General features: G+C 72.1%; 269 protein-coding genes and 10 pseudogenes (2 of these 279 only partly in view). 147 read left to right on the plus strand and 132 right to left on the minus strand.

The window, feature by feature from the left end; genetic code table 11:
- On the minus strand, positions 1-822 hold the 5' portion of the coding sequence (locus LIV37_RS04670) for an APC family permease (RefSeq protein ID WP_020865944.1). 615 nt of this gene lie to the left of the window's left edge; 822 of the gene's 1,437 nt are visible here — the first part of the coding sequence; the start codon lies at positions 820-822; its stop codon lies beyond the left edge, outside the window.
- Positions 816-1,619, minus strand: a complete 804-nt coding sequence (locus tag LIV37_RS04675) for a carbon-nitrogen hydrolase family protein (protein ID WP_020865945.1) — start codon at positions 1,617-1,619, stop codon at positions 816-818. Before LIV37_RS04675 ends, LIV37_RS04670 begins: the two co-directional genes overlap by 7 nt.
- 157 nt (positions 1,620-1,776) lie before the next feature.
- Between LIV37_RS04675 and LIV37_RS04680 the strand changes: the two genes are divergently transcribed.
- The 3 genes from LIV37_RS04680 (at position 1,777) to LIV37_RS04690 (ending at position 5,835) form a co-directional block, all read left to right on the plus strand.
- The gene (locus tag LIV37_RS04680) at positions 1,777-2,538 is read left to right on the plus strand and encodes a FadR/GntR family transcriptional regulator (protein WP_020865946.1); all 762 of its coding nucleotides are present in this window, start codon (positions 1,777-1,779) and stop codon (positions 2,536-2,538) included.
- A 358-nt stretch (positions 2,539-2,896) separates the two neighbouring features.
- Positions 2,897-4,177 (plus strand): YeeE/YedE family protein, encoded by a 1,281-nt coding sequence (locus LIV37_RS04685; RefSeq protein WP_020865947.1) that lies wholly within the window; start codon positions 2,897-2,899, stop codon positions 4,175-4,177.
- Between the two features lie 224 nt (positions 4,178-4,401).
- Positions 4,402-5,835, plus strand: a complete 1,434-nt coding sequence (locus LIV37_RS04690) for a DUF3616 domain-containing protein (protein WP_020865948.1) — start codon at positions 4,402-4,404, stop codon at positions 5,833-5,835.
- A 20-nt stretch (positions 5,836-5,855) separates the two neighbouring features.
- Here LIV37_RS04690 and LIV37_RS04695 read toward each other — a convergent pair whose 3' ends face one another.
- Complete coding sequence (locus LIV37_RS04695) at positions 5,856-6,644, minus strand: hypothetical protein (RefSeq protein ID WP_020865949.1); 789 nt, start codon at positions 6,642-6,644, stop codon at positions 5,856-5,858.
- Positions 6,645-6,944: 300 nt separating this feature from the next.
- Here LIV37_RS04695 and LIV37_RS04700 point away from each other — a divergent pair, with 300 nt between their 5' ends.
- Positions 6,945-7,352, plus strand: coding sequence for a RidA family protein (locus LIV37_RS04700; protein ID WP_020865950.1), 408 nt, complete (start codon positions 6,945-6,947; stop codon positions 7,350-7,352).
- A gap of 67 nt (positions 7,353-7,419) precedes the next feature.
- Here LIV37_RS04700 and LIV37_RS04705 read toward each other — a convergent pair whose 3' ends face one another.
- From LIV37_RS04705 to LIV37_RS04785, 12 genes and pseudogenes are all read right to left on the minus strand, one after another.
- Positions 7,420-7,800, minus strand: coding sequence for a winged helix-turn-helix transcriptional regulator (locus tag LIV37_RS04705; protein WP_020865951.1), 381 nt, complete (start codon positions 7,798-7,800; stop codon positions 7,420-7,422).
- 65 nt (positions 7,801-7,865) lie between these two features.
- Positions 7,866-8,750, minus strand: coding sequence for an alpha/beta fold hydrolase (locus tag LIV37_RS04710; RefSeq protein WP_020865952.1), 885 nt, complete (start codon positions 8,748-8,750; stop codon positions 7,866-7,868).
- A 117-nt stretch (positions 8,751-8,867) separates the two neighbouring features.
- Positions 8,868-9,476, minus strand: a complete 609-nt coding sequence (locus LIV37_RS04715) for a TetR/AcrR family transcriptional regulator (protein WP_020865953.1) — start codon at positions 9,474-9,476, stop codon at positions 8,868-8,870.
- Between the two features lie 71 nt (positions 9,477-9,547).
- Positions 9,548-10,567, minus strand: a complete 1,020-nt coding sequence (locus tag LIV37_RS04720) for an ACP S-malonyltransferase (protein ID WP_020865954.1) — start codon at positions 10,565-10,567, stop codon at positions 9,548-9,550.
- The gene (locus LIV37_RS04725; protein WP_020865955.1) at positions 10,564-12,000 is read right to left on the minus strand and encodes a class I adenylate-forming enzyme family protein; all 1,437 of its coding nucleotides are present in this window, start codon (positions 11,998-12,000) and stop codon (positions 10,564-10,566) included. Before LIV37_RS04725 ends, LIV37_RS04720 begins: the two co-directional genes overlap by 4 nt.
- Before the next feature lie 130 nt (positions 12,001-12,130).
- The gene (locus LIV37_RS04730) at positions 12,131-19,045 is read right to left on the minus strand and encodes a type I polyketide synthase (protein ID WP_020865956.1); all 6,915 of its coding nucleotides are present in this window, start codon (positions 19,043-19,045) and stop codon (positions 12,131-12,133) included.
- A gap of 112 nt (positions 19,046-19,157) precedes the next feature.
- Positions 19,158-25,499: a type I polyketide synthase gene (locus LIV37_RS04735; protein WP_121825821.1), complete on the minus strand. Its 6,342-nt coding sequence runs from the start codon at positions 25,497-25,499 to the stop codon at positions 19,158-19,160.
- Between the two features lie 54 nt (positions 25,500-25,553).
- A pseudogene (locus LIV37_RS04740) lies at positions 25,554-36,865 on the minus strand (type I polyketide synthase).
- A gap of 57 nt (positions 36,866-36,922) precedes the next feature.
- Positions 36,923-46,540: pseudogene (locus tag LIV37_RS04770) on the minus strand (type I polyketide synthase).
- A gap of 85 nt (positions 46,541-46,625) precedes the next feature.
- Complete coding sequence (locus tag LIV37_RS04775; protein WP_121825815.1) at positions 46,626-62,198, minus strand: type I polyketide synthase; 15,573 nt, start codon at positions 62,196-62,198, stop codon at positions 46,626-46,628.
- Between the two features lie 263 nt (positions 62,199-62,461).
- On the minus strand, positions 62,462-62,668 hold the full coding sequence (locus LIV37_RS04780) for a ferredoxin (RefSeq protein WP_020865970.1): 207 nt from the start codon (positions 62,666-62,668) through the stop codon (positions 62,462-62,464).
- A gap of 130 nt (positions 62,669-62,798) precedes the next feature.
- Positions 62,799-63,890 (minus strand): cytochrome P450, encoded by a 1,092-nt coding sequence (locus LIV37_RS04785; RefSeq protein WP_020865971.1) that lies wholly within the window; start codon positions 63,888-63,890, stop codon positions 62,799-62,801.
- Positions 63,891-64,590: 700 nt separating this feature from the next.
- On the opposite strand from LIV37_RS04785, the gene LIV37_RS04790 reads away from it, so the two are divergent.
- On the plus strand, positions 64,591-69,198 hold the full coding sequence (locus tag LIV37_RS04790; RefSeq protein ID WP_243146404.1) for an MCP1 family protein: 4,608 nt from the start codon (positions 64,591-64,593) through the stop codon (positions 69,196-69,198).
- Between the two features lie 35 nt (positions 69,199-69,233).
- Here the strand turns inward: LIV37_RS04790 and LIV37_RS04795 are convergent, their stop codons facing one another.
- From LIV37_RS04795 to LIV37_RS04865, 15 genes are read right to left on the minus strand one after another with little or no spacing between them, the layout of a single operon-like run.
- Positions 69,234-70,454: a hypothetical protein gene (locus LIV37_RS04795; RefSeq protein WP_020865972.1), complete on the minus strand. Its 1,221-nt coding sequence runs from the start codon at positions 70,452-70,454 to the stop codon at positions 69,234-69,236.
- Between the two features lie 2 nt (positions 70,455-70,456).
- Positions 70,457-71,083, minus strand: a complete 627-nt coding sequence (locus tag LIV37_RS04800) for a hypothetical protein (RefSeq protein WP_020865973.1) — start codon at positions 71,081-71,083, stop codon at positions 70,457-70,459.
- A complete protein-coding gene (locus LIV37_RS04805) occupies positions 71,041-73,305 on the minus strand; it encodes a putative baseplate assembly protein (protein ID WP_243146403.1) in 2,265 nt (754 codons plus the stop codon). The genes LIV37_RS04800 and LIV37_RS04805 overlap by 43 nt, the downstream gene beginning before the upstream one ends.
- Positions 73,302-75,242, minus strand: a complete 1,941-nt coding sequence (locus LIV37_RS04810; protein WP_020865976.1) for a putative baseplate assembly protein — start codon at positions 75,240-75,242, stop codon at positions 73,302-73,304. The genes LIV37_RS04805 and LIV37_RS04810 overlap by 4 nt, the downstream gene beginning before the upstream one ends.
- Positions 75,239-75,661, minus strand: coding sequence for a GPW/gp25 family protein (locus LIV37_RS04815; protein ID WP_020865977.1), 423 nt, complete (start codon positions 75,659-75,661; stop codon positions 75,239-75,241). Before LIV37_RS04815 ends, LIV37_RS04810 begins: the two co-directional genes overlap by 4 nt.
- A complete protein-coding gene (locus LIV37_RS04820; RefSeq protein WP_214662969.1) occupies positions 75,658-76,353 on the minus strand; it encodes a phage baseplate assembly protein V in 696 nt (231 codons plus the stop codon). Before LIV37_RS04820 ends, LIV37_RS04815 begins: the two co-directional genes overlap by 4 nt.
- A 2-nt stretch (positions 76,354-76,355) precedes the next feature.
- Complete coding sequence (locus LIV37_RS04825) at positions 76,356-77,537, minus strand: phage late control D family protein (RefSeq protein ID WP_020865979.1); 1,182 nt, start codon at positions 77,535-77,537, stop codon at positions 76,356-76,358.
- A gap of 10 nt (positions 77,538-77,547) precedes the next feature.
- Positions 77,548-78,219, minus strand: a complete 672-nt coding sequence (locus LIV37_RS04830; protein ID WP_020865980.1) for a CIS tube protein — start codon at positions 78,217-78,219, stop codon at positions 77,548-77,550.
- Positions 78,216-78,392 (minus strand): putative phage tail protein, encoded by a 177-nt coding sequence (locus tag LIV37_RS04835; RefSeq protein WP_243146402.1) that lies wholly within the window; start codon positions 78,390-78,392, stop codon positions 78,216-78,218. The genes LIV37_RS04830 and LIV37_RS04835 overlap by 4 nt, the downstream gene beginning before the upstream one ends.
- A 14-nt stretch (positions 78,393-78,406) precedes the next feature.
- Positions 78,407-78,925 carry a phage tail protein gene (locus LIV37_RS04840; RefSeq protein ID WP_020865982.1) on the minus strand — a complete coding sequence of 173 codons (519 nt, stop codon included), beginning with the start codon at positions 78,923-78,925 and terminating at the stop codon, positions 78,407-78,409.
- Positions 78,922-80,415 (minus strand): phage tail sheath family protein, encoded by a 1,494-nt coding sequence (locus tag LIV37_RS04845; protein WP_020865983.1) that lies wholly within the window; start codon positions 80,413-80,415, stop codon positions 78,922-78,924. Before LIV37_RS04845 ends, LIV37_RS04840 begins: the two co-directional genes overlap by 4 nt.
- 1 nt (position 80,416) lies before the next feature.
- A complete protein-coding gene (locus LIV37_RS04850; protein WP_020865984.1) occupies positions 80,417-80,872 on the minus strand; it encodes a phage tail protein in 456 nt (151 codons plus the stop codon).
- A gap of 19 nt (positions 80,873-80,891) precedes the next feature.
- Positions 80,892-83,156 carry a phage tail sheath C-terminal domain-containing protein gene (locus tag LIV37_RS04855; protein ID WP_020865985.1) on the minus strand — a complete coding sequence of 755 codons (2,265 nt, stop codon included), beginning with the start codon at positions 83,154-83,156 and terminating at the stop codon, positions 80,892-80,894.
- Between the two features lie 10 nt (positions 83,157-83,166).
- Positions 83,167-83,892, minus strand: coding sequence for a carboxypeptidase-like regulatory domain-containing protein (locus tag LIV37_RS04860; protein WP_020865986.1), 726 nt, complete (start codon positions 83,890-83,892; stop codon positions 83,167-83,169).
- On the minus strand, positions 83,889-84,467 hold the full coding sequence (locus tag LIV37_RS04865; RefSeq protein ID WP_020865987.1) for a Pvc16 family protein: 579 nt from the start codon (positions 84,465-84,467) through the stop codon (positions 83,889-83,891). Before LIV37_RS04865 ends, LIV37_RS04860 begins: the two co-directional genes overlap by 4 nt.
- Before the next feature lie 180 nt (positions 84,468-84,647).
- Here LIV37_RS04865 and LIV37_RS04870 point away from each other — a divergent pair, with 180 nt between their 5' ends.
- Together LIV37_RS04870 and LIV37_RS04875 are read left to right on the plus strand one after the other, a co-directional pair.
- A complete protein-coding gene (locus LIV37_RS04870; protein ID WP_020865988.1) occupies positions 84,648-84,845 on the plus strand; it encodes a hypothetical protein in 198 nt (65 codons plus the stop codon).
- A 175-nt stretch (positions 84,846-85,020) separates the two neighbouring features.
- Positions 85,021-85,857 (plus strand): AfsR/SARP family transcriptional regulator, encoded by an 837-nt coding sequence (locus tag LIV37_RS04875; RefSeq protein WP_020865989.1) that lies wholly within the window; start codon positions 85,021-85,023, stop codon positions 85,855-85,857.
- A 32-nt stretch (positions 85,858-85,889) separates the two neighbouring features.
- Here LIV37_RS04875 and LIV37_RS04880 read toward each other — a convergent pair whose 3' ends face one another.
- Positions 85,890-87,773: an ABC transporter ATP-binding protein gene (locus LIV37_RS04880; protein ID WP_020865990.1), complete on the minus strand. Its 1,884-nt coding sequence runs from the start codon at positions 87,771-87,773 to the stop codon at positions 85,890-85,892.
- A gap of 138 nt (positions 87,774-87,911) precedes the next feature.
- Here LIV37_RS04880 and LIV37_RS04885 point away from each other — a divergent pair, with 138 nt between their 5' ends.
- The gene (locus tag LIV37_RS04885) at positions 87,912-88,352 is read left to right on the plus strand and encodes a MarR family winged helix-turn-helix transcriptional regulator (RefSeq protein ID WP_020865991.1); all 441 of its coding nucleotides are present in this window, start codon (positions 87,912-87,914) and stop codon (positions 88,350-88,352) included.
- A gap of 106 nt (positions 88,353-88,458) precedes the next feature.
- On the opposite strand, the gene LIV37_RS04890 is transcribed toward LIV37_RS04885, so the two are convergent.
- On the minus strand, positions 88,459-89,199 hold the full coding sequence (locus tag LIV37_RS04890; RefSeq protein ID WP_121825813.1) for a L,D-transpeptidase family protein: 741 nt from the start codon (positions 89,197-89,199) through the stop codon (positions 88,459-88,461).
- Positions 89,200-89,358: 159 nt separating this feature from the next.
- Here LIV37_RS04890 and LIV37_RS04895 point away from each other — a divergent pair, with 159 nt between their 5' ends.
- Together LIV37_RS04895 and LIV37_RS04900 are read left to right on the plus strand one after the other, a co-directional pair.
- Positions 89,359-91,344, plus strand: a complete 1,986-nt coding sequence (locus tag LIV37_RS04895; RefSeq protein WP_020865993.1) for an ABC transporter transmembrane domain-containing protein — start codon at positions 89,359-89,361, stop codon at positions 91,342-91,344.
- Complete coding sequence (locus tag LIV37_RS04900) at positions 91,341-93,122, plus strand: ABC transporter ATP-binding protein (protein WP_020865994.1); 1,782 nt, start codon at positions 91,341-91,343, stop codon at positions 93,120-93,122. The genes LIV37_RS04895 and LIV37_RS04900 overlap by 4 nt, the downstream gene beginning before the upstream one ends.
- Positions 93,123-93,235: 113 nt before the next feature.
- Here the strand turns inward: LIV37_RS04900 and LIV37_RS04905 are convergent, their stop codons facing one another.
- On the minus strand, positions 93,236-94,027 hold the full coding sequence (locus LIV37_RS04905) for a metal-dependent hydrolase (RefSeq protein WP_020865995.1): 792 nt from the start codon (positions 94,025-94,027) through the stop codon (positions 93,236-93,238).
- A 136-nt stretch (positions 94,028-94,163) separates the two neighbouring features.
- Between LIV37_RS04905 and LIV37_RS04910 the strand changes: the two genes are divergently transcribed.
- Both LIV37_RS04910 and LIV37_RS04915 read left to right on the plus strand, forming a co-directional pair.
- The gene (locus LIV37_RS04910) at positions 94,164-96,692 is read left to right on the plus strand and encodes a DEAD/DEAH box helicase (RefSeq protein WP_020865996.1); all 2,529 of its coding nucleotides are present in this window, start codon (positions 94,164-94,166) and stop codon (positions 96,690-96,692) included.
- A 61-nt stretch (positions 96,693-96,753) separates the two neighbouring features.
- Positions 96,754-97,644, plus strand: coding sequence for an acyl-CoA thioesterase (locus LIV37_RS04915; RefSeq protein ID WP_020865997.1), 891 nt, complete (start codon positions 96,754-96,756; stop codon positions 97,642-97,644).
- 75 nt (positions 97,645-97,719) lie between these two features.
- On the opposite strand, the gene LIV37_RS04920 is transcribed toward LIV37_RS04915, so the two are convergent.
- Together LIV37_RS04920 and LIV37_RS04925 are read right to left on the minus strand one after the other, a co-directional pair.
- On the minus strand, positions 97,720-98,682 hold the full coding sequence (locus tag LIV37_RS04920; RefSeq protein WP_020865998.1) for a DUF6397 family protein: 963 nt from the start codon (positions 98,680-98,682) through the stop codon (positions 97,720-97,722).
- A 98-nt stretch (positions 98,683-98,780) separates the two neighbouring features.
- Positions 98,781-99,185, minus strand: coding sequence for a roadblock/LC7 domain-containing protein (locus LIV37_RS04925; RefSeq protein WP_020865999.1), 405 nt, complete (start codon positions 99,183-99,185; stop codon positions 98,781-98,783).
- Positions 99,186-99,304: 119 nt separating this feature from the next.
- Here LIV37_RS04925 and LIV37_RS04930 point away from each other — a divergent pair, with 119 nt between their 5' ends.
- A complete protein-coding gene (locus LIV37_RS04930; RefSeq protein WP_020866000.1) occupies positions 99,305-99,733 on the plus strand; it encodes a PPOX class F420-dependent oxidoreductase in 429 nt (142 codons plus the stop codon).
- Positions 99,734-99,786: 53 nt separating this feature from the next.
- Here LIV37_RS04930 and LIV37_RS04935 read toward each other — a convergent pair whose 3' ends face one another.
- Together LIV37_RS04935 and LIV37_RS04940 are read right to left on the minus strand one after the other, a co-directional pair.
- Positions 99,787-100,980 carry a zinc-dependent alcohol dehydrogenase gene (locus LIV37_RS04935; protein ID WP_020866001.1) on the minus strand — a complete coding sequence of 398 codons (1,194 nt, stop codon included), beginning with the start codon at positions 100,978-100,980 and terminating at the stop codon, positions 99,787-99,789.
- Entirely contained in the window at positions 100,949-101,464 is a 516-nt protein-coding gene (locus LIV37_RS04940; RefSeq protein ID WP_121825812.1) for a roadblock/LC7 domain-containing protein, read from the minus strand. Before LIV37_RS04940 ends, LIV37_RS04935 begins: the two co-directional genes overlap by 32 nt.
- A 243-nt stretch (positions 101,465-101,707) precedes the next feature.
- Between LIV37_RS04940 and LIV37_RS04945 the strand changes: the two genes are divergently transcribed.
- Positions 101,708-102,328, plus strand: coding sequence for a class I SAM-dependent methyltransferase (locus LIV37_RS04945; RefSeq protein WP_020866002.1), 621 nt, complete (start codon positions 101,708-101,710; stop codon positions 102,326-102,328).
- Between the two features lie 43 nt (positions 102,329-102,371).
- On the opposite strand, the gene LIV37_RS04950 is transcribed toward LIV37_RS04945, so the two are convergent.
- Complete coding sequence (locus LIV37_RS04950; RefSeq protein WP_020866003.1) at positions 102,372-103,139, minus strand: alpha/beta fold hydrolase; 768 nt, start codon at positions 103,137-103,139, stop codon at positions 102,372-102,374.
- Between the two features lie 111 nt (positions 103,140-103,250).
- Here LIV37_RS04950 and LIV37_RS04955 point away from each other — a divergent pair, with 111 nt between their 5' ends.
- Together LIV37_RS04955 and LIV37_RS04960 are read left to right on the plus strand one after the other, a co-directional pair.
- Positions 103,251-103,787 carry a PadR family transcriptional regulator gene (locus LIV37_RS04955; RefSeq protein ID WP_121825811.1) on the plus strand — a complete coding sequence of 179 codons (537 nt, stop codon included), beginning with the start codon at positions 103,251-103,253 and terminating at the stop codon, positions 103,785-103,787.
- Between the two features lie 102 nt (positions 103,788-103,889).
- Positions 103,890-104,687, plus strand: a complete 798-nt coding sequence (locus LIV37_RS04960; protein ID WP_020866005.1) for a hypothetical protein — start codon at positions 103,890-103,892, stop codon at positions 104,685-104,687.
- 323 nt (positions 104,688-105,010) lie between these two features.
- Here LIV37_RS04960 and LIV37_RS04965 read toward each other — a convergent pair whose 3' ends face one another.
- The gene (locus LIV37_RS04965; protein ID WP_020866006.1) at positions 105,011-105,193 is read right to left on the minus strand and encodes a hypothetical protein; all 183 of its coding nucleotides are present in this window, start codon (positions 105,191-105,193) and stop codon (positions 105,011-105,013) included.
- A gap of 142 nt (positions 105,194-105,335) precedes the next feature.
- Here LIV37_RS04965 and LIV37_RS04970 point away from each other — a divergent pair, with 142 nt between their 5' ends.
- From LIV37_RS04970 to LIV37_RS04980, 3 genes and pseudogenes are all read left to right on the plus strand, one after another.
- The gene (locus tag LIV37_RS04970; RefSeq protein WP_020866007.1) at positions 105,336-108,287 is read left to right on the plus strand and encodes a DEAD/DEAH box helicase; all 2,952 of its coding nucleotides are present in this window, start codon (positions 105,336-105,338) and stop codon (positions 108,285-108,287) included.
- On the plus strand, positions 108,284-109,558 hold the full coding sequence (locus LIV37_RS04975) for an SWIM zinc finger family protein (RefSeq protein ID WP_121825810.1): 1,275 nt from the start codon (positions 108,284-108,286) through the stop codon (positions 109,556-109,558). Before LIV37_RS04970 ends, LIV37_RS04975 begins: the two co-directional genes overlap by 4 nt.
- A 422-nt stretch (positions 109,559-109,980) precedes the next feature.
- Positions 109,981-110,952, plus strand: a pseudogene (locus tag LIV37_RS04980) (pectinesterase family protein); the annotation flags it as partial.
- A gap of 96 nt (positions 110,953-111,048) precedes the next feature.
- Here the strand turns inward: LIV37_RS04980 and xylA are convergent.
- Positions 111,049-112,221 carry a xylose isomerase gene (xylA, locus tag LIV37_RS04985; protein ID WP_020866009.1) on the minus strand — a complete coding sequence of 391 codons (1,173 nt, stop codon included), beginning with the start codon at positions 112,219-112,221 and terminating at the stop codon, positions 111,049-111,051.
- Between the two features lie 118 nt (positions 112,222-112,339).
- Between xylA and xylB the strand changes: the two genes are divergently transcribed.
- Both xylB and LIV37_RS04995 read left to right on the plus strand, forming a co-directional pair.
- Positions 112,340-113,797 carry a xylulokinase gene (gene xylB / locus LIV37_RS04990; protein ID WP_121825809.1) on the plus strand — a complete coding sequence of 486 codons (1,458 nt, stop codon included), beginning with the start codon at positions 112,340-112,342 and terminating at the stop codon, positions 113,795-113,797.
- Positions 113,798-113,986: 189 nt separating this feature from the next.
- The gene (locus LIV37_RS04995) at positions 113,987-115,285 is read left to right on the plus strand and encodes an ROK family transcriptional regulator (RefSeq protein WP_121825808.1); all 1,299 of its coding nucleotides are present in this window, start codon (positions 113,987-113,989) and stop codon (positions 115,283-115,285) included.
- Here LIV37_RS04995 and LIV37_RS05000 read toward each other — a convergent pair.
- Complete coding sequence (locus LIV37_RS05000; protein ID WP_243146401.1) at positions 115,266-115,754, minus strand: GNAT family N-acetyltransferase; 489 nt, start codon at positions 115,752-115,754, stop codon at positions 115,266-115,268. The two genes, LIV37_RS04995 and LIV37_RS05000, sit on opposite strands and share 20 nt — an antisense overlap.
- 86 nt (positions 115,755-115,840) lie before the next feature.
- Positions 115,841-116,758, minus strand: coding sequence for a phosphatidylinositol-specific phospholipase C/glycerophosphodiester phosphodiesterase family protein (locus LIV37_RS05005; protein WP_020866013.1), 918 nt, complete (start codon positions 116,756-116,758; stop codon positions 115,841-115,843).
- Positions 116,759-117,151: 393 nt separating this feature from the next.
- Here LIV37_RS05005 and LIV37_RS05010 point away from each other — a divergent pair, with 393 nt between their 5' ends.
- Positions 117,152-118,564, plus strand: a complete 1,413-nt coding sequence (locus LIV37_RS05010; protein WP_121825807.1) for a family 2B encapsulin nanocompartment shell protein — start codon at positions 117,152-117,154, stop codon at positions 118,562-118,564.
- 91 nt (positions 118,565-118,655) lie between these two features.
- On the plus strand, positions 118,656-120,044 hold the full coding sequence (locus tag LIV37_RS05015; RefSeq protein WP_020866015.1) for a family 2B encapsulin nanocompartment shell protein: 1,389 nt from the start codon (positions 118,656-118,658) through the stop codon (positions 120,042-120,044).
- Positions 120,045-120,080: 36 nt separating this feature from the next.
- Here LIV37_RS05015 and LIV37_RS05020 read toward each other — a convergent pair whose 3' ends face one another.
- From LIV37_RS05020 to LIV37_RS05040, 5 genes are all read right to left on the minus strand, one after another.
- Complete coding sequence (locus LIV37_RS05020) at positions 120,081-120,275, minus strand: hypothetical protein (RefSeq protein WP_020866016.1); 195 nt, start codon at positions 120,273-120,275, stop codon at positions 120,081-120,083.
- Between the two features lie 164 nt (positions 120,276-120,439).
- Positions 120,440-121,957 (minus strand): GMC family oxidoreductase, encoded by a 1,518-nt coding sequence (locus LIV37_RS05025; protein ID WP_243146400.1) that lies wholly within the window; start codon positions 121,955-121,957, stop codon positions 120,440-120,442.
- Positions 121,958-122,057: 100 nt separating this feature from the next.
- Entirely contained in the window at positions 122,058-123,209 is a 1,152-nt protein-coding gene (locus LIV37_RS05030) for an acyl-CoA dehydrogenase family protein (protein ID WP_020866018.1), read from the minus strand.
- Positions 123,206-124,411 (minus strand): acyl-CoA dehydrogenase family protein, encoded by a 1,206-nt coding sequence (locus LIV37_RS05035; protein WP_020866019.1) that lies wholly within the window; start codon positions 124,409-124,411, stop codon positions 123,206-123,208. Before LIV37_RS05035 ends, LIV37_RS05030 begins: the two co-directional genes overlap by 4 nt.
- Entirely contained in the window at positions 124,408-125,412 is a 1,005-nt protein-coding gene (locus LIV37_RS05040; RefSeq protein ID WP_020866020.1) for an NADPH:quinone oxidoreductase family protein, read from the minus strand. Before LIV37_RS05040 ends, LIV37_RS05035 begins: the two co-directional genes overlap by 4 nt.
- Positions 125,413-125,661: 249 nt before the next feature.
- Here LIV37_RS05040 and egtA point away from each other — a divergent pair, with 249 nt between their 5' ends.
- The 5 genes from egtA (at position 125,662) to LIV37_RS05065 (ending at position 131,508) form a co-directional block, all read left to right on the plus strand.
- Complete coding sequence (gene egtA, locus LIV37_RS05045) at positions 125,662-126,918, plus strand: ergothioneine biosynthesis glutamate--cysteine ligase EgtA (RefSeq protein ID WP_020866021.1); 1,257 nt, start codon at positions 125,662-125,664, stop codon at positions 126,916-126,918.
- Positions 126,915-128,243, plus strand: coding sequence for an ergothioneine biosynthesis protein EgtB (egtB, locus tag LIV37_RS05050; protein WP_020866022.1), 1,329 nt, complete (start codon positions 126,915-126,917; stop codon positions 128,241-128,243). Before egtA ends, egtB begins: the two co-directional genes overlap by 4 nt.
- Positions 128,243-128,998: an ergothioneine biosynthesis protein EgtC gene (egtC, locus tag LIV37_RS05055; RefSeq protein ID WP_020866023.1), complete on the plus strand. Its 756-nt coding sequence runs from the start codon at positions 128,243-128,245 to the stop codon at positions 128,996-128,998. The genes egtB and egtC overlap by 1 nt, the downstream gene beginning before the upstream one ends.
- On the plus strand, positions 128,995-129,960 hold the full coding sequence (gene egtD, locus LIV37_RS05060; protein ID WP_020866024.1) for an L-histidine N(alpha)-methyltransferase: 966 nt from the start codon (positions 128,995-128,997) through the stop codon (positions 129,958-129,960). Before egtC ends, egtD begins: the two co-directional genes overlap by 4 nt.
- 336 nt (positions 129,961-130,296) lie before the next feature.
- Positions 130,297-131,508, plus strand: coding sequence for a transglycosylase family protein (locus tag LIV37_RS05065; protein WP_020866025.1), 1,212 nt, complete (start codon positions 130,297-130,299; stop codon positions 131,506-131,508).
- 4 nt (positions 131,509-131,512) lie between these two features.
- Here LIV37_RS05065 and LIV37_RS05070 read toward each other — a convergent pair whose 3' ends face one another.
- Positions 131,513-133,087 carry a phytoene desaturase family protein gene (locus LIV37_RS05070; RefSeq protein ID WP_020866026.1) on the minus strand — a complete coding sequence of 525 codons (1,575 nt, stop codon included), beginning with the start codon at positions 133,085-133,087 and terminating at the stop codon, positions 131,513-131,515.
- A gap of 44 nt (positions 133,088-133,131) precedes the next feature.
- On the opposite strand from LIV37_RS05070, the gene LIV37_RS05075 reads away from it, so the two are divergent.
- From LIV37_RS05075 to LIV37_RS05090, 4 genes and pseudogenes are all read left to right on the plus strand, one after another.
- Positions 133,132-133,872, plus strand: a complete 741-nt coding sequence (locus LIV37_RS05075; RefSeq protein ID WP_020866027.1) for a CoA-transferase subunit beta — start codon at positions 133,132-133,134, stop codon at positions 133,870-133,872.
- A pseudogene (locus LIV37_RS05080) lies at positions 133,872-134,818 on the plus strand (NAD(P)H-dependent flavin oxidoreductase); the annotation flags it as partial. The gene LIV37_RS05075 and the pseudogene LIV37_RS05080, both read left to right, overlap by 1 nt.
- Positions 134,819-134,967: 149 nt before the next feature.
- Positions 134,968-136,473, plus strand: coding sequence for a glutamate synthase subunit beta (locus LIV37_RS05085; RefSeq protein WP_020866028.1), 1,506 nt, complete (start codon positions 134,968-134,970; stop codon positions 136,471-136,473).
- Positions 136,474-136,586: 113 nt separating this feature from the next.
- The gene (locus tag LIV37_RS05090) at positions 136,587-137,585 is read left to right on the plus strand and encodes an MBL fold metallo-hydrolase (RefSeq protein WP_020866029.1); all 999 of its coding nucleotides are present in this window, start codon (positions 136,587-136,589) and stop codon (positions 137,583-137,585) included.
- Positions 137,586-137,593: 8 nt separating this feature from the next.
- Here the strand turns inward: LIV37_RS05090 and LIV37_RS05095 are convergent, their stop codons facing one another.
- A complete protein-coding gene (locus tag LIV37_RS05095) occupies positions 137,594-140,245 on the minus strand; it encodes a SpoIIE family protein phosphatase (RefSeq protein WP_020866030.1) in 2,652 nt (883 codons plus the stop codon).
- A gap of 72 nt (positions 140,246-140,317) precedes the next feature.
- Positions 140,318-141,718 carry a dihydrolipoyl dehydrogenase gene (gene lpdA / locus LIV37_RS05100; RefSeq protein WP_020866031.1) on the minus strand — a complete coding sequence of 467 codons (1,401 nt, stop codon included), beginning with the start codon at positions 141,716-141,718 and terminating at the stop codon, positions 140,318-140,320.
- Positions 141,719-141,748: 30 nt separating this feature from the next.
- On the opposite strand from lpdA, the gene LIV37_RS05105 reads away from it, so the two are divergent.
- The gene (locus tag LIV37_RS05105) at positions 141,749-142,138 is read left to right on the plus strand and encodes an RNA-binding S4 domain-containing protein (protein WP_121825805.1); all 390 of its coding nucleotides are present in this window, start codon (positions 141,749-141,751) and stop codon (positions 142,136-142,138) included.
- A gap of 27 nt (positions 142,139-142,165) precedes the next feature.
- Here LIV37_RS05105 and LIV37_RS05110 read toward each other — a convergent pair whose 3' ends face one another.
- The 3 genes from LIV37_RS05110 to LIV37_RS05120 are packed head-to-tail and all read right to left on the minus strand — an operon-like array spanning position 142,166 to position 146,388.
- Positions 142,166-143,419 carry an NAD(P)/FAD-dependent oxidoreductase gene (locus LIV37_RS05110; protein ID WP_020866033.1) on the minus strand — a complete coding sequence of 418 codons (1,254 nt, stop codon included), beginning with the start codon at positions 143,417-143,419 and terminating at the stop codon, positions 142,166-142,168.
- A complete protein-coding gene (locus LIV37_RS05115) occupies positions 143,416-144,843 on the minus strand; it encodes an NAD(P)/FAD-dependent oxidoreductase (protein ID WP_020866034.1) in 1,428 nt (475 codons plus the stop codon). Before LIV37_RS05115 ends, LIV37_RS05110 begins: the two co-directional genes overlap by 4 nt.
- A 48-nt stretch (positions 144,844-144,891) precedes the next feature.
- The gene (locus LIV37_RS05120; RefSeq protein ID WP_020866035.1) at positions 144,892-146,388 is read right to left on the minus strand and encodes an FGGY family carbohydrate kinase; all 1,497 of its coding nucleotides are present in this window, start codon (positions 146,386-146,388) and stop codon (positions 144,892-144,894) included.
- Between the two features lie 250 nt (positions 146,389-146,638).
- On the opposite strand from LIV37_RS05120, the gene LIV37_RS05125 reads away from it, so the two are divergent.
- Together LIV37_RS05125 and LIV37_RS05130 are read left to right on the plus strand one after the other, a co-directional pair.
- Positions 146,639-147,646, plus strand: coding sequence for a hypothetical protein (locus LIV37_RS05125; RefSeq protein WP_020866036.1), 1,008 nt, complete (start codon positions 146,639-146,641; stop codon positions 147,644-147,646).
- 59 nt (positions 147,647-147,705) lie between these two features.
- Positions 147,706-149,226 carry an amino acid permease gene (locus LIV37_RS05130; RefSeq protein WP_020866037.1) on the plus strand — a complete coding sequence of 507 codons (1,521 nt, stop codon included), beginning with the start codon at positions 147,706-147,708 and terminating at the stop codon, positions 149,224-149,226.
- Between the two features lie 58 nt (positions 149,227-149,284).
- Here the strand turns inward: LIV37_RS05130 and LIV37_RS05135 are convergent, their stop codons facing one another.
- Positions 149,285-150,538 (minus strand): FAD-dependent oxidoreductase, encoded by a 1,254-nt coding sequence (locus LIV37_RS05135; protein WP_020866038.1) that lies wholly within the window; start codon positions 150,536-150,538, stop codon positions 149,285-149,287.
- A gap of 183 nt (positions 150,539-150,721) precedes the next feature.
- Here LIV37_RS05135 and LIV37_RS05140 point away from each other — a divergent pair, with 183 nt between their 5' ends.
- Positions 150,722-151,462: a peptidoglycan-binding domain-containing protein gene (locus LIV37_RS05140; protein ID WP_020866039.1), complete on the plus strand. Its 741-nt coding sequence runs from the start codon at positions 150,722-150,724 to the stop codon at positions 151,460-151,462.
- A gap of 35 nt (positions 151,463-151,497) precedes the next feature.
- Here LIV37_RS05140 and LIV37_RS05145 read toward each other — a convergent pair whose 3' ends face one another.
- The 3 genes from LIV37_RS05145 to LIV37_RS05155 form a co-directional block, all read right to left on the minus strand.
- Complete coding sequence (locus tag LIV37_RS05145; protein WP_020866040.1) at positions 151,498-152,886, minus strand: CAP domain-containing protein; 1,389 nt, start codon at positions 152,884-152,886, stop codon at positions 151,498-151,500.
- A 102-nt stretch (positions 152,887-152,988) separates the two neighbouring features.
- Positions 152,989-154,461, minus strand: coding sequence for an NAD-dependent succinate-semialdehyde dehydrogenase (locus LIV37_RS05150; protein WP_020866041.1), 1,473 nt, complete (start codon positions 154,459-154,461; stop codon positions 152,989-152,991).
- An 88-nt stretch (positions 154,462-154,549) separates the two neighbouring features.
- Positions 154,550-155,809, minus strand: coding sequence for an aspartate aminotransferase family protein (locus tag LIV37_RS05155; RefSeq protein ID WP_020866042.1), 1,260 nt, complete (start codon positions 155,807-155,809; stop codon positions 154,550-154,552).
- 202 nt (positions 155,810-156,011) lie between these two features.
- Between LIV37_RS05155 and LIV37_RS05160 the strand changes: the two genes are divergently transcribed.
- On the plus strand, positions 156,012-157,697 hold the full coding sequence (locus tag LIV37_RS05160) for a PucR family transcriptional regulator (RefSeq protein WP_020866043.1): 1,686 nt from the start codon (positions 156,012-156,014) through the stop codon (positions 157,695-157,697).
- A 243-nt stretch (positions 157,698-157,940) separates the two neighbouring features.
- Here LIV37_RS05160 and LIV37_RS05165 read toward each other — a convergent pair whose 3' ends face one another.
- The 6 genes from LIV37_RS05165 to LIV37_RS05190 form a co-directional block, all read right to left on the minus strand.
- A complete protein-coding gene (locus LIV37_RS05165) occupies positions 157,941-158,546 on the minus strand; it encodes a LuxR C-terminal-related transcriptional regulator (RefSeq protein ID WP_020866044.1) in 606 nt (201 codons plus the stop codon).
- 331 nt (positions 158,547-158,877) lie between these two features.
- Positions 158,878-161,688: a LuxR family transcriptional regulator gene (locus LIV37_RS05170; protein WP_020866045.1), complete on the minus strand. Its 2,811-nt coding sequence runs from the start codon at positions 161,686-161,688 to the stop codon at positions 158,878-158,880.
- Positions 161,678-164,434, minus strand: coding sequence for an AAA family ATPase (locus LIV37_RS05175; protein WP_020866046.1), 2,757 nt, complete (start codon positions 164,432-164,434; stop codon positions 161,678-161,680). Before LIV37_RS05175 ends, LIV37_RS05170 begins: the two co-directional genes overlap by 11 nt.
- Positions 164,435-164,492: 58 nt before the next feature.
- Positions 164,493-167,393: a helix-turn-helix transcriptional regulator gene (locus tag LIV37_RS05180; RefSeq protein WP_020866047.1), complete on the minus strand. Its 2,901-nt coding sequence runs from the start codon at positions 167,391-167,393 to the stop codon at positions 164,493-164,495.
- A gap of 325 nt (positions 167,394-167,718) precedes the next feature.
- On the minus strand, positions 167,719-168,222 hold the full coding sequence (locus LIV37_RS05185) for an ATP-binding protein (RefSeq protein WP_121825803.1): 504 nt from the start codon (positions 168,220-168,222) through the stop codon (positions 167,719-167,721).
- Complete coding sequence (locus LIV37_RS05190) at positions 168,219-168,413, minus strand: DUF5999 family protein (protein ID WP_078956464.1); 195 nt, start codon at positions 168,411-168,413, stop codon at positions 168,219-168,221. The genes LIV37_RS05185 and LIV37_RS05190 overlap by 4 nt, the downstream gene beginning before the upstream one ends.
- A gap of 368 nt (positions 168,414-168,781) precedes the next feature.
- On the opposite strand from LIV37_RS05190, the gene LIV37_RS05195 reads away from it, so the two are divergent.
- Together LIV37_RS05195 and LIV37_RS05200 are read left to right on the plus strand one after the other, a co-directional pair.
- Positions 168,782-171,085 carry an ATP-binding protein gene (locus LIV37_RS05195; RefSeq protein ID WP_020866049.1) on the plus strand — a complete coding sequence of 768 codons (2,304 nt, stop codon included), beginning with the start codon at positions 168,782-168,784 and terminating at the stop codon, positions 171,083-171,085.
- A gap of 198 nt (positions 171,086-171,283) precedes the next feature.
- Entirely contained in the window at positions 171,284-173,299 is a 2,016-nt protein-coding gene (locus LIV37_RS05200) for a pyridoxal phosphate-dependent aminotransferase (RefSeq protein ID WP_373920589.1), read from the plus strand.
- Positions 173,300-173,318: 19 nt separating this feature from the next.
- On the opposite strand, the gene LIV37_RS05205 is transcribed toward LIV37_RS05200, so the two are convergent.
- The gene (locus LIV37_RS05205; protein WP_121825800.1) at positions 173,319-173,801 is read right to left on the minus strand and encodes a hypothetical protein; all 483 of its coding nucleotides are present in this window, start codon (positions 173,799-173,801) and stop codon (positions 173,319-173,321) included.
- Between the two features lie 212 nt (positions 173,802-174,013).
- Between LIV37_RS05205 and LIV37_RS05210 the strand changes: the two genes are divergently transcribed.
- Together LIV37_RS05210 and LIV37_RS05215 are read left to right on the plus strand one after the other, a co-directional pair.
- Positions 174,014-174,874 carry a helix-turn-helix domain-containing protein gene (locus LIV37_RS05210; RefSeq protein ID WP_020866050.1) on the plus strand — a complete coding sequence of 287 codons (861 nt, stop codon included), beginning with the start codon at positions 174,014-174,016 and terminating at the stop codon, positions 174,872-174,874.
- Between the two features lie 5 nt (positions 174,875-174,879).
- Entirely contained in the window at positions 174,880-175,116 is a 237-nt protein-coding gene (locus LIV37_RS05215; RefSeq protein ID WP_020866051.1) for a DUF397 domain-containing protein, read from the plus strand.
- Positions 175,117-175,182: 66 nt separating this feature from the next.
- Here LIV37_RS05215 and LIV37_RS05220 read toward each other — a convergent pair whose 3' ends face one another.
- Positions 175,183-176,337, minus strand: a complete 1,155-nt coding sequence (locus LIV37_RS05220; RefSeq protein WP_020866052.1) for a M20 family metallopeptidase — start codon at positions 176,335-176,337, stop codon at positions 175,183-175,185.
- A 50-nt stretch (positions 176,338-176,387) separates the two neighbouring features.
- A complete protein-coding gene (locus tag LIV37_RS05225) occupies positions 176,388-178,043 on the minus strand; it encodes an AbgT family transporter (RefSeq protein WP_202979677.1) in 1,656 nt (551 codons plus the stop codon).
- Positions 178,044-178,136: 93 nt separating this feature from the next.
- On the opposite strand from LIV37_RS05225, the gene LIV37_RS05230 reads away from it, so the two are divergent.
- A complete protein-coding gene (locus LIV37_RS05230; protein ID WP_020866054.1) occupies positions 178,137-179,150 on the plus strand; it encodes an Lrp/AsnC family transcriptional regulator in 1,014 nt (337 codons plus the stop codon).
- 76 nt (positions 179,151-179,226) lie between these two features.
- Positions 179,227-179,637: an SRPBCC family protein gene (locus LIV37_RS05235; protein WP_020866055.1), complete on the plus strand. Its 411-nt coding sequence runs from the start codon at positions 179,227-179,229 to the stop codon at positions 179,635-179,637.
- Between the two features lie 10 nt (positions 179,638-179,647).
- Here the strand turns inward: LIV37_RS05235 and LIV37_RS05240 are convergent, their stop codons facing one another.
- Positions 179,648-180,481: an MOSC domain-containing protein gene (locus LIV37_RS05240; RefSeq protein WP_020866056.1), complete on the minus strand. Its 834-nt coding sequence runs from the start codon at positions 180,479-180,481 to the stop codon at positions 179,648-179,650.
- Positions 180,482-182,140: 1,659 nt separating this feature from the next.
- On the opposite strand from LIV37_RS05240, the gene LIV37_RS05245 reads away from it, so the two are divergent.
- Entirely contained in the window at positions 182,141-183,298 is a 1,158-nt protein-coding gene (locus LIV37_RS05245) for a transglycosylase family protein (protein ID WP_020866057.1), read from the plus strand.
- 112 nt (positions 183,299-183,410) lie between these two features.
- Here LIV37_RS05245 and LIV37_RS05250 read toward each other — a convergent pair whose 3' ends face one another.
- Entirely contained in the window at positions 183,411-184,145 is a 735-nt protein-coding gene (locus LIV37_RS05250; RefSeq protein ID WP_121825799.1) for a DUF429 domain-containing protein, read from the minus strand.
- 60 nt (positions 184,146-184,205) lie between these two features.
- Here LIV37_RS05250 and fdh point away from each other — a divergent pair, with 60 nt between their 5' ends.
- The 4 genes from fdh (at position 184,206) to LIV37_RS05270 (ending at position 190,555) form a co-directional block, all read left to right on the plus strand.
- Positions 184,206-187,469 (plus strand): formate dehydrogenase, encoded by a 3,264-nt coding sequence (gene fdh / locus LIV37_RS05255; protein ID WP_020866059.1) that lies wholly within the window; start codon positions 184,206-184,208, stop codon positions 187,467-187,469.
- Positions 187,466-188,494, plus strand: a complete 1,029-nt coding sequence (locus LIV37_RS05260; protein ID WP_020866060.1) for a 4Fe-4S dicluster domain-containing protein — start codon at positions 187,466-187,468, stop codon at positions 188,492-188,494. The genes fdh and LIV37_RS05260 overlap by 4 nt, the downstream gene beginning before the upstream one ends.
- On the plus strand, positions 188,494-189,543 hold the full coding sequence (nrfD, locus tag LIV37_RS05265; RefSeq protein ID WP_020866061.1) for an NrfD/PsrC family molybdoenzyme membrane anchor subunit: 1,050 nt from the start codon (positions 188,494-188,496) through the stop codon (positions 189,541-189,543). Before LIV37_RS05260 ends, nrfD begins: the two co-directional genes overlap by 1 nt.
- Before the next feature lie 220 nt (positions 189,544-189,763).
- Positions 189,764-190,555, plus strand: coding sequence for an eCIS core domain-containing protein (locus tag LIV37_RS05270; protein WP_020866062.1), 792 nt, complete (start codon positions 189,764-189,766; stop codon positions 190,553-190,555).
- A gap of 10 nt (positions 190,556-190,565) precedes the next feature.
- Here the strand turns inward: LIV37_RS05270 and LIV37_RS05275 are convergent, their stop codons facing one another.
- Positions 190,566-191,927, minus strand: coding sequence for a COG1470 family protein (locus tag LIV37_RS05275; protein WP_185057947.1), 1,362 nt, complete (start codon positions 191,925-191,927; stop codon positions 190,566-190,568).
- 298 nt (positions 191,928-192,225) lie between these two features.
- Between LIV37_RS05275 and LIV37_RS05280 the strand changes: the two genes are divergently transcribed.
- The 4 genes from LIV37_RS05280 to LIV37_RS05300 all read left to right on the plus strand — a co-directional run bounded on the left by LIV37_RS05280 (position 192,226) and on the right by LIV37_RS05300 (position 198,434).
- On the plus strand, positions 192,226-192,795 hold the full coding sequence (locus LIV37_RS05280; protein ID WP_202979676.1) for a helix-turn-helix transcriptional regulator: 570 nt from the start codon (positions 192,226-192,228) through the stop codon (positions 192,793-192,795).
- Between the two features lie 216 nt (positions 192,796-193,011).
- Positions 193,012-195,639: a VWA domain-containing protein gene (locus tag LIV37_RS51685; protein WP_274596690.1), complete on the plus strand. Its 2,628-nt coding sequence runs from the start codon at positions 193,012-193,014 to the stop codon at positions 195,637-195,639.
- Positions 195,640-195,645: 6 nt separating this feature from the next.
- Entirely contained in the window at positions 195,646-196,341 is a 696-nt protein-coding gene (locus LIV37_RS05295) for a Pvc16 family protein (protein ID WP_020866065.1), read from the plus strand.
- Complete coding sequence (locus LIV37_RS05300; protein ID WP_020866066.1) at positions 196,338-198,434, plus strand: ATP-binding protein; 2,097 nt, start codon at positions 196,338-196,340, stop codon at positions 198,432-198,434. Before LIV37_RS05295 ends, LIV37_RS05300 begins: the two co-directional genes overlap by 4 nt.
- A 14-nt stretch (positions 198,435-198,448) precedes the next feature.
- Here LIV37_RS05300 and LIV37_RS05305 read toward each other — a convergent pair whose 3' ends face one another.
- The gene (locus LIV37_RS05305) at positions 198,449-200,590 is read right to left on the minus strand and encodes a sulfatase-like hydrolase/transferase (RefSeq protein WP_020866067.1); all 2,142 of its coding nucleotides are present in this window, start codon (positions 200,588-200,590) and stop codon (positions 198,449-198,451) included.
- 214 nt (positions 200,591-200,804) lie between these two features.
- Here LIV37_RS05305 and LIV37_RS05310 point away from each other — a divergent pair, with 214 nt between their 5' ends.
- From LIV37_RS05310 to LIV37_RS05325, 4 genes are read left to right on the plus strand one after another with little or no spacing between them, the layout of a single operon-like run.
- Complete coding sequence (locus tag LIV37_RS05310; RefSeq protein ID WP_020866068.1) at positions 200,805-201,176, plus strand: MerR family transcriptional regulator; 372 nt, start codon at positions 200,805-200,807, stop codon at positions 201,174-201,176.
- 19 nt (positions 201,177-201,195) lie between these two features.
- Positions 201,196-201,546, plus strand: coding sequence for a VOC family protein (locus LIV37_RS05315; protein ID WP_020866069.1), 351 nt, complete (start codon positions 201,196-201,198; stop codon positions 201,544-201,546).
- A 42-nt stretch (positions 201,547-201,588) separates the two neighbouring features.
- Positions 201,589-202,104: a DinB family protein gene (locus LIV37_RS05320; protein ID WP_020866070.1), complete on the plus strand. Its 516-nt coding sequence runs from the start codon at positions 201,589-201,591 to the stop codon at positions 202,102-202,104.
- 20 nt (positions 202,105-202,124) lie between these two features.
- On the plus strand, positions 202,125-202,886 hold the full coding sequence (locus LIV37_RS05325) for an aminotransferase class IV family protein (protein WP_020866071.1): 762 nt from the start codon (positions 202,125-202,127) through the stop codon (positions 202,884-202,886).
- An 80-nt stretch (positions 202,887-202,966) separates the two neighbouring features.
- On the opposite strand, the gene LIV37_RS05330 is transcribed toward LIV37_RS05325, so the two are convergent.
- Positions 202,967-204,100, minus strand: a complete 1,134-nt coding sequence (locus tag LIV37_RS05330; protein ID WP_121825797.1) for an FAD-dependent oxidoreductase — start codon at positions 204,098-204,100, stop codon at positions 202,967-202,969.
- Between the two features lie 146 nt (positions 204,101-204,246).
- On the opposite strand from LIV37_RS05330, the gene LIV37_RS05335 reads away from it, so the two are divergent.
- Positions 204,247-205,014: a TetR/AcrR family transcriptional regulator gene (locus LIV37_RS05335; protein WP_121825796.1), complete on the plus strand. Its 768-nt coding sequence runs from the start codon at positions 204,247-204,249 to the stop codon at positions 205,012-205,014.
- A 12-nt stretch (positions 205,015-205,026) separates the two neighbouring features.
- Here the strand turns inward: LIV37_RS05335 and LIV37_RS05340 are convergent, their stop codons facing one another.
- The gene (locus LIV37_RS05340; protein ID WP_158634940.1) at positions 205,027-205,638 is read right to left on the minus strand and encodes an SMI1/KNR4 family protein; all 612 of its coding nucleotides are present in this window, start codon (positions 205,636-205,638) and stop codon (positions 205,027-205,029) included.
- 25 nt (positions 205,639-205,663) lie between these two features.
- Positions 205,664-208,957 (minus strand): hypothetical protein, encoded by a 3,294-nt coding sequence (locus LIV37_RS05345; RefSeq protein ID WP_373920590.1) that lies wholly within the window; start codon positions 208,955-208,957, stop codon positions 205,664-205,666.
- Between the two features lie 247 nt (positions 208,958-209,204).
- On the opposite strand from LIV37_RS05345, the gene LIV37_RS05350 reads away from it, so the two are divergent.
- From LIV37_RS05350 to LIV37_RS05410, 13 genes are all read left to right on the plus strand, one after another.
- A complete protein-coding gene (locus LIV37_RS05350; RefSeq protein ID WP_020866075.1) occupies positions 209,205-210,773 on the plus strand; it encodes a phage tail sheath family protein in 1,569 nt (522 codons plus the stop codon).
- 35 nt (positions 210,774-210,808) lie between these two features.
- Positions 210,809-211,252, plus strand: a complete 444-nt coding sequence (locus tag LIV37_RS05355; protein WP_020866076.1) for a phage tail protein — start codon at positions 210,809-210,811, stop codon at positions 211,250-211,252.
- The gene (locus LIV37_RS05360; protein ID WP_020866077.1) at positions 211,252-211,683 is read left to right on the plus strand and encodes a hypothetical protein; all 432 of its coding nucleotides are present in this window, start codon (positions 211,252-211,254) and stop codon (positions 211,681-211,683) included. The genes LIV37_RS05355 and LIV37_RS05360 overlap by 1 nt, the downstream gene beginning before the upstream one ends.
- Positions 211,680-211,823 carry a DUF6760 family protein gene (locus LIV37_RS05365; RefSeq protein WP_020866078.1) on the plus strand — a complete coding sequence of 48 codons (144 nt, stop codon included), beginning with the start codon at positions 211,680-211,682 and terminating at the stop codon, positions 211,821-211,823. Before LIV37_RS05360 ends, LIV37_RS05365 begins: the two co-directional genes overlap by 4 nt.
- 102 nt (positions 211,824-211,925) lie before the next feature.
- Complete coding sequence (locus LIV37_RS05370; protein WP_243146496.1) at positions 211,926-213,515, plus strand: hypothetical protein; 1,590 nt, start codon at positions 211,926-211,928, stop codon at positions 213,513-213,515.
- 25 nt (positions 213,516-213,540) lie between these two features.
- A complete protein-coding gene (locus LIV37_RS05375; protein WP_020866080.1) occupies positions 213,541-213,972 on the plus strand; it encodes a phage tail protein in 432 nt (143 codons plus the stop codon).
- Positions 213,973-213,975: 3 nt separating this feature from the next.
- Positions 213,976-214,779, plus strand: a complete 804-nt coding sequence (locus LIV37_RS05380) for a CIS tube protein (protein ID WP_020866081.1) — start codon at positions 213,976-213,978, stop codon at positions 214,777-214,779.
- A 3-nt stretch (positions 214,780-214,782) separates the two neighbouring features.
- Positions 214,783-216,699, plus strand: coding sequence for a VgrG-related protein (locus tag LIV37_RS05385; protein ID WP_121825793.1), 1,917 nt, complete (start codon positions 214,783-214,785; stop codon positions 216,697-216,699).
- A 60-nt stretch (positions 216,700-216,759) separates the two neighbouring features.
- Positions 216,760-217,035 (plus strand): PAAR domain-containing protein, encoded by a 276-nt coding sequence (locus tag LIV37_RS05390; RefSeq protein ID WP_020866083.1) that lies wholly within the window; start codon positions 216,760-216,762, stop codon positions 217,033-217,035.
- A gap of 3 nt (positions 217,036-217,038) precedes the next feature.
- The gene (locus LIV37_RS05395) at positions 217,039-217,446 is read left to right on the plus strand and encodes a GPW/gp25 family protein (RefSeq protein WP_020866084.1); all 408 of its coding nucleotides are present in this window, start codon (positions 217,039-217,041) and stop codon (positions 217,444-217,446) included.
- The gene (locus LIV37_RS05400; RefSeq protein WP_020866085.1) at positions 217,443-219,419 is read left to right on the plus strand and encodes a putative baseplate assembly protein; all 1,977 of its coding nucleotides are present in this window, start codon (positions 217,443-217,445) and stop codon (positions 219,417-219,419) included. The genes LIV37_RS05395 and LIV37_RS05400 overlap by 4 nt, the downstream gene beginning before the upstream one ends.
- 1 nt (position 219,420) lies before the next feature.
- A complete protein-coding gene (locus tag LIV37_RS05405) occupies positions 219,421-219,981 on the plus strand; it encodes a phage tail protein (RefSeq protein ID WP_020866086.1) in 561 nt (186 codons plus the stop codon).
- Complete coding sequence (locus LIV37_RS05410; protein WP_243146495.1) at positions 219,978-221,255, plus strand: discoidin domain-containing protein; 1,278 nt, start codon at positions 219,978-219,980, stop codon at positions 221,253-221,255. The genes LIV37_RS05405 and LIV37_RS05410 overlap by 4 nt, the downstream gene beginning before the upstream one ends.
- A gap of 86 nt (positions 221,256-221,341) precedes the next feature.
- On the opposite strand, the gene LIV37_RS05415 is transcribed toward LIV37_RS05410, so the two are convergent.
- The gene (locus LIV37_RS05415) at positions 221,342-222,100 is read right to left on the minus strand and encodes a GntR family transcriptional regulator (RefSeq protein ID WP_020866088.1); all 759 of its coding nucleotides are present in this window, start codon (positions 222,098-222,100) and stop codon (positions 221,342-221,344) included.
- A 107-nt stretch (positions 222,101-222,207) separates the two neighbouring features.
- Here LIV37_RS05415 and manD point away from each other — a divergent pair, with 107 nt between their 5' ends.
- From manD to LIV37_RS05445, 6 genes are all read left to right on the plus strand, one after another.
- Complete coding sequence (gene manD / locus LIV37_RS05420) at positions 222,208-223,425, plus strand: D-mannonate dehydratase ManD (protein ID WP_020866089.1); 1,218 nt, start codon at positions 222,208-222,210, stop codon at positions 223,423-223,425.
- Positions 223,422-224,855, plus strand: a complete 1,434-nt coding sequence (locus tag LIV37_RS05425; RefSeq protein ID WP_020866090.1) for a mannitol dehydrogenase family protein — start codon at positions 223,422-223,424, stop codon at positions 224,853-224,855. Before manD ends, LIV37_RS05425 begins: the two co-directional genes overlap by 4 nt.
- A 33-nt stretch (positions 224,856-224,888) precedes the next feature.
- Positions 224,889-226,268 (plus strand): MFS transporter, encoded by a 1,380-nt coding sequence (locus tag LIV37_RS05430; RefSeq protein WP_020866091.1) that lies wholly within the window; start codon positions 224,889-224,891, stop codon positions 226,266-226,268.
- A 38-nt stretch (positions 226,269-226,306) separates the two neighbouring features.
- Positions 226,307-227,377: an NAD(P)-dependent alcohol dehydrogenase gene (locus LIV37_RS05435; RefSeq protein ID WP_020866092.1), complete on the plus strand. Its 1,071-nt coding sequence runs from the start codon at positions 226,307-226,309 to the stop codon at positions 227,375-227,377.
- An 85-nt stretch (positions 227,378-227,462) separates the two neighbouring features.
- Entirely contained in the window at positions 227,463-227,885 is a 423-nt protein-coding gene (locus tag LIV37_RS05440) for a YchJ family protein (protein ID WP_020866093.1), read from the plus strand.
- Between the two features lie 153 nt (positions 227,886-228,038).
- Positions 228,039-231,545, plus strand: a complete 3,507-nt coding sequence (locus tag LIV37_RS05445; RefSeq protein ID WP_020866094.1) for a phosphodiester glycosidase family protein — start codon at positions 228,039-228,041, stop codon at positions 231,543-231,545.
- Positions 231,546-231,653: 108 nt separating this feature from the next.
- Here the strand turns inward: LIV37_RS05445 and LIV37_RS05450 are convergent, their stop codons facing one another.
- Positions 231,654-232,211, minus strand: coding sequence for a tyrosine-type recombinase/integrase (locus LIV37_RS05450; RefSeq protein ID WP_020866095.1), 558 nt, complete (start codon positions 232,209-232,211; stop codon positions 231,654-231,656).
- A 96-nt stretch (positions 232,212-232,307) separates the two neighbouring features.
- Between LIV37_RS05450 and LIV37_RS05455 the strand changes: the two genes are divergently transcribed.
- The 4 genes from LIV37_RS05455 to LIV37_RS05470 all read left to right on the plus strand — a co-directional run bounded on the left by LIV37_RS05455 (position 232,308) and on the right by LIV37_RS05470 (position 235,577).
- Entirely contained in the window at positions 232,308-232,811 is a 504-nt protein-coding gene (locus LIV37_RS05455; RefSeq protein WP_121826224.1) for a metallophosphoesterase family protein, read from the plus strand.
- Between the two features lie 88 nt (positions 232,812-232,899).
- Positions 232,900-234,291 (plus strand): MFS transporter, encoded by a 1,392-nt coding sequence (locus LIV37_RS05460; protein ID WP_121825792.1) that lies wholly within the window; start codon positions 232,900-232,902, stop codon positions 234,289-234,291.
- A gap of 91 nt (positions 234,292-234,382) precedes the next feature.
- Positions 234,383-234,946, plus strand: a complete 564-nt coding sequence (locus tag LIV37_RS05465; protein WP_020866097.1) for a DoxX family protein — start codon at positions 234,383-234,385, stop codon at positions 234,944-234,946.
- 121 nt (positions 234,947-235,067) lie between these two features.
- Positions 235,068-235,577: a hypothetical protein gene (locus tag LIV37_RS05470; RefSeq protein ID WP_020866098.1), complete on the plus strand. Its 510-nt coding sequence runs from the start codon at positions 235,068-235,070 to the stop codon at positions 235,575-235,577.
- A gap of 300 nt (positions 235,578-235,877) precedes the next feature.
- Here LIV37_RS05470 and LIV37_RS05480 read toward each other — a convergent pair.
- A pseudogene (locus LIV37_RS05480) lies at positions 235,878-236,657 on the minus strand (alpha/beta fold hydrolase); the annotation flags it as partial.
- A gap of 13 nt (positions 236,658-236,670) precedes the next feature.
- Between LIV37_RS05480 and LIV37_RS51690 the strand changes: the two are divergent.
- Together LIV37_RS51690 and LIV37_RS05485 are read left to right on the plus strand one after the other, a co-directional pair.
- A pseudogene (locus tag LIV37_RS51690) lies at positions 236,671-236,832 on the plus strand (histidine kinase); the annotation flags it as partial.
- A gap of 3 nt (positions 236,833-236,835) precedes the next feature.
- Entirely contained in the window at positions 236,836-237,330 is a 495-nt protein-coding gene (locus LIV37_RS05485; protein WP_274596697.1) for a sensor histidine kinase, read from the plus strand.
- A 40-nt stretch (positions 237,331-237,370) separates the two neighbouring features.
- Here LIV37_RS05485 and LIV37_RS05490 read toward each other — a convergent pair whose 3' ends face one another.
- The 3 genes and pseudogenes from LIV37_RS05490 to LIV37_RS05500 all read right to left on the minus strand — a co-directional run bounded on the left by LIV37_RS05490 (position 237,371) and on the right by LIV37_RS05500 (position 240,684).
- On the minus strand, positions 237,371-238,132 hold the full coding sequence (locus LIV37_RS05490) for an ABC transporter permease (protein ID WP_020866101.1): 762 nt from the start codon (positions 238,130-238,132) through the stop codon (positions 237,371-237,373).
- Positions 238,129-239,087: pseudogene (locus LIV37_RS05495) on the minus strand (ABC transporter ATP-binding protein). Before LIV37_RS05495 ends, LIV37_RS05490 begins: the two are co-directional and overlap by 4 nt.
- A gap of 103 nt (positions 239,088-239,190) precedes the next feature.
- On the minus strand, positions 239,191-240,684 hold the full coding sequence (locus tag LIV37_RS05500; RefSeq protein WP_020866104.1) for an MFS transporter: 1,494 nt from the start codon (positions 240,682-240,684) through the stop codon (positions 239,191-239,193).
- A 107-nt stretch (positions 240,685-240,791) separates the two neighbouring features.
- Here LIV37_RS05500 and LIV37_RS05505 point away from each other — a divergent pair, with 107 nt between their 5' ends.
- Entirely contained in the window at positions 240,792-241,391 is a 600-nt protein-coding gene (locus LIV37_RS05505) for a TetR/AcrR family transcriptional regulator (protein ID WP_020866105.1), read from the plus strand.
- Positions 241,392-241,553: 162 nt separating this feature from the next.
- On the opposite strand, the gene LIV37_RS05510 is transcribed toward LIV37_RS05505, so the two are convergent.
- The 3 genes from LIV37_RS05510 to LIV37_RS05520 all read right to left on the minus strand — a co-directional run bounded on the left by LIV37_RS05510 (position 241,554) and on the right by LIV37_RS05520 (position 246,233).
- A complete protein-coding gene (locus LIV37_RS05510; protein WP_020866106.1) occupies positions 241,554-242,780 on the minus strand; it encodes an MFS transporter in 1,227 nt (408 codons plus the stop codon).
- A gap of 338 nt (positions 242,781-243,118) precedes the next feature.
- The gene (locus LIV37_RS05515; protein WP_185057948.1) at positions 243,119-244,528 is read right to left on the minus strand and encodes an alpha/beta hydrolase; all 1,410 of its coding nucleotides are present in this window, start codon (positions 244,526-244,528) and stop codon (positions 243,119-243,121) included.
- A gap of 109 nt (positions 244,529-244,637) precedes the next feature.
- Entirely contained in the window at positions 244,638-246,233 is a 1,596-nt protein-coding gene (locus LIV37_RS05520) for an alpha/beta hydrolase (RefSeq protein WP_202979655.1), read from the minus strand.
- 126 nt (positions 246,234-246,359) lie between these two features.
- On the opposite strand from LIV37_RS05520, the gene LIV37_RS05525 reads away from it, so the two are divergent.
- Positions 246,360-246,908, plus strand: a complete 549-nt coding sequence (locus LIV37_RS05525) for a HEAT repeat domain-containing protein (protein WP_148717870.1) — start codon at positions 246,360-246,362, stop codon at positions 246,906-246,908.
- Between the two features lie 123 nt (positions 246,909-247,031).
- Here LIV37_RS05525 and LIV37_RS05530 read toward each other — a convergent pair whose 3' ends face one another.
- Positions 247,032-248,174 carry an FAD-dependent monooxygenase gene (locus LIV37_RS05530; RefSeq protein ID WP_020866110.1) on the minus strand — a complete coding sequence of 381 codons (1,143 nt, stop codon included), beginning with the start codon at positions 248,172-248,174 and terminating at the stop codon, positions 247,032-247,034.
- Between the two features lie 169 nt (positions 248,175-248,343).
- Between LIV37_RS05530 and LIV37_RS05535 the strand changes: the two genes are divergently transcribed.
- Positions 248,344-248,679 (plus strand): ArsR/SmtB family transcription factor, encoded by a 336-nt coding sequence (locus LIV37_RS05535; RefSeq protein WP_020866111.1) that lies wholly within the window; start codon positions 248,344-248,346, stop codon positions 248,677-248,679.
- 378 nt (positions 248,680-249,057) lie between these two features.
- Here the strand turns inward: LIV37_RS05535 and LIV37_RS05540 are convergent.
- The 4 genes and pseudogenes from LIV37_RS05540 to LIV37_RS05555 all read right to left on the minus strand — a co-directional run.
- Positions 249,058-249,186: pseudogene (locus LIV37_RS05540) on the minus strand (IS5/IS1182 family transposase); the annotation flags it as partial.
- A 91-nt stretch (positions 249,187-249,277) separates the two neighbouring features.
- A complete protein-coding gene (locus tag LIV37_RS05545; protein WP_020866113.1) occupies positions 249,278-249,934 on the minus strand; it encodes a response regulator in 657 nt (218 codons plus the stop codon).
- Complete coding sequence (locus LIV37_RS05550; protein WP_020866114.1) at positions 249,922-251,202, minus strand: sensor histidine kinase; 1,281 nt, start codon at positions 251,200-251,202, stop codon at positions 249,922-249,924. Before LIV37_RS05550 ends, LIV37_RS05545 begins: the two co-directional genes overlap by 13 nt.
- A 463-nt stretch (positions 251,203-251,665) precedes the next feature.
- A pseudogene (locus tag LIV37_RS05555) lies at positions 251,666-251,818 on the minus strand (DUF5655 domain-containing protein); the annotation flags it as partial.
- 243 nt (positions 251,819-252,061) lie between these two features.
- Here LIV37_RS05555 and gndA point away from each other — a divergent pair.
- The gene (gndA, locus tag LIV37_RS05560) at positions 252,062-253,516 is read left to right on the plus strand and encodes an NADP-dependent phosphogluconate dehydrogenase (RefSeq protein WP_020866116.1); all 1,455 of its coding nucleotides are present in this window, start codon (positions 252,062-252,064) and stop codon (positions 253,514-253,516) included.
- An 88-nt stretch (positions 253,517-253,604) separates the two neighbouring features.
- Here the strand turns inward: gndA and LIV37_RS05565 are convergent, their stop codons facing one another.
- Positions 253,605-254,948 carry an MFS transporter gene (locus LIV37_RS05565; RefSeq protein ID WP_020866117.1) on the minus strand — a complete coding sequence of 448 codons (1,344 nt, stop codon included), beginning with the start codon at positions 254,946-254,948 and terminating at the stop codon, positions 253,605-253,607.
- 77 nt (positions 254,949-255,025) lie between these two features.
- Entirely contained in the window at positions 255,026-256,177 is a 1,152-nt protein-coding gene (locus LIV37_RS05570; protein ID WP_020866118.1) for an XdhC family protein, read from the minus strand.
- 50 nt (positions 256,178-256,227) lie between these two features.
- Here LIV37_RS05570 and LIV37_RS05575 point away from each other — a divergent pair, with 50 nt between their 5' ends.
- The 5 genes from LIV37_RS05575 (at position 256,228) to LIV37_RS05595 (ending at position 261,609) form a co-directional block, all read left to right on the plus strand.
- Positions 256,228-256,815 carry a (2Fe-2S)-binding protein gene (locus LIV37_RS05575; protein ID WP_121825789.1) on the plus strand — a complete coding sequence of 196 codons (588 nt, stop codon included), beginning with the start codon at positions 256,228-256,230 and terminating at the stop codon, positions 256,813-256,815.
- Positions 256,812-257,813 (plus strand): FAD binding domain-containing protein, encoded by a 1,002-nt coding sequence (locus LIV37_RS05580; protein WP_020866120.1) that lies wholly within the window; start codon positions 256,812-256,814, stop codon positions 257,811-257,813. Before LIV37_RS05575 ends, LIV37_RS05580 begins: the two co-directional genes overlap by 4 nt.
- Entirely contained in the window at positions 257,810-259,972 is a 2,163-nt protein-coding gene (locus LIV37_RS05585; protein ID WP_020866121.1) for a xanthine dehydrogenase family protein molybdopterin-binding subunit, read from the plus strand. The genes LIV37_RS05580 and LIV37_RS05585 overlap by 4 nt, the downstream gene beginning before the upstream one ends.
- Positions 259,973-259,982: 10 nt before the next feature.
- Positions 259,983-260,630, plus strand: a complete 648-nt coding sequence (locus LIV37_RS05590) for a TetR/AcrR family transcriptional regulator (RefSeq protein WP_020866122.1) — start codon at positions 259,983-259,985, stop codon at positions 260,628-260,630.
- An 82-nt stretch (positions 260,631-260,712) separates the two neighbouring features.
- On the plus strand, positions 260,713-261,609 hold the full coding sequence (locus tag LIV37_RS05595; RefSeq protein WP_020866123.1) for a lysozyme: 897 nt from the start codon (positions 260,713-260,715) through the stop codon (positions 261,607-261,609).
- 11 nt (positions 261,610-261,620) lie between these two features.
- On the opposite strand, the gene LIV37_RS05600 is transcribed toward LIV37_RS05595, so the two are convergent.
- From LIV37_RS05600 to LIV37_RS05610, 3 genes are all read right to left on the minus strand, one after another.
- Complete coding sequence (locus LIV37_RS05600) at positions 261,621-262,232, minus strand: extensin (protein ID WP_121825788.1); 612 nt, start codon at positions 262,230-262,232, stop codon at positions 261,621-261,623.
- A 183-nt stretch (positions 262,233-262,415) separates the two neighbouring features.
- Complete coding sequence (locus LIV37_RS05605) at positions 262,416-263,654, minus strand: acyltransferase family protein (RefSeq protein ID WP_020866125.1); 1,239 nt, start codon at positions 263,652-263,654, stop codon at positions 262,416-262,418.
- Positions 263,651-265,990: a glycosyltransferase gene (locus tag LIV37_RS05610; protein WP_121825787.1), complete on the minus strand. Its 2,340-nt coding sequence runs from the start codon at positions 265,988-265,990 to the stop codon at positions 263,651-263,653. The genes LIV37_RS05605 and LIV37_RS05610 overlap by 4 nt, the downstream gene beginning before the upstream one ends.
- Before the next feature lie 719 nt (positions 265,991-266,709).
- Between LIV37_RS05610 and LIV37_RS05615 the strand changes: the two genes are divergently transcribed.
- Positions 266,710-267,891 (plus strand): FAD-dependent monooxygenase, encoded by a 1,182-nt coding sequence (locus LIV37_RS05615; protein ID WP_020866127.1) that lies wholly within the window; start codon positions 266,710-266,712, stop codon positions 267,889-267,891.
- 77 nt (positions 267,892-267,968) lie between these two features.
- On the opposite strand, the gene LIV37_RS05620 is transcribed toward LIV37_RS05615, so the two are convergent.
- Both LIV37_RS05620 and LIV37_RS05625 read right to left on the minus strand, forming a co-directional pair.
- On the minus strand, positions 267,969-268,823 hold the full coding sequence (locus LIV37_RS05620; RefSeq protein WP_214663238.1) for an ABC transporter permease: 855 nt from the start codon (positions 268,821-268,823) through the stop codon (positions 267,969-267,971).
- A 5-nt stretch (positions 268,824-268,828) separates the two neighbouring features.
- Complete coding sequence (locus LIV37_RS05625) at positions 268,829-271,633, minus strand: alpha/beta fold hydrolase (RefSeq protein WP_020866129.1); 2,805 nt, start codon at positions 271,631-271,633, stop codon at positions 268,829-268,831.
- 168 nt (positions 271,634-271,801) lie between these two features.
- Here LIV37_RS05625 and LIV37_RS05630 point away from each other — a divergent pair, with 168 nt between their 5' ends.
- Complete coding sequence (locus LIV37_RS05630; RefSeq protein WP_121825786.1) at positions 271,802-273,070, plus strand: VWA domain-containing protein; 1,269 nt, start codon at positions 271,802-271,804, stop codon at positions 273,068-273,070.
- Positions 273,070-273,945: a hypothetical protein gene (locus tag LIV37_RS05635; protein WP_020866131.1), complete on the plus strand. Its 876-nt coding sequence runs from the start codon at positions 273,070-273,072 to the stop codon at positions 273,943-273,945. The genes LIV37_RS05630 and LIV37_RS05635 overlap by 1 nt, the downstream gene beginning before the upstream one ends.
- A 112-nt stretch (positions 273,946-274,057) precedes the next feature.
- Here LIV37_RS05635 and LIV37_RS05640 read toward each other — a convergent pair whose 3' ends face one another.
- A complete protein-coding gene (locus LIV37_RS05640; RefSeq protein WP_214662974.1) occupies positions 274,058-274,639 on the minus strand; it encodes a TerD family protein in 582 nt (193 codons plus the stop codon).
- Between the two features lie 107 nt (positions 274,640-274,746).
- On the opposite strand from LIV37_RS05640, the gene LIV37_RS05645 reads away from it, so the two are divergent.
- A complete protein-coding gene (locus LIV37_RS05645) occupies positions 274,747-275,115 on the plus strand; it encodes a BlaI/MecI/CopY family transcriptional regulator (protein ID WP_121825785.1) in 369 nt (122 codons plus the stop codon).
- 197 nt (positions 275,116-275,312) lie between these two features.
- Positions 275,313-276,029, plus strand: coding sequence for a M56 family metallopeptidase (locus LIV37_RS05650; RefSeq protein ID WP_309471135.1), 717 nt, complete (start codon positions 275,313-275,315; stop codon positions 276,027-276,029).
- Positions 276,030-276,125: 96 nt separating this feature from the next.
- Here LIV37_RS05650 and LIV37_RS05655 read toward each other — a convergent pair whose 3' ends face one another.
- The 4 genes from LIV37_RS05655 to LIV37_RS05670 form a co-directional block, all read right to left on the minus strand.
- Positions 276,126-276,794, minus strand: coding sequence for a DUF305 domain-containing protein (locus tag LIV37_RS05655; protein WP_020866135.1), 669 nt, complete (start codon positions 276,792-276,794; stop codon positions 276,126-276,128).
- A 71-nt stretch (positions 276,795-276,865) separates the two neighbouring features.
- Entirely contained in the window at positions 276,866-277,408 is a 543-nt protein-coding gene (locus tag LIV37_RS05660; RefSeq protein WP_020866136.1) for a hypothetical protein, read from the minus strand.
- 99 nt (positions 277,409-277,507) lie between these two features.
- Positions 277,508-277,987, minus strand: a complete 480-nt coding sequence (locus LIV37_RS05665) for a YflT domain-containing protein (protein ID WP_020866137.1) — start codon at positions 277,985-277,987, stop codon at positions 277,508-277,510.
- A 266-nt stretch (positions 277,988-278,253) separates the two neighbouring features.
- A complete protein-coding gene (locus LIV37_RS05670) occupies positions 278,254-278,559 on the minus strand; it encodes a hypothetical protein (RefSeq protein ID WP_020866138.1) in 306 nt (101 codons plus the stop codon).
- Positions 278,560-278,681: 122 nt separating this feature from the next.
- Here LIV37_RS05670 and LIV37_RS05675 point away from each other — a divergent pair, with 122 nt between their 5' ends.
- The gene (locus LIV37_RS05675) at positions 278,682-279,050 is read left to right on the plus strand and encodes an arsenate reductase family protein (RefSeq protein ID WP_020866139.1); all 369 of its coding nucleotides are present in this window, start codon (positions 278,682-278,684) and stop codon (positions 279,048-279,050) included.
- Positions 279,051-279,184: 134 nt separating this feature from the next.
- On the opposite strand, the gene LIV37_RS05680 is transcribed toward LIV37_RS05675, so the two are convergent.
- Positions 279,185-280,819, minus strand: a complete 1,635-nt coding sequence (locus LIV37_RS05680) for an AMP-binding protein (RefSeq protein WP_202979654.1) — start codon at positions 280,817-280,819, stop codon at positions 279,185-279,187.
- A 445-nt stretch (positions 280,820-281,264) separates the two neighbouring features.
- Here LIV37_RS05680 and LIV37_RS05685 point away from each other — a divergent pair, with 445 nt between their 5' ends.
- On the plus strand, positions 281,265-283,298 hold the full coding sequence (locus LIV37_RS05685) for a M6 family metalloprotease domain-containing protein (protein ID WP_121825782.1): 2,034 nt from the start codon (positions 281,265-281,267) through the stop codon (positions 283,296-283,298).
- Positions 283,299-283,413: 115 nt separating this feature from the next.
- On the opposite strand, the gene LIV37_RS05690 is transcribed toward LIV37_RS05685, so the two are convergent.
- Positions 283,414-284,811: a M28 family metallopeptidase gene (locus LIV37_RS05690; protein ID WP_121826221.1), complete on the minus strand. Its 1,398-nt coding sequence runs from the start codon at positions 284,809-284,811 to the stop codon at positions 283,414-283,416.
- Between the two features lie 246 nt (positions 284,812-285,057).
- Here LIV37_RS05690 and LIV37_RS05695 point away from each other — a divergent pair, with 246 nt between their 5' ends.
- The 9 genes and pseudogenes from LIV37_RS05695 (at position 285,058) to LIV37_RS05745 (ending at position 319,412) form a co-directional block, all read left to right on the plus strand.
- Positions 285,058-285,717 carry a hypothetical protein gene (locus tag LIV37_RS05695; RefSeq protein WP_121825781.1) on the plus strand — a complete coding sequence of 220 codons (660 nt, stop codon included), beginning with the start codon at positions 285,058-285,060 and terminating at the stop codon, positions 285,715-285,717.
- 41 nt (positions 285,718-285,758) lie between these two features.
- Positions 285,759-300,149, plus strand: a complete 14,391-nt coding sequence (locus LIV37_RS51695) for a type I polyketide synthase (protein ID WP_020866144.1) — start codon at positions 285,759-285,761, stop codon at positions 300,147-300,149.
- Positions 300,150-300,196: 47 nt separating this feature from the next.
- On the plus strand, positions 300,197-306,787 hold the full coding sequence (locus LIV37_RS05715; protein WP_121825780.1) for a type I polyketide synthase: 6,591 nt from the start codon (positions 300,197-300,199) through the stop codon (positions 306,785-306,787).
- 90 nt (positions 306,788-306,877) lie between these two features.
- Entirely contained in the window at positions 306,878-312,703 is a 5,826-nt protein-coding gene (locus LIV37_RS05720) for a type I polyketide synthase (protein ID WP_121825779.1), read from the plus strand.
- Entirely contained in the window at positions 312,700-313,137 is a 438-nt protein-coding gene (locus LIV37_RS05725) for a nuclear transport factor 2 family protein (protein ID WP_020866148.1), read from the plus strand. The genes LIV37_RS05720 and LIV37_RS05725 overlap by 4 nt, the downstream gene beginning before the upstream one ends.
- Positions 313,138-313,172: 35 nt before the next feature.
- Positions 313,173-313,655: a nuclear transport factor 2 family protein gene (locus LIV37_RS05730; protein WP_020866149.1), complete on the plus strand. Its 483-nt coding sequence runs from the start codon at positions 313,173-313,175 to the stop codon at positions 313,653-313,655.
- Positions 313,656-313,681: 26 nt separating this feature from the next.
- Complete coding sequence (locus LIV37_RS05735) at positions 313,682-315,112, plus strand: NAD(P)/FAD-dependent oxidoreductase (protein WP_020866150.1); 1,431 nt, start codon at positions 313,682-313,684, stop codon at positions 315,110-315,112.
- Positions 315,109-318,714 (plus strand): annotated as a pseudogene (locus LIV37_RS05740) (type I polyketide synthase); the annotation flags it as partial. The gene LIV37_RS05735 and the pseudogene LIV37_RS05740, both read left to right, overlap by 4 nt.
- A 287-nt stretch (positions 318,715-319,001) precedes the next feature.
- The gene (locus LIV37_RS05745; RefSeq protein ID WP_020866151.1) at positions 319,002-319,412 is read left to right on the plus strand and encodes an acyl carrier protein; all 411 of its coding nucleotides are present in this window, start codon (positions 319,002-319,004) and stop codon (positions 319,410-319,412) included.
- 81 nt (positions 319,413-319,493) lie between these two features.
- Here LIV37_RS05745 and LIV37_RS05750 read toward each other — a convergent pair whose 3' ends face one another.
- A complete protein-coding gene (locus LIV37_RS05750) occupies positions 319,494-320,753 on the minus strand; it encodes a cytochrome P450 (RefSeq protein ID WP_020866152.1) in 1,260 nt (419 codons plus the stop codon).
- A 172-nt stretch (positions 320,754-320,925) separates the two neighbouring features.
- Here LIV37_RS05750 and LIV37_RS05755 point away from each other — a divergent pair, with 172 nt between their 5' ends.
- A complete protein-coding gene (locus LIV37_RS05755) occupies positions 320,926-321,795 on the plus strand; it encodes an alpha/beta fold hydrolase (RefSeq protein ID WP_121825777.1) in 870 nt (289 codons plus the stop codon).
- A gap of 27 nt (positions 321,796-321,822) precedes the next feature.
- Here the strand turns inward: LIV37_RS05755 and LIV37_RS05760 are convergent, their stop codons facing one another.
- Positions 321,823-322,518 carry a TetR/AcrR family transcriptional regulator gene (locus LIV37_RS05760; RefSeq protein ID WP_020866154.1) on the minus strand — a complete coding sequence of 232 codons (696 nt, stop codon included), beginning with the start codon at positions 322,516-322,518 and terminating at the stop codon, positions 321,823-321,825.
- Between the two features lie 126 nt (positions 322,519-322,644).
- Between LIV37_RS05760 and LIV37_RS05765 the strand changes: the two genes are divergently transcribed.
- The 6 genes from LIV37_RS05765 to LIV37_RS05790 all read left to right on the plus strand — a co-directional run bounded on the left by LIV37_RS05765 (position 322,645) and on the right by LIV37_RS05790 (position 329,724).
- The gene (locus LIV37_RS05765) at positions 322,645-324,321 is read left to right on the plus strand and encodes an amidohydrolase (protein ID WP_020866155.1); all 1,677 of its coding nucleotides are present in this window, start codon (positions 322,645-322,647) and stop codon (positions 324,319-324,321) included.
- 88 nt (positions 324,322-324,409) lie between these two features.
- The gene (locus LIV37_RS05770) at positions 324,410-326,041 is read left to right on the plus strand and encodes an ABC transporter substrate-binding protein (RefSeq protein WP_020866156.1); all 1,632 of its coding nucleotides are present in this window, start codon (positions 324,410-324,412) and stop codon (positions 326,039-326,041) included.
- Positions 326,038-327,006 carry an ABC transporter permease gene (locus tag LIV37_RS05775; RefSeq protein ID WP_020866157.1) on the plus strand — a complete coding sequence of 323 codons (969 nt, stop codon included), beginning with the start codon at positions 326,038-326,040 and terminating at the stop codon, positions 327,004-327,006. The genes LIV37_RS05770 and LIV37_RS05775 overlap by 4 nt, the downstream gene beginning before the upstream one ends.
- Entirely contained in the window at positions 327,003-327,866 is an 864-nt protein-coding gene (locus tag LIV37_RS05780) for an ABC transporter permease (RefSeq protein ID WP_121825775.1), read from the plus strand. Before LIV37_RS05775 ends, LIV37_RS05780 begins: the two co-directional genes overlap by 4 nt.
- A complete protein-coding gene (locus LIV37_RS05785) occupies positions 327,866-328,897 on the plus strand; it encodes an ABC transporter ATP-binding protein (RefSeq protein WP_020866159.1) in 1,032 nt (343 codons plus the stop codon). Before LIV37_RS05780 ends, LIV37_RS05785 begins: the two co-directional genes overlap by 1 nt.
- Entirely contained in the window at positions 328,894-329,724 is an 831-nt protein-coding gene (locus tag LIV37_RS05790) for an ABC transporter ATP-binding protein (RefSeq protein WP_020866160.1), read from the plus strand. Before LIV37_RS05785 ends, LIV37_RS05790 begins: the two co-directional genes overlap by 4 nt.
- A 39-nt stretch (positions 329,725-329,763) precedes the next feature.
- On the opposite strand, the gene LIV37_RS05795 is transcribed toward LIV37_RS05790, so the two are convergent.
- From LIV37_RS05795 to LIV37_RS05820, 6 genes are read right to left on the minus strand one after another with little or no spacing between them, the layout of a single operon-like run.
- Positions 329,764-334,797, minus strand: coding sequence for a type I polyketide synthase (locus LIV37_RS05795; RefSeq protein WP_121825774.1), 5,034 nt, complete (start codon positions 334,795-334,797; stop codon positions 329,764-329,766).
- A 16-nt stretch (positions 334,798-334,813) separates the two neighbouring features.
- The gene (locus LIV37_RS05800) at positions 334,814-346,993 is read right to left on the minus strand and encodes a type I polyketide synthase (protein WP_020866162.1); all 12,180 of its coding nucleotides are present in this window, start codon (positions 346,991-346,993) and stop codon (positions 334,814-334,816) included.
- A gap of 42 nt (positions 346,994-347,035) precedes the next feature.
- Positions 347,036-359,692, minus strand: coding sequence for a type I polyketide synthase (locus LIV37_RS05805; RefSeq protein ID WP_167525899.1), 12,657 nt, complete (start codon positions 359,690-359,692; stop codon positions 347,036-347,038).
- 16 nt (positions 359,693-359,708) lie between these two features.
- Positions 359,709-371,945, minus strand: a complete 12,237-nt coding sequence (locus LIV37_RS05810) for a type I polyketide synthase (RefSeq protein ID WP_121825773.1) — start codon at positions 371,943-371,945, stop codon at positions 359,709-359,711.
- 41 nt (positions 371,946-371,986) lie between these two features.
- A complete protein-coding gene (locus LIV37_RS05815) occupies positions 371,987-378,742 on the minus strand; it encodes a type I polyketide synthase (RefSeq protein ID WP_121825772.1) in 6,756 nt (2,251 codons plus the stop codon).
- A gap of 2 nt (positions 378,743-378,744) precedes the next feature.
- Entirely contained in the window at positions 378,745-386,163 is a 7,419-nt protein-coding gene (locus LIV37_RS05820) for a type I polyketide synthase (protein WP_214662975.1), read from the minus strand.
- A 244-nt stretch (positions 386,164-386,407) separates the two neighbouring features.
- Between LIV37_RS05820 and LIV37_RS05825 the strand changes: the two genes are divergently transcribed.
- The 4 genes from LIV37_RS05825 to LIV37_RS05840 all read left to right on the plus strand — a co-directional run bounded on the left by LIV37_RS05825 (position 386,408) and on the right by LIV37_RS05840 (position 390,970).
- Positions 386,408-387,220 carry an SAM-dependent methyltransferase gene (locus LIV37_RS05825; RefSeq protein ID WP_020866168.1) on the plus strand — a complete coding sequence of 271 codons (813 nt, stop codon included), beginning with the start codon at positions 386,408-386,410 and terminating at the stop codon, positions 387,218-387,220.
- A 727-nt stretch (positions 387,221-387,947) separates the two neighbouring features.
- Positions 387,948-388,718, plus strand: coding sequence for an AfsR/SARP family transcriptional regulator (locus LIV37_RS05830; protein ID WP_121826220.1), 771 nt, complete (start codon positions 387,948-387,950; stop codon positions 388,716-388,718).
- Positions 388,719-388,736: 18 nt separating this feature from the next.
- Positions 388,737-388,976 (plus strand): DUF5988 family protein, encoded by a 240-nt coding sequence (locus LIV37_RS05835; protein WP_251983268.1) that lies wholly within the window; start codon positions 388,737-388,739, stop codon positions 388,974-388,976.
- Positions 388,977-389,062: 86 nt separating this feature from the next.
- Complete coding sequence (locus tag LIV37_RS05840; RefSeq protein WP_020866171.1) at positions 389,063-390,970, plus strand: Xaa-Pro dipeptidyl-peptidase; 1,908 nt, start codon at positions 389,063-389,065, stop codon at positions 390,968-390,970.
- A 94-nt stretch (positions 390,971-391,064) separates the two neighbouring features.
- Here the strand turns inward: LIV37_RS05840 and LIV37_RS05845 are convergent, their stop codons facing one another.
- Positions 391,065-391,916 (minus strand): class I SAM-dependent methyltransferase, encoded by an 852-nt coding sequence (locus LIV37_RS05845; protein ID WP_020866172.1) that lies wholly within the window; start codon positions 391,914-391,916, stop codon positions 391,065-391,067.
- Between the two features lie 345 nt (positions 391,917-392,261).
- Between LIV37_RS05845 and LIV37_RS05850 the strand changes: the two genes are divergently transcribed.
- On the plus strand, positions 392,262-393,431 hold the full coding sequence (locus LIV37_RS05850; protein ID WP_020866173.1) for a CapA family protein: 1,170 nt from the start codon (positions 392,262-392,264) through the stop codon (positions 393,429-393,431).
- Positions 393,432-393,452: 21 nt separating this feature from the next.
- Here the strand turns inward: LIV37_RS05850 and LIV37_RS05855 are convergent, their stop codons facing one another.
- Positions 393,453-396,077: an ATP-dependent Clp protease ATP-binding subunit gene (locus LIV37_RS05855; RefSeq protein WP_020866174.1), complete on the minus strand. Its 2,625-nt coding sequence runs from the start codon at positions 396,075-396,077 to the stop codon at positions 393,453-393,455.
- 110 nt (positions 396,078-396,187) lie between these two features.
- On the minus strand, positions 396,188-397,303 hold the full coding sequence (locus LIV37_RS05860) for a PP2C family protein-serine/threonine phosphatase (protein ID WP_121825770.1): 1,116 nt from the start codon (positions 397,301-397,303) through the stop codon (positions 396,188-396,190).
- A 134-nt stretch (positions 397,304-397,437) separates the two neighbouring features.
- Here LIV37_RS05860 and sigJ point away from each other — a divergent pair, with 134 nt between their 5' ends.
- Complete coding sequence (sigJ, locus tag LIV37_RS05865) at positions 397,438-398,310, plus strand: RNA polymerase sigma factor SigJ (protein ID WP_020866176.1); 873 nt, start codon at positions 397,438-397,440, stop codon at positions 398,308-398,310.
- 74 nt (positions 398,311-398,384) lie between these two features.
- Complete coding sequence (locus LIV37_RS05870) at positions 398,385-399,467, plus strand: NAD(P)/FAD-dependent oxidoreductase (RefSeq protein ID WP_020866177.1); 1,083 nt, start codon at positions 398,385-398,387, stop codon at positions 399,465-399,467.
- 66 nt (positions 399,468-399,533) lie between these two features.
- On the opposite strand, the gene LIV37_RS05875 is transcribed toward LIV37_RS05870, so the two are convergent.
- The 4 genes from LIV37_RS05875 to LIV37_RS05890 all read right to left on the minus strand — a co-directional run bounded on the left by LIV37_RS05875 (position 399,534) and on the right by LIV37_RS05890 (position 405,382).
- On the minus strand, positions 399,534-400,994 hold the full coding sequence (locus LIV37_RS05875) for an aldehyde dehydrogenase family protein (protein WP_020866178.1): 1,461 nt from the start codon (positions 400,992-400,994) through the stop codon (positions 399,534-399,536).
- A gap of 164 nt (positions 400,995-401,158) precedes the next feature.
- On the minus strand, positions 401,159-402,880 hold the full coding sequence (locus tag LIV37_RS05880) for an ABC transporter permease subunit (RefSeq protein ID WP_121826219.1): 1,722 nt from the start codon (positions 402,878-402,880) through the stop codon (positions 401,159-401,161).
- 224 nt (positions 402,881-403,104) lie between these two features.
- Positions 403,105-404,760 carry an ABC transporter substrate-binding protein gene (locus tag LIV37_RS05885; RefSeq protein WP_020866179.1) on the minus strand — a complete coding sequence of 552 codons (1,656 nt, stop codon included), beginning with the start codon at positions 404,758-404,760 and terminating at the stop codon, positions 403,105-403,107.
- A gap of 61 nt (positions 404,761-404,821) precedes the next feature.
- Entirely contained in the window at positions 404,822-405,382 is a 561-nt protein-coding gene (locus LIV37_RS05890; protein ID WP_020866180.1) for a GNAT family N-acetyltransferase, read from the minus strand.
- A 72-nt stretch (positions 405,383-405,454) separates the two neighbouring features.
- On the opposite strand from LIV37_RS05890, the gene LIV37_RS05895 reads away from it, so the two are divergent.
- On the plus strand, positions 405,455-407,869 hold the full coding sequence (locus LIV37_RS05895) for a tetratricopeptide repeat protein (RefSeq protein ID WP_020866181.1): 2,415 nt from the start codon (positions 405,455-405,457) through the stop codon (positions 407,867-407,869).
- A gap of 160 nt (positions 407,870-408,029) precedes the next feature.
- Here the strand turns inward: LIV37_RS05895 and LIV37_RS05900 are convergent, their stop codons facing one another.
- From LIV37_RS05900 to LIV37_RS05925, 6 genes are all read right to left on the minus strand, one after another.
- Entirely contained in the window at positions 408,030-408,359 is a 330-nt protein-coding gene (locus LIV37_RS05900; RefSeq protein WP_020866182.1) for a hypothetical protein, read from the minus strand.
- Between the two features lie 107 nt (positions 408,360-408,466).
- Positions 408,467-409,036, minus strand: coding sequence for a hypothetical protein (locus LIV37_RS05905; RefSeq protein WP_020866183.1), 570 nt, complete (start codon positions 409,034-409,036; stop codon positions 408,467-408,469).
- A 154-nt stretch (positions 409,037-409,190) separates the two neighbouring features.
- Complete coding sequence (locus LIV37_RS05910) at positions 409,191-409,517, minus strand: MmcQ/YjbR family DNA-binding protein (RefSeq protein ID WP_121826216.1); 327 nt, start codon at positions 409,515-409,517, stop codon at positions 409,191-409,193.
- Between the two features lie 38 nt (positions 409,518-409,555).
- Positions 409,556-410,359, minus strand: a complete 804-nt coding sequence (locus LIV37_RS05915) for a GNAT family N-acetyltransferase (protein WP_020866185.1) — start codon at positions 410,357-410,359, stop codon at positions 409,556-409,558.
- 64 nt (positions 410,360-410,423) lie between these two features.
- Positions 410,424-411,359 (minus strand): pseudouridine-5'-phosphate glycosidase, encoded by a 936-nt coding sequence (locus LIV37_RS05920; protein ID WP_020866186.1) that lies wholly within the window; start codon positions 411,357-411,359, stop codon positions 410,424-410,426.
- Positions 411,356-412,492, minus strand: coding sequence for a PfkB family carbohydrate kinase (locus tag LIV37_RS05925; protein ID WP_020866187.1), 1,137 nt, complete (start codon positions 412,490-412,492; stop codon positions 411,356-411,358). Before LIV37_RS05925 ends, LIV37_RS05920 begins: the two co-directional genes overlap by 4 nt.
- A gap of 190 nt (positions 412,493-412,682) precedes the next feature.
- Here LIV37_RS05925 and LIV37_RS05930 point away from each other — a divergent pair, with 190 nt between their 5' ends.
- The 3 genes from LIV37_RS05930 to LIV37_RS05940 all read left to right on the plus strand — a co-directional run bounded on the left by LIV37_RS05930 (position 412,683) and on the right by LIV37_RS05940 (position 415,348).
- Positions 412,683-413,600 (plus strand): ATP-grasp domain-containing protein, encoded by a 918-nt coding sequence (locus tag LIV37_RS05930; protein ID WP_020866188.1) that lies wholly within the window; start codon positions 412,683-412,685, stop codon positions 413,598-413,600.
- Positions 413,597-414,430 (plus strand): ATP-grasp domain-containing protein, encoded by an 834-nt coding sequence (locus LIV37_RS05935; protein WP_020866189.1) that lies wholly within the window; start codon positions 413,597-413,599, stop codon positions 414,428-414,430. The genes LIV37_RS05930 and LIV37_RS05935 overlap by 4 nt, the downstream gene beginning before the upstream one ends.
- A 162-nt stretch (positions 414,431-414,592) precedes the next feature.
- Positions 414,593-415,348, plus strand: coding sequence for a thioesterase II family protein (locus tag LIV37_RS05940; protein WP_020866190.1), 756 nt, complete (start codon positions 414,593-414,595; stop codon positions 415,346-415,348).
- 23 nt (positions 415,349-415,371) lie between these two features.
- Here the strand turns inward: LIV37_RS05940 and LIV37_RS05945 are convergent, their stop codons facing one another.
- Positions 415,372-416,586 (minus strand): DUF4032 domain-containing protein, encoded by a 1,215-nt coding sequence (locus tag LIV37_RS05945; RefSeq protein WP_020866191.1) that lies wholly within the window; start codon positions 416,584-416,586, stop codon positions 415,372-415,374.
- Between the two features lie 174 nt (positions 416,587-416,760).
- Between LIV37_RS05945 and LIV37_RS05950 the strand changes: the two genes are divergently transcribed.
- Complete coding sequence (locus tag LIV37_RS05950) at positions 416,761-417,549, plus strand: SDR family NAD(P)-dependent oxidoreductase (RefSeq protein WP_020866192.1); 789 nt, start codon at positions 416,761-416,763, stop codon at positions 417,547-417,549.
- A 61-nt stretch (positions 417,550-417,610) separates the two neighbouring features.
- A complete protein-coding gene (locus LIV37_RS05955) occupies positions 417,611-418,357 on the plus strand; it encodes an AraC family transcriptional regulator (RefSeq protein WP_121826215.1) in 747 nt (248 codons plus the stop codon).
- A 15-nt stretch (positions 418,358-418,372) separates the two neighbouring features.
- Here the strand turns inward: LIV37_RS05955 and LIV37_RS05960 are convergent, their stop codons facing one another.
- The 3 genes from LIV37_RS05960 to LIV37_RS05970 all read right to left on the minus strand — a co-directional run bounded on the left by LIV37_RS05960 (position 418,373) and on the right by LIV37_RS05970 (position 423,666).
- Positions 418,373-420,247, minus strand: coding sequence for a CASTOR/POLLUX-related putative ion channel (locus LIV37_RS05960; protein ID WP_020866194.1), 1,875 nt, complete (start codon positions 420,245-420,247; stop codon positions 418,373-418,375).
- A 107-nt stretch (positions 420,248-420,354) separates the two neighbouring features.
- Positions 420,355-423,030: a SpoIIE family protein phosphatase gene (locus tag LIV37_RS05965; protein WP_020866195.1), complete on the minus strand. Its 2,676-nt coding sequence runs from the start codon at positions 423,028-423,030 to the stop codon at positions 420,355-420,357.
- 261 nt (positions 423,031-423,291) lie between these two features.
- Positions 423,292-423,666 (minus strand): hypothetical protein, encoded by a 375-nt coding sequence (locus tag LIV37_RS05970; RefSeq protein ID WP_020866196.1) that lies wholly within the window; start codon positions 423,664-423,666, stop codon positions 423,292-423,294.
- Between the two features lie 243 nt (positions 423,667-423,909).
- Between LIV37_RS05970 and LIV37_RS05975 the strand changes: the two genes are divergently transcribed.
- Entirely contained in the window at positions 423,910-425,289 is a 1,380-nt protein-coding gene (locus LIV37_RS05975) for a Gfo/Idh/MocA family protein (protein WP_020866197.1), read from the plus strand.
- A gap of 58 nt (positions 425,290-425,347) precedes the next feature.
- Positions 425,348-426,040 carry a DUF4232 domain-containing protein gene (locus LIV37_RS05980; protein ID WP_020866198.1) on the plus strand — a complete coding sequence of 231 codons (693 nt, stop codon included), beginning with the start codon at positions 425,348-425,350 and terminating at the stop codon, positions 426,038-426,040.
- Positions 426,041-426,075: 35 nt separating this feature from the next.
- On the opposite strand, the gene LIV37_RS05985 is transcribed toward LIV37_RS05980, so the two are convergent.
- Positions 426,076-432,801 carry a type I polyketide synthase gene (locus LIV37_RS05985; protein ID WP_243146397.1) on the minus strand — a complete coding sequence of 2,242 codons (6,726 nt, stop codon included), beginning with the start codon at positions 432,799-432,801 and terminating at the stop codon, positions 426,076-426,078.
- A gap of 83 nt (positions 432,802-432,884) precedes the next feature.
- Positions 432,885-434,231, minus strand: coding sequence for a beta-ketoacyl synthase N-terminal-like domain-containing protein (locus LIV37_RS05990; protein ID WP_020866201.1), 1,347 nt, complete (start codon positions 434,229-434,231; stop codon positions 432,885-432,887).
- Positions 434,232-434,754: 523 nt separating this feature from the next.
- Here LIV37_RS05990 and LIV37_RS05995 point away from each other — a divergent pair.
- From LIV37_RS05995 to LIV37_RS06075, 17 genes are all read left to right on the plus strand, one after another.
- A complete protein-coding gene (locus LIV37_RS05995) occupies positions 434,755-435,246 on the plus strand; it encodes an Lrp/AsnC family transcriptional regulator (protein ID WP_020866202.1) in 492 nt (163 codons plus the stop codon).
- 134 nt (positions 435,247-435,380) lie between these two features.
- Positions 435,381-436,190: a dimethylargininase gene (ddaH, locus tag LIV37_RS06000; RefSeq protein ID WP_121825767.1), complete on the plus strand. Its 810-nt coding sequence runs from the start codon at positions 435,381-435,383 to the stop codon at positions 436,188-436,190.
- On the plus strand, positions 436,190-437,461 hold the full coding sequence (rocD, locus tag LIV37_RS06005) for an ornithine--oxo-acid transaminase (protein ID WP_020866204.1): 1,272 nt from the start codon (positions 436,190-436,192) through the stop codon (positions 437,459-437,461). The genes ddaH and rocD overlap by 1 nt, the downstream gene beginning before the upstream one ends.
- Before the next feature lie 309 nt (positions 437,462-437,770).
- Positions 437,771-438,367 (plus strand): putative antibiotic biosynthesis monooxygenase, encoded by a 597-nt coding sequence (locus tag LIV37_RS06010; protein ID WP_020866205.1) that lies wholly within the window; start codon positions 437,771-437,773, stop codon positions 438,365-438,367.
- Between the two features lie 78 nt (positions 438,368-438,445).
- Complete coding sequence (gene pabB, locus LIV37_RS06015) at positions 438,446-440,770, plus strand: aminodeoxychorismate synthase component I (RefSeq protein WP_020866206.1); 2,325 nt, start codon at positions 438,446-438,448, stop codon at positions 440,768-440,770.
- Between the two features lie 26 nt (positions 440,771-440,796).
- A complete protein-coding gene (locus LIV37_RS06020; RefSeq protein ID WP_121826212.1) occupies positions 440,797-442,368 on the plus strand; it encodes an AMP-binding protein in 1,572 nt (523 codons plus the stop codon).
- Positions 442,369-442,442: 74 nt separating this feature from the next.
- Complete coding sequence (locus tag LIV37_RS06025) at positions 442,443-444,032, plus strand: class I adenylate-forming enzyme family protein (RefSeq protein WP_020866208.1); 1,590 nt, start codon at positions 442,443-442,445, stop codon at positions 444,030-444,032.
- A complete protein-coding gene (locus LIV37_RS06030; RefSeq protein WP_020866209.1) occupies positions 444,025-445,248 on the plus strand; it encodes an FAD-dependent monooxygenase in 1,224 nt (407 codons plus the stop codon). Before LIV37_RS06025 ends, LIV37_RS06030 begins: the two co-directional genes overlap by 8 nt.
- Positions 445,249-445,410: 162 nt before the next feature.
- Positions 445,411-446,274 carry an aminotransferase class IV gene (locus LIV37_RS06035; RefSeq protein ID WP_020866210.1) on the plus strand — a complete coding sequence of 288 codons (864 nt, stop codon included), beginning with the start codon at positions 445,411-445,413 and terminating at the stop codon, positions 446,272-446,274.
- 42 nt (positions 446,275-446,316) lie between these two features.
- Positions 446,317-446,814 (plus strand): carboxymuconolactone decarboxylase family protein, encoded by a 498-nt coding sequence (locus tag LIV37_RS06040; RefSeq protein WP_020866211.1) that lies wholly within the window; start codon positions 446,317-446,319, stop codon positions 446,812-446,814.
- Positions 446,815-446,868: 54 nt separating this feature from the next.
- The gene (locus tag LIV37_RS06045; RefSeq protein ID WP_020866212.1) at positions 446,869-447,483 is read left to right on the plus strand and encodes an Rv1733c family protein; all 615 of its coding nucleotides are present in this window, start codon (positions 446,869-446,871) and stop codon (positions 447,481-447,483) included.
- Between the two features lie 116 nt (positions 447,484-447,599).
- Positions 447,600-447,890: a DUF1876 domain-containing protein gene (locus tag LIV37_RS06050; RefSeq protein WP_020866213.1), complete on the plus strand. Its 291-nt coding sequence runs from the start codon at positions 447,600-447,602 to the stop codon at positions 447,888-447,890.
- A gap of 149 nt (positions 447,891-448,039) precedes the next feature.
- A complete protein-coding gene (locus LIV37_RS06055; protein WP_020866214.1) occupies positions 448,040-449,296 on the plus strand; it encodes a cellulase-like family protein in 1,257 nt (418 codons plus the stop codon).
- 161 nt (positions 449,297-449,457) lie between these two features.
- Entirely contained in the window at positions 449,458-450,840 is a 1,383-nt protein-coding gene (locus LIV37_RS06060; protein WP_121825766.1) for an MFS transporter, read from the plus strand.
- A complete protein-coding gene (locus LIV37_RS06065) occupies positions 450,831-452,003 on the plus strand; it encodes an anhydro-N-acetylmuramic acid kinase (RefSeq protein ID WP_020866216.1) in 1,173 nt (390 codons plus the stop codon). Before LIV37_RS06060 ends, LIV37_RS06065 begins: the two co-directional genes overlap by 10 nt.
- Before the next feature lie 163 nt (positions 452,004-452,166).
- Positions 452,167-454,149 carry a hypothetical protein gene (locus LIV37_RS06070; RefSeq protein WP_243146396.1) on the plus strand — a complete coding sequence of 661 codons (1,983 nt, stop codon included), beginning with the start codon at positions 452,167-452,169 and terminating at the stop codon, positions 454,147-454,149.
- 5 nt (positions 454,150-454,154) lie between these two features.
- A complete protein-coding gene (locus tag LIV37_RS06075) occupies positions 454,155-455,621 on the plus strand; it encodes an ABC transporter substrate-binding protein (RefSeq protein ID WP_020866218.1) in 1,467 nt (488 codons plus the stop codon).
- A gap of 3 nt (positions 455,622-455,624) precedes the next feature.
- Here the strand turns inward: LIV37_RS06075 and dnaK are convergent, their stop codons facing one another.
- The 4 genes from dnaK to LIV37_RS06095 all read right to left on the minus strand — a co-directional run bounded on the left by dnaK (position 455,625) and on the right by LIV37_RS06095 (position 460,555).
- Positions 455,625-457,523 (minus strand): molecular chaperone DnaK, encoded by a 1,899-nt coding sequence (gene dnaK / locus LIV37_RS06080; RefSeq protein ID WP_020866219.1) that lies wholly within the window; start codon positions 457,521-457,523, stop codon positions 455,625-455,627.
- An 83-nt stretch (positions 457,524-457,606) separates the two neighbouring features.
- The gene (sthA, locus tag LIV37_RS06085; RefSeq protein WP_020866220.1) at positions 457,607-459,010 is read right to left on the minus strand and encodes a Si-specific NAD(P)(+) transhydrogenase; all 1,404 of its coding nucleotides are present in this window, start codon (positions 459,008-459,010) and stop codon (positions 457,607-457,609) included.
- A 43-nt stretch (positions 459,011-459,053) separates the two neighbouring features.
- A complete protein-coding gene (locus tag LIV37_RS06090) occupies positions 459,054-459,824 on the minus strand; it encodes a YoaK family protein (RefSeq protein WP_020866221.1) in 771 nt (256 codons plus the stop codon).
- Positions 459,825-459,925: 101 nt separating this feature from the next.
- The gene (locus LIV37_RS06095) at positions 459,926-460,555 is read right to left on the minus strand and encodes a CGNR zinc finger domain-containing protein (protein WP_020866222.1); all 630 of its coding nucleotides are present in this window, start codon (positions 460,553-460,555) and stop codon (positions 459,926-459,928) included.
- A gap of 55 nt (positions 460,556-460,610) precedes the next feature.
- On the opposite strand from LIV37_RS06095, the gene LIV37_RS06100 reads away from it, so the two are divergent.
- On the plus strand, positions 460,611-461,373 hold the 5' portion of the coding sequence (locus LIV37_RS06100; protein ID WP_020866223.1) for a ketopantoate reductase family protein. The gene runs 176 nt beyond the window's last position; only the first 763 of its 939 coding nucleotides appear in the window; its start codon is at positions 460,611-460,613; the stop codon falls past the right edge of the window.

Here is a 461,373-nt window from a genome sequence, read left to right on the forward strand (position 1 = left end):
GGCCGGGGCGTCATCGGTGCCCGCCGCCAGGACCAGCGCCCAGCAGGACAGCGTGTAGAACCCACCGATGATCAGGACGGCGAGGTAGGTGGCCCGGGGGATGGTCCGCTCCGGGTCGCGGGCCTCGTCCCGGAAGACGGCGGTGGCCTCGAAGCCGATGAATCCGGTGATGGCGAAGAGCACGGCGACACCCAGCGGGCCGGAGAACGCCGCATGCGGGGTGAACGACTCGGCGTTGACACCGTGGGCGCCGCCCCGGGCGAAGATCCCGGCGTCCAGGACGAGCACCACCGCGATCTCCAGGACGAGTGCCACCCCGAGGACCTTGGAGCTGAGGTCGATATGGCGGTAGCCGAGGAGGGCCACGATGCCGAGCGCCGCGAGCGCCCACACCCACCAGGGCAGGGACGGCCCGCCGAAGGTGTGGAGGACGTCGTTCACGGCCCATCCCAGATAGCCGTAGACGCCGACCTGGATCGCCGTGTACGCGACGAGCGCGACGGCGGCCGTGCCCACTCCGACCCGGTCCCCCAGGCCACGGGTGGCGTACGCGTAGAACGCTCCGGCCTGCGGAATGTGGGGCGTCATGGTGACGAAGCCGACCGCGAACACCAGCAGGACCAGCGAGGCGAGGGCGAAGCCGACGGGGGCTCCGGCCCCGGGGCCGCCGGCGATGGCGAGCGGGACGTTGCCGCCGACCACCGTGAGGGGCGCGGCGGCGGCGATCACCATGAAGACGATGGCACCGGTGCCGAGCCGCCCCGAGAGATTCGTCTTGGCCTGTTGCGGGGTGGATGCGTGCACTTCGGGGTCGGTCAGCATGACGGGTCCTTGGTGGCGCGGGCGGACGGGGTGAAGAGGTCTGGCCGGAGGTCGGCCAGATACGGATTGGCCTTGCGCGCTGTCCGGACCGTGTGCGGTTCCACGGTGGCGAAGAGCAGCCGGTTGCCGTGTTCGACGCTGTCCAGCACGGTCGCCGACGGGCTCACGATGGAGCTGCGGCCGACGTAGCGCAGTGAACCCTCGTCGCCGTCATGGTTGACGTAGGCGATGTAGATCTGGTTTTCCCAGGCGCGCACCCTCAGCAGGTGCTCGGCGATGAACTCGTACGGTTGCATCTGGGCGGTCGGGACCGCGACGAGGTCCGCGCCGGCGAGGGCAGCGGCCCGTACGTTCTCGGGGAACTCCACGTCGTAGCAGATCAGCATCGCGATCCGGACGCCCGCGTAGTCGATGACGGGAGCGGTCCGGTCGCCCGGTGTGAAGTACTCGCGGTCGAGTTCACCGAAGAGGTGGGTCTTGCGGTGGCGGCCGAGGATCGCTCCGGCCGGGTCGATGAGGAAGGCGCTGTTGTAGTAGGCGCCGTCGTCGTACTCGGGGGCTCCGAGGACGAGCGCGATGCCGTGGGCGGCGGCGATCTCCTGGGCCGGGGAGAGCAGATCGGTGCGGGCCAGGTCCCGGACGGTGTCGCCGATGTCGTAGCCGGTGATGAACAGCTCGGTGGTGATCAGGAGTTCGGCGCCTTCGGCCCGGGCCCGGCGGCATGCCGCGTCCAGTTCGCGGAGGTTGGCGTCGACGTCGCCGGGTGTTCCCGCCGTCTGCAGTCCGGAGATCTTCATCAGTGCCTTCGACAGTGGGCGTCCAGGGGTGAATGCGAGCCATGAAAACATGCTCACTTTGATCAGGTAAACCCCCGGAGGTAACGGTTCCGCAAAGCGGCGGCCCCCATCCGAGGACCGTGGGGAGGCCACGGGGCGGGATGCCTACGCTGAGGGAATGGCGACCCAGGAACCGTCCGGCGCACCGAGCGCCCTGACCAGCAGCGCCCTCGCCGCGATCCGCCGCACCAGCGCCGTCGACACCGTACGGGCCCGGATCTCGCTGGCGGTGGACCTGGGCCTGCTGGCGCCCGGCGAACGGCTGCCCAATGTCCAAGCCACGGCGGCGGCGCTCGGGGTCGGCGAGATCACCGTCCGCCGGGCCCTCGGCACCCTGGAGCGCGAGGGCGTCGTCCAGCGGCGCCCGGGGCGTACGGGCGGCACCTTCATCGCGGAGCGGCCGCGCCGCCGGACCGTGGCGCAGGTCGCCGCGTACCGGGAGGACAGCGAACGGGTGCACCGGCTGATCGACGAGCGCATCGTGCTGGAGGCCGGTTTCGCGCAGCTGGCCGCCGAGCGGCTCGGCCGGCCGGGGCTCGACCGGCTCGACGAGTGCGTCCGGGAGATGGACGCGGCCGAGAGCTGGGCCGAGTTCCACGCCAGCGACAAGCGGTTCCACCTGGCACTCGCCGAGGGGGCCGGGCTGCCCTCCGCGCTGGGGATGTACGAGCGGGTCACCGGCGAGCTGTACGCGTACTTCCTGCCGTATCCGCTGGACTACCTCCGCGGCAGCAACGAGCAGCACAAGGCCATCCGGGCCGCGCTCGCCGCGCGGGACGCCGCCTCGGCGGCCGCCCTCCTCCGGGACCATGTGGCGGAGCTGCACCACTCGATGTACGTCGGCCTCGCGGACACCGCCGAGCGGGGCGAGGACGGCTGACCCGGGGCCATCCGCGCCTGCGGCCGATTCCGTCCATGGCCGATTCCGTCTGTGGCCGACTCCGTTCCGTCTGTGGCTGACTCCGTTCCGTCTGTGGCTGACTCCACAGATCGCATGGTGAGACCGGGGTCCAATTCATGAAACCCGGACCATATCCTGGAGTACATGTCCGCACCCGCCCGTCTGCTCTGTCTCGCGCTGTTCGCGAGCTCGGCGTGGTGCGTCGACGACGGCCACTGTCGCCGCTGAGCCGGAACCAGCCGGTTGCCCCCACCGCGCGCCGCCGCCTCGGCGCCGCCGTCCGGCCGGGCCCTCCCGCCCAGCGTCATCCCCTCTCCCTCATCTCCGGAGCCCGCACGTGACCACCGCCCCGCCCGCCGATGCGGCGAAGACCGCCGCACTGCTGTCCCCCTCCCCCACCTCCGCGCCGCGGCCGGAGGCGCCCGCCGCGCCGCCGGTGCGGCCGGTGCCGCTCGCCGTGTCCGGGCTGCTCGCCGCGGCGCTGACGGCGTACGTATGGTCCGCCCACGGGGCCAAGCCCGGCGTCCTGCTGCTGCTCGGCCTCGCCCTGGGCGTCGCCCTCTTCCACTCCCGCTTCGGCTTCACCTCCGCCTGGCGGCAGCTGGTGGCCGTCGGCAACGGCACCGGGCTGCGCGCCCACGCCCTGCTGCTGGGCACGACGGCCACGCTGTTCGCCCTGCTCATCGGCACGAAGACCGGGCTGTTCGGATCCGTTCCGGCGCCCTCGGGCGGACCGCTGGGGCTCGGGCTGCTGATCGGCTCGTTCCTCTTCGCCGTCGGCATGCAACTCGGTGGCGCCTGCGCCTCCGGCACCCTCTTCGCGGTCGGCTCGGGGCAGACGTCGATCGTGCTCACGCTCGGCGGCTTCATCGGCGGCGCCACCCTGGCCGCCTGGCAGTTCGACCTGTGGAAGGACCTGCCCTCGCTGGAGCCGGTCGTCATGGCGGACCACATCGGCTGGTTCGGCTCCTGGGCGGTGACGATCCTGGTGCTCGCCGCCATCGTCCTGGTCAGCCGTGGCATCCAGGCCCGCCGCAACCCACCGCCGATCGGCCCGGTGCCCTCCGCGCGCGGTGCCGCCGCCCGTGTGCTGCGCGGCTCCTGGCCGCTGGCGGTCGGCGCGCTGGCGCTGGCCGTGCTGGGCGCCGGCGTACTGCTCGTCTCCGGTGGCGCGTGGGGCGTCACCAGCGCCTTCAGCCTGTGGGGCTCGGAGCTGGTACGCGCGCTCGGCGGCCACCCGGAGAGCTGGAGCTGGTGGCAGCAGCCCGGGAACAAGGAGATGCTCGCGGGGCCCGTGCTCGCCGACAAGACCAGCCTCACCGACATCGGCATCATGATCGGCGCGGCGGTCGCCGCGGCGCTCGGCGGCACCTGGACCCTGCACCGCGGCGTGCCGTGGCGTACGGCGACCGCGGCGGTGCTCGGCGGCGTGCTGATGGGCATCGGTGCCCGGCTGGCGGGCGGCTGCAACATCGGCGCCTATCTCGCGGGCATCGCCTCCGGCAGCCTGCACGGCTGGGTCTGGGGCGCCTTCGCCCTCCTCGGCACCTGGGCCGGGCTGAAGCTGCGGCCGTTCTTCGGGCTCGGGAACCCGAAGCCGGGCGACGGCGTCTGCTGACGGCGGCGGGCCCGTGGGTGGGGGCCACGGGGTCCAGGGAGCCGGGAGTCCATGGACCGCGAGTGGCTCATGAGTCGTGAGCGGTTCATGGGTCATGAGCGGTTCATAGGTCATCAGGGGTGCATGTTCGATGATCGTTCATGCTCACGCCATGTAGATGATCCATCGTCAGGACGGTGTGCCGGTCCGCCGACCGGCCCCGCAGCCGACGAAGGGTGCTCACGATGGTCCCGGTCCCGTCCCATGCCGCTCCCCCGCGCCGTACCCGCCGGGTCCTCCCCGCCGCGCTGGCGCTCGTGGCCGGTGCCGTGACGCTGTCCGCGCTCCCGGGCTCCGCGATGGCCGGGAGCACGGGCTACGGCACGCCGACCATCAAGCTCACCACCTCGTACCTGTCCGGCGCCGTCGGCGCCACCGGCGACCCGACGGTGACCGTGCAGGTCGGCCAGAGCGGCGCCGACACGGGCGCGCTCACCGTGTCCGCCACCGCCACCACCCACGGCTCGGTCGCCCAGGCCGGGGACGTCACCGTGACCGGCACCGGCGCCACCCGCGAGGTAGCCGTACGGGCACGCGGCAAGGGCTACACCGACCTCACGCTCAAGGTGACCGGCCTCGGTGGCAAGAGCGCCACCACCACCCTGCACTACGCGGCCTCCGGCGCCGTGCGGAACGCCGCCGACACCCGCTACCTGACCGGCTCCAGCGACTCCTCCGCCGCCGTGGACGTCGGCGGCGGCCATATGGTCGTCGCCGACGACGAGTCCAACGTCCTGCGCCTGTACCGGCGCGACGCGTCCGGCGCCCCGGTGCGCACCTGGGACGTCAGCTCGGACCTGGACGTCGACAAGGAGATCGACATCGAGGGCGCGGCCCGCGTCGGCGACACCATCTACTGGACCGGCTCGCTGGGCAACAACAAGGACGGTGAGCCGAAGGAGGACCGCTTCACCCTCTTCACCACCACCGTCTCCGGTTCGGGCGCCGACACCGACCTCGAGGTCGGCGGCTCGTACCAGGGCCTGCGCGACGACCTGGTGGACTGGGACAAGGCCAACGGCGACCGGCTCGGCTTCGCCAAGGGCACCGCGGACGGCCAGGTGCCCAAGCAGATCGACGGATTCAACGTGGAGGGCCTGGAGTTCGCGCCCGGGTCAGGATCCACCGCGTACATCGGCTTCCGGGCGCCGCTGGTGCCGCCCGCCGACGGCGGCAAGGCGCTGCTGGTCCCGGTCACCAACGCCGACGAACTGGCCCGGTCCGTGGGCGACAAGGACACCCACGCCACCTTCGGCGAGCCGATCGCCCTCGACCTCGGGGGCCTGAGCGTCCGCGACATCCGCCGCGGCGACAAGGGCCAGTACCTGATCGTGGCCGGTTCCTGGGCCGCCGAGGACAACAGCGCCCCGTACGCGCTCTACTCCTGGGACGGCGTCGCCGGACACCAGCCGGTCAAGCGGCTCGACCTGCCGACGGCCGACCCGGGCGGCTGGGAGATCGTGGTGGACGTGCCCGACCTCGCGGCGCCCGGCGCCCGCGCCCAGGTCATCACCGACGGGGGCTCGGCCGACCTGTACGGGGACGGCACGGAGGCCAAGGACCTGGAGCACGCGGAGTGGAAGAAGTCCCGGTCGGTCAGCTTCCCCCTGAACCCCTGAACCCCAGAACCTCCGGCTCGTCAGCAGCCGATACGGGAGGTGCCGACGGCCACGTCGTCGTACCAGAGGGTGTCGTCGCCCTCGCCGTAGCTCTCCCAGCCCAGCCGCAGATCGGCCGGGGCGGGCCGCCACCCGCCCCGGTTCAGCCACTGCTGGTCGACGTCCTGGGTCGGGGTGCCGTCGACCACCAGGCCGGTGACGAGCCCGTCGTTCACCCAGGTGTCCAGGCGGCCCGCGGTGCGGTCGAGGCGGAACTCCAGGCAGGTCCAGGTGTTGACGGGCAACGGGGTGCTGAGCGCGACGCCCGCCGGGCTCTGGGCGGGGAGGGTGGCGTCGTCCGACTCGCGGTTCCACTGGAGCGCCTTGTTCTGGCCGCCCATGCGCAGGTCCTTGCCGTTGTCGTTGGCGTCGCGCAGGGCGGCGAACGTGACGTGCTGGGCGGGCAGCGCGGTGGTGTGGCGGACCCAGAAGCGGGCGTAGAGGTCGCCGCCGGACGGCAGGCCGGACAGCGAGGTGCCGGCGAAGGCGTGGTTGCAGTAACCCGCCTTGCCGGTGATCCGCACCGACTTGGTGCCGCCGTGCGCCGTCGTGGTGTCCACGGTGGCGGTGCCGGTGCCCGAGCAGTTGGCCACGGCCGTGGTCCAGCGGCCCCCGGGGGTGGTTCCGGTCTGGGACTCGAAGTCCTCGCAGAAGCCGTTGGCGGCGCAGGCCGCGGGTTGTGCCGAGGCCCGTGGCGCGGCCGGTGCGGTCAGCGCCACCGCCACGGCCACCGCGGCGACGGCCAGGGCGCGGTGTGGTGTGGAGGTCATGGGAGATCCTTCGGCTGGTGGGGAGGATCGGGAGCGCCCGGAGCTTGGGAGCGCTCCCATGCATCACCCGCACTGTAGCCCGTACATGACAAACCAGGAAGGCCGGACGTCCGCGCGACCGGTGCGCGGACCGCTTCGCCCCGTCGGTCACCAAAAGGTTCCTCGGTCACCGAAAAGTGCGTTCTTCCATACCAGAGACCACTCTCTTACGGTTTCCGAGTAACCGCGAGAGAGCGATGGCTCTTGGAATCCGTGGCGGCGAGCGAGCCCGTGGGCTCCCATGACGAGAAAGCAGGCAGTATGGCCATCACCCTGGTAAACCCCAGCGGATTGCCGGAGATCGACGCGTACCGACAGGTGTCGATCGCGACCGGGTCGAGGCTGATCCACATCGCCGGGCAGGTGGCCTGGGACGCCGATGGGGTCACGGTCGGCGAAGGCGATCTCGCCGCTCAGGTCGAGCGGTGCTACCTCAACATCGCCACCGCCCTGGCCGAGGTCGGTGGCTCCTTCGACGACGTGGCGAAGCTGACCGTCTACGTCGTCGACTGGACCCCCGACAAGATGCCCCAGTTCCTGGAGGGGGCCGCTCGGGCGGCCGCGAAGCTGGGGGTCACCCCGGTCCCGCCGGGCACACTGCTGGGCGTCGCGGCGCTGGACGTGCCCGAGCATCTGGTCGAGATCGAGGCCACCGCGGTCCTGGACTGAGCGCGGCCGCGCGGGGGCCCCGCCTCTCGGGGGGCCCCCGCGCGACCCGGGTGAGCACTCCGCCCGTTCAGGCGTCGAAGCGGCGGCGGGATTCCTCGATATGACCGAGGTACGCATGCGTCCAGCCGCACATTCCGTCGACCGTCGCCCGCAGTGCCCGGCCCGCTTCGGTGAGGGTGTACTCGACCCGTGGCGGCACGGTGGGGTGCACCTTCCGCTCGACCAGGCCGTTGCGCTCCAGCATGCGCAGGTTCTGGGTGAGCATCTTGTGGCTGATGCCTTCGACCTCGTTCCGCAACTCGCTGAAGCGCAGGGTGCGTTGACCGAGGAACTCGATGATCAGGAACGCCCACTTGTTGGCGACATCCGCGAAGATCTCCCGCGCCAGCGAGTCCGCGCGCATCAGATCGGCGTCCTCGGGCGAGCCCGTGTACTGCTTGGTCCCCATAAGGCCACTCTCCTACGGTTCCCGAGTCACCACAAGAGAGCACGGACGCGAGGGGCAGACTCGGCTCAGGTGAGCCGGTCGTTCAGGAACGTCAGCAGCACGTCGGCCACCTCGTCCGGCACCTCCTCGGCGAGGTCGTGTCCGGCCTGGAAGACGTGGCCGGTGACGTCGTGAGCGAGGAGCCGCATCTGGGCCTCGTTCCGGTCACCGATGAACGCGTCGCCACCGAGCGCCAGCACCGGGATGTCCAGCTTCGTCCGCGCCGCCTCCCGGTTCTGCCCGGCGTCGACGAGCATCGCCCGATAGATCGCCAGCATCGAGCGGATACCGCCGGGCATGGAGTAGCAGCGCACATATTCCTCGATCGCGTCCGCGGTGGCGGTGTCGGGGTAGCTGCGCTCTTCCTTCAGCATGTACGTGATGAGCTCGCGCTCATGCCCGGCGATCAGCATCTCGGGTACGTCCGGCTGGAAGTAGAAGCCCAGATGCCACAGGAACATCCCGCCGAAGACGTTCTCGTGGGTCAGGGCGGTGTGGTCCTCGAAGCCGAACCCGGGCAGCAGCGCCTCGGCGAACACCAGGGCCTCGACGTGATCGCGGTGCCGGGCGGCGAGCTGATAGCCGACCACCGCTCCCCAGTCCTCGCCCATCACGGTGTAGGTACCGTGCCCGAGGTGTGCCATCAGCGCGGCGATGTCGTCGCTCATCGTGGCGCAGTCGAAGCCGTCCGCGGGGTGGGCGGAGTCGCCCAGACCACGGAGGTCCGGTACGACGACGGTGTGCCGCGCCGTCAGCTTCGGGACCAGGTGCCGCCAGTGATAGCCGGTCTTGGGCACGCCGTGCAGCAGTACCACCACCGGGCCGGAGCCGGCCGTTCGGTAGTGCAGCTTCGTTCCGTCGACGGCGGCGCGGCCGGTGCGGAGAGGTGCTCCACGATGGTCGGAAATCATTGCTTCTCCATGATCGATCTCAAGGGTTCGGGACTGAGTGGTCTCGAATAAGCGCAGACATGGACCACTGGCGGCCACAGGTGTCTTCCGCGCTCGCGCGGCCGTGGATCGCCGCCGTCAGCCGGTGGCGGCGGCCGCCGGCGGGGTCAGCATCGCCATGACGGCGTCGACGGAGGTGGTGATGCGGTCGCGCTGGTCCGCGCCCGCGCACGACAGCACCTTCAGTCCGCTGTTGAGCGAGGCCAGCATGGTCGCCGCCGATCGCGGATCGACGCCGGGGGCCAGCTCGCCCTCCGCGTGGGCCCTCAGCAGCGCGCCGTAGAGCGCGGTCTCGAGGCGGCTTCGATTACCTTCGAGGCGCCGCGCGATCTCGGGGTCGGAATCGCCGTGCTCCACCGTGGCGTTGACCGCGAAGCAGCCCTGGGGCGTGTCCGGCTTCGGGGCCGCCGCGCTGGTTTCCAGGAGATCCCGGACGGCGTCCAGGGCCGATGTCCGCGCCGCCAGGATGTCGGCCGGGCTCGGCCCCGCGCCGCCGGAGAGGAAGCGGTCGAGCGCGGCCAGGTACAGTCCGCGCTTGGACCCGAAGGTCCCGTACAGACTTGCCCGCGCGATGCCCAGCTCGTCCACCAGGTCGCTGGTGGACGTCCCCTCGTAGCCATTGCGCCAGAACAGCCGCATCGCGGCGTCCAGCGCGACCTCCGGATCGAATTCCTTCCTCCGTGCCATACCGGCACGCTAACCCTTTTGAGATCGATCAGTCAATTACGTGGGGGCGCTGCCCGGGGGCAGCGCCCCCATCACCGCCTCGCCCGGCGGGCACTCCTCTGCCGGACCCGCGGGCGCATCGCCTTGCGGGCGTCGATGGCCACGACCTCGAAGTTGTCCACGGTGCGGTTCACCCGGCCGAACAGGTTGTCCGGACCCGCGATGCAGACCTTGGTGATGCCGTGCTCGAGCATCGTGTCCACCATGTCCGGCCAGCGGATCGGGCGGTTGAAGGTGTCGAGCAGCATGGTGCGCACACCGTCCGCGCCGGTCAGCAGCTCGCCGCTCTGGTCGGCGACGACCGGCAGCTTGGGGTCGGCCACCTCGAAGGTGCCGAGGACCTCCTCCTCCGCCTTGCGGCGCAGGGCGCCGAAGGCCGGGGCGTGCACGGGCGGCCACATGGTGTACATGTTGTATCCGCCGAGCTCGCCGATCCGCTTCTTGAACCGGTCGAGCACCGGCTCGCGCAGGGACACGAGGTAGAAGCCCTGGTCGATGTAGCCGGAGACGTCGTGCCACTCCCCCTCGGCGTCCAGTTCGGCCAGCGCCTCCCGGAGCCGCTCCTCGGGGGTGTGGATCACGCAGTGCGTGACCGCCTCACGGTGCTCCTGCCGGAAGTACTCCTCCTCGCAGCGCGCCAGTTCGGCGGTGAGCCGCACGGTCTCCTCGAACGGCAGGGACCCCGCGTAGGTCACCGCGGCCCGCTGGCCGAAGCTCGGTCCGGCACACAGCTCGGGCCGCTCTCCCAGCGTCTCCTCCGCCCAGTCGGCGAGGGAGAGACAGACGGTCAGGAAGGCGATCTGGGTGTGCGCGGCGTACTGCGCCTCCTCATCGGCGTCCGACTGGCGGTACCGGTCGAACACGGAGTACCCCACCACCTCGTCGGCGATCGCCAGCCGGCGCCGGGCATGGGGGTTGGTCAGCAGGAACTCGCCCACGTCGGTGAAGCGGAAGGGCCCCATCCCAGGGAAGACCATCGCGGTACGGCTGGTCTCCGGATCGGATGTCCCGGGCTCGGTGGTCTGTGGCTCGGTGGTCTGCGGGTCCGTCATGCCTTCGCTCCCGGCGCCAGGTCGAGAGCCAGCTGCTCGAGCTGCCGCTTGTCGGGCTTGCCGTTGCGGTTCAGGGGGAATCGCTCCAGGACGTGAATGCGGTTGGGGTGCTCGAAGTCGGGCAGCAGCGAGGTGATCGGCTCCCGCCAGTGCCGCGGCTCGCGCTGCTGCTCGTCCTCGACGAAGAACAGGAGCTGGCAGCCGCGCTGTTCGTCGGGGACGGGGACGACCTTGACGAGGCAGCCGCCCGCGGCCAGCTTGTGCTCGATGATCTCGGGGTAGAGCGTGTGGCCGTTGCGGTGCACCGCGGCCTTCCTGCCGAGGACGAAGAGGTTGTCCCCGCCGTCCAGATAGCCGAAGTCGCCGGTGGGGTACCAGTCGGTCCTGGCCGGGTCGACGGGGGCGACCGTGCCGTCCTCCGCCAGATAGCCCTCCATCAGGTCGGGCGAGTGGACCTGGATCTCCCCGACCTCGCCGGAGGTGAGGACGGCGCCCTCGTCGTCGACGATCCGCAGCTTCAGGCCCTCGACGGCCCGCCCGCAGGCGACCACGTTGTCCTCGGTCGCGAAGGCCACGTTCCCGGCCTCGGTGCTGCCGTAGCTGTCCAGCAGGGGCAGTCCGAACCGCCTGACGTAGTCGGCGACCAGGCCGGGGTCCAGCGGGGCCGCCCCGCTGCAGAACATCCGGACACCGGACAGTTCGTCCGCCAGAGCGGGCTTGCGGCCGATCATGTTGAGCATGCTGCGGTAGCTGGCCGGGGTGGCGTCGACCACCGTGGCCCCGCACGTGCCCGCCATGGCCATCGCCCGGTCCAGCCGCCGGTAGGGCGCGATGACCAGCGAGCACTTGACCAGCCAGGCGATGAGCACCATGGACAGCCCGTACTGGTGGGAGAAGGGCAGCAGCGGCAGCAGGACGTCATCGGGGCGGTGGCCCACCTGCTGGGCGTTGCGCTCCAGGTTCTTCAGGAACTTCGCCCCGGTCTTGACGACGCCCTTGGGCTCCCCGGTGGATCCGGAGGACCACATGATCAGGCCGTCGGGCAGCTCGCACCAGGTGTCGAGGGACAGCCGCCGCTCGGCGGGGGTCTGCTCCATGGATGCCACGAGCAGCTCGTAAATGGTGACCCGGGCCGGGCCGCTCTCGGGCATCGGGGTGTCGTCGTCGACCACGCAGATCTTGACCCCGGCCCGGTCGCAGATGCGCTGGGTGGCCTCCGCCCGCTCCTGGTGGTCGACCATGACGATCGACGCGCCGGTGTGCATCAGGGCGAGGAGGGCCCCGACATAGCCGGCGGAGTTGCCCGCCTTCAGCATGACCCGGGTGCCGTCGCTGACTCCGCGCTCGCGGAGCGCTTCGGCGATGGCCAGGGCCCTCTGTTCGAACTCGGGAAGCGAATGCACCGCTTCCGTCGCAAAGACCTTTGCGGTCATCGGGTTTCACTGAGCCTTTCTTCTTCTTGAAGTCTCTTGGGGTGAGAGCCACCCGCGACGCCGACGCTCTGCGAGACGTGGGCCGGGTCCGCGGGTCCCCCCGGAGGTCTCCGGGGGGACCCGCGGGCCGTCAGGAGTCGAGTTCGCCGAGCATCATGTCGATCAGCTCGTCGTCGTCCATCGCGTCGATGGAGTCCGTCTCCTTCTCCTCGGTGTCCTTCTCGGCCTGGTCCTTGCCGCTCGCCAACTCGGTGAGCGTGTCGAGCAGACCGGCGCGACGCAGCCGCTCCAGCGGAATCGACGTCAGAAGGGCACGGATCCTGACCTCTTCCGGATCGACGTCCGGCTCGGCCGGGCTGTCCGTCGCCACCCGGCCGCGCAGATACTCGGCGAGCGCCGCGGGCGTGGGGTTGTCGAAGATCAGCGTGGAGGGGAGGCGGAGTCCGGTGGCCGAGTTCAGCCGGTTACGGAACTCCACGCCCGCCAGTGAGTCGAAGCCGAGGTTCTGGAAGGAGCGGTCGGGCTCGATGGACTGGGGGCCGCTGTGCCCCAGCACCATCGCCGCGCTGCCGCGCACCAGGTCGAGCAGCGCACGGTCGAGTTCGGCTCCGGACAGACCGGCCAGCTGCACCTTGGCCGACCCGGCGGTGGCCGCCTTACCGTCGGCCGCCTTGCTCCGCACCCGGACCACACCCCGCAGCAGGGTGGGGATGTCGGTCTGCCCGCTGAGCGCCGAGGTCTCCAGCCGCATCGGCACGAGCAGGGCGTCCTCGCTCGTCCGGCCGGCGTCCAGCAGACGCAGACCGCCCGCCATGGACAGGGCCGCCATGCCCTCACGCGCCATGCGCACCATGTCCGCCTGGCTGAGCGTGCCGGTCATGCCGCCCGCCTGCTCCCACGGGCCCCAGGCCATGGATACGGCGGGGAGGCCGAGGGTGCGCCGGTGTGCGGCGAGCGCGTCCAGGAAGGAGTTGGCCGCGGCGTAGTTGCCCTGTCCCGGGCTGCCGAACACACCGGCGACGGACGAGAACATCACGAACTCCGCCAGGTCCAGATGGCGGGTCAGCTCGTGCAGGTTCCACGCCGCGTCGACCTTCGGCTCGAAGACCGCGTCGATCCGCTTCGGCGACAGGGTGTCGATGACACCGTCGTCGAGCACGCCCGCCGCGTGGACGACGGCGGTCAGCGGCCGGCCGGCGGGGATGCCGGACAGCACCCGCTCCAGGGACGCGCGGTCGGCCACGTCGCAGGCCGCCAGCGTCACCGACGCGCCCGCCTCGGTCAGTTCGGCCTCGAGGTCGGCCGCGCCCTCCGCGTCCGGCCCGCGCCGGGAGACCAGGACCAGGTTGCGCACTCCGCACTCGGCCACCAGATGGCGGGCCACCTCGCTGCCCAGGCCGCCGGTGCCACCGGTCACCAGCACCGAACCCTCGGGGTTCAGGGCGTGGGACATGGTGAACACGTTCTTGCCGATGTGCCGGGCCTGGCTGATGTACCGCACCGCGTCCGGGGCCCGGCGCACGTCCCACGCGGTCACCGGAAGCGGGCTCAGCACGCCGCGGTCGAAGAGGTCGACCAGTTCGACCAGCATCCGCTGGATCCGGTCGAAGTCGGTGATGACCAGGTCGTACGCCTGGTACTCCACCCCGGGGTGGTCCGCGGCGACGACCTCGGGGTCACGCACGTCGAGCTTGCCCATCTCCAGGAACCGCCCGCCCCTGGGCATCAGCCGCAGCGAGGCGTCGACGAACTCGCGGGCGAGCGAGTCCAGCACCATGTCCACGCCCCGGCCGTCGGTGGCGTCCAGGAACCGTCGCTCGAACTCCACGTCACGCGACGAGGCGATGTGCTTCTCGTCGAATCCCATCGCCCGGAGGGTGTCCCACTTGCCACGGCTGGCCGTGGCGTAGACCTCGGCGCCGAGGTGGCGTGCGAGTTGCACGGCCGCCATGCCCACACCACCGGTGGCGGCGTGCACGAGGATGGACTCGCCCGCCCGCAGCCCGCCGAGCTCGACCAGGCCGAGGTAAGCCGTCAGGAAGACCACCGGCACCGAGGCGCCCTGGGCGAACGTCCAGCCCCGCGGCAGCGGGACGACCTGCCGCCGCTCGGCGACCGCGATGGGCCCGAACGATGCGTTGATCATGCCCATGACCCGGTCACCGGGTGCCAGGTCGGTCACTCCCGGGCCGACCTCCAGCACCACACCGGCGCCCTCGCCGCCCATCGTGGCGTGGTCGTCCGGGTACATGCCGAGGGCGATCAGCGCGTCGCGGAAGTTCAGACCGGCGGCGCGGACCGCGATCCGGACCTGTCCGGGGGCCAGCGGCGCCTCCGCCTCCGGGTCGGGCAGCAGCGCGAGGCCGTCCAGAGTGCCCCCGCCCGTGGTGCCGAGCTTCCACGCCGAGGTCCCGGCGGGAGCCTCGAGCACCCGGCCCGCGGCGTTCCTGGCGAGCCGGGGAACCAGCCCCTGGCCCACGCGGAGCGCCACCTCGCGCTCGTCCGCCGCGATCGCGGCCGTCACCACACCGGCGGCCGCGGTGGCCGATTCGGCGTGACGGTCGATGTCCACCAGCTGGATCCGGCCCGGGTTCTCCGTGGCCGCCGAGCGCAGCAGTCCCCAGACGGCGGCGTTGGACAGTCCGGCGACGCTCTCGCCCGGGCCCGTCGCGACCGCGTCGCTGGTGACGACCACCAGCCGGGCCCCGTCGAACCGGTCCTCCGCGAGCCAGGACTGCACCAGGGCCAGCGCCCGGTGGGTCGCCTTGTGAGCGGCGTCGGCGAGGTTCCCGGCGTCCGGCCCGGCGGGGTCGGCACCGCACCAGGCCCAGACCACGTCCGGCACCGCGACACCCTCGTCGACGGCGGCGATGAGCGCGTCCACGCCGGTGTACTCGGCGTACTCGACACCGGAGGCAGTGAGCAGCTCGGCAGCCCGCGCCCGGTCGGTGCCGATCAGCGCCGTGGACACACCGTCCGCGGTCGGGTTGCCGCCCCGCGCGGCGGAGAACACGTCCCAGTCGGCCCGGAACAGGCTTCCGTCGCCGCTGGTGGCACGCGACCCCGAGGCGAACCGCTCAGCCGCCACCTCGCGCACCACCAGCGACTCCACCGAGGCGACGGGAGCGCCCGTGGCATCGGTCACCAGCAGCGCGACCGTGTCCTTGCCCTGCGGGCGCAGCCGCACCCGCACCCGTCCGGCGCCCACCGCGTGCAGGGTCACCCCGGTGAAGGAGAACGGCAGCGTCACGCGTCCGCTCTCACCGCCGAAGTCGCCCATCTCCATGGCGTGCAGAGCGGCGTCGAGCAGCGCGGGGTGCAGGCCGAACCGTCCGGCCTCCTGGGCGGCCGAGTCCGGCAGCGCCACCTCGGCGTAGACGTCGCCGTCCAGCCGCCAGACCGACTCCAGCCCCTGGAAGACCGGCCCGTATCCGTAACCGACCTGGGCCAGGCCCTCGTAGAAGCCCTCCATCGGCACCCGCTCGGCGCCCGGGACGGGCCACTGCAGCAGGCTGTCGGTGACCGCGGCGCCGCTGTCGGCCTCGAGGATGCCCTGGGCGTGCCGCACCCACTCCTCCCCCGGCTCGTCGCTGTCGGAGCGCGAGTACACGCCGAGGGGCCGTACGCCGGACTCGTCGGCGGGGCCGACCACGAGCTGGACGCGGACGCCGCCCTGCTCCGGCAGGAGCAGTGGGGTCTCGAGGGTGAGTTCGCCGAGCCGCCCCGCCCCGGTCTCGGTGCCCGCGAGCAGGCCGAGCTCCACGAATCCGGTGCCGGGGAAGAGCACTCCGCCGGCCACGGCGTGGTCGGCGAGCCACGGGTGGGTCTGCAGCGACAGACGCCCGGTCAGCACCGTACGGTCGCCCTCGGCCAGTTCGTTGAGGCCGCCGAGCAGCGGGTGGTCCACCCTGCCGAGCCCGACGCTCCGGGCGTCGCCGGCCACCGCGCCACCCGACTCCAGCCAGTACCGCTTGTGCTGGAAGGCGTAGGTCGGCAGGGTGACCCGGCGGGCGCCGCGCCCGGAGTACACCGCGTCCCAGTCCACTGCGACACCGCTCGCGTACAGGGTGGCGACCGCCTCGGCCAGCGTCTGGGCCTCGGCGCGCCCGGAGCGGGCCAGTGGCACGAAGGCCGCGTCGGCGCCGACGGCGTCCAGGCAGTCCTGGCCCATCGCGGTCAGCACGGCGTCGGGGCCGAGCTCCACGCACGTCGTCACGCCCTGGTCGGCGAGGCGGCGCATACCGTCGTCGAAGCGGACCGCCTCCCGAACGTGGCGGACCCAGTACTCGGAGGTGGCCAGTTCGGCGCCCGCGACCTCGCCGCTGACGTTGGAGATGACCGGGATCGCCGGGGCCGAGTACTCGAGGCAGGCGGCGATCTGGCCGAACTCCTCCAGCATGGCGTCCATCCGGGGGGAGTGGAACGCGTGGCTCACCCGCAGCCGCTTGGTCTTGCGGCCCTGGGCCTCCCAGTGACCGGCGAGTTCGAGCACCGCGTCCTCGTCGCCTGAGAGCACCACCGAGGTGGGGCCGTTGAGCGCCGCCAGCGACACCTTGTCCTCGCGGCCCTCCAGGCTCTCGGCCACCTCCTGCTCCGACGCCTGGACGGCCACCATCGCGCCGCCCTCGGGCAGTTCCTGCATCAGCCGTCCGCGGGCCGCCACCAGGGCGCACGCGTCCTCCAGGGACAGCACCCCGGCGACGTGGGCCGCGGCGATCTCGCCCACCGAATGCCCCATCAGGAAGTCGGGGCGCACGCCCCAGGACTCCAGCAGGCGGAACAGGGCCACCTCGAAGGCGAACAGCCCGGCCTGGGTGAACATCGTCCGGTTGAGCTCGTCACCGGTCGCCGCCGCGTCGTCGTCCTCGGGGCCGAAGACCACGTCGAGCACGGAGGTCCCGAGGCGCACCTCGAGGTAGTCACACGCCTCGTCGAAGACATCGGCGAAGACCGGGTAGGTCTCGTAGAGCTCGCGGCCCATGCCCAGCCGCTGGGCACCCTGGCCGGTGAACAGGAACGCCACCCGCTGGGCCGTGGACCTGCCCAGCACCAGGCCCGGCGCGGCGGTGTCCTCGGCGAGCGCCGCGAGTCCCCGCAGCAGCCCCTCGCGGTCGGAGGCCACCACCACCGCACGGTGCTCGAGCGCGGCACGCGTCATGGCGGACGACCATCCGACGTCGACCGGCCGCGCGTCGGGCTGGCGCACCACGTGCTCGCGCAGCCGCGCGGCCTGCGCCCGCAGCGCCTCCTCGCTCCTGGCGGACACCAGCCACGACACGGGCTGGGAAGCCGTGTCCGCGTCGGCGTCGTCGTCGTCGTCCGTGGCGGGGGCGGGCTCCAGCGGCGGGGCCTGCTCGATGATGGCGTGCGCGTTGGTGCCGCTCATGCCGAACGAGGAGACACCCGCGCGGCGCGGCTGCCCGGTCTCGGGCCAGGAGCGCTGCTCGGCGAGCAGTGCCACGCCGCCCGAGGACCAGTCCACGTGCGGGGTCGGCACGTCCACGTGCAGCGTCTTGGGCAGGACGCCGTGGCGCATGGCCATCACCATCTTGATGACGGCACCCGCACCGGCCGCCGCCTGGGTGTGGCCGATGTTCGACTTGAGGGACCCCAGCCACACCGGCTCCCCCTCCGGGCGGCTCTCGCCGTAGGTGGCGATCAGCGCCTGCGCCTCGATGGGGTCGCCGAGCGAGGTTCCGGTGCCGTGCGCCTCGACCACGTCGACCTGGTCGGCGGTCAGCTCGGCGTTGGCCAGCGCCTGGCGGATGACGCGCTGCTGGGAGCGCCCGTTGGGGGCGGTCAGACCGTTGCTGGCGCCGTCCTGGTTGACGGCGGAGCCGCGCACGATGGCCAGCACCTCGTGGCCGTTGCGCCGGGCGTCGGAGAGACGCTCCACCAGCAGGACGCCGACGCCCTCGGCCCATGAGGTGCCGTCGGCCTCGGCGCCGAACGCCTTGCAGCGCCCGTTGGAGGAGAGTCCGCGCTGGCGGCTGAAGAGGATGAAGTCGCCCGGGGTGGGCATCGTGGCGACACCGGTGGCGAGCGCGAGGTCGCACTCGCCCTGGCGCAGCGAGTGGGCCGCCTGGTGGAGGGAGACCAGCGACGAGGAGCACGCGGTGTCCACGGTCACGGCCGGGCCCTCGAAGCCGAAGGTGTAGGAGATGCGCCCGGAGGCGACGCTGCCCGCGATGCCGGTCAGCGCGTAGCCCTCGAGGCCGCTCTTGGTGCTCTGGAGGTGCGGCCCGTAGTCGTGGTGCTCCGCGCCGGTGAAGACGGCGGTCCTGCTCCCCCTCAGCTTGGTCACGTCGATACCGGCCCGCTCGAAGACCTCCCAGCTGGTCTCCAGCAGCAGCCGCTGCTGCGGGTCCATCGACAGCGCCTCACGCGGCGATATGCCGAAGAACTCCGCGTCGAACTCGGGGACGTCGTGGATGAAGCCGCCCTCGGTCGCGTAGCTGGTGCCGGGCCGGTCCGGGTCGGGGCTGTAGAGCGCCTCCAGGTCCCAGCCCCGGTCGGTGGGGAACGGGGTGATGGCGTCCACGCCCTCGGCGACGACCTTCCACAGGTCCTCGGGGCTGTTGACGCCTCCGGGGAAGCGGCAGCTCATCCCGACGATCGCGATGGGGTCGTCCGAGCCCACGACGGCACGCGCGGGAGCGGTGTCGTCGCTGTCGACGGGGACGATCTGCCGGTGGAGGTGGTCCGCCAGTTCGCTGGGCGTCGGGTAGTCGTAGGCGAGCGACACCTCCAGCGGGAGGCCGGTGGCGGCCACCAGTCCGCGGTGCAGATTGACCGCCGCGAGCGAGTCGAGACCCAGGTCGAGGAACGAGCTCCGCGCGTCGAGCGCGCGCGGCGACTCGGACCGCAGCGCCGCGGCGACGTGTGCGCGTACCAGGTCGAACAGGACCCTGCGCTGTTCGAGGTCCGGCAGTTCGTGGAAGTCCGGACCGAGTGACGGCAGTTCACCGGGGCTCTCGTCACGATCCGGCCCAGCCTGCACGATGGACTCCTCCGAGTCGCTGGACCCGTTCAACATGGTGCTCACCTAACTCCTGCCTTGTGGAAATGCCCTGCGTCAAAGCTGTGTGCCGCGCCGATCGCGGCTTCGGCGTGGGCGCCCGCCCGCGGGTCATGGGTGCGGGCGGGCGCGTGATTCGCTAGAGGTCGGCCACCCAGTCCTCGATGGCCTGTGCGGTGGTGCCCACCTGCTTCTCCATCATGGTGAAGTGGTTCCCGGGTACGTCGATCACGGAGTCGGCGGGCCAGTCCGACTGCCAGCTCGCGGACGCGTCCGGATCCACCTCCCCCACCGGCTCGGACGCACGGACAAGAAGGCTGGGGACCGAGCTCTCCGGCACCTTCCACCCATCGAACAGGTGCATGTACCAGCCCATGGCGGACATCCGGACGCCCTCCATGGAAACGAGGGCCTCCCGCTCGTACATCTCGTCCAGCATCGCGTTCTCGAACTGGCCGATGCTCGAGCTGTACGGAAGGTAGGTGTCCAGCAGGACGACTCCCGCGGGCGGTGTGCCCTGCTCCTCCAGAGCGGCGGCCACCGAGTACGCGACCATTCCTCCGGCCGACGAGCCGACCAGTACGACCGGGGCACCGTCGGCGTACTCGGAGACGGTCCGCGCCTGGAGGCGGAACAACGCCTCCGGGGTGGCCGGAAGGCTCTCGCCCTGAACGAACCCCACGGCGGGAAGGGCGGCGACGTCCCGGCTGCCCCGGAAGGGGGCGGCGAGCTGCGCGTACTGGTGGACGCCGCCCAGCGCCATGTACGAGGAGCAGCACATCAGCCGGGTGCGCTCGGTACCCCGGGAGAGCCGGACCGGCCTGATGTGCCCGTCGAAGTCGGCCGGGTCCTCGAAGGTCGGACGCAGCCGCGCGGCGTTCATCAGCAGATCCATGCCGATCTTGGTCTTGCCCTGCTCCGCCGCCTGCCGGAACAGGGAGCCGAGGGTGTCGGGCGCGTCCGCCTGCGGCGCCGGGGGCGCGGCCGCGGGCGCCGGAGCCGCGCCCGTAGCGGCCGGAGCTGACGGCTCGTGGACCTGACGGCCGGCGGGAGCGGACGCGATCGCGGCCGCGAGCCGGGGCCGCAGATGGGAGACCAGCTCCCGGGGGCTCGGGTGGTCGAAGACCACCGTGGTGTTCAGCCGGAGGCCGGTGACGGTGGCGAGCTGATTACGGAACTCCACCGCCGTGAGGGAGTTGAAGCCCATCTCCATGAACTCGTGGCCCGCGTCGACGTCGGCGGGGGACGCGAAACCGAGCACCGCGGCGGCGAGGGTACGCACCAGTTCGAGAAGCGCCTCCTCGGTCTCGGTTTCCGACAGCCCGGCCAGCCGCTGACGCAACTGGGCGGGCTGGTCGCCCGCCTCGGACTCGGCCGCCCGGACCGCGCGGCGGACGGGAGATTCCGGGACGACGGCCCTGAACACGGCGGGCATCGCGGCGCCCTGGGCTCGCAGCGCGCCCAGGTCCAGCCGGGTCGGGATCACCACGGCCGGGTCGGAGGTGACGCCCGCGTCGAAGAGCTTCAGCCCCTCCTCGGAGGAGAGCGGCACCAGGCCGGAGCGCGACACCCGGCGCAGTTCCCCCTGCCCGAGGTGGCCTGTCATGCCGCTGGCCTGCTCCCACAGGCCCCACGCCAGCGAGACAGCCGGCAGTCCTCGAGCGCGGCGCCATGACGCGAGGCCGTCCAGGAACACGTTCGCCGCGGCGTAGTTGCTCTGCCCGGCCGCGCCGAACACACCGGCAGCCGACGAGAACAGCACGAACGCCGACAGGTCCATACCCGCGGTCAGCTCATGCAGGTTCCAGGCCGCGTCCACCTTGGCCCGCAGCACCGGGCTCACCCGCTCACGCGTCAGCGACGCGAACAGCCCGTCGTCGAGCACACCGGCCGCATGGACCACGGCACTCAGCGCGAACCCCTCGGGCAGCCCCGACAACGCCGCGGTGAGCGCCTCGCGGTCCGCGGCGTCACACGCCGCGATCATCACCTCGGCGCCCGCGGCCTCCAGTTCGGCCCGCGTCCCGGCGGCGCCCTCCGCCTCAGCACCGCGGCGGGACATCAGCACCAGCTTCCTGACGCCATGCCGGGTGACCAGATGCCGGGCCACCAGGCTGCCCAGCAGACCGGTGCCGCCCGTCACCAGCACCGCTCCGGAGCCGAAGACACCCGGCTCCGGAGCGTCACCCGCTTGCGGCGACCGGCCCAGACGCGGCACGCGGACCTCACCGGAGCGCACCACCACCTGCTCCTCACCGGAGGCCACCACCCCCGCGAGGAGCCCCGCCGCCCGCTCGACATCGTCCGTGTCGACCAGCACCACACGGCCCGGGTTCTCCGACTGCGCCGACCGCACCAGTCCCCATACGGCCGCACCCGCCAGGTCCGCCACACCGTCACCGATGTCAACGGCGCCCCGTGTCACCACCGCCAGCCGGGTGTCCGTGAACCGTTCGTCCGCCAGCCATGACTGGAGGCCCTCCAGCACCTCGCCGACCCGCCCGTGCACCTCCTCGACCACGGCCGAACCGGCCGCGGCCACCGGCAGCACCACCAGGCCCGGGACGAGCGTGCCCGCCGCCACGGCGTCGCCGAGCGCCGCCGGGTCCGGGTACGTGTCGACGATGACGCCCGATGCCTCCAGAGCGGCGCCCACGCCGAGGCGGTCGTCGCCCAGCACCGCCCACCAGCCGGATGCCAAGGCCCCGTCCTCGACGGGCTGTGCGGTGTCCGCGGTCCACTCCATGCGGAACAGCGCGTCACCGTTCGTCCGGCCCGCGTTCCGCAGTGTCTGGGCCTTCATCTGCCTCAGGACGAGGGATTCGACGGAGGCCACCGGGCGGCCCGAGGCGTCGGCTATCGCCAGCGACACCGCCTGCCGCCCGTCCGGCACCACCCGGACGCGCAAAGCTCCCGCGCCGACGGCCTCCAGGGAGAAGCCTCGCCACGAGAACGGCAGCAGAGTGCCCGCACTCGGCGCGTCGTCGCCGCCGTGCAGCGCCTTGTCCACGCCGATCGCGTGGAGGGCCGCGTCGAACAGGGCCGGGTGCAGCCCGAAGTGCTTCGCGGTGCCGAGCTGATCCTCGGGCAGCTCCACGTCGGCGAATACGGCGTCACCGCGCCGCCAGGCACGCCGCAGCCCTTGGAACGCGGGGCCGTAGCGCAACCCGTGCTCGGCGGCGTGCTCGTAACCGCCGGAGGTGTCGACGGGCTTGGACCCGGAGGGCGGCCACTTCGTGAAGTCGAAGGAGGCCGCCGGTCCGGGCGGGGTGAGCACACCGAGCGCGTGCCGCACCCACGGCTGCCCGAGGTCGGCCCTGTCGTCGTCCGACTCGATCCGTGAGTACACGCTCACCTCACGATGGCCCGAGGCGTCGACCTCCCCCACCTCGACCTGGATCTGCACCCCTCCGCGCACGGGCATCACCAGGGGCGCCTCGAGCACCAGCTCCTCGACCCGGCCACACCCCACCTGGTCACCCGCCTGTACGGCCATCTCCATGAAGGCCGTCCCGGGCACCAGCACCAGTCCGTCCACCGAGTGGTCGGCGAGCCAGGGGTGGGTGGCCAGCGACAGCCGCCCGCTGAGCAGCACTCCGTCGCCGCCCGCCAGTGAGACCACGGCGCCCAGCAGGGGATGCCACACCGGCCCGAGGCCCACCGAGCCGACGTCGCCGATGGCCGCCGTCGAGTCCAGCCAGTAGCGCTGTCGCTGGAAGGCGTAGGTCGGCAACTCGACACGGCGGGCGCCGTGTCCTTCGAACACCTTCCGCCAGTCGGCGCTGACGCCACTGACGTGGAGTTCGGCGACGGAGGTCAGGAAGCGCTCCATGCCGCCCTCGTCCCGCCGCAGCGTGCCCACGACCACCGCACGCGCCGAAGCGGCCTCCGCGGTCTGCTGCACCGGCAGGGTCAGCACCGGATGCGGACTGACCTCGACAATCACCGTGTGGCCGGCGTCGAACAGCGTGCGGGTGGTGGCCTCCAGCTCGACGGTCTGCCGCAGGTTGCGGTACCAGTACTCCGCGTCCAGACCGGCGGTGTCCACCACCTCACCGGACACCGTCGAATAGAACGGCACCTCGGAGGAGCGCGGCGCGATATCCGCCAGGACCTTCAGCAGGTCCTCTCGGATCGTCTCCACGTGTGCGGAGTGCGACGCGTAGTCCACCGGGACCCGGCGGACCCGTACCTCCTCGCCCTCCAGCTGCGCGACCATCTCGTCCAGCGCCTTCGGGTCACCGGAGACCACGACCGAGCCGGGGCCGTTGACCGCGGCGACCGATATGCCACCCTCCCAGGCGGCGATACGGTCCTTGACCTGGTCGACCGGCAGCCCGACCGACACCATGCCACCACGGCCGGCGAGGCCGGCCGCGATCGCCTGCGACCGCAGGGCCACCACCTTCGCGGCGTCCTCCAGCGACAGCGCACCCGCCACGCAGGCCGCGGCGATCTCGCCCTGGCTGTGACCCATCACCGCGTCCGGCTCGACGCCCACCGAACGCCACAGCTTCGCCAGCGACACCATCACCGCGAACAGCACCGGCTGCACCACGTCCACCCGGTCGAAACCGGGAGCGCCCTCGGCACCGCGCAGCACATCCGCCAGCGACCAGTCGACGTACGCCGACAAGGCCGTCTCACACTCGCCGATCGCCTCCGCGAACACCGGCGAGGACTCCAGCAGCCCCACCGCCATGCCCACCCACTGCGCACCCTGCCCCGGGAACACGAAGGCGGTCCTTCGTCCCTTCACCGCCTGTCCCCTGACCACCCCCGGAGTGATCTCGCCCTGGGCAAGGGCCCGCAGGCCCCGCAGAAGGCTCTCGCGGTCCTCGCCGATCACTGCCGCACGGTGCTCGAACGCCGACCGGGAGACCGCCAGGGAGTAACCGACGTCCGCCACCGACGCCACCGCGGGATCGCCGTCCTGAGCGGAGTCCGGGGCCGTCAGACGCGCGTGCAGCCGCTCGGCCTGCGCCCGGAGTGCGGCCTCGCCCTTGCCGGACACCAGCCATGGCACGACGGCGGAGGCGACTGGGCGGGGCGCCTCGGCCCCGGCCCCGGGCCGCGGGGCGGCCGGCTCCTGCTCCTCGGCTTCGGGGGCCTGCTCGATGATGGTGTGCGCGTTGGTTCCGCTGATCCCGAAGGACGAGATCCCTGCCCGGCGGGGCCGCCCCGTCTCCGGCCATGGCCGGGCCTCGGTCAGCAGCCGCACGGCCCCCGCCGACCAATCCACATGCGGGGTCGGCTCATCCACGTGCAGCGTCTGCGGCAGGATGCCTTGCCGCATGGCCATCACCATCTTGATGACCCCGGCGACTCCCGCCGCCGCCTGTGCGTGGCCGAGGTTGGACTTGATGGAGCCCAGCCACAGCGGGCGGTCCTCCGGCCGGTCCTGGCCGTAGGACGCGATCAGCGCCTCCGCCTCGATCGGGTCGCCCAGTGACGTGCCCGTGCCGTGCGCCTCCACCACGTCGACGTCGCCCGGGGTGAGTCCCGCGTTGTCGAGCGCCTGACGGATCACCCTGCGCTGCGACGGGCCGTTGGGGGCCGTGAGGCCGTTGCTGGCGCCGTCCTGGTTCACCGCGGAGCCGCGCACCACCGCCAGCACCGGGTGGCCGTGGCGGCGGGCGTCGGACAGCCGCTCCACGAGCAGCACGCCGACGCCCTCGGCCCAGTTGGTGCCGTCCGCGGCCGCCGCGAAAGGCTTGCAGCGGCCGTCGGACGCGAGTCCCCGCTGACGGCTGAACTCGGTGAACGTTCCGGGGCCGGCCATCACGGTGATGCCGCCTGCCAGGGCGAAGTCGCACTCGCCCTGGCGCAGCGCCTGCGCGGCCATGTGCAGCGTCACCAGGGACGACGAACAGGCCGTGTCCAACGTCACCGCGGGGCCTTCGAGGCCGAGGACGTAGGAGATCCGGCCGGAGGTGACGGCGGGTGCCTGCCCCGTCATCAGATGGCCTTCGACCTCCTCGGCCTCGAGCGGGCCGGCCGCACCGTACCCCTGGAAGCCGGCGCCCATGAACACGCCGCCGATGGTGCCCTTCACGGACAGCGGGTCGATCCCCGCCCGCTCCAGGACCTCCCAGGACGCCTCCAGCAGCAACCGCTGCTGGGGGTCCATCGCCAGCGCCTCACGCGGGGAGATGCCGAAGAACACGGGGTCGAACAGCGCGGCGTCGCGCAGGAACCCGCCTTCGTTCACATAGCTCGTGCCCTGGCTGTCGGGGTCCGGATCGTACAGCTCCTCGTGCCAGCCCCGGTCCTTCGGGAACGGTGAGAGCCCGTCCGCGCCGTCGGCGACCATGCGCCACAGCTCCTCCGGAGAGCTGACCCCGCCGGGGAAGCGGCAGCTCATCGCGACGATCGCGATCGGCTCCCGGTTCTTCTCCTCTACTTCCCGAAGGCGCAGACGAGTGCGGTGCAGATCAGTCGTCACCTTGTTGAGATAGTCGCGGAGCTTCGTCTCGCTCACTGTTTTGCCGTCACTTTCTTTACAAGCAGGGTCAGAAGGCGCTGGTCAACCGGCTCAGGACAGCCCGAGCTCGTTGTCGATGAAGGCGAACAGCTCGTCGTTGGAGGACGACCCGATCCGTTCGGCCACCTCGGCAGTGGCGTCGTCGGAAGCCTCGCCCAGCTTCTCCAGGAGCTCCTTCAGCCGCTCGGCCACCTTCGTGCGGGTATCGGCGTCGTCCATCACGTTGGAGAGCAGGGGCTCCAGCTTGTCGAGCTCGGCGAAGACCACCGGCTCCGCCGTACCACCGTCCGGCAGGAGTTCCTCCCGCAGGTGGTTGACGAGCGCGGTGGGTGTCGGGTGGTCGAAGACCAGCACGGCCGACAGCCGCAGCCCCGTCTCCGCGTTGAGCCGGTTCCGCAGTTCCACCGTGGTCAGGGAGTCGAAGCCCATGTCCTTGAAGGCCATGTCGGGCTCCACCGCCTCCGACGAGCCGAGGCCGAGGACCGTCGCCACCTGCACCCGCACCAGGTCCAGCAGAGTCCGGTACTGGTCGGCCGCGGAGAGACCGGCCAGGCGATCGCGCAGCGACCCGGTGCCGGAGTGCGCGGTGTCCGACGCCACGGCCCGGCGCCGGGAGACACGCACCAGACCGCGCAGGAGCGCGGGCACCTCACCGGTGCGGGCCTGGGCGCGCAGGGCCGCGAGGTCCACATGGGTCGGCACGAGCACGGTCTCATCGGTCCTGAGCGCGTCGTCGAACAACGCGAGGCCCTCTTCCGAACTGAGCGCGTTCAGTCCGGCCCGCGTCATGCGCTGGATGTCCGCCTCGCCGAGGTCCCCGGTCATCTCGCTGCGCTGCTCCCACATGCCCCATGCCAGGGAGACCGCGGGGAGGCCGAGCGCGCGGCGCTGGTGAGCCAGGGCGTCCAGGAAGGCGTTGGCCGCCGCGTAGTTGGCCTGGCCGCCGCCACCGAAGTTCGAGGAAGCCGAGGAGAACACCACGAAGGCGGTGAGGTCGAGGTCGCGGGTGAGCTCGTGGAGGTGCAGCGCGGCGTCCACCTTCGGACGCAGCACCTTGTCCACCCGCTCCGGCGTCAGCGACTCCACCACACCGTCATCCAGCACACCCGCCGCATGCACCACGGCCGACAACGGATACTCCGACCCGATCCCCGCCAGCAGACCCTCCACCGACGCACGATCGGCGACATCACACGCCACCACCTCAGCCTCGGCACCCAGCCCCGCCAACTCCGCCACCAACTCCGCCGCACCCGGCGCCTCCACACCACGACGACTCGTCAGCACCAGACGCTCAACCCCGTGCTCCACCACCAGATGACGCGCCAACAACGCACCCAGACCACCCGTACCACCCGTGACCAGCACCGTCCCCGGCCCACCCAGCGTCCTCGGAATGGTCAGCGCAACCTTCCCGGTATGCCGCGCCTGCCCGATGAAACGGAAAGCATCCGGCGCCCTGCGCACATCCCACGTACGCACCGGCAACGGCCGCAACACACCACTCTCGAACAGCGAGATCAGCTCACCCCACATCTCATGGACGCGATCGAGACCCGCGTCCATGAGATCGAACGCCTGGTAGGAGACCCCGCCATATTCCGCGGCCACCTCCTCCGGCACCCTGATGTCGGTCTTGCCCATCTCCAGGAACCGGCCACCGCGCGGCAACAGACGCAGACCCGCGTCCACGAACTCCCGCGCCAGCGAATCCAGCACCACATCCATACCGCGCCCGCCGGTCACATCGAAAAAGCGCTTCTCGAAGTCCAGCGTCCGCGACGACGCGATGTGCTCATCATCCAAGCCCAGCGACCGCAGAGTGTCCCACTTGCCCTCACTCGCCGTACCGAACACCTCCGCCCCAAGATGCCGCGCCAACTGCAGCGTGGCCATACCCACACCACCCGCCGCCGAATGCACCAGCACCGACTGACCGGCCTTCAGACCCCCCAGATCCACCATGGCGTAATAGGACGTCAGGAACACGATCGGAGTCGACGCCGCCTGCTCGAACGTCCAGCCTTCCGGCACCCGGGCGACGAGTCGCCGGTCGGTGATGGCGACCGGCCCGAACGACCCGCTGAAGATGCCCATCACCTCGTCGCCGGGCACCAGGTCCGTCACCGCGGAGCCGACCTCGGTCACCACACCGGCGCCCTCGCCACCGAGCGGCCCGGCCTCTCCGGGGTACATCCCCAGGGCGTTGAGCACGTCGCGGAAGTTCATACCCGCCGCGCGCATCGCCAGCCTGACCTCGTTCTCCCCCAGCTCCTCCGCGGCATCGGGGCAGGGCAGCAGCGCCAGGTTCTCCAAAGTCCCCTTGGCGTGCATGTCCAGCCGCCACTCCCGCACCCCCGTGGGCGGCACCAGCGCGCTACCCGAGGAGACCCGGGCGAGACGCGCCGCGAGCACCTGTCCGTTCCGCACGGCCACCTGCGGTTCCTCGGCGGTCAGCGCCGCCCGGAGCGCCGAGGACACGTCGCCGTCCTCCTCCGGGTCCAGATCCACCAGCAGGAACTTCCCGGGGTGCTCGGTCTGCGCGGAGCGCAGCAGGCCCCATACGGCGGCCTCGGCAGGGGTACGCACCTCGTCGGAGGACCCGGCACCCATCGCGCCGCGGGTCACGAACACCAGGTAGGAGTCGCCGAACCGCTCGTCGGTGACCCACGACCGCACCAGCTCCAGCGCGCGGTAGGTGGCGTCACGGACCCGTCCCGCCAGGTCCGTGCCCGCGTCGATGCCGACCGCCTCCGCGGCGCCCGCCACCATGACGACGTCCGGCGACGTGGCCCCGGAATCGATCGCCGCGCGCAGCGCGGCCAGATCCGCGTACGACGCCACGTCGGCACCCGCGCCCTCCAGGCCGGAGCGCACCCCGAGGGCGTCCGTGCCCAGCACGGCCCAGGTGCCTTCGGAGGCGGGGGCCGGCGCACCGACGGAGACCGGGGTCCAGTCCAGCCGGAAGAGCGAGTCATGCCCGGCCGCCGGGGAGCCGGCCGCTTGGATCTGCCCGTCCGCGACCAGCCGCAGCACCAGGGAGTCGATGGTGGCCACGGCGCGGCCGCTGGTGTCGGCCACCGCGAGGCCGATCGAGTCGGGTCCGAGCGAGCTGAGGCGCACCCTCAGTTCCGAGGCGCCCGTGGCCCGCAGCGAGACGCCGGTCCAGGAGAACGGAAGCCTGGCGAGGCCCGCCTCCTCCTGGGGTACGAACATGACGGCCTGAACCGCCGCGTCCAGCAGGGCCGGGTGCAGCCCGAACTGCCCGGCGTCCGACGCGTTCTCCTCCGGCAGGCGCACCTCGGCGAAGACCTCGTCGCCACGGATCCACACCGACCGCAGCCCTCGGAAGACCGGGCCGTAGGCGAAGCCGCCCGCGGCCATCCGGTCGTAGACGTCCTCGGTGTCGATCTGCTCCGCGCCCTCCGGGGGCCATATGGCGAGATCGGTCTGCCCGGTCTGGTCCGGCGTGCCGCTCGGGGAGATCAGGCCGGAGGCGTGCTGCGTCCATGGCTGCTCCGTGCTGGGGTCTTCCAGCCGGGAGTACACGTTCAGCGAGCGCGCGCCGTTCTCGTCCGGTCCGCTCACGGCCAGCTGGAGGTGGATCGCGCCCCGCTCGGGCAGCACCAGCGGCGCCGTGAGGGTCAGTTCCTCGACCCGGTCACATCCCACCTGGTCGGCGGCGTGCAGGGCCAGCTCGAGGAAGGCGGTGCCGGGCAGGAGAATCGTGTTCTGGATGGTGTGGTCGACGAGCCACGGGTGGGTCTGCGGCGAAAGGCGGCTCGTGAACAGGAAGCCGTCCGCGTCGGGCAGCTCGACGGCGGCGCCCAGCAGCGGATGCGCCGGCGGGGTGAGCCCCACCGCGGTGACATCGCCGGCGAACGTCGTCAGGGCCTCCAGCCAGTAGCGCTCGCGCTGGAAGGCGTAGGTGGGCAGCTCGACCTTCCGGGCGTCACGTCCGGTGAAGGCAGGTTCCCAGTCCACTCCGACACCGTTCACATGGAGCTCGGCCAGCGCCGTGGACAGCGCCCGCGGCTCGGGACGGTCCTTGCGCAGCACCGGCACCACGACGGGAGCCGAAGGCTCCTCGGCCGTCAGGCACTCCCGCGCCATCGCGGTGAGCACGCCATCGGGGCCGACCTCCACGAACCTGGACACGCCGTGCGCTTCGAGCGCCCGGACACCATCGGCGAACCGCACGGCCTCCCGCACATGGCGGACCCAGTACTCCGCGGAGCACACCTCGTCCGCGGACGCCGACTTGCCCGACACGTTCGAGACCAGGGCGATGGCGGGCGGGGCGAACGACAGCCCCTCGACCACCTTCCGGAAGTCGTCCAGCATCGCGTCCATACGGGGCGAGTGGAACGCGTGGCTGACCCGCAGCCGACGGGTCTTACGGCCCTGCCGCTCCCACTCGGCGGCGATCTCCAGCGCCGGTGCCTCGTCGCCCGCGACAACCACGGAGGTGGGGCCATTGACGGCGGCGAGGCTCACCTCGGCCTCACGACCGGCCAGCGACGGCACGATCTCCTCCTCCGACGCCTGCACCGCCACCATGGCGCCGCCCTCGGGCAGCGCCTGCATCAGACGACCACGAGCGGCCACCAGCGTGCACGCGTCCTCCAGCGAGAACACCCCCGCCACATGCGCGGCCGCGATCTCACCGATGGAGTGACCGATCACCACATCCGGCGCCACGCCCCACGCCGACAGCAGCCGGAACAGCGCCACCTCGACCGCGAACAGCGCGGGCTGAGTGAACGCCGTCCGGTCCAGCAACCCGGCGTCCGCGCCACCCTCCGCCGCGAACACCACATCCCGCAACGGACGGTCCAGCAGACCGTCCAGGTGAGCGCACACCTCGTCCCACGCGTCGGCGAACACCGGGAACGTCTCGTACAACTCCCGCCCCATGCCCAGGCGCTGCGCACCCTGGCCCGAGAACAGGAACGCGGTCTTGCCGGCCGCTCCCGCCACGCCGCGTACGACGCCGGGCGCGGTCTCGCCCTTCGCGATGGCATCGAGGCCACGCAACAGGTCCGCGCGGTCCTCACCGACGAGCGCGGCCCGGTGGTCGAAGAGCGACCGGGTCATCGCGAGGGAATAACCGATGTCCACAGTGGGCATGAACTCTTCGGTGGCGCTGGTCAGTTGGTCCCGCAGCCGCTCGGCCTGACCCCGGAGGGCGGCGTCGGTCCGGCCGGACAGGAGCCACGGCACCGGGGCCGCGGTGGTGTCCGGGGACTCCTCGGCCCGTGGCGCCTCCGGCTCGTCGGAGACCGGCGCCTGCTCGATGATGGTGTGCGCGTTGGTGCCGCTCACGCCGAAGGCGGACACCGCCGCCCGGCGCGGGTGGTCCCGCTCCGGCCAGGGCACGGCCTCGGTCAGCAGCTCCAGGTCGCCCGCCGACCAGTCCACATGTGGCGATGCCTCGTCCGCGTGCAGCGTCTTGGGAAGGGTGCCCTCGCGCATGGCCATCACCATCTTGATGACACCCGCGACACCGGCGGCGGCCTGCGTATGACCGATGTTGGACTTGATGGCGCCCAGCAGCACCGGCTGGCCCTCGGGGCGGCCCTGGCCGTAGGTGGCCAGCAGTGCCTGCGCCTCGATCGGGTCGCCGAGCGGAGTGCCGGTGCCATGGGCCTCGACCACGTCCACGTCGGCGGAGACCAGCCGGGCGCCGGCCAGCGTCTGCTCGATCAGCCGCTGCTGCGAGGGGCCGTTGGGCGCCGTCAGACCGTTGGACGCGCCGTCCTGGTTGATGGCCGAACCCCGGATGACGGCCAGTACCTTGTGGCCGTTGCGCTGCGCGTCCGACAGCCGCTCCACGAGCAGCATGCCCACGCCCTCGGACCAGCCGGTGCCGTCGGCGTCCGCCGAGAACGCCTTGCACCGGCCGTCGAACGACAGCACGCGCTGGGCGCTGAACTCGATGAACGTGCCCGGCGTGGCCATGATGGTCACACCTCCGGCCAGCGCCACCGAGGACTCGCCCTGCCGCAGCGACTGGCAGGCCAGGTGGAGGGCGACCAGCGACGACGAGCACGCGGTGTCCACCGTGACGGCCGGGCCCTCGAAGCCGAAGGTGTAGGAGATACGGCCGGACGAGACGCTGGGGGCGCTGCCGAGTCCGAGGTACCCCTCCACTCCCTCGGCGTCGCTCAGGATGCGCGAGCCGTAGTCGTGGTAGTTGGAGCCGATGAAGACGCCGGTCTGGCTGCCGCGCAGCGCCACGGGGTCGACCCCGGCGCGCTCGAACGCCTCCCAGGAGGTCTCCAGCAGCAGCCGCTGCTGCGGGTCGATCGCCATCGCCTCACGCGGCGAGATCCCGAAGAAGCCCGGGTCGAAGTGGCCCACCTCGTCGAGGAAGCCGCCCGCCTGGACGTAGCTGGTGCCGGACTTCTCGGGGTCCGGGTCGTAGAGACCGTCGATGTCCCAGCCGCGGTCGTCGGGGAACGCGGAGATCACGTCCCCTTCGGCCATCAGCAGGTTCCACAGCTCCTCGGGGCTGCGCACCCCGCCGGGGAACCGGCAGCTCATGCCGATGATGGCGATCGGCTCGTCGGTGGTCAGGGGCTTGTCGAGCCCCTCCGGCCGCTGGGGTGCGGCGGCGGCGACCGAGGCGACCGGCTGGTCGCCGAACATCTCGGTGTACAGGTACCGGGCCAGAACCGTGGCGGTCGGGTAGTCGAAGACACAAGTGACCGGCAGTCGGAGGCCGGTGACCACGCCGAGGCGGTTGCGCAGCTCGACGGCGGTCAGCGAGTCGAAGCCGAGGTCGCGGAAGGCACGGTCGGCCTCCACCGCGTCCGCGCTGTCGTAGCCGAGGACGTCGGCGGCCTGGTTGCGCACCAGCTCCAGGAGCAGCTTGGGCTGCTCGGCGGCGGGCAGTTCGGCCATCTCCCGGCGCAGCGCGGAAATCGCGTCGTCGCCGTCGCCCGCGTCCGCGCCACTGGCGGCGGCCGGGCGGTTCAGCTCGGGCAGCTCACGGAAGAGCGCGCTGGGACGTGAACCGACGAACTCCGGCTGGAAGCGATCCCAGTCGATCTCGGCGATGACCACGAACGTCTCGTCCAGTTCAAGGGCCTGCTGCATACCGGAGATCGCCAGGTCGGGCACCATTCCGACCATGCCGGAACGGTCCATCCGCTCGCCGACCTCGCCGGATCCGAGGCCGCCTCCGGCCCAGGCGCCCCAGGCGATGGAGGTGGCCGGAAGGCCGTCCGCGCGCCGCTGCAGCGCCAGCGCGTCGAGGTAGGCGTTGCCCGCCGCGTAGCTGCCCTGCCCAGGACCGCCCAGCGTGCCCGCCCCGGAGGAGAACAGCACGAAGGCGGACAGATCCATCCCGGCGGTCAGTTCGTGCAGATTCCGCGTGGCGTCCACCTTCGGGCGCAGCACCCCGGCCGCCCGGCGCACCGTGAGGGCGTCCACCACACCGTCGTCCAGCACACCGGCCGTGTGCACCACGGCCGTCAGCGGGAACTCCCGCGGGATCGCGTCCAGTACGGCGGCCAGCGCCTCACGGTCCGCGGCGTCACAGGCCGCCACCGTCACCCGGGCGCCGAGCCCTTCCAGCTCCGCCTTCAGCTCGGCGGCGCCCTCGGCCTCCATGCCACTACGGCTGGTCAGCACCAGATGCTCAACACCGGTACGCGCCAGCCAGCGGGCGACATGACCACCCAGCGCACCCGTACCACCGGTGACCAGCGCCGAACCGCGGCCCTGCCAGGCCCCCCGGCCCTCGGCGTCCTCAGCCGCCGTGGCCCGCACCATGCGCTTGGCGAACACACCGGAGCCGCGCACCGCGACCTGGTCCTCGCCGTCCGCGCCCGCCAGCACTCCGGCCAGCCGGGCCACCGCACGGCCGTCCATGCTCTCGGGCAGATCGACGGCACCACCCCAGCGCTGGGGGTACTCGACGCCCACGATCCGCCCCAGGCCCCACACCATCGCCTGCACCGGGTTCACCAGCCGGTCGGAGCGCCCCACCGACACGGCACCGCGGGTGCCGCACCACAGCGGGGCCACCACACCGGCGTCACCCAGCCCCTGGACCAGCCCGACCATGGCCGCCAGCCCAGCGGGCACCACACCGAACGTCGCATGCCCCGACTCATCCAGCCCGAGCAGCGAGAACACGCCCGTCACGCCCGAGGGCTCCACACCGGCCTCGCCAAGCGCCGCCTGCAGCCGCTCCGCCACGGTCCAGCGGTCGTTGCCCGATCCGTCGAGCACCACCCGGACGACGTCGGCACCGCTCGTCTCCAGGCCGTTCACCGTGGCGGTCACCAGGGCATCGTCGGCGTGCGACGCGGGGAGGACGACGAGCCAGGTGCCCGAGATGGCCGCCTCGGTGGCGGCCGCCAGCGGCTTCCAGACCACCTTGTAGCGCCAGCTGTCCACCGTGTTCTGCTCACGGCGCTGACGGCGCCAGGACGACAGCGCGGGAAGCAACGCCGTCAGCGACGACTGCTGCTCCTCGTCCTCCACCTCCAGGGTGCGGACCAGCGCCTCCAGGTCCTCGCGCTCGACGGCCTCCCAGAAGCGCGCGTCCACCGCGTCCGCGGCGAGACCGTCGGCGGTGGCCTGCAGCTCCGCGGCCGACACCTCCAGCCAGTACCGCTGGCGCCGGAAGGCGTAGGTCGGCAGCTCGACACGGCGGGCGCCACGGCCCTCGAGCATGGCGGTCCAGTCCACCGTGACGCCACGCCACGAACACCTCGGCGGCGGAGGCCAGGAAGCGCTCCAGGCCGCCATCGTCACGCCGCAGCGTGCCGACGACCACCGCCCGCGCCTCGGCGGCCTCCACCGTCTGCTGCACCGGCAGCGTGAGCACCGGGTGCGGGCTCGCCTCGATGAACACGGTGTGACCGTCATCCAGCAACTTGCGGGTGGTGGCTTCCAGTTCGACGGTCTGCCGCAGGTTCCGGTACCAGTACTCCGCGTCCAGACCGGCCGTGTCCACCAGCTCACCGAGGACCGTCGAGTAGAACGGCACCTCGGAGGAGCGCGGCGAGATGTCCGCCAGGACCTTCAGCAGCTCCTCGTGGATCGCCTCCACGTGTGCGGAGTGCGACGCGTAGTCCACCGGGACCCGGCGGACGCGGATCTCCTCGCCCTCCAGCTGCGCGACCAGCTCATCCAGCGCACCCGGATCACCGGACACCACGACGGACCCCGGGCCGTTGACCGCGGCGACCGAGATCGCGCCGTCCCAGGCGGCGATACGGTCCTTGACCCGGTCGACCGGCAGCCCGACCGACACCATGCCACCACGGCCCGCGAGACCGGCCGCGATCGCCTGCGACCGCAAGGTCACCACCTTCGCGGCGTCCTCCAGCGACAGCGCGCCCGCCACGCAGGCCGCGGCGATCTCACCCTGACTGTGACCCATTACGGCGGCCGGCTCGATGCCGGCCGAACGCCACAGCTTCGCCAGCGACACCATCACCGCGAACAACACCGGCTGCACCACGTCCACCGGTCGAAACCGGGAGCGCCCTCGGCACCGCGCAGCACATCCGTCAGCGACCAGTCCACATGAGCCGACAGAGCCGTCTCACACTCGCCGATCGCCTCCGCGAACACCGGCGAGGACTCCAGCAGCCCCACCGCCATGCCCACCCACTGCGCACCCTGCCCCGGGAACACGAACACCGAGCGGCCGGCGTCGCCGGTCCTCCCCCGCACCACTCCGTTCGAGGCGGTGGCGTCCTCGGCGACCGCCTCCAGACGCTGGAGGAGTTCCTCGCGGTCGGCCCCGGTCACCACGGCCCGGTGCTCGAAGGCGGACCTGGTCGTGGCCAGCGAGAGGGCCACGTCCGCCACGCTCAACTCCGGGCGCTCCGTGAGGAACTCCCGCAGTCGTCCGGCCTGCGCCTGCAGCGCCTCGCCGCTACGGCCCGACACCACCCACGCCACCGGACCGTCGGCGGCCTCGGCCTCAGCGGCCTCGGTCGGCTCGGCCTGCGGAGCCTGCTCCAGGATGGTGTGCGCGTTGGTGCCGCTCATGCCGAACGAGGACACGGCGGCGCGGCGCGGGCGGTCCCGGTCCGGCCACGGGGTCGAGTCGTGCAGCAGGGAGACGGCGCCGCCGGTCCAGTCGATGTGCGGCGAGGGCTCGTCCGCGTGGAGCGTCTTGGGCAGCACGCCCTCACGGATGGCCATCACCATCTTGATGACGCCCGCGACACCGGCGGCGGCCTGCGTATGACCGATGTTGGACTTGATGCCGCCCAGCCAGAGCGGCTCGTCCACGGGCCGGTCCTGCCCGTACGTGGCCATCAGCGCCTGCGCCTCGATGGGGTCACCCAGTGTGGTGCCCGTACCGTGCGCCTCGACCGCGTCCACCTCGGCGGCCGACAGCCGGGCGCTGGTCAGCGCCTGCCGGATGACCCGCTGCTGCGATACGCCGTTGGGCGCCGTCAGGCCGTTGGACGCGCCGTCCTGGTTGATCGCCGAGCCCCGGACGATGGCCAGCACCTGGTGGCCGTTGCGCTGCGCGTCCGACAGCCGCTCCACGAGCAGCATGCCGACGCCCTCGCCCCAGCCGGTGCCGTCGGCCGCGGCGCCGAACGGCTTGCACCGGCCGTCCGCCGCCAGCCCGCGCTGCCTGCTGAACTGGACGAACGCCGACGGGGTGGACATCACCGTGATGCCACCGGCCAGCGCGAGCGTGCACTCGCGCTGGCGCAGTGCCTGAACGGCGAGGTGCAGGGTCACGAGGGACGACGAGCACGCCGTGTCCACGGAGAGCGCCGGGCCCTCGAGGCCCATGGTGTAGGAGATCCGGCCGGAGACGATGCTCGCCGCGTTGCCCGTGCCGGAGTGGCCCTCGACGTCTTCCATGGTCTCGGAGGCACCGAGCATGAGCATGGAGTAGTCCTGGCCGTTGGTTCCGACGAACACGCCGGTTCTGCTGCCCCGCAGGGACATCGGGTCGATGCCCGCCGCTCGAACGCCTCCCACGACGTCTCCAGCAGCAGCCGCTGCTGCGGGTCCATCGACAGCGCCTCGCGCGGCGAGATCCCGAAGAACGCCGGATCGAACCGGTCGGCGTTCTCCAGGAAGCCGCCCTCGGTCGTATAGCTGGTACCGGGACGGTCCGGGTCCTCGTCGTAGAGGGCGTCGATGTCCCAACCACGGTCCATGGGGAATTCCGAAATCGCGTCGGTGCCCTCCGCCACCAAGCGCCACAGGTCCTCCGGAGAGTTCACCCCTCCGGGGAACCGGCAGCTCATGGCGACGATCGCGATCGGTTCCTGGTCCGCTGACTCGGCCTCGAGCAGGCGCTGGCGAGTCTGCTGGAGATCCGCGGTCACCCGCTTGAGATAGTCGAGAAGCTTCTCTTCGTTCATTGTTATGTCACCCATGGAAGTAGTTAGGAACGACGCTCGGGAACCGACCGCGCCAGCTCAGGAGATCCCAAGCTCCTTGTCGATGAAGTCGAAGATCTCGTCCGACGTCGCCGACTGAATCTTGTCCGAAACCGCCTTCTTGCCGGGGTTGCCCGAATCCTGTTCCGCTTCTCCCCACTTGAGGAGGAGCGTCTGCAGACGCGTCGTGATCCTGGGCCGGTCCACGTCGTCGGCGGAGATCGTGGCCATCGCCGCTTCGATCCGGTCCAGTTCGCCGAGGATCGGTGCGGCCGCCGAGACCCCGTCCTGGACGACGTCGGTACGCAGTCGGCGGGCGAGCGCGACGGGCGTCGGGTGGTCGAAGACGATCGTCGCGGGCAGGCGCAGGCCCGTCGCCGCGTCCAGCCGGTTGCGCAGTTCGACGGCGGTCAGCGAGTCGAAGCCGAGTTCCCGGAAGGCCCGCTGGGACTCGACCAACTCCACCGACGGGAAGCCCAGCACCATCGCCACCTGCGTGGTGACCAGGTCGAGCAGCGCTCGTTCCTGTTCCGTCTCCGACATTCCGGCCACCGCTCACGCAGTTCGGAGCCACCGGTCTCGAGCTGCGCCGCGGTGCCACCGCCGATCGCGGCTTCCAGGATCCGGCGCGCCTCGGGCACCTCGTCCAGCAGCCGGCTGCCCCGAACGGCGACGTAGGAGGGTACGAATCGCTCCCAGTCGGGTCGGCGATGGCCAGGTGGGTCTCCTGGAGGTCGAGGGCCTGCTGGAGGGCCTTGACCGCCAGCTCCGGGGTCATCGCGGCCATGCCGCCGCGCCGCAGCCGGTCCTCCAGCGCCCCGTCCACCGCCATACCGCCCTCGGCCCACGGGCCCCAGGCGACCGAGGTGGCCACCAGGCCCTGGGCCCGGCGCTGCTGCGCCAGGGCGTCGAGGTAGACGTTGGCCGCCGCGTAACTGCCTTGCCCGGCCCCCCAAAGTCCCGCCGCCGAGGAGAACAGTACGAACGCGGAGAGGTCGAGGCCCTCGGTCAGCTCGTGCAGGTTGCGGGCCCCGTCCACCTTGGGACGCAGCACACCCGCGACCCGCTCCACCGACATCGCGTCCAGGACACCGTCGTCCAGGACACCCGCCGCGTGTACGACGGCGCTCAGCGGATACCGCTCCGGGATGGCCGCCAGTACGGCGGCCAGGGCCTCGCGGTCGGCGGTGTCACAGGCCGCGATGGTCACCTCCGCACCCAACGCGATGAGCTCGTCGTGCAGTTCGGCCGCACCGTCGGCCTCCAGGCCACGGCGGCTGGTCAGCACCAGATGCTCGGCACCAGCACGCGCCAGCCACCGGGCCACCTGACGGCCGACCCCCCGGTGCCACCGGTCACCAGCACCGAGCCGCGCGCAGCCCACGACCGAGCCGTGGCCCGCGACGCCGAGGCCCGTACCAAACGCCGCGTGAACACACCCGACGCACGCACCGCCACCTGGTCCTCGAACTCCCCCGCGCCGCCACCCAGCACACCGGACAGCCGGTTCGCGGCCCGCTCGTCCAGCCTTTCCGGGAGATCCACCAGACCACCCCAGAGCCGGGGGTGCTCCAGACCCGCGACCCGGCCGAGGCCCCACATCTGCGCCTGGACCGCACTGCGCAAAGTGTCCGACCCGGTCACCGACACAGCACCCCGCGTCGCCATCCACAACGGAGCCTCGATACCGGCATCCACCAGTGCCTGCAACACGACAAGGTTCAATGCCAGCCCCTGCGGCACCACCGCCTCCCCCGGGCAGGGGTCCTCGTCCAGGGCCAGCAGCGAGAGCACCCCACTGACAGCGCCACCGGACGCACCCCCGACCACCGTGCGCAGCCGCTCCGCAACCGCCGCGCGGTCGGTGTCCACCGCGCCGTCGAGCACGATCCGCACCACATCCGCGCCCCGCCGCTCCAGCACGGCCACCGCGGAGGCGGGCAGCTCGTCCTCCGTGTACGAGGCCGGGACCATCACCATCCAGGTCCCGGTGAGCGCCCGCTCCGCGAGCTCGGACACCGGGGTCCAGTCGATCTGGTAGCGCCAGCCGTCCACCGTGGACCGCTCGCGGTGACTCTTGCGGTAGGACGACAGGGCGGGGAGCACCTCGGTCAGCGAGGCGTTCCCATCCACGTCCAGCGCGGTCGTCAGCGCCTCCAGATCCTCACGCTCGACCGCGTCCCAGAACTGAGCGTCCACCGAGTCCACCGAGGCCGAGGTGGCGACCTCATCGCTCTCGGGGGCGTCCAGCCAGTAGCGCTGCCGCTGGAACGCGTACGTCGGCAGCTCGACCCGCCGGACATCCTCACCAGCGAACAGCACCTCCCAGTCCACCATGCCGCCGTGGGCGTGAAGTTCCGCCAGAGCCGTCGTCAACGCCTGCGGTTCGGGACGGTCCTTGCGCAGCGCCGGCACCGCGACGGAAGCCGAAGTCTCCTCCGCTGTCAGGCACTCGCTCACCATCGCCGAGAGCACGCCGTCCGGGCCCACCTCGAAGAACCTGGTCACGCCCGCGTTCTCCAGGGAGCGCATCCCGTCCGCGAAGCGCACCGCCTCGCGGACGTGGCGGACCCAGTACTCCGGGGAGCACACCTCGTCGGCACCCGCCGACTTGCCGGTCACATTGGAGACCAGGGCGATGGCGGGCGGGGCGAACGACAGCCCCTCGACCACCTTCCGGAAGTCGTCCAGCATCGCGTCCATACGGGGCGAGTGGAACGCGTGGCTGACCCGCAGCCGACGGGTCTTACGGCCCTGCCGCTCCCACTCGGCGGCGATCTCCAGCGCCGGTGCCTCGTCGCCCGCGACAACCACGGAGGTGGGGCCGTTGACGGCGGCGAGGCTCACCTCGGCCTCACGACCGGCCAGCGACGGCGCGATCTCCTCCTCCGACGCCTGCACCGCCACCATGGCGCCGCCCTCGGGCAGCGCCTGCATCAGACGGCCACGGGCGGCCACCAGCGTGCACGCGTCCTCCAGCGAGAACACCCCCGCCACATGCGCGGCCGCGATCTCACCGATGGAGTGACCGATCACCACATCCGGTGCCACGCCCCACGCCGACAGCAGCCGGAACAGCGCCACCTCGACCGCGAACAGCGCGGGCTGGGTGAACGCCGTCTGGTCCAGCAACCCGGCGTCCGCGCCACCCTCCGCCGCGAACACCACATCCCGCAACGGACGGTCCAGCAGACCGTCCAGGTGAGCGCACACCTCGTCCCACGCGTCGGCGAACACCGGGAACGTCTCGTACAACTCCCGCCCCATGCCCAGGCGCTGCGCACCCTGGCCCGAGAACAGGAACGCGGTGATTCCCGTCGAAGTGGCGACCGAGCGCACGACCCCGGGAGCCTCCTCGCCGGTGGCGACGGCCTCAAGCCCGTGCAACAACTCAGCACGGTCCGCCCCCGTCAGCACCGCACGGTGTTCGAACACCGAACGGGTGGCGACCAGGGAGTAGCCGACGTCCTTCAGGCTCAGCTCCGGCTGTGCGGTCAGCTGGGCCCGCAGCCGCCGCGCCTGGGCACGCAGCCCGTCCGCACTCCGGGCGGAGAGCGTCCAAGGCGCCGCGCCACGCTCGTCGGGAGACCCCACCTCGGCCGGCCGGGTGTCCCGGTCGTCCGACGGGGCCTGCTCGATGATGGTGTGCGCGTTGGTGCCGCTCACCCCGAACGAGGAGATACCGGCTCGCCACGGCCGATCCGTCTCCGGCCACTGGGTGTTCTCGGTCAGCAGCCGCACCTCGCCCGCCGACCAGTCCACCTGCGGCGACGGCTCATCCACATGCAGCATCTTCGGCAGCACACCGTGCCGCATCGCCATCACCATCTTGATGACACCGGCGAGCCCGGACGCGGCCTGGGTGTGCCCGATGTTCGACTTCAGCGCACCCAGCCACAGCGGGCGGCCCTCCGGCCGCTCCTTGCCGTACGTCGCCAGCAGCGCCTGCGCCTCGATCGGGTCACCCAACGTCGTACCCGTGCCGTGCGCCTCCACCGCGTCCACCTCGGACGCCGACAGACCCGCGTTCGTCAACGCCTGGCGGATCACCCGCTGCTGCGCCGGACCATTCGGCGCCGTCAGACCATTGGACGCACCGTCCTGGTTCACGGCGGAGCCGCGTACCACCGCCAGCACCTGGTGGCCGTTGCGCCGGGCATCCGACAGCCGCTCCACCAGCAGCACATCGGCACCCTCGCTCCAGCCCGTACCGTCCGCCGCGGCCGAGAACGGCTTGCACCGGCCGTCCGGGGCGAGCCCGCCCTGCCGGCTGAACTCGACGAACGCCGTCGGAGTGGCCATCACGGTCACGCCGCCGACCAGCGCCATGGAGCACTCGCCCTGACGCAGCGACTGACAGGCCAGATGCAGGGCCACCAGCGACGACGAGCAGGCCGTGTCCACCGTAACGGCGGGACCCTCCAGGCCGTAGGTGTAGGAAAGACGGCCGGAGACCACGCTGCCGACATTGCCCGTCATCAGATGGCCCTCGACGTCCTCGGGCACCGTCTCCAAATTGGTGCCGTATCCCGAGCCCTGGAATCCGACGAACACACCGATCTGGCTGCCCCGCACCGACGCGGGGTTGATGCCCGCCCGCTCGAACGCCTCCCACGAGGTCTCCAGCAGCAGCCGCTGCTGGGGGTCAGTCGCCATGGCCTCACGAGGCGAAATCCCGAAGAAGCCGGGGTCGAACTCGGCCGCGTCGTAGAGGAACCCGCCTTCACGGGCGTAGAACGTGCCCGGCCGGTTCCGGTCCGGGTCGTACATGCCCGATACATCCCAGCCGCGGTCCGACGGGAAGGACGAGATGGCGTCACCACCACTCTCGACCAGCTGCCACAGATCCTCCGGGCTCCGCACCCCACCGGGAAAGCGGCAGCTCATGGAGACGATCGCGATGGGATCGTCGTCCCCACCTGATCCAGCGGGCGCACCATCCCCGACGGTAGGCGCCGGGGATGAAGTGCCCAGTACCTCGGTGCGCAGATGTGCCGCGAGCGTGCCGGCGCTGGGGTAGTCGAAGACCAGCGTGGCGGGAAGACCGAGACCGGTCTCGGCGGCCAGCCGGTTCCGCAGGTCCACAGCGGTCAGCGAATCGAAGCCCAGATCACGGAAGGCCCGGTTCGGCTCCACCATCTCCGCGGAGGCGTAGCCGAGCACGGCGGCGGCGTGCTTGCGCACCAGATCCAGCAGCGCCCGGTCCCGCTCACCCTCGGTGAGCGGCTTCAACCGCTCACGCAGCTCCGCCCCGGCCGCGTCGGCGCTCTCGCCACCCTCACCCTGGGTCTCCAGCGCCCGGACCTCATCAAGGTCGCTCAGCAACGGGCTGGGACGGACCGCGGTGAACGAGGGCGCGAACCGCTCCCAGTCCACGTCCACGACCGTCACCACACCCTCATCACCGGCCACCGCACGCTCCAGAGCGGCGATCGCCAACTCCGGCGCCATCGCGGGCAGCCCACGCCGCGCCAGCTGCTCCCCCGCATCATCCCGAGTCGCCATACCACCCTCGGCCCACGGACCCCACGAAACCGCGGTGCCCGCCAGTCCCCGCGCACGACGCCGCTCCACCAGCGCATCCAGGAACGCGTTGCCGGAACCGTAAACACCCTGACTGCCGCCACCCCACACACCGGAAATGGACGAGAAGACCACGAACGCGTCCAACTCACGGTCACCCAGCAACTCATCCAGATTGACGGCACCCGCCACCTTGCCCGACACCACCCGGGCCGCATCCGCAAGCTCCGTCTCCACCAGAGAGGCCGCGACCGTGACGCCCGCCGCGTGCACCACCCCGGTCAGCGGCCGATCCTCCGGCACGGCGGCCAGAACGGCCGCCAGCGCGTCACGGTCCGCCGCGTCACACGCGGCCACCGTCACCCCCGCACCCATCCCCTCCAGCTCCGCCTTCAACTCGGCGGCGCCTTCGGCCCCGAGACCGCGGCGGCTGGTCAGGACCAGGTGTTCGGCACCGCTCCGGACCAGCCAACGGGCCACCTGACCGCCGAGCCCACCCGTGCCACCGGTCACCAGCACCGTGCCACGCGCCCGCCACGACATCCCCTCACCAACGGCCGGAGCGGACCGCACCAGACGACGTACGAAGACACCGGAACCGCGCACCGCCACCTGGTCCTCGCCGCCCTCGGCGGCCTCGACGGCCAGCACACCGGCCAGCCGCGCCACCGCACGCCCATCCAGGGACTCCGGCAGATCGACCAGACCGCCCCACAGCTGCGGCAACTCCAACCCGGCCACCCGGCCCAGAGCCCACACCATCGACTGCGTCGGACTGGTGAGCCGGTCCGAACGCCCCACCGACACAGCACCACGCGTACCGCACCACAACCGGGCCGGAATGTCGGCCCGCACCATCGCCTGAACCAGCACCAGAGTCAGCGCATAGCCACCCGACAGCGCCGAGTAACCCGGGCAGGGCTCCTCGTCCAGCGCCAGCAGCGACAACACACCACCCAGCTCCGGCGTCTCCCCGACCACCTCACGCAGCCGCTCCGCCAACACCCCGGCGTCCAGGTGCCGCTCATCCACCACCAGCGACACCACACCCGCGCCGTGCCGCTCAAGCCCGGAGGCGACCTCCCCCACCAGCTCGTCCTCGGCACGGGACGCCGGAACCACCACCAGCCACGTCCCCGACAACGACCCCTCAGCGACCTCGGAAACCGGCTTCCACGCCACCCGGTAGCGCCAGCCATCAATCGTGGACCGGTCGCGGTTGTTGCGGTGATACGCGGACAGGGCGGGCAGCACCGCACTCAGCGGCGCCTCACTGTCGACCGACAACGTCCCCGCCAGCGACTCCAGATCCTGGCGCTCCACCACGTCCCAGAACCGCGCATCGACGGAACCCGTGCCATCGGCCGCGCCTCCCCCGGACGGCAGGTCGAATCCATCGAGCCAGTAACGCTCGCGCTGGAAGGCGTACGTCGGCAGCTCGACACGACGAGCGCCACGGCCCTCCAACGTGGTCATCCAATTGACCTCGGTGCCATACGCGAACACCTCGGCGGCAGAGACCAGGAACCGCTCCAGACCACCCTCATCACGCCGCAGCGTGCCGACAACCACCGCCTGAGCCTCAGCGGCCTCCACCGTCTGCTGAACGGGCAGGGTGAGCACGGGGTGCGGGCTCACCTCGATGAACACGCCGTGGCCACTGTCGAGCAGGGTGCGGGTGGTGGACTCCAGCTCGACCGTCTGCCGCAGGTTGCGGTACCAGTACTCCGCGTCCAGACCAGCCGTGTCCACCAGCTCACCGGAGACCGTCGAGTAGAACGGCACCTCCGACGAACGCGGCGCGATATCCGCCAGAACCCTCAGCAACTCCTCGCGGATCCCCTCCACATGCGCCGAATGCGAGGCATAGTCCACCGGAACCCGGCGAACCCGCACCTCCTCACCCTCCAACTCCGCCACCATCTCGTCCAGCGCACCCGGATCACCCGACACCACGACCGAACCCGGACCGTTCACCGCCGCCACCGAAATCGCCCCACCCCACCGGGCAAGACGCTCCTCCACCCCCGCCACCGGCAACCCCACCGACACCATGCCACCACGACCGGCCAACCCCACCGCGATCGCCTGCGACCGCAACGCCACCACCTTCGCCGCGTCCTCCAACGACAACGCACCCGCCACACAGGCAGCCGCGATCTCACCCTGACTGTGACCCATCACCGCATCCGGCTCCACACCCACCGAACGCCACAACTTCGCCAACGACACCATCACCGCGAACAACACCGGCTGCACCACATCCACCCGGTCAAACCCCGGAGCACCCTCAACCCCACACAACACATCCGTCAACGACCAGTCCACATACGCCGACAGAGCCGACTCACACTCGCCGATCGCCTCCGCGAACACCGGCGAAGACTCCAGCAACCCCACCGCCATACCCACCCACTGCGCCCCCTGCCCCGGGAACACAAACACCGAACGGCCACGCACATCCGCCACACCACGCGTCACACCCGACGCGACCTCGTCCCCGGCCAACGCGCCCAACCGCTCCAGAAGCTCCTCACGATCAGCGCCCGTCACCACCCCGCGGTGCTCGAACACCGACCGCGTCGCCACCAGCGAGAACGCCACATCGGCGGCGCCCAGCTCCGGACGCCCGGCCACGAACTCCCGCAGCCGCCCGGCCTGCGCCCGCAAACCGGCCGCACTACGGCCGGACACCACCCACGCCACCGGACCCTCGGCCACCTCGGCCTCGGCGACCTCTGTCGGCTCCACCTCCGGGGCCTGCTCCAGGAGCACATGCGCGTTCGTCCCGCTCACACCGAACGACGACACACCGGCCCTGCGCGGCTCGCCCGTCTCCGGCCACGGCCTCGCCTCGGTCAGCAGCGACACCGCCCCCGCCGACCAGTCCACGTGCTCCGACGGCTCCGCCACGTGAAGGGTCTTGGGCAGCACGCCGTGGCGCATCGCCATCACCATCTTGATGACCCCGGCCACACCCGCGGCCGCCTGCGTGTGGCCCACGTTCGACTTGAACGACCCCAGCCACAGCGGCCGGTCCGCCCCGGGACGCTCCTTGCCGTAGGTGGCCAGCAGCGCCTGCGCCTCGATCGGGTCGCCCAGCGGCGTCCCCGTGCCGTGCGCCTCCACCGCGTCCACATCGGCCGCCGACAGGCCCGCGTTCCGCAGTGCGTCGCGGATGACCCGCTGCTGCGAGGGGCCGTTCGGCGCCGTCAGCCGGCTGCTCGCCCCGTCCTGGTTGACGGCGGCGCCCCGCACCACAGCCAGCACCCGGTGTCCGTTGCGCTGCGCGTCGGACAGCCGCTCCAGGAGCACCACACCGGCGCCTTCGGACCATCCGGTCCCATCGGCCGCGTTCGAGAAGGACTTGCAGCGCCCGTCCACGGCGAGTCCGCGCAGCCGGCTGAACTCGATGAACACGCCCGGTGTCGCCATCATGGCCACGCCGCCGGCGAGTGCCAGCGAGCAGTCGCCCTTGCGCAGCGCCTGCACGGCCAGCTGCAGCGCCACGAGCGAGGAGGAGCACGCCGTGTCCACGGTCACCGCGGGACCTTCGAAGCCGAAGGTGTACGAGATGCGGCCGGACGCGATGCTTCCCGCGCTGCCGTTGCCCAAGTGGCCTTCCAGGCCCTCGGGGATCGACTGGATGCGGGAGCCGTAGTCGTTGTACATCACGCCGACGAACACGCCGGTCCGGCTGGAGCGCGCGGACGCCGGGTCGATGCCCGCCCGCTCCAGCGCCTCCCACGAGGTCTCCAGCAGCAGCCGCTGCTGCGGGTCGGTCGCCAGCGCCTCGCGCGGGCTCATGCCGAAGAACGAGGCGTCGAAGCCGTTCGCGTCGTGCAGGAACCCGCCCTCACGCGTGTAGCTCTTGCCCACCCGCTCCGGGTCGGGGTCGTACAGGTCCTCGTCCCAGCCCCGGTCCACCGGGAAGGTGGAGATGGCGTCGGTACCCGTGGCGACCAGCTCCCACAGGTCTTCCGGCGACTCCACTCCGCCCGGATACCTGCACCCCATCCCGACGATCGCGATGGGCTCCGTGTCCCTGTCCTTGAGTTCCCTCAGCTCTTGACGAGTCTCGTGCAGACTGGCCGTCGCGCGCTTGAGGTAATCGCGCAGTTTGGTCTCGCTCACTGCCTCTTGTCACTCCTTTTGAGAACCCCGGGACAGGGGGTTGAAGCCTTCGGCCGGTAATTTCCAGAGACGGGGTGCGTTCCGGTCACGACATGCCGAGCTCCTCGTCGAGGAAGTCGAAGATCTCGTCGTCGGTCGCCGACTCGAACTTCTCGGGGGCAGCGGCCTCGCTGTTCGTCGTCTGCCTCTGCTGCCCGGCGGTCAGCTTCGCGAGTATCTGCTCCAGGCGTGAGGTGAGGCGCGCCCTTGCGGCTTCGTCCGCCACCACCTCGGCGAAAGAGCTCTCCAGCTTCTCCAGCTCCGACAGGACCGGCAGCACCACCGATGTGTCCGGCTCTCCCGTGACGAGTTCCTCCGCCAGGTACCCGGCCAGCGCCCTGGCCGTGGTGTAGTCGAACAGCAGGGTGGCGGGCAGCCGGAGGCCGGTCACCGTGCCCAGCTGGTTGCGCAGTGCGACAGCGGTCAGCGAGTCGAAGCCGAGCTCGAGGAATCCACGGTCGGGGGCGATCATGCGAGGGCTGTCGTGGCCGAGCGCCATGGCCGCGTGCTCGGCCACCAGTTCCAGGAGCGCCTGCTGCCGTGCGGCGGGCTTCATCGAGCCGATACGGCGACGCAGCCCGGCGGAGCCGGCGCCGGAGTCGCTGGGGGACGTCTTCGCGGGGCCGCGCCGGGCCGTGGTCCGGATGATGCCCCGCAGGAGCGCCGGGATGGGTCCGTCCTGGGCTCGCCACGCCGAGGCGTTGAGCCGTGCCGGGACGAGGGTGGCCGCGTCGATGCCGCACGCGGTGTCGAACAGGGCCAGCGCCTCCTCGGAGGCCATCGGGGTCACGCCCTCGCGGACGAGGCGCCGCATGTGGGCCTCGTCCAGCTTGCCGGTCATTCCGCTGCGCTCCTCCCACAGGCCCCAGGCCAGCGACTGGGCGGGAAGGCCCTCGGCCCGGCGCCGCTGCGCGAACGCGTCCAGGAAGGCGTTGGCGGCCGCGTAGTTGGCCTGGCCGGTGCCGCCCAGGGTCCCGGAGAGCGAGGAGAAGAGCACGAACGCGGACAGGTCGAGACCGGCGGTCAGCTCGTGCAGGTTGAGCACCGCGTCGACCTTGGGCCGCAGCACACGGTCGACCCGCTCGGGGGTGAGGGCCTCGACGACGCCGTCGTCCAGCACGCCCGCGGTGTGGACCACGGCGGTGAGCGGGTGCTCGTCCGGCAGGGCGGCCAGGAGCGCGGCGAGGGCGTCGCGGTCGGCGGTGTCGCAGGCGGCGACCGTGGCGTCGGCGCCGAGGTCCGTCAGCTCCCTGCGCAGTTCGGCCGCGCCGTCCGCGGCGAGGCCGCGACGGCTGACCAGCACGAGGTGGCGGACGCCGTGCTCGGCGACGAGGTGCCGGGCGACCAGGCCGCCGAGGCCGGACGCGGCTCCGGTGACCAGGACGGTGCCCCGCGGGTCCCGGGTGATGCCGGTGGTGGCCGTGGTCTCCTCGGTCGCCCCGCCGCGAGCCGGGACCCGGGCCAGCCGGCCGGCCAGGGCCTCGCCGTCGCGGACCACGATCTGCGGCTCGTCGGCGGTGAGCGCCACCGGGAGGATCCGGCGCGAGCCGTCCTGGTCGTCCAGGTCGGCCAGGACGAACCGGCCGGGGTTCTCGGACTGGGCCGAGCGCACCAGGCCCCAGATGGCCGCGGCGGCGGGGTCGGCCACATCGGTGTCGTCACCCGCGGCGATGGCTCCCCGGGTGAGGAACACCAGCCGGGAGGCGCCGAAGCGCTCGTCGGCCAGCCAGCCCTTCAGCAGGTCGAGGGCGCGGTGGCCGGCTTCCCGTACCGCGTCCGCCAGCTCCCGCGTCCGGCGGGTACGGGACACCTGTGCGGCCAGGACGACGTCGGGCGCGGTGGCGCCCGCGTCGATGGCCCCGGCCAGGGCCGCGAGGTCCGGGTAGGTGTCCACGGTGACATCGGCCGTCCCGAGGACGCCCGCCACCTCGGCCTGGTCGGGTCCGACAAGCGCCCAGCGCCCGGCCCCGATCGTCTCCGGGGCGCGGGAGGTGTCCGAGGCGGTCGGCACCCACTCGACCTGGTACAGCGACTCGTACGGCTGGGCCGAGTTCACCTGCTCCGGGGCCACGGGCCGCAGGACGAGGGAGTCCACCGAGGCGACGAGCGCACCGGAGGCGTCGGTGGCGTGCAGGGAGACCGTGTCCTCGCCGACGCTGCCGAGCCGTACGCGCAGCGCGGAGGTGCCGGCGGTGTGGAGGGTCACCCCGTTCCAGGAGAACGGAAGGGTGCTGCCGTCGGTGCCGGACGGCTTGAACGCCACGGTGTGCAGCGAGGCGTCGAGCAGTGCCGGGTGGAGACCGTACCGGGCGGCGTCGGCCTCCTGCGCCTCGGGCAGGTCGACCTCGGCGAAGATCTCGTCGCCACGGCGCCAGGCGGCCCGCAGCCCCTGGAACGCCGGGCCGTAGGCGAATCCGACGTCGGTGAACCGGTCGTAGAGGTCGGCCACGTCGATCGGCTCGGCGTCCTCGGGCGGCCACACGGCGAAGTCGGCGGCCACGGACTCCGGTGCCGTGGTGGCCGGGTCGCTGGTGAGCAGGCCGGTCGTGTGACGGGTCCAGGGGTCGTCCGGCTGGGCGTCCTCGGACCTGGAGTACAGGTTGAGCGAGCGGCCTCCGGACTCGTCCGGCTCGCCCACGGTGAGCTGGATCTGGACCGCGCCCCGTGCGGGCAGGACCAGCGGCATCTCGATGGTCAGCTCGTCCACCCGCTCGTAGCCCACCTGCTCGGCCGCGCGCAGGGCCAGTTCCACGAAGGCCGTGCCGGGGAAGAGGACGGTGTCCGCGAAGGCGTGGTCGGCCAGCCACGGCTGGGAGGAGACGGACAGACGGCCGGTGAACAGGTAGGAGTCGGTGTCGGCCAGGGCCACGGCGGCGCCGAGGAGCGGGTGGTCGGGCGAGTTCAGCCCGGCCGAGGTCACGTCTCCGCCGGCGGCCGGTGCCGCTTCGAGCCAGTAGCGCTGCCGCTGGAAGGCGTAGGTGGGCAGTTCCACCGGCCGGGCGCCGCGCCCGGCGAACACCGCGTCCCACGCCACCGTGATGCCGTGGACGTGGAGTTCGGCCAGCGCCGTGGTCAGCGCCTGGACCTCCGGGCGGTCCTTGCGCAGAGCGGGTACGAGGGCGGGCGCGGGCACGCCATCGGACTCGTCGGCCGTCAGGCAGTCCTGCGCCATCGCGGTGAGCACACCGTCCGGGCCCACCTCCACGAACGACGTCACGCCCAGCTTCTCCAGGGCCCGTACGCCGTCCGCGAACCGCACGGCCTCCCGCACATGGCGCACCCAGTACTCGGGCGAGCACACATCGTCCGTCTCCGCCGGCTTACCCGTGACGTTGGAGACGAGGGAGATGGCCGGCGGGGCGAACGACAGGCCCTCGACGACCTTCCGGAAGTCTCCGAGCACGCCGTCCATGCGCGGGGAGTGGAAGGCGTGGCTGACGCGCAGGCGGCGCGTCTTGCGGCCCTCGCGCTCCCACTGCCCGGCGATGTCCAGCACGGCGGCCCGGTCGCCCGCGATGACCACGGCGGTCGGGCCGTTGACCGCGGCGATGCTCACCTCGGCCTCACGCCCGGCCAGCGACGCGGCGATCTCCTCCTCGGGCGCCTGGACGGCCACCATCGCGCCGCCCTCGGGCAGCGCCTGCATCAGCCGGCCACGGGCGGCCACCAGCGCGCACGCGTCCTCCAGGGTGAAAACGCCCGCCACGTGCGCGGCGGCGACCTCGCCGATGGAGTGGCCGATCAGCACATCCGGGGTGACACCCCAGTGCTCCAGCAGCCGGAACAGCGCCACTTCGATGGCGAAGAGGGCGGGCTGGGTGAACGCCGTCTGATCGAGCAGTTCGGCCTCCGCACTGCCCTCGGCCGCGAAGATCACCTCGGTCAGCGGACGGTCGAGCAGCATATCGAGATACGCGCACACCTCGTCCAGCGCCTGGGCGAACACCGGGAAGGCGTCGTACAGCTCCCGGCCCATGCCCAGGCGCTGCGCACCCTGGCCGGAGAACAGGAACGCCGTCTTGTGCTCGGCCCGCGCCACGCCCTGGATCAGCGTGGCCGCGTTCCTGCCCTCCGCGAGCGCGCCGAGTCCGGACAGGAACTGAGCCGGCTCCTCGGCGACCACAACGGCCCGGTAGGGCAGGGCGGACCGGGTCGTCGCCAGCGAGTAGCCGATGTCGGTGACGTCACCGGCGTGCGCGGTACGGACGCTGTCGAACTCGCGCAGTCGCGCGGCCTGGGCGCTCAGCGCGTCGGCGCTGCCGCCGGAGAGCAGCCAGGGCACCACGGCGACGTCGGCCGCCGGGCCGGTCGCCCCTCCATCCGTTTCCGGCGACGGCGAGTCGACGGGGTCGGCCGCCTCGATGATGGTGTGCGCGTTGGTGCCGCTGATCCCGAACGACGACACGGCCGCCCGGCGCGGGTGGTCCGTCTCCGGCCACGGGGTCGGCTCGTGCAGCAGGGACACGGCGCCGCTGGTCCAGTCGATATGCGGTGAGGGCTCGTCCGCGTAGAGCGTCTTCGGCAGCACGCCCTCGCGCATGGCCATCACCATCTTGATGACACCCGCCACACCGGCGGCCGCCTGCGAATGGCCGATGTTGGACTTGATGGAGCCCAGCCACAGCGGCTGGTCCTCCGGCCGCCCCTGGCCGTACGTGGCCAGCAGCGCCTGCGCCTCGATCGGGTCACCCAGCGACGTACCCGTGCCATGGGCTTCGACCGCGTCCACGTCGGCGGCGGACAGACCCGCGTTTTCGAGGGCCTTGCCGATCACGCGCTGCTGCGACGGGCCATTGGGCGCCGTCAGACCGTTGGAGGCGCCGTCCTGGTTGATCGCCGAACCCCGGACGACGGCCAGCACCTTGTGGCCCTTGCGCCGGGCGTCCGACAGCCGCTCCACCAGCAGCAGGCCCACACCCTCTGACCAGCCCGTGCCGTCGGCCTCGGCGGAGAACGCCTTGCAGCGTCCGTCCGGCGAGAGCACGCGCTGGGCGCTGAACTCGACGAACGTGCCCGGCGTGGCCATGATCGTCACACCGCCGGCCAGCGCCATGTCGCACTCGCCCTGACGCAGCGACTGCGCGGCCAGGTGGAGGGCGACCAGCGACGACGAGCACGCGGTGTCCACCGTCACGGCCGGGCCCTCGAAGCCGAAGGTGTAGGAGAGGCGGCCGGAGGCGACGCTCGACGCGCTGCCGAGTCCGAGATAGCCCTGCACACCGTCCGGCGCGCTGACGGCCCGCCCGCTGTAGTCCTGGTAGTTCGAGCCGATGAAGACACCCGCCTGGCTGCCGCGCAGCGCCGCCGGGTCGATACCGGCGCGCTCGAACGCCTCCCAGGACGTCTCCAGCAGCAGCCGCTGCTGGGGGTCCATGGCCAGGGCCTCGCGCCGCGAGATGCCGAAGAAGTCCGGGTCGAAGTCGGAGACGTTGTCCAGGAATCCGCCGGTGCGGGCGTAGGTCTTGCCCGGCTTGTCCGGGTCGGGGTCGTACAGCCCGTCGAGGTCCCAGCCACGGTCGTCGGGGAAGCCGGAGATCGTGTCGACTCCGGCGTTCACGACGTCCCACAGCTGCTCGGGCGTCCGCACACCGCCCGGGAACCGGCAGCTCATCGCCACGATCGCGATGGGCTCGTCGAACGAGTCCGAGCGGGTCGGGGTGGTCTCGGCGACGCCGCCTTCCTCGGTGCCGAACATCTCGCCGTGCAGGAACCGCGCCAGGACCATGGGCGTCGGGTAGTCGAAGACCAGGCTGACCGGCAGCCGCAGCCCGGTCGCCGCACCGATCCGATTGCGCAGCTCGACGGCGGTCAGCGAGTCGAAGCCGAGGTCCCGGAAGGCACGGTCCGAGGCGACCGCGTCCGCGCTGTCGTGCGCGAGGACGTCGGCGGCCTGGGCACGCACCAGGTCCCGCAGCGCCGCTTCGCGCTTCTCCCGGGGCATGGCTTCCAGCCGGTCGTGCAGTTCCGCCCGTCCGGGGTCGGCGCTGCCCGCCGTGGACTGCTTCTCCGTGGTGACGCTCCGCGCGTTCCGCAACTCGCGGAAGAGGGGAGTGTCGACGGCGTCCGCTTCGAAGCGTGTCCAGTCGATGTCCGCGACCGCGAGGAACGTCTCGTCGAGGTCCAACGCCTGCTGGAGCGCCGAAATCGCCAGCTCGGGGGACATGGCCAGCATCCCCGATCGGGTCATCTGCTCGCCGACCTCGCCCGTCACCAGGCCGCCTCCGGCCCAGGCGCCCCAGGCGACGGAGGTGGCCGGAAGGCCGTCCGCGCGCCGCTGCGAGGCCAGCGCGTCGAGGTAGGCGTTGCCCGCCGCGTAGCTGCCCTGGCCCGGACCGCCGATGGTGCCCGCAGCCGAGGAGAACAGTACGAAGGCCGACAGATCCATCCCGGCGGTCAGCTCATGCAGATTGCGGACCGCGCCCACCTTCGGGCGCAACACACCGGCCGTCCGGGACACCGTCAGGGCGTCCAGGACGCCGTCGTCGAGCACACCGGCCGTGTGCACCACGGCGGTCAGCGGGAACTCCCGCGGGATGCCATTCAGCACCGCGGCCAGCGCATCCCGGTCGGCCGCGTCACACGCCGCCACCGTCACCCGGGCGCCGAGCCCCTCCAGCTCCGCCTTCAGCTCGGCGGCGCCCTCGGCCTCCATGCCACGACGGCTCGTCAGCACCAGATGCTCAGCACCCGTACGCGCCAGCCACCGGGCCACATGGCCACCGAGCGCACCCGTACCACCGGTCACCAGCACCGAACCGCTCGCACGCCACCCATCGGCGTCCGTGGCCTCCGGCGCCGAGGCCCGCACCAGCCGCTTGGCGAACACACCCGAGCCACGCACCGCGACCTGGTCCTCGGTCTCCGCACCGGCCAGCACTCCGGCCACGCGGGCCATCGCCCGGCTGTCCATCGTCTCGGGCAGGTCCACGACGCCGCCCCAGCGCTGGGGGTACTCCGCCCCCACGATCCGGCCCAGGCCCCACACCATCGTCTGCACCGGGCTCACCAGCCGGTCGGAGCGCCCCACCGACACCGCGCCCCGGGTGCCGCACCACAGCGGAGCCACCACACCCGCGTCGCCCAGCCCCTGGACCAGGCCCACCGTCGCCGCCAGCCCGGCCGGGACGACCTCGAACGACTCATGCGCCGACTCGTCCAGCCCCAGCAGTGAGAGCACACCCGCCACGCCCGACGGCTCCACCGCCACGCCGTCCAGCGCCGCACGCAGCCGCTCCGTGATCGCCTCACGGCCATCCGCCGCTCCGACAACCACGCGAACCACATGCGCACCGCGCCCGGCCAGGCCATCCAGCACGGCGGCAACCAGGACATCGTCATCACAGGCTTCCGGGACGGCCACGAGCCAGGTGCCCGAGAGCGTCGTCTCGGACGCGGACGCCAGGGGCTTCCAGACCGCCTTGTAACGCCAGCCGTCCACCGTGTTCTGCTCACGCCGCTGACGACGCCAGGACGAGAGGGCCGGGAGCAACGCCGTCAGCGACGACTGCTGCGCCTCGTCCTCCACCTCCAACGTCCGCGCCAGCGCCTCCAGGTCCTCGCGCTCCACGGCCTCCCAGAACCGGGCGTCCACCGCGTCCGCGCTCAAGCCGTCACCGGAGGCCGCCGCCTCGGCGGCCGAGAGGGCGTCCAGCCAGTACCGCTGCCGCTGGAAGGCGTACGTCGGCAGGTCGACACGGTGAGTCCCCTGCCCGGCGAACACCTTCCGCCAGTCGACGCCGCCCCCGCTGACGTGAAGCTCGGCGGCGGAGGTCAGGAACCGCTCCGGGCCGCCCTCGTCGCGGCGCAGCGTGCCGATGACCACGGCCTGGGCCTCGGCGGCCTCCACCGTCTGCTGAACGGGGAGGGTGAGCACGGGGTGCGGGCTCACCTCGATGAACACGCCGTGCCCGGTGCCGATCAGCGTCCGGGTGGTGGCCTCCAGCTCAACCGTCTGGCGCAGGTTGCGGTACCAGTACTCGGCGTCCAGACCGGCGGTGTCCACCAGCTCGCCGGACACCGTCGAGTAGAACGGCACCTCCGGCACGCGCGGCTCGAGGTCCGCCAGGACCTCCAGCAGCTCCTCCCGGATCGCCTCCACATGTGCCGAGTGCGAGGCGTAGTCCACCGGAACCCGGCGGACGCGGATCTCCTCGCCCTCCAGCTGCGACACCATCTCGTCCAGCGCGCCCGGATCACCGGACACCACGACCGAGCCGGGCCCGTTGACCGCCGCGACGGATATTCCACCGTCCCAGGCGGCAATACGGTCCTTGACCTGCTCGACCGGCAGCCCGACCGACACCATGCCGCCACGTCCGGCAAGACCGGCGGCGATGGCCTGCGACCGCAGGGCCACCACCTTCGCGGCGTCCTGCAGCGAGAGCGCACCCGCGACACACGCCGCGGCGATCTCGCCCTGGCTGTGACCCATCACCGCATCGGGCTCCACGCCCACCGAACGCCACAGCTTCGCCAGCGACACCATCACCGCGAACAGCACCGGCTGAACGACATCCACCCGGTCAAAGCCCGGGGCGCCCTCCACGCCACGCAGCACATCCGTCAACGACCAGTCCACATACGCCGACAGAGCCGTCTCACACTCGCCGATCGCCTCCGCGAACACCGGCGAGGACTCCAGCAGCCCCACACCCATACGAACCCACTGCGCCCCCTGGCCGGGGAACACGAACACCGAACGGCCGCGGACATCCGCCACACCACGCGTCACACCCGTGGCGGTCTCGTCCCCGGCCAACGCGCCCAACCGCTCCAGAAGCTCCTCACGATCGGCGCCCGTCACCACCCCACGGTGCTCGAACACCGACCGCGACGTCGCCAGCGAGAACGCCACATCGGCTGCGCTCAGCTCCGCACGCCCGGCCACGAACTCCCGCAGCCGCCCGGCCTGCGCCCGCAGGCCCTCCGGGGTACGGCCGGACAGCAGCCACGCCACCGGACCGCCGGCGGCCTCGGCCTCAGCGACCTCGGCCGCCTCGACCTCCGGAGCCTGCTCCAGCACGGCGTGCGCGTTCGTCCCGCTCACGCCGAAGGACGACACGCCGGCGCGGCGCGGGTGCCCCGTCTCCGGCCAGGCCGTGGCCTCGGTGAGCAGCTCGATGTCGCCCGCCGTCCAGTCCACGTGCTGTGACGGCTCATCGATGTGCAGCGTCTGCGGCAGCACACCGTGGCGCATGGCCATCACCATCTTGATGACACCGGCCACACCGGCGGCCGCCTGCGAGTGGCCGATGTTGGACTTGATGGAGCCCAGCCACAGCGGCTGGTCCTCCGGCCGCCCCTGGCCGTACGTGGCCAGCAGCGCCTGCGCCTCGATCGGGTCACCCAGCGACGTACCCGTGCCATGGGCTTCGACCGCGTCGACCTCGGCGCCCGACAGGCGGGCGGTCTCGAGCGCCGCGCGGATCACCCGCTGCTGCGACGGGCCGTTCGGCGCCGTCAGACCGTTGGACGCGCCGTCCTGGTTGACCGCCGAACCCCGGACGAGGGCCAGCACCTCGTGGCCCTTGCGCCGGGCGTCCGACAGCCGCTCCACCAGCAGCAGCCCGACGCCCTCGGCGAATCCGAATCCGTCTGCGCGATTGCTGAACGCCTTGCACTTGCCGTCCGCGGACAGCGCCCGCTGCCGGCTGAAGTCCACCAGCCCGGCCTGTGTCGACATCACCGTCGCGCCACCGGCCAGCGCCATGTCGCACTCACCCTGGCGCAGCGCCTGGACCGCCAGGTGCAGCGCGACCAGCGACGAAGAGCACGCGGTGTCCACCGTCACGGCCGGGCCCTCGAGGCCCAGGGTGTAGGAGATCCGGCCGGAGGCCACGCTGCCCGCGCTGCCGGTGCCGAGGTAGCCCTCGAAGCCCTCGGGGGCGTTCCCCTGCAGACGGGCACCGTAGTCGTTGTAGACGACGCCGACGAAGACGCCGGTCCGGCTTCCCTTCGCCGTCTCGGGGTCGATACCGGCCCGCTCGAACGCCTCCCACGACGTCTCCAGCAGCAGCCGCTGCTGCGGGTCCATCGACAGCGCCTCGCGCGGCGAGATCCCGAAGAACGCCGGGTCGAACTGGTCCGCCTCGTAGAGGAAGCCACCGTTGCGGGCGTAGTACGTGCCCTCGCGGGCGGGGTCGGGGTCGTACGTCGACTCCAGGTCCCAGCCGCGGTTGGACGGGAGGGACGACGTGGCATCGGTGCCCGCCATCACCAGCTGCCACAGCTCCTCGGGCGTCCGCACATCACCGGGGAAGCGGCAGCTCATGGCGACGATCGCGATCGGGTCGTCGTCCGTGCGTGCCGGGGCGCCGGAGGATCCGCCCACCGCCGGTGCCGCGACGGCCGTGTCCCGCGCCCCGAGGATCTCCGAGCGCAGATGGCCCGCCAGTACGGTCGGATTCGGGTAGTCGAAGACGAGCGTGGCCGGGAGGCGCAGACCCGTTTCCGAGCTCAGACGGTTCCGCAGCTCCACGGCGGTGAGCGAGTCGAAGCCCAGTTCCTTGAAGGGCCGCCCCACCTCCACGCTGTCCGGCTTGCTGTGTCCCAGGGCGGCGGCCACCTGGACGCGGATCAGCTCTTCGAGCAGGAACTGCTCCTGGTCCGCCTCGGACATGCTGAGCAGTCGCCGCCGCAGCCGGGCGGCGATGTCGTCGCCGCCCGCGTCTCCGGCGCCCGCGACACGCCGGACCGTCATCCCCGGTACGACGTTGCGGAAGAGGGCGGGGAGTTCGGCACCCTGCGCGCGCAGCGCCGGGATGTCCAGCCGGAAGAGAACGGGGACCACCGCGTCCGAGACCAGAGCGGCGTCCAACAGCTCAAGCCCCTCGTCCGTGGCCAGTGGCACCACGCCCGAGCGGGATATTCGCTGGATGTCGTCCTCGCCGAGGTGTCCGGTCATGCCGCTGGCCTCGGCCCACAGCCCCCACGCCATCGACACACCCGGCAGCCCCTGAGCCCGGCGCCACGACGCCAGACCGTCCAGGAACACATTCGCCGCCGCATAGTTGCTCTGCCCCGCACCACCCAGCACACCAGCGGCCGAGGAGAACAGCACGAACGCCGACAGATCCAGCCCCGCGGTCAGCTCGTGCAGGTTCCAGGCAGCGTCCACCTTCGCCCGCAGCACCGGCTCGACCCGCTCACGCGTCAACGACGTCAGCAACCCGTCATCGAGCACACCCGCCGCATGCACCACACCACTCAAAGCGAAGCCGTCCGGCAGCCCCGACAGCACCCCGGCCAGAGCCTCACGATCGGCAGCGTCACACGCGGCGATCAGCACCTGGGCACCGGCCGCCTCCAACTCGGCCCGCAACTCCGCAGCGCCCTCAGCCTCCGCACCACGACGGGAGAGCAGCACCAGCTTCTCCACCCCGTGCCGCGAGACCAGATGCCGGGACACCACGCCGCCCAGCACACCCGTGCCACCCGTCACCAGCACGGCACCCGAGCCAAACCCACCCGACTCCGCCGTACCCGGTGACGGCACCCGGCCCAGACGCGGCACCCGCACCGCACCCGAGCGGACCGCCACCTGCTCCTCGCCCAGAGTCAGCACCCCGGGCAGCACACCCTCGACACCATCCACGTCATCGGTGTCCACCAACACCAGACGCCCAGGGTTCTCGGACTGGGCGGACCGCAGCAGACCCCACACCGCGGACCCCGCCATATCCGCCACACCCGCCGCGCCATCGCCCGCGTCAACAGCACCGCGGGTCACCACCACCAGCCGCTCACCCTCGCGGTCCGCATCCGCCAGCCACGCCTGCACCCGCTCCAAGACCTCAAGAACCCGTCCATACACCTCACCCACCACATCCGAGCCGGCGGAGACCACCCGCATGACCTCAGTCCCCGGCGCCACCTCACCACCCGCCACGATCCCCGGCGTGTCCACCCACTCCAGCCGGAACAGCGCATCCCGCGCCGCCCCGCCCACAGCGTTCAGCTGATCCGCGTCAACCGGCCGCAGCACCAGCGACTCAACCGACGCCACCCCACGCCCCGACTCGTCCCCCACCGACACCGACACCGCATCCGACCCCGCACCCGCCGGAGCCAACCGCACCCGGAGCGAGGTCGCGCCCACCGCGTCCAGCGCGAACCCACGCCAGGAGAACGGCAGCAGGCTCCCCGAACCACCCGCCAGCCCCTCACTCACACCCATCGCATGCAACGCGGCGTCAAACAACGCGGGATGCAGACCGAACTGCCCCGCCCGCTCCCGCTCCTCCTCCGGAAGCTCAACCTCGGCGAACACCTCACCCTCACGCCGCCACGCACGCCGCAGCCCCTGGAAAACCGGGCCATACTCCAACCCGTTCTCCGCGGCCCGCACATACTCACCCGACACATCAACCAGCTCAGCCCCCGCCGGAGGCCACACACCGAAGTCGAACTGAGCCTCGGAGACGGACGCGGCCGAACCGAGCACGCCATGGGCGTGGCGCACCCATGCCGCGCCCTCGCCGTCCGCTTCCTCCCGCGAGAACACGCTCACCTCGCGGAGGCCGGAGGCGTCCGCCTCGCCCACCTCGACCTGAAGGTGCACCCCGCCCTTCTCGGGCAGGATCAGCGGCGCCTCCAGGATCAGTTCCTCAACCCGGCCACAGCCGACCTGGTCGCCCGCCCGTACCACCAACTCGACGAACGCCGTCCCCGGCAGCAGCACGATCCCATGCACGGCGTGATCCGCCAGCCACCCATGCGTGGCCAGCGACAGCCGCCCGCTCAGCAGCACCCCGCCGCCACTCGCCATCGACACCACGGCACCCAGCAACGGGTGTCCCAGCGAGCCCAGCCCGACCGAACCCACATCGCCCACACCGGCGGGCGCGTCAAGCCAGAAGCGCTCGTGCTGGAAGGCATACGTCGGCAACTCAACGCGGCGGGCGTCGTGGCCGGCGAACACCTTCCGCCAGTCGACGCCGGCCCCGCTGACATGAAGCTCGGCGGCGGAGGTCAGGAATCGCTCAGGCCCGCCCTCGTCGCGCCGCAGCGTGCCGACGATCACGGCTCGCTGCTCGGCGGCCTCCACGGTCTGCTGCACCGGCAGGGTCAACACCGGGTGCGGGCTCACCTCGACAAACACGGTGTGGCCATCGTCGAGCAGGGTGCGGGTGGTGGCCTCCAGCTCGACCGTCTGCCGCAGGTTGCGGTACCAGTACTCCGCGTCCAGCCCAGCCGTGTCCACCAGCTCACCGGAGACCGTCGAGTAGAACGGCACCTCCGACGAACGCGGTGCGATATCCGCCAGAACCCTCAGCAACTCCTCGCGGATCCCCTCCACATGCGCCGAATGCGAGGCATAGTCCACCGGAACCCGGCGAACCCGCACCTCCTCACCCTCCAACTCCGCCACCATCTCGTCCAGCGCACCCGGATCACCCGACACCACGACCGAACCCGGACCGTTCACCGCCGCCACCGAAATCGCCCCACCCCACCGGGCAAGACGCTCCTCCACCCCCGCCACCGGCAACCCCACCGACACCATGCCACCACGACCGGCCAACCCCACCGCGATCGCCTGCGACCGCAACGCCACCACCTTCGCCGCGTCCTCCAACGACAACGCACCCGCCACACAGGCAGCCGCGATCTCACCCTGACTGTGACCCATCACCGCATCCGGCTCCACACCCACCGAACGCCACAACTTCGCCAACGACACCATCACCGCGAACAACACCGGCTGCACCACATCCACCCGGTCAAACCCCGGAGCACCCTCAACCCCACACAACACATCCGTCAACGACCAGTCCACATACGCCGACAGAGCCGACTCACACTCGCCGATCGCCTCCGCGAACACCGGCGAAGACTCCAGCAACCCCACCGCCATACCCACCCACTGCGCCCCCTGCCCCGGGAACACGAACACCGAACGGCCAGGCGTTTCGGCGTCCTTCCCGCACACCACACCGGGAAGCTCGGCGCCCTCGGCCACGGCCGTCAGGCGCTCGAGGAGTTCCTCACGGCCGGTCCCGGTCACGACGGCGCGCTGCTCGAACGCGTACCTGGTCGTGGCCAGCGAGAACGCCACATCGGCGGCGCCCAGCTCCGGACGCTCGGCCACGAACTCCCGCAGCCGTCCGGCCTGCGCCCGCAGCGCCGCGTCGGTCTTGCCCGAGACCACCCACGCCACCGGGCCCGCGATACCCGCTCCACCACCGTCAGCGGACTCCTCGGCCTCAACCTCGGCCGGCTCGGCCTCCGGAGCCTGCTCCAGGATCACATGCGCGTTCGTCCCGCTCACACCGAACGACGACACACCGGCCCTGCGCGGCTCACCCGTCTCCGGCCACGGCCTCGCCTCGGTCAGCAGCTCGACCTCGCCCTCCGACCAGTCCACGTGGCTCGACGGGGTGTCGACGTGCAGCGTCTTCGGCAGAACGCCGTGCCGCATCGCCATGACCATCTTGATGATGCCGGCGACCCCGGCAGCCGCCTGTGCGTGGCCGAGGTTCGACTTCAGCGAGCCCAGCCAGAGCGGCCGCCCCTCCGGCCGCTCCCGCCCGTACGTGGCCAGCAGCGCCTGGGCCTCGATCGGGTCGCCCAGTGTGGTACCCGTACCGTGTGCCTCGACCATGTCGATCTGGCCGGGCGTCAGCTCGCAGTTCTCCAGGGCCTGCCGGATGACGCGCCGCTGTGACGGGCCGTTGGGGGCCGTCAGACCGTTGCTCGCACCGTCCTGGTTCACGGCGGAGCCGCGTACCACCGCCAGGATCTGGTGCCCGTTGCGCCGGGCGTCGGACAGCCGCTCCACCAGCAGCACACCGATGCCCTCGGACCAGGTGGTGCCGTCGGCTCCGTCGGCGAACGCCTTGCAGCGGCCGTCGGCGGCCAGGCCGCGCTGGCGGCTGAAGGTGACGAAGCCCTTGGGGCTCACCATGACCGTCGCACCGCCGACCAGCGCCATGGAGCACTCGCCCTGGCGCAGCGCCTGCGCGGCCAGGTGCAGGGCGACCAGCGCCGAGGAACAGGCGGTGTCCACGGTCAGCGCGGGGCCTTCGAAGCCGAAGGTGTAGGAGACGCGGCCCGAGGCGATGCTGGTGGTGGCGCCGTTGTGGAGATACGGCTCGATCTCGTCCGGGATGTGCGCGGCCTCGGACGCGTAGGTGGTGTGCATGGCGCCGGTGAAGACGCCGGTCTGGCTGCCACGCAGCGACGCGGGGTCGATGCCCGCCCGCTCCATGACCTCCCACGACGTCTCCAGCAGCAGCCGCTGCTGCGGGTCCATGGCCAGGGCCTCGCGGGGCGAGATGCCGAAGAACGCGGAGTCGAATTGATCCGCGTCGTGAAGGAAGCCGCCTTCGCGAACGTAACTGGTACCCGGGTGCTCCGGATCCGGGTTGTAGATCCCCTCCACATCCCAGCCGCGGTTTGTCGGGAAGGGCGAGATGGCGTCCGCTCCATCGGCGACCAGGCGCCACAGCGCCTCGGGGGAATTCACTCCACCCGGAAATCGGCAGGCCATACCGATGATGGCAATGGGTTCGGTGGCCGAGCTGATCAGCTGGCGGTTCTGACGCCGGAGCCGCTCGATTTCCTTGAACGACTTGCGCAGCGCTTCAACGGCTTTGTTCTGGTTGGATGCATCAGGCATCAGAAACTCCACACTTAACGCGTCGTTCGCTGGAAGAGCGCAACGGCCCTGAAAGTTATGAAAACACGCATTGCCAGACGGACACCGGCCACACTAGCCCCGGTCCCGTAAGGGAAACCCTAGAAGCGCATCCAGGCATGGTTACAACCCCGGACGGTGTTCCGGGGGATTTTGGTTTCAGTAGCGTTTCACCAGCCGTGTGATCCTTGCCACGGTTGCGTTCTCCGCCGCTATTCGCGCCCCCGAAATTTCACGCGCTGTTTTCACGCGCCAGGTTCTTCTTGGAGGCGGATCGCACCGGTCGGGCAGCGGGATACGACCTCACGCAGAACGTCCAGCCGTCCGGTGTCGGGCTGTGCGTCGAGCAGAACGACGGAGCCGTCCTCGTCGCTCTGGTCGAACAGGTCAGGCGCGATCAGCGCGCACTGGCCCGCCGCACAGCACACCTCACGGTCGGCGGTGATCCTCATCGGGTCTCAGTCCTACCTCGTTGTTCGGGATGGCCGACATGTGTACGTCCTGTGGGCCCTCTTGCGCGACGGTGACGGACGGTGGGAGAACTCCCCACCGCCCGTCGCATTCACCGCTTGTACATCTCGATCAGTCGTCCCAGGTGACGGGGAGCGCGCTGGGGCCGTAGTGCACGAAGTCCTCGCGCATCTGGATCTCATCGCTCGGCACGGCCAGCCGCAGCGTGGGGAACCTGTCGAACAGGGCCTCGTAGCCGACGCGCAGGATCGTGCGGGCGAGGTGCTGGCCGAGACACTGGTGGACGCCGTGGCCGAGCCCCAGGTGCCCGTGGTCCGTACGGCCGATGTCCAGCTGATCGGGGTTCTCGTAGCGCTCGGGGTCGCGGTTGACGGCGGGGAGGGCGACGGTGACCACCTCGCCCTTCTTGATGGTCTGACCGGCGAACTCGACGTCTTCGAGCGCCCACCTGCTGGCCCCGAGGTGGGAGATGGTGAGGAAGCGGAGGAGCTCCTCGACGGCGGCCCCCATGAGCTCCGGGTCCTCCTGGAGCTTGGCCAGTTGGTCGGGGTGCTCGAGCAGGGCGTAGACGCCCATGGCGAGCATGTTGCCCGTGGTGTCGAAGGCCCCGGTGATCAACGTGGCGGTCATGCCCATGAGTTCTTGCTCGGTGAGCTGTCCGCCGCGGATGAGGTCTCCGAGGATGTCGTCCCGGGGATCGTCCATCCGGCTGGGGACGAAGCGGGTCAGGAACCCACTCATCCCGGACACGGCGGCAAGCGCCTCGGGAACGGTGGAGGAGAGCCGGCCGAGTGTCTCCACATGACGCTGGAGGCTCTTCCGCTCCGATTCGGGGACGCCGATCATCTCGCACATCACCCGGGAGGGGACGGATTCGGCGAAGACCTCCACCAGATCGGCGCCCGGCCCGGCCTTTTCCAGATCGTCGAGCTGTTCGTGCACGATTCGCTCGATCATGGGGGCGAGTTGCCGCGTGCGCCGGACCGTGAAAAAGCCGGTGACCAGCTTGCGATACTTGCTGTGGACCGGGTCGTCCGTCTTCGCAAAGGCGCCCGGATCGGCCGGGCCGTCGTACGCCAGCTCCGTGGGAACGGGAGAGATTATCCCTTCCTGGCGCGCGCTGAAGCTCTTATGAGTGAGCAGTTCCTTCGCTTCGGTATGGCGGGTGATGAGCCACCCGGGCGTGCCGCCCTGATAACTCATGCGCGTTATCCGCTCCTGCTCCCGCAGGGGGGTGTAGCCATCCGGAGGATCGAAGGGGCAGCTCCGCTTGGTAGGCAGTGACACAGGGGGGTGCGGGGCGTCGACCAAGACTCCTCCATCGATTCACAATCCACGCATCGAGGTCGTCGGCGGCTACACCGGCTGGCTCGATCTCGATGCTAGCTTCGCCGTCGGCCCGATAGCGCACCAAAAGGCCCCTGCGGGCAAGTTCTGCAAATTTCCTTAGACAAAGGCGAGGGCTGTTGACCCCGTGCGCGCGGGTGCACTCACCGCGCCGGCCGCGACGTCTGAACGCGTGGCGGCCTCACCGCTCCCCCTACCCCGGGTACGCCGTCTCCAACCACATCTGTTGGCACCGGGTCTGACCGGACGCCGGCTCCGGCCCCGGCGCTCCGTGGAGACGCCGGGAGAACATGGGGGTGACGGGCTCGTCACGCCCGTGCTGCCACCCTTCGTCGGGAAGTGTCAGCGGGACGCCACGTTCCTGTCGGCACCGACATGCGTGGGAGGGGTTCGTCCGATGCCACCGCCGAAGGCTCTCGCGCTGCGGCCCAGGGTGTCGAAGACGCTACCGGCCCCCGCGCAAGATCGGCCAGAGGTACGCGACCCCGGTCACCCCCGGGTACACGACCCCGGTCACCCCCAGGGTCCCCTGTCCAACGCGGCGGTGACGGCGGCCTTGTCCGGCGGACGCGGACCCGCGGCGCCCCCGCCCTCCTCCACCCGGTTGCGGCCCGCCGGGCAGGACACGGTCGGCAATGGCGCGGTCGCGGCGGCCCGCCGTACCGAGACCGCCTCTCGGCAGCGGCCGCCCACGGCCGAACCGGCACGGGCGCCCACGCCCGACACGGCGCGGGCGGACACGGCGGAGGCGGCGCGGGCGGACACGGCGGAGGCGGCCTCCCCCGCCGCCCCCGAGGTCAAGGCCCGTCCCGGCCCGGCAGCGGACCCGAAGTTCGCGACGCTCAAGAAGGACGTACGACGCAAGAAGCGCTCGGTCGCGACCTCGCATCCGCCACCGAAGGCGGAGGCCGGTGCCGCGCAGGACGCCGCCCGGCCGCCCAAGGACGACGAAGAGGCGCAGGGCAAGACCGCCAACGCCGAGAAGATGAACGAGGCCAAGCCGAAGGACTTCGACAAGGACGCGTTCATCAGGGCGGTCGAGAAGGCGATCGCCGAGAAGGCGCCGAAGAACCTCGACGAGGCGGACAAGTTCGCCGACTCCGGCAAGGCCGATGAGGTGCGGCAGGAGGTGCGGGGCAAGGTCGGCGAGGGCAGGGCGGACTCGGCCGAGCAGATCGCCACGACGACCGCCGCCCCGCCGGACACCTCGGCCGCCGTACCCAAGAAGGTCGTACCGCTGACACCGGACCGGCCCCCCGGGACCCCGGGCACGCCCAACCCGGCGAACGCCGTACCGGACAAGCTGCCGCCGTCGGCCACCGACCTGTCCTCGGGACCCGCCAAGGTCAATCAGCGGATGAGGACCGCGCAGGTCACCGAGGCGCAGTTGAAGAAGTCCAACGAGCCTTCGTTCACCAAGGCGCTGGGCGAGAAGAAGGCGGCCGAGCAGCATTCCGAGGCGGCTCCCGGCCGGATGCGGGGGCATGAGAAGAAGGAGCTCAACGCGGCCACCGCGCAGGCGAGGCGGCTCGGTGCCGTCGCCATGGGCGCGATGGACGCCCAGCGGGTGCGCACCGGCCAGCACGTCGGTGCGGGCAAGTCCGGCGCCAAGGGGCGGGACGAGGAGAAGCGGGCCCAGGTCACGGCGGTCCTGCAAGGCGTCTTCGACACGATGAAGAAGGATGTCGAGACCATTCTCAACGGCCTCGACAAGCTGGTCGACGACCAGTTCGGCAGGGGCGAGAAGGCGGCACGGGACGCGTTCACCGCCGAGCACCAGCGGAAGATGGACGAGTACAAGGACCGCCGGTACTCCGGTGTGACGGGCAAACTCCGCTGGGTGCGGGACAAGTTCGCCGGGCTGCCCGCCGAAGCCGACAAGATCTTCGAGGAGGCCCGCGACAACTACGTCCGCCGGATGCGGCAGGTGATCTCGGACGTCGCCGACACCATCGGCACGGAGCTGAACCGGGCCAAGCGCCGTATCGCGCAGGGCCGGGGCGAGGTGCGGGACGCGGTGCGCAAGCTTCCGGCCGATCTGCGGTCCATCGGGCAGCAGGCGGCCGCCGAATTCGCCGACAAGTTCGATCAACTCACTCAGTCCGTGAACGACAAGGGCACCCAGCTCGTCGACACGCTGGCCACCAAGTACACCGACGCGCTGAAGTCCGTCGACGACGAGATCGCGGCGGAGAAGGAGAAGAACAAGGGCCTGGTGGCCAAGGCCGTGGACGCGGTCAAGGCCGTGATCAACACCATCATGGAGCTGAAGCGGCTGCTGCTGTCGGTCCTGGCCAAGGCCGCGCAGGCGGTCATGCTGATCCTCAAGGACCCGATCGGCTTCCTGCGCAACCTGGTCTCGGCCGTCGGCGCCGGATTGCGGCAGTTCCTGCGGAACATCGGCCGGCATCTGCAGCAGGGCATCCTGTCCTGGCTGCTCGGCAAGACGGCCGAGGCGGGCATCGAAATGCCGGCGAAGTTCGATGTCCAGGGCGTGCTGAAGATGCTCGCCTCCCTGCTCGGGCTGACCTGGCAGTCGATCCGCGCCCGGATCGTCCGCAAGGTGCCGAAGATGGAACCGGCGATCTCGGCGGCCGAGACCGCGGTGCCACTGGTCGCGGAGGTCCGCAAACGGGGCGTCGCCGGGATGTGGGACGACCTCAAGACCCGCGTGGGCGACCTGCGCAAGGATCTGCTGGACAAGGTCATCGCCTATGTCACGCCGACGATCGTCGTCGCCGGGATCATGTGGGTGATCTCGCTGCTCAACCCGGCGTCGGCGTTCGTCCGGGCGGTGAAGCTGATCATCGACATCGTGCGCTTCATCGTCACCCAGGCGCGCCAGATCATCGAGTTCGTGAACGCCGTGCTGGACTCGGTCATCGCGATCGCGAGAGGCGGCAGCGGGGGCGTACCGGGCCTCATCGAGCAAGCCCTGGCCCGCTCCATCCCCGTACTCCTCGGCGCCCTGGCGGCGATCCTGGGCGTCGGCGGCATCGCCTCCCGGGTCAAGGGCATCGTCCAGGCGATGTCCAAGCCGGTGAACCGGGCGGTGGACTGGGTGATCGACAAGATCGTGGGGCTGGTGAAGAAGCTCTGGTCCAAGCTCAAGCCGAAGTTCGAGAAGAAGAAGCCCAAGCCGAGGCCGAAGCGCCGCCCGGACCGGAAGCGCCCGGCCCGCCCGCGCCGCCGAAAGCGTCCGGACCAGCGCCGCCGCCCCGACCGGCGCAGGCCCAAACGCGGTCGCGACCCGAAGAAGAAGCGGCCTGACAAACGGCCGGACAAACAGCCGGACAAGCGGACCGAGGCGGACAAGAAGCGCGCCCTCTACGCCGCCGTGCGCGACGCGACGAACTTGCTCAACGAGGAAGCGGCCACGGTCAAAACGGTGCGGCGCGGCCTCGGCCCGATCAAGCGGCGGCACGGCCTCACCCGGATCCAGCTCAAGAAGATCGCGGAGGGCAAGTACCGCATCAGAGTGACCATCAACCCGAGCGAAGACACACCGGTGGAGACCCTGTCGGAGAACGAGTTCCCGTACAAGATCGCCAGAGCGCAGGGCCGCATGGACGTCAGCAGATACGGACCGACGGTCGCGCAGTTGCACGAGGTCAGGCCCGCCGGGCAGAGCAACGACCCGTTCATCGGCTTCGTCGTCAACATGGCGGCCCTCCCCTCCGAGATCGAGGGCAACCCCGCGGTGGCCTCCCGGTATCTGAGTACGGCGTGGGACGTTCCCGGGGGCGGGTCCGAGGACATGGCCGCGGCCAGGACCGCCGTCGTCATCGGCGTCAACGCCCTGGAGGGCCTCAACCCCGAGAAGAACAAGGGCGAGTTGGGCGCGGCCATCGGCATGGTCAAGCCGCCGAGCAAGCTCGTCGCGGCCGTCTTCGGCTTCGTCTGGACGCCCCGGTGGGTCCATGTCAAGGACGGGAAGGAGCAGGGCAACGCCCCCCTGGCCGAGGTGCGCGCGAAGTACCGGGACCTCAAAACGGACGGCAAGCGGGCGCTCGCGGAGAAGAACGAATCCGGCCTGCGCGACAAGAAGGCCCTTCCCTACGGTGTCTTCCGCCAGCAGGTGCTCGCCTCCTCGTACACCAAGAAGGCGGTGGACATCCTCAGCAAGGCCAACAAGCAGGTCCACATCGTCAGCCAGGACGCCGATACCAGTGTCTCGACCACCAAGGGGATGGGCGTCCTGGCCGCCTACACCAAGGTGCTGGGCGAGATGCGGGAGCACCCGCTGCTCACCATCGGGGGCTACACCTTCGAGAACTTCGACTGGAAGAAGGACGCCGACCCGCGCACCGTCCAGCTGACGACGCTCTCCAACCAGGTGGACCGGGCGATCCGGGATGCCATCGACAAGCGGTACACGCAGATGCTCTACCCGACCGAGCCGAACATGCTCATCAAGGCGTGGGACAAGGAAGGCTCCCCGGGCGTCTTCCAGGATCCCCGGATCCAGGGTCTGCTCGAGGCCCAGGGCGAGCTGTACCCCATCGGCGGTGCCGAGGGCCGGAAACTCAAGATCAAATTGATGGAGCTGTTCGGCGACGGCTTCTCCATCGTCTACGCGCCCCTGGCCGGCACCACCACGAGCCCGGCCCCGGACGACGACAAGCGCGGTCTCTCCGTGACCCCGCGGAAGGTCGTCGGCGCCGAGCGCGGCGAAGGTCTCGATCCGAGGCTGGGCGCGGAGGAGATCGCCCGCCGCAGCCACCGGGCCAACGCGCTGGTGCTCCAGTCGCAGTCCATGGCCAGCGCCACACGGCTCGCCCAGGAGTTCACCCTGTCCAGCCCGAAGCCGGAGGGCATGAGCAAGAAGGCGTGGGCGAGGCTACAGGCCCAGCTCCAGGACGTCGTCTTCGTCCATGTCGAAGAGGTCGTCAAGCTGATGGCCGACGACCCCCGGCGGACCGTGCACAGCGTGGTGATCAGAGCGCGTGCCAAGAAGCTCAGAGAGGACGCCAAGCGTCTGGCCCAGACCCTGGCGGAGGCGGGCACACCGCAGGCCGGGCAGGTGGTCGAGCAGGCGCAGAAGGTGACCCGCCGGATCATCACCGCGCTGACCGCCGACGCGCTGAAGAACGTCTGGGGCGAGCTCTCCCCGCTGCTGAGGAGCATCATGGAGGCCGGACGGACCGGAGAGGGGCCGGAGTGACCGAGGACGCGCCGCGGCGCCCGCGCGCCGAGTCGTCACGCGACGACTACGCGTCGATGGCGAGCCTGGCCAGGGCCCTCTACACCCGGGGGCTCGGGCCCCGCGAGGTGGTACGGGAGTGCTACGGCGTCGGCTTCCCCGAGGAGTTCTTCGTGCTCGCCGACGCGGGCCCCCACTCCCTGGACCTCATGGTGGACTTCCCCCTGCTGCCCTGGCGGCTGGCCGTACCCCCCGAGCGCGGTGGCCTGCCGGAGCGGCCCGATCCGATGGCGGACATCACGCGCAGGGTCTTCGCCCGCGACCCGGACCTGGTCCCCCTGTTCCTCGGCGTCAACGTCAACCTCGAGCACGGCGGCCGGGTGCACTGCTACCGCCTCGCCGAGCTCGGGGCGGGCCGGACGACCGTATTCGGGATCTGGAAGGACGTCGATCCGCACAACGAGGTCGAACGCTGCGGCGACTCCCTGCTCGCCGTCCTGCTCGCGGGCCGTCGGCGGGGCGGGCGGGCCCTCCCCACCCGCGTTGTCGCGCAGCCATGCGAAGGAGGTGGCGTACCGCTGGGCGTCTGCGGCGTCGAAGCGGAAGGCCCGGCCGGTGCCGAGCGACGCGACGGTCAGGGCGTCGGTGTAGAACCCGAGCCGCCGGTCGCGGGTGCGGGCCCGGTCGGCTCGGGCGAGGTCGCCGAGGGTCATCAGGAGCCGGGTGCCGGGGTTGTGGCGGTGGTCCTCGGAGTCATCGCACTTGACGACGAATTGGTATCCCTCCTGGATCCTGGAGGGCACGCATCCCGGCGAGGGGCAGGGTTCCTCGGTGGCGTACGGCGTCACCGGTTCGACGGGGAGCTCGCGGTAGCGCACATAGAGCCCGTAGCGGCGCCCGCCCTCGTCGCCGTCGTTGTCGCAGTCCTCCCCGCAATCCACGCCCAGCGCGTTGATGCGGCGTTCCCGTACCAGTGCGGTGACGTCGACCCGCTCGGTGCAGGGCACGACGATGTCGTTCCCGGCGCGGTCGAGCGCGTGACCGGGGTGGACCGCCACGGTTCCGCCGCCGCACGGATCGCAGGTGACGCCGAGGCCGCAGATGACTCCCGGCCCGTACAGGGACCGGTTGTGCAGTCTGGCCTTCGCCGTCGTGTACTCGACCAGCAGGCTGAGGTCGTCCTCGGTCAGCAGTTGCCCTGCGAAGAAGCGAGGACGTACGAAGGCGGAGGTCCGGGTGGCGTCGCCACCGCAGCCGCATCCGCAGTCTGTTCGCATGATCAGCGCTCCTTCACGAAGAACCAGCTCTCGAAGACGTCCCCGCCCGCGCCGGTGCCGGACGTCCAGGGCCCGATGCCCGAGGGCGGGAGGTCGCAGCAGTCGTCACCGCCGTGCTCGGCCGTCAGCGTCGAGCCGGTGCGGATGAGCGGGACGCGCCCGCCCACATGGGTGCCGTCCACCGGGCGGCAGCAGCGGTCGAGGAGGAACGCGGCGCGCACGGTGATCAGTACGCGGTCGCCGTCCTGCAGCGTCTCGCGCGTGGTCTGGCGGTAGCGGAACTCCTGGGTGAACTCGTCGCACTCGTCGGACTCGTCGGATTCCAGGTCCGGTTCGGCGAAGCTGCCGCCCATGTACCAGGTGGAGGCGTTGCGGCCGCTGCCGCCCTCGATCACCTGGAGCTCCACCACACCGGGCCGCAGCGTGTCGGACCGCACGTCGGCGGAGAACCGCACCACGAGCCCGCCGTCCTGGTCCAGGGTGCCGAGGAGGTCCTTGGCCTCGTCGATGGTGTAGGTGTGGCCGTGGATCCAGTTGATGCCGGTGATCACCGTGGGCAGATGGCGGCCGAACGGGCGGCGTACGTTCATGTGGACGTGGTTCCGGCGCACCGGCTCGTACCAGTCCACGCAGTCGATCCTGGCCAGCCACAGCACCGTGTGCTCGCACGGCTCGCAGCAGGTGTCACAGCGCTCGTCCACCGGCGGTTCGCAGCCGGTGACCCGCACCGTGCAGCACTCCTCGGTCCAGCCGAACTCGCAGTCGCCAGTGTCCGCGCAGCCGTCGTTGTAGACGGCGCGGGTGGGTTCGACGGGCCGCTCGGCGTACTCGACGCCGATCCAGACGGTGTCGGTGTCCCGCTCGTGCGGCGGCAGCGCCTTCCACAGGTCGATCTCGCAGAGAGCCGGGTGACGGCCAGCACGCCCTCGACCGCCAGGAGCCGCCGGACCAGTGCCGTGTGGCGCAGCGCGCCGCCGAAGGGCCAGCCCGCGCCGTCCTCCCCGCCGCGCAGCGGATCCAGATAGGTGCGCACCGCGTCCCCGGCCCCGGCCAGGACGGCGGCCCGGTCGAGGTCCGGGTCGAGGGCCACCCAGGACTCCACTCCGACGCGGCGGTACGGCGCGGGGGCGGCGACCACCGTGACCCCGGCGGGGGCGGCCTCGCGCGAGAGGTAGTCGGCGACTGCCTTGAGGGTCGCGGCGGTGGCGACCGGCGGTTCGTCCGGATCACCGCCCGGCGGTACGGGCGGTACGACGAGGACGCCCACCACGCCCGGGATCGGTGCCCCGGCGAAGTCGGGGTGCAGACCGGGCACGCCCCGGGCGCGGGCCACCGAGGCACCGGGCGCGCGGGTGGCGAGCTGCCCGTAGTCGGCCGGGGCCACCGCCCGGCCGCGGGCGCGCAGTTCACCGGCGCCGCGGCGCATGGCGTCGGCGTCGGGCTCGGCGTCCGTTCCGCCGGAGGCCGGGAAGGGGTTGCTCACGCCGGTGACGAACGGCAGCGCGGTCACCACCCCGTTGACCGCGCCCGCCGCCACGGCCCCGGCGCTGCCGCCGCCGACGCGGTAGCGCACGGCGCGGACATTGCGGAAGCCGGGCGGGACGGCGGCGCCGCTGACGCCGTCCCCGAAGGTCACCTCGCCGCTCTCGTGGTCCATCGTGAACACCCGGTCATCGGCGCCGTACCCGGCCAGGCTCTCCACCTCGCGCCACCGGGACGAGGTTCCGGCCGAGGTGCCCGCCGTGGTGCCGAACACGTCGCCGCCCGTGTCGTCGTCCACCTCGATGACCACCGAGCCGGAGAGGATGGGCACCTGACTGAGCTTCATGCGCCGCAGCCCGGTCGCCGCCGGGTCCTGGACGGGCTGCAGCGGCTCGTCCCGGATGGTGCGGGCGGCGGTGGCGGCGACCACGTTCAGCCGCAGCCCGGACAGCGCGGGCGCGGATCCGGCGAAGGCGCCGTGCGCGATCCGCAGGCGCAGCCAGCGCAGCGGGGGCCGGGTGCCGGACGGACTGCCCGGCCGCCACGACCGCGGGACCCGCAGCTCGACGGTCCCACTGGCGCCGAACCCGGCCGTGGAGTCCCGCATCAGCTCGGCGGGGACGAGCCGGGTGCCGTCCAGCACGTCCCAGCGCAGCAGCGGCGCGGGCGGCAGCGGCAGGGGCGCGGTGCCGCCGGAGGCGGCGGGGGCGGGCGGAGCGGCGACGACCACGAAGCCCAGCGACAGCCGCGGATAGGGGGCGGCCGGTCCGGCGAGTCCGATCCACAGCGCGTTGCCGGGCCGCGGATCGCGGCCGAAGGGCTCGAAGGGACGGCTGGGCCCGGCCGGTCCCAGCGGCAGGGCCTGGATCGTCCCGGCTTCCTGGACGGCGAGATCGGCGAGGGTGGCCGGGGTGGCGTACAGGTCCTGGTCCGTCTCGTAGACGACCTGGCCCGCCGGGGTCGAGGCGGCGCTCTGGAACCCGGCGGGGACGAGCACCGAGGCGCCGTCCGGCGGGTTGACGGTGAACTCCAGCAGCGTGGCCGCCGCTCCGGCCGGGCGGCGCCGCACGCCCGCCGTCGCCAGGTGTTCGGCCAGCACCTTCTCCGGCAGCCGGTTGACGCGGCCGAGTACGGGTTCGGTCTGGGTGCCGAAGAGGCGGACGAGGGCGACACCGGCGTCCTGCCGGTCGGGGTCGGTCCAGTCCGGGGTGTAGCCCGCGATCCGGCCGCGGACATCGGCGCGGACGGCCTCGCGGGTGGCGTCGACCAGTTCGGGCTGAACGCCCGCCGGTCCGGGGCCGGGCACGATCCGCCCGTCCTCGCGCTCCCGTTCCCGCGCGTCCCGCTCCCACCACATCTCGCCGGTCATACCAGCCCCTCCCCCGGTTCGACGGCGGGCACGGTCCGGGTGTGGACCGTCCGCAGGACGGGCAGCTCCCCGGCACCGAGCGGCACCTCGTCGCACTCCTCGGCCGCGTCGGCCCCGTCGAGGCCGATCGCCACGGCGGCGACGTCCGCGAGGTCGCCCAGCGCCCGCTGTGCGGCCCGCAGCAGGGCCGAGGGCCGCAGCGGCTGTCCGAACGGCCAGCCGTCCTGGTCCTCACCGCCCACGAGCGGGTCGAGGAAGCGGCGCAGCGCGGCGGTGAGCGCGGTGGACACGCGGGTGACGTCCGCCGGGTCGCCCGACAGGGTGACGCGCAGGGCCACCTCGCGGTAGCGGGGCGCGCGGACGAAGACCTCGGAGGTGAGCAGCCGCGCCTGTTCGAGGTGGACGGCGGCCGCGCGCAGCATCCCGGGGTCGGGGAGCGGCGCGGCCACGAAGTCCTCGCGGGTGAGGTCGTCGCGGGGCGCGGCCGGGACGATGTGGACGGTCACCGCGCCGGGCACCGTGGCGCACGGGAAGCCGGGGTGCGCGCCGACGGCCGGGTAGGCGCGGGCGATGGCGACGCCGGGCGTCGCACGCGCCAGGGTGACGTAGTCCTCGGCGGTGACGGCGCGGGTCACCTCCCCCAGGGACGCGGCGGCGCGGCGGCGCGCCTCGGTGGTGGTCTCCGGGTCGGTGCCGCCTTCGGCCCGTACGAGATTGGCGGCCGAGACCGCTTCCGGAAGGTCCTGGGCGGGGAGCCAGTTGCCGGTCATGCCGCCGTTGCCGATCCGGCCGCCGCCGGTCACGTAGTCGACGTGCGCGTCCGGGTCCGGGTGGGGGATGCGGCCGGTGAGTCCGTCGCCGAACACCAGCGCGCCCTCGGCCCGGTCGAGCACGAAGATCCGGTCGGCCGGGGAGCCGAAGGTGAAGTCCGGTGCCGACCGCCACTCCTGGCCCGCCAGGCGCAGCGTCGCCTCCAGGAGTCGGTCGGCGGCGTCCGGCAGGACGAGATGCCGGCCGGGCAGCCGGAGCCAGGCGCCGATCTGGTCCTGGAGGTCGGCGCCGCTCACGGTGCGGTGCCGGCAGTGGTGTGCGGCGGAGGCGTTGACCGCCAGTTGGAGCAGGCGGGGCGGGGCCGCGTAGGTGGCGGCCGGGGTGGAGACCAGGAGTCCGGTGTCCCGCGTGGACCAGTCGGCCGGGGGGTGGAGCCGGACCACACCGGACCGTCTGAGCCCGCCCGTACCGTCCTCGACCTTCTGATACGCACCGGAGATGTCCGTGCCCGGCCGGAACCACGACCAGGTCAGCTCGGCGGGCGGTGGTACGTCGGCGACCGCCCCGGGCAGCCACGACGGCGCGGACGCGGTGGGCGCGTCCAGCTCCACGAGCAGCCCGATCGGGCCGGGCGCGGGGTGGTCCCCGGTGAGCGGCAGGGTGAACCGGACCCGCGCCGGGGCGCCGTCGCTCGCCAGCAGCGCGATGCCGCGCCGGGCCCGCAGGTCCGCCGTGCGGTCGCGGTCGGTCCACACGGTGACCTCACCGCCCTCGGCGAGCGGCAGCACGGCCAGGTCGTCGTCGAGGGTGAAGACCACCTGCCCGGTGGGGTCCCGGGTCAGCGCCGTTCCGGCGGGGACGAGCGGGACCGCGGTGCCCTCCTGCCGGGCGTCGAGGCGCAGCACGGTGGCGGCGGGGCGGGCCGGGCGCGGCGGTTCGAGGCCGAGCAGCCGCAGTATGGCGACCACGAGCGCGTCCGGCACCTGGTCGAGCCAGTACAGCCGCTGTTCGAGGAGGTAGGCGAAGAGTTCGAGGAGGGTGACGCCGGGGTCGACGGGCGCGTGCAGCGTCCAGGTGCCGTCGGACTCGGCGGGGATCCGGCGGCGGATGGCCGCCATCATGTCGGCCCAGGTGAGGTCGTCCAGCTTCGGCGCGGGCAGGGTCACGGTGTGCCCCCGGTGAGGCCCGTGAGTCCGGTGAGCCCGGTGTAGAACGGGAACACCAGGTTCGCCTTGGTGTTGCTGCGCCGGATGCGGTAGACGATCGATACGGTGATCCGCGACTCGTCGGCCGGGTCGGCCTCCGCGCGGACCTCCTCCAGTTCCACCCGCGGCTCATGGTCGCGCACGGCGACGGCGATCGACTGCTCCAGGTCGCGCAGGTTCTGCACACTGCCGGGCGCGAACACCAACTCCTGGGCCCGGGTGCCCAGTTCGGGACGCATCACGCGCTCGCCGGCGCCGGTGAGGAGCAGCGCCCGCAGACAGTGCTCGATGCTCTCCTCGCCGACGGCGTAGCCGAGCCGCCCGGACGCGTCGGGCAGGATCGGGAACCGCCAGCCGGTTCCGAGGAACTCCTCGCTCATGCCGTCCTCGCCTTCTTGGCCAGCACGGCGGGGGTGAGCGGCGGAGCCGGCGGGCCGGTGGGCCCGGCGGCGGAGGGGTGGGTGTGGGTGTTGAACGCCTGGAGCAGCGCGTAGCCGAGTACGAGGGGTTCGGTGGCGCCGCCGCCGAGGTCGATGGAGGGGGAATCGACGGTCAGCTTGGGCGCCTTGAGGGTGATCTCGCCCTGCGCGGTCACGGTGACGCTGCCGCCCTCGGCCGCGGTGATGCGGATCGCCTTGCCCTGGTCGTCCAGCTCCACGACGTGTCCGGCGGCGGAGGTGATCCGTACGGCGGCCTTGGACCGGGTGTCGTCCAGAAGCACCTCATGGCCGTGGCGGGTCCGGACGATCTTCTGGTCGCGGCCTTCGGTGCGGGCGGTCGGCGGTTTGTCCTCGCCGTTGTAGAGGCCGCCCAGCACGATCGGGTACCGCATGTCCCCGTGGACGAAGGCGACCAGCACCTCGTCGCCCTTCTCGGGGACGAACACCGAGCCGTAGCCGCCTCCCGCGTAGAGCTGGCTGACCCGGACCCAGTCGGTGACCGTGGTGTCGTCGAACCACGGGAACTTCAGCTTGACCTGGCCCTCGTCGTCGCCCTCGTTCTCCACGACGAGCGCCTCGACCACGCCGTAGTAGCGCTTGTCGGTGGAGCGGGCGCGTGGCGTGCCCCTCATCGTCACTGGTCCCCCTGGTGGATCCGCCGTGCGGTGAACTGGGTGAAGAACCCACTGGTGTTGAGGGTGTGCTCGACGCGCTTGACGAAGTAGGTGCCCGAGAAGCGGTGGCCGAGGCCGTAGATCTCCAGGTTGTCGCCGGGCCGCAGTTCGGGCAGGCCCGCCACCTTGCCGGTCGCGGTGATGAACTCGTAGGCCCGCTCGCGCAGCAGGCTGATCGCCAGTTCGCGGGCCTCCTGGTCGCTGCCCACGGGTGCGTCCACCACGACCTCCTGACGGCCCTGCAGAGTGGACTCCGCGACCTGCGGCCCGCTCTGCCCGTCGGCCGTGTTCTGCCCGGCCGGGAGGTTCTCGGCGGTCGCGGTGAACGCGATGGGCTGTTTGGTACGGGGGTCCCAGCCGCGCACGGTGACCTTGCTGACCTGCTGGGAGACGGTCAGCGTCGGGGTGAACTCCATCAGGTTGGGGACCAGCCCCTCGGGCTGACCCGTGGGGCCGGTGCTCAGCCCGGGCGCGTACGCCAGCCGGTACAGCCGGATCGGGCGGCCGTCGCGGCCGTCGGTCGGCTTGGTGAAGTACAGCGTGTCCTCGCCGGTCTTGGCGTCCGGCAGGATGTAGCAGTCGAAGTCGAGCCGCTTGGCCCGCTCCAGCAGGAACGTCGCGTCGTCCTGGTTCTTCTGCACCACCACGTCGTGGGTGGGCCCTTCCCGGGTGACCTCGATGCGCAGGTGGTTGCGCTGGGCGATCTGCTCGGCGATGCGCCAGTCCGGCAGATTGCGGTAGATCTTGGTCTCGTTCTCGGTGGGCTTGCGGTCCTTGAGCCGCAGCAGCCCGTCCACGCCGCTGACCTGGACGGTGGGCGACGCGCCGTCGGTGAACTTCGGACTGAGCGTGGCGATGGTCCCGGTGGCGACGGTGAGCAGCTTGTCGGCGTAGCCGAGCCGGACCGAGACCCGGCCGCCGAGCCGGAAGCGCGGCGAATCGCTGTGCTTGAACCGCAGATTGGCGTCGTCCCAGTTGTTCAGGGTGAGGTCGAAGCCGGACAGCTCGTCGATGTCCCGGTTCACCTTGATGTCGATGATGTCGTTCTTGGCGGACGGGTCCATCTCCAGGCCCTCGATGCGCACGTCGAACTCGGGCGCGTAGCGGTCGGGCGAGGCGACCTCGGGGGTGGGGGTGCTCATCGCGCGCTCCTCACGCCAGCCGGGGCACGGTCAGCACCCGGCCCGGCCGCAGGTCCCGCGGGTCGCTGATGCCATTGGCGCGCGCCAGCTCCCGCCAGGCGTCGGGCCGCCGGTACAGCGCGGCGGAGATGGAGCTGAGGGTGTCGCCGCGGCGCACCACATAGCTCTTCTCCACCGTGGGCGACGAGCGGGGCGTCTCGGCGACCTGTGCGGCGGCGGTGCGGAACTCCTTGAGCGAGAGGTCCAGCATGGCCCGCAGCGGTACGCCGTCCGGCCGGAACAGCTGGTAGTTGACGTCCAGCTTCTCCACGACGCCGGTGAAGACCTCCTCGTCCCAGACGAACCGGACGACCGGTGGCGCGTGTTCGCGGCTGTCGGGCCGCAGCAGGTTGCGCACCGCGTCGACGTAGGCCTTCCGTACATTCTCCAGGGTGTCGGAGGTGTCCACCAGCGCCTGCACGCTGAGGGTCTCCGTGCCGCCGCGGACGTACTGCAGGGGCGGTGTCTCCAGGCCTGGGATGGTGATCTCGGCGAATGTGTTGCTCTTGCTCAGCTTGTAGTCGGTGGGGTTGAACCGCAGCGGGATCCGCCGCTGCCGCTCGTCGGCGATCACCGGCCGGACGATCTCCAGCCGGGCCCGGGCGGCACCCTGCCGGGCGAAGGACACGGGCGTCACGCTCATGAACGGCCCTCCGCATCGCCGAAGCGCCTTTCCGCCTCGGTGTGTTTGGCGCGTGCGCACTGGTCCTCGTACAACTTCGCCCACGCCTGGATGTGCTGGTTGAACAGGCGGGTGAACACGGCGCCGTCGTCGCCGTCCACCTGGAACCGGACCTCGAGGTGGTGAATGGTCACCTTCGGCACCTCGGTCACCTCCCTTGGATCTGGCGCGGCAAGGCGCTCGCCGCGGCGTCCTGCAGGACCTTCGTCAGCCCCTCGTGCGCGATCTCCAGCGACTCGATGGCGATCGCGTTCTGCTCCCCGTGCAGGTCCGGGCCGGTCCACTTGGCGGCGAGCCCGCCGTGGAAGGCCCAGGCCGCACCGGGCACCCCGTCCGGGCCGAGCACGATCACCGCGCCGTCGCGGCGGGCGCCCAGCGAGTCGGCGAGCCCGGCCTGGTACCAGGACCACAGCCCCGGGTCGCGCACCACCCCGCGCTTGAGCGTGATCCGGTTCCATGAGTGGCGCAGTGGCAGCTGGTGGACCGAGTCATTGCGCCCGCCCTCCGGGTAGCTCGTCACTTCCAGCTGCGCGCCGAGTCCGGTGACCTCCTGGAACGCGCCGGAGGCGGCCAGTGGCAGCAGCAGTGCCTGCGCGGCGGGCAGGTACGCGTCGCCGGGGTCGAGGGTGACCAGGAAGCGGTATTTGGGCAGCGGATCCAGGCTCACGCCTCGATCACCTCCAGACCTCGGTCCTGGCCGAGTACGAGACGCAGCCGGATGAACTCCATGGGGACGGCCGGGGCCACCTCGATCTCGCAGACCAGTTGCCCCGGGTCCTGCTCGGGCGGGTTGTTGGTGTCGTCGCACACCACCCGGAACGCCTGCTCGGGCCGGGCCCCGGCGAGCGCCCCGGCCCGGAAGGCCGACAGGAGCACGGAGGTCAGCGCCCGTACCAACGTCAGCCGCAGCTCCGCCGAGTTGAGGTCGAACACCAGCGGGCTCGCCGCCCGCCGGATCGCGCGCACCAGCAGATGCACCAGCCGTCGGTGGGCGATGTAGCGGGCGCCCGGGCCGGCGGACAGGGTGCGGCCGCCCCACACCATCAGCCCCCGTCCCCGGGTGCACCGGATCAGGTCGATCCCCGCGTCGAACAGCCGGACCTGCTGCGGCTCGGGGTATTCGGTGGCGAGGTCGACCGCCTCCAGGATCACGGCGTTCGCGGGCGTGTGGTGTGCCCCGCGCTCGCCGTCGAGGCGGGCGATGACGCCCAGGACGTGCCCGGACGCCGGGACGGTGCGCAGATCCTGCCCGTCGGGGGTGCGCAGCGGCGGATGGTAGACGGCGGCGCAGCCGAGCAACTGGCTGTCGCCGGTGGCCTCCAGGGAGCCCACCCAGTCCACCACCTGGTCCACGGAGGACAGCGCGGGCGGTACGTCCAGAACGGCGAGGCGGTCGTGCGACGGCTCCACGCTCCGCAGCAGTTCGAGCACCGTGTCGGTGTGCGCGGCGCCGGACAGGTCCGTGCCCAGGTCCGGCAGCGCCACCAGCGCCGGTTCGGGCAGTTCGGCCTGTACGGTCACGGCGTCCGAGTACGCCCCTCGGGTGGGTGCGGCGTCGGCGCCGCCCGCGAGCGTCAGGTCCCAGGACATCGAGATCGGGCCGGGCCGCCCCGGTGGCGGTGGCGGCCCGTACGGGACCAGCCGGAGGTAGCGGGATCCGGTGAGCCGGTCGGCCAGGCCGGTGAGCGGCAGCCCGGGAAAGGTCTCGGGCGGCTCACCGGGCATCATGATCCGTACGCCCACGGTGGGCGGTCCGGCGACGGTGCTGGCCTGGTAGCGGATGGCGACGCGCCCGCCGTTGGCCCAGGCGCCGGGGCTGGTGGCCACCACCTGGTAGCTCGTGGCGTCCCATCCGCTCAGCGGCCCGACCTTCCACTCCGTCCGGGCCGTGGTGGCCGGCCCGGACACGCGGAGCACCCAGGCGGTGCGGCCACCGTTCTCGAAGAAGCCGCGCAGTGCGTACGGGGTGGCGAAGGCGCCCTCCGGCGGCCCGAAGGTGCCCACGACGTCGTTCCAGCTCTCCACGCGCACGGGAGTGCCGACCGGGCCGCGGCGGAGCCGGCCCAGGAACGCCGCCACGTCGGTGCGCAGCGGCTCGGTGCCGGAGCCGCGTGGCGGACACGCGAGGGATACTCCGGGGAGCGCATCGCCTGCCATATCAGGTTTCGATCTCCAGCTTCTCGACCGCCAGGACGAGCGTCTCCATGGCGATCTCGTTCTTGGTGGCGCTCAGCGTCGGGCCGGTGTACTTGGTGGGCCAGCCGCGGTCGAAGTTCCAGCGCACCACGTGGTTGCGGTTCTCGTCGCACAGCACGATCGAGCCGTGAGTGCGCTTCACCGTGCCGTTGAGCGCGTCGGCCACCCACTTCCAGAAGGCGGCGTGGCCGGTGATGCCGCGCTTGAAGGTGACGTTGGTGACCTTCTTCAGTCCCGGGATCTTGCGGACGGTGATGTCCTCGCTCCCGTTGCGGTACTCGATCGGCGGGATCTCCAGCTCCAGCCCGCTCGCCTCGGTGAAGGACCCGCTCACCGCGAGCCCGTCGTCGCTGACGTTGAACACGAAGATCTCGAAGTTATAGGACGCGTATGGATCGTCCCTGGTCACGGGTGGCATGGTGGGCTCCCTCGGGCACTCAGGCGAGTTGGGTCTCGCGGGTCTTCTGCTGGATCCGGAAGATCACGAACTCCGCCGGGAAGACCGGCGCGACGCCGACGACACAGATGAGCCGGCCGCCTGCGAGGTCGTCCTCGGTCATCGTGGTGCGGTCACAGGCGACGAAGAACGCCTCGTCGGCGGTGGTGCCGACGAGCGCGCCGGTCCGCCAGACCGTGGTGAGGAAGTTGGTGACCGTCTGACGGACCAGGGACCACAGCGCCTCGGCGTTCGGCTCGAACACCACCCACTGGGTGCCCTCCTCGATCGACTCCTCCAGATAGAGGAACAGCCGCCGGACGTTGACGTACTTCCACGAGCTGTCCGAGGAGAGCGTGCGCGCGCCCCAGACCCGGTGGCCGAGCCCGGGGAAGAACCGCAGCGCGTTGATGCCCTTGGGGTTGAGCACGTCCTGATGGCGCTTGGTGATGTCCTGGGCGATGCCGTCGGTCAGCCGGATGCCCCGGATGACCGCGTTGGCCGGTGCCTTGTGCACCCCCCGCTCCACATCCACGCGCGCGTAGATCCCGGCCATGTGGCCCGAAGGCGGCACCTCGACATCGCGGTCCGCCGACAGGTCGCGGGTGACCAGCCACGGGTGGTAGAGCGCCGCGTACTTGGTGTCGAACCGCTCGCGGAACGCCTGGACGTCCTCGATGTCCAGGCCGTCCTGCGGATCGAGGATCGCGAACCGGTCCCTGAGCAGCTCGCAGTGGGTGACCAGGGCCGATTCGACCGTCCCCGACCACATGCCCGGCACGGCGCAGACGGCCACCTCGTCGATGTCCTCCAGCGCGGCGATCCCGGTGCGCTTGCCGCTGCCACCGCCCTCGCCGACGAAGTCGGCCACGCTCAGGCTCGCGTAGGCGTCGTCCCCGTACCGCAGGGTCAGCCAGGATCCGACGGCGGGCAGGGGGAACTTCGTCGGGTCGGTGGACAGGGCGCCCAGCGCCGTCGCCCGCACCAGCCGGGAGCGGCCGGCCAGGGTGGTCACCAGGTTGGCCGGTGTGTCGCCGGTGAGCCGGAGGTTGCGGTGGGTCTCGGTCTCCACGGCCCCGGACGGGTCGGTGAACCGGGCGTCGACCTGCGCCTCGATCAGATGCACCCGATCGGTCTCGAACAGCGTCCCGGGCACGTTTCCGTCGAGGGTGACGACGTCCGCCGCGACCGATTCGACGGTGCGGATGGTCAGATGGGTGCCGTCGTCGAGCTGCACGACGGCGCCTCCGTAGAGCCGGCTCGCCCCGCCGACCCGCAGCGTTGTCGCCGCCGAGATGTTGCCGCGACGCACCCGTCGCACCAGCAGCCCACCGCGCCATGCCTCATGGGTCGCGCCGGAGGGCAGGGTCAACGTGACCTTCCCGTCCGCCGGCTGGCTCACCTGGACCTTGAAGCGGCCGGAGCCGATCTGCACCCATACGTCGGACGGCAGTTCGTCGGGGTCGAGTCCGGTCACCGCGGCGACCTCGACCGTCTCGCTGTCGGCGGCGGCGTCCGCGGCCAGCCGCGTGACGAACAGCCCGCCCTCCTGCGGATCCGGCAGCACCGGCAGCGCGGCCGAGGCCATCGGCTGGATCCGCACCTGCACCGCGTCGCCCCACGACCCGGGGCTGACGGCGGCGAACTCCAGTGTCTGCTCCGCGCTGCGCGTCCCGATCTGGACGTAGTCGCCACGGCCCGTCCTGACCTCGGCGGGCAGCGGGGCGTCCAGCTCGATCCGGTGGCTGGTGGCGTCATAGGCGGCGACACCGGCGGTGTGGACCGACTGCTGGTCGTCGCCGCGGAAGATCTGGACCTGCTGGCCGACGCCGGAGAACCCGATCAGATGGCCGAGTTCGAGGCGGGTCGCGCCCTTGGCGGCGTCGCCGGTGACCGGGCTCACCAGGCCGTGGCCCAGCACCCCCGAGGAGGGGGCGGCCTGCTTGCTGGCCACCCGCTTGATGTACAGCCGCTGGCCGCCGTTGTCGAAGAACCCCTTGACGGCCAGCGGGAACAGCCACCAACGGCCGCCTTCCGCCGGGTCGTTCGCCCAGGTGTCCCGGATCAGCGGGTCCGGCTCGCGGAGGAATCCGCCGAAGGTGTTCTGGAACTCCAGGAAGTTGGTGACCAGTTTGGGCTTGCCGGTGTACGGACCGCGCACGGTGACCCCGGCCATTCCTGCCGTACTGGTGCTCACCCCCGCGATCGGCCGTGGGCCGGCATCGATCTCCTCGATGTAGACCCCGGGGCTCAGATACTCCGCCATGGACGGCTCCTTAACTCTCGCGGATCTCTATGACGTGCCGGCGCTCGGTGTCCTGGGGCAGCCGCACGACCAGCGATCCGGACCGGCCCGGCCGCTCGGTGGCCTGCACGCGGAATGTCTCCTCGACGGCGTGCTCGTCGGCCTTCTCGCCCTCCCACCGCAGGGCCAGCCGGAAGGCGCCCGCGGCGTCGGACAGGGTGCGCTCGTGCCATGGCGTCAGGTCCCGGCTGGTCTGCCCCCTGGCCTCGACCAGCGCGTTGGCGATCGGCGCCCGCGTGGCCGCGTCGACCACGACGCCGTGCACCGTGCGCAGCCCCGGCGGGTAGGGGAAGGAGACGCTCGGCAGCAGCCGGACCAGCCGGGGCTCGGTCACCACCGGCGGCGGGTGGCCGTCGTCATACGGGTGCACCAGGAACTCGACGCCCACCAGGGCGGCCGAGAACGGCCCACCGTCGGCCGGGTACAGCGGCTGGTAGCCGGGGGCCGTGAAGCGGGCCCGGTGGCGCCGTGGCCGGGCCGCCCACGGCTCGGCGCACCGGCCAAGACCCGGATAGACGAAGGCGGCGCTGGGAGTGCGCACCGCCGTGTCGTCCAGCGGCAGCCAGTCGCCGTCGTCGTAGCGGTCCAGCTGGACGGTGACCCCTGCGGCGCGCACCCGCCGGGCGTAGTCGTCGAAGGGGATGAACCAGGCCGGGCTGTAGAGCGTCGACCGCTCCAGCGGCAGGAAGCGGCTCATGGCAGCCCCGCCCCGCTGATGACCCGGCTGTGCACCGGGTGGACCGGCGTCTCGACGGCGGAGTCCAGGTTGACCACGCGGACCTCGTAGTTGAGCGACAGCCGGTACGGCTTCTGAATCGCGTACCAGACCCAGGACTTCTGGTCCAAGGTGAGTGGGGTCAGGCTGAGGTGGAGCGCGTCGGTGCTCGCCGCCAGGCTGCCGGACAGCTGTGCGCCGTCCAGGATCGCGTCGTCGTAGAACGTCTGGAGGGCCCGTCCGAGCATCCGGTGCTGGGTGGCCTGGTCACCGCCCCACGGGGTGACCAGATAGCGCAGCAGCAGGGCCATCGGCGGCCTGCGGGTGGTCGGTGGGTCGGGTGGCTGGGAGCGCACCGGCGGCCGGTTGCGCGAGGTGGGGTCCTCGGCGATCTCGTAGAGGAACACCGTGAGTTTGGGCGGTGGTGTCTGGACCGTCTCGGAGAGGTCGTTGAGTTCCGCGATCGGCGGTTCCACCTGGCTCAGCCCGCGCAGGGCCTGGGTCAGGCTGTCCACGATGACCGTGGAGACGTCGGCGATGACGCCGAAGTCGCCCATGCGAATGCTCCCCCTCTCCGCGCTCGGAAGCGTGCTCCGAGAGGATGCCGGGACCGGCGTGGCCGGACCGCGATACGCACATCACACGAACGTCACCGGTCCGTTTTCGCGGTCGGCGATGACGAACCCGGACACACATCGACAACGCCGAGGTGACACGGGCGAGCATATTGTCCTTTCATGGAAATCCCCTCAGAACGGACCGGCGTCCTGATCCTCCGGGTCTGGGTGGAAGGCGGCAGGCCGGATGGATTCCGTGCGCGCATCGTGCCGACCGGGGGCGGGCATCAGCCGGCCCCCAGCGCGGTGAGCGCGGTCGACGACGTACTCACCGCCGTGCGCGCCTGGCTCGACCAGTTGCTCGAGCCGGAAGGGTGACGTCGCCGCGACGTTCCGGTGATGGCCGGCCAAATAGCGTCCTTTGGCGGGAAGGCCGGACACACGATCATGATCTGCTCGTAACATGGCTTTAGGGCATCCCGACGGGACGCACGGGATGGGTCACTGGAGCCAATATCGCCCCGGGGGGCCGATGAGCGCAGAAGGCCACGTCATGACGTTGAGACTGCTCAAGAGTTTCGCGTTGTCGGTCGATCAGAATCGCGTTCCCATATCCTCCAGCGCCCAGCGCCTCCTCGCCCTCCAGAACATGCCGCGCAGCCGCACCTATGTGGCCGGAATGCTGTGGCCCGATGTCACGGCCTCCCGCGCCAACGCCAATCTCCGGTCGTCGTTATGGCGCGCCACGCGCACGGGGCATCAGGTCATCGACGCGTCCACGCAGGAACTGGCGATCTGCAAACACATCGACGTGGATATCCACGTGGCGGCGACGCGCGCGCACCAGCTGCTCGATATGTCGCGCCCGTGCGATGACATCCTCACCGCGCGGACGCGGGAGGATCTCTCGGCCGATCTCTTACCGGAGTGGTCGGAGAACGAGTGGGTGCTGGTCGAGCAGGAGCAATACCATGAACTCCGGCTGTACGCCCTGGAGGCGATGACCGAACGGCTGACGGCGGCGGGCCGCCATGGCGAGGCCGTCGCCGCCGGACTCGCCGCCGTACGCGCGGAACCCCTGCGGGAGAGCGCTCATCGCGTACTCATGAACGCGCATCTCGCCGCCGGCAACAGGGGCGCGGCCCTGCGGCAGTACGAGCAATGCCGCCGGGTGCTGCTCGAGGAGCTGGGCCTGGAGCCCTCCCAGACGCTGAGGAACCTGGTGCCGGCGCACTCCGGGGGCGGGGACGCCGGCATACCGGCGCACCCCGGGGGCGGGAGCGCCGCTCCGGAGCCGCTCCCGACACGTCGGATCGTCTGCCATCCGGCGGGCGAGGTCCCGGCGCAGGGCACGGACACCTCGGCTCCGGCCGGCACCGTGCCCGCGTGACCCATGACTCTTGCCGGAGGTCCCACAGAGCGCTAGACAGCGGGGACGACCGGCGAGAGATGGGCGTCGCGCCGCACCAGTGCGGCGTAGCGCCCGTCCTTGGCCAGCAGCTCCTCGTGGGTGCCCCGCTCGGCGATCCGGCCGCCGTCGAGGACGACGATCTGGTCGGCGTCGCGCACCGTGGAGAGCCGGTGGGCGATGGTGATCGTGGTGCGGCCGGCCGAGAGGGCGTCGATGGCCTCCTGGACGGCCTGCTCGGTGCGGGTGTCCAGGGCGCTGGTGGCCTCGTCGAGGATGAGGACGGGCGGGTCGCGCAGAATCGTGCGGGCTATGGCCAGACGCTGCTTCTCCCCACCGGAGAAGCGGTAGCCACGCTCTCCCACGAGGGTGTCATAGCCGTCCGGGAGGGAGGCGATGTGGTCGTGGATCTGGGCGGCCTCGGCGGCGGCCACGATCTCCTCGTCGGTCGCGTCGGGCTTCGCGAAGCGCAGATTCTCGGCGACGGAGGCGTGGAAGAGGTAGGTCTCCTGGGAGACGACGCCGACGGCCCGGGCGAGGGAGTCGAAGTCGAGGTCGCGCACGTCCACACCGTCGATCAGCAGCCGGCCGCCGGTCACGTCGTAGAGCCGGGGCACCAGATAGCTGAGGGTCGTCTTGCCGGAGCCGGTCGGTCCGACGACCGCCAGGCTGCCGCCCGCGGGGACGGTGAGATCGATGCCACGCAGGGTGCCCTTCGACGCGCCCTTCGCACGGGCCCTCGCGGGGGCCTTCGCGGCGCCCTTCGCGGGGCCCTTCGCGGGGTCGGGAGCCGCGCTGTCGTAGTCGAAGTCGACGCCGTCGAAGCGGACTTCGCCGCGCACCTTCTCCAGCCGCACCGGGTCGGCGGGCTCGGTGATGTCGATCGGCAGATCGAGGTATTCGAAGATGCGGGCGAAGAGGGCGAGGGAGGTCTGCACCTGCACACCGGTGGAGAGCAGGCTCACCGTGGGCCGCAGCAGCCCCTGCTGGAGCGAGACGAAGGCGACGAGCGTGCCGATGGAGACGGCGGGGCCACCGGCCTGGAGGGCGATGCCCGCGGCCCAGTAGATGAGCGCGGGCATGGCGGCCATGACGATGCCGATGGTGGACATCCGCCAGCGGCCGGCCATGTTGGAGCGGACTTCCAGGCCCACCAGGCGCTCGGACTCCTGGGCGAACTGCTGGGTGAGCGACTCGGACCGGCCCATGCTGCGGCCGAGCAGGATGCCGCTCACCGACAGGGACTCGGTGACCATCGCGGACATGGCCGCCATCTGCTTCTGGCGCTGCGAGGTGATCTTCTTGCGCTCGGCGCCGACGCGACGGCTGATCCAGACGAAGACGGGCAGCAGGAGCAGGGAGACCACGGTCAGCCGCCAGTCGAGCGCGAGCATCGCGACGACGCTGGCGACCACGCTGGTGAGGTTGGAGACCAGGGAGGTCGCGGTCGAGGTGACGGTGGCCTGCATACCGCCGATGTCATTGGCGATACGGGACTGCACCTCGCCGGTGCGGGTGCGGGTGAAGAAGGCGAGCGGCATGCGCTGCAGCCGGTCGTAGACCGCGGTGCGCAGATCGTGCATGACGCGCTGGCCGACGGTGGTGGAGATCAGGGTCTGCAGAACGCCGAAGACGCTGTTGACGACGGCCGCGGCGATCATGCCGAGGGCGAGCAGGGTCAGCAGTCCGGTGCGGCCGTCGGGGATGGCGGTGTCGAGGATCTCGCGGAGGAGGAACGGCGAGGCGACCGAGACCAGTGCGGAGGCGGCGACCAGCAGACCGACCACGGCGAGGCGGCCTCGGTAGGGACGGAAGAGCCGGAGGATGCGGCGCACCTGGGCGGGCTGCTCGGGCTCCTGGGTGGACGGTGTCCATGACGGAGATGTGTCGGGGCGCATGGGCTCCTTCTGGAGACAGGGAAGCCGACGCGGATGATGACGGCATGGTCGAGCCGTGACCGCGTCGGCGCGGATTTTGAGAGCATAGCTCATTGTTACCTATACTCACAATGAACCCGGTCCTGATAAACTGCGATCATGCCCACGCCCGAGACATCCCGCCTCGTCGCGGAGCAGCTGCTGCGCCTGACTCGCAGACTGCACCGCGCCCAGAAGCGCTATATGGAGCCGCTGGGCATCACCCCCGCCCAGTCCCGCCTGCTGCGCACCGTCGCCCATGACGACCAGCCGCCACGGATGGCGGACCTGGCCCAGCGCCTGGAGGTGGTCCCGCGCGCCGTGACGACGCTGGTGGACGCCCTGGAGGCGCATGGCTCGGTGCGCCGCATACCGGATCCGACCAACCGCCGGGTGGTGCGCGTCGAGCTCACCGACACCGGGCGCTCGACGCTGCGCGCGCTGCGCGAGGCGCGCCGGGCCGCCGCGGAGGACATCCTCGCGCCGCTCAGCGATCAGCAGCGCGAGACGCTGGGCGAGCTGCTGGACACCCTGTCCGGCGCCCCGGACCACCGCTGCTGAGATCCGGGTGACCGCACCGCTGAGATCCGTGTGACCGGGCCGCCCGGATCCGTGTGACCGCACCGCCGGGAGCCGGGCGACCGCCGGGAGATCCCTGGCGGCGTGCTCAGGCGGCCAGGTGTGCCTTGTCCCCCATGACCACCACCGGGTGCAGCTTGGGGTCGAGGTTCTTCAGCAGATACTCCATACCGGACTTGGAGAGGCTGACACAGGCCGAGGTGCCGCTGCCATGGTCCATGTGCAGCCAGATGCTGCCGCCCTTGCTCTGTCCTTCGGGCCGGGTCTGGTCCAGCGGTGAGGTGCCCTTGACGCGGTTGTAATCAATGGCGATGACGTAGTTGAAGTCCGTCCAGTGGGACTTGGGCCAGTAGTGGGGCGCCGCGAAGGAACCGGACGACGTGTACGGCAGCCGGGCGCCGGGGTCGGGCAGCACACCGCCCGCGTCGCTGAGCGTGTAGACCCCGACCGGGCTGCGCTTGTCGCCCTCGTGATGGCTCGTCGTCCAGCCGCGCTTGCCGTTGTGCGCGGTCCAACTGCGGGTCCGCTCCCATGCCTTGCCCTGCTTGGTGTAGAGGACCACGGTCGCGTCGCCGGAGTTCACCCCTTTGCCGTAGACCGCAACGACCTGACGGGACTGGTCCGGGATCCGGGACTGGAGCTTGTCCCCCACCTCCGGGATACGTGTGGGATCCGGCGTGGGCGCCCCACTGCGCAGCGCCTGTTTGCCCTGGTCCGCGCCCTTGTCACCACCGCTGTCACCACCACCGTCGCCACAGGCCGTGAGGAGGACGAGGGCCGCGGCGGCCGCGGCCGCCGCACGGAAGGACATCGTGCCGGAAATTCGCATGTCCCCATGGTCCCACCCGCATAGGACAGTGCGGCATGCGGGATTGGCGTGTTCCGGCCGGTGCCGGGAAAACCAGTTGAATTCCGCACCGCGAGAACGCCAGCCTTGCACGTCTCCTGCCCTCCCCTCCCTCCGCCGCCTGCCCGACCCTGGGACGTCATGCACATTCGCGATCTTCCGTACCCCGATCCCGGCCGACCCGACGTGCGGTCAGGACCGAGGTTCCTCTACTGGCTGGGCAGGAATCAGCTGGGCGGGCAGGTCAAGGCGGCCCTCTGGGGTCTGGTGCACATGGCCGCGCTGGTGTTCTTTCCGCTCGCCATCGGCTTTGGTGTGCAGGCGGTGGTGGACCGCTCCGGCTCCCGGCTGGCGATGGCCGGGGCGCTGATGGTGGGGCTCACCGCGCTCACCGCGCTGGGTGACGCCATGCTGCACCGCGCGGCGGTCACCAACTGGATCACGGCGGCGGCACGCGTGCAGCAGCTACTGGCCCGCAAGGCGGTGGAGCTGGGGTCCGCGCTCACCCGGAAGGTGGCGGCCGGTGAGGTCGTCGCCGTCTCCACGGGTGATGTCGAGAAGATCGGCTGGTTTGTGGAGGCCCTGTCCCGCTTCACGGCGGCCGCGATCACCACCGTCGCGCTCTGTGTGGCACTGGTGCTCTACCAGCCGGCGCTGGGAGTGGTGGTGGCGGTTGGTGTGCCCGCGCTGGCACTGGCCGTGCTGCCGCTGCTGCCGCGCGCGGCGCGCCGGGCCGACGACCAGCGGGAGAAGGCGGGCCGGGCCACCGAGCTGGCCTCGGACACCGTGGCCGGGCTGCGGGTGCTGCGGGGCATCGGCGGCGAGGAGCTGTTCCTGGGCCGCTACCGGAACGCCTCTCAGGAGGTGCGGGTCGCGGCGGTGCGCAGCGCGCGGATGTGGGCGCTGATCGCGGCAGTGCAGGTGGCGCTGCCGGGGCTGCTGTTGATCGGTGTGGTCTGGTACGGGGCGTCGCTGGCCCGCGAGGGGCGAATCGAGGTGGGCGAGCTGGTCACCGTCTACAGCGCGGTCACCTTTCTGCTCTTCCCGCTCCGGCACTTCGAGGAGATCGCCATGGCGTACTCCTTCTCCCGGCCCTCCGCGCGGCGCGCGGCCCGGGTGCTGGCGCTGCGGCGCTCCCCCGCGGACGGCGAGGGCGCGGCCACCGCGGACACCGCGGGCACCGCGGCCGCCACCGCATCCGTGGACGGGGGCGAGCGCGCGGAAGCGCAGGAGGCCACCGGATCGCTCGGCGGGGATCTGTACGACCCGGTGAGCGGGATGCGGGCGCCGAGCGGGGTGCTGACCGCGGTGGTGTGCGGCGACCCGGACACGGCCGGTCGGCTGGCGGACCGGCTCGGCGGACATCCCCTGCGCGGCGGCCCGGGCGACGGGGACCGCGACGGAGCGCCGTCGGCGCTGCTCGGCGGCGTCGCCCTGGACGAGGTGGCGCTGGCCTCGGCGCGCACGGCGGTGCTGGTGCAGGACAAGGACCCGGTGCTGCTGTCGGGAACGCTCGCCGAGCTGCTGGATGTGCCGAGGTCCGGGGAGGTCTCGGCGGAGGAGGCGCTCGAGGCGGCCCAGTGCGGCGATGTGCTGGAGGCCCTGGCGCAGGCGTCGGCGGCCGACGAGGGCGACCCCGACCCCATGCGCACCCGGATCACCGAGCGCGGTCGCTCGCTGTCGGGTGGCCAGCGGCAGCGGCTGGCCCTGGCCCGCTCGCTGGTGACCGATCCGGAGGTGCTGGTGCTGGACGAGCCGACCTCCGCGGTGGACTCGCACACCGAGGCGCGGATCGCCGACGGGGTGCGGCGGCTGCGGACGGGCCGGACCACCGTCGTGTTCACCTCCAGCCCGCTGGTGCTGGACCGGGCCGACCGGGTGGTGTTCGTGGCCGACGGCGAGGCGGCGGGGGTGGGCACCCACCGCGAGCTGCTGGGTGCCGATCCCGCGTATCGCGCGGTCGTCACCCGCGAGACGGACGGCGAGACCGCCGTGCGGGGGGCCGGTCGGCCCACCGGGCCGACCGGGCACGGTCTGGAGGACATCACGCGGAAGGACATCGCGCGAGAGGACATCGCGCGGGAAGACATCGGGCGGATCGAGGAACAGATCGAGGAGTCGGCATGATCGGCGTGGCACCGCCCGCCTATGACCCGGCCGCACCGGAGTCGGCGACGACGCTGCCGGTCGGCACACCCACCACCGTGCGGGCCTATGTGCGTGAGCTGCTCCGGCGGCACCGGGCCGCCTTCACCGTGCTGATGGTCGTGAACGCGACCGCGGTGCTCGCCTCCATGGTCGGCCCGCAGCTGCTGGGTGGCGTGGTCGAGGATCTCTCCCAGGGCGAGAAGGACCTTCACCTCGGGCGCACCGTGGCGCTGTTCGCGGTGGCGCTGGTGGTGCAGACCGTTTTCGTCCGGCTGGTGCGGCTGCGCGGGGCGGTGCTGGGCGAGCAGATGCTGGCGGATCTGCGGGAGGACTTTCTCGTACGGTCGGTGGGTCTGCCCCCGGGGGTGCTGGAGCGGGCCGGGACCGGGGATCTGCTGTCCCGGATCACCACCGATATCGACCGGCTGGCGAACGCGATGCGGGAGGCCGTGCCCCAGCTCGCCATCGGCGTGCTGTGGACCGGGCTGCTGCTCGGCGCGCTGACCCTGACCGCTCCCCCACTGGGTCTCGCGGTGCTGGTGGCGCTCCCGGTCCTGGTGGTCGGCTGTCGGTGGTACTTCCGCCGCGCGCCGAGCGCCTACCGCTCGGAGGCCGCGGGGTACGCGGCGGTGTCCGCGTCCCTCACCGAGAGCGTGGACGCCGGGCGGACCATCGAGGCCCACCGGCTGGGCGACCGGCGGATCGCCCAGTCCGAGCTGCGCATCCGGCAGTGGACGGCGTGGGAGCGCTATACGCTCTGGCTGCGCTCGGTACTCTTCCCGGTGATCAATGTGAGCTACACGCTGATCACCGGTTCGGTGCTGATGATCGGCGGCCTGTGTGTGATGCGGGGCTGGATGTCGATCGGCGAGCTGACCACCGGGGCGCTGCTGTCGCAGATGCTGGTGGAGCCGATCGGGCTGATCCTGCGCTGGTACGACGAGCTGCAGGTGGCGCAGGTGTCGCTGGCCCGGCTGGTGGGGGTGCGGGAGATCGAGGAGGGCCCCGCCGACGAGGGGGTGGTCCCCGGTGGCCGGGAGGTGCGGGCGGACGAGGTGCGGTTCGGCTACCACGAGGGCAGCGATGTGCTGCACGAGGTGTCCATGAAGGTGGCCCCGGGGACGCGGCTGGCGCTGGTGGGCCCGTCCGGGGCGGGGAAGTCCACCCTGGGGCGGCTGCTGGCCGGAATCTACTCCCCGCGCACCGGCCGGGTGACCCTGGGCGGGGCGGAGCTGTCGCGGATGCCGGCCGAGCGGGTCCGGGAACATGTGGCCCTGGTCAACCAGGAACACCATGTCTTCGTGGGCTCGCTGCGGGACAATCTGCTGCTGGCCCGCGCCTTCGCCGAGGACGCCGAGCTGTGGGCGGCGCTGGGCGCCGTCGACGCCGATGGCTGGGCCCGCGCGCTGGACGAGGGCCTGGACACCGAGGTCGGCTCGGGCGGTCTCGCGCTCACCCCCGCACAGGCGCAGCAGATCGCGCTGGCCCGGCTGGTGCTGGCCGATCCGCATACGCTGGTGCTGGACGAGGCCACCTCGCTGCTGGACCCACGGGCGGCGCGCCATCTGGAGCGGTCGCTGGGCCGGGTGCTGGAGGGCAGGACCGTGGTCGCGATCGCCCACCGGCTGCACACCGCGCATGACGCGGATGTGATCGCCGTGGTGGAGAGCGGCCGGATCACCGAACTGGGCAGCCATGACGAACTCGTCGCGGCGGACGGGGCGTACGCCGCGCTGTGGCGCTCCTGGCACCAGTAGCAGGAGGGGTGGCCGTGCCCCGGCGTGGCCACCCCGCTGCCCTCCGGGGGCGCCCTGGTCCAGTCCGGGGCCACCCCGTTCCAGGCCGGGGCCACCCCGGTCCCGTCCGGGGTTCAGATCACGCCGAGGGCGGCCAGTCCGCCCATGCCACCGAGCAGCATGAAGACCGGCATCAGCACCTTCAGCTCGACCCAGCTGCCGGCCCGGAACCGCATCCCCTTCGGCGGACCGATCGGGTACCAGCGCTTGCGGCCGATCGGGATGGGCCACAGAATCGGGCAGCCGGAGACGGTGAGCGCGTCCCCGATGTCGTGGACCAGGGCGCCGAGCACGATCGGCAGCCCGAGCCAGAGGTACTCCTGGTCCGGTGCGCTGAACAGCCAGTCCGAACCATTGCCGGGCTTGTGCAGCACATCGGCGAGGATCCAGGCACTGGCCGCCCCGAGCAGCCACACCAGGACATCGCTGGAGACCCGCGCCGCCCGCCACAGCAGGCCCTCGACGGCCAGCACCATATGTACGAAGAGGATGCCCAGCACCGCCCAGCGCCCGCCGACCATCGCGAGCGCCGAGGCTCCGGCACCGATCATCACCGCCCATACCCAGGTGTGGGTCAGGGTTCGGTGGCCGCCGGAGCGGCGCGGGTCGCCCGCCTTCCTGGTCGACTTGTAGACGGAGTACGAGATCTTGTCGATCACCTCGCACAGCGCCCGTGATATGGGCCCGAAGGCGCGCGATATGGTCGCCGCCTTGTGGTCGAGGTCGGGGGCGAGCGCCGCTCCCGCGCAGATCAGCGCGCCGGCGACCAGCACCGGCCAGGGCATCGCGTGGCCGGCCGCCGCGGCCGCCGCCCCCACCCCCAGCCAGGCCGCCGCCCCGGACAGCGAATGCGCCGGTCCCATCATGGTCGTACCCCGCCCCTGTTCTTTCCCGCTTCCGAGCGGGAGTTGACTGCTTCGGCCCGGCACAGCCTAGCGGCGGACGATCTTCGCACGTACAGCCGGTTCCCGTCCCGGCGGGGAAACCAGGCAGTATAGGTGCGTGACTCTTATCGATCAGCTGCCGAGCGACGCCGACCCCGACGCACTTTTCGAGGCGTTCTCCACCTGGGTCGAGGAACGGGGCATCTCGCTGTACCCCGCCCAGGAGGAAGCGCTGATCGAGGTGGTGTCCGGGGCGAACGTGATCCTCTCCACCCCCACCGGCTCGGGCAAGAGCCTGGTGGCGGCGGGCGCCCACTTCGCCGCGCTCGCCCGGGACGAGGTCACCTTCTACACCGCGCCGATCAAGGCCCTGGTCTCGGAGAAGTTCTTCGAGCTGTGCAAGCTCTTCGGCACCGAGAACGTCGGGATGCTCACCGGCGACGCGTCGGTCAACGCGGACGCGCCGGTCATCTGCTGTACGGCCGAGGTGCTGGCGTCCATCGCCCTGCGGGACGGCAAGGACGCCGATATCGGCCAGGTGGTGATGGACGAGTTCCACTTCTACGCGGAACCGGACCGGGGCTGGGCGTGGCAGATCCCGCTGCTGGAGCTGCCCAAGGCGCAGTTCATCCTGATGTCGGCGACGCTCGGCGATGTGAGCCGGTTCGAGGAGGATCTGACCCGGCGCACCGGGCGGCCCACCGCCGTCGTGCGGTCCGCGACCCGGCCGGTGCCGCTCAGCTACGAGTACCGGACGACGCCGCTGACCGAGACGCTGACCGAGCTGCTGGAGACCCAGCAGGCGCCCGTCTACATCGTGCACTTCACCCAGGCGGCGGCGGTCGAGCGGGCCCAGGCGCTGATGAGCATCAATATGTGCTCGCGCGCCGAGAAGGACGAGATCGCCTCGCTGATCGGCAATTTCCGGTTCACCACCAAGTTCGGCCGCAACCTGTCCCGTTACGTCCGGCACGGGATCGGCGTGCACCACGCGGGCATGCTGCCCAAGTACCGGCGGCTGGTGGAGAAGCTGGCGCAGGCCGGGCTGCTCAAGGTCATCTGCGGTACGGACACCCTGGGCGTGGGCGTCAACGTGCCCATCCGCACCGTCCTGTTCACCGCGCTGACCAAGTACGACGGTCAGCGGGTGCGGACGCTGCGGGCCCGGGAGTTCCACCAGATCGCGGGCCGGGCCGGACGCGCCGGCTTCGACACGGCGGGCTTTGTGGTGGCCCAGGCGCCCGAGCACGTCATCGAGAACGAGAAGGCGCTCGCGAAGGCCGGGGACGATCCGAAGAAGCGCCGCAAGGTGGTCCGCAAGAAGGCGCCGGAGGGCTTCGTCAGCTGGGGCCAGAACACCTTCGAGAAGCTCATCGCCTCCGAACCCGAGCCGCTCACCTCCCGGTTCCGGGTGACCCACGCGATGCTGCTCTCGGTGATCGCCCGTCCCGGGAACGCCTTCCAGGGGATGCGCCACCTGCTGGAGGACAATCACGAGCCGCGCAAGAACCAGCTGCGGCACATCCGCCGGGCGATCGCGATCTACCGCTCGCTGCTGGACGGCGGGGTGGTCGAGCAGGTGAAGCCGCAGGGCGCCAACGGCGAGGACGGGGGCGCCCCGGTCGTCCGGCTGACGGTGGATCTGCAGCAGGACTTCGCGCTCAACCAGCCGCTGTCCACCTTCGCGCTGGCCGCCTTCGAGCTGCTGGACCCCGAATCGCCCTCCTACGCCCTGGACATGGTCTCGGTCGTGGAGTCGACGCTGGACGACCCCCGGCAGATCCTGGCGGCGCAGCAGAACAAGGCGCGCGGTGAGGCGGTGGCCGCGATGAAGGCCGACGGCGTCGAATACGAGGAGCGCATGGAGCGGCTCCAGGACATCTCCTACCCCAAGCCGCTGGAGGAACTGCTCTTCCACGCGTACGGGCTCTACCGCAAGAGCCATCCATGGGTCGGCGACCATCCGCTCTCGCCCAAGTCGGTGATCCGCGACATGTACGAGCGGGCGATGACCTTCACCGAGTTCACCTCGTTCTACGACCTGGCGCGGACCGAGGGCATTGTGCTGCGCTACCTGGCCGGCGCCTTCAAGGCGCTGGACCACACCGTGCCGGACGATCTGAAGTCCGATGACTTCCAGGACATCATCGCCTGGCTCGGCGAGATGGTGCGGCAGGTCGACTCCAGCCTCCTCGACGAGTGGGAGCAGCTGGCCAACCCGGAGGAGGAGTCGGCGGAGGAGGCGCAGGAGCGCGCCGACCAGGTCCGGCCGGTCACCGCCAACGCCCGCGCCTTCCGCGTGCTGGTGCGCAACGCCATGTTCCGCCGGGTGGAGCTGGCCGCGCTGGACAAGGTCGCCGAGCTCGGGGAGATGGACTCCGACTCCGGCTGGGACGAGGACGCCTGGGCCGAGGCGCTGGACGGGTACTGGGAGGAGTACGAGGAGCTCGGCACCGGAGCGCAGGCCCGCGGGCCGAAGCTGCTGCTGATCGAGGAGGACCCCGAGCACGGTCTGTGGCGGGTGCGGCAGACCTTCGACGACCCGAACGGCGACCACGACTGGGGCATCTCGGCGGAGGTCGATCTCGCCGCCTCCGACGAGGAGGGCCGGGCGGTGGTCCGGGTCACCGACGTGGGCCAACTGTAACTTCCTGGACGCGGTCCACACCGGGTGCCGGACCGGCCCCCTCAGTGAAGGAGCACCAGTGATGACCAATCCCGCCGAGCGCCTGGTCGATCTGCTCGATCTGGAACGGATCGAGCTGGACATCTTCCGCGGCCGCAGCCCCGATGAGTCACTGCAGCGGGTGTTCGGCGGACAGGTGGCGGGCCAGGCTCTGGTGGCCGCCGGGCGGACCACCGACGGGCAGCGTCCGGTGCACTCGCTGCACGCGTACTTCCTGCGGCCGGGTCGGCCGGGCGTACCCATCGTGTACCAGGTGGAACGGGTCCGGGACGGGCGCTCCTTCACCACCCGCCGGGTCGTCGCCATCCAGCAGGGTCGGACGATCTTCAATCTGACGGCCTCCTTCCATTCTCCTGAGTCGGGTATCGAGCAGCAACTGCCGATGCCGGACGTGCCCGGGCCGGAGGGTCTGCCGACCCTCGCCGACGAGGTCCGCGCCCATCTGGGCACGCTCCCCGAGGCGTTCGCCCGCATGGAGCGCCGGCAGCCCTTCGACATCCGCTATGTGGAGCGGCTGCGCTGGACGGACGAGGAGCTCGAGGGCGCGGAACCGCGCAGCGCCGTATGGATGCGCGCGGTGGGGCCGCTCGGGGACGACCCGCTGGTGCACACCTGTGCGCTCACCTATGCGAGCGACATGATGCTGCTGGACGCGGTGCGGGTGCCGGTCGAACCGCTGTGGGGGCCACGGGGCTTCGACATGGCCTCGCTGGATCACGCCATGTGGTTCCACCGGCCGTTCCGCACCGATGAGTGGTTTCTCTACGAGCAGGAGTCGCCCGTGGCCACGGGCGGCCGGGGTCTGGCGCGCGGCCGGATCTACGACCGTGCGGGACGGCTCCTCGTATCCGTGGTGCAAGAGGGGTTGTTCCGCCCGCTGCCGCCCGCCGAAGGTGCCGCGGACGGCGGCTGAGCCCCACCGTTGTGTGCCGCATGGTGGTGTGTGCCGCACCGTGGTGTGCCCCACAGGGACGTGCCGTGCCGTGGCTCATCGCCTGCCGATCAGCTTCCGCCACAGGCTCCGCGGGCGGCCCGGAACCGGGATGCGGTCATCGGGCACCGACGCCGGTCCGGCGTCCGGGCGCGGCGCGGGCCGGGCCCGGCGGGCGTCGTCCAACGACGAGGCGAGGGCGGCCCGATAGCGCCGGATCTCCCGTGGGTCGTCCGCCGTGACCACCGTGGCGATGACATCCCGGATCGTGCCCGCCTCGGGACGCATCCGCACGAGCGCGGGACGGAGCTCCCGCAGATGGGCCCGCTCATAAGGATCGGCCACGGCCGAGGCCAGCTCGACGGAGCCCAGCACCGAGGCCGGCACCGCGGCCCGCTCCCAGGGGTCCTCGGTCTGGGCGAGCAACTGGACGATCCTTCGGCTGCGCCATTTGGCGGCCCGCCAGTCCTCCCCGGCGGCCAGTGCCGCGCTCAGCCCCGGCGGGGTGCGGCCGCTCAGCAACTCCGGCTGCCTGACGGCGAACTCGGTCAGATCCGAGGCCAGATAGAGCCATACGACGGCCCGATAGCGATTGACATAGAACCGGACGGGGGCGAAGAAGCCCCCGCGCGCGAGGCGGGTCAGCCGCCCCTGAGTGATGCCGAGCAGCTCCGCGCCCTCCGCCGTGCCGACCACGCGGAGACGGGCGATGAGCGCCTCCGGGAAGCCCTCGGCGGCGGTCACGCGCCTCAGCTCCTCGCACGCCACCCGCCGGCCCAGACCGGTGGTGACGGTGCGCACTTCCCCCAACTGAACGGCCAGCTCGAACTCCCGCGTGTCGAGCCCCAGCGCCCGGGCCGCCGCGCCGAACGCGACGCTCCCGCCCGATCCGCCCGGCCCCGCCGGCCCGCCAGGGTCTCCCGGCCCGCTCGCCCGTCCCGGTACGCTCGGCTCACCGAGCCGCTCCGGGCTCCACGGCCCCTGGCTCTCCCGCAGCTCCTGATCCACCCGCACTGCCATGCGACGTCCTCCCCCGCACTGCCTCAATCACTGACAGTGACGACGATAGCCGCGAAGCAAGAGGCTCGGTCAGGCCTGTGGATAACTTCCGCGCGGCATCAGCTGGGTGCGCCGCTCTCCTGTCTGGCCTCGACTCCCAGGTGCTCCCCCACCCGGTTGACCAGCAGCGCCATCTCGTAGGCGACCTGCCCCACATCCGCGTCCGGCCCGGTGAGCACGCACAGACAACTGCCGTCCCCCGCCGCCGTGACGAAGAGGACGCCCTCGTCGAATTCGACCATCGTCTGCCGCACCCGGCCCGTGCGGAAGTGGTGCCCGGACCCCTTGGCGAGGCTGTGCAGCCCGGAGGCCACCGCGGCCAGGTGCTCGGCGTCCTGGCGCACCAGTGTGGAACTCGCCCCCGTCACCAGCCCGTCGTTGGACAGCACCAGTGCGTGCCGTATCTCCGCGATCCGCTCGGTCAGGTCGTCCAGTAACCAGTCGAGCCCCTTGTTCACTGCCATATCCGATTCCTCCCCGATTTCCCTTCAGCTGCGTGCCAGCCTTTCTCACTGCCGCCGTCTGGGCAACCCGCCCCGCCCGGCACCCCACGCTTGTGCGCTGATTGACGCAGGATGGGGACATGGCACAGAACATGACCAAGGATCAGTGGCAGAAGTTCGTCACGGAGGGCACCCGCACCGCGAAGCTGGCGACCGTGCGGGCCGACGGAAGTCCGCACCTCGCCCCCGTGTGGTTCCTGCTCGACGGTGACGACCTCGTCTTCAACACAGGTCAGGAGACGGTCAAGGGACGCAACTTGGCCCGGGACGGCCGGCTCACCGTCTGTGTGGACGACGACAGGCCGCCGTTCGCCTTCGTCACCCTGCGGGGGCGCGCCGAGCTGATCGACGATCTGGGGCAGGTCCGCGACTGGGCCACCCGGATCGCCGCCCGTTACATGGGCGAGGACCGGGCCGAGGAGTACGGCGCCCGCAACGGCGTGCCGGGCGAGCTGCTGGTCAGGGTGCGCATCGACAAGGTGCTCGCGCTCTCCGGGATCGCCGAGTAGCGAGATTCGACCGAAATCCATCCCTTCATGACGCACCCATGCCCATCCGACGTTTACGGGCGCATGAGGATCTTTATCGCACCGTCCTCCTTGCGCTGGAACATCTCATAGGCGCGGGGTGCCTCCTCCAGCGGGACGCGATGGGTGGCGAACCCGTCGACGCCCAGCGGGTCGTCGTCCGTCAGCAGCGGGAAGATGTCGTCGGCCCAGCGCCGCACGTTCGCCTGGCCCATCCGCAGCTGGATCTGCTTGTCGAACATGGTCATCAGCGGCAGCGGATCGGCCATCCCGCCGTAGATCCCGCTGAGGGAGATCGTTCCGCCGCGCCGCACCAGCGCGATGGCCAGCCGCAGCGCCGCCAGCCGGTCGACCCCGGCCTTCTCCGTGAGCTTGGCGGCCCATTCCCGCGGCAGGAGACCCGTGGCCCGCTGAGCGGTCCGGCCCAGCGGGCTGCCGTGGGCCTCCGTGCCCACCGCGTCGATGACCGCGTCCGGTCCTCGGCCGCCGGTGGTCGAGAGGATGGCCTCGACCAGGTCCTCCTGGCGGGAGAAGTCATTGAGGTCATGGACCTCGACGCCGTCGGCGCGCGCCCGGCGCAGCCGCTCGGGGACGAGGTCCACGCCGATGACCCGGTCGGCCAGGCCCTGGACCTTCGCCACCCGGCAGGCCATGTTCCCGATGGGCCCCAGCCCCAGGACCGCGAGCGTGCCGCCGCGCGGCACCTCCGCGTACTCGACCGCCTGCCATGCCGTGGGCAGTACGTCGGACAGATAGACGTAGCGGTCGTCGTGGACTCCTTCGGGCACCTTGATCGGGCCGTACTGGGCCTGCGGCACCCTCAGGTATTCCGCCTGGCCGCCGGCCACCGCGCCGTAGAGCTTGGTGTAGCCGAAGAGTTCCGCCCCCATGCCGTGCTCGGTGACCTGGGTGGTCTCGCACTGCGTCGGCAGACCGGAGCGGCACGTCCAGCAGTGTCCGCAGGCGATCTGGAACGGGACCACCACGCGGTCGCCGGGCTTGATGTGCGTCACCTCCGGGCCGGTCTCCTCCACGATGCCCATCGGTTCGTGGCCGAGGATGTCGCCGGGGGTCATGAAGGGCGTGAGCACCTCGTACAGGTGCAGATCGGACCCGCACAGCCCCGTGGTGGTGATCCGTACGATCGCGTCCGTCGGCTCCTTGATGATGGGGTCGGGCACCGTCTCGACCCGCACATCATGTCGGCCCTGCCAGGTCACCGCTCGCATCACCGCATCCCTTCGCCGTAGTCGTCGGAACGATCTTCCGAGGGCTTCGGGTACCCCGGCGCATCCGGCCGAACCGGCGGCGGGACCATGAGCCGCGCCCCCGGTCCACCAGGTCCACGAGCCGGGCCGTCTCCTCGGCGATCACGGCCGGATCGGCGCCCGCGGCGCCCAGCACGGCCAGGCAGGCGCCGTCGGCCAGCGCCACGACGAAGAGGGTGCCCGCCGTCATCTCGATCATCGTCCGCCGGGACGGGCCGCCGCGCCCCCGGCGTCCGGCGCTCGCGGCGATGCCGTGGAATCCGGAGGCGACGGCGGCCAGGTGCTCCGCCTCATGACGGGAGAGCCCGGCGGACGCGCTGACGGTGGCCCCGTCCCGGGAGAGCACCACGGCATGGCGCACGCCTGCGGTCCCGGCCACCAGATCGTCCAGGATCCGGTCGAGATCGGCCATGGGGCGTGCGGCGGTGCTGCGCGGCTTGGTCATGGGCGGTCTCCCTCGGTCGGGACGCGCCGCGCCGGGCGGCGCTCCAGGTGTCCCCCCCTGGGCCAGGGACGCTAGCCCCGGTGGGGGCGCACATTGAGGGCGCATTACGGAACCTGTTGAAAATTGACAGAGTCAGATGCCAGAGCGATCGATGAGCGTCCGAATCTGCACTCAAAGCGGGCGTAGGCTGCTTGCTCAGCGCAGCGCTTCACCGTCGTGTCCAAGGTGTCCCGAGGAGTTTCCGTGCCACATGAGCCCTCCCGTGGAAACAGCGCGGCCGACGTACGGGACTTCTTCACCCCCAGGGCGGCCGAGTGGGACCGCCGCTTCCCGGACGACGGCCCCGCCTACGCCGCCGCCGTCGCCGACCTCGGGCTCCGCCCCGGGGACGCGGTGCTCGACGCGGGGTGCGGAACGGGGCGTGCGCTGCCCGCACTGCGCGCCGCGGCCGGCCCCGAGGGGACGGTCCTCGGAGTGGACCTCACGCCCGCCATGCTGGACGCCGCCCTGCGTGAGAGCCGGGACGGCTTCGCGGGCCTCGCCCTCGCCGATGTGGCGCGGCTGCCGCTGCGCGACGGCTGCCTCGACGCGGTGTTCGCCGCCGGGCTGATCTCCCATCTCTCCGACCCCCGCGAGAACCTGTGCGAACTGGCCCGGGTGGTACGCCCCGGCGGGCGGCTCGCGCTGTTCCATCCGGTGGGGCGGGCCGCTCTCGCCGCCCGCCACGGCCGTGCCCTCACCCCCGACGACCTGCGGGCGGAGGCCCAGCTGCGGCCGTTGCTGGCGGACGCCGGCTGGCGGCTGGAGTCGTACACCGACGAGGACACGCGCTTCCTGGCGCTCGCCGTCCGCGAAGCCCGCTGAGGACCGGAAGGGGGCGCCGGACCGAAACGGCCCGAGCAGACCCTCAGGGCTGCCCCGCGACCGCCGCCGCGAAGCCGGGGGCGTTGTCGAACATCACGTTGTGCCCCGCTCCGGGCACGGTGCGGACCGTCACCCCGGCCGCCGTCAGCTCCTCGCGCCCGGTGAGCTCCTCGCCGTGCCCGCCGACGAGGAAGGTGCGGGGAATCTCCAGGCCCAGGAGCATCTTCCGCATGGTCGGCCGGGTGCCGCGGACCAGTGCGCACGCGCTGCGGTGCAGGGCCGTCGGGTCGGCGAGCCGCATCGTCGCCCGCCACACCGGCCCGATCCGCTCCAGGGTCTCCTCGAATCCGCCGCCGCGCACGAACGCGTCCTCCGTGTAGGTCGCGATCCGGCTGCTGCCCGCCGACAGCGGCGGATCGGGATCCAGGTTGGCCTCGGTCAGCACCAGACGGGACACCAGTTCCGGGCGGCGCACCGCCAGCACGATGGCGACCGATCCGCCCATGCTGTGCCCGATGAGCTCGGCACCCCGCGCCCCGGCCGCCTCGAGGGCCGAGGCCAGCGCGTCGGCGTGGTCCTCCAGCGTGTAGCCGAAGCCGGCGGGGCGGTCGCTGATCCCGTGGCCGGGCAGGTCCACGAAGAGCGACCGGCGGCCCGCGAGGGCCGGGACGGCGGCGATATGGGCGTGATGGACGGCCGATGTCGCGCCGAGCCCATGGACATACACCCGCGGCGGGCCGCCGTCCCCGCCCCCGGCCGTGCCGGTCCATCTGATGTGGGCCCCCTCCGGGCCGAATGAGGCGTGCTCCATGGCCTTCCTCCCGCCGTTCCCGCCTTGAGTGATCGCGTCGGGCACCGACAATACATCGAGGACGATGTATTGCGTCTACGAGGTACAGCGGTCTTGCGGCACAATGCGACCATGCTCGAACTCGCCATCCTGGGCTTCCTCCACGACGCCCCACTGCACGGCTATGAGTTGCGCAAGCGCATCGCCGCGCTGACCGGACATGTGAAACCCGTGGCCGAGTCCACCCTCTACCCGGCGATCAAACGGCTGGAGAAGGCCGGTCTGCTGGCCCGCCGGACCCAGCCGGGCGCGGGGGCCGCACCCCGGCACGTGCTCACGCTGACCGCCGAGGGGCAGGCGGAGCTGCGCCGCCGTCTCGCGCGTCCGGCGGACGCCGACATCACCGACGAGAACCGCTGGTTCACCGTGCTGGCGTTCCTGCGCCACCTCGACGACGCGTCGGCACAGGCGGAGGTGCTGGAGCGCCGGATGGCCTTTCTGCGGCAGCCGTCGAGCTTCTTCTACGAGGGCGACCGCCCGTTGCGGGCCGAAGAGGTCGAGGATCCCTTCCGGCGCGGCATCCTCACCATCGCCCGGGCCACCAGCCAGGCCGAACTGTCCTGGCTGCGGCGCACACTGGACACGCTCCGGGCGGCGACCGACGACTGAGGGCCGACCGCCTCCCGATGTCTCGACTCCGTGGCTACTGGGTGGTTAAGGTGCGCGACGACGGATCGCTCATCGGATCCGCGTGCGCAATAGGAGGCTGTCGTGCCCGCCACGGAGGAGTCACGCGACGAGGCGCTGTATGTGCTGACCGCGGTGCTGCTGACACCCGCTCAATTCCCGAGCGTGCTCGGCGACGACTATCCCGAGGCATGTGCCGCGCTCGGGCTGGAGCCGTACGACACCGGCTACGGGCTGGTGCTGGGACAGGACGGCGGCGGCGCCCGCTGGACGGTGGTCACCGACGATGTGTCGCTCGTGGCCATCGCCATCGCGACCTGGGACTGCGGCATGGAGTACGCCCTGGCCATCGAAGACCGTACGGTGGTCGCCTCGCTTCCCGGCTGGCCGCTCGCGGTGGCCGTGGCCGCCCCGGGCGTACCGGCTCCCCATGATCCCGCGCCCGACCCCGAGCCGGGGGGAGACGCCTCCCGGGCGCCGCTGGCGCCGCCGGACTCGGAGCGGTGGGGCCCGGCCCAGCGACGGCTCGGCGCCGATGAGATCGCGCTCCAGTGGGCGATCTGGCGTGAGCAGGTCGACAGCGATGTGACGTTCGTGTCCCCGGGCGAGAAGCCGCACGGGGGCGTGCGGCGGGTGCTCGAAGAGGCGCGCGACTATCTGGACTCACCCCCGCCGCTGGGGCGGATCCGCTCGGCGTTCGCCTCCGGTGACGCGCGGACGCTCCGGGCCGACGGGCCGGGCTGGAGCATGGTGGCCCGGACCGACGACATCGCGTTCGTGCTGCTGGACGACGCACCGGGCGAGGTGCTGCCGGTCGGCCGCGGCCCCGAACTGCCGGGGCTGCTGACGGCTCTGGACAAGCTGGCCGTACGGCCCCACTGAGACGGCCGTACGGCCCCACTGAGACCCGACGTCCCGCCCTGTCCCGTACGGAGTCGGCCAAGGACGCCGTACGGGCTGGTCACGACGCCGACCAGCAAGTGGAACACGCCGACGCGCATGACCAGCCGCCCGTACGGTCGCCCGCGGCCCTCTCCGTCCGGTCCCGGACGCCGCCCCGGACCTCGGCGAAGCATGACCGCTCCCATCCGGCCGGGCCCGGAACGGGGTCGCGGGCGGTCCGCGATCGGTACTGCACGGTCACTCCCGGGTGCGCTCCGCCCGTGGCCCCTGGCCCAGCCGGCCGCGCTCGGCGGCCGGCCGCTTCAGCGTCCCAGCTGCTTACGGGTGACCCTGCTCAGCCTGCGGCGCTGGGAGGAATCCAGCAGCAGATAGGCCGCCGCCGGCACTCCCACGATCACCAGCAGCGCAGCCCAGAAGGGCAACACCCAGAGCAGGATCACACCTGCCACCACACCACCGGTGGCGACCTTCGCGCGTGTGGACATCTCACCCGCCTCCTTCACGGCCCATAGCCGCACTCACTCCACACAACGGACACCGACGGCACCCGGTTCCTCCCCGCGCCGTGATCCTGTACCCTCGGGCGGCCCGGGCTCGACTAGTCAAATTTGAGGAACGCTCAGCGCTGTGACACCACCCTCCGCGGCAACACCCTCCGACATCGCAGAACTCTCCCGCTGCACCGCGGTCTTCCTTCCCGGTGACCCGGCACGCACCGGCCGGGTCGCCTTCTGGCGGCCGGACGGCGTGCCTCCGTCCGGCCCCGCCACCGGCTCCGCCGAGGAGCTGACGGTCGTCGTCCCGGTGGACGGCACCGATGACGGTCCCCATGACGACCCCACCGGCCCCAGCCCCACCGGCCTCGCCGTCGAAACGCACACCGTAAGGGCGCTCCTGCTGCCCCTGGGCGAGGCGCTGCCGGTGCTCACCCGGGCCCGGGCGCGGGCCGCACAGACCGGTCCGGGACAGTGCGACCCCGCCACGGCCTTCTGGGGCGCCGCCGCCGTGCTCGCCCTCCAACTCGCGGCCCGCGGAAGGCTGCTGCCCGGACTCAGCGCCACCGACCACGACGCCTGGCGCGTCGGTCCGCTCACCCCCGACGATCTGACGCGGGTGCGCGAGCTGGCCGCCGCCATGCCGCCCACGGCGCACGCGACGCCGCTGCCCGTCTCCGGCCCGGTGCTGCTGCCCGAGCCCGAGCGGCATCTGCGGGCGTTCCTGGACGCGGTGGCGGACGGGCTGCCGCGCTCGCCCGCGGCGGCGCTGGCCTCGGGCGGCCCCTCCTTCGCCGCCCCGGCGCCACGGCGGCTGCCCGAACAGCGCTCCTGGGCCGCCGACGTGGCCGCCGGGCACGACGCGGGGGTGCGGCTCTCGATCCGTATCGAGCTGCTGCACGGCGGCGGTGGGAACGGTAAGGCGGACGGGCCGCGCTTCCGTGCCGTCCTCCAGTTGCACAGCCTCACCGATCCGGCGCTGGTCGCGGACGCCGCCGAGGTCTGGGCGGGCACCTCGCCCATCACCCCGGCCCTCGGTCCGCGCGCCCGTATGGACGCCCTGCTGACCCTGCGGCGCGCGGCCCGCGCCTGGGCACCGCTCACCCCGCTGCTGTCGGCCGCCGTGCCCGACGCCCTCGACCTCGCCGACGAGGAGGTCACCGAGCTGCTCGGTCCGGCCGCCGGGGCGCTGGACGCCGCCGGGGTCCAGGTGCACTGGCCCAGGGAACTGGCCCGCGGGCTCACCGCCCGCGCGGTCATCGGCCCGGACGGCGAGGACGAGGCTCAGGACGACACCGGGCCCCGGTTCCCCGCCTTCCTCTCCGCCGACGCGCTGCTGCGGTTCAGCTGGCGGTTCGCCGTGGGCGACCAGGAGCTCACCCGAGCCGAGCTCGACGGGCTCGCCGAGGCCAGCCGGCCGGTGGTACGGCTGCGCGACCAATGGGTCCTCCTCGACCCCGACGCGGCGCGCCGCGTCCGGGACCGGCAGGACCGCAAACTCACCCCCGCCGACGCCCTCGGTGCCGTCCTTACGGGTCGCACGGAGGCCGAAGGCACCGATGTGGAGGTGCGGGCCACCGGCTGGCTGGAGGCCCTGCGGGACCACCTCGCCGACCCCGAGGGGACCGCCGGTGCCCAGCGGGCGCCCGTGCCCCAGCCCTCCGCCCTGGCCGCCACCCTGCGCGACTATCAGCTGCGCGGCCTGGACTGGCTGGTCCGGATGACCTCGATCGGCCTCGGCGGCTGTCTCGCCGACGACATGGGGCTCGGCAAGACCATCACCTTGATCGCCCTCCATCTGCACCGTATGGGCATCCCCGAGGCCGCCGGGCCCACTCTGGTGGTCTGCCCCACCTCGCTGATGGGCAACTGGCGGCGGGAGATCGAGCGGTTCGCGCCGGGCACCCCGGTACGCCGCTACCACGGCTCCGCACGCAGCCTGGACGGCCTTGACGACGGCGAGTTCGTCCTCACCACCTACGGCACGATGCGGCTCGACGCGCAGCGGCTGGCCGAGGCCGGGCCGTGGGGCATGGTGGTCGCGGACGAGGCGCAACATGTGAAGAACCCGTTCTCGGCGACGGCGCGGCAACTGCGCACCATCGGCGCGAAGGCCCGCGTGGCGCTCTCCGGAACCCCCATCGAGAACAACCTCTCCGAGCTGTGGGCGATCCTCGACTGGACCACGCCGGGGGTGCTGGGCACCCATGGGGCGTTCCGCAGGCGCTACGCCCAGGCCGTGGAGAGCGGAAGCGACCCCGAGGCCGCCGCGCGGCTGGCGAAACTGGTCCGCCCCTTCCTGCTCCGACGCCGCAAGTCCGACCCCGGTATCGCCCCCGAGCTGCCGCCCAAGACCGAGACGGACCGGGCCGTCGCGCTCACCAAGGAGCAGGCCGGGCTCTACGAGGCGGTGGTGCGCGAGATCCTCGCCGAGATCTCCGGCACCGGCGGTCTCGTCCGGCGCGGACTCATCGTCAAGCTCCTCACCGGTCTGAAGCAGATCTGCAATCACCCGGCGCAGTATCTGAAGGAGGACCGGCCGGTGGTCCCCGGGCGCTCCGGCAAGCTGGAGCTGCTCGACGAGCTGCTGGACACCATCCTGGCCGAGGGCGCGAGCGTCCTGGTCTTCACCCAGTACGTCCGGATGGCGCGCATCCTCGAGGGCCACCTGGCCGCGCGCGGGGTGCCGGCCCAGCTGCTGCACGGCGGTACGCCGGTGGCGCGGCGCGAGGAGATGGTGCGGCGCTTCCAGGACGGCGAGGTCCCGGTGTTCCTGCTGTCGCTGAAGGCGGCGGGCACCGGGCTCAACCTCACCCGGGCCGGACATGTCGTGCACTACGACCGCTGGTGGAACCCGGCCGTCGAGGCGCAGGCCACCGACCGCGCGTACCGCATCGGCCAGACCCAGCCGGTGCAGGTCCACCGCATCATCGCGGAGGGGACCGTGGAGGACCGCATCGCCGCGATGCTGACGCGCAAGCGGGAGCTGGCGGACGCCGTGCTCGGCTCCGGTGAGGGCGCGCTGACCGAACTGACCGACTCCGAGCTGGCGGAGCTCGTGGAGCTGAGGGGGACCGAACGATGAGCCGTACCGAGTCCGAGCGCACCTTCGCCGCGCTGCCGCCCGCCCGTGGCCGCGGCTTCGCCCGCACCTGGTGGGGCCAGGCGTGGCTGAAGGCCCTGGAGGACACGGCGCTGGACGGCGAGCAGCTGAGGCGCGGCCGCAAGCAGGCGCGCGACGGAGCGGTGGGCGCGGTGTGCGTACGCCCCGGCCGGGTCACCGCCGTGGTGCGGGACCGCGACCACACGCCTTACCGGTCCGACGTGCTGCTGCGGGAGTTCAGGGACGCGGAATGGGACCGGCTGCTGGAGGTGGTCGCGGACCGCTCCGGCCATATCGCCGCCCTGCTGGACCGCGACATGCCCCCGCAGCTGGCCGAGGACGCGGCGGTCGTCGGCGTCGAACTGCTGCCGGGGATAGGCGATCTGGAGCCGGAGTGCGGCTGCGAGGCGTGGGACCACTGCCCGCACACCGCCGCGCTCTGCTACCAGCTCGCCCGGCTGCTGGACGAGGATCCGTACGTACTGCTCCTGATGCGCGGACGCGGGGAGCGGGAGCTGCTGGACGAGCTCCAGGTGCGCAGCGCGGCACGGGCCGCCCACCTTCCGCGAACGGCGGAGGACGCCGCTCCCCCGGCCCCGGAGGGCGTACCGGCCCGGGAGGCGTTCGCCGCGCCCGGTCCGCCGCCGTTGCCCGCACCCCCGCCCGCCGTCGCCGCGCCCGGCCGTCCTCCGGCGCTGGCGGGCGGCACGGACCCGGCCGAGGGGCTGGACGTGGCCGCGCTGGAGTTCCTGGCGGCGGACGCCGCCGTACGCGCCCAGCGGCTGCTGGCCGAGGCGCTCGCCCCCGGCCACGCCACCACCCCGGTCCCGGCCGCGCTGACGGTGTGGCAGGACACGGTGCGGTTGACCGCCGCCGGTCCCCCGGCTCCGATCGCCGCCCGGCTCGCGACGGGCTGCGGGCGCGACCGCACCGATCTGGCGCGGGCCGTCCGCGCCTGGGAGCACGGCGGGGCCGCCGCGCTCACCGTGCTGGAGGAGGAGTGGACGCCGGGCCCGGAAGCCCTCGCGCGGGCCCGCGCCCAGCTCGCGGCCGCCTGGGAGGGGGACGAGCGAGCACCCCGGCTGCGCGCCACGGCGAACCGCTGGACGGTGGTGGGCGCCGATCTCCAGGTGCGCTACGGCCACGACGGCCGCTGGTGGCCGTACCGCAGGGAACGCGGCCGCTGGTGGCCCGCGGGTCCGGCCGGACCCGACCCGGCGGCGGCGCTGGCGATGCCCGGCTCCGACGGCTGACGCGGCGACACGGCCGGTGGCGGCATCTCGTCCGCCATCGGCCTCGGGCCAGGGCCAGGGAGGTCGCCCCATCCCGACGGCGCCGCGGTGCCCGCAGACGAGACGGGCGGAGGGTCCAGGCGGCCCGAAGACCCGTACGGGCGGTAGGTCCAGGCGGCCCGAAGGCCCATGCGGGCGGAAGGCCCATGCGGCCCGAAGACGTGTGCGGGCCGAAGAACCAGCCACGCCGAAGGCAGCCGGGCGGCAACCTTTGGATGCGCCGTGGAGACCGTAAGGCGTCAACCCCCTCGGCACGCCTCCACGGGACGGAGTCACCGACCATGACCCTCAGTCCACGGCGCCCCCGGCGCCGCCGCCCCGCTCCGCTCATCGGCTCCCTGGCCCTGGCCACCGGCGTCGGGCTCGCCGTCGCCCCGGCCCACGCCGCCACGCCCATAGCCGCGGCGGCCACCATCGTGGTGGCCAAGGACGGCAGCGGCACCTACACCACCGTCCAGGCGGCCGTCGACGCGGTACCGGCGAACAACCCGTCCGCCGTCACCATCTCCATAAAGCCCGGTACGTACCGCGAGACGGTGAAGGTCCCCGCCAACAAGCCGCACATCCGGCTGGTGGGGACCACGAGCAGCAAGAACGACGTGACGATCGTCTACAACAACGCCTCCGGCACCCCCAAGCCCGGCGGAGGCACCTACGGCACCAGCGGCAGCGCGACCGTGGCCGTCGAGGCCGATGACTTCCAGGCCCGCAATCTGCAGTTCGTGAACGACTTCAACGAGGGCAACACCAGCATCACCGACAAGCAGGCGGTCGCGCTGCGCACCGCGGGCGACCGGATCGTCCTGGACAACGTCGGCGCGGTCGGGGACCAGGACACCCTGCTGCTGGACTCGGCGAGCAAGGACAAGGTCGGCCGGGTGTATGTCAACAACGCCTGGATCCAGGGGAATGTCGACTTCGTCTTCGGCCGGGCCTCCGCCGTGATCAACAAGTCGGCGATCCGGCTCGTCAAGCGCTACGACGGCAGCTCCGGTGGCTATGTCGCGGCGCCCTCGACGGCGGCCGGGAAGAAGGGCTTCCTGTTCATCAACAGCAACATCACCGGGGATGTCGGCAGCCGGTCGTTCTATCTCGGCCGTCCCTGGCACGCGGGCGGCGACGCCAGTCTCGATCCGCAGGCGGTCGTTCGCAATACGGATCTGTCAGCGGCGGTCAAGACCACACCGTGGACGGACATGAGCGGCTTCTCCTGGAAGGACGACCGCTTCGCGGAGTACAAGAACACCGGCGCCGGTTCCGGTGCGGCGAGCACGGACCGTCCGCAGCTGACCGACGCCCAGGCCGCGGACTACGAGGTCGCCGACTGGCTCGGCGGCTGGCAGCCGTCGTCCTGAGCGGCCGCCGGCCGGAGTCCTGAGCCGGTGAGAGCCCCGGCCGCCGGTCCCGTCGGGGGGCGGGACCGGCGGCCGGACGCGGTCAGCCGGACGCGGTCAGCCGCGCGCGGCCAGCAGATGGTCCATGGCCAGCTGGTCGAGGCGCTCGAAGGCCATACCGCGCTCGGCGGCCGCCTCGACGTCGAAGTCCTCGAAGGCGGTGCGGTCCGCGAGCAGCGCCGCCGGGGTCTCGCCCTCGTCGAGGGTCGGCAGGCCCAGCTGGTCCAGGCGCGAGGCGCGCAGCGCCTCCTGGACCTCGGGGTCGGCGCGGAAGGCGGCCGCGCGCTCCTTGAGGATGAGGTAGTTGCGCATGCAGCCCGCGGCCGAGGCCCAGACGCCCGAGACGTCCTCGGTGCGCGGGGGCTTGAAGTCGAAGTGGCGCGGGCCCTCGTAGCCGCCGGTCTCCAGCAGGTCGACCAGCCAGAAGGCGGCCCGGAGATCGCCCGCGCCGAACCGCAGGTCCTGGTCGTACTTGATGCCGTTCTGGCCGTTGAGGTCGATGTGGAAGAGCTTGCCCGCCCACAGCGCCTGCGCGATGCCGTGCGGGAAGTTCAGCCCGGCCATCTGCTCGTGGCCGACCTCCGGGTTGACCCCGTACAGCTCGGGCCGCTCCAGCCGCTCGATGAAGGCCAGGGCGTGGCCGACGGTGGGCAGCAGGATGTCGCCGCGCGGCTCGTTGGGCTTGGGCTCGATGGCGAAGCGCAGATCGTAGCCCTGCCCGGTGACATACGCGCCGAGCAGGTCGAACGCCTCCTTCATCCGGTCGAGCGCGGCGCGTACGTCCTTGGCGCCGCCGGACTCGGCGCCCTCGCGGCCGCCCCAGGCCACATAGGTCTTCGCGCCCAGCTCGGCGGCGAGGTCGATGTTGCGCATGGTCTTGCGCAGCGCGTAGCGGCGCACATCGCGGTCGTTGGCGGTGAGAGCGCCGTCCTTGAAGACCGGATGGGTGAAGAGGTTGGTGGTGGCCATGGGCACGGTCATCCCGGTGGCGTCCAGGGCCTGCCGGAAGCGCTTGATGTGCGATTCGCGCTCGGTCTCCGAGGCGCCGAACGGGATGAGGTCGTCGTCGTGGAAGGTGACGCCGTACGCGCCGAGTTCGGCGAGCCGGGTCACGGACTCCACGGGGTCGAGCGCCGGGCGGGTGGCGTCCCCGAACGGGTCCCGGCCCTGCCAGCCGACCGTCCACAGTCCGAAGGTGAACCTGTCCTCGGGGGTGGGGTTGTAGCTCATCGCGGCTCCCTCGCCTATTTCGTCATGGCGCTTTACAAATTAGTATGCGCGAGCATTCCGGGGAAGCCCCGTACAACCCGCACACCGCACGCCCCATGAACGCAAGGGAGAGCGCGAGATGGCAGCAGCAGCCGTGCCCGTGCCGCAAGGACCGCTCGTCGTCGGCGTGGACAGCTCCACGCAGTCGACCAAGGCGCTCGTCGTCGACTCCGCGACCGGTGCGGTCGTCGCCCGAGGACAGGCCCCGCACACCGTCGGCGGCGGCAGCGACGGCACCGGTAAGGAGTCCGTCCCCGAGCAGTGGTGGGATGCGCTCACCGAGGCGCTGCGCCAGTGCGGGACCCCGGCCCGGGAGGCGGCCGCGGTCTCCGTGGGCGGCCAGCAGCACGGCCTGGTCACCCTGGACGCCTCGGGCCGCTCGGTGCGGCCCGCACTGCTGTGGAACGATGTGCGCTCCGCACCGCAGCGCGACCGGCTCATCGAGGAGCTGGGCGGCCCCAAGGCATGGGCGGAGCGGGTGGGCAGCGTGCCCGCGCCCGCCTTCACCGTCACCAAGTGGGCCTGGCTCATGGAGAACGAACCGGAGGTGGCCCGCGCCACCGCGGCCGTCCGGCTCCCCCACGACTACCTCACCGAGCGGCTCACCGGCTACGGCACCACCGACCGCGGCGACGCCTCGGGCACCGGCTGGTGGGCCTCGGGCACCGAGTCCTACGACGAGGAGATCCTGGGCCGGGTCGGGCTCACCCCTGAATTGCTGCCGCGCGTGCTGCGCCACGGCGAGGCCGCCGGGACCGTACGGGAGCTGCCCGATCTGCCGCTGCCCACCGGCGCCCTGGTGGCCACCGGCACCGGCGACAACATGGCGGCCGCCCTGGGGCTCGGTCTGCGTCCGGGGCAGCCAGTGCTGAGCCTGGGCACCTCCGGCACCGTGTACGCGGTCTCGGCCCACCGGCCCACCGACCCCACCGGAGTGGTCGCGGGCTTCGCCGACACGCGTGACGCCTGGCTCCCGCTGGCGTGCACGCTCAACTGCACGCTCGCGGTCGACCGGATCGCGGCGCTGCTGGGCCGTGACCGGGAGGCGGTGGAGCCGGGCGGCTCGGCCGTGCTGCTGCCGTTCCTCGACGGCGAGCGCACCCCCCATCTGCCGCACGCCTCGGGGCTGCTGCACGGACTGCGCCACGACACCACACCCGGGCAGGTGCTCCAGGCCGCCTACGACGGCGCCGTCTTCGCCCTGCTCACCGCGCTGGACCAGGTGCTGGACGCGGACGCGGCACCCGACGCCCCGCTGCTGCTCATCGGCGGCGGCGCCAAGGGCACCGCGTGGCGGGAGACGGTCCGGCGGCTGAGCGGACGCCCGGTCCAGGTGCCCCGGGCCGAGGAACTGGTCGCCCTCGGGGCCGCTGCGCAGGCCGCGGGGCTGGTGCTGGGCGAGGACCCGGCGGCGGTGGCGCGGCGCTGGGCGACCGCCGAGGGGCCGTCCTACGGTCCGGTGCCCCGCGACGAGGCGGCGCTGGAGCGGCTCTCCCGGGTGCTGGCGGACGCCGACGGCCTGCTGCGCCACGCGTGAGAGCCTGTGTTATCCCCGGTCGGATCAGCGTGCGGCGTCAGGGGGCACCTCCCGGCGGTAGCTGGGGGAGCGTGCCAGACGCCGCACGCCCGGCCGGGGATATGACACAGGCTCTGAGCGCGCCGCGCCACGCGGGAACGCCGTACGACGGTGGCCGAGCGACCCCGGTTGTCGTACCGGCCCGGCACAATGAGCGGATCGGCCGAGAGGAGACGGATTCAGGTGGCAGCGCCACTGCCCAACACCCAGCAGGCGATGCGCCGGCGCAATCTCTCCCTCGTGCTGCACGCCGTGGCCGCCCACGGCCCGCTGTCCCGTGCCGCGGTGGCGGCCCGGGTGGGGCTCACCCGGGCCGCCGTCTCCACTCTCGTCGACGAGCTGATCCGGGACGGGCTGCTGGTCGAGCTGGGCCCCTCCCGGCCCGGCACGGTCGGCCGCCCCGGCAGCGCCCTCCAGCTCAACGAGCGCGGTCCGGCCGGTCTTGGCGCGGAGATCGGGGTGGACCACCTCGCGGTGTGCGCGATGGACCTCGCCGGGCGGATACGGGCCCGTACGGAGCTCGCCTCGGCGAACCGCGACCGCTCACCGGCCCCGGCGCTCGCCCAGCTCGCCGGGCTGGTCCGGCAGGTCGCGGCGGAGGCGGAGCTGGGCGGACTGCGGCCGGTGGGGCTCGCGGTTGCGGTGCCCGGTCTGGTGGCGCGGGACTCGTCGCTGGTCGTCCGCGCCCCCAACCTGGGCTGGGAGGGGGTGGACATCGGCCCCGAGCTGCGCGCGGCGCTGCCCGGTCTGCCGGTGACCGTGGACAACGAGGCGAACCTGGGCGCGCTCGCCGAGCTGTGGCGGGGCGGCCATGACCCGGCGCCCCGGGACTTCGTCCATGTCTCGGCCGAGATCGGCATCGGCGCGGCGGTCGTGCTGGACGGGCAACTGCTGCGCGGCACCCACGGTTTCGCGGGCGAGCTGGGCCATGTGCCGGTGCGTCCCGAGGGGCCCGAGTGCGCCTGCGGCGGGCGCGGCTGTCTGGAGCAGTACGCGGGCGAGGAGGCGGTGCTGCGGGCGAGCGGCCTGTCCCCCGAGGAGGCCGCGGCCCAGCATCCGGGTCCCGGCGGCCGTATCGCCGTGCTGGCCGTGCGGGCGGCCAGCGGCGACCAGCGGGCACGGCGGGCGCTGCGCGGCGCGGGCTCGGCGCTCGGGATCGCGCTCGCGGGCGCGGTGAACCTCCTGGACCCGGAGAAGGTGGTGCTCGGCGGCGCGCTGACGCCGCTGGCGCCCTGGCTGCTGCCCGCCCTGGAGCGGGAGCTGGGCCGGCGGCTCACCGACCCGGCCCGTCCGGGCAGCGGGGCGGTGACCGTCTCCCGGCTCGGTCCGGACGGTCCGCTGCTGGGGGCGGCCAGTTCGGTGGTGCAGGCGGTCCTCGACGATCCGGCGGGGTTCAGGGACCCCGCCGGGGCCGCTGAGCCGGCCGGAATCAGAGGAAGCGATGCATGATGTGCAGCCCCACATAGCCGTTCGCGGGGTGGGCGAACGCCTTGGGGACGGTGCCGATGACCTCGAAGCCGAGTGAGCGCCACAGCGCCACCGCCCGGGTGTTGCTCTCCACCACGGCGTTGAACTGCATCGCCTTGTAGCCCTCGGCGCGCGCCCAGTCCAGGACATGCTCGCCCAGGGCGCGGCCCACACCGCGTCCGCCGTGCTCGGGGGCCACCATGAAACTGGCCCCCGCGATATGCGCTCCGGGCCCCATGTGGTTGGGGTTCATCTTGGCCGAGCCGAGGACCGTGCCGTCGGGGTCGGTGGCGACGACGGTACGGCTCGGGGGCTCCAGCATCCAGATCTCGCGGGCCCGGTCCTCGTCCAGGTCGCGGGGGTAGGTGTAGGTCTCCCCCGCGGCGACGATGCGGCGCAGGAAGGCCCAGATGGCGGGCCAGTCCTCGGCGGTGGCGGTCCTGATGAGCATGGGGGCCAGCATGGCCGTGCGGGCGGCGGCACGCGAGTGATTTTCTCTCCGGCCGCCGCCCTCCCCGGCCGCCGCCCGACGAGGCGTCAGCGGGTCGCGCGCAGGAACGCCTCCAGGCCCGCCAGGTCGTCGGTGTTGAGGTAGTCCACGTCGGCGGCCAGGAGCTCACGCCACAGGGCGTCGCGCTCCGGACCCGCCACGTCCGGGGTGGCCCAGAAGCGCACGGTCTGCCGGGCGTCGTGCGCGGAAGCCGCGAGGCGGCGCAGCGTCTCGCGCTCCGCCGCCGGTATCGGACCGGCTCCCGTCCAGGTGAAGGTCTTGGTCCAGTCGGCGCTGATCAACGGGATGAAGGAGGCGGGCACGCCCGAGCCGAGGTCCTCCAGCCGTCCGTCGTAGAAGGCGTGGCGCACCTTCTCGGCCTCCATGGGGGCGCGGGCGCCGCGGTCGCCGGAGATGACGGCCGTCACCGCGCCGCGGCGCACCCGGCCGCCGACCCCGCCGTAGGCGGCGCTGAACAGGTGGCCGTAGCGGCGCAGCCGCTTGGCCAGCTCCAGGTAGGTGGGCTCCCCCGCGGTCTTGAGGTCGATCAGCAGCTGCAGCGACAGGTCGTAACCGCGGTAGACCCGGCCGCCGTTGGCCTTCACCCGCCGGGCCAGCGGGTCGAGGTAGAGCGACTCCAGGGTGCGGGTGGGGTCGAGGTCCGTGGCGTCGTGCGCGACCAGCAGCCGGCCGTCGACCAGCCAGATGTCGGCCTCGACGCTGCCGAAGCCGTGCGAGAGCGCGTCGAGGAGCGGACGCGGGTGCTCGTAGTCGTTGTGGGCGTGGGCTCTGGCCAGCGGCCGCTTGCCCTTGGCGCGGTCCCTTGAGCCGTCCTTCGGGTTGTCCTTCGCGACGTCGGTGTCGCCGAGCGAGGCGGAGGTGCCCGCGAACGCGGGCGCGGCCGCGCCGCCCGCCAGCGCGGCTCCGAGGGTGACGACAAAGGCACGGCGTGTACGGCGGTCCATGGGGCCTCCCGGCTCTCGTCCCGGCGCGGTGCCGGATACGCAGGCTCGACGCCAGTGAGTATCGGGCGGCCGTACGCCCAAAGGGCAGTACTGGGCGAAGAGTTCCACGGGTGGTCCCCGGCCATTTCCTCGCCGTTCCCGAGGTGCCGGGGCGGTCGCGGCGGTGCCCGTGGGGACGCGGGGCGGCTGCGCGCGCCGGGTGAACGGACGGGGGCGCGGCGGCCGTCGGCCCACGACGCATTCGGAATGTTTACCCGTCGGCGACCGCCGTCATAACCCGCGCCCGGGCACTCTTTTGAGTGAATGCAAAAGCCCAAAGTCCGCTGATAGCTTGGCAGTTGCTCGAGCGGAATTTCTCTTCAAGGTCCGTACAGGGATGGGTGAGCATTCACGATGACGACGTCCGTTGAACCGGGTTCCGGTACCGACATTTCGCAGCCGCAGTTGAGCCTCGGCACGGCGGCCGCACGGAATCTGGCGACGACGACCAAATCCGTTCCGCAAATGCAGGGCCTCACCTCGCGGTGGCTGCTGCGCATGCTGCCGTGGGTGCAGGTTCCGGGTGGTTCCTACCGGGTGAACCGCCGGGCGTCCCATACGCTCGGGGACGGCCGGGTGGAGTTCACCACCACCGGATCACAGGTGCGGGTCATCCCGGTCGAGCTGCGCGAGCTGCCGCTGCTGCGCCGGTTCGAGGACGCCGCGGTGCTCGAGGCCCTGGCGGACCGCTTCACCCAGCGGGAGTTCGCGCCCGGCGATGTGCTGGTGGAGGCCGGGCGCCCGGCCGATGAGCTCCTCCTCATCGCCCACGGCAAGGTCGACAAATTGACCGAGGGCGCGTTCGACGAGCCCTCGGTGGTCGGCTCGGCCGCCGGTGGCGACCACATCGGGGAGCCGGAGCTGACCGCCGCCGAGGCGGGCACCTGGGGAATCACCGTGAAGGCCGTGACGTCCTGCACGGTGCTGGCCCTGCCCCGACAGGAGTTCGAGGAGCAGCTGGACCGCTCACCTGAGCTGCGCGCGCATGTGGAGGGGGTGCGCTCGGCGCCGGAGACCGAGCGGAACGAGCACGGGGAGGCGGCCATCGCGCTGGCCTCGGGCCACTCCGGCGAGCCGGTCCTGCCGGGCACCTTCGCGGAGTACGAGCTGGAGCCGCGCGAGTACGAGCTGAGCGTGGCCCAGACCGTGCTGCGCGTCCACACCCGCGTCGCCGACCTCTACAACGAGCCCATGAACCAGGTCGAGCAGCAGCTCCGCCTCACCATCGAGGCCCTGCGCGAACGCCAGGAACACGAACTCGTCAACAACCCCGAGATCGGCCTGCTGCACAACGCCGACCTCTCCCAGCGCATCCACACCCGCAGCGGCCCGCCCACCCCCGACGACCTCGACGAACTGCTGGCCACCGTCTGGAAGGACCCGGGGCTGATCCTGGCGCATCCGCGCGCCATCGCGGCGATCGGCCGGCAGTTCAACAGCCATGGCATCTCCCCGCAGCCCACGGAGGTGAACGGGCACGCTCTGCCGGCCTGGCGGGGCGTGCCCATCCTCCCGTGCAACAAGATTCCGGTCTCCGGGAGCGGGGTGAGCTCCATTCTCGTTCTGCGCACCGGGGAGGAGAACCAGGGGGTCATCGGACTGCACCGCACCGGAATTCCCGACGAATACCAGCCGAGCCTCTCGGTGCGGTTCATGGGAATCAGCGAGCAGGCCATCATCTCGTATCTCGTCAGCGCCTACTATTCCGCGGCCGTGCTCGTCCCGGACGCGCTCGGAATTCTGGAGAACGTGGAGGTCGGGCTCTGAATCGGCCCGACGGACCCTGACATCCGCCCGACCGGGCCTGTGGCCTTCGCATACCTTCCCGAAGATCTACCGAAATGGGTGATGAGCACTTATGACCACCTCCGTGGAGTCCGGTGAGCAGCCGCTGAGTCTGGGCACGGCCGCCGCGCGGAATCTGGCGACCACCACCAAGTCAGTTCCGCAGATGCAGGCCATCTCCTCCCGGTGGCTGCTGCGCGTCCTCCCCTGGGTCCAGGTGTCGGCCGGTACGTACCGGGTGAACCGCCGGCTGACCTACACGGTCGGGGACGGGCGGGTGGAGTTCATCACCACCGGATCACAGGTGCGGGTCATCCCGCCGGAGCTGGGCGAGCTGCCGACGCTGCGCGGCTTCGGGGTCACCTCCGTCCTGGAGTCGCTGGCCGACGGCTGTGTCCAGCGCGAGTACGCGCCCGGGGATGTGCTGGTGGAGGCGGGCCGCCCGGCCGACCAGGTGTTCCTGATCGCCCATGGCAAGGTCCGCCAGATCGCCCCCGGCGCGTATGACGAGGGCAGCACGCTGGCGGTGCTGGCCGACGGGGAGTACTTCGGCGACGCGGTCCTGACCGGTCCGGAGCACACCTGGGAGTTCACCGCCCGGGCCGTCACCCGGACCACGGTGCTCACCCTCCCCCGCCGCGTCGTCGAGGAGGCCGCCGACCGCTCCGCGGCGCTGCGCGACCATCTCCAGGGGCTCGCCGAGCGGACCGCGCCCGCCCAGAACCGGCGCGGTGAGGCCGATATCGCCATCGCGTCCGGCCACTCGGGCGAGCCGGCCCTGCCGGGCACCTTCGTGGAATACGAGCTGGAGCCCCGGGAGTACGAGCTGAGCGTGGCCCAGACCGTGCTGCGCGTCCACACCCGCGTCGCCGACCTCTACAACGAGCCCATGAACCAGGTCGAGCAGCAGCTCCGCCTCACCATCGAGGCCCTGCGCGAACGCCAGGAACACGAACTCGTCAACAACCCCGAGATCGGCCTGCTGCACAACGCCGACCTCTCCCAGCGCATCCACACCCGCAGCGGCCCGCCCACCCCCGACGACCTCGACGAACTGCTGGCCCGGCGCCGCAAGACGCAGTATCTGCTGGCGCATCCGCGCACCATCGCCGCCTTCGGGCGGGAGTGCAGCAACCGTGGTCTGTATCCGCAGGGCGTCGAAGTGGCGGGGATCGCGGTGCGGGCGTGGCGCGGGGTTCCGCTGCTGCCCTGCAACAAGATCCCGATCAGCGAGTCCGGCACCAGCTCGATCCTGGCGATGCGCACCGGGGAGGAGAGCCAGGGGGTCATCGGACTGCATCAGACCGGTATTCCGGATGAGTACGAGCCCAGTCTGAACGTGCGGTTCATGGGCATCAGCGAGCAGGCCGTGACGTCCTATCTGGTCTCCGCCTACTACTCGGCGGCGATTCTGGTGCCCGATGCGGTCGGTGTGCTGGAGGACGTCGAGATCGGCCGCTGAGCCCGGCCGTCAGAGACCGGTCACCGCGGGCGTGGATCAGGGACGGACGCTGCTGACCACGTCCGCGGTGGCTGCCAGCCCCTCGGAGATGGTGGGCGCCACGCTGCTGCTCGCCAGGTAGAAGCCCAGCGTCACACAGACCAGCGCATGCGAGATGCGCAGTCCGCCGCTGCGGAGAAACACCACTGTGAGGATCAGAAGCAGCAGGACCACGGAGATGGAAATGGCCATGGGGAGCCTCCTCGGCCACTACGGAGCATCGGAATCCGGCCGTCAGTGTGGCCCAGAATCGCCGCTGGACCGCCGTCACCTGGTGCTCCATACGGGTGCCGATCTGCTGTTCGGTTACTCCCCGGCGGTCACTCCCGTGCGGTGAGCGGGCGAGGCGAGCCCCTTCAGGCGTCGGCGCGGATCAGCTCGGCGGCCATCTCGCCGATCATGACGCAGGTCGCGTTGGTGTTGGCCGAGACGATCGACGGCATGATCGATCCATCGGCGATCCGCAGCCCCTCGACGCCCCGGACGCGCAGCCGGGGGTCCACCACCGATTGCTCGTCCCCGCCCATCCGGCAGGTGCCGACGTGGTGGAAGTAGGTGCCGGTGTTCTCGCGGACGAAGTCGGCCAGCCCGTCCCGGCCGCTCACCCCGGGGCCGGGCAGCAGTTCGCGCGGCTGCCACGCCTCGAACGCGTCGGCGGCGGCCAGCGACCGGGCCAGTTCGACGCCTTGGACCAGGGTGGCGAGGTCCCTTCCGTCGCTGAGATAGCCGGGGTCGATCAGCGGCCGGTCCTCGGGGTCCGCGCCGGAGAGCCGGACCGTGCCCCGGCTGTGGGGCTGCAGCGCGGCGGCCGTCAGGGTGAAGCTGTTCGGCGGGAACGGCAGCAGTCTCGGGTGGAACGGGATGTGAAAGAGGAACACCTCGAGGTCGGGGCGGGGCAGCCGGGGGTCGGTCCGGGTGAACAGGGCCGCCTCGGCGGTGGTCAGCGGGGGCGGCGGCAGCGGTACGCCCGCCTCGTGGACCAGCCCGACCAGGGGGTGGTCCTGCAGATTGGCCCCCACCTCGGGGACGTCCACCAGCACCGGGACGCCCACGTCGCGCAGATGCCCGGCCGGGCCGATTCCGGAGAGCATCAGCAGCTTGGGCGAGTCCACCGAGCCCGCGCACACGATGACCTCACGCGCCGCGCGCACCCGACGTGCCGCACCGCCGGAGCCCGCGTATTCGACGCCGACGCAGCGGGTGCCCTCGAAGAGCAGCCGGTGTGCCCGGGCCTCGGTGCGCACGGTGAGGTTGGGGCGGTCCATCGCCGGATCGAGATAGGCGACCGCCGTGCTCTGGCGGCGCCCCTCGTGGACGGTCCACTCATGACGCCCGGCGCCTTCGCTCTCCGCGCCGTTGAAGTCGTCGTTGTAGGGGTGCCCGAGTTCCTTGGCGGCGTCGAGGAAGGCGGTGCTCAGCGGGTTGGGCGTCTCGGCCCGGCCGAGTCGCAGCGGCCCGCCGGTGCCCCGGAAGCGCGGGTCGCGGCCCTCGGCGTGTTCGAGGGCGCGGAAGGTCTCCAGCACCGAGGCGGCGTCCCAGCCGGTGCAGCCGTCGGCGGCCCAGGCGTCGAAGGTGCCGAGGTGGCCGCGGACGTAGGTCATCACATTGATGCTGCTGGAACCGCCGAGCACCTTGCCGCGCGCGGCGGACTGCGGATGCCCGGCCAGGCCCGGCTGCGGGACGGTGGTGTAGCCCCAGTCGTGCTCACCGCCGATGAGGGTGAACCACGCGGTGGGGTCGTGGATCTGCGCGGCCGCGTCGTCCTTCCCGGCCTCCAGCAGCAGCACCCGTACGTCCGGGGCTTCCGTCAGCCGGGCCGCCACCACGGCGCCCGCCGAGCCCGCCCCCACCACGATGTAGTCGTAGTCGCTCATCATGTGCCCCCGTTCCGGACCCACCCGATGTGCCGCACAGCTGTTCGGCACTCTAGTGGCGTGATCGCGGAGCGGGGGCGGGTTCGCCGGATCCGGCCGGTCAGCCGGTGGGGGCCGGCAGATCCACCAGCGCGGCGAGCGCCTGCCGGTGGCGGCCGGGGGCGCCCAACGCGATCTCGTCGCTCTTGGCCCGCTTGAGATACAGATGCGCCGGGTGCTCCCAGGTCATGCCGATGCCGCCGTGCAGCTGGACGCACTCCTCGGCCGCGTGCACCGCCACCTCGGCGCAGTGCGCCTGGGCCACGGCCACCGCGACCGGTGCGTCCGGGCTGTCGGTGGCCAGTGCGTCGGCGGCGTACCGCGCGGTGGCGCGCGCCGAGACCAGCTCCAGCCACAGCGCGGCCATGCGGTGCTTGAGCGCCTGGAACGAGCCGATGGGGCGCCCGAACTGATGGCGCTCCTTGGTGTGGCGGACGGTCTCGGTCAGACACCATTCGGCCACGCCCAGCTGCTCGGAGGCGAGCAGCCCGGCCCCGGTCAGCAGCGCCCGCCCGATGGCCGCCTCGGCCCGGTCGGGCCCGGCCAGCCTGCGGGCCGGGGCGCCGGTGACGGTCACCGCGGCGAGCGGGCGGGTGAGGTCGAGCGAGGTGAGGGGTTCGACGGTGACACTGGTCTCGGCGGTCTCCACGGCGTACAGCCCGTAGCCGTCCGCGCCGGTGGCGGGGACGAGCAGCACATCGGCACCCGCGGCGCCCGCGACACCGGAGACCTGGCCGCTGAGCGTGGAGTCGCCGTCGGCCCGTACGGTCGCGGCGGGCGCGCCGGACCCGCCGCCGGGCACCACGGCCACGGTGGAAAGCGGCACCGCGAGCGCGCCGACCGTACGGCCCTCGGCGACCGCGCCGAGCAGCCGGGCCACGGCCTCCTGGCCGGTGTCGCAGCCGAGCAGGGCGACGGCGGCGAGGACGGCGCTGGTGAGGTAGGGCACGGAGGCGACGGCGCGGCCGAGCTCCTCCATCACCACCGCCGCCTCCCGCGCGGTGGCGCCCTGGCCGCCGAGCTTGTCCGGCACCAGGAGCCCCGCGGTGCCCATCTCGGCGCCCAGCGCGCGCCACAGCGCCACGTCGTACGCCCGGCCGCTCTCGGCCTCGGACATCACCGTGGCGGGCGGGCAGCGGTCGGTGAGCAGCGACCGTACGGCCGCGCGCAGATCGTCCTCCGCCTCGGAGTAGAGCAGGTCGGCGGTGCTCATCGGGGCAGGTCCTTCCACGGGACGTCCTTGTCGGTCCGCGGCTCGGGCGGCAGGCCCAGGACGCGTTCGGCGATGATGTTGAGCAGCACCTCCGAGGTGCCGCCCTCGATGGAGTTGCCCTTGGCGCGCAGATAGCGATAGCCGGCCTCGCGCCCGGTGAAGTCCACGAGTTCGGGGCGGCGCAGCGTCCAGTCGTCGTAGAGCAGCCCCTCCTCCCCCAGCAGCTCGACCTCCAGCGCGCTGATCCGCTGGTTGAGGCGGGCGAAGGCGAGCTTCATGGCCGAGCCCTCGGGGCCGGGCTGGCCGACCGCGAGCTGCTGGCGCAGCCGCTCGCCCGCGAGCCGGGCGGCCTCGGACTCCGTCCACAGCCGCAGGAGCCGCTGGTGGAGGTCGTGGGTGCGCAGTTCGGGCCGCTCGCGCCAGGTGTCGGAGACGAGGCCGATCATGCCGCCCTCGCGGGGGACGCGGCCGCCGCCGATGGCGACCCGCTCGTTCATCAGGGTGGTCTGGGCGACCCGCCAGCCCTCGCCGATCTCGCCGAGCCGCCGGCTGTCGGGGATCCGCACACCGGTGAGGAAGACCTCGTTGAACTCCGCCTCGCCGGTGATCTGGCGCAGTGGCCGGACCTCGACTCCGGGATCGGTCATATCGCAGATGAAGTAGCTGATGCCGCGGTGTTTGGGCTGGTCGGGGTCGGTGCGGGCGATGAGGATGGCCCAGCGGGCGAGATGGGCGCTGGAGGTCCAGACCTTCTGTCCGTCGACCACCCAGTGGTCGCCGTCGCGCACCGCCCGGGTGGCGAGCGCCGCGAGGTCGGATCCGGCGCCGGGTTCGCTGAACAGCTGGCACCACACCTCCTCGCCGGTCCACAGCGGGCGCAGCAGCCGCTCCCGCTGCTCGTCGGTGCCGAAGCCGAGGATGGTGGGGGCGGCCATGCCGAGGCCGATGCCGATGCGGCGGGGGTCGTTGCCGGGCGCCCCCGCGGCCTCCAGCTCGGCGTCGACGACGGCCTGAAGGGAGCGCGGGGCGTCCAGGCCGCCGAGTCCGGCCGGGTAGTGCACCCAGGCGAGCCCGGCGTCGAAGCGGGCGCGCAGGAAGTCCAGGCGGTCGGTGGTGGCGGGCGGATGGGCGTCCAGGAGTTCCCGGACGCGGCGGCGCAGTTCGCCGGCGTCCACGGCGGGGCGGTGCCGGGTGGTGGTCATCGGTCCCCTCCGGCGGTCTGTCCGGGGACGACGACCACGCGGCCGGTGGTCACGCCGTCGGCGACGCGCTGGACGGCGTCGGCCGCGTCCTTCAGCGGTACGCGCTCGCTGACCAGCGGTTTGACGGTGCCCTGTGCGGCGAGCTTGGTCAGCTCCTCGTGGCAGGCACGGACCGCGGCCGGGTCGTGGGTGTTGTACAGGCCCCAGTGGAGGCCGAGGATGGCGTAGTTCTTGACCAGGGCGTGGTTGAGGGCGGCCTGGGGGACGACACCGCTGGCGAAGCCGACGACCACGATGCGGCCCTCGAAGGCGACGCACTTGACGGACTTGACGAAGGCGTCGCCGCCGACCGGGTCGTAGACGACGTCCGCGCCGCGTCCGCCGGTGGCCTCCTTGACGGCCGCCACGATGTCGTCGGCGCGCCGGTCGAGGACGAGGTCGCAGCCGAGCTCGCGGGCGACCTGGGCCTTGTCCTCGCCGCCGACGACGCCGATCACAGTGGCCCCGGCCGCCTTGCCGAGCTGGACGGCGGCGCTGCCGACCCCGCCCGCGGCGGCGTGCACCAGGAGCGTCTCGCCGGACTGGATGCGGGCCCTGCGGTGCAGGCCGAACCAGCCGGTCTGGTAGCCGATGTGCAGCGCCGCGGCCTCGGCGTCGTCCAGGGCGTCGGGCGCGGGCAGCGTGGCCGTCGCCTCCACGGCCACCAGTTCGGCGAAGCCGCCCGCGGGGAGCGTGGGCGTGGCCAGGACGCGGGAGCCCACCACGCCCTCGGCGCCCTCGCCGACGGCGACGACCTCGCCGCACACCTCGACGCCGGGCGTGAACGGCAGGGGCGGCCGCACCTGGTACTGGCCGCGGCACAGCAGGGCGTCGGGGAAGTTGACGTTGACGGCCCGGACCCGCAGCAGCAGCTGTCCCGGTCCCGCCTGGGGGTCCGGCACCTCGTCGAGGCGCATGACCTCACCGGGCTCGCCATTGTCGTGCACTCGCCATGCCTGCATCCGGTGGCCTCCACAAACGGATCGTCGGAACGCGGTACCGCGCCGGGTCGAACATACTAACCAGTCGGTACGAGGAGCGGAACCGCCACCACCGTCAGCCATCCTCACCTGCCCACCCGGCGGCGGATGAACTCTTGTGCAACTCTGGAGGCACCCTTGAGCCCGGCGCCTCGGCAGTTAAGAGTGGACGGCGACAAATCGGCTCGTTTCCCAGCGAGCCGTTGCCGGAACGGGACGGGAGAGACGACTGTGCCCGATGACAAGGCGATCAGCGAGGCCGAGATGGAGGCCAGGCTGCACGGCATCTGTTTCAAGACCGGGCCGCCGCGCCGCATCGGAGTCGAACTCGAATGGCTCATGTACGACCCGCACGACCCCGCACGACCCATCGAGGCGGACCGGCTCGAAGCCGCGGTCACCGCCCTGCGCGGACTGCCGCTGCGGTCCGCCATCACCTTCGAACCCGGCGGTCAGGTGGAGCTCAGCTCCCTCCCGGCCGACTCCCTCACCGCGTGTGTGGAGTCCGCGACCGCCGATCTGGTCCTCGTACGTTCCGTACTCACCGGCCTCGGCCTCGGGCTCGCCGGTCACGGACATGACCCCTGGCGCCCACCCAGACGCTTCCTCACCACGCCCCGGTACGACTGCATGGAGACCTACTTCGACCGCCGGGGTCCGGCCGGGCGCTCCATGATGTGCAACACCGCCTCCGTGCAGGTCTGCGTGGACGCCGGACACGAGGAGCCCGGACCGCTCGGCATGGCACGGCGCTGGCGGCTCGCCCATCTGCTGGGCGCGGTGCTCACCGCCTCGTTCGCCAACTCGCCGCTGCGCCAGGGCCGCCCCACGGGCTACCGCTCCACCCGGCAGGCGCTGTGGACGGCGATGGAACCCGGACGCACCCACGCCCCGGCCGACGGCCGGGATCCCCGCACGGCCTGGGCCCACTACGTGCTGGACGCGCCCGTGATGGCCATCCGGGACGAGCGGGCGCCCTGGACGGTGCCGTCCGGGGTGACCTTCCGCCAGTGGGCCCGGACGGGGCTGCCCCGGCCACCCACCCACGACGACCTCGACTTCCACATCTCGACGCTCTTTCCCCCCGTCCGCCCGCGCGGCCATCTGGAACTGCGCATGATCGACGCGCAGAGCGGTGCGGACGGCTGGATCGTCCCCCTTGCCGTCACGGTCGCGCTCTTCGACGATCCCGAGGCTGCTGAAACGGTTTACCGGGTGGTGAAACCGCTCGCCGAGACGGCGGGCGCCCGCCCCGCACCGGGCAATCCGCTGTGGCGCGCCGCGGCCCGCCACGGTCTGGCCGACCCCGAGCTGCGCACCGCCGCCGTCAGCTGCTTCACCACGGCGCTGGACGCGCTGCCGCGTATCGGCGCCTCCCCCGCCATCACCGCCGCCGTCGCCGCCTTCACCGACCGCTATGTGGTCCGCGGCCGATGTCCCGCCGACGATCTGCTCGCTCCCCTCACCGGTAAGGAGGGACGGTCATGACCGCCCCCGATTCCGATCTCACCATCGATCCCGAGGCGCTGCGCCGGCGCGCCGAGAAGGCGCTGCGCACCGCGCGCGACCGCACCCACACCCTGACCACCTGCGTGGACGAGCCCGACCTCACCGCCCAGCACTCCCCCTTGATGTCCCCGCTGGTGTGGGATCTGGCGCACATCGGCAACCAGGAGGAGCAGTGGCTGCTGCGCGCGGTCGGCGGACGTGACGCCCTGCGCCCCGAGATCGACTCGATATACGACGCCTTCGAGCATCCGCGCGCCGAGCGGCCCGCCCTGCCGCTGCTGGCACCCGCCGAGGCCCGCGGCTATGTCCACGAGGTGCGCGGCCGGGTGCTGGACATCCTGGAGCGGATCGAGCTGCGCGGCGCCCCGCTGGTCGACGCGGGCTTCGCCTTCGGCATGATCGCGCAGCATGAGCAGCAGCACGACGAGACGATGCTCATCACCCACCAGCTGCGGCGCGGCCCCGCCGCGCTCACCGCCCCGCCGCCGCCCGGCGCGGCGGACGGCGAGGCGCTGCCGGAGGAGGTGCTGATCCCGGGCGGCCCGTTCACCATGGGCACCTCGGCCGAGCCCTGGGCCCTGGACAACGAGCGGCCCGCGCACCACCGGCTGGTCCCGGCCTTCCACATCGACACCACTCCGGTGACCAACGGCGCGTACGAGCGGTTCATCGCGGACGGCGGCTACACCGAGCGGCGCTGGTGGACGGCCGACGGCTGGGCGTACATCCAGGAACACGGCCTCGCCGCCCCGCTGTTCTGGCGCCGTGAGGGCGGGCAGTGGCTGCGCCGGCGGTTCGGGGTGACGGAGCCGGTGCCCCCGGAGGAGCCGGTGGTGCATGTGAGCTGGTACGAGGCGGACGCCTACGCCCGCTGGGCGGGGCGGCGGCTGCCGACCGAGCAGGAGTGGGAGAAGGCCGCCCGCCACGACCCGGAGAGCGGCCGCTCCCGGCGCTATCCGTGGGGCGACGAGGATCCCACGCCCGAGCACGCCAACCTGGGCCAGCGGCATCTGCGGCCCGCGGCGGCCGGCAGCTATCCGCGGGGCGCCTCCCCGCTGGGGGTGCGGCAGCTGATCGGCGATGTGTGGGAGTGGACCTCGAGCGACTTCCTGCCCTACCCGGGGTTCCGCGCCTTCCCCTACCGCGAGTACTCGGAAGTGTTCTTCGGCCCGTCGCACAAGGTGCTGCGCGGCGGTTCCTTCGCGGTGGACGAGGTCGCCTGCCGGGGCACGTTCCGCAACTGGGACCTGCCGGTCCGCCGCCAGATCTTCTCCGGCTTCCGCACCGCGCGGGACGCGTCCTGATGTGCCGGCATCTGGCCTACCTCGGGCCGCGGGCCTCCATCGGCGAGATGGTCGTGGCGCCCGCGAGCAGCCTGTTCCGGCAGTCGTGGGCGCCGCGGCGGCAGGCGCACGGCACGGTCAACGCCGACGGGTTCGGCGTCGGCTGGTACGCGTCGGGCGACCCGGTGCCCGCCCGCTACCGCCGCGCCGGGCCCATCTGGGGTGATCTGTCGTTCGCCGACCTGGCCCGCGTGGTGCGCACGGAGGCGCTGATGGCCGCCGTAAGGGACGCCACCGAGGCGAGCGCGGACGGCGAGGCGGGTGCCTCGCCGTTCGCCTCGGGGACCTGGCTGTTCAGCCACAACGGCGCGCTCCGCGACTGGCCGCACGCGGTCGCGGACCTCGCCGCCGAACTGCCGCCGGCGGATCTGCTCGGCCTGGAGGCGCGGTGCGACTCGGCGTTCGTCTGGGCGCTGGTGCTGCACCGGCTGCGGCTGGGCCACGCGCCGCCGGAGGCGCTGGCCGAGACCGTCGAGCAGCTCGCCGGCGCTTCCCCCGGCTCACGGCTCAACCTGCTGCTCATGGACGGCGAGACCATCGCCGCCACCGCCTGGGGCGACACGCTGTGGTACCTGGCCGATCCGGACCGGGGCGTGGTGGTGGCCTCCGAGCCGTACGACCAGGACCCCGGCTGGACCGAGGTCCCCGACCGCACCCTGCTCACCGCCACCCGCACCGATGTACTGCTCACCGCACTCAAGGAGGCTTCCCGTTGAGCCCCTTCACCGTCACCCGCACCCTGCCCGCCGACGCCACCACGGCCGCGCTGCGCGCCGATGTGGCCGCCGGGCTGACCAGCACCCCCAAACAGCTTCCGCCCAAGTGGTTCTACGACGCCCGGGGAAGCGCGCTCTTCGAAGAGATCACCCGGCTGCCCGAGTACTACCCGACCCGCGCCGAGCGGGAGATCCTCGTCGCCCGCGCGGCGGAGATCGCCGACGCCACCGGGGCCCGCACCCTCGTCGAACTGGGCTCCGGCTCCTCCGAGAAGACCCACCACCTGATCCGGGCGCTGCCGGACCTGCGCGTCTACGTCCCCGTCGACGTGAGCGAGAGCGCGCTGGAACTGGCCGGGGAGGCCCTGCTGGCCGAGCATCCACGGCTGATGGTGCACGCGCTGGTGGCCGACTTCATGAACGGGCTCGCGCTGCCCGACGACACTCCGGGGCCGAGGCTGCTGGCCTTCCTCGGGGGCACCATCGGCAATCTGCTGCCGGCGGAGCGGGCGGCCTTCTTCGCCTCGGTGAGCGAGCTGCTCGCGCCCGGCGACGCGCTGCTGCTCGGCACCGACCTGGTCAAGGACGAGGCCACGCTCGTCGCCGCCTACGACGACGCCCAGGGGGTCACCGCGGCGTTCAACAAGAACGTGCTGACGGTGCTCGACCGCGAGCTGGGCGCCGACCTCGACCCCTCCGACTTCGATCACGTGGCGGTGTGGAACGCCGAGGAGGAGTGGATCGAGATGCGGCTGAGGGCCCGTAAGGAGCTCACCGCGAAGATCCCCGCCATGGATCTCGCGGTGCACTTCACGGCCGGGGAGGAGGTCCGCACCGAGGTGTCCGCCAAGTTCCGGGAGGAGAAGGTGCGGGCCGAACTGGCCGCCGCGGGGATGGAGTCGCGGCGCTGGTGGACCGACGCGAAGGGCCGCTTCGCGGTGTCGCTCGCCGTGCGCCGGTAACTCCTCGACAGTTCGCGGCACGCCGCCGCCCGGGACCATCGGTCGCGGGCGGCGGCTCGCTTCGCGGGGCGAGGCGGTGTGGCGGGGGGCCGCCGCTTCCCCGGGGGAACCGCGGCCGTCCGCCCGGTGGCCGAGGCTTGCCGGTCACCCTGCGTCCCGCCCGAACCACCGACCGAGTTCGTGTGATGCACATCACATAAGCGGAAGAGGGCCGCAGCACAGCGCGCTGTGGCCCTCTTTCCAGGTGAACTCCCTCTTGTTGTGCCCAAATCGGTCCCCTTATCTTTGGCCCGCCCGGCAGCTCGCCGCACCCGGCAGCACGAGAAGGAGCCGTCCATGCCCTTACGGGGACGCCACCGCCGCTACAAGCCCAACCGCATCTCCCGTGCCTCACTGAGCGTCACGGCGGGCGGCGCCGGAATCGCCCTTCCACTCGTCGGCGCCGCGGGCGCGTCCGCGGCCTCGGGCGAAACCTGGGACAAGGTGGCCCAGTGCGAGTCCACCCACAACTGGGACATCAACACCGGCAACGGCTTCTACGGCGGGCTGCAGTTCACGCAGAGCACATGGGAGGCGTACGGCGGCACGGCGTACGCGGCACGGGCCGATCTGGCCACCAAGGACCAGCAGATCGCGATCGCGGAGAAGGTGCTCGACGGCCAGGGCCCCGGCGCATGGCCGGTGTGCTCGGACAAGGCCGGTCTGACGCGGGACGACGCGGCGCCGCAGCAGAGCGCCCAGAAGGTCGTCAGGACGGCCGCCGCCCCGGTCAAGCAGACCCATCGGCCGGAGAAGGCCCAGCAGGCGGCGAGCAAGCCCACGCCCACCAGCCTCCCGGGGGGCGCCGCCACGAAGTCCGGCCGCTATGTGGTCGTCAGCGGCGACTCGCTGTCCCGTATCGCCGGCTCCCACGACGTCAACGGCGGCTGGGAGGCGCTCTACGAGACCAATCGCGAGACGATCGGCGGCGATCCCGATCTGATCTACCCCGGTCAGAAGCTCTCCCTCAAGGGCGGTAAGGCCACCGCCAAGCCCAAGGCGGAACCCGAGCCCCACCACAAGGCGAAGCCGAAGCCCGCGCCGCACCCGAAGGCCGAGAAGCACACCAGCCGGGAGCGGGCCACCAAGCCCGTGGTCTCCTCGGGCTTCACCGCCCCCGTCAGCGGGGTCAGTCCGAGCACCGCCTACCGGGCGGCCGGCTCCAGCTGGTCGAGCGGCCATCACACGGGTGTGGACTTCCCCGTGGGCATCGGCACCTCGGTGAAGGCCGTGGGCTCGGGCCATGTGGTCTCGGCGGGCTGGGGCGGCGCGTACGGCTATCAGGTGGTCATCCGGCATCCGGACGGCAAGTACAGCCAGTACGGCCATCTCTCGCAGCTGTCGGTGCGGGCCGGGCAGAACGTCAACGGCGGCCAGCAGATCGGCCGTTCCGGCTCGACGGGCAATGCCACCGGACCGCATCTCCACTTCGAGATCCGCACCGGCCCCGGCTACGGCTCGGACATCAACCCGCTCGCCTATCTGCGGTCACACGGCGTCAGCCTCTGAGGCGTCAGCGTCTCACCCGTCGCCCTGGTGAGAGCCGGGGCAGACGGGCCAATCGCGGCCCCCTGGTGAGTGTGGTGGCGACCATGTGCCCGGAGACACCGCCCAGCCCGGCCCCCGGGTGAGTGGACGCGCCGATGTGCCAGAGCCCGTCAATATCGGTCGCATGCCGTCCGGAGGCGGGCAGGGGGCGCCAGAGAAAGCTCTGGTCGAGTTCGAGGGAGCCGCCGTACGGGTCGCCATCGACCGCGTTGGGATTCCGGCGGGCGAGGTCCGGGGGCGCGATGACATCGACGGCGAGCACCTTTCCGGGCAGATCGGGTGCGTGCCCGGCGATCCGGTTCAGCACCCGGTCGGCGTAGCCCCGGGCCAGCTCCGGGGTCCAGCCCTGAGCGGTGTCCAGTTCACCGGCCGCGTCGCCGCGCGGCGTGGACGGCACCTCCTGCAACTGCAGCCACAGCGCGGCGGCCCCGGGCGGCACCCGGCCGGGGTCCAGGACGTACTGCTGCCCGACGACCACCGTGGGCCGCCGGGGCAGCAGGCCCGCCTCGGCCTCGGCGCAGGCGATACCGGTACTGCCCGAACCGTCGGTCAGATGCACCAGCGGGATCGTGTTCAGCCGTGCGTCGCGCCAGCCGAGCGGCCCGGACAGCGCGACATGGATCTGCATCGCGGCGCGGCCGTAGCGGAATCGCCGCGCCTCGTCGCGCAGTTCACGGCGCACCGAGCCCTCCGGCAGGAGGGTGCCGTACAGGGCGGTGGGCGTCACCGAGGCGAGGACCGCGCGGCGGGCACGGAAGACCCTGCCCCCCGCCGCCACTCCCACGGCGCGCCCATGCTCGACGAGGATGCGGTCGACCCGGGTGCCGGTCTCCATCCGTACGCCCGTCGTCGTCAGCAGCGATCTGAAGGCGTCGAGGAACCGGCCCGCGCCCCCGGCCACCACCGGCACCCCGGCGCCGTGCAGAGTGGCGGCGAACAGCGTCACCAGGAATCCGCCCGACGCGTGGTCCAGCGACAGCCCCGCGTGCAGCAGCCACGGGGCGAAGAGGTGGTCCACCTCGTCCCCGCGGAACTCCGCGCGCAGGTATCCACGGCCGCTGGTAGCCACCGAGCGCAGCCATCGCTCCGCCCCCTGCCGCCCGCCGCCGCGCAGCAGGGCGACCGCGTGGCGCAGGGCGGCCGGTGAGCGGAGTTCGCCGCCCATCAGGCCGCCGATCGCCCCCATGCCGGCGCCCAGCCGGCCGAGCGCGGACAGATACGCGGCCCGGTCCGCTTCGTGCGCGAAACCCTCGGCGGTGCGCTCCGGATCGCGGTGCGCAAGCGTGACCCTGCCGTCGTCGGCCGCGCTGGCGATGGCCCACTCATCGGCGTTGCGGTACTCCAGCCCATGCCGCCGCAAGGGCTCCCCCAGACGCGCGAACGCCGGGCCGGAGACGAACAGCGGATGCCAGGAGGAGTAGGTGTCGTGGAGGTAGCCCGGCAGGGTGCGCTCCTCGGTGACGATGAACCCGCCGATGTCCGGTTCGCGCTCCACCAGGATGACGGACCATCCGGCCAGGGCCAGCTCCGCGGCGGCCACCAGGCCATTGACGCCGCGGTGGCGGCGTTCGGGAGGGAGGGCATATGACCGGTGGGGTGACCCGGGCCGAGTACTGCGTGGTGGCCTGTGCCGAGGCATGGCGGGGCGACGGGGAGATCCTGGCCGCCCCGATGGGCGCGGTGCCCAGGGTCGGCGCCCGGCTGGCCAAACTCACCTTCGCGCCCGAACTGCTGCTGACGGATGGCGAGGCGATGATCGTGGGCGGCGATCCGGAGGTGGTGGAGGGGTGGCTGCCGTACCGGGCGCATCCGGCCCTGGTCACCGGCGGTCGGCGCCATGTGATGATGGGCGCGAGCCAGATCGACCGCCACGGCAACCAGAACATCAGCTGCGTCGGTGATTGGAAACGGCCCAAACGGCAGCTGCTGGGGGTGCGGGGAGCGCCGGTCAACACCCTGAACAACCCCACGAGTTACTGGGTGCCCCGGCACTCCCGGCGGGTCTTCGTCGAACGTGTCGACATGGTGTGCGGGGTGGGTTACGACCGGGCGGCGGCCGCGGGACCGGCCGCGGCCCGCTTCCATGACCTCCGGTGTGTGGTGACCGATCTGGCGGTCCTCGACTTCGCCACGCCCGGCCGCACCCTGCGGGTGCGCTCCCTGCATCCCGGGGTGACCACCGAGGCGGTTCGGGAGGCCACCGGCTTCCCCCTCGACATCGCCGACGACGTCCCGTGCACGCGCGAGCCGACCCCCGCCGAGCTGCGGCTGATCCGGGAGGTCATCGACCCGGAGGGGGCCCGCGAGCGGGAGGTGCCGTCCTGATGGAAACCCCGCTGACCCGGCTCGTCGGGGTGCGCCATCCGATCGTCCAGACGGGCATGGGGTGGGTGGCCGGGCCCCGGCTGGTGTCCGCCGTGGCGAACGCCGGCGCGCTGGGCATCCTGGCCTCCGCGACCATGTCGCCCGAGCGGCTGCGCTCGGCCGTGCGCGAGGTCGCCGCCCGCACCGACGCGCCCTTCGGCGTCAATCTGCGCGCCGACGCCGGGGACGCCGGGGAGCGGGTGCGGATCATCGTCGAGGAGGGGGTACGGGTCGTCTCGTTCGCGCTGGCTCCCAGGCGTGAGCTGATCGACCGGCTGAAGGACGCGGGCGTGGTGGTCATCCCGTCCGTGGGCGCCCGGCGCCACGCGGAGAAGGTGGCGGGCTGGGGCGCGGACGCGGTGGTGGTGCAGGGTGCCGAGGGCGGTGGCCACACCGGTCAGGTGGCCACCACCGTGCTGCTCCCCCAGGTCGTGGACGCGGTGGACATCCCGGTCGTGGCCGCGGGCGGCTTCCACGACGGACGGGGCTGACGGCCGCGCTCGCCTACGGGGCGGCGGGGATCGCCATGGGCACCCACTTCCTGCTCACCTCCGACAGCACGGTCCCGGACGCGGTGAAGGCGCGCTGTCTGGCGGCGGCGGTCACCGATGTCACCGTCACCACGGCGGTCGACGGACTCCCCCACCGGATGCTCCGCAGCGAGCTGGTCGACTCCCTGGAGCGCTCCGGCCGCGCCGTCGCGCTCCTGCGCGCCGTCCGCCACGCCGCCGCGTTCCGGCGGCTGGCCGGGCTGAGCTGGCCGCGGATGGTGCGCGACGGGCTGGCGATGCGGCAAGGCAAGGCCCTCACCTGGAGCCAGGTCCTGCTGGCCGCCACCACCCCGATGCTGCTGAAGGCGTCGATGGTGGACGGCCGCACCGACACGGGGGTGATGGCCTCAGGTCAGGTGGCCGGGGTGATCGGGGATCTGCCCTCCTGCGCGGAGCTGGTGGACCGGATCATGGCCGAGGCCGCGGCGACCCTGGACCGGCTGACCGGCGGTCGTACAGTGGGGTGAAAGCGGCCAGACCATGACACGGGTAATGGGAGGTCGTCATGGCCGATCCCAAGGGTTTCCTCACCACACCCCGTCGTCTTCCGCCCCGGCGTCCGGTGGACGAGCGGGTGCGGGACTGGGACGAGGTTTCCGCGCCCGGCGGACTGCTGCCGATCATCGGCGCCCAGGCGGGCCGCTGCATGGACTGCGGCATCCCGTTCTGCCATGAGGGCTGCCCGCTGGGGAACCTCATCCCGGAGTGGAACGACCTGGTCTCCCGTGACGACTGGCTGCGCGCGAGCGAGCGGCTGCACGCCACCAACAACTTTCCCGAGTTCACCGGCCGGCTGTGCCCGGCCCCCTGCGAGAGCGCCTGTGTGCTGGCCATCAACCAGCCGGCGGTCACCATCAAGAACGTCGAGGTGGCCATCGCCGACCGGGCCTGGGAGAGCGGCCATGTGACCCCCAAGCCACCGGACCGGCTGAGCGGCCGGACCGTCGCCGTCATCGGCTCGGGGCCCGCGGGCCTGGCAGCGGCCCAGCAGCTCACCCGCGCGGGGCACACCGTGGCGGTGTACGAGCGCGACGACCGGGCGGGCGGACTGCTCCGCTACGGCATCCCCGGGTTCAAGATGGAGAAGCGCCACCTGGACCGGCGGCTGGAGCAGATGCGCGCCGAGGGCACCAAGTTCCGTACCGGCGTGGACGTCGGCACCGATATGGACGCCGCCGGACTCCGGGCGCGCTACGACGCGGTGGTGATAGCCGTGGGCGCCCGAGCCTGGCGCGAACTCCCCGTCCCGGGAAGGGAGTTGGCCGGGATCCATCAGGCGATGGAGTATCTGCCGATGGCCAACCGGGTACTGGAGGGCGACTACGCCCGGCCGCCGATCACGGCCGAGGGCAAACATGTGGTCATCGTCGGCGGCGGGGACACCGGCGCGGACTGTCTGGGCACGGTGCTGCGGCAGGGCGCCGCCTCCGTGACCCAGCTGGACATCCATCCCCGGCCCGGTGACGAGCGGACCGAGGGCGAGCCCTGGCCCACCTACCCCAAGATCTACCGGATGTCCGCCGCCCATGAGGAGGCGCGGGAGCTGGCGGCCGCTCCGGAGGCGGACGTGGACGCACGGGTCTTCGCCGCGACCACGGTCCGCTTCGAGGGGACCGCACCGGACGCGGAGCGGCCGCACGGCGGCGTCCGGGCGCTGCGTCTGATCGGGGCCCGTGCCGATGGAGAGTCCGGGCCGGGCACGGAGCGGGTGCTGCGGGCGGATCTGGTGCTGCTGGCCCTCGGCTTCCGCGGCCCGGAGCGGGACGGCGGCGGGCTGCTGGACCAGCTCGGTCTCGAGCTCGACGGGCGCGGCACCATCGCCCGTGACGCGTCGTTCGCCAGCGGCGCGGACGGGGTGTTCGTGGCGGGCGACGCGGGCCGTGGCCAGTCGCTGATCGTCTGGGCGATCGCCGAGGGCCGCTCGGCCGCGGCAGCCGTGGATCGCTATCTCGCGGGCTCCACGACGCTCCCGGCGCCGGTCGGACCGGCCGACCTGCCGATGACGGCCTGACGACCGACCTGCGGATTGACGGCCTGACGCGGCGGTGGCCGGGTGGCCGGGAACCCGCGCGGGCGGGGCGGGCCACCTGCCGCGGATGTGCGGCGCGGGCATAGTGTGCGTCCATGATCTCGCAATCCCCCCTCCTCACCGTGGCCGACGGTGTGCACATCTGGTCCCCGACCCCGAGCGCCGGCTGGGGTCTGGCCAACTGCGGTCTGATCGTCTCGCCCGACGGCCACGCCGCGTGGATCGACAGCCCCTACGACCGCCGGATGGCCGGTGAGTTCCTCGAACACAGCCATGCCCTGCTGCCCGGCGGGGCCCGGATCGAGCGGGTGATCGTCACCCATGCCAACGGCGACCACCTGTGGGGCGCGGAGGTCGTACCGGACGCGGAGATCGTGGCCACCCGCGAGGCGCTCGGCCACATCGAGTACGAGCCCTCGCCGCAGCAGTTGCACGGCCTGGTGCACGGCAGCGATCCGGCGACTCCGCTCGGCTGGTACCTCAAGCGGCACTTCGGGCGGTTCGACTGGTCCGCCACCGAGGTGGTCGAGCCGACGCTCACCTTCGTGGGCGAACTCGACCTGCGCGTGGGCCAGGTGGCGGTGCGGCTGTTCAGCCTGGAGTCCGCGCACACCGCGGGCGATCTGGTGGCGTATCTGCCGCGGCAGAAGGTGGCGTTCACCGGCGACGTCATCTTCGCCTCCGACCCGCGGGACCCCGGCGACCACGCGGTGCACTGGGCGGGCCCGCTGGACAATGTGATCGCCGCGTGCGAACGGGTGCTCGAGACCGGGGCCGAGGTGATCGTCCCCGGTCATGGCCCGGTCCTCGACCGGGAGGGGGTGCGCGGCCACATCGGCTATCTGGAGCATCTGCGGGACCGCACCCGGCAGCTGCACACGGCCGGGGTGCCGGCCCTGGAGGCCGCCCGCGCCCTGATCGCCGAGAACACCTATCCGTCGCTGGGCCTGCCCGAGCGGCTGGTGATCACGGTGGGCTCGGAGTACCGGCACCTGAACGGCACCGAGGAGGCGGCGGACCTCGTGGCCACCATGGCCGATCTGGCCCAGGTGGCATGGGAGCGGCGCGACGGCGCGCCGGCGGCCTCGGCCTGACCGCCCGGTCACCGCAGGGCCCGCTCCGCGGCCGGGAGGTCCTGCTCGGTCCAGATGATCTTGCCCTGGCTGGTGTAGCGGGTGCCCCAGCGCTGGACCATCTGGGCAACGAGGAACAGTCCGCGTCCTCCCTCGTCGGTGATGGCCGCCCGGCGCAGATGGGGCGCGGTGGTGCTGCCGTCGGCGACCTCGCAGATCAGCGCCCGGTTGCGCAGCAGTCGCAGCCGTACGGGGCCCACGGCGTGCCGGATGGCGTTGCCGAGCAGCTCGCTGACCACCAGCTCGGTGGTGAAGGCGGCCTCCTCCAGGTTCCACTCGGCCAGGGTGCGCGCGACCGCCGCCCGCATCCGGGCCACCACCTCCGGGTCCGCCGGGAGGTCCCACGAGGCCACCCGGCGCGGGTCCAGCGCGGTGGTACGGGCGATGAGCAGGCAGACGTCGTCGGTGCGGCGCGGTGAGAGCAGGGCGGCCATCACGGTGTCGCAGGCCCGCTCCGGGTCGGGGTCGGCATCGGTGAGGGCGTCCCGCAGCTGGTCGAGTCCGGTCTCGATGTCCCGTTCGCGGTCCCGGACCAGCCCGTCGGTGTAGAGGACGAGGCGGCTGCCCTCGGGCAGCCGCGTCTCGGCCGCCTCGTAGAGCCGTCCGCCGAGCCCCAGCGGCGGGCCCGCGGGCAGGTCGAGGAAGGTCGCCGAGCCGTCGGGGTGGACCAGGGCCGGGGGCGGATGCCCGGCCCGTGCCAGGGTGCAGTGCCGGGAGACCGGGTCGTAGACCGCGTACAGACAGGTGGCCCCGGCGGCCCCGGCGCCGGGGCCCGTGGCGGTCTCCTCCCGGTCGAGCTGGTCGACCACGTCGTCGAGCCGGGCGAGCAGCTCATCGGGGGGAAGGTCCACGACGGAGAAGTTGCGCACGGCGGTGCGCAGCCGGCCCATGGTCGCGGCGGCGTGCAGTCCGTGGCCGACGACATCGCCGACCACGAGGGCGACCCGGGCCCCGGACAGCGGGATGACGTCGAACCAGTCCCCCCGCACCCCGCCGGGCGCGGGCAGATAGCGCTGGGCGGCCACGACGGCCTGCTGCTCGGGGCGGCCGCGCGGCAGCAGGCTCTCCTGGAGGGCCAGGGTGGTGGCGTGCTCCCGCGCGTAGCGGCGGGCGTTGTCGATGGCGACGGCCGCCTGACCGGCCAGCTCCTCGGCGAAGGTCCGGTCCTCCTCGTCGAACGGCGGGGTGTCCCCCGAGCGCCAGAACGCCGCCTGGCCCAGCCGGACGCCGCGCCCGCTGAGCGGCACGGTCAGCAGCGAGTGGATGCCGTACTCCCGCACCCACCCCAGCCGCTCCGGGTCCTGGGGTGTCCAGTCGGGGTAGGACGGCAGCTCGCCGACGGCGAACACGCGCGCCTGGCCGGTGCCACCGGCCCGCTGGGTGACGGGGAAGGACGAGACGCGCTCACCGACCCGGCGCAGCGGGGGGTCCTGCCGGATGCCGCTGAAGGCGGCCCGGCGCAGCGGCGAGTCCCGGTCGCCCGGTTCCTCGCCGCGCAGGACGTCCTCGTGCAGATCGACGGTGGCGTAGTCGGCGAAGCGCGGCACGGCGACCCGGGTCAGTTCCTCGGCGGTGCCTTCCATGTCGAGGCTGCTGCCCACGCGGACACCCGCCTCGTACAGCAGCTGGAGGCGTGCGTAGGCCCGGTCGGCCTTGTCCGTCAGGGCGCGCAGCTCGGTGGTGTCCCGCAGGGTGGCGACGCTCCCCCAGGGCTGTCCGCCCCGTTCCGCCGGGCGCTGGTTGACCGCCAGCAGCCGGTTCCCGACCTCGTACACCTCGTCGGTGGCCGCGCGGCCGGAGGCGAGCAGCCCGGCGATCTCCGGGGGCAGGCCGACGTCGGTGATCTGCCGTCCGTGCGCGTCGCGTGCGAGGCCCAGCAGGAGCAGCGCCTCGTCGTTGGCGAGCAGCAGCAGCCCCTCGTCATCGACGATCAGCACCCCCTCCCGGACCGAGCGCAGCACGGCGTCGTGGTGTTCGTACATCCTCGTGATCTCGGCGGGGCCGAGCCGGTGGGTCTGGCGCCGCAGCCGCCGGGCCACGAGCGCCGCACCGCCCCCGCCCAGGACGAGGGCCAGCGCCGTGGATCCGTAGATCATCGGCAGTTGGCGGCCGACCGTCCGGGCCACGGAGGGGATGGAGACCCCGGCGTTGACGATGCCGATCACCCGGCCCCGGGCGTCGGTGACCGGCACGGCGGCACGGATCGAGGGGGCCGAGTGGGTGATGCCCGGGAGCCTGTCGGTGAAGGTCCGGCCCGCCGTGGCCGGGTAGAGGCTGCGGCCGATGTGCTTGCCGAGCAGCTTCGGATCGGGATGGGTCCAGCGGATGCCATCGGGGGAAGTCACCACGATGTAGTCGACACCGCTCCGCCGCCGGACCGTCTCGGCGTAGGGCTGGAGGGTCCTGGAGGGGTCGCGGGACTCCAGCGCCCGCTGGACGCCGGGGGCGAGGGCGAGGGTCCGTGCGACGGTCAGCGCACGGCCCCGGGCCTGGCTGTCCCGGCTGCCGCGCGCCTGGAGGGACAGCGTGGCCCCCGCGGCGAGCACCAGGAGCGTCACGATGATCAGCATCAGGGCGAACACCTGCCCGCCGACACTGCGCGAGCCCAGCGCCGAGCGCACTTTCACATGCTCTGTCTAACGCACATCCGCGGGTCGCACACCTGGTGGCGGCCGGGGTGGGGGCATCCGCGGTCAGAAATTGATCATGTGTCCGGCGAGCCCGTGGACGGCCTCCTTCACCGCCTCGCTGAGGGTCGGATGGGCGTGGACGTTGCGGGCCACCTCGTGCACGGTGAGATCCCACTGCTGGGCGAGGGTGAGCTCGGGCAGCAGCTCGGTGACCTCGGGGCCGATGAGATGGCCGCCCAGCAGCTCGCCGTGGCGGCCGTCGCCGATGAGCTTCACGAAGCCGACGGGGTCGCCGAGCCCCTGGGCCTTCCCATTGGCGGTGAACGGGAACTTCGCCACCCGGACGTCGAAGCCGCGCTCCCGCGCCTGGGCCTCGGTCCAGCCGAAGCTGGCGATCTGCGGCTGGCAGAAGGTGGCGCGCGGGATCATCACATAGTCCAGCTCCATGGACTCCGCCCCGGCGATGGTCTCCGCCGCGACGATGCCCATGGCCTCGGCGGCGTGCGCCAGCATCAGCTTGGCGGTGACGTCGCCGATGGCGAAGATGTGCGGCACATTGGTGCGGCACCGGCCGTCGATGCCGATGGCGCCCCGCTCGGTCAGCCGGACGCCGGTGTGTTCCAGCCCGTATCCGTCCACCCGCGGCCGGAACCCGATGGCCTGGAGCACCCGGGCGGCCTGGAGGGTCTGCCGCTGGCCGCCCGTGGTGACCATGACCTTGACCGCGGGACCCGTGTCGTTGATCGCCTCCACCCGGGTGGAGGTCAGGATGTTCATGCCGAGCCTGCGGAAGCGCCGGGTGAGCTCGGCGGAGACCTCCTCGTCCTCCAGGGGCACGATCCGGTCCATGAACTCCACCAGCGTCACCTGCACCCCGTAGCTGTGCATGATGTACGCGAACTCCACGCCGATGGCTCCCGCGCCCGCGATCAGTACGCTGCCGGGCAGGGCGGGCGAGAGGATCTGCTCCTCGTAGGTCACCACCCGCTCGCTGAGGGAGGTGCCGGGCAGCAGATTGGTGATCGAGCCCGCGGCGATGACGCAGTGGTCGAAGGTGAGCGTCTCCGTGCCGCCGCCGGAGCGGGTGACCAGCATGTCGTGGGGTCCGGTGAAGGCGCCCCGGCCCTCGAACTGGGTGATCTTGTTCTTCTTCATCAGATAGTGGACGCCCTTGACCCGTCCGTCGGCCACCTTGCGGCTGCGCTCGAACGCGTCGCGGTAGTCCACGGTGACATCGCCGTTCACCCGGATGCCGAAGTCCTTGGCCTCGTGGATGAACAGATGGGCCAGCTCGGCGTTGCGCAGCAGGGCCTTGGACGGGATGCAGCCCACGTTCAGGCAGACGCCGCCCCAGTAGCGTTCCTCGACCACGGCCGTGGTCAGGCCCAGCTGGGCGGCGCGGATCGCCGCGACATAGCCACCCGGTCCGGCTCCCAGGACCACCACGTCGAAATGTGCGCTCATGCGTCGCACCTTAGACATTAGAGTCGGGGTATGGCTTCAGACGAGGGGTCCGTACGGGTGGACAGCTGGATCTGGTCCGTGCGGCTGACGAAGACGCGCTCCATGGCGTCCTCGGCCTGCCGCGCGGGGCACGTCCGGGTCAACGGCGAGCGCGTCAAGCCCGCGCACACGGTGCGGTCCGGAGACGAGGTGCGGCTGCGTCATGCGGGGCGCGACCGGATCGTGGTCGTCTCGCGCATCGTGCGCAAGCGGGTCGGGGCGCCGGTGGCGGTGGAGTGCTACGTCGACAACAGCCCGCCGCCGCCTCCGCGCGAGCACACCGTGCCGATCGGGCTGCGCGACCGCGGGACGGGCCGCCCGACCAAGCGCGACCGGCGCGATATGGAGCGGCTGCGCGGTACGCCCGGGGGCCTGGGCTGAGGCAGGGTCAGTCCGCGGTGAGCCCGGTCAGTCCGCGGTGATACGCACGGGGCCGCCGTGTGCGTCGGCCCCGGCGATCCAGTCGGCGGGCAGGTGGAACGGCCGGTTGGGCGCCGCCGTGTGAGGAAGGCGCCCGCGGTGCAGCGTCCGGCCGTCCTGGCTGACGGTGAGTACCGGCCGGGTCAGGAACCGCTCGGTGCGCAGGGTGAACCGGCCGTGCGGCGGACGGGGCCCGTCCGGGGTGAGCCGGTTGGGTGAGATCCACAGCAGCGGCGCCTCGACCCGCACCGGCAGCGGCCCCGGGGTCCATGGCACGCCCGTGAGATGGCGCAGTACGGGCGCGGCGGCGAACCGGCCGTCGAGGGCGGCGATATCGGCGGTCTCGACCGGGTGCAGCAGATTGCCCACGGCGAAGACCCCGGGCTCACCGGTGCGGAACTCGGCGTCGGTGGCCGGGCCCCGGGTGCCGGGGTCGAGGGCGATCCCGGCGCTTCTGGCGAGTTCGTGGTCGGGGATCCAGTCGCCGGTGAACACCACTGTGTCGCAGCCGATGGCCGCGGTCCTGCCGTCCCGGTGCCGCAGCCGTACGCTCTCCAGCCGCACCCGGCCGGTCAGTTCGGCCACGGTGGCGCCGGTGACCAGCGGAACGCCGTGGCGCAGCCGGGTGCCGAGGTGGCGCGCCGGGTGGGTCTGGTGGCGGGGCTGGTCGGTGACCATGGCGGCGACCTCGGCCCCGGCCCGGCGCAGGGTGGCCACCGCGGAGTAGCTGACCCGTTCCGCGCCGACGATGACGGCGCGGCGGCCGACGCTCTGGTGGTGCACATGGACGGCCTGCTGCAACTGCCCGGTGGTGAAGACACCGGCCGGCCGGGTGCCGGGCACCAGCCGGGCGCTGCGCGGGCGTTCCCGGGCGCCGGTGGCCAGGACGACGGCGGTGGCGGTGATCCGCTCCAGGCCGGTCGGGCCGGTGACGTCCACGGTCCGCGGCGCCGCCCAGCCGGTGGCCGTGACCCCCGTGCGCAGCACGGCCCCGGCGCGGATGGCGGCGGCGATGTGGTGGCGGGCGTAGTCCGGTCCGGTCATCACCCGGCGCAGATCGCGCAGTCCGAATCCGGTGTGGTCGCAGTGGCGGGGGATGCCGCCGGCGCGCTGTTCGCGGTCGAGGACCTCGACCCGGTCCACCCCGGCGGCGGCCAGCCGGGCGGCGACCGCGAGTCCGGCCGGTCCGGCCCCGACGACCAGGACGTCGACGGTGCGGTGGGTACGGTCGGTGGGGGTCATCGCCGGGCCTCCGTCCGGTCCTGGGCCGCGGTGGCCGCCTCGAACTGGGCACGCACCGCGGCGCCGCAGAAGAATCCCTGGCAGCGCCCGGCCAGGGCCCGGGTGCGGCGCCGGAGGCCGTCCAGCGAGGCCGGTGGCACGGTGGCGGTCAGCGCGTCGCGGATCTCGCCCCGGGTGACGCGTTCGCAGTGGCAGACCACGGTGCCGTACGCGGGGTCGGCGGCGATGAGGTCGGCGCGCTGGTAGGGGCGCGGAAACGCCTCGCCGATGGTGGGCATCCGCACGGACTCGATCTCCCGCTCCGGCCCGGGGTCAAGACCGCAGTCGACGAGCAGCTGCGCCACATGCGCGGCGATCGCCATGGAGGCGGTGAGTCCGGTGGAGCGGATGCCGCCCACGGCGACGTACCGCCGCCCGGGGTCGGCACGGATCTGGAAGTCGCCGTGCTCGGTGGCGGCGCGCAGCCCGGCGTAGACGGCGGTGACCTCCTCCTCCAGCAGCTCCGGCAGGATCCGCGCGCCCTTCTCGCGGAGCGAGGCCAGTCCGCCGGCCGACGATCCGGTGGCGGTCTTGTCGTCGAGGTCCTCGGCGGTGGGGCCGAGCAGCACATTGCCGTACACGGTCGGCGCCACCAGTACGCCCTTGCCGAGCGCGGTGGGCACCGGCAGCAGGATGTGGTCGACCAGGCCGCGGGCGAACTTGTCGAAGACGATGAGCTGGCCGCGGCGCGGGGTCACGGTGAACTCCTCGTGGCCGAGCCGCCGGTTGATCTCGTCCGAGTACAGCCCCGCGGCGTTCACCAGGTGACGGGTGCGCAGCACCCCGCGCGGGGTGGCGATCTCGTGGTGGTCCACCCCGGTGGTGATGGCCCCGGCCGGGCAGTTCAGATGCAGGGCGACGCCCGCGCGGACCGCCTGGGTGGCGTAGGCGAGCGTCGTCGTCCAGGGGCAGATGACGCTCTCGCCGGGGACCTCGAGCGCGCCGAGGGCGCCGGGGCCCAGGTGGGGTTCGCGGGCGTAGACCGCCTCGGTACCGAGGACGGCCGTCTCGTGGTAGCCGTTGCGGACGGCCTTCTCGGCGAGTGACGGCAGCGCGGCGAGCTGCTCCCCGTCCCAGGCGACGAGCAGCGCGCCGAGTGGTTCGAGCGGGATGCCGGTCTCGGCGGCGTAGGCGGTCAGCCGCTGGTAGCCCTCGCGCACCAGGCGGGCCTCCAGGGTGCCCGGGGTGGCGTCGAAGCCGGTGTGCAGGATCGCGGTGTTGGCCTTGGACGTACCGTTGCCGACGTCGTCCGACGCCTCGACCAGGGCGATCCGCAAGCGGTACCGGGCCAGTTCGCGGGCGATGGCGGTGCCGACCACCCCGGCACCGATGATGGCCACGTCGTAGACCTCGTCGGGGAGGTCACCCGTGGTCGTAACGGTCATGCTGGTCCCTTGCTCGGTGGTGGGCACGGCTCCTGGTGCGCGGGGTCCTCAGTCGTGGGCGGCGGCCGTCGGCGCCTGGTCCAGCAGCGCGGCCACGGCCGAGCGGAAGGCGGCCAGCCGCTCGGCGGCCCGCTCCGCGCTGATCCGCGGCTCGTAGACGGCGGCGGGCTCCCACGCGGGGACCGCATCCTCGACCGGCAGGCCCGGGTCCAGCCCCATCCGCGCGGCGGCGCCCACCCCCAGCGCCGTGGCGTCCGGCAGCGCCGACACCTCCACCGGCCGCTGCAGCAGATCGGCCTGGGTCTGCATCAGCAGCGCCGAGCGGGTCAGTCCTCCGTCGACCCGCAGGACGGTCAGCGGCGCGCCGAGGTCGGAGGCGGCCGCCTCGGCGATCTCCACGACCTGGGCGGCGATGCCCTCGCACAGGGCGCGCACCAGATGTCCGGCGGTGGTGTCGAGGCCGAGCCCGGTCAGCGAGCCCTTGAGGTCGCCGCGCCACCACGGAGCGGCGAGCCCGGCGAGCGCCGGTACGAAGGTGACTCCCCCGGCGTCGGGCACGGTCCCCCCGACCGGGTCGAGGTCCTGGGGTCCCTGGATCACCCCCAGGTCGCTGAGCCAGCGCACCGCGGAGGCGGCGGTGTACACCTGCCCGTCCAGGCAGTAGCTGGTGCGTCCGCCGAACCGCCAGGCCACACAGGAGACCAGGCCGTGGGGGCCGCGCAGGGGCCGGTCGCCGGTCTGGGCGAGGAGGAAGGCGCCGGTGCCGTAGGTGCACTTCGCGGTGGACGGCTCGGTCACCCGCTGCGCCAGCAGGGCGGCCTGCTGGTCGACGAGGAGCCCGGTGAGCGGGACCTCGCCGCCGAAGGCGGTGGTGGTGCCGACCGGCCCCGCGGCGTCGACGACGCGCGGCAGCCGTTCGGCGGTCAGCCCGTAGAGGTCCAGCGCCTTCGGGGACCAGGCGACGCGGTCGAGGTCGAGCAGCCCGGTGCGACCGGCGGTGGCGGCATCGGTGACGAACGCGCCGGTGAGCCGGTGGATCAGCCAGACATCGCTGGTGGTGACCACGCCCTCGCCGGTCAGATGGCGCCGGATCCACGCCATCTTGGGCGCCGCGAAGTACGGATCGAGGGGCAGGCCGGTGAGTTCGCGCAGCGTCTCGGCGTGCGGCGCGAGTTGCTCGCACACCGTGCGGGCCCGCCGGTCCTGCCAGACCAGGGCGTCGGTCAGCGGCTCTCCGGTGACGGGGTCCCAGGCCAGTACGGTCTCGCCCTGGTTGGCAAGACCGACCGCCACGACCGGCTCCCCCGCGGCGGCGAGCGCCTGCCGCCCGGCCTCGATGACCGAGGTGAGCAGCGCGGCCGGATCGACCTCGACCAGTCCGCCGGGCAGATAACGGGGCCGTACGGGCGCCTCGGCGGAGCCGACCACCCCGCGCTCCGGGCAGAGCACCAGCGCCTTGGTGCCCGAAGTGCCCTGGTCGATGGCGAGGACCGGGCCGGTCGCGGGGCCGGCCGGGGTGCGGTGGCGACGCTCTGCAGGCAGCATGTCCGGTTCTTCGCTCGGGACGGGCGGATCGCTTCGGGTTCGGGGGACGGCGCGCTCGCGGGACGGGGCGCGGATCTTGCCGGAAAGCCTGGTGCAGGCGCGGGGCGGGCGTCAAGACGGCCCGTTCGGGCACGGACCGGAGTCCCCCGTTCCCGAATCGTTGCGCCGGGACTATAAGATCCCTGCAACCATCCCCCAGGCACCTTGTTTTCCCGCGTCCGGTACGTCAGCTCCGTACGAAAGTCATCCGATGCCCGAGGAAGAGTTCCGCCCCGTGTACCACCCCGCGGGCTATGACGGCGGGCTGCGCGTGGCGCTGCAGGATCTGCGCACCGGACGCTGGATATCGATGCGCAATCTGCTCGCGGAGACCCCCACCTGGTCGCTGTGGACCCAGCGCACCCAGGTGCTGGCCACGGCCGCGGCGGGCTCCAATGTGGTGGACGCCTGGCGGACCGAGGAGCCGCAGAGCGTGGCGGCGCTGGTGATGCACACGCGGGTCGGGGTGGAGCGCGCGGTGCGCGCACACCGCGAGGGACACCCCCGCACCCGGGAGCTGTGGCGCGAGGCGTGGCAGTCCTGCCAGCTGGCCGCGCACCACTCCCCGGCGGATCCGGTGCCCTGGGTGTGTCTGCTGGCCCTGGCCCAGCTGGACAAGGAGCAGCGGCAGGAGGAACACCGGGTGGCCCCGCCGGGTCCGCTGCTGTTCCCCGGCCCCTGGGGGCTGCTGGCGGAGGCCGACCGGCGCGATCCGTACAACCGCGAGGCGTACCACCGGATGCTGCAGTTCGTGTACGCCCGGCGGGCCGGGGGTTCGCTGGCCGAGGCGGTCAACTTCGTGCAGTGGGTGGTCTCGGGTGCGCCCGAGGGGTCCGCGCTGCAGGTGCTGCCGCTGTACGTCCATGTCGAGCGGTACCGCGAGGAGCGGGGCTACGAGAAGGCGCTCGACCTTCACTGGGCCACCGAGGACGCCACCCGGGACGCGCGGAAGGCGCTGCTCGGCTGGTTCGACCACGCGGATGTCACGACGAGTTCCCTGCTCGATCTCAACCATCTGGCACACGCCCTGTGGGGCGCGCTGCTGTTCCCCGACGCGGCCCGCGTCTTCGAGACGCTGGGGCCGTACTTCACCCCGCTCCCCTGGGCCTACCGCACCCGCGACGCCGCCGACCGCGCGCTGGCTGAAGAAATGTTTCTTCGCGCCCGGGTCCGCTCACTGGCCGGCGCCCGTGGGCCAAGACCCGGGACCGGCGGCTGAGCCGATCTCCCCCACACCTGTACCACCCCTCGCCCGCCCCAGCATTCGGAGGTACATTCATGTCCACGGCATGGTCGAGTTCGAGTCCCGCCCCCCACCGGGACGATGAACAGCGGCTGCGTGAGCTCGGCTATCAACCCGTCCTGGCCCGCCGCATGGGCGGCTTCGGCAATTTCGCCATCAGTTTCTCGGTCATCTCCATTCTCTCCGGATGTATGACGCTGTACGGCTTCGGGCTGGACACCGGCGGTCCCGCGGTGATGATGTGGGGCTGGGTCGGAGTGGGGCTCTTCGTACTGTGCGTCGGACTCGCCCTGGCCGAGGTGACCAGCGCGTATCCCACCTCGGGAGCGCTGTACTACATGGCCGACCGGCTGGGCGGGCGCACCTGGGGCTGGTACACCGGCTGGCTCAATCTGCTGGGGCTGCTCGGGGCCATCGCCGGAATCGACTACGGCGCCGCCCTGTTCACCGGCGCGCTCTTCAACCTCCAGTGGGGATTCGATCCCACACCGGAATCGACCATGCTCATCTTCGTCTGCATTCTGCTGCTGCACGCGGCGCTGAATCTGTTCGGAGTGCGGCTGGTGAGCGTGCTCAACTCGGTCAGTGTGTGGTGGCATCTGGCGGGCGTCGCCATCATCGTCGGCGCGCTGGCGATCGTGCCCTCCCACCACCAGTCGCCCGAATTCGTCTTCACCGAGTTCGTCAATGACACCGGCTGGTCGAACCCGCTGTATGTGACCGCGATCGGACTGCTGCTCGCCCAGTACACCTTCTCCGGCTACGACGCCTCCGCGCATCTGTCCGAGGAGACCTCCAACGCCTCCGTCTACGCCGCCCGGGGGATCGTCCGCGCCATCTGGGTCTCCTGGGTGGCCGGGTTCGTACTGCTGGCCGGGCTCACCTTCGCCATCCAGGACTACACCGGCACCCAGGGAAGCGCCACCGGAGTGCCGCCGGCGCAGATCCTGATCGACGCCCTGGGCACGGGCGGCGCCACCGCGATGCTGCTCATCGTCATCGTGGCGCAGCTGTTCTGCGGGAACGCCGAGGTGGCGGCGGCCAGCCGGATGGTGTTCGCCTTCAGCCGGGACGGCGCGCTGCCGGGTTCACGGCTGTGGCAGCGGGTCAGCTCCCGTACCCAGACGCCGGTGCACGCGGTCTGGCTGTCGGTGGCGGTGGCGTGTGTGCTGGCCCTGCCGTCCCTGTACTCCGAGACCGCCTACGGCGCGGTGACCGCCATCAACGTCATCGGGATCACCCCCGCCTACGCCATCCCCGTCTTCCTGCGGCTGCGCGCCGGGGACCGGTTCCAGCCGGGCCCGTGGAACCTGGGCCGCTGGAGCAAGCCGGTGGGCTGGATCGCGGTGGTGTGGGTGGCGGTCGTGACGGTGCTGTTCTGTCTGCCGCAGTCCAGTCCGGTGACGGTGGACTCGATGAACTACGCCTCGATCGCGCTGGCCGTGGTGCTGCTGCTGGCCACGATCTGGTGGTTCGTGGCCCGTCGCTCGTACAACACGCCGTCCGCGTACGGCTCGGCGCGCGAGCAGGCGGAGATCGCCGAAGGCATCGTCTGAAGGTTCGTCGTATGGGTGAAGCCGGGTGCGGGAGGTTTTCGCACCCGGCTTCAACGGCTCATCCGGAGCGGCGCAGCGACTCGGCCGGGGGCCGCTCGCGGCCCGCGCCGTAGGCGAGGAAGTACGCGGGCGCCCGCTTCAGCCAGGGCGCCTTGGTCAGCACCTGGGCCAGCCGCAGCGGCTCCCCTCCGGCGACCGGTGAACGTCCCCGGAGCAGCGGCCCGATGACCCGGGCGTGGGCGATCCGCTGCAGCCCCTGCGTCGCGACGGTGGTCGGCCACCGGCGGCGCTGGACGGCGCGTACGTCGGCCAGGCCCACGGTGCCCTCGCGCAGCGGCCGGACCAGATGGCGGGCGGCGGCGACCGCGTCCTCCACGGCGAGGTTGATGCCGATCCCGAACACGGGCGACATCGCGTGGGCCGCGTCCCCGATGCACAGCAGTCCGGGGCGGTGCCAGCGGCGGAGCCGGTCCATCCGTACGTTCAGCAGCTTCACCTCGTCCCAGGACCGCGGGCCCGGCCCACGGTCGGCCGGCCCCCGCCGCATCCACGGGGTGGCCTCGGTGAACGCGGTGAGGAACCGGTCGAGACCTTCGGCGCGGCATTTGGCGTCGGCCCCCTTGGGGATCAGGGCGGCGCACTGCCAGTAGTCACCACGGTCGATCATCGCGGTGAGAAAGCGTTCACCGACATTGCCCACCAGCCCCTGGGGGTCGCTCTCCGCGCGCGGCAGCCGGAACCACCAGACGTCCATCGGGCAGGCGAACTCCTGGAGTCCGAGCTCGGGCAGGTCGCGGGCGAGCGATCCCCGGCCGTCGCAGGCCACGGTGAGGGTGGCGCGCAGCTCGCCGGTGGAGCCGCTCGCGCGGTCGCGGTAGCGCACCCCGGCGACCCGTCCGCGCTCCATGAGGAAGGAGGTCACCTCGGTGTTCGTCCGCAGTCGGAAGGCGGGTTCCCGCTCGGCCTCGTCCGCCAGCAGATCGAGCAGATCCCACTGCGGCACCATCGCCACGTAGTTGTACTTCCCCGGCAGTGAGCCGATCTCGCCGACCGTGAACAGTTCGCCGCCCCGCCCTATGGGCAGCTGGATGGAGTGCACATGCCGCTGCGGCAGGGCCGCGAACCGGTCGGCGAGGCCCAGGTCGTCCAGGAGCCTCAGCGTACTGGGGTGCACCGTGTCGCCGCGGAAGTCGCGCAGGAAGTCCCCGTGCTTCTCCAGGACGGTGACCTCCACCCCGGCCCGGGCCAGCAGCAGGCCGAGGACCATCCCGGCGGGCCCGCCGCCCACCACACAGCATGTGGTCCGCTCCATCTCATGGCTCCCTTCGACGTCCCCGAGGCCATGGGCACCCTCTCAGGACGGGTTACCCGGCGGCGCCGCGCCACACCGGCGCCGCGGGGGCTCCGGCGCCGCCGGTTCACGATCGGCTTGAATCTTCCCGCGCCCGCGTCCGTATCCCCGCGTGATGGTTGTGGGGCGCATAAGGAGGTCTGTATGGCAGCCGAATCCGATCCGGACCGACCAGCCGGGCGTCAGGTGATCGAGCCGACCGCCATCTTCCCCGCGACGCCGGAGTACGACGACGCCCCGGATGGGCCGGTCGAGGGGTGGATGGAGGAGCTCGACCTCTTCCGGCCGCCGGGCACCGAGCTGCCGCCCGAGGCGCCGACCATGGCGGACGACGACACCCAGGAGATGACGGGCGGCCCCTCCGCCGCCGACGCCTGGCCCCCGCAGGAGGCACCGGCCGCGCCCCAGCAACCGCCCGCACCGCCCGCACCGGCCGGGCGGCGCCCCAGCGCCGCCCTGCTGGTGCTGGCCGGACTCGGCGCGGGGGTCGTTCTCTCGCTGGTGGTGATGGTGGACCGGGACTCGGCGTCCGGCGCGGCCGAGGGCGGCGCGTCGGCCACACCGACCGCGTCCACCGCGCCCGCGACCTCCGGCGCGCCGCAGACGCCGAGCGCCCCCGCCTCGCAGGACCCGGACGACCAATTGCCGCCGCCGGGCGACCCGGGCGATGTGCTGACCCTCGGGAGCACCGGCCCGGAGGTCACCGAGCTCCAGAAGCGGCTGCTGCGGATCCCTAACGTGTATCAGGACGGGCCGGTCAACGGCGAGTACGACCAGACGCTGGCACAGGCCGTCTCCCGGTTCCAGGTGTGGTACGGGATCCGGGGCGACGCGAACGGGGTGTACGGGAGCGCCACACGGCGCGGTCTGGAGTCGCGCACCTGACGCCACGGCCGGAGGCGGACAGGGGCGGGACGCCCTCAGGCGGCGCCGAAGACCTGGGTCCAGTACGTGCCCGCGCGGCTGCCGGTGGCATGGCCGACGCCGATGTGGGTGAAGTCGGGCTTCAGGATGTTGGCGCGGTGACCCGGGCTGTTCATCCAGCCCCGCACCACCTCCTCCGGGGAGCGCTGGCCGCACGCGATGTTCTCGCCGATGCCGCGGTGGGCGGCCCCGGCGGCCCGGGCCCGGTCCCAGGGCTGATGCCCCTCGGGGCCGGTGTGGGAGTAGAAGTCGCGGGCCACCATGTCGTCGCTGTGTGCCTGCGCGGCCGCCGTCAGCCGCGGGTCCGGGGCGAGGGGCGCGAGCCGGGCTGCGGCGCGCTCCGCGTTGGTGAGGGAGATGACCTCGGAGGCCAGCCGCAGCAGCCCGTCCGGGGTGAACGGCCGGGCCCATACCGCCGTCCAGTAGACGTCCGTGGTGGGCCCGTCGGCCCGGCCGATGCCCAGGTGGACGATGGCCGGGTCGTGGAACGGGCCCCGGCGCTCGGCGCCTTCGAGGCAGTAGGCCACGAACTCGCGTGGGGTGCGCGGCCCGGAGACGATGTGCTCGGCGATGGTCAGCGGGCGGTATCCGTGCGCGGCGATCCGGTGGAAGAGCGAGGTGCCGTCCGGGCTCTCCAGAGCCAGCGCGCCGTGGGCGGCCATGGCCCGGGCGTGCGCCCCGGCCGCCGCGGTCAGCCGTCCGTCGAGGGCCACGGGCGCCGCCCCGGCCCGGGCCCGGGCCGCGTTCACCACGTCGAGGGCCTGCCGCGAGGCCCCGTCGGCGGGCGCGGGGGCGGTGGCGGGGGCGGTGGGCACAGGGGCGGGAGGCGCGAGAGGCATGGGAGGCACTGGCGCGGGTGGCGCGGGAGGCACCGGTGCGGGAGACGCGGGCGCGGCGGCGGTTCCGTCGTCGGCGACGTCGACGCCGAAGTCCCGGGCCACACCGGCCAGTCCGTCGGCGTACCCCTGGCCGATCGCCCGCACCTTCCAGCCGCCGCCGCGGCGGTAGATCTCGGCGAGCAGCAGCACCGTCTCCCGCTCGGGGCGCGGCGGGGCGAACCGGGCCAGCGGTGCTCCCCGCTCGTCCAGGACGCTCAGCACGGGCGCCGGGAGCCGCCCCAGCGGGGTGCCCGGGTCGGCGGGGCTGATGACGAGGGTGACCCGGGCGGCGCCGGGCCGCAGCGCCCGCGGCCGCAGGGTGACGGTGTCGCCGTCCAGCCGGGCGCCGGGCGCGGTGGGCTGGTTGAAGAAGACGAAGTCACCGTCGCCCGCGACCTTTCCGTCCTCGCCGCTGATCAGCGCGGACAGGTCGAACGGGCCCGGCACCCGGATGGTCAGCGAGCCGTCGGGCAGCGCCTGGTTCCCGCCGGGCACCAACTCGCCCATGTCCGCTCCTCACCGCCGCGTGTCTGGAAGCAACGCGTCAATGAGGGCAACGCCCGGGCGCCACCGGCGGTTCCGGCGGGCGCCCCGGCGCTGTGACAGCGGTCAGACCGGCACCGCCACGTACTTGTACTCCAGGAACTCGTCGATGCCGACGCGGCCGCCCTCGCGTCCGAGCCCGGACTGTTTGACGCCCCCGAAGGGGGCCGCGGGGTTGGAGACCAGTCCGGTGTTGAGGCCGACCATGCCGACCTCGAGCCGCTCGCTCACCCGCAGCGAGCGGTTGAGGTCCTGGGTGAACACATAGCCCACCAGACCCCATTCGGTGTCGTTGGCGGTGGCGAGGACCTCGTCCTCGTCGTCGAAGGTGAGCACGGCCGCGACCGGTCCGAAGATCTCGGTCTCCATCAGCCGGCTGGCCGGGGAGACGCCGGTGAGCACCGTGGGCGGGTAGAAGCAGCCGGGGCCCTCGGGGGTGCTGCCGCCGACCAGGACCTCGGCGCCGCGTGCCACGGCGTCCGCGACCAGCTCCTCGACCTTGGTACGGCCCGCCCGGTCGATGAGCGGCCCGACCTGGACACCGGCGCGGCTGCCGGGGCCGACCTCCAGCGCGCCCATGCGGCGGGCCAGCCGGTCGGCGAACTCCGCCGCCACGGAGGAGTGGACGAAGAAGCGGTTGGCCGCCGTGCACGCCTCGCCCATGTTGCGCATCTTGGCGGTCATGGCGCCCTCGACCGCGACATCGAGGTCGGCGTCCTCGAAGACGATGAAGGGGGCGTTGCCGCCGAGCTCCATGGAGGTGCGGACCACCGCGGGCGCGCTCTGGGCGAGCAGGGTGCGGCCGACCTGGGTGGAGCCGGTGAAGGAGAGCTTGCGGATGTGCCCGCCGGTCAGCAGCGGCTCCACGACCTCTCCCGCGCGGGAGGTGGTGACCACGTTGAGCACCCCGGCCGGAAGCCCCGCCTCCGCCAGGATCCCGGCGAGCGCCAGGCTGGACAGCGGGGTCTGCGGGGCGGGCTTGAGCACCATGGTGCAGCCCGCGGCGATCGCCGGGCCGATCTTGCGGGTGCCCATGGCCAGCGGGAAGTTCCACGGCGTGATGAGCAGACAGGGGCCGACCGGACGGCGCATCAGCAGCATGCGGTTCTTGCCGTCCGGCATCGTGGAGAACCCGCCCTCGACGCGCACGGCCTCCTCGGAGAACCAGCGGAAGAACTCCGCGGCGTAGGCCGCCTCTCCGCGCGCCTCGGCCAGCGGCTTGCCCATCTCGGCCGTCATCAGCGCGGCGAGCGCGTCCGCCCGCTCCACGATCAGCTCATAGGCGCGGCGCAGGATCTCGCTGCGCGCGCGGGGCGCGGTGGCCGCCCACTTCTCCTGGGCCTCCACGGCCGCGGCCAGGGCGCGCTGCCCGTCGGCGGGGGCGGCGTCGGCGACGTCGCACAGCACCTCACCGGTGGCCGGGTCGTCGACCGGCATGGTCCGGCCGCCCGCCGCGTCGGACCACGATCCGGCGATGTAGAGCTGCTTGGGCACCGCGGCGAGGACCTCGGCGGCCGAGGGGTACGAGGGGGTGGACATAGGGGCAATCTCCTATCGGACCGCCGCCGGTCCGAGGGGTTCGGAGCGGCGGGCGGATCGGGCTCCCGTGAGTGATGTGCGGTGCGCGTCAGGAGTCCGCTGTTCCGGCTTGGACGGCGGCGGACCAGGCGCGCAGACCCTCGTCGATCGCCGCTTCGTCGACGACGAGGGCGGGGATCATCCGGACCACATGGTTCCAGGCGCCGCACAGGAGCAGCAACAGCCCTTCGTCCACGGCGGCGCGCTGCACCCGGGCCGCGGTCGCCGGGTCCGGCTCGCCGTCGGCGGTGACGAACTCGCTGGCCAGCATGAGGCCGAGGCCGCGCACGTCGCCGATGGCGGGGGTCTTGGCGGCCACGTCCTCCAGACCGCTGCGCAGCCGCGCCCCCATGGCCTCGGCGTTGGCCACGAGGTTCTCCTCGCGGACCACGTCGAGGGTGGCGGCGGCGGCCGCGCAGGCCACGGCGTTGGCGCCGTAGGTGCCGCCCTGGGAGCCGGGCCAGGCCTTGCTCATCAGCTCCTCGGAGGCCGCGATGCCGGACAGCGGGAAGCCGCTGGCCAGCCCCTTGGCGGTGACCAGGATGTCGGGACGGATGCCGAAGTGGTCATGGCCCCAGAACCGTCCGGTGCGGCCCACCCCGGTCTGCACCTCGTCCAGGATCAGCAGGAAGCCATGGCGGTCGGCCCGCTCCCGCAGGCCCTGCAGGAAGCCCTCGGTCGCGGGCACGTAGCCGCCCTCGCCGAGCACCGGTTCGACGATGATCGCGGCGGTGTCGTCGGGCGGGGAGATGGTCTGCAGGACGTAGTCCAGCTCCCGCAGGGCGAACCGGGTCGCGGTCTCCTCGTCCCAGCCGTACCGGTAGGCCGTGGGGAACGGGGTCACCACGACACCGCTCATCAGCGGCGAGAAACCGGACCGGAAGCGGGTTCCGGAGGTGGTCATGGAGGCGGCGGCCACAGTGCGGCCGTGGAATCCGCCGTGGCAGACCAGGACGTTGGGCCGGCCGGTGGCCTGGCGGGCCAGGCGCAGGGCCGACTCCACGGCCTCGCTGCCGGAGTTGCTGAAGAACAGACTGTCGAGGCCCGTGGGGAGCACCTCGCCCAGCTTCTCGACCAGCCGCCGCAGCGGCGGGTGCATCACGGTCGTGTACTGGCCGTGGATGAGGGTGCCCACCTGCTCCTGGGCGGCGGCGACGACCCGCGGATGGCAGTGCCCGGTGCTGGTGACGCCGATGCCCGCGGTGAAGTCGAGGTATCGCCGCCCGTCCTCGCCGTCGACGTAGGCGCCCTCTCCCCGGACGGCGACCACCGGAGTGGCTTGACGGAGCTGCGGCGACAGATTGGTCATGTTCTCTCCCACACCCACGGGTCGACGATGTGCTCGGACACTTCGAGGGTGAGGGGGCGGACCCGGTCAGGACAATGATCACTGTGTCGCGGGGTGGTGATCGCTATGGACGATCTGTCAACGACCCCGGATACCGGTCCTGTCAAGAGGTCGGCCGGGATCGTGGTTGCGCTCGGCGTGCGGGCTTGCCAGAGTGAGCGGCATGAACGGCTTCGGCGGCACCGCGTACGACGCTGCCGGACGGCCGCTGACCCGCCCCTCGGAGCCCCCGCGGATCCCGGGGCGCCCGCCGCTCAGCCTCGCCGAGGTGCTGCGGCTTCCGGTGCTGGCCGCCGGGGCGCCGGAGGTGGTCTCCGGCCATGGGCAGCTGGCCCGGCCGGTCCGCTGGGTCCACATCACCGAGCTGCTGGACCCCGCGTCCTTCCTCAAGGGCGGGGAGCTGGTGCTGACCACCGGGATGCCGCTGCCCGAGGACCCGGCGCTGGTCCGCCGGTATGTCGACGAACTCGCGGACGTCGGCGCCGCCGGGCTGGTCATCGAGCTGGTGCGGCGCTACCACCGGCCGCCCTCGGAGCTGGTACGGGCCTGTCTGGCGCGGGACTTCCCGCTCGTCCTGCTCTCGCGGACGGTGAACTTCGTGGAGGTCACCCAGGTGCTCCACTCCCTGATCGTCGGCAGTCAGGTGGAGAGCCTGCGCCGGGCCCAGGACGTCCATGACACCTTCACCGCGCTGACCCTGCGGGGGGCCGGGCCCGAGGAGGTGGTGGACATGGCGGCCGAGATGAGCGGACACCCCGTGGTGCTGGAGAACCTGGTGCACCAGGCCGTCATCTGCGGTTCACCGGGGCGCGGGGTGGAGGGGGCGCTGACCGGCTGGGAGCGGCGCTCGCGCGCCACGCCCTCGCCCGACCGGACCGGGCTGAGCGGTCCGGAGGACTGGCTGGTGACCGCGGTGGAGTACCGGGGCGAGCGGTGGGGGCGGCTGCTGATGCTCCCGGACGGGGCCCGGGACCCGGCGGTCGGCCCCGAGGACGCGATGGTCCTGGAGCGCACCGCCACGGCCCTGACCATCGCCAGGCTCACCCATCACACCCGCTGGGAGCGGCGGGCCCAGCGCACGCTGCTGCTGGACCTGGTGGAACAGCGCTGCCGGTCCAGGGGCGAGGCCCGGGCCAGGGCCGAGGCGCTGGGCGTGCCGGTCGCGGGCCGCCGGCTGATGGTGGTGCTGGTCAGCCCCGGGCCCGGCGCCGGGGAGACGACCGAGCTGGAGGACCGGCTGACGGACGAGCTGGGGGCGGCCGGGGCCGCCGTACTGGTCGGCGCGGTGCCCGGTGACCACATAGGGGTGCTGCTGGCCCTGCCCGCCGCCGCGCCGTGGCGGCCGCTGGTGGAGCGGCTGAGCCGCTCGGTGCGGGAGTCCCGGCCGGACGCCGTGATCAGCGTCGGCTCGGAGGTGTCGGACCTGTCGCAGACCGCCCGGTCGTTCCAGCAGGCGGCGCGGGTCGCGGACGCCGCCGTTCCGGGGACCCCGGACAAGGCGTTCCACGAGCTGTCCGACATCGGGCTGCGGCAGTTGCTGTACGCGCTGCGCGGCGATGTGCGGCTCCAGGAGTTCGTGGAGCGGCAGTTGGGACGGCTGGTGGACTACGACGAGCGGCACGGCACCGATCTGCTGCCGGTGCTGCACACCTTCCTGGACGCGGCGGGCAACAAGACTGTGGCCGCCAAGCGCGCGAATCTGTCCCGGCAGGCGTTCTACCAGCGGCTGCACTCGGTGGAGCGGGTGCTGGGCTGCGATCTGGAGTCGGGTGAACAGCGCACCCAGCTCCATGTGGCGCTCACCGCCTTCCGTCTGCTGCGGCTGTCCCGGGGCCCGGCCCCGTCCTGAGAGCCTGTGTCATATCCCCGGCCGGGCGTGCGGCGTCTGGCACGCACGCTCGCGGCGTTGCCGAAACGCCCGCGTGGCTCCGCCACGAGGACGCTCCGGCGCCTTGCGATCGCACGCACCAGACGCCGCACGCTGATCCGACCGGGGATATGACACAGGCTCTGAGACGGCGACGCGCCACGGCCGGCCCGGAGCGAATCCGGGCCGGCCGTGGCGCGTTCGTGGACCTCCGCGGCGCGGGGGTCATTTGACGAAGTCGTCGACGACCTTTGGCGGCCAGCAGCCGACGTTGAGTACGCCGATGGAGTAGGCGCGGGAGACGAGGGCCGCGCGGTTGGGCACCCGCAGCTTCCGCAGCAGCCGAGTCACGTGGTACTCGACACCCTGCCGGCTGAGGTAGAGCCGGGAGGCCAGCGGGATGGTGGAGAGCCCGGCGGCGATGCCCTCCAGGATGCGCGCCTCGGTCTCGGTGAGGAGCTTCTTACGGTTGGTGACCATGTCCACCTCCTCGCCACCCGCCGTGGGACGCATCACCACGAGGATCGACGCCACATGGGCGGTGCCCTCGCGCACCGCCACGGCGGTGAGCCCGCTGGTGAAGGCGGCCCCCTCGGCCCCGATGGCCACCACATGCGTGGTGAACCGGTGACGGGAGCCGTCGAGGAGCCGGGTGAACTGCCGCTTCAGCGCCTGTCGGACGCTGGGGTGGACAAGGTCACTGAAGTCGCGGCCGCACACGTCCGAGGAGGCGTCGTCGAACTGCCGGAAGAATTCCCGGTTCGCCTGTTGGACGATGAGCGACGGGTCGAGACAGACGACACACGCCCCTGGCTGATCGAACTGGCGCAATAGATCCGTGTACTCGGTCTGCTCGTGTCCAAGCTCGTGGGGGGTTGGCCGAGCCGAATCCGCTAGTAAAGGCAATGCCAAGGGACTGCCATCCCTTCCTAATTCTCAGTATTCGGAATTGAATATCGATATTCAATTCCAAATGTTCATTTCAGAATTGAGACTAGGGATCTACGGGTACGGAAGTCAACGTCAACAGGGGTGTAGCCACCCAATCCCGTGGTGGGGTGTCCCGAAGGTTCGGTCCGCACCCCACCCCTTCGGTGGGCCGGTACGGTCGGTTCACGAATCCTCGTCAAACAGCGTCCAATTATCGCCGTTAACGCTCCGTTCACGAATGCATGCGAGGCAGCAGCTCGATGAGCTCGCGCCGCCCGGAGACGCCCAGCTTGCGATAGGAACTCGTCAGATGCTTCTCGATGGCGCGGGAGCTCACCCCCAGCTCGGCCGCGACCTCCTGGTTGGTCAGGCCGCGTCCGACGAGGGAGGTCACGGTGCGTTCGGTACGGGTGAGGGTCGCCTCCGGCGGGGCGGCCGCCGCACCGCTGCCGTCCGCCGCGCGGATCCGCTCGACCAGCCGTGGCACCCCGCACGCCGAGGCCAGCGCCGCGGCCTCCCGGAGTACCGCCGCCGCCTCGCCGCCTCCCGGCCGCAGCCGCTTGCCCAGCAGCAGGAGCGTGCGGGCGAGTTCCAGCTCATTGGCAGAGGCGCGCAGCACATCGACGGATTCGTGCAGCAGCCGCAGCCCCTGGTCACCGTCGCTCAGCCGGGCCTTCGCCCGCAGCGCGCGGCCGAGCGCCACCGGGGCGCCCCATTCCGTCGCCCGCAGCAGCTCCTCCTCGGCCAGCGCCCCGGCCGCGTGGGGGTCGCCGACCCGCCGGTGGAGGTCGGCCGCCCAGGGCCGCCAGGAGAAGAGCACGGGATTGCGCCAGCCCGACGCCTCCAGCTGCCGGCCGCAGGCCAGGAGGGTTTCCAGGGCGCTGGTCCAGCGGCCCTGCTCGGCGTCCTGCGCCGCCTTGACGAACTGCAGCGCCGCGGTCAGGGCCAGGCTCGAGGAGCGGCGCCGGCCGGGGCCGTCCAGAATCCGCTCGATCAGCGCTGAGTCCTGGAGGTCCAGGGCGACGCGGGTGAGGGCGAGGGTGGAGACGACCCCGGCCTCCTGCCAGTGCACCTCGGCCAGCCGCACGGCGCGCTCGGCGTACTCACGGGCCTGGGCGACGCGGCCGCGGGCGCCGAGCACCATGGCCTGCTGGACGTTGACGAGCGCGTCCACGACCGTGCCGCCCTGCCGACGCGTCTGCTGCTCCATCGCCAGCCAGGAGCTGATCCCCCGTACCGAATCGGCCGCCACCAGCCCGATCACCACCAGCGGCAGCGGGGTGTGGACCTGGTCGGAGGTGGCCGGTTCGCGCTCCAGGATGCGGTTGGCCAGCCGGGAGACCTCGGCCGCGGGCCATCGGGCGGTGAGCACCGCCGCGTTGAGCAGCACCGCCGTCAGCTCGCGCTCGGCGGAGGTCATCAGCGGCGGCTCCTCCCCCAGCGCGGACAGCCGCTCGACCGCCGCGGCCAGCTCAGCCGGGTCCTCGTGTCCGGCGTGCCGCAGCCGCGCCTCGAGCCGCAGCGCCACATCGCGCGCCGTGCCCTCCAGCGAGGCGGCGGGCCCCAGGTCCTCGGCGACCTGGTGCAGCAGATCGATGACCGACGGGGGCCCCAGGCCCACGATGGTGGGCGAGATCCGCAGGGCCGCGGCGGCCCGGAGCCTGGCCGTGGTCAGCAGGGGTATCGCCTGGGAGATGTGGCGTTCACAGGCGGCCGGGTCGAAGCCGCGCTCCGCGGTGGCCAGGTCGATCAGCAGCCGGGCCCGGCCCTCCCCGGTCAGCGAGCCGTCCAGGAGGGCGCGGCGCAGAAAGCGGGCGGCGGTGCGGGGCGCGCCGCGGCGCAGCGCGGTGTCCGCCGCGGCGCGCAGCACCTCCACCGCCCAGGGGTGGTCGGAGCTGGTGACGGCCAAGAGCTGGGCGGCGACGAGTTCGGCGGGGCGTCCGTTGTGGTACATCAGGGCCGCCGCGGCGTCGTGCAGCCGCTCCCGTTCGGCCACGGTCATCGAGGACTCGACGGCGTCCTGCACCACCCGGTGGAGGAAGCGCGGCTCCTGCTCGGCGGCGAGCAGCCCCAGCTGGTGGAGGTCGCGCAGCGCGGCCAGGTAGCCGATCGGGTCCAGCCTGGCCAGCCGCCCCAGCAGCTCCGGTTCGGCCTGGTCGCCGAGGACCGCGATGGCCGCGGCCAGGTCACGCGGGGGCCGGGGCTGGGCGCGCAGGGAGCTGGCCAGCCGCTCGCGCAGCTGGGCGGGGCGCAAGGAGCGGGCCGATTCGACATGCTCGGCGGTGGGCCGGTGGCCGCGCATGGCCAGGTCCGCCAGCACCGACTTCAGGAACAGCGGGTTCCCCGCGGAGCTCTCGTGGCAGGCACGGGCGAACTCCTCGTCGCCCGGCACGCCGAACTGCTCGAGGATCACTTCCTTGGTGGCGCCCAGCGAAAGCGGCGCGGGGCGCAGCACCCGCCGCGCCGCCTCGACGATCTCCGGCAGCAGTGGGTCCCCGGGGCGCCGGTAGCCGTCCCGCAGCGCGCAGACGACCACGGCGCGCAGCCCGTGCAGCCGCTTGACGAGGAAGGCGAGCCAGCGCAGCGAGGGGGTGTCGACCCACTGCAGATCGTCCACGAGGATGAGCAGCGGGCGTTCGGCGCCGGCGGTGGCCAGTACCGAACGCAGGCCGTACAGCGCTTCCTCGGGGATGGTGACGGCTCCGTCCTCGTCGATCGGCGGGTCGTCGTCGGAGAAGACCGTCCGGCAGAGGTCGACCTCTGTCTCGATGCGCTGCCCGCGGAGTTCTTCCGGGGCGCCGGTGAGCAGGCTGTCGAAGAGCTGGCGGACCACACCGAGGTCGAAGTCCTGCTCCATCGGCGCGGCGTTGGCGCGCAGGACCCTGATCTTCTCGCCCTCGGCGAGCATCGGCAGCTGGTGCAGCAGCGCGGTCCGGCCGGTGCCCAGGGGGCCGGTGAGCAACAGCAGTGACGAGTCTCCCGCCGCCGCGGCCCGCAGGGCCTCCGCGACCTGCGCCAGCTCGGCCTCCCGTTCAAGCAACATCGATTCCGCCTCCCTGCGCCGCCCGCAACAACGCGATCAGCTCCGCGCGACCGCCGATCCCCAGTTTTCGGTACGCACCGCTGAGCCTCAGCTCCACGGTGCGTCTGCTGACGGAGAGGGTCTCGGCTATCTCCCGGTTGCCATGGCCGAGTCCGACGAGGGAGGCGGTGCGCTGCTCGGGTTCGGTCAGCGTCGCCCACGCCGGATGCGGGACACGTCCGCGGACGGCGGAGGGCCCCGTCCGCTCGGACAGCTCGCGCACCTTCGCGACCAGCTTGCTGGAGGGCCGGTGGGCGATGACGAAGGTGAACAGCTCGGCCACCAGGGGGGCCGCGGCGCGCGGGCTCCCGGCGTCGAGTTCGGCCGTGGCCAGCTCCATCAGGGCGCCCGCGTAGGCGAGCCGGGCCGGGGTGCCGCGCAGGGTGGCCACCGCCTCGCGGAGCCGCTCGACCCGCCCCTCGCGGGCCACCCGTCCGGCGCCGAGCTGGGCCCAGCCGAGCGTGTTGGGTGCGCCCCACAACCGGGCCAGCGCGAGCTCCTCGTCGGTGAGCCGCCGTGCCTCCTCGTGGTCGCCGAGCGCGTCGTGGACCCGGGCGGCCATCGAACGCCACGGCATCAGGGCGGGGTTGATCCGCCCCCGGCCCAACTGCCATCTGCCGGTGGCCCGGAACAGCTCCGCCGCCTCGGGCAGCCGGTCGTCCTTGACGGCCACCAGCGCCCGGGCGAAGAGCAGATAGCCCCAGGAGGCGCCCTCGCGCGACTCGGCGGGGGCGGAGGCGGCCGCGAGCACACCGGCCTGGCCGAGGTCGCCGTTCTCCAGGGCGATGAGGATCCGGACGGCCAGCAGATACGGGACGGTGTAGCGGTGCCAGAGGGGGCGGGGCAGCGATCGCTCGGCGGCGGCCACGTCCCGTTCGGCCATGTCGAGCCGGCCGCGCCGCAGGTTCAGCTCGCCGCGGACGGCCAGGACCTGGGCGGCGGCCGCGCGGGCGTGCCGCCGGCGCAGGTCGGTGTGGAGGATGTCCAGCCGGACCTCGGCCTCGTCCAGGTCGTCGGTCAGCAGCAGGGTCCGGGCTGCGGTGAGCCGGGGCAGGATCAGGGCGCCCGCACCGCCGTCCAGGGTGAAGACCCGATGGGCCAGCGTCCGGGCGGTGGGCAGGTCCGCGCCGTGCAGGGCCAGTCGCCAGGCGCGCGCCGCGGCCTGCACCGGGCAGGTGGGGTCGTCGGGCAGCGGCGGGATCCCGTCCGGGACCAGGTCGGTGTCGTCCTGCCCGTCGGACTCGGTGAGCCAGAACAGCCCCGCGAGCGCTCCCTGTTCCTCGGCGTCGGTCGAGGGCAGCACGTCGACGATCGCGCGGCGCAGCGCCTTGTCGTCGCCGCGGGAGAGTCCGAGGTCGGCGGCGCGCACCCGGATCCGGCCGGGTCCGCCGTCGCCGGTACGGATGATCTCCGCCAGCCGGCGGCCCGCGGCCTCGGGGGCGGCGAGCACTTCGATGGCGGCGAGTTCGAGGCCCAGCCGCGCGCGTGGCGCCGGGTCCAGCGGCTCCTCCAGCGCCCGGGACAGACAGGCGATCGCCTGGGCGGTCCGGCCCGCGCGCAGCGCGGCGGCGCAGGTGCGGCGCAGCACGGGGATCACCCAGGGCTCGTCGACCGGGCGGGCGGCGAGCAGCAGCCGGGCGATGTCCTCGTCGGCCACGGCCGCCCGATAGGCCAACTCGGCGGCACGGGCGTGGAGTTCGGCCCGCTCGTCACCGGGCATCTCGGCGAGGATCCAGCCGCGCGCCTCGGGCCGGCTCAGCCGGAGCCCGGTCCCGGAGGCGATGGCGAGCCCGCTCTCCCGGAGCACTTCGGGCAGTCCGGGCTCGCTCGCGGCGCGGGGGCCGGCGAGCGCGTAGAGCAGGGACAGATCCAGCAGATCGCCGCAGACGGCGAGCGCGCGGACGAGCGCGACGGCCGTGTCTGACAGCCCTCCGAGCACACGGACGGTGTGTTCACCGCCCACGGCCTCGCTGAGGGTGGACAGTTCCGGCACTCGCCCGGCGACCGGCGCGTAGCCGTGTCTGGTGAAGCGGCGCAGTGCCTCGGACAGCACCTCGGGGTTGCCCGCGCTCGCCTCCAGGGCCGCGGAGATGAAGGCGTTGTCGCCGGGGCGGCCGCAGATCAGCGCGACCGTGGCGGCCACGTCGCGCGGGGCGAGCGGGGCCAGTTCGCATTCGAGGGTGATCACCTGCCGCGGCGCGGTGGACAGCGGGCACGCGCCGGGGCGGAGCCGGCCGGTGCCGCTCAGCAGGAGGGCGATCAGGGCGTCGGGCAGCCGCCGTATGAGCGCCCCGAACCAGCGCAGCGAGGCGGGGTCCAGACATTCCACATCGTCGACGACCAGCAGTGTGGGCCGCTCCCGGGCGGTCCGCAGCAGCTCGGTCAGGCCCGGTAAGCGGCTATCGGGCCCCTGTCCGGTCAGGGCCTTCATCGAGCCTCCGGTGAGTCCGTCCATCGGGGCGAGCAGCTGTCCCACCACGCCGTAGCGCACATCGCGCTCGCCGGGGGTGGCCTTGGCGCGCAGCACGCGGAAGCCCTGGTCCTCGGCCAGCCGGGCGGCGAGGTTCAGCAGGCGGCTCTGTCCGTAACCGGGCCTGCCGATCAGTGTCACCACCGAGGAGCGTCCCCGGCCGAGGTCGGTGACGGTCTGGGCAAGCATGGCCTGCTCTCGTTCACGGCCGGGGAACGGGAGCCCGTTGAGCAGCATGGTGTGACTATATGCCTGGGGTGGGTCGTGAACCTGTCAGCGAACCGCCGTGCCCGCGTCAGCGTCGGCCGCGCGAGGCGAAGACCCACGCGGGGGCCTGTGGATCGGGCAGGCTCGGGGTGTTCAGCACCGAGGCCAGCTCCCCGCGCTGACTGACACTCAGCTTCCGGTAGACGCTGGTGAGATGGGTCTCAACGGTCCGTACGGTGACGAACAGCGACTCGGCGATCTCGCGGTTGCCCGCCCCGCGCGAGGCCATCTGGGCCACCTTGCGCTCGGTACCGGTGAGCAGGTCGACCGGTGAGGCGGTGATCTCACGCATCCGGCCGCCCGCGGCCACCAGCCGGTTGCGGGCGTCCCTGGCGAGCGCGAGCGCGCCGCAGCCCTGCGCCAGGTCGACGGCCGAGCGCAGCCGCTCCCGGGCCTCGCGCGGCCGCCCCGCGTCCAGCAGCGCCCCGCCGAGCAGGAACTCGGCCCGGGCGTGCTCGGAGCGGGCGGGCGACCCGGAGAAGTGCTCGACCGCCTCGGTGAGTTGGGCGATGCCCTCCTCGCCCGGGGTGGTCACCCCGCGGGCGAGGGCGGCGAGCCCGAAGGCGCGCGGGGTGCTCCAGCGGCGGGCCAGTTCGGCGCCGTGCTCGACCAGGTCCCGCGCCTCGTCCGCCCGCTTCTCCGCCGCGAGCAGACAGGCCGCCTCGGTCCACCAGGGCAGGAACACCGGGTTGGCGAAACCGGACTCCTCCAGGGAGGCGCCGCAGTCGAGCAGCAGCCGCAGCGCGGTGGCGCTGTCGCCGAGCGCCCAGCGGGCCCGGGCGCGGGCCATGAGGTACGAGTGGTACTCCATGACGAACCCGTCCAGGTTCGGCCGGGTGACGGCGGCCAGCAGCTCCTCGGCCCGCTCCGGTTCGCCCCGGTCGATCAGGATCGTCGCGAGCGCGGTCTGCGGCATGGTCACATTGGCGCTCCAGCGCTCCTCGCCGATGATCTCGACGGCGGTCTGGGCGTCGGCGAGGGCGTCGGGGATGGCGCCGACGCCGTGCAGCAGCAGGGCGCGGTAGGACAGGGTGATCACATACGACCAGACCGCGGCGTTGTCCTGGCCGTGGCGCAGCGCGTGCTCCAGGGTCTCCATCGCCTCCTCGATCTCGTCGGCCAGGCCGAGGGTGAACGCGGAGAAGAGCAGTGACCAGTTGTCGAGCCGGTCCGCGGAGCTCAGCGCGCGGCGGGCCTGCCCCACCGCCCGCCGCACCGAGCGGCCCTCCATCGCGGAGAGGACCGTCATCATGGCGAGCATCTGGCGCTGGGCGGGGGTGTCACCGGCGGGTTCGGGGATGCGCGTGAAGCGCTCCCGGACCGTGTGGATCGTGGCCTTCTCGTCGGATCCGCTGATCAGCAGCGTCGATTGGACGAGGGTGCGCAGCTCGTGGTCGCGCGGATCGGGGTCGGGCCCCAGCTCTGCCTCGAGTTCGTCGAGCACCTCGCTGAGCACCCGTACGGCGGCCGGTGACTGCTGGACGGTGAGGCAGGTGAGGCCGAACTGCACGGCGATGGGCGCCTTGGTGCGGATGTCGGTGGCCAGCGTGAGCGCCCGCTTGAGCAGCCGGATGGCCTCGGCGGGATTGATCTCCGCGAGCGCCTTGGCGAGCGGGACATGCGCCGACAGGCTGTCCGGCTCCGCCTCCAGGACCCGGTAGAGATAGCGCGCGGCGGCCTCCGGGGCACCGCGGTGCTCGGCCTGGGCGGCGGCCTCCCGGAGCACCCAGCCCATCCACGGCTGGGGGGTGCCGGGCACCAGCAGCACCTGGTTGGCGACCTCCTCGGCGGGCCGTCCGGCGTCGCTCAGCAGCAGGGCCGCCCTGGCGCGCAGTTCGGCCAGCCGCTCCGCCCCGGCGGCCTCCAGCATCGCCGAGCGCACCACGTCATGGGCCAGGTCCGCCCGGTCCGGCGCCATCACCTCGGCCTCGCGCAGCTGCTCCACGGCCTCCGCGACGCGGGCGGCGGGCACTCCGGCCAGCGCGCCGATGTGCTCCGCGTCCTCCTCGCCGAGCACCGCGATGGCGGTGGCCACGTCCCGGACCCAGTCGGGCCGGGCGTCGAAGAGCGCGCGCACGGACAGGGCGACCACGTAACTCCCGACCTCGGCGATCTCGCGGATGCCGGTCTCGTCGGGCGCCACGCCCTTGGCCCGCAGCTCGCGCAGCAGCCGGGTGACGGTCAGCGGGTTGCCGCCGCAGACGGCGGCGGCGCGTTTGGCGAAGGAGCGCGCGACGGGGGCGGCGAAGACCTGGTGGGCCATTTCGGCCACTTCGCCGTCGGTCAGCGGATCGAGGCGGATCACCGCGGAGCGCGGCTGGGCGAGGATGTCCGCCAGGGCCGCCGGGGCGACCGGTTCCGCCTCGCTGCGCTGGGCGAGCACCACCAGCAGCGGCAGCTGGTCGGCCCGGCGCAGCAGGAAGTCGATCCAGCGCAGGGAGCGCTCGTCGCACCAGTGCACATCGTCCAGGACGAGCACGAGGGGGCCCTGGGTCATCAGGTTGGCGGCGAGCCAGTACAGGCCGTGCAGCACCGGGTAGACGCTGGCGGCCGTGGGCGGCCCCTCCTCGCCGGGGCGGGGGCTGAGCGCGGGGAGGGCGCGGCGGGCGCTGCCGCGCAGCAGCGGGGAGTCCTGGGCGTCCTCGGCCGAGAGCCCGAGGCTTCCGAAGAGGGCGCGTACGCCGCCGTATCCGGCACCGGCCACCACTTCGCCGCAGGCGCCGTGCAATACCGTCATCTTCCGGCAGGCGTCGCTGTCGAGAAAGGCGCGCAGCAGGCTGGTCTTGCCGATTCCGGCCGGACCGGACAGGACCACCAGACCGGAGCGGGCACCGTGGGCGGCCTCCGCGTGGGCGGTCAGCGCGGCGAGTTCGGCGGCGCGTCCGACCAGCGCGCCGGGTAAACCGGAATCCGTTTTCCGGTCCACCACGCAGCCTCCTCGAGCCACAAAATACGAAGAATTTCGGAAAAGTGTGCTGCTGACGCGGTCAGCAGGCTACACGAGCGCAATGACGACGATCAATCCCGATCAGTAGTCAGCCAATCCCGATCAGTCATTCCCGAGCGGTCATCCGCCCGGAGCCCGATCGGTGAAGTCCGGATCCCGATCAATCGGCCCCGTAAAGCGACCAGCCGGGCCCGGAGACGGAAGGCGTGGTGAGGGCGTTCACCATTCCGTCTCCGGGCCGTTCGGTATCACTGTGTGGGTACGAGGCGTGAAGTCGTCTATGGCATCTCCCTTCGTCGGCAAACGATCACGGGGTCGTTCGGCCCTCTTCCAGGGCGGCCTCCAGGACGATGGCGGGCGGGTGGAGCTCGAACCAGACGACCTTGCCCGCCGCCGTGCGGGTGGATCCCCAGCAGCGGGAGAGCAGATCCAGCAGATGGAGTCCGCGCCCGCCCTCGTCATCGCCGCACGCCCGGCGGACCCGGGGCTGCCCGGGGTCCTCGTCCGCCACCTCGCAGCGGAAGGCGCGGTCGACGGAGCACAGGGAGAGCGTCAGGCGGATCGGTCCGCCCGCGTGCCGCAGAGCATTGGTGACCAGTTCGCTGACGAGCAGTTCGGCGTCATCGGCGAAGTCGTGCAGCGTCCACGCCGACAGCTGGGCGAGCGCCAGCCGCCGGGCCGTCGGCACCGAGGACGGCTCGGAGGGGAGCAGCCAGGACGTCCCGCCGCTGGTGGCGGGGGGTGCCGTGTCGGGGCGGCGCGCGGTGCACATCGGGGAGCCGGGCGTGAGGGTGAAAGTGGCAGCGTTCATGCTGAGGGGTCTGGGCTGGTCCGGGGGGCGGGGATGGCGCGCCCGTCGGGAAGGATTTCACCCGTGTCCGCGAAGATCACCACTCCGTTGCAGAGCAGGCTCCATCCCTGCTCGGGGTGGGAGGCCACCGGGCGCGCCGAATCGTGATCCGGTGCGTCGGCGGGAGGACATTGGGGTTGGTGGAGGCACATGGTCCGAACCTTCGATCTTCCGCCATAGGGGTCGGCGGAACTCACCGAGACCACCATCCTGGCCCGGCGCGGCCGGACGCGGCGAGGGGAGATATCCCCGCATCGGTACCCGTCCCGCTCCCCTCCCCCCGCCGGGGCGGTCACGGACGGGCGGCGGCCGTTCACCCTAGGTGAACCCGCCCGGCGCCCGCCCGGGGTGGGTGCGGCGGCCCCCGGCCCGGGCATAGCCTGGAAACAGGGCTTCGGGTCCGTGCGGGCACAGGGTCCCGCCCTCCCGAGGCCGGTGCGAGGCATCGATGGGTGCGTTGGCGACAGGCACCCCGACCGGGCGGCAGACAGTCAGGCTGCCGGCCGAGGTGACGAGTTTCGTGGGACGTCGGCAGGAGGCGGCCGAGGTCAAGCGGATGCTGTCCGCGTCCCGCCTGGTCACCCTGACCGGGGCCGGCGGGGTCGGCAAGACCCGGCTGGCGCTGCGGGTCGCGGACGAGGCGCGCCGGGCCTTCCCCGACGGGGTCTGGCTGGCCGAACTCGCCGAGCTGGACAACCCCACACTGCTCGCCCAGGGCGTCACCGAGGCGCTGGAGATACGCGACCGCTCCTCCCGCCCGGCGATGGACATCCTCGTCGACCATCTGCGGGACCGGCAGGCCCTGATCGTTCTCGACAACTGCGAACACCTGCTGGAGGAGTGCGCCAGGCTCGCCGACCGGCTGCTGCGCGCGGCCCCCCGGCTGCGGCTTCTGACCACCAGCCGTCAGGCGCTGGGCACCGCCGGTGAGCAGAGCCTGGCCGTCCCCGCCCTGGGGCTGCCGGACCCCGAGGGTCCACGGCCCTCCCTCGCGACGCTCGCGCGATGCGACGCGATACGGCTGTTCGTCGAGCGGGCCGCGGCCATCGTGCCCGGGTTCCAGCTCGACGAGGACAACCGGGACGCGGTCGAGCTGATCTGCCGCCGGCTGGACGGCATCCCGCTGGGCATCGAGCTCGCGGTCGTACGGCTGCGCGTCCTGTCCGTACGGCAGCTGCTGGACCGGCTGGACGACCGGTTCCGGCTGCTCACCACCGGCTCCCGGACGGTCCTCCCCCGCCATCAGACGCTGCGGGCGCTGATCGACTGGAGCTATGAGCTGTGCACCGAGCGGGAGCGGCTGCTGTGGGCCCGGGTCTCGGTGTTCGCCGGAAGCCTGGACCTGGACGCGGCCGAGGCGGTCTGCTCGGGCGAGGGCATCGACCGCGAGGAGGTCCTGGACCTGGTGGCCGAGCTGGTGGACAAGTCGGTGCTGCTCAGGGAGGAGCACCGGACGTCGGTGCGCTACCGGATGCTGGACACGCTGCGCGAGTACGGCCGTGAGCGGCTGGCCGCCTCCGGGGAGGAGGCCGTGCGGCTGCGGCGCCACCGCGACTACTACCGCGGGCTCGCCGCGGACGCGCGGGCGGCGCTCTTCGGACCGGCCCAGGTGCAGTGGTTCACCAGGCTCCACCTGGAGCACGCCAATCTGCGCACCGCCCTGGAGGGCTGCCTGGCCGAGCCCGAGCAGACCGTATGCGGACTCGACATGGCCGCCGATCTGCTCTACCACTGGATCACCAGCTACTACCTCGGTGAAGGCCGCCGCTGGCTGGACCAGGCGCTGGCGCTGTGCACCGAACCCGACGGGTCGCGGGCGCGGGCCCTGTGGACCAACAGCTGGCTGGCCGTCATCCAGTCCGACATCGACGCCGCCGCGGCCCTGCTCGAGGAGAGCCGGTCCATCGGCACCCGGCTGGGCCTGGAGCCGGTGCTCGCCTACGCCGCGCTCTACTCCGGCATGGTCTCCATGTACCGGGGCGAGACCCGGTCCGCGATCGCGCTCTACGAGGAGGCCGTGGCCCGCCATCGCGCGACCGGCGATCCGGTGGGGCTGGCCCTGGCGCTCATCCGGCTCTCGCTCGCCCACTCCTTCATCGGCGACTCGTCGCGCGCGATCGCCCTGGGCGAGGAGTCGCTGGAGGTGTGCGACGCGTACGGGGAGGGCTGGCACCGGGCCTACACGATGATGGCGCTCGGCGTGGACGTCTGGCGCCAGGGCGACACCGCGAGAGCCGCCGCCCTGGAGAAGGAGAGCCTCGCGTTCAACCGCTCGCTGGACGACCCGCTGGGCGTCGGGGTCAACCTGGAGGTGCTGGCCTGGATCGCGGCCACCGAACAGGACCACCATCGGGCGGCCAGGCTGCTCGGCGCCCTGGGGACCCTCTGGCACGCCATCGGCGCCCCGCACTCCGGCTACGGGCACCTGGTCCACTACCACGAGGAGTGCGAGGCCGCGGTGCGGCGGGCCCTGGGCAAACCGGCCTTCAACGCGGCGTGCAAACAGGGCGCCCGGCTGTCCTACGCCGAGGCGCTGGGGTATGCGCTGGAGGACGAACTGCCCGGCGGGGAGGCGTCGGCGGGCGGGCGGCCGTCGCCGCTGACCCCCCGGGAGTCCGAAATCGCGCGGCTGGTCGCGCAGGGGCTCAGCAACAAGGACATCGCCTCGTCCCTGGTCATCGCCCAGCGCACGGCCGAGGGCCATATTGAGCACATTTTGAGCAAGCTGGGTTTCACCTCGCGTGCGCAGGTGGCGGTCTGGGTAGCGGAACAGCACCGCACCACCGAGGCCGATGGCGAACGCCCGCCGGAGGATACGGTCTGAAGACCGCGCCGACATTCTCAAGGGGCAAGGGGCGGAATTCTATTCGAGACCGGAGCAGGTGTCCCGGAAGTTTTCACAACCCCCACGAAAATCCTCGCCCGCCCCGGCTTCGAGAGATCATGCGTCAGGCTCGAGGGACGAGCCGCAACGGCCGTGTCAGTGCGTCGACGCGGCTCATGCGACCGAGGAGGTCCCGCCGTGACTGTTGCCGCAGTCGGCAATACCGGTGATGCCATGGAGCTTTTCCGTGGCACCGCCCACAGCCCGTCGTTCTTCGCGCTCAACCGCGCCGGGGTCACGGGTGGCGGACAGGAGCTCGTGGACTTCTGCATCCCCTGCAATCCGTACTTCCCCACCCCCGCGATGTTCGCCGTGATGGCGGTCAGGCTGCGGGACATCCTCACCTACTACCCGAGCTCCGCGGAGACCATCACCGCCGAACTGGCCGATGTGCTCGGGCTGCAGCCGCAGACCATGGCGATGGGCAACGGCTCGACCGAGCTCATCACCTGGATCGACCATCTGCTGGTGAAGGAGAGCCTGGCGGTGCCGATTCCCACCTTCGGCCGCTGGACCGACCAGCCGATGGAGACCGGCAAACGGGTCGATATGTTCCAGCTCCCGGAAATGAGCGGATTCGCACTCGACCCCAACGCCTTCGTCAACTTCGTACGCTCCCGGGGCTCCCGGGTCGCCGTGATCTGCAATCCCAACAACCCCGACGGCGGGCTGGTGTCCCGCCAGGCCCTCATCGGCATCATGGACGCCCTGGCCGACCTCGACCTGATCGTGATCGACGAGTCCTTCCTGGAGTTCGCGGACGCCGAGGCGTATCCGAGCGTCGTGGACGAGGCCATCCTGCGCCCTAATGTGATCGTGCTGCGCAGCCTCGGCAAGAACTTCGGGCTGCACGGGGTGCGCTTCGGCTATCTGGTGGCCAATCCGTCGCTCGCCGTGCAGATCCGCTCCCGGCTGCCGAAGTGGAACCTCAACTCCTTCGCCGAGGTCATCGTCTTCATGCTGAAGCGGTACCGGCAGGAGTACGTGGAGAGCCTGCGCATGCTCAGCCGCGACCGGCAGCAGATGACCACCCAGCTGACCGGGCTGCCCGGGATGACGGTCTACCCCTCCCAGGGCAACTTCGTCTTCGTCAAGCTGCCGGCCGGGACGGACGGCGGCTGGGTCCGCGACCAACTGCTGTCCCAGCACGGTGTGCTGGTGCGCGAATGCGGCAACAAGCTGGGCAGCAGCAGCCAGTTCATGCGCTTGGTGGTGCGCTCCCAGCCGGATGTGCAGCGGCTGCTGGCCGGGCTGAGCACGGTGCTGTACGGGACGTCCTTCTACGCTCCGCAGGTCGGCTGGGACCAGCAGTCGTCGCTGCCCTACCCGGGGTCCTCGGGATACCCGGGGTCCTCGGGGTCCATGGGGGCCCTGGGAGCCACCTCCTGGCAGGCCCAGTCCCTGGACTACTCCTACCAGCAGCCGCCCCAGCTGCCCGCGGCGCCGATGGCGCAGGAGCCCCAGCCGATGTACTCCGCGGCGGCACTCCCGGCCCCGCAGGGCGTCGCCGGCGACCCGTACGGGCAGGCGTCCTTCGCGGGCGCGGGGACGGGCGCCTCGCCGGGGTACGTCCAGCAGCAGCCGCTCCCGGAGCTGTCGCCCGCCTATGTCGCCACTCCCCCGGTCCAGCCGCCCCTGTACCAGGCCCCGGCCGCGCTGCCGCAGCCCCAGATGGTCCAGGCCCCGCAGCCGCAGATTCCGCAGCAGGTGCCCGCGCAGCAGTTCCAGGCCCCGCAGTTGCAGCCGGTCCAGAGCCAGGCGCCGCAGGGCCAGACGCCGTTCATGCAGATGGCGCCCCAGCCGCAGGGCACGCCGTACCAGGGCGCCCAGGCACAGACCTCCCAGATGCCGATGGCCCAGGTCCAGGGTGCCCAGGGGCAGGGTACGGCGGCGTACGTCCAGACCCGGCCCGAGGAGACGACGGTCGACCAGATCCCGGTCTACGGGCAGCAGGAGACGGGAATACCCGAGCCGTCGCCGATGGAGCGCACCCAGGCCATGACCTACGACCCCGCCGAGCTGAAGGCCGCGGCGGCGGCAGCGGCCCCGGTCGTCCCCCTCAGCGAGCAGGACGACGACCCGACCGGCCAGACCCCGGCGCTGCAGCGCTATCCGCGCCCCGCGGCGTACCTCCAGGACGGCTCGACGGCATGACCGGGCCCCGGTGCCGAGGTCATGGCCGACGCAGCCGGTCGTCGCACGGCCAGGCCGGGGAGACCCCGGCCGCCGCGCAGACCGCTATGTGCAGCAGCAGCGGATGGGTGTACGGCTCCCCGTCGCCCGGCCAGTGCACCACACCGGGCTCCTCACTGCCCGTGGGACCGCCCGTGGGGCCGGTCCGCCGCCCGGGCGGGCCGGTCACCATGGCGCCGGGCGCGTAGACGGCCGGTGGGGGCCAGTCGACCCCGACGTCCGAATGGGGCGGCACGATCCACCACCAGCACCCGGCGCCGGTGAGCACACATCCCGCCCGGGGCAGCAGGGCCATCACCCCGGGGCCGTGCCGCTCGGCGATCCCCACCGCGTCGTAGGCCCGGTCCGTCCGCAGCGTTGCGGGCAGTTGAAGGCGGTTGCGGCCGGACACCGCACGGAATCCCCGCCGGCCGAACCGGCCGCGGACGAGGCCGGTCAGCGCACCGGCGAACGCGTACGTCATCTAGGGGCACTTCACAGAGGTCGGGCCGATGGTGCCTGCGGTCGCCGCGTCGGGGCGCGGTAACGGGATCATGCGGCAACTATGCGCATCGCCGGGGACACTTGGCAAGCGTCACTCTGAATTGTGCAGAGTCGTCAGTGCAATGTGTCCGTTCCGCACTGGCCATGGCACACTGCGAACATCAGCGTTGGGGAGGTCAGGGAGGGATTCAGGTGAGCGAACCGCGGTCGGCGCCGACCGTGGGTCAGGTCGTCCTCGGCAAGAGGCTGCAGGATCTGCGGGAGAAGGCGGGGTTCAAGCGGGACGAGGCGTCCAAAGTGCTGCGGGTGGCGCCCGCCACCATCCGCCGCATGGAGACCGCCGAGGTCGCGCTGAAGGTCCCGTATGTGCAGCTGCTGCTGGACGCCTACGGGATCACCGGTGACGAGCTCGACTCGTTCATCACCCTGACCGAGGAGGCCAACAAGCCCGGCTGGTGGCAGCGGTTCCACGACATCCTGCCGGACTGGTTCAGCGTCCACGTCAGCCTGGAGGGCGCGGCCGAGATGATCCGGGCGTACGAGCCGCACTTCGTGCCCGGACTGCTCCAGACCGAGGACTACGCCCGCGCGGTCATGCAGACCGGCGCCGTCGGCCAGGCCGACTCCCGGCAGGCGGAGCGCCATGTGGCGCTGCGCATGGAGCGGCAGGGCCTGCTCACCCGGCGGGATCCGCCCCGGCTGTGGGTGGTGATGGACGAGACGGTGCTGCGCCGGCAGGTGGGTTCGGCGGAGGTGATGCGCCACCAGGTCGACCGGCTGCTGGAGGCCGTGGAGATGCCGCACATCACGCTGCAGATCTCGGAGTTCTCCTCCGGGCACCATCCGGGCACCTATGGGCCCTTCGTCCTCTTCCGCTTCGCTGTACCCGAACTGCCGGACATGGTCTACGTCGAGTACCTGACCGGCGCCGTCTACCTGGATGAGCGCATCGAGGTGGCCTCCCATCTGGAGGCCATGGACCGCATGGCGGCCCAGGCGGCAACCGCACGACGCACAAAGGAGATCCTCCGGGATTTCCGCAAGGAGCTCTGATCGGAATGGATCGCATTCACAACGGCATGCGCGCGAGTGACCTCGGCAGTGAGGGCTGGCACAAGCCGTGGAGCGGTGGCAACGGCGGCAACTGCGTCGAAGCCATGAAGCTGGACGACGGCCGGGTCGCGATCCGTCAGTCAACCGATCCGGACGGTCCGGCGCTGATCTACACCCGCAGCGAGATCATCGCGTTCATCCAGGGCGCCAAGGCGGGCGAGGCGGACTTCCTCGTCTGCTGACGCGGCCCCGCGCGCCGACGCCGACGGCCGGTGGCCCGTCGGCGCCGGCGCGGCGTCGGCGTACCGTTACGTGGCGTCCGCCGCCAGTGCCCGCAGCAGGCCGATGGTCAGCGCGGTACGGGCCGGGATCGGGGCGAGCACGGTGTGTTCATGGCGGGCGTGGGCGCCGGAGCCGAGGGCACCGAGCCCGTCGAGGACCGGACGGCCGAGCGCGGAGACGAAGTTGCCGTCGCTGGCACCGCCGACCGCGGTCTCCGCCAGCTCCCAGCCGTGTTCCGCGGCGATCGCGTGGGCCCGCTCGAACAGCCGGCGGGACGGGTCGGACGGGACCATCGGCGGACGGTTCCACTCACCGGTGACGGTCAGCCGCACCCGCTGGTCGGAGGGGGCGAGGGCGTGCAGCGCGGCGTCGATCCGCTTCATCTCCTCCGGTTCGGCGATCCGGATGTCGATGCCGCAACTCGCCTGTGCGGCGATCACATTGCGCCCCGTACCGCCGCTGATCAGCCCCACGTTCACCGTGGTCCCCCGCTCCGGGGCGCTGAGCGCGGCGATCCGCGGGACCACCTCGGCCAGCGCGTGGATGGCGCTCGCGCCCGCGAACGGATCGAGACCCGCATGCGATTCGATGCCGTGGGCCGTCACATCGAACAGCCCGACGCCCTTGCGGGAGGTCTTGAGCGCCCCGTCCAGCGACGCCTCGAAGACCAGCGTGGCCAGGACGTCCTCGCTCAGCCGCTCGATATGGCGGCGGGAGGCGGGGCTGCCGATCTCCTCGTCGCCGTTGAGCAGCAGCCGCACCGAGGGATGAGGGAGCCCCAGTTCGCGCAGCAGCCGCAGGGTCCACACCGCCTGCACCAGGCCCGTCTTCATGTCGAAGACACCGGGGCCGCTCACCCGGCCGTCCTCGACCTCGAAGGGCCATTCGGCGAGCGTTCCGGCCGGCCACACCGTGTCGTAGTGGCACAGCATCAGCACGGTGCCGGGCGCCGTGCCGCGATAGGTCAGGACGAGCACATCGCCGTGCGGTCCGCAGTCGTGGCGCTCGGTTCCGTCCGGCTCGCCGAGCCGGTCGACGACCCAGCCGCTGATCGTGGCGAGCCCCGCGTCCAGCAGTCGCTTGTCGTTGCTCGGCGTCTCCAGTTCCACCAGCGTCCGTAGGTCTTCGATCATCTCGGGCAGCGCCTGGGCGGTGGCGGCGGCGAGGTCGGAGGGGGTCATGCGATGAGGATCCTTCCCGGGGGTGGCGGGGGTGAGGGAGCGGCTGGTGATCAGCGGACGGGCGCGCCGGGGCCGAGCGGAATGCCCAGTGCCCACCAGACGTAGAACAGCAGGGTCCAGGCCACCAGCATGGCCACGGACAGCGGCAGGGTCAGCGAGGCGAGGGTGCCGATTCCGGCGGAGCGCCGGTAGCGCTGGAGGAAGCCGAGCGCCATGACGAAGTAGGCGCTCATCGGGGTGATGGCGTTGGTGCAGGAGTCGGCGATGCGGTAGACGGCCTGGGTGGCCTCCGGGGGGATGTGCAGCAGCATCAGCATCGGCACGAAGACCGGGGCCACCAGCGCCCACATGGCCGAACCGCTGGTCATCGCCAGATTGATCACCGTGCACACCACCACGATGCCGACGAAGGCGACCGGGCCGGTGACCCCGAGGTCCTTCAGCAGATCGGCGCCGCGGATGGCGAGCACCTGGCCGACGCCGGTCCACTTGAAGTACGCGAGGAACTGGGAGATGGCGAAGAACAGGACCAGGATGGGGGCCATCTCCCGCATGCCCTGCGCCATGAAGTCCGGGATGTCACGGCCGCCCCGGACGGTACCGGCCGCACGCCCGTAGACCGCGCCGAGGAGGGCGAAGAGCAGTCCGAGCACCACGGCGATTCCGGAGAGTACGGGCGATTCGACGATGCTGCCGCCCTCGCCGCGCAGCGGTGACCCGGTGGGGATCATCGCCACCACGATCACCGCGAGGTAGCCGACGAGGGCGACGGTGGCGCGGCGCAGCCCGCGGCGCTCCTCGGGCGCCAGGGCGAGTTCGACATCCCCGGTGGCTTTCCCGGTGGCTTCGCCGTCCGCCTCCTCGGGCTCGGGCGGAAGTGCCGCCACCCGCTTCACCAGCACCTTCTCGGTGACGAAGGTGATCACGGCGGCCAGCACCACCGAGGAGGCGAGGGAGAAGAAGTAGTTGGACAGCGGGGTGACGACATAGCCGGGGTCCACGGTGTGCGCGGCGGCCGTGGTCAGCCCGGACAGCACCGCGTCCATCGGGGTGATCAGCGGGCTGGCGTCATAGCCCGCCGATACGCCGACGAACGCCACGACGATCCCCAGCAGCGGACTGCGCCCGACGGCCCGGAAGGCCAGCCCGCCCAGGGGGACCAGCGCCACATAGGCGGCGTCGGACGCGATGTGGGCGACCATCGCGGTGAAGGCCAGGGCGAAGGTCATCCAGCGCGCCGGGACCTTGGCGACACCCGCCCGCAGCATGGCCGCGAGCAGCCCCGACCGGTCGGCGACGGCGACGCCGAGCATGACGACCAGGATGGTGCCGAGCGGTGGGAAGGTGGCGTAGTTGGTGATCGCGTCGTTGATCATCGACCGCACGCCGTCGACCGAGATCAGGCTGCGCACCGCCACGGTCTTGCCGCCCGCCGGGTCGACCGCGGAGACGTCGGCGGTGGCGAGCCCCCAGCTGATCAGCGCGAGGAAGGCGCTGAGGATGGCGAACAGCCAGAAGGGATGGGGAAGCTTGTTGCCCGCGCGCTCGACGGCCCCGAGCACCCGGAGCAGTGCGGACAGCGCCGCCGAGGACTCCCCGGGCGCGTCGGGAGGCGGTTTGCCGGGCGGGTTGTCGGGTGTGGTCGTGGTGTCGTTGGAACTCACCGTCCGCACTCCTTCGTCGACGACGCAGTAGTGGACGTCCATTAGAGAAGGCATGACGGAATGAGGCAAGTGAAAGACTCATTACGCAAGAATGATTCACGCATGGAGCACCAATCGCACGATAGATTCTTATCCATGGCAGCCGTTCCCCCCACCCCACCGGTGCTCGACGACGCCGACCTCGATCTGGTGGCCGCCCTGCAAGTGGCGCCGAGGGCGCCGCTGAGCGCGCTGGCCGAGGTGCTCGGCAGCTCCGCCAGCACCGTCGGCCGCCGGCTGGCCCGGCTCGCGGAGGAGCGGCTGCTGCGGGTGATCGGGCAGGTGGAGTGGCCGATGCTGGCCGAGGGCAACCCCCTGCACATCTGGGTGGCCACGGCCCCGGGGCAGGCGTGGGAGGTGGCCCGGCAGCTGTCCGAGCTGCCCGAGATCCCGTTCGTCGCCACGACCACGGGCCGCGCGGATGTCTACTGCTCCCTGCACGCCACCCGGCGCGACCGGGCGCGTGAGCTGCTGATGACACGGATCCCGTCCGTCCCCGGTGTGCGGTCGGCCCATACCGAGCTGGTGCTGCGGGCGACGGCGAAGTCCGACTCCTGGCGGCTGCGGCGGCTGGACCACGCCCAGGTGGGGGCGTTGCGGGAGGTGGCCGATCCGGTGGAGGAGCCCGCATCCGTCACCGGGTTCGGCGACGACGAGCTGCGGGCCATGGAGCTGCTGCGCCAGGACGGCCGGGCGAGCGCCGCCGATGTGGCGCGCGGGCTCGGCATCAGCCGGTCCACCGCCTACCGGCTGACCCAGTCGCTCCTCCAGCGCGGGCTGGTGCGGCCCCGTGTGGAGATCGAACCGGCGCTGCTCGGCCATCCGCTGGAGGTCGTGATCGAGCTGCATGCCGCGCCCGGGGCCATCCAGGAAGTGGCCGACGCGCTGGCCCGGCATCCCTCGGCGCGCTATGTCTCGATCGTGGCGGGCACCTCCTCGGTGATCCACCACGGGGTGTTCCGGGACGAGGACGGCCTGGCCGAGCTGCTCACCCGCGATCTGGCGACGCTTCCCGGCATCACCGCCTGCGAGGTGTCGGTGGTCCTCGATGTGCTGCGCCGGTACTGGATCGGCCGCGAGGACGGAAGACTGCTGGGCCAGGACCGATGAGTTCCGTGCGGCGCGCCGGTCTGAGAGGTGAAACAGGGGGCGGCGCCTTCCCGCCCCCGCTCACCGAGGAGACACCATGAGCAGCGACGAGATCACCATCAGCCGGGACCTGGACGCACCGCGCGAGACGGTGTGGCGGGTGTGGACCGAGCCGGAGTACTTCGCCCGCTGGTTCGGCGCCGCGCCCGAGTCCGTCGACCTCGACGTCCGGCCGGGTGGCGCCTGGAGTGCGACCGTCGCCACTCCCGCGGGCGAAATGCCGATGCGCGGTGTCTACCGCGAGGTGGTCGGCCGGGAGCGGCTGGTGTGGACGCTGGATCTGCCGCAGGGCGCCATGGAGATGACCGCCACCTTCGCCGATCTGGACGGCGGCCGGACCCGGGTGGTGCTCCGGCAGCCGGCTCCGCCGCAGGAGCAGTGTGCCCAGGCCGAGGAGGGCGCGGCCCAGCTGCTGGACGCCTTCGCCAAGGTGCTCGCGTCGGTCTGAGCGATCCCGGTCACTCCCCCGGCGGCGGCCCGTCCCACTCGATGACGTCCACCCCGTCACCCACGGCCAGTTTTCCGGCGCGGATCACGGAGAACTGGCAGCCGAACAGGGTGGCGCCGCCGGGGCCGCGCCGGTAGCCGGCCATGGTGCGCAGCGGTTCCGGGCCCGCCTTGACGCCCGCGCTCTGATCGACCGTCGTCACGACGCACCGGGCGGTGTGCTTGGCGAAGCCCAGCTCGGCTCCGCCGATGGCGATCCTGCGGACCCGGTCCTCCCGATGGGGTTCGTCCCATCCGCCGATCACGATGCCGGGGCGGAAGCGGTTCATCGGCAGTGGAGCGCCGCCCGCCTCGGCGATCCGCTCGTTCAGCCCGTCCAGGCTGGCCCGGGAGACGATGTGCACCGCGGCGCTGTCGGCGTAGCCGCAGGTGCCGGGGGTCCATCCGTCGGTCACCCGGTCGTGCTCCGGGGGCACCCGCACCAGCCTGCTCGGCGCGCCCAGGAACCGGGAAAGCCACGTGGCGGCGTCCTCGCCCTGGTCGATGCCGAGATAGGGCGTGTCGAACACGGTGACCTCGCGCCGGGCGGAGGTGGTGTCGATGTCGAGGGCCACCTCGTCCTCGCCGGGGGCGGACAGGGTGAGCCGGGTGCCGTGCGCGTCGATGGCGGGGCGGATGACGGCGAGCCGGGGATCCCGACGCTGAGTGCGGCACTCTCCGTCCTCGCCGATGACCATGAAGTCGCGGTCGTGTTCCAGACCCGCCTCCGTCAGCAGCGCCTCGGACAGCGGAACGCCCGCGCAGCCCTTGATGGGATAGCAGGTCAGCTCGACAACGGTGGCCACGCGGGCACCCTACCCCAGGGGTGGTGACGCCTCCGAGCGGCCGGTCGGGGCGCTCATCCCCCATCGCCCGGTGCCCGACCGGCGTTTCATGGCACGGCCCGGTTCCGCCATGCGCCCCCGGCCCGGCGTCCAGCGGCAGGGCGTAGCGGCGAGTACGCCGAATGATCCACCGCGCACGGCCGGTGACCACCGGCATACGCCGTAGGCGCGCTGCGCCTCCCGTCGGCGGGAACCCAAAACGAACCGTTTCCAGGGAGCGACGGACGAGGTCGCGGGAAAAGCGCGGCCCCCGGCGCCGCCCGGGGTCCCGGACAGGCGGGTGAAGGGTGATTATTCCGGGGCCGCTCCTGCGAGCGGCCGGAAGGGAGGAAGTCGATGTGAGGCAATGATATGCGCGGCGGCGCGGTTCCCGCTATACACGGGCGGCGTGATTCTCCGCCAGTTCCCCGCCGCCATGACGACCGGGCCTTTTCGGAGAACTGCCGCGGCGTACGGGCGGTCGGCGAGGCGATGCCCGACAAGAGATACGGTAAACGCCGAGTCAAGTCCGCTTTGTGGCCCACGAGTTGGCCGGGTGTCGAGCGGCTGCCCCTGTTCCGCGGGCCATAGCGGAGGCGAGCGGGCATACGAGCCGGGGCCCTGGTTCCGCGCCCGGTGCCCTCGGGAGCGAGACGTAGGGCCCGCCGCTGCCGAAAGCGACGAGGAGCAGGGAGCGAGGAACGAGCGACCGTCGACGAGGAGTGTCGGCACCGGATCAGAGCGCCCGGAGGCGAGCGGCCCAAGAAGAGGCGTTCGCCTCACCGTCTCCGCGTCGTCTCCCCGCCATGCCGTCGCCCGGGGCCGCGTCCGCTCCCGGCCGGCCCCGGCCCCGAACGCCACGGTCGGCGGCGGGCCCCGTCGATACGTTTCAGTCTCCCGCCGCTCCCTGGGAAACTCCGCCGGGTGCCCCCGGGCGCGTTCGCTCATGCGTCCCCCTCTTCCCCGCCCCACCGCAAGGCCGTCCTATTTCCCGCCCCTCCCGCCGTCTCCGCTCTTCTCTTCCTCTCCTCCCCTCCCCGGCATTCCCCGGATGCCGGGGAGGGGGCCGGAACAGCTGGTTCCAGCGCGGTGCCGCGCGGTTACGGCGGCCTCCTCGGGCCCGGCCGCCAAGCGGCCGATCTTGACCGCGCGGTGACGCAATAGCGCCGGGGAGGATCCCGTGCCGCGCGCCCGGCCCGCACCGGACGCCGTATTGAGCCGCCCGCCGCTCGTCCGGTCTTCAACCTCTCGCGCCCCGGCGGCAATTCACCCGGGCCGCAGTCCGAGATCGGTCATCGATCACCCGGAAACCAATCCGGCGGAATAGCGGCCGCCCCGTCCGGCGCCCCGGAGAATCATTTCCCGCCGTACGAGGGCGTCCGGCGGCGCGTGATCGCCCGCGCCCGCCCCCGGCCCGCCGCTCCGCCCCGCCGACGGCCGTGCGCCCCCGGCCCTCCATGCGCCTCCCGCCGCGCAGCTGAGGGGGCGTCAGCCGATTCCGGGGTGGCACCGGGCGGCGCGCGGCGGTCCATGAGGCCCCCTGCGCCTTGTGACCGGCGGGGCCGGGCTGCGGTACTCGTACAGCCCGCCGGGTCCTCCGGAGGGCGACGTCGAGAGCCGTTGTGGAGAGGAACCAGCCTCATGGCCGTACGAGGAAGTCACCGACGCCCCGCATCGCCCAGCCGGGTCTCGCCGCTGTGTGCGGCGCTCACCGCGGGCGGTGTCGGCATCGTCCTGCCGTTCCTCGGCACCGGCGCCGCCCACGCGGCCTCGGTCGACACCTGGAACCGGGTCGCCAAGTGCGAGAGCGGGGGCAACTGGCACATCAACACCGGCAACGGCTACTACGGCGGACTGCAGTTCTCCCAGCACACCTGGGAGGCGTTCGGCGGCACCACCTACGCCGCGCGGGCCGATCTGGCCTCCAGGGCCCAGCAGATCACCGTGGCGGAGGCGGTGCTGCGCAAACAGGGCCCCGGCGCGTGGCCGGTGTGCTCCGTCCGCAGCCGGCTGACCCGGTCCGGTCCACCCGCCGGAGTGACGAGCCAGAACGCCCACCCCCGCGCCCAGCACCCGGCCAAGCCCAAGAAGCCGGCCAAGTCCGCCGCGAAGTCCCGGGCCCGGCAGCACACCGCACGGCGCGCGGCGGCGTCCGGCTCGTACGCGGTCGTCCGCGGCGACACGCTGTCCCGCATCGCCACGCGTGCGTCGGTCAGGGGTGGCTGGAAGGCGCTGTACCACGCCAACCGCGGGACCGTCGGCCCGAACCCGGATCTGATCCACCCGGGGCAGCGGCTGACCCTGCCCGCGGGCTCCCGGCATCCGCACAAGGCGGCACCCCGGCGCCGCGCCTCGACGGTCTCGAGCCACACGGTGGTCCGCAAGACGGCGGCCCGCCCGCATACGGCCCCGGTCAGCGGGCCGGTCAGCGCGGGGTACGGCGTCCGCGGCCCGCGGTGGGCCAGCGGCCATCACACCGGTGTGGACTTCGCGGTGCCCACGGGCACCTCCGTGCGCGCGGCCGCCCCGGGCACCGTAGTGGCGGCCGGGTGGGGCGGCGCCTTCGGCTACCAGGTGATCATCCGTCACGCCGACGGGCTCTACACCCACTACGCGCATCTGTCGGCGCTGGCGGTACGCACCGGGCAGTCGGTCGAGGCGGGCCACCGGATCGCCCGGTCCGGCAGCACCGGGAACGCCACCGGACCGCATCTCCACTTCGAGGTCCGCACCGGCCCGCGCTACGGCTCCGACATCGACCCGCTGGCCTATCTGCGCTCCCACGGCGTCAGCGTCTGACGCCGCACACCGGACGCATCGCGTCCACACGGTCCATCTCCGAGGGGTGGGGGAAGGGGAGGCCGCCCGAGGCACGGCTCGGGCGGCCTCCCGCCATCCGCGCGGGGACCGGTCAGTACCAGATCGCGACGGGCAGCCCGGTCTCCGTCACCTGAGGCGGGTCGGGAAGGCTCCGGGCGGCCCGGAGCGCGACGCGCCGCGCGCTCCAGGCCGCCGCCGCGGCGTCCAGGACGTCGTCGGGCGGCACCCGCCCGGCCGCTCCGAGGTCGTCGGGCAGGACGATGCCCCGGGCCTCCAGCAGCCGGCGGCGCACGGCCTGGCCGTTCCAGCTCTTCTTGCTCCAGGACACGGGCCGGCCCTCGTCGAGGGCGGCGAAGGAGACCTCGGGATGGACCTCGTACAGCCGGTGGTCGCCCCCGTCCCGGCAGGCGTTGGCCTCGCGCAGCTTCGCCGCCAGCCCCCAGGTCTGGCTGTTCACCTTCTGACCGGTCAGCCGCTGGGAGATCCGATTGGCGTCGTCGTGGTCGTCCGCCTCCCAGACCTCGCGCGGCGGCACGGGGAAAACCCGGGAGCCGTGCGGGGCCACCTTCGCGCGGGCCAGGGCCTCCGCCTCCCGCCATCCCTCCGCCAGCAGCCCCAGCGGCATGTCGACCGCCACCACGGCGGCGTCCGGAACCCGGCCGAGCAGCTCGCTCAGCGCCCCGGCGGTGTCGGCCCCCGCGAAGCGGCCCTCCCCGTCCAGGGTCACGGCCACCCAGCCGGTGCGGCAGGCATCCACCCCCACGACGGGCGATTCGGCGCATCCGGGTGCGGGCGGAGTGTGAAAAGCATCGCGACGGGAACCCATGCGCCGTATCCGACCACGCGGATGAGCCGGTGCGGGGCCGAACGGCAGGAAAGGACGGCGATGGGCGTACGTACATGGATCCAGGATTGGCCTGTCTACCGCCAGCTGACCGGAAGCGACCCGCTCGGCCGCGGCGCCGCCACCACCTCGGCCGCCACCCGTGAGCTGCGCCCCCGCACCGTCACGGCCGACAAGGTGGTCAAGTCGGTGTGCCCCTACTGCGCGGTGGGGTGCGCCCAGAACGTCTATGTGAAGGACGACCGGGTGGTGCAGATCGAGGGCGACCCCGACTCACCGGTCAGCCGCGGCCGGCTGTGCCCCAAGGGCTCGGCGTCCCTCCAGCTGACCACCGGCGAGTCCCGGCGCCACGAGGTGCTCTACCGCCGCCCGTACGGCACCGATTGGGAGCGGCTGGACCTGGACACCGCGATGGACATGGTCGTCGAGCGGGTGATCCGTACCCGTCGCGAGGGCTGGCAGTGGGAACGGGACGGGGCCGGCGTCAACCGCACCATGGGGATCGCCAGCCTCGGCGGCGCCACTCTGGACAACGAGGAGAACTACCTCATCAAGAAGTTGCTGACCGGGCTCGGGGTGATCCAGGTGGAGAACCAGGCCCGGGTCTGCCACTCCTCGACCGTGGCCGGGCTCGGCACCTCCTTCGGCCGCGGTGGCGCCACCACCTTTCTGCAGGATCTGCAGAACGCGGACTGCATCGTGATCGAGGGCTCCAACTTCGCCGAGGCCCATCCCGTGGGCTTCCAGTGGGTGATGGAGGCCAAGGCGCGCGGCGCGAAGGTCATCCATGTCGATCCGCGCTTCAGCCGCACCAGCGCGCTGGCCGATCTGTACGTACCGATCCGGGCCGGCACCGACATCGCCTTCCTCGGCGGCATCATCAACCACGTCCTCACCGGCGGCCACGACTTCCGCGACTACGTCCTGGAGTACACCAACGCGGCCAGCATCGTCGGCGAGGAGTTCGAGGACACCGAGGACCTGGCCGGGATCTTCTCCGGTCTCGACCCGGAGACCGGCCACTACGACATCTCCACCTGGGCGTACGAGGGCGCCGAGGTCCAGGCCCCGCAGGGCGCGCCCGACGAGCTGTACGAGGACCGCACCCGGCGTGGCGCGTCCCTGTCGACCGCCGCCTTCTCCGAATCCCACGGCTCCGGCGGCGCGCCCACCTCCGCCGATGTCCCCACCGACCGGACCCTGCGACATCCGCGCTGCGTCTATCAGGTCCTCAAGCGCCACTTCTCCCGCTACACACCCGAGATGGTCGAGGAGACCTGCGGAATCCCCCAGGACACCTTCCTGGAGGTGTGCCGCGCGCTGGTGGAGAACTCCGGCCCGGACCGCACCTCGGAGTTCGTGTACGCCGTCGGCTGGACCCAGCACACCGTGGGCGCCCAGTACATCCGCACCGCCAGCATCCTCCAGTTGCTGCTCGGCAACATCGGCCGTCCCGGCGGCGGCATCCAGGCGCTGCGCGGCCACGCCAGCATCCAGGGCTCCAGCGACATCCCCACCCTGTTCAACGTGCTCCCCGGCTACATCCCGATGCCGCACGCCCACGCCCACGAGGATCTGGACACCTTCGTCGAGGCCGTGAAGACCGAGAAGGGCTTCTGGGGCGAGATGCGCTCCTACGTCGTCAGCCTGCTCAAGGCGTACTTCGGCGACGCCGCACACGCCGACAACGACTACTGCTTCGGCCATCTGCCCCGGCTGACCGGCTCCCACAGCACCTACCACACCGTGAAGGAGATGCTGGACGGAGTCTGCAAGGGCTACTTCCTGATGGGCGAGAACCCCGCCGTGGGCTCGGCCAACACCAAGATGCAGCGCCTGGCCATGGCCAACCTGGACTGGCTCGTCGTCCGGGACTTCTCCCTCATCGAGTCCGCCACCTGGTGGAAGGACGGCCCGGAGATCGAGACCGGCGAGCTGCGCACCGAGGACATCGCCACCGAGGTGTTCTTCTTCCCCGCCGCCGCCCACACCGAGAAGTCCGGCTCCTTCACCAACACCAACCGGATGCTGCAGTGGCATTTCGCCGCCAAGGAGCCGGACGGCGAGGCGCGCAGCGATCTGTGGTTCATGTACCACCTGGGGCGGCGGATCAAGGAGCGGCTGAAGGAGTCCACCGACCCGATGGACCGGGCCGTCCAGGATCTGGCCTGGTCCTACCCCACCGAGGGTCCGCTGGACGAGCCCAGCGCCGAGGCGGTCCTGGCCGAGATCAACGGCCATGACGCGCACGGCGAGCCGCTCAGCGCGTACACCCAGCTGAAGGACGACGGCTCCACCTCCTGCGGCTGCTGGATCTACTGCGGGGTGTACGCCGACGGCGTCAACCAGGCCGCCCGCCGCAAACCGCACACCGAACAGGACTGGATCGCCGCCGAATGGGCCTGGGCCTGGCCCGCCAACCGCCGCATCCTCTACAACCGCGCCTCGGCCGACCCCCACGGCAAGCCGTGGAGCGAGCGCAAGGCCCTGGTGTGGTGGGACGAGGAGCGGGAGCGGTGGACCGGCCATGACATCCCGGACTTCATCCCCGACCGGGCGCCGTCCTACCGGCCGCCCCAGGACGCCCGGGGCCCGGACGCGCTCAGCGGAGTGGATCCGTTCATCATGCAGGCCGACGGCAAGGGGTGGCTGTACGCCCCGGCCGGGCTGGTGGACGGCCCGATGCCGACGCACTACGAGCCGCAGGACTCGCCAGTGCGCAATCCCGTCCACCCGGAGCAGCAGCGCAACCCGGTCCGCGAGGTGATCTCCGATGAGCACAACGCCTTCCACCCCAGCGGGGGCGAACCGGGCAGCGAGGTGTTCCCGTACATGATCACCACCTATCGGCTCACCGAGCACTTCACGGCGGGCGGGATGAGCCGCTGGACGCCGTATCTGGCCGAGCTGCAGCCGGAGTTCTTCTGCGAGGTCTCCCCCGAGCTGGCCGGTGAGCGGCGTCTGGAGCACACCGGCTGGGCGACGCTGATCAGCGCGCGGGGAGTGATCGAGGCCCGGGTGATGGTCACCGAGCGGATGTCCCCGATCAGGGCCGGGGGCCGCACGGTGCATCAGATCGGGCTGCCGTACCACTGGGGTCCCAATGGCTACACCCGCGGGGACGCCGCCAATGAACTGTCCGCCATCGCCCTCGACCCGAATGTCCACATCCAGGAGGTGAAGGCGCTGAGCGCCGACATCCGTCCCGGCCGCCGCCCCCGCGGCCCGGAGCTGACGGCCCTGCTCGAAGAGTACCGGCGGCGCGCCGGCATCACGGTGCGGACCGGAACGGAGGTGCGGGGATGACCGACACCTCGAACACCTCGAACCGCTCATCGCTGATCGGCCGCAATCTGCTCGCCGGAGCCGAACCGGACGTCGCCGGGGACGCCGGGCACGAGGACCATCCGCCCCGCGTCGGCTTCTTCACCGACACCTCGGTGTGCATCGGCTGCAAGGCGTGCGAGGTGGCGTGCAAGGAGTGGAACGCCGTCCCGGAGGACGGGCTGGACTTCACCGGCATGTCCTTCGACAACACCCAGGGCCTCTCCGCCTCCACCTGGCGCCATGTGGCCTTCATCGAGCAGAACAAGCCGCTGGGCCGGGCCGAGACGGGCGTCGACCACAGCGGTGTCGATGTGCTGGCCCTCGCGGCGCGGGGCTCCGGGACCCCGGTCGAGGAGGCGGCGATCACCCCCACCTCCCCGGCGTCCCCGTCCGACGGCGGGCAGCACGGGCTGCGGTGGCTGATGTCCTCGGACGTGTGCAAGCACTGCACCCACGCCGCGTGCCTGGACGTGTGTCCGACCGGTGCGCTGTTCCGCACCGAGTTCGGGACCGTGGTGGTCCAGGACGACGTCTGCAACGGCTGCGGCTACTGCGTGCCCGCCTGCCCGTACGGGGTCATCGACGTACGGCCCGAGGACGGCGGGGCCCACAAGTGCACCCTGTGCTACGACCGGCTGGGCGCCGGCCAGGAGCCCGCGTGCGCCAAGGCGTGCCCCACCGACTCCATCCAGTTCGGCCCCCTGGACGAGCTGCGCGAGCGCGCCGCCGCCCGGGTCGAGGAGCTGCACCGGGTGGGGGTCGAGGACGCGCGGCTGTACGGACACGACCCGGAGGACGGTGTCGGCGGCGACGGCGCCTTCTTCCTGCTGCTGGACGAGCCGGAGGTGTACGGGCTGCCGCCGGACCCGGTCGTCACCACCCGCGATCTGCCCTCGATGTGGCGGCACGCGGGTGCCGCGGCCCTGACCCTGCTCGGCGGCGTGGCCGCCGTGTTCGCGGCCCAGGCCGGCGCGAGCGGGCGCCGTACCGGAAGGAGGCGCTGATGAGCGAGTCGGACGTCACCCGTGACGGCATCCGGGGTGCCCGGCCGGGCCGGGACGCGCAGGTCGGCAAGGGGACGGGGGACGGCAGGCGGCGTGGCCGCAAGGGCGGGAAGGGCCGCAGGGGCGAGCCGTCGATGGTCCCCCGGCCGGAGTTCACCTCCTACTACGGGCGGCCGGTGCTCAACCCGCCCACCTGGCGCCCCCTGGACATCGCGGGCTACTTCTTCCTCGGCGGGCTCGCGGGCGCCGGGTCGGTGCTCGCGGCGGGCGCCGAGCTGACCGGCCGTCCGGCCATGGCCCGCGCGCTCAAGGTGTCCTCGATCGCCGCCCTGAGCGGCTCCACCGCCGCCCTGATCCACGACCTCGGGCGCCCCGGGCGGTTCGCCAATATGCTGCGGGTCTTCAAGCCCACCTCGCCGATGAGCGTCGGCTCATGGCTGCTGGCGGCCTACGGCCCGATGGCCGGGGCGGCCGCCGCCTCGGACCTGGCCGGGCGGCTGCCGCGCACCGGCCGGGCGGCCACGGTGGGGGCGGCGCTGCTGGGCCCGGCGGTGGCCTCGTACACGGCGGTGCTGGCCGCCGACACCGCCGTCCCCGCATGGCACGACGGCTATCGCGAACTGCCGTATCTCTTCGCCGGCTCGGCCGCCATGGCGGCGGGCGGTATGGCCCTGTTGGCCTCGCCGGTCGCCGAGAACGCCCCCGCGCGGGGCGTGGCGCTGCTCGGCACGGCGGTGGAGACCGCCGCCGTCAAGGCCATGGAACGGCGGCTCGGAGTGGTCGCCGAGACCTACCGCGAGGGCCGGGCGGGCAAGTTGATGCGCGCCGCCGAGGCGCTGTCGGTGGCGGGCGCGCTCGGCGGCGCCCTCCTCGGCCGCCGCGGCCGCGCCGCCGCGGCCCTCAGCGGCGCCGCCCTGCTGGCGGCCTCCGCGTGCACGCGTTTCGGGGTGTTCCACGCCGGGATGCGGTCGGCGGAGGACCCGAAGTACACGGTCCTGCCCCAGCGGGAGCGGCTCGACGCGCGGCGGGAGCGGCCGGAGGACGACTGAGCCCGCCGCGCCGTACGGCCCGTCCCTCGCCGTCGCCGTACGACCGCACCCGCCGTCGCCCTACGGCCGCCACCGGCCGTGGTCGTACCGCGCTGCCCGAAAGGGCAGTCCCCACTGCCCTCTCCCGGCGGGCCCGGGCCTGGACGGGGCGGCGTCCGCCCCGCGACGCTGGCTGGAGGCGGACATCCGGTGTGGGGAGGCAGTCCCCGGGGAGCGGCAGATGCGCGCACATGAGCATGACCACGGACATGAGCACGATGAGTCCCTCGCCTCGTCGAAGCGGACGGACCCTCATGAGCGGGCGGAGTTTCCGCATCTGCTGAGGGCCGCCGCCACCGGCCGTACGGAGGTGCTCGGCCCGTCCGGGATGAACACCCTGCAGCGCGCGGTCGGCAACTCGGCCGTCGGCGCGGCGCTCCAGCGGGACGCCGAACAGGGCGAGGAGGGCGAGCGACGGTCGAGCGTCCATGACGTCGTCTCGTCCGGCGGCGGGGAGCCCCTGGACACCGACACCCGCGGCGACATGGAGTCCCGGCTCGGCGCCGATTTCGGGAACGTACGGGTGCACACCGGCTCCGCCGCGCACGAGTCGGCGAAGGAGGTCGGGGCCCACGCCTACACGGTCGGCAACGACGTGGTCTTCCAGCGGGACAGCTACGACCCGTCCTCGCATCAGGGCCGCACCACGCTCGCCCATGAGCTGACCCACGTCATCCAGCAGCGCGGCGGCCCGGTCGACGGTACGGAGGCCCCGGGCGGAATCCGGGTGAGCGATCCGTCCGACCGCTTCGAGCAGGAGGCGTCGGCCAACGCCGAACGGGTGATGGCGGAGCCGTCCCCCGCCCCGGCTCCGGCGACCGGCCCCGAGTCCGCCGCGCCGTCCACCGCGGCCCCGGTGCAGCGCCAGGAGGCGGACGAGGACGAGGAGCCGGCGGACGTCCAGGGGGCCTTCGTCCAGCGGGCCGCCGAGGGCGGGGCGGAGGAAGAGGAGGAGGCTCCGCCCGAGGGGTAGCCCGGCCCGGTCAGTCGTCGGCCTTCGCCGCCGAGATCTTGCCGCCCAGGAACAGCGACTCCGAGCACCTGGACGGTGCCGGTGCCTTCACCGGCCGCCCCACCTCGCGGCAGCTCACCGAGATCGTGACCTTGCCCTTGGCCGCCACCTGGATGGGGGTCACGAAGTGGTAGTCGGAGTCGCGGAAGTTCTCCAGCGCCAGATTGAGCAGTTGTCCGTCCTCGCTGGAGATGACCAGCGTCCCCGCGTCGCCCTGCGGATTCTGCACCACGATGTCGGTGAGCTCGAGGCTCTTCCCCTCGGGAACCGTGTACGCGGTGCGCTCGGCGGCCCCGCCGCCCACCGCGTCACGCACCTGCACCCGCGCGCTGGTCGGGGCCGCGGGCCCGCCCGGCTCACCCGGTCCGGCGCTCGAACCGTCCGACGGGCCACGGGACTTGTCGCCGCCGGGGCCGGTCGATCCCCCGTCCTGACCCCCGTCCTGACCGCCGCCGCCCGACGCCCCCTGACGGCCGTCCTGCTTCCCGTCCTGACCGCCGCCGCTCTCCTTGTCCCCTTGCTTCACGGCGGATTCGACCGCCTGCGGGGTGATCGCCTCCCGGGCGGCCGACCGTACGGTGGGGCGCAGCAGCGCGTACCAGAAGCCGACCAGGAGCGCGGCCACCAGGACGGCGGCGGCGAGGGCCCGGGGCAGCCAGCGGGGCAGGATGGCCTGCTGCTCGTAGGAGCCGTCCAGGACCACCGGCTCGTACGGGTCCTGGCCATCGCCCATCCGCGGTGTCACCACCGCCTGGAACGGATGGGTGATCGGGGTGCCGCGCCACAGCCGCTGGGCGGGGCGCACCGTGAGCGCGGCGAACTTGGCCTCGCCGGGCGGTACGGTCAGCTCGGCAGGCTGGAAGGCCGTCTTGGCCCGTTCGGTGGCCCCGCGTGCGCCGAGCCCCACCGTGAGGGGTGTGTTGCCGCGATTGTCCACCGCCACCTTGTGACGGCCGCGCCAGGCGCTGTTGGAGCCGCGGGGCACCAGTTCCGAGGTGACCTCGGTGAAGGGCAGCACCGTCACACCGCGTTCGAGGACGGTGGTCTCGCTGTGTTCGCTGGTCGGCACCACCCGCAGCCCGAGCGGTATCTCCCCGGGAGCCGTCGCGGGGCCGCGGGGCGGACGCAGCCTCAAGGTGGCGGTGCCCGTCGCCCCCGGGTAGAGCGAGAGGGTCTCCGGTTCCACGGTGGTCCAGGCGGCACAGGGCCCGACCACCTCGAATCGGCACTCCTCCACGGTGGTTCCCGAATTGAGCACCTGTACGGGGAGTTCGGCCTCGCCGCCGGGCTCGACGACGACGGAGGACTCGTCCAGGCTCGCCGAAACACTCATGCCGCGCACCGTATTCTCCGGTCCACGGCGTCGGCAGCGGCCGCGCAGTCACACTTTCGGGCAATTACGGTGCCCGGTGAGCCACGCGCAATTCCCTTGGGGAACTAGGGGGTTTACTGTGGTTTCCCGTTACAGGGAGGCGAGCGTGAATGAAATGTGTGGATGACATGGACACGACATGCGCACTTCATCAGGCCCCTCCCTCAGTCGCCCGAGGGGAGAGAGCGACGTGCACCAGAAGACGGGAGATCGCGTTACGGTGGCACTGCGCGCCGGGGACCCGGTGTCACAGGCCGGAGTGGCCAGCCAACTGCGCACCCGGCCCGAGGTCAAGGTCATCGACTGGGACGAACCAGACGCGCCACAGGTGGTGGTCGTCGTCCTGGACGTCCTCGACGACGGCGCTCTACGCGTGTTGCGCCAGGTTCAGCGGACCAGCGCCGCGCGGGGGGTGCTGGTCACCACCCATATCGACGAACAGCAACTGGTCAACGCCGCCGAGTGCGGTTTCGTGGGAGTCGTCCGCCGTGCCGAGGCCACGCCGGAGCGGCTGGTCCAAGTGATCGGCGCGGTGGCGAAGGGCGAGGGCCGGGTCCCACCGGATCTGCTGGGCAGCCTGCTCGAGCAGGTGGGCCGGCTCCAAGGTCAAGTACTGGCGCCGAACGGGCTCAATTTCACCGGTCTGGCCGCCCGGGAGATCGAAGTGCTGCGGCTGGTCGCCGAGGGCTATGACACCGCGGATATCGCGATGAAACTCTCCTACTCCGAACGCACCATCAAAAACGTTCTGCACGCGGTCATGACGCGGCTGAATCTCCGTAACCGCTCCCATGCCGTGGCATACGCGCTCCGACAGGGATTGATTTGAGCATTGCCTCAAGGGGCAGCCGGCCCTTCCCCAAGGGCTGGCTCGCACCCCGGTGCGCCGCTCCCCGATGAACCGCGATCGTGGAGCCCGGCGCGCCGATATCGAGTGGGGTGTTCTGTGCGTTCTGTGCGTTCTGCGCGGCGTTCTGCGCGGGGGTTCCAGTCCTTCCGACCGCTGGCCGGTGCACCTGGTGAGGCGCGTGCTCGCGCCTTCCGCGTGGGCACGCTGACCGCCGTTCTGCTTCTGGTGATCAGCGCCGTACCGGGCGCGGCCGCGGGCAAGCGCGCGGCGGCCCAGGATCCGGCGGTCACCCCGGCCGTGGTGGACGAGCCGCTCGACCCGGGTGACGCGCTGACCGTGGACAAGAAGGTGCGCACCCCCGTGGTCCCGCCCCGACCGGACGTGGTGCTGCTGGTCGACGGCACCGGCAGCATGCAGCCCACCATCGACAACGTCCAGGCCAACCTGGAGCAGATCACCACCAGGGTGCGCGAACAGCAGCCCGACTCCCGCTTCGCCGTCGCCACCTACGGCGATCAACAGGTGGACGGCGAAAGGGTGTTCACGACTCTCCAGCCGCTGACGGACGACCTCGACGCCGTACGGAGGGGCGTCGATCAGCTCACCGACGACCGCGGCTCGTACAGCCCCGGGCCCGCCGAGGACTGGATCAACGCTCTGTGGCAGATCTCCAACGGGGCGAGCGGAACCTTCCGTGAGAGCGCGAGCCCCGTCGTCGTCCTCGTCGGCGACGCCTCCAGCCACGACCCCAGCAAGGGACATTCGCTCACCGATGGCATCAACGCGCTCAAGGACGGGGGTGTCCGCGTTCTCGCCGTGGACGTGGCGACCGAACTCGGCGACGGCCTGAACGGCAACGGCGACAACGGCAACGGCCCGGGCCAGAACCAGGAGCCGACACACGATCCCGATCAGGCCACCGAGGTCGTCCGGGCCACGGGCGGCAGGCTCTTCCGGAACATCGACGCCGACGAGGTGGCCGCCACGGTGGCGGAGGGGCTGACCAATCTGCCGACCACCGTCAGCTATCAGACCTTCGGCTGCGACGCCGCCCTCTCCGTCACCCTGGATCCCGCCACCCGGCAGGTGACCAGCGGGGAAGTGGCCACGTTCACCGAAACCATCACGGTGGCGGACGACGCGCCGGAGGGGGCCACGGTCCACTGCGCTGTGCAGTTCCTGCTCGACGGCAAGCCGCCGAGCGGGCGAATGCCGGACGATGTGGTACCCGCCCGGGAGCTCCACGGTCGGACCGGGAGCCCCGGCTCCGGCACGGACTCCGGAACGGGCTCCGACACGGGCTCCGGCACGGGTTCCGACGGCACCGACGGATCCATCGCCGGGGCCGTCGGGGGTGCCGTGGGCGGCACCGACGGCGGCGGGAACGGCGGACTCATCGGCGGCGCGGTCGGTGGGGTGTCGAGCGGATCCGACGGCTGCGGCGGCGGCTCGATCGCGGGCCTCGCGGTGGGCGGTGCCGGAGGCTCGGACAGCGGAGGCGACGGCGGCGTGATCGCCGGAGTGCTGGGCGGAGTCATCGGAGGCTCCGGCGACGGCGACGGCTGCGGCGGAGAAGCGAACGGCGGTTCCGGTACCGAAGGCAACGGCTCGGACGGCGGTTCCGTGGCCGGTGCCATCGGCGGGGTGGTCGGCGGAGCCGACGGCGGCCAGAACGCCGGTGCCATCGGCGGGCTGCTCGGCGGAGCCACGAGCGGGAGCGGCGGCGAGAACGGGGGCGACCAGAACGGCGGACAGGTCGGCGGCCAGCAGAACGGCGGGGACCAGAACGGCGGGAATCAAAACGGAGGACAGCAGAACGGCGGCCAGAACGGCGGCCCCGGCGGTGAAGACGGTGGCGGAGACGGTGGCGACGACCCCGCCCCCGAGGACTACCAGCAGCGCATCAGCATCACCGTCAACGATGTGACCGCCCCCGTCGTCACCGTGGACGACCGCACCATCGAGGCCACCGACGACAACGGCACCGAGGTCGACTTCACCGCCACGGCCCGGGACGCGGTCGACGGCGAACTGCCCGTCAGCTGCGCCCCGGCCCCCGGATCGCGCTTCCCCGTCGGCCGGACCCGGGTCAGCTGCACCGCCACCGACTCCTCCGGCAACACCGGTACCGATACGGCGACCTTCACCGTGCTCCCGGCCCCCGTACCGGACGAGGCGGATCTCGCCGTCACCACGACCGTCGGCCCCACACCCGCCTACACCGGGCTGAGGACCGGGGCGCGACTCACCCTCACCAACTCCGGCCCCAAGACGGCCAGGAACGTCGTGGTCACCACCGGCTGGCCCCGCACCGAGGACGCGGGCGACCGCGACCTCTCCAAGGTGTCGCGGTGCACCCGTGCCGCCCCGTGCACCATCGCGCCGGGCGGACGGATCACGGTGGCCCAGTCGGCCGTCTACCGCACGGCGATCAGCGGTGAGCTGAAGGTCTCCGTCAGCGGTTCGCCCCGCGATCCCCATCGTGCCGACAACACGGACACGGCCCGCGTCCGTGTCCTTCAGCCCAAGCTCACCGTCACCCCCAAGGTCGCCCGCTCCGGCGATGTGACGGTCGCCCGCGGCGAGGACTTCCCGCCCGGCGCCACGGTCGCACTCAGGTGGCAGCCGGGCGTCACCGCGACCCGGTCGACCGTACGGGTGGGTCGTGGCGGCACCTTCGAGGCCCAGGTTCTGGTGTTGCGCAAGGACCGGCTCGGCCCCCGCGAGCTCCGCGCCACGGTGCGGGGACTGGAGCGGCTGGAGAAGCCCGTGCTCGTCGTACGGCGCAATCTGCAACCGCCCGACTTCGCCGGCCGGGGGTGAGACTCCGTGATCCACGAGGTCGACGAGGCGCTGCGCGCCATGTTCCGGAGCGACGCCCTGACGGGCGGCCAGGTGGCCGTGGTCTTCGACGCCCCCACCCGTGACTGGGCCGCCAAGGTCAACGCCCCCACCGTCAATCTCTATCTGTACGACATCCGCGAGGACATGCGGCGCCGGGAACGCGGTCTGCTCAATGAGTACGACGAGCAGGGCACCATCGTGGCCCGGCGCCGCCCGCCCCGCTACTTCAAGCTCTCGTACCTCATCACCGCGTGGACCAAGCGTCCCGAGGACGAGCACCGGCTGTTGTCCTCGCTGCTGTCCTGTCTGCTGCGGTACGAGGCCCTGCCCGCCGAACGGCTCTCCGGCACGCTCGCCGAACTCGGCGTGTCCGTACCCATGACGGTCGCGCTCCCACCCCCCGAGGACCGGTCGTTCGCCGATGTGTGGAGCGCGCTCGGGGGCGAACTCAAGCCCTCGCTCGACCTGGTGGTGAGCGTGCCGGTCACCGAATCGCCGGTCTATCCGGCGGGTCCGCAGGTGGGCGAGGAGGGGGTGCGCCTGGGCTTCTCCGACTCCTCAACGGAGGTCCCCGGGCCCCCGGCGCCCACCCAGCCGATGCCGGGTGGCGCCAACCTGCCGCTGTACGGCACCCGACGCACCGGCATCGCCTCCCGCGTGGCGGAAGAGCGGGCCGAATGACGAGCACGACGGACACGGAAACCGAAGTACCGGACCCGAGCCTGCGCCATCTCGTCGACCGCGCCATCCTCGTCGAACAGCGGGTACGGCGCGCCGTCCAGGCCCGTCAGCTCACCGACCCCAACCCCGACGACGCCTTCCGCGGTCTCTACCTCAGCGACGAGACCATCCACCGGCTTCTCGACTCCGGGCGCTCCCTCGACGCCACCGCCCCCGACGAGGCCGATGCCACCCTCCTGGCCGAGGCCGAGGCGCGCGCCGACGCCGCGGCCCGGGTGGGTCACCCGACCCGGCTGCGCTCCCTCATCCATGACTTCGGCCTCTCCGCGCTCGATGTGGAGATCCTGCTGATCGCTCTCGTCCCTGATCTGGACGATCGTTTCGAGCAGTTCTACGGCTACCTCAACGACGATGTCACCCGCCGCCGGCCGTCCATCGGGCTCGCCCTCGGCCTCTGCGGGCTCTCCGCCGCCGACGCGGCCGCCCGGTCCAGGCTGTCCCCGCAAGCCCCGCTCCGCGCGGGTGGTCTGCTGCTGGTCGAGGAGCCGGACCGCCCGTTCCTGGCCCGCGCGCTCCGGGTCCCCGACCGGGTCACGGCGCATCTCCTCGGCGATGACACACCCGATCCACGCATCGTCGATGTGCTCGCCCCGTGGCAGGACGTGTCCGGCGTCGGCGATCCGGTCCCGCTCGCCCGTGCCCTCGCCGCCGAGGAGCCCCTGGCGTACCTCCGGGAGGACCAGGGCGGCGCGGGCACGGCGCTCGGGGCCCGCGCCCTCGCCCGGTCGGGCCACGCCGTCCTCGGTCTCGACCTCGAACGCCTCACGCGGGACCCCCATCCGGCCGAGGCGGTACGGATCCTCGCCCGCGAGGCCCGGCTCACCTCCTCCGGTCTGGTGTGCGGTCCGATCGACACCCTCGTGCGGGAGCGGCCCGAGGTCATCCGGCTGGTGACCGACGTCCCGCTCCCCGTCGTCCTGGTCGGCCGCGTCCCCTGGGACGCCGCGTGGTCCTCCCGTCCGCCGTTGCTGCTGCACGCCCCGCGCGTGGAACCGACGGCACGGGCGGCACTCTGGTCGGACGCCTACGGCGCCCCGGTCCCCGCTGACCTGGACCTCACCCGCCTCCTCGCCCCGTTCCTCCTCACCCCGGACCAGATCACCCGGGCCGCCCGGGGCGCCGCCCAGAGCGCCGCGCTGGACGGCGGCACCCTGCGTCCGGGCCACATCCGCGCCGGGGCACGGGCTCAGAACGCGGCGGGGCTCGACCGGCTCGCCCGCCGGATCGAACCGGCCGTGGGCTGGTCCGACCTCGTACTTCCTCCGGGCCCCCGCGCCCAGCTCCGTGAACTCACCGCCCGCGCCCGCCACCGGGACCGGGTCCTGGGCGAATGGGGCATGCGGCCGGGCGGCGGCCGGGGGCGCGGCGTCACCGCCCTCTTCGCGGGGGACTCCGGCACGGGCAAGACGATGTCGGCCGAGGTGATCGCCGCCGACCTGGGCCTGGACCTCTACACGGTCGATCTGGCCACCGTCATCGACAAGTACGTGGGCGAGACCGAGAAGAACCTGGAGCGCATCTTCACGGAGGCCGCCGGTATCAACGGCGTTCTGCTCTTCGACGAGGCGGACGCCATCTTCGGCAAACGCTCGGAGGTCAAGGACGCGCATGACCGCTATGCGAACGTAGAGAGCGCGTATCTCCTCCAGCGCATGGAGACGTTCGACGGCCTGGCCATCCTCGCCACCAACCTCCGCGCCAACCTGGACGACGCCTTCACCCGCCGACTCGATCTCGTCGTAGATTTCCCCCTGCCCGACGCCGACCACCGCCGTCTGCTGTGGGACCGCTCCCTGGGCACCGCCCTCCCCCGCTCCACCGATCTGGACCTGGACTTCTGCGCCGAGTCCTTCGAGCTGGCCGGCGGCAACATCCGGTCGGTGGCCGTCACCGCCGCCTATCTCGCGGCCGAATCCGGCGGTCCGGTGACGATGCCCGGCCTCATCCACGCCCTGCAGCGGGAGTACCAGAAGCTGGGCCGACTGACCCTGGCCTCGGAGTTCGGCCCGTACATGTCGCTGCTGGCGGACTGACGGGCCGACGAGGGCTATCGCTCAGCCGAAGCCGACGGTGAGGTCGACGGCTTGGCAGACGACTTGGCCGAGGGCGAAGCGGGGGCGGTCCCCCCGCCGGGGTTCGGACCGTAGGCGTCCAGGAAACGGTCGCGGAAGGAGCTCATCTTCCACACCGGGGCCTTCGCGCCCGGCATCAGACCGTCGTCCCAGTTCCAGTGGGAGATCCGGTCCAGTACCGCCTTGTCGTGCGCGACGATCGCCACCGGCACGTCCCGGCTGGCGTTGTCGCCGCTGACCCGGGCGAGCGGCTGGTGGTCGCCGAGGAAGACCAGCACCGTGTTCTTGTTGCCGTACTTCAGCACGTAGTCGATGAGGCTGTTGACCGAGTACTGGATGGACCTTCCGTACTCGGTCTTCACCTTCGTGGAATCGGTGAACACGTCCGCGGGCTTCTTGCCCGCCTTCTGAATCGCCTTGTAGACCGAGCCATTGCCGACCTGGCTCCAGGGGATCGTCTTGGGGATCGGCGCCCAGGGCTGGTGGCTGGAGGTCAGGATGATCTGCGACATCAGCGGCTTGTCGTGCTTCTTGCCGTGCTCCAGGCGCTCGAACGCCTTCAGGGCATACTGGTCGGGCATGGTCGACCAGCTGAACCTCGGTCCCTTGTAGCCGAGTTCGCGGGAGTCGTAGACGTGGTCGAGGCCGTAGAACTTGCCCTCCGGCCACGCCTTCTGCACCCCCGGCATGATGCCGACGGTCCGCCAGGCACCGGTGCGCTGGAAGGCGCGGGTGATGGACATGTGGTCGCCCGCGGTGACGGTGCGGTAGCGGTTCTGGTTGTCGATCCACAGGCCGGTGAGGAAGGTGGAGTGGCCCAGCCAGCTGCTGCCGCCGTACGTGGCCGAGGTGAGCCAGCCGCTCTTGGCCGCGAACCCGGCCTTGCCCAGCCGCTTGGTGGCGTTCTTGAGCGTCTTGTCGACTCCGGGAGCGATCGCCGGGTCCTCGATGGCCGAGCGGCCGTAGCTCTCGATGAAGGTGAAGATCATGTCCTTGCCGCGCAGCCCGGTCAGCAGCTGATCGCCGGGTGTGTCGCCGTAGGTGTCCACGGCGGCCACCTTGGCGAACTCCCGCTCATCCCTGAGGGTCTTGCGCACCCGCTCCGCCCGGTCCTGGACCAGAGCGGTGGTACTCCTGGACGCGAACGGCACCCCGGCCACCTGCACCCCGAGCGCCGCGCACATCACCCAGACGGTGCCGAGCACCAGAGTGGTACGGGTGGCCACGGCGGTGTTCCGCGCCATGACATTGCTGACCCGCAGGACGGCGAGCGCCATCAGGACGAGCAGTGCGACGGCGAGGACCACGACCCCGATCACGGCAATGGTGGCGGCCGTCCCGCCGACCGAGTCCTTGAGGTACGACTCGGCGTCGTCCAGCAGTATCCAGTCGAGCACCACGTTGAACCCACGGCCGAGGAACTCGTTGAAGCCGATGTCCAGGAGGTTCAGGATGGTCAGCGCCCCGAGAGCCGCCCCGGCGAGCACCGCCACCACCCGCCGCGCCATCGTCGGCAGCATGAGCAGCAGCGTGGCGCCGAAGATCCCCTCCACCGGGATGCGCATGAAGGCACTGGGTTCGACGAGGGCGAGTTTGGTCGGCAGGAGGAGGGCGATGAACACGAGGGCGAGCGACAGCCCCGTGACCGTCCACGCCACCGTCCGTGCCGCGACGGGGTACTTGACCCGCCAGCCCTTGCGGGCGGGGGCGGTGCCGACCAGCGGGCCGGTCACGGTGGTCTCCTCCGGGTCGACCTCCTCCGCCTCCTCCGCATCGCCGGGCGGCTCGGGGGGCTTGTCGTATCCGGCGGAGGCGTCCGTGTCCGCGACCGGGTCCTGGACGGTGTCCGTGTCGTGGACGGTGTCCGTGTCCTGGGCTTCCGCAGCGGTGTCCGCGTCCGCGACGGCATCCGCGTCCGCGACGGCATCCGCGTCCGCGGCGGCATCCGCCGTCCGGGCGGAGGCCGTACCCCGCTCTCCGGCGTCATCCCGCCCCTGGGCGGGGACATCCGGCGTGCGCTCAGGTGGGTCCTCCGGTGGCGGGCCCTCCGTGAGGCCCTCCCCCGTGGTTCCCTTGTCCGTTTCCGACCGCTGACGAGAGCTCGATTGGCGCGACAACCCGAAGGTCCTTCCCTGCGAAGCCCGGTGGTGGCACGGCGGACCCGGCTCGGGTGGCTGGGCCCGTCGTTATCCGTACGGCGTGCCAGGGGTCCGTGTTCAATCACCTGGCACTTTTCCCGGCGCCTTCCGCCCCTCGCGAGCGCGCCCACCCCACGATACGCTGAATCCTTCACATGGATGTGAAGGATGCGAGGGTGGGAGGACGGGGCACATGCGCATCGGAGAGCTGTCGGAGCGCACCGGCACACCACGTCGGCTGCTGCGCTACTACGAGGAGCAGGGGCTGCTCCTGCCCGACCGCTGCGCGAACGGCTACCGCGCGTACGACGAGCGGCTCGTCGACCGGGTGCTGCAGATCAGGGGCCTGCTGGACGCCGGGCTCCCCACCCGCATCATCAAGCAGATCCTGCCGTGCCTCGACAAGCCCCGGCTCATCCACTTCTCCGATGCCACAGCGGAGATGGTCGCCACGCTGGAGAACGAGCGGGACCGCATGACTCAGCGCATCGACTGCCTGACCCGCAACCGGGACGCGATCTCCCAGTATCTTGACGCCGTGCTCGGCAACCACACCACCAGCTGACTCACCCGGGGAGCCCGCGATGACCGTCCGCCGTGTCGTACCCAACGTCCGGTCCGAAGCGATGCGCGAGAACCGGGAGTTCTACGGTCTCCTGGGCTTCGAGGAGGTGATGAACCAGGGCTGGATCATGACGCTCGCCTCCGCCGCCAACCCCACGGCCCAGATCAGCGTGCTGACCCATGACGAGACCGGACCGGTGGTCCCCGATGTGAGCGTCGAGGTGGACGACGTGGACGCGGCCTACGCGGCGATGTGCGACAGCGGTGCCGAGATCGTCCACTCCCTGCGGGACGAGGAGTGGGGTGTCCGCCGCTTCTTCGTCCGCGACCCCAACGGCCGCGTGATCAATGTGCTGAGCCACCGCCGATAACCCGGGGTGTGCCGTACGCACACCGCGCTAGCGTTACTCCTCATGACGACGCCACCGCGCATCCGCCCGCACCGGTCCGCCGATGAGCGCACCCAGCTGCTGGGCTGGCTCGATATGCAGCGCGCCATCATCGCGTGGAAATGCGAGGGCCTGTCCGAGGCGGACGCCCACCGCTCCCTCCTCCCGACCTCGCCCCTGATGACCCTGGCCGGGGTCGTCTCCCATATGCGCTGGGTGGAGCAGCTGTGGTTCGAGATCGTCCTGCTCGGCCGCCCGGCACGGGGCCCCCAGTTCAACGAAGACTTCGAGGACGCCGGTATGAGGGTCGAGGGCATCCCGCTCGCCCGGCTCCTCAAGGACTACGCCCAGCAGTGCCAGGAGTCCAACGAGATCATCGCGGCCCACGCCCTGGACGACACCGGCCGCCACCCGGCCTTCGACGCCACCTCCACCAGCCTGCGGTGGATCCTCTTCCACATGATCGAGGAAACCGCCCGCCACGCAGGCCATATGGACACCATCCGGGAACTCATCGACGGCGAGAAGGGCTACTACTGACGCCTCGCTACGGTGGCCGGGTGACATACATCGAGATCAACGGCTCGCCCGCCACCGCGGACACCCTGCGGCTGCCGGCGCTCACCAGCTATGGGCACTTCACGGCGATGCAGATCAGGGACGCGCGGGTCCGCGGCCTCGATCTCCACCTGGAGCGGCTGCGCTCCGCGACCCGGGAACTGTTCGACGGCGACCTCGACGACGAGCGCGTACGGGCGGACATCCGGCACGCCCTGGACGCCGCCGACGTCCGCGACGCCTCGCTCCGGGTGTATGTCTACTGGCCCGAGGGCGACGAGCGGGCCACCTTGATGGTCACGGTGCGTCCCCCGCAGACGATGCCGACAGGGCCGAAGTCCGTGATGCCGGTCCCGTTTGTCCGCGAGCTCCCCCACATCAAGCACTTGGGCGGCTTCGGCCAGAACCATTACCTCACCGCCGCACACCGCGCCGGCCACGACGAGGCCCTCCTGACCGACCCCCAGGGCGTGGTGGCCGAGGGCGCGATCACCAATATCGCCTTCTGGGACGGCACATCCGTGATCTGGCCGGACGCCCCCTCCCTGCTGGGCATCACCATGGCCCTCCTCGAACCCCGCCTCCCCTCGGCCCGCCGTCCCGTAGCCCTCGCCGACCTCCCCTCCTACCGCTCGGCGTTCCTCACCAACTCGCAGGGGTTCGCACCGGTGCGGCGGATCGACAAGGTCGAGTACACGGTGGACGAAGAGCTGATGGGGCGGGTGAGCGCGGCGTACGAGGCGGTGGAGTGGGACGCGATCTGAACCCCGATCGGGCCAGCAGTTCTCCGGTGCGGCAAGTCCGTGCCGTTCGGCCTCGACGGCGTGGCCGGGAGGTTCTGAACCTATGTCGGCTCGGGTCGTTCCGGGTTCGGGACGAAGGCGGGTAGCGCGGCGAGGCTGTGGCGCACGGCCTCGCCGCCGTACTCGAACATCTGCCGCTCGTAGTCGCCGACCGCGCCGAGGAGGTCTTGGCGGCGCTCGACGGCCTCGATCAGGCAGCGGCGCAGCAGGTCGGCATCGCGCAGGGCGGTGTTCGCGCCGTTGCCGCCGGTCGGGGAGGTGGCGTGGATGGCGTCTCCGAGCAGCGTGACCGGACCGGGCGCCCAGCGCTCGCGGGGCTCGACCACCCGGATGGACAGCAGGGTGCTGTTGTCCGGGTCGGCCTGCTCGATGAGCGCCCGCAGGTCCGGATGCCAGCCCTCAATCCTGGACAGCACGGCCTCCTGCGCGGTCGGGGCGCCGAGGGAGCCGTTCGGTGGCAGGAGCATGGCCCAGCGCACGTAGTCGCGGATATCGGGGAGGGTCACCTCGGGTGCCAGTTCCTCGGCCGCCTGCTTCGGCGGGGTACGGAAACGCATCGCTCCGAGCATCAGGCTCACCCCGTCCCCGGCGATCTTCGAGCCGAAGGCCGGCGCCAGCGCGGCAAAGCGCTCGGTCAGCGGCGTGCGGCCGATGACGAACCGGGCGCCGGTGTCGGTCGCGGTGGTCTGCGGCGAGAGCACCGCGCGGACGGCGGAGCCGACCCCGTCCGCCCCCACGAGCAGGTCGGCGGTGGCCGGGTCGCCGTGCGCGAACCGGGCTTCGACCTTGCCGTCGTCCAGCACGTCGTAGCCGGTCAGGGCGGCCCCGGTGCGCACGGTGAGTCCGGTCAGCAGCAGGTGCCGCAGCACATGCCGGTCGATCACGATCCCGGTCCTGCCGGGGCCGAGCTCGCCGATCCGGTTCAGCCGCGGGTCCAGGATCAGCCGCTCGGCATGGGCGTCACCGACGATCGCGTCCAGCAGCGGGTGCCAGCGCGGCGGCAGACAGCCGCGCAGCGCCTCGAACCCCACCGGGCTCAGCATGAGCCGGTAGCCCTGGAACCGCGCGGTGATCGCCGGGTCCCGCTCGTACACGTCGGCCTCGATCCCGGCACCGCGCAGACCCTGCGCCAAGCACAGACCTCCGAGACCGGCTCCGACCACGGAAACTCGCATCACACACCCTCCTGAACAGACTCTCCGAACGCTGCTCAGGTACCTGAGCAGGGCATACGCGGACCACGCAGAGACGAACTTAGTTCGACGGAACGATCTAAGATCTACTCGCAGAACTTAGATCGTGTCAAGCTATAGTGACCGGTATGCCCTCCGATCCCCGGCAACGCCGAGCAGCTCGTCACGCCCAGCCCGCTGGAGAGCCCGCGGCGGCGTCTCCACGCAAGAAGCCCATCACTGTCGACCGGATCACCGACGCCGCCTTGCAGGTCGTGGCCGGCGAGGGCTACGACGCGCTGACCATCCGTCGAGTCGCCGCGGTGCTCGGCACCGGGCCGTCGTCGCTCTACGCGCACATCGTCAGCAAAGAGGACATCGACGATCTGCTCGTCGGCCGGCTCTGCTCCGAGGTCGTACTGCCCGAACCGGACCCGGCCACGTGGCGCAAGCAGATCCTCGACGTGTACGCGCAGATCCGCGACCAGTACCTGAAATATCCCGGAGTCTCCCGTGCCGCGCTGGGCGTAGTCCCCACCAACCTCTCCACGCTGCGGGTCAGGGAAGGGCTTTTGGCGATCCTGCTCGCCGGCGGAATCAAACCGCAGAGCGCCGCCTGGGCGCTCGATGCCCTGTCCCTCTACGTCAGCGCCTACGCCTTGGAACAGTCGCTGGTCCAGCAACGACGCAAACATCCGGACCAGGAATGGGTCCTTGGCCGCGAGGAACTGATCCGCCGGTTCACCGCGCTACCGGCCGACACGTTTCCGCAGACCCGACGCTATGCCGCTGAGCTGACCTCCGGCACCGGACACGACCGGTTCGAGTTCATCCTCGGCCTGATCATGGACAACCTCACCCAGCCCCGCGATGCCTGGCAACGGGAAGTCCGCCACGGAGGCCACCAAAACAGCTGAGCGAGCAGAACACTACATTCTGAGATCGCAGTAGGCGGCAAAATCCATGTACCGACCCGAAGCTGTGAATCGATAACCACCGCCATAGTCCGGTGGCGCCTCAGTCAGCGAAGCTGCACCCGTTTCGAGAATTGTTACGTAACGCCCGAACAGATCGGTTACGGTGTCCTCCAGGACAGCGAAATCGATCTCATTAAAGTTGAATATTATCTGACCCATCCGACCGGCTGGACCAGGGATGTAGTCAATCCATAGATAGGCGCCGCCGTCCTCATATTCTGCTATGGGGATTCGCCCAGGATGAAATGGTATGACCCGCACCTTCTCATCCGAGGTGAGTTCATCGAAGAACTCATCGTCCTGGAATTGAAGATGATTCCGCCAAAGCGAGAGAACACCTTCGGCGGCCAGAAATCTCAATTGATCCGGCGGAAACCGCAACTCACAATCATCGGGCTGCCCATTCGCACACCCGAGCAGCGCCTTGTAGTCATCCGGCAGGTCCACTCGAAGCGCCTGCTCCACCTGCTCGACTTCACCTTCCGTGCAGCCAGTATCGAATACAGATATATCTCCTGCTTGCGCTCCAATGCAGAGATTCAAACGTCGCAGCAGCGAGACCACGTCTGCGGCTCCTCCTGGACTCATGTCACCAGAACCATGCACTCTCGATCCCCTCCGCCCAGTTGCCGTTATTCCTATTGCGCGCCTTCTTCATCTTGCTCTTGTAGGAAATGACCTTGTACTTCTGCTGATTGGCGGAGGTGAGCGAGTGCGGATAGAATCTGAATGTAATCGTCGCGCCTCCGGCCACAAGAGCATTGGGAGGCTGGTGATCAGGAATCCAACTACCCTTGCCCTGCTTACCCCACTTCTGCTTCTTATTGGGGGTCGTACCGGGTTCCTCTATGGATGGATCACTATGATCGAAGGTCTTGTACCCGATATCGTCCAGCTTGTCACGCATGGAGGTGGCAAAATTCCTTCCCTCATGCCCAGCCACCCATGAGCCATGCCCCTTGAGGAGAGACTTGGCCAGGTCGTCCATCTCCTCCATCACCTGGTCATGCGCCTGCTTTGCGGTCAGCCGCTCGGCTTGAGGTGCGCCCTCAACCGTCCGTGGCGGAGACGCGACATAGACGTAATTCCAGGTCTGGCCACCATCCATGACCTTTATGGACCTAAAAACCGGATTACTCTGCTTCGTCACAGCGGCTACTTCATGAGCATCTTCTTGCGAAATCCTTCCGGATTGAAGGCGGGCAGCTTGCTCCCTGCGAAGCCGGGCAAGACCATCGGCCACCTTTCCCGCCTTCTCGGAGTCGGCACCGCCATTCGCGCCTCGCCCCTTTCCCGCTGATGGGTCATTCTTCTTGCGCTTGGACCAGAGCTTCTTGGCGGCCCGGGCGATTTTGGCGGCGATTTTGTCTATGGCGCGGTTGACCGGGCGGGAGACTTTTTGGAAGACCTGCTTGATCTTGTTGGCCAGGCCCCCGATACCCAGCAGCGACGCGAGGAGGCCGATGAGGAGGGGGAGGCTGGCGGCCAGGGCTGTTTCGACCATCTTTGGGACGCCGGCCGCGCCGCCGTTGGCTATCGCTACGACCGCGTCCAGGACCGCGTTGACGAACTCGACGATCTGGGCGCCCTGGTTTACGACGAACGTGACGATGTCGATGATGCCCTTGACCGCTCGGACGAAGGCGGAGGCGGGGTTGAGGAGGGAGAGGATCCAGGTGATGCCCGCGATGATGACCGTGGGGATCAGGTAGGACTTGAGCTCTTCGAGGATGGTGGACTTCAGGTCGCCGGTCTCGCCGGTGATTTCCTTGGCGGCGCCTGCCGGGCCCTCGGTGGCGAGGGCTTTCGCCACCGGGACGGATTGTTCGGCCGCGCTCATGGCCTGGTCGGGGACGCCCTTGCGGGTGATGCGGGAGCGGATGTTCGCCCAGGTCAGGCCCAGTAGGGAGGCGATCAGCTGGATTATGCCCTTGAGGTCGAACTTTGCGGGGATCTCGATTCCGGCCTTGGCGCTCGTGCCCAGCAGCCAGGAGACCAGACCCGTCTGGAGGTGGGTGGCGATGTTGGAGATGAACTGCTGGAGGCCCGCGCCCACCGCGCGGACCAGGTTGCCCAGGAAGCCGATCGGGTCCTTGATGATCTTCATGATGGCGCCGGCGGCCTTGGCCAGGATGCCCATCAGGAGATTTTTGAGCTCCTTGATGGTTTTGATGACTCCGACGACGGCGTCCACGGCCTTCTGGACGAGGCCCTTGTTCGCCTCCTGGAGTTTCTTGATCTCCTCGTCGACCGCGTTGAGCGCCTGGGTGTACTTCTGGGCCAGGGTCTGGACCAGTTGCTTCGATTTGTCGTTGACCTCCGACTCGAGGTCGTCGAACTTTCCGGCGAAGTCCTTCGCCGCGTCCTGGCCGTACTTCTTCAGATCGGCGGGCAGCTTGTCGACCTCCGCCTTCAGTTCGCCGCGGCCCTTGGCGATACGGGCCTTGGCCTTGCCCAGTTCGGTGCCGATCGTGTCGGCGATGGAGGAGATGACGCCCTGCATCTGCTTGACGTAGAGCTTGCGGGACTCCTGGAAGAGCCGGTTTGCCTCCTCCGGCATACCGGCGATCTTGTCCTTGGCCCATTTGGCCGGGCCCCAGAAGCCGCCGTAGCGCTTGTCCTTGTACTCCTTCATCCGGCGCTTCTGATCTTTGTTGAAGGCGTCCCGGGCCTTCTTCTCGCCCTCCTCGAATTGTTTGTCCACCTTGCCGTCGAGGCCTTCGAGGATGCCTTCGACGTCCTTCTTCGCCGCGTCGAAGACCTTCTGGAGCTTTGCGGTGACCTCCTCCCGCTTCTGCTCGTCCTTCGACTTCGCCTCGCCCTTGCCGCCATCCACCTGTTTGCCCGCGCCCGCGCGGGTGGCGGTCAGGGCGGACATGGCCTGGGTACCGGACGCGGCCGCCTGTGATTTCGCGGTGGCCAGTTGCTGCTTCTCCGCCCCGCGGGCCTGCGCCGGTGCCTTCGCGGAGTGCTGTTCCGCCTTCTTCTTCTCGCCCAGGGCGGCGTTGAACTCCGGTTCGTTGCTCTTGGCCAGTTGCTCCTCGGTGACGTCCGCGTCCGCCATCTGCTTGTCGGTCTTCTTCGGGCCCTCGGAGAAGTCCGTGACCTCGGGCGGCTGTTGCTGCGGGGTCGCGTCCGCCGCGCTCGGTGCGCCCGGGTTGGCCGGAGGCTGGTCCGGCTTCATCGGGGTGACCTGCTTCTCCTTGGCCTTCGAGGTGTCCGGAGCGGCTTTCGTGGTCGTTTCGATGTCCTTCGAGGACGCCTTCTTGCCGTCGGTGACCTTGCCGTCGACCTCGCCCTTGATCTTGTCGGCCTTGCCGGAGTCGGCGAACTTGTCGGCCTCGTCGAGGTTCTTGGGGGCCTGCGCGGCGATCGCCTCGTTCACCGCCGCGATGAAGCCCGCCTTGTCGAACTCCCCCGGCTTGGCGGCGTTCATCTTCTCCGCGTTGGCCGCCTTGCCCTGCGCCTCCTTGTCGTCCGGCGGGGCCACCGCCGCGTCCTGGGCGGACCGGGACTCCGTGGTCGCGGGGCTGTGCTGGGCCAATTTCCGCTTCTTCGCCGCGACGTCCGACTGGACCTTGCGGAAGCCGGGGGCCTGCGACGGCGGGGGCTTCACCGGCGCCGCGTAGCGCTGGGCGACCAGACGTGAGACCGCCGCGTTCCCGGCCGCGGTCTGTAGGCGCTGGAGGTGACGCGGGGCCAGGCCGGGAGCGGCGGACGGAGAAACCGGGGCGGGGGTGGGGGTGGTGGGAGCAGCCGTCTGCTCCAGGGCCGGGGCCGGGTCCGCGACCGGGGCCACGCCCGGGGGCGGCACCGGGCGTTCCTTCGGCCCGGCCCTCGCGGACGCGGTCGGCTTCCCTGACCTCTCCGAGGCAGACTTCATCGCATCATCCGGTCACCGGGCGGCCGGCGATACGTCCGCGACATGTCTGTCAGGGTGCTGGGTCGGCCCGCTCTGAGCCGGTGGAAGCCCGGGTAGTGATGGGGGCAAGAATTTCTGCCCGATGGGGAAGGGAAATCCGCCGCCTCTCGGGCAGGGCGGTCTGTACGCGGGGGCGGCCGAATGCCCGTTCCCGTTGATCCTTTTCCCGGGAACAATCGCTCTCGTTTCCCCGGTCGAGGAGAGTGGCATGCCGTCGTACTTGTCCCCGGGTGTCTACGTCGAAGAGGTGGAATCCGGGTCGCGGCCGATCGAGGGGGTCGGGACCTCGGTCGCCGCCTTCATCGGGTTCGCGCAGAAGGGGCCGTTCGACGAGCCGACGCTCATCACCAACTGGACGCAGTTCACCACCGTTTTCGGGGACTTCGTCGAGGGCACCTACCTCGCCTCCTCCGTCTACGGTTTCTTCGCCAACGGTGGTGGCATCTGCTACGTCGTGCGCATCGGCGACGCGGAGGAGGCGGAGCCGGGCGGTGAGCGCGCGGGCACGGCGAAGGAGATCGCCTCGGGGCCTTCGGCCCAGCTCGGGCCGTATGTCGTCCGCACCCTGCCCGGTGTCACCGGGGAAGTCACCGTCGAGGTGGCCGACCCCGAGGGCGACGACCCGCCGCAGGACGTCTTCGCGCTGGTGGTCAAGCACGATGGAGTGGTCGCGGAGACCTACCCGGCCGTGACCACCAAGCGCAGCAAGGAGAACGTGGCCACCCAGGTCAGGGCCCGGTCCCAGCTGATCGGGCTGGAGGAGCCCGGTAAGGGCGCGGCGCCCGCGAGGCCCGAGGCACAAGTGGTGACGCTCGCCGCCTCCCCCGGGGCCGGCCCGGGGGCCGGGGCGGCGGTGGTGCCGGACACGCTGTCGGCGGATTCGTACGTGGGGGATCCCGACCGGCGGACCGGATTCGGCGGGCTGGAGGCGGTCGAGGAGGTCACCATGGTGGCCGCGCCGGACCTGATGAGCGCGTATCAGCGGGGCGCGCTGGACCTGGAGACGGTGATCACGGTACAACGCGGGCTGATCACCCACTGCGAGGCGATGGGCGACCGGATCGCCATCCTCGATCCGCCGCCCGCCCTGAGCCCGCGGCAGGTCAAGACCTGGCGCGAGGAGACCACTGGGTTCGACTCCCGGTACGCGACCCTCTACTACCCGTGGATCAAGGTGTTCGACCCGGCCGTGGGCCGGGACGCGTTCGTGCCGCCCAGCGGGCATATCGCGGGCGTGTGGGCGCGGAACGACGAGACGCGCGGGGTCCACAAGGCCCCGGCGAACGAGGTGGTACGGGGCGCCGTCGCCCTCCAGACGCAGATCACCAAGGGCGAGCACGATTTGCTCAACCCCATCGGGCTCAACTGCATCCGCGCCTTCCCCGGCCGCGGCATCCGGGTATGGGGCGCGCGCACCCTCGCCGATGACGCGTCCTGGCGCTATCTCAATGTGCGGCGGCTCTTCAACTACCTGGAGGAGTCGATTCTGGCGGGCACCCAGTGGGTGGTCTTCGAGCCCAATGACGACGCCCTGTGGGCCCGTATCCGGCGCACCATCTCGGCGTTCCTGGTCAATGAGTGGCGCAAGGGCGCGCTCTTCGGGCTGACCCCGGACGAAGCCTTCTATGTGAAATGCGACCGCGAGACCAATCCGCCGGAGTCCATCGACGCCGGGCAGGTCATCTGCGAGGTCGGGGTGGCCCCGGTGAAGCCCGCGGAGTTCGTGGTGTTCCGGCTCGCCCAGCTCTCCGCGGGCACGGGAGCGGTCGACGAGTGATGACCACCACGACCGAGCGACCCTAGGAGGCTGGTATGCCGCTCCCCGAACTCGACAGTTCCGTAGGGCATTCCTTCGGGCTGGAATTCGACAGCGTGCTCATCAGGCAGATCACCGAGGTCAGTGGTCTGAAGATGGAGCAGGACGTGATCGAGCTGAAGCAGAACACCGCCGACGGAAAGTACGCGATCAAGAAGCTGCCGGGCCGTCCCAAGGCCGGTGAGGTCACGGTCACCCGCGGTCTGACCGAGGACAACAGCTTCGAGCAGTGGATCAGGGATTCCCGGTTCGGGAAGATGACCAACGCCCGGCGCAACGGCTCCATCATCGTCTACGACTACGAGGGCATTCCGATCAAGCGGTACAAGCTCATCAACGCCTGGCCCAAGTCCCTGGAGATCAGCACGCTCAAGGCCGGTGACACCTCCGTACTCACCGAGAAGCTGGCCATCACCTACGAGAGCGTGGAAGTCGACTGATGCGGCGCGCCATCGCGGCATCCCCCGAGCGGGCCGACCCGGACCGGCGGACCGAGACCCTGCGCACCGAGTTCCCCTTCGAATTGCCGCGCGGATACGTGGACGAGTCCGGAACGGTGCACCGCGACGGCGTCATGCGGCTGGCCACCGCCCGCGATGAGCTGGTCCCGCTGCGGGACGACCGGGTACGGGAGAACTCCGCCTACCTCTCGGTGGTGCTGATCTCCCGGGTGATCACCCGGCTCGGTTCGATCGAGGACATCCATCCAGGCGTCGTCGAGGACCTGTTCGCCTCCGACCTCGCCTTTCTGCAGGACTTCTACCGCAGGATCAACGCGGAGGGGCACACCCGGGCCGCGGTCACCTGCCCCTCGTGCCAGGAGAACTTCGCGGTGGACCTGTCCGGTGGTGGTCGCCTGGGGGAATCGTGACGTACGCGACCGACCGGATCCACGAGGAGGTCGCGTACCTCGCCTATCACTTCCACTGGTCCCTCGACCAGATCCTCGACCTGGAACACACCGACCGGTTGCGGTACGTGGACCACATCGCCCGGCTGAACGAGCGGTGACGCGATATGGGATTGCTGTCCTGGCTGGCCGGACACCGGCGGAGCGATACTGGCGCGGCGGCGGGGAACCCGGGGTCCGGCGGATCGGAGACGAGTCGCCCGGTGTCGCCGCCGGTACCGGGGTGGCGGGAGTTGCCGCCGTTGCAGCGGACGGTGGCGGCGCCCGAGCTGGTGACCGATCCCTCGGGGTTCCGCGCGGGGCTGGGGACATGGCAGGACGCGTCGTTCCTCGGGACGCTCGGCCACCTGGTGAGCCCGCAGGCGCCGTCGGGGGTGGGGCACGGTCTCGCCACGCCGCCGCCCCCCGCCGATACGCCGAACGCGGCCCGCACACCGCCGACGGTGAGCCGCGAGGCCGGTCCCGTCGCGGCACGGGAGTTCGCCACGCCTCGGAGTGCGCCCGTACAGCGGGTGGCGGAGGACCCCGCCACCCCGGACGCGCCGGAGGTGGCCGGGCCGTTGATCCGGGCCCGCCCTCCGGACGAGCCGAGCCGTCGACTCACCACGCTGCCCCTCGCCACGCCACGGCCCCCCGCGGAAGCGGGCGATGTGCCGCCGACGGCGCCGCCTCCGCCATCGCTCCAGCGCTCCGCCGCCTTCGGACTGGGCGAGCCCCTGGCCGAACTGCCCCCAACCGCCCAGCGCAAGCCCGCGGCGAGCACCGGAGCGCTGACGCCCGACGGGCCGGAGGCCGTGCGGCCGGAGCCGTCGCATGGCGACGCGCCGCCCAGGCCGCCGCTCGCCGACGATCCGCTCGTGGTGCGTACGGCGGACACCGCTCCGGCACCCGGACCGGCAGCCGCCGCGCCCGCGCCCGCCTCGCCACCCGTCCCGCTGCAACGGGCCACCGCCACCGGGACACCGATCGCGGCCGAACCCGCCCAGGCGGCGGAGCCGGTGGTGCCGCTGGTGGCACAGCGGTCGGTGCCGCTGTTCTCGGGCCCGTACGACGTGTCCGGCCGGCCGGGGCGCGCCGGCCCGCCGCCCGCCGACGAGCCGCCGGTCGGGCCGGTGCGGTGGTCCGCCGCCGGTGGCCCGGCCGGTCCGGGGCCGGAGATGACCGCCACCGGCGGGGCACCGACCGCGCATCACCCGGCGACACCCACGGCTCAGCGGTCGGTGGCGCCGGGGGACACCGCTCCCCCGGCCGCTCCCCCGCCCCCCACCACCCGGCACCACCGCGCCCGCACAACGGCACCGGCCACCGCGCCGACGGGTCGGGCCCGGCCGCCGGCCGACGCCGGTTCGGTCGCGGTGGCCGCCGGGGTGGCCCAGCGCCTGGCCGACGGCTCCGTGGTCTTCCAGCAGCCGCACACCCGGTACGTACCGCCTGCCGCCTCCGTCCGCCGAGCGTGGGCCGCCCCCTCCGCACAGCGCGAGGCGGGGGACCCTGAGCCACCCGCCGCGCCCGCCCCCGGCCCGCCCGACCCACCGTCCGCCCCGCCACCCGCCGAGCCACCGTCGAACGGCCCGCCAGCCGAGGCCGCCCCCGAGCCGTCTCCTGACGGCTCGGCATCCCAGGACGGCCCGCCCGGGCAGCCCGGCGGGCACCACGGCGGCAAGGGCGGCGCGTCGCCCAAGGTGGACGACGAACTGGTCCGCGCGCTGTACGCACCGCTCAGCCGGCTGCTGAAGGCGGAGCTGCGGCTGGAGCGCGAACGGGCCGGACATCTGATCAACACCAGGCACTGACAAGTGCGGAGAGAAGGGACACGGCATGCCCGTTACCGATGACCCGGCGGTCAGCGTCTGCTTCGTCGTCACGGTCGACGGCATCGAGCTCGGCTCGTTCAACACCTGTGAGGGCCTGGGCTGCGAGGTGGTGCTCGAACAGCGGGAGGAAGGCGGCAACAACGGCCATCTGTGGCAGCTGCCCACCCGGCTGAAGTACCCCAACATCAAGCTGTCCCGGCCGCTGACCCGCGACACCGAGAAGGTGGCCAAGTGGTTCGCGTCCATGACCACCGGGATCGCCCGCCGCACCGCGCATATCGAGGCGCGGACGGGCGACGGGCACAGGGTGGCCCAGTGGGGTCTGCTCGAGGTGGTTCCGGTGCGCTGGACCGGGCCGTCGTTCAATCCGGAGTCGCCCAAGGTGGCCATGGAGACGATCGAGATCGCCCACCACGGCTATGTGATGGAGGGCTGACCCATGAGCTCACCCGTGGCGTTCAGCGCGGCGGGCGGCGGGGCCGCCGCGGGCAGGGCGGGCGGCGGGGCCCGGCCCAAGCTGGAGCACGCCTATCTGGAGCTGCGCACCCCTCCGCCGGGGGGCGGTCTGACACCGGGCGGGCCGTGCGGGCGGATCGACTTCCAGTTCAACCCCAAGGAGCTGAGTCTGACCAAGGCGGCGGCCTGGAAGCGCACTCCGGCCAAGGGGGCGAAGAGCGCGGGGCCGCCCGAGTACCAGGGGCCGCAGCCCAGCAAGCTGACCGTCGAGATGTTCTTCGACGCGAGCGACACCCAGGACACCAGCGTGGTGACCTCGGTGGAGCGGCTGTTCACCTGCTGTGTGCCGACCAGCGAGACCCGGCAGCGGCAGCGGGCCTCGCCGCCCTGGGTGGTGTTCCACTGGGGCGGGCTCACCGGGTTCCCCGGCTATGTCAGCCAAGTACAGGCGAAATACACCCTGTTCACCACCTCCGGTGTGCCGATCCGCGCGGTGTGCCAGGTGACGATGGAGGAGATCACCGGGGAGACTCCGGGGCAGAACCCGACGTCGGGCGCGCTGCACGCACGCCGGGTGCACCGGGTGCGCACCGGCGACACGCTGCCGCTGCTGGCCTGGCGCGAGTACGGCGATCCGGCGGCCTGGCGCGTCATCGCGGAGGCCAATGGGATCGACGATCCGATGCGGCTGCCGGGCGGCTTGGAGCTGCTGCTTCCGGCGCTGGACGAGCTGGACCGCGACGAGCGGCCCGGAGCCCCTGGTGACGGCCACGGCGGGGGGTGGTGAGCGATGGCGGGGCAGAGCGTCGCCAAGGCGCTGGTGGTGGAGTTCGGCGGCCGTCCGCTCTCCCCCACACTGGTGAACACGCTGGTCGAGGGGTACGTGGACGACAGCCGTACGCTGCCCGACCTGTTCGTACTGCGCTTTCGCGACCCCGGCCGGGTGCTGCTGGAGCAGGCGGGGGTGGAGATCGGCACCGAGGTGCGGCTGCTGGCCGGCGCGGGCGGCGGGCCTTCGCCGCGCCCCCTGCTGACCGGGAGCGTCACCGCGCTGGAGGTGGAGATCGACGACACCGGCACCTTCACGGTGGTGCGCGGTCTGGACGAGTCCCACCGGCTCTTCCGGGGCCGTCAGGTGGCCAGCTACCAGAACATGACCCTGGCCGACATCTGTGTCCGGGTGGCCCGGCGGGCGGGGCTGAAGCCGGGGAAGGTCGATGTGGCGGGCCCGGTGCTGGAGCACGTGGCGCAGCCGAACATCAGCGACTGGGAGTTCCTCCGCGGGCTCGCCGAGGAGGCGGGCGCGCAGGTGTACGTGACGGACGGACGGCTGCATGTGGCCAAGCCGACCGAGGCGGGCGGCGCCCCGGACACCTCGGCGCGCGCCGCCCGCGATCCCCTGGTGCTGGAGATGGGGGACAATCTGCTGCGCTGCCGGGCCGGGGTGTCGGCGGCCGAGCAGGTGTCCACGGTCGAGGTGCGGGGCTGGGACATGAAGACCAAGCGGCCGCTGGTGGGCCGCGCGGACGCGGGCCGGGCCGCGACGCTGGACCTGGGGGTGACGGCGGCGGAGGTGGCGCGGCCGTTCGGCGAGGCGAGCTTTGTGGTGTCCGACGCGCCGTACGGGCAGCAGGCGCAGGTGGACCAGGCCGCGAAGGCCCTCGCGGCGCGGATCGCGGGGTCGTTCGCCGAGCTGGAGGCGGTGATCCGGGGCAATCCGGAGGTTCGAGCGGGTGGCGCGGTCACCCTGGCCGGGGTGGGCAAACCCTTCGAGGGGCGCTACACCGTCACCTCCTCGCGGCATGTGTTCGACCCGGTGCGCGGCTATGAGACCTGGGTGACGGTGTCGGGGCAGCAGGAGCGTTCGCTGTTCGGGCTGACCGGCGGCGGGTCCGGTGGCGGCGCGGAGACCGGCTCCCGGTGTTCGGGGCTGGCCAATGGCACGGTCACCGACACCAAGGACCCCGACGGGCTCGGCCGGGTCAAGGTGCGGTTCCCCTGGCTGTCCGACGAGTACGCGAGCGACTGGGCACGCACCGCCCAGGCGGGTGGGACCGGTGGCGGGGAGGCGTTCATCCCCGAGGTGGGCGACGAGGTGCTGATCGGTTTCGAGCAGGGCCATCTGGACCGCCCGTATGTGCTCGCCGGTCTCTACAACGGCGAGGACAAGCCGGGGGGTGGGGGCGCACCGGGGCAGGGGCAGGGGCTCGGCCCGCGGCGGGGTCAGGGCGACGGCCAGGACGCGGAGGCGGTCGACCCCACCAGCGGCGCGGTCAACAAGCGTGCGTTCGGCTCCCGTGGCGGCAACAAGCTGGAGCTGCTCGACGCGGCCAACGGCCCGCAGGGCGTACGGCTGGTCACCGGCGACGGGAAGCTCAGGATCAACCTCGACCGCAAGGGCACGGCCATCGTGGTGCACAGCGACGGCACGGTGGAGATCCAGGCCGAGGAGCGGGTGTCCATCAAGGCGGGCAGCGGAGTGTCCCTGGACGCGGGCGACGGCACGCTGGAGCTGGGCGGCGCCACGGTGAAGCTGACCGCCCGCGGCGGTGTGCAGGTGGACGGCGGCAACGGGCAGCTGAAGCTGTCCACCGGGGGTGCCGTGGAGGTGCGGGGCAACCAGGTGGCGGTCGCCGGCACCACCCGCACCGAACTCAAGGGCGGGGACTCGCTCTCCGTCAACGCGCCCATGGTGCGCATCAACTGACACCGCACGACGCGGCACAGAGACAGCGGAGAGACAGCTACCGGACAGGGGGCACAGCACATGCCAGCAGCCGCACGCGTCGGCGATCCCACCGGCCACCCGGGGGCGATCGGCCCGCCCGGGGAGCCCACCGTGCTGATCGGCGGGCGGCCCGCGGCCACCGTGGGCACCGCACACCAATGTAGTTCGCCCGCCGCGCACGGCCCGTCGCCGATCGGCCCGCCCGGCAGCTCCACGGTGCTCATCGGCGGCCGGCCGGCGGCGCGGGTGGGCGACACGGCGGGATGCGGCTCGCCGATCACGTCCGGTTGTCCGAGCGTGCTGATCGGAGGGTGAGGGATGGGTCGGCAGTTCATCGGCGCGGGCTGGGCGTTCCCGCCCCGTACGGACGCCACCGGATCGATCGCGCTGGTCCGGGAGGAGCGGGAGATCGAGGAGTCGATCCGGCTGATCCTGGCCACCTCGCCCGGTGAGCGTCCGATGCGCCCCGAGTTCGGCTGCGCTCTCGGCGACTACGTGTTCGCGCCCGCGGACGCCGGTACGGCCGGGCAGCTGGCCTACGAGGTGCGGCTGGCCCTGGAGCGGTGGGAGCCGCGGATCGAGGTGGCGGACGTCGCCGTGCGCTTCGACGAGGCGGACAACGGGGTGCTCTACATCGACATCAGCTACGCGGTGCGCGGCTCCAACGACCCGCGCAACCTCGTGTTCCCGTTCTATGTGATCCCGCACAGCGAGGAGGGCGGATGACGCTCCCCAGCCCCAACCTGGACGACCGGAGGTTCCAGGGATTGGTGGACGAGGCCAAGCGGCTGGTGCAGCAGCGCTGTCCGGAGTGGACCGACCACAATGTCTCCGATCCGGGCGTCACGCTCATCGAGGCGTTCGCCACCATGGTCGACCAGCTCGTCTACCGGCTCAACCGGGTGCCGGACAAGAACTACCTGGCCTTCCTCGACCTGATCGGGGTGCGGCTGTATCCGCCGACGGCGGCGCGCACCGAGGCCACGTTCTGGCTGTCGGCGCCGCAGCCGGAGCCGGTGCGGATCCAGGCGGGCACGGAGGTGGCCACGGTGCGCACCGAGACCGAGGAGGCGGTGGTCTTCACCACCGGCCGGGATCTGTCGGTGGTGCCGTGCGAGCTGAACCACCTGGCCACCTGGCCCGCCACCGGCGATGCCACCAACCGCTCCGAGGAGCTGGGGCTGGGCCGTGACGTGCCCTGTTTCGGCCGTACGCCCACCCCCGGGGACTGTCTCCACCTCGGCCTCTCCCAGCCGGTGCCGGGGTGCGCGGTGGTGCTGCGGCTGGACTGCCGGGTGGACGGCGTGGGCGTGGATCCGCGCCGCCCGCCGCTGCTGTGGGAGGCGTGGGACGGCAGCGCCTGGGTCTCCTGCGAGGTGGAGAAGGACGACACTGGCGGGTTCAACAGGGCGGGCGAGGTCATCCTGCATGTACCGGCCACCCACACCGCCTCGGTGCTGGTGCGCGAGTCCGGGGGGTGGCTGCGCTGCCGGCTGCTGGAGGCGGCGGCGGACCAGCCCACCTATGTGGCGTCCCCGACGGTGCGTCAGGCCAGTGCGTTCACCATCGGCGGCACGGTGGAGGCCGCGCACGCCGAGAACGTCGTCGAGGAGGTCCTGGGCCTGTCGGAGGGGGTGCCGGGACAGGATTTCCGGGTGGCGCGGCCCCCGGTGGTGGCGGGCGAGGAGCCGTTCGTGGTGGAGGTGGCCGAGGGGCACGGCTGGGTGGAGTGGACGCGGGTGGACAACTTCGCGCACTCCTCCCCGTACGACCGGCACATCACCCTGGACCCCAACTCCGGGCAGGTGGACTTCGGTCCGGCGGTGCGGGAGCGCGACGGCACCCTGCGGCTGTTCGGGGCGGTGCCGCCGAAGGGCTCCCCGGTGCGGGTGCGCGCCTACCGTACGGGCGGTGGGCACCGGGGCAACGTGGCGCGGGGCGCGCTGCGGGTGCTGCGCAGTTCGCTGCCGTATGTGGCGCGGGTGGAGAACCGGCGCCCGGCGCTGGGCGGGGTGGACGGCGAGACGGTGGAGAACGCACGGGTGCGGGGCCCGTTGACGCTGCGCACCCTGCACCGGGCGGTGGTGCCGCACGACTACGAGCAACTGGCCCGCGAGGTGGCGCCCGACGCCGCCCGGGTGGCGTGCGTACCGGCGGGCGAGGCGGACGGCGGTGGCGGCGACGGGGCGGAGGACCCGGCGGGCGGGGTGCGGCTGCTGGTCGTCCCGGCCGGGCGCGATGACGAACGGGGACGGATCCGGTTCGAGGAGCTGATCCCGCCGCCGGACACCCTCGCCATGATCGCGGCCTATCTGGACGAGCGGCGCCCGATCGGTACCCGGCTGTCGGTGGGGCCGCCGTACTACCAGGGCGTGACCGTGGTCGCCTCGGTGCAGGCGGGGCGCGGGGTGGCCGCCGAACGGCTGCGGGAGGCCGCGCTGACCGCGCTGTACGGCTACTTCAACCCGCTGACCGGCGGACCGGACGGGCAGGGCTGGCCGTTCGGGCGGCCGGTGCACTCCGGTGAGGTGTTCGCGGTGCTCCAGCGGGTGCCGGGGGTGGACCTCGTCGAGGACGTACGGCTGTTCCCGGCGGACCCGGTGACGGGGCGGCGGGCGGAGGCCACCACGAAGATCGAACTGGACCGGCACGCGCTGGTGTTCAGCTATGAGCACCAGCTGCGGGTACGGGAGGCATGAGGTGCGCGGAACACTTCCCGGGCTGCCCACGGCCCATCCCCTGCTCCATCAGCTTCCCGCCGTCTATCTCGACCATCCGTTCCTGGAGCGGTTCCTGAGCGCGCTGGACGAGGTGCTGGCACCGGTGCTGCTCACCCTGGACAATCTGCCCGCGCATCTGCATCCGCGCACCGCGCCCGAGGATCTGCTCGCGTGGCTGGCCGGATGGGTGGCGGTGGAGGTGGACGCGGAGCGCCCGGTGACCCAGCGGCGCGCGGTGGTGGCGAGCGCCGTCACCCGCCACCGTCAGCGGGGCACCCGGGAGGGGCTGGCGGCGGCCGTGCGCGTGGAGACCGGGCTGGAACCGGAGATCACCGAGAGCGGTGCCACGGGCTGGTCCACCGAACCGGGCTCGCCGCTGCCCGGTTCGGCGCGGCCGTGGGTGACGGTGCGGCTCACGGTTCCGGACGCGGACGCGGTGACACCGATCCGGCTGCGGCTGGAGAAGCTGCTCGCGGCGGAGGTACCGGCGCATGTCGTCCACCGGGCGGAGGTCACGGCCGAGGGGACGGAGACGTCATGATCTGCCCGGACTGCGGACACCGCAACGCGGCGGGGGCGCACTTCTGCGCTTCCTGTGAGGCGTTCCTGGCCTGGGACGAGGAGCCGGACCGGCGGCCGGGGCCCGCGGCGCCGCCCGGCACTCCGCCACCGACCACCCCGCCCGGTACTCCGTCACCCACTCCGCCCGGCGCTCCGCCGCCCACTCCGCCCGGCACTCCACCGACCACCCCGCCCGGCACTCCACCGACCACCCCGCCCGGCACTCCGCCGACCACCCCGCCCGGCACTCCGCCGCCCACCCCGCCCGCCTCCGGTACGGGCGATGGGCCGCGCCTCCCGGATGCGCCCCGGGCCGCCACCCCGGCCGCCACCCCGCCCACCGCTCCGGCCCCCGTGCGCCCGCCCACCGCCCGGCCGGAGGAGCCCGCGGCGGCACCCCGGCGGCCCGGGGACCCGCTGGACGACCCCGGTACCGGTCCGGACCACCGGCCGGACGCACCGGACGTGCCCCCGGCGACGCCCCCGAGGCCGGACGCCCCGCCGCACCGCCCCGGCCGCCCGTGTCCCCGGTGCCGTGCGGACAATCCGCCGGGCCGCAGGCTCTGTGTGCGCTGTGGCGCCCTGCTCGACTCCGGACCTCCGGTGCCCGGTCCGCCGCGCCCGCTGCCCTGGTGGCGCCGGTTGTTCCGGCGTGACGCCCAGCGCCCGCTGGCCGCGGGCAGCAGGCCCAGGCGCCGGACCTGGCCGCGTCCCCGGCTGACCCTTCCGGTCCTGGTGCTGGTGCTGGCCGCGGCGGCGTGGTTCGCCCGGTCGCAGCTGTCCGACGTCTTCACCTTCACCCAGGACCAGACCGGCGATCCGCAGGCGCTGCACCCCTCGACCGTGCGCGGCTCCAGCCAGGCGCCGGGCCACCGGGCCCAGGCGGCCTTCGACGGCTACAACAACCGCTACTGGGCACCGGCCACCGCGGGCCCTGGTACGGGCGAGTATCTGGAGGCCGACTTCGACCGGCCGGTGCGGCTGCGGAAGCTGCTGATCACCTCGGGGCGCTCGGCGAAGGCGGATGAGTTCCTGACCCAGGCGCGGCCCTCGGAACTCACCCTCACACTGGTCGACTCCGAGGGCGAGCGCACCACGAAGGGCGTCAACCTCCAGGACCGGGCCGGTCAGCAGAGCTTCGATGTGCACGGCTCGGACGTGGTGCGGATCCGGCTGACGGTCGACGCGGCGTACGGCGCCCGGTCGGACCGGCGGTCGGCCATCGCCGAGGTGGAGTTCTTCGGCCGTCAGTGACGCGGTGCGCCCCTCAGTGACGCGGTGCGCCTCCCTGACGGCCGGTCATGGGCGCCACCTGGCCCGCCCGGCCCGCGGCGGCCGGGTCAGCGGTCCCCCCGGGCGGCGGTGCGCCGGGCGCTGTCGCGGCGCGGCCGCAGGGGGGCGTCCTCGTCGCTGAAGAGCTCCGGATGCCTGGTGCGGATCTTCTCCACATCGCTGAAGACCAGTCGCAGATGGGAGCGGAGCGATTCGTCGGCGCGGTCCAGATCGCCCGCCTCCAGCAGGTCGACCACCTCGCGGTGCTGGCCGATGAGCAGCGACATCTGCTGGGTCATCGGCAGTGACAGCCTGCGGGCCCGGTCCAGCTGGGCCTTGGCCTGGCTGACGACCGGCCAGGCCGAGTCGTGTCCGCTGACCGCCATCAGCCGGGCGTGGAACTCCTCGTCCAGCTGGAAGAAGCCCTCCATGTCGGACTGGCGGTCGGCCTCCTCCTGCGCGATGAGCAGCACCCGCAGCTCCGCCACGTCCCGCGCGCCGGCCTTGCCGACGGCCTCCCGCAGCGCGGCGCACTCCAGCGCCTCCCGGATGAACTGGGCGGAGGCCACATCGCGCTCCCGGATGCGCGAGACGAACGTGCCCATCTGGGGGTAGATGTCCACCAGCCCCTCGTCGGCGAGCAGGATCAGGGACTCGCGGACGGGGGTGCGGCTCACCCCGAGCTCGGCCGCCAGATCGTTCTCCGAGACGGCGGAGCCGGGCTCCAGCTCCAGGCCGACGATGCGCGAACGCAGCACCTCATGGACCAGTTGCCGGGTGTTACGCCCCCGGGAGCGTGCCGCGTGCAGTCCCTCCGCCGATGCCATCTGGCCCCTTCCGAACCCTTGACTCCGCTTGCTGACGTACTTGTATGGTAGCCGACCGACAGCCCGGACTCCACCCCGGGAGCCCACTCAGTGAGGAGCACGCACGCATGGCCACGATCACGGAGGCCGAGGTCATCGTCACCTCGCCGGGGCGCAATTTCGTGACCCTGAAGGTGACCACCTCCGACGGCGTGACCGGTCTCGGTGACGCGACCCTGAACGGCCGCGAGCTCGCGGTCGCCTCGTATCTGGAGGACCACCTCGTACCACTGCTGATCGGGCGCGACCCCGCCCGTATCGAGGACACCTGGCACTACCTCTACAAGGGGGCCTACTGGCGCCGCGGCCCGGTGACCATGACCGCCATCTCGGCCGTGGACACCGCGCTGTGGGACATCAAGGGCAAGGTCGCGGGCCTCCCGGTGTACGAGCTGCTGGGCGGCAAGGCCCGCGAGGGCGCCCTGGTCTACGGCCACGCCAGCGGCGGCGACGTCCCCGAGCTGCTGGACGACGTGGCCCGCTTCCAGGAGCTGGGCTACCGCGCGATCCGCGCCCAGGCCGCGGTCCCCGGCTCACCGGGCACCTACGGCATCCGCCACGGCACGGTCGCCACCGTCTACGAGCCGGCCACCGGTGCGCTGCCCGAGGAGCAGCCGTGGTCCACCGAGGCGTATCTGGACTTCGCACCGCGCTATCTGGAGGCGGTCCGCGAGCGGTTCGGCTTCGGCTTCCACCTGCTGCACGACGTCCACCACCGGCTCACCCCCACCGAGGCGGGACGGCTCGGCCGCAGCCTGGAGGAGGTGCGGCTGTTCTGGATGGAGGACCCCACCCCGGCCGAACTCCAGGAGTCCTTCCGCCAGATCCGCCAGTCCACCACCACCCCGGTCGCGGTCGGCGAGGTCTTCAACTCCATCTGGGACTGCCAGCAGCTCATCACCGAGCGGCTCATCGACTACATCCGCGCCTCGGTGGTGCACGCCGGCGGCATCACCCATCTGCGGCGGATCTTCCACCTCGCCGAGCTGTACCAGGTGCGCACCGGTTCGCACGGCGCCACCGACCTGTCCCCGGTGAGCATGTCGGCGGCCGTCCACCTCGATGTCACCGTGCCCAACTTCGGCATCCAGGAGTACATGGCGCACGACCCGCTCACCCACGAGGTGTTCCGGCCCGGCTACGAGCTGATCGACGGCGCCCTGCACCCCTCGGCCGCGCCCGGCCTCGGCATCGAGCTCGACGAGGAGGCGGCCGCCCGCTTCCCCTACGACCCCAAGTACCTCCCGGTGAGCCGCCGTACCGACGGGTCGGTGCACGACTGGTGACCGCCGACTCCCCGCGGCGCCTGTCGCTGGCCGCCCTGCCCCGCGTCCCCGCCGAGAGCCGCCCGCCCGTCGACCCGCGGGAGCTGCGCCCCCGGATCGTGCACCTGGGCATCGGTGCCTTCCACCGCGCCCACCAGGCCCTCTACACCGAAGCCGCCGAGGCCGCGCACGGCGGCGGCTGGGGCATCGCCGGTGTCACCCAGCGCAGCCGGTCCGTCGTGGACGCGCTCCGCCCACAGGACGGGCTGTACTCGTTCACCGAACGGCGCCCCGACGGCCCGGCCACCCGCGTGGTCGGCACCGTGACCGAGGTGCTGCACGCCACCGACGACGGCACCCGGCTCGGCGCGCTCCTCGCCTCCGCCGAGATCACCGTCGTCACCCTCACCGTCACCGAGAAGGGCTACCGGCGCGACGCCGCCACCGGCGGACTCGCCCTGCACGACCCGCTGATCCGGGACGACCTGGCGGGACGGCCCGCGCCCGCGAGCGTGGCCGGGCAGCTCGCCGCGGGGCTGCGCGCCCGGCTGCGGGCCGGCGGCGCCCCGGTGTCGCTGGTCTCCTGCGACAACATGGCCGACAACGGCGCGGTACTGCGGCGCCTGGTACGGGACTTCATCGCCGCCACCCCATGGGACGACCGCGACCGCCTGCTGGACTGGATCACCGGCTCGGTCGCCTTCCCCGCCACCGTCGTCGACCGCATCGTCCCCGCCACCACCGACGCCGACCGGCGGACCGCCGCCCGCGCCCTGACCGTGGACGACGCGGGCGCCGTCACCGGCGAACCGTTCACCCAGTGGGTGCTCCAGGACATCTTCGCCGCCGACCGCCCGCACTGGGAGACGGCCGGGGTGCGCTTCGTCCCCGATGTGAGCCCCTACCAGCTCGCCAAACTCCGGCTGCTCAACGGCTCCCACTCGCTCATCGCGTATCTCGGACTCGGACACGGATGCGAGACCGTCGCCGACGTCCTGGCCACCCCCTGGGGCGAGGAAACCGTACGCGCCTACTGCGCCGAGGCCGCGCAGAGCCTCCCGCCCACCGAGGGCCTTGACCTCCCCGCCTACATCGACAGCCTGGTGGACCGCTTCGCCAACCCCGCGATGCACCACCGCATCCAGCAGATCGCCATGGACGGATCCCAGAAGATCCCCGAACGCTGGCTCGCCCCGCTGCGCGAACTGCGCGCCGCCGGACGGGACACCCCGCTCCTGGCCACCGCCCTCGCCGCCTGGGCCCGCCTCACCCGCGACCGCCCCCTGGACGATCCCCGGGCCGAGGAGCTGCGCCGCGCCTGGGACGGCCCGCACACCGAGGCCCCGCGCCGGCTGCTGCGGCTGCTGGGCGCCGAGGACCTCGCCGACGACACCGCCCTCGTCGCGTCCGTACGGGCGGAGCTGGACCCCGGCGCCCGGCCACCGCGCTGACCCCAAGCACCGCCCCGTCAAAGGAGAGCCGCCTTGAAGACCCCCAGAACCGTCCCCGCCACCGACCAGCCCTCCCCGACCCAGGACGAGGCCACCACCGGACCACCGCGCCCCCGCGGGCTGCGCCACAACACCCGCTGGCTGATGGTCTTCCTCTGCTTCCTGGGCATGACCGTCAACTACGTCGACCGCGCCACCATCTCCATCTCCCTGCCCTATATGACCGATGACCTGCACATCGGCCCCGAGTGGCAGGGCGTCATCCTCAGCATGTTCTTCGTGACCTACGCGCTGGGCCAACTGCCCGCCGGAGCGCTCATCGACCGCTACGGCGAGAAGCGCATGTTCGCCATCGGCGGGCTGATCTGGTCACTGGTCACCGTGGGCACCGGATTCGTCCGGGGCATCGGCACCCTGCTCTTCGCCCGCCTCGCCCTCGGCGCGGGCGAGGCCCCCGCGTACCCCTCGTGCGCCAAGTCCGTCTCCCGCTGGTTCCCGGTCCGCGAACGTGCCCTGGCCAACAGCGTCTGGGACAACGGCGCCCGCGCCGGCACCGCCGTCGCCGCCCCCGTGGTGACCGCCCTGATCGCCTGGCAGGGCTGGCGGATGGCGTTCTGGGTCACCGGCGCCGTGGCCCTGCTGTGGGTGGCGCTGTGGCTCAAGACGTACCGCGAGCCCTCGGCGCGCGGCGGACTCAGCGCCGAGGAGCGCGCCTACGTCACCGCGGGCGGCGCCCGGCTGGAGGAGAACCCCGCCGAGAAGACGACGGCGCCGGAGGAGCCCGCCGTCCGCTGGCGCGACCTGTTCCGCCACCGCACGGTCTGGGGCATGATGATCGGCTTCTTCTGCCTCAACTACGTCATCTACTTCTTCATCACCTGGTTCCCCAGCTACCTCGTCGACGCCCGCGGCTTCGACCTGCTCAAACTGGGCTTCTACGGCGCCCTGCCCGGCATCGTCGCCATCGGCGGCAGCCTGCTCGGCGGCTGGACCAGCGACACCCTGCTGCGCCGCGGCTGGTCGGTGACCCGGGCCCGCAAGACCTGTCTGGTGTGCGGGATGCTCTTCTCCTCCGTCATCGCCTTCGCCGTGCTCGTCCCCAGCGCCATGTGGGCCCTGGCCCTGCTGTCCGTCAGCTACGCCAGCCTGGCCTTCTCCGCCGCCTCGGTGGCCAGCCTGCCCGCCGACGTCGCGCCCACCCCGCGCCATGTCGCCTCGCTCGGCGGCATCCAGAACTTCGCCTCCAACCTCGCCGGGGTGCTCGGCTCGACCACCACCGGTCTGCTGCTGGGCTTCTTCCACCACTCCTTCGTCGCCCCGCTGATGCTGTCCGGCGCACTGTGCATCGTCGGCGCCCTCACCTACGGCCTGGTCGTCAAGCGCGTCGAACCACTGCGGCTGACCGCCGCCTGAGCCCCCCTCACGTCTTCGCGTACCAGGAGAACCACCCCATGAACGACGCCACCGCCGCGATCCTGCACGGCCCGAAGGATGTACGCATCGAGCGGCGCCCGATTCCCCTGCCCGCCCCCGGCGAGGTCCTCGTGGAGATCGGCGCGGTCGGGCTGTGCGGCTCCGACCTGCACTACTACGCCCACGGCGAGAACGGCCCCAATGTGCTCCGCACCCCCACCGCGCTCGGCCACGAGGCGGCCGGAACGGTCGTGGCGGGCGACGGCACGCTACCCGCGGGCACCCGGGTCGCGATCGAGCCCGCCATCCCCTGCGGACGCTGCCGCGCCTGCCGCGCGGGCCGCTACAACCAGTGCCCACACGGGCGCTGCTTCGGCTCCCCGCCCACCCACGGCGCCCTCACCGGACACCTGGCCGTGCCCCAGGAATTCGCCCACCCCCTCCCCGACGACTTCCCCCTCACCTCCGGTGCGCTCATCGAACCCCTCGCGGTGGCCCTGCACGCGGTGCGCCGCGGCGGCGTCGCCGCCGGGGACCGGGTGCTGGTCACCGGCGCCGGGCCGATCGGCCTACTGGTCCTCCAGGCCGCCCGCGCGGTGGGAGCGGGCGAGACCGTGGTGACCGACGTCAACCCCGGCCGGCTGGCGCACGCCCGCCGCCTGGGCGCCGACCGGACCCTGGACACCTCCCGCGAACCCCTCCCCCAGGAGCCGCTGTTCGACATCGCGCTCGACTGCTCCGGCATCGAGGCCGCCCTGACCACCGCCGCCCACGCGGTACGCCCCGGCGGCACCCTGGTCGCCGTCGGCAACCCGCCGCAGCCCCGGACCACACTCCCGCTGGCCTGGATGCAGCGCCAGGAGCTCAGCCTGGTCACCGCCTTCCGCTACGCCGGGGAGTTCCCCGCGGCGGTGTCCCTGGCCGCCACCGGACGGGTCGACCTGGAGTCGCTGATCACCGCGCGCTTCCCGCTGGAACGCTCGGCGGACGCGCTCCAGACGGCGCTCACCGACCCGGCACAGCTCAAGGTCGTCATCGAACCGATCGAGCCCAACGGGCCCAACGAGCTCGACGGGCCCAACGAGCTCGACGGGCGCATCGGGCCCTGAGCGGCCGTGGCCTGGGCGGGGTTGGGCGGCATCCCGTCCGCATCCCATCCACATCTCGTCCGCCCCACCCGTCACAATGGGGATCATGTCCCGACGTACCCGACGCCCGCGGCCGACCAGCACCACCCCGGCCGCCTGCCCCTGCGGGCTGCCCGAGGCCTACGCCGACTGCTGCGGCCGACTGCACCGCGGCCAGGCCCCGGCGACCACCGCCGAGCAGCTGATGCGCTCGCGCTACAGCGCCTTCGCCGTCGGGGACGAGGCGTATCTGCTGCGCAGCCGGCACCCCACCACCCGGCCGCCCGGCGCGGACCTCGACCCGGGGCTGCGCTGGGTGCGCCTGGAGATCCTGGGCACCACCGAGGGCAGCGCGTTCCACACCACCGGCACCGTCGAGTTCCGCGCCCACTACACCCAGGGCGGCCGCGCGGGCTCGCTCCACGAGAACAGCCGCTTCGTACGCCACGAGGGCGCCTGGGTCTATCTCGACGGTGTGACCGAGGACTGACCCAACCCCGCGTCAGCGATCACGGTCCGCGCCGACTTGGTCATTTGTTTCCCGTGTCGTCGCCGACGCCTTCTGGTGCCCGGTCAACTCCGGGGCGATGCTGGGGCGCTGTGCGTGTGAACCACGCGTGTCCCCTGGCCCCATGGAGTTGCCGTGCCTCCTGTCGCGTGTCCCAGACCACTGGCGGCCCTGGCCGCGGTGTCCGCCCTCGTGCTGGGCGCCGCCGGCCAGGCCACCGCCGACAACACCCCCGCCCCGGCACCCGAACCCGTCCCCAGGTCGTCCTCGGAGATGCTGCGCCCGGTCGCGCCCCCGGCCGCCAGCGGTGCGCCCGGCACCCGGTCAGTGGCCGACGGGGACGGGGTGCAGACCGCCCGCTCCTCCCGGCCGGTCGCCCCGGGGGTTCGGCTGACCTCGTACGACCGGCTGGAGTCGGACAAATGGCTGCGGGTCGACTCGCTGTCGGTGGACCTGGCCGGCGGCACCAGAGTCGACTATCTCCACCCCGACAAGGTCGCCAAGCGCCGGACCGTCTCCCAACTGGCCGCCGAGCACGACCCCGGGCCTGGCCGCCGCACGGTCGCGGCCATCAACGGTGACTTCTTCGACATCAACCAGACCGGCGCCCCCGAGGGCAACGGCATCGGCGACGGCCACCTCGTCAACTCCGCCTCCGCCGCCGGGCCCGCCCGGGCCGTCGGCATCGGCCCGGCCGACGCGGGCCGCGTCCTCCAGCTCTACTTCGACGGCACCCTGACCCTCCCCGACGGCCCCCACCCGCTCGCGGCGCTCAACGCCGCCAACGTCCCGGCCGCCGGGATCGCGGCGTACACCGCCCAGTGGGGCGAGGCGGACCGCGCCCAGACCGTGGACGGCGCACGGCGCACCGCCGAGGTCACGGTCGTGGACGGCAAGGTCACCCAGGCGGCCGGCGCGCCCGGCAAGGGCCCGATCCCGGACGGTGCCACCGTGCTGGTCGGCCGGGACGCCGGGACCGACACGCTGTCCGAACTGGCCGTCGGTGACGCGGTGTCGATGGAGTACCGGCCCCGCACCTACGGCGGCGAGCTGCCCCGCACCGCCGTCGGCGGCCGGGAGCTGCTGGTCGTGGACGGCGAGGCGGTCGGCCACGAGGGCGAGGGCAACAACGCCACCGCGCCGCGCACCGCGGTCGGCTTCTCGCGCGACGGCCGCACCATGCGGATCCTCACCGTGGACGGGCGGCAGGCCGACAGCGGCGGCGTCACCCTCACCGAGCTGGGCCTGATGATGAAGGACGCGGGCGCCTACAGCGCCCTCAACCTCGACGGCGGCGGCTCCTCCACCCTCGTCGCCCGCGAGCCCGGCAGCGACACCGCCAAGGTGGAGAACAGCCCGTCCGACGGGGCCGAGCGCACCGTACCCAACGGCTTGGCCCTCACCGCCCCCGACGGCAGCGGCCGCCTCAAGGACTTCTGGGTGGACACCGCGATGGACCGCGCGTCCGCTCCCACCGCCGACCCGGTCCGGGGCGGTCACCCCGAGCGGGTCTTCCCCGGGCTCACCCGCCGCCTCACCGCCGCCGGTTACGACGAGACGTACGGCCCCGCCGAGGGCGCGCCGCAGTGGCGGACGGACGATTCCCACATCGGCCGGGTCGGCGCCGACGGCACCTTCACCGCCCGCCACGGCGGCGACACCACCGTCACCGCCCGGCGCGGCGCCGCCCATGGCGCCCTCGGCCTCACCGTCCTGGACCGGCTGGACCGGATCCAGCCCACCAGCCGGCTGGTCGGCCTGGCCGACGCCGGGGCCACGGGCCGGTTCGGCATCGTCGGCCTGGACGCGCACGGCACCAGCGCCCCCGTCGAACCGTCCGATGTGCGACTGTCGTACGACCACGCGCTGTTCGACATCGCCCCGGACCCCCGGACCGGCACCTTCACCGTCAAGGCGCGCCACGACCAGGCCGCGGGGCAGGTCAAGGTCGCCGTCGGCGGCACCACTACGGTGCTCGCCGTAACCGTCGGCCTGACCGAGCGGCAGGAGGCGTCCTTCGACGACGCCGACCGCTGGACCTTCAGCCAGGCCCGCGCCTCCGGCTCCGCCGAGGCCACGCCCGACGGCCACACCGGCACCGGGCTCGAGCTGGACTACGACTTCACCCAGTCCACGGCCACCCGCGCCGCCTATGTCACCCCGCCCCAGCAGATCGCGGTGGACGGGCAGCCGCAGTCCTTCGGTCTGTGGATCAAGGGTGATGGCAAGGGGGCATGGCCCACCCTGCACCTCAAGGACGCGGCGGGCTCGGACCAGTTGCTGCGCGGGCCGTATGTGACCTGGACCGGATGGCGACATGTCGACTTCGCCGTACCGGCCGGGGTCGCCTACCCACTGGAGGTCAACCGCTTCTACCTCGCCGAGACCTCCGCCACCCGCCAGTACACCGGCAGCGTGGTCATCGACGACCTCACCGCACGGGTGCCGCCCTCCGTCGAACTGCCCACGGAGAGCGTCCGCGCCGATCCACTGATCTCCACCGCCGCCCGGACACGGGGACGCGACTGGCGGTTCGCGGTGATGTCCGACGCGCAGTTCGTGGCCCGCGATCCGAACAGCCCGATCGTCGCCCGGGCCCGCCGCACCCTCCGCGAGATCAAAGAGGCCGAGCCCGACTTCCTCGTGATCAACGGGGACTTGGTGGACGAGGGCTCCCCCGCGGATCTCTCCTTCGCCCGCACCGTGCTGAAGGAGGAGCTGGGCGATGAACTGCCCTGGACCTACGTCCCCGGCAACCACGAGGTGATGGGCGGCTCCATCGACAACTTCACCGCCGAATTCGGGCCCGCCCACCGCACGTTCGACCACCGGGGCACCCGCTTCCTCACCCTGGACACCGCACGCCTGGGGCTGCGCGCCGGTGGCTTCGACCAGATCAAGGAGTTGCGCGCCCAACTGGACGCGGCCGCCAAGGACCCGGGCATCGGCTCGGTCATGGTGATCGAGCATGTGCCGCCGCGTGACCCCACCCCGCAACAGGGCAGCCAGCTCGGCGACCGCAAGGAGGCGGCGCTGCTGGAGGGCTGGCTGGCCGACTTCCGCCGCACCACGGGCAAGGGCGCGGGCCTCATCGGCAGCCACGTCGGCACCTTCCACGCATCGCGGGTGGACGGCGTCCCGTACCTGATCAACGGCAACTCGGGCAAGAACCCCGCCACCCCGCCCGGCCAGGGCGGTTTCACCGGCTGGTCGATGGTCGGCGTGGACCACGTCTCGGCGCGGGATCAGGCGGCCGCGCGCCACGCACCGTGGCAGGGCGGCCCGGACTGGGTGTCCGTGCAGACCCGCGCCCATGTGGACGGGCTGACCGTCACCGCCCCGGCCGAACTGCGCACCGGGCAGGACGCGGAGGTCACCGCGACCGTCCTCCAGGGCGAGGGGACCGCTGCCCGCCGGGTGCCGGTCGGCTTCCCCCTCAGCGCGGACTGGACCGGCTCGCCCAACCTCCACATCGGCGATCCGGACGACGCCGGACGCCGCGACGTGGCGGCGTACGACCCGGCGACCGGCAGGCTGACCGCGCTGCGCCCGGGAGCGGCCACCCTCGCGGTGAGCGTGAACGGTGCCATCGCACAGGCGCGGTTCACCGTCACCGCGGCGGCCGCGGCACCCGCGGCCTAGCCGGGCCGGTGAGGCGGGGCGGCCTGAGCGCCCCGCCCCCACCGGGCCCAGTCGCCCTCGCCCCCGCCGGGTCCGGCCGTCCCACCGGGTCCGGCCGTCCCGCCAGGCTCAGGTGTCCCAGACCCGGCGCACCTGCTCGAAGCGGGTGGGCAGCGGAGGGCGGCGACCGGCGTACCGGGCGTTCGTACGGTGGACGAACCGGCGCCAGGAGAGCACCAGCCCCTGCCGGGTGATCGGCAGCCCGGCGGCCACGGTCACGCCGTTGTCATGGGTGTGGTGCACCGTCAGCAGCAGCGCGTCCGGCACCGACCCCTCCAGCTCGGCGCAGAGCTCCTGACGCACCCGCAGCCAGCGGCGCAGCACCAGCACGGTGCCGCGGTCCAGTCCGTGCCGGCGCGGAACGCGGTGTTTGCCGTGCTCGATGGTCACCCACCCTGAGTCCAGGTCCAGCGCCGACAGGGTGCAGCGCAGCAGCCCGCCGTACCGGGCGCCGCCGGCCCGCGCCAGACCCACCACCACGGCGAGCCGTACGGTCTCCGGCTTCGCGCCGTCCTCCATCGCCTCCACCGACAGCCGGCGCCAGATCCACTCCGCCTCCGCCGTCGTGACCACCGGCCGCGGATAGCGGTCCTGCGCCGCCGTCTCCTTCGCCGTCCGCGCCGCCACCTCTACCCCCTGGAAACCTTCCGACTGAGCCGCTTGGCACACTATTTCTTCCCTCGATGCCCTCGTCAAGGGATGCGCGGCGGTACGGTCGTCCGTGTGCGCCTTCTGCTGATGTCCGACACCCATCTCCCCCGGCGTGCCAAGGCGCTTCCCGGGGAGCTGCTGGAGCGGCTGCCGGACGCCGATGTGGTGATCCACGCGGGCGACTGGGTCGATCTCGCCACCCTCGATCTGCTCGAGGAGCGCTCGCGGCGGTTGATCGGGGTGTACGGCAACAACGACGGGCCCGAGCTGCGGGCGCGGCTGCCCGAGGTCGCCCAGGCCGAGCTGGCGGGGGTGCGCCTGGGCGTGGTGCACGAGACCGGCCAGTCGAAGGGGCGGGAGCGGCGCTGCGCCGAGCGGTTCCCCGACCTCGATGTGCTGGTGTTCGGCCACAGCCACATCCCGTGGGACACCACGGCCGAGGGGCGGCTGCGGCTGCTCAACCCCGGCTCCCCCACCGACCGGCGCCGACAGCCGTACTGTACGTATCTGACGGCCGCGATCGAGGCCGGGCGGCTGACCGCCGTGGAGCTGCACCGGCTGCCGCCCCGCCGCTGACCGATCGCCGTTTCCCTCTTCAAATCGCTCGTCTCACTCTTCAGCCCCGGTATCCGACCTGTCCTTTTGGGGTGCCGAGGAGTGAGTGATGACGACGGCAAGCGGTGGATCCGCATGGCGCTGGGCGCTGGCGGCGGTGGCCGCGACCGTGTTCTGCGTGCAGTTGGACGCCTTCGCGCTGAACCTGGCCCTGCCCGGGATCGGGCGCGATCTGGGGGCGGCGGGAGGCGGCCTCGGGTGGGTGGTGAGCGGGTATCTGCTCGCGGCCGGCTCGCTGATGGCGGGCGCGGGGCGGCTATGCGATCTGTACGGCCGCCGCCGGTCGCTGATGGCGGGCCTGGCGGTGTTCGGCGGCGCGTCGCTGGTGTGTGCGCTGGCCCCGTCGCTTCCGGTGCTGGTGGCCGGGCGGGTGGTGCAGGGCGCGGGTGGTGCGGTGGCCATGCCGGCCGGGCTCGCCCTGCTGACGAACGCCTGCCCGCCCGGTTCGCGGTCGCGGGTCATGGGGCGGGCGCTGGGGATCGGGGGCGTGGCCACCCTATGCGGGCCTTACGTGGGCGGGGTCCTCACCGACGCGGTGTCCTGGCGGGCGGTGTTCTGGCTGAACGCACCGGTCGCGCTGGTCGCCGGGGTGTGCGCGGTACGGGCCGGGGAGTCGCGGGACACCACCGCGCCGCCCTCCGTGGACGTGGCGGGGCTGGTCACGGCCACCGGCACGCTCGCGGCGCTCGCCGTCCTGGTCGACCGGGGGCCGCTGTGGGGCTGGGTGTCGGGCCGCTCGGCGGCGGCCCTGGCGCTGGCCGTCGCGCTCGGATACGTCTTCGTACGGCATGCGCGGGAGGTGGCGAATCCGCTGGTGGATCTCGCCCTGTTCGGCAACCGGCCGTTTGTGGCTCTCACGGTGGCCGGGGCGGCGGCCAATGCCGCGACCGTGATCGTGCTGTTCGTCGTGCCTCTGGCGCTCCAGGGGCCGTGGGGGCTGTCGGCCACGGGCGCGGGGGCGGCCTTCCTGGCCCCGGCGGCGGCGATGGCGCTGGCCGGGCCGGTGGCGGGGCGGATCCGCGCGGCGGACGCGGTGCGGGTGATGGCCGGGGCCCTGGGGCTGGGGGCGGCGTCGCTGGGCGCCGCCGCCATGGCGACGGCCCTGCCGGTCTTCCTTCTGGCGATCACGGGGTGCGGGGCGGCGCTCGGGGTCGCGGGCGCCCTGACGCTCATCGCCACCCAGACGGTGGTGCGGCCCGAGCGCGCCGGGGAGGCGTCGGGGGTGACCAAGACGGTCATCACCACCGCGGCGGGGTTGGGGGTGGCCCTGTCCGGGGATGCCGCCGAGGCACGGAGCGGCGCCGCCGTCGACGCGGCCCTGACGGCGGCCGGGGGCTGCTGTCTGGCCGGGGCCGTGCTCCTGGTCAGCACGCTGCTGACGCGGACACGGCCCGGTGGCTCCCACGGAGGCCGGTCCGCCGCCGACAGGCATCCGGATTGAACCCGGCACCCCGATGGAATAAAGAGTACTTAAGGTGCATATCGGATATCGGCTCGGCGATCCGCGCCGAGCCCGACCAGACGAGGGCGCCATGTCTCACTCCCCCTACGACAACGGCCCGGAGAACTCCTCCGCACCCGCCCCGCACTCGCCCAGGTCCGCGGCGCACGTACTCCTCGCCCATGACGTCGGTCTGCTGGTCCTCCGGCTCGGCGTCGGGCTGGTCGTCGCCGGGCGCGGCGCACAGCACCTCTTCGGCTGGTGGGGTGGCCTGGGCATCGACAAGACGGCGGTGGCGTTCGCGCAGTTCGGCTATCCGGCGCCCAAGGCCATGGCCGTGATCGCCGGGATCGCCGAGACCTTCGGGGGCCTCGCACTCGCCGTGGGGCTGCTCACCCCGCTCGCCGGTGCGGCCGTCGCGGGCACGATGGCCAACGCGGTGGCCGCCTCCACACCGCTCGGCTATTTCGGCGGCTTCGAATTTCCGCTGCTCTTGGGCGTCGGCGCGGCCGGGCTCGCGCTGTCCGGCGCCGGCCGGATCTCCCTCGACGCGTTCCTCCCGGTCCTGCGGTCGCAACGGCTGATCTACGGCATCGCCCTGCTGGTGCTGGCGGCGATCCTGGCAACGGTGACGATCTTGCTCAGCAAGAACTGACAGCCCTCCGGCCTCCAGGTGAACACGCGGCGCCGGTTCTCCGTATGGCTCTGTGCGGGTCCTGCCCATCGGGACGCGCGCCGCCCGCACAGGCCGAAACCGAGACCGGAGGCCCCGTTCCATGAATGACCGGTTCATCCCTCCCATCCAGGCGCTGCCGGATGGCGACGCCGAAGTCCGCCTGGTGCTCCATCTGCCCTGGGACGTGGTCGCCGCGCTGGGCCAGGAGGCCGGCCGGCTGGCGGCCCAGGCACAGCGGCCGGTGAGCCTCGACGAGGCGGTCAGCCATCGGCTGCGCCACGGGACGGCCCAGACCCAGACCATCGGCGTCCACGCCAAACCGGAGCGGGAGCGGGAGCGGGAGCGGAACCAGCCCGCGCCCCCCGCGCCCCACACCTCGCCCCCGCTGGCGGCCCGCTCCCCCGGTGAGCAGGCCCGGCAGGCGATCGAGAAGATCAACGGCTCGGCGCATCCGCACAACGGCGCCGCGAACGGCTCCGCCGAGTCCACGGCCCCGCAGCACACCACCAGCGCGCCGGATCCGGCCCCGCCCGATGCCCGGGGCATCCTGGAGCGCCCGACGCGTGCCACCGGAACGGTGAACGGCACGGCGACGGAGATGCCGAGATAACACCGGACCCCGGCACGGGGAAACGGCCGGAAAGGCCGCGGATACGAGGGTGCCGTCCCCATCCGGACGGCACCCTCGTATGCGCGGCACCCTCGTATATGCGGCGCCCTTCACAGACACGTACGAACGAGCCATTCGTCGGAGTTGTACGCGTCTCGCGCCGAATCCGGTACCGTGACCGGCCTTTCCTCGACCATGTCCGCCACACGAACGCGCTCCGGCAGCGTGCCGAACCTGGCACGCCGCCTGGCCCCGTCGGCATCGGAGGGCCCGGGCTTTTCGGATGTCATGTCATCCTCCTCAGAATCGGTCGACGTCGAGGACGGCTTCGGCGAACGCCTCGGGCGCTTCCTGGGGCACGTTGTGGCCGATGCCCTTCAGCGTTCGGTGGTCATAGGGGCCGGTGAACTTGTCCCGGTACGCCGCGCCGTCACCGGCCGGGGTGAAGGGGTCCAGCTCGCCGTCGAGGGTGATCGTGGGGACCGCGATGCCGGGCGCGGCCGCCAGACGTGCCTCGAGCCTGTCGTAGCGGGGGTCGCCCTTGGCCAGGCCCAGCCGCCAGCGGTAGTTGTGCACCACGATGGGGACGTCGTCGGGGTTGTCGAATGCCGCCGCCGTGCGGTCGAAGGTGGCGTCGTCGAAGTTCCACGTCGGGGAGACATTGCGCCAGATGAGCTTCGCGAAATCGTGTCGGTACTCCTCGAAGCCCTGCGCACCACGTTCGGTCGCGAAGTAGTACTGGTACCACCATGCCCACTCGGCCGACGGCGGCAGCGGCAGCTTGTTCTTCTCCCGGTTGGTGATCAGGTAACCGGTCACGGAGACCAGGGCCTTGCACCGCTCCGGCCAGAGCGCGGCGATGATGTCGGCGGTCCGGGACCCCCAGTCGAAGCCTCCGAACACGGCCTTCTCGATCTTCAGGGCGTTCAGCAGGGCGATGATGTCGAGGGCGATCACCGACTGCTGCGCGTTGCGGAAGGTCCCGGGCGAGAGGAAGCCCGTGGTGCCGTGGCCGCGCAGATGGGGGACGATGACCCGGTAGCCCCGGGCCGCCAGCAGGGGCGCGACCTCCACGTAGCTACGGCGGCGCTGGGCACGTGAGTTGCACGATGAGACGCTTCAGGAACTGGTCGCGGTCCAGATCGTTCTGTCCACCGTCGCCGGCGGTGGCGAGCCCGCCGCCATGAAGGAGGCCATCAACCAGGCGCGTGGCCTGGTCGCGAACCAGATCACATCGCTACGGCACCTGATCGTGGAAATGCGGCCCTTCGCCCTCGACCAGCTCGGCCTCGCGCCCGCCCTCGAGACGCTGTGCCGGCGCACCGGGGAAACCTTCGGGCTGGAGGCGGAACTGCGCGTCGGTGCGGAATGGAGCCGGCTCGGGGACGAACTGTCGCCAGAAGCCCAGGCCCACATCTACCGCATCGTGCAGGAAGCGGTGAACAACGCGGTCAAGCACGCCCAGGCGAGCCGCCTTCTCGTGGAACTCCACAGCGACGATCACGCGATCAAGGTGGCGGTCAGGGACAACGGCCGCGGAATGGCCCATCAACCCTCCACACCGGTCGGCCGATCCGCGCTCGGCACGGTGGTCTCCACGGGCACCGGCCTGTCGGCCATGCGCGAGCGCGGCCACCTGCTGGACGGACACCTCACCGTTGATTCCACCCCCGGTGAGGGAACCCGCGTCTCCCTTCTGATACCCCGCCATGCCAAGCGACGCTCCAGGCCTAAGGATTCCGCATCAGCGTGACCGCCCTGATCGAAGTGACCGCCCTGATCGAACCGTCGCCTCACGCGTCACGCCTCTGCGTTGTGATCAAGGAGACGGCATAGATCACCGCGGTGATTCCCACAAAAAGGAGGAGACCGATCCGCGGCCCATAGGGATAGTCGGCGGTATTCCCGGACACCCCCTCGGTGACCCGGTCGGGCTGGCCCTCGGTCAGGAAGTAGTTCGCCGCCTTGAACGGCAGCCAGGGTTGCACCTGCTCGCCCAGCGCCGGGATCGACGTGACGACCGTTTCCAGCAGAAGCGTATAGACCAGAACGACCGCGATGGCGGCGGCGCTGTGCCGGACCAGCAGTCCGACAGCCACCGCCAGTACGGCGGCCGCCGCGTACACCGGGCCCACACCGGCCACGGCGCGCCAGTCGCCGCCGCTGTCGAGGGCGAGGTCCGCGTCCGGCTTCACCCACCGCCCGAGGCCCCAGGCCGCGAATCCACCGACGAGGCCCGTCACCGCGGAGACGAGCACCACCACACCGGTCTTGGCCAGCAGAACCGCGGTGCGGTGGGGGACGGCCTGGAACGTGAGCCTGATGGTGCTGTAGCGGTACTCGGTGGTCACCGACAGCGTCGCCATCGCCATCATGACGATCAGGCCGGAGCTGTATCCCATCTGCGTGACGCCCACCGTCGCGGGGTTCTCGTCATCCGACTGCGATGTGAACATGGCCCCGAGCCCTGCCGCGAAGCCCAGGGCCAACGGGATGGAGAACATCGGCGAGCGGGTACTGAAGAGTTTGATCCGCTCGACTGCCAGCAGTGTCAACCGTCATCTCCGATCGAAGCCTGCAGGGACCGCTGCCCGACGGACCCCTGAGTGTTCGCGTGATACTCGACCGCGTCACCGGTGATCTCCATGAACGCCTCTTCGAGCGACCCGTTCTGCTCCATCAGCTGGTGCAGCGTGATCCGATGCGCGGCGGCGATCTCGCCGATCTCCTCGGTGGACGCCCCCGCCACCACCAGCCGGGTAGGGTCCTCGCCGCACTCGACGCGGTACCCGGCGGCCTCGATGACCGGCATCAGGACCCCGGCTTCGGGGCTGCGCACCACGACCGCGCCGCGACTTGCCCGGCTGACGAAGTGCGCGGTACTGCACTGGGCGATGAGCTTGCCGCGCCCGATGACCACCAGTTCCCCGGCCGTCAGCGCCATCTCGGACAGCAGATGGCTGGAGACGAACACGGTGCGCCCCTCGGCCGCCAGCTTCCGCATGAACCGCCGGATCCACAGGATGCCTTCCGGATCGAGTCCGTTGACCGGCTCGTCGAACACCAGCAACTGCGGGTCGCCCAACAGGGCCGCCGCGATGCCGAGCCTTTGGAACATCCCGAGGGAGAAGCCGCCCGCGCGGCGCCGCGCCACCTCGGCCAGCCCGACCGTCTCCAGCACTTCGTCCGCACGGCGGGCGGGCAGCCCGTTCGACTTCGCCAGCCATCGCAAGTGCGCGTGCGCCGAGCGATTCGGATGTGCCCACTTCGCATCGAGGAGAGCTCCCACCGTCCGTAACGGCCGACCGAGATCGTGGTAGCGCTTGCCGTCGATCAGGACTCACCGCCGTCGGGCCGGTCCAGCCCCAGAATCATCCGCATGGTCGTCGACTTGCCGGCGCCGTTCGGCCCCAGGAATCCCGTCACCACCCCGGGATTCACACTGAACGTCAGCTCGTCGACGGCCAGTTTGTCGCCGTAGCGCTTGGTCAGCTGCCTGGCCTCGATCACTGTCGATCCTCTCCCCATATCGCTGTGTGCGGCAGACCCCGCGGCGGCGCGGACCTGGTCCGGGTGCGGGCGCGGTTCCCGATGCCCTCCGCCTACGCGTACGTCATCCGGGCGCCCCCGCGGCTCCGGTGTCGGTCCACCCGTCGTCCTCCGAGGGCCGGAACGGCGGGGCGGTGATGAGCGCCACCGCCATCAGGGCCGCCATCAGCAGCAGACCCGCGGCCCATCTCCCGGCGACCACGTAACCGTGCACAGTGGCCCGCACGGCACGAATCCCGGGGTGAGCGCCCTGGTAGACCTTGGTGGCGTTGGCGGCGATGGTGTTGAGCAGCGCCGTGCCGATCGACGCGCCGATCTGAGTGGACGTGTTGAAGAAGGCCGAGGCGACACCGCTGTCGCTCTTGGCGACTTCATTGGTGGCGGTGGCGGCACAGGGCGCCATCACAGTGCCCAGCCCGAGCCCCAGAACCACCTCGCCGGGCAGAATGCCGTCCCAGTACGAGCTCTCCGGCGTCATCCGGGTCAGCAGGAACAGGCCGAACGCGGCAACCGTCAGTCCCGTCGCCAGCAGATAGCGCGGCCGTACCCGGGGCAGCAGCAACGTGGCGCTCATCGCCGAGACGCTCACGTTCGCGGCCAGCAGCGGCAGGAAGGCGAAGCCGGTGCGCAACGGCGAGTAGCCCATGACCTCCTGAAGCTGATACGTCAGGAAGAGCAGCATGCCGAACAGGCCGATGCCGGCGAAGACCATGGTGGCGAAGGCCCCGGCACGATTGCGGTCCGTCACGATGCGCAGCGGCAACAGCGGACTGCTCCGCTTGGACTGGATGACGGTGAACAGCCCCAGCAGAAGCACCGAGGCGATCAGCAGCCCTATCACCGGGCCGGAGCCCCACCCCCGCTCGGCCACGTGGCCGAAGCCGTAGACCATGGCCACCAGTCCGGAGCAGCCGACCAGCCCGCCGAAGAGGTCCAGCTTGATGTGGTGTCCCGGTAAGAGCGGCAGCACCGTCAACGCGCCCAGCAGGGCCACGGCGGTCACCGGCACATTGACGTACATGCACCAGCGCCACGAGAAGTACTCGGTGAGGCTCCCGCCGACCAGCAGGCCGAGTGCGCCGCCGGCCACGAGCACGCCGCTGTAGATGCCGAACGCCTTGCCGCGTTCCCCCTTGTCCGGAAAGATCACATTGATGAGGGCCAGCGTGCACGGCGCCAGCAGTGCGGCGAACATTCCCTGGGCGGCACGGCAGGCGATCAGCATCCCACCGCTGTTCGCGGCGCCACCGATGGCCGACACGACCCCGAACCCGGTCACGCCCAGCGCCAAACACCTCTTGAGGCCGATCCGGTCCGCGATCCTGCCGCCGAGCAGCAGCAGCCCCCCGAAGGCGAGGGTGTAAGCGGTCAGCACCCACTGTCTGCCGGCGTCGGAGAACCCGAGGTCCTGTTGTGCCGAGGGGAGGGCCACGGCCAGCACGGTCGAGTCCAGCACGACCAGCAGCTGTGCCAGCACGATCACCGCCAGGCCGAACCAGCGGCCACGACCGGCGGATGTCTCCGGGTCATGACCGCGGACGACAGGGATCGCCGTCATCCGATACCTCCTCCGAACCGCACCACGGGGCTACTTGTCGGACGTCCAGTAAGTTACCACTTACTTGTCGTCCGTTAAGTTGCTTCCGTTCGGGTAGGGTGACGGCCATGGCCGAAACCCGAGGTGACACGCGCGAACGGATCCAGCAGGTCGCCTTGGAGCTGTTCACCCAACACGGCTACGAGAAGACATCGCTGCGCGAGATCGCCGACCGACTGAACGTCAGCACGGCCGCGCTCTACTACCACTTCAAGACCAAGGCGGACATTCTTTCCAGCGTGGTGGACGACTTGGCGTCATCGGTCGAGGAGGTCGCCAGGTGGGGACAGGCTCAGCCGACGACGCTCGACATGCGCAAGGGACTGCTCGAGCGGCTGTCGCAGCTCGTCAGCAGCGGCAAGATGCGCAACCTGATGCTGTTCTCACAGGAGAATCAGGCGGCCCTGCGGGAACACCCGGCCGGCCGGCGTCTCCAGCAGGGGGTGCAGTCGATGTTCGCCCTCGTCATCGATCCACAAGCCGACTTCGCGGACCAGCTCAGAGCCCAGCTGGCCGTGCTCGCGATCCTGCTGAGCAACAACGACGCACTGTCCCTGCTGAGTGAGGACGCGATGCCGGAAGGCGTCCGCATCGCACCCGAGCAGCGCGTCGAGGTCACACTCAAAGTCGCCACGGAGCTCATCACCAAGCCCGGGAACGGCGCGTAGCGGTCCGCACAGCGGGTTGGGCCCATTCCGCTGACATGGCGTTCGCCGACCGAGGCTCCCGCTCGCCGTCGCACGCGAAGGCCTGCACGAGCCGCACGTTGATCAGTCGGCTGCGGCCCAACTGCACCGAGCCGCAGAGACCGCACAGGCCTGGCTCCACAGTTATGAGTTGCGGGTGCGTTCCGACTCGTTCTCGCTCACGGACCTCGCCACCGTGGAGCGGCGTTGGGTGTCGACCGCGGGCGCCAGCAAGACGGCGGAGCCGACGAAAAGGAGTACCACCAGCATGGCCGAGCGGAGCCCAAAGTGGTCGCCGAGGAAGCCGAGGCCAGGTGGCCCGACGAGGAAGGCGACATAGCCGATCGTGGCCACCAGGCTGATACGAACGGTCTCGTCAGGGCCGGAATCGCCCGCGGCGGACAGCGCGACGGGGAAGCCCAGCGATGCCCCGAGCCCCCAGAACAGCACCGCCGCTCCCGCCAGCACGACGTTGTCCGAGAAAATCACGAGGAGCAGGCCCAGCGCCCCCGAGACGGCGCTGGCCCGCATGACCGACGTCCGCCCGAAATGTCCGAGGAAGAACGAGCCTGTGAAGCGGCCGAGGGTCATGGCGGCGGCGAACCCGGCATAGACCAGAGATCCCAGTGCGGCGTCCAGGTCGTGCCCGTCCACCATGAGTAGGGGGAGCCAGTCGTTGGCGGACCCTTCGGCCAAAGCCATGGCCAGCACGATCGCACCGATCAGGACGAGCTTGCGATCCTTCCAGACCTTGGGCCTGGAACGGGCGGCGCCTTCCTCCGCCTGGGTCGGCGGGCCAAGACCAGTACCCGAGGGGACGGAGCGGACGGCGTACCAGAAGATCACGACTGATATGAGCGTGACCACCGCCAGATGCCAGTGCACTGGCACGCCGATGGCCGTGACCGCCATACCCGCACCGGCGCCGATCACCGTGCCCAGACTGAAGCAGCCGTGCAGGGTGGGCATCGTCGTCACACCGGTGATCCGCTCCACATCGGCAGCATCGACATTGACGGCCACATCCCCTGACCCCATGCCCCCGCCGAAGAGGTAGAGTCCCGCCATGACCACCGGCACCGACGTCGCCAGACTGCCCGCGCTGATCGTGAACATACCCACGATGACCAGCCCCGTGCCCCAGGCGATCACCGGCCGCGTACCGAAGCGGGACACCAGCGGCCCCGCACACAGAATTCCGGTCATCGAGCCGAGCGACAGTCCGAAGAGCACCAGCCCCATCTGACCGGTGGACACCTCCAGCTGGTCCCGGATATCGGGGGTGCGGGTCACCCACGACGACATCGCGATGCCCGGCAGGAGGAAGAACAGGAATAACGCCTCACGGCGCCGACGCATGACCTGATCCATGAAGACAGGACTCCGCGGGAGCAGGAACGACCAGAGGCCGGGCATTGGCAGCCCCGTATGACTTGTACAAACGTACACGCCTGGCCGGAGAGAGGAACAAGCGCTTCCACAATGACGGAAAAACGCCTCTGTCACCCGGTTGCGGTGAAGCCTGGACCAGCGATCGGGATCCGTTGCTCGCCTACGCGTCATACGCCTTCGCCCATGTTCTGAAGATCACCCATCGTCTCTGAGAGCACGCTCGACGCCGACTGTGCGGGGCGCAGGATGTGCGATGCGCCTCATCAATGACGGCACGAGAGCCCCGACACCGCCCCGGGTGTCCGATGTCCGACGGTTCAGCGGTGCGACTCGAGCCAGCTACCGATATCGGCGATGACCCTCTGGTCGGGCTCGCCGGGTTCCGGGGAGAACTTCGAGGTGATGTTCATGAGGTGTGCCATACCCGGGTAGATGATGCTCTTGTGGTCCTTGTTGCCGGCCGCGGCGACGGCGGCGTCGGCGACCAGAGCACCACGGGCCGGGGTCTGAGTGTCGTTCTCACCGTTGAGCAGCAACGTCGGGCCAGAGAACTTCGGCAGGGCCTCGGACACCACCGGGAAGCGGGAGATGTCGTTGATGTAGTCGATCAGCGACTGGTCCAGGCCCGGAACGTTCGGATAGTCGTCGATGCCGGTGGACTTGCGCAGCACGGGGCCGGCCTCCGCGTCGATGGCCACCTGGCCGTCGTGGTTGGTGTCGGTGCTCGACAGCACCTTGTCGCCGTCGAGCAGGACGGAGCGGAACTGGTCGGCGGTCTCCTTCGGCTGAGCCGCCAGGCCGTTGACGGCCTCGATGGCGGTCAGTTGGCCGTCACCGTCCACGTCGAGCTCATCGTGCAACTGCAACAGCAGGCGGCCGTAGATTTGCAGGGTGATCAGCTGCCTGAATTTCACGCCGACGACACCCATCCCGATGACACCGGCGGGCTTCGGGATGCGGTACTTGTCCGGGTCGGCGGCGAGGTTGGCGGCCACGTTGGTGCCCTCGCTGTGCCCGAGCAGGAAGATCCTCGACGGGTCGACCTTCGGCGACTTCGCAGCGAACCGGATCGCCGTGGCCGCGTCCTGCTGGATCTGGTTGTAGGGTTCCTTGGGCGCCCGCTGGGCGGGGTCGGTACTCTCCACCGGACCGATGTCGGTCACCCCGCGCTTGTTGAAGCGCAGCGTCGCGTAGCCCTCGCTGCCGGCGGCCTGGGCGAGCGGGACGAAGGTCGACTTGCCCTTCGCCACGGTCTGGTTCATGTCGTTGAGCCCGCTGCCGTGCAGCATCACAATGATTGGCAAAGGGCCCCTGGTGTCGCGCGGGTAGGTGAGTTCACCCTTCGTGACCCAGCCCTTGCCGAAGTCGATCTGGACCGCCTCGCGAGTGATGCCGTCCCAGTCGGCCTGCTTCGACTTCGCGGCGGTCGCTGTCAGGCCGCGGCTCTCCGGTATTGCCGCGTCGGCGATACCGACACACGCGGCGAGCACCGCGGCGGCGAGGGCGACCGCCAAATTCCGATTCCTCTTGGTCATCATGAGAAGGACGCTATTTTCATGGGTGAGCGGATTCGATCCAGTCAGCTGCCCACTGTTGGTGCAGTGAGCTATACCGATCGCCGGGCTCTCATCGCCGTGCCGACCGTGCCGGGCGGTCGGCGCGGCGCGGCGCCCAAGCGTCGTAGACCGGCGCTCGGGAATCCACGGGACAGCGACACAGACCGTCATCGTCGGAGGAAGGTCTGGCAGCCGAAGCCGGCATAGTCCGTGGAGATGGGCGATGGCGGCCCGAATGGATTCTCGGAACCGGACCGGACCGGACCGGGCAGGGGCTGGGTCACTTGCAGGTTTTGTCTCCGGCGGGCAGCTCACCGGAGGTGAAGAACGCATCCAGAGCGTCAATGGCGCAGGCGTTCGGCTCAGGGTGAGTGAGCACGCCGTGACCGCCTGCGTCGACGTCGACCAACACCGAGTCGGAGCCCATTGCCCTCCGCATGCCCCGAGCGGTACTCAACGGAGTGGCCGGGTCGCGACGGTTCTGCAGGATGAGCACATTGCGCTTGCCGAGGGGCTTGACCTTCGGCTCCGGGCTGATCGGATTCACGGCCCAGGCCGCGCACGGCGCGATGTTCGCAGGAGCACCTGCCGTCAGCGGGAACTTCGCCCGGTCGACGGCCGTGTTGCGGGCATAGGTCTCGACATCCCGGGGCCATGCCTCGTCTCCGCAGCTGATTGCCCAGCCTGCCGAGAGCAGGTTGTCCTGCGGCACCCCCGGCAGCGTGCCCCTGGCAATCAAGTCCTTGGTCAGCCCCTCGAGGAATTTGCGGTCGGCATCTGTGGCCTTGTCCGCCGCGACGTCGGCCGCGGCCTGCCACAACTGGGCCAGCTGCGGCACCGGCGACTCCTTCGTCGCGATCATGCTGGCGTCGCTGTACGCGAGCTGCCACGTGAAGAACCGTACGAGATTGCCGTTGATCGGTGCCTTGGTACCCGGCAGCGAGACCGGTTCACGGTCGAGCTTGGCCGTCAGGGCCAGGTAGTTCTGACGGACCTCGCGCTCGGTGCTGCCCAGGCCGACGGTGTCCTTGTGCGCGACCGCGAACCGGGCCAGGTCGGGCCAGCGGTCCTCCATGGCGACGCTGAACGTCCGGAAGTCGTCGTAACCGCGCTCGTTCGGGTCGACCGAACTATCGATCACCATGCGGTCGACGGTCTTCGGGAAGAGCTCCCGGTAGAGCGAGCCGAGATAGGTGCCCCAGGAAATGCCGTAGTAGGAGACAGTGCGCTCGCCGAGCGCGCGACGGATCCGGTCCATGTCCCGGGCGACGTTCGCAGTGGTCAGGTACGGCAGCAGGTTGCCGGAGTTGTCCGCGCACTGCTTGGCCATCCGCTTGGCGTAAGCCACGTTCCCGTCGATCGAACCGTCGCCGGACGGGAAGGACAGCACCTCCATCTGCTCGTCACGGACCAGCTCATCGGCGTCTCGGCCGCAGTTCATCGGGGTGCTGTATCCGATGCCACGCGGATCGAAGGCGACCAGGTCGTAGCTGTCACGCACATCGGCCGGCAAGAGGCTGCCCATAGCGGTGGGTACGTCCAGGCTCGGGCCTGGACCTCCGCCATTGAGCATCAGGACGCCCTTGCGCTTCTCCGGCTTGGCCGCCGGAATCCGGGACACCTCGACCTCGATGGTGCGTCCTTCCGGGGCACGGTGGTCGAGTGGCATCTGGAGTGTGGCGCACTGCTGAGGCGCCGGGGCATCGGTCGGACACTCGCCCCACTTGAGGCCGAGCGGGCGAGGTGTCGTGGCCTTGGCTGGCTCGAGCACGGTGGTGGCGACGACGCCGAGCGTCCCCATAGCGGCAACGACGGCTATCGTCCGCGCGCGACGGGAGTAGCGCCCGCCAGAGCGGGAAGAGTTTTTCGATCGCATGCACTGACCGTAGAAATCCCGGGAACGGACTACTAACCCGCTGACTGCCAGGACTTCCGGTAGCCAGCTGGATGGACAGCCCGCTCATCACAGGGTGTCGAGGGTGAGGCGCGGTCGGCGCGGGCCGTGGGCATCAAGCCGAGCGTGCAGCTGGCGAGAATGCAAACATTCGCGTGGGATCGGAACTGGGACATTACGGGTGCCACGCGGGAGGACGAGTCGCCCACCAGGTTTTCCTGGGTGACGATTGGCGGAGGGACGGGCATCGTGTACCTCGAAGACCCCTATATCGGCGTCAACTATGCGGTGATCACAGGAGACTCGGTCGATCCCGTCGCCGAAGACATCCGATCGGCTCTCGACTGCTGGACGTTCGAGGAAGCGGTATCGCAGGCGACCGGATCTCCGGACCGCGATGCGAAGATCCGCGGGATCTACATCGGTGCTCTAAGCGCGTCCGCGGCGGAGCGGGACCGTTTGGTATCGACGTTCCAGCGGCTCGCCGGTGACTCGGACGCGGACATCCGTCATGCCCTGCTGGTCGGAATCGGCTATGTGGGTCCGGATGTGCGGTTGCGGCACATCGCGGAAGGACTGTGCGACAACGATCCGGACGACGAGGTCCGACGTGATGCGGAACTGCTGCTCGAGGGTCTGGGGCGGCTGGAGCAGTGAGCTTTTTCCAACCTCAGGCTGAGGTGTGACGAAGGGCGGGGATGGTCTTCACGATGGCGGTGGCCCGGTTGGTGCCGCAGCGGAGCTGCGCACCGACCGGTGACCGGTCGGTGCGGGCCCGGTCTACCGGTTCGCGGCTTCGCGAGAGGCGATCCGGTTCGTGCGACCGACCGCGCGGCCCACGGCGTTGCGCACCGCGAGGCCCGGCCGGGTGCGGGGCACCATGAGCCTGGAGAGCAGACCGACGCGTCGCTGCCGCGGACCTACCTCACGGCGGAGCCGCGACTCGTAGGCGGCGAAGGCGCGGGCGTGATCACCGGGGTGGGCGGCGAGCTCTTCCGCGAGGGCGTACGCGCCCGCCATCGCCATGCTGGACCCGTCGCCCAGCAGGGCTGTCGCCGCCGCCGCGTCCCCGAGCAGTACGACCCGTCCGCGGGACCACGAGGGCATCCGGACGGTGGTCAGGGGGTCGAAGAACGGAGCCGGGTGGTCGAGGAACGCCGCCACGAGTTCCGGTGCCCGCCACCGCACGTCGGCGTAGGCGTCGGCCACGGTCTGTTTGTGAAGGGCGATGTTCTTGCGGTCGTGGGGTGCTGGCTGTGCGGCCCGGAAGGTGAAGATCGCGAGCGGAGTGGTCCGCGAGGGGTGGAGGACCAGCATCCGGTTCGGCACGGTCAGCATCGTCATCTCGTTCGGGTCCTCGATGGCGTCGGGTTCCAACGGGACGGTCGCGCCGTACAGGCCCAGGTCGCTCGCGAACTGCCGCTCGGGTCCGAATACCAGGCGCCGTACGGCGGAGTGCATCCCGTCGGCACCGACTACCAAGTCGAAGCGCCGTGGCGCGGACCGCCGGAAGGTGACGTCCACCCCGCCTTCATCCTGGTCGAGAGCGGTGACCGTGTCGTCGAACAAGAACTCGGCCTCGGTCTGCGCCGACCGGTGGAGCACCTCGGACAGGTCGGCTCGGGTCACCTCGACAGTCGGAGCCTTGTCCGAGGTGAGCGGGAGTTGCAGGATCCGCCTGCCGCCGGGGTCGAGCAGGGTCAGTGACCGATTGCGGGTGGCGAGCCCGCGGAGCTGCGGAAGGATGCCCATGCGGTCGGCGACCGGGATCGCGGGCCCCTTCACGACGATCGCGCTACCACCGGAGCGCAGCTGCCGGGCGTGTTCGACGACCGTCGGCCGGTAGCCATTCCGGGAGAGCCAGTATGCGAGTGCGGGCCCTGCGATTCCGGCACCGACTATCAGCACCTCGGGCTTCTTCATGACGATGACCTCGCGGAGTGTCGATGACCAGGTCCCCGGCGAGTGCCGGGCCGGGTCTCAGGGGCGGCGGCACCGGGCAACGCAATCGGGTCAAGGTACGATCAATTTCGTACCTCAGTGGAGCACATCCTTGAGGTACGATGCAAGTCGTACCTGAAGGGGGTGCCGCGTGGCCGGGATGAACCTGGTCGGCCCCGAGGCCGATGCGCTCGATCTGGGGGCCGTATTTCGCGCCCTCGCCGACGAGCACCGTCGCTCGGTGATGACGGAGTTGGCCGCCGACCGCAGCGACAGCGAGCGGGGCTGCAACTCGTTCAACCTTCCGATCTCGAAGCAGACCCAGACCCACCACTTCCGGGTCCTGCGCGAGGCAGGTCTCATTGACGAGATCGACTACGGCAACCGCAAGGGCATCCGACTACGACGCGCGGACATCGAGAAGAGATTCCCCGGGCTGCTCACGCTCCTGGGCGCAGAGTCCCCGGGCGGTACCGCTTCTCGCTGAACACAGCTGAGCACACCGGAAGGAGTCCGAGCCGGCCCTGAGCCGCGAGCTCGACCGGATCCAGCTCGCGCCCGGCTCGCAGGTGGCCGAGCACGACGCGGACACGAATGGATCGGTGTCGCTTCGACCACCGTCCCGCGCTCGTGATCGGCGCCGAGCTCTTCCGCACGCTCCCTCACGCCAACACCCACTGAGGTTTCCTCAACCTGCGTGCGGAGCAGGGCCACTGGGGGTGAGGGCGGGGTCCGGGCGTGGAGAAGCTCCTGTTGGACGGGTGCGTGTCGAGTCCGAGCCGTCCTGCCAGGAGCCCATCCACTCCGGCATAGTCGTGGTCGACCCCGACGTTCGTGATCTTCGTCAGGCGGTGCGTCTACTCAACGCGAGCACGGTCAGTCCTTCGTGCGGGTAGCGGTATGCCGTGGGCAGCGAGATGCCGTCGTCCCGGGCGAGTTGGACCAGGCGCGTGCCGTCGACGAACCAGCGCAGCACCAGCGCGGGCTGCTTGAAGTCCATCTCGGCCTGGACGACGCCACCGTCCCCGTGGTGTCCTCGTCCACCTGCGAGCGCCTTCCCGGGGCGGGCCGGGCGGACAGCCGTTTCAGGTGTTGCGGGCGTCTTCCAGGTACCGCAGAACGGCCGCGACACGTCGGTCCACTCTGTCCGTGGGTGCCAGGTCGAGTTTGGCGAAGATGCTGCGGATGTGCTTGTGAATGGCGCCGTCGGTGACGACGAGCCGCTCTGCGATCGCGCTGTTGCCCAGTCCCTGTGCCATCAGTGCCAGTACCTCGCGTTCTCGGGTGCTGAGCCGGTCTAGGCGGGTGTTAAGGCGTGTCCGGGTGAAGAGCTGTGAGACGACCTCGGGATCGACGGCGGTGCCCCCGGCGGCGACCCTGTGCAGGGCGTCGAGGAACTCCTCCACGCGGCCGACCCGTTCTTTGAGCAGATAGCCGAGCCCATTCACTCCATTGCTGAGCAGCTCGGTGGCAAAGCTCTGCTCGACATAGGCGGACAGCACGAGCACGGCCAGGCCGGGCCGACGTCGCCGGGCCTCGACCGCGGCGACGATGCCTTCGTCGGTGTGCGTGGGCGGCATGCGGACGTCGACGATGGCGACGTCCGGTTCGTATGAGCTGACGGCCTGCAGCACACCGTCCGGGGTGTCGGTGGTGGCCACCACGTCGAGGGACTCGGCTCGCAGCAGCAGAGCCAGGCCCTGGCGCAGCAGAGGGTCGTCCTCCGCGATCACGATCCGCATGGAAGATCCACCTCTAGTGTGGTCGGGCCGCCCGGCGGGCTGCTGAGGGACATGGTGCCGTCGAGAGCCGCGATGCGTCGGTGGATGCCGAGGAGTCCTGAGCCGCCGGCCTGGTCGGCGCCGCCTTGACCGTCGTCCTCGATGCGCACGATCAGGCGGTCGCCGCGGATGCGGACCGAGACGCCCGTGTGTGAGGCGCCGCTGTGCTTGGCGATATTGGTCAGGGCTTCGGCCACGATGAAGTAGGCGGTGGCCTCGACGGCGGCGGCGCACCGGTGAGAGACGTGGATGTCGATGTCGACCCGGCACGGTACCGGGCTATCCGCGGCCAGCCCGGACAACGCACCGGCCAGCCCTCGGTCGGCCAGCACTGGAGGCAGAATGCTGCGCGCGACGGCGCGCAGCTCGGCGAGAGCCTGCTCCGAAGCCAACTGGGCGCGTTCGAGCAGTTCCTCGGCGCCGGCCGGATCGCGGGCCACCATGCGGCGGGCGGCGCCCAGCAGAACCGTGACGCCTACGAACCGGTTCTGCGCCCCGTCGTGGAGGGAGCGTTCGATACGGCGCAGCTCAACGGCGTGCGCGTCCAAGGCTGCGGCCCGGGTGGCTGTCAGCTCCGCGACGCGCAGCGACAGGTCTTCATCGGCCCCGGGAGTGAGAAACCGATGCGCGGACCAGGACTGCAGGCGCGCCAGAGCCGGAGCGAGCCCCAGGATCATGGTGATCCATCCCAGGGCCAGAAAGAGCACGGCGAATGCCTGAGGCCAGGAATGTGCCGCGCCCAGGCCCAGCGAGGTACTGGTCGCATCGTCGGGGATGAACCGCCACCACAGAGGGAACGTGGCGTCGCGCAGGAAGAAGACCGGCAGCGCCACCCCCAGCGAGCTCAGAACGAGGCCCAGGGTGCTGTGCAACACCAGCCAGCGCAGTTCTCTCCATACCGTGGAGCTGACAAGGGCGAGGCGGAGCTTCGACGGCGGCGGCAGCGGAGGAACGATTTCCATGCCATACCGGAGAAGACGGGCACGCTCTGCCGTGGCCAGGACGTGCACCGCACGCACCAGGCCGGGGACCATGAGCAGTCCCACCCCCAGCAGACTCGTCACAGCCGTGACCAGTGCCCACAACAGCAGAAACAGACCGGGCACGGTAGTGCTGAGCCCGGAGGTGAGCTGCCCCAAAGCGCCGCTGGCCGAAGTGATCACCCGCTGAGCAGCGTCCTTGGTACCCACGCCCCCCTTCTCGGCCGCGTGTCCGTGCTGGGTGGCCATCCACCGTCCTTCCGCTCCGCACAGCGCACACCGTAGATCGACGGCCGATGCCACGTCACTTCCACACTCCAGAAGTACAGCCTGCTGTACCCCAAACCAGGGCATCTACGGGATCGAGCCGAAGACGACAGGTCGATAGCGTCGATACCGACAGTTCCACCGAGGTCGGCGCGCGACGGAGGACAGCCCCATGACGCCCACGGATTCCTCCCTCATCCCCAGTGCCGGCACAGCTCCCGTGACCGGTCCCGCTCGCAAAGGCCTTCTACGGGCGGTCCTGTGGGGCATCGTCGTGGCCAGCACACTCACCAACATGGTGGCCTCCTCCAGCGAAGCGCCCATGTGGGTGCTCATAGCGTGCGGAACCGCGACGGTGTTCGGCAGCACAGCACTCGGTGTCAGCCACCTACGAAGCAGTCGGCAGTAACTGTCTGTCGGTGGCTTCTCAAGGTGCCGTGGTGTCGAAGAGGCGGTAGCGGACCGGGTCGATGCTGCACTGGTGCTCGCGTACGGCGTGTACGTCGTAACGGGTGAAGTCGCCGGCGACGCAGATCAGTCTCGGTCCGCTCCACAGCACCTGGGCCGCGGTCATGCCCCCGAGTCGGTCGCGGACGAGCACGTGGTCCTGCTTGGCTGTCCACCATCTGCCCTTGTCGACACCCCACAATCCGGCGCACCGCCCGGGCGTACGAAAAGTGACACACCTCAGCCGCTTTCCTCGGACACTCGTCCGCCGTCGCGCACATCGTGCAACTATGGCCGGGCGATATCCGGCCGATCGAGGGGGAAGATCCCCGCTCCCCTCGGCGTTGCTGCCTCGCATAAGGATTCGATGCGCGTGACAGGAGTGGAACACCGTATGCCCAGCCCTTCCGCCGCCCAGCCGACCGCCCAGATCGGTGTCACCGGGCTCGCCGTCATGGGTAGCAACCTCGCCCGTAACTTCGCCCGGCACGGGCACACCGTCGCTCTCCACAACCGCACGTTCGCCAAGACCAAGGCGCTGATGGAGGAGCACGGCCACGAGGGGAACTTCGTGCCGGCCGAGAGCGCCGAGGAGTTCGTCGCCTCCTTGCAGCGGCCCCGGCGGCTGATCATCATGGTCAAGGCGGGTGCACCCACCGACGCCGTCATCGAGGAGTTCGCACCGCTCCTCGAAGAGGGCGACGTGATCATCGACGGGGGCAACGCCCACTTCGAGGACACCCGGCGCCGGGAGAAGTCCCTGCGCGAGCGCGGGCTGCACTTCGTGGGCACCGGCATCTCCGGCGGTGAGGAGGGCGCCCTCAACGGGCCCAGCATCATGCCCGGCGGATCGGTGGAATCCTACAAGTCGCTCGGCCCGCTGCTGGAGTCCATCTCCGCCAAGGTGGACGGCACCCCGTGCTGCACCCACATCGGCCCGGACGGCGCCGGCCACTTCGTGAAGATGGTGCACAACGGCATCGAGTACGCGGACATGCAGCTCATCGCCGAGTCGTACGACCTGCTGCGGCGGGCGCTCGGCATGTCGCCGGGTGAGATCGCGGAGGTGTTCCGCACCTGGAACGGCGGTCGGCTGGAGTCGTATCTGATCGAGATCACCGCCGAGGTGCTCGGGCACACCGACGCCGCCACCGGCAAGCCGTTCGTGGACGTGGTGCAGGACCAGGCCGAGCAGAAGGGCACCGGCCGCTGGACCGTGCAGACCGCGCTGGACCTGGGCGTGCCGGTGAGCGGGATCGCCGAGGCGGTGTTCGCCCGTTCGCTGTCCGGTCACGCGGATCTGCGGGACGCCTCGCAGGGGCTGCCGGGGCCGTCCGGGAAGGGGCTCACGGGGGCCGCCGCGGAGCGGTTCGCCGACGATGTCGAGCAGGCGCTGTACGCCTCGAAGATCGTGGCGTACGCGCAGGGCATCCACCAGATCGAGGCGGGCAGCCAGGAGTACGGCTGGGACATCGACCCCGGGGCGGTGGCGCGGATCTGGCGCGGCGGCTGCATCATCCGGGCGCGGTTCCTGAACCGGATCACCGAGGCGTACGCCAAGGAGCGCAAGCCCGTCACGCTGCTGACCGACGGCCACTTCGCCGAGGCGCTGGGCGCGGCGCAGGACGCCTGGCGCCGGGTGGTGGCCACCTCGGTCGAGCTGGGCGTGCCGGCACCGGGCTTCTCGGCGGCGCTGGCGTACTACGACGCGCTGCGCTCGGAGCGGCTGCCCGCCGCGCTGGTCCAGGGGCAGCGGGACTTCTTCGGCGCGCACACCTACCGGCGGGTGGACCGGGAGGGTTCGTTCCACACGATGTGGGGCGGCGACCGCGACGAGCGTACGGCCTGAGGGCCGCGACGGCCGTGCCCCCGCCCCGGGTTCCTTCCGGCGGGGGCACGGCCGTCGTGCGTTCGCTCGTCCGTGCGCGGACGCGTCGTCAGGGCTTGTAGCGGCGGAAGGCGGGCACCGCGACGGCGAGCCCGAGGGTGCTGACGGCCACCAGCAGCCCGCCCGCGGCGACCGCCGCGCGGGCCCCGAGGAGGGAGCCCGCGGTGCCGTGCAGCAGATCGGCGATGCGCGGGCCGCCCGCCACCACCACGGTGAACACGCCCTGCATCCGGCCGCGCATGTCGTCGGTGGCGGCCGCCTGGAGGATCGTCCCTCGGAAGACCATCGAGACCATGTCGGCCACGCCCGCGAGGGCGAGGAAGGCCACCGCCCACCACAGGTTGAGGCTGAGCCCGAATCCGGTGATGGCCACGCCCCAGGCCATCACGGCGGCGATGACCATCAGGCCGTGGCGGCGGGCGCGGGAGAAGGTGCCGGACAGCAGACCGCCGGCCACCGCGCCGAGCGGGATCGCCGCGAAGAGCAGGCCGAGCGCGAAGCCCTCGCCCCAGGGTGCGTAGGTGTGCGAGGCGAGTTGGGGGAAGAGCGCGCGGGGCATGCCGAAGACCATGGCGATGATGTCCGCGAGGAAGGACATCAGCAGGATGCGGTGGGCGGCGATGTACCGGAAGCCGTCGGCCACATCGCGCCATCCGCCACGCCGCGCGCCGCCCGTGGCGCCCTCGGTGAGGGGCGGCAGGGCGGGCAGCCGCCAGACGGCCCACAGGGTGACGCACAGCGCCACGGCGTCGATGAGGTAGAGCGCGGGCAGGCCGAGGACGGGGATGAGGGCGCCCGCGAGCAGCGGGCCGAGGATCATGCCGGTCTGGGCGACGGTGGACTGCAGGGCGCCCGCGGCGGGCAGTTCGTCGGCGGGGACGAGTCGGGCGACGGAGGCGCTGCGGGCCGGGGAGTTCATGCCGAAGAAGCCCTGCTGGGCGGCGAGCAGCACCATGAGCAGCGCCACCGAGTCCAGCCCGGCGAAGGACTGGGCCCAGAACAGCACCGAGGTGACGGCGATGCCGACGTTGGTGACGAGCATCAGGGTGCGCCGGTCCATCCGGTCGGCGACCACCCCGCCCCACAGCGCGAAGACCACCAGCGGGAGGAGCCCGGCGAAGCTGGCGTAGCCGACCCACGCCGATGAGCCGGTGATGTCGTAGATCTGCTTGGGCACGGCGACGGCGGTCAGCTGGCTGCCGATGGCGGTGACGGTGGTGGAACTCCACAGCCGTCGGAAGGGGCGGTGGCGCAGCGGCCGGGTGTCCATCACCCAGCGGCGCCAGCCGGGTCTCGGCGGCGGGGCGGGGTCGCCGTCCCCGGCGCCGGGGACGGCGTCATCGTCGGCTGCGGTGGGTTCTATGTCGTCGTCGCTGCTTCGAGCGGTCTCCACGGCTGGTTCGATTCCTCCTACATCCATTCGGGCCGGGAACCATTGTGACGATCCCCGGCCCGGGCCGTGGCCCCGTCTCAGCCTCCGGCCGCGTGCCGCATCGGCTCCTGACCGTGGATGCTGCCGCTGAGGGAGGTCAGCCGGGTGCCGCTGCCGCCCCAGCGGTCGGCGATGATCTCGGCCGCGATGCTGACGGCGGTCTCCTCCGGGGTACGGGCGCCGAGGTCCAGGCCGATCGGCGAGGCGAGCTTGGCCAGCGCCTCCTCGCCGAGACCGGTGGCGCGCAGCCGGCGGAGCCGGTCGTCGTGGGTGCGGCGGGAGCCCATGGCGCCGACGTAGGCCAGCGGCAGGCGCAGGGCGACCTCCAGCAGCGGCACATCGAACTTGGGGTCGTGGGTGAGCACACAGACCACTGTGCGTTCGTCGATCCGGCCCGCCTCCGCCTCGGTGCGCAGATAGCGGTGCGGCCAGTCGGTCACCACCTCGTGCGCCTCGGGGAAGCGCCGCGGAGTGGCGAAGACCGGCCGGGCGTCGCACACGGTGACGTGGTAGCCGAGGTACGCCCCGATCCGGGCCATGGCCGCCGCGAAGTCCACGGCGCCGAAGACCAGCATCCGCGGCGGGGTGGCGTGGACCGAGACGAACAGGGTGAGTTCCTCGTCCATGCGGACGCCGTCGTAGCCGTAGGCCAGGGTCTCGGTGCGCCCGCCGGCCAGCAGCCCGCGCGCGTCCTCGGCGACGGCCGCGTCCAGCCGCCCGGAGCCGAGAGATCCGGAGGTGCCATCGGGCCGTACGACCAGCCGGCGGCCCAGCCGCCCCTCGGGGTCGGGCCCGTCGACGGCCACGCAGATCACCTCGGCCACCGGCTCCCCGGCGGCCACCGCCTCGGCCACCTCGCCCAGCTCGGGGAAGCCCGCGGGGTCGATCCGCTCCACATAGACATCGATGATCCCGCCGCAGGTCAGCCCGACCGCGAAGGCGTCGTCGTCGCTGACGCCATAGCGCTCCAGCGCGGGTCTGCCGCTGTCGGTGACCTCCTGGGCCAGTTCATAGACGGCGCCCTCGACACAGCCGCCGGAGACGCTGCCGATCGCCGCGCCATCGGGCCCGACCAGCATGGACGTCCCGGGCGGCAGCGGCGAGGAGTGCCAGGTCGCCACCACCGTGGCACGGGCGAAGGGCTCACCATCGCCCCACCATCGGTGCATCTGCGCTACGACGTCCCGCATGGAATTCATATCTCCTCGCCACGGATGTAAGAGGTTGATACATTCAATGTATGAGCCTCTCACATCACTCACCGAGTAGCGACATCACCTTGCGGATCAACGGCACGTCCCACTCCCTGACCATCGACAACCGGACGACCCTGCTCGATGTGCTGCGCGAGCGGCTGGGGCTCACGGGCACCAAGAAGGGCTGTGACCACGGTCAGTGCGGGGCCTGCACGGTGCTGGTGGACGGTGAGCGGGTGAACAGCTGCCTGATGTTCGCGGTGACCGCCGAGGAGCGCGAGATCGTCTCCATCGAGGGCGTGGCGGCGCTGTCGGACGGCGGGGAACTGCACCCGGTGCAGCGCGCCTTCCTCGACCACGACGGGCTCCAGTGCGGCTATTGCACCCCGGGCCAGATCTGCTCCGCCATCGGGGCGCTGGGCGAGGCAGGGCGCGGCTGGCCCAGCCATGTCACCGAGGACACCGCCACGGGGGTGGCCGATGTGTCGGCGCTGGACGCGCGGGAGGTGCGCGAGCGCATGAGCGGCAACCTGTGCCGCTGCGGCGCGTACAACGGGATCGTCGAGGCCGTGCTGGAGGCCGCGGGCGCCCAAGGTGCCCAGGAAGCGACCACTGTCGGAGGCGCCCGATGAAGGAGTTCGCCTACGCCCGGGCGGGCGACGCCGCCGAGGCGGCCACGCTGATCGCCCAGCGTCCCGATGCCACCTACCTCGGCGGTGGCACCAATCTGGTGGACCTGATGAAGCTCGGCGTCACCGACCCGGGTTTGCTCATCGACGTCTCCCGGCTGCCGTACGACCGGATCGAACACCGCGAGGACGGCTCCGTGCTCATCGGCGCCACCGTGCGCAACGGCGCATCGGCGGGCGATCCGGGCATCCGCGAGCGCTTCCCGCTGCTGTCCCAGGCGCTGCTGGCGGGGGCCTCCGGGCAGCTGCGCACGGTCGCCACGGTGGGCGGCAATCTGCTGCAGCGCACCCGCTGCGGGTACTTCCAGGACGTGACCAAGCCGTGCAACAAGCGCGAGCCGGGCACCGGGTGTCCGGCGATCGAGGGCGCGCACCGCGATCTGGCCGTGCTGGGCACCTCCGACCACTGTGTGGCCTCCCACCCCTCCGACATGGCGGTGGCGCTGGTGGCGCTCGACGCGGTGGCACACGTGCGGTCGGTGGACGGCGGCTCGCGCACCGTTCCGGTGGCAGAGCTGTATCTGCTGCCCGGTGACACACCGCACCGGGAGACCGTCCTGGACCACGGCGACCTCATCACCGCCGTGGAGCTGCCCCCGCCGCCGCGCGGTGCCCGGATGCGCTACCGCAAGGTGCGCGACCGCTGGTCGTACGCCTTCGCGCTGGTGAGCGTCGCCGCCGCGGTGTCCGTGGCCGAGGACGGTTCGCTGCGGGACGTACGGATCGCGCTCGGCGGGGTGGCGCCGCGGCCGTGGCGCGCCCGGATCGCGGAGGAGCGGCTGCGCGGCGCCCGGCCGGACGAGGAGACGCTGCGGGAGGCGGCGCGGGCCGAGCTGGCCGAGGCGCGGCCACTGCCCGACAACGCGTTCAAGGTCGACCTGGCCACTGATCTGATCGTCGCGGGCGTCCGCGACCTCGTCGCGAGGAGGGATCGCGCATGACCACCGTAGAACAGAGCGTCGGCGCCCCGGTGACCCGGGTCGACGGCCTGGACAAGGTGACCGGCGCGGCGCGCTACGCCTATGAGTTCCCCACCCGGGACGTCAGTTACGTATGGCCGGTGCAGGCCACCATCGCCCGCGGCCGGGTGACGGAGCTGGACCCGGCCCCGGCGCTGGCCCTGCCCGGTGTGCTGACGGTGCTCGACCACACCAACGCCCCGCGGCTGAACGCGGAGGCGCAGGCGAGCGCTGACCTCTTCGTGCTGCAGTCCCCCCAGGTGGCGTACCACGGCCAGATCGTGGCCGCCGTGGTGGCCACCTCGCTGGAGGCGGCGCGCGAGGGCGCGGCGGCGGTCCGGGTGGGCTATGAGCGGGAGCCGCACGATGTGGTGCTGCGCGCCGACGACGAACGCCTGGAGATCGCCGAGACGGTGACCGACGGCAGCCCGGGCCTGGTGGAGCGCGGTGACGCCGATGGCGCCTGGGCCACTGCCCCGGTGCGGGTGGACGCCACGTACACCACTCCGGTGGAGCATCCGAGCCCGATGGAACCGCATGCCACCATCGCGGTGTGGGACGAGGACCGGCTGACGCTGTTCAACTCCGACCAGGGTCCCTATATGAGCGCGCAGCTGATGTCCGCGCTGTTCGGGATCGAGCTGAGCGCGGTGGAGGTCGTGGCCGAGTACATCGGCGGGGGCTTCGGGTCCAAGGGCATTCCGCGCTCGCCGACGGTGCTGGCGGCGCTCGCCGCGCGGGCCGTCGAGCGGCCGGTGAAGATCGCTCTGACCCGGCAGCAGATGTTCCAGCTGATTCCCTACCGCTCCCCCACGATCCAGCGGGTGCGGCTGGGCGCCGGGCGCGACGGCCGGCTGACGGTGATCCAGCACGAGTCGGTGCAGCAGCGCTCGGCCCAGGTGCCGTTCGCCGACCAGACCGTGTCCTCGACGCGGATGATGTACGCGGCGCCCCACGCCCGTACGACGGTGCGGGTGGCGCCGCTCGATGTGATGACGCCCGCCTGGTTCCGCGCCCCCGGCCACACCCCGGGGATGTTCGCGCTGGAGTCGGCCGTGGACGAGCTGGCCGGGGCGCTGGGCATGGACCCGGTGGAACTGCGGATCCGCAACGAGCCGGAGACCGACCCGGAGAGCGGCAAGCCGTTCAGCAGCCGCAACCTGGTCGCCTGTCTGCGCGAGGGCGCGGCCCGCTTCGGCTGGGAGCGCCGCGATCCGGCGCCGGGGATCCGGCGCGAGGGGCGCTGGCTGCTGGGCACCGGTGTGGCCGCCTCGCACCACCCGGACTACACCTTCCCCTCCTCCGCGGTGGCGCGCGCCGAGGAGGACGGGACGTACCGGGTGCGCATCGGCGCGGCCGACCTCGGCACGGGTGCCCGTACCGCCCTCACCCAGGTGGCGGCGGACGCGCTCGGCATTCCGCTGTCGCGGTTGCGGCTGGAGATCGGGCGTGCGTCGCTGGGCATGGCGCCGTTCGCGGGCGGTTCGCTCGGCACCGCCTCATGGGGCTGGGCGGTGGACAAGGCGTGCCGTGCGCTGCTGAAGGAGCTGGACACGTACGGGGGTGTGGTCCCGGACGGGGGTCTGGAGGTGGCGGCCGACACCGCCGAGGATCTGGAGCAGCGGGCGGATCTGTCGCGGCACACCTTCGGGGCGCAGTTCGCCCAGGTGCGGGTGGATGGCGACACCGGTGAGATCCGGGTGGACCGGATGCTGGGCGTGTTCGCGGCCGGGCGGATCGTCAATCCGCACACCGCGCGCTCGCAGTTCCTCGGGGCCATGACGATGGGCCTGTCGATGGCGCTGCTGGAGATCGGCGAGGTCGACGCGGTCTTCGGCGACTTCGCCAACCATGACTTCGCGGGCTATCACATCGCCGCCCACGCCGACGTTCCGCAACTGGACGTGGTGCTGATGGAGGAGGACGACAACACCACCAACCCGGTGGGTGCCAAGGGCATCGGCGAACTGGGCATCGTGGGCGCGGCGGCGGCCATCGGCAACGCCTTCCACCATGCCACCGGGGAGCGGGTGCGGGATCTGCCGATCCGCATCGAACGCTCGCGGGACGCGCTGCGGGCCGCCCGGGGTGCCGAAAGGCGCAGGCCAGGGGCGGGTGAGCCGGAATCACGGGTCGGGTAGGGTCACCCGAATGGCACCCACCCCGAAGGGACGCGCCACCTACCACCACGGTGACCTGGCCGCCGCGCTGGTGCAGACGACCCTGGAGATCATCGATGAGGTCGGAGTGCGCGGCTTCTCCGTGGCGGAGGCCGCGCGCCGCACCTGTGTGAGTCCCGGTGCGCCGTACCGCCACTTCAGCGACCGTGACGCGCTGCTCGCGGCCGCCGCCCTGGAGGTCTCGCGGCGGCTGCGGGCCATCTACCTGGACACGGTGGCCGACGTCGGGTCCGCCCAGGAGCGGCTGGCGACGGTGGCGGGCACCTTCGTACGCACGGCGGCCCGCTACCGCGGCGGGCTGGACATCCTCTTCGCGCCGGGGCTGCGGGCCACCCATCCGGAGCTACGGGACAGCAGCAGGGAGTTCGTGGACCTGCTGCTGCCCAGCGCCTTCGAGGTGGTCGCCCCGGGCGAGGCCGCGGTGACGGCCGTGGCGTTGCTCGACGCCCTGCACGCGCTCGCCCGCGGCTATGTCGCCCAATTGCTGGAAGGGAAGTTCGGCGATCCGGATGACGTGGTCGAGGAGGTCGCCATCCGGGCGACCCGGGCCGCGAGGGCGCTGGTGGCGGGCTACGGCGTGTCGTCCGGGCCGGTCTGCGAGGAGAGCCGGGACCGCTGACGGAGGGACAGAATTTCCCGTTCCGCTTCACGTTCTTCGTTCGGCGCGCATACCGTCGATGCGGAACGGATCGGAGGAACAGATGTCCCTGAAATCCGGTAAAGGCGCCCACCGGGCGCCTTCGCGTCTGCGCTCGCCCTACGCCATCGGCGGACTGGGAGTGGCGGTCACCGCCGCCGTCCTCGCCACCCTCGTACCGGCCACGGCCTCCACGACCGACCCCGCCCCCGACGCCGGCACCGGCCCGGCCCCCGCGGCGTCCGTCCCGCACCCCGAGCGGGACTGGATGGGCTCGACCATCGCCCGCCACGAGAAGACCGACCCCGGGGCCACGCCCCGGGCCACCAGAGCGGCCTCGGTGGAGGGCGTGGACGTCAGCGACCACCAGGGTTCGGTCGACTGGGCGGCCCTGTGGGACGACAACGTCCGATTCGCCTATGTGAAGGCCACCGAGAGCACGACGTACAAGAACCCCTCGTTCGCCTCGCAGTACAACGGCTCCTTCCAGCAGGGCATGATCCGCGGTGCATACCACTTCGCCCTGCCGGACCGTTCCAGTGGCACCCGTCAGGCGGACTTCTTCGTCGCAGGCGGCGGCGACTGGTCGGACGACGGCAAGACGCTGCCGCCCGTCCTGGACCTCGAGTACAACCCGTACGGAGCAACCTGCTACGGCCTGACCGCCTCCCAGATCGTGAACTGGATCGGCGATTTCACCGCGCGGGTCGAGCAGCGCACCGGACGCCAGCCGGTGATCTACACGACCACCGGCTGGTGGCAGACGTGCACCGGCGACAGCGCCACCTTCGCCGACCGCAACCCGCTGTGGCTGGCGCGGTACGCCACCACCCCCGGGCCGCTGCCGGCCGGCTGGAAGACCCACACCCTGTGGCAGTACACCTCGAGCGGGCCGCTGGTGGGTGACCACAACCGGTTCAACGGAAGCCTGGCGGGCCTCAAGGCGCTGGCCACGGGGTGAGGCGGCGGCGCTCAGCCGCCGAGCACACCGCCGACCCCGCCGAGCACCCCGTCCAGGGTGTCGCCGACACCGTCCACCAGTCCGCCCACCAGGCCCTTGCCCTGGTGGCCGCCCTGGCCGGGGCTCTGCGACGGCTGGCTGGGCTGCTGCGACGGGGTGGTCGGATCTGCGCTCGGGGTCGTCTCGCTCGGCGAAGAGGGCGAGGAGGGCACCTGGTCGTTCCGCTGCGCGGGGGCGGTGGGCGCCATGGTGGGCGCGGCCTTGGAGGGGGCCGCGTCCGGGGTGTCCGGGGCGGCGTGCCGCGGCGTGCCGGCGCTCCGGTCCGAACCGCCGCCCCCGGCGGGGGTGGCGGCGTCGGGGTGGTCGGAGATCAGCTTCGGCTTCGTGGACTCGCTGGGCGAGACATGGCTCTGCGAGGGCGAGTGATCGGCGGTGGGCTCGACGTCGTCCGGCGCCTCCGCCTGCTGTGCGCTCACATCGGAGCGGGCCTCGACGGACTTGTCACCGCCGAGCGTCGAGTGGAGGCCGAAGGCTATGGTTCCGGCCACTCCGAGGGCAGTGGCCGCCTTGAGCGTCGTGGTGCGCGCCTGCTGTGCGGCAGTCGGTCGGCTGTGTCGACCCATTTCGCTGGTCTCCCCGTTATGGCATGGGTTGGGTGGGGTGCCCCGGAAGCCCGATTCCCAGCGGAACTGATGTCCGACGCACACGTGTTACAGAGTAAAGAACGAGCCAGATGATAACCACCGTCCCCCGGTGTACGGCCATCCGTGCACCGGGGAACGTGTGTTCCTGGCTAGCGCGCGGCCTTAAGGATAGAAGTCGCGCGGACGGCCCTTGCCGTCCTTGAGCTTCCCGAGCAGGCTCGCCGGGTACTCGATGGCCCAATAGCTCACCGCGGCGGCGGCCACGGCCACCACCAGCACGATGACCACGGCCAGCGGGAAGCCCGACTGGCCGTCGGGCGGCAGCAGCCCCGCGTTGTACAGGCCCAGCATGATCGGCTCATGCCAGACGAAGAGGCTGTAGCTGGCGAGGCCGACACCGGTGAGCCAGCGAGGCGTGAGCCATGAGTGCCACCGCCCCTGCCGCCGCACATGGATGGTGCTGTACAGCAGCAGCATCCACAGCAGGGCGGACAGCGGATGGTAGAAGGTGGTGGGGAAGTCCTCCGCCTCCGTACCGGAGAAGGACAGCACATACAGCCCCACGAGGGCGGCCGCCCGCAGCGGGATCGCCACCTTCGCGTCCAGCCGTCCGCGGTCGCCGAGGGCGACCATCGCCACGGCGAGGCCCATGCCCGTGGCGAACCCGCCGAAGCGGGCCTGCGGTCCGAAGTACACCGGCCATTCGGTGTGCGGGATGTCCAGCCCGTACCGGGCGACCGCGATCCAGATGAACGGCCCGATGTACAGCAGGGCGCATCCCACGGCGCACACCGCCACCCGGGAGGCCCTCCGGCGCAGCGGACGGCAGGCGCGGACGGCCAGCGGGCCGAGTCCAACCAGTGCCACATAGAACATGATTTCCAGCGACAACGACCAGGTGGGGCCGATGGTGTAGAAGATCTGCTCCTGGTCGAAGACCTGGGTGAAGGTGAGATGGTGCACCAGATCGGACCACTCGCCGGGCAGGGTGGGATTGCGGGTGGCCCAGATGAACGTCACCGCCAGGAAGTACAGCGGGACGATCCGGATGGCCCGCCGGAAGAGGAAGACCCGGCCGGGCCGGGTCGAGCCCCCCTCGATCGCCGCCCGTGCGTAGGACAGCGTCAGCAGATACGCGGACAGCACGAAGAAGAGGTCGATGACCTCCAGCGACACCAGCGCGTTCGCGTACCGGTTGGGCACCGGTGAGTGGGCGCCGTCCCGGTCGTAGACGAAGTACTGCTGCCAGACGTGGAAGACGACGGTGAGAAGCGCCGCCATTCCCCGCAGGCCCTGGATCTCCTGGCTCATCCGGTTCCGCGCGGGCGCGCTCCTGGCGGGCGTGCCGTTGACCGCCCGGGGCGCGGTGGTGGACGCGATGGTCGTGGACACCGTGCTCATGTCCGCTTCACCGCCTTGTCACCGGGGCGCGGGGTGACCCGCCACTGGCGGTCCCGCAGCACCTCCTTGAGGAGCGACTGCCGGGCCACGATGTTCTTGAAGTGGCTGTAGAAGACGGTGGACACCACCAGATACCGCCAGAACCACGCCTTGCGGCGGCGCAGTTCGGGCACCGCGAGCCGCCACGCGAACAGCGCCTGCACCAGCCCGGCGGAGAGCGTGAACAGGGTGGCCAGCAGGCAGACCGGCACCGCCCAGTCGAGATGGTCCACTCCCCCGGCCCGCCACGCCGAGTACAGCAGTACGGGCAGGATCTGCAGGGTCAGCCACGGCTGGATCTCCCGCCACCCCAGCAGCACCAGCAGCCCCGCCTTCTGGCGGGTGGTGAAGGCCGGGGAGCGCAAGCCCCGCCACAGGTACTTCAGCGACACCTGGAGCCAGCCCTGGGCCCAGCGCGACCGCTGGTTCCACAGCGCCTTGAGGGTGGTGGGCGCAAGTTCGCGCGAGATGAGCGTGCGGTCGGTGGCGATCCGGGCGCGCTCGTGCAGGGCGCGCATCGTGGAGTCGATGTCCTCGGTGAGCATCGTGCCGTGCATCCGGGTCCGGGCGAGAAGATCGGTGCGCCAGAAGCCGTTGGAGCCGCCGAAGACACCGAAGGTGTAGAGCCGGGTCCGGCCGGGGTGGCTGACGGCGTAGATGGCCTCGAACTCCACGCCCACCAGCTTGGAGACCCAGGAGCTCTCGCCGTTGCGGATCACGCAGTGGCCCTGGACCACGTCATAGCCGTTCGACAGCCAGTGCCAAGCGTGCTGGAAGGCGTCGGGCACCGGGTGGTGGTCCGCGTCGAAGATGCCGACGAACTCACCGCGCACCCGGGTGACCGCCGCGTTGACGTTCTGTGCCTTGGAGGTGCTGCCCGCCACCGGCATCAGCACCAGCCGCGGGTCGCGGCGGGCCATCTCGCGCAGGGTCTCCTCGACGGGCATGGGGTGCGGCGTGTTGTACGCGAGCACGATCTCCAGCTCGTTGGGGTACTCCAGGCGCAGGAAGGACTCGATGGTGTCGACGATGGTCGCGGCCTCATTGGGCAGATACGCGGCGATGACGGCGCTGGCCGGTGGATACGGCTGCGCGGGCCGTTCGGGCCGGGGTTTGGCGTCGAGCGAGAAGAGGCACTCCAGCACGATCAGCGCGGCGGAGAGCACCAGGCCGGACACCACGACCCAGTACGCGGCCGAGCCGACGTCCCAGCCCAGTTCGTACATCTGCTGGTAGAAGACGAACGGGATGCCCACCCCGAAGAGGAGCACCAGGACGGGCGAGAGCGCCGACAGCAGGGTGCGGAGCGCGGTGGCGAGGGTACGGCGGCTGCGCCGGTGGGTGCCGCGCATCCACGCCGCGTACTTGACCGGCCGCAGATCCCGGTGGCGGATCGACTCCTCGACCGCGTTCCGGGCGTTGGCGACGGCCTGGGCGCGGTCCGCGCAGTCGGCCAGCGGGGTCCATCCGATCGCCGGGGTCAGCCGCACGTTCTCATCGGCCACCACGAAGCGGGTCCCGGCCACGGCGTTGGCGAAGTTCTGCAGTTCGCGGCGCGCGGTGTCCTCGTCCACACCGGGCATCAGCATCAGCAGATGGCCTTCGTCGTCCCAGCCGAGCCGGTCGCAGACGCCGCCCAGCTTCTCGGCCACTCCCGCGAGACGTTCGGCGACCTCACGGCGCACCCGCGGCCCCAGCCGGGCCTCGAGGGCGGCGATCTCGGCCACGCCCACCATGCCGACGACGCCACCGGTACGGCTGTCGTCGACCCGCTTGAGCTCCCGGTCGAGCTCGCCCAGGAAGTGGGGCTGGGAGTACAGGCCGGTGCGCGGGTCGAGCAGCAGGTTCTCGACGGGGACCGGGACCCGGCGCAGCTTGGCCTCGATCCGGGCGGAGAGCTCGACGGGGTCGGAGGTCTCCGCCACGCAGTCGTCGGCGCCGCCGCGCAGCATGTCGGCGACGCCGGTGGGGCCGGGGTCGGAGGTGACCATCAGCAGGGGGAGGGCCCGTCCCGCCGGGACGGCGCGGACCTCGCGTATCACGTCCAGTCCGTCGTCGACGTCGTCCAGGGCGACGATCGCGTCCGGCGGGGAGTGCCGCATCTGCCGGCTGACATCGCCGGGCTCCGCATGGCTCACCTCATGCCCGGTCGAGACGAGTGTCCGGGTCAGCCGGTCGAGCCTGGGGCCCGGTTCGCCAACCGCCAGCACATGCCCGCTCTGTCCCGCCACGCCGCCGCGGGCGGCGGGCACGGGTTGCTGGGGTTCGCGTGATCGTGGGTGGTGCGAAGTAAGCACCTGAGGGGTTCCTTTCGTGGGGGGTGCGTCACCGAACGGGCCGTGGGCACGCGGACGTTCCGGCCGGGGTCACGAGAGACCACATGGCCGGACGGACCACGTGGTCATGACAGACCGCGTGGCCATGGCAGACCACGTGGCCCGCAGGCCCATGCACAGGTGCAGGCGCCTACGGGCAGGCCGGAGGACGGCGTCGCCGGGAAAGCCTGGGCGATCCGCCGTTCGGTGAGTGGTGAGAGGCGGCTACGCCGCGACCGTGACCGATCCGCGCGGGGAGAGGTGAGATCTCCGGCGGGGTCTCGGACAGACGGGCACGACGGCGGCGGGGATCACGCGGACGTGCTCCAGCGAATTGCGCATTAGGTCCCATCCTGTTCGGATCGTGGGGGGCGGACCGAACATCACCAGTGCGGGACGACCGATCTTTTGGGCTGACCGGTCGGAATCCCCAGTCTCATCGATCACTACGGAACCACACAACACATCGAAGTAACACTCTCATTAACCGATGAGAGAGTTCCGTTCGCCCACCGATCGACCCCGGCCACGCCCAACTCCCCCGCGACACCGAGGCGTCGGCGCCCTGTCGGTACCGCGTCGGCGGCTCGTCGGCGCGTCATCGACCCGGCGTCGGCGCCGCGTCGGTGCGGTGTCGGTGGCTCCGGCCAGTCTTTTCCGAGGCACCACATTCGGTGGTTGAATTCGGAAGGGACAACACCATGCGGAATGCACGGGTTCTGATTTCCGGGGCCAGTATCGCCGGGCCCGCGCTCGCCTACTGGCTGGATCGTCATGGTTTCCAGGTCACCGTCGTGGAGCGCGCCGCGCGCCCGCGTCCGGGCGGGCAGGCGATCGACGTACGGGGCCCGGCGCTCGAGGTGTGCGAGCGGATGGGCGTACTGGAGGAGGTCCGGGCGCACCGCACCGGGCTGCGCGGCATGTCGATGGTCGACGACGACGGAAAGGAGCTGTTCAGCACCACCGAGCGGACCGCGAGTGGCGGGGATCTCAACAGCTCCGACATCGAGATCCTGCGGGACGATCTGTCCTCGGTGCTGATGGCCGCGGGCGGCGACGGGATCGAGTATCTCTTCAACGATTCGATCGCCTCGCTCGTCCAGGGGCCCGACGAGGTGGCGGTCACCTTCCACCGGGGCGGTGCACGCGCCTTCGACATCGTGATGGCGGCCGACGGGGTGCACTCCTCCACCCGGGCGCTGGTCTTCGGCCCGGAGGAGGACTTCCTCCGCCATCTGGGGGGCTATCTGGGCGTGTGGACGGTGCCGAACTATCTGGGCCTCGACCGCTGGGAGGTCATCTACCAGATGGCCGGGGACGTCTGGGGCGGCATGATGATGAGTGTCCGCGACAACACCGAGGCCCGGGTCTACATCGGCCTCGACTCCCAGGAGCCGCCCGCCACGCTCCTCGGCTCCCGGTCCGTCTCGGAGCAGAAGCAGCTGGTCGCCGAGCGGTACAAGGACGCACGCTGGGAGATGCCACGGCTGCTGGAGTACATGTGGGGCGCGCCGGACTTCCACTTCGACGCGACGGCCCAGATCCACATGGACTCCTGGTCCCGTGGCCGGGTGGCTCTGGTCGGCGACGCCGGCTACTGCGGCTCACCGGCGTCCGGACAGAGCACCAGCGTGGCCATGGTCGGCGCCTATGTCCTGGCGGGCGAGCTCAAGGCCGCGGGCGGCGACCACACCGCGGCCTTCGCCGCCTACGAGCGCGAGCTGCGGGGCTATGTGGCGGCCAATCAGCAGCTCGCGCTCGACAACATGGCCCGGAAGGAGGCGCGGGAGTCGTCGGCCGGGCAGGAGCCCGACACCAACCCGACCAATATCGACGACAGCTTCTACGAGGTGGTCAACTCCTACCCCCTCAAGGACTACTGACCCGGCCCGGCGGCCCTGGCCGGGACAGCAGCCGTGGCCGGGCCAGGAGCAGAAGCCGTGACCGGGCCAGGACCGGGCTAGGACACCACGTCCTTGCGGCCGAAGCCGCGGAAGGCGAACGCGATGAGCACCAGGGCGTACGCGACGGACACCGAGACGCCCTTCAGCATTCCGCCCCACTCCATGTGGGGCTGGAGTGCGTCCGCCCACGCGAACTGCCAGTGCGCGGGCAGGAAGTCGCGCCATGAGCCGAGCGCGGTGACCGCGTCCAGCACATTGCCCACGATCGTGAGCCCCACCGCGCCGCCCACCGCGCCCAGCGGCGCGTCCGTGACCGTCGAGAGCCAGAACGCCAGGGCGGCCGTGACCAGCTGGGACAGGAAGATGTACAGCACCACCAGGGCCAGCCGGACGAGGGCGTCCCCGACCGGCAGTTCACCGCCCGTGGGCATCCGCAGCGGCCCCCAGCCGTACGCCACGGTGCCCACCACGAGCGCGACCAGCGGCAGCAGCACCATGGCGGCCGCGCTGAACACCAGGGCCACCGTCAGCTTGCTCACCAGCAGCCGGGCCCGGGGCACGGGCGCGGCCAGCAGATAGCGCAGCGAGGACCAGCTGGCCTCGGAGGCGACGGTGTCGCCGCAGAACAGCGCGACCGGCACCACCAGCAGAAAGGCGGCCGAGACGAACAGCGCGGTGGCGGCGAGGTTGGCGCCGGAGGCGGTGGCCGTGGTCATCAGGGTGACCCGGTTCTCCCGTCCCTCGGGGGTGCCGCCGATGGCGAACGCGATCACGAGGACGATCGGCAGCAGGGCCAGCACCAGGCCCATCACCAGGGTCCGGCGACGGCGCAGCTGCCGTACGGCCTCGACCCGCAGCGGCAGGGTGTGGCCGGCCCGGTAGCCGGGCGCGACCTCGGTGACCTGCGACAGGGAGTTCACGCGGATCCTCCTCCGATCAGCGTCAAGAAGGCGTCTTCGAGGCGCCGGTTGGGCCCGAAGGCGGTCACCGGGATCTCCAGCCGCACCAGCTCGGCGAGCAGCCGCGCCGGGGTGGTCCCGTCGAGCTGGACGAGCAGTCCGTCGGTGGTGCGGCGGGCGGAGAGGACCCCGGGCAGCGCGCCCACCTTGCCCACCAGGGCATCGCTCAGCTCGCCGTCGTGGCCCACCAGCACACTGCCGCCGTTACCGGTGATCTCGCCGACCGGACCCGCCTGGATCAGCCGGCCGCGGTCCATCACGACCAGATGGGTGCAGGACTGCTCGACCTCCGCCAGGAGATGGCTGGAAACGATCACCGTACGCCCCGCGGCGGCGTACCGGATCATCACCTCGCGCATCTCACGGATCTGCGGGGGGTCGAGGCCGTTGGTCGGTTCATCGAGGATCAGCAGATCGGGCAGGCCCAGCATGGCCTGGGCGATGGCCAGCCGCTGCCGCATGCCCTGGGAGTAGGTGCGTACGGCACGCTCCAGCGCGCTGCCCAGGCCCGCGATCTCCAGGGCCTCCTCGATATGGGCGTCGGCGGCGGGGCGGCCGGTGGCCCGCCAGTACAGCTCGAGGTTGGCGCTGCCGGTCAGATGCGGCAGGAAGCCCGCTCCCTCGACGAAGGCGCCGACGCGGGAGAGCACGGGCGCGCCCGGCCTGATGGCCTGGCCGAAGACCCGGATCTCACCGTCGTCGGGGGCGATGAGCCCCATCAGCATCCGCAAGGTGGTGGTCTTGCCCGCGCCGTTGGGCCCGAGGAGCCCGAGCACCTGCCCCTTCTCGACGCGGAAGGACAGCTCGCGCACCGCGTAGCGGTCGGTGGACTTGGCGTAGCGCTTGCTCAGACCGGTGATCTGCAGGGGCACGTCGGCCAGTTCGGGGTCGGGCGGCGGAGTGGCCGTACGCCGCCTGCCGGTCAGCAGCAGCGCGAGCGCCACCACGGCCGCGCCGAGCGGCAGCCCCCACACCCATGCGGGCAGCGGGGCGGGCTGGGTGTGCACCCCGGGTGCGGTGGGCACCGTCAGACCGCCGTCCGCGAGCCCGACCGTGTAGGTGGCTGGCTCGTCCGGGGAGGCGTAGCCGAGGTCGGTGGAGGCGAGCACGAGCCGCAGCCGGTGACCCGCGATGAGCTCGTGGTCCACGGCGGGCAGCCGCACGGTGACGGTACGGCCCTGCTTGGCGCCGTTGACGCGCAGCGGCGCGACCAGCTGCTCGGGCAGCACCTGCTGTCCGTCCGGCCCCACGTCGTAGACCTTGGCGAAGAGCACGGCGTCGTCCGTGTCGGCCTTGACCCGCACCTTCACCTCGGGCGATCCGGTGATCCGCAGGGGGCGGTCCAGCGGCTCCGAGTCGAACCGGGCGAACTGGCCGGGAATGTCGAGGGAGAGGCCGACGCCGAGCGAGGACGCCTGGGACAGCCCGGCGATGCCCGGCACGGTGGAGATGGACGGCGGCCCCGCCCCGGGCGGGTTGGCGAACGACTGCTCGCGTCCGCGCAGCGCCACCTTCCGGCCGCCGTCGCCGAGGCCGGGGTAGCGGTCGCCGGTGGCGCCGCGCAGCTGGACGGCGCCGTTGGTGGTGTCGATGCCGCCGGTGCGGCTGACCCGGAAGGCGGGTCCGGTGTCGGTGCCCTTGTCGCCCTTGAGGTAGCGGTCGAACCAGGCGTCGGTGCGTGCCGCCACCCGCGAGGTCTCGCGGTCGCCGCCGTCATGTCCGCCGGCCGTCCAGTCGACGGCGACCGGCGCCCCGGCGGCCCGGATCGCCTTCGCCATGTCGTCGGCGTGGCCGAGCGGGAAGAGCGAGTCGGCCTGCCCCTGGAGGATCAGCGTCGGGACCTTGATCCGGTCGGCGACGGCGGACGGGCTGCGGGCCTCGAGCAGCCGGCGGGCGGCGGCGTCGGGCTTCCCGGCGACCGCGACCCGCTCGTACATCTCGCAGAGCTGTTTCTCGAAGCGGCCGCAGCCCTGGCCCCGGTCCGTCCTGGCCGCTCCCCCGCCGTCCGTGGCTCCGGGGTCCGTCCGGGCTCCTTGGCCCGCCCCGCCGTTCGCGCCCGACTGGCCGCCCTGGCCTCCCGGGCCCATCCCCCCGCTGCCGCCGCCCGCGCCGCTGGTGTCGCCCTGGCCGCCCTGAGCACCGCCGAAGGGGGCCGCGCCGGTGGTGAAGAACAGCCCGGCCCAGAGCTTCTTGTAGACGCCGTTCGGGAAGAGCGCGTCGGCGAGGTTCCAGTAGGTCATCTCGGGCGCGATGGCGTCCACCCTGCGGTCGTATCCGGCGGCGAGCAGGGAGATCGCCCCTCCGTAGGAGGCGCCGGCGACACCCACCCGGGGGTCGCCCTGCCGGTCGAGCCGCACCTCGGGACGTTTGGCCAGCCAGTCGATCAGCCGCCGGACATCGGCCACCTCGTGGTCCGGGTCATTGAGCCCGATCTTCCCCGTGGATCCGCCGAAGCCACGCGCCGACCAGGTCAGCACGGCGTATCCGTCGCGGGCCAGTTCCTCGGCGTGGTCGCGTACGTCCTCCTTGCTGCCGCCGAAGCCGTGGCCGAGCAGGACCGCGGGCCTTCGGCCGGTGCCCGCGGTGAAGTACGAGGTGTCGATGTGCGCCCCCGGCATGTCCAGCACGCGGTCCTGGCGGTGCACGGCCGGCCGGTCGCCGGAGGCGGCCACCGCCCAGGTGCCCGCCCCCGCGAGGAGGACCGCGGCGGCCACGGCGGCGACCAGGCGCCGGCCCCTCGGCCGGGTCTTTCGGAGATCCATGTCTGAAACCCTAAGAGGAGGAGTCAAACGCCGCGGCTGACACCAGACGGATTCTCGTCCACTCCCCTGGGAGTACCCGGACACCGTCCGTACACCCGGCGCGGTATGCCCCCGGCCGTGGCGCCCGGGCTTTTGGATCAGTCGGATGATGCTCCATAGGATGCGCCGGTGATCATAAAGAAACGTCTGGCGACAGGCGCGTTGGGGCTGCTCGCGGCCCTCGCCTGCGGCCTGATATCCCCTCCCGCCGCCATGGCCGGCGAACCGGCTCCCGACTCCCCCAAGGTCGAGCTGGTACTCGATGTCAGCGGCTCCATGCGGGCCCGCGACGTCGACGGCGACACCCGGATGGCGGCAGCGAAGCAGGCGTTCAACGAGGTGCTGGACGCCACACCCGAAGAGGTGCGGCTGGGTATCCGCACCCTCGGCGCCAATTACCCCGGCAAGGACCGTAAGGCCGGCTGCCAGGACAGCGAGCGGCTCTACCCGGTGGGCCAGGTGGACCGCACCGAGGCCAAGGCGGCCGTCGCCACGCTGCGCCCCACCGGCTGGACGCCCATCGGGCTCGCGCTGCGCGGCGCGTCCAAGGACCTCTCCGACGGCGAGGGGACCCGCCGGATCGTGCTGATCACGGACGGCGAGGACTCCTGCGGTCTGCCGGACCCGTGTGACGTGGCCCGGGAACTCGCCGCCCAGGGTACCCACCTGGTCGTCGACACGCTCGGGCTGACGCTGGACCGCAAGGTCCGCGAGCAGCTCAGCTGCATCGCCGAGGCCACCGGCGGTACGTATACCGCGATCCAGCACCGGGACCAGCTCTCCAGCCGTATCAAGCAGCTGGTCCGGCGCTCCGCCGACACGCCCGTGGAGACGCCCACGCCGGTGCGGGGCGCCGCGCAGTGCGCGAAGGCCCCGTACCTGGGCTCCGGCCTCTACAGCGACCGGGAGAGCTTCGGGGAACACCGCTGGTACCGGATGCGGGTGGCGCCCGGTCAGGAGCTGCGGGCCTCGGCGAGCGTGGCCGTGGACCGTGCCGTCGACCGGGACTACGGCGTGCTGGTGCGGGCGGTGACCCCGGGCGGCCGGGAGCTGGTGCGCGGCAGCGAGGCGGGCAGCGGCCGTACGGACGTCATCTCCAGCGGGCTGCGCTATCCGGTCGCGGATGTGGACGACGACGAGGACGGGACGGCGCGGACGGTGTGCCTGGAGCTGAGCCAGTCGTTCTCCGCGCCCGCCTCCGTCAAGCGCGCTCCGGGCCTTCCGGTGGAGCTCGCCGTCGACGTGGTGGGCAACGACGATCCGCCCGCCGACGTGGCCGCCTTCGGCCTGGGCCGCGGCTGGGTGCTGCTGGGCGTGCTCACCGTGGGCGGGCTGCTCGTGGGGTTGCTGTGGGGCTGGCTGGCCCGCTGGCGTGTCACCGTCTGGAGGTCCAACTGATGCGAGCCCTGCGTACCCTGGGCACCGCGCTCACCCTGTGCGCCGCCGCCTGGCTGACCGCCGCCGCACCGGCCGTCGCGGACGGTAAGGACGGCACGGACGGCAAGAGCGGCACGGAGGCGCCCACCGAGGCGGGGACGAGCTTCCGTACCGCCACCGAACTCGAGCCCGGTCAGCAGGCCACCGCGGCGGCCTCCACCGGCGACTATCTGTACTGGGTGTTCCCGGCCGCCGCCGGGCAGGTCCCCGAGGTGGAGGCGGAGCTGAAGCTGCCCGACGCCTCGAGCCGCCATGGCAGCGCCACCTGGCAGCTGGATGTCTACGACGGTCTGCGCCGCCATCAGCCGTGCGCCTCGGGCACTCCGGCGCGCCGGGCGGGCCAGCAGGACCAGACGGTCACCGTGAGCTGCACCCTGCGCCAGGTGCGGTCCTGGTCCGAGCGCTGGGCCAACGACCCTCTGCAGGGCGCGTATTACGTGCGGCTCACCGTCGTCGATCTGCCCGCCCAGGACCTCGGGCTGCCGATCGACACCGAGGTCGAGGCGTCCGTACGGGACGCGGGCGGGGCGCGTGCCGACGGCGGGGACCTGACGCCGCTCAATCCGGTGCTGCGGGCCGGAACGGCCCCGGGGACGGATTCCGAGCCGCCGGACGACGACACGGCCTCGGATTCCCCGGACGACAAGGGCGGGGACATTCCGCACGCGGTCGCCGAGCCGGAGGACGGCTGGGGCTCCGGATGGTGGTCGGACCGGTGGGTGTGGACCGTGATCGGTGCGGCGCTGGCGGCGCTCGCCGGGGTGGGCGGCTACACCCTCACCCGCGGGCCGCGCTCTCCGGGCCGCCCGCCGATCGGACCCGGATCCGACATCTGACCCGATGTCCGGAATCGGCGCGGGGTCCGCACGACGGTCGTGCGGGCCCCGCGCCGCATCGGGCCCCGGCGGCCCGGCCCCTCAGGAAGCTCCCGGGAAGCCGCCCGGACGCTCAGGAATAGTCCTTGCCCATGAGCTGTCCAAAGCCTTCGGGATCCGCGTCGAATCCACGAATAGCGCTCTGAATTCCCCATTCCCCCGCGTCGTCCCGGGTGAATACAGCGACCGTGGCGGAAGTGGCTTCTGAGACACCGGTGAAGTCACTCGCCATGAGTTCGGTGTATCCGTTGAGAATCCGGACGCTGGTGTTCGGGACATGCCCGAACGTCTTCCGCCCCGAACCCTGCTGGATGGTTATCCCGACGACCACCCGCGTGTATTCGGACGACAGCCGTTCGAGCTCGAGGGTCATGGACTCGTCGGTGCCGAGGCCCTGACCGGTGCGGCTGTCCCTGTTGAGGTTGATGGTGCCGTCCGGTGAGCGGCTGTCGAAGTGGACGAGGTACGCGGGCGCACCGTACGGATCGGCGGCGCGGTACGTCCCGGCCACGATGTCGAGATCATGGGGCGGCTCACCGAGCGGACTCGGATCCCACTTGAGTGCCACCTCGGCTTTCTGAAGCCCCTTGTTGAGACCAGTCACCCGGACTTCCCTTCCCTCGAACCGTGCGGATTTGAATGCGCGTGGCGTCAAGCCTATCGCGGGCAGGGCGAGTTGAGGATTTTTCCACAGCCGCGTGCGGAGCCCCGCCGAGGGGTCTCTACTATGGGCCTCCGTACTAACGGCGGAAGGAAGCGTCCATGCGACGGTTGGGGGAGCTCGAGGCGGAGATCATGGACCGCCTCTGGGCTTGGCGGCGTCCCACGACGGTGCGGGAGATCGTGGACGACATCAACGAGCACCGCCCGGTCGCGTATACCACGGTGATGACCGTCGCCTCCATCCTCTACAACAAGGGCTGGCTGCTGCGCGCCAAGGAGGGCCGCGCATGGGTGTACTCACCGGTCCGCAGCCGCGAGGAGTACACCGCGGCGCTGATGGAGGACGCCCTCGGCACCAGCGAGGACCGCTCCGCCGCCCTCACCCACTTCGTCGAGCAGATGGGTCCCGAGGAGGTCAGCGCGCTGCGCAAGGCCCTGCGGACCGCGGGGCGGCGGACCAAGGCGTGACGGCCGCCCTCGCCCTGGCCTGCTACGCCGCCGTGGTCGGCTCGGCGGCCCCGAAGGCGCTGGCGCGCAGCGCCTGGCCGCATCGCGCACCCGCCTTGGCGGTTGCCGTTTGGCATGGGTTGGTCCTGTCGTTCACCATCGCGCTCGCTCTGACCACTTATCACCTCGTCACCCCAACTTGGCATCTTCATAATGGAATGTCCGGCTTGCTCCGGTTCTGCGGATTGACACTGAACGCCCGAATCCCCGGCACGGACCCGATCGGCGTTCCGGCCATCGCCCTACCGGCCTCGGTGGCGCTGGTTCCGCTCGTCTGCTTCGGCCACGAGGTGCTGCGGGCCCGGCGCGCCCGCGCCCGCCACCGGGGCGTTCTGGACATGGTCGGCCGGCGTTCGGCCCGGCTGCGCGCCACCGTGCTGGACCATGACATGCCCGCGGCGTACTGCCTGCCCGGCCGCAGGCCGCGGATCGTGGTGAGCGCGGGCGCGCTGCGGCTGCTCTCCCCCGCGCAACTGGAGTCCGTACTGGAGCATGAGCGCGCGCATATCGCGGGCCGCCACCATCTGGCGCTGGCGGCCACGGAGGCGTTCGCCCGGACCTTCCGGTGGCTGCCACTGGCGCGCGAGGCCAGGGCACAGACGGCGCTCCTGCTGGAGATGGCCGCGGACGACCGCGCGCTGCGCCGCCATCCGCGCCAGGCGCTCGTCTCCGCCCTCTACACGATGGCGGCGGGCCACGCCCCCCACGCCCCCGGCGGAGCCTTCACCGTCGGCGGACCGGGCGCCGTGGTCCGGCTGCGGCGGATGCTGGACGCCCGGCGGCGCCCGCACCCGGCGCTGTGCGGCCTGGCGGCGGCGGTCGCGGTGGGTTTACCGCTGCTGCCACCCCTGCTGGGCTGCGCCCCCGGGATGTAGCGCCCCAGGCACGCCTCAGGGCCCCGCCCCGGACCATGCGGCCCGCCCCGGGCCGTACGGGGCGACCGCGGGGCCCGGGGCGGGTTGTGACGCGACTCAGAGCCGGTCGAGCAGGGTCCGCAGGGTGGCGACCTCGGTGGACTGGTTCTTCACGACGTCGTCGGCGAGCTTCTTGGCCTTGGCGTTACGGCCGTTCTTCTTCTCGTCCTTCGCCATGGCGATCGCGCCCTTGTGATGGTCGATCATCATGCTCGCGAAGGCCCGGTCGAAGGCGGGCCCCTTGGCGGCCTCGAGCTTCCGCATGTCCTCCTCGGACATCATTCCGCCCATGGCGCTCTTACCGTTCGCACCATGGTTCATTCCGGGCATCTCGTCCGAGAACGCCTTCTCCGGTTCGCCCCAGCCCTTGAGCCAGGACTTCAGGGTGACGATCTCCGGGTCCTGAGCCTTCTCGATCTGCCCCGCCAGGCTCTTGATCCGCGCGTTCGACGCCCGGTCGTCGGCCAGTCCGGCCATCTCCAGGGCCTGCTCATGATGCGGGATCATCATCTGCGCGAAGCTGACGTCCGCGTCGTTGAACGCGCCCGCGGCGGAGCCCGCGGTCGCCTTGGACGTGGCGGACTCCTTCGCGCCCGTGTGGTCCATGCCCTTCATGTCGTCGTTCCCGCCACAGCCGGCGAGCAGCAGCCCTCCGGCGGCGACGGCGCCCACGAGCGCGAGACGGCGGTGGAGCGGCCAGTGCGGCACACGCGTGAATGCGGTCATGTCGATATACCTCTTTTTGCCGAGTGTTGACTGTCCCATGGGGCGTACCGGCGCTTTACGCGCGGTTCGGCCTATATCCGCAGGACAGACAGGGCAGTGAGGTCGGGGCCGGGCGAGGGAGGATCGGGCCGCGCGACGACGGGCGCCACCACGGGGATTCTCAGCGGCGGACCGCTCCGGCGGGTGAGCACTGCGCGCAGAAGCGCCCCGAGCACCCAGACGCCGAGCACCGCGACGCACAGCGAGGCCATGTCCATACCGGTCATGGGTTCGCACGGCTTGGTCTCGGGCGCGGCCGGGGCGTGCGCGGCCCCGGCGGGCGGGGCGGGAGCGGCCCACTGCGGCCCGGTGCCGGTGGCGGCCGTACCGCCGCCGTACGGCCCGGGGTCGCCGCTGTACACCCTCGGGTCGCCGTTGTACGCCGCGGGGTCGCCGTTGTACGCCGCGGGGCGCATCTCACCGGGCGCATGGCGCGCCGAGTGCGTCATGCCCGAGCCGGAGCCGCCGTCGGGGTGGCCCAGGGTGTGCATGACGAAGGCCCCGAGCGCGAGCACGACGACGAGCAGAAGCCGCGGAAGGACTCCGTCCGCGCGCATGCTCCCGTCGGTGGCCACCGTCGCTCCTCGGGGTCGGTGTGATCTCTCTCGGAACCACACCCTACTCCTAATGTCATTAGTACGTGCGCGACCCCCTCCGAAAGCCCCCGGAGGCGCTCAGCCCTCCCGCATCGCCAGCCTGGCCAGCATGTTCTTCGCGTCGTCGACGACCTGGGCGTCCGCGACCACCTCATAGCGCGCGGCCACGATCTGGCTCCGGGAAGAGAAATCGCGCCGCCCTCCGGTCATGGCGTGCCCGACGAAGCCGAAAATCGCCCCGAACACCGCGCCGTAGACCAGACCGCTCACCAGCAGCACGATCACGTTGTGGGCGCCCGCCGCGAACACCGACAGCAGCAGCCCGATCAGCAGCCCGAACCACGCCCCCGTACCGGCACCCGCGAGCGCCGCGCGGCCCCTGGTCAGCCGCCCGAGCACGGTCTCGACCATCCGGAGGTCCGAGCCGATGATCGCCGTATGTTCCACCGGGAACTTGTTGTCGGCCAGGAAATCCACCGCGCGCTGGGCGCCGGCATAGGTCGGGTACGAGCCGACGACCGTGCGGTCGACCACCTCCGACGGCGGCTGCTGGGTCATCGCTGACTCCCTCCGTCAAGGAGAGCGTGCGCCCGCGCCTGCCCCCTCGCAACGGGAGAGGCGCGGGAGAAGGGCGGAGAAACCCGCCGAGGGCCCGCGCTGCCGGATATCCGGAACGGCCACCGCGGCTCTCCGTGGAACATTTCCCCGGCACTCTTCGCCCGTCAATTCCCACCCGGTCCGGCATCGCGATTCCCGGAAGCCTCCGGTTCCTTTCCGCCGAGCGGAGCGGAAAGGAACCGGAGGCGCGACGGACCTTACGGGTATCAGCCGCAGGCGGCGCGGTCGGTGCGGTCGGTGCGGTCGGTCCGGATGAGGGAGCGCACCATCCGGCAGGTGGTGTCGGACGGCGGGTGCACCCCGATCCGGGCGGCCGTGGTGCGTATCTTGCGGTTGGACGCCTGCTCGGGGCGGTAGACACCGGAGTTGAGCAGCGCGATGGCCAGGCGCATGGCCTTCAGACGGCGGTTGTGGGACTCGTACCACTCACGCGGGCGCCCGGCCGGCATCCGCTTCTTCGGCAGGGTCGGAAAGGTCGGAAGATCCTGAAGAGGGGGTCCGGCAACGGCCATCGGCAACCTCCTGAGTTGGTCGGGAAACCTTCCCTTCAACTCCCTCCATTCTACCGCCGGGTACTGACAAAGGCCCCTGGTCAGACCCCGTTCCAAGGCGATTTCGCGATACCGTGTGCGGCATGGAGATCTGGATCAATCCGGCATGCTCGAAGTGCCGTAGCGCGCTCACCCTGCTCGACGCGGAGGGCGCCGGTTACACCGTGCGCCGCTATCTCGAGGACGTACCGAGCCAGGACGAGATCCGCGCGGCGCTCGACCGGCTCGGGCTGGAGCCGTGGGACATCACCCGGACCCAGGAGGCGGCCGCGAAGGAGCTGGGCCTGAAGGACTGGCCGCGTGAGGAGGGCGCACGGGACCGCTGGATCGCGGCGCTCGCCGAGCACCCCAAGCTGATCCAGCGGCCCATCATCACGGCGGACGACGGTTCGGCCGTGGTGGGGCGCACCGAGGAGGCGGTGCGGGAGGCGCTGTCCCGGTCCCGCGGCTGACCTCGGGGCCAGGCCGCGGGAGCACGCCACAGGGCCGCTGAAACGCCCCGGCGCCCCGTGTCGTACACGGGGCGCCGGGGCGTACACGAGGCGCCGTGTCGTACGTGGTGCTCGGCGCCTCGGACCGGGCCGACTCAGCGGATCCGCGGTGCGTCCTGCTGCGGGCGCAGCAGGAACCGCTGCGTCTTACCGCTGGAGGTCTTCGGCAGCTCGGCCACGAAGTGCACCTGCCGCGGATAGGCGTGCTTGGCGTACCGCTCCCTGACCAGCTGCTGCAGCTCGGCCGCGAGCTCGTCGCCCGTCTCGATCCCCGGGCGCGGCACGACGAACGCCTCCACGACCTCGCCGTATTCGTCATCCGGTACGCCGACCACGGCGGCCTCCGCCACCGAGGCGTGCTCCAGCAGCACGGTCTCCACCTCGAAGGGGCCGATGCGGTAACCCGCCATCAGGATGATGTCGTCGCCGCGCCCGGAGAAGAACAGATGGCCCTCCTCGTCGCGGGCGGCGGTGTCACCGGTGTAGAACCAGCGCCCGTCGGGGCTGAACTTCTCGGCGGTCTGCTCGGGGGCGTCACGGTAGCCCTTGAACCACATCAGCGGGCTGTCGGCGATGTCCACCACGACCCGTCCGGGGATGTCCGCGCGGGCCAGCGCGGAGTTGGTGTCCTCGCGCAGCACCTTCACGCTCCAGCCGGGCAGCGGACGGCCCATGGAGCCGGGCTTGATCTCTTCGCGCAGGTCCGGGTGCCAGGCATGGGCGACCACCATGCCCAGCTCGGTCGAGCCGTAGTGGTCGCGCACGGGGACGCCGAGCGTCTCGAGCGCCCAGTCGACGACGTCCGGGGGCAGCGGTTCGCCCGCCGCGGAGCAGCAGCGCAGCCGCAGCCCGGCGGGGGCGGGGATGCCGGAGGCGCGCAGCTTGCGGTAGACGGTGGGCCCGGCGGCGAAGTTGGTGACCCCGAAGCGGGAGAGCACCTCCCAGGTGGACTCCGCGGAGAACAGGCCGTTCAGCAGCAGTCCGCGCTGGCCGAGGGCGAGGGGCCCGATGAGCGCGTAGTACAGGCCGTACGCCCAGCCCGGGTCGGCGGCGTTCCAGAAGACGTCGGCGGGCCGGTGGTCCAGACCGAACCGCTGGTACGTGGCGAAGCCCGCGACCGCCCGCAGCGGGATCGGGACGGCCTTCGGCGTGCCCCCGGTGCCCGAGGTGAACAGCTCCACGATGAGGCCGTCGCCACCCACGGCCGCCGGCTCGGACAGCGGGTCGTGCCCCTCGGCCAGCTCCGCGAAGGACAGATCGGCCCCGGTGACCGGTCCGGTGGTGACGATCCGCCAGGGGCGCTCGCCGGGGAAGCCCGACTCCGGGTCCAGCTTGGGACGTTGGTCGGCGTCGGTGATCACGACCTTGGTGTCATTGCCCGTGATCCGCAGCGCGATGGCCGGCGGGGCGAACGCGGTGAACAACGGCACCTGGACGGCCCCGAGCCGCCAGATCGCAAGGCTCGCGACCAGCAGTTCGGCGGATTTGCCCATCAAGGTGGCGACGCGGTCGCCCACTCCGACTCCCAGGGCGGCCAGGGCACCGGCCATGCGCGAGGAACGGTCACGAAGCTCCCCGTACGTCATGTCATGGCCGGTCATGTCCTTGCCCACCACAGTGAACGCGACGGCGTCGTCCGGGTGCCTGTCGCACAGCAGGTACGCGGTATTCGCCGCCTGCTCACCGAAGGTCTTGAGCAGGTCAGCCATGCGCTGTTCCGGGCTGGTCAAGAGGGCTCCTAGTGCTGGTATCCACGAGTCGCGCCGGACGGGAGGGGGCCGGTGCCCTGCTTCGGGCGAGCGCGGACGCACCTCGGGGGCGCGGGCGCACCTCGCCTTCCGGGGTGGGCTGTTCCCGGGTTGTGCTGACGAAGTCCCAGGCGGCGGCAGCTCCCGTTGGCCGGTACACGCTATCGCGCTTTCCAACCGGCCCGTCAGCCGTCCTCCGGTACCGGGACCGGGACGGCGTCCGTGGGCCGGAGCGGGGGGTGGCGGGCGACGGGCGGAGGCGAAGGCCCCGGACGTCCCGACGCACTTCGGCGGTCCCAACGCACTCTTACGTCCCGAGGCACTCTGGCGTCCCCCCTTTCCCCGTCCTACCTTTGGGCAGCGGTAGGCATACCGCTCGCACGGCTTGTCATGTCTGAGCTCCGAGACGCCCGACACGAGGTGAGCCTTGATCCTCCCCCGAAGACCCGTCGGCCGGTTGACCGTCGTCGCCACCGTCCTCGCCACCGCGGCGGCCATCGCCGCCGGACCCGCGCGGGCCACCCCCGACGGCACACCGTCGGCAGGCCCCGCCCGGCCGTCGCTGGTGCGGCCGATCGATCCGCAGCAGTGGCGCAACCCCGACGACATGACCTGGGCCGACTACCGTGCGGTCCCCGGTACCCACTGGGCGGACCCCGCCGTCAAACCCACCCAGCGCACCTTCAAGGGCGCGCTGGTGCTGCTGGACTATCCGGACGAGGAGTTCACGGTCAGCCGGCCGGCCGGGTCCACCCTGTTCGGCAATCCGCAGCCGAGCGCCTCCGGTATCCCGCGCGACCGCCTCCCGCGCTTCTACCAGGACTTCCTCAACACACCGGGGCCGCTGAACAACGGTCACACCATCAACGAGTACTGGATGGAGGACTCCGGGGGCCGCATCGGGGTCGATCTGACCGCCTTCGGTGTGTACCGCATGCCGGGCAAGTCCTATCAGTACGGCGTCGAGGACTCGATGAACCCGGGCGCCTGCCCGGCCGGGGACACCTGCGGCAAGGACATCCGCGAGGACGGCAAGGCCGCCTGGGTGGCCGATGTCGGCGCCGACAAGGCGGACTCGTTCGACTTCGTCTTCTATCTCACCGCCGGACAGGACGAGTCGTCCACCTGGCAGGAGTTCGGCCCGATGAAGTTCCCGGGCGCACCGGACATACCCGCCGCCTGGGGGCCACCGGCCGCCGCGGACGACAACTCCGCCCGGACCCGCTATGTGCCGTGGACGTCCTGGCAGGCCGCCGCCCGTATCTGGCCCAACGCCGCCGACGGGTCGTCGGTGCAGGCCGAGAGCTCCGGCATGGCCGTGTACGCCCATGAGCTCAGCCACATCCTGGGCATCGGGGACAACTACAACAACCCGTACGGCACCCCCCTCAGCCGTTCGTACACCGGTATCTGGAGCATGCTCTCGCGCGGCTCCTTCAACGGCCCCGGCGGACCGCACACCCGCTGGCAGATCCCCGCCACGGCCGGGGGCTCGATGGGCTCCCAGCATGTGCTGCGTGACAAGCTGAAGCTCGGCATCGTGGACGAGAAGAACGTACTGCGGCTGGACCGCGACGCGCTCAAGAGCTCCGGCCTCGTCGTCGCCAGGGTCACGGCACGCTCGGCGCCACCGGGCGAGAAGGGACTCTCCGGGGTCAACATCGCCATGGGCGGCGATCTGTCGGAGCCCTGCGACAACGGCACCGACCCGCTGTGCGACGGCGGCGGCTACGACAACTACACCGTCGAGGTCGTCGACCGCATGGGGATGGATTCGTTCACCCCGGATCACGGGGTGCTGCTGGCCAAGACCAAGAACAAGGACCGGGCGCCGTTCGCCTGGGTGGTCGACGCCCACCCCGAGGACATCGGCCTGGTGGACTTCCGGCGTCCCGACGGCACCGACCAGAAGATCACCATGGGCGACTACCGGCAGCTCAGCGATGCGCTCTTCCACGCCGGAGCCGACTCCGGCAGCCAGTACGAGTACATCGACCGGGCGAACCGGCTGCACTTCTACGTGCTCGGCCTCAAGCGCGACAGGTCCGGAGTGCTCTCGTACACCATCGCCGTGAAGTCCCTCGACGGCGCCGGACCGCCGCGCCGCGGAGTGGCCCTGCACCGCGGCGAGGCCAAGGGGGATCCCTCCCGCTCCCGGGCCATGTGCACCTTCGGCCTCGACAACACCGGACGCGCCACCGGGGCCCGGGCGACGGCTCCGGCCACGTCGATGGATTCGGATGTCTACCGGCTGTCGGCGAGGACGGTCGGCCGGGGCTGGTCCGCCTGGCTACCCAACCATCTCGCCACCGCCAGGGCCGGTGAATCGGTGGATGTGGAGGTCGCCGTGGCCGCGAAGAAGGGCGCCGACCGGCGGGGCGCGGTCGTCCTCACCGCCCGCTCCGAGAGCGATCCGCATCGAACCGCCAAGGCGCTGTGCCGGCTGTCGGGTCGCCGGTAGGGCGACGGGTGACGGCCCGCCGGAACTCGGCGGGCCGTCCCCGTTCGGCGGGCCCAGTCCGCCGACTGTCTTCCGCCGACGGCCCTACTCCACCGACGGTCTTCCGCCGGCGGTCCTACTCCGTCTCGTCGGCCGCGGTCTGGATCGGCACCCGGAGGGTGTCGGGCTCACAGCCCGCCGTACCGGCGATGATCCGCGCCGCTCCCTTGGTGAGTGGCACCAGGCTCTGCTCGTCCACCTTGTCCGGGGTGTCCCGCGGATCGAAGATGTACATGGGCGTGGTGATCAGCTGCACCAGCGGCACACCCGTGTAGTAGAAGTAGGCGCCGTCGGTGGCCGGGTTCGGCGCGAAGGCGGTCGGCGACAGGATCCACGAGCGGCGCAGGTCCTCCGCCGCCAGCGACTCGGCCACCAGCTCTTCCAGCTGGGGCGCCTGGGTGGTGAACCACCAGCGCACCTCGGGGTCGTCGGTGGGCACGACCTCCCCGTCGACCACCTCGGCCTGGCGTGCGGCGTGCTCCAGATGCATTTCGAGGACGACCTGGGGGAACAGCTCGGGGTGCGCCGCGATGAACGCCTGGGTGCCCGCGGCGCCCGCCATATGGCCGGACGTCAGTACGAACAGCATGTTGTGCGGGCGCAGTTCCTCGGGCACCGACGCCCAGAACTTCGCCTGCGCCAGGACTAGCGCCACCCCGGAGGCGTCCTCCACGGCGGATGCCCAGGGACCGTCGTGGTGTGAACCGACGATCACCCAGTGGTCGGAGGCGCCGGGCAGGGTGCCCACCACATTGTGGGTGGTCTCCTCGGTGATGGTGGCATCGGAGACGATCCGGCCCTCGCACTCCCCCGACGCCATCAGCTCGCGGACCCGCTGCCCGTCCTTGCCGCTCAGCCAGATGCCGGGGATGGAGCGCCGCTCGGCGTCATAGGGCCAGTAGAAGTCGCTGGTCTCCCAGGGCAGCCCGGTGAGCAGGCCGACGTAGGCCGTGGCGCCGTCCTTGACGGCGATGTCGAAGTCCAGCACATGGGGGAGGTCGAAGGGCACGGTCTGGACGAGGTCGGGGAAGACGCCCTCGGGGTCGTAGGAGCCGGTGGCCCGGGCCTGCACCTCGGTCTGCGGCAGCCGGGTGAAGCCGATCTCCTGGACCGCGATGGAGCCCCGCACCTCCCCGTCCTCCATCCGCACCAGCGGGCCCTCGGTGCCCTCGGTCGGGGTGGTGTACGGAAGGGCGAGTCCCTCGAAGCGGATGACCTCGTCGGGCCGGCCGGTGGGCCAGATCTCGAAGGCGGCGGACCGCGGCCGCCAGATGGGCGTGTCCAGCGGCTCGAGCCGTACGTCCTCCAGGCCCGTCTCCCGGAATTGTTCGGCGGCCCACTCCTCGGTCCAGCCGTCGGCCGGATAGCCCGCCCGGCGAATGCCCTGGCTGACGATCAGTTCGATCCAGGCCATCATCTCCTTCGAGGTGGGGGCACGATCGATGTACTTCTCCAGCTCCGGCCAGCCGCTCATCGTCATCCTCCGCATCGCCATGGTCGGCATTCATGGTCGGTGGGCGGGCTAAAGCTGGGCTAATGCGAGGCCAGCGCTCTTCTTTTTCTCGTTCGGGAGGCGGCCACGCCTCGTCCGGGAGGAGGCCAAGCCGGGCGTTAGCCCCACTTTGGCGACGGCACAAATGATGGTCGCCGTATCCGGACAAGCCGCAGAACAGGCGGCTCAGCCGCAGGTCAGCGCCCGATTGACGGTTGGGAGTCGAGTGTGCGTACCGAAAGCTCGGAGGAACGGAACCGGAACCGGGAACCGCGGGGCACGGCCCGGCGGAGGAGGTGGACCCGGCAGGTCCCGGCCGGTGTCGTGGGTGTGGCCGCGGTGAGCCTGATCGCGCTCACGGTCTCCCCGGTGAACGCCGAGCCCGATACCAGAGCCAAACCGCCGCGCGGCAGGAGTCCGCTCCCCGCTCCGCCGCAGGTCCGCGATCTGGACTTTCTGCTCGGCTCCTACACCTGCGACTACACCCCACCGCCGGGCGGAAAGCCGGCAGTGCTGAAGCTGAACACCAGGCGGGCCATGGGCGGGCATTACCTCTACACGGACGCCACGCTCGAACCCGGAAGCGTGGTCGGCCGTTCGTCGTTCGGCTGGAATCCCGTGGACGGGAAATTCATCACCCAGTACCACGACAACTGGGGTTCCTCCGGAAACTACACCTCGTCCGGCTGGAACGACGGCCATCTGATATTCAAGGGCCCCCTCACCCAGGTGATCACACCGAATGCCTCGGGGCAGACAACGGGCGTGCAGCTGGACCTCAAGGATGACTACCAGGTCCTCGGACCGGGGCATTTCAAGGACACCACGAGCTTCACCTTCCCCGACGGAAGTACTTTGCACGGCAGTTACGACTGCCGCCGCCAATAGCGTTCAGCGTTCCGGACCGAGGGAAGTGGGGGTGGCCGACCATGGCGAGCAACGAAGAGAAGCTGCTCGACTATCTGAAGCGGGTGACGGCGGATCTCCGGCAGACGCAGCGCCGTCTGAGGGATGTCGAGTCCGCGGGGCATGAGCCTGTCGCCATCGTGGGGATGTCCTGCCGCTTCCCCGGCGGTGTGCGGTCCCCCGAAGAGCTGTGGCAACTCGTCGCCACGGAGCGGGACGCCATTTCGGAACTCCCCACCGACCGCAATTGGGATCTGGAGAATCTCTTCCACCCCGATCCGGAGCACCCGGGGACGAGTTATACGCGCGAGGGCGGCTTCATCGACGACCCCGCGGGATTCGACGCCACGTTCTTCGGTATCAGCCCCCGCGAGGCGCTCGGAATGGCGCCACAGCAGCGGCTGGCACTTGAGGCGTCCTGGGAGGCCATCGAGCACGCCGGGGTCGACCCGGAATCGCTGCGGGGCAGCCGGACCGGCACCTTCATCGGCTGCGATCACCTCGACTACTGCTCCGACGCCTCCCAGGTGCCCGAGGGCTCGGCCGGCTACTTCACCATCGGCAACTCCGCCAGCGTGGTGTCCGGCCGGGTGGCGTACACCCTCGGTCTGGAGGGGGCCGCGGTGACGGTGGACACCGCGTGCTCCTCCTCCCTGGTCGCCATGCATCTGGCCTGTCAGGCGATCCGGCAGGGCGAATGCGATATGGCGCTCGCCGGGGGCGTGGCCGTGATGTCCTCGACGGCACCGTTCATCGGCTTCAGCGAGTTGCGGGGGCTCGCGCCGGACGGCAGGTCCAAGGCATTCTCGGCCAACAGCGACGGCATGACCCTGGCCGAGGGCGTGGGTGTCCTGCTGCTGGAACGGCTGTCGGACGCGCGGCGCAACGGCCACCAGGTGTTGGCCGTGATCCGGGGCACGGCGGTCAACCAGGACGGCGCCAGCAACGGCCTGACCGCGCCGAACGGACCCTCACAGCAACGAGTCATCCGGCAGGCGCTCGCCAACGCCCGGCTGTCACCGTCCGAGGTGGACGCGGTGGAGGCGCACGGTACGGGTACGTCGCTGGGCGATCCGATCGAGGCGCAGGCGCTGCTGGCCACGTACGGCCAGGAGCGGCCCGAGGGGCGCCCGCTGTGGCTGGGTTCCATCAAGTCCAACATCGGCCACGCACAGATGGCCGCGGGTGCGGCCGGAGTCATCAAGATGGTGATGGCGATGCGCCACGAGGTGCTCCCCGCCTCGCTGCACATCGACGAGCCGACACCCCATGTGGACTGGAACGCGGGCGATGTCCATCTGCTGACCGAGGCCCGGGAGTGGCCGCGGGGCGAGCATCCGCGGCGGGCGGGGGTCTCGTCGTTCGGCATCAGCGGGACGAACGCCCATCTGATCCTGGAGCAGGCTCCGGAGGGGGACGGCGAGGCGGAGGTTGGAGCCGTCGAGGCGGGGCCCGTGGAGTCGGTGAAGCCGGTGGATGGGCCGATGGGTGGGCCTGTGGGTTGGCCGGTAAGCGGGCCGGTGCCGTGGGTGGTGTCCGCGCGCGGTACGGAGGCGCTACGGGGCCAGGCGCGGGCGCTGGTGGCACGGGTGAACGCCGACCCGGGGGCGAGCGCCTCGGGGGTGGGGTGGTCCCTGCTGCGGTCCAGGACGCTCTTCGACCACCGGGCGGTGGTCATCGGCCAGGACCGCGAAGAGCTGGTGGCGGGACTGGAGGCACTGGCCACCGGAAAGCCACATCCGGGTCTGGTGCACCCCGGCGGCACCGCCGAGGCCACCGGTCAGACGGTGTTCCTGTTCAGCGGACAGGGCAGCCAACGCCCCGGCATGGGCGCCGAACTCTACGACCGCTTCCCCGTCTTCGCCGAAGCCTTCGACGAGGTGTGCGCCCTCCTCGACCCGCATCTGGAACACCCGCTACGGGAGCTGGTCTTCAGCCGCGACCCCGACCAGGCGGCGTTACTGGACCACACCACCTACGCCCAAGCCGGACTCTTCGCCCTGCACATCGCCCTGGCACGACTCCTCGACTCCCTCGGCGTACGACCCGACGCCGTCATCGGCCACTCCATCGGCGAAATCGCCGCAGCCCACATCGCCGGAGTCTTCGACCTCCCCGACGCCTGCCACCTCGTCGCCACCCGCGCCACCCTCATGGGCCAACTCCCCCACGGCGGAGGCATGGCCACCATCACCGCCACCCCCGACGAACTCGCCGACGACCTCGCCACACACAACAACCAGGTAAGCATCGCCGCCCTCAACACCCCCACCAACACCGTCATCTCCGGACCCATCGACCTCGTCACCGACATCAGCACCACCTGGGCAGCCAAAGGCCGCAAGACCAGGACACTGACCGTCAGCCACGCCTTCCACTCCCCCCTGATGGACCCCATCCTGCAGCCCTTCAAGCAGGCCATCAACGGGCTCACCTACCACCCACCCACCATCCCCCTCATCAGCAACCTCACCGGACAACCAGCCGACGAACACATCACCACCCCCGACTACTGGACCCAACACATCCGCCAACCCGTCCACTTCCACCCCGCCATCACCCACACCACACCCCACACCAGCATCTACCTCGAACTCGGCCCCAACCCCATCCTCACCACCGCAACCCACCACACCCTCCACCACCACACCACCCAAAACCCCACCAACCGACCAACCCCACTCATCACCTCCACCCTCACCCACAAACAACCCGACACACACGCCCTCACCCACACCCTCGCCCAACTCCACACCACCGGCATCAATGTCGACTGGACCAGCTGGTACCCCACCGACCCGGCCCCTCAGGTCGTCGGGTTGCCGACGTATGCCTTCCAGCACCAGCGCTTCTGGCTGGCCCCGCCCACCGCCCGTACGAGCTTCGAGGGGGCTGCCGGGGACCCGGCCGAGGCGCAGCTCTGGCATGCCATCGAGGAGCTCGACGTCGACGCCCTCACCAGCACACTCCAGCTGGACAAGGACAGCCCCGGCATCGACGCCCTGCTGCCCGCGCTCCCCGTACTGTCCGCCTGGCGGCGACAACACCGTGAACGCTCCACCATCGACTCCTGGCGCTACCGGGTCACGTGGCAGCAGCTCCCCGACCCGGCCGCCCCGGCCTTGACGGGCAGCTGGCTGGTGGTCCTCCCGGCCGGGCAGGAGGAGCACGCCACGGTCCAGGTCACCCTCCAGGCGCTGCGGGCGCACGGCGCCACGGCGCTCCCGTACGCGGTCGACGCTCATGACATCGATCGCGCCAGGCTCCGCGAACGCCTCGACCGGCTGACCGATGAGTCGCAACCCGCCGGAGCCATCAGCCTGCTCGCCCTCGACCAGAAACCGCTCGCCGGCCACTCCGCGGTGTCCGCCGGGCTCGGCGCCACCACAGCCCTCCTCCAGGCTCTCGATGACGCCGGAATCAGCGCGCCCCTGTGGTGCGTCACGCAGGGCGCTGTCGCCACCGGCCGCAGCGACTTCCTCCCCCACCCCGAGCAGTCGCAGATCTGGGGTTTCGGCCGGGTGGCCGCGCTGGAGCATCCGCAGCGCTGGGGCGGTCTCATCGATCTGCCCGGCGCCATGACCCACCACACCGCGGGTCGGCTGGCGGCCCTGCTCGTCCCCGGGCAGCCCGAGGACCAGGTCGCCATCCGCACCACCGGTACGTACGCACGCCGCCTCACCCGTGTGCCCGTCGCCGACACCGCCCCCGCCCCCGCTCCCTGGGAGCCGTCGGGCACCACGCTCATCACCGGTGGCACCGGCGGTCTCGGCGCCCAGGTCGCCCGCTGGCTGGCCGACCGGGGCGCACCCCGTCTCCACCTCGTCAGCCGTTCCGGTCCCGACGCGCCCGGCGCGTCCGAGCTCGGCGAGGAGCTCACCGCGCTGGGGGCAGAGGTCACCATCTCCGCCTGCGATGTCTCCGACCACGCCGCGCTCCGGCGGCTCATCGACGGCGTCCCCGCCGAACACCCCCTCACCGCGGTCGTCCACACCGCCGGCACGATGGAACTGGGTCAGATCGGCGAGCTGGACCCCGGGCGGTTACAGCCCGTTCTGCGGTCCAAGGCCCTGGCCGCCGCTCATCTGCACGACCTCACCCAGGATCTGGAGCTCACGGCCTTCGTTCTCTTCTCGTCGAACGCCGCGACATGGGGCAGCGGACAACAGGCCGCCTACGCCGCCGCGAACACCTACCTGGACGCGCTCGCCGAACACCGCCGGGCCCGGGGTCTGCCCGCCACCAGCCTCGCCTGGGGGCCGTGGGGTGAGGCGGGCATGGCCGCCGACCAGCACACACTCTCCCACCTCAAACGGCGGGGCCTCTCCCCTCTCCCGACCGGCCTCGCCATCGCGTCCCTGCATCACGCCCTCACACACGACGACACCAGCGTCACGATCGCGGATGTCGACTGGGAGAAGTTCGGCCGTACGTTCACCGCGCAGCGCCCGAGTCCGTTCCTCACCCGTCTGATGCCGTCGAGCGCGGAGCCCACCGCGCCCACGGCCACCGCCGACGACAATCCGCTGCGGCAACAGCTCAGCGCGGTGCCCGCCACGCAGCGCCATCAGATCCTGGTCCGCCATGTCCAGACCCTGGCCGCGACGATCCTCGGCCACTCCGGCCTGGACGCGGTTCCCCCGGGGCAGCCCTTCCAGGAGCTCGGCTTCGACTCCCTCACCGCGGTCGAGCTGCGCAACCAGCTCGCCGCCACGACCGGGCTCACCCTCGCTCCGGCGCTGGTCTTCGACCATCCGACGCCGAACGCTCTCGCCACGTATCTGGGCGCCCAACTCACGGGGCAGAAGGCCGCCGTCACCACTCACACGTCGTCCGTGGCCGCCGACGACGAACCGATCGCGATCGTCGGCATGGCCTGCCGGTACCCGGGCGGTGTGCGCTCGCCGCAGGAGCTGTGGCAGCTGGTCGTCGCGGGCCGGGACGCCATCGGGGAGATGCCCGCCGACCGCGGCTGGGATCTGGACACCCTCTTCGATCCCGACCCCGAGCGTCTGGGTACCAGCTATGCGCGCGAGGGCGGATTCCTCCACGACGCGTCCGGGTTCGACGCGACGTTCTTCGGCATCAGCCCGCGTGAGGCGCTCGCCATGGACCCCCAGCAGCGGCTGCTCCTGGAAACCGCCTGGGAGACCTTCGAAAGCGCGGGCCTGGACCGGGACACGCTCGCCGGGAGCAACACCGGCGTCTTCGCCGGCGGCACCTATCAGGGCTACGGCGCCTCCGGCAGCTCCTCGGCGCGGGAGGTCGAGGGGTATCTGCTCGCGGGCGGTACGCCGAGTGTCATGTCCGGCCGGGTGGCGTATGCGTTCGGTCTCGAGGGCCCCGCGGTGACGGTGGACACGGCGTGCTCGTCCTCGCTGGTGGCCATGCATCTGGCGGCCCAGGCGCTGCGGCAGGGCGAATGCACGATGGCGCTGGCGGGTGGCGTGACGGTGATGGCCACGCCGACCACCTTCATCGAGTTCTCCCGCCAGCGCGGTCTGGCGGCCGACGGCCGGTGCAAGCCGTTCGCGTCGGCGGCCGACGGCACCGGCTGGGGCGAGGGCGCCGGGCTTCTGCTGTTGGAACGGCTGTCGGACGCGCGGCGCAAGGGCCATCGGGTGCTGGCCGTGATCCGGGGCTCCGCGGTCAACCAGGACGGTACGAGCAACGGCCTGACCGCACCGAACGGGCCCTCGCAGCAGCGGGTGATCGGCCAGGCGCTCGCCAACGCCCGGCTGTCGCCATCGGAGATCGATGTGGTGGAGGGACACGGCACCGGAACCACGCTCGGGGATCCGATCGAGGCGCAGGCGCTGCTGGCCACGTACGGGCAGGACAGGCCGGAGGACCAGCCGCTGTGGCTGGGTTCCATCAAGTCCAACATCGGCCACACGCAGGCCGCCGCCGGAGTGGCCGGGGTCATCAAGATGGTGATGGCGATGCGCCATGCGGTGCTGCCCACGTCACTGCACATCGACGAACCGACACCCCATGTGGACTGGAACGCGGGCGATGTCCGCCTGCTGACCGAGGCGCGGGAGTGGCCACGGGGCGAGCGTCCACGCCGGGCGGGTGTCTCGTCCTTCGGCATCAGCGGGACCAATGCGCATGTCATCGTGGAGCAGGCGCCCGAGGAGCTGGTGGCGGCGGCCGGAGCCGTCGAGGTGGGACCAGTACCAGTGGACTCGGCGGACTCGGCGGAGCTGCTGGGTGGGCCCGTGCCGTGGGTGGTGTCCGCGCGCGGTACGGAGGCGCTACGGGGCCAGGCGCGGGCGCTGGCCGAACGGGTGAACGCCGACCCCGAGGTGAGTACTGCCGAGGTCGGCTGGTCCCTGCTGCGGTCCAGGACGCTCTTCGACCACCGGGCGGTGGTCATCGGCCAGGACCGCGAAGAGCTGGTGGCGGGGCTGGAGGCACTGGCCACCGGAGAGCCACATCCAGGCCTGGTGGAGCGCGGGGAGACGGCCGAGGCTACTGGTCAGACGGTGTTCCTGTTCAGCGGACAGGGCAGCCAGCGCCCCGGCATGGGCGCCGAACTCTACGACCGCTTCCCCGTCTTCACCGAAGCCTTCGACGAGGTCTGCGCCCTCCTCGACCCGCATCTCGAACACCCGCTACGACAGGTGGTCTTCGGCACCGGCCCGGAGCGTACCGGGCTGCTGGACCATACGACCTACGCCCAGGCCGGGCTCTTCGCGCTGCACATCGCCCTGGCACGACTCCTCGACTCCCTCGGCGTACGACCCGACGCCGTCATCGGCCACTCCATCGGCGAAATCGCCGCAGCCCACATCGCCGGAGTCTTCGACCTACCCGACGCCTGCCACCTCGTCGCCACCCGCGCCACCCTCATGGGCCAACTCCCCCACGGCGGAGGCATGGCCACCATCACCGCCACCCCCGACGAACTCGCCGACGACCTCGCCACACACAACAACCGAGTAAGCATCGCCGCCCTCAACACCCCCACCAACACCGTCATCTCCGGACCCATCGACCTCGTCACCGCGATCAGCACCACCTGGGCCGAACGTGGCCGTAAAACCCGCGCCCTCACGGTCAGCCACGCCTTCCACTCCCCCCTGATGGACCCCATCCTGCAGCCCTTCAAGCAGGCCATCAACGGGCTCACCTACCACCCACCCACCATCCCCCTCATCAGCAACCTCACCGGACAACCAGCCGACGAACACATCACCACCCCCGACTACTGGACCCAACACATCCGCCAACCCGTCCACTTCCACCCCGCCATCACCCACACCACACCCCACACCAGCATCTACCTCGAACTCGGCCCCAACCCCATCCTCACCACCGCAACCCACCACACCCTCCACCACCACACCACCCAAAACCCCACCAACCGACCAACCCCACTCATCACCTCCACCCTCACCCACAAACAACCCGACACACACGCCCTCACCCACACCCTCGCCCAACTCCACACCACCGGTGCCGATGTCGACTGGACCAGCTGGTACCCCGCCACCCCCACCCCCCGCACCATCGACCTCCCCACCTACGCCTTCCACCACCAGCACTACTGGCTGTCGTCCGGCTCCTCCTCGGACCCGGCGCCCACGGAGACGGCTCTGGTCGACAGGGAGTTCTGGGAGGCGGTGGAGCGTGAGGATCTGGAAGCCCTGGCGGCGACCATCGACTCACCGGCGGACCAGCAGCCCATGCTGGGCGCTGTTCTTCCGACGCTGTCCGCATGGCGGCGGCGGCACCGGGAGCGGTCGGTCATCAATTCCTGGCGGTATCAGACCACTTGGAAGGCAATCCCCACTCCTTCCACGCGTCCGGACCTCTCCGGCACCTGGCTGCTGATCATCCCCGCCGGTCAGTCCGACCACCCCGCTGTGGCAACCGTCACGCAGGCCCTGACCGCCCACGGCGCCACTCCACTCCGCCATGTGCTCGACACCCGTACCGTCGATCGTGACGCCTTGGCGGACCACCTCACCCGTCTGGCCACGGAGGGCGAACCCACCGGAGTCCTGAGCCTGCTCGCCCTCGATGAGGAGCCGCACCCCCAATACGCCGCCGTGCCCTCCGGGCTGACCGCGACCACCGTGCTCGTGCAGGCCCTCGGCTACGCCGAGATCCCGGCGCCCCTGTGGTGCCTCACCCAAGGCGCCGTCGCCACCGGCCCCGGCGATCCGCTCCCCAGCCCTCGGCAGGCGCAGATCTGGGGACTTGGCCGCGCCGCGGCCCTGGAACACCCTCGCCGCTGGGGCGGCCTGGTCGACCTTCCGACCGTCATCGACCACCACACCGCGGACCGTCTGGCCGCCCTGCTCGCCCCCGGTGGGCCCGAGGACCAGACCGCGATCCGCGCCACCGGCAGCTACGCCCGGCGCCTCCGTAGGGCCGGTGCGCCCACCACTGCCCCCAAGTCATGGCAGCCCACGGGCACCACGCTCATCACCGGCGGCACCGGTGGCCTCGGCGCCCATGTGGCCCGCTGGCTCGCCCGCCACGGCGCACCCCATCTCCACCTCATCAGCCGCTCCGGCCCCGACGCCCCCGGCGCCGCCCAACTCACCGAAGACCTCCGCGCGTTGGGCGCAGCCGTCACCGTCACCGCCTGCGACGCCTCCGACCGCGCCGCACTCCAGCACCTCCTCGGCACCATCCCCGCCGAACACCCACTCACCACCGTCATCCACGCCGCCGGAACGTCGGACACCGAGCTCATCGCCGACCTCGGGCCGGAGCGGCTGCGGCATGTGCTCGGGCCCAAGGCCCTGGCCGCCACCCATCTGCATGAGCTGACCCAGGGGCTCGACCTCAGCGCCTTCGTGCTCTTCTCGTCCGGCGCGGCCGCGTGGGGCGGCAGTCGGCAAGGCGCCTACGCCGCCGCGAACACCTATCTCGACGCCCTCGCCGAGCACCGCCGCGCCCGGGGACTCCCCGCCACCAGCATCGCCTGGGGCCCCTGGGGCGATGCGGGCATGGCCGCCGACGAGACCGCGCTCGCGTTCTACGGGCGGCGCGGCCTGTCTCCGCTCAGCCCGGAGCTGGCCGTGGCATCGCTCCAGCACGCCCTGGACCACCGTGACACCACGGTCACCGTGGCGGACATCGACTGGGAGAAGTTCCCGACGGCGTTCACCGCCCAGCGCCCCAGCCCGCTACTCGACGACTTGGTCACGGCCGCCGACCACTCCACCGGGCGGACCGTCAGCACGTCCGCAGGCACCTCGCTCCAGCAGCGGCTCTCCGCCGCCGCCCCCGAGCAGCAGCACCAGCTCCTCCTCGAGCGGATCCAGTCCCTCGCGGCCTCGATCCTGGGGCATTCCGGGCCGGACGCCATTCCGCCCGCCCAGCCGTTCCAGGAGCTCGGGTTCGACTCCCTCACCGCCGTGGAGCTGCGCAACCAGCTCGCCACGGCCACCGGAATCGACCTCGCACCCGCGCTGGTCTTCGACCACCCCACGCCCAACGCCCTCGCCACATATCTGCGCGCCGAACTCACGGGTCAGCAGATCGCCGTCGCCGCTCACACCCCCACCACGGCCACCCAGGACGAGCCGATCGCGATCGTCGGCATGGCCTGCCGCTACCCCGGCGACGCACACTCCCCGAAGGAGCTGTGGGACCTGGTGATGGCACACCGCGATGCCATCGCGGAGATGCCCACCGACCGCAACTGGGATCTGGACACGCTCTACGACCCCGATCCCGACCGCACGGGGACGAGCTACGTCCGCGAGGGCGGATTCCTCCACCAGGCGGCCGAGTTCGATCCCGGGTTCTTCGGCATCAGCCCGCGCGAGGCGGTCGCCATGGACCCCCAGCAGCGGCTGCTGCTGGAAACCGCCTGGGAAACCTTCGAGAGCGCGGGCCTGGACCGGGACACGCTCGCGGGCAGCAACACGGGCGTGTTCGCGGGAGTGACGTCCCAGGACTACATCTCCCTCACCGGCGATACGGCGAGCGACGTCGAAGGCTATGTCGCCACGGGCAATATCGGCAGTGTGGTGTCCGGCCGGGTGGCCTACTCCTTCGGCCTCGAAGGCCCGGCGGTCACGGTGGACACGGCGTGCTCGTCCTCGCTGGTGGCCATGCATCTGGCCGCCCAGGCCCTACGGCAGGGCGAATGCACGATGGCCCTGGCCGGCGGGGTGACGGTGATGGCCACCCCGGGCGCGTTCATCGAGTTCTCCCGCCAGCGCGGTCTGGCGCCCGACGCGCGGTGCAAGCCGTTCGCGGCCGCGGCGGACGGCATGGTGTGGGGCGAGGGCGTCGGCCTCGTCCTGCTGGAACGGCTGTCGGACGCGCGGCGCAACGGCCACCGGGTGCTGGCCGTCGTCCGTGGCTCCGCCGTCAACCAGGACGGCACGAGCAACGGCCTGACCGCGCCGAACGGGCCCTCCCAGCAGCGGGTGATCCGGCAGGCGCTCGCCAACGCCCGGCTGTCCACCGCCGAGGTGGACGCCGTCGAGGCACATGGCACCGGGACCACGCTCGGCGACCCGATCGAGGCGCAGGCGCTGCTGGCCACGTACGGGCAGGACAGGCCGGAGGACCAGCCGCTGTGGCTGGGTTCCATCAAGTCCAACATCGGCCACACGCAGGCCGCCGCCGGAGTGGCCGGGGTCATCAAGATGGTGATGGCGATGCGCCACGGGGTGCTGCCCGCCTCACTGCACATCGACGAACCGACCCCGAATGTCGACTGGAGCGCGGGCGACCTGAGCCTGCTCACCGAACCCGTCCCCTGGCCCCAGGGCGAACGGCCCCGCCGGGCGGGAATCTCCTCCTTCGGCATCTCCGGTACGAACGCCCATCTCATCCTTGAGCAGGCCCCCGAGCCGATCGAGCACGCCCCCGTATCGGACGCCGCCACTGGTGTGGTGCCCTGGGTGATCTCCGCGCAGAGCGACGCGGCGCTACGGGGTCAGGCACGGGCCCTGACCGGGCACATCATCGACGAGCCCGAGGTGAGCGCCGCTGAGGTGGGGTGGTCCCTGCTGCGGTCCAGGACGCTCTTCGACCACCGGGCGGTGGTCATCGGCCAGGACCGCGAAGAGCTGGTGGCGGGACTGGAGGCACTGGCCACCGGAAAGCCACATCCGGGCCTGGTGCACCCCGGCGGCACCGCCGAGGCCACCGGTCAGACGGTGTTCCTGTTCAGCGGACAGGGCAGCCAACGCCCCGGCATGGGCGCCGAACTCTACGACCGCTTCCCCGTCTTCACCGAAGCCTTCGACGAGGTGTGCGCCCTCCTCGACCCGCATCTCGAACACCCGCTACGGGAGCTGGTCTTCAGCCGCGACCCCGAACAGACAGCGCTACTGGACCACACCACCTACGCCCAAGCCGGACTCTTCGCCCTGCACATCGCCCTGGCACGACTCCTCGACTCCCTCGGCGTACGACCCGACGCCGTCATCGGCCACTCCATCGGCGAAATCGCCGCAGCCCACATCGCCGGAGTCTTCGACCTCCCCGACGCCTGCCACCTCGTCGCCACCCGCGCCACCCTCATGGGCCAACTCCCCCACGGCGGAGGCATGGCCACCATCACCGCCACCCCCGACGAACTCGCCGACGACCTCGCCACACACAACAACCAGGTAAGCATCGCCGCCCTCAACACCCCCACCAACACCGTCATCTCCGGACCCATCGACCTCGTCACCGCGATCAGCACCACCTGGGCCGAACGTGGCCGTAAGACCCGCGCCCTCACGGTCAGCCACGCCTTCCACTCCCCCCTGATGGACCCCATCCTGCAGCCCTTCAAGCAGGCCATCAGCGAGCTCACCTACCACCCACCCACCATCCCCCTCATCAGCAACCTCACCGGACAACCAGCCGACGAACACATCACCACCCCCGACTACTGGACCCAACACATCCGCCAACCCGTCCACTTCCACCCCGCCATCACCCACACCACACCCCACACCAGCATCTACCTCGAACTCGGCCCCAACCCCATCCTCACCACCGCAACCCACCACACCCTCCACCACCACACCACCCAAAACCCCACCAACCGACCAACCCCACTCATCACCTCCACCCTCACCCACAAACAACCCGACACACACGCCCTCACCCACACCCTCGCCCAACTCCACACCACCGGCATCAATGTCGACTGGACCAGCTGGTACCCCACCACCCCCACCCCCCGCACCATCGACCTCCCCACCTACGCCTTCCACCACCAGCACTACTGGCTCGCCCCGCCCGCTCCGCGCGCCGACGGTCGTGTCAACGGCCACCACCCGGCCGAGGCCAGGCTCTGGGACGCCATCGAGGAGCTCGACGTCGACGCCCTCACCAGCACACTCCAGCTGGACAAGGACAGCCCCGGCATCGACGCCCTGCTGCCCGCGCTCCCCGTACTGTCGACCTGGCGGCGTCGGCACCGCGAGCGGTCCACCATCGACTCCTGGCGTTATCGCGTCGCGTGGAAGCAGCTGCCGGACCCCGCCACAACGCCGACGCTCAGCGGGACCTGGCTGCTGCTCGTGCCCTCCGGGCAGGAGGAGCACCCGGCCGTCCATGCCACCGTCCAGGCGCTGGACGCCCATGGCGCGGCCCATGAAGTCCTGTCGCTCGACGGCGCGGACGCCCGACGCGACGCCCTCGCCCCACTGCTCTCGCACCTCCCCGACGGCAGCACACCCGAGGGCATTCTGAGTCTGCTCGCGCTCGATCAGACGCCTCACCCCGACCACCCGGCCGTTCTTACCGGGCTGGCCGCGACGGCCGCCGTTGTCCAGGCCCTCGGTCAGGCGCCGCTCATCGCGCCGCTGTGGTGCGTCACCCAGGGTGCGGTGGCCGCCACCGTCACCGATCCGGTCCCCCACCCGCACCAGGCCCAGATCTGGGGTATGGGCCGGGTCGCGGCGCTGGAGCACCCTCACCTCTGGGGCGGTCTGATCGACCTCCCGGCCGACGTGGACGCCCGTACCCCCGCCCGTATCGCTGCCGTGCTGACGCCCGGCCAGCCCGAGGACCAGGTGGCGATCCGCGCCACCGCCCTGGCCCGCCGTCTGGAGCGGGCCGCCTGCCCGGACACCGCGCCCATCGCGTGGCGCCCCGCCGGTACGACCCTGATCACCGGCGGCACCGGCGGCCTCGGCGCCCATGTGGCCCGCTGGCTCGCCCGCCACGGCGCACCCCATCTCCACCTCATCAGCCGCTCCGGCCCCGACGCCCCCGGCGTCGACCAACTCACCGAAGACCTCCGCGCGTTGGGCGCGGCCGTCACCGTCACCGCCTGCGACGCCTCCGACCGCGCCGCACTCCAGCACCTCCTCGGCACCATCCCCGCCGAACACCCACTCACCACCGTCGTCCACGCCGCGGGGCTCGCGGAGAACACCCCGCTCGCCGAGCTGGACCTTCCGGGGATCGAGGCGGTGCTGCGGCCCAAGGCCCTCGCGGCCGCCCATCTGCATGAGCTCACCGAGGATCTCGACCTCAGCGCCTTTGTGCTCTTCTCGTCCGGCGCGGCCGCATGGGGCGGTAGTCGACAGCCCTCGTACGCCGCCGCCAACGCCTATCTCGACGCCCTCGCCGAGCACCGCCGCGCCCGTGGTCTGCCCGCCACCAGCCTCGCCTGGGCACCATGGAGCGATGCTGGCATGGCCGCCGACGTGGCCGTAATCGACTACTACCGCCGGCGCGGAATGCGTCCCCTGGACACCGATCTCGCCATCGCCTCGCTCCAGCACTCCCTGGACCACGGCGACACCACGATCACCATCGCGGACATCGACTGGGAGAGGTTCCCGGCCGGTTTCACCGCACAGCGGCCCAGCCCGCTGCTGTCCGACCTGGCCGTCGCCGCGTCGCCGGGCGTCGATGTCACCCCGGACGCCGACGCGGCGTTGAGCAACTCGCTTCAGCGGCAGCTGGCCACCGGCTCCCCCGCCCAGCAGCATCAGCTCCTGCTCCATCACATCCAGACGCACGCCGCCGCGATCCTCGGCCATCCCACCATCGACGCGATCCCACCCGCCCAGCCGTTCCAGGAGCTGGGGTTCGACTCCCTCACGGCCGTCGAATTCGGCCACCGGCTCTCCGCCGCCACCGGTCTCGACCTTCCGCCCACTCTGGTCTTCGACCATCCCACCCCCAAGGAGCTGGCCGACTGTCTGCGCGAGCGGCTGGTCGAGGGGCAGCTGACCTCCGAGGGACATCTGCTGTCGGAGCTCGACCGGTGGGACTCGGTCTCGGAGGCATCGGCGGTGGACGAGGCGGCCCGTCGCCGGATCACCGGGCGACTGCGGCTGCTGCTGGCCAAGTGGAGCGACACGGAGCGGGAAACGGAGCGTTCCGCGGCCCACAGCGAGCTCGAGACGGCGACGGCAGAAGACATTTTCGACCTCATCTCGGACGAGTTCGGAAAGTCCGACGAGCTCGGAAAGTCGTGAGCCCGATGACCCCCATCCTCCGCGACGCGCCAAGGAGCCTCCGCTAGATGTCGAACGAAGAGAAGCTGCTCGACCACCTCAAGTGGGTCACGGCCGAGTTGCGCCAGACCCGTGAGCGTCTGCGGGAGGCCGAGTCCGCCGAGCCGGAGCCCATCGCGATCGTGGGCATGGCCTGCCGCTATCCGGGCGGGGTGCGGTCGCCGGAGGAGCTGTGGCGGCTGGTGCGGGACGGCGAGGACGCCGTCTCCGGCTTTCCCGCGGACCGGGGTTGGGGCGTTGAGGAGCTGTTCGACCCGGATCCCGAAAGCTATGGGAAGTCCTATGTGGACCAGGGCGGATTCTGTTACGACGCGGCCGAGTTCGACGCGGCCTTCTTCGACATCAGCCCCCGCGAGGCCCAGGCCATGGACCCCCAGCAGCGGCTGCTGCTGGAGACCGCGTGGGAGGCGTTCGAACGCGCCGGGCTCAACCGGGCGTCGCTGGGCGGCAGCAACACCGGCGTGTTCGCCGGGGTGGGCTCGCATGACTATCTGTCGGTCATCGGCGACATCACCAGCGAGGTGGAGGGCTACGTCGGCCCCGGGAACCTCGGCAGTGTGGTGTCAGGGCGGGTGGCGTACACGCTCGGCCTCGAGGGGCCCGCGGTCACGGTGGACACCGCGTGTTCCTCGTCGCTGGTCGCCATCCATCTGGCGTGTCAGGCGCTGCGCAGCGGCGAATGCGATCTGGCCCTGGCCGGTGGTGTGGCCGTGATGGCCACACCCGGCGCGTTCATCGAGTTCTCCCGCCAGCGCGGCATGGCCCCGGACGGCCGCTGCAAACCGTTCGCGGCGGCCGCCGACGGCACCGGATGGGGCGAGGGCGCCGGGTTGATCGTCCTGGAGCGCCTGTGTGAGGCGCGGCGCCGCAACCGCCGTGTCCTCGGGGTGATCCGGGGCTCGGCGGTCAACCAGGACGGTGCGTCGAATGGTCTGACGGCGCCGAACGGGCCCTCGCAGCAGCGGGTGATCCGGCAGGCCCTGGCCAACGCGCAGCTGTCCACCGCCGAGGTGGACGCGGTCGACGGACATGGCACCGGGACCACCCTCGGCGATCCGATCGAGGCGCAGGCGCTGCTGGCCACCTACGGACAGGGCAGGCCGGAGGACCGGCCGCTGTGGCTGGGCTCGATCAAGTCCAACCTGGGGCACACCCAGGCCGCGGCCGGTGCGGCCAGTGTGATCAAGATGGTGATGGCGATGCGACATGAGCTGCTGCCCGCCTCGCTCCACATCGACGAGCCGACGCCGCACGCAGACTGGGCGTCGGGTGCGGTGCGGCTGCTGGCCGAGCCGGTCGCGTGGCCGCGTGGGGAGCGTCCGCGCCGGGCCGGTGTGTCCGCGTTCGGGATCTCCGGTACGAACGCCCATCTGATCCTGGAGCAGGCCCCCGAACCGGCCGAGGTCGCCACCGCATCGGACACCTCGGGGGGCGGGATTTCGGCGGGTGGTGTGGTGCCGTGGGTGGTGTCCGGGCGTGGCGCCGAGGCGTTGCGCGGTCAGGCCCGGGCACTGGCCGAACGGGTGGCCACCGACCCGGAGGCGTCAGCGGAGGACGTCGGCTGGTCACTCATCACCACCCGGTCCGTCTTCGACCACCGCGCCGTCATCGTCGGCCAACACCGCGACGAACTCCTGACCGGACTCAACGCCCTGGCCACCGGCAACACCCACCCCACCATCATCGAACCGAGCACCACCACCAGCCTCGGTATGGGCCCAGTCCTGGTCTTCCCCGGCCAGGGCTCCCAATGGCTCGGCATGGGCGCCGGACTCCTGGACGCCTCACCCGTCTTCGCCACCCGCGTGGCCGAATGCGAACAAGCCCTCACCCCCCACATCAACTGGTCCCTCACCGAAGCCCTCCGCGGCGGAATCAACACCGCCGACCTCGCCCGCGTCGACGTCGTCCAGCCCCTCCTGTGGGCCATCATGGTCTCCCTGGCCGCCGTATGGGACCACCACGGCGTCACCCCCGCCGCCGTCGTCGGCCACAGCCAAGGCGAAATCGCCGCCGCCTGCGTCGCCGGAGCCCTCTCCCTCGACGAAGGCGCCCGCATCGTCGCCCTCCGCGCCCACGCCCTCCGCCACCTCACCGGCCACGGCACCATGGCCTCCCTCACCCTCAGCCAAAACCAGGCAGAGGAGTTCCTCACCGAACTCGGCAAAGACGCCCACAACGTCGCCATCGCCGCCATCAACGGACCCAACTCCGTCGTCATCTCCGGACCACCCGAACAAGTCACCCACACCGTCACCACCTGCGAACAAACAGGCCACCGCGCCCGCCTCATCGACGTCGACTACGCCTCCCACAGCACCCAAGTCGACGGAATCACCGATGAGTTGAGGGCGGTGCTGTCGGGGATCGAACCCGTCCAGGCGGAAGTGGAGTTCTATTCGACCGTCACCGGCACCCGCATGGACACCGGCGGACTCGACACCGCGTACTGGGTCAAGAACCTCCGCGAACGAGTGCGCTTCGCCGACGCCGTACGAGCACTCCTCGACGACGGCCACCGCGTGTTCATCGAAGCCAGCACCCACCCCGTCCTCACCATCGGCATGCAGGAGACCTTCGAGGAAGCCGGTGTGCCCGCGGCCGCGGTGCCGACCCTGCGCCGGGACCATGGCGACCACGCCCAGTTGATGCGGTCGGTGGCGCAGGCGTTCACCGCCGGAGTCAGCGTCGACTGGACCCGCTGGTTCCCAACCGACCCCGCGCCCCGCGTCCTCGACCTGCCCACCTACGCCTTCCAGCGGCGGCGGTACTGGCTGGACGGGCGGGGTGGCCACAGTGGCGACCCGGGCGACCTCGGGCTGGGGTCCGCGGAGCATCCGCTGCTCGGCGCCGCCGTGGAACTCGCGGAGGGCGGCGCCCATCTGCTGACCGGCCGCCTGTCGCCACGGAGCCATCCGTGGCTGAACGACCACCGGGTGCTGGACACCGTCCTGCTGCCGGGCACCGCGTTCGCCGAGCTCGCCCTGCACGCGGCCGCGCGCACCGGCTGTGACCATGTGGCGGAGCTGACCCTGCACGCGCCACTGGTGATTCCGCAGGGCGAGGCGGTCGATGTGCAGATCGCCGTGGCCGCTCCCGATCACACCGGTGAGCGTCCGATCACGGTGCATTCACGGCCGGCGGCCGATACCGGCGACACTGCTTGGACCCGGCATGCCACCGGTGCACTCGCCACTTCCGCCGCGCCCAACTCCCGTGCCCTGGAGGGCGTCTGGCCGCCACCTGGGGCGACAGCGCTGCCCGTCGAGGACTTCTACGGGCAGCTCGCCGACCACGGATACCACTACGGACCGTCCTTCCAGGGCCTCACCGCCGCGTGGCGGCTGGACGGCGACGTCTACGCCGAGGTGTCCCTGCCCGAAGGGGAGCGCGAGGGCGCGGCCGCGTACGGCATCCATCCCGCCCTGTTCGACGCCGCGCTGCACGCCCGTGCCCTGGACGTCGCCCCCGGTTCCGAGGACGCGCACCGGATCCTGCTCCCGTTCACCTGGAGCGGTCTGCGGCTGCGTGCCACCGGCGCGGACACCCTGCGGATCCGCATCACCCCGACGGCATCGGACCGGCTCAGCCTGCTCGCGGCCGATCCGACCGGCGCGGCAGTGGCCGTCGTGGACGATCTGATCCTGCGCCCGGTGCCGGAAGGGCAGTTGGGCCGGGCCCGTGCGGCGGGCAGGAATTCGCTGTTCCAGCCGGCCTGGACGCGGATGACACCGGCCGAGACCGCCCCCGCCTGCCGTTCTGCCGTGATCGGTCCGAGCGGCGGTCCCCTCACCGACGCGCTGCCCGATGCCTCCCACCTGCCGGACCTCGCCGCCGTGCGGGCGGCCGTGGCGGATCAAGCACCGGCCCCCGACGTGGTGTTCGCCTTCTTCGGCTCTTCCGCGGATGGCCGGGGCGATCCGGCGGAGCGCGCCCATGACCTGGGCAGGGCGGCCCTCGGGGTGTTGCGGGAGTTCCTCGCCGCCCCTGAATTCACCGACGCCCGGTTGGCGGTGGTCACCCGTGGGGCGGCCGCCCCGCAGAGCCATGACGATGTCCACGATCTGCCCGCCTCCGCCGTATGGGGTCTGGTGCGCAGCGCCCAGTCGGAGAACCCCGGCCGGGTCCTGCTGCTCGACCTCGACGGTCGGGACGCCTCACCGCGGGCCCTGGCCGACGCCGTGGCATCGGGCGAGCCCCAGCTGGCGCTGCGGGACGGGGTGGCGTACGTACCACGGCTGGTCCACGACGACGCGGCCAAGCGGCTCACCCCGCCGGAGGGGTCGGCCACGTGGCGTCTGGGGCTGACCGGCCACGGCAGCCTGGACCAGCTGGCGCTGGTCGACTGCCCGGACAACGCCCGCCCGCTGGGCCGGGGCGAGGTCCGGGTGGCGCTTCGGGCGGGCGGGGTGAACTTCCATGACGTCGTGGTGGCGCTGGGCATGGTGGAGGACCCCAGGCCACTGGGCGGCGACGGGGCCGGTGTGGTCGTCGAAGTGGGGCCCGGCACCGCGGAGTTCGCGGAGGGCGACCGGGTCATGGGCCTGTTCAACGGCACCGGGTCGCCGGTCGTCACCGACGTCCGGATGATCACCAGGATCCCCGAGGGGTGGTCCTACGCGCAGGCGGCCACCACACCGTCGGCCTTTCTCACGGCCTACTACGGTCTCGCCGATCTCGCTGGGCTGCGGGCCGGGGAGAAGCTGCTGCTGCACGCGGCCACCGGCGGAGTGGGCCTGGCGGCCGTGCAGCTGGCCCACCACTGGCAGGCCGAGGTGTACGCCACGGCGGGACCCGCGAAGTGGCACGCCCTGCGGGAGCGCGGTTTCGACGACCGCCATATCGCCTCCTCGCGCACCCTCGACTTCGAGGAGCGGTTCCGCGCCGCCGCCGGATCGGTCGACGTGGTGCTCAACTCCCTGGCCGGTGACTTCATGGACGCGTCGTTGCGGCTGCTGGCGCCCCGCGGTCGTTTCATCGACATGGGCCGGACCGACGTCCGCGATCCCGAGCAGGTCGGCGGCCAGTATCCGGGGGTCGTCTATCGCGCGTTCGACCTGGTCGGCGGGGCGGGTCCGGACCGCATTCAGCAGTTGCTGGCCGAGTTGTCGACACTGTTCGAGAACGGGGCACTGCAACCGCTGCCGACCACGCTGTGGGACATCCGCCGGGCCCCCGAGGCGTTCCGCTACTTCAGCCAGGCCCGCCACATCGGCAAGATCGTGCTGACGCTCCCGACCGCCCTCGACCCGGAGGGCACGGTCCTCATCACCGGTGGTACGGGCGCCCTCGGCGCCGCCACCGCCCGCCATCTGGTGGTCCACCACGACGTACGGCGGCTGCTGCTCATCAGCCGCCGGGGCCCCGACGCTCCGGCGGCCACGGAGCTGGCGGCCGAACTGACCGAGCTCGGCGCGTGCGTCTCCATCGTGGCGTGTGACGCGGCCGACCGGGCCGCCCTGGCCAAGCTGCTGGAGACCGTGCCCGACCACCATCCGCTCACCGCCGTCGTCCACGCCGCCGGGCTGCTGCGCGATGCCACGGTCGAGGCGCTCACGCCCGATCAGCTCGATGAGGTGCTGCGGGCGAAGGCCGACGCGGCGTGGAATCTGCATGAACTCACCCGCGACGCCGGGCTGTCGGCGTTCGTGTTGTTCTCCGCGGCGGCCGGGCTGCTGGGCGCCGCGGGCCAGGGCAACTACGCGGCGGCCAACGCCTTCCTGGACGCGCTCGCCGTGCACCGTCATGCCCAGGGCCTGCCCGCCACCTCCCTGGCCTGGGGGTACTGGGCCCAGGCCACCGGCATGACCGGTGGCATGACGGACACCGACCGGGCACGGCTGGCGCGGGCCGGGATGATGGGGCTGGAGACCGAACAGGGCCTCGCACTGCTCGACATCGCGCTCGACAGCGGCCTGCCGAACCTGGCGCCCATCCGGCTCGACCTGGCCACCATGCGGCGTGAGGCCCACGCCGACGATCTGCCGCCCCTCTTCAGGAGCCTGGTGCGCGGCGCCGCCCCGCAAGCGGCCACCGCAGCCGTCGCCTCGGGCGGGGCGGCACCGGCCGAGGCGTTCGCCGCCATGTCCGGGGAGGACCGGCAGCAGGCGCTCCTCAAGCTGGTGCGCAACGCCACGGCGACGGTGCTGGGCCATGACACCGCGGATGCCATCCACCCCGCCCAGAACTTCCGGGAACTGGGCTTCGACTCGCTGACCGCCGTGGAGCTGCGCAACCGGCTGGGCGCCGCCACCGGTCTGCGGCTGCCCGCCACGCTGGTCTTCGACCACCCCACGCCCACCGCGGTGGTGCGGCTGTTGGAGGAACGCCTGGTTCCGGCCGGGGCGGCGTCGACGGAGTCGCTCCTCACCGGCCTCGACTCCCTCGACGCCGCCTTGGCCGGGGGGATCGCCGACCGGGAGCAGCGGGCCCGGATCGCGGCGCGGTTGCGGGAGCTGCTGCGCAAGGCGGACGGCCCGTGGCAGGACGCGGACGGCGACGACAGCGCCGAGGAGGATCTGGCGTCGGCCAGCGACGAGGACTTGTTCCGGGCGCTCGACAACGAGCTGACCGTCCCCTCCGACGACGGTCTCCGATGAATCAGGACCGATGAATCAGCACCACTGGACCAGGACGACTGGACCAGGACCGCTCAATCAGGACAGCCGTGACGATCGGGTTGATGCGATATGACGGATGACGAGAAGCTCCGCAGCTATCTCAAGCGGGCGACCGCCGATCTGCGTCTGGCCAGGCGGCAGTTGCGCGAGGTCGAGGACCGCGCCCGGGAGCCCATCGCCATCGTCGGGATGGCCTGCCACTTCCCCGGCGATGTGGCGACCCCCGAGGACCTGTGGCGGGTGGTGGACGAGGGCGTGGACGTCATCTCCTCGTTTCCCGAGGACCGAGGCTGGGACCTGGAGAGCCTCTACGACCCGGATCCGGAGCACGCCGGCACCAGCAGCGCCCGCGAGGGCGGATTCCTCCGCGAGGTGGCCGACTTCGACGCCGAGTTCTTCGGGATCAGCCCGCGTGAGGCCGCGGCGATGGATCCGCAGCAGCGGCTGCTGCTGGAGACGGCGTGGGAGGCGTTCGAACGCGCGGGGCTCACGCGGGAGGCGCTGAGCGGCAGCGCCACCGGGGTGTTCGCCGGGGTGGACTCGTACCACTATCTGTCGCTCATCGGGCAGACGACGAGCGACTCGGCGGGCTATGTGGCCACCGGAAACCTCGGCAGCGTGGTCTCGGGCCGGGTGTCGTACTCGTTCGGCCTGGAGGGGCCCGCGGTCACGGTGGACACGGCCTGCTCGTCGTCGCTGGTGGCCATGCATCTGGCGGTGCAGGCGCTGCGGCAGGACGAGTGCTCGCTGGCCCTCGCGGGCGGGGTGACGGTGATGGCCACGCCCGGTGGGTTCACCGAGTTCTCGCGTCAGCGCGCGCTGTCCCCGGACGGGCGGTGCAAGGCGTTCGCCGCGGCGGCCGATGGCACGGGCTTCTCCGAGGGCGTCGGCCTGGTGTTGCTGGAGCGGCTGTCGGACGCGCGGCGCGACGGGCACCGGGTGCTGGCCGTGATCCGGGGCTCGGCGGTCAACCAGGACGGTGCGTCGAATGGTCTGACGGCGCCGAACGGGCCCTCGCAGCAGCGGGTGATCCGGCAGGCCCTGGCCAACGCGGGGCTGGCGCCGTCCGAGGTGGACGCGGTGGAGGCGCACGGTACGGGCACCACGCTGGGCGATCCGATCGAGGCGCAGGCGCTGCTGGCCACCTACGGACAGGGCAGGCCGGAGGACCGGCCGCTGTGGCTGGGCTCCATCAAGTCCAACATCGGGCACACCCAGGCCGCCGCCGGGGTGGCGAGCGTCATCAAGATGGTGCAGGCCCTGCGGCATGAGGTGCTCCCCGTCTCCCTGCACATCGACGAGCCGACACCGCATGTGGACTGGGGCGCGGGCGAGGTGCGGCTGCTGACCGAACCCGTCGAGTGGGCGGCGAACGGACGGCCACGCCGTGTGGGTGTGTCGTCGTTCGGCATCAGCGGTACGAACGCCCATCTGATCCTGGAGCAGGCCCCCGAACCGGCCGAGGTCGCCACCGCATCGGACACCTCGGGGGGCGGGATTTCGGCGGGTGGTGTGGTGCCGTGGGTGGTGTCCGGGCGTGGCGCCGAGGCGTTGCGCGGCCAGGCCCGGGCACTGGCCGAACGGGTGGCCACCGACCCGGAGGCGTCAGCGGAGGACGTCGGCTGGTCACTCATCACCACCCGGTCCGTCTTCGACCACCGCGCCGTCATCGTCGGCCAACACCGCGACGAACTCCTGACCGGACTCAACGCCCTGGCCACCGGCAACACCCACCCCACCATCATCGAACCGAGCACCACCACCAGCCTCGGTATGGGCCCAGTCCTGGTCTTCCCCGGCCAGGGCTCCCAATGGCTCGGCATGGGCGCCGGACTCCTGGACGCCTCACCCGTCTTCGCCACCCGCGTGGCCGAATGCGAACAAGCCCTCACCCCCCACATCAACTGGTCCCTCACCGAAGCCCTCCGCGGCGGAATCAACACCGCCGACCTCGCCCGCGTCGACGTCGTCCAGCCCCTCCTGTGGGCCATCATGGTCTCCCTGGCCGCCGTATGGGACCACCACGGCGTCACCCCCGCCGCCGTCGTCGGCCACAGCCAAGGCGAAATCGCCGCCGCCTGCGTCGCCGGAGCCCTCTCCCTCGACGAAGGCGCCCGCATCGTCGCCCTCCGCGCCCACGCCCTCCGCCACCTCACCGGCCACGGCACCATGGCCTCCCTCACCCTCAGCCAAAACCAGGCAGAGGAGTTCCTCACCGAACTCGGTAAAGGTGCCGCGGGGGTGGGCGTGGCCGCCGTCAACGGACCCGGTTCCGTGGTGGTCTCAGGGCCCCCGGACCAGGTCGCCCACGCGGTCACCGCCTGCCAACAAGCAGGCCGCCGCGCCCGGCTCATCGACGTCGACTACGCCTCCCACAGCGTCCAAGTAGACGAAATCGCCCATGAGTTGAACGAACTACTCGCCGGGGTCAAGCCGGTGCCGGGCCAGGTGGCGTTCTACTCCACCGTCACCGGCACCCGCATGGACACCAGCGGACTCGACACCGCGTACTGGGTCAAGAACCTCCGCGAACGAGTGCGCTTCGCCGACGCCGTACGAGCACTCCTCGACGACGGCCACCGCGTGTTCATCGAAGCCAGCACCCACCCCGTCCTCACCATCGGCATGCAGGAGACCATCGAGGAGGCGGGGGTCGACGCGGTCACCATCCCGACCCTGCGACGCGACCACGGTGGCGCGGCCCAGCTGGCGCGGTCGGTGGCGCAGGCGTTCACCGCCGGAGTCACGGTCGACTGGACCCGCTGGTTCCCAACCGACCCCGCGCCCCGTGTCATCGACCTGCCCACCTACGCCTTCCAGCGTGAGCGGTACTGGCTGGACGGAGAGGGCGGGCCGGGTGGCGATCCGGCCGATCTGGGGCTGACGGCCGCCGGGCATCCACTGCTCGGCGCCGCCGTGGAACTCGCCGACGGCACCACTCACGTGCTCACCGGCCGGATCTCCACGCGGTCCCATCCATGGCTCGCCGAGCATGTGGTGGCGGGTACGGTGCTGGCGCCGGGCGCGATGTTGGTGGAGTGGGCGCTGCGAGCGGCAGACGACGTCGGCTGCGGCGGGGTGGAGGAGCTGGCGCTGCAGGTGCCGCTGGCGCTGCCCGAGTCCGGTGGGCTGCGGGTGCAGGTGGTGGTGGGTGCCGCGGCCGAGGACGGGCGGCGTGAGGTGCGGATGTACTCGCGTCCCGACCGCGCCGACCGGCCCGACCGACCCGACGGCTCCAACGGCGTCGACCACGCCCCCGCCCTCGATTCCGGCCCGGACAGGGGGTGGGTGTGTCATGCGGTGGGCGTGCTCGCGCCCGCCGCCGACGCACCCGCACCGGTGGAGGGTCTGGGCGGGGCATGGCCGCCGCCGGGCGCGGAACCGCTGGACGTCGGCGCCTTCTACGAGCAGGTGATGGCGGCGGGGTACGGCTATGGCCCGGCCTACCAGGGCCTGACGGCCGCGTGGCGTCAGGGCGGGGATGTCCTCGCCGAGGTGGCGCTGCCCGATGCCGCGGGAGGGCGGGACGGATTCGGCATCCATCCGGTGTTGCTGGACGCGGCGCTGCATCCGTCGCTGCTGATGGACCGGCCCGAGGGCCAGGAGGAGGACGGCCAGGTGTGGTTGCCGTTCGCCTGGAACGGCGTGTCACTGTGGGCCACCGAGGCGGCCACGGTACGGGTCCGGCTGTCGCGGGACGAGGAGCGGCAGTCGTTGCGGCTGACCGTGGCGGACACGGTGGGCACGCCGGTGCTGACCGTCGACTCGTTGGTGACACGTCCAGCGGCGACGGACCGGTTGCGCACGGCCGCCCGCCCCGTGGACGGGCTGTTCACCCTGGACTGGACGCCCCTGCCCGCTCCGGCCACCGCGCCGTCCCCCACCTCGGTGGTCGGCGACGGCGGTTGGGTGGTGCTGGGCGAGGACCGGCTGGGGCTGGCGGAGCCGGTCCGGGCGGGCACGAGCGATGCCGTGGTGGGCCATCCGGACCTGGAGGCGCTGATCGCGGCCGTCGACGCGGGCGAGCCCGCGCCTGCCGTCGTCCTGGCCCATCCGTACGCCGCCGAGAACGGCCACGGGGACGGACTGGAGGCGACCGAGGAGCTGCTGGGGCTGGTGCAGTCCTGGCTGCGGCGCCCGGCGCTGGCCGACACGCGGCTGGTGGTCGTCACGCGGGGCGCGGTGGCAGCGGCCCGTCCCGACAAGGACACCGATGACACCGCACTGGATCCGTGCGGTGCCGGGGCATGGGGGCTGATCCGCAGCGCCCAGTCGGAGAACCCAGGCCGGTTTGTACTGCTCGACCTCGCTGAGAGCCACGAGGGCCACACGGACCGCGAGGTCCACACGGACCACGAGAGCCACACGGACCACGAGAGCCTCGTGCAGGCCGTGGTGCGCGCGATCGAGGCGCATGAGCCCCAGGTGGCGGTGCGGGGCGGACGGGTGCTGGTGCCCCGGATGGTGCGCGCGACGGCCGCGACCGGCCCGGCCATCGATGGCCAGGACGCGGAGGAGACCGCCGGGCTCGACACCGACGGCACCGTGCTGATCACGGGTGGCACCGGCACCCTGGGCGCTCTGGTCGCCGAACACCTGGTGCGCACATGGGGCGTCAGGCATCTGCTGCTGGTGAGCCGGAGCGGTCCGGAGGCCGCCGGCGCAGATGAACTCACCTACCGACTCGCCGAGTTGGGGGCGCGGGTACACATCGCCGCAGCCGATGTCACCGACCCGGACGCGGTGGCCGATCTGGTGGCCGGGGTCGATCCCGCACATCCGCTGACCGGTGTGGTCCACGCGGCCGGGGTGCTGGACGACGCCGTCCTCACCACCCAGACCCCGGAGCGGCTGGCGCGGGTGTGGCGTCCGAAGGCCACGGCCGCGGCCCATCTGCACGCCGCGACCGCGGGGCTGCCGCTGTCCCTGTTTGTGATGTTCTCCTCCACGGCGGGCACGCTGGGCGCCTCCGGGCAGTCCAACTACGCAGCGGCGAACGCCTATTGCGACGTCCTGGCCGCCCGGCGCCGCGCCCTCGGCCTGCCGGGGCTTTCGGTGGCGTGGGGCCTGTGGGCGGACGCCAGCGGGATGACCGGGCACCTGGGGGAGACGGACCGGGCCAGGATGAGCCGGTCGGGCATCGGGGCGATGTCCAGCGAGCGGGCGCTGGGGCTGCTGGACGCCGCCGTGCGCCACGGCCACCACCATCTGATCGCCATCGACCTGGACGTACGGGCCCTGGCGGGCCGGCCGACGCTCACCCTGCCCGCTCCCCTGCGGGCGCTCACCGGTGGCGGTACGGCCCGGCGCACCGCGGCCACGGCCCGGCCGCACACCGACTGGGCCGGTCATCTGGCCGCGCTGCCGGTGGAGGAGCAGCGCCGTACGCTGCTCAATCTGGTCCTCACCCATGCCGCGGCGGCGCTGGGCCACTCCGACCCGGGGCGGATCCAGACCGAACGCGGCTTCCTGGAGCTCGGCTTCGACTCGCTCACCGCGATCGAACTGCGCAACAGGCTGACGGCCGTGACCGGGCTGCGGCTGGCCACCACCCTCATTTTCGACCACCCGAATCCGGCCGCGCTCGCCGACCATCTGCATGCGGAATTGGCGCCCGGGGAGGTGGATCCGCTCGCCCCCATGCTGGGTGAAATCGACAGGCTGGAAAGCGCGCTGCTTTCCGTGGCCCGGGACGAGACGGCGCATGAGGCGCTGTTGAAGCGCCTTCAGTCCACGCTGTCGAAACTGGGGGCCCTGCACGGCGGCGGGACGGAGGAAGGCGAAGCGGTCGGCCGTATTCAGGACGCCACGGCCGACGAGATCTTCCAGTTCATCGACCAGGACCTGGGCCGAAGCGAAAGCGACGGAGAGCATGCACATGGGGGCACACGGTGATTGATGAGCGAAGCCGGAAGAAGCTCATTCTCGAGCACAGCCGCCGGATGAACGCCGCGGACATCGACGGGCTTCTCGAACTCTACGCGGACGAGGTCACGTTCGAGGATCCGGTCGGATCGGGGCGCAGGACCGGGCGGGACGCCCTTCGTGCGCATTTCGAGGAGCTCGCCGCGGCGGGTATCACCGAGATTCCCGGTGAGCCGGTCGCGGGGCAGGACGGGGTACATGTCCTGGTGCCGGTGACGGCCACCATGGACTATCTGCCCAAAGGCCCCGGATTCGCCGAGCGCGGCTGGCTGACGACCCCGGACGCCCCGGAGAACTCCCGCATCACCTGGGACTACGTCCTGATGATGCGCGCGGGGGCCGGTGGCCTCATTCAGGAACTGCAGATGTTCTGGGGGAGGTCGGACATTGGTATCGCCGGCTGATCCCCCACGACCCCGGCACCGCACAGGAGGCGTTCATGGCCGATGAGGCGACCCTCAAGAGGATGGCTCTGGAATACGCGCGGCGCATGAACGAGGGTGATGTGGAGGCCGTATTGGAGCTGTTCTCGGACGACATCGTCTTCGAGGACCCGGTCGGCGCGCCCCCGCTCATCGGAAAGGACGCGCTTCGCGAACACATCGCCTGGTCCATCGAGTGCCAGGTGCACGAGACCCCGGGCCGTCCGGTCACTTCCATGGACGGCCGCAGGGTGGCGGTGCCGACCACGGTCACGGTGTACGCGCCGGCCAAGCTCACCTTCAGCATCATCGGCGTGATCGAACTCGGGGATGACGGTCTGGTCCATCACGCCCAGGCTTTCTGGGGCATCACGGATACGAAAGTGGGCGATGGCCCCGAACTCACCGGCGTTGCGCATTTCATGGCGGTCACCCAGAACCTCGCCAAGATGGTCCAGGCCAAGGGCAGCCCCAGTCCCAGCCCGACGGGAAAGCCGTAAGCGGTGAAGGGAGGAGAGCGAAAATCATGACCGAACCCACACACGGAATCGTTCTGGGCGGAGGCTGGGCGGGAATGCTGGCCGCCCATGTGCTTGCCCGCCATCTGGAGCGTGTCACCGTCGTGGAGCGCGATGTGCTGCCGGACGGCCCCCGGCACCGCAAGGGATCGCCGCAGGGGCGCCATGTCCATGTGCTGTGGTCCAGCGGTGCGCGCATCGTGGACACGCTGCTGCCGGGCATGCTCGACCAACTGCTCGACGCGGGCGCCCGCCGGATCGGCTTCCACCAGGACCTGGTGACCTTGACGTCCCACGGCTGGCAGCACCGCTTCCCGGCCCGGCAGTACGCCCTGATGTGCACCCGTCCGTTCCTGGACTGGAAGGTACGCGACCGCGTACTCGCCACCGGGCGGATCACCGTGCGCCAGCGCACCGAGATCCTCGATCTGGCCGGCGAGGCCAAACGGGTCACCGGGGTCCGGGTGCGCGACGTGGGCTCCGGGGCGGGCGAAACCCTGGAGGCCGATCTGGTGGTCGACGCCTCCGGGCGCGGTTCCCGGCTCCGGCACTGGCTGTCGGCGCTGGAGGTGCCGCCGCTGGAGGAGGACATCGTCGACGCGGGCATCGCCTACGCCACCCGCGTGTACCAGGGCCCGCCGGGCGCCGCGGCCGGGTTCCCCGCCGTCAACGTGGCCGCCGACCACCGGCTGCGCGAGCCGGGCCGGTTCGGGGTGGTGTATCCGCAGGAGGACGACACCTGGATGGTGACCCTGTCGTGCACCCGGGGCGCCGGACTGCCCACCCGCGACGACGAGTTCCTGCCCTACGCGCGGACGCTGCGCCATCCGCTGGTCGCCGATCTCATCGCGCTCGCGAAGCCACTGACCCCGGTGGCCGTCTCGCGGGTCGGCGCCAACCGGCGGCTGTATCCGGAGCGTCTTGACATCTGGCCGGAGGGGCTGCTGGTGCTCGGGGACGCGCTGGCCGCGTTCAACCCGATCTACGGCCATGGCATGAGCTCGGCGGCTCGCGCGGCCGCCGCACTGGACACCGAGCTCCAGCGGTCCGGGATCGCCGGAGGAACGACGCACCGGGCCCAGCAGGCGATCAGCGCCACCGTGGACGACCCGTGGATCATGGCCGCGTCCAAGGACGTGGAGTACGTCAACTGCCGGATGAACACGACGGACCCACGGCTGACGGGCGGGTCCGTGGCGCGGCAGCGCTTCTCCGATCTGATCGCCGACCGGTCGATTCGCTCCTCGGCGGTGTGTGATGTGGTGACCGACGTCATCAGCCTCACCGCCCCGCAGTCCGAGCTGGCGTCCAACGGCTTTCTGTCGCTGATGCAGAAGGACCGGGTCCTCCCGGAGCTCACCGAGCCGCCGCTGACCGCCGATGAGCTCGCGCTGGTGGATCTGAGCCCGCGCAGCGCAGTGGGTGCGGGCGGCTCATGAGCAACGAGGAAAAGCTCGTCGACTATCTCAAGTGGACCACGTCCGAGCTCCATGAGACCCGGCAGCGGCTGCGGGAGATCCAGGAGGAGCTGGAGGAGCCAATCGCCATCGTGGGCATGGCCTGCCGCTTCCCCGGCGGTGTGCGCACCCCGGCCCAGCTGTGGGACCTGGTGGCCGACGGGCGGGACGCCGTCTCCAGCTTCCCCACCGACCGGGGCTGGGACCTGGAGAACCTCTACCACCCCGATCCGGAGAACCACGGCACCTCGTACGTACGGGCCGGCGGTTTCATCTATGACGCGGCCGACTTCGACGCGGAGTTCTTCGACATCGGCGCCCGGGAGGCGGCGGCCATCGAACCGCAGCAGCGGATGCTGCTGGAGCTGGCGTGGGAGGCGACGGAAAGCGCGGGCATCGATCCGCACACCCTGCGGGGCAGCCGGACCAGTGTCTACACGGGGGTGATGTACCACGACTACGCCTCGCGTCTGGACGAGATCCCCGAGGGTCTGCTGGGCCATGTGGGCAACGGCAACGCGGGCAGTGTGTCCTCGGGCCGGGTGGCGTTCACGCTCGGTCTGCAGGGCGCGGCGGTCAGTCTGGACACCGCGTGTTCGTCGTCGCTGGTGGCGATGCATCTGGCGGCCGGGGCGCTGAGGCGGCGCGAGTGCACGCTGGCGCTGGCCGGTGGCGCCGCCATCATGTACACCGCGAGCGTGTTCCAAGTGGCCTCCAGTCAGCGCCAGTTGTCGCCCGATGTCCGGTGCCGGTCGTTCGCGGACGCCGCCGACGGCATGGTGTACGGGGAGGGCGCCGGTCTGCTGCTGCTGGAGCGGCTGTCGGACGCACGGCGCAACGGCCATCCGGTGCTGTCCGTGATCCGCGGCTCGGCCATCAACCAGGACGGTGCCAGTACGGGCATGGCCGCGCCCAACGGCCCCGCCCAGCAGCAGCTGATCCGCGACGCCCTGGCGAACGCCCTGCTGTCCACGGGTGACGTGGACGCGGTGGAGGCGCATGGCACGGGTACCGCGTTCGGGGACACCATCGAGCTCCAGGCGCTGCTCGCCACGTACGGACAGGACCGTCCGGACGACCGGCCGCTGCTGCTGGGATCCATCAAGTCGAACATCGGTCATACGCAGGCCGCCGCCGGAATGGCCGGTGTGATCAAGATGGTGATGGCGATGCGCCGGGGCGTGCTGCCACGTTCGCTCCACATCGACCGGCCGACCCGGCTGGTGCACTGGCGCAAGGGCGCGGTGCGGCTGCTGACCGAGCGGATGGACTGGCCGCGGGTGGACCGGCCGCGTCGGGCCGGTGTGTCCTCGTTCAGCGCCAGCGGCACCAACGCCCATGTGATTCTGGAGGAGTTCACCGAATCGGTGGAGGGATCCGCCGACGAGGATGGTGCCCGCGACCCGGGGGTGGTGCCGTGGGTGCTGTCCGCGCGGGGGACCGCGGCGCTGCGCGGCCAGGCCCGTGCGCTGGCCGCACATGTGGCCGCTCCCGGGCTGTCCCCCACAGACGTCGGTTGGTCGCTGGCGACCACGCGTTCGGTGTTCGACCACCGGGCGGTCGTGGTCGGCCGGGGGCCGGACGAGCTGAGGGCGGGGCTGGCCGCGCTGGCGGCCGGTGAGCCGCACCCCTCGGTGGTGGGACCCGAAGTGGCCCGTACCGGCGCGGCGGCCTCGGCGGGCGGGACGGTGTTCGCCTTCGGTGGGGAGGGCGGTCATCCGCCGGGGACGGGCCGCGAGCTGTACGACCGGTTCCCCGTCTTCGCCACGGCCTTCGACGAGGTCGGTGAGCTGCTCGGGACGAAGGGGGAGCACGACACGTCCTCCCGGGCCGGGCTGTTCGCCCTCTACATCGCGCTGGCCCGGCTGCTGGCCTCGGTGGGGGTACGGCCGGACGCGGTGGTGGGCTGTGGGGTCGGTGAGATCGCCGCGGCGCACATCACCGCTGCTCTGGACCTCGCCGCCGCCTGCCGGCTGGTTGCCGCCGGCGCCGATCCGGGCCCGGTGGAGTACGAGCGGCCGCCCATGCCCTCGCTCGACGGGGCCGGTGCGGTGTGGGAACTGGGGCCCGGGGCGATGCTGCCTTCCGCCCCGGCGGCGCTGGTGCTGGCGCCCTTCCGTGGCGAGGGGGCCGAGGTGCGGGCGCTGATGTGCGGCCTGGCCCGTACGCACACCATGGGCGCCACCGTGGACTGGGCGGCCCTGTTCGACGGCGCCCCCGCTCCGCGTACCGTCCCACTGCCCACCTACGCCTTTCAGCGACAGCGCTTCTGGCTGGAGAACGAGGCGCCGTCGGACGCCGTGCCCACGGTGGAGACCTGGGCGGACGCCGAGTTCTGGGATGCCGTGGAACGTACGGACGCGGTGGCCCTGACCCGGGCGCTCGAGGTCCCCGCCGACCGGCGGGAGGTGCTGGCGGAGATCCTGCCCGCCCTGGCCACTTGGCGGCGGCAGCGGGAGTGGCGCTACCGCATCGCCTGGAAGCCCCTCCCCGACCCGCCGGCACCACGGCTGACCGGCATCTGGCTGGTGGTGGCGTCAGGCGACGGCGGGGACGACGCCACGGTGGCCGCCGTGACCACCGCGCTGCGCGACCATGGCGCGGAGACCGTCATGTTCGCTCCGAACACCGCGCCGTCCCTCGCCGGGCGGCCGGTCGCGGGGGTGCTCTCCCTGCTGGCGCTGGAAGGCGCGCCACCGGGCGACGACGGGCGGAGCCCGGCGCTCGCCCCGACCGTCGAGTTGTTCGAGACGCTGCGGCGGGCCGGGGTCGAGGCTCCGGTGTGGCTGGTCACCCGCGGTGGCGTCAGTGTCGACGTGGGCGATCCGATGTCCCGTCCGGAGCAGGCCGGATTCCGGGGCCTGGGCGGCGCGCTGGCGATGGAGCGTCCGCGCTGGTGGGGCGGGCTGGTCGACCTGCCGGACAGGTTCGACGACCGCGCGGGGCGGCGGCTCGCGGGCGTGCTGTCCGGGGCGTACGGCGAGGTGGAGGTGGCCGTACGAGGCGACAGCTGCTTCGCCCGGCGTCTGGTGCGCGATGTCCCCACGGCCCTCACCACCCCCGCCCGACCGCTCCGGGGAACGGTCCTCATCACGGGTGCCGCCACCGCCCTGGGCGCCCACACCGCCCGCTGGGCGGCCGGGGACGGCGCCGAACACCTGCTGCTCATCGACACCGCGCCACCGGCCGCCGATCTGGTGGCCGAGCTCGGCGCCACCGGCGTACGGACGTCCGTGGCCACCGTCGATGTGGCGGACCCGGCGGCGCTGACCACGGCCGTGGCGGGCATTCCCGCGGAGTTCCCGCTGACGGCCGTCCTGTATCTCGCGGCGCCCCTGGCCCCGGAGGCGGGGCAGCTGGAGGTGGCGCGGATCGAGCGCGAGTGGGCGGCCACGGTGGCGGGCGCGGTGAACCTCTGCGCCCTCGGCAGCGACCATGAGCTGTCGGCTGTGGTGCTCGGGTGCTCGGTCGTGGGCGTCCTGCCCAGCCCGGGTCTGGGCAACCAGGCGCCGGCGCACGCCTATCTGGACGCGCTCGCCCAGGAGTGCCGGGCGCGGGGCGTTCCGGCGACCTCGGTGTGCTGGGGTTCGGTCGACGACCCCGACACGGCCGTCGGCGCCGCCAAGCAACTGCGCGCCAACGGGCTGCCCGCGCTGCCCCAGCGCTCGGCCGCCGCCCTGCTGCGGCAGGCGGTCATGGCGGACGCGGCGTCCGTGGTCATCGCGGACATCGACTGGGCCTGGATGCGCGCACACGCCTCCGAGCTGGGAACACATCGGCTCTTCGATGACGTCTCCGGCCCTTCGAGCACGCCGCATACGCACCGCGGTCGGTGACCGACGCCGACCGGTCCAACCAGGCGGGAGTACCCATGAACGCACACACCAAAGTCAACAACCACACCCCCGGCGACGCCACCGAAGCTCAAGGAGACGGATCCGCGATGCAGACGGAGAAGAGTGAGACCGCACTCGACGGGGCGGCGCTGCACCAGGCGCTCGCCATCGCCACGGCCGAGGAGCGCGAGGACATCATGCGGGAGACCGTACGGACGCAGCTGGCCGGCATCCTGGCACCCACCGTGGTGGACGACGAGAGCAACTTCCTGGAGAACGGGCTCACTTCGCTGACCGCGCTCGAACTCACCCGCAATCTGATGACGCTCACCGACGTGGAGATCCCCCTCGTCGCCATCCTGGAGTACCCCACCCCCGTCCAGCTCGGCCACTACCTGGCCGAGGCGTACGCCGCGGTGAACTCCGGTGACGGCGCCACGGCCTAGTCCGGCCCGCGGCGCACAACGCCGCGCGGGAGGGGATCAGCCCCTCCCGCGCGGCGTTTTCGGTGCTGCGGGGCGAGTGCGTCAGAAGGCGCACTCCACATGCTTGATGGCCTCGACGAAGCTGGCCACCAGCCGCCGGGGCCTCCCCACCGTGCGGATCTCCGGCAGCCGGCTGAACAGCTCGCGGAAGAGCACCGTGACCTCCATCCGGGCGAGATGGGCACCCAGGCAGAAGTGTGGTCCGACCGACCCGAAGGTCATATGCGGATTGGGGTCCCGGGTGATGTCGAACTCGTAGGGGTCGGGGAAGACGTCCTCGTCCCGGTTGGCCGACCAGTAGAAGAGCAGCAGTTTGTCGCCCTCCTCGAAGCGGTGGCCGTTCACCTCGCAGTCGCGCCGGACGGTGCGCCGCATCCAGTTGATGGGGGTCGCGACCCGCAGGATCTCCTCGACCGCGCCCGGCGCGTAGACCTCGAAGTCGGAGAGCAGCAGCTTCCGCTGCTCCGGGTGGTCGCTGAGCAGCACCAGACCGCGCGAGATGGCGTTGCGGGTCGTCTCCATTCCGGCGACGACGAGCAGGATGAAGAAGGACGAGAGCTCTTCGGGGCTGAGCCGCTCACCGTCGATCTGCGCCTGCACCAGCCGGGTGATCAGGTCCCCCGTGGGGTTACGGGTGCGGTCGGCGGCGAGCCGTGCGATGTAGTCGGCGAGTTCATGGGAGGTCTTCAGCAGGGCGGCGGTGGCCTGATCGGCCCGGGGAACATATTCGGGGTCGAAGGTGCCGACGATGATATTGGACCGGTCGTAAATGAACTCGTAGTCGTCGTCGGGAATCCCCATCATGCCGCTGAGCACCGCGATCGGCATGATCGCCGCGACCTTCCGGACGAAGTCTCCCGGCCCTTCCGCGATGAGGTCGTCGACAATCTTCCGGGCCGCCTTGTGGGAGGCCACCTCGAACTCGGCAGCCATTCCCCGGCCGAACGCGCGGGAGACCAGCCGGCGCATCCGGGCGTGCTGCGGATTGTCCATATTGATCATCGATCCGAAGAAGTTGTTGAACTCCTCCGGCAGATCGATGATGCTGATCGCGGTGGGCACGGAGCCGAAGTCCTGCGGGCGTCGGCTCACCTCGGCGATATCGGCGTGCCGGACCATCGCGTAATAGCCGGACCCCTGCCCGAACCCGGGCATGACCGGCTCGCGGAAGAGAACGGGCGCCGGCCGTCGGCGCAGCGCCGCGAAGGCGGCATCGCGGTCGCCGTAGGGCTGTGCCCAGAAGGACAAGTCGGTGAGGTCGATGTTGTCGATATGGGCGAACCTGGATTCCGGGGGATACACGGCGCCTCACTTCGGTTCGGAGTCTACGGTCGGCAAGGGAGGTGGGTCGGCATGAGAGTATGAATCGCCCGGCCATCCAGCATCTCGCCCCCCGCTAAAGCGCCGCTAATTCACACAGACCTCACATCCCCAGCGGTCGAATCGGATTGGGCGGTCCGGCTAGAATTCCGCCATGGATCTTTCCGTCCCCGTAACCGACGATGTGAAATTGCATTTCCGGCACCGGCCGGGAACGGCGTCGCTTCCCTTTCTCCTGGTCCATGGCATGGCGTCGAGCGCCCGGCTGTGGGACGAGGTCGCCGACCATCTGGCCGCCGCGGGCCATGCGGTGTACGCGGTGGATCTGCGCGGCCACGGGGACTCCGACGCCCCGGAGACCGGATACGACATCCCGACCGCGGTCGCGGATCTGGTGGCGGCGTCCGCCGCCCTCGGGTTGGACCGGGTGGTGGTGGCCGGTCACTCCTGGGGCGGCAATATCTCGGTGCGGCTGACCGCCGAGCACCCCGGCCTGGTCGCCGCGCTGGCCCTGGTGGACGGCGGCTGGCTGGAGCCGGCCAAGGCGTTCTCCTCCTGGGACGCGTTCGTCGGGGCGCTGCGGCCGGCGTCCTTGGAGGGCGCCACCGTCCGGAGTGTGAGCGACTACTTCCGTGCCATCCACCCGGACTGGTCACCGGCGGCGATCGAGGCCGCGGTGGCCACGATGCGGGAGAACCCGGACGGGTCGCTGTCCCGGCGCATGTCCACCGAGCAGCACATGTCGATCCTGCACAGCATCTGGAACGAGCCGCCGCGGCCGTGGTACGCGGCGATCGGCGTGCCCACTCTGCTGATGCCCGCCATCCCCAAGGGCGCGGACGCGAAGTGGGCGGACCGCATCCGCTCCCGCATCAGGGAGACGACGGCCGATCTGCGCCATGCGACGATGCGCGAATATCTCGACTCCGAGCACGATCTGCACGCCCAGCACCCCCGGCGGGTGGCCGCCGATCTGCTCGGCCTGGCCCGCGAAGCCTCCGGCCGGTCGGCAACGCATGGCTGACCGGCACGGCACCCCCGCCACCGGCGGCTAGACCCCCCGCAGGGTCTGGGCCCGCTTCTCGATCGCCGAGATCAGCGCCCCGACCGTGGCCTCGAAGATCTGCTCGTCCGTCACCTCGGCGAGTTCGGCGCTCAGCCGGGTGATGTTCGGGAGTGCCCGCGGGTCGACCAGCCGGTACTCGCGGGTCCAGGCGGACTCGTCGGCCGCGCGGACCTCGGCGTCGAACAGGAAATAGGCGGCCTGCTGACCGACATAGGCGAGGAGTGAGTCGGCGACCATACGGTAGTGGAGGGCCGCCTCGGCGCCTTCGAGTCCGGCCTCCATGACGGCGCCGAGGATGAGTTCGACGACCCGGAACTCGTTGGGCCGCCGGGTGGTCCGGCTTGCCATGGCCGAGCCCACCACCGGGTATTTGAGGGCGACCGCCAGCGAGCCGTCGGCGAGCGCCCGGATGCGCCCCTTCCAGTCGAGGCCCTCGGGGATGCTGTCGAGCACCTCGCCGAGCGTGCGGTCCGCGACGGACAGCAGCAGCTCGTCCTTGTCGCGAAAGTGCCGGTAGATCGCGGTCGGGTCGGCACCGAGCTCCTCGCCCAGGCGCCGGACGGTGAAGGCGTCCTCGCTGCCGCGAGCCGCGATGCGCAGGCTCGCGTCGATGATCGCGTCGGGCGTCAGCTGACTGCCTGCGCGCTTGCTCCGGGCCGTGTTGGCGGGTGACTTCGGCATGGTGCGGCCAGTGTATCGATCCAGGAAACGATCAGCGCAATATCGTTGACAACAACGTTGCGCTGCCGTTCACTCCTCCACAACGACAAGCCAGCGGGTCAGCCCGCCGAGCCGGAGGTTGCTTCGATGGCACACCGCAGCCAACAGGCCGACACCGTTTTCGTCGGTGGCCGGGTCTTCACCGGAGCCGGAACAAGGCCCACCCCGGTGGACGCCGCCGTCGCCGTGGGGGGAGGCCGGATCCTTGCCGTCGCCGACGCGAGCGCGGTGTGGTCGCTCGCCGGCGCCGCCACGGAAGTCGTCGACCTGGAGGGCGGACTGCTCGTCCCCGGGTTCCAGGACGCCCACGTCCATCCCGTGGTGGGCGGAGCCTTGATGCTCGGCTGCGACCTGGGTGGGCGGAGCACCGCCGAGGGCTGTCTCGCGGTGGTGGGCCAGTACGCCGGGGACCATCCGGACGCGGCCTGGATCCGCGGCGGCGGCTGGTCCATGGACAGCTTCCCCGGGGGTACGCCGACGCGCGGCATGCTCGACGCGGTGGTGCCGGACCGGCCCGTCCTGCTCACCAACCGCGACGGCCACGGCGCCTGGGCCAACACCCGCGCACTCGGCCTCGCGGGGGTCGACCGGCACACCCCCGACCCGGCGGACGGCCGGATCGAGCGGGAGCCGGACGGGACCCCGGCGGGCACCCTGCACGAGGGCGCCGTGGAACTGGTGGCCCGCCATATGCCGATCGCGACACCGGACGAGGCGTACGCCGGTCTGCTCGCCGCGCAGGAGTACCTCTTCTCGCTGGGAGTGACCGGCTGGCAGGACGCCATGATCGGCGCTTTCCCCGGCAACCCCGACAACTTCGACGTCTATCTGCGCGCGGCCCGTGAAGGCTCGCTGCTCGCCCGCGTCGTGGGCGCCCTGTGGTGGGACCGCGAACGCGGGCTGGAACAACTCCCCGAGCTGGCGGAGCGTCGCCGCACCGGACGGGTGGGGCGCTTCGACGCCACCAGCGTGAAGATCATGCAGGACGGCGTGGCGGAGAACTTCACCGCGGGAATGCTGGAGCCCTACCTCGACGGCTGTGGCTGCCCCACCGCCAACTCCGGGCTCAGTTTCGTCGACCCCGCCCTGCTCGTCGAGGCGGTGTGCGCGCTCGACCGCTCCGGCTTCCAAGTGCACTTCCACGCGCTCGGCGACCGCGCCGTCCGTGAGGCCCTCGACGCGCTCGCCGCGGCCCGCGCCGCCAATGGCGTCAATGACAACCGGCACCACATGGCCCACCTCCAGGTCGTGCACCCCGATGACATCGGACGCTTCGCGAGCCTGAACGTGGCCGCGAACATCCAGGCGCTGTGGGCAGCGCACGAACCCCAGATGGACGAGTTGACGATCCCGTTCCTGGGACCCGAACGGGCCGCCCTGCAGTACCCGTTCGGGGATCTGCGGCGCGCCGGGGCCCGCCTGGTCGCGGGCAGCGACTGGTCGGTGAGCAGCCCCAACCCGCTGTGGGGCATCCATGTCGCGGTCAACCGCACGGTACCGCCGGAGGAGACCCCCGGCGCGCCGTACCCGCCGTTCCACCCCGAGCAGGCCCTGTCCCTGGCCGAGGCGCTCACCGCGTACACCGCGGGCAGCGCCTGGGTGAACCACCTCGACGACGTGACCGGCACGGTCGAGGAGGGCAAGTACGCGGATCTCGTGGTACTCGACCGCGACCCGTTCGCGGGCCCCTCCCGGGAGATCGCCGACGCCCGGGTGCGCCGGACCTATATCGACGGTCGGCTCGTCTTCGCCGCGACCGACTGACGTATCCCCTCCACCTCACCGAGCCCACCCCGGACGGAGCCAGCCGATGCCCATAGGGAGCGCAGGAACGAGACGACGGACACGACCATTGCGGCGCACCGCGGGGACCTTCCTCACCGTGGCCGCGGTGTTCACCACCGGTGCGTGCAGCGGCACCGCGCACTCGGACAAGGGCGGCAGCACGAGTGCCGCGTACCAACTCACGGACCGGACTCCCGCCGCCGCAGGAGCCCTTGACTCCTTCAGCTGGTCGATCTACGCCGAGCCCACCTCGATCGACTACGCCTACGCCTTCGACTACCCGCCCAACCAGATCCTCTCCAACGTCTGCGAGAGCCTGCTGCGCTGGAACCCGGATCTGACGACGTCGCCGAACCTCGCGTCCTCGTACCGCAATCCGACCCCCACCACCTGGGTCTACAAGATCCGCCCCCATGTGCGTTTCCACGACGGGACGGTGCTCACCGCGCACGACGTCGTCGCCTCGCTGCGCCGCCACCTCGACCCCGCCGTGGGCAGCGCCTGGGCCAACTCGTTCCGCAATGTGAAGTCGATCGACCAGTCCGGTGCGCTGGAAGTCACCGTCAGGCTGAAGAAGCCGGACTCGACCTTCAACCAGGAGATGGCGGCCGGCCCCGGCACCGTCGAGTCCGCCACCACCCTCGCCGAGCAGGGCAAGGACTACGGCAGCCCCAAGGGCGGCGTGAACTGCACCGGGCCGTTCTCGTTCGGGTCCTGGAACCCGGGCCAGTCGCTCGTGCTCAAGAAGTTCGACGGCTACTGGAATCCCAAGCTCGAGGCGAAGGCGGGCCGGGTCAAGTTCGTGTTCCTGAGCGATGCGACGACCCGCGTCAGCGCCTTCCAGAGCGGTGAGGTGGACGGCGGCTGGATGGTCCCCACCGATTCCTACGCCCAACTCCGCTCCTCCCAGGCGGGAAAGCTCTACTTCGGCCGCAACACCACGGTCGCCGACGAGGTGGTCGGCGATCTCAAGGGCCCGCTGGGCGACACCCGGGTGCGCAGGGCCCTGCTCATGGCCATCGACCGCGAGGGCATCGTCAAGGCGGGCGCCGGCGGAGTCGGTGAGGTCGCCGGCTCGCTGGTCACCGACAACGTGTGGAACAGCGCGCCCGCCGCCACCCGCAAGGCCCTCCTCGAGGACCTGCCGCGCTATCCGTACGACCCGGCCAAGGCCGAGAAGCTCGCGAAGCAGGCCGGAGTGCGGGGCCAGCGGATCACCATCGCGACCAGCCCGCTCGACTCGCAGTCGACGATCACCACACAGGCTGTCGCCCAGGCGGCCAAGGACATCGGGCTCGACCCCAAGATCGACACGCTCCCGCCGGAGAAGTACTCGACGCTCTTCACCGACCCCGCCGCGCGCAAGGGCATCGACCTCTTCCTCACCTTCTGGTACACGTCGATCACCGACCCGCTGGACATGTACACCTCCCTGGAGACCGGCGCTTCCACCAACTACGGGGGCTGGTCGAACAAGGACTTCGACAAGGCCGTCGAGCAGGCCATCGGCACCTACGAACCGGCCGCGCACGCGGAGGCCAACGCGAGGGCGCAGCGGATCGCCCTGCGGGAACTGCCCTGGCTGCCCCTGCACACGCAGCCCGTGAGCGTCTTCCTCGGCAACCGGATCACCGGCGTCCGGCCGTCGATCGCCTACCTCTACTACCCGTGGGCAGCCGAGATCGGGGCCAAGCGATGAAGCGTACGGCGACTCGGGCGCTCGGTGGTCTGCGCAGACTGGCCGGGATGGCCACGACCCTCCTGGTCACCTCGTTCCTGGTGTTCTCCTCGCTGTACCTGGCGCCCGGGGACCCGGCGAGCTTCCTGGTGCGCGGCCGCAGCGCGAGCCCGCAGGAACTCGCCGAGATCCGGCGCCAGTACGGGTTCGACCAGCCGTTCCTGGTCCGGTACGGGCACTGGCTGGACCAGGTGCTGCACGGCGACTTCGGCCGGTCCTACATCTTCCACCAGGACGTCAGCTCGGTCATCTGGTCGCGCCTGCCGGCCACGCTGCTGTTGGTCGGGGTGTCGGCACTGCTGATCGCGGTAATCGGCATCGCGGCGGGCATGGTCGGCGCGCTGCGCCGCGGTACGCGGACCGACTCCGTGCTGATGCTTCTGGTGACGGTGGGGGCCGCCGCCCCCGCGTTCGTCGTCGCGGTGCTGCTGAGGTCGCAGTTGGGGGTGCGGCTCGGCTGGTTCCCGACCATCGGCAACGGCACCGGTGTACTCGACCGACTGCACCATGTCGTGCTTCCGGCGGTGGCCCTGTCGGTGACGTTCATGGCGCTGGTGACCCGGGTGACCCGCTCGGCGATGCTGGAGGAGCTGGGCCGTGAGCACGTCGAGGTCTCGGTGAGCCGTGGCACACCGCGGTGGACCGTGATCCGGTGTCATGTGCTGCGCAACGCGCTCGGGCCGATCGTCACCGTCTCCGCGCTGCTGATCTCGGGAATGCTGGTGAGCACCTCGATCGTGGAGACCGCGTTCGGGATGTCGGGCGTGGGATCGCTGCTCGTGCAGTCGGTCAACCAGATGGACTTCCAGGTGGTGCAGGCGATCGTGCTGCTCGTGGTGGCCGCGTTCGTCGTGGTCAACGCCCTGGTGGACGTGGCACATCCGCTGATCGATCCGCGGGTGGCGGCAGCGGGGAGCGCACGATGAGCGTACAGATCCCAGGTGTGATGCGCGGTCCGGTCGCCCGGCTGCGGTCCTTGGGCGGCGGGAGGCTGCAGAACCTGTGCCTGCTTTTTCTGGTCCTGTTCGTCCTGGTCTCGGTGTTCGCGCCGTGGCTCGCGCCGCAGGATCCGACGTACGGCGATCTCGGCTCGGGGCTCGTGGGCCCGAGCGGCGAGCATTGGCTGGGCACGGACCAGGGTGGGCACGACACGTTCTCGGCCCTCGTCGAAGGGAGTCGTACGAGCCTGGTCGGGCCGCTCGCGGTGGTGCTGTTCTCCACCGTCACGGGCATCGCCGTCGGGTTGTTCACGGCCTGGCGGGGCGGCTGGGCCGACACCGTGGTCGGGCGGCTGATCGACGTCCTGTTCGCCTTCCCCGCGCTGCTCGTCGCGATCCTCGCGGTGGCGGTCTTCGGCAAGGGGATGACGGCACCGGTGATCGCCATGTCCCTCGCGTACATGCCGTACACCGCCCGGCTGGTCCGCGGCCTCGCCTTGCAGGAGCAGGCCAGGCCCTATATCGCCGCCTACCGTGTGCAAGGGCACTCCGGGATGTTCGTCGCGGTCCGCCGGCTGCTGCCGAACATCGGCCCGACCGTGCTCGCCCAGTCGACCGTCAACTTCGGCTACGCACTGCTCGACCTCGCCGCCCTGTCCTTCCTGGGCCTCGGCGTTCAGCCGCCGACACCCGACTGGGGCGCGATGATCAACCAGAGTCAGGCCGCGGTGCTGCAGGGGCAGCCGCTGTCGTCGATCGTGCCCGCGGTCGCGGTCGTACTGGTCGTCGTGGCCTTCAACGTGGTCGGAGAGAACTTCGGCGACCGGCTCGCGGGGAGGGATTCCTGATGGCACTGCTCGAGTACGAGACCCTGGGCATCACCCTGCCCGGTATGGCCCGCCCGGTCCTCGACGGCATCGATCTGACCGTGGCCGCCGGTGAGGTCGTCGCCCTGGTCGGTGAATCCGGCTCCGGGAAGTCGGTCACCGCCCGCGCCGCCCTCGGCCTGTTCCCGGCCGGGGCCGACGTCGCGGGCCAGGTCCGGGTCGATGGAACGGACCTGGTGAGTGCCGACGCCACCGGCCTGCGGACCATCCGTACGGCCAGGGCGTCGATGATCTTCCAGGACCCCCGGGCGGGCATCAACCCGGTGCGCCGCATCGGGGACTTCCTCACCGAATCGCTGCGCGTCAGCCACGGCTGGGCCAAGGACCGAGCCAACACCCGGGCCGCCGAACTGCTCGCCGCGGTCGGCCTCCCGGACCCCGCCCGGCACCTGAGGCAGTATCCGCACGAGCTCTCCGGCGGCATGCTCCAGCGCGTCATGATCGCCGGAGCGCTCACCACCGAACCCCGGCTGCTGCTGTGCGACGAACCGACCACCGCCCTCGACGTCAGCACCCAGGCCGAGATCATGGCCATCCTGGGACGGCTGCAACGCGAACGCGACCTGGGCCTGCTCCTCATCACCCACGACATCGAACTCGCGGCCGCCGCCTGCGACCGCGTGTATGTGATGTACGCCGGGCGGATCGTGGAGACGGCGCCCACCGCCGAACTCTTCGCCGCGCCTCGCCACCCCTACACCGCGGGCCTGCTCGGCTCGTCCCCTCCCCTGTCGGCGCCGAACGGCCCGCCCGCCCGGCTGACCCCGATCCCCGGGGCCCCGATGGGCCTGCTCGACTCCGCCCCCGGCTGCTCTTTCGCGGCCCGCTGCCGCTTCGCCCGGCCCGGCGTCTGCGACCAGTCACCACCGCCCCTGGAGCGGCACGGCACGGGCCTGGTCGCCTGCCACCGCGCCGACGACCTCACCGTCGTACCCGACGCGCTCGCCACGACGGTGACCGCTCCCAACTCACCCCAGCTGGAGGACGGTTGACCAGCGAGACGGACACGCTGCTCCAAGTGAGCGGTCTGCGCAAGACCTACCGGACGGGAAAGGCGGAGGTCGTCGCGGTGGACGACCTGTCGTTCTCCGTACGGGCCGGCGGCGCGCTCGGCATCGTAGGAGAGTCGGGCTCCGGCAAGACGACCACGGCCCGGATGCTGATCGGCCTCGAACGCCCCGACGCGGGACGGATCCTGGTCCAGGGCGAGCCGCTGACCGCGACCGTACGCGGCAAGGCGGCCCGCCTCGCCCGAGCCAAGGCGGTCCAGATCGTCTTCCAGGGCCCGTACCTCTCGCTGGACGCGCGCATCAGCATCGGCGCGACCCTCGACGGGGTGCTGCGCCTGCACGGCCTGACGGACCGGGCGGACCGGGCCATCCGCACCAGGGAGCTGCTCGCCCAGGTCGGCCTCGGCGAGCGCGAGGCGGCCGCGCTCCCCCGCAAGCTCTCCGGCGGGCAGCGCCAACGCGCCGCGATCGCACGGGCGTTGGCCGTCGAACCCGCCGTGCTCGTACTCGACGAGGCGGTGTCGGCCCTCGACGTATCCGTACAGGCCCAGGTGCTCAACCTCCTCTGGGACATCCGCCGCGGCACCGGCATCGGCCTGGTCTTCGTCAGCCACGACCTGGCCGTCGTGCGATACGTGTGCGACGAGGCGCTGGTTCTGTACCGGGGCCGCACGATGGAACACCGCCCCGTCGCGGACCTCCTCGCCGACCCCGGACACCCCTACACACAGCTCCTGCTGGCGTCCGTTCCCCGACCGGGCTGGGACCCCGACTCGATCAGCAGCCGACGCCGGGAGCACAGCGGTTGACGCACCGGTGGTCGCGGGCCCGGGGCCCGCGACCGCCGGTCAGACCCCGAGCTCGCGGTCGATGAGGGCGAACACCTCATCGGCGGTGGCCGCCGCCAGGTCCTGCTCGCCCGCGGGCTCATCGGCCTCCTCGGCGGTGGCGGTGTACTTCCACACCAGTGCCTGCAACCGGTTCACCAGACCGGCGCGGCGCGGGTCGCCGGTCGGCAGCCCGGCCAGTGCGGCATCGAGCTCGTCGAGGTGTCCGGACACCGGATGTGCCACGTCGGCCTCCCCCGGGTCCACCTCGGTCAGCAGCCGGCCCGCCAGCGTGCGAGGCGTCGGATAGTCGAAGACCACCGTGGTCGGCAGGCTGAGCCCCGTGGCGGCGCGCAGCCGGTTCCTGAGCTCCACGGCCGCGATGGAGTCGAACCCCAGCTCCTTGAACGGGCGGTCCGGCTCGACCGCCTCCGGCGCCGGATAGTGCAGTACGGCCGCCACATGGGCGCGTACCAGCGCCAGCAGCCGCTCGACCCGCTCGTCCCCGGGCAGGGCGGCCAGCTCCCGCCGCAGCGCCGACACCTCGTCGGTGCCGGTGTCCGCCGCGGGCCCCCGCGCCGCCTCGATGGCCTGGCGGGCGGCCGGGACACCGTCGAAGAGCCTGCTGGGACGGGCGAGGGTGAACAGCGGCGCGAAGCGCTCCCATGACACATCGGCGATGGTGACGCCCGGATCGTCGTGGTCGAGCACCTGGCGCAGTGCGGTCAGCGCCGGCCGGGGGTCCAGCGGGGACAGGCCCTGCCGCCGGGAGCGCTCGGTGTGCGAGGCCGTCGTCGCGTCCGCCGCCTCACCGCCGTACGGCAGGTCCCACAGCCCCCACGCGATCGAGACGGTGGGCCGTCCGTCGGCCCGGTCGTGCCGGGCCAGCGCGTCGAGGCAGGCGGTGGCGGCCGCGTAGGAGCCGTGGTCCTTGCTGCCCCAGGACGCGGCGACGGTGGAGAAGTAGACCACGGTGTCCTCGGGGCCCATGCCGCAGAGTTCGTCCAGGTGGCGCCCGGTGTCGTCCAGATGGGCGCGGATCTCCTCGGTCAGCCGCCGCGGGGTGAGCTCCATCAGCGGGGCCAGCTCGCCGGAGGCCGAGGTGTGGATGATGGTCCCGATCCGTCCGCTCGCCTCCGCCACGCGCTCGACGAAGCGTGCGGTGCCTTCCCGGTCGGCGGGCACGTGGTCGGCCACGGTGAGTCCGGTGCCGAGCGCGTCCAGTTCGGCCTTCAGCTCAACGGCACCGGGGGCGTCGCCACCTCCCGGGCACAGCATCACGATGTGTTCCGCCCCGTCTGCGGCCAGGTGGCGGGCGACCTGGGCGGCGGGCCCGTCGGCGGTTCCGGTGATGAGCACGGTGCCCCGGGGCTTCCAGGTGCGCTTCGGGGCACGGCCGCCGATCGGGTCGGGGACCAGCCGGCGGCCGTACGCACCGGCCTGGCGCAGCGCCACTTCGTCCTCGCCCGAGGCACCGGTGAGCAGGGCGCGCAGCCGCTCCGCGTCGAGGGTGCCGGGGCTCGTGGGCAGGTCCACCAACCCGCCCCATCGCTCCGGGTGTTCGAGGGCGGCCACCCTCCCGAGCCCCCACAGCTGGGCCTGGTGGGGCGCGTCCAGGGGGTCGGAGTCGTCGATGGCGACCGCGCCGCGGGTGGCACACCACAGGGGCGCGGTGACGGCGGCGTCCACCAGCGCCTGGAGCAGGGTGAGCGTGCCGGTGAGGCCGGGGGCCGCGCCGGGCAGCGGCGGCGCGTCGTCGTCCAGGGCCAGCAGCGACAGGACGCCCGTCGGCGGCGGCTCCTCGGCGCACCGGGAGCGCAGCGACTCGGCGAGCCCCTCGCGGTCGGTGTCCTCGGCCACCTCCAGCCGCCGCACCCGGCCGCCGTCCGCGCCCAGCGCCCGTACGCAGGCGTCGGTCCAGCCGTCGGAGGTGCCCTTGGGGTGGACCACGAGCCAGGAGCCCCCGGCAGCGGGAGCGGCATCGGTGCCGGGCCGCCTGTCGTCGGCGACGGGCCGCCACTCGGCGCGGTAGCGCCAGGTGTCCACGGCGGAGCGCTCACGCCGGGCGCGGCGCCATGTCGAGAACGCGGGGAGCACGGTGCCCAGCGAGGTCCGGTGGCCGGTGTCGTCCGGGAGGCTCAGCGTCTCGGAGAGCGCACCGAGGTCTTCGTCCTCCACGGCGGTCCAGAACCGGGACTCCTCCTCGTCCGCCGCGGGCCGGGGGTCGAAGGACACCGAGTCGGCCAGCCAGTACCGCTCCCGCTGGAAGGCGTAGGTGGGCAGTTCGACGGTGCGTGGGGCGGCGGGGCCGGTGGGGTGGAGAGTGGTCCAGTCGACCGCGACGCCCGCCGTGAAGGCCAGCGCGAGGGACCCGATCAGCCGCGCCGGGCCGCCGTGGTCACGCCGGAGCGTGGGCACGGTGACCGCCTCGGCCCCGGCTTCCTCGAAGCTCTCCTGCATGCCGACGGTCAGTACGGGGTGGGTGCTGCTCTCGATGAACACGCGGTGGCCATCGGCCAGCAGGGCCCGGACGGTGTCGGCGAACCGCACCGGTTCACGGAGGTTGGCCACCCAGTACCCGGTGTCCAGCGCGGTGGTGTCGATCCGGCCCGCGGTGACCGTGGAGTAGAACGCCACCGTGGACGCGACCGGCCGGACACCGGCCAGGGCCTCCGTCAGCTCGTCGGCGATCTCGTCCACCTGGGGGCTGTGCGAGGCGTAGTCCACCTCGATCGGCCGCGCCCGGTCACCCGCCTCCTGACACGCCGCCACGGCGTGCGCCACCTGCTCGGGCGGCCCGGAAATCACCATGGACGAGGGGCCGTTGACGGCCGCCACCCCCACGGCCGCCGTCTGGTCGCCCAGCCCGGCCAGCAGCTTCTCGGCCCGCTCACGGCTCACTCCCAGGGAGGCCATCGCCCCGCCACCGGCCAGCCGCCGCAACGCCTTGCTGCGCAGCGCCACAACCTTGGCACCGTCCTCCAGCGACAGGGCCCCGGCCACCACGGCCGCCGCGATCTCGCCCTGACTGTGCCCGATCACCGCCGCCGGACGTACGCCATGGCCTGCCCACACCGCGGCGAGCGACACCATCACGGCCCACAGGACGGGTTGTACGACGTCGACACGGCCCAGATGGCCCGCCCCGTCGGCGCCGCGCAACACATCGGTGAGGGACCAGTCGACGTGGGGCGCAAGGGCACGCTCACACTCCGCCACACGGGCGGCGAACACCGGTGAGGCATTGAGCAGTTCGGCGCCCATGCCCGCCCACTGCGATCCCTGTCCGGGGAACACCAGCACCGGGCCCAGGTCCCCGGCCACGGCGGCGCCACCGGGGTGCACCAGAGCCGGGTGCGTCCCGCCGGTGGCCAGCGCCTCCACGGCCGCCAGCAGCTCCTCGCGGGTCTCGCCCACGGCCACCGCCCGGTGGTCGAACACCGAGCGGGTGGTGACCAGCGACCAGCTCACCTCGGCGGCGGACGGCCCTGAGCCGGCGGCCATCCGCCGGACGAGCGCGGCGGCCTGCCCCCGCAGGGCCCGGCCGCTACGGGCGGACAGCACCCAGGGCACCACCGCCGTCGCCACCGCCGTCGCCACCGCCTCGGACTCGTGGTCGGCGGGCTCCGCCGGCTCGGGCTCCTCCTGCCCGGCAGGGGGGCTCGGCTCGGGGGACTGCTCCAGGATCAGATGGGCATTGGTGCCGCTGATCCCGAACGAGGACACCCCGGCCCTGCGGGGGCGCTCGCCCCTCGGCCACGCCACCGGTTCCGTCAGCAGCCGTACCCCGCCGCCTTCCCACTCCACATGCGAGGTCGGCTCATCGATGTGCAGGGTCACCGGCAGCGTCTCGTGGCGGAGCGCCATCACCATCTTGATCACACCGGCCACCCCGGCGGCCGCCTGGGCATGGCCGATGTTCGACTTCAGCGACCCCAGCCACAGGGGCCGTTCACCGGGCCGGTCCCGGCCGTAGGTGGCCAGCAGCGCGTGTGCCTCGATCGGGTCGCCGAGGGAGGTGCCCGTGCCATGGGCCTCCACCGCGTCGACCTGATCGGCGGCGAGGCGGGCGTTGGCCAGCGCCTGGCGGATCACCCGTTCCTGCGATACGTCGTTGGGCGCGGTCAGGCCGTTGCTGGCACCGTCCTGGTTGACGGCCGAGCCCCGGATCAGGGCCAGCACCCGATGCCCGTTGCGCCGCGCGTCCGACAGCCGCTCCAGCAGGACCAGGCCGACGCCCTCGGAGAAGCCCGTGCCGTCCGCGGCGGCCGCGAAGGACTTGCAGCGGCCGTCCGGGGCCAGGCCGCGCTGCCGGGAGAACTCGGCGAAGGCGGTGGGTGTGGTGAGCGCGGTGACCCCGCCCGCGAGTGCCAGATCGCATTCGCCCTGGCGCAGCGCCTGGCCCGCCAGATGCATGGCCACCAGCGACGACGAACACGCCGTGTCCACCGTCACCGCCGGGCCCTCAAGACCGAAGGTGTACGCCACCCGTCCGGAAACCACACTGGTGAGGCTGCCGGTCGTGGCATAGCCCTCGAAGCCCTCGGGCACCTGGGGCATCCGGGACAGGTAGTCCTGGCTGGACACGCCCGCGTACACACCGGTCCGGCTGCCCTTCATCGTCGCCGGGTCGACACCCGCGCGCTCGAACAGCTCCCAGGCCACCTCGAGCAGCAGCCGCTGCTGCGGATCCATCGCCAGGGCCTCGCGCGGGCTGATCCCGAAGAACTCCGCGTCGAAGCGGTCGGCGCCGTCCAGGAACCCGCCGTGCCGGACATAGCTGGTGCCGGGGTGGTCGGGGTCCGGGTGGTAGAGGCCGTCCAGATCCCAGCCGCGGTCGGTGGGGAACGCGGTGATGCCGTCGCCACCGGAGGCCACCAGCTCCCACAGCTCCTCGGGGCAGCCGACCCCACCCGGGTAGCGGCAGGCCATGCTCACGATGGCCACCGGCTCCTGGGACCGCTCCTCCATCTCGCGCAGCCGCTGACGGGCCTGCCCGAGATCCACCGTGACCCGCTTCAGATACTGGCGGAGTTTCTCTTCCGTACCCGACATCAGTCCTCACTCACGGTCAAGAGGGCAGTTCCCTGTCGATGAACTCGAACAACTCGTCGTCCGACGCGGAGTCGAGGGCGCCGTCGTCCGCGGCGGGGCGGTGCTCGCCGGTGGCCTCGGCCGGTGTGTCGTCGGTGAGCCGCCACAGCAGCGACTCCAGGCGCTTCGCCAGCCGGCCGCGGGCCTCGTCGTCGGCACCGAGCCCCGCCATCGCCGCCTCCAGCCGCTCCAGCTCGCCGAAGACGGGCGCCGGGGTGTCCGCCTGTGCGGGGCACAGCCGCTCGCACAGTTCGGCGGCGATGGCCGAGGGTGTCGGATGCCTGAAGACGACGGTGGCGGGCAGCCGCAGCCCGGTGGCGGCGGCCAGCCGGTTGCGCAGTTCGACACCGGTCAGCGAATCGAAGCCCAGATCCTTGAACGGGGTGTCACCGGACACCGCCCCGGGGTCGGTGTGGCCCAGGACCGCCGCGGCCTGCGTGCGCACCAGCGTGAGCAGGATCCGGTGCCGCTCCTCCGCGGGCACCGCCGTGAGCTGGGCGACCAGACCGGCTGCGGGCGCCCCGGTGGCTGCGGTACGACGGGTGGTCGTGCCGCTGTCGAGGAGCGTGCGCAGCAGTGCGGGCAGGGTGTCCGCGGGCTGGGCGGCCAGGGTCCGCAGGTCGAGCTGTACGGCCGCGGGTTGCGGGGCGCCGTGCCAGCATGCGGCGTCCATCAGCCCCAGCGCCTGCACACCGGACATGGCGCCGATGCCGGAGCGGGACATCCTGGCCAGGTCCGCCTCGTCCAGATGCCCGGTCATACCGCTGGCATCGGCCCACAGCCCCCAGGCCACCGAGACGGCCGGGAGGCCCATGGCCTGGCGGTGGACGGCCAGGGCGTCGCAATAGGCGTTGGCCGCCGCGTAGTTGGCCTGGCCCGGGCTGCCCATCACGCCCGCGGCCGATGAGAACATCACGAACATGCCGAGCCGCAGATGCGCGGTGGCGGCGTGGAGATGGGCCGCGGCCGTGGCCTTGGGCCCCCACACCCGCGCCAGACGCTCCGGGGTCTGGGAGGTGACCACCGCGTCGTCCAGCACACCCGCCGCGTGGACGACACCGGTCAGTGGGTGTGCCGGGTCGATGCCCGCGACGAGGTCGCGCACCGCGGCGCCGTCGGTGACGTCCACCGCCTCGATCCGGGCCTCGGCCCCCAGGTCGGCGAGCCGGGCCACCAGCTCCTTCGCCCCGGGCGCTTCGGGGCCGCTGCGGCTGACCAGCAGCAGATGGCGGACGTTCCAAGTGCGGACGAGGTGCTCGGCGACCAGTGCGCCGAGGGTGCCGGTGCCACCGGTGACGAGCACGGTGCCATCCGGGTCCACCGGGGCGGGGACGTCCAGGACCAGCTTGCCGGTGTGCCTGGCCTGACTGAGACACCGCAACGCCTCACGCGCCCGGCTGAGCGGCCACGCCCGTACCGGAGGCGGCGCCAGCACACCGGAGCCGAACAACTCACCCAGTTCACACAGCATTTCACCGATACGGTCAGGACCGGCGTCGGCGATCAGGTCGTAGGCCCGATAGGTCACCCCGGGGTGCTCGGCCGCGATCAGCTCCGGGTCACGGATATCGGTCTTGCCCATCTCCAGCAACCGCCCGCCCGCACGGAGAAGACGGAGCGAGGCGTCCACGAACTCACCGGCGAGACTGTTGAGCACCACGTCCACGCCCCGGCCACCGGTGGCCTCACCGAACGCCTCCTCGAAGCCCAGATCGCGCGACGAGGCCCGGTGCGCCGCATCAATGCCCATCTCCTCCAGCACCCCATGCTTCGCCGGACTCGCCGTCGCATAGACCTCCGCGCCAAGATGCCGTGCCATCCGCACGGCGGCCGTACCCACGCCACCGGTCGCGGCGTGGATCAGCACCGACTCCCCGGGGCGCAGCCCGGCGAGATCCGTCAGTCCGTACCAGGCGGTCAGATAGGCCACCGGTACGCCCGCCGCCTGCCGGAAGCTCCAGCCGTCCGGGATCGGCGCCAGCAACCGCGCGTCGGTGACCGCGAGCGGTCCGAACGACTGGTCGAGGACGCCCATGACACGGTCGCCCACGGACACCTGAGCCACCTCGGGGCCGATGTCCACGACGACTCCGGCGCCCTCACCGCCGAGTCCGGTCTGGCCGGGCACCATGCCCAAACCGACCATGACATCACGGAAGTTGACACCGGCGGCGCGTACGGCGATCCGTACCTGGCCCGCGCCCAGGGGCTCCAGCACCTCGGGGCAGGGCACCGGTACGACGTTCTCCAGGGTCGCCGTGCCCGCCGTGTCCAGCCGCCACGCCTCGGGCTGCGCCACGGGGCCCACCAGCCCCGCGCCACCGGTACCGGCATGGACCAGACGGGGCACGAGGGCCCGACCGGCGCGCAGGGCCAGTTGGGGTTCGTCCATCTCCACGGCGCGCGCCACGGCGATGCGTACGGCGTCGGTGTACGGGGCCGCTTGGGAGTCGGGCTCATCGTCGCGGTCGAGGAGGACGAAGCGGCCGGGGTGCTCCGACTGTGCGCTGCGTACCAGGCCCCATACGGCGGCCGCGGCCAGGTCCACCCGGGCGGTGTTCTCGGGGCCGTCCACCGCGACCGCGCCTCGTGTGGCCACCACCAACCGGGCGTCCGCCAGGCGTGGTTCGGCCAGCCAGCCCCGTACCAGCTCCAGCGCCCGTTCGGTCGCCGACAGCGCCTCGGCCGACGCCTCCTCATCGCCCTCACCGGTGGGCCCGGTCAGGTCGGTCAGGTCGGTCAGGTCAGTCAGGTCAGTCAGGTCAGTCAGGTCGGTCAGGTCGGTCAGGTCGGTCAGGTCGGTCAGGTCGGCGAGAACGACGGGCGGTGCGGGCTCGTCGTCATCGAGTGCCGCGACGAGCGCGGCCGGATCCGGGTGGCCGCCGACGCCCAGGACCGCCCAGCCATCGTCCCCGGCCACCGCCTCCCCGGCCCCGTTCACCGCCTCCCTGGCCCTGGCCCCGGCCGCGAGCGGCAGGGGAGTCCACTCCACGGTGAACAGACTGTCCGTGGCATGGCTGCCGGGGGCCACCGCCGCCCGCAGCTGATCGACGCTCGCGGGCCGCATCGCCACGGAGTCGACGGTCAGCACCGGTGCGCCGACGGCGTCGGCCACGGTCAGCCGCAGTGCGCGCTCGCCCTCGGCGGCCTCCTGGTGCGGAGAGAGACGTACCCGGACCGTGGTCGCCCCGGCCGCCCACAACGTCACGCCGTTCCACGCGAATGGCAGCCAGACCCGGCCATCGGTGGGTCCGTCACCGGCAGTCTCGGGGGCATCGTGCGTGTCGAGCTGGCCGATCAGCAGTGCGGGATGCAGCGCGGCGTCCAGCAGCGCCGGATGGATGCCGAATCCGGTCTGCTCCCCGGCGGCCTCGGGCAGGACCACCTCCGCGCATACGTCGGCCCCGTCCCGCCACACGGCCCGCAACCCCTGGAAGGACGGCCCGTAGGCATAGCCCGAGGCCGCGACCCGGTCGTAGAACCCGTCGACGCCGAGCGGTGCCGCACCGGCCGGAGGCCACGCCCCGCCCAGTCCCGGCGCCTCGCCGGAACGGTCCGGGGGCGGGCTCAGCACACCCTCCGCATGACACGCCCAGCCCGTGCCGGAGTCTCCTTCACCGGCGGCGGGCCGGGAGTACACCCGCGCCTCGCGTCGCCCGTCCTCGGCGGCCTCGCCCACGACGATCTGCACCCGCAGCCCGCCCGACGGCGGCAAGACGAGTGGCACGCGCAGCGCCAGCTCATCCACTCCGCCACAGCCGACCTCATCGGCCGCCCGCAGCACCCACTCGGCCAGTGCCGCCCCCGGGACCAGCACCGCGTCCGCCACCACATGCTCACCGAGCCATGTGTGCGTACGGGCCGAGATCCGGCCCGTCAGCACATGGCCACGGCCATCGGCGAGTTCCACAGCGGCGCCCAGCAGCGGATGTCCGGCGGAGACCAGCCCGAGACCGGCCGGGTCGCCGGCGCGTCCACCGTGGCCGTCGAGCCAGTAGCGCTCGCGCTGGAACGCGTAGGTGGGCAGAGGGACCACGCGGGGTGCCGGGGAGCTCGGGTACAGGGTGGTCCAGTCGACGTCGACCCCGGCGGTGAACGCCTGGGCGAGCGAGTGGAGGAGCTGGGCCCGGCCGCCGTGCTCGCGGCGCAGGGTCGGCACGGTGACCGCCGGGATCTCGGCTTCCTCGAAGGTCTCCTGCAAACCGAGGGTGAGCACGGGGTGGGTGCTGGCCTCGATGAACACCCGATGGCCATCGGACAGCAGGGCCTGAACGGCATCGGTGAACCGGACCCGCTCACGGAGATTCCGCACCCAGTAGTCCGTGTCCAGGGCCGAGCCGTCGATCCGGCCACCGGTCACGGTCGAGTAGAACGCCGTGCCCGAACCGGACGTATCGAGCGGACGGACACCGGCCAGGAGCTCGTTCAACTCCGCACGGATCTCGTCCACTTGAGGGCCGTGCGAGGCATAATCCACCTCGATCAGCCGCGCCCGCTCCCCCGCCTCCTGACACGCGGCCACGACAGCGGCCACCTTCTCCGGCGGACCCGAAACCACCGTGGACGAGGGGCCGTTGACGGCCGCGACGCCCACGCCCCCGGCCTGATCTCCCAGGCCGGAGAGCAATTGGCCCGCCCGCTCCTGGCCAACGCCGAGGGAGGCCATCGCCCCGCCACCTGCCAGCCGCCGCAGCGCCTTGCTCCGCAACGCCACGACCTTGGCACCGTCCTCCAGGGACAGCGCCCCCGCGACCACAGCCGCCGCGATCTCACCCTGGCTGTGGCCCACCACCGCCGCAGGACGTACGCCGTGTCCGGCCCACACCGCCGCCAACGACACCATCACCGCCCACAACACCGGCTGGACCACATCCACCCGCCCCAGATCCGCCGCACCCTCCGCGCCACGCAACACATCCGTGAGCGACCAATCCACATACGACGCCAGCACCCGCTCACACTCCGCCACCCGAGCCGCGAACACGGGCGACGCTTCCAGCAGCTCTGCGCCCATTCCCGCCCACTGCGAACCCTGACCGGGGAAGACCAGCACCGGGCCTACGTCTCCCGTCAGCGCCGCCGCACCCGACTGCACCACACCCGGATGCGACACATCCGCCGCCAACGCCTCCACGGCGGCCAACAACTCCGCGCGGTCATCACCCACCACCACGGCTCGATGCTCGAACACCGATCGCGTGGTGACCAACGACCACCCCACATCGACGGGCGAGAGCTCGGACGGGCCACCCACTCGGTCAGCCAGAGCGGTGGCCTGGCCGCGCAGTGCCTCCGCGCTCCGCGCCGAGAGCACCCACGGGACCGTGCCCATGCCGGAGGAGACTGCCCCCGACTCCGGCCCGCGCTCCTCAGGAACCTGCTCCAGGATCACATGGGCGTTGGTTCCGGAGGCGCCGAACGAGGACACACCGGCCCGGCGCGGCCACTCACCGCTCGGCCACTCCGCCGCCTCGGTCAGCAGCCGCACCGCACCGCTCTCCCAGTCCACATGCGGGCTCGGCTCATCGATATGCAGCGAGGCGGGCAGCGTTCCATGGCGCATGGCCTGCACCATCTTGATGACACCCGCGACACCCGCCGCCGCCTGCGTATGCCCGATGTTGGACTTGATCGAGCCGAGCAACAGCGGCCGCTCGGCCGGGCGTCCCTGACCGTACGTGGCCAGCAGCGCCTGCGCCTCGATCGGATCCCCCAACGTCGTACCCGTACCGTGCGCCTCCACCGCGTCGACATCCGATGCCGACAGTCCGGCGCTCGCCAGCGCCTGCCGGATCACCCGCTGCTGCGACGGACCGTTCGGTGCCGTCAGCCCATTGGACGCGCCGTCCTGGTTGACCGCCGACCCACGGATCACCGCCAGCACCTCATGGCCGTTGCGCCGGGCGTCCGACAGCCGTTCCAGCAGCAGAACGCCCACACCCTCGCCCCAGCCCGTCCCGTCAGCGGCCGCCGCGAAGGGCTTGCAGCGGCCATCGGGGGCCAGGCCGCGCTGACGGGAGAAGCCGGTGAACACATCCGGGGTGGCCATCACCGTCACCCCACCGGCCAGGGCCAGCGTGCACTCCCCCTGCCGCAGCGCCTGGCTCGCCAGATGCATCGCCACCAGCGACGACGAACACGCGGTGTCCACCGTCACCGCCGGACCCTCGAAGCCCAGCGTGTACGCCACCCGGCCCGAGACCACACTGCCCGAACCCGCGAGCATCGCATAGCCCTCGAGCCTCACATCCGCGCCGCCGCCGCTGAGCCCGGCGGCGTAGTCGTGGTACATCACGCCCGCGTAGACACCCGTCGGGCTGCCCTTCAACGACACCGGGTCGATCCCCGCCCGCTCCAGCACCTCCCACGACGCCTCCAACAGCAACCGCTGCTGCGGATCCGTCGCCAGCGCCTCCCTCGGATTGATCCCGAAGAACGCCGCGTCGAACGCGTCGGCGTCATGGAGGAAGGCACCCTCGTTCGCGTAGCTGGTGCCCGGGTGATCGGGGTCCGGGTGGAACAGCCCGTCCAGATCCCAGCCCCGGCCGGTCGGAAACTCCCCGATCACGTCCTTCCCCGAGGCGACCAGGTCCCACAGCGTTTCTGGGGAGTTCGCGCCTCCTGGGAAACGGCAGGTCATGCCGATGATCGCCACGGGATCGTCCACGTCGGCCCGCACCGCGAGGGGAGCGCGGGAGCCTGCGGTCTCGCCGGTCAGCCGGGTGCACAGATACTCCGCAAGCACCCGAGGCGTCGGATAGTCGAACACCAACGTCGCCGGCAACCGCAACCCCGTCACCACCGACAACCGATTACGCAACTCCACCGCCGTCAACGAATCAAAACCCAACTCCTTGAACGCCACATCCACCCGCACCTCACCCAACGAACCAAACCCCAACACCACCGCCACACCACCCCGCACCACATCCACCACCACACCCAACCGACCAACCGCATCCAACCCCACCAACTCAGCCGCCAACCCCGAGGCCGACGGACCACCCTCAGCGACCCGCCGCCGGGTACGGCCGGACGCCAACCCCCGCAGCACCGCCGGAAGCTCCTCACCGGCCACTCCGGCCGGGTCGAAGTCCACGGCCACCATCAGCGGGTCCGCGAACCGGCATGCGGCGTCCAGCAGGGCCAGCCCGCGCTCGGACGCCAACGGCCTCATTCCGCGCAGTCGCGTCAGATCCGCCCGGCCCATATGCCCGGTCATCTCGCTGGCCCGCGCCCACAGGCCCCATGCCAGGGAAAGCCCGGGCATCCCGAGCGCCCGCCGATGGGCCACCAGCGCGTCGACAAACGCGTTCGCCGCCGCGTATCCGGCCTGACCCGCGTTGCCCACGACTCCGGCGGCCGAGGAGAACATCACAAACATGCGGAGCGGAAGATCCGCCGTGGCGGTGTGCAGATGGGCGGCCGCCGTGGCCTTCGCCGCCCACACCCGCGCCACCTGTTCCCGCGTCTGCGAGGTGACCATCGCGTCATCCAGCAGCCCCGCCGCATGGATGACACCGGTCAGCGGATGCGCCGGGTCGATACCGGCCACCGCCTCGGCCACCGCCTCCGCGTCCGCGACATCCACCGCGGCGATCCGCACCCGCGCACCGAGGTCGCTCAGCCGCCCGGCCAACTCCGGTGCGCCGGGCGCGTCCGAGCCACGTCGGCTGACCAGGACCAGATGGTAGACCTGCCACGTGCGTACGAGATGCTCGGCCACCAGACCGCCCAGCAGACCCGTGCCACCGGTGATCAGCACCGTGCCGTCCGGGTCGAGTCCACCAGGGGTCGGCCCGCCGGATTCCGCCTCGTCGGCACCGCCGGTGTCAGGGCCGGTGTCATGTGCGCGCATCAGTCGGGGCACCATCGGCCCCTCGGTGCGCAGCGCCGCCTGTGGCTCATCCGCCCGTACGACACGGACCACGGCATCCGCCACCTCACCCGCGGCCGGATCGATGGCCCGGTGGAGATCGAGGAGGACGAACCGGTCCGGATGCTCCGCCTGCGCACTCCGCAGCAGCCCCCACGGCCCCGCGGCGGCTACGTTCAGCTCTCCGTCGTCGGCTCCGCCTTCAGGGTTCCCGATCGACACCGCGCCGCGTGTCACCACCACCAACCGGGCGTCGGCCAGCCGTGGTTCGGCCAGCCACCCCCGCACCAGCTCCAGCGCTTGGCCGACGGCGGCCAAGCCACGGGCCGCGACTCCGGCGTCCGACGGGCCACCGTCGGCGGGCAGGCAAGTCACGGCGAACGCGGGAGGTGGCGTACCGTCGTCGAGCGCGGCTACCAACGCTTCGAGACCCGGATGGCACACCGCTCCCCCGCCGCCGAGTCCGGGCTCCTCGGACAGGTGTAGCGCGTCCTCGCCCAGTACGACCCAGCCCATGGCCTCGGAGGCGGCCGCGGCCGCCACGTCGGGCATCGGGATCCAGTCCAGCGTGAACAGCCCATCGACGCCACGTCCGCCCACGGACCTCAGTTGACGCGGGTCGGCGGGGCGCATCGTCAGGGACTCGACCGTGAGCACCGGGGCGCCCATGCCATCGGACACGACCACCCGCAACCCGCGCTCACCCGCCGCACCGTCCTGATGGGGCGCGAGCCGGACCCGGACCGTGGTCGCCTCCGTGGCCCACAAGGACACGCCGTTCCAGGCGAACGGCAGCCGCAGCCCCCCATCGTCGGCCGACTCGATGTCGGCGGCGAGCAGCATGGGGTGCAGGGCGGCGTCGAGCAGTGCCGGGTGGATGCCGAATCCATCCGCGTCCCCGGCCGCCTCGGGCAATGCCACCTCGGCCAGCAGGTCCGCACCGTCCCGCCACACCGCGCGCACCCCGTGGAACGACGGCCCGTAGGCATAGCCCGCCGCCGCGGCATGCTCGTAGAAGTCCTCGACATCCATCGGCTTCGCGCCCTCGGGAGGCCAGACTCCCGCCAGTTCCTCGGCCGCGCTCGGCGTGGCCGACGGGCTCAGGACGCCCTCGGCATGGGACACCCAGTCGGGATCCGCGCCCGGCTCGGCATCGCGGTCGGGCCGGGAGTACATCCGCACATCGCGCCGCCCGCCCTCGGTGGCCTCGCCCACCACGATCTGCACGCGCAGCCCGCCGGACTCCGGCAGCACCAACGGCACCTGCAGCGCGAGCTCCTCGACGCCGCCACAGCCCGCCTCATCGGCCGCCCGCAACGCCCACTCCACCAGCGCCGCGCCCGGCACCAGCGACGCTCCCGCGACCACATGGTCACCGAGCCAGCCGTCGCCGCCGGTGGCCGACACCCGCCCGGTCAGCACCAGCCCGCCATCGGCAAGGCCCACCGCCGCCCGCAACAACGGGTGCTCCACCCGCTGGAGCCCCGCGGCACCCACATCACCGACCCCGCCGGCGGCGGTGGCCCAGTAGCGCCGGCGCTGGAAGGCATACGTGGGCAGATCGACCGTACGAGGGGTGGGATCACCCGGAAACGCGGCCTTCCAGTCGACGTCGACCCCGGCGGTGAACGCCTGGGCGAGCGAGTGGAGGAGCTGGGCCCGGCCGCCGTGCTCGCGGCGCAGGGTCGGCACGGTGACCGCCGGGATCTCGGCTTCCTCGAAGGTCTCCTGCAGACCGAGGGTGAGCACGGGGTGGGTGCTGGCCTCGATGAACACCCGATGCCCATCGGCCAACAACGCCTCGACGGCATCGGCGAACCGCACCCGCTCACGGAGATTGGTCACCCAGTAGGCGGCGTCCAAGTCGGTGGTGGCGGCACGGCCGCCAGTCACGGTCGAGTAGAACGCCGTATCCGAACCGGACGTATCGAGCGGACGGACACCCTCCAGCACCCGCGTCAACTCGTCGCGGATCTCCTCCACCTGAGGGCCGTGCGAGGCATAATCCACCTCGATCAGCCGCGCCCGCTCCCCCACCTCCTGACACGCGGCCACGACGGCGGCCACCCGCCCCGGCGGACCCGAAACCACCGTGGACGAGGGGCCATTGACGGCTGCCACACCCACTCCGGCGGCCTGGTCCCCCAGGTCGGACAACAGCTGCCCCGCCCGCTCCTGCCCCACACCGAGCGACGCCATCGCCCCGCCCCCGGCCAACCGCCGCAACGCCTTGCTCCGCAACGCCACGACCTTCGCACCGTCCTCCAGCGACAGCGCCCCCGCGACAACAGCCGCCGCGATCTCACCCTGGCTATGACCCACCACCGCCGCAGGACGTACGCCATACCCGGCCCACACCGCCGCCAACGACACCATCACCGCCCACAACACCGGCTGGACCACATCCACCCGCCCCAGATCCGCCGCACCCTCCACCCCACGCAACACATCCGTGAGCGACCAATCCACATACGACGCCAGCACCCACTCACACTCCGCCACCCGAGCCGCGAACACCGGGGACACTTCCAGCAACTCAGCGCCCATTCCCACCCACTGCGAACCCTGACCGGGAAAGACCAGCACGGGACCCGCACCACTCGCCAAGGCCGCCGCACCCGACTGCACCACACCCGGATGCGAGACACCCCCCGCCAGCGCCTCCACACCCGCCAACAACCCGGCCCGGTCACCAGCCACCACCACCGCCCGATGCTCAAACACCGACCGCGCCGTAACCAACGACCACCCCACATCGGCCAACGAAGGCTCGAACACATCCCCCGCCCACTCAGCCAACGCCCCAGCCTGCCCCCGCAACGCCTCCGCACTCCGCCCCGACACCACCCACGGCACCACCCCACCCAGCTCGGAGGACGGCGCCGACGCATCCTCCTCAGGAGCCTGCTCCACGATCACATGCGCATTGGTGCCGCTGATCCCGAAGGACGACACACCGGCCCGGCGCGGGCGCTCACCGCTCGGCCACTCCACCGGCTCGGTCAGCAGCCGCACACCGCCGCCGTCCCACTCCACATGGGGCGTCAGTTCCTCGGCATGGAGGGTGGCCGGGAGTACGTCGTGCCGCAGCGCCATCACCATCTTGATGACACCGGCCACACCCGCCGCACCCTGCGTATGGCCGATGTTGGACTTCAGCGAGCCGAGCCACAGCGGCCGGTCCTCCGGCCGGTCCCGGCCGTACGTGGCGATCAGCGCGTCGGCCTCGATCGGGTCACCCAGCTTGGTGCCCGTGCCATGGGCCTCCACCGCGTCCACCTCGGACGGGGCCAGCCGGGCGCTGGCGAGGGCCTGGCGGATGACCCGCTGCTGGGAGGGGCCGTTCGGGGCGGTGAAGCCGTTGCTGGCGCCGTCCTGGTTGATGGCCGAACCACGGATGACCGCCAGTACCCGATGACCGTTGCGCCGGGCGTCGGACAGCCGCTCCAGCAGCACCAGGCCGACGCCTTCGCCCCATCCCGTGCCGTCGGCGTCCGCCGAGAACGCCTTGCACCGCCCGTCCGGGGACAGCCCGCGCTGCCGGGAGAAGCCGGTGAACACCTCGGGGGTGGTCATCACCGTCACCCCGCCGGCCAGGGCCAGGGCGCACTCCTCCTGCCGCAGTGCCTGGCCGGCCAGATGGATCGCGACCAGCGACGACGAACATGCCGTCTCCACCGTGACGGCCGGTCCCTCCAGGCCGAGGGTGTAGGACACCCGGCCCGAGAGCAGGCTCGGTGCGTTGCCCGCGTATCCCTCGGAGCCCTTCTGCGGAAGGTCACCCGATGTGGTGCCGCCGGTGGTGGCCGTACCGGCGTAGACGCCCGTCCGGGAGCCCTTGAGGGACACCGGGTCGATTCCCGCCCGTTCGCATGCCTCCCAGGCGGTTTCCAGCAACAGTCGCTGCTGGGGGCTGGTGGCGAGCGCCTCGCGCGGGCTGATGCCGAAGAACCGCGGGTCGAACCGGTCGGCGTCGTGAAGGAATCCGCCCCGGCGGACGTACGTGGTGCCGGGGTGGTCCGGGTCCGGGTGATAGAGGCTGTCGAGGTCCCAGCCGCGGTCGGTGGGGAAATCCCCGATGGCGTCCACACCGCCCGCGACCAGCCGCCACAGGTCCTCGGGCGTGTTCACCCCGCCCGGGAACCGGCAGGCGATGCTCACGACCGCGATCGGCTCCTGGTATCGCTCCTCCACCTCACGCAAACGCAGGCGCGTATCGTGCAGATCCGCGGAAACGCGCTTGAGATACTCGACCAGCTTCTCTTCATTCACGTTCACCATGAGGTTTCACCCGGCCCTCGGCGGTCGTCGCGCCCGGCACATTCAGGACACGCCCAGTTCGTTGTCGATGAAGTCGAGAACCTGGGCCGCGGACGCGGACTCCAGCCTCTCCGCGGCGGTCATCTCTTGCTCCGCCGACTTTCGTGTCGCCTTCCACTTGGCCAGCAGGCCTTCGAGCCGCGCCGTGACCGCCCCCGAATCGCCGTCTTCCATCTCGAGACCGATCAGGGTGGCTTCGAGCCTGGCCAGTTCGTTGAGGACCGGATCGGCGCCTCCCCGGCCCGGTCTGGCGCCGACCGCCGGGGCGATGCGCTCCAGCAGGTATTCGGCGAGCACCGCCGCGTCCGGATAGTCGAAGACGAGGGCGGCGGGCAGGCGCAGACCGGTGGCGGCGGTGAGCCGGTTGCGCAGTTCTACGCCGGTCAGCGAGTCGAAGCCCAGCTCCTTGAAGTTGGTGTCCGCCTGCACCCCTTCGGCGTCCACGTGTCCGAGCACGGTGGCCACATGGCCACGGACCAACTGGAGGACGGCGCGGCGCTGTTCCGCGGCGGGCAGGCCCGCCAGCCGATCGGCCCAGTCGTCCGGCCGCGCGCCCGCTGCCGCCGCCGTACGCCGCGCCACCGTGCCTCCGGCACCGGCACCGGAGGTGGCGAGGGCGCGGAGCGTGGCGGGGAGGCTGTCGGCGGGCTGGGCGGCGAGGACGCGGGGGTTCATATCCGCCGCGATCAGCTGGTGGCCGCCGTGCTCGCACGCCGCGTCGAGCAGCCGGAGGGCGTGGTCCGCGGCCATCGCGGTGACGCCCGAGCGGGACATCCGGGCCAGGTCCGCGTCGGCGAGGCCGCCTGTCATCTCACTGGCCTCGGCCCACAGGCCCCACGCCACCGAGACCGTCGGCAGGCCCAGCGCCTGGCGGTGGGCCGCCAGCGCGTCGCAGAAGGCGTTGGCCGCCGCGTAGTTGGCCTGTCCCGGGCTGCCCATGACCCCGGCGGCCGACGAGAACAGCACGAACGCGCCCAGGCGCAGATGCGCCGTCGCGGTGTGCAGATGCGCCGCGGCGGCGGCCTTCGCCGCCCAGACCCGCGCCAGCCGCTCGGGAGTCTGCGCGGTGACGACGGCGTCGTCCAGCACACCCGCGGCATGGACGACCGCGGTCAGCGGATGCGCGGGATCGACCCCCGCCACCAGATCGGCCACGGCTGCCGCGTCGGTGACATCGGCCGCGACAATGCGTACTCGCGCGCCCAGGGCGGTCAGCCGGGCGACGAGATCCTGGGCGCCCGGCGCGTCCGGGCCCCGGCGGCTCACCAGCAGCAGATGCCCGATCCGCCATACGCGTACGAGGTGTTCGGCGACCAGCGCGCCCAGTGTGCCGGTGCCACCGGTGATGAGGACGGTGCCGTCCGGGTCGACCGGGGCGGGGACGTCCAGAACCAGCTTGCCGGTGTGCTTGGCCTGGCTGAGGTGGCGCAGCGCCTCACGTGTCCGGCTCAGCGGCCAGGTCCGAACCGGCAGCGGCGACAGGGGTGGGGTGGCCCCGGGCGCACGTGTGGACCCGGTGACTTCGGTGGCTTCGGTAGCCCCGGCGGCTCCGGTGGACCCGGTAGCTCCAGTGGCCCCGGCGGCCCCGGCAGCATCGGCGGCCCCGGCGGCCCCGGCAGCATCGGCGGCCCCGGCAGCATCGGCGGCCCCGGCAGCATCGGCGGCCCCGGCGGCCCCGGCGGCCCCGGCGGCTCCGGTGGACCCGGTAGCTCCAGTGGCCCCGGCGGCCCCGGCAGCATCGGCGGCCCCGGCGGCCCCGGCAGCATCGGCGGCCCCGGCAGCATCGGCGGCTCCGGTGGACCCGGTAGCTCCGGTGGCTCCGGTGGCTCCGGTGGCTCCGGTGGCTCCGGTGGCTCCGGTGGCTCCGGTGGCTCCGGTGGCTCCGGTGGCTCCGGTGGCTCCGGTGGCCTCGGCGGCCTCGGCGGCCTCGGCGGCCCCGGTGGCCTCGGCGGCCCCGGTGGCCTCGGTGACTCCGATGGACTCGCCGGCTCCGGTGGTGAACAGCTCGCCCAGTTCGCCCAGCATCCGGCCGATGCGTTCGGGTCCGGCACCGGTGATCAGGTCGTAGACCTGGTACGTCACCCCCGGGTGCTCCTCCGCGACGCGCTCTGGGTCACGGAGGTCGGTCTTGCCCATCTCCATCAGCCGTCCGCCCTCGGCCAGCAGCCGCAAGGACGCGTCCACGAACGGCCCGGCGAGGCTGTTGAGCACCACATCGACGCCACGTCCGCCGGTGGCCTCGCGGAACACCTCCTCGAAGTCCAGATCGCGCGACGAGGCCCGATGCGCCGCATCGATACCCATCTCCTCCAGCACAACGTGCTTGCCGGGGCTCGCCGTCGCGTAGACCTCCGCCCCCAGATGGCGGGCGATCCGTACGGCCGCCGTGCCCACACCGCCGGTCGCGGCATGGATCAGGACCGACTCCCCGGCCCGGAGCCCGGCCAGCTCCACGAGCCCGTACCAGGCGGTCAGGTATGCCACCGGCACCGAGGCCGCCTGCGGATAGGTCCACCCGACGGGAATGGGCGCCACCATGCGGCCGTCGGTCACCGCCGTCGGGCCGAACGCGCGGTCGAAGACCCCCATGACCCGGTCGCCCACCGCGAGCCCGGTCACCTCGGAGCCGTGGCCCAGCACCACGCCGGCGCCCTCGCCACCGAGCCCCGTCTGGCCCGGGACCATGCCCAGACTGATGAGTGCGTCGCGGAAGTTGATACCGGCCGCGTGCACCGCCACCCGCACCTGCCGCGGTCCGAGGGGCTCGAGCACCTCCGGGCACGGCACCGGCTTCACGTTCTCCACCGTGGCCGCGCCGGTCAGCTCCAGCCGCCATGCGGGCTGTCCCACCAGTGCCGCCACACCGCCACTGCTCATGCCACCGGCGCGCATCAGCCGGGGCACCCGAAGCCGCCCCGCCCGCAGTGCGACCTGCGGCTCGTCCAGGTGCGCCGCCCATGCCACCGCGCCGCGCACATCCTCCGCGAGCGGCTCGGTGCGCGGGTCGAGATCGACCAGAAGGAACCGCCCCGGATTCTCCGCCTGCGCACTGCGCACCAGCCCGCACACGGCGGCCCCGGCCACGTCCACGCCGCCGTCTCCGGGGGACTCCGCCTCGGGGGCGTCGATCGCGACGGCCCCCCGCGTGACCACCACCAGCCGGGCGTCGGCCAGCCGAGGTTCGGCCAGCCAGCCCCGCACGAGCTCCAGCACCCACTCCGAGGCCGCCAGACCGTCGGCCGCCAGGTCTGTGCCGATGTGCCTCTCGGACGTGTCGCCAAGGGCGAGCAGATACGCGATGGCCACCGAGGGAACGGGGCCGTCACCGTCGAGCGCGGACACCAACGCCTCCAGACGCGGATGGTGTACCGCGCCCGGCGCGATCGGCCCGCACTCGTCCGGCCCCAGAACCGCCCAACCGCCGCCGTCCGCCGGATCCGGCTCCTGGCCTTCGGTATCGGTGTCCTGTGCGGGAGCGGGCAGGGACGTCCACTCCAAGGTGAACAGCCCGTCCACCCGCGGCCCACCCGAGGCCCGCAGTTGGTCGACGGCGGCCGGTCGCATCACCAGCGAGTCGACGGTCAGCACCGGAGCGCCGACGGCGTCGGCCGCCTCGACCCGCAGCCCGCGCTCGCCCTCGGCGCCACCCGACTCCTGCCGCTGGGGTGAGAGCCGGACCCGTACGGTCGTGGCGCCGCCCGCCCACAGCGATACGCCGTTCCAGGCGAACGGCAGCCACACCCGGCCGTCGTCGTGGTCCTCCTCGGGCCGGTCGAGGAGGAACGCCGGATGCAGCGCGGCATCCAGCAGCGCCGGGTGGATCCCGAACCCCTCCGGGTCTCCGGCGGCCTCGGGCAGCGCCACTTCGGCGAACAGATCGGCGCCGTCCCGCCATACCGCCCGCAGTCCACGGAACGACGGCCCGTACGCGTACCCGGACGCCTCGGCGCGCTCGTAGAACCCGTCCAGCCGTACGGGCTCCGCGCCCACCGGAGGCCACGCCGGACCCGGTTCGTCCACCGGGCCCCGCGCGGGGCTCTGTGGCGACGACGGGCCCAGGACGCCCTCGGCATGGCATACCCAGCCCGGGTCGGCGCCCGGCTCCACATCGCGGTCGGGCCGGGAGTACACCCGCACATCGCGCCGCCCGTCCTCGGTGGCCACGCCGACCACCACCTGAACGCGCAGCCCACCCGACGCGGGCAGGACGAGCGGTACCTGGAGCGCCAGCTCCTCCACCCCGCCGCAACCCGCCTCGTCGGCCGCCCGCAGTGCCCACTCCACCAGCGCCGCGCCCGGCACCAGTACGGCACCCGCCATCACATGCTCGGCCAGCCGGCCACCGGCGCCACCGGCTGAGATCCGGCCGGTCAGCACCAGCCCGCCATCGGCGAGCCCGACGGCCGCCGGCAGATGTGCGTGCTCAACGCGCTGTAGCCCGGCGGCCCCCACGTCCCCGACGCCACCGCCCGCCGCCAGCCAGTAGCGCTCGCGCTGGAAGGCGTACGTCGGCAGATCCACCGTCCGGGGCGCCGGATCGGCCGGGAACCAGTGGGCCCAGTCGACGTCCGCGCCATTGGTGTGCAGTTGGGCGAGGGCGTGGCCGAGTGCGTGGGCATCGGGGCGTTTACGGCTCAGGGTGGCCGCCACCAGCGGGCTCGGCCGCCCGGCCACGCCTTCGCTCCCGCCCTCGTCGGTGTCCGTCGTCGCCTCGTCGGTGGCGAGGTGCTGAAGGGTGTGCTGGGTCGCGGTGGCCAGGACCGGGTCGGGGCCGAGTTCGAGGAAGACGCCCGTTTCGGGAGCGATATGGGTGATCGCGGGATGGAATCGCACGGGTTGGCGGATGTGCCGCACCCAGTAATCCGGTGTGGCCATCTCCTCGTCGGCCGGTTCACCGGTGAGGTTGCTGAGCACCGGAAGGGTGGGCCGGTGGAAGGCCAGGCCGCCGATGGACTGCGCGAACGGCTCCAGGATGGGGTCCATCAGCGGGGAGTGGAAGGCGTGGCTGACCGTCAGCGTCCTGGTCTTGCGGCCCCTCGCCGCCCAGGTGGCGCGGATGTCGGCGACCAGCTCGATCGGACCGGAGACCACGGTGTTGCCGGGGGTGTTCAGGGCGGCGATGCTCACTTGCCCGTCGTATGCCGCCAGATCCGCGGCGAGTTCGTCGGCCGTTGCGGCGATGGTGGCCATGCCTCCGCCGCTGGGGAGTTGGCCCATGAGTGTGGCGCGGGCGGCCACGAGTCGGCAGGCGTCGGGGAGGTCGAAGACCCCGGCGACATGGGCTGCGGCGATCTCTCCGATGGAGTGGCCGATGACGGCGTCGGGGCGTACGCCGAACGAGTCGAGCAGCCGCGCGAGGGCGATGTGCAACGCGAACAGCCCCGCCTGGGCGTAAGTGGTGTGGTCCAACAGCCCCGGCCGCTCGGCCACACCGTGGAAGACCACATCGCCGAGGGGATGTTCCAGATGGGGGTCGAGCAGCCCGCAGACCTCGTCGAACGCGGTGGCGAACACCGGGAACCCGTCGTACAGCCCGGCCCCCATCCCCTGGCGTTGGCTGCCCTGACCGCTGAAGAGCCACACGGTCTTGCCCGCCGCCGCTCCACTACCGGGGAGCACCACACCCGGATGGAGTTCGCCGGTGGCCAGCGCCTCCATGGCGGCCACCAGTTCGGCGCGGTCATCGGCCAACGCCACCGCCCGGTGCTCGAAGAGCGACCGGCTGGTCGCGAGCGACCAGCCCACATCGGCCACCGACATCTCCGGGTGCCCGGCCACCCGTTCGGCCAGCGCGGCGGCCTGGCCACGCAGCGCCTCCGCGCTCCGCGCGGACAGCGGCCACGGGACGGGCCGTAGGTGGTCGGGAGAGGTCACGGGCTCGGTCGTGGCGCGCTCGACCGGCTCGGAGGCCTGCTCAAGAAGGAGATGGGCGTTGGTGCCGGAGGCGCCGAACGAGGACACCCCGGCCCGGCGCGGCCGCTCACCGTTCGGCCACTCCACCGGCTCGGTCAGCAGCCGCACCGCACCGCTCTCCCAGTCCACATGGGGAGTGGGTTCGTCAATGTGCAGGGAGGCGGGCAGCGTTCCGTGCCGGATCGCCTGCACCATCTTGATGACACCCGCGACACCCGCCGCCGCCTGGGCGTGGCCGATGTTGGACTTGATCGAGCCGAGCAGCAGCGGCCGCTCGGCGGCGCGATCCTGACCGTAGGTGGCCAGCAGCGCCTGCGCCTCGATCGGATCCCCCAGCGTCGTACCCGTACCGTGTGCCTCCACCGCGTCGACGTCGGACGGCGACAGACCGCCGCTCGCCAGGGCCTGGCGGATCACCCGCTGCTGTGAGGGGCCGTTGGGGGCGGTGAGCCCGTTGGACGCGCCGTCCTGATTGACGGCGGAGCCACGGATCACAGCCAGGACGTCATGGCCGTTGCGGCGAGCGTCCGACAGCCGTTCCAGCAGCAGAACGCCCACGCCTTCACTCCAACCGGTGCCATCGGCCGCGGCGGCGAAGGGCTTGCAGCGGCCGTCGGGGGCCAGGCCGCGCTGGCGGGAGAAGCCGGTGAACACATCCGGGGTGGCCATCACCGTCACCCCACCGGCCAATGCCAGGGTGCACTCCCCCTGCCGCAGCGCCTGGCTCGCCAGATGCATCGCCACCAGCGACGACGAACACGCGGTGTCCACCGTCACCGCCGGACCCTCGAAGCCCAGCGTGTACGCCACCCGACCCGAGACCACACTGCCCGAACTGGCCAGCATGGCGTAACCCTCCAGCCGGGCGTCACCGCCGCTGAGCCCGGCGGCGTAGTCGTGGTACATCACGCCCGCGTAGACCCCGGTCGGGCTGCCCTTCAACGACACCGGGTCGATCCCCGCCCGCTCCAGCACCTCCCACGACGCCTCCAACAGCAACCGCTGCTGCGGATCCGTCGCCAGCGCCTCCCTCGGATTGATCCCGAAGAACGCCGCGTCGAACGCGTCGGCGTCGTACAGGAACCCGCCTTTGCGCGCGTAAGAGGTGCCGGGGTGATCGGGGTCGGGGTGGAAGAGCCCGTCCAGGTCCCAGCCCCGGCCGGTCGGAAACTCGCCGATGGCGTCACGGCCCGAGGCGACCAGATCCCAGAGCTCCTCCGGGGAACTGACCCCGCCCGGGAAGCGGCAGGTCATCGCGACGATCGCGATCGGCTCGTCCCCGTCGGCCCTCGCGGCGAGGGGGGCACGGGTCCCGACGGTCCCGACGGTCTCGCCGGTCAGCCGGGTGCACAGATACTCCGCAAGCACCCGAGGCGTCGGATAGTCGAACACCAACGTCGCCGGCAACCGCAACCCCGTCACCACCGACAACCGATTACGCAACTCCACCGCCGTCAACGAATCAAAACCCAACTCCTTGAACGCCACATCCACCCGCACCTCACCCAACGAACCAAACCCCAACACCACCGCCACACCACCCCGCACCACATCCACCACCACACCCAACCGACCAACCGCATCCAACCCCACCAACTCAGCCGCCAACCCCGAGGCCGACGGACCACCGGCCGCCATCCGACGGGCGGTCCGGCCGGACACCAACCCTCGCAGCACCGCCGGAAGCTCCTGACGACCCACCCCGACCGTGTCGAGGGCGGCGGCGACACAGAGGGAGCCGCCCTGCGCACAGGCGGCATCGAGCAGACCCAGTGCCTTCTCGCTGGACATCGCGGTGATGCCCGATCGGGACATCCGGGCCCGGTCCGTCGCGGCGAGGTTTCCGGTCAGCTCGCTCGACTGGGCCCACAGGCCCCAGGCCACCGACAATCCAGGGAGGCCACGGGCCTGACGGTGGGCGGCGAGGGCGTCACAAAAGGCGTTCGCCGCCGCGTAGTTGGACTGGCCCGGGCTGCCCAGGACACCGGCGGCCGACGAGAACATCGCGAACAGAGACAGCGGAAGACCGGCAGTGGCGGTGTGCAGATGCGCCGCCCCCATCGCCTTGGCCGCCCACACCCTGGCAAGCCGTTCGGGCGTCTGGGAGGTCACCACCGCGTCGTCGAGCAGCCCCGTGGCATGGATGACACCGGTCAGCGGATGGTCGGCGTCGATCCCCGCCACGAGCTCGGCCACCGCCGACCCGTCCGTGACGTCCACGGCGGCGATCCGCACCCGCGCGCCCAACTCCTCCAGCCGCGCTCCCAGCTCGTCGGCTCCCGGGGCGTCCGGCCCGCGACGGCTCACGAGGAGCAGATGGCCGACCTGCCAGGTGCGCACCAGATGTTCGGCCACCAGGCCGCCGAGGGTGCCGGTGCCGCCCGTCACCAGCACGGTGCCGTCGGGATCGAGCGCCACCGGGGCGTCCCGGTCCTCCAGATCGCTGTCGACGGAGGCACGGATCAGCCGTGGCACCCACACCTGCCCATCCCGCACGGCCAACTGCGGTTCGTCCAGGTCCACCGCTCGCGCGACGACGTCCCGTACGTTGTCCGCGCTGGCATCGGCCACCGGGTCTAGGCCGAGGTCGAGGTCGAGCAGCAGGAAACGCCCCGGGTTCTCCGCCTGAGCGCTCCGCAGAAGCCCCCAGAGCGCGGCGGCGGCCACATCCGTACCGCCCTCGGCGTCGGCTACAGTGACCGCGCCACGCGTCACCATGACCAAGCGGGCATCGGCAAGCCGGGGCTCGGCAAGCCACTGCCGCACCAGCGCCAGAGCCCGTTGCACCGTCGCCAGGCCAGCGGTGGCCAGGTCGGCCACGGCATCGGCATCGGCATCGGCATCCGGGCGCGGGAACTCGGCGAGCACCACGGCCGGGACCGGCTTCGTGTCATCAAGCCTCGCGAGCAACGCCTCCAGATCCGGGCCAGCGCCCTCGGCCGCCAGCACCGCCCAGCTGTCGCGACCGGCCACGGGCTCATCGGTCCGAGTCGGCTGCGGCAGTGGGGTCCAGTCCAGGACGAACAGACCGTCCACACCACGCGTTGCCCCAGCCCGCAACTGTTCCACGGCAGCCTGCCGCGTCACCAGGGAGTCGACCGTCAGAACGGGGTCGCCCACGGCATCGGCCACCACCAGCCGCACCGCGCGCTCGCCCTCGGCACCGTCCCGATACGGGGACAGCCGAACGCGTACGGTGCTGGCTCCGGCGGCCCACAGCGACACCCCGTTCCAGGCGAACGGCAACCACACCTGGCCGCCGTCCCGCCCCTGGTCAGGACCGGTGTCGAGCAGGAGGGCCGGGTGCAGGGCCGCGTCGAGCAGCGCCGGGTGGATGCCGAACCCGTCCGCGTCGCCCGCCACCTCGGGCAGCGCCACCTCGGCCAGCAGGTCCGCACCGTCCCGCCACACCGCGCGCACCCCCTGGAACGACGGCCCGTACGCATAACCCGCCGCCGCGGAGCGCTCGTAGAACCCCTCCAGATCAACCGGTTGCGCACCCGCCGGAGGCCATGTGCCGCCCAGCCCCTCGGCCGTCTGGTCCGCGCCTTCCTCCGCCGGACTCAGCACCCCCTCGGCGTGACACACCCAGCCCGCGTCGGCGCCCGGGTCGGCCTCGCCATCCGGACGGGAGTAGATCCGCACATCGCGCCGCCCGTCCGCCGCCGCCGCGCCCAACACCACCTGGACACGCAGCCCGCCCGACTCGGGCAGCACCAACGGGACCTGCAGCGCCAGCTCCTCGACCCCGCCGCACCCGACCTCGTCGGCCGCTCGCAACGCCCACTCCACCAGGGCCGCGCCCGGGGCCAGGACGGCGTCCGCCACGATGTGCTCGCCGAGCCAGCCATCACCGCCACCGGCCGCGATGCGCCCGGTGAGCAGATGGGTGCTGCCGTCGGCCAGCTCCACGGCGGCGCCCAGCAACGGATGGTTCGCGGCGACCAGGCCGAGCCCGCTGGGGTCACCGGTCGCACCTGAGGCGTTCATCCAGTAACGCTGGTGCTGGAAGGCGTACGTGGGCAGGTCCACGGTACGAGGGGTGGGGTCGGCCGGAAACGCCGCCTTCCAATCCACCTCGGCCCCGGCGATGAACGCCTGGCCGAGGGAGTGGAGGAGCTGAGCCTGACCACCGTGGTCGCGACGCAGGGTCGGTACGGCGACCGCGTCCACACCCGCCTGCTCGAACGTCTCCTGCATCCCGATGGTCAGCACGGGGTGGGTACTGGCCTCGATGAACACCCGATGCCCATCGGCCAACAACGCCTCGACGGCATCGGCGAACCGCACCCGCTCCCGCAGATTCCGCACCCAGTAGTCCGTGTCCAGGCCAGCCGCATCGACCCGGCCACCGGTCACCGTCGAATAGAACGCCACCCCACCCGCGCCACCGACGACCGGGCGGACACCCGCCAGAACCTCATTCAACTCCGCACGGATCTCATCCACCTGAGGGCCGTGCGAGGCATAATCCACCTCGATCAGCCGCGCCCGCTCCCCCACCTCCTGACACGCGGCCACGACGGCGGCCACCCGCCCCGGCGGACCCGAAACCACCGTGGACGAGGGGCCATTGACGGCTGCCACACCCACTCCGGCGGCCTGGTCCCCCAGGTCGGACAACAGCTGCCCCGCCCGCTCCTGGCCCGCCCCGAGCGACGCCATCGCCCCGCCCCCGGCCAGCCGCCGCAACGCCTTGCTCCGCAACGCCACGACCTTGGCGCCATCCTCCAGCGACAGCGCCCCCGCGACAACAGCCGCCGCGATCTCACCCTGGCTATGACCCACCACCGCCGCAGGACGTACGCCATACCCGGCCCACACCGCCGCCAACGACACCATCACCGCCCACAACACCGGCTGAACCACATCCACCCGCCCCAGATCCGCCGCACCCTCCACCCCACACAACACATCCATGAGCGACCAATCCACATACGACGCCAGCACCCGCTCGCACTCCGCCACCCGAGCCGCGAACACCGGGGACACCCCAAGCAGCTCCGCACCCATCCCTACCCACTGCGAACCCTGCCCCGGAAACACCAACACCGGACCCACAGCACCCGTCAGCACCGACGCACCCGACTCCACCACACCCGGATGCGAGACACCCCCCGCCAACGCCTCCATACCCGCCAACAACCCGGCCCGGTCGCCACCCACCACCACCGCCCGATGCTCAAACACCGACCGCGCAGTGACCAACGACCACCCCACATCGACCAACGAAGGCTCGAACACATCCCCCGCCCACTCAGCCAACGCCCCAGCCTGCCCCCGCAACGCCTCCACACTCCGCCCCGAGAGCACCCACGGAACCGGGCCCACCCCCGAGCAGGCCGGATCCTTCGGCACATCCTCCTCAGGAGCCTGCTCCACGATCACATGCGCATTGGTGCCGCTGATCCCGAACGCGGACACCCCGGCCCGGCGTGGCCGCTCGTTCCTCGGCCACTCCACCGGGTCCGTGAGCAGCCGCACCGCCCCTCCGGACCAGTCCGCCTGCGGGGTGGGCTCATCGACGTGCAGTGTGGCGGGCAGCAGTTGATGGCGGAGGGCCAGCACCATCTTGATGACACCGGCCACGCCCGCCGCGCCCTGCGTATGGCCGATGTTGGACTTCAGCGAGCCCAACAGCAGTGGCCGGTCCTCCGGCCGGTCCTGCCCGTACGCGGCGAGCAGCGCCTCTGCCTCGATCGGGTCGCCGAGCGTGGTGCCCGTGCCATGGGCCTCCACCGCGTCCACCTCGGCGGACGACAGCTGTGCGTTGATCAGCGCCTGGCGGATCACCCGCCGCTGCGAGGGGCCGTTCGGCGCGGTGAGCCCGTTCGACGCGCCGTCCTGGTTGATGGCCGAGCCCCGGAGCACCGCCAGCACCTGGTGGCCGTTGCGCCGCGCGTCGGACAGCCGTTCCAGCAGCAGGAGTCCCACGCCCTCCGAGAAGCCCGTGCCGTCCGCGGCGGCCGCGAAGGGCTTGCAGCGGCCGTCGGGGGCGAGACCGCGCTGGCGCGAGAACTCCACAAAGGTGTTCGGGGTGGTCATCACGGTCACGCCACCGGCCAGGGCCAGGGTGCACTCGCCCTGCCGCAGCGCCTGGCAGGCCAGATGCATCGCGACCAGCGACGATGAACACGCGGTATCCACCGTCACCGCGGGCCCCTCCAGGCCGAGGGTGAAGGCCACCCGGCCCGAGACAACGCTCAGGGTGTTTCCGGTGAGCAGATACCCTTCCGCGCTCTTTTCGATCTGCGGAGTGCCGAAGCCGAGGATGCCGGCGCCCGCGTAGACCCCGGTGGGGGTGCCCTTCAACGAAGCGGGGTCGATTCCGGCGCGTTCGATCAATTCCCAGGAGACTTCCAGTAGTTGGCGCTGCTGGGGCTCGGCCGCCAGGGCCTCGCGCGGGCTGATGCCGAAGAAGGTGGCGTCGAAGCCGTCGGCCCGGTCCAGGAATCCGCCGTGGCGGACGTAGCTGGTGCCGGAGTGGTCGGGGTCCGGGTGGAACAGCCCGTTCAGGTCCCAGCCGCGGTCGGTGGGAAACTCGCCGATCGCGTCCCCGCGCGAGGCGACCAGTTGCCACAGGTCTTCGGGCGAGGTGATTCCGCCGGGAAACCGGCAGGCCATGCTGACGATGGCCACCGGCTCCTGGGAACGCTCCTCCATCTCGCGAAGTCGCCGACGCGTCTGCCCCAGATCGGCCGTGACCTTCTTGAGGTACTGGCGGAGCTTCTCTTCGGTTCCCGACATCAGTTCCGCGCCTCCATCAGGGCAGTTCACGGTCAATGAGCTCGAACATCTCGTCGTCCGAGGCGGCTTCGAGGGCGTCGAAGTCGGTCGTGGCGGCCGGGTCGCCGGACCCGCCGCCGTTCCACTTCGCCAGCAGGGCGCCCAGCCGTTGGGCGATCCGCTGCCGGCCTTCGTCGTCCGTGTCGAGGGTGGCCAGGGTGGTGTCCAGCCTGGCCAGCTGGCCCAGGACCGGGTCGACGGCGTCCCGCCCCGGCGTGGCCCCGTCGCCGGAGGCCAGCCGTTCCAGCAGGTAGTCGGCGAGTACGGCCGCTTCCGGGTAGTCGAAGACCATTCCGGCGGGCAGACGCAGTCCGGTGGCGGCGGCGAGGCGGTTGCGCAGTTCGACTGCGGTCAGGGAGTCGAAGCCCAGCTCCTTGAAGCTGGCCTCGGCCTGCACTGCGTCCACGTCGGCGTGTCCGAGCACCGTGGCGGCGTGTCCACGGACCAGGTTGAGGACGAGTCGGTGGCGTTCGGCCGTGGACAGGCCAGCGAGCCGGGCGCCCCAGTCGACCTGTCGGCCCTCCCCGGCCGCCGCCGCGGTGCGCCGCGCGCCGCCACCGCCACCGGTGGCGGCCAGGGCGCGCAGCGTGGCGGGCAGACTGTCGGCGGGGAGTCCGGCGAGGGTGCGGGGGTCCACCTGGGCGGCGACCAGATGGGCACCGCCGTGCTGAACGGCGGCGTCGAGCAGGGCCAGACCGTGCCGGGTGCTCAGGGCGGCCACGCCGGTACGGGACATCCGGGCCAGATCCGCCTCGGCGAGGTGTCCGGTCATGCCGCTGGCGTCTGCCCACAGGCCCCAGGCGATCGAGACGCCCGGCAGTCCGACGGCCCGGCGGTGGGCGGCGAGCGCGTCACAAAAGGCGTTGGCGGCGGCGTAGTTGCCCTGTCCCGGGCTGCCGAGTGTGCCCGAGGCGGAGGAGAAGAGGACGAACATGCCGAGCCTCAGATGCGCCGTCGCCGTGTGCAGATGGGCCGCGGCCGTGGCCTTGGCCGTCCAGACCCGCGCCAGCCGTTCGGGGGTCTGTGAGGTCACCACGGCGTCGTCCAGCACACCGGTGGCGTGGATGACTCCGGTCAGCGGATGCTCCGGGGCGACCCCCGCCACCAGCTCCGCCACCGCCGAGGCGTCGGTGACATCCACCGCCGCGACGCGCACCCGCGCGCCCAGCTCCTCCAGCCGGGCGGCCAGGTCGCGGGCGCCCGGAGCGTCCGGCCCGCGCCTGCTCACCAGCAGCAGATGGCCGATCCCCCAGCCGCGGACGAGGTGTTCTGCGATGTAGGCGCCCAGAGTGCCGGTGCCACCGGTGATGAGGACCGTGCCGTCCGGGTCGACCGCCGCGGGTACGTCGAGCACCAGCTTGCCGGTGTGCTTGGCCTGGCTCAGCTGCCGTAGCGCGTCCCGTGCCCGGCTGAGCGGCCAGGGCCGTACGGGCGCGGGCCGCAGCACTCCGGCGGTGAACAGCTCGCTCAACTCGCGCAGCATCTCCCCGACGCGGTCCGGCCCGGCGTCGGGGACCAGGTCGAAGGCGCGATAGCGGATGCCCGTACGCACGTCGGCGAGGCGTTCCGGGTCGCGGATGTCGGTCTTGCCCATCTCGGAGAGCCGTCCACCCTCGGCCAGCAGCCGCAGGGACGCGTCCACGAACGGCCCGGCGAGGCTGTTGAGCACCACATCGACGCCACGTCCGCCGGTGGCCTCGCGGAACACCTCCTCGAAGTCCAGATCGCGCGACGAGGCCCGATGCGCCGCATCGATACCCATCTCCTCCAGCACAACGTGCTTGCCGGGGCTCGCCGTCGCGTAGACCTCCGCCCCCAAGTGGCGGGCGATCTGCACCGCCGCCATGCCGACGCCGCCGGTGGCGGCGTGGATCAGCACCGTTTCGCCGTTGCGCAGCCCGGCCAGGTCCACCAGCCCGTACCAGGCGGTGAGGAACACCACCGGTACGGCGGCCGCCTTCCGGAAGCTCCAGCCGTCGGGGATCGGCACGACCATGCGCGCGTCCGCCACCGCCCAGGGGCCGAACGCGCCCTCGAACAGGCCCATGACCCGGTCGCCCACCGCGAGCCCGGTCACCTCCGGACCGATGTCCACGACCACTCCGGCGCCCTCGCTGCCGCGGAACACCCCGCCCCCGGGGTACATCCCGACGACGATGAGCGCATCGCGGAAGTTCATGCCCGCCACGTGCACCGCGATCCGGACCTCTCCCGGCCCCAGTGGCTCCAGCACCTCGGGACACGGCACGGGCGTCACATGGTCCACGGTGGACGCGCCCGCCACGGCGAGCCGCCACGCGGACTGTGCCACCGGGCCCACCAGACCACCGCTGCCGGGGCCGCCCGCACGCGTCAGGCGGGGTGCCCGCACCCGGCCGGAGCCCACCGCCACCTGCGGTTCGTCCAGGGCGACGGCCCTCAGTACACCGTCCAGCACCGCCGCGCCGATCTCATCGGGGTCGGGCGCGCCGTGCGGATCGCGGTCGAGCAGGATGAACCGGTCCGGATTCTCCGCCTGTGCGCTGCGCAGCAGCCCCCATACGGCGGCACCGGCCGTGTCCACGGCCCCGGAGCCGGGGTCGTCCGCCACCGGGCCACCGGCCGCGGCCGCGCCGTGTGTCACCACCACCAAGCGGCTGTCGGTCAGCCGGGGTTCGGCCAGCCAGCCCCGCAGCAGTTCCAGGGTCCGCCGTACGACCGCCAGGGCATCGGCCTCGGCGGCCCCGATGTCCACGGCCGTCGTCGAGGCCGTTACGGCGGTCAGCGCCACCGAGGGCACGGGGGTTCCGGCGTCGATCGCCGCGACCAGCGACTCCAGGTCCGGGTGGCGGACCACGCCCGAGGGAGCCCAGTCCAGGATCTCGGAGCCCAGCGCCACCCAGCCGCCGTCCCCGGCCACCGGTTGGGGCAGGCCCGTGTCCGCGCCGGGTGCCGGCTCGGGGAGCGGGATCCAGTCCAGGGTGAACAGCCCGTCCACGGCGCCTCGTCCGGCGGTCCGCAGCTGATCCATACGGGCCGGGCGCAGCACCAGCGAGTCGACCGTCAGGACCGGGTCGCCCACGGCGTCGGCCACGGCGATCCGCAGCGCCCGTTCGCCGTCCGCGCCCCGCTCACGCGGGGACAGCCGGACGCGTACGGTGGTCGCTCCGGCGGCCCACAGGGACACGCCGTGCCAGGCGAACGGCAGCCACACCTGGCCGTCGTCGTGCTGCTCCTCGGGTTGGTCGGGATGGTCGGGTTGGTCGGTCCGGTCGAGGAGGGACGCCGGGTGCAGCGCGGCGTCCAGCAGCGCCGGGTGGATGCCGAATCCGGCCTGGCCGCCCGCGGCTTCGGGCAGCGCCACCTCGGCGAGCACATCCGCGCCGTCGCGCCACAGCTTCCGGACGCCCTGGAACGCGGGGCCGTATCCATATCCGGCGGCCTCGGCACGCTCGTAGAAGCCGTCCGTGTCCAGTGCTTCCGCGCTCTCCGGAGGCCAGGCCCCGGCGGGCCGGGGTGCCGGTTCGCCCTGGGGGCCGAGTACGCCGACCGCATGGCACACCCAGACCGGGTCCTCGGTCGTTTCGGCGTCGCGGTCGGGCCGGGAGTACACCCGTACGTCGCGGCGTCCGTCGTCGGCGGTCTCGCCCACCACCACCTGGACGCGCAGCCCACCGGTGTCGGGGAGGACGAGCGGGACTTGCAGGGCGAGTTCCTCCACCGTGCCGCAGCCCGCCTCGTCGGCGGCCCGCAGCGCCCATTCGACCTGAGCCGCGCCCGGCACCAGCCGGGCGCCCGCCACCACGTGTTCGCCGAGCCAGCCCTCGCCCACACCGGCCGTCAGCCGTCCGGTGAGCAGATGGGTACTGCCGTCGGCGAGCTCCACGGCCGCGCCGAGCAGCGGGTGTTCGGCGGAGACCAGGCCGAGGTCGGTGGGGTCGCCGCCCCGGCCCGCGGTGCCCTCGAGCCAGTAGCGCTCGCGCTGGAAGGCGTAGGTGGGCAGCGGCACGGTGCGGGGCGCGGGGTCGGTGGGGAACAGGGTGGTCCAGTCGACGTCGACCCCCGCGGTGAACGCCTGGGCCAGCGATCGCACCAACTGGGCGAGATCGCCGTGGTCCCGGCGCAGAGTGGGGACGGTGGCGGCGGGGAGGCCCGCCTCCTCGAAGCTCTCCTGCATGCCCACCGTGAGGACGGGGTGGGTACTGGCCTCGATGAACACCCGGTGGCCATCGGCCAGCGGCGCCTGGATCGCCTCGGCGAACCGTACCCGCTCCCGCAGGTTCCGTACCCAGTAGGCCGTGTCCAGGACGGAGCCGTCGGCGCGGGCGCCCGTCACGGTGGAGTAGAACACCACCCCGGACGCGGGCGCCCCGACCGGCTCAACTCCCCTGAGCAGCTGGGTGAGTTCGGCGGCGATCTCATCGACCTGGGGACTGTGCGAGGCGTAGTCCACCTCGATCATCCGGGCCCGCTCCCCGGTGTCACGGCAGGCGGCCACGGCCGCGGCCACCTGCTCCGGCGGGCCGGACACCACCGTGGAGGCGGGGCCGTTCACGGCGGCCACGACCACGGCGGTGGCGCGATCGCCGAGACCGGACAGCAGATCCGCGACCTGTTCCTGGCGCACGCCGAGGGAGGCCATGGCCCCGCCACCGGCCAGTTGGCGCAGCGCCCGGCTGCGCAGGGCCACGATCCGGGCGCCGTCGTCCAAGGTCAGCGCCCCGGCCACACAGGCGGCGGCGATCTCGCCCTGGCTGTGGCCCACGACGGCGGCGGGGCGCACCCCGTGGCCCGCCCATACGGCGGCCAGGGACACCATCACCGCCCAGAGGACCGGCTGCACCACGTCCACCCGGCTCAGATCGCCCGCGCCGTCCACGCCGCGCAGCACATCGGTGAGCGACCAGTCGACGTGGGGCGCGAGCGCTCGTTCGCATTCGGCCACCCGGGCGGCGAACACCGGTGCGGCGTCCAGCAGTCCGGCGCCCATCCCGATCCACTGCGAACCCTGCCCGGGGAACACCAGTACCGGGCCCGCGCCGCCCGTGGTGGCGGCCGTGCCCGTGTGCACCACACCCGGGTGTGTCTCGTCGGCCGCCAGCGCCTCGATGGCCGCCGTCAGTTCGGCGCGGCTCTCGCCGACCACCACGGCGCGATGGTCGAACAGGGTACGGGAGCGGATGAGGGACCAGCCCACCTCGACGGTCGAGGCCGTGGGGCCGGTGGCGAGCCGCGCGGCCAGTGCCCGTGCCTGGTCCCGCAGCGCGTCCGGGCCCCGCGCGGACAGCACCCAGGGCACCACCCGGGGCCCCTCGGGCTCGGGCTCGTGCTCGGCGCGTTCGGCCTGGTCGGGGGCCTGCTCCAGGATCACATGGGCGTTGGTGCCGCTGATGCCGAAGGAGGACACACCGGCTCGGCGCGGACGCTCGTCCGCCGGCCACTCGACCGCCTCGGTCAGCAGCCGCACTCCGTCGTCGTCCCACTCCACATGCGGGCTCGGCTCATCGATGTGCAGCGAGGCGGGCAGCAGGCCATGGCGCATCGCCAGCACCATCTTGATCACGCCCGCCACGCCCGCGGCGGCCTGTGTATGACCGATGTTGGATTTGATGGAGCCGAGCCACAGCGGACGGCCCTCCGGCCGCTCCTGCCCGTACGTGGCCAGCAGGGCCTGGGCCTCGATGGGGTCGCCGAGCGTGGTGCCCGTGCCGTGGGCCTCGACCACGTCGACGTCCGCCGGGGAGAGCCGTGCGGTGGCCAGGGCCTGGCGGATCACCCGCTGCTGGGAGGGCCCGTTCGGCGCGGTCAGACCGTTGGACGCGCCGTCCTGGTTGACCGCCGACCCACGGATCACCGCCAGCACCTCACGGCCGTTGCGGCGCGCCTCCGACAGCCGCTCCAGGACGAGCAGCCCGATGCCCTCGCCCCAGCCGGTGCCGTCGGCGGCCGCGGCGAACGGCTTGCAGCGGCCGTCCGGGGCCAGTCCGCGCTGCCGCGAGAACTCCACGAAGGTGTTCGGTGTGGCCATCACCGTGACACCACCCGCCAGAGCCAGGGTGCACTCGCCCTGCCGCAGGGCCTGCGCCGCGAGATGCATCGCCACCAGCGACGACGAACACGCCGTGTCCACCGTCACCGCGGGCCCCTCCAGGCCGAAGGTGAACGCCACCCGGCCGGAGGCGATGCTCGGTGTGCTGCCGGTCATCAGCCGGCCCTCGACGCCCTCGGGGGTACGGCCCAGGAAGCGGCTCCCGTAGTCGTCGTACATCACCCCCGTGATCACCGCGCTGCGGCTGCCGCGCAGGCTCACCGGGTCGATGCCCGCGCTCTCGAACGCCTGCCACGCGGTCTCCAGCAGCAGCCGCTGCTGGGGGTCGGTGGCCAGTGCCTCGCGGGGTGAGATCCCGAAGAACTCCGCGTCGAACCGCGGCGCCCCGTAGAGGAACCCGCCCTCGCGTGCGTAGCTGGTGCCCGTGTGGTCCGGGTCGGGGTCGAAGAGGCCCCCGAGGTCCCACCCGCGGTCCGCTGGGAACTCCCCGATCGCGTCCACGCCCTCGGCCATCAGCCGCCACAGCTCCTCGGGGGAGCCGACGCCGCCCGGATAGTGGCAGGCCATGCCGACGATGGCGATCGGGTCGTCGTCCGTGGCCACGACGGCCGGCGTCGTCGGGAGCGGTGTCCCGGCCGGTGCGCCGACCAGCCGCTCCCGCAGGAAGCGCACCAGGGCGTCGGGGGTCGGATAGTCGAAGATGACGGTGGCCGGGATCCGGGTGCCGGTGGCGGCGTTGAGCCGGTTGCGCAGGTCGAGTGCCGTGAGCGAGTCGAAGCCGAGGTCCTGGAAGGCCCTGCCCAGGTCGATGGCCTCCGGTGCGGGATGGGCGAGCACGGTGGCCACCTGATCGCGCACCAGCTCTCCGATGAGCCGGTCCTGCTCCTCGGTGGACAGCCCGGCGAGCCGCCCGGACAAGGAGCCCGAACCGGTGTTCCGGGCGGCCCGCGTGGGGGCCTGCACCAGCCGCCGCAGCACGGGCGGAAGCGGCCCGGCGGCGGCCCGGGTGCGCAGCGCCGCCAGGTCGAAGCGCGCGGGGACGAGCGTGGGGTGGCCGGTGGTGAGTGCCGCGTCGAGCAGCGCCAGCGCCTGCTCGTTGGAGACCGGGGCGATGCCGGAGCGGGCCATCCGGGCCAGGTCCGCGTCGTCCAGGTGGCCGGTCATGCCACCGGCGGACGCCAGCAGCCCCCAGGCCAGTGTGTGGGCCGTCCGGCCCTCGGCGCGGCGGTGTTCGGCGAGGGCGTTGAGGAACATGTTGGCCGCGGCGTAGTTGGCCTGTCCGCCGTTGCCCATGATGGAGGCGGCGGAGGAGAACATCACGAACGCGGCCGGGTCCATGTCCCGGGTCAGCCGGTGCAGATGCCATGCGGCATCCAGCTTCGGCGCGAGGACGGCGTCGAGTTGCCCGGGGGTCATGGCGGTGACCACACCGTCGTCGAGCACCCCCGCGGCGTGGATGACCGCCGTCAGCGGATGGGCCTCGGGGAGCGAGGCGAGCAGGGCGGCCAGCGCCTCGGGGTCAGCGGCGTCGCACGCGGCGACGCGTACGTCCGCCGCGCCCAGCGCGGTCAGTTCGTCCGCGAACGCGTCGATGTCCTCCGTGATGCCACCGCGCCGGCTGACCAGCAGCAGATGGCGCACGCCGTGTGCGGCGACCAGATGGCGGGCGACCAGCCTGCCGAGCGCTCCGGTGCCACCGGTGATCAGTGCGGTGCCGTCCGGGTCGAGAGTGCGGGGCGGGGTGTCTTGGTCAGGGCGGACGGTGACCAGACGCGGCACATGGGCCGTTCCCGCCCGCACCGCCACCTCGGATTCGGCACCGGCGACGGCGGCCGGAAGGACGGTGCGCAGGGCATCGCGCGAGGCGGGGGCGTCGTCCAGGTCGATCAGCAGGATGCGCTCGGGGTGTTCGGCCTGGGCGGCGCGGACCAGGCCCCATACGGGCGCGGTGGCCAGGTCGGCGGGCCCGTCCCCGGGGCCGGTGGCGACGGCGCCACGGGTGGCGATGACCAGCCGGGCCCCGCTGAACCGCTCGTCCTTCAGCCAGGTGCGCAGCGCGTCGAGGACGTGATGGACCGCCGCGCGTACGCGGGCGGGTGTTTCGTCGGGGTGTGATGAGGTGTCCGGCGCGCCGGGGCATTCGAGGATGACGATGTCGGGGGCGGGCTGTCCGCCGTCGAGGGTGGTCTGCAGGGCGGCCAGGTCCGGGTGTGCCGGGAGGGCCGGGTCCGGGTCCTGGGATCCGACGAGCGCCCAACTCGCCGAGGGCTGGACGGTGTCGGCGGAGACCGGATACGGCTGCCAGTCCAGGCGGTACAGCGGGGCGTCGGCCGTGGCGGCGCGGGCCGAGCGCCAGCGGTCCGCGGAGACCTCACGCAGACCGAGGGCGCCGATGGTGGCCACGGGCGCGCCGTGGTCGTCGGTCAGCCTCAGGGTGATGGTGTCCGGGGCGGTGGCGGTGATGCGTACGCGCAGCCGGGTGGTGCCGGTGGCGAAGAGCCGCACCCCCCCGAAGGAGAACGGCAGCCGGACGGTCCCCTCGGCGCGGTCCGGTACGTGGTCGCCGCCGGAGCGGCCCAAGCCGCCGGAGCGACTGGAACCGCCGGGGCCGCCGGAGCCGCCGGAGCCGCCGGAGCCGCCGGAGCCGCCGGAGCCGCCGGGGTCACTGGAGCCGCCTGGGCCGCCGAAGAGTTCCTCCACCGGGTGCAGGGCGCTGTCGAGCAGGGCGGGGTGCAGCCCGTAGCCGTCGGCCTCGCCGCGCTGTTCGGGGGCCAGACGTACCTCGGCGAACATCTCGTCGCCGAGCCGCCATGCGGTGTGCAGTCCGCGGAAGGCGGGCCCGTAGGCGTACCCCTGCGCGGCCAGGCGCTCGTACAGGTCCGCCACCTCCACCGGGACGGCCCCGGCGGGTGGCCAGGCCGTGGCCGGCGGCTCCTCGTCGGGCGGTGTCGTGGCCGCGTCGGACAGCAGGCCGGTGGCGTGGTGGCGCCAGGCGGCCGGGGCGTCCAGGATGTCGCCGCCCTCGTCGGCGGGGCGCGAGGCGATGGTGACGGTCCGTCGTCCGGTCTCGTCGGGCGGGGTGACGGCGAGCTGGATCCGTACCGCGCCGGAGGCGGGCAGGATCAGCGGGCTCTCCAGGGTGAGGTCGTCGATCAGCTCGCAGCCGGTGTGCGCGGCGGCGAGGAGGGCCAGCTCCAGCAGGGCCGTACCGGGCAGGGGGACGCTGTCCGCGATGGTGTGGTCGGCGAGCCAGGCGTGGGTGCGCGCGGACAGCCGTCCGGTGAGCAGCAGCCCGCCGTCGGGCGTTTCCACGGCGGCCTGGAGCAGGGGATGGCCGGTGGCGCCGAGGCCGACGGCGCGTACGTCGGCGGTGGCGTCCGGGGCGGGCCGCCAGTACCGCTGCCGCTGGAACCGGTAGGTGGGCAGGTCCACATGGCCCGCGTCATCGGGGACGGCGGCGGCGAAGTCGACCGTGCCGCCGTCGATGTGTGTCATGGCGAGCGCGGTCAGCAGCGTACGGGGCTCGTCGCGGCCCGGGCGCAGGGCGGTGGCGAACACGGGCGCGACGTCTGGGGTGCCGGAGGTGCCGGAGGTGCCGACGGCCAAGGCGTCCTGGGCCATGGTGGTGAGGACGGCGTCCGGGCCGAGTTCGAGGTAGCGCGTCACGCCTTCGCGGTGCAGGGTGCGCAGTCCGTCGTGGAACCGTACGGGCTCGATCACGTGGCGCACCCAGTACTCGGGGTCGCGGAGCTGCTCGGGGTCGGCCTGCCGACCGGTGACGTTGGAGATCACCGGGATGCGCGGGGCGTGGTAGGTGAGCCGCCGCGCCACCTCGCGGAAGTCGTCGAGCATGGGGGCCAGGAGGGGCGAGTGGAAGGCGTGGCTGACCCGGAGCCGCTTGGTGCGGTGCCCTCGCTCCTTCAGGGTGCGGGCGATGTCATCGACGGTTTCGGCGGCTCCGGACACGACCACCGAGGTCGGGCCGTTGACCGCGGCGAGCGCCACGCGGTCCTCATGGCCCGCGAGCAGGGGGAGGACCTGCTCCTCGGTGGCTTCGACGGCGGCCATCGCGCCGCCGGAGGGCAGCGCCTGCATCAACCGGCCACGAGCCGCCACCAGTTCACAGGCCTCCGGCAGGGACAGCACGCCCGCCGCATGCGCCGCCACCAGTTCGCCGACGGAGTGTCCGGTCAGGAACGAGGGGGTGAGTCCGAACGACTCCACGAGCCGGAAGAGCGCCGTCTCCAGCGCGAAGAGGGCCGCCTGGGTCACACCGGTGCCGTGCAGGGCCCGCGCCTGGTCGGTGTCCTCCGCCGCGAACAGGATCTCGCGGAGCGGCCGGCCGGGCAACGGATCGAGATGGGCGCAGACCTCGTCCAGAGTGGCGGCGAACACCTCGAACGTCCGGTACAGCTCACGGCCCATACCGGGCCGCTGGCTGCCCTGCCCGGTGAACATGAAGGCGGTGCCACCGGAGCGGGTCGCCGCAGTGGCCCGGATGAGCCCGGGGTGGCTCCGATCGTCGGCCAACGCCCGTACGGCTGCCAGCAGTTCGTCACGGTCCTCGCCGATGGCCACGGCCCGGTGTTCGAAGGCCGAGCGGGTCCGGGCCAGCGACCAGCCCACATCGGCCACGGGCAGTGCGGGGTGGGCGGTGAGGTGGTCGACGAGCGCCTCGGCCTGGTCCCGTAACGCCTGGCCGGTACGGGCGGACACCGCCCAGGGCACCACGCGGCGGTCCAGTGGCGCCGCCTCCGTGGCGGTCGGCTCGGGGGTCCCGTCCGGCGTGAAGGGCTCGTCGGCGGGGGGCTGTTCGAGCAGCAGATGGGCGTTGGTCCCGGAGATGCCGAAGGAGGACACCGCGGCCCGGCGGGGCCGCTCGCCACGCGGCCATCCGACGGCTTCGGTGAGCAGGCGTACGGCGCCGGTGTCCCATGCCACGTGGGGCGTGGGCTCGTCGACGTTCAAGGTGGCGGGCAGCGTCTCATGCCGCATCGCCATGATCATCTTGATGACACCGGCCACGCCCGCGGCGCCCTGGGTGTGTCCGAGATTGGACTTGACCGACCCCAGCCACAGCGGCCGGTCCTCGGTCCGGTCCCGTCCGTAGGTGGCGAGCAGCGCATGGGCCTCGATGGGATCGCCGAGGCGGGTTCCGGTGCCGTGCGCCTCCACCGCGTCCACCTCGGCCGGGGACAGCCGTGCGTTCGCCAACGCCTGGAGGATGACGCGCTGTTGGGAGGGTCCGTTGGGCGCGGTCAGCCCGTTGGAGGCGCCGTCCTGGTTGATGGCCGAACCCCGGATCACGGCCAGCACCCGGTGGCCGTTGCGCCGGGCGTCGGACAGCCGCTCCAGCAGCACCAGGCCGACGCCCTCGGAGAAGGCGGTGCCGTCGGCGTCGGCGGAGAACGCCTTGCACCGGCCGTCGGGGGCCAGTCCGCGCTGCCGGGAGAACTCGGTGAAGACGTTCGGGATGGCCATCACCGTCACCCCGCCGGCCAGGGCCAGGGTGCACTCGCCCTGCCGCAGCGCCTGACCGGCCAGGTGCATCGAGACCAGCGAGGACGAGCACGCCGTGTCCACCGTGACGGCGGGCCCCTCCAGGCCGAGGGTGTACGCCACCCGGCCGGAGAGCACACTGGGCGCGTTGCCCGTCACCAGATAGCCCTCGGCGCTCTTCTCGATGTGCGGGGTGCCGAAGCCGGGCAGGGCGGTCCCGGCGTACACGCCCGTCGAGGTGCCCTTCAGCGAGACCGGGTCGATTCCGGCGCGTTCGAGGAGCTCCCAGGCCACCTCCAGCAGCAGCCGCTGCTGCGGGTCGATGACCAGCGCCTCGCGCGGACTGATCCCGAAGAACTCGGGGTCGAAGCGGTCGGCGTCGTAGAGGAAGCCGCCCTCGCGCGCATGGCTGGTGCCGGGGTGGTCCGGGTCCGGGTGGAACAGCCCCTCCAGGTCCCAGCCGCGGTCGTCGGGGAACTCCCCCATGGCGTGCGCGCCGGAGGCGAGGAGCCGCCACAGCGCCTCGGGCGAGTCGGCGCCGCCGGGGTAGCGGCAGGCCATGCCGACCACGGCCACCGGCTCCTGGGAGCGGTCCTCCAGCTCGCGCAGCCGCTGACGCGTTTCGTGCAGATCGCCTGCCACTCGCCTCAGATAGTCGACCAGCTTCTCTTCATTAGCGTGCGTCACGGAGGATCACCCGGCCTTCAGCGAAGGGCGCGCCACGTTGTTCATGACAGGCCAAGTTCGTTGTCGATGAATTCCAGAACCTGATCGGCGGTCGCCACCTGCAACCGCCCCACGGCATTGCCGTCGTCCGCCCGCGCCGACGAGCACATCGCCTTCCACTTGGACAGCAAGGTCTCCAGCCGGGCGGTGACCGCCCCGGAGTCCACGTCCTCGACACCGACGGCCGACAGGCTGTTCTCCAGCCTGACCAGTTCGTTGAGGACGGGGTGGGGCTGGGCTACGTCTGGGCCCGGGACACCCGGCTCACCGTCCGGTGAGAGCTCGCGGCGCAGATGCTCGGCCAGCACCGCCGCCTCCGGGTGGTCGAAGACGAGGGCCGCGGGCAGCCGCAGTCCGGTGGCCGCGGCCAGCCGGTTGCGCAGTTCCACGGCGGTCAGCGAATCGAAGCCGAGCTCCTTGAACGACGCGTCCGGCTGCACCACACCCGGATCGGCATGGCCGAGCACGGTGGCCGCCTGGGTGCGCACCAGGTTGAGCAGCAGCCGGTGCTGTTCGGTGGGCGGCAGTCCCCTGAGCCGGGCCGCCCAGTCGGTGTTCTGTCCACCGGCGGCCGCCGTGGGCCGGGCCCGCCCGCTGCCACCGACGGTGGCGAGGGCCCGCAGAGGGGTGGGGAGGGTGCTCGGGACCTGAGCGGCGAGGGAGCCGGTGTCCAGGTGGAGCGCCAGCAGATGCGGATGGCCGTGGTGGCAGGCCGCGTCCAGCAGCGCCAGCCCCTCCTCGGTGCTGTTGGCCTTGATGCCCAGCCGGGCCATCCTGGCCAGATCGGCGTCGGCCAGCCGTGCGGTCAGGCCGCTGGTGGCCGCCCAGAGTCCCCAGGCCACCGAGAGCCCGGGGAGCCCGGCCGTCTGGCGTCGGGTGGCCAGGGCGTCGCAAAAGGCGTTGGCCGCCGCGTAGTTGGCCTGGCCGGGCGTACCGAGGTCGGAGGCGAAGGAGGAGAACAGCACGAACATGCCCAGCCGCAGACGCGCGGTGGCGGTGTGCAGATGGGCCGCCGCCGCGGCCTTCGCCGCCCAGGCCCGCGCCAGCCGCTTCGGATCCTGCGAGGGCAGCATCGCGTCGTCCAGCGCCCCCGCCGCGTGCACGACTCCGGTCAGCGGGTGTGCCGGGGCGATGCCCGCGAGGACTTCCGCCACCTGGGCGGCGTCGCCGATGTCGCAGGCGGCGATGCGTACGTCGGCCCCCAGGTCGGCGGCCCGGGCCACCAGCTCCTTCGCCCCGGGCGCTTCGGGGCCGCTGCGGCTGACCAGCAGCAGATGGCGGACGTTCCAAGTGCGGACGAGGTGCTCGGCGACCAGTGCGCCGAGGGTGCCGGTGCCACCGGTGATGAGCACGGTGCCATCCGGGTCCACCGGGGCGGGAACGTCCAGGACCAGCTTGCCGGTGTGCCTGGCCTGACTGAGACACCGCAACGCCTCACGCGCCCGGCTGAGCGGCCACGCCCGTACCGGAGGCGGCTCCAGCACACCGGAACCGAACAACTCGCCCAGTTCACCCAGCATTTCACCGATACGGTCAGGACCGGCGTCGGCGATCAGGTCGTACGCGTGGTACGTCACCCCGGAGTGCTCGACCGCGATCAGCTCCGGGTCACGGATATCGGTCTTGCCCATCTCCAGCAACCGCCCACCCTCACGGAGAAGACGGAGCGAGGCATCGACGAAGGGCCCGGCGAGACTGTTGAGCACCACATCCACGCCCCGGCCACCGGTGGCCTCACGGAACACCTCCTCAAAGGCCAGATCACGCGACGAAGCCCGGTGAGCCGCATCAATGCCCATCTCCTCCAGCACCCCGTGCTTCGCCGGACTCGCCGTCGCATAGACCTCCGCGCCGAGATGCCGGGCGATCCGCACCGCGGCCGTCCCCACGCCACCGGTCGCCGCATGGATCAGGACGCGTTCACCCGCCTGGAGACCGCCCAGCTCCACCAGCCCGTACCAGGCGGTGAGGAACACGACGGGGGCCGCGGCCGCCTGCCGGAAGGTCCAGCCTTCGGGGATGGGCACGACCGTACGGGCGTCCGCCACGGCCAGCGGGCCGAACGCGCCCTCGAACAGGCCCATCACCCGGTCGCCCACGGCGAGACCGGTCACGCCGGGGCCGACCTCCCGCACCACACCGGCGCCCTCGCTGCCACCGAACACCGCGTCCCCGGGATACATCCCCAACACCATCAGCGCATCACGGAAGTTGACACCCGCAGCATGGACATCGATGCGCACCTGGCCCTCCCGCAGAGGACCCAGCACTTCCGGGCACACCACCGGCCGTACGCTGTCCACCGTCCCGGCGCCGTCGAGCCCGAGCCGCCACGCGGACTGCCCCACCGGGGCCGCCAGGCCCGCGCTCGGCGCGGCGGGCACCAGCCGGGGCATCAGCGCCCGCCCCGCACGCAGGGCCAGCTGTGACTCGTCCATCTCGATGGCGCGCGCCACGGCGTTGGTCACGAGGTCGGCGGACACCTCGGCCTGAGGGTCGAGATCGAGCAGCAGGAAGCGACCCGGGTTCTCGGCCTGCGCGCTGCGCACCAGACCCCAGACCGCGGCGCCCGCCACGTCCACCCTCTCGGCTGCGGGGTCAACGCCGCCCGGGCCGCCGGTCGCGACGGCGCCACGCGTCATCACCACCAACCGGGCCTCGGCCAGGCGCGGCTCGGCCAGCCAGCCCTGCAACAGCTCCAGGACGCGTTCCGCCGAGGCCAGCCCGTCGGCCGCCAGCCCGTGGGCCGCCATCCCGCCATCCCGGGCACGGACCGCCTCGGCGGGCTCGAGGGCAAGTACGACGGCGGGGGCGGGGGCGCCAGTGTCGAGCGCGCCGAACAACGCCTGCGGATCCGGATGGCATACGGCGGCGGACCCGGCCGGAGCCCGGTCCTCGGGCCCCAGGATCACCCAGTCGGCGTCAACGGCCGGGTGATGCGCGGACCACCCGTCGCCGTTGGGCGGTGCGGGGACCGGCAAGGGTGCCCAGTCCATGACGAACAGTCCATCCACGCCCGGCCGTTGAGCCGTACGGAGCTGATCGGCGTCGGCGGAACGCAGCACCACCGCATCGGCGCTCAGCACCGGGGCGCCCAGGGCGTCCGCCACGGTCACCCGCAGCGTACGTTCCCGCTCGGCGCTCGGCTCGTACGGCGAGATCCGCACCCGTACCGTGCTCGCCCCGGCCGCCCACAGCGACACCCCGTTCCAGGTGAACGGCAGCCACACCCGGCCATCGGCCGACTCGGCGTCGCTCGGTGAGCCATCGGTCAGCAGAACGGGGTGCAGGGCGGCGTCGAGCAGTGCCGGGTGGATGCCGAACCCGGTCCGCTCCCCCGCGGCCTCGGGCAACGACACCTCGGCCAGCAGGTCCGCACCGTCCCGCCACACGGCGCGCAGCCCCTGGAAGGCGGGGCCGTACGCGTAGCCCGATGCCGCGATGTGTGCGTAGAAGTCCACGGGATCGACCGGCTTCGCATCCGCCGGTGGCCAGGTCCCGCCCAACTCCTCCGCTGGCGTGGAGCCGTCGGGGGGCGGGCTCAGCACGCCCTCCGCATGGCATACCCACCCGGCCGCCGTGTCGGCGCCGTCGTCGCGGCGCGAGTACATCCGCACATCACGTCGGCCATCGACGCCCGGCCCGCCGACGACCACCTGAAGACGCACCCCGCCGCTGGGCGGCAGCACGAGCGGTACCTGGAGCGCCAGCTCCTCCACACCACCGCAGCCGACCTCGTCGGCGGCCCGCAACGCCCACTCGACCAAGGCCGTCCCGGGCACCAGGGCCGCGCCCGCCACCACATGGTCGGCGAGCCAGCCATGGGACCGCGCCGAGAGGCGTCCCGTCAGCAGATGGCCCTGCCCGTCGGCGAGCTCAACGGCGGCGCTCAGCAGCGGATGGCCCGCTGCGACCAGTCCGAGATCGGTGGGATCGGCACCCCGGCCACTGAGGCCGTCGAGCCAGTAGCGCTGGTGCTGGAAGGCGTACGTGGGCAGATCGACCGTACGGGGGGTGGGGTCGGCCGGGAACGCCGCCTTCCAGTCGACCTCGGCCCCGGCGATGAACGCCTGGCCGAGGGAGTGGAGGAGCTGAACCTGACCACCGTGGTCGCGACGCAGGGTCGGTACGGCGACCGCCTCCACACCCACCTGCTCGAACGTCTCCTGCATCCCGATGGTCAGCACAGGGTGAGTACTGGCCTCGATGAACACCCGATGCCCATCGGCCAACAACGCCTCGACGGCATCGGCAAACCGCACCCGCTCCCGCAGATTCCGCACCCAATAGTCCGTGTCCAGGCCAGCCACATCGACCCGGCCACCGGTCACCGTCGAATAGAACGCCACCTCACCCCCGCCACCGACGACCGGGCGGACACCGGCCAGGATGTCGTTCAACTCCTCGCGAATCTCATCCACCTGAGGGCCGTGCGACGCATAATCCACCTCGATCAGCCGCGCCCGCTCCCCCACCTCCTGACACGCGGCCACGACAGCGGCCACCTGCTCCGGCGGACCCGAAACCACCGTGGACGAGGGCCCGTTGACGGCTGCCACACCCACTCCGGCGGCCTGGTCCCCCAGGTCGGACAACAGCTGCCCCGCCTGCTCATGCCCCACCCCGAGCGATGCCATCGCCCCGCCACCGGCCAGCCGCCGCAACGCCTTGCTCCGCAACGCCACGACCTTGGCACCGTCCTCCAGCGACATCGCCCCCGCGACCACAGCCGCCGCGATCTCACCCTGGCTATGACCCACCACCGCCGCAGGACGTACGCCATATCCAGCCCACACCGCCGCCAACGACACCATCACCGCCCACAACACCGGCTGAACCACATCCACCCGCCCCAGATCCGCCGCACCCTCAGCGCCACGCAGTACATCCGTGAGCGACCAGTCCACATACGGCGCAAGCCCCCGCTCGCACTCCGCCACCCGAACCGCGAACACGGGCGACACCTCCAGCAGCTCGGCGCCCATACCGGCCCACTGCGAACCCTGACCGGGGAAAACCAGCACCGGACCCACATCACCCGTCAGCACCGCCGCACCCGACTCCACCACACCCGGATGCGACACACCCCCCGCCAACGCCTCCACACCCGCCAACAATCCAGCCCGGTCACCCCCCACCACCACCGCCCGATGCTCAAACACCGACCGCGCCGTAACCAACGACCACCCCACATCCGCCGCCGACAACCCCGAACCCCCACCCACCCGCTCAGCCAACGCCCCAGCCTGCCCCCGCAACGCCCCCACACTCCGCCCCGAGAGCACCCACGGAACCGCGCCCAGGCCCGAGGAGACCGGCTCGGTCGGTCGCTCCTCCTCAGGAGCCTGCTCCACGATCAGATGGGCGTTCGTCCCCGAGATGCCGAACGACGACACCGCCGCTCGACGGGGCCGCTCCAAGTGGGGCCACTCCACCGGCTCGGTCAGCAGCCGCAGCCCACTGCCCGCCCACTCCACATGCGGGGTCGGCTGGTCGAGATGCAGGTTCGCGGGCAGTCCAGGGTGCCGGAGTGCCATCACCATCTTGATCACACCCGCCACGCCCGCCGCCGCATGCGTATGGCCGATGTTGGACTTCAGCGAGCCCAACAGCAGTGGCCGGTCGGCGGGGCGGTTCCGGCCGTACGTGGCGATCAGGGCCTCGGCCTCGATCGGGTCGCCGAGTTTGGTGCCGGTGCCGTGTGCCTCCAGGGCGTCCACATCGCCCGGCCCCAGCTGGGCGTTGGCCAGCGCCTGGCCGATGACGCGTTCCTGGGCCACGTCGTTGGGCGCGGTGAGGCCGTTGCTGGCACCGTCCTGGTTGATGGCAGAGCCCCGGATCACGGCCAGCACCCGATGGCCGTTGTGCCGCGCGTCCGACAGCCGCTCCAGCACCACCAGCCCGACGCCTTCGGAGAAGCCGGTGCCGTCCGCGTCGGCGGCGAAGGACTTGCACCGGCCGTCCGGGGCCAGTGCGCGCTGCCGGGAGAACTCGGTGAACATGATGGGGGTGGCGAGCGAGGTGACACCGCCCGCCAGGGCCAGGGTGCACTCCCCCTGCCGCAGTGCCTGCACCGCCAGGTGCATGGCCACGAGCGAGGCCGAGCACGCGGTGTCCACCGTCACCGCCGGCCCCTCCAGACCGAAGGTGTAGGCCACGCGACCCGAGATCACACTGGTGAGCCCGCCCGTGGTGGCGTAGCCCTCGAATCCCTCGGGGATGCGCGGGGCCCTGGACAGATAGTCCTGGCTGGACACACCGGCGTAGACACCGGTACGGGTTCCCTTCAGCGACGCCGGATCGATACCGGCCCGCTCCAGGGATTCCCAGGCCATCTCCAGCACCAGCCGCTGCTGGGGGTCCATGGCGAGCGCTTCCCTGGGGCTGATGCCGAAGAACGCCGCGTCGAACCGGTCCGCCTCGACGAATCCGCCCTGGCGGACACAGCTGGTGCCGTAGTGCTCCGGATCGGGGTGGTAGAGGTTCTCCAGGTCCCAGCCACGGTCCGTCGGGAAGTCCCCGATCGCGTCGACACCCGAGACGAGCAGTTCCCACAGCTCCTCCGGGGAGGTGACCCCGCCGGGAAAGCGGCAGGCCATGCCGACCACGGCCACCGGCTCATGGGAACGCTCCTCCACCTCGCGCAAGCGCAGACGCGTATCGTGCAGATCGGCGGAAACGCGCTTGAGGTACTCGACCAGCTTCTCTTCGTTCGCCATGAGGGTCACCCGGCCTTCAGCGATCGTCGCGCCCGGCACATTCAGGACACACCAAGCTCGTTGTCAATAAACTCAAGGACCTGATCCGCGGAGGCGGACTCCAGCCTTTGGGCCGCGCTCATTTCATCCGTCGGCTGCCGTGGCAATTGCGTACTCGGAGGGACGATCACAGTGGGGGTGGCGTCGGCACCGTCCGAGGTCAGCCGTCGCACAAGATGGTGCGCGATGCCTTCCGGGGTCGGATGTCTGAAGATCAGGGCCGCGGGCAGCCGCAGACCCGTGGCGGCCGCGAGGCGATCGCGCAGTTCGACGGCGGTCAGGGACTCGAAGCCCAGCTCCTTGAAACTGGCGTCGGCGTGCACCGCCTCGGCATCGGTGTGCCCCAGCACGGTGGCGGCGTGGTCGCGCACCAGGCCGAGGAGGGTGCGATACCGCTCCACGGCCGACAGCCGTGCCAGCCGGGCGGCCCAGTCGACGGACGACGCTCCAGCCGCGGCAGCGGCGGCGCGCCGCCGTACGCCTCCGCCACCGGCACTCTCAGTCGTCACTCGGCCGGTGTTCAGGGACCGCAGCTGATCGGGGTCGGCGTGGCGCAGCGCCAGCGCGTCGATCGTCAGCACCGGGGCGCCTACGGCGTCCGCGACGACGACCCGCAGTTCACGCCCGCCCTCGGCCTCGGCCTCGGCCCCGGCCTCGACGGTCCGGGGACGCGGGGTGAGTCGGACGCGTACGGCGGTGGCCTCGGCCGCCCACAGGGACACACCGCCGATGGTGAACGGCAGCCACATCCGGCCCCTGTGGTCCTCCCCCTGAGTCCGGCCCATCCGGTCCATCGCGTCCATCAGCAGCGTCGGATGCAGCACCGCGTCCAGCAGGGCGGGGTGAATGCCGAACCCACCAGGCCCTCCTGCGGCCTTGGGCAGTTCCACCTCGGCCAGCAGGTCCGCGCCGTCCCGCCACACCGCGCGCAGCCCCTGGAACGCGGCTCCGTAGGCGTATCCGGATGTGGCGATCCGTTCGTAGAACCCGTCGGTGTCCACCGGCCGCGCCCCGGGCGGCGGCCAGGTCCCGGGCGACTCCCCCGAGCGGCTTTCCGGTACGGCGGGGCCGAGGACGCCCACGGCATGGCACATCCAGTCGGTGTCGCCACCCGCGCGAAGGCCGTCCTCGGGGAGGGAGTAGATCGCGATGTCGCGGCGTCCTTCGTCGGCGGGCGGCCCCACCACCACCTGGACACACCGGCCGCCCGTCGCGGGCATCGCCAGCGGCAGCCGCAGCGCGAGCTCCTGCACCGCACCACAGCCTGCCTCGTCGGCCGCCCGCAGCGCCCACTCCACCAGCACGGCTCCGGGCACCAGGGACACGCCCGCCACCACATGGTCGGCGAGCCAGCCGTGCGTCAGCGGGGAGATGCGTCCGGTCAGCACGTGGCCGCCGCCGTCGGCGAGCCGCACCGCGGCGCCCAGCAGCGGATGGTCCGCGGCCACCAGGCCGAGGGCGGCGGGGTCCCCTGCGCGCCCGCCGGGGGCGTCCAGCCAGTAGCGCCGGCGCTGGAAGGCGTACGTGGGCAGATCGACCGTACGGGGTGTGGGGTCGGCCGGGAAGGCGGCCGACCAGTCCACCTCGGCCCCGGCGATGAACGCCTGCGCGACCGACTTCGTCAGCTGGGTCCGGTCCCCGTGGTCCCGCCGCAGGGTGGGCACCGCGGCGGCCGCGATCTCGGCGTGCTCGAAGCTCTCCCGCATCGCCATGGTGAGGACGGGATGGGTGCTGGCCTCGATGAACACCCGATGACCAGCCGCCAGCAACTCCTCGACGGCATCGGCGAACCGCACCCGCTCCCGCAGATTCCGCACCCAGTAGTCCGTGTCCAGGGTGGATACATCGGCCCGGCCACCGGTCACGGTGGAGTAGAACACCACCCCGGCGGCTCCGGGCGCCTCGACCGGCTCAACTCCCCTGAGCAGTTGGTTGAGTTCCTCGGCGATCTCGTCGACCTGGGGGCTGTGCGAGGCGTAGTCCACCTCGATCAGCCGCGCCCGCTCCCCCGCGTCCTGGCACGCGGCCACCACAGTGGCCACCTGCTCCGGCGGGCCGGACACCACCGTGGACTCGGGCCCGTTCACCACCGCCACCACGACCGCGGCGGCCCGGTCGCCGAGCCCGGTCAGCAACTCCTCGGCCTGCTCGTCGCCGAGTGCCAGCGAGGCCATGGCCCCGCCTCCGGCGAGCCGCCGCAGGGCCCGGCTGCGCAGCGCCACGACCTTCGCGCCGTCCTCCAGGGACAGCGCTCCGGCCACCACGGCCGCCGCGATCTCACCCTGGCTGTGGCCCACCACGGCGGCGGGGCGCACACCGTACTCGGCCCATACGGCGGCCAGGGACACCATCGCCGCCCAGAGCACCGGCTGCACCACATCCACTCGGCTCAGATCGGCGGCGCCTTCGGCTCCCCGCAGGACATCGGTGAGCGACCAGTCGACGTGGGGCGCGAGCGCTCGTTCGCACTCCGCCACGCGGGCGGCGAACACCGGTGCGGCGTCCAGCAGCCCGGCGCCCATCCCGGCCCACTGCGAACCCTGCCCGGGGAACACCAGCACCGGGCCCGCGTCTACCGCCGCGCCGGAGCGGATGGCAGCCGGGCCCACCACACCCGGATGCGTCTCGTCGGCCGCCAACGCCTGCAGGGCGGCGGTGAGTTCGTCGCCGCTCCCGCCGACCACCACCGCGCGGTGGTCGAACGCCGTCCGGGTGGTGATCAGTGACCAGCCCACGTCCCGGGGCGACGGTGTGCCGTCGGGGGCCGTATGGGCGGCCGCATAGGCGGCCGTATGGGCGGCCAGTTCCCGGGCCTGCCCCCGGAGGGCTTCTGCGCTGCGGGCGGACAGCACCCAGGGCACCGGCCGGTCGTCGTCGTCCGTCCGCGGGCCGCTGGGGACGGGTTCCGGCTCGGGGACCTGCTCCACGATCAGATGTGCGTTGGTGCCGCTGATACCGAAGGAGGACACCCCCGCGCGGCGGGGGTGTTCGCCGCGCACCCACTCCACCTGCTCGGTCAGCAGCCGCACCGCCCCGCTGCCCCAGTTGACGTGGGGGCTGGGCGCGTCGATGTGCAAGGTGGCGGGCAGCAGCCCGTGCCGCATGGCCATCACCATCTTGATGACGCCCGCCACGCCGGCCGCGGCCTGGGTGTGGCCGATGTTGGACTTCAGCGAGCCCAGCCACAGGGGCCGCTCTTCCGGCCGCTCCCACCCGTAGGTGGCGAGCAGTGCCTGGGCCTCGATCGGGTCCCCCAGGGTGGTTCCGGTGCCATGCGCCTCGACGGCGTCCACCTCGGACGGGGACAGCCGGGCATCGGCGAGGGCCTGGCGGATAACCCGCTGCTGGGAAGGGCCGTTGGGCGCGGTCAGGCCGTTGGACGCGCCGTCCTGGTTGACGGCCGAGCCCCGGATCACCGCGAGCACCCGGTGGCCGTTCCGCCGGGCGTCGGACAGCGGCTCCAGGAGCAGCAGGCCGACGCCCTCGCCCCATCCGGTGCCGTCGGCGGCGGCCGCGAACGGCTTGCAGCGCCCGTCGGGGGCCAGGCCGCGCTGGCGGGAGAAGCCGGTGAACATACCGGGTGCGGCCATCACCGTCACCCCTCCGGCCAGGGCGAGCGCGCACTCGCCCTGCCGCAGTGCCCGCACCGCGAGATGGATGGCCACGAGCGACGACGAACACGCCGTGTCCACCGACACCGCGGGCCCCTCCAGGCCGAAGGTGAACGCCACCCGGCCGGACACCACGCTCGGGGTGCCGCCGGTGAGCAGATGGCCGTCGAGCCCTTTGGGCGCCTCGTGCAGCCGGGGGCCGTAGTCCTGGGGCATCACTCCGACGAACACGCCGGTGGGGCTGGACTGGAGGGCGGTGGAGCGGATGCCCGCCCGTTCGAAGGTCTGCCACGCGGTTTCCAGCAGCAGCCGCTGCTGTGGGTCGGTGGCGAGCGCCTCCCGGGGGCTGATCCCGAAGAACTCCGCGTCGAATTCCGGTGCGTCGTGGAGGAAGCCGCCCTCGTGGGCGTAGCTGGTGCCGGGGCGGTCCTGGTCGGGGTCGAAGAGTCCGGCCAGGTCCCAGCCGCGGTCCCGGGGAAACTCCCCGATCGCGTCGACGCCTTCGGCCACCAGCCGCCACAGCGCCTCGGGCGAGTCGACGCCGCCGGGGAAGCGGCAGCCCATGGCCACCACCGCGATCGGCTCGTCGGCGTCGCGCGGTACGGGGGCCGTTGACGCGGCCGGGATGGCGGCAGGGGTGGTGTGGGCGCGCAGATGGTCGGCGACGGCCAGGGGCGTGGGGTGGTCGAAGGTGAGTGTGGCGGTGAGGGGCAGCCCCGTGACGGCGCCGAGCCGCTCGCTCAGTTCGGTCGCCGCGAGCGAGTCGAAGCCCAGTTCCTTGAAGGTCAGACCGGGATCGATGGCGTTCGGCTCGGAGTGTCCGAGAACGAGGGCCACTTGGGTCCGGACGACCTGCAGCGGGTCCCGGTCCGGCCCCGGGTCGCCGGGCCCGGCCGTCTCTCCTGCGGGCGGCACCGGGTCCGGGGCGTCGTCCGTCCCTGTGGTGTGAGTGCCCCGTGTGGTGGATTCGGGTGTGGTGCCGGGCCAGTAGCGGTCCCGCTGGAAGGCGTACGTCGGCAGGGGGACCCGCCGCCGGGGCTGCCCGCCGCAGGCCCGGTCCCAGGCCACTTCGGCGCCGCGGACATACGCCTGGGCCATGGCGGCGGCGAGGGTGCGCACCTCGGGGCGGTCGCGGCGCATCGCCGCCACCGCCGCCGGGCGTGGCCGCCCGGGGGCCGGTCCGGGCCGTGCGGCGAGGCATTCGCGGGCCATGGCGGTGAGCGGGGCGTCCGGTCCGAGTTCGAGGAAGGTCGTGACACCGGCGTCCAGGAGGGTGTGCACACCGTCCATGAAGCGCACCGCGTGTCGGGCGTGGCGGGCCCAGTAGTCCGGTGCGGCGAGCTCCGGGGCGGTGGCGAGCCGTCCCGTCACATTGGAGACGAGGGGGATGGCCGGTGCGGAGAAGGTCAGTCCGGAGGCGACGGCGCGCAGTTCGTCGAGCATGGAGTCCATGTGCGGCGAGTGGAAGGCGTGGCTGACCTTCAGCGGCCGGGCCTTGCGGCCGCGCTCGCGCCACGCGGCGGCGGTCGCGTGGACGGCGTCGTAGTCACCCGAAATCACCACGGATGACGGGCCGTTGACGGCGGCGAGGTCCAGCCGGTCCTCCCACCCGGCGAGCAGTCCGGCGGCCTCGTCCGGGTCGGCCTGGAGGGCGGCCATGGCACCCGTCGCCGTGATCGACTGCATCAACCGGCCGCGGGCGGCCACCAGGGCGCAGGCGTCGGGCAGGGTGAGGACACCGGCCACATGGGCCGCGGCGATCTCGCCGACCGAGTGGCCCATCAGATGGCCGGGGGTGAGCCCCCAGGATTCGGCCAGCCGGTAGAGGGCCACCTCGATGGCGAACAGCGCGGGCTGGGTGTACGAGGTGCGGTCGAGCAACGCCGCTTGCGGGGACGGTAGTCGGGCGAACATCACCTCGCGCAACGGCTCTGCCAACTGCCCGTCCAGACAGTCGCACACCTCGTCCAGTGCCGCTGCGAAGACCGGGTGGGCGGCGTACAGTTCACGGCCCATGGCCGCTCGCTGGCTGCCCTGGCCGCTGAAGAGGACGGCGAGACCGCCGTCCGTGGTGCTGCCTCGCACCACTCCGGCGGCCTCCGTGCCGTTGGCCAGCGCGTCCAGCCCGCTCAGCAGCTCGTCGGCGCCCGCCCCGAGGATCACGGCGCGGTGGGCGAAGACGGTACGGGTGGTGGCCAGAGAGTGTCCGATGTCGGCCGGGGAGAGGCCGTCGTGGCCGGTCACATGGTCCCGCAGCCGCTCGGCCTGGGCGCGCAGCGCCGCGGGGGTCTTCGCGGAGATCGGCCAGGCCACAACCGGGGGCGCAGGGGTGTCGGCGGTTACGGACGTGGTTACGGACACGGGCGCGGGTACGGGGACGGGCGCCGACGCGGGTGCTTCGCCGAGGACGAGATGGCAGTTGGTGCCGCCCATGCCGAAGGAGCTGACCCCGGCGAGCAGCGGCCGGTCCGGGCGGGGCCACTCGCTGAGCCGGTCCTGGACCCGCAGTCCGAGTTCGGCCAGCGGGATCCGCGGGTTCGGGGTGGTGAAGTGGAGGCTGGCCGGGAGCAGGCGGTGGGTGATGCCGAGGGCGGTCTTGAGCAGTCCGACGATGCCCGCGGCGCCTTCGAGGTGGCCCACGTTGGTCTTGGCGGAGCCGACGAGCAGCGGTGTGCCGTCGGTCCGTACGGTCCCGAGCGCGGCGCCGAGCGCCGCCGCCTCGACGGGGTCGCCGACGGGGGTTCCGGTGCCGTGCAGTTCGACGTACTGGACCTCGTCGGATGAGACTCCGGCCCGCCGGTGGGCGGTGCGCACCACGTCTTCCTGGGCCGCCGGACTGGGGGACGTCAGCCCGGCGGTGGCGCCGTCGTTGTTGACGGCGCTCGCGTGGATGACGCAGTACACCGGGTCGCCGTCGCGTACCGCCGCGGCGAGTGGTTTGAGGAGGACCGCCGCGCCGCCCTCGCCACGGACGAAGCCGTTGGCGCGGGCGTCGAAGGTGTGGCAGCGCCCGTCCGGGGAGAGCCCGCCGAACTGGGCGGCTGCCGCCGCCATGCTGTCCTCGGTGAGGATGAGGTTGACGCCTCCGGCCAGGGCCAGGGTGCACTCCTGGCGGCGCAGGCTCTCGCAGGCGGTGTGCACGGCCACCAGCGAGGAGGACTGTGCGGTGTCGACGGTGAGGCTCGGGCCCCGCAGACCGTAGCCGTAGGAGACCCGGTTGGCGATGATGCTGCGGTGGACACCGGTCATGGCGTGCCGGGTGGCCGCGGTGGTGTCCCGGCGCAGGAGGGCGGCGTACTCGTCCCAGATGGCGCCGACGAACACACCGGTCGGGCTGTCCTTCAGCGTTCCGGGCCGGATTCCCGCGTCCTCGAACGCCTCCCAGGCGAGTTCGAGCATCAGCCGCTGCTGCGGGTCCATGGCCGCCGCCTCGCGGGGCGAGACGCCGAAGAAGGCGGCGTCGAAGGTGTCGACGCGGTCCAGGAAGCCGCCGTACCAGGTCGGCGCCGACCGGCCGGAGCCGTCGCTGACGGGACCGTCGGCGGCAGCGCCACCGGTGGCGCCGCCATCCGTAGCGGGACCGTCGGCGGCGGCGCCATCCGTAGCGGGGCCATCCGTAACGGGGCCATCAGTGGTGGCGGCGCCGGTCCGGTGGCGGTCGTCCGGCATGGCGGTGATGGCGTTCCCGCCCTGCCGCAGCAGCCGCCAGAAGGCCGACGGGCTGGGTGCGTGCGGCAGGCGGCAGGCCATTCCCACCACGGCGATGGGCTCCGCGTGCTGAGGTGTGCGAGTGGGCTCGTCGCTATCCATCGCACCCCATCCGGCGCTCGGAGAACGGCTGCGTGTTCGTGGTCATGGGCGGCACTTCCGCTCCGGATTGATGATCGGTGCGAGCACGTGGCCCATCGTGGGGCGCGGTTCTAAAGCAAGACCAAATAGGCCACGGCCGGTGACTTTAGAGACGCGTTACCGGAACCCCGGACGATCGCTTGAGCGGGTGAGCCTTTATGTGCCCTGGGCCGACCCGATCTTTCGAGCACACAGGAGGAGTGCCATGACCTCTCCCTCGGCCGTGCCGCCTGGCGGTACGGTGTCGGACTACTACAGCTCGCTGGGCCCGCTTCTGCAGATGGCGTGGGACGACAACTTCCACTTCGGCTACTGGGACGGCCCGTCCGATACCCGTTCGGTGCAAGAGGCCACCGATCGCTTCACGGATCTGCTGATCGAACGGCTGCGGGTGGGTCCGGGAGACCGGGTGCTGGATGCCGGCTGTGGTATCGGGAAACCGGCGATGCGGGTGGCGTCCGCCACCGGCGCCAATGTCCTGGGCGTCACGATCAGCGAGCTCCAGGTCAAACAGGCGACCGAATCCGCCCGGCTGGCCGAGCTGTCCGACCGGGTGGCATTCCAATACGCCGACGCCATGGCGATGCCTTTCGGCGACGCCGCATTCGACGCCGTACTCGCATTCGAATCGATCAATCACATGGACCGTCCGACGGCGCTGCGGGAGATGGCCCGTGTGCTGCGGCCGGGAGGCCGGGTGGTGCTCACGGATGTCACCCCGCCGAGCGACGGGAGTTATCAGCCGGACGACGATCCCGCCGTGGTCACCTCGCTGACCCGGCTGGAGGACTGGCCCGGTCTGGTCGGTGACGCCGGGCTGGTGCTCGATGAGCTGACCGATGTCACCGAGAACACCAAGGACACCGCGAACCGCATGATCGACGGCATCCTGCGCTGTCGCCGGGAGTTCGAGGCGCGCCACGGGGTCAGCGTGCAGGAGGTGCTGGACGCCGCCAAGTCGGCGCTGCCCACCGTACCCAGCGCCGGCTGCGCCATCGTGGTGGCCCACAAGCCCTGAATCGGCGACAAACCTGACGGTTATTCGAGAATCCTTCATGGGTCCCGCGCAGACGGAATTCTCCACTCCTCATCAAAGCGGCGCCAAGGGGCCCATGATCTCGCAAGATGCGCTTGTCCCGGCCGATGTGATCCGCGTATTCTCATTCGCGGACTGCAACACCGCAAGTGCGGGATATCCGGACTCCGATCTTCCGGACGGTATTGCGAATACCCGCTCCGCACCGTCGAGGACGCCGCCTCGAGGGCGCGTATATCCGGATTCTAGGTGAGGTGGGTAGTCATAGGACTCGCTTACGATGTGGGGCACCTGCCGAAGGCGTCGATCTCGTCCATCCTCTGATTCCTCGGCGGGCCCGCGATAAAAGAGGGGTGAGTAATGGCAGTCGCGAACGGCGTGCGTCAGTGGATCCGGCGGCACCGCCCGTCCCCGTCCGGTGCGGCGCGGTCGGACCACTTTCCACACGCAAGCGGCTCGGCAAGCGCCCACTTCCCATCCCCTTCGGGGTCGCCGGACTCCGGGGACGTGACACTTCCAGCGCGCCACCCGGACGGCAGGGGTCGACGATCCGCATGGACCGCCAGAACCAGACCCGCACACGCGTTCGCCTCCGGAAGCAGACCGCCCTCGAAATCGAGAGAACACACAGACAACCCCGCGGGCAATTCCGGCAAAGACGCCGACTGTCCCATGACCGCACTCGTCGGCGACTCGGATGGGGCACAACGTGCGATATGAGATCATGGGACCTCTCCGCGTAGTGGAAGAGGAGAGGAAATTAACTATCAGGGCGCGGAAGATCGAGGTCCTGTTGACCGTCCTCCTCGTCCGCGCCGATCAAGTGGTCCCGATCGACCAGCTCATCACGGAGATCTGGGGAGAGGACCCGCCGCGCCGGGCGATCGCCGGGCTTCATGTGTATGTCTCCCAGATCCGTAAGTTCCTGCGCCGGCCCGACCAGAACGAAAGTCCCGTTATCACCCGCCCGCCGGGATATGTCCTGCGGCTGGGCCACGACCGCCTCGACTTCCACTGCTTCGAGCGGCTGGTGTGCGAGGGCCGGGACCATCTGCGGGAGCGGCGTTACCAGCAGGCCACGGCGACTTTCGAAAGCGCGCTCGACCTCTGGCGCGATCCATTGCTGGACGACGTATGCCATGGGCCGATCCTCGAGGGCTTTCAGACCTGGCTGAAGGAAGCCCGGCTGGAATGCATCGAGATGCTGACGGATTCCCGGCTCATGCTCGGCCGCCATCGCGAGCTGGTGAGCGATCTGTATCAGCTGACCACCGAGCATCCCTTACGGGAGGCACTGCACCGTCAGTTGATGCTGGCGCTCTACCGCTGCGGTCGCCGGGCGGACGCCTTGCATGTGTATCAAGCGGCCCGCAAGACGCTCAATGAGGAACTCGGGCTCGAACCGTGCCGGGCCCTACAGGACATGCAGCGGGCCATCCTCACCTCGGATGACCGACTGGAACTGCATGTTCCCGCTTGAGGAGGACCGCGTAAGGAGGTGGAGATATTGAGCGAACACATCAGTTATCTGTCCGAGGGCAGTCCGATCGAGGTCGTCCTCGAAGGCGGACCGGACGATCTGCCCCGGGCATTCAGGACCGGGCGGTCGACCCTCACCAGCAAGAAGCTCAAAATCCAGCACCGGAATGGATACGAGCACTTCGAACTCGTCAACGATTCCGCCGACATCACCACAGCGATCTTTCGCTGGACCATGCGTACGAAAATCGCCGAGTAGCCTCCATGGCTCCGGAACCCCGGGATCGCCGACCGGCCACCGCCGGCCGGCGGTCCCGGGGCGGGGGTCGTGGCCAGGAGGTCCCTATGCGCACTTCACGGTGGAGCGGGGTCGTGATCGCCGCGCTCACGATGTCGACAGCCCTTGCCGCACTGCCCGCCGGGCCCGCGTCGGCCCGGACATCCGCCGGACCCGCCACCAAGGTGGTGGACGGCCGTACTCAGCCGGTGTTCTCCTACGCGGACGCCGTACGTGAGCATCTGATGGTCCAAACGCCGGTCGACAGTGACGGCGATGGCCACAAGGACCGGGTCGCGGTGGACATCATCCGCCCCATGGAGACCCAGCAGGGTCTCAAGGTGCCGGTCATCATGTCGTCCAGCCCCTACAACGACACCGTGGGCCGTGGCTTCGAGTCGGAGCGCAAGGCCTACGACGCCCAGGGCGACCCGGCCAAGTTCCCGCTCTTCTACGACAATTACTTCGTACCGCGCGGCTATGCCGTGGTCGATGTCGATGTGACCGGCACCGGCAGATCCGACGGCTGTCTGACCGTCGGCGGCGCCGCCGATGTGGCGGCCGCCAAGGCCACCGTCGACTGGTTCGGCGGCCGCGCCACCGCCTACGCGGCCGACGGCAGCGAGGTGAAGGCCTCCTGGTCCACCGGCAAGGTGGGCATGATCGGCCACTCGTACGAGGGCATGCTGGCCAACGCGGTGGCGGGCACCGGGGTGGAGGGGCTGGAGACCATCGTCCCGATCTCCGGAGTCAGCTCCTGGTACGAGTTCGCCCGCACCAACGGCGCCAAGCACTGGAACGGCTTCGCCTCGTATCTGACCACCGCGCTGGACACCGACCCGCCCCAGAAGTGCCAGGCGGTGCGCGAGCGGCTGCAGGCCGGTGAGGACGACGCCACCGGCAACTACAACGCCCACTGGCAAGAGCGCGATTACATCGCACAGCCCGCGCCCGAGGTGAACAAGGTGCGCGCGAGCGTCCTCGCCGCACATGACATCAACGACTACAACATCCGGATCGACCAGCTCGCGAACTGGTGGGGTGCGCTGGCCGAGCGCGGGGTGCCACGCAAGCTGTGGCTGGGCCGCTACGGCCACACCGATCCATTCGACTGGCCCGGTCGGCGCGCGCAGTGGGTCGACACCGTGCACCGATGGTTCGACCACTGGCTGTACGGCATCCAGAACGGAATCATGGACGAGCCCCGCGTCGATCTGCAGACCGGCCCGGACACCTGGACCACCCAGGCCGACTGGCCCGCGGGCACCTCCTCGGTGCCCCTGCGCCCCGGGCCGGACGGCTCGCTGTCGCTGAGCCCCGCGAGCGGCACCGGGGCCTTCACCGACACCAAGCTGAGCGAGGCGGATCTCACCGCCGACCCGTCGGCGAACCGCCCCGGCCGGCTGGCCTTCCTCACCCCGCCGCTGCGCACCGGGGTACGGCTCTCCGGCACACCCACCGCCGATCTGCGGGTCACGCTCGACAAACCGACGTCGAACCTCACCGCGCTGCTCGTGGACTACGGCGAGGACGAGCGGATCGACTGGAACCGCAACGAACCCCAGAACCGGATCCACGACGGTCTGCGGGGGCTGGACGAGGAGTCCTGCCACGGGGAGAGCACCGCCCAGGACGACGCCTGCTACCAGCGGACCGCCAATGTGACGGCGCGCAGATCCTCCGAGGTGATCGCCCGGGGCTGGATGGACGCCCAGAACCGCCACTCGCTCACCACCCCCGAGCCACTCTCCCCCGGCCGGTCCTACCGGATCGCCTGGAAGACCCTGCCGGGCGACTACGAGATCAAGCCGGGCCACCGGCTGGGGCTGGTCCTCGGCGGCACCGACGCCGACTTCCTCTACTTCGAGGACGCGACCGGGGCGAAGGCGACGGTGGACCTGGGTGGCAGCCGGGTGACCGTACCGGTGACCGCCGCCCAAGGGCTCCGCAACTCCCTTCGCCAGTATGTGCGTTGATCGAGCCCGGTCCGCCACCACCGGCGGTCCGGGCTCAGCCACATGTCCGCGCGCTCAGTCACATGTCCGCGCGCTCAGCCCCGTGTCCGCGCGCTCAGCCCTGAGACCAGGCGTGGATCACATGGGCGCCGAGGTCCGCGTGCCCTCCGGCCATGCCGTGGCCGCTCTCGTACCGGGCCGTGAGGTCCCGGTAGCGGATGTCCTCCCGCGCGGAGAAGCCCAGCCGGCGCAGTTCGTCCGCGAGCTCGTCCGGGGTGAAGAAGCTGAGGAACGGCTCACCGGCCTCGGCGGCCCACGCCGCGCGCGCCTCGTGCACGGCACGTTGCTCCGGTGGCAGCGCGTCCGGTGGCTCGCCGTAGTCGAAGACCACGCCCGAGCCGTCCGGCAGGGCCGCGATGAAGCCGAGCGTGTCCAGTACGGCGGTGTGCGTCAGATACGGCACCACCCCGAGCCAGAAGAAGAACGCCGGGCGGGCCGGGTCGAAGCCCGCCGCCGTCAGCCCGTCGGCCAGGCTCTGCCGCTCGAAGTCCACCGGTGCGAAGGTCAGTGACGGCGGTACGGGGATCTCCCCGGCGGCCAACCGGTCGCGCTTCCACTCCTGGGTCGCGGGATGGTCCACCTCGAACACCCGCAGGCCCTGCGCCTCGTACGGATTGCGGCAGCCGAAGGTGTCCAGCCCGGCCCCGAGTGCCACCGCCTGCCGTACCCCGCGTGCCACGGCCGCCGCGACGGCGTCCTCGGCGAACCGCGCACGGGCGGCCACGGACAGCCGCACATCCTCGCGCTCGGGGTGGAAGGCCGCCTCGAGGACTGGGTCGTCCGCGTCGGCGGCGAGGACGCGGAGCGCCAGCGGGTCGTAAAACACCCGGCCGCCCTCCAGCTCCTGGTGGGCCGCGCGGAACGCGGCCGCGCCGCGGGCGGTGACGCTGGGCCGGCCGATCTGCATGGAACGTCCTCCCCCGAGGTCCCACCGCGGATGCCGCGAGCGACACCCCCATGGTGTCAGCTCCGCACCCCGCGCACACCGCTGACGGCCCTTGTTTACAAGGGAGTTACCCGGTGGACGACGACCCGGGGACCGCCCCGGCCGTGGCGTCGCGCGGCGGGCGCGCATTGTCCCACCGATGGCCTCCGGACAGGGGTTGACCGGGCCCATCGGGTGCAATCGGTCGGCCGAACCGGTGAAGCTCCCCACCACTCCGCAAGCCCCTCTGCTGTCGTGCAATAAATATGACAATCCGACAATCAGAACAAAAGGGTCCGGCATGGCCGGACCAGTGCGGAGTGCACCGTGTCCCATCACCCACGCCATCGGACGGCGCTTCTCGCCGTCGCCCTGCTCGGCGCCGCCACCGCGTGCGGCAGCGGGACACCGGCCGCCCCGGAGGCCGAGGAGAAGCCCTCGAAGACCTCGGCGGTGGCCAGAAGCGGGTCCATGAAGAACTTCACCCTCGTGGCCACCGGCGATCTGCTGGTGCACGCCTCGGTCATCCGGCAGGCGAAGGCGGACTCGGGCGGCGAGAGCTATGACTTCCGGCGCATGATCCGGGCGGCCGCGCCCATCGTCGCCCAGGCCGACCTGGCCATCTGCCACATGGAGACCGTCTACGGGGCCACCCACGGGCCGTTCACCGGCTATCCGACCTTCAAGACGCCTCCGCAGCTCGCCTCGGCCGTGAAGGACATCGGCTACGACTCCTGCTCCACCGCCTCCAACCACACTCTCGACGCCGGTCCGGAGGGGGTGGTCCGCACCCTCGACGCCATGGACAAGGCCGGGCTCAAGCACGCCGGATCGGCCCGTTCCGCCGCGGAGAGCGTCCGTCCCACGATCATGGAGGCCGGTGGCGCCAAGGTGGCCCATCTCGCCTACGCCTACGGCACCAACGGCATCCCGGTCCCCAAGGGCAAACCGTGGCTGGTCAACCTCATCAATCCGGCGCGGATCATCAAGGACGCGCGGGCCGCGCGGCGCGCCGGGGCCGATGTGGTCGTCGTCAGCGTGCACTGGGGCACCGAGTGGCAGCAGGCGCCGGACAAGCTCCAGCTCTCGCTCGCCAAGAAGCTCACCGCCGCCAAGGACGGCGGCCGCCGCGACATTGACCTGATCATCGGCACCCACGCCCATATCCCCCAGGCGTACGAGAAGGTCAACGGCACCTGGGTGGTCTACGGCATGGGCGACCAGATCGCGGGGGTCATGCCCGACAAGCGGGGCCAGCTGGGCTCGGCGGCGCGCTTCACCTTCACCCCGCCCTCCGCGCCGGGCAGGGCGTGGCAGGTGAGGAAGGCGGAGTACATCCCGCACGCCGTGGACAACGACCCGATCACCCTGGTGAACCTTCCCCGGGCGCTGGAGAAGAGCCCCGGCAACCCGGGTTACGCCAGTGCCCTGAGCACCATCCAGGAGGCGGTGCTCAGCCGGGGCGGCAAGAAGGACGGTCTGGCCATGGGGCGCTGACCGGGCTCGCTCCGGGTGGCGCTACCGCTCCGGCTGGTCCGTCCCGCCCGGCTGCTCCGTATGACCCGGTGGGCCGGGCTGACCCGTCCGCTCGGCGGCCTCCTGTGTGTGGAAGGCCAGCCGGTCGTCGTGCACATCGACCAGGACCCGGCTGTGCGCGGGCAGCTCGCCGCCGAGCAGCATCCGGGAGAGCGGATTGTCGACCTCGCGCTGGATGGTGCGGCGCAGCGGCCGGGCGCCGTACTCCGGCTGGTGGCCGTGGGTGGCCAGCCAGTCGACGGCGGCCAGGGTGAACTCCACGCCGACGTCCTGGGCGTGCAGCCGGCGCCGGGTCTCCTCCAGCAGCACATCGGCGATCTGCCGCAGCTGGTCGTCGGCGAGCCGGCGGAAGATGATGATCTCGTCGATGCGGTTGAGGAACTCCGGCCGGAAGTGCTCCCGCAGCGGGCGCAGCACCCGTTCCCGGCGCGCGGCGTCGTCGGCCTCCTCGCCACCGCCGCCGCCGAAGCCCAGGGGGCCACCGCGTCCGGTGATGGCCTCCGAGCCGAGGTTGCTGGTCATCACGATGACGGTGTTCTTGAAATCGATGGTGCGGCCCTGGGCGTCCGTCAGCCTGCCGTCGTCGAGCACCTGGAGCAGGATGTTGAAGACATCGGGGTGGGCCTTCTCCACCTCGTCCATGAGCAGCAGCGAGTAGGGCTGGCGGCGCACCGCCTCGGTGAGCTGTCCGGCCTCCTCGTGGCCGACGTATCCGGGTGGCGCGCCGACCAGTCGGCTGACGGTGTGCTTCTCCTGGTACTCGCTCATGTCGAGGCGGACCATGCGGTCCTCGCTGCCGAAGAGCGCCTCGGCCAGTGCGCGGGCGAGTTCGGTCTTGCCGACGCCGGTGGGGCCGAGGAAGAGGAAGCTGCCGCTGGGGCGGTTGGGGTCGGCGAGTCCGGCGCGGGCGCGCAGGACCGCGTCGGCCACGGCGGACACGGCCTCCTCCTGCCCGACGACCCGACGGTGGAGGTGCTCCTCCAGGCTCAGCAGCCGTTCGCGCTCCTCCTGGGTGAGGCTGGAGACGGGGATCCCGGTCTGCCGGGAGACGATCTCGGCGATGTCCTCGACGGTGACCTCGGCGACGCGCCCGCCGTGGTACTGCGTTCCGGATGCCTGCGCGATCCGGTTGTTCAGCTCGGCGATCCGGTCCCGCAGGGAGGTGGCGCGTTCATAGCTCTCGGACGCGACGGCCTGGTCCTTGTCCCGGGTGAGCTGCTCGACCTCCCGCTCCAGGGCGCGCAGATCGGTGCCGCGGGCGCTGGAGCGCAGCCGTACCCGTGCCCCCGCCTGGTCCATGAGGTCGATGGCCTTGTCGGGCAGGAAACGGTCGGTCAGATAGCGGTCGGAGAGCTCGACGGCGGCGAGCAGCGCCTCGTCGGTGTAGCGGACCTGGTGATGGGCCTCGTAGCGGTCACGGAGGCCGTGCAGGATGGCGACGGCGTCCACGGAGGTGGGCTCGGGGACCATGATGGGCTGGAAGCGGCGGGCGAGCGCGGCGTCCTTCTCGATGTACTGGCGGTACTCCCGGAGCGTGGTCGCGCCCATCACATGCAGTTCGCCGCGGGCCAGCGCGGGCTTGAGGAGGTTGCTGGCGTCCATCTGGCCGCCCTCGGAGCCACCGCCGCCGGCGCCGACCACCGTGTGCAGCTCATCGATGAAGATGATCAATTCGTCGGAGTTGGTGCGGATCTCGTCGACAATGCTGGTGACGCGCTGTTCGAAGTCACCGCGGAAGCGGGTGCCGGCCACGACGCTCGCGATGTCGAGCTGGACGACCCGGCGGCCGAGCAGGATGTCCGGCACATCGGCGTCGGTGATCCGCTGGGCGAGCCCTTCGACGACGGCCGTCTTGCCTACTCCGGCCTCGCCGATGAGGACGGGGTTGTTCTTGCCGCGCCGGGCGAGCACCTCGATGCTCTGCTCGATCTCCTCGTCGCGGCCGATCACCGGGTCGATCCGCCCCTCGCGGGCCAGTTCGGTCAGGTCGCGGCCGAACCGGTCGAGGTTCGGGGTCTTCCGCTGGTCCATGACGGGCCTCTGGTCTGCCGTGGGGGCACTCGGGGTGAGACCGCCGGTCGGCGGGCCGGGGGCCCGGGGTTCGAAGCGGGCGGCGCCCAGGATCTGCCCGGCGGTGGACTCGCGGTTGGCGGCGAGCGCGATCAGTACGTGTTCGGGGCCGATGTACGAGGAGCCGCGCGAGCGGGCTATCTCATGGGCGTCGAGCAACGCCCGTTTGACGGCCGGGGTGACGGCGACCGAGTTGCGCGGCGGCCCGCCCCCCGCCTCCCGGTCGATCTCCGCGGCGATCCGGTCGGGGTCGGCTCCGGCGCGCGAGACCATGGTGCGGGTGGGCTCGGCGGAGAGCGCCGCCCGCAGCAGATGTTCGGTGTCGAGGTCGGTGCTGCCGTGTTCGGCGGCGTAGGAGGCGGCGGCCGAGACGAGATGGCGTGCGTTCTCGCTCATCAGCCGCCCGAAGTCGACATGGCGTGAATCGGGCCGCTGCCCGGCCGGCCCGGTCCCGAGGAAGCGTGCGAGGAAGTCGCCGAGTGGATCCGGCCCGAAGTCCTCGGGGCCCTGATTCGGGCCCTCGTTCCCGCTGCCCATACGACCAGTTTACGAGCGATCGAGGCCGATGTCCGTTCCTGGGCGGTTCCGCGAGCGGGCACCGCGGTCCGGCTGCGGCGTCCGGGCGGCGTCCGGCGCCACCGGGTGCGTCAGCGCTCCACCCGCTGGCGTTCGAGGACGACCAGGGCGGCGTCGTCGCCCTGGTGGCCGCCGGTGTGGCTGAGCAGATCGCGGCGCAGACGGTCGATGAGGTACTGGGGGCCGCCGCCGTCCGCTCCGGGGAGGTGCTCGGCGAGCGGGAAGAAAGTGCCCTCGCTGTTCCGCGCCTCGATGACCCCGTCGGTGTAGAGCAGCAACTGATCGCCCTCGTCGAACGGGAAGTCCTCGGTGTGGTAGCGGCCGGCCGCCAGGTGGCCGAGGCCCAGCGGCAGTGCGGGCGCCTGGCCCTCCAGGGCCTTGACCCCGGAGTCGCACAGCAGGAGCGGCGGCGGATGCCCGCAGTTGACGAGGCGGACCACCGGCCGGTCGTCGGGGATCTCCAGCACGGCGGCGGTGACGAACGACTCCCCCGCCCCGGGCGCCTTGTCGCGGGGTTCGGTCCGCTCCGCGGACAGCGCGGTGTCCAGGTGGGACGCCAGATCGGTCAGCGGTACGGGCCAGTGGGCGATCGCGCGGAAGGCGCCGAGCACCAGGGAGGCGTCCGCGACGGCGGTCAGCCCGCTGCCCCGGACATCGCCGATGATCAGCCGGGTGGCGTTCGAGGTGCGCGCCGCCGCGTACAGATCGCCGCCGATCTCAGCCCCCGGCTCGGCCGCGAGGTAGACCGAGGCGATCAGCAGCGGGCCGACCCTGACGGGGAGCGGGCGCAGCAGCACCCGCTGCGCCACATCGGCCACCGCCCGCACCCGGTTCAGCTCGCGCATGTGCCGGTCGAGGACCGCGCGGAACAGCACGATCATCGCGGAGACCAGAACCAAGGTGACCACCTCGGCCAGACGGCCGGGCTGGCCGAGAAACCCCTCGGAGGCGTTGGCCGCGATCTGGGCGACCACGGCCAGGAGCCCGACACACGCGGTGAGCAGGGGGCCGGCGAACGAGGCTGTCATGGCAGGCGCCGCGATCAGCAGCGGGCTGAGCCGGATACTTGCCGGGGTCAGCACATCGCCGAGCGTGATCAGCCCGATGGCCAGAAGGGGGATCACGACCAGGAAGCGGGTCCGCCACCTTGGCCGGCGCAGATCCGAGGGACCTTGCCGCGTGTGCACATCTACTGCTTACGCCTGCCGTGGCCCCCGCGCCAACCCGTCGGCCCGGGGCACGACCGCGCTCCGGGGAGGCGGCTGTCACACTTCCGGCCGCTGTCTCGTCCTCCTTCTCAGGCCGAGGAGAGGATCGGGACATGGCAGAGCTGACCGCATTCGAAGAGCAGCGCGACCGGCTGTGGGCCGTCGCGTATCGCATCACCGGCTCGGTCGCCGACGCCGATGACGCGGTGCAGGAGACCTGGCTGCGCTGGCAGGCGCTGCCCGCGGACGAGGTGGCCGACCCCCGCGCGTATCTGACCACCGTCATCAGCCGCATCTGCTACGACCTGCTGGGGTCGGCGCGGGTGCGGCGCGAGCGTTACGTCGGTCCCTGGCTGCCCGAGCCGGTGGTGGCGGCCGGCGGTCCGGAGGACCGGGTGACGCTGGACGAGTCGGTGGGGCTTGCGCTGCTCACCGTGCTGGAGCGGCTGACTCCGGCGGAGCGGACCGCCTTCATCCTGCACGATGTCTTCTCGGTGCCGTTCCCGGAGATCGCCGAGGTGGTGGGCCGGAGCCCGGAGTCCGTACGGCAGTTGGCCTCCCGCGCGCGCAAGCGGGTCCGGGCGGAGGCGCCGCGGCGCTCGGTGGACCGCGCGGAGCACCGGCGGGCCGTGGACGCGTTCCTCCGGGCGGTCATGGGCGGCGACCTGGACGGGCTGCTGGAGATCCTGGATCCGGAGGTCGTCTGGCGTTCGGACGGCGGCGGCAAGGTGGCGGCGGCCCGGCTCCCGGTACTGGGGAACGAGAAGGTGGCCCGCTTCGCCCAGCGGCTGGCCCGGGGCTTCGACCCGGCCACGATGCTGGTGCACCACCGCGACGTCAACGGCGCCCCGGGCCTGGTCATGGTCGACACCGCGAGCGAGCAGGCCGTGGTCTTCGCGTTCTCCGTACACCAGGGTCTGATCACCGAGATCGACGCGATCATCAACCCCGACAAGCTCCGCCACCTCGACCTGCCGAACCTGTGACCGGCGTCACCGTCACATCTCGGGCCGCCGTGTCGTCCTCCTCGTGAACACCGACCGGCAAGGAGGCCGCCCACATGGAGAAGCAGCAGGTCCTAGTGCTCGGCGCGGGCTATGCGGGGCTGATTGCCGCCCTGCGGCTGGCCCCGCACACCCACGTCACCCTGATCGATCCGAGCCCCGCCTTCACCGAGCGCGTGCGGCTGCACGAGCGGGCCGTCGGACGGCCCGACATCACGCATCCGCTCGACGCGCTGACCCGGCGGGCCGGGATCGTCCACGTGGCCGCCCGCGCCACCGGGATCGAACCGGCCGCCCGGCTGATCACCACCGACGACGGCCGTCGGCTCCCGTACGACCGGCTGGTGTACGCGCTCGGCAGCCGCACCGCCGACCCCGGTGAGCGCGCCTACACCCCGGAGACGGCGGCCGAGCTGTACAAGCGGCTGCTGGACGGCCCGGGTGAGCTGACGGTGGTCGGCGGGGGACTCACCGGCATCGAGCTCGCCGCCGAGATCGCCGAGTCCCACGACGCCTGGAAGGTCCGGCTGGTCACGGGCGAGGAGGTCGGCACGGGGCTCTCGGCGAAGGGCCGCGCCCATGTCCGTACGACGCTCACCGGGCTCGGTGTCCGGATCGAGGAGGGCCGTCGGGTGGCCCGCCCGGAGGACATCGGCTCCGACGCGGTGGTCTGGGCCACCGCGATGACCGCGAACACCGCGCTGGCCGGGGCCGCCGGGATCGCCCTCGACCCGGGCGGCCGCGTCCGCGTCGACGCCACCCTGCGCTCGGTGTCCCATCCGGAGATCTACGCGGTGGGCGACGCGGCGGCCATGGCCACCCCGGCCGCCGGTGCCCTGCGCATGGCCTGCGCCACCGCGCTCCCGTCCGGTTCGCACGCCGCCTCCTCGATCATCGCCGAGACCCGGGGGCGGGAGCCGAAGCCGTTGCGCTTCCGCTTCGTGGCGCAGTGCGTGAGCCTGGGCCGCCGGGACGGGCTGATCCAGCTGGTGCGGGCGGACGACTCCCCGCGCGAGACGGTGCTGCGCGGTGGCACGGCCGCGCGCGCCAAGGAGCAGGTGGTGCGCTCCACGGTCAGGGTGCTGCGGCTGGCGGCGCGCCGCCCCGGGGCCGTGCCCCTCATTCCCGGGGTCGGCTGAGGCCCCCGGGAGGGGCCGAGGTGTCGGGGAGCGGCCCCCGCGGGCGGCAGGATCCGTCGGCCCCCCCTAGAACGGGTAGTGCGCGTGCTGGGTGGCGAGGGTGACCCACCGGGTGTCGCTGAACGCCTCGATGCCCCAGCGGCCGCCGAACCGCCCGTACCCCGAGTGCTTGACGCCACCGAACGGGGCCTGTGGCTCGTCCGCCACCGACTGGTCGTTGACGTGCACGATGCCGGTCCGGACACGGCGGGCGACCTTGAGCCCATGGGTCCCGTTCTCGGTGATGATGCCGCAGGTCAGGCCGTGGTCGGTGGCGTTGGCCAGGGCCACGGCCCGATCGTCGTCGGCGAAGGTGTCCACCACACAGACCGGTCCGAAGGCCTCGGCGTGGTGGATGTCCATGTCCGGGGTGACATCGCTCAGCACCGTCGCCGGGTGGACCGCGCCGTCGGGTTCGCCACCGCCGGTCAGCACCGTGGCGCCCTTGTCCACCGCGTCCTTCACCAGGGCCGCCACCCGGCGCGCCGAGTCGGCCGTGATCAGCGGGCCGACCACGGTGGCCGGTACGGCGGGGTCGCCGCACGGCAGGGCGGCCACCTTGGCGGAGAACTTCGCGGTGAACTCCTCGGCGAGGCTTTCATGGACGAGTATCCGGTCGCCCGACATGCAGATCTGACCGGAGTTCATGAACACGCCGAAGGTGGCGGCGTTCACCGCGTGGTCCACATCGGCGTCGTCCAGGACGATGATGGCGTTCTTGCCGCCCAGCTCCAGCACGGCCGGCTTGAGGTGCCGCGCGGCGAGTGAGCCGATGGTCCTGCCGACTCCCGTGGAGCCGGTGAAGTTGACGATCCGTACGCGGGGGTCGGCGATGAGCGCCTCGGCCACCTCGGCGGCGTCCGCACGGGCGTTGGTGACCACGTTGAGCACCCCGTCGGGCAGCCCGGCGTCGCGCAGCACATCGGCGATGAAGAGCCCGCAGGCGAGCGGCGCGTCCTCGCTGGGCTTCAGCACCACCGTATTGCCCGCCGCCAAGGGCGCCGCGACGGAGCGGACACCGAGGATGACCGGCGCGTTCCAGGGGGCGAAGGCCGCGACGACACCGGCCGGTTCGCGGACGGCGAGACCGAGCGCGCCCGGCTCCTGGGCGCTGAGCACCTCACCGCGCGGGGCGGTGATCGCGGCTGCGGCCTCGCGGAGGATGTTCGCGGCCAGGCCCACGTTGAAACCCGCCCAGGGCGCGGTGCCCCCGGTCTCCTGGGCCATGATCTCGGCGGCCCGGGCGGCGCGCGACTCCAGCAGGTCCGCCGCGGTCAGGAAGATCGTACGGCGCTCGAACGGGGCCAGCTCCGCCCAGGCCGGGAAGGCGGCGTCGGCGGCGGCCACCGCACGCGCCACGTCCTCGGCCCCGGCGGCCGCGACGGTGGCGAACACCTCCCCGGTGTAGGGGTTGAGGTCGTCGGCGGTGCGCCCCGAGACAGCCGGGGTGTCCTTGCCATCGATCAACAGATCGCGGTGGAGGGTCATATCGGATGTCCTTTGCGGTCCCTCGCCCCAAAGGGCGTGTTCGCAGAGTGAACTTCGGTTCACTACGCGCGGACCGTCAGTCTCCGACGCACCCCGGGCAGTCGTCAATGCGGAGGGCGCCGGCGGGGCCGTCGTCAATGCGGAGGGCGCCGGCGGGGCCGTCGTCAATGCGGAGGGCGCCGGCGGGGCCACCGCACCCCGCCGGACGCCGTCACCGCCAGGAGGCCCAGAAGGACCAGCGCGGCGGCGGGGGCGAGCACCGCCCACGGGGCGCGCTCGGCGTAGGGGTGGTTCTCCGCCAGCAGCCGGCCCCACTCCGGAGACGGCGGCTGGGCGCCCAGGCCGAGGAAGCCCAGCGCGGCCAGGGCGAGCGCCACCGACGGCAGCCGCAGCAACGCGTGGCGGACGACCGGGGGCAGGACCGCGGGCAGGACGTGGCGGCGCAGCAGATGGCGGCGGGAGGCGCCCAGCGCGCGGGTGGCGGCGAGATGCCTGGCGGCGCGCTGCTGCCGCAGCAGGGCGGAGGTGTGCGTGGCCAGCGGGGCCCAGGCGACGGCGGCCACGGCGAGCGCGGGGATGTACGGGCCGCGGCCCGCCGCCCCGGCGACCAGCAGCCCGGCGAGCACGGGCGGCACCGCGTTCACCGTCTCGGCGAGTCCGCCGGACAGCCGGGGCACCAGCCCGAGCAGCACCCCCGCCACCAGCGCGGCGGCGCTCACCGCCACCGCGAGCGCGAGTGTGGACAGCGCGCCGTGTCCCACCCGGGCCAGCAGATCACGGCCCAGCGCGTCGGTGCCGAACGGATGCGCCCAGGACGGGGCGGTGAGCCGGGCGGCGGTGTCCACCACCAGTGGGTCCCGGAGACCGCCGAGCACCACGACGGCGAGCAGGAGCGCGCCGTAGAGCAGTGGAATCGCGCGGGTGGACGGGGCGGTGGGCCGGTCGAGCGAGGGCAGCGCCCCGTCGCGCAGCGCGGGCCCGAGCAACAGCCGGGCCGCGAGCCGGGCGAGACCTCCGGCGGCGGCCGCGAGCAGGATCAGGACGAGGGCACACGCCTGGAGCATCGGCAGGTCCTGGGCGATGGCCGCCTGGAGCGAGAGCCTGCCGAGCCCGGGGATGTCGAAGACCTGCTCGACGGCGACCGCGCCTCCGGTGAGCCCGACCACGAACAGCCCGGTGTTCGGCAGCACTCCGGGCACGGCACGCCGCAGCGCCTGGCGGGCGATCCGCCGGGCGGGCAGACCGCGCGCGGCGGCGGCCCGCGCCCAGGGTTCGGCGAACGCCCCGGGCAGCGCGTCGTCCAGGACCCGGCCCAGCAGGGCGCCCGCGGGCAGACCGAGGGCGAGCGAGGGCAGCACCATCCACCGCGGCCCGTACCAGCCGACCGCGGGCAGCCAGCCGAGCCGCACCCCGACCACGGCGGCCAGCACGGACGCCAGCAGGAACTCGGGCAGCGCGGCGAGCAGCGCGCCACCGCTCCCCGCACCGGCCCCGCGCCGGGCGGCCCGCCGCCGCGGCCCGAGCCACAGCGTGCGCCCGCACACCGCGCCCGCGGTGGCCGCCGCGACCACCAGCGCCCCGCCCATGAGCAGCAGCGACACGCCGAGCGCCGCGGCCACCGAGGGGGCCACGGCCGTCCCTGAGATCCAGGACGCGCCCGCGTCGCCGTGCGGCAGGCCGGCGAGCCACCGGCCGAGCAGCCGCAACGGTCCGGCGTCGAGGCCGAGTTGGGCGCGCAGGGACTCCAGGAGCTCGGGGCTGGGGTCGCGGTCGGCCGCGCGCGCCTTGAGGACGGTGCGGGCGGGGTCGGTACGGGACAGCCAGGGCAGCAGACCGATGCCGCACAGCAACACCCCGGCGAGCGCGACGCGCCAGAGCGCGACCAGCCCGGCGGACCGGCCCGCGCCGCTCGGTCGCGTGGACCGGCCCGCGCCGCTCGGTCCCGTCGACCGACCCGGGCCGCTCGTTCCCGTAGACGGGCCCGCGCTCGGCCGGGCGGGCCGTCCCGCACCGGTCCCGGTGGTCCGCCCCGCGCCCGGTTCGGTGGACCGTCCGGTGCTCAGCGGCACCGCGTCCGCCTTCCGCCCGGTTGACCGTGTCCGTGCGCCGCTCAACGTCGCGTACCGGTGCCGACGAGCGTGCGCTCGTACGGGTCGAGGATCACACCGCGCACCGAGGCGCCGACGCCATGGAGGATCCGCTGGTGGACCAGCGGGACGACTCCGTCCGTGCGCAGGACGGCCGTCTGCGCGGCCAGGGCGGCGCGGTGGCGCGCGGCGCCGTCGGCGCGGGAGCCCGCCTCCGCGACCGCGCGGTCCACGGGCTTGTCGCACACCCGTGCCAGGTTGTAGCCACCGTCGCAGGTGAAGTCGTCGGCGAGGTAGGACACCGGGTCGCCGGTGTCGAGCATGGTGTTGCGGGCGGCCACCACGGCGTCGAACTTCCCGGCCAGGGCGTCGCTCTCGAGCCGGGAGTACTCCCGCACCTCCAGCTTCACGCCGAACCCGGCCTTGCGCAGCTGTTGTTGCAGCACCTGCGCGACCTCGGGCAGCTCGGGCCGGTTGTCGTAGGTGGCGAGGGTGACCGCGGTGTTCCGGACCCGCGCGGCGGCGGGGCGACCGGACGGCCGGGGCCGCTCGCCCGCGGCCCAGGTGAGGGCCGGGCCGAACAGCCCGCGGCCGGTGTCGGCATGGCCCTCGTAGACGTCCTCGGCGAGGGCGGAGGCGTCGACGGCCTCGCGGGCGGCGGCACGGACGGCGGGGTCGGCGAAGGGCCCGGAGCGGGTGTTGAGGAAGAGGGCGGTGGTGCGGGCGGTGGGCACCTCGCGCAGTGTGGCCTTGTCGAGGGTGGCCGCCTGGGAGACCGGGACCGCCTCGGCCATGTCCACCTCGCCGCTGCGCAGCGCGTTGGTGCGGGCCGTGCCGTCGGCGATGAAGCGGACGTCGAGGCCGGAGGCGTGGGCCAGACCGCCCCAGTACTCGTCGAAGCGGTGGAGGGTGGCGCGGGTGGTGCCGGTGGTCCTGGTCAGGGTGAAGGGGCCGGTGGCGGTGCCGGCCGGATCGACCGCCGCCGTCCCGTCCGCCGTCCTCCCTTGCCGCGTACCGGCCCTCGTGCGGTACGCCTTGGGCGAGAGGACGGCCAGGCTCGGGCTGGACAGCCGCAGCGGCAGGGCGGAGTCGGCGGTCGCGGTGGTGACCCGGACCCGCCGCTCCCCCACCGCCTCCGCGGTGAGCGTGACCCCGGTGAGAGCCGGTGTCATATCCCCGGTCGGATCAGCGTGCGGCGTCAGGGGGCACCTCCCGGCGGTAGCTGGGGGGAGCGTGCCAGACGCCGCACGCCCGGCCGGGGATATGACACAGGCTCTGAGCGCGGCGGGCGCCGGATCGGCGCGGGTGGCATGTGCGAGGGCGCCCGCCACCGCCGCCGGGGTGACCTCGGTGCCGTCCTGGAACCGCGCCTCGCGCAGGGTGAACACCCAGCCCCGGCCGCTCTCCCGGGTCCAGGACTCGGCGAGGGCGGGCACCGCGCCGCCGTTGCCGTCCAGCCGGGTCAGCCCCTCGGTGACGCCGAGCCTGCTGAGCAGGGTGGCGTCGGCGCCGTACGGGGAGAACCGCTCGGCGGGCGGGAAGGCCATCGCGACCCGGAGGCGCCCGCCGCCCGCCTCGGCCCCGGCGTCGTAAGGGGAACCTTCGCGGGCCGCGAAACACCCGGCGAGCAGCGGGAGGAGGAGCGGCGCGGCGGCCCACCTGCGGCGGACAGAGTGCATGGGCGTGGTTCTCCAGGGGCTGGCTGCGCGGGGACGGCCGAACACGAACGCTAGATGATGATCATTTCCATGAACCTCGGGATGCCCCGGAGGTCATGGGCACCTCGAAGTGGACGATGCCCTGACCGCCCCCGGGGGCCTCCCGCTCATCGCAGACGACCTTCGCCAGGGACCGCCAGAACGGCTCGGCGCCCGGCACCGCCGGATCGGTGTGCAGATAGACCGCGCGATAGCCGCCGTCCGCCGCGGCGAAGTCGAGCAGCGCACCCACCAGCCGCCGGGCCAGCCCGTGGCGCCGGCACTCGGGGCACACATAGACCCGGCGCAGCTGGGCGGTCTCGCCCGACGGGTAACGCGCGGCCAGCCACGGGGGGTTGGGCGGATGGGCCGGGCCCCGGGAGTCGAGCGCGGCGGTCGCCACGACCGCCCCGTCGCCGTCGTCCACCGCGACCAGCAGGGTGTGGCGCGCATTGTCCAGATACGCGGCGGCGGGATCGATGATGTCGGCGTGCCAGCGCGGCACATAGCCGGTTCCGAAGTCGCGGTAGACGGTGTCGAGCATCACACCGCGGGCGGCGTCGAGGTCGTCGGGGGTCGCGGTCCTGATGCGGTAGCTGGGCACCTGCGCATCGTACGCAATAAGTCCGTCCGCCGATCGTACTGGCAGACTGGATCCCGAGGGGAGGAGGGGCCGATGGGGCGGGCACGGCCGTCGATGCAGGAGCTGATCCAGCGGCGCAGGAACGCCGGATTCGTGGGCCGGCGCCGGGAAGTCGACGCGTTCAGGGATAATTTCGGGCTGTCGCCGGAGGACGCGCGGCATCGCTTCGTCTTCCATGTGCACGGCCACGCGGGCGTGGGCAAGACCTGGCTGACGCGCCGGATGGAGCAGACCGCCCGTCAGGAGTACGGCGCGCTGACCGCCCGCGTCGACGAGACGGCGAGTTCCGTACCCGAGGCGATGGCCGCCATCAGCGAGCAATTCGCCCGTCAGGGACGGGAGTTGACGTCCTTCGACCGGCGGCTCGCCACCTACCGGCAGCGCCGCCACGAGGCGGAGTCGGTACCGGCGGAGGGCGAGCGGCAGGGACCCAGCACCGGCAGTATGGCCGCCGCGCGGGCGGGTCTCGCGGGGCTCGGCCTGGTGCCGGGTGTCGGGGCGCTGGCGGGCGCCGTCGATCCGGTGCCGCTGGCCGCGGGCACCGACCGGCTGCGGGCGGCGCTCAGCTCGCGGTTCCGCGACCACAAGGACGTCCAGCTGGTGCTGGACCCGGTGGAGACGCTGTCCCCGCTGCTGGTCAGGGAGTTGTCGGAGGCCGCCGAGGCGGCACCGTGGCTGGTGCTGCTCTTCGACACCTATGAGCGCCTCGGCCCGCTGCTCGACCCCTGGCTGCGCACCCTGCTGACCAGCGAACGCCTCGGCACCTTCCCCGCCAACACCGTGCTGGTGCTGTCCGGGCAGACCCGGCTGGAACCCGGCTGCTGGGGCGATCTGGCCGATGTGGTCGCGGAGCTGCCGCTGGAGCCGTTCACCGACGCGGAGGCCCGGCAGCTGCTGACCGCCAAGGGGATCACCGAGGAGCCGGTGGTACGGGAGGTGCTGCGGCTCTCCGGCCGGCTGCCGGTCCTGGTGTCCACCCTCGCCGAGAACCCCGGGACCGGCGGAGACCTGGACGACCCCAGCGCCACCGCCGTCGAACGGTTCCTGAAGTGGGAGCGCGATCCGGTGCGCCGCTCCGCCGCCCTCGCGGGCGCGCTGCCCCGGCGGCTCAACGAGGACGTCTTCCGGGCGGCGGCGGACGACGAGGGGGCCGGGCTGTTCGGCTGGCTGCGGTCACTGCCGTTCATCGGCGACCGCGATGGCGCGGCCCGCTACCACGATGTGGTCCGCGCCCCCATGCTGCGGCTGCAGCGGACCACCTCGCCGCAGCGGTGGGCCGCGGCGCACACCCGGCTGGCGGAGACCTTCGCCGGGTGGCGGGAGGTGGCCGCCGGGGAGCTCGACCCGCACGACGGATGGCGGCTGGGCACCTGGAGCGGACCGCGTCTGGAGGAGTGGTACCACCTGCTGTGCGCACGGCCGTCGGCGGCGCTGCCCGGAGCGCTGCGGGACGGGATCGGCGCCTGCGACGCGGGCCCCGCGGTGGCCAGGCGCTGGGCGACCACCCTGGTCGAGGCGGGCGAGGACGCCGACTCGGACGCGGTGCGCGCCTGGGGGCGGCACCTGGTGGAGGCGCTGGCGGACGAACGGCGGCGCGGTATCGAGGCGATGGGGCTGCTGCTGGCCCGGGCCGGGCTGGACGCCGCCGCCCGGGTCGCGGCCCTCGTCGTACGGGGCTGGCACCGCCGGTCGGTCGAGGAGTTCGACGGGGCGCTGGGGGACTTCCACCGGGCGATCGAGCTGGACCCCGGGAATGTGCGCGCGCACTTCGGGCGTGCCGTGGTCCACCGGGCGACCGGGGAGTTCACCGCGGCGATGGACGCGCTGGACCGGGTGGACGCGCTGGAGCCGGGCTCGACCTGGGTCCAGCGGGAGCGCGGGGAGACCTGCCGCCGGGCGGGCCGGTACGAGGAGGCGCTGGCCCGGCTCGACCCGGTGATCGAGGCCGATCCGGCGGACCATGTGGCCCTGGGCAGCCGCGGCCAGACCAACATGGCGCTCGGCCGGATCCAGGAGGCCCTGGCGGACCTGGACCGGGCCATCGAGCTGAACTGCGACTACACCTGGGCACTGCTCCGGCGGGCCCGGGTCCGCAGCACCCTGGGGGACGCGGCGGGTGCGCTTGAGGACCTGGACCGGGTGGAGGCGCTGGAGCCGGGCATCCCGGGAGCGCTCGGCGAACGCGGCGACGTCCACCGCTTCGCGGGCCACTACGAGGAGGCCATCGCGGTGTACGACCGGGCGCTGGCCCTCGACCCCGGCTACGCCTGGGCCCTGGGGAGCCGCGCGATGGCCAACGAGGCCCTGGGCAGACGCGCGGACGCGCTGGCGGATCTGGAGCGTGCGGTGGCGCTGAATCCCGGCTACGCCTGGGCCGTGGCGCAGCGCGAGCGGTTGCTCTCGAGCGGGGATTCACCGGAGGGCGGACGGAACGACGGGCCGGTGTGACCTCCCGGTACCCGTGCTTCCCGCTCCCCTCCCCCGGTGGCCGGTCAACGGCCACGCGTCAACGGCCTTGTGGCACCGGCCTTGTGCAACTGGCCTTGTGCGACTGACCTCGTGTGACTGGCCTCGTGCGTCACCGGCCCTGCGCCACCGGCCCTGCGCGTCACCGGCCCTGTCGTGACGCGCGTCCGGCGAAGCAGGACGACACGGCCTGGCGTACGGCACGCAGCACGGCACGGCAGCGCGACAGGTAACGGGACGGGCGGGCCCGGCCGACGGGGCGCGGTGCGTCGGATGGAGCCGGTACGGTCGACGGAGCCGGTACGGCCCCCTCGGCGGATGTGTCCCGAACGGTGGCGGCCACCTGGGCGGGAGCGGCCGGATCCACCGCGGGCGGCGACGGATCGGCGGTGCCGGTCCGCGGGGTGACGGGGCGCCGGGTGGCTTCCGCGCGCAGCATCGCGCGCATGGCGGCATAGACATCGATGGGCATGCGGATACTCCTGCGGTCTCGGACGTCCTACGGCTGGGCGGGCAGGGCGTACCGCATCCGGGATCCGCGAGGGCGCGGAAACGGGATGACGGACGGCCCGGGCCCGGTCAGCAGCGCAGAACGACGGACCGCGAGGAGAGCCGGCCGGCCGGGACGTCGCCCCCGGCGCCGAACGCGCCTTCGCCCGGCGCCGGGTCCGCGGGGCGACCGCGGACCGCGCCGAGCACGAAGGGGCCGAGGGACGTCGAGAGGGACCGGTGGGCGCCGCACGAGGCCCCGTGAGCCGCCCGCCCGGGACGGTGCCGGGCCGGATGCCCGGCACCGTCCCGGGCGGAGAACACGGCCGGCGCCGAGGAGGCGGAGCGCTCGTCCTCGGCCTCCGGCGCCACCGGAACAGGGATGACGGGAGCGGGAGCGGGGGCGGACGCGGCGAGGGCCCGGGCCGAGACGGGAGCACCCGCGCCACCGGGCACGGACGTGGCCGGGGCCCGGTTCGGCACCCCGGCAGCCCCGGCCTTCCCGGTCGCGCACCGCTCCGGGCCGGTGGACGGCGAGGCGCGGACGACCCCAAGGGCCAGCACGGCGTGCAGCAGCGTGGCCGCCAGCAGCAGAAGGACGGCGGCCGCGCACGGGCCGCCGCACACCGCGGGGCGGTTCGTCCTGCCGCCGTGCACCATGCGGCCTCCCTCGCTGATCCCCCTCCAGGGAACCCCGCACAGCGGAAGACGGCACTCCGATTACCGGGAAAAGTCCAGACTTTCACCCGTGTCGGTTATCCGCTCGAACGCCCATAGCGCCACATTTCGAGGAGTGACCGGCCGCATGATGTGATCATTCGAGCAATGCGGCCGGTGCGGCCTGCCGCCAGGAGTCGAGCAGGATGTCCCGCAGTTCATCGAGGTCGTCCAGCGCGCCGAGCCGCACCCGCACCCAGGCCGAACTCGCCTCATGGGCGGCGACCCAGAACTTCTCCGGCTCCGCCAGCACCAGCTCCTCCCGCTCCACCTTGGGACATCTGACGGCCATCGAGGTCTCGTCCTCGGGCAGGGTGGCGAACATCTTCCCGGCGACCCTGAAGGTGGGCATCGACCAGGCGATCTTCTCTGTGGTCTCCGGCAGCGACAGGGCGATGGCACGGACATCATCGGAGGTCGTCATGGCCCGACCGTAGAACACCCCACCGACATGGCCCCTGGTCACGTCCACTCCGGCCCCGGCCGTCGGCACGCCCCGTACACGTACGGCGTGGTGGTGGTCAGGGGCACGAAGCCGAGCCGGCGCAGGATCGGGCGGCTCAGGCTGGACGCGTCCACCTGGAGATAGCGATAGCCGCGGTCGGCGGCGATCCGGGCCCGGAACGCGACCAGGGCGCGGTAGACGCCCCGGCCGCGCCACTCCGGCACGGTGCCCCCGCCCCAGAGCCCGGCGAACGGCACTCCCGGCGGCAGCTCCATCCGCGCCGCGCTGACCGGCCGGTCGCCGTCCATGGCAACCACCGCGACGACCGCGTCCGGCTCCTCGGCGAGCTGGGCGAGGAGCCGGTGCCGGAGCGCGGCGCCGTCGTCGCCGAACGCCCGCTGATGGACGTCCACCACCCGCTCCACCCCGGCCGCGTCGGCCACCGGGAGCAGCCGGACGCCCTGGGGCGGTTCGACGGCGGTGTCCAGGTCCGCCACGTGGGCGACCATCAGCGTCTCCTCGGGCTCGGGGACGAGTCCGGCGGCCCGGAGCCGCTCGCCGAGGTCACCGGGGCGGTCGTGCGCGTACAGCTTCCACTCGAACGCGCGGTCCACGCCCCCGAAGTGCCGTATCTGCGCGGCGATCGCCGCATCGGCGGTGGCGTCGTCCAGATCCGACCACAGAACGCCGTTCCAGTCGTCGCGGCCGCCGGTCTGCCGCACCACCGCGCCCACACGCTCGACCCGGACGCCGGGGCCGTCGGCCCGCGCACCCTGTCTCATCTCCCGGTCGTACAGCTCACGCACCACATCATGGTCCATGCGCCCACCCCAGCACCGGGGCCCTCCGGCGGCAATCGATTATCGGGCCCTCGAGGCCGGCGCGTCACGACCCGCCCTTCGCCCCGGCGGCGTAGTGGATCGCGATCCGTGCCCCGAGCCGCGCGTTGTTCTTGACCAGGGCGATATTGGTCCGCAGGCTCTCGCCCTCCGTCAACTCCACGATCCGGCCCAGCAGATACGGGGTCGCGTCCTTGCCGCCGATCCCCGCGTCCGTCATCTCGGCGAGGGCCCGCTCGATGATGCCGTCCATCCGGTCCGCGGGGATCTCCTCGGCCTCGGGAACCGGGTTGGCGATGCTCAGCCCCGCCGTCATGCCCAGCTCCCACTGGGCCCGCATGGTGGCGGCGATCTCCTCGGGCGAGTCGACGCGCAGCGGGGAGCGGAAGCCGCTCACCCGGGAGTAGAAGGCGGGGAAGTCGTCGGTGCCGTAGGTGAGCACCGGAACGCCCAGGGTCTCCAGCTTCTCCAGGGTCAGCCCGATGTCGAGGATGCTCTTGACCCCGGCGCTGATGACGGCCACCGGGGTGGTGGCGAGCTCGGTGAGGTCGGCGCTGATGTCGAAGGACCGCTCCGCTCCCCGGTGCACTCCGCCGATGCCACCGGTGACGAAGACCCGGATCCCGGCGAGCGCGGCGAGCCGCATGGTGGACGCCACGGTGGTCGCGCCATGGCCGCCGCGCGCGATGACATGGGCGAGGTCGCGCACGCTGACCTTGCCCACCTGGGGGCTGGTGGCGAGCAGTTCCAGATCGGCCCGGTCCAGACCGGCGCGCGGCCTGCCGTGGAGGACGGCGATGGTGGCGGGGACCGCGCCCTGGGCGCGGATGATCTCCTCGACCTCGGTGGCCATCTCGATGTTCTGCGGATACGGCATGCCGTGGCTGATGATCGTGGACTCCAGCGCGACCACGGGACGGCCGTCGAGCAGGGCCTCCGCGACCTCCTCGGTGAGGGTCAGCCGGGGGTGGGGGGTGGTCATGTGGTCCTCCGCAGCGGGGCGTCGAGCGCGTCCTCGATCAGACGCGGGGTCAGGTCGGGTCGTACGGTGGCGGGGGTGGCCACGGTCAGCGCGGCGGCGGCGTGGCCGTAGCGCGCGGCGTCCACCGGGTCGGCGCCGCCGAGCAGGGCGTGGGCGAACGCGCCGAGCATCGCGTCACCGGCCCCGGTGACGTCCCGCACCTCGGCCGGTGGCGCCTCCAGTGGCACCCGGCCCTCGTCGACGGTGCTCAGCAGGGAGCCGCGCGCACCGAGCCGCACCCACACATGCCGCACCCCGCGCTCGTGGAGGACGGCCACGGCCCGGAGCAGCCCCGGGTCGTCCGCGTCCGCGACCCCGTCGAGGTCCCGCCCGGCGAGCGCGCCCAGCTCCGCCACGTTCGGCGTGACGGCGAGGACCGGCCGCCCGGCGGCGAACAGCGGGGCCAGCAGCGCCGCCTTGGGGACGCTCACCGGGTCGATCAGCGTCTGGACACCGGCGGCGGAGGCGATGTCCAGGACGTAGGAGAGCACCCGCGTGGAGAGGTTCCCGTCCAGCACCAGCAGACCGGCGTTGCCGATGAGTTCCCGCGCGGTGTGGAGGTGCTCGGGGGCCAGCGCGTCGGTGGCGGCCATGTCGGCGATGGCCACGACCAGATCGCCGTCGGCGTCCAGCACCGCCGTATAGGTGCCGGTGGGATGCGGGCCGCGGTGCACATGTTCGATGCGCACCCCGGCGGCCTGGGTCTCGCTCAGCAGCCGCTCCCCCGCCGCGTCCTGCCCCACGGCGGCGATGAGATGGGTGGGGGTGCCCAGCCGGGCGAGGTTCTCGGCGATGTTGCGGGCCACCCCGCCTGGGCTGGTGTGGGACCGCCCCGGGTTGCTGGTGCGGTACGCCACGGGGGCGAGGCTGCGCACCTTGATGTCCACATTGGCCCCGCCGATGACCACCACCGCGTGCTCCTGGCGCAGGATGTAGCCGCGCCCCAGGATGGCGCCCTTCTTGCCCAGGTTGGACAGGTGCACATTGACCGCGGCCCGTGTGGTCCCGAGGGCGTCGGCGATGGACTGGGCGCCGGCCAGCGGGTCCCGCCGCAACAGCGCGAGTATCTCCCGCTCCCTGCGCGTCAGCGTCATGTTCAGCAGACTAAAGCAAACTTAGCCCGATAAACAGGCCCCATCAGGGGCCGGTGAACAGGCCACTGACGGCCATGGGTTGGCCCAGGAGATCGCAAAAGAACGGCGGATGACATCCTGAGGAGCCATGGCGCGCCGGACACTCTCGGCAGCGGCCCGGGAACCTGTCCGGTGACGAGGAAGAAGGCCGATGAGACTCTGCTTTCTGGTGGAGGAGCGCTATCGCCATGACGGCATGCCGCGTGAGGTGATCCGTCAGCTCTCCGCCTGGGGTCACCAGGTGGATGTGGTCCGGCCGGGCCGTTCACTGCTGCGGATGTCCGACGCGGTGCGGGCGGGCAGCCATGACGCCTGGGTGCTCAAGACGGTGTCCGGAGGTCCCGGGCTGATGCTGCTGGAGGCCGCGGCGGCGGTCGGGCTGACCACCGTCAACGACGCCCGCTCCATCCGCGGCGTACGGGACAAGGCCCTGGCGGCCGCCATCGGGCGCAGCCGTGGCCTGCCGATGCCGCCCACCTACGCGGCGGCCCGGCCCGAGGCGCTGGAGGAGATACCGGAGGCCGAGTTCCCGCTGGTGGTCAAGCCCGCGGACGGCAGCTCGGGACGGGCCGTGCGGCTGGTGCCGACCCCGGACCGGCTCAGGGCGCTGCGCGCCGAGCTGGCGGCGGAGGGCATGCTCATCGCCCAGCCGTACGTGCCGAACTCAGGGCTGGACCTCAAGGTGTACTGCGTAGGCGGGGAGTTGTACGCCACCGAGCGGGGGTCGCCGCTCGGCCCCGACGGGGGCGCACACGGCCGGCGGGTACCGCTGTCCGCCGAAGTGGCGGCCATCGCGGCCGAGGTCGGCGCGGTCTACGGCCTCGATCTGTACGGGGTGGATGTGCTGCTGGGCCCGGACGGGCCGGTGGTGGTCGATGTGAACGACTTCCCCAGCTTCAAGGAGGTGCCGGACGCGGCGGCCCGGGTGGGGCGCGCGGTACTGGAGTTGGCGCGCGGCGGCGGTGGCCGGTCCGGGCCCGGGCTCGTCGGCGCCCTCACCGGAGCCGAGCCGCCGGTACATGCTCCCGAGCCGGTCCCGGCCACCGCCGCGGTGAGTGGCGGCCGATGAGGATCGGCCTGATCACCGCCGACCCCGGCCATCAACTCCTCGCCGACGCCACGGCCCTGCTCACCCCTCGCCATGAGGTGGTGGCGCTGGACCCGCGTGACCACGACGGGACGGAGACGCGGGGTCCGGCCTCCGCCGGGGAGCTCGCCGATGTGTATCTGCTGAAGGCCCGGACACCGCCCGCGCTGGCACTCGCCCGGTCCCTGGAGCGGCGTGGCGCCCCGGTGGTGAACTCCGCCGCCGCCACCGCGCGGTGCCAGGACCGGACGGAGATGGCCGATCGGGCGCTCCGCGCCGGTCTGCCGTTCGCCCCCACCCGTACCGTGGCCTCGCTCGCCGGGCTGGCGGCGGAGCCGCCGCGTCGTCCCGCCGTCGTCAAGAGCCGTCACAGCCGCCGCCATGACCTGGTGGCCCGCGTGGACGACGCCGCGCGGCTGCGTGCCCTCACCGCCGACTGGGCGGATGAACCCGTGGTGGTGCAGGACTTCGTCCCGAACGACGGCTGGGACCACAAGCTGTGGGTGGTCGCGGGCCGGGTGTTCGCCGCGCTGCGCCGGTCGGAGCTGGCGGCCGGCGGCCGCGGTCCGAACCTGCCGCTGGCCCTGGACGCACTGCCACCGGGCTGGCTGGATCCGGTGCTCCGGGTCGGTTCGGTGTTCTCGCTGGACGTCTACGGCGTGGATCTGATCGACTCGGGCGGCGGCGCGCCACTGATCGTGGACATCAACGCCTTCCCCGGAATCCGCGGTCAGGCCGGGGCTCCCGAGGCGCTGGCGGCCCTGGCGCTGCGGACGGCCGAACGGGGCGGACTCACCGTCTCCCGCACATGACCGACACGAGGGAAATACTAGGGGACTCCCGGCCGAAATAGGGGTGGCCGCAGGTCGGATGGGACGGGCAGGGTGGTCTACTGGTCTGCGCGCGAATCCGAGGCGCGCGCGCGACAGCCACCCGACAGCCGCCGCAGAGCGAGCGGCGCGAAAGGACATCACGTGACCGCAAACCCCACCGGCACAAGCCTGTGGATCAGGCAGTTCCACCCCGCGCCGGCAGCGGCGACGCGACTCGTCTGCCTGCCCCACGCCGGAGGGTCCGCCTCCTACTACTTCCCCGTCTCCAAGGCCCTCTCGCCCACGGTCGACGTGCTCGCCGTGCAGTACCCGGGACGCCAGGACCGGCGCAACGAGAAGTGCATCGACAGCATCGCCGAACTGGCCGACGCTCTGGTGCCCGAGCTGCTGCCCTACACGGACAAGCCGGTGGCGCTTTTCGGCCACAGCATGGGCGCCACGCTGAGCTTCGAGGTCGCCCTGCGCCTGGAGCAGAAGGGCGTCATGCCGGTGGCGCTTTTCGCGTCGGGACGGCGCGCCCCGTCCTGCCACCGTGACGAGTCCGTCCACCTCCGCGACGACGACGGGCTGATCGCCGAGGTGAAGGGCCTGAGCGGCACCGACACCCAGCTCCTCGGCGACGACGAGATCCTCCGGATGGTGCTCCCCGCGATCCGCAGCGACTACAAGGCGGCCGAGACCTATCGCTACACCCCCGGCCCGCGGCTGGCGGCGCCCATCCACGCGCATGTGGGGGACGACGACCCCAAAGCGACCGTCGAAGAGGCCCGCGCCTGGGGCGAGCACACCACCGGTGGCTTCGACCTCCAGGTCTACTCCGGCGGCCACTTCTACCTCAACGACCAGGCGCCGCGGGTGATCGCGTCGATCCGGGACGTGCTGACCTCGAAGTCCTGAACGCCCGCCCGGCCACGGGGCGTTCAGCCGCCTGGTCGGTGGGCCAGGACGGTCCGTATGTAGTCCTCCACGGTGGTGTCCAGGCCCACGTCCCGGCCGGCCCGCTCGGACAACAGCCAGCGGTGTTCCAGCAGTTCGTAGTAGATCTGCGCGGTGTCGGTGGCACCGCGCAGCTCTTTCGGCACGGTCCGCACGGTGGGCCGGAAAACATCGCGGACCCACCGGTGGGCGAGCACCTCCGGGCGGGCGCCGAGCGGATCGCCGGGCGCGTAGTCGTCCTGGGTGGCCATCCAGGTCTCCAGGTCGTTCAGGAGGCTGCGGGCCTGGTTCTCCTCCGCGTCGAGCCCGGTAAGCCGCAGCAGCTGCCGCTGATGGTGGCCCGCGTCCACCACCTTGGGCACGAAGGTGACGGTGTCGCCGTCGGGCGAGCGCTCGATCTGCATCTCCGCCACGTCGAACCCGAGGTCGTTCAGGCGGCGGACGCGCTGGTCGATGGCGTGGCGCCGGTCGAGCGGATAGACCGACTGACGGGTCAGCTCATGCCACAGATCGCAGTAGCGGTCGACGATGGCCTGGCCGAAGAGCACCGGGTCGACCGAGGGGTGCAGGGAGCCGCTCGCCTCCAGGTCCATCAGCTCACCCGCGATGTTCACCCGCGCCACCTCGACGTCGTACTCCCGCTGTCCGCTGGTGAGCCTCGGCTGGATCTGCCCGGTCTCGGCGTCCACCAGATAGGCGGCGTACGCGCCCGCGTCGCGCCGGAAAAGGGTGTTGGACAGCGAGCAGTCGCCCCAGGCGAACCCGGCTAGATGCAACCGCACCAGCAGCACGGCGAGCGCGTCGAGCAGCCGTCTGATGGTGCTGGGCCGCATGGTCGTCTGGAACATCGACCGGTACGGCTGCGACCCCACCAGATGGCGGGTGATCAGCGCCGGTTCCAGCGGATCGCCGTGCCCGTCGGTGCGCCCGGTCACCACCGCGAGCGCGTCCACCGCGGGCACCGCGAGCCGGTCCAGATCGCGCAGCAGTCCGTACTCCCGCACCGCCGCCCACTCGCCGACCTCCTTGACCGCCACGATCTCGCCGCCCGCCTGCGCGAACCGGACGACATGGCGGGAGATGCCCCGGGGCAGCGAGACCAGGTGCTCCTCCGGCCACTCCGCCAGTGGGATGTTCCACGGCAGGTCGAGCAGGGACGCCGGATGCTCGGGCGATGTGGCGGTGATCTGCAGCTCCATGACGCCCCAGTGTGCGGTACGGAAGTGTCATCGGAGCCGGTCGTACGGCGGCCCGACGCACGATCAAATGGACAGAATCTGTCCGGATACATACGCTGAAGATCCAATCGGACAAGATCTGTCCCGCTCAGGGAGGCCGCCGCGGCAGACCGACACCTCGAAGGGAGCCCGTGCATGAGCCATCTCGCCGGCACCACCGCGGTGATCACAGGAGCCGACGAGGGCCTCGGCTACGCCATCGCGGACGCCTTCGCGGTGGCGGGCGCCGACTTGGTGCTGCTCGCCCATGACGGGGACAAGCTGGAGCGGGCCCGCCACACCCTGGCCGGACACGGCACCACCGTACGCGGACTCCGCGTGGACCTGGCCGACCCCGGCGCCGCCACCGCCGCCGCGCGTCAGGTGCTCGCGCTCACCGAGCGGGTGGACACCCTGGTCAACAACGCGGGCACGGCACACTTCAGCCCGCTCGCCCAGACCTCGGCCGACTCCTTCGACGCCATGCTGCACCACAATGTCCGGGTGCCCTTCCTGCTCGCCCAGGCGCTGCTGCCCGCGCTCATCGAGGGGCGTGGCAGCATCATCAACATCAGCAGCTACTGGGCCCACACGGCATCCGCCGGCCGGCCGTCCGCGGCCTACTCCGCCACGCGTGGCGCCATCAACGCGATGACCCGGGCGCTCGCCAATGAACTGGGCCCGTCCGGGGTCCGGGTGGTCGGCATCGCCCCCGGCGCCGTACCCGCCCCGGCGTGTGAACGGGACCGCCTCGTCGCGATGAGCGCCGGGGAGCCGTACGGAGCCGGTCACGCCCCGGACGGCCATCCGCCGGGTCGGGCCAGCGAGCCCCATGAAGTGGCCGCCGCCGCGGCCTTCCTCGCCTCCCCCCGGGCCGGGTGGACCACCGGCACCATCATGAACGTGGACGGCGCCGATGTGGACGGTGCCCTGGCCGTCCGCTGACGGCCGCGGCGGGATCCACGCCCCGGCCACCGGCTCCGATGGCCGATACCATGAGGTCGCGATGGAGAGAATCCGCCACGCTCCCCAGGCGACGACGGGCCAGCGCCCGCTGCCCGCCGGTAGTGGCATCGACGCGCACCGGCATGACGAGCACCAGATCGTCTACGCCGGGCGCGGGGTGCTGGCGGTCACCACCGACGCGGGCAGCTGGATCGCGCCCGCCAACCGGGCGCTCTGGATCCCGGCCGGGACCGTCCATGAGCACCGCGCGTACGGCGCCACCGACCTCCATCTGGTGGGGCTGGCGGTGGCGGACAACCCGCTGCGGCTGGAGCAGCCCGCGGTCCTCGGCGTCGGCCCGCTGCTGCGCGAGCTGATCATCGAGTACACCGCGCGGCCGGCGGACCTCGGCGCGGAGCGCCGCCGGCTGCGGGCCGTACTGCTCGATCAGCTCCGCCGGTGTGCCGAGCAGCCGGTGCATGTGCCCGCCGCCAGGGATCCGCGCCTGGCGGCGGTGTGTTCCATGCTCCACGGCGACCCGGCGGACAACCGGACCCTGCGACAGCTCGGCGCCGCGGCCGGGGTCGGCGAGCGCACCCTGACCCGGCTGTGCGGGGCGGAGCTGGGGATGACCTTCCCGCAGTGGCGCACCCAGCTGCGGCTGCACCACGCCCTGCGGCTGCTGGCCGACGGCGTCCCGGTCACGGCCGTGGCGCATCGCTGCGGCTGGGCGTCCAGCAGCGCCTTCATCGATGTCTTCCGCCGGGCCTTCGGCCACACCCCCGGCGCCCATCGCGCGCTCGGCTGACGCCCGCGGCCGCGTTCAGTCCTCGGCCAGCACCACGACCGTATCGCCCTCCTCCAGGGTCAGCGGCGCGGTCTTGGACGGGTTGAGGTGGACTCCGTAGAGCGGTGGTTCGTCGCTCTGCCGGGCCAGCCGGTAGCCGATGGCCGTCTCACCGCGCTGGCGGGCGGCCTCGATGACGGTGGCGAAGTTGGCCTCCGCGCCGGGTATCAGATAGCTGGGCGCCGGTTTGAGGTAGATCTCGGAGCCCTGTGGGTCGAAGAGGTCGGCGAAGACCGCGTACAGATGGCGGTTCTCGGTGAGCTGGGTCAGCAGCAGGCTGATCACCTTGGTGGAGACGATGAAGTCGTCGGCCTTGGTGACCTGCGCGACCTCGCGGTTGGCGTCGTCGTGCATCTCGGTGACGATGGAGTACGGATCGTCGCCGAGCTGGATCTCGATGTCGCGCAGGTGGAGCAGGGTGACCAGGGTACGGTCGTCGGCGCGTCCGGGGTCGATCCCGTCGTCCGCCAGCACCACGATGTGGCGGTAGCCGTCCAGCCCGAGTGCCTCCAGCGACGGACGGCGGGTGGGTTCGCAGTACTTGAAGCCGACCGTGAGGTTCTTCAGCTCCCGGTTCCCCTCCTCCCGGGGCTGGCGCGCGGCCGCGATGTCCACCACCGAGCCGGGTTTCACCAGCAGGTCGAGCTGCGCGATGATCTTCTCCGCGCGGGAGTTCCAGCCGATCAGCAGCGTCCGGTCCGGCACCGGTGGCCGGAACTCGGCCATGGCCATCGCCGGGCGCGCGATCGGGGGCCGGGTGACCGCCGTCTTGATGAGCAGATCGTCCTCCGCGACCGTCAGCAGCCGGTCCCCGCGCCCGATCACGGTGTCCATGGGCGGGTTGACCAGCACCTCACCGTCGGCGCGGTGCACGCCGATGGGCGCACCGAGCTCAAAGGCGTTCAGCGACTCCCCGTAGGTGGCGCCGGTCAGCGCGGGCTCGTCCCAGGGGTAGATCTCGTTGCCGACGAAGCTGAGCAGTTCGTTGAAGACGGTGGAGAGACCGGACTGGCGGTGGGACTGCACGATCAGCCCGACCGCGATGTCATCAGCGTCGATCACCAGCGCGGTGTCCCCCGCGGCGAGCCGGGCGGCCGCCAGGTTCGCGGAACTCTGCACGGCGGCCACCACATTGGGCCGGGTCCCGGTCCAGGTGCGGCTGTTCAGCAGCAACAGCGACTTGATGACGTCGATGTCGCTGTCGTCCCCGACGGGCGAGAGCACCATGATGGCCTTGGCGCTGTCCGGGCTCACCAGCTCCAGGTCGCCGCGCTGAAGCGGATTGCCGGAACGGCAGACCACCCGGGTCTTCCCGGTGTCCGGGATGCGGCGCCGGATCTCGTCCTCCATGTCGACCTTGTCCCGGTCGGCGAGGACCACCACACAGGAGCGCCGCTCGCTCTGATTGGCCTCCACCAGCTCCGCTATCACCGTGAACACCTGCTCCGACCAGCCCAGCACGATGGTGTGGTGGTGCTCGATCAGCCGTGAGGTGCCCTTGCGCAGCTGCTGGATCCGGGCCTCCAGACCGGTGGTCAGCACACCGATCAGCGCGCTGACGATGAAGATGCCGCCGATGGTCACCGTGAGCATGAGGACGAGGAACAGCGGCCGGCCGCTGTCCCCGCCCATCGTGCCCGGGTCGAGGGTGCGCAGCAGGCTCATCCAGACGATGCCCGGCCAGCCGCCGTTCTCCTTCGTGTCGTGGTGGGCGAAGGCGACCGCCACCCCGGAGACCAGGGTGATCAACGCCAATGAGGCCAGCCCCAGCCATCCGATCAGCGCCGGGGTGCCACGGTCCATCGTCCCGTCGAACCAGTACCGCAGCCGCTCCCGCAGCCTCTTGCGCATGCCGCATTCCTCCATAGCCCATCGCGCCACCGGGCCCAACGGCCCGTGGTGAGCGGCGCTTTACGCCATGAGGGTGTCGTCTGACGGGGCTTCGGCGCCAATCGGGGTCAGCCGGAGATGTCGGCCCACTGATCGAGGAGGTCGTCGCCGCTGCGTTCGCCCAGCCGTGCCACCGGGGCGGTCAGGGGCTGCTCGGCCCAGATGATCTTGCCGTTGGGGGTGTAGCGGGTCCCCCAGCGCTGGGCGTACTGGGCCACGAGGAAGAGCCCTCGGCCCCCTTCGTCGGTGGTGGCGGCGCGGCGCAGATGCGGGGAGGTGCTGGAGCCGTCCGCCACCTCGCAGATGAGGGTACGGGCGCGCAGCAACCGGACGCGGCTGGGGCTGCATCCGTAGCGGATGGCGTTGGTCATCAGCTCGCTGAGGATGAGTTCGGTGGTGAAGCCGACCTCCTCAAGACCCCATGCACTCAGTTGCCGGGCCGCCTCGTTGCGGATGCGGGCCACCGCGGCGGGGTCGGAGGGCAGCTCCCATTCGGCGACGTGCCCGGGGTCCAGCAGATGGGTGCGGGCCACCAGGAGGGCGATGTCGTCGCCGGGGTGGGAGGACGCCATGGTGTCGAAGACGGCCTGGCAGGTCTCCTCCGGAGTGCGCTCGGGCAGTCCGGCGAGCGTGGTGCGCAGCACGCCGAGCCCCTCGTCGAAGTCCCGGCCGCCGTCCCGGATCAGCCCATCGGTGAACAGGGCCAGCCGGCTGCCCTCGGGCAGCTCCAGCTCGACGGTCTCGATGGGCTCACCGCCCAGGCCCAGCGGGGGGCCGAGGGGGACGTCGGGGAAGGTCACGGTGGAGTCGGGGCGGACCACCGCAGGGCCCGGGTGGCCGGCGCCCGCCATCGTGCAGCGGCCGGAGACCGGGTCGTAGATGGCGTACAGGCAGCTGGCGCCGCTGATCCCCGGGGCGTCGGTGCCCGCGGCGGCCTGGTCCTGGTCGAACCGGCTGACCAGTTCGTCGAGATGGGCCAGGAGTTCATCGGGCGGCAGGTCGAGCGCGGAGAAGTTGTGCACGGCGGTGCGCAGCCGGCCCATGGTGGCGGCGGCGTGCAGTCCGTGGCCGACGACATCGCCGACGACGAGGGCGACCCGGGCGCCGGGCAGGGGGATGACGTCGAACCAGTCGCCGCCGACTCCGGCCCGGGCGGGCAGATAGCGGTGGGCCACCTCCATGGCGTCCTGTTCGGGCAGGCCCTGGGGCAGCAGGCTGCGCTGGAGGGTGGCCGCCATCGCGTGTTCGCGGGTGTAGCGGCGGGCGTTGTCGATGGCGACCGCGGCGCGCGCGACCAGTTCCTCGGTGAGCGCCACGTCGTCCTCGTCGAACGGCTCGGACTTCTCCGAGCGCCAGAAGGTGGCGATGCCCAGGGTGACGTCCCGTGCCCGCAGCGGGATGGTGATCATCGAGTGGATGCCATACTTGACGATCTTGGTCGCCTGCTCGGGATCCTGCTCCTGCCATCCCTCGTAGGTCCGCAGATCCGCCTCGAGCACCGGCCGGCCCGCGCCGAAGCCCAGCGCCTGGGGCACGGTGCCGCTGTAGGTGATCATCTTGCCGACCCGCCACAGCGGATGGTCGGACCGGACGCCACAGGTGGCGGTGCGGCGCATGGCGCTGCCCACGGGCTCGTCGCCGCGCAGCACGGGGTCCACGAGGTCGACGGTGGCGAAGTCGGCGAACCACGGGACGGCGAAGCGGGTCAGCTCCTCGGCGGTCCGTACGACATCGAGGGTGGTGCCGACCTTCGCGCCGGCCTCGTAGAGCAGCCTCAGCCGCCGCTCCGCCACTTCGGCCTTCCCGGACAGCGCGCGCAGTTCGGTGGAGTCGCGGAGCGTGGCGACGCTTCCGGACATCCCGCCGTCCCATCGGGTGGAGCGCTGGTTGACGGCCAGCAGCCGCTCCCCGGCCAGATGCACCTCGTCGGTGACGACCCGGCCCGAGGCGAGCAGTTCGGCGGTGCGCGGCTCGATGCCGAGCTCGGTGACGAGGCGGCCCTCGGCGTCCGGGGGCAGGTCGAGCAGCCGGCCGGCCTCGTCGTTGGCGAGGACCAGGCGGCCGTGGCTGTCGACGATGAGCACGCCTTCCTTCACGGAGTGCAGAACGGCGTCGTGGTGCTCGTACATGCGGGTCATCTGGGCGGGGCCGAGCCCTCGCGTCTGGCGCCGCAGCCGCCCGCCGACCAGCGCGGTCCCGCCGGTGGCGAGCGCGAGCGCACCGGCGGCGGAGCCGAAGACCAGCGGCAGCTGGCGCTCGACCCGGCCGCTCACATCGGCGGCGGTCATCCCGGCGCACACCACACCGGCCACGGTGCCGTCGCCCCTGGGGATCGGGACGGTGGCCTGGACCTCCCGGCCGAGGGGGCCCCGCACCGACTCGGTGACGATCTTGCCCTTCACCACGGGCTTCCAGTCGGCCACCAGCGTCTTGCCGATGTACTGCGGCTTGGGGTGGGTATAGCGGATGCCGTGGGTGTTCGCCACGACCACGAAGTCCAGATGCGCCCGCTGGCGGGTCTTCTCCGCCCGGGGCTGGAGCAGGGTGGTCGGATTCTCGGCGTACATCGCGGACGCGGTGCCCGGGGAGGTGGCGAAGGTCTGGGCGACGGCGGTGGCGCGGTTGAGGGCCTCCTGCTCGCTGTCGATCCGGGCCTGGAGGATGAGCGCCGTCGTGGCCGCCACGATGAGCAGGCACACGAGCAGCACTTGGACAGCGAAAACCTGCCCGGCGATGCTGCGCACGCTCAAGCTGTGCAGGCTCAGGAGCGAGCGGAGACGCGTCCGGGAGGGGGTGTGTGGGGCAAGCCTTGATCGACCGAAAACTCCGACCACGCACCCTTCCTACCATTTATCCCCCTCCGATCGGGAAGCCTCGTCGCGCACGATCCATGGCCGTCCCGGTGCGTGATACACATTGGCACGATACGTGGCGCCGCGCCCACACAACGCTCACCATGGCCCCTCGACGGGCGTCACCGGCCCCGTCGGGGCGAGGGGGCACGGTCACACATCGAGCCGGAGGGCCACATCGCGCATCGTCGCCCTCGCGGCGTCCAGATCCACCCGCGTCCGGTCGGCCACCAGATAGAGGAAGACCCCCTGGCTGGCCCGCTGACTGAGCGGACGGATCAGGTGGTACTCGGTGTCCAGCGTGACGACGATGTCCTCGAGCCGCTCCGGGCTGTAGCCGAGAAACTCCAGAGTGGACAGCTTGGCCCGCAGCACATCAGTGTCCCCGTAGGCCACCTTCTCCAGGTTCGGTCCCTGCGAGGTCTGGACGGCGCCCAGGGTGATCCGGCTCAGATAGTCGACGACCGAGGCCGCGAGTGCGCCCTCGCACTCCATCATCTCGCGCAGCGACTCCTGGATATCGGTCATGGCCCGTCACCCTCCCGGGAGCTGTGAGGGGCGCCGACAGCGGCCCGACACGTCCACCGCGCCGGGACCCTGGAGGTCATGTCCACTCATTTCATCCTTGCACAGGGTCCGCCCGTGCACCCCCCCCCGCACGGCCGACCCGGCCCGTGCGGCACTCCCCGTGGTGGCGGGCCGCCGATCGTCCTATCCTGCGCAGGCGTTGATCGACTTCGGATTGAATCGTTTGCTTCCGCTGGAGGACGCATGACCGTCGGCAGCACCCCGTCCCGGGCCGTGGTGGTGGGCACCGGCTCCCGGGCCCAGATGTTCACCGAGGCGCTGGCCCGCCGCCCACGGCTGAGGGTCGCCGCGCTGTGCGATCCGAACCCGGTGCGCATCGCCCACCACCAGCGGCTGCTGAAGGAGGCGGGCGAGCCGGAGGCCGCCGCCTGGAGCCCGGAGGAGTTCGAGCGGCGGCTGCGCGCGGACGATATCCAGGAGGTGGTGGTGACCTGCGTGGACGCGCTGCATGACGCGTACATCGTGCCCGCGCTGCGGGCCGGCTGCCGGGTGGTCACCGAGAAGCCGATGACCACCGACGCGGCCAAGTGCCGCCGCATCCTGGAGACGGTCCGGGAGACCGGCAACCATCTGGCGGTCGCCTTCAACTACCGCTTCAACCCGGTGCACGAGGAGGTCCACCGGCAGCTGTCCGGCGGCGCCATCGGCGAGGTGCTGTCGGTGCACTTCGAGTGGCTGCTGGACACCCGGCACGGCGCCGACTACTTCCGCCGCTGGCACCGCGAGAAGGAACACAGCGGCGGGCTGATGGTGCACAAGTCCAGCCACCACTTCGACCTGGTCAACTGGTGGCTGGGGGCGCGGCCGGAGGAGGTGTTCGGCTACGGCCGGCTCGGCTTCTACGGCCGTGCGGCGGGCGAGCGCAGCGGCTACCGGCGCGAGTACGAGCGGGCCCACGGCGCCGCCGCCGCGCGGGACGACCCGTTCGCGCTGGAACTCGCCGAGAACGACGCGATGCGCTCGCTGTACCTGGACGCCGAGGGCGCGGACGGCTACCACCGCGACCGCAATGTGTTCGGCGACGACATCACCATCGAGGACGACATGGCGCTGCTGGTCCGCTACGACACCGGCGCCACCATGACGTACCACCTGACCGCCTACTCCCCCTGGGAGGGCTACCGGGTGATGTTCAACGGCACCCGGGGCCGGCTGGAGCTGGAGGTCGAGGAGAGCGCGTGGCAGCCGCCGCTGCTGGGCACCGCCTCCGGGCGCGGCACCATCCACGGCGACCAGGCCCTGGCCAACGCGGGCGGACCGCGGCTGGTGCTGCGGCCGCTGTGGGAGCCGCCGCGGGAGGTGGAGCTGCCGGCGTTCGACCACGCGGGACACGGCGGCGGGGACGAGCGGATGCTCGATGTGCTCTACGGGCCGGTGGATCCGGCGGACGGCCCGGGGGATCCGGCGGCGGCCATCGGAGCCGCGGCCGTGGACGCCTCGGACGCCTCCCGCCGGCGGGCCACCGAGGAGGACGGGGCGCTCGCGCTGGTCACCGGGCTCGCGGCCAACCAGTCGTTCGTCAGCGGAAGGCCGGTGGCCACGGCGGACGTCGTGACGCCGTAACCGGGGCGTTCGGTCCAACGCGGCTCATCCCGCCCGGCGTTGGGGCAGGATGAGCCGCATGGACACGGATGCGATCACCACACCCCGGGCGCCCCTCTTCCGGAGCGCCGCCCGGCACCGCCGAAGACGGCTGCTCGGCTCGCTCGCGGCGGCCGGTCTGCTCACCGCGTGCGGTACGCAGTCCTCGTCGGGAGTGGCCGCGGTGCCCGACGAGGCCACGTCCCGCCCGGCGGGCCCCACGGCCGTCCCGGACACCACCGCGCCCACCGCTCCCGCGGCCTGCCCCGACTCGGGGGTGCTGCTGCGGGCCGCGGAGGCCGACGCGGCGATGGGGCTGCGGGTGCAGCAGATCGAGCTGGTGAACTGCGGCACGCGCGCCTATACGGTGAGCGGCCATCCGTCCGTCCAGGTGCTGGACGAGGACCTGGAGCCGCTGGAGGTCACGGTCAGCCACGGGGCCTCGGCCATCGCCACCCTCGACGGCTTCGAGACGGCCACCGGGCCGGTGCGGCTGAAGCCCGGTGAACGGGCGGTGGCGCGGCTGGCGTGGCGGAATCTGGTGACGGACGTGACGCGCCCCGCCGCCGACGGGCGCTATCTGAAGGTCGCGCCGAACGGCGGGGGTGAGGACGCGCAGACCGTGCCCGACCATGTCGACCTGGGCACCACCGGCAAGCTGGGCGTGAGCGCCTGGGCCCGCCCGGCCCCGGATGCCCCGGGTTCCCCGGAGCGCCCGGACGCCCGTCCGTAGCCCGCCGGTGGCGCCGACGAGGTCCCGTGCTCCCGTCAGCCCGGAGCGCCCAGCCGCTCCTCCGGCCGGTCGGCCGGGTCGAGCTCCAGCTGCTGGGCGAGCCCGGCGGCCAGGGCCTCCACGGTCGGATGCCGCCAGACGAAGTTGCCCGCGAGCTTGATGCTCAGCCCCGTCTCCAGCCGCACCCGCAGCTCCATGGCGAGCAGCGAGTCGAAGCCCAGCGACTTGAGCGGGGTCCGCGGATCGAGGGTGGTGCTGCTGAGCCGCAGCACGGCTCGGATGTGCTCGGTCAGATAGGACTCCAGCGCGGTGCGGCGGGCCGGACCGGCCGGGAGGGCGGCCAGCCGGGCGCGGATGTCGCCGGTGCTCTCCCGGGTGGCCGCCGGGGCGTCGTCACCGGGGAGCAGCGGGGCGAACAGCGAGGACCGGCGGCCGGTGGCAGGGATCCAGGTGGCCGGTTCGCCGGGGATCACCCCGGTCTGCACCCGCCGATGGGCCAGCAGGGCGCCGAGCGCGCGCAGCCCCTCGTCCGTGGGGATCGTCTGGTAGCCGCGGTCGGCGAAGCCGGTGGCCACTCCGGTCTCGCCCCACGGGCCCCAGTTGACCGCGAGGGTGGGCAGGCCGCGTGCCGAGCGCCAGGCGGCGAAGCCGTCCAGCCAGGCGTTGGCGGCCGCGTAGGCACCCTGTCCGGCGTTGCCGAGCAGGGAGGCCATCGAGGAGTACACCGCGAACCAGTCCAGCCGGTGCCCCTCGGTGGCCCGGTGCAGCCGCCACGCCCCAGTGGCCTTCGGCGCCCATACGCGGCGCAGCTGGTCCTCGCGGATGTTGGCCACGGCCGCGTCGTCGAGAACCATCGCGGAGTGGACGACGCCGTGCAGGGACGCCCCCTCGCCGGAGGTGGCGGCGGCCACCAGCCGCTCGGCCGTGTCCGGGCGGGCGATGTCGCCGGTGACGACGGTGATCCTGGTGCCGGCGGCGGAGAGCTCGGCGAGTGTCCGTGCGGCGGCGCCTACCGGTGCGGTCCGTCCGTTGAGCACCAGGTGGCCCGCGCCCTGCCGGGCCAGCCAGCGGGCGGTGGCGAGTCCGAGGCCGCGCAGACCGCCGGTGACGATGTACGTCCCGCCGTCCCGCACCGTGCGGGGTCCGTCGGGCAGCACCGCGTCGACCCGGCCCTCCTGTGGGATGCTCAGCACCAGTTTGCCGATGTGGCGGGCGCCGGCCATCTGCCGGAACGCGTCGGTGACCGCCGCGAGCGGATAGGTGGTGCAGCGCAGTGGTTTGAGGCGGCCCTCGCCGATCGCGGTGAGCACCTCGCGCAGCATCGCCGCGTACTCCCGCGGGCGGTCCAGCTGGAGCTCCCTGAGGTCCACGGTGGAGAAGGTGATGTTGTGACGCAGCGGGGCCAGTCCTAGCGGGGCGTCGGAGAGGATGTCGCGGACGCCCAGTTCGACGAAGCGGCCGAAGGGACGCAGACATTCGAGACCGGCCCGGATGGCCGCCCCGGACAGGGAGTTGAGCACCACGTCGACCCCCTCGCCTCCGGTGGCCTCCATGATCTCGTCGCGGAAGTCCAGCGACCGGGAGTCCATCACCCGGGCGACGCCCATCCCCCGCAGGAAGCGCCGCTTCTCCTCGCTGCCCGCCGTGGCCAGCACCTCGGCACCCAGCAGCCGGGCCACCGCGATGGCGGCCAGCCCGGTGCCGCCGGTGGCCGAGTGGATCAGCACCCGCTCCCCCGCGCTCACCCGGCCGATGTGGCGCAGCGCGTACCAGGCGGTGAGGAACGCGATCGGCAGTCCGGCGGCGGTGTGCGGGTCGAGGCCCTCGGGGAGGGGCACGGTGCGGTCGGCGGGGACGACGGTGTACGAGCCGAAGGCGCCGCCGTGCACATCGGCCGCCACCACCCGGTCACCGGCGCGGAGATGGTCGACACCGGGCCCCACCGCGCTCACCTCGCCCGCGCATTCGAAGCCGAGCCGGTAGCGGATGTCCTCGTCGCCTGGGAGCAGGCCCATGGCGGTGAGGACGTCACGGAAGTTCAGGCCCGCGGCGAGCACCCGCAGTTCCACCTCACCGGGTCCGGCCGGGCGGCGGGGGGTGGTGGTGAGCTCCAGGCTGCCGAGGTCGCCGAGGCGGCCGGCGCGCAGCCGGAAGCCGTCGGTGCCGCAGCGCACGGTGCGGGCGGCGGCGGTGGTGCGTTCGGTGTCGGTGAGGGGCGCGTGGTCCAGTTCGGCGGTGTAGCGGGCTCCGTCGCGCAGCGCGATCTCGTCCTCGGGGCCGTCGGCGAGGAGTTCGGCGGCGAGGGTGTCCGCGAGCTGGTCGGGGGCGGCCGGATCGGTGTCCACCGAGGTGGCCCGCAGCTCGGGGTGTTCCAGGGCGAGCACCCGCAGGACTCCGCGGAGCGCGCTCTGTCCGGGGTCGCCCAGGTCGCCTGGGGTCACGGTGCGGGCGCCCGAGGTGGCGGCGTAGAGGCGGGGCGGTTCGGGGAAGCGGGCGGTAAGCGCCTGGGCGGCGGCCAGCAGCCGCCGGGTACGCCGCAGCCCATCCTCCGCGCCGCCCCCGGCGGGGTACGGACCGCCCTCGGCGGAGTACGCGCCACCCTCAGCGGAGTGCGCGCCGCCCCCGGCGGGATGCGGGCCGCCCTCGCCGGGGCGCGGGCCACACACGGCGAGGTGCGCGCCACCCTCAGCGGAGTGCGGGCCGTCCCCGGCGGAATGCGGGCCGCCCTCGCCGGGGCGCGCGCCGTCCCCGCCGGGGTACGCGCCACCCCCGGCGGAGTGCGGGCCACACACGGCGGGGTACGCGCCACCCCCGGCGGAGTGCGGGCCACACACGGCGGGGTGTGCGCCGCCCCCGGCGGGATGCGCGCCACCCTCGCCGGGGCGCGCGCCGTCCCCGCCGAGGTGCGGGCCGCCCTCAGCGGGGTGCGGGCCGCATACGAACACCACGGCGCGTGGCCGTTCCCCGGGGCGGGTGAGCCGGTTGGTGAGGGCGTCGCGGAACACGTCGAGCCCCTCGTCGGTCAGGGGCGCCTCCCACACCCGGGCGGTGGCTCCGGCGGCGCGCAGGGCGGCGGCCACCGGGCGGGCGGTGCCGTCCGCCTCGCCGACGATCAGCCACCGCCCCGGGGGCCGGGTGGCCGGGGGCCGAGCGGCGCGCCGCCAGCCGACCTCGAGGAACCACTGGTCGACCTCGGCCGCACGCTCCACGGCCCGGTGGACGATGCGCAGCCCGTCGACGGCCAGGACCGGCCGCCCGTCCGCGTCGAGCAGGCGGACGTGGCCGATGATGGCTCCGGGGGTGGTCTCGGCGAGCCGGGCGTGGCCGTACACGGCGGTCTCGGGGTCGCCGAGGACGCGTACGCATCGCATCCGCGCGGGCAGCAGCAGCCGCCGGTCGCCCTCGTCGAGCAGTCCGGCGATGAGGAGTTGCGCGCACAGGTCGACCAGGACGGGGTGGACACGCAGCCCGTGTCCGGGTTCCCGGGCGGCCTCGGGGATCCGCACCCGGGCCCAGAAGCTGTTGCCCTGGCGGGAGGCGGACACCTCGGTTATGCCCTGGAACGCCGGTCCGTGTGCCACGCCCCGGGCCCGCAGATTGGCGTACAGCGCCTCGGCCTCGATGGGTACGGGATGGCGCAGGGCGAGCGTACGGACGGAGGCGGCGCGGGAACGGGGTGGTACGGCGAGTCCGCGGAGCACGGCGGTGGCCTGCCGCACCCAGGCGCCGTCCTCGTCGCGTCCGAAGATCTCGCATTCGGCGCGGTCGGTGGCGGCGAGGGTCACCGTGGTGGACAGGTCGGTGTGGTCGGCGAGCCGCAGCAGTTCGCGGAAGTGCAGATCGGTCACCTCGGCCTCCTCGGGCCCGGCGCCGAACACCTCGCAGGCGGCGGTGAGCGCGAGGGCGTAGGAGACCGCGCCGGGCAGGACGGGGGCGCCGTGCACCCGGTGGTCGTCGAGCCAGGGCAGGGCCGCGGTGCCGGTGCGGGCGCGCCAGGAGTGGCGGACGGGTTCGCCGGGCACTTCGAGGTGCGCGCCGGGCAGCGCACCGGCCGAGGTGGTGTCAGCGGGGGCGGGGGCGGGGAGCGGGGCGTCGGCCCAGTGGCGGGTGCGGTCGAAGGTGATGGGCGGTACGTCGGCGAGTGCCGCGTCCGCGTACAGCACGGACCAGTCGACGGGGACGCCCGCGCAGTGCAGCGCGGCCAGATGGGTCCGGAAGGTGGTCGGCTCGTCCGCCTCGCGGCGGAGTGTGGGCAGGACGACGGGGTCCTCCACCAGCCCGGCGAGGCCGACCAGGACGGGGTGGGTGATGACCGGGTGGGGGGAGATCTCGACGTACACCAGGTGGCGGTCGGCCGCGGCGGCGGCGACGGCCGCGGAGAACCGGACCGGGTGGCGCAGATTGGCGCACCAGTAGTCGGCGTCGAAGGCGGGCGGGGTGTGCGGATCGTCCAGGACGGTGGTGTAGAAGGGCACCTCCGGGCGGCGGGGGTCGAGGTCGGCGAGGGCTGTGCGCAGATCGGCCAGGAGCGGGTCCACCTGGGGCGAGTGCGAGGCGACGTCCACGGCGATCGGCGCGGCGGGGACGGAGCGGGCCTGCCAGCCGGCGACGAGCCGTTCGATGTGTGCGGTGTCCCCGGCCACCACGGTGGAGCCGGGCGCGGCCATGACGGCCACGGTGACGGCTTCGGCGGCGCCGCCGCTGTCGAGTTCGGCCTGCACCTCGTCGGCGCCGAGGCCCACCGTGGCCATGGCGCCCCTTCCGGCGACGCGGGTGAGCAGCGCGGAGCGGCGGCAGATCACCTTGGCCCCGTCGGCGAGGGAGAGCGCCCCGGCCACCACGGCGGCGGCGACCTCGCCCATGGAGTGGCCGATGACCCCGGCGGGCTCCACGCCGTGGGCGCGCCAGGTGGCGGCGAGCGCGGTCTGGAGGGCGAACAGCACGGGCTGCACCCGGCCGCAGCCGGTCACCGGCGCACCGCGGCGGACGATGTCGAGCACCGAGAAGCCGGATTCGGCGGCGATGAGGGCGTCGGCCTCGGCGAGCGCCTCGGCGAAGACCGGTTCGGTCTCCAGCAGCCGCCGTCCCATGCCGGGCCACTGGGAGCCCTGTCCGGAGAACACCCAGATCGGCCGGCGGGAGACCGCGGCGCCCACGGCGCCGCTCACCACGGCGGGGTGGGCCTGCCCGTCGGCGAACGCCCTCAAGGAGCCCACGAGTTCGGCGCGCGAGGCGGTGATGACGCCGAGCCGTCCGCGGCCGGCGCCACGGCGCAGCGCCAGGGTGTGGGCGATGTCGCGCAGCGGGGTGTCGGCGCCGCCGCCCTCCAGCCAGTCCGCCATCCGGCGGGCGGCGCCGGGCAGCACGGCCGGGGAGCCCGCGGGGACGAGGAACACCTGCGGAACGGCGCGGGTGGCGGGCCGGGGCCGTGGCGATGTGGGGCGGGACGCGGGGGCGGGCGGTTGTTCCAGGACCACGTGGGCGTTGGTCCCGGAGAAGCCGAAGGAGGACACCGCGGCCAGCCGGGGGCCGGTCCGCACCGGCCAGTGGGTGAGCTCGCGGGGAATGAAGAAGCGGGTTCCCTCGGCGGCGATGTCGGGATTCCACCGGGTGAAGTGCAGATTGGGCGGGATCTGGGCACGGCCCAGGCACAGCACGGCCTTGATCAGTCCGGTGACTCCGGCGGCGGGCTCCAGATGGCCCAGGTTGGTCTTGACCGAGGCCAGGGCGCAGCGGTCGCGGCCGGTCCCGTAGACCTGCGCGAGGCTGGTGAATTCGACCGGGTCGCCGACGGGGGTGCCGGTGCCGTGGGCCTCGACCATGCCGACGTCGGCGGGGTCCACCCCGGCGCGGCCGAGCGCCTTCTCGTACAGGGCGCGCTGGGCGGCGGCCGAGGGCGCGGCGAGCCCGTCGGAGTGGCCGTCCTGGTTGACGGCCGAGCCGCGCAGCACGGCCAGGATCCGGTCCCCGTCGCGCAGCGCGTCGGTGAGGCGTTTGAGGACGACGATGCCGCAGCCCTCGCCGCGGACGAAGCCGTCTGCGGCGGCGTCGAAGGCGTGGCAGTGGCCGGTGTGCGAGAGCATGCCCATCCGGTCGAACGAGCGGGTGATCCGCGGCTCGAACATCAGGGTGACCCCGCCGGCCAGGGCCAGATCGCACTCCCCCGCGCGCAGCGCCTGGACGGCCAGGTGGACGGCGACCAGGGAGGACGAGCACGCGGTGTCCAATGCCACCGACGGGCCGTGGAGGCCGAGGAGGTAGGAGATCCGGCCGGTGGCCACGCAGTGCCCGTTGGCCAGGGCGGAGCCCTCCAGCTCGCGGGGGTGCCGGTCGAGCCGGTTCATGTAGTCGTTGTAGCTGAGCCCGGCGAAGACGCCGGTGGCGGTGGAGCCGAGCTTGTCGGGTGGCATTCCGGCGTGTTCCAGGGCCTCCCAGGCCACTTCCAGCAGCAGTCGGTGCTGGGGGTCGAGGATGTCGGCCTCGCGTCCGGAGACGCCGAAGAAGTCGGCGTCGAAGCCGGCCACGTCGCGCAGATATCCGCCGCGTACGGGCGGTGCGGGCGCGGGCCGGGCGGTCGTGGCGGGGTCTGCCGCCCAGAGCGCGGCGCGCTCGGCGGGCGGTTCGCCGACGGCGTCGCGTCCGTCGGCCAGCAGCCGCCACAGGGCGGCGGGCGAGTCGGTGTCACCGGGGAGCCGGCAGCCCATGCCGACGATGGCGATGCGGCCGGGGGAACGGCCGGGGGCAGGAGTGTGCTGACGCATCGGGGTCTCCGTGGGTGTGCTCGGCCCGGGGTGGGGGCCGTGAGGGGCCGTGGGGTGGAGATCGCCGCGGGGGTTGAACGGACTCAGGTGGCGTCCGGGCCGCCCAGCAGCATCGCGTGCTTCACGCCACCGATCTGGTAGTTGAAGCTGAGCGCGTGGTCGAAGTCGAGGGGACGGGTGCGGGTGCCGGGAACGGGGTCGAAGGGGAGCCCGTCCGCGGGCTGCTCGCAGTTGGCGGTGGGGCACACCTCGCCGAACTCCATCATCATCAGGGTCAGGGCGAGGCCGAGGCAGCCGGCGGGTGAGCCGTGGTGGCCGAAGCATCCCTCCTGGGAGGACATCAGCACGGTGGGGTCGGGGCCGTAGAGCTCCCTGATGGTGTTGGCCTCCAGGGCGGTGACGGCCGCGCCGCCGTCGCTGGCGCCGTTGATGTACGGCACCTGCTCGATCCGCCGACGGTCGCCCAGACAGAGGCGTACGGCCCTGGCGAGCTGGGCGCCGGAGTCATCGGCGGCGAGCGGGTTGGCCAGGCCGTCGCGGGTCATGGCGGCGGCGAGCACCTGGCCGTAGAGGTGGGCGCCGCGGCGCGCGGCGTGCTCCCTGCTCTCCAGGACCACGGTGGCGGATCCCTCACCGTGGTTGATGCAGTCCGCGCGCCGGTCGTAGGGGCGCATCAGGGAGTCGAAGGACGGCAGCAGATCGGGCATTCCGGCGGCGTCCATGCCGTCGTAGGCGTGCTGGGCGCCGTGCAGCAGCCGCTGGCCCTTCCGGATCAGGTCGACGTTGAAGACGTCGACGCCGGTCACCACCGCGAGGTCGGTCTCACCGGTCGCGATGAGGCGGCGGGCGTTGCCGATCTGCACGGCGGCGGAGGAGCAGCCGCAGGAGACGGTGAAACAGGGGCCGACGGTCCGGGTCAGCGCGCCCTGGACGACGGCCACGTCGGATGGGGACACGGCCTGTTCGGCGGCGACGAACATCTCCAGGGCGTCGAGAGTGGTGGCCGAGTCGGGGTCGATGCCGAGCAGGGTGAGATAGCTGTCCACATTGGCGTCCACGCTGCCGCGGCCGACCAGCAGGGCCGCCTCGCCCAGCTCACCGGCGGCCAGGTCGAGTTCGGCGTCGGCACTCGCCTCGACGAGGGAGACCAGGCCGTAGCGGTGGGCGTTGGTGTAGTGGCGGGAGAAGAATTCGGGGATGTCGGGGAGGCGTTCGGCGAACTGCTCGGCACTGAGGTGCACCGAGCCGTAGTGGATGCCGGGCCGGCCGAGGACGGTGCGGCCGTGGGAGGCGATGTCCCACACCTGGGCCGCGGTGAAGACGGGTTCGGCGCCGCCCGGGAGGCAGAAACCCAGGCCGGTGACGACGGTGTCCCGTGGGTTTCCGGGGCCCCCGGAGGCCGGCCGGAGTGGGTGCCGGCGCGGGCTCACGACGCCCTGCCGGATCTGAGGAGGGTCATGACGGTGGTCCCTTTCGCTCACACCGGAGTACGGGGCCGCCGGTACGGCGAGTCGCCGAATGCACGGTGAGACCTCCGGTGTTCCGGAATCGGTTCATGTGTGAATTCGGCACGTGCGGCGCGGCGTTGGACGTACTCAGGCCTTCCCCCGTTGGATGGTGAGTCGTCTCCGTCGGGAGAGCCGCTCATCGTCCGGAAAGGACAGGTGGAATAGCTGACGCTACGCCTGGACGGACAGGGGCCGGTAGGTGGTGTCGTATCACCGCGGTGGATTCGGCCGTTCCGGCGCACCGCCCTTGTACCCCCGGAGCCCATACCGCGCGACCCCGGGGAAAAGGGGGCTCGTGCCCCGGTTCACGCCCCCTCTTGTGGAATCTTTCTGAAAGAGCGTAGAGAAAAGGACGCCTCAGGCACTCACTGAGTATGGGGCGGTTTTGAGCACAGGCAAGAGGCCCCCGCACACAGGGGACGAAAGACGCAAAGGATGATAGACGATGACACATCAGTCCGTACCGTTCGACGATCTGGACCGCAAAATCGTTGCGGCCCTGGTCGCCAACGCCAGGACCAGCTTCACGGAGATCGGCGCCGCGATCGGGCTCTCGGCCTCCGCGGTCAAGCGCCGTGTCGACCGGATGCGGGAGACCGATGTGATCACCGGCTTCACCACCACCGTGCGCCCGGCCGCCCTCGGCTGGCGGACCGAGGCATATGTCGAGGTGTACTGCGACAGCGCCGCGCCGCCCCGGCGCCTCGCGGAGGTCGTGCGCAACTATCCGGAGATCATCGCGGCCATGACGGTGACCGGCGGCGCGGACGCCCTGCTGCATGTCATGGCCACCGATGTGGAGCATTTCGAGGAGGTGCTGGAGCGCATCCGGGCCGAGCCCTTCGTCCGCCAGACGATCAGCTACATGGTGCTGTCACACCTGCTCACGGGCAGTGCGGAGGCCGGCGCGGCCCCTCCCGCGACCGCGACGCAATGAACCGCCGCGAACTGGCATCCGCACGCAGCATCGGTGCGCCGACGCGCAGTTTTCTTTTCTTGTCTCCCCTCTCCTCCGCTTTCTACCGTTGATTCATCCCCCCGGTCGCCCGCGGAAGCGAGAGGAATCCTCCGTTGCCCCTTACGCGTGTGCCGCGCCCCAGGCGCTTCCTGACCTGTGCCCCCAGATATTTCGATGTGCGGTATGCCATCAATCCCTGGATGCGTGAGGACACCGAGGTCGACACCGACCTCGCCCAGACGCAATGGGAGACGCTGATCCGCGCCTACCGCGACCACGGTCATCGGGTCGAATTCATCGAACCGGTGGCGGGGCTGCCGGACATGGTGTTCGCGGCGAACTCGGCCCTCGTCCTGGAGGGCCGGGTCTTCGGCTCGCGATTCCACGCACCGCAGCGTCGGCCGGAACAGCTCGCCTACGAACGGTGGTTCAAGGCGGCGGGATTCGACGTCCATCCGCCGGAATCGGTGTGCGAGGGCGAGGGCGACCTGGTCCCGGCCGGGCCCTACGTCCTGGCGGGCACCGGCTTCCGCACCACCCGGGCGGCCCATCAGGAGGTGCAGGAGTTCTTCGGGGTGCCGACCATCAGCCTGCTGCTGGTGGACCCGTACTTCTACCACCTGGACACCGCGCTGTTCGTCCTCGACGACCGGAACATCGCCTACTACCCGGAGGCGTTCTCCCCCGGCAGCCGTGAGGTGCTGGGGCGGCTCTACCCCGACGCGCTGATCGCCACCCGCGACGACGCCATGGCCTTCGGGCTCAACTCGGTCTCCGACGGCCGCCATGTCTTCGTCGCGCCCCAGGCCACCGGGCTCATCGACCAGCTCACCGACCGCGGTTACGTCCCCGTCCCCGTCGACCTGTCGGAACTGCACAAGGCCGGCGGGGGCATCAAGTGCTGCACACAGGAGATCCGCTGATGACCGCCACCACCCCCATCGCCTCCGACTCCACCACCTCCGGTTCCGGCGCGGCCGTGGCGAACGGCGCGGCTCGCTCCTCGCAGGAGCTGATCCGCGCCGAGGAGACCTCGCTCGCGCACAACTACCACCCGCTGCCCGTGGTCGTCGCCGGCGCCGAGGGCGCTTGGGTCCGGGACGTCGAGGGGCGCCGCTATCTGGACATGCTGGCCGGGTACTCCGCCCTCAACTTCGGCCACCGCCACCCGGCGCTGATCGAGGCCGCCCACCGCCAGCTCGACCAGCTCACGCTGACCTCCCGGGCCTTCCACAACGACCGGCTGGCCGGGTTCGCCGAGGGGGTTGCGGAGCTCACCGGGCTCTCCATGGTGCTGCCGATGAACACCGGCGCGGAGGCGGTGGAGAGCGCCATCAAGGTCGCCCGCAAGTGGGCGTACGAGGTGAAGGGCGTCGCCCCGGACCAGGCCACCATCGTGGTGGCGGCCGACAACTTCCACGGCCGCACGACGACGATCGTCGGGTTCTCCACTGACCCCGTGGCCCGCGACGGCTTCGGCCCGTTCGCCCCGGGCTTCCGCGTCGTGCCGTACAACGACCTCGCGGCGCTGGAGGCCGCCGTCGACGAGACCACGGCGGCGGTCCTCATCGAGCCGATCCAGGGCGAGGCGGGCGTGGTCATCCCCGATGACGGCTATCTGCGCGGGGTGCGCGAGCTCACCCGGCGCACCGGGACGCTGTTCATCGCCGATGAGATCCAGTCCGGCCTGGGCCGCACCGGCACCACGCTGGCCGTCGAGCACGAGTCGGTGATGCCGGATGTGCTGCTGCTCGGCAAGGCGCTGGGCGGCGGCATCGTGCCGGTGTCGGCGGTGGTGGCCGACCGTGCGGTGCTCGGGGTGCTGCGCCCCGGCGAGCACGGCTCCACCTTCGGCGGCAATCCGCTGGCCGCGGCGGTCGGCTCGGCCGTGGTCGATCTGCTGCGCACCGGCGAATTCCAGCGCCGGGCACGGGAGTTGGGCGAGGTGCTGGGGGACGGGCTGGCCGCGCTGAGCGGCAAGGGCGTCGTGGGCTACCGCTGCCGCGGGCTGTGGGCGGGCGTCGATGTGGACCCCGCGCTCGGCACCGGCCGTGAGGTGAGCGAGCGGCTGATGGCCGAGGGGATCCTGGTCAAGGACACCCATGGTTCGACGATCCGTCTGGCACCGCCGCTGACCATCACCCGGGCGGAGCTGGAGGGGGCGCTGGCGGCACTGGAGAAGGTACTCGGCTGATCGCGGAGACGCGGCCGATCGAGCCGACCGATTGATCGAAACCACGAGGCGCCGGGCCGCATTATGTTTCATACGGCCCGGCGCTTCGTCATGTTCAATCCCGTTCGGAGATTCTTTATCGGCGACCCCGCCAGGAGCCCATCAGAACCTCGAACCGTAGGTAACGCCCAGGTCACGGCGGCCTATCCGGGTTTTTATGTACGTTGTTGAGCATTCCACTGTTCCCGATCGCACGGTGTGGAACACTTCGTGTCATCTCGCCGGGCACAACAGGCGAAGGTAACGGCGCGGAAAGGAGTTGCGGCTGGAGTGGACAGTGAACCGGTCACGGTGACTGCCGCATACCGGGTGGACCCCGGCCGCGAAAGCGAGTTCTATGCCTGGGCGATCGAGATGCTCAATGCCGCGGCAAGCCTTCCGGGATATCTCGGAGGCGGGGTGATGGGATCCGGTTCGGCCTCCTCGGAGTGGCACGTCCTCTACCGGTTCGAGGCGGAAGGCCCGGCTCGGGCATGGGATTCCTCGCTGGAGCGCGCGCGATTGGCGTCCCGTACCGGGCCCTTCGTCGAGGAAAAGGGAACACAGCGCACCTCGGGACTGGAGAACTGGTTCAAAGGGCCGGTGCGGCCACTGCCGCCACCGCCCAAATGGAAGCTGTGGCTGGTGAATCTGAGCGCGGTCTTCCCTCCGGTTCTCATCTTCAACGTGCTGGTGATCCCGTTCATCAAGGACGCCAATTTCCTGCTGCGGACCCTGGCCTTGTGCCTCGGTGTGACCGCGATGGTGACCTGGCTGGTCATGCCGCGGCTGCAGCGGCTTCTGAAGAAGTGGCTCTACCCACCGCTTCAGTCGATACGAGGACGTCACAGGCGGATGGCGGCCGACGGCCCACGCGCTCGCCGGTAGGTGAGCGGGGCGTCGCGGCCCGAGGACCGGGGCGGGTGATACCCGGTCGGTTTTCTCATCGCAAGGAGGCAAATCCGGATGGAATCGCTGAGGACACTCCTCGTCGATCATTACGACTCGTACACGTACAACCTCTTTCATTTGCTGACCGAGGTCAACGGCGAGGAACCGGAGGTGCTTCTGCATGACGCGCCGGAGTGCGCGGACATCGACCTCTCCGCGTTCGACAACATCGTGCTCTCGCCCGGCCCCGGCCATCCGGCGGACCCCCGGGACTTCGGTGCCACCGCCCGGCTGATCGAGCGGTCGCCCATCCCCGTGCTGGGGGTGTGCCTGGGGCACCAGGGGATCGCGCTCGGCGCCCAGGCGCGGGTGGTGTCCGCGCCCGAGCCCAAGCACGGGCATCTGTCCCGGATCAAACACGGCGGGCGCGGCCTGTTCCGCGGCCTTCCGCAGGACTTCACGGCCGTGCGCTATCACTCGCTGTGCGTGGCCGAGCCGCTGCCGCTGGGGCTCCAGGGCATCGCCTGGTCCGAGGACGGTGTGCTTATGGCGCTGCGGCACCGGGCCCGGCCACTGTGGGGCGTCCAGTTCCACCCGGAGTCGGTGCTGACCGGATACGGCCACCGCATGCTCGGCAACTTCCGCGATCTGACCATTGAGCACGCCAACGGCGAGTCGGTGACCTCCACCGTGGCCCCCGCCCCCGCCGAGGAGCCGCGCCGCGCCCGTACGGCCTCCAAAGCGGCGAAAGCGGCCAGGGCGGCCACCGCGCCGGACTCCCCGCCCGCCCCCGAGGCGGACCCGCGGACCGAACTGGCCCGGCCCGCTCCCAGGAACGAGGCTCCGGCGGAGCCACCCCCGGAAGGCCCCGGCTACCGGCTGCACGCCCGGTGGCTGGCCGACGCCACCGACACCGAAGCGGCCTTCACCCGGCTGTACGCCGAGGCGCCGCACGCGTTCTGGCTCGACAGTTCGCGCGCCGAATCCGACGAGGCCCGCTTCTCCTTCCTCGGGGACGGCACGGGCCCGCTCGCCGAGTTCGTCCGCTACGACACCGGCACCGGCGGGTGCGAGGTCGAGCGGGCGGGACGGCCCGCCGTCCGGGTCGAGGGCGGCGTCTTCGACTACCTCAAGCGGGAGCTGACCCGCCGCCGGGTCAAGGCCCCCGAACTGCCCTTCGACTTCACCGGCGGCTATGTGGGCTACTTCGGCTACGAACTCAAGGCCGACTGCGGCTCCCCCAACCGCCACCGGGCCACCACCCCGGACGCCTGCTGGCTCTTCGCCGACCGGTTCGTCGCCGTCGACCACCAGGAGGGCGTCACCTACATCTGCTGCCTCGCCGAGGACACCCCCGACGGCCACCGGGAGGCGAAGGACTGGCTGGACACCACCGTGACCGTGCTCAGCGGGGTGCCGACGCTCACCGAGCCCGTCCCGCAACCGCCCGCCCTCGCCACCACGGCCGCCGTGGAGCCCTGGCTGGTGCGGGACCGGGAGCGGTACCTGGCCTCGATCGAGGCGTGTCTGCGGGAGCTGCGCGCCGGGGTGAGCTATGAGATCTGCCTGACCAACTCCGCCTGGCTGCCCGCCCCCGGCGACTCTTACGCCTTCTACCGGGCCCTGCGGCGGTTCAACCCGGCGCCGTACGCCGCCTATCTGCGGTTCGACGGCACCGATGTGGCCTGCGCCTCCCCCGAGCGCTTTCTGCGCATCACCCCCGACGGCACCGCCGAGGCCAAGCCGATCAAGGGCACCGCCCCGCGCGGCCAGAGCCCGGAGAAGGACGCGCGGGCGCTGGCCGCCCTCGCCTCCAGCCCCAAGGCCCGCGCCGAGAACCTGATGATCGTGGACCTGCTCCGCAACGACCTGGGGCGGGTGTGCGCGTCGGGCAGTGTGTACGTCCCGCGGCTGATGAACACCGAGACCTACGCCACCGTCCACCAGCTGGTCTCCACGGTACGCGGCCGGCTGCGCCCGGAGACCACCTCCGTCGACTGCGTCCGGGCCTGTTTCCCGGGCGGCTCCATGACCGGCGCGCCCAAGCTGCGCACGCTGGAGATCATCGACTCGCTGGAGACCGAGGCCCGCGGTGTGTACTCCGGCGCGCTCGGCTACCTCAGCTGCAACGGCGCGGCCGACCTCAACATCGTCATCCGCACGGCCGTGTTCACCGGTGGCCGGATGCACATCGGCGCGGGCGGCGCCATCGTGCTCGATTCCGATCCGGCCGAGGAGTACGAGGAGATGCTGCTGAAGACCGCCGCCACCATGCGCGCCTACCAGGCCGTGGAGCCCGCGTCCGGAGGCGAGCCCGCGTCCGCCGGGGAGATCGACGATCTGCTGGTGGCCGCCGCCGCGGGGCCGCCCGCCCGCACGGCGAAGGAGCTCGGCCGGTGACCGCCGTATCGGTGTCCGCCCCGCCCATGCCCGTCGGGCCCACCGTCTCGGCCAATGTGGCCGCGCACCTCGCGGCGCTCGCGGACCGCCGCGGCTGGTCCGGCCGGGCCGCCTTCCTGGAGGGCCACCGGGTCTGGGCCCACGGCGAGGTCCACGACCGCGCCGAGCGCGCGGCCACCGTGCTGGCGGGCCGGGGGGTGGCGGCCGGTGACCGGGTGCTGCTGGCATTACCCGACGGCATCATGTGGGTGACCACGTTCCTGGCCGCCGCCCGGCTGGGCGCCGTGGCGGTGCTGGTCAACCCCGCGCTCACCGCCGACGACCACCGCTTCATGGCCGAGGACTCGCGCACCGCGCTGGCCGTCTCCGGCCCCGGGCTCCAGGACCACTTCGACGGCGTCCCCTGGCTCGGCGCCGATCAGCTGTCGGCCCTGACCGGCCCGCCCGCCACGCTGGGCTCGGTGGCCCCGGCCCCGGCGGCGGAGCCGGTGACGGCCGCCACCCCGCTCTACGTCCAGTACACCTCCGGGACCACCGGCCGCCCCAAGGCGGTGGTCCACAGCCACGGCGATGTGGCCGCCTATCACGACCTGGTCGGGCAGGAGGTGCTGGACATCGGCCCGGCGGACGTGTCGTTCTCGGTGTCCAAGCTGTTCTACGCCTACGGCTTCGGGAACGCCTTCGCCTTCCCCCTCTTCTCGGGGTCGGCCGCGGTGCTCACCGCGGACCACCCCGGACCTGCCCTCGTCGACGACCTCGTGGCCCGGCACCGGGTGACCCTGCTGTACTCGGTGCCGTCCTCGTACGCCACCCTGGTGGACGAGCGCGGCACCGGCCACACGGCCTGCTTCACCTCCGTCCGCGCCGCAATCAGCGCGGGCGAGGGGCTGCCGCCCGCCCTCGGTGAGCGGGTCGGTGAACTGCTCGGCGCGCCGGTGCTGGAGCAGATCGGCTCCACCGAGGCGGGCCACGCCTTCTGCGCCAACACGGTGTGGGACAACGTCCCCGGCACCCTCGGCCGTCCGGTGCCCCGCTTCGAGCTGGAGCTACGGGACGGCGAGGGCGCCGTGGTGGCGGACGGCGCCGACGGCTCGGCCGAGGGCGAGCTGTGGGTGCGGGGCCCGACGGTGGTCACCGGCCGCCCGGAGGACGGCGGTTGGCTCGCCACCCGGGACCGGGCCCGGCGCGGGCGCGACGGGACCTATCGCCATCTGGGCCGGGTGGACGACCTGGAGATGGTCGGCGGGATCACCGTGTCGCCGCTGGAGGTCGAGGAGGTGCTGCGGCAGCACCCGTCGGTACGGGAGGTGGCGGTGGCGGCCGTCCCCGACGAGCGGGGCGCGACCCGGCTGCGCGCCTATGTCGTACCGGCGGCCGACGCGAGCGGCCGGACGGACGGCCGGGACGGCTCGGGCAATCCGCGCGGCCCGGGCGGCCCGGCGGTGGACGAGGAGACGCTGACGGCCGATCTGATCGCGCTGGCCCGGCGGCGTCTCGCCGCCTACAAGGCGCCGCGCACCGTACGCCTGGTGGCCTCGCTGCCGCGCACTCCGACGGGGAAGCTGCGGCGCCATGTCGTCCGTACGGGCCGCTGGTGACGGGTCGGCCCGGCTTGCCGGCCGCGCCGGAGCGCGCCGCCCCCTGACCGACTTCGAACGAAGAGGACCTCGATATGTTGCAGCGGCTTCTCCCCGAGCGCGGGTTCTATCTGGGGCTGATGTTCCAGGAGGCCGCGGCCCGGCACGGCAGGGTCAGGGTGACCCTGGACCGGCCACTGGACGTCGCCCCCGGCGCCGGTACCGACCTCGGCTACACCGAACTGGCCGATCTGGTCGACGACCTGGCCGCCCGGCTGTGGTCGGCGGGGGTGCGCCCGAGTGAGCATGTGGCGATCCTCAAGGGCGACAACGTCGACATCGTGCTGCTGACCTGTGCCGTCTCCAGGATCGGCGCGGTCCCGGCGCTGCTGTCGCCCTCGCTGGACGGACACGTGGCCGCGGTGCTGCTGGACCGGCTGCACGCCCCCTGGCTGATCACTGACCGGGCGACCCTGGAGTCCACGCTGAGCACGGTGGACACCACCCTGGCCCGGGGCGTGCTGACGGTGGACGAGGCGCCCGGGAACACCATCGCGCTGGCCGCGCTCGCCGGGGTGCCGCGCCGCCCGGCCATCCGGCTCCACCCCCGGGAGCCCTCGCTGATCACCCACAGTTCGGGGACCACCGGGATACCGAAGCTGGCCGTGCACTGCCCGCACACCATGTGGCACCGGCTGGTGCCCCAGCAGGCGCTGGGCCGGGCCACTCGCGGGGAGGCGGCCGCGCTGCACATGTCGTTCGTCCACTCCCGCTTCTACCACCTGCTGGGCGTACTGCTGCACTTCGGCAGCCCGCTGCTGCTCCTCGTCGATCCCGACCCGGCCCACGCCGGCCCGCTGCTGGCGGCGCACCGCCCCGGCATCGTGGAGACGCATCCCAACACCTATGTGCTGTGGGAGGACCTGGCCGACGCGCCGAACGGCCCGCTGTCCAACGTCCGGGCGTACGGCTCCACGTTCGACGCCATCCACCCCCGTACGGTGCGGCGGCTGCTCGCCGCGTCCCGGCGCCGCGACCCCCGGCTGATGCAGCTGTACGGGCAGAGCGAGACCGGGCCCATCGCCTTCGGCTGGTGCACCCGGCGGGGCGCGGACCGGGTGGAGGCACGGCGGGTGGGCACCGGCATCCCCGGGTTCACCAGGATCCGGGTGGTGGACGAGCGGGGCCGCAAGTGCCCGCCGGGCGCGACGGGAGCCATCGAGGCCCGCACCCGCGGCCGGATCCTCACCTATCTCGGCGCGCCGGAGAGTTACGCCCGGCAGGTGGACCGGGGCTGGTGGCGGATGGGCGACATGGGCTACCGCGACCGGTGGGGCGCGCTGTATCTGCTGGACCGCGAGGTGGACCAGATCTCCACCGTGGACAGCACGCTGGAGGTGGAGGACGAGTTGCTGTCGCGGTTCGCCGACCTCCGGGAAGTGATCATCGTCCACGGTCCGGGGCGCGAGCCGGTACCGGTGGTGTGCACCCGGGGGAACGAGCCACTGGACCCCGACAGCTGGCGGCGGGCGACCGAGGATCTCCCGGCGCTGGCCGAGCCGGTGCAGTGCCGCTTCGAGGATCTGCCGCGCACCGCCACCTGGAAGATCAAGCGGCTGGAGATCGCCCGGCAGCTCGCCGCGGGTGAGCTGCCCACCCTGTCCACCGCACCGGCCGGTGGCTGACGTGGCGGCGGCCAAGGGCGGCGGGCCGGTTCTGGTGGTGGGCGCCGGGCCGGTCGGGATGACGGCGGCGCTCACCCTGCGCGCCGCCGGGCTGCCGGTCCTGGTGCTGGAGGCCGGGGCGCGGGACCGGGTGCGCCCCGGCAGCCGCGCGCTGTTCGTCCACCGGCGGTCGCTGCGGCTGCTGGAGCGGGCCCGCCCGGGGCTGGGCGCGCGGATCGCGGCGTACGGGACCACCTGGCGCACCCGGCGCACCCTCTACCGGGGCCGCGAGGTGTTCGCGCAGACCTTTCCGCGGGCCTCCGGGGACGGGGCCGCGGCCCTGCCCGCGTTCACCAGCCTGCGCCAGGTGGACACCGAGCGGTTCCTCCACGAGGCGTGTGCGGAGGCGGGCGTGGAGTTCCGATTCGACGCCGAGGTGGACGAGGTGCGCGCGGACGGCGACGGGGTGACGGTGACCGACAAGGCCGGCGGGAGCTGGACGGCCGGCCATGTCATCGCCGCCGACGGGGCCCGTTCGGGGGTGCGCAAGGCGCTGGGCATCCCGCTGGAGGGCACCCGGTCCGACGGCTATCACGTGGTCGTGGACGTGGCGGATCCGCCCGGCGGGGACCTGCCGGTCGAGCGGGTCTTCCACTACGAGCACCCCGGTACCGGCGGCCGCACCGTGCTGCGGGTGCCGTTCACCGGGGGCTTCCAGATCGATCTGCAGTGCCGCGCGGACGATCCGCCGGAGTCCTTCGGCACCGAGAAGGCGCTGCGCCGCTGGCTGCCCCGGCTGGTGGGCGAGGACTGCGCCCACCGGGTGCTGTGGGTGTCGCGCTACCACTTCCTGCGCAAGGTCGCCGCGTCGTTCGCGGATCCGTCCGGCCGGGTGCTGCTGGCGGGCGAGGCGGCGCATCTCTTCCCGCCCTTCGGGGCCCGCGGCATGAACAGCGGGATCGCGGACGCGGTCGCGGCGGCGGAGGCGGTGTCGGCGGCATGCTCCGAGCCATCGCGGGGACCCGCGACGGTGGCCGGGTACGCCTCCGCCCGCCGGAGCGCTGCTCTCTACAACAGCGAGGCCGCCGGGGCGGCCCTGGACCATCTGCGGCCCCGGCCGTGGAAGCGGGCGACCCAGCGCGCGGCGGCCGCGCTGTCCCCGGTGGTCCCCCGCTGCGGGGAGTGGCTGGAACGCGCCCCCTACGGGCCCCGGGGCGGCCCGGCGCACGGCTATTGACCGGCAATCCAGTGAGCGCGGCTAGGAACCCGGCCGGACAACGGAACAACGGAACGCGGACGTAGGGCATCGGGGCAGCACGGCATCGGACATCGAGAACGTCGAGCACATCGAGCACATCTGGAACGTCGAGCACATCGGGACGGAGACGTGGAAGCGGACATGGTCGCCACACAGAACATCGGTCACGCCGATGCGTCGGACCAGAAGCAGTGGACGCTGATGTGGCGCGAGGACGGCGGGCTGATGCCCTCCCGGGCGGTGCCGGACAGCGCGCTGCTGGCCGCCGACTCCTGGCTGATCGACGACGGGCGGGTGCGCGGGCTCGACCACCACCGCCGCCGGTTCGTCGCCGCGTGCGTCGAGGCGAGCGGCGACTCCCCCGCCCGGATCGAGAGCTTCTGGCGCGACGCGATCGCCGCCCTGCCCCGCACCGAGCGCTGGTTCCCCCGGGTCGAGCTGGCCGGTCCCGAACCGGCCCGGCTGTTCCTGCGGGTCCGGCCCGCGCCGCCGCGGACCGTCAATGTGACCGTATGCCTGACCGAGGAGTTCGATCCGCGGTCGCATCCCCGCCGCACCGGCCCCGACCTCTCCCTCCTCGCGCATCTGCGGGACCGGGCGGCCGCCCGCGGCGCGCAGGAACTGCTGCTCACCACCCCCTCCGGGCTGGTGCTCGAGGGCACCGCGGCGAGCGTCCTGTGGTGGGAGGACGACGTGCTGTGTCTGCCGCCCCCGGAGCTTCCGCTGCTGGCGGGCGTGACCTCGACCCTGATCCAGGACCGGGCTGCCGAGCTGGGCGTCCGCACCGAGCACCGCCGCCGCACCGTGCAGGAGCTGGACGGCCGTGAGGTGTGGCTGGTCAACGCGGTGCACGGGATCCGCCCGGTGACCGCGTGGCTGGGCCGCCCGCTGCGGGCGGGCCCGGCGCTGCGCGCCGCCCCCTGGCAGACCTGGCTCAACGGCGTTCCCGACCCCCTGATCACCCAGTTCCCCCCGATCCCCCGACCACGACTTGACCATAAGTGACCGCGACTGACCGCGACTGACCGCGACGAACGGAGTTCACCGATGACGACGACCACCCCGGCCCGCACCACCGCCCGGCTGGATCTGAAGGGCCTCGCCCCCGAGGTGTCCGCCGCGATGGGCGAGCTGCACCGGGCGGCGGTGCGGGCCGCCCGGGCGGCGGGGGTCGAGCCCGAGCTGCTCGAGCTGGTCAGGATCCGTGCCTCGCAGCTCAACGGCTGCGCGTTCTGCCTGGACATGCACACCAAGGACGCCCGCGCCCAGGGCGAGACCGAGCAGCGGATCCACACCCTCGCCGCCTGGCGGGAGACCCCGTTCTTCACCGAGCGGGAGCGGGCCGCGCTCGCGCTGACCGAGGCGGTGACCTCGGTCCAGGACGGCCATGTGCCGGACGAGGTCTACGCGGCCGTCCGTGAGGTCTTCGACGAACCGCAGGTGGCGGCCGTGATCTGGGCCGCCGTCGTGATCAACGCCTACAACCGCACGGCGATCAGCGCGCGGATGGTGCCCGGCGCCTATCAGCCCGCCCCGCGCACCTGACCCCGACGCCCGCGCGACCGCGCGCCGGCGTCAGCACCCGCTGGAGGCCAGACCATGAACACCCACGGACCGCGACGCGTATTCGGGCCGCGTCCGCCCCTGCTCAAGCGTCCGGCCAGGGGGCCCAACCCGCTGCGCCGCCGGACGGACCGGATCCAGACCTGGTGCACCGTGCTGTTCGCGCTGGTCCTCGTGGTCGGGCTGCCGGCCGCCGCGATCAGCGCGGGGTACGCGGCACACGCCTCCCAGATGCGCGTCGTGGCCGCCGAGACCTCGGCCCGGCACCAGATCACCGCACGGCTCGCCGATGCCACCCCCGGCCCGGCCCACAGCGATGTACGGGAGCCGCGGCAGGCGCGGGTGCGCTGGGTCGCGGATGACGGTGAGCGCCATACGGGCACCGCCACGGTGGCGGGCGACGGCGACTCGGGGGACGCGGTACGGGTCTGGGTGAACCGCGAGGGCGCCCTGGCGCAGCCGCCCTCCTCCCCGTCGACCGCGCGGACTATGGGCTGGTTCACCGGCTGTATCACCGCGGCGACGGTGGCCGCGCTCGCGTTCACGGGGCGGGCCCGGGTCCGGCGGGCCCTGGACCGCAGAAGTTACGCGCGCTGGGAGGCAGAGTGGAAGGTGGTGGAACCCGCGTGGTCCGGCAGGAACCGCCGCTGAGCGGGGCTCCGGCCGCCGCCACGGGTTCCGGCCGCTTCCGACGCCAGAAGCGGCCGCCTGAAGGTGCCGCCAGGAGGTGCCTTCCGAAGGTGCCTCCCGAAGGTGAGGAGCAGACCATGTCGCACACAGTGGAGTGGAAGGTCCATCTCTATCTCTCCGAGGACGAGGGGCGGACCAGGGCGCGGGTGGAGCTGGACACCGGGTCCACGGCGCTCACCGGCCGGGGGCTGGCCCGGTGCAACCCGGACGACGAGGACGTGCCCGTGATCGGCGATGAGCTCGCCGCCGGGCGGGCGCTCAGCGATCTGGCGCAGCAGCTGGCGCAGGCCGCCGAGCACGACCTGGAGAGCGCGGGCGCGCCCCCGGCCTCGCGCAGACCACGGCCCGGCTACGGCTGGATCGCCTGAGGGAGGTCGTGCATCGGCCGCCGGCCGGCTCCGCCGTACCGCACTGGCCATTATTTATGAATACATCTTGACAGCCCGTTGGCGCCCCCGGACGATGAACCGATCTCCCGTCTCTGTCATCGCCGAGCCGCCGACCGCGGGGAGCCCCTGTGACGCTGTCGCCGCATCTGCCGGACAAACTGACCATCTCACTCTGGGACTTCAGCTGGTACACCCGCACCGGCCCGGATGAGCCCTTCGCCGATCTCGACCGCGCCTTCGAGGACGCCGTGGCCCGCGGCTACAACACGGTGCGCGTCTGCGCCATGCCGTTCCTGCTCTTCGGCTCCCGGCTGGACACGACCAAGCTGCGGCCGTCGGCGCTGGGCGGCGCGTACGGACAGCGGATGCGCTGGTACGACCTGGGCGGCGGGGGCGAGATCGACGGACGGGCCCGGCTGCGCGAGCTGTTCGAGGCGGCCCTGCGCCATGACTGCTTCGTCATCCTCTCCAGCTGGGAGTACCAGCAGAGCCCGTCGTTCGGCGAGGACCGCGCCTGGTTCGACGCGCTGATGGCCGTCGATCCCGAGCGGCGCGCCGAGGCGCTCGCGGACGCGCTGGCCGATCTGATCGACTTCCTGGTGATCCACGGTCTGGACGACCGGATCGCCTTCACCGAGCTGCACAACGAGGTCCAGGGCAGCCGGCTCACCGAAGGGCTGGACGGCCAGGACAAGGTCGTCGCCCTGCGGCCACGGCTGGAGCGGGGCATCGCCCGGTTCAAGGAGCGCCACCCCAACCGGCCGGTCACGGTCAACTACGCCAAGGTGCCGGTCGGTTCGCTGCGCGGGGTCCCCCGCGAGGTGGATGTCGCGGTCTTCCACCCCTATGTCTACGGGGTGCTGGACGAGCTGCTGACCACCTTCGCCGTCCGCGACCGGACCCGCCCCTTCCCCCAGGAGGCGGTCCGCCGGGAGCTGCTGCGCCCCGGCGCCCCCGATCTGGCCGACTGGGCCCCGCCGCCCGGCGACCGATGGCGGCTGGAGGCCACCACGGTCGGCTCCCGGGAGATCTACGTCCACGACTGGTGCGACCCCGACCGCTGGGACGCCTGGCTGTACGACCGCTACGCCGTGCACCGGCTGGCGATGGACCAGCTGCTGGTCACCTGGATCGAGGCGGCCGCGGACTGGGCCGCCGCGAGCGGGGTCCCACTGGTCTTCGGCGAGGGCTGGATCGGCTACACCCCGCTGCACGGGACCTTCGAGGAGGGCCCGGTAGGGGCCGCGTTCTGCCGCCGCGCCGTCGAGGAGTCGGCACGGGTGGGCGCGTGGGGCGCGGTGGTGTGCTCCAACGCGGCGCCCCAGCACCCGATGTGGCAGGACATCGCGCTGCAGCGGGAGTGCAACGCGGTGCTGCGCGGCTGAGGACGGGCCCGTACGGCACCGCGTTGGCCCGCGCCCCGGGGCCGTACGGGATCCGCTCGGACCTCGAGCGCCGCTGGAGCCGCGCTCGTACCGGTAGCCGCGCTCCCTTACGGGTACGGACATCACATCCCCTTGGCGGTGACGGCTGAAAGGGCCCGGATGTGACGACGTCCCCAGCGGATCCCAGCGAACGTGCTGCCGGGCGGGCCCCGCGCCGTGCGCTGGTGGCCGGTTCGGTCGGCAACTTCATCGAGTGGTACGAGTTCGGTGTCTACGGTTTCTTCGCGACGATCATCGCCGCGAACTTCTTCACCCCGGACGGCGGCAACGAGCTCGAGGGCCTGGTCAAGACCTACGCCTCCTTCGGGATCGCGTTCTTCTTCCGCCCCATCGGCGCCGCCGTCTTCGGCCGGATCGGCGACCGGATCGGCCGCCGGCCCACGCTGATCCTGGTGCTGCTGCTGATGACCGGCGCCACGACGCTCATCGGAGCGCTGCCCACGTACGACACGCTGGGCGCGGCCGCGCCCTGGCTGCTCACCCTGTTGCGGATCCTCCAGGGTCTCTCCGCGGGCGGGGAGTTCGGCGGTGCGGTGTCGATCATGACGGAGTTCGCTCCACCGGGCCGCCGCGGGCTGTACGGGGCGTGGCAGTCGTTCACCGTGGCGCTGGGGCTGCTGGCCGGGGCCGGGGTGGCGGCGGTGCTGGCCACCGTGATGAGCGAGGAGTCACTGGGCGACTGGGGCTGGCGGCTGCCGTTCCTGCTGACCCTGCCGATCGGGCTGGTGGCCCTGTGGCTGCGGCTGAGGCTGGAGGAGACCCCCTTCTTCCGCGCGACGGCGGACGGGTCCACCGGCACGGCGTCGGCCGCCGGGCCGGAGCGGGTGGCGGACCCCCGCGAGGTGGCCGGGGCCATCGTCATGGGGGCCGCGCGCATCATGGGCTGGGCGGCGGCCGGTTACACCTTCCTGGTCGTCATGCCCTCGTATCTCCAGGCCACCTTGAACGCCACCTTCCAGCAGGCGCTGGTCGCCACCGTCGTGGCCAACGCGGGCTTCGCGCTCGCCATCCTCCCGGCGGGGCTGCTCAGCGACCGGATCGGGCGGCGGCCGGTGATGCTGACCGGGGCCGCGCTGGTGGCGGTGCTGGCCTTCCCGCTGCTCAATGTCCTACAGGAGCCGGACAGTTCGGCATGGGTCCAGGGGGCGGCGGTCTTCGTGGCGGGCGTGGTGGTGGGCCTGATGGCCGGGCCCGGTCCGGCCATGCTCGCCGAGATGTTCCCGACCCGGGTCCGCTACACGGGCCTTGGGCTGGCGTACGCGCTGTCCAACGCGGTGTTCTCCGGATGCGCCGGGCTCATCATCACCGAGGTGATCAAGCACACCGGCGAGGTGGACACCCCGGCCTACTACGTGACGGTGACCTGCGCCATCAGCGTGGCCGCCCTGGCCACTCTGCGCGGGGAGCACCACCGCGGCGCGCTGCCCGGCGCGGCGCGGCCCACGACGGGGGCCGAGCGGGAGGAGGAGACACCATGCGGGTGATCGGACTGATGTCGGGCACGTCCCATGACGCGGTGGACGCCGCGGCGGCCGACCTGGTGCTCGACGGCGACACCGTGGTGCTCGCCCCGCTGGGGCTGGTCAGCGAGGCGTATCCGGAGGCGCTGCGGTCGGCGCTGAGCGCCGCGCTGCCCCCGGCGGCCACCACCATGCGGGACGTGTGCGCGCTCGACACCCGGATCGGCCAGGCGTTCGCCGCGCTCGCGGTCCGCGCCGACCGGGAGCTGTGCGAGGGGCGTACGGACCTCATCGGCTCCCACGGCCAGACGGTGTACCACTGGGCCGAGGGCGGGCGGGTGCACGGCACGCTCCAGCTCGGCCAGCCCGCCTGGATCGCCGAGGCCACCGGCTGCCCCGTGGTCTCCGATCTGCGCACCCGCGATGTGGCCGCGGGCGGCCAGGGCGCTCCCCTGGTCAGCCTGGTGGACGCCCTGTGGCTGCGCGGGCGGCCCGGTGTGTGCGCCGCCCTGAACCTGGGCGGGATCGCCAACATCACGGTGGTCTCCAGCGCCCGGGATCCGCTGGCCTTCGACACCGGTCCGGCGAACGCGCTCATCGACGCGGCGGTCTGCGATCTGACGGGCGGCCGGCTGGACCATGACGCGGACGGCGCCATGGCGGCGCGCGGTACCGTCCACGGGCCGCTGCTGGAGCGGCTGCTGGCCGAGCCGTACTACGCGCTGCCCGCGCCCAAGACGACGGGCAAGGAGCTGTTCCACGCGTCCTATCTGCGCGCTGCCCTGGCCGCCACGGGCCAGGTGCCCGACGATGACGTGGTCGCCACCGTCACCGGGCTGACGGCCCGCACCGTGGCCGACGCCGTACGGAAGGTGCACGCCACCGAGGTGATCGCCTCGGGCGGCGGCACCCGCAACCCCACCCTGATGGGGGCGTTGCGCCGGGAGCTGGGCCCCATCGGGCTGCGGACCTCCGACGACCTCGGCCTTCCGGCGGCGGCGAAGGAGGCGTACGCCTTCGCCGTCCTCGCCTTCCTGACCGCCCACGGGCTGGCCGGTACGGTGCCGAGCTGCACCGGCGCCCGCCATGCCGGCGTGCTGGGGTCGATCACCCCGGGGCGGCGCGGCTTCGGCCTGCCCGCGCCGGGGCGGTCCGCGCCCACCCGGCTGGAGGTCTTCCGCCGCTGAGCGGGGGGCGGCGTCTCGCGGCCGGTGGAGCCCCGCTGCGGGAAAGGGGATGTCGGCACCGGCCCTAGCGGGAGTACGTTTGGGAACGGCCCGCTATCGAAGGGGTGAATGTGGGTAAAGGACCCCTAGCCGACGGGGGGCCTGAACGGGGGGACGGGGGCACGTGGCGGAATCCGGAATGGGCGTGGGCTTAAGAGGCCGCAGCGGGATCATCAGTCTGGTCGGGGAGTGTCTCAGGCTGGAGCCGACGGACGAGCGGCCGGTGATCATGCTGGTGGGGCCGCGCGGCAGTGGGGCCAGCGACGCTCATGGCGCGCTGATGGAGAAGTTCGGCCCCGAGACGCCGTTCGCGTATGTCAATGTCGGCGGTGAGCAGTCCCTGCTGCCGCGGTACGCCCTGGCGCTGCTCGCGCGCCAGCTGGAGCGCAAGCTGCCGCGCTACCGCCGCTCGCACTTCCCACGACTGACGCTCGGTCTGCTCGCCTCCGACCACCAGCTGCGGATGACGAGCCTGGCGGAGGGGCGGCGCAACATCCGGCGGGAGCTGGACGCGTTCCAGGAGCGGGCGGAGGCGCGCTACGGCGACTATCTCGCCGCCTTCTTCGAGGTGGCCGGGGGCGCCGTGGGCGCTCCCGACGGCGCCTCCACGGCCGCGCTCGCGCTGCTGCGGGACGCGCTGCGGCGCGGCCGGAGGCGGCTGCCGGGCCGCAAGTTCACCAGCAGCGCGGCCTGGTACGGCGGCCATCCGCTGCTGCGGAGCCGGGATCCGTGGGAGGCGCTGGTCGAGCTCAACCTGTGGCGCCACGACGGGGACGAGGACGATCAGGAGCGGCTGGACCGGGTGCTGTTCTCGGCCCTGCTGGAGGACATGCGCGGCAATGTGCGCCACTCGTTCATGCCCCGTTCGTATCTGCTGCTGCTCGACAACTCCCATACGGAGTACGGCCGTCGCTTCCTCGATCTGCTGATCCGGGCCCGCCATGACGACGCCGTGGTGGCGGGCGCCGACTGCGATCCGCTCACCGTCGTGGCGAGCTCCAACCGGTGGCTGCCCCGCTGGGGCCCGGCCACCGGCGATCAGTGGCCGTGGCGGCTGCGGGGCCCGGACCGGGCCTCCCTGGCGGACTGGAGCGAGCACCGGCCGGGCCGGGACAGCGATGACACCTGGTGGTATCCGCTGCGGCTGCGCGACCTCAATCTGGACGAGGTGCGCATCCGGATCGAGCTGGAGCTGCGCCACCACCCCGACCTCGCGCCGTTCACCCGGCTCGCGCCCTTCGTCCACCGGCTGACCGCGGGGCTCCCCCGGGCGGTCAGCCTGGTTCTGGAGCTGCTCCGGCACTCGTCCGTGCCGGTCGAGGACGGCGCCGAGCAGGACCGCTGGCTGCGCACCCTGCCGGACCGCACACCGCGGGAGGGCGAGGACACCCGGACGCTGGCGGAGGCCGCCCTGGACCATCTCCTGCGCGATTTCGACCCCGCGCGGCGGATGGCGCTCGAGGAGTGCGCGGCGGCGCGCGACCTGTCCATCGGCACCCGGCTGCTGGGCTCGGGCGACTCGCTGTTCGGCGAGGTCCGCGGCCGCTGGCTGCTGCACAGCCCGGGCGCCGTGACCCCGGCCCTGCACCCCTGGCTGCGGCGGCTGTTGCTGTGGCGGCTGGCCGGGCGTCCGGACGACTGGGACGCGGTGCACGAGTTGCTGGCCGAGCACTTCAGATCCGAGGGCCGCCCGGTCCCGGAGATGTACCACCGGCTGGCGGCGGAGCGGATCGACGAGGTGACCGGGTATCTGGTGGAGCGCTTCCCGGCGGTGCCCGCGGCGCAGTGGATAGCTGAGTTCAACACCATCACGGCCGCCCCCAACCGGCTGGGCCAGGCCGGCGGACCGCTGGAGCTGCTCGCCGGCCTCGCCCCGGACGAGCCCCCGGAGGCGGTCACCACGGCCTCGGTGATCCGGGAGCTGATCACGGTGCGCTGGGTGTGGAGCGATCCGCTCGCCGACCCCGGGATGCGGCTGAACGACATGATCGCCGACGGCTTCAACCAGCTCTCACGACTGCGGAGGAACGACATCGTGGCCCTGTTCAACGAGGCGGAGCGGTACCGCCACTGGCGCCATCCGCTGACGCGCGCGGACGAGGGGTGAGACCGGTGCCGAGACTGGAATGGCCGCTGCACATCGTGCGCCGAGTGGTGATCGGCGTGATCGTCCTGGCCGTGCTCGCGGTGGCGATCCCGCTCACCGTGAACTGGATCGGGGAGCGGCGGGCCCGGTGCGGTGACGGCGTCGTCAAGATGGGCGACGACCGCGAGTGCGTGGGCGTCACCGACGGCTCGTACACCTTCGCCGACCATCTGGAGCCCGTGGAGAAGAAGATCAAGGCGGAGAACGACCTGGTGGACAAGCACGGTGACAAGTACGTCAGCGTCGCCTACATGACCTCGTTCACGCTGACCGAAGACGACAGCAACTCCGAGGAATCGGTCCGGCATGAGCTCGAGGGCGCGTATCTGGCCCAGTACCGGCACAACCGCGGCGATCTCTCCTCCTCCCCCAAGATCAAGCTGCTGATCGCCAACATGGGCAGCAGCGCGGCTCATTGGGAGCACACCGTCGATGAGCTGATCGACCGGAAGAGCTCTGCCGACAAGCTGGTCGCGGTCACCGGGCTCGGCCCCAGCGACACCCAGAACCTCGACGCGCTGAGGCGGCTGTCCGACAACGGTCTCGCCCTGGTCGCCAGCACCATGACGGCCACCAACATAGAGGGCATCAAGGGGCTGGTCCGGGTCTCCCCGACCAATGTGGACGAGGCGTACGCCGCCTCCGCGTATCTCAAGAAGGAGAAGGTCCGCCGGGCGGTGGTGGTCCAGGACGACGCGCGGGACAACTACTACGCCAAGACGCTGGGTGACGCCTTCACCAAGGTCTTCCAGGACATCGAGGGCCACGAGCTGGTGGCGGACAGGATGACCTATGACTCCTCGGTGCGCGGCGCCTGGGAGAACGAACTGCGCTACATGCCGGGGCAGCTGTGCGACCAGAAGCCGGAGGCGGTCTTCTTCGCGGGCCGCGGCAAGCACCTCACCCGGTTCCTGGACGCGATCGCCAACCGTCCGTGCCAGGACCGGGAGTTCATGGTGATCACCGGCGACGACACCACCAACCTCACCGCCGACGACCTGGCCCACGCCGCCGAGAGCAAGGTGCGGGTGCTCTACACGGGCCTGGCGCACCCCGATATGTGGCAGCAGGACCCCGACTCCGTCTCCCGCCCGTCGGCCCGGCACTTCCAGCCGGGCGGGCTGATGGCCAAGTGGTTCCCCGACGACCAGCACCAGGACGGCCAGGCCATCATGGCGCATGACGCGGTGCTCACCGCCGCCCAGGGCATCCAGATGGCGGCGCTGGGCGACGTGACCGGGGAATCGGTGGCGCGGATGTTCCACCAGATGAACAGCCGTCAGCAGGTGCCGGGGGCGAGCGGGTTCATCTCGTTCCAGAACAATGGCAATCCGCGCAACAAGGCCATTCCGATCCTGCATCTCAACGCGAAGGGGCGCTCGGAACTCGTGGAGGTATCGGCACGGCGGGGCGAGCCGGCCAGGAAGCAGTGACGGTCAGCCGGCGCCGCCCTTGGGCTCGTCCCCGGTCTTCTCGTCGTCGACGATCTCCGCGTCCACGACCTCCTCCTCGGCGGCGTGGGCCTGGCCCTCCGCGTCACCGGCGGGGCCACTCGATCCGCCGCCGCCCTGGGACGGGCCGGACTGCTGGGCCTGGGCGTAGATCGCGGTGCCGATCCTCTGCCCGATGGCGGCGGTCCGCTCGGTGGCCTCGCGGATCGCGTTGGTGTCCTCGCCCTCGAGCGCCTTCTTCAGATCCGCGACCGCCGCCTCGGCCTCCTGCCGGACGTCCCCGGGCACCTTGTCGGCCTGGTCCCGCAGCAGCCTCTCGGTCTGGTAGACGAGCGACTCGGCCTGGTTGCGGGTCTCGGCGGCCTCGCGGCGGCGGTGGTCCTCCTCCGCGTAACTCTCGGCCTCGCGCATCATGCGGTCGATGTCGTCCTTCGGCAGCGCGGAGCCGCCGGTGACGGTCATCCGCTGCTCCCGGCCGGTGCCGAGGTCCTTGGCGGAGACATGCATGATGCCGTTGGCGTCGATGTCGAAGGCCACCTCGATCTGCGGCACCCCGCGCGGCGCGGGCGGCAGCCCGGTCAGCTCGAACATCCCGAGCTTCTTGTTGTACGCGGCCATCTCGCGCTCGCCCTGGAACACCTGGATCTGCACCGACGGCTGGTTGTCCTCGGCCGTGGTGAAGACCTCCGAGCGCTTGGTCGGGATCGTGGTGTTGCGCTCGATCAGCTTGGTCATGATGCCGCCCTTGGTCTCGATGCCGAGGGACAGCGGGGTGACGTCCAGCAGCAGGACGTCCTTGACCTCGCCCTTGAGGACACCGGCCTGCAGGGAGGCGCCGATGGCGACGACCTCGTCCGGGTTGACGCCCTTGTGCGGCTCCTTGCCGGTCAGCTCCTTGACCAGGCCGGTCACGGCGGGCATCCGGGTGGAGCCGCCGACCAGGATCACATGGTCGATGTCGGCGGTCTTGATCCCGGCGTCCTTGATCGCCTGGTGGAAGGGGGCCTTGCAGCGCTCCAGGAGGTCCTCGGTCAGCTGCTGGAACTGCGAGCGGGTGAGCTTCTCGTCCAGGTGCAGCGGGCCCTGGTCGGAGGCGGTGATGTAGGGCAGGTTGATCGTGGTCTCGCTGGCCGCGGAGAGCTCGATCTTGGCCTTCTCGGATGCCTCGCGCAGCCGCTGGACCGCCATCTTGTCCTGGGCCAGATCGACGCCGTAGCCGTGTCCGAAGCGGGAGACCAGATGGTCCACGATCCGCTGGTCCCAGTCGTCGCCGCCGAGGTGGGTGTCGCCGTTGGTGGCCTTGACCTCCACCACCCCCTCGCCGATCTCCAGCAGCGAGACGTCGAAGGTGCCGCCGCCGAGGTCGAAGACCAGGATGGTCTGGTCGTTCTCCTTGTCCAGCCCGTACGCCAGGGCGGCGGCCGTCGGCTCGTTGATGATCCGCAGCACCTTCAGCCCGGCGATCTCGCCCGCCTCCTTGGTGGCGGTGCGCTGGGAGTCGTTGAAGTACGCGGGGACGGTGATCACGGCGTCCGTCACGTCCTCGCCGAGGTACGCCTCACCGTCGCGCTTGAGCTTCTGCAGCACCCGCGCGGAGATCTCCTGCGCGGTGTAGCGCTTGCCGTCCACATCGCCGGTGGCCGGGAACCGCCACCGGTCCTCGCCCATGTGGCGCTTGACCGATCGCGCGGTGCGCTCCACGTTCGTCACCGCCTGGCGCTTGGCGACCTCCCCCACCAGCACCTCGCCGTTCTTGGCGAAGGCCACCACCGAGGGGGTGGTCCGGGTGCCCTCGGTGTTGGTGATGACGGTCGGCTCGCCGCCCTCCAGGACCGATACGACCGAGTTCGTCGTACCCAGGTCAATACCGACTGCGCGAGTCATCTCAACCCTCCTCCCAGTCTGTCTCCCAGTATCCCAAAAGGGATATTCGGAAGTGGGGCGCGGAGGAGGGCCGGGGCCGGGGGTCAGTCCCGCAGGTGGTCCACCTCGCGCATCTTGTTGGTGGCGTCGAGCGCGGCGACCTTGTAGGACTCGGCGAAGGTCGGATAGTTGAACACCGCGTCCACCAGATAGTCGACGGTGCCGCCGCAGCCCATCACGGCCTGGCCGATGTGGATCAGCTCGGTGGCGCCGGTGCCGAAGCAGTGCACCCCGAGCAGCCGCCGGTCCTCCGGGGAGACCAGCAGCTTCAGCATGCCGTGGGCGTCGCCGACGATCTGGCCCCGGGCGAGCTCGCGATAGCGGGAGACCCCGACCTCGAAGGGCACCTTCTCGTCCGTGAGCTGGTCCTCGGTGCGGCCGATGAAGCTGATCTCGGGGATGCTGTAGATCCCGATCGGCTGGAGGCGGTGGATCGGGTTCACCGGCTCCTCGCACGCGTGGTACGCCGCGCTGCGCCCCTGCTCCATGGAGGTCGCGGCCAGGGCCGGGAAGCCGATGACATCGCCGACGGCGTAGATGTGCGGCACGGCGGTGCGGTAGTGCTCGTCCACCGCGATCCGGCCCCGCCGGTCGGCGGTGAGCCCCGCCTTGGCGAGGTCCAGCGCGTCGGTGAGCCCCTGGCGCCCCGCGGAGTACATCACCGTGTCGGCGGGGATCTTCTTACCGCTCTCCAGGATGGTCAGGGCGCCCTTCGGATGGCGCTCGACGGCCGCCACGGTCTCGCCGAAGCGGAAGGTGACGGCCAGGTCGCGCAGCCGGTACTTCAGCGCCTCGACGATCTCGACATCGCAGAAGTCCAGCATCCCCTCGCGCTGCTCGACCACGGTGACCTTGCTGCCCAGGGCGGCGAACATCGAGGCGTACTCGATGCCGATCACCCCGGCGCCCACGATGACCATGGAGCGCGGCACCCGCTCCATGTTGAGGACGCTGTCGGAGTCCATGATCGTCCGCTCGTCGAACTCCACGCTCGCCGGGCGGGCCGGCCGGGTGCCGGTGGCGATCACGATGTGCTGGGCGGTGAGCAGCTGCTCCTGGCCGGTGGCGTCCGTGACGGCCACGGTGTGGCCGTCCACGAACCGCCCGGTGCCGGAGAACATCGCGACCCGGTTGCGGGACAGCTGATTGCGGACGACGTCCACCTCACGGCCGACCACATGCTGGGTGCGGGCCGTCAGGTCGGCGACGGTGATCTCCTCCTTGAGCCGGTAGCTCTGGCCGTAGAGATCCCGCTGGGTCAGTCCGGTGAGATAGAGCACCGCCTCACGCAGGGTCTTGGACGGAACGGTTCCGGTATGCAGGGAGACCCCGCCCACCATCTCCTTACGGTCGACGACGGCTACCCGGCGACCGAGCTTCGCGGCTGCGATGGCAGCCTTCTGGCCGCCCGGCCCGGACCCGATCACAAGCATGTCAAAGTCGGTCACGGCCCGAGTCTGACATCGGATGACGCCTCGCTGGAAGAGTGAATCACCGGTCAACCCGCCCCGGAGCGGGCGGGCTTGGGGCGGACTGCTCGGCGTGGGGCCAGAGATGGCCCTGGGCATCCCGAGCCAGGGAGGTCAGGGACGCCAGCAGAACGAGACCGACCAGCCCGGTCGGCAGGGCGGGCGCGGCCCGCGCGGCGTGGGCCACCAGCAGCCCGCCGGCCGCGGCGCCCACCACCAGGCCCGCCAACAGCGCGATGCTGAGCCGGCGCACCGTTCCGCTGCGCACCGCGTCGACCAGCACCCCGGTCAGGGCGCCGGTGAGATACGTGGTGGAGAAGCCGGGCGGCCCGACGGCCCGCACCAGACCGCTCTGGCCTCCCATGGCGAGCGCGGCCACCGCCAGCAGCCCGAGCTGCCGGCCACCGGAGGGGTGGCCGTCGGCGGACGCCCACACCGCCCAGAGCCCGCCGAGCGCGAGCAGTTCCACCGTGAGCGCGCACCGGCCGCGCAGGGCGGGCCGGGAGCCGCGCACGATCCGGCCGCTGACCAGCGCGCCCACGATGTATCCGCCCATGGCGACCGCGGAGTCCCGGGCGAGCGTCGCGTCCAGGGACGCGGTGGACATGCCGAGCAGGGAGAGATTGGCGGTCATGACGCTGGTGAAGACGCCGCCCAGGGCCAGAAAGCTCATCGCGTCCATCGCCCCGGTCGCCACGGTCAGCGCGACGGCGGCCACCGCTCCCCCGGAAGCGCAGGCCCGGCCGGGGGGCCGTGCTTTCGGTGCGGGGTCGGTGTCGCTCTCTTCGGCCATCGGCAACCCTCCGGCCACCTCGGGTGCCCCGGGCGGCCCACCGGAAACAGCGGCCGGGGAGCGCCGGGGCCTCCTCGGCACCCGCCCGGCACGCCGGGGCGTCAGGACCCGGCCGGGGCGGCGGACGCCTGCCGCCGCCGGTGTTTCGCGGCCTTGGCGCTGTTGCCGCACAGCCGCATGGAGCACCACCGGCGCCTTCTGCCCGGTGTGGGGTCGAGGTAGATCATCGTGCACAGCGAGGAGTCGCACGCCCGCAGCGCCTCGCGCCGCTCCGGGTCTCCGAGCACCGCTATGAGGTCGCGGACGACGGCCGACTGCAGCTCCCGCCCGGACAGCGGACGATCGGCGCCGTCCACCTCGACCCCGGTGCCGGTGGCCCTCAGCAGCGGCTGCGGTGGGGCCGGGCGCGCCCGGTCGTTGAGCAGCGCGACGGACGCGGCGGCCGGGGCCCGGCCGTGGACGGCCGCCGCCACCACGTCGTACGCCGCCTCGCGCAGCGTCCGCAGTTCGGTGAGGAGCTCCTCGGTGACGGCCTCGCCGTGGAGCCGCAGCCCGACGCCGTCGCACCACTCCCGCAGCCGGTCGAGGGTGCCGAGGCGCTCGATCGGGGTGCTGCCGCGCCGCCCGAGGGAGGCGACGAGGTTCAGGGCGAGGCTTCCGGCGTCGAAGCGCAGTGCCCGCAGCCGAGCGCTGACCCGCGGCCGCGGGAGCTGCTCCGTCGAGGAGTCCATGTGAATATAGTAACCGCCTGAAGGGTTACTAAGCGGCTGAGGACGAGGGGACATCATGCGGATCGCGATCATCGGCGCGGGCGGCGTCGGCGGATACTTCGGCGCGCGGCTCGCCGCCGCGGGGGACGAGGTCACCTTCGTGGCCCGGGGCCGCCACCTCGCGGCGATCCGGGAGAGGGGGCTGACGGTGCGCAGCCCGCTGGGGGATCTGCGGGTGCCGTCCGAGGCGGTCGTTCCGACGGTTTCCGACCTCGAGGCCCCGGACCTGGTCATGGTGGCGGTGAAGCTGTGGGACACCGAGGACGTCGCCCGGCAGCTGGCGCCCCTCGCCGAGGGCGGCGCCGCGGTCGTGTCGTTCCAGAACGGAGTCCAGAAGGACACGGAGCTGCGGCGCCATCTGCCCGCGGGGTCGGTCCTCGGCGGGGTCGGCTATATCTCGGCGTTCATCGAGGAGCCGGGGGTGGTGGTGCACAACGGCACTCTGCAGCGGCTGGTGTTCGGGGAGTACGACCGCAAGGAGTCCCCGCGCGCCCGCCAGTTCCTCGACCGCTGTCTCGCGGCCGGTGTCGACGCGGAGATCAGCGGGGACATCGAGCGCACCATCTGGGAGAAGTTCGTCTTCCTGGTGGGCCTTTCCGGGACGACGTCGGCGGTGCGGCAGCCGATCGGCGTGGTCCGCGGGAATCCGGGGTCACGGGATCTGCTGCGCGATGTGATGCGCGAGGTGGTCGCCGTGGGACGGGCCAAGGGGGTGGACCTGGACCCCGGTTTCGCCGATGACCGGCTCGCCTTCTGCGACACGCTGCCCGCCACGATGA

Origin of the sequence: Streptomyces rapamycinicus NRRL 5491 (assembly GCF_024298965.1) — a bacterium.
GTDB classification, from domain to species: domain Bacteria; phylum Actinomycetota; class Actinomycetes; order Streptomycetales; family Streptomycetaceae; genus Streptomyces; species Streptomyces rapamycinicus.

Bases quoted from the DNA above. Each gene is read 5' to 3' on its own strand.
- LIV37_RS05805 (WP_167525899.1), bottom strand. From the start codon at position 359,692: ATGTCGGGAACCGAAGAGAAGCTCCGCCAGTACCTCAAGAAGGTCACG.
- LIV37_RS05675 (WP_020866139.1), top strand. From the start codon at position 278,682: ATGGAGATCTGGATCAATCCGGCATGCTCGAAGTGCCGTAGCGCGCTC.
- LIV37_RS05715 (WP_121825780.1), top strand. From the start codon at position 300,197: ATGTCGAACGAAGAGAAGCTGCTCGACCACCTCAAGTGGGTCACGGCC.
- LIV37_RS05875 (WP_020866178.1), bottom strand. From the start codon at position 400,994: ATGACCCTCCACCGCGATCTGTTGATCGATGGCAAGGACACCCCGGCT.
- LIV37_RS05035 (WP_020866019.1), bottom strand. From the start codon at position 124,411: ATGACCACCACCCGGCACCGCCCCGCCGTGGACGCCGGCGAACTGCGC.
- LIV37_RS05025 (WP_243146400.1), bottom strand. From the start codon at position 121,957: ATGAGCGACTACGACTACATCGTGGTGGGGGCGGGCTCGGCGGGCGCC.
- LIV37_RS04880 (WP_020865990.1), bottom strand. From the start codon at position 87,773: ATGCGCCCCGACACATCTCCGTCATGGACACCGTCCACCCAGGAGCCC.
- LIV37_RS05605 (WP_020866125.1), bottom strand. From the start codon at position 263,654: ATGAGCACGGTGTCCACGACCATCGCGTCCACCACCGCGCCCCGGGCG.
- LIV37_RS05970 (WP_020866196.1), bottom strand. From the start codon at position 423,666: ATGACCGATATCCAGGAGTCGCTGCGCGAGATGATGGAGTGCGAGGGC.
- LIV37_RS04825 (WP_020865979.1), bottom strand. From the start codon at position 77,537: ATGAGCACCCCCACCCCCGAGGTCGCCTCGCCCGACCGCTACGCGCCC.
- LIV37_RS04720 (WP_020865954.1), bottom strand. From the start codon at position 10,567: ATGACGGACCCGCAGACCACCGAGCCACAGACCACCGAGCCCGGGACA.
- LIV37_RS05215 (WP_020866051.1), top strand. From the start codon at position 174,880: ATGGATCGCATTCACAACGGCATGCGCGCGAGTGACCTCGGCAGTGAG.
- LIV37_RS04850 (WP_020865984.1), bottom strand. From the start codon at position 80,872: ATGCCACCCGTGACCAGGGACGATCCATACGCGTCCTATAACTTCGAG.
- LIV37_RS04885 (WP_020865991.1), top strand. From the start codon at position 87,912: ATGCCCACGCCCGAGACATCCCGCCTCGTCGCGGAGCAGCTGCTGCGC.
- LIV37_RS05345 (WP_373920590.1), bottom strand. From the start codon at position 208,957: ATGAAGTCTGCCTCGGAGAGGTCAGGGAAGCCGACCGCGTCCGCGAGG.
- LIV37_RS05570 (WP_020866118.1), bottom strand. From the start codon at position 256,177: ATGCGGGACGTCGTAGCGCAGATGCACCGATGGTGGGGCGATGGTGAG.
- LIV37_RS05585 (WP_020866121.1), top strand. From the start codon at position 257,810: ATGACCACCGTAGAACAGAGCGTCGGCGCCCCGGTGACCCGGGTCGAC.
- LIV37_RS05135 (WP_020866038.1), bottom strand. From the start codon at position 150,538: ATGGAGCGGACCACATGCTGTGTGGTGGGCGGCGGGCCCGCCGGGATG.
- LIV37_RS04780 (WP_020865970.1), bottom strand. From the start codon at position 62,668: ATGAGGATCACCGCCGACCGTGAGGTGTGCTGTGCGGCGGGCCAGTGC.
- LIV37_RS05220 (WP_020866052.1), bottom strand. From the start codon at position 176,337: ATGACCCCCTCCGACCTCGCCGCCGCCACCGCCCAGGCGCTGCCCGAG.
- LIV37_RS05900 (WP_020866182.1), bottom strand. From the start codon at position 408,359: ATGCCCATCGATGTCTATGCCGCCATGCGCGCGATGCTGCGCGCGGAA.
- LIV37_RS05030 (WP_020866018.1), bottom strand. From the start codon at position 123,209: ATGAGCACCGCCGACCTGCTCTACTCCGAGGCGGAGGACGATCTGCGC.
- LIV37_RS05950 (WP_020866192.1), top strand. From the start codon at position 416,761: ATGAGCCATCTCGCCGGCACCACCGCGGTGATCACAGGAGCCGACGAG.
- LIV37_RS05360 (WP_020866077.1), top strand. From the start codon at position 211,252: ATGCGGCGCGCCATCGCGGCATCCCCCGAGCGGGCCGACCCGGACCGG.
- LIV37_RS05330 (WP_121825797.1), bottom strand. From the start codon at position 204,100: ATGCGAGTTTCCGTGGTCGGAGCCGGTCTCGGAGGTCTGTGCTTGGCG.
- LIV37_RS06090 (WP_020866221.1), bottom strand. From the start codon at position 459,824: ATGGCCGAAGAGAGCGACACCGACCCCGCACCGAAAGCACGGCCCCCC.
- LIV37_RS05110 (WP_020866033.1), bottom strand. From the start codon at position 143,419: ATGACCCCCACCGACCGTACCCACCGCACCGTCGACGTCCTGGTCGTC.
- LIV37_RS04975 (WP_121825810.1), top strand. From the start codon at position 108,284: ATGAGCCGTACCGAGTCCGAGCGCACCTTCGCCGCGCTGCCGCCCGCC.
- LIV37_RS05465 (WP_020866097.1), top strand. From the start codon at position 234,383: ATGTCTCACTCCCCCTACGACAACGGCCCGGAGAACTCCTCCGCACCC.
- LIV37_RS05090 (WP_020866029.1), top strand. From the start codon at position 136,587: ATGATCTCGCAATCCCCCCTCCTCACCGTGGCCGACGGTGTGCACATC.
- LIV37_RS05170 (WP_020866045.1), bottom strand. From the start codon at position 161,688: ATGTTGCTTGAACGGGAGGCCGAGCTGGCGCAGGTCGCGGAGGCCCTG.
- LIV37_RS05145 (WP_020866040.1), bottom strand. From the start codon at position 152,886: ATGGGCGAGTTGGTGCCCGGCGGGAACCAGGCGCTGCCCGACGGCTCG.
- LIV37_RS06025 (WP_020866208.1), top strand. From the start codon at position 442,443: ATGTTGCAGCGGCTTCTCCCCGAGCGCGGGTTCTATCTGGGGCTGATG.
- LIV37_RS05010 (WP_121825807.1), top strand. From the start codon at position 117,152: ATGACGACGTCCGTTGAACCGGGTTCCGGTACCGACATTTCGCAGCCG.
- LIV37_RS05665 (WP_020866137.1), bottom strand. From the start codon at position 277,987: ATGACCCAGCAGCCGCCGTCGGAGGTGGTCGACCGCACGGTCGTCGGC.
- LIV37_RS05160 (WP_020866043.1), top strand. From the start codon at position 156,012: ATGAACGGCTTCGGCGGCACCGCGTACGACGCTGCCGGACGGCCGCTG.
- LIV37_RS06050 (WP_020866213.1), top strand. From the start codon at position 447,600: ATGTCGCACACAGTGGAGTGGAAGGTCCATCTCTATCTCTCCGAGGAC.
- LIV37_RS05415 (WP_020866088.1), bottom strand. From the start codon at position 222,100: ATGGCATCGGCGGAGGGACTGCACGCGGCACGCTCCCGGGGGCGTAAC.
- LIV37_RS05840 (WP_020866171.1), top strand. From the start codon at position 389,063: ATGCGCACTTCACGGTGGAGCGGGGTCGTGATCGCCGCGCTCACGATG.
- LIV37_RS05065 (WP_020866025.1), top strand. From the start codon at position 130,297: ATGCCCTTACGGGGACGCCACCGCCGCTACAAGCCCAACCGCATCTCC.
- LIV37_RS05400 (WP_020866085.1), top strand. From the start codon at position 217,443: ATGACGCTCCCCAGCCCCAACCTGGACGACCGGAGGTTCCAGGGATTG.
- LIV37_RS05385 (WP_121825793.1), top strand. From the start codon at position 214,783: ATGGCGGGGCAGAGCGTCGCCAAGGCGCTGGTGGTGGAGTTCGGCGGC.
- LIV37_RS05105 (WP_121825805.1), top strand. From the start codon at position 141,749: ATGGCTTCAGACGAGGGGTCCGTACGGGTGGACAGCTGGATCTGGTCC.
- LIV37_RS05155 (WP_020866042.1), bottom strand. From the start codon at position 155,809: ATGACCAATCTGTCGCCGCAGCTCCGTCAAGCCACTCCGGTGGTCGCC.
- LIV37_RS05020 (WP_020866016.1), bottom strand. From the start codon at position 120,275: ATGGCCATTTCCATCTCCGTGGTCCTGCTGCTTCTGATCCTCACAGTG.
- LIV37_RS04925 (WP_020865999.1), bottom strand. From the start codon at position 99,185: ATGGCAGTGAACAAGGGGCTCGACTGGTTACTGGACGACCTGACCGAG.
- LIV37_RS05130 (WP_020866037.1), top strand. From the start codon at position 147,706: ATGTCCACGGCATGGTCGAGTTCGAGTCCCGCCCCCCACCGGGACGAT.
- LIV37_RS05780 (WP_121825775.1), top strand. From the start codon at position 327,003: ATGAGCGTACAGATCCCAGGTGTGATGCGCGGTCCGGTCGCCCGGCTG.
- LIV37_RS05230 (WP_020866054.1), top strand. From the start codon at position 178,137: ATGGCAGCCGTTCCCCCCACCCCACCGGTGCTCGACGACGCCGACCTC.
- LIV37_RS04900 (WP_020865994.1), top strand. From the start codon at position 91,341: ATGATCGGCGTGGCACCGCCCGCCTATGACCCGGCCGCACCGGAGTCG.
- LIV37_RS05355 (WP_020866076.1), top strand. From the start codon at position 210,809: ATGCCGCTCCCCGAACTCGACAGTTCCGTAGGGCATTCCTTCGGGCTG.
- LIV37_RS05800 (WP_020866162.1), bottom strand. From the start codon at position 346,993: ATGGTGAACGTGAATGAAGAGAAGCTGGTCGAGTATCTCAAGCGCGTT.
- LIV37_RS05000 (WP_243146401.1), bottom strand. From the start codon at position 115,754: ATGCTCATCAGGACCGCCACCGCCGAGGACTGGCCCGCCATCTGGGCC.
- LIV37_RS05470 (WP_020866098.1), top strand. From the start codon at position 235,068: ATGAATGACCGGTTCATCCCTCCCATCCAGGCGCTGCCGGATGGCGAC.
- LIV37_RS51695 (WP_020866144.1), top strand. From the start codon at position 285,759: ATGGCGAGCAACGAAGAGAAGCTGCTCGACTATCTGAAGCGGGTGACG.
- LIV37_RS05920 (WP_020866186.1), bottom strand. From the start codon at position 411,359: ATGACCACCCCCCACCCCCGGCTGACCCTCACCGAGGAGGTCGCGGAG.
- LIV37_RS05655 (WP_020866135.1), bottom strand. From the start codon at position 276,794: ATGACCGCATTCACGCGTGTGCCGCACTGGCCGCTCCACCGCCGTCTC.
- LIV37_RS04890 (WP_121825813.1), bottom strand. From the start codon at position 89,199: ATGCGAATTTCCGGCACGATGTCCTTCCGTGCGGCGGCCGCGGCCGCC.
- LIV37_RS05870 (WP_020866177.1), top strand. From the start codon at position 398,385: ATGGAGAAGCAGCAGGTCCTAGTGCTCGGCGCGGGCTATGCGGGGCTG.
- LIV37_RS04870 (WP_020865988.1), top strand. From the start codon at position 84,648: ATGGAAATCCCCTCAGAACGGACCGGCGTCCTGATCCTCCGGGTCTGG.
- LIV37_RS05505 (WP_020866105.1), top strand. From the start codon at position 240,792: ATGGCCGAAACCCGAGGTGACACGCGCGAACGGATCCAGCAGGTCGCC.
- LIV37_RS05225 (WP_202979677.1), bottom strand. From the start codon at position 178,043: ATGGACGTCCACTACTGCGTCGTCGACGAAGGAGTGCGGACGGTGAGT.
- egtB (WP_020866022.1), top strand. From the start codon at position 126,915: ATGACCGCCCCCGATTCCGATCTCACCATCGATCCCGAGGCGCTGCGC.
- LIV37_RS05260 (WP_020866060.1), top strand. From the start codon at position 187,466: ATGACCGACACCTCGAACACCTCGAACCGCTCATCGCTGATCGGCCGC.
- LIV37_RS05910 (WP_121826216.1), bottom strand. From the start codon at position 409,517: ATGACGACCTCCGATGATGTCCGTGCCATCGCCCTGTCGCTGCCGGAG.
- LIV37_RS05625 (WP_020866129.1), bottom strand. From the start codon at position 271,633: ATGGATCTCCGAAAGACCCGGCCGAGGGGCCGGCGCCTGGTCGCCGCC.
- LIV37_RS05775 (WP_020866157.1), top strand. From the start codon at position 326,038: ATGAAGCGTACGGCGACTCGGGCGCTCGGTGGTCTGCGCAGACTGGCC.
- LIV37_RS04860 (WP_020865986.1), bottom strand. From the start codon at position 83,892: ATGAGCCGCTTCCTGCCGCTGGAGCGGTCGACGCTCTACAGCCCGGCC.
- LIV37_RS04700 (WP_020865950.1), top strand. From the start codon at position 6,945: ATGGCCATCACCCTGGTAAACCCCAGCGGATTGCCGGAGATCGACGCG.
- LIV37_RS04805 (WP_243146403.1), bottom strand. From the start codon at position 73,305: ATGACCGGCGAGATGTGGTGGGAGCGGGACGCGCGGGAACGGGAGCGC.
- egtC (WP_020866023.1), top strand. From the start codon at position 128,243: ATGTGCCGGCATCTGGCCTACCTCGGGCCGCGGGCCTCCATCGGCGAG.
- LIV37_RS04920 (WP_020865998.1), bottom strand. From the start codon at position 98,682: ATGGCAGTGCGGGTGGATCAGGAGCTGCGGGAGAGCCAGGGGCCGTGG.
- LIV37_RS05995 (WP_020866202.1), top strand. From the start codon at position 434,755: ATGACACATCAGTCCGTACCGTTCGACGATCTGGACCGCAAAATCGTT.
- LIV37_RS04785 (WP_020865971.1), bottom strand. From the start codon at position 63,890: ATGAGTTATCAGGGCGGCACGCCCGGGTGGCTCATCACCCGCCATACC.
- LIV37_RS04940 (WP_121825812.1), bottom strand. From the start codon at position 101,464: ATGACCAAGCCGCGCAGCACCGCCGCACGCCCCATGGCCGATCTCGAC.
- LIV37_RS05235 (WP_020866055.1), top strand. From the start codon at position 179,227: ATGAGCAGCGACGAGATCACCATCAGCCGGGACCTGGACGCACCGCGC.
- LIV37_RS05185 (WP_121825803.1), bottom strand. From the start codon at position 168,222: ATGAACGCTGCCACTTTCACCCTCACGCCCGGCTCCCCGATGTGCACC.
- LIV37_RS05410 (WP_243146495.1), top strand. From the start codon at position 219,978: ATGATCTGCCCGGACTGCGGACACCGCAACGCGGCGGGGGCGCACTTC.
- LIV37_RS05885 (WP_020866179.1), bottom strand. From the start codon at position 404,760: ATGCACTCTGTCCGCCGCAGGTGGGCCGCCGCGCCGCTCCTCCTCCCG.
- LIV37_RS05745 (WP_020866151.1), top strand. From the start codon at position 319,002: ATGAACGCACACACCAAAGTCAACAACCACACCCCCGGCGACGCCACC.
- LIV37_RS05765 (WP_020866155.1), top strand. From the start codon at position 322,645: ATGGCACACCGCAGCCAACAGGCCGACACCGTTTTCGTCGGTGGCCGG.
- LIV37_RS04845 (WP_020865983.1), bottom strand. From the start codon at position 80,415: ATGGCAGGCGATGCGCTCCCCGGAGTATCCCTCGCGTGTCCGCCACGC.
- fdh (WP_020866059.1), top strand. From the start codon at position 184,206: ATGGGCGTACGTACATGGATCCAGGATTGGCCTGTCTACCGCCAGCTG.
- LIV37_RS05575 (WP_121825789.1), top strand. From the start codon at position 256,228: ATGAGCCTCTCACATCACTCACCGAGTAGCGACATCACCTTGCGGATC.
- LIV37_RS05915 (WP_020866185.1), bottom strand. From the start codon at position 410,359: ATGGACCATGATGTGGTGCGTGAGCTGTACGACCGGGAGATGAGACAG.
- LIV37_RS05730 (WP_020866149.1), top strand. From the start codon at position 313,173: ATGGCCGATGAGGCGACCCTCAAGAGGATGGCTCTGGAATACGCGCGG.
- LIV37_RS05825 (WP_020866168.1), top strand. From the start codon at position 386,408: ATGACCTCTCCCTCGGCCGTGCCGCCTGGCGGTACGGTGTCGGACTAC.
- LIV37_RS05390 (WP_020866083.1), top strand. From the start codon at position 216,760: ATGCCAGCAGCCGCACGCGTCGGCGATCCCACCGGCCACCCGGGGGCG.
- LIV37_RS05905 (WP_020866183.1), bottom strand. From the start codon at position 409,036: ATGGTGCACGGCGGCAGGACGAACCGCCCCGCGGTGTGCGGCGGCCCG.
- LIV37_RS05460 (WP_121825792.1), top strand. From the start codon at position 232,900: ATGACGACGGCAAGCGGTGGATCCGCATGGCGCTGGGCGCTGGCGGCG.
- xylA (WP_020866009.1), bottom strand. From the start codon at position 112,221: ATGAGCTACAACCCCACCCCCGAGGACAGGTTCACCTTCGGACTGTGG.
- LIV37_RS05955 (WP_121826215.1), top strand. From the start codon at position 417,611: ATGGAGAGAATCCGCCACGCTCCCCAGGCGACGACGGGCCAGCGCCCG.
- LIV37_RS05140 (WP_020866039.1), top strand. From the start codon at position 150,722: ATGGCAGCCGAATCCGATCCGGACCGACCAGCCGGGCGTCAGGTGATC.
- LIV37_RS06045 (WP_020866212.1), top strand. From the start codon at position 446,869: ATGAACACCCACGGACCGCGACGCGTATTCGGGCCGCGTCCGCCCCTG.
- LIV37_RS05250 (WP_121825799.1), bottom strand. From the start codon at position 184,145: ATGGGTTCCCGTCGCGATGCTTTTCACACTCCGCCCGCACCCGGATGC.
- LIV37_RS05275 (WP_185057947.1), bottom strand. From the start codon at position 191,927: ATGAGTGTTTCGGCGAGCCTGGACGAGTCCTCCGTCGTCGTCGAGCCC.
- LIV37_RS05440 (WP_020866093.1), top strand. From the start codon at position 227,463: ATGTCCCGACGTACCCGACGCCCGCGGCCGACCAGCACCACCCCGGCC.
- xylB (WP_121825809.1), top strand. From the start codon at position 112,340: ATGGCAGCAGCAGCCGTGCCCGTGCCGCAAGGACCGCTCGTCGTCGGC.
- LIV37_RS05795 (WP_121825774.1), bottom strand. From the start codon at position 334,797: ATGTCGGGTACGGAAGAGAAACTCCGCCAGTATCTGAAGCGGGTCACG.
- LIV37_RS05485 (WP_274596697.1), top strand. From the start codon at position 236,836: ATGCGGCCCTTCGCCCTCGACCAGCTCGGCCTCGCGCCCGCCCTCGAG.
- LIV37_RS05580 (WP_020866120.1), top strand. From the start codon at position 256,812: ATGAAGGAGTTCGCCTACGCCCGGGCGGGCGACGCCGCCGAGGCGGCC.
- LIV37_RS04930 (WP_020866000.1), top strand. From the start codon at position 99,305: ATGGCACAGAACATGACCAAGGATCAGTGGCAGAAGTTCGTCACGGAG.
- dnaK (WP_020866219.1), bottom strand. From the start codon at position 457,523: ATGACTCGCGCAGTCGGTATTGACCTGGGTACGACGAACTCGGTCGTA.
- LIV37_RS05600 (WP_121825788.1), bottom strand. From the start codon at position 262,232: ATGGGTCGACACAGCCGACCGACTGCCGCACAGCAGGCGCGCACCACG.
- LIV37_RS05005 (WP_020866013.1), bottom strand. From the start codon at position 116,758: ATGGACCGCCGTACACGCCGTGCCTTTGTCGTCACCCTCGGAGCCGCG.
- LIV37_RS04695 (WP_020865949.1), bottom strand. From the start codon at position 6,644: ATGACCTCCACACCACACCGCGCCCTGGCCGTCGCCGCGGTGGCCGTG.
- LIV37_RS05085 (WP_020866028.1), top strand. From the start codon at position 134,968: ATGGCCGATCCCAAGGGTTTCCTCACCACACCCCGTCGTCTTCCGCCC.
- LIV37_RS05935 (WP_020866189.1), top strand. From the start codon at position 413,597: ATGAGGATCGGCCTGATCACCGCCGACCCCGGCCATCAACTCCTCGCC.
- LIV37_RS05310 (WP_020866068.1), top strand. From the start codon at position 200,805: ATGCGCATCGGAGAGCTGTCGGAGCGCACCGGCACACCACGTCGGCTG.
- LIV37_RS05190 (WP_078956464.1), bottom strand. From the start codon at position 168,413: ATGTGCCTCCACCAACCCCAATGTCCTCCCGCCGACGCACCGGATCAC.
- LIV37_RS05115 (WP_020866034.1), bottom strand. From the start codon at position 144,843: ATGACCGTTACGACCACGGGTGACCTCCCCGACGAGGTCTACGACGTG.
- LIV37_RS04895 (WP_020865993.1), top strand. From the start codon at position 89,359: ATGCACATTCGCGATCTTCCGTACCCCGATCCCGGCCGACCCGACGTG.
- LIV37_RS04935 (WP_020866001.1), bottom strand. From the start codon at position 100,980: ATGCGAGCGGTGACCTGGCAGGGCCGACATGATGTGCGGGTCGAGACG.
- LIV37_RS05670 (WP_020866138.1), bottom strand. From the start codon at position 278,559: ATGGCCGTTGCCGGACCCCCTCTTCAGGATCTTCCGACCTTTCCGACC.
- LIV37_RS05960 (WP_020866194.1), bottom strand. From the start codon at position 420,247: ATGCGCAAGAGGCTGCGGGAGCGGCTGCGGTACTGGTTCGACGGGACG.
- LIV37_RS05785 (WP_020866159.1), top strand. From the start codon at position 327,866: ATGGCACTGCTCGAGTACGAGACCCTGGGCATCACCCTGCCCGGTATG.
- LIV37_RS05690 (WP_121826221.1), bottom strand. From the start codon at position 284,811: ATGAGCGGCTGGCCGGAGCTGGAGAAGTACATCGATCGTGCCCCCACC.
- LIV37_RS06020 (WP_121826212.1), top strand. From the start codon at position 440,797: ATGCCCGTCGGGCCCACCGTCTCGGCCAATGTGGCCGCGCACCTCGCG.
- LIV37_RS05175 (WP_020866046.1), bottom strand. From the start codon at position 164,434: ATGCTGCTCAACGGGCTCCCGTTCCCCGGCCGTGAACGAGAGCAGGCC.
- LIV37_RS04820 (WP_214662969.1), bottom strand. From the start codon at position 76,353: ATGAGGGGCACGCCACGCGCCCGCTCCACCGACAAGCGCTACTACGGC.
- LIV37_RS04795 (WP_020865972.1), bottom strand. From the start codon at position 70,454: ATGCGAACAGACTGCGGATGCGGCTGCGGTGGCGACGCCACCCGGACC.
- LIV37_RS05980 (WP_020866198.1), top strand. From the start codon at position 425,348: ATGGACACGGATGCGATCACCACACCCCGGGCGCCCCTCTTCCGGAGC.
- LIV37_RS04865 (WP_020865987.1), bottom strand. From the start codon at position 84,467: ATGGGCGACTTCGGCGTCATCGCCGACGTCTCCACGGTCATCGTGGAC.
- LIV37_RS06095 (WP_020866222.1), bottom strand. From the start codon at position 460,555: ATGGACTCCTCGACGGAGCAGCTCCCGCGGCCGCGGGTCAGCGCTCGG.
- LIV37_RS05315 (WP_020866069.1), top strand. From the start codon at position 201,196: ATGACCGTCCGCCGTGTCGTACCCAACGTCCGGTCCGAAGCGATGCGC.
- LIV37_RS04815 (WP_020865977.1), bottom strand. From the start codon at position 75,661: ATGAGCGAGGAGTTCCTCGGAACCGGCTGGCGGTTCCCGATCCTGCCC.
- LIV37_RS05925 (WP_020866187.1), bottom strand. From the start codon at position 412,492: ATGACGCTGACGCGCAGGGAGCGGGAGATACTCGCGCTGTTGCGGCGG.
- LIV37_RS05125 (WP_020866036.1), top strand. From the start codon at position 146,639: ATGCCCGAGGAAGAGTTCCGCCCCGTGTACCACCCCGCGGGCTATGAC.
- LIV37_RS05350 (WP_020866075.1), top strand. From the start codon at position 209,205: ATGCCGTCGTACTTGTCCCCGGGTGTCTACGTCGAAGAGGTGGAATCC.
- LIV37_RS05975 (WP_020866197.1), top strand. From the start codon at position 423,910: ATGACCGTCGGCAGCACCCCGTCCCGGGCCGTGGTGGTGGGCACCGGC.
- LIV37_RS05015 (WP_020866015.1), top strand. From the start codon at position 118,656: ATGACCACCTCCGTGGAGTCCGGTGAGCAGCCGCTGAGTCTGGGCACG.
- LIV37_RS05985 (WP_243146397.1), bottom strand. From the start codon at position 432,801: ATGCGTCAGCACACTCCTGCCCCCGGCCGTTCCCCCGGCCGCATCGCC.
- rocD (WP_020866204.1), top strand. From the start codon at position 436,190: ATGACCGCCACCACCCCCATCGCCTCCGACTCCACCACCTCCGGTTCC.
- LIV37_RS05635 (WP_020866131.1), top strand. From the start codon at position 273,070: ATGCGAGCCCTGCGTACCCTGGGCACCGCGCTCACCCTGTGCGCCGCC.
- LIV37_RS06035 (WP_020866210.1), top strand. From the start codon at position 445,411: ATGGTCGCCACACAGAACATCGGTCACGCCGATGCGTCGGACCAGAAG.
- LIV37_RS05760 (WP_020866154.1), bottom strand. From the start codon at position 322,518: ATGCCGAAGTCACCCGCCAACACGGCCCGGAGCAAGCGCGCAGGCAGT.
- LIV37_RS05205 (WP_121825800.1), bottom strand. From the start codon at position 173,801: ATGACGTACGCGTTCGCCGGTGCGCTGACCGGCCTCGTCCGCGGCCGG.
- LIV37_RS05245 (WP_020866057.1), top strand. From the start codon at position 182,141: ATGGCCGTACGAGGAAGTCACCGACGCCCCGCATCGCCCAGCCGGGTC.
- LIV37_RS05500 (WP_020866104.1), bottom strand. From the start codon at position 240,684: ATGACGGCGATCCCTGTCGTCCGCGGTCATGACCCGGAGACATCCGCC.
- LIV37_RS05530 (WP_020866110.1), bottom strand. From the start codon at position 248,174: ATGAAGAAGCCCGAGGTGCTGATAGTCGGTGCCGGAATCGCAGGGCCC.
- LIV37_RS04875 (WP_020865989.1), top strand. From the start codon at position 85,021: ATGACGTTGAGACTGCTCAAGAGTTTCGCGTTGTCGGTCGATCAGAAT.
- LIV37_RS05895 (WP_020866181.1), top strand. From the start codon at position 405,455: ATGGGGCGGGCACGGCCGTCGATGCAGGAGCTGATCCAGCGGCGCAGG.
- LIV37_RS05150 (WP_020866041.1), bottom strand. From the start codon at position 154,461: ATGTCCACCCCCTCGTACCCCTCGGCCGCCGAGGTCCTCGCCGCGGTG.
- LIV37_RS05550 (WP_020866114.1), bottom strand. From the start codon at position 251,202: ATGGCCACCCAGCACGGACACGCGGCCGAGAAGGGGGGCGTGGGTACC.
- LIV37_RS05335 (WP_121825796.1), top strand. From the start codon at position 204,247: ATGCCCTCCGATCCCCGGCAACGCCGAGCAGCTCGTCACGCCCAGCCC.
- LIV37_RS04950 (WP_020866003.1), bottom strand. From the start codon at position 103,139: ATGGAGCACGCCTCATTCGGCCCGGAGGGGGCCCACATCAGATGGACC.
- LIV37_RS05720 (WP_121825779.1), top strand. From the start codon at position 306,878: ATGACGGATGACGAGAAGCTCCGCAGCTATCTCAAGCGGGCGACCGCC.
- sigJ (WP_020866176.1), top strand. From the start codon at position 397,438: ATGGCAGAGCTGACCGCATTCGAAGAGCAGCGCGACCGGCTGTGGGCC.
- manD (WP_020866089.1), top strand. From the start codon at position 222,208: ATGGCCACGATCACGGAGGCCGAGGTCATCGTCACCTCGCCGGGGCGC.
- LIV37_RS05510 (WP_020866106.1), bottom strand. From the start codon at position 242,780: ATGGATCAGGTCATGCGTCGGCGCCGTGAGGCGTTATTCCTGTTCTTC.
- LIV37_RS05395 (WP_020866084.1), top strand. From the start codon at position 217,039: ATGGGTCGGCAGTTCATCGGCGCGGGCTGGGCGTTCCCGCCCCGTACG.
- LIV37_RS05515 (WP_185057948.1), bottom strand. From the start codon at position 244,528: ATGACGGTCTGTGTCGCTGTCCCGTGGATTCCCGAGCGCCGGTCTACG.
- LIV37_RS05380 (WP_020866081.1), top strand. From the start codon at position 213,976: ATGAGCTCACCCGTGGCGTTCAGCGCGGCGGGCGGCGGGGCCGCCGCG.
- LIV37_RS04675 (WP_020865945.1), bottom strand. From the start codon at position 1,619: ATGAAGATCTCCGGACTGCAGACGGCGGGAACACCCGGCGACGTCGAC.
- LIV37_RS05615 (WP_020866127.1), top strand. From the start codon at position 266,710: ATGCGGAATGCACGGGTTCTGATTTCCGGGGCCAGTATCGCCGGGCCC.
- LIV37_RS05590 (WP_020866122.1), top strand. From the start codon at position 259,983: ATGGCACCCACCCCGAAGGGACGCGCCACCTACCACCACGGTGACCTG.
- LIV37_RS05595 (WP_020866123.1), top strand. From the start codon at position 260,713: ATGTCCCTGAAATCCGGTAAAGGCGCCCACCGGGCGCCTTCGCGTCTG.
- LIV37_RS04715 (WP_020865953.1), bottom strand. From the start codon at position 9,476: ATGGCACGGAGGAAGGAATTCGATCCGGAGGTCGCGCTGGACGCCGCG.
- LIV37_RS05845 (WP_020866172.1), bottom strand. From the start codon at position 391,916: ATGCAGATCGGCCGGCCCAGCGTCACCGCCCGCGGCGCGGCCGCGTTC.
- LIV37_RS05320 (WP_020866070.1), top strand. From the start codon at position 201,589: ATGACGACGCCACCGCGCATCCGCCCGCACCGGTCCGCCGATGAGCGC.
- LIV37_RS05520 (WP_202979655.1), bottom strand. From the start codon at position 246,233: ATGCGATCGAAAAACTCTTCCCGCTCTGGCGGGCGCTACTCCCGTCGC.
- LIV37_RS04830 (WP_020865980.1), bottom strand. From the start codon at position 78,219: ATGAGCGTGACGCCCGTGTCCTTCGCCCGGCAGGGTGCCGCCCGGGCC.
- LIV37_RS04905 (WP_020865995.1), bottom strand. From the start codon at position 94,027: ATGATGGGACCGGCGCATTCGCTGTCCGGGGCGGCGGCCTGGCTGGGG.
- LIV37_RS05650 (WP_309471135.1), top strand. From the start codon at position 275,313: ATGTCCGGCTTGCTCCGGTTCTGCGGATTGACACTGAACGCCCGAATC.
- LIV37_RS05545 (WP_020866113.1), bottom strand. From the start codon at position 249,934: ATGCGGATCGTGATCGCGGAGGACGACCCTCTGCTGCGCCAGGGCCTG.
- LIV37_RS04775 (WP_121825815.1), bottom strand. From the start codon at position 62,198: ATGCCTGATGCATCCAACCAGAACAAAGCCGTTGAAGCGCTGCGCAAG.
- nrfD (WP_020866061.1), top strand. From the start codon at position 188,494: ATGAGCGAGTCGGACGTCACCCGTGACGGCATCCGGGGTGCCCGGCCG.
- LIV37_RS05040 (WP_020866020.1), bottom strand. From the start codon at position 125,412: ATGCAGGCATGGCGAGTGCACGACAATGGCGAGCCCGGTGAGGTCATG.
- lpdA (WP_020866031.1), bottom strand. From the start codon at position 141,718: ATGAGCGCACATTTCGACGTGGTGGTCCTGGGAGCCGGACCGGGTGGC.
- LIV37_RS05945 (WP_020866191.1), bottom strand. From the start codon at position 416,586: ATGGAGCTGCAGATCACCGCCACATCGCCCGAGCATCCGGCGTCCCTG.
- LIV37_RS04710 (WP_020865952.1), bottom strand. From the start codon at position 8,750: ATGATTTCCGACCATCGTGGAGCACCTCTCCGCACCGGCCGCGCCGCC.
- pabB (WP_020866206.1), top strand. From the start codon at position 438,446: ATGGAATCGCTGAGGACACTCCTCGTCGATCATTACGACTCGTACACG.
- LIV37_RS05930 (WP_020866188.1), top strand. From the start codon at position 412,683: ATGAGACTCTGCTTTCTGGTGGAGGAGCGCTATCGCCATGACGGCATG.
- LIV37_RS04690 (WP_020865948.1), top strand. From the start codon at position 4,402: ATGGTCCCGGTCCCGTCCCATGCCGCTCCCCCGCGCCGTACCCGCCGG.
- LIV37_RS04955 (WP_121825811.1), top strand. From the start codon at position 103,251: ATGCTCGAACTCGCCATCCTGGGCTTCCTCCACGACGCCCCACTGCAC.
- LIV37_RS05645 (WP_121825785.1), top strand. From the start codon at position 274,747: ATGCGACGGTTGGGGGAGCTCGAGGCGGAGATCATGGACCGCCTCTGG.
- LIV37_RS05735 (WP_020866150.1), top strand. From the start codon at position 313,682: ATGACCGAACCCACACACGGAATCGTTCTGGGCGGAGGCTGGGCGGGA.
- LIV37_RS04680 (WP_020865946.1), top strand. From the start codon at position 1,777: ATGGCGACCCAGGAACCGTCCGGCGCACCGAGCGCCCTGACCAGCAGC.
- gndA (WP_020866116.1), top strand. From the start codon at position 252,062: ATGCCCAGCCCTTCCGCCGCCCAGCCGACCGCCCAGATCGGTGTCACC.
- LIV37_RS05820 (WP_214662975.1), bottom strand. From the start codon at position 386,163: ATGGATAGCGACGAGCCCACTCGCACACCTCAGCACGCGGAGCCCATC.
- LIV37_RS04965 (WP_020866006.1), bottom strand. From the start codon at position 105,193: ATGTCCACACGCGCGAAGGTCGCCACCGGTGGTGTGGTGGCAGGTGTG.
- LIV37_RS05755 (WP_121825777.1), top strand. From the start codon at position 320,926: ATGGATCTTTCCGTCCCCGTAACCGACGATGTGAAATTGCATTTCCGG.
- LIV37_RS04725 (WP_020865955.1), bottom strand. From the start codon at position 12,000: ATGACCGCAAAGGTCTTTGCGACGGAAGCGGTGCATTCGCTTCCCGAG.
- LIV37_RS04915 (WP_020865997.1), top strand. From the start codon at position 96,754: ATGACCAATCCCGCCGAGCGCCTGGTCGATCTGCTCGATCTGGAACGG.
- LIV37_RS05435 (WP_020866092.1), top strand. From the start codon at position 226,307: ATGAACGACGCCACCGCCGCGATCCTGCACGGCCCGAAGGATGTACGC.
- LIV37_RS05300 (WP_020866066.1), top strand. From the start codon at position 196,338: ATGACGAGCACGACGGACACGGAAACCGAAGTACCGGACCCGAGCCTG.
- LIV37_RS05855 (WP_020866174.1), bottom strand. From the start codon at position 396,077: ATGGGCAGCGGGAACGAGGGCCCGAATCAGGGCCCCGAGGACTTCGGG.
- LIV37_RS06040 (WP_020866211.1), top strand. From the start codon at position 446,317: ATGACGACGACCACCCCGGCCCGCACCACCGCCCGGCTGGATCTGAAG.
- LIV37_RS05120 (WP_020866035.1), bottom strand. From the start codon at position 146,388: ATGCTGCCTGCAGAGCGTCGCCACCGCACCCCGGCCGGCCCCGCGACC.
- LIV37_RS05375 (WP_020866080.1), top strand. From the start codon at position 213,541: ATGCCCGTTACCGATGACCCGGCGGTCAGCGTCTGCTTCGTCGTCACG.
- LIV37_RS04855 (WP_020865985.1), bottom strand. From the start codon at position 83,156: ATGGCGGAGTATCTGAGCCCCGGGGTCTACATCGAGGAGATCGATGCC.
- LIV37_RS05075 (WP_020866027.1), top strand. From the start codon at position 133,132: ATGACCGGTGGGGTGACCCGGGCCGAGTACTGCGTGGTGGCCTGTGCC.
- LIV37_RS04995 (WP_121825808.1), top strand. From the start codon at position 113,987: ATGAGCGGATCGGCCGAGAGGAGACGGATTCAGGTGGCAGCGCCACTG.
- LIV37_RS06065 (WP_020866216.1), top strand. From the start codon at position 450,831: ATGCGGGTGATCGGACTGATGTCGGGCACGTCCCATGACGCGGTGGAC.
- LIV37_RS04705 (WP_020865951.1), bottom strand. From the start codon at position 7,800: ATGGGGACCAAGCAGTACACGGGCTCGCCCGAGGACGCCGATCTGATG.
- LIV37_RS05270 (WP_020866062.1), top strand. From the start codon at position 189,764: ATGCGCGCACATGAGCATGACCACGGACATGAGCACGATGAGTCCCTC.